The 439,487-nt window shown below is 42.6% G+C and carries 394 protein-coding genes, 19 tRNA genes, 5 rRNA genes, 2 other RNA genes, 4 pseudogenes and 7 riboswitches (2 of these 431 cut by a window edge); of the genes and pseudogenes, 332 read left to right on the top strand and 92 right to left on the bottom strand.

The features are described from left to right. The 10 genes from ACZ449_RS13335 to ACZ449_RS13290 form a co-directional block, all read left to right on the top strand. A 23S ribosomal RNA gene (locus ACZ449_RS13335) occupies positions 1-155 on the top strand; it begins 2,760 nt to the left of the window's first position. Positions 156-348: 193 nt separating this feature from the next. Continuing rightward, positions 349-424, top strand: a tRNA-Met gene (locus tag ACZ449_RS13330). Positions 425-435: 11 nt separating this feature from the next. Next, positions 436-511 (top strand) — tRNA-His (locus ACZ449_RS13325). Positions 512-749: 238 nt separating this feature from the next. Further along, positions 750-953 carry a hypothetical protein gene (locus tag ACZ449_RS13320; RefSeq protein ID WP_464261476.1) on the top strand — a complete coding sequence of 68 codons (204 nt, stop codon included), beginning with the start codon at positions 750-752 and terminating at the stop codon, positions 951-953. Positions 954-1,120: 167 nt separating this feature from the next. Continuing rightward, a riboswitch (Lysine riboswitch) is annotated at positions 1,121-1,294 on the top strand. Between the two features lie 98 nt (positions 1,295-1,392). Continuing rightward, positions 1,393-2,652 (top strand): diaminopimelate decarboxylase family protein, encoded by a 1,260-nt coding sequence (locus tag ACZ449_RS13315; RefSeq protein WP_464261475.1) that lies wholly within the window; start codon positions 1,393-1,395, stop codon positions 2,650-2,652. A gap of 104 nt (positions 2,653-2,756) precedes the next feature. Continuing rightward, complete coding sequence (gene ercA, locus ACZ449_RS13310; RefSeq protein WP_464261474.1) at positions 2,757-3,920, top strand: alcohol dehydrogenase-like regulatory protein ErcA; 1,164 nt, start codon at positions 2,757-2,759, stop codon at positions 3,918-3,920. Continuing rightward, a complete protein-coding gene (locus ACZ449_RS13305; RefSeq protein ID WP_464261473.1) occupies positions 3,910-4,764 on the top strand; it encodes a sensor histidine kinase in 855 nt (284 codons plus the stop codon). Before ercA ends, ACZ449_RS13305 begins: the two co-directional genes overlap by 11 nt. A gap of 109 nt (positions 4,765-4,873) precedes the next feature. Beyond that, complete coding sequence (locus ACZ449_RS13300) at positions 4,874-5,050, top strand: Spo0E family sporulation regulatory protein-aspartic acid phosphatase (RefSeq protein WP_464261472.1); 177 nt, start codon at positions 4,874-4,876, stop codon at positions 5,048-5,050. A gap of 31 nt (positions 5,051-5,081) precedes the next feature. Further along, positions 5,082-6,404, top strand: a complete 1,323-nt coding sequence (locus tag ACZ449_RS13295) for a hexokinase family protein (RefSeq protein WP_464261471.1) — start codon at positions 5,082-5,084, stop codon at positions 6,402-6,404. A 74-nt stretch (positions 6,405-6,478) separates the two neighbouring features. Beyond that, positions 6,479-6,555 (top strand) — tRNA-Arg (locus ACZ449_RS13290). A 721-nt stretch (positions 6,556-7,276) separates the two neighbouring features. Here the strand turns inward: ACZ449_RS13290 and ACZ449_RS13285 are convergent. After that, a complete protein-coding gene (locus tag ACZ449_RS13285; RefSeq protein WP_464261470.1) occupies positions 7,277-8,740 on the bottom strand; it encodes an IS1182 family transposase in 1,464 nt (487 codons plus the stop codon). Between the two features lie 213 nt (positions 8,741-8,953). Here ACZ449_RS13285 and ACZ449_RS13280 point away from each other — a divergent pair, with 213 nt between their 5' ends. After that, positions 8,954-9,289, top strand: a complete 336-nt coding sequence (locus ACZ449_RS13280) for a hypothetical protein (RefSeq protein ID WP_464261469.1) — start codon at positions 8,954-8,956, stop codon at positions 9,287-9,289. A 161-nt stretch (positions 9,290-9,450) separates the two neighbouring features. Here the strand turns inward: ACZ449_RS13280 and ACZ449_RS13275 are convergent, their stop codons facing one another. The 10 genes from ACZ449_RS13275 to ACZ449_RS13230 form a co-directional block, all read right to left on the bottom strand. Beyond that, positions 9,451-14,088 carry a beta strand repeat-containing protein gene (locus ACZ449_RS13275; RefSeq protein ID WP_464261468.1) on the bottom strand — a complete coding sequence of 1,546 codons (4,638 nt, stop codon included), beginning with the start codon at positions 14,086-14,088 and terminating at the stop codon, positions 9,451-9,453. A gap of 68 nt (positions 14,089-14,156) precedes the next feature. Beyond that, entirely contained in the window at positions 14,157-14,423 is a 267-nt protein-coding gene (locus tag ACZ449_RS13270) for a hypothetical protein (RefSeq protein WP_464261467.1), read from the bottom strand. Continuing rightward, positions 14,420-18,583, bottom strand: a complete 4,164-nt coding sequence (locus ACZ449_RS13265) for a beta strand repeat-containing protein (RefSeq protein ID WP_464261466.1) — start codon at positions 18,581-18,583, stop codon at positions 14,420-14,422. Before ACZ449_RS13265 ends, ACZ449_RS13270 begins: the two co-directional genes overlap by 4 nt. Positions 18,584-18,596: 13 nt before the next feature. Continuing rightward, the gene (locus tag ACZ449_RS13260) at positions 18,597-20,294 is read right to left on the bottom strand and encodes a ShlB/FhaC/HecB family hemolysin secretion/activation protein (protein WP_464261465.1); all 1,698 of its coding nucleotides are present in this window, start codon (positions 20,292-20,294) and stop codon (positions 18,597-18,599) included. Between the two features lie 307 nt (positions 20,295-20,601). Beyond that, positions 20,602-21,210, bottom strand: coding sequence for a GNAT family N-acetyltransferase (locus tag ACZ449_RS13255; RefSeq protein WP_464261464.1), 609 nt, complete (start codon positions 21,208-21,210; stop codon positions 20,602-20,604). Between the two features lie 90 nt (positions 21,211-21,300). Further along, on the bottom strand, positions 21,301-25,434 hold the full coding sequence (locus ACZ449_RS13250; protein WP_464261463.1) for a beta strand repeat-containing protein: 4,134 nt from the start codon (positions 25,432-25,434) through the stop codon (positions 21,301-21,303). A gap of 284 nt (positions 25,435-25,718) precedes the next feature. Further along, complete coding sequence (locus ACZ449_RS13245; protein ID WP_464261462.1) at positions 25,719-26,918, bottom strand: helix-turn-helix domain-containing protein; 1,200 nt, start codon at positions 26,916-26,918, stop codon at positions 25,719-25,721. Between the two features lie 100 nt (positions 26,919-27,018). After that, positions 27,019-27,327 carry a hypothetical protein gene (locus ACZ449_RS13240; protein WP_464261461.1) on the bottom strand — a complete coding sequence of 103 codons (309 nt, stop codon included), beginning with the start codon at positions 27,325-27,327 and terminating at the stop codon, positions 27,019-27,021. A gap of 561 nt (positions 27,328-27,888) precedes the next feature. Next, on the bottom strand, positions 27,889-28,206 hold the full coding sequence (locus ACZ449_RS13235; protein WP_464261460.1) for a type II toxin-antitoxin system RelE/ParE family toxin: 318 nt from the start codon (positions 28,204-28,206) through the stop codon (positions 27,889-27,891). Continuing rightward, on the bottom strand, positions 28,190-28,474 hold the full coding sequence (locus ACZ449_RS13230; protein WP_464261459.1) for a prevent-host-death protein: 285 nt from the start codon (positions 28,472-28,474) through the stop codon (positions 28,190-28,192). The genes ACZ449_RS13235 and ACZ449_RS13230 overlap by 17 nt, the downstream gene beginning before the upstream one ends. Before the next feature lie 233 nt (positions 28,475-28,707). On the opposite strand from ACZ449_RS13230, the gene ACZ449_RS13225 reads away from it, so the two are divergent. The 10 genes from ACZ449_RS13225 to ACZ449_RS13180 all read left to right on the top strand — a co-directional run bounded on the left by ACZ449_RS13225 (position 28,708) and on the right by ACZ449_RS13180 (position 39,920). Continuing rightward, positions 28,708-28,833 (top strand): hypothetical protein, encoded by a 126-nt coding sequence (locus ACZ449_RS13225; protein ID WP_464261458.1) that lies wholly within the window; start codon positions 28,708-28,710, stop codon positions 28,831-28,833. Positions 28,834-28,988: 155 nt separating this feature from the next. Further along, positions 28,989-30,956, top strand: a complete 1,968-nt coding sequence (locus ACZ449_RS13220) for a methyl-accepting chemotaxis protein (protein WP_464261457.1) — start codon at positions 28,989-28,991, stop codon at positions 30,954-30,956. A gap of 399 nt (positions 30,957-31,355) precedes the next feature. Beyond that, complete coding sequence (locus ACZ449_RS13215) at positions 31,356-31,502, top strand: hypothetical protein (RefSeq protein WP_464261456.1); 147 nt, start codon at positions 31,356-31,358, stop codon at positions 31,500-31,502. 324 nt (positions 31,503-31,826) lie between these two features. Then, positions 31,827-31,931, top strand: a complete 105-nt coding sequence (locus tag ACZ449_RS13210) for a bacteriocin (RefSeq protein WP_464261455.1) — start codon at positions 31,827-31,829, stop codon at positions 31,929-31,931. Between the two features lie 107 nt (positions 31,932-32,038). Next, positions 32,039-34,762, top strand: a complete 2,724-nt coding sequence (locus ACZ449_RS13205; protein WP_464261454.1) for an ATP-binding protein — start codon at positions 32,039-32,041, stop codon at positions 34,760-34,762. A gap of 152 nt (positions 34,763-34,914) precedes the next feature. Next, on the top strand, positions 34,915-36,639 hold the full coding sequence (locus tag ACZ449_RS13200) for a glutamine--tRNA ligase/YqeY domain fusion protein (RefSeq protein ID WP_464261453.1): 1,725 nt from the start codon (positions 34,915-34,917) through the stop codon (positions 36,637-36,639). Between the two features lie 75 nt (positions 36,640-36,714). Then, positions 36,715-37,467, top strand: a complete 753-nt coding sequence (locus ACZ449_RS13195) for a YdcF family protein (RefSeq protein WP_464261452.1) — start codon at positions 36,715-36,717, stop codon at positions 37,465-37,467. Positions 37,468-37,496: 29 nt separating this feature from the next. Continuing rightward, a complete protein-coding gene (gene purD, locus ACZ449_RS13190) occupies positions 37,497-38,774 on the top strand; it encodes a phosphoribosylamine--glycine ligase (protein ID WP_464261451.1) in 1,278 nt (425 codons plus the stop codon). 22 nt (positions 38,775-38,796) lie between these two features. After that, positions 38,797-39,315 carry a DUF456 domain-containing protein gene (locus ACZ449_RS13185; RefSeq protein ID WP_464261450.1) on the top strand — a complete coding sequence of 173 codons (519 nt, stop codon included), beginning with the start codon at positions 38,797-38,799 and terminating at the stop codon, positions 39,313-39,315. 14 nt (positions 39,316-39,329) lie between these two features. Continuing rightward, the gene (locus tag ACZ449_RS13180; protein WP_464261449.1) at positions 39,330-39,920 is read left to right on the top strand and encodes a TetR/AcrR family transcriptional regulator; all 591 of its coding nucleotides are present in this window, start codon (positions 39,330-39,332) and stop codon (positions 39,918-39,920) included. 79 nt (positions 39,921-39,999) lie between these two features. On the opposite strand, the gene ACZ449_RS13175 is transcribed toward ACZ449_RS13180, so the two are convergent. After that, positions 40,000-40,821 (bottom strand): MetQ/NlpA family ABC transporter substrate-binding protein, encoded by an 822-nt coding sequence (locus ACZ449_RS13175; protein ID WP_464261448.1) that lies wholly within the window; start codon positions 40,819-40,821, stop codon positions 40,000-40,002. 114 nt (positions 40,822-40,935) lie between these two features. Further along, positions 40,936-41,039: riboswitch (SAM riboswitch) on the bottom strand. A 191-nt stretch (positions 41,040-41,230) separates the two neighbouring features. Here ACZ449_RS13175 and ACZ449_RS13170 point away from each other — a divergent pair. From ACZ449_RS13170 to ACZ449_RS13160, 3 genes are read left to right on the top strand one after another with little or no spacing between them, the layout of a single operon-like run. Next, on the top strand, positions 41,231-41,527 hold the full coding sequence (locus ACZ449_RS13170) for a YerC/YecD family TrpR-related protein (protein ID WP_464261447.1): 297 nt from the start codon (positions 41,231-41,233) through the stop codon (positions 41,525-41,527). A 19-nt stretch (positions 41,528-41,546) separates the two neighbouring features. Next, a complete protein-coding gene (gene hisZ, locus ACZ449_RS13165) occupies positions 41,547-42,731 on the top strand; it encodes an ATP phosphoribosyltransferase regulatory subunit (RefSeq protein ID WP_464261446.1) in 1,185 nt (394 codons plus the stop codon). Further along, entirely contained in the window at positions 42,724-43,251 is a 528-nt protein-coding gene (locus ACZ449_RS13160; protein WP_464261445.1) for an HDIG domain-containing metalloprotein, read from the top strand. The genes hisZ and ACZ449_RS13160 overlap by 8 nt, the downstream gene beginning before the upstream one ends. Here ACZ449_RS13160 and ACZ449_RS13155 read toward each other — a convergent pair. Continuing rightward, positions 43,248-44,204, bottom strand: coding sequence for a D-2-hydroxyacid dehydrogenase (locus tag ACZ449_RS13155; RefSeq protein ID WP_464261444.1), 957 nt, complete (start codon positions 44,202-44,204; stop codon positions 43,248-43,250). The genes ACZ449_RS13160 and ACZ449_RS13155 overlap by 4 nt on opposite strands. 212 nt (positions 44,205-44,416) lie before the next feature. On the opposite strand from ACZ449_RS13155, the gene hisG reads away from it, so the two are divergent. From hisG to ACZ449_RS13100, 11 genes are all read left to right on the top strand, one after another. Beyond that, the gene (gene hisG / locus ACZ449_RS13150) at positions 44,417-45,082 is read left to right on the top strand and encodes an ATP phosphoribosyltransferase (protein ID WP_464261443.1); all 666 of its coding nucleotides are present in this window, start codon (positions 44,417-44,419) and stop codon (positions 45,080-45,082) included. Next, positions 45,079-46,419, top strand: coding sequence for a histidinol dehydrogenase (gene hisD, locus ACZ449_RS13145; protein ID WP_464261442.1), 1,341 nt, complete (start codon positions 45,079-45,081; stop codon positions 46,417-46,419). Before hisG ends, hisD begins: the two co-directional genes overlap by 4 nt. A 1-nt stretch (position 46,420) precedes the next feature. Continuing rightward, a complete protein-coding gene (gene hisC, locus ACZ449_RS13140) occupies positions 46,421-47,464 on the top strand; it encodes a histidinol-phosphate transaminase (RefSeq protein WP_464261441.1) in 1,044 nt (347 codons plus the stop codon). After that, positions 47,461-48,048 (top strand): imidazoleglycerol-phosphate dehydratase HisB, encoded by a 588-nt coding sequence (gene hisB, locus ACZ449_RS13135; protein WP_464261440.1) that lies wholly within the window; start codon positions 47,461-47,463, stop codon positions 48,046-48,048. The genes hisC and hisB overlap by 4 nt, the downstream gene beginning before the upstream one ends. Before the next feature lie 24 nt (positions 48,049-48,072). After that, positions 48,073-48,708 (top strand): imidazole glycerol phosphate synthase subunit HisH, encoded by a 636-nt coding sequence (hisH, locus tag ACZ449_RS13130; protein ID WP_464261439.1) that lies wholly within the window; start codon positions 48,073-48,075, stop codon positions 48,706-48,708. 59 nt (positions 48,709-48,767) lie between these two features. Beyond that, complete coding sequence (gene hisA / locus ACZ449_RS13125) at positions 48,768-49,505, top strand: 1-(5-phosphoribosyl)-5-[(5-phosphoribosylamino)methylideneamino]imidazole-4-carboxamide isomerase (protein WP_464261438.1); 738 nt, start codon at positions 48,768-48,770, stop codon at positions 49,503-49,505. Then, positions 49,505-50,263, top strand: a complete 759-nt coding sequence (gene hisF / locus ACZ449_RS13120; protein WP_464261437.1) for an imidazole glycerol phosphate synthase subunit HisF — start codon at positions 49,505-49,507, stop codon at positions 50,261-50,263. Before hisA ends, hisF begins: the two co-directional genes overlap by 1 nt. Continuing rightward, complete coding sequence (hisIE, locus tag ACZ449_RS13115; protein ID WP_464261436.1) at positions 50,260-50,913, top strand: bifunctional phosphoribosyl-AMP cyclohydrolase/phosphoribosyl-ATP diphosphatase HisIE; 654 nt, start codon at positions 50,260-50,262, stop codon at positions 50,911-50,913. The genes hisF and hisIE overlap by 4 nt, the downstream gene beginning before the upstream one ends. 369 nt (positions 50,914-51,282) lie before the next feature. Further along, positions 51,283-52,608, top strand: a complete 1,326-nt coding sequence (gene accC / locus ACZ449_RS13110; RefSeq protein ID WP_464261435.1) for an acetyl-CoA carboxylase biotin carboxylase subunit — start codon at positions 51,283-51,285, stop codon at positions 52,606-52,608. Positions 52,609-52,798: 190 nt separating this feature from the next. After that, positions 52,799-53,527 carry a GntR family transcriptional regulator gene (locus tag ACZ449_RS13105; RefSeq protein WP_464261434.1) on the top strand — a complete coding sequence of 243 codons (729 nt, stop codon included), beginning with the start codon at positions 52,799-52,801 and terminating at the stop codon, positions 53,525-53,527. A gap of 4 nt (positions 53,528-53,531) precedes the next feature. Continuing rightward, entirely contained in the window at positions 53,532-54,179 is a 648-nt protein-coding gene (locus tag ACZ449_RS13100; RefSeq protein WP_464261433.1) for a cobalamin B12-binding domain-containing protein, read from the top strand. Between the two features lie 152 nt (positions 54,180-54,331). Here ACZ449_RS13100 and ACZ449_RS13095 read toward each other — a convergent pair whose 3' ends face one another. Then, entirely contained in the window at positions 54,332-55,231 is a 900-nt protein-coding gene (locus ACZ449_RS13095; RefSeq protein ID WP_464261432.1) for a LysR family transcriptional regulator, read from the bottom strand. A gap of 179 nt (positions 55,232-55,410) precedes the next feature. Between ACZ449_RS13095 and ACZ449_RS13090 the strand changes: the two genes are divergently transcribed. The 18 genes from ACZ449_RS13090 to ACZ449_RS13005 all read left to right on the top strand — a co-directional run bounded on the left by ACZ449_RS13090 (position 55,411) and on the right by ACZ449_RS13005 (position 77,996). Further along, positions 55,411-56,520, top strand: a complete 1,110-nt coding sequence (locus ACZ449_RS13090) for a uroporphyrinogen decarboxylase family protein (protein ID WP_464261431.1) — start codon at positions 55,411-55,413, stop codon at positions 56,518-56,520. Between the two features lie 335 nt (positions 56,521-56,855). Beyond that, entirely contained in the window at positions 56,856-57,584 is a 729-nt protein-coding gene (locus tag ACZ449_RS13085; RefSeq protein ID WP_464261430.1) for a GntR family transcriptional regulator, read from the top strand. 4 nt (positions 57,585-57,588) lie between these two features. Next, on the top strand, positions 57,589-58,245 hold the full coding sequence (locus ACZ449_RS13080) for a cobalamin B12-binding domain-containing protein (RefSeq protein WP_464261429.1): 657 nt from the start codon (positions 57,589-57,591) through the stop codon (positions 58,243-58,245). 13 nt (positions 58,246-58,258) lie between these two features. Then, complete coding sequence (locus tag ACZ449_RS13075) at positions 58,259-58,975, top strand: DUF1638 domain-containing protein (protein ID WP_464261428.1); 717 nt, start codon at positions 58,259-58,261, stop codon at positions 58,973-58,975. Positions 58,976-59,436: 461 nt separating this feature from the next. After that, positions 59,437-61,416: a methyl-accepting chemotaxis protein gene (locus ACZ449_RS13070; RefSeq protein ID WP_464261427.1), complete on the top strand. Its 1,980-nt coding sequence runs from the start codon at positions 59,437-59,439 to the stop codon at positions 61,414-61,416. A gap of 99 nt (positions 61,417-61,515) precedes the next feature. Beyond that, complete coding sequence (locus ACZ449_RS13065; protein ID WP_464261426.1) at positions 61,516-62,940, top strand: sigma-54 interaction domain-containing protein; 1,425 nt, start codon at positions 61,516-61,518, stop codon at positions 62,938-62,940. 276 nt (positions 62,941-63,216) lie between these two features. Further along, the gene (locus ACZ449_RS13060; RefSeq protein WP_464261425.1) at positions 63,217-64,791 is read left to right on the top strand and encodes an acyl CoA:acetate/3-ketoacid CoA transferase; all 1,575 of its coding nucleotides are present in this window, start codon (positions 63,217-63,219) and stop codon (positions 64,789-64,791) included. Between the two features lie 6 nt (positions 64,792-64,797). After that, a complete protein-coding gene (locus ACZ449_RS13055; RefSeq protein ID WP_464261424.1) occupies positions 64,798-65,940 on the top strand; it encodes an acyl-CoA dehydrogenase family protein in 1,143 nt (380 codons plus the stop codon). 31 nt (positions 65,941-65,971) lie between these two features. Then, positions 65,972-67,111 (top strand): acyl-CoA dehydrogenase family protein, encoded by a 1,140-nt coding sequence (locus ACZ449_RS13050; RefSeq protein WP_464261423.1) that lies wholly within the window; start codon positions 65,972-65,974, stop codon positions 67,109-67,111. A 72-nt stretch (positions 67,112-67,183) separates the two neighbouring features. After that, entirely contained in the window at positions 67,184-67,960 is a 777-nt protein-coding gene (locus ACZ449_RS13045) for an electron transfer flavoprotein subunit beta/FixA family protein (RefSeq protein ID WP_464261422.1), read from the top strand. 21 nt (positions 67,961-67,981) lie between these two features. Then, on the top strand, positions 67,982-68,914 hold the full coding sequence (locus tag ACZ449_RS13040; protein ID WP_464261421.1) for an electron transfer flavoprotein subunit alpha/FixB family protein: 933 nt from the start codon (positions 67,982-67,984) through the stop codon (positions 68,912-68,914). Between the two features lie 34 nt (positions 68,915-68,948). Further along, entirely contained in the window at positions 68,949-70,232 is a 1,284-nt protein-coding gene (locus ACZ449_RS13035) for an FAD-dependent oxidoreductase (RefSeq protein ID WP_464261420.1), read from the top strand. Continuing rightward, positions 70,229-70,519 carry a ferredoxin family protein gene (locus ACZ449_RS13030; RefSeq protein WP_464261419.1) on the top strand — a complete coding sequence of 97 codons (291 nt, stop codon included), beginning with the start codon at positions 70,229-70,231 and terminating at the stop codon, positions 70,517-70,519. Before ACZ449_RS13035 ends, ACZ449_RS13030 begins: the two co-directional genes overlap by 4 nt. Positions 70,520-70,603: 84 nt before the next feature. Next, complete coding sequence (locus tag ACZ449_RS13025) at positions 70,604-71,422, top strand: methyl-accepting chemotaxis protein (RefSeq protein WP_464261418.1); 819 nt, start codon at positions 70,604-70,606, stop codon at positions 71,420-71,422. 82 nt (positions 71,423-71,504) lie between these two features. Then, a complete protein-coding gene (locus tag ACZ449_RS13020; RefSeq protein ID WP_464261417.1) occupies positions 71,505-73,001 on the top strand; it encodes an acyl-CoA synthetase in 1,497 nt (498 codons plus the stop codon). 280 nt (positions 73,002-73,281) lie between these two features. Further along, positions 73,282-74,571 carry an MFS transporter gene (locus tag ACZ449_RS13015; protein WP_464261416.1) on the top strand — a complete coding sequence of 430 codons (1,290 nt, stop codon included), beginning with the start codon at positions 73,282-73,284 and terminating at the stop codon, positions 74,569-74,571. 103 nt (positions 74,572-74,674) lie between these two features. Further along, positions 74,675-76,141: an S-layer homology domain-containing protein gene (locus ACZ449_RS13010; protein ID WP_464261415.1), complete on the top strand. Its 1,467-nt coding sequence runs from the start codon at positions 74,675-74,677 to the stop codon at positions 76,139-76,141. A 583-nt stretch (positions 76,142-76,724) separates the two neighbouring features. Further along, positions 76,725-77,996 (top strand): S-layer homology domain-containing protein, encoded by a 1,272-nt coding sequence (locus tag ACZ449_RS13005; RefSeq protein ID WP_464261414.1) that lies wholly within the window; start codon positions 76,725-76,727, stop codon positions 77,994-77,996. Between the two features lie 254 nt (positions 77,997-78,250). Here the strand turns inward: ACZ449_RS13005 and ACZ449_RS13000 are convergent, their stop codons facing one another. Further along, positions 78,251-79,177 (bottom strand): LysR family transcriptional regulator, encoded by a 927-nt coding sequence (locus tag ACZ449_RS13000; RefSeq protein WP_464261413.1) that lies wholly within the window; start codon positions 79,175-79,177, stop codon positions 78,251-78,253. A gap of 242 nt (positions 79,178-79,419) precedes the next feature. Between ACZ449_RS13000 and ACZ449_RS12995 the strand changes: the two genes are divergently transcribed. The 12 genes from ACZ449_RS12995 to ACZ449_RS12940 all read left to right on the top strand — a co-directional run bounded on the left by ACZ449_RS12995 (position 79,420) and on the right by ACZ449_RS12940 (position 91,473). Then, a complete protein-coding gene (locus tag ACZ449_RS12995; protein ID WP_464261412.1) occupies positions 79,420-80,526 on the top strand; it encodes a uroporphyrinogen decarboxylase family protein in 1,107 nt (368 codons plus the stop codon). A gap of 367 nt (positions 80,527-80,893) precedes the next feature. Continuing rightward, positions 80,894-81,451 (top strand): DUF2284 domain-containing protein, encoded by a 558-nt coding sequence (locus ACZ449_RS12990; RefSeq protein ID WP_464261411.1) that lies wholly within the window; start codon positions 80,894-80,896, stop codon positions 81,449-81,451. A gap of 75 nt (positions 81,452-81,526) precedes the next feature. Beyond that, on the top strand, positions 81,527-83,407 hold the full coding sequence (locus ACZ449_RS12985; protein WP_464261410.1) for a sensor histidine kinase: 1,881 nt from the start codon (positions 81,527-81,529) through the stop codon (positions 83,405-83,407). Further along, positions 83,394-84,110 (top strand): response regulator transcription factor, encoded by a 717-nt coding sequence (locus ACZ449_RS12980; RefSeq protein ID WP_464261409.1) that lies wholly within the window; start codon positions 83,394-83,396, stop codon positions 84,108-84,110. The genes ACZ449_RS12985 and ACZ449_RS12980 overlap by 14 nt, the downstream gene beginning before the upstream one ends. Positions 84,111-84,264: 154 nt before the next feature. After that, positions 84,265-84,432 carry a hypothetical protein gene (locus tag ACZ449_RS12975; protein WP_464261408.1) on the top strand — a complete coding sequence of 56 codons (168 nt, stop codon included), beginning with the start codon at positions 84,265-84,267 and terminating at the stop codon, positions 84,430-84,432. Between the two features lie 42 nt (positions 84,433-84,474). Then, the gene (locus ACZ449_RS12970) at positions 84,475-86,142 is read left to right on the top strand and encodes a formate--tetrahydrofolate ligase (protein WP_464261407.1); all 1,668 of its coding nucleotides are present in this window, start codon (positions 84,475-84,477) and stop codon (positions 86,140-86,142) included. Between the two features lie 326 nt (positions 86,143-86,468). Next, the gene (locus tag ACZ449_RS12965; protein WP_464261406.1) at positions 86,469-87,272 is read left to right on the top strand and encodes a methyltetrahydrofolate cobalamin methyltransferase; all 804 of its coding nucleotides are present in this window, start codon (positions 86,469-86,471) and stop codon (positions 87,270-87,272) included. Between the two features lie 72 nt (positions 87,273-87,344). Beyond that, complete coding sequence (locus tag ACZ449_RS12960; protein ID WP_464261405.1) at positions 87,345-87,974, top strand: cobalamin B12-binding domain-containing protein; 630 nt, start codon at positions 87,345-87,347, stop codon at positions 87,972-87,974. A gap of 79 nt (positions 87,975-88,053) precedes the next feature. Then, complete coding sequence (locus ACZ449_RS12955; protein WP_464261404.1) at positions 88,054-88,314, top strand: hypothetical protein; 261 nt, start codon at positions 88,054-88,056, stop codon at positions 88,312-88,314. A gap of 176 nt (positions 88,315-88,490) precedes the next feature. Then, positions 88,491-89,084, top strand: coding sequence for a GTP-binding protein (locus ACZ449_RS12950; protein ID WP_464261403.1), 594 nt, complete (start codon positions 88,491-88,493; stop codon positions 89,082-89,084). Then, positions 89,077-89,505 (top strand): hypothetical protein, encoded by a 429-nt coding sequence (locus ACZ449_RS12945; RefSeq protein WP_464261402.1) that lies wholly within the window; start codon positions 89,077-89,079, stop codon positions 89,503-89,505. Before ACZ449_RS12950 ends, ACZ449_RS12945 begins: the two co-directional genes overlap by 8 nt. Before the next feature lie 114 nt (positions 89,506-89,619). Continuing rightward, positions 89,620-91,473 carry an ASKHA domain-containing protein gene (locus ACZ449_RS12940; RefSeq protein ID WP_464261401.1) on the top strand — a complete coding sequence of 618 codons (1,854 nt, stop codon included), beginning with the start codon at positions 89,620-89,622 and terminating at the stop codon, positions 91,471-91,473. Between the two features lie 85 nt (positions 91,474-91,558). Here the strand turns inward: ACZ449_RS12940 and ACZ449_RS12935 are convergent, their stop codons facing one another. After that, on the bottom strand, positions 91,559-92,260 hold the full coding sequence (locus tag ACZ449_RS12935; RefSeq protein ID WP_464261400.1) for a YjbE family putative metal transport protein: 702 nt from the start codon (positions 92,258-92,260) through the stop codon (positions 91,559-91,561). 149 nt (positions 92,261-92,409) lie between these two features. Here ACZ449_RS12935 and ACZ449_RS12930 point away from each other — a divergent pair, with 149 nt between their 5' ends. Continuing rightward, positions 92,410-92,904: a YajQ family cyclic di-GMP-binding protein gene (locus tag ACZ449_RS12930; RefSeq protein ID WP_464261399.1), complete on the top strand. Its 495-nt coding sequence runs from the start codon at positions 92,410-92,412 to the stop codon at positions 92,902-92,904. 74 nt (positions 92,905-92,978) lie between these two features. Here the strand turns inward: ACZ449_RS12930 and ACZ449_RS12925 are convergent, their stop codons facing one another. The 4 genes from ACZ449_RS12925 to ACZ449_RS12910 form a co-directional block, all read right to left on the bottom strand. After that, the gene (locus ACZ449_RS12925) at positions 92,979-93,851 is read right to left on the bottom strand and encodes a hypothetical protein (RefSeq protein WP_464261398.1); all 873 of its coding nucleotides are present in this window, start codon (positions 93,849-93,851) and stop codon (positions 92,979-92,981) included. Positions 93,852-93,866: 15 nt separating this feature from the next. Continuing rightward, the gene (locus ACZ449_RS12920) at positions 93,867-94,232 is read right to left on the bottom strand and encodes a response regulator (RefSeq protein ID WP_464261397.1); all 366 of its coding nucleotides are present in this window, start codon (positions 94,230-94,232) and stop codon (positions 93,867-93,869) included. Positions 94,233-94,370: 138 nt separating this feature from the next. Beyond that, entirely contained in the window at positions 94,371-94,697 is a 327-nt protein-coding gene (locus ACZ449_RS12915; RefSeq protein ID WP_464261396.1) for an STAS domain-containing protein, read from the bottom strand. A gap of 5 nt (positions 94,698-94,702) precedes the next feature. Continuing rightward, positions 94,703-96,505 (bottom strand): methyl-accepting chemotaxis protein, encoded by a 1,803-nt coding sequence (locus ACZ449_RS12910; RefSeq protein ID WP_464261395.1) that lies wholly within the window; start codon positions 96,503-96,505, stop codon positions 94,703-94,705. A gap of 220 nt (positions 96,506-96,725) precedes the next feature. Here ACZ449_RS12910 and ACZ449_RS12905 point away from each other — a divergent pair, with 220 nt between their 5' ends. From ACZ449_RS12905 to ACZ449_RS12875, 7 genes are all read left to right on the top strand, one after another. After that, positions 96,726-97,946, top strand: coding sequence for a divergent polysaccharide deacetylase family protein (locus ACZ449_RS12905; protein WP_464261394.1), 1,221 nt, complete (start codon positions 96,726-96,728; stop codon positions 97,944-97,946). A 163-nt stretch (positions 97,947-98,109) separates the two neighbouring features. After that, positions 98,110-98,817, top strand: coding sequence for a GntR family transcriptional regulator (locus tag ACZ449_RS12900; RefSeq protein WP_464261393.1), 708 nt, complete (start codon positions 98,110-98,112; stop codon positions 98,815-98,817). 70 nt (positions 98,818-98,887) lie between these two features. Beyond that, a complete protein-coding gene (locus tag ACZ449_RS12895; RefSeq protein ID WP_464261392.1) occupies positions 98,888-99,907 on the top strand; it encodes a zinc-binding alcohol dehydrogenase family protein in 1,020 nt (339 codons plus the stop codon). 145 nt (positions 99,908-100,052) lie between these two features. After that, a complete protein-coding gene (locus tag ACZ449_RS12890) occupies positions 100,053-101,087 on the top strand; it encodes a TRAP transporter substrate-binding protein (RefSeq protein ID WP_464261391.1) in 1,035 nt (344 codons plus the stop codon). A gap of 190 nt (positions 101,088-101,277) precedes the next feature. Beyond that, complete coding sequence (locus ACZ449_RS12885) at positions 101,278-101,823, top strand: TRAP transporter small permease (protein ID WP_464261390.1); 546 nt, start codon at positions 101,278-101,280, stop codon at positions 101,821-101,823. Further along, positions 101,823-103,100, top strand: a complete 1,278-nt coding sequence (locus ACZ449_RS12880; protein ID WP_464261389.1) for a TRAP transporter large permease — start codon at positions 101,823-101,825, stop codon at positions 103,098-103,100. The genes ACZ449_RS12885 and ACZ449_RS12880 overlap by 1 nt, the downstream gene beginning before the upstream one ends. A gap of 25 nt (positions 103,101-103,125) precedes the next feature. Beyond that, positions 103,126-104,145 (top strand): zinc-binding alcohol dehydrogenase family protein, encoded by a 1,020-nt coding sequence (locus tag ACZ449_RS12875; RefSeq protein ID WP_464261388.1) that lies wholly within the window; start codon positions 103,126-103,128, stop codon positions 104,143-104,145. Here ACZ449_RS12875 and ACZ449_RS12870 read toward each other — a convergent pair. Further along, positions 104,132-104,974, bottom strand: a complete 843-nt coding sequence (locus ACZ449_RS12870) for a TIGR03915 family putative DNA repair protein (protein ID WP_464261387.1) — start codon at positions 104,972-104,974, stop codon at positions 104,132-104,134. The genes ACZ449_RS12875 and ACZ449_RS12870 overlap by 14 nt on opposite strands. Next, positions 104,953-106,278, bottom strand: coding sequence for a putative DNA modification/repair radical SAM protein (locus ACZ449_RS12865; RefSeq protein ID WP_464261386.1), 1,326 nt, complete (start codon positions 106,276-106,278; stop codon positions 104,953-104,955). The genes ACZ449_RS12870 and ACZ449_RS12865 overlap by 22 nt, the downstream gene beginning before the upstream one ends. A gap of 316 nt (positions 106,279-106,594) precedes the next feature. Between ACZ449_RS12865 and ACZ449_RS12860 the strand changes: the two genes are divergently transcribed. Beyond that, positions 106,595-106,891 (top strand): Hpt domain-containing protein, encoded by a 297-nt coding sequence (locus tag ACZ449_RS12860; RefSeq protein ID WP_464261385.1) that lies wholly within the window; start codon positions 106,595-106,597, stop codon positions 106,889-106,891. Between the two features lie 20 nt (positions 106,892-106,911). Further along, entirely contained in the window at positions 106,912-107,901 is a 990-nt protein-coding gene (locus ACZ449_RS12855; RefSeq protein WP_464261384.1) for a GGDEF domain-containing response regulator, read from the top strand. Here the strand turns inward: ACZ449_RS12855 and ACZ449_RS12850 are convergent. Continuing rightward, positions 107,871-108,776 carry a LysR substrate-binding domain-containing protein gene (locus ACZ449_RS12850; RefSeq protein WP_464261383.1) on the bottom strand — a complete coding sequence of 302 codons (906 nt, stop codon included), beginning with the start codon at positions 108,774-108,776 and terminating at the stop codon, positions 107,871-107,873. The two genes, ACZ449_RS12855 and ACZ449_RS12850, sit on opposite strands and share 31 nt — an antisense overlap. A 149-nt stretch (positions 108,777-108,925) precedes the next feature. Between ACZ449_RS12850 and yedE the strand changes: the two genes are divergently transcribed. The 13 genes from yedE (at position 108,926) to ACZ449_RS12785 (ending at position 125,980) form a co-directional block, all read left to right on the top strand. After that, on the top strand, positions 108,926-109,996 hold the full coding sequence (gene yedE / locus ACZ449_RS12845) for a YedE family putative selenium transporter (RefSeq protein WP_464261382.1): 1,071 nt from the start codon (positions 108,926-108,928) through the stop codon (positions 109,994-109,996). Positions 109,997-110,002: 6 nt separating this feature from the next. Then, complete coding sequence (locus ACZ449_RS12840; RefSeq protein WP_464261381.1) at positions 110,003-110,209, top strand: sulfurtransferase TusA family protein; 207 nt, start codon at positions 110,003-110,005, stop codon at positions 110,207-110,209. 43 nt (positions 110,210-110,252) lie between these two features. Next, the gene (locus ACZ449_RS12835; protein WP_464261380.1) at positions 110,253-110,486 is read left to right on the top strand and encodes a putative Se/S carrier protein; all 234 of its coding nucleotides are present in this window, start codon (positions 110,253-110,255) and stop codon (positions 110,484-110,486) included. A 124-nt stretch (positions 110,487-110,610) separates the two neighbouring features. Continuing rightward, complete coding sequence (pcrA, locus tag ACZ449_RS12830) at positions 110,611-112,836, top strand: DNA helicase PcrA (protein ID WP_464261379.1); 2,226 nt, start codon at positions 110,611-110,613, stop codon at positions 112,834-112,836. A 21-nt stretch (positions 112,837-112,857) separates the two neighbouring features. Then, entirely contained in the window at positions 112,858-115,089 is a 2,232-nt protein-coding gene (gene ligA / locus ACZ449_RS12825; RefSeq protein WP_464261378.1) for an NAD-dependent DNA ligase LigA, read from the top strand. A gap of 98 nt (positions 115,090-115,187) precedes the next feature. Further along, positions 115,188-115,478 carry an Asp-tRNA(Asn)/Glu-tRNA(Gln) amidotransferase subunit GatC gene (gene gatC, locus ACZ449_RS12820; RefSeq protein WP_464261377.1) on the top strand — a complete coding sequence of 97 codons (291 nt, stop codon included), beginning with the start codon at positions 115,188-115,190 and terminating at the stop codon, positions 115,476-115,478. Positions 115,479-115,497: 19 nt separating this feature from the next. Further along, on the top strand, positions 115,498-116,958 hold the full coding sequence (gatA, locus tag ACZ449_RS12815) for an Asp-tRNA(Asn)/Glu-tRNA(Gln) amidotransferase subunit GatA (RefSeq protein WP_464261376.1): 1,461 nt from the start codon (positions 115,498-115,500) through the stop codon (positions 116,956-116,958). A gap of 4 nt (positions 116,959-116,962) precedes the next feature. Then, the gene (gene gatB, locus ACZ449_RS12810) at positions 116,963-118,405 is read left to right on the top strand and encodes an Asp-tRNA(Asn)/Glu-tRNA(Gln) amidotransferase subunit GatB (protein ID WP_464261375.1); all 1,443 of its coding nucleotides are present in this window, start codon (positions 116,963-116,965) and stop codon (positions 118,403-118,405) included. Positions 118,406-118,482: 77 nt separating this feature from the next. Further along, complete coding sequence (locus tag ACZ449_RS12805; protein ID WP_464261374.1) at positions 118,483-119,193, top strand: lysostaphin resistance A-like protein; 711 nt, start codon at positions 118,483-118,485, stop codon at positions 119,191-119,193. Positions 119,194-119,282: 89 nt separating this feature from the next. After that, positions 119,283-121,703: a Lon protease family protein gene (locus ACZ449_RS12800; RefSeq protein ID WP_464261373.1), complete on the top strand. Its 2,421-nt coding sequence runs from the start codon at positions 119,283-119,285 to the stop codon at positions 121,701-121,703. A 164-nt stretch (positions 121,704-121,867) separates the two neighbouring features. Further along, positions 121,868-123,247, top strand: coding sequence for a 23S rRNA (uracil(1939)-C(5))-methyltransferase RlmD (rlmD, locus tag ACZ449_RS12795; RefSeq protein WP_464261372.1), 1,380 nt, complete (start codon positions 121,868-121,870; stop codon positions 123,245-123,247). Between the two features lie 423 nt (positions 123,248-123,670). Continuing rightward, on the top strand, positions 123,671-124,558 hold the full coding sequence (locus tag ACZ449_RS12790; protein WP_464261371.1) for a hypothetical protein: 888 nt from the start codon (positions 123,671-123,673) through the stop codon (positions 124,556-124,558). A 1,194-nt stretch (positions 124,559-125,752) separates the two neighbouring features. Then, positions 125,753-125,980, top strand: a complete 228-nt coding sequence (locus ACZ449_RS12785; protein ID WP_464261370.1) for a hypothetical protein — start codon at positions 125,753-125,755, stop codon at positions 125,978-125,980. Between the two features lie 987 nt (positions 125,981-126,967). On the opposite strand, the gene ACZ449_RS12780 is transcribed toward ACZ449_RS12785, so the two are convergent. Then, positions 126,968-127,870, bottom strand: coding sequence for a LysR family transcriptional regulator (locus ACZ449_RS12780; RefSeq protein WP_464261369.1), 903 nt, complete (start codon positions 127,868-127,870; stop codon positions 126,968-126,970). Between the two features lie 170 nt (positions 127,871-128,040). On the opposite strand from ACZ449_RS12780, the gene ACZ449_RS12775 reads away from it, so the two are divergent. The 7 genes from ACZ449_RS12775 (at position 128,041) to ACZ449_RS12745 (ending at position 133,009) form a co-directional block, all read left to right on the top strand. Further along, positions 128,041-129,144, top strand: coding sequence for a uroporphyrinogen decarboxylase family protein (locus ACZ449_RS12775; RefSeq protein ID WP_464261368.1), 1,104 nt, complete (start codon positions 128,041-128,043; stop codon positions 129,142-129,144). Between the two features lie 257 nt (positions 129,145-129,401). Further along, on the top strand, positions 129,402-130,205 hold the full coding sequence (locus ACZ449_RS12770; protein ID WP_464261367.1) for a methyltetrahydrofolate cobalamin methyltransferase: 804 nt from the start codon (positions 129,402-129,404) through the stop codon (positions 130,203-130,205). 66 nt (positions 130,206-130,271) lie between these two features. After that, the gene (locus ACZ449_RS12765; protein ID WP_464261366.1) at positions 130,272-130,901 is read left to right on the top strand and encodes a cobalamin B12-binding domain-containing protein; all 630 of its coding nucleotides are present in this window, start codon (positions 130,272-130,274) and stop codon (positions 130,899-130,901) included. Between the two features lie 80 nt (positions 130,902-130,981). Continuing rightward, positions 130,982-131,245, top strand: coding sequence for a hypothetical protein (locus ACZ449_RS12760; protein WP_464261365.1), 264 nt, complete (start codon positions 130,982-130,984; stop codon positions 131,243-131,245). Positions 131,246-131,423: 178 nt separating this feature from the next. After that, entirely contained in the window at positions 131,424-132,014 is a 591-nt protein-coding gene (locus tag ACZ449_RS12755) for a GTP-binding protein (RefSeq protein ID WP_464261364.1), read from the top strand. After that, positions 132,011-132,439: a hypothetical protein gene (locus ACZ449_RS12750; protein WP_464261363.1), complete on the top strand. Its 429-nt coding sequence runs from the start codon at positions 132,011-132,013 to the stop codon at positions 132,437-132,439. Before ACZ449_RS12755 ends, ACZ449_RS12750 begins: the two co-directional genes overlap by 4 nt. Positions 132,440-132,553: 114 nt before the next feature. Then, positions 132,554-133,009, top strand: a complete 456-nt coding sequence (locus ACZ449_RS12745) for a DUF262 domain-containing protein (protein ID WP_464261362.1) — start codon at positions 132,554-132,556, stop codon at positions 133,007-133,009. An 838-nt stretch (positions 133,010-133,847) separates the two neighbouring features. On the opposite strand, the gene ACZ449_RS12740 is transcribed toward ACZ449_RS12745, so the two are convergent. Beyond that, the gene (locus ACZ449_RS12740) at positions 133,848-134,171 is read right to left on the bottom strand and encodes a hypothetical protein (protein WP_464261361.1); all 324 of its coding nucleotides are present in this window, start codon (positions 134,169-134,171) and stop codon (positions 133,848-133,850) included. A gap of 617 nt (positions 134,172-134,788) precedes the next feature. On the opposite strand from ACZ449_RS12740, the pseudogene ACZ449_RS12735 reads away from it, so the two are divergent. The 4 genes and pseudogenes from ACZ449_RS12735 to ACZ449_RS12720 form a co-directional block, all read left to right on the top strand. Further along, positions 134,789-135,211 (top strand): annotated as a pseudogene (locus ACZ449_RS12735) (terminase TerL endonuclease subunit); the annotation flags it as partial. 96 nt (positions 135,212-135,307) lie between these two features. Then, entirely contained in the window at positions 135,308-135,574 is a 267-nt protein-coding gene (locus ACZ449_RS12730; protein ID WP_464261360.1) for a type II toxin-antitoxin system Phd/YefM family antitoxin, read from the top strand. After that, positions 135,561-135,881, top strand: a complete 321-nt coding sequence (locus tag ACZ449_RS12725) for a type II toxin-antitoxin system RelE/ParE family toxin (protein ID WP_464261359.1) — start codon at positions 135,561-135,563, stop codon at positions 135,879-135,881. The genes ACZ449_RS12730 and ACZ449_RS12725 overlap by 14 nt, the downstream gene beginning before the upstream one ends. 92 nt (positions 135,882-135,973) lie before the next feature. Continuing rightward, positions 135,974-136,462 (top strand): phage portal protein, encoded by a 489-nt coding sequence (locus ACZ449_RS12720; RefSeq protein ID WP_464261868.1) that lies wholly within the window; start codon positions 135,974-135,976, stop codon positions 136,460-136,462. A 149-nt stretch (positions 136,463-136,611) separates the two neighbouring features. Here ACZ449_RS12720 and ACZ449_RS12715 read toward each other — a convergent pair whose 3' ends face one another. Then, positions 136,612-138,354, bottom strand: coding sequence for a TIGR03768 family metallophosphoesterase (locus ACZ449_RS12715; protein WP_464261358.1), 1,743 nt, complete (start codon positions 138,352-138,354; stop codon positions 136,612-136,614). 185 nt (positions 138,355-138,539) lie between these two features. Next, complete coding sequence (locus ACZ449_RS12710; protein WP_464261357.1) at positions 138,540-139,262, bottom strand: LytR/AlgR family response regulator transcription factor; 723 nt, start codon at positions 139,260-139,262, stop codon at positions 138,540-138,542. A 178-nt stretch (positions 139,263-139,440) separates the two neighbouring features. On the opposite strand from ACZ449_RS12710, the gene ACZ449_RS12705 reads away from it, so the two are divergent. Both ACZ449_RS12705 and ACZ449_RS12700 read left to right on the top strand, forming a co-directional pair. After that, the gene (locus ACZ449_RS12705) at positions 139,441-140,667 is read left to right on the top strand and encodes a GHKL domain-containing protein (protein WP_464261356.1); all 1,227 of its coding nucleotides are present in this window, start codon (positions 139,441-139,443) and stop codon (positions 140,665-140,667) included. A 28-nt stretch (positions 140,668-140,695) separates the two neighbouring features. Next, positions 140,696-141,031: a hypothetical protein gene (locus ACZ449_RS12700; protein WP_464261355.1), complete on the top strand. Its 336-nt coding sequence runs from the start codon at positions 140,696-140,698 to the stop codon at positions 141,029-141,031. On the opposite strand, the gene ACZ449_RS12695 is transcribed toward ACZ449_RS12700, so the two are convergent. Further along, positions 141,015-141,269: a hypothetical protein gene (locus tag ACZ449_RS12695; RefSeq protein ID WP_464261354.1), complete on the bottom strand. Its 255-nt coding sequence runs from the start codon at positions 141,267-141,269 to the stop codon at positions 141,015-141,017. The two genes, ACZ449_RS12700 and ACZ449_RS12695, sit on opposite strands and share 17 nt — an antisense overlap. Before the next feature lie 59 nt (positions 141,270-141,328). On the opposite strand from ACZ449_RS12695, the gene ACZ449_RS12690 reads away from it, so the two are divergent. Then, positions 141,329-142,333 carry a DUF3089 domain-containing protein gene (locus ACZ449_RS12690; protein ID WP_464261353.1) on the top strand — a complete coding sequence of 335 codons (1,005 nt, stop codon included), beginning with the start codon at positions 141,329-141,331 and terminating at the stop codon, positions 142,331-142,333. On the opposite strand, the gene ACZ449_RS12685 is transcribed toward ACZ449_RS12690, so the two are convergent. The 3 genes from ACZ449_RS12685 to ACZ449_RS12675 form a co-directional block, all read right to left on the bottom strand. After that, on the bottom strand, positions 142,323-142,493 hold the full coding sequence (locus ACZ449_RS12685; protein WP_464261352.1) for a hypothetical protein: 171 nt from the start codon (positions 142,491-142,493) through the stop codon (positions 142,323-142,325). The genes ACZ449_RS12690 and ACZ449_RS12685 overlap by 11 nt on opposite strands. 45 nt (positions 142,494-142,538) lie before the next feature. Beyond that, a complete protein-coding gene (locus ACZ449_RS12680) occupies positions 142,539-143,048 on the bottom strand; it encodes a recombinase zinc beta ribbon domain-containing protein (RefSeq protein ID WP_464261351.1) in 510 nt (169 codons plus the stop codon). A 439-nt stretch (positions 143,049-143,487) separates the two neighbouring features. Continuing rightward, positions 143,488-143,811, bottom strand: a complete 324-nt coding sequence (locus ACZ449_RS12675) for a hypothetical protein (RefSeq protein WP_464261350.1) — start codon at positions 143,809-143,811, stop codon at positions 143,488-143,490. Between the two features lie 444 nt (positions 143,812-144,255). Here ACZ449_RS12675 and ACZ449_RS12670 point away from each other — a divergent pair, with 444 nt between their 5' ends. From ACZ449_RS12670 to ACZ449_RS12605, 14 genes and pseudogenes are all read left to right on the top strand, one after another. Next, complete coding sequence (locus ACZ449_RS12670; protein WP_464261867.1) at positions 144,256-144,540, top strand: DUF1016 N-terminal domain-containing protein; 285 nt, start codon at positions 144,256-144,258, stop codon at positions 144,538-144,540. A 31-nt stretch (positions 144,541-144,571) separates the two neighbouring features. Then, positions 144,572-144,628: pseudogene (locus ACZ449_RS12665) on the top strand (hypothetical protein); the annotation flags it as partial. A 174-nt stretch (positions 144,629-144,802) separates the two neighbouring features. After that, positions 144,803-145,261, top strand: a complete 459-nt coding sequence (locus ACZ449_RS12660) for a PDDEXK nuclease domain-containing protein (protein ID WP_464261349.1) — start codon at positions 144,803-144,805, stop codon at positions 145,259-145,261. Between the two features lie 69 nt (positions 145,262-145,330). Continuing rightward, on the top strand, positions 145,331-145,543 hold the full coding sequence (locus tag ACZ449_RS12655) for a hypothetical protein (protein ID WP_464261348.1): 213 nt from the start codon (positions 145,331-145,333) through the stop codon (positions 145,541-145,543). A 56-nt stretch (positions 145,544-145,599) separates the two neighbouring features. Next, a complete protein-coding gene (locus ACZ449_RS12650) occupies positions 145,600-145,746 on the top strand; it encodes a hypothetical protein (RefSeq protein ID WP_464261347.1) in 147 nt (48 codons plus the stop codon). Next, the gene (locus ACZ449_RS12645) at positions 145,743-146,150 is read left to right on the top strand and encodes a type II toxin-antitoxin system death-on-curing family toxin (RefSeq protein ID WP_464261346.1); all 408 of its coding nucleotides are present in this window, start codon (positions 145,743-145,745) and stop codon (positions 146,148-146,150) included. Before ACZ449_RS12650 ends, ACZ449_RS12645 begins: the two co-directional genes overlap by 4 nt. A 127-nt stretch (positions 146,151-146,277) precedes the next feature. After that, positions 146,278-147,534, top strand: a complete 1,257-nt coding sequence (locus ACZ449_RS12640) for a hypothetical protein (RefSeq protein WP_464261345.1) — start codon at positions 146,278-146,280, stop codon at positions 147,532-147,534. Between the two features lie 101 nt (positions 147,535-147,635). After that, positions 147,636-148,649 carry an O-acetyl-ADP-ribose deacetylase gene (locus ACZ449_RS12635; RefSeq protein ID WP_464261344.1) on the top strand — a complete coding sequence of 338 codons (1,014 nt, stop codon included), beginning with the start codon at positions 147,636-147,638 and terminating at the stop codon, positions 148,647-148,649. Between the two features lie 97 nt (positions 148,650-148,746). Beyond that, complete coding sequence (locus ACZ449_RS12630; protein WP_464261343.1) at positions 148,747-149,400, top strand: vWA domain-containing protein; 654 nt, start codon at positions 148,747-148,749, stop codon at positions 149,398-149,400. A 468-nt stretch (positions 149,401-149,868) separates the two neighbouring features. After that, entirely contained in the window at positions 149,869-151,551 is a 1,683-nt protein-coding gene (gene ettA, locus ACZ449_RS12625; RefSeq protein WP_464261342.1) for an energy-dependent translational throttle protein EttA, read from the top strand. Positions 151,552-151,618: 67 nt separating this feature from the next. Next, the gene (locus ACZ449_RS12620; protein ID WP_464261341.1) at positions 151,619-151,852 is read left to right on the top strand and encodes a hypothetical protein; all 234 of its coding nucleotides are present in this window, start codon (positions 151,619-151,621) and stop codon (positions 151,850-151,852) included. 465 nt (positions 151,853-152,317) lie between these two features. Then, positions 152,318-153,406 (top strand): haloacid dehalogenase-like hydrolase, encoded by a 1,089-nt coding sequence (locus ACZ449_RS12615; protein ID WP_464261340.1) that lies wholly within the window; start codon positions 152,318-152,320, stop codon positions 153,404-153,406. A gap of 262 nt (positions 153,407-153,668) precedes the next feature. Then, entirely contained in the window at positions 153,669-153,950 is a 282-nt protein-coding gene (locus ACZ449_RS12610; protein ID WP_464261339.1) for a DUF1294 domain-containing protein, read from the top strand. 158 nt (positions 153,951-154,108) lie between these two features. Then, complete coding sequence (locus ACZ449_RS12605; protein WP_464261338.1) at positions 154,109-154,282, top strand: hypothetical protein; 174 nt, start codon at positions 154,109-154,111, stop codon at positions 154,280-154,282. 17 nt (positions 154,283-154,299) lie between these two features. On the opposite strand, the gene ACZ449_RS12600 is transcribed toward ACZ449_RS12605, so the two are convergent. Both ACZ449_RS12600 and ACZ449_RS12595 read right to left on the bottom strand, forming a co-directional pair. Beyond that, positions 154,300-155,775 (bottom strand): RNB domain-containing ribonuclease, encoded by a 1,476-nt coding sequence (locus ACZ449_RS12600; RefSeq protein ID WP_464261337.1) that lies wholly within the window; start codon positions 155,773-155,775, stop codon positions 154,300-154,302. A 302-nt stretch (positions 155,776-156,077) separates the two neighbouring features. Further along, complete coding sequence (locus ACZ449_RS12595) at positions 156,078-156,524, bottom strand: DoxX family protein (RefSeq protein ID WP_464261336.1); 447 nt, start codon at positions 156,522-156,524, stop codon at positions 156,078-156,080. A 617-nt stretch (positions 156,525-157,141) separates the two neighbouring features. On the opposite strand from ACZ449_RS12595, the gene ACZ449_RS12590 reads away from it, so the two are divergent. The 10 genes from ACZ449_RS12590 to ACZ449_RS12545 all read left to right on the top strand — a co-directional run bounded on the left by ACZ449_RS12590 (position 157,142) and on the right by ACZ449_RS12545 (position 165,849). Next, complete coding sequence (locus tag ACZ449_RS12590) at positions 157,142-158,719, top strand: diguanylate cyclase domain-containing protein (RefSeq protein WP_464261335.1); 1,578 nt, start codon at positions 157,142-157,144, stop codon at positions 158,717-158,719. Between the two features lie 280 nt (positions 158,720-158,999). Beyond that, positions 159,000-159,227, top strand: coding sequence for a hypothetical protein (locus ACZ449_RS12585; protein ID WP_464261334.1), 228 nt, complete (start codon positions 159,000-159,002; stop codon positions 159,225-159,227). Between the two features lie 749 nt (positions 159,228-159,976). Beyond that, complete coding sequence (locus ACZ449_RS12580; RefSeq protein WP_464261333.1) at positions 159,977-160,474, top strand: hypothetical protein; 498 nt, start codon at positions 159,977-159,979, stop codon at positions 160,472-160,474. Between the two features lie 303 nt (positions 160,475-160,777). Beyond that, positions 160,778-160,960, top strand: coding sequence for a LexA family protein (locus ACZ449_RS12575; RefSeq protein WP_464261332.1), 183 nt, complete (start codon positions 160,778-160,780; stop codon positions 160,958-160,960). 1 nt (position 160,961) lies between these two features. After that, positions 160,962-162,194 (top strand): DNA polymerase Y family protein, encoded by a 1,233-nt coding sequence (locus ACZ449_RS12570; protein ID WP_464261331.1) that lies wholly within the window; start codon positions 160,962-160,964, stop codon positions 162,192-162,194. A gap of 15 nt (positions 162,195-162,209) precedes the next feature. Then, a complete protein-coding gene (locus ACZ449_RS12565) occupies positions 162,210-162,443 on the top strand; it encodes a hypothetical protein (RefSeq protein WP_464261330.1) in 234 nt (77 codons plus the stop codon). A gap of 791 nt (positions 162,444-163,234) precedes the next feature. Then, entirely contained in the window at positions 163,235-163,405 is a 171-nt protein-coding gene (locus ACZ449_RS12560) for a hypothetical protein (protein ID WP_464261329.1), read from the top strand. A 43-nt stretch (positions 163,406-163,448) separates the two neighbouring features. Further along, positions 163,449-163,694: a hypothetical protein gene (locus ACZ449_RS12555; protein WP_464261328.1), complete on the top strand. Its 246-nt coding sequence runs from the start codon at positions 163,449-163,451 to the stop codon at positions 163,692-163,694. 1,528 nt (positions 163,695-165,222) lie between these two features. Further along, entirely contained in the window at positions 165,223-165,393 is a 171-nt protein-coding gene (locus tag ACZ449_RS12550; protein ID WP_464261327.1) for a hypothetical protein, read from the top strand. Between the two features lie 93 nt (positions 165,394-165,486). Then, positions 165,487-165,849: a diacylglycerol kinase gene (locus ACZ449_RS12545; RefSeq protein WP_464261326.1), complete on the top strand. Its 363-nt coding sequence runs from the start codon at positions 165,487-165,489 to the stop codon at positions 165,847-165,849. Positions 165,850-166,712: 863 nt separating this feature from the next. On the opposite strand, the gene ACZ449_RS12540 is transcribed toward ACZ449_RS12545, so the two are convergent. The 3 genes from ACZ449_RS12540 to ACZ449_RS12530 all read right to left on the bottom strand — a co-directional run bounded on the left by ACZ449_RS12540 (position 166,713) and on the right by ACZ449_RS12530 (position 169,586). Then, the gene (locus ACZ449_RS12540; protein WP_464261325.1) at positions 166,713-167,360 is read right to left on the bottom strand and encodes a sugar O-acetyltransferase; all 648 of its coding nucleotides are present in this window, start codon (positions 167,358-167,360) and stop codon (positions 166,713-166,715) included. Beyond that, positions 167,357-168,070: an aspartate/glutamate racemase family protein gene (locus tag ACZ449_RS12535; RefSeq protein ID WP_464261324.1), complete on the bottom strand. Its 714-nt coding sequence runs from the start codon at positions 168,068-168,070 to the stop codon at positions 167,357-167,359. The genes ACZ449_RS12540 and ACZ449_RS12535 overlap by 4 nt, the downstream gene beginning before the upstream one ends. Before the next feature lie 109 nt (positions 168,071-168,179). Further along, positions 168,180-169,586 (bottom strand): aminotransferase-like domain-containing protein, encoded by a 1,407-nt coding sequence (locus tag ACZ449_RS12530; protein WP_464261323.1) that lies wholly within the window; start codon positions 169,584-169,586, stop codon positions 168,180-168,182. A 243-nt stretch (positions 169,587-169,829) separates the two neighbouring features. Between ACZ449_RS12530 and ACZ449_RS12525 the strand changes: the two are divergent. Further along, positions 169,830-171,176 (top strand): annotated as a pseudogene (locus tag ACZ449_RS12525) (IS1182 family transposase); the annotation flags it as partial. A gap of 371 nt (positions 171,177-171,547) precedes the next feature. On the opposite strand, the gene ACZ449_RS12520 reads toward ACZ449_RS12525, so the two are convergent. Next, positions 171,548-171,874 carry a DnaJ family domain-containing protein gene (locus ACZ449_RS12520; protein ID WP_464261322.1) on the bottom strand — a complete coding sequence of 109 codons (327 nt, stop codon included), beginning with the start codon at positions 171,872-171,874 and terminating at the stop codon, positions 171,548-171,550. 364 nt (positions 171,875-172,238) lie between these two features. Here ACZ449_RS12520 and ACZ449_RS12515 point away from each other — a divergent pair, with 364 nt between their 5' ends. The 14 genes from ACZ449_RS12515 (at position 172,239) to ACZ449_RS12450 (ending at position 180,637) form a co-directional block, all read left to right on the top strand. Continuing rightward, complete coding sequence (locus ACZ449_RS12515; RefSeq protein WP_464261321.1) at positions 172,239-172,976, top strand: 3D domain-containing protein; 738 nt, start codon at positions 172,239-172,241, stop codon at positions 172,974-172,976. A 393-nt stretch (positions 172,977-173,369) separates the two neighbouring features. Then, positions 173,370-173,600, top strand: coding sequence for a hypothetical protein (locus tag ACZ449_RS12510; protein WP_464261320.1), 231 nt, complete (start codon positions 173,370-173,372; stop codon positions 173,598-173,600). A 53-nt stretch (positions 173,601-173,653) separates the two neighbouring features. Further along, positions 173,654-173,738: transfer RNA gene (locus ACZ449_RS12505), tRNA-Leu, on the top strand. A 92-nt stretch (positions 173,739-173,830) separates the two neighbouring features. Further along, positions 173,831-173,917: transfer RNA gene (locus ACZ449_RS12500), tRNA-Leu, on the top strand. Between the two features lie 5 nt (positions 173,918-173,922). Further along, a tRNA-Arg gene (locus tag ACZ449_RS12495) sits at positions 173,923-173,999 on the top strand. A 9-nt stretch (positions 174,000-174,008) separates the two neighbouring features. Next, a tRNA-Pro gene (locus tag ACZ449_RS12490) sits at positions 174,009-174,085 on the top strand. 51 nt (positions 174,086-174,136) lie between these two features. Beyond that, a tRNA-Val gene (locus ACZ449_RS12485) sits at positions 174,137-174,213 on the top strand. 81 nt (positions 174,214-174,294) lie between these two features. Further along, positions 174,295-174,370 (top strand) — tRNA-Trp (locus tag ACZ449_RS12480). 72 nt (positions 174,371-174,442) lie between these two features. Continuing rightward, positions 174,443-174,517, top strand: a tRNA-Cys gene (locus ACZ449_RS12475). 3 nt (positions 174,518-174,520) lie between these two features. Then, a non-coding RNA gene (gene ssrS / locus ACZ449_RS12470) (6S RNA) lies at positions 174,521-174,694 on the top strand. Positions 174,695-175,097: 403 nt separating this feature from the next. Then, a 16S ribosomal RNA gene (locus ACZ449_RS12465) occupies positions 175,098-176,750 on the top strand. Between the two features lie 241 nt (positions 176,751-176,991). Next, positions 176,992-177,108: ribosomal RNA gene (rrf, locus tag ACZ449_RS12460) — 5S ribosomal RNA — on the top strand. Between the two features lie 333 nt (positions 177,109-177,441). Further along, positions 177,442-180,356, top strand: a 23S ribosomal RNA gene (locus tag ACZ449_RS12455). The 16S, 23S and 5S rRNA genes sit together here with 1 tRNA gene alongside, the layout of an rRNA operon. A 205-nt stretch (positions 180,357-180,561) precedes the next feature. Beyond that, a tRNA-Met gene (locus ACZ449_RS12450) sits at positions 180,562-180,637 on the top strand. Between the two features lie 507 nt (positions 180,638-181,144). Here the strand turns inward: ACZ449_RS12450 and ACZ449_RS12445 are convergent. After that, positions 181,145-181,624 carry a hypothetical protein gene (locus ACZ449_RS12445; RefSeq protein ID WP_464261319.1) on the bottom strand — a complete coding sequence of 160 codons (480 nt, stop codon included), beginning with the start codon at positions 181,622-181,624 and terminating at the stop codon, positions 181,145-181,147. A gap of 426 nt (positions 181,625-182,050) precedes the next feature. Between ACZ449_RS12445 and ACZ449_RS12440 the strand changes: the two genes are divergently transcribed. The 6 genes and pseudogenes from ACZ449_RS12440 to ACZ449_RS12415 all read left to right on the top strand — a co-directional run bounded on the left by ACZ449_RS12440 (position 182,051) and on the right by ACZ449_RS12415 (position 188,750). Continuing rightward, positions 182,051-182,290: a hypothetical protein gene (locus ACZ449_RS12440; protein ID WP_464261318.1), complete on the top strand. Its 240-nt coding sequence runs from the start codon at positions 182,051-182,053 to the stop codon at positions 182,288-182,290. A gap of 1,027 nt (positions 182,291-183,317) precedes the next feature. Beyond that, complete coding sequence (locus ACZ449_RS12435; protein WP_464261317.1) at positions 183,318-184,868, top strand: ASKHA domain-containing protein; 1,551 nt, start codon at positions 183,318-183,320, stop codon at positions 184,866-184,868. A gap of 556 nt (positions 184,869-185,424) precedes the next feature. Next, positions 185,425-186,756 (top strand): hypothetical protein, encoded by a 1,332-nt coding sequence (locus ACZ449_RS12430; protein ID WP_464261316.1) that lies wholly within the window; start codon positions 185,425-185,427, stop codon positions 186,754-186,756. A 66-nt stretch (positions 186,757-186,822) separates the two neighbouring features. After that, positions 186,823-186,990 (top strand): annotated as a pseudogene (locus tag ACZ449_RS12425) (LexA family protein); the annotation flags it as partial. Positions 186,991-187,272: 282 nt separating this feature from the next. Next, positions 187,273-188,511 carry a DNA polymerase Y family protein gene (locus ACZ449_RS12420; RefSeq protein ID WP_464261315.1) on the top strand — a complete coding sequence of 413 codons (1,239 nt, stop codon included), beginning with the start codon at positions 187,273-187,275 and terminating at the stop codon, positions 188,509-188,511. An 8-nt stretch (positions 188,512-188,519) separates the two neighbouring features. Beyond that, positions 188,520-188,750 (top strand): hypothetical protein, encoded by a 231-nt coding sequence (locus ACZ449_RS12415; protein WP_464261314.1) that lies wholly within the window; start codon positions 188,520-188,522, stop codon positions 188,748-188,750. Between the two features lie 80 nt (positions 188,751-188,830). Here the strand turns inward: ACZ449_RS12415 and ACZ449_RS12410 are convergent, their stop codons facing one another. Next, a complete protein-coding gene (locus ACZ449_RS12410) occupies positions 188,831-189,064 on the bottom strand; it encodes a hypothetical protein (RefSeq protein WP_464261313.1) in 234 nt (77 codons plus the stop codon). Positions 189,065-189,127: 63 nt separating this feature from the next. Next, positions 189,128-189,601 (bottom strand): 2-thiouracil desulfurase family protein, encoded by a 474-nt coding sequence (locus ACZ449_RS12405; protein ID WP_464261312.1) that lies wholly within the window; start codon positions 189,599-189,601, stop codon positions 189,128-189,130. Positions 189,602-189,647: 46 nt separating this feature from the next. Between ACZ449_RS12405 and ACZ449_RS12400 the strand changes: the two genes are divergently transcribed. The 3 genes from ACZ449_RS12400 (at position 189,648) to ACZ449_RS12390 (ending at position 191,019) form a co-directional block, all read left to right on the top strand. Then, complete coding sequence (locus tag ACZ449_RS12400) at positions 189,648-190,037, top strand: secondary thiamine-phosphate synthase enzyme YjbQ (RefSeq protein WP_464261311.1); 390 nt, start codon at positions 189,648-189,650, stop codon at positions 190,035-190,037. A 184-nt stretch (positions 190,038-190,221) separates the two neighbouring features. Continuing rightward, the gene (locus tag ACZ449_RS12395; protein WP_464261310.1) at positions 190,222-190,446 is read left to right on the top strand and encodes a hypothetical protein; all 225 of its coding nucleotides are present in this window, start codon (positions 190,222-190,224) and stop codon (positions 190,444-190,446) included. 24 nt (positions 190,447-190,470) lie between these two features. Continuing rightward, positions 190,471-191,019: a CBO0543 family protein gene (locus ACZ449_RS12390; RefSeq protein ID WP_464261309.1), complete on the top strand. Its 549-nt coding sequence runs from the start codon at positions 190,471-190,473 to the stop codon at positions 191,017-191,019. 135 nt (positions 191,020-191,154) lie between these two features. On the opposite strand, the gene ACZ449_RS12385 is transcribed toward ACZ449_RS12390, so the two are convergent. Further along, positions 191,155-192,165 carry a DUF3231 family protein gene (locus ACZ449_RS12385; protein ID WP_464261308.1) on the bottom strand — a complete coding sequence of 337 codons (1,011 nt, stop codon included), beginning with the start codon at positions 192,163-192,165 and terminating at the stop codon, positions 191,155-191,157. A 624-nt stretch (positions 192,166-192,789) separates the two neighbouring features. On the opposite strand from ACZ449_RS12385, the gene ACZ449_RS12380 reads away from it, so the two are divergent. From ACZ449_RS12380 to ACZ449_RS12325, 12 genes are all read left to right on the top strand, one after another. Then, complete coding sequence (locus tag ACZ449_RS12380; protein WP_464261307.1) at positions 192,790-193,632, top strand: site-2 protease family protein; 843 nt, start codon at positions 192,790-192,792, stop codon at positions 193,630-193,632. A 278-nt stretch (positions 193,633-193,910) separates the two neighbouring features. Beyond that, positions 193,911-196,562, top strand: coding sequence for a DEAD/DEAH box helicase (locus tag ACZ449_RS12375; protein WP_464261306.1), 2,652 nt, complete (start codon positions 193,911-193,913; stop codon positions 196,560-196,562). After that, on the top strand, positions 196,562-197,278 hold the full coding sequence (locus ACZ449_RS12370) for an SWIM zinc finger family protein (protein ID WP_464261305.1): 717 nt from the start codon (positions 196,562-196,564) through the stop codon (positions 197,276-197,278). Before ACZ449_RS12375 ends, ACZ449_RS12370 begins: the two co-directional genes overlap by 1 nt. 127 nt (positions 197,279-197,405) lie before the next feature. After that, on the top strand, positions 197,406-198,074 hold the full coding sequence (locus tag ACZ449_RS12365; protein ID WP_464261304.1) for a nucleotidyltransferase domain-containing protein: 669 nt from the start codon (positions 197,406-197,408) through the stop codon (positions 198,072-198,074). A gap of 13 nt (positions 198,075-198,087) precedes the next feature. Further along, positions 198,088-198,672 carry a GrpB family protein gene (locus tag ACZ449_RS12360; RefSeq protein WP_464261303.1) on the top strand — a complete coding sequence of 195 codons (585 nt, stop codon included), beginning with the start codon at positions 198,088-198,090 and terminating at the stop codon, positions 198,670-198,672. Positions 198,673-199,466: 794 nt separating this feature from the next. Then, the gene (gene gcvT, locus ACZ449_RS12355) at positions 199,467-202,109 is read left to right on the top strand and encodes a glycine cleavage system aminomethyltransferase GcvT (RefSeq protein ID WP_464261302.1); all 2,643 of its coding nucleotides are present in this window, start codon (positions 199,467-199,469) and stop codon (positions 202,107-202,109) included. A 24-nt stretch (positions 202,110-202,133) separates the two neighbouring features. Continuing rightward, positions 202,134-202,388, top strand: a complete 255-nt coding sequence (locus ACZ449_RS12350) for a TfoX/Sxy family protein (protein ID WP_464261301.1) — start codon at positions 202,134-202,136, stop codon at positions 202,386-202,388. Beyond that, complete coding sequence (locus tag ACZ449_RS12345; protein WP_464261866.1) at positions 202,378-202,545, top strand: DUF6144 family protein; 168 nt, start codon at positions 202,378-202,380, stop codon at positions 202,543-202,545. The genes ACZ449_RS12350 and ACZ449_RS12345 overlap by 11 nt, the downstream gene beginning before the upstream one ends. 123 nt (positions 202,546-202,668) lie before the next feature. Further along, positions 202,669-203,172 carry an AAA family ATPase gene (locus ACZ449_RS12340; protein ID WP_464261300.1) on the top strand — a complete coding sequence of 168 codons (504 nt, stop codon included), beginning with the start codon at positions 202,669-202,671 and terminating at the stop codon, positions 203,170-203,172. 127 nt (positions 203,173-203,299) lie between these two features. Further along, on the top strand, positions 203,300-203,737 hold the full coding sequence (locus ACZ449_RS12335) for a GNAT family N-acetyltransferase (protein ID WP_464261299.1): 438 nt from the start codon (positions 203,300-203,302) through the stop codon (positions 203,735-203,737). A 31-nt stretch (positions 203,738-203,768) separates the two neighbouring features. Then, the gene (locus ACZ449_RS12330; RefSeq protein ID WP_464261298.1) at positions 203,769-204,236 is read left to right on the top strand and encodes a GNAT family N-acetyltransferase; all 468 of its coding nucleotides are present in this window, start codon (positions 203,769-203,771) and stop codon (positions 204,234-204,236) included. 185 nt (positions 204,237-204,421) lie between these two features. Then, positions 204,422-204,973, top strand: coding sequence for a flavodoxin family protein (locus ACZ449_RS12325; RefSeq protein WP_464261297.1), 552 nt, complete (start codon positions 204,422-204,424; stop codon positions 204,971-204,973). 317 nt (positions 204,974-205,290) lie between these two features. Here the strand turns inward: ACZ449_RS12325 and ACZ449_RS12320 are convergent, their stop codons facing one another. The 5 genes from ACZ449_RS12320 to ACZ449_RS12300 all read right to left on the bottom strand — a co-directional run bounded on the left by ACZ449_RS12320 (position 205,291) and on the right by ACZ449_RS12300 (position 210,022). Then, a complete protein-coding gene (locus ACZ449_RS12320) occupies positions 205,291-206,334 on the bottom strand; it encodes a sulfate/molybdate ABC transporter ATP-binding protein (RefSeq protein ID WP_464261296.1) in 1,044 nt (347 codons plus the stop codon). A gap of 4 nt (positions 206,335-206,338) precedes the next feature. Further along, positions 206,339-207,016, bottom strand: a complete 678-nt coding sequence (gene modB, locus ACZ449_RS12315) for a molybdate ABC transporter permease subunit (protein ID WP_464261295.1) — start codon at positions 207,014-207,016, stop codon at positions 206,339-206,341. A gap of 11 nt (positions 207,017-207,027) precedes the next feature. After that, a complete protein-coding gene (gene modA / locus ACZ449_RS12310; protein ID WP_464261294.1) occupies positions 207,028-207,831 on the bottom strand; it encodes a molybdate ABC transporter substrate-binding protein in 804 nt (267 codons plus the stop codon). A 67-nt stretch (positions 207,832-207,898) separates the two neighbouring features. Continuing rightward, positions 207,899-208,912 carry a type I glyceraldehyde-3-phosphate dehydrogenase gene (locus ACZ449_RS12305; protein WP_464261293.1) on the bottom strand — a complete coding sequence of 338 codons (1,014 nt, stop codon included), beginning with the start codon at positions 208,910-208,912 and terminating at the stop codon, positions 207,899-207,901. A gap of 63 nt (positions 208,913-208,975) precedes the next feature. Beyond that, the gene (locus ACZ449_RS12300; RefSeq protein ID WP_464261292.1) at positions 208,976-210,022 is read right to left on the bottom strand and encodes an AbrB family transcriptional regulator; all 1,047 of its coding nucleotides are present in this window, start codon (positions 210,020-210,022) and stop codon (positions 208,976-208,978) included. A 197-nt stretch (positions 210,023-210,219) separates the two neighbouring features. Here ACZ449_RS12300 and ACZ449_RS12295 point away from each other — a divergent pair, with 197 nt between their 5' ends. After that, complete coding sequence (locus tag ACZ449_RS12295) at positions 210,220-211,158, top strand: substrate-binding domain-containing protein (RefSeq protein ID WP_464261291.1); 939 nt, start codon at positions 210,220-210,222, stop codon at positions 211,156-211,158. A gap of 65 nt (positions 211,159-211,223) precedes the next feature. Beyond that, positions 211,224-212,357 carry a cysteine desulfurase family protein gene (locus ACZ449_RS12290; protein ID WP_464261290.1) on the top strand — a complete coding sequence of 378 codons (1,134 nt, stop codon included), beginning with the start codon at positions 211,224-211,226 and terminating at the stop codon, positions 212,355-212,357. Between the two features lie 294 nt (positions 212,358-212,651). Here ACZ449_RS12290 and ACZ449_RS12285 read toward each other — a convergent pair whose 3' ends face one another. The 3 genes from ACZ449_RS12285 to ACZ449_RS12275 form a co-directional block, all read right to left on the bottom strand. After that, a complete protein-coding gene (locus ACZ449_RS12285) occupies positions 212,652-212,906 on the bottom strand; it encodes a hypothetical protein (RefSeq protein ID WP_464261289.1) in 255 nt (84 codons plus the stop codon). A gap of 411 nt (positions 212,907-213,317) precedes the next feature. Then, positions 213,318-213,785 carry a hypothetical protein gene (locus tag ACZ449_RS12280; protein ID WP_464261288.1) on the bottom strand — a complete coding sequence of 156 codons (468 nt, stop codon included), beginning with the start codon at positions 213,783-213,785 and terminating at the stop codon, positions 213,318-213,320. Then, on the bottom strand, positions 213,773-214,111 hold the full coding sequence (locus ACZ449_RS12275) for a YtrH family sporulation protein (protein WP_464261287.1): 339 nt from the start codon (positions 214,109-214,111) through the stop codon (positions 213,773-213,775). The genes ACZ449_RS12280 and ACZ449_RS12275 overlap by 13 nt, the downstream gene beginning before the upstream one ends. A 459-nt stretch (positions 214,112-214,570) precedes the next feature. Continuing rightward, positions 214,571-214,702, top strand: a riboswitch (cyclic di-AMP (ydaO/yuaA leader). A 139-nt stretch (positions 214,703-214,841) separates the two neighbouring features. On the opposite strand from ACZ449_RS12275, the gene ACZ449_RS12270 reads away from it, so the two are divergent. From ACZ449_RS12270 to ACZ449_RS12210, 13 genes are all read left to right on the top strand, one after another. Continuing rightward, positions 214,842-215,609: a 4-hydroxy-tetrahydrodipicolinate reductase gene (locus ACZ449_RS12270; RefSeq protein WP_464261286.1), complete on the top strand. Its 768-nt coding sequence runs from the start codon at positions 214,842-214,844 to the stop codon at positions 215,607-215,609. A 476-nt stretch (positions 215,610-216,085) separates the two neighbouring features. Next, positions 216,086-216,679, top strand: a complete 594-nt coding sequence (locus tag ACZ449_RS12265) for a DUF1694 domain-containing protein (RefSeq protein WP_464261285.1) — start codon at positions 216,086-216,088, stop codon at positions 216,677-216,679. A gap of 227 nt (positions 216,680-216,906) precedes the next feature. Beyond that, complete coding sequence (locus ACZ449_RS12260; protein WP_464261284.1) at positions 216,907-218,478, top strand: ClC family H(+)/Cl(-) exchange transporter; 1,572 nt, start codon at positions 216,907-216,909, stop codon at positions 218,476-218,478. A 322-nt stretch (positions 218,479-218,800) separates the two neighbouring features. After that, the gene (locus ACZ449_RS12255) at positions 218,801-219,148 is read left to right on the top strand and encodes a hypothetical protein (protein ID WP_464261283.1); all 348 of its coding nucleotides are present in this window, start codon (positions 218,801-218,803) and stop codon (positions 219,146-219,148) included. Positions 219,149-219,280: 132 nt separating this feature from the next. Beyond that, a complete protein-coding gene (locus ACZ449_RS12250; protein ID WP_464261282.1) occupies positions 219,281-219,562 on the top strand; it encodes a hypothetical protein in 282 nt (93 codons plus the stop codon). 348 nt (positions 219,563-219,910) lie between these two features. Further along, positions 219,911-220,261 carry an ArsR/SmtB family transcription factor gene (locus ACZ449_RS12245; RefSeq protein WP_464261281.1) on the top strand — a complete coding sequence of 117 codons (351 nt, stop codon included), beginning with the start codon at positions 219,911-219,913 and terminating at the stop codon, positions 220,259-220,261. A gap of 211 nt (positions 220,262-220,472) precedes the next feature. Beyond that, entirely contained in the window at positions 220,473-221,435 is a 963-nt protein-coding gene (locus tag ACZ449_RS12240; protein ID WP_464261280.1) for an MBL fold metallo-hydrolase, read from the top strand. Then, a complete protein-coding gene (locus ACZ449_RS12235; RefSeq protein WP_464261279.1) occupies positions 221,432-222,469 on the top strand; it encodes an epoxyqueuosine reductase in 1,038 nt (345 codons plus the stop codon). Before ACZ449_RS12240 ends, ACZ449_RS12235 begins: the two co-directional genes overlap by 4 nt. 253 nt (positions 222,470-222,722) lie before the next feature. Next, positions 222,723-223,175 carry a peptide-methionine (R)-S-oxide reductase MsrB gene (gene msrB, locus ACZ449_RS12230; protein ID WP_464261278.1) on the top strand — a complete coding sequence of 151 codons (453 nt, stop codon included), beginning with the start codon at positions 222,723-222,725 and terminating at the stop codon, positions 223,173-223,175. 159 nt (positions 223,176-223,334) lie between these two features. Further along, the gene (locus ACZ449_RS12225; protein WP_464261277.1) at positions 223,335-224,858 is read left to right on the top strand and encodes an AlkA N-terminal domain-containing protein; all 1,524 of its coding nucleotides are present in this window, start codon (positions 223,335-223,337) and stop codon (positions 224,856-224,858) included. Beyond that, positions 224,855-225,358 carry a methylated-DNA--[protein]-cysteine S-methyltransferase gene (locus ACZ449_RS12220; protein ID WP_464261276.1) on the top strand — a complete coding sequence of 168 codons (504 nt, stop codon included), beginning with the start codon at positions 224,855-224,857 and terminating at the stop codon, positions 225,356-225,358. The genes ACZ449_RS12225 and ACZ449_RS12220 overlap by 4 nt, the downstream gene beginning before the upstream one ends. Before the next feature lie 387 nt (positions 225,359-225,745). Next, complete coding sequence (locus ACZ449_RS12215) at positions 225,746-226,315, top strand: TetR/AcrR family transcriptional regulator (RefSeq protein ID WP_464261275.1); 570 nt, start codon at positions 225,746-225,748, stop codon at positions 226,313-226,315. A gap of 177 nt (positions 226,316-226,492) precedes the next feature. Continuing rightward, positions 226,493-226,735 carry a hypothetical protein gene (locus tag ACZ449_RS12210; RefSeq protein ID WP_464261274.1) on the top strand — a complete coding sequence of 81 codons (243 nt, stop codon included), beginning with the start codon at positions 226,493-226,495 and terminating at the stop codon, positions 226,733-226,735. 257 nt (positions 226,736-226,992) lie between these two features. Here ACZ449_RS12210 and ACZ449_RS12205 read toward each other — a convergent pair whose 3' ends face one another. Next, on the bottom strand, positions 226,993-228,159 hold the full coding sequence (locus ACZ449_RS12205) for a twin-arginine translocation signal domain-containing protein (protein WP_464261273.1): 1,167 nt from the start codon (positions 228,157-228,159) through the stop codon (positions 226,993-226,995). A 167-nt stretch (positions 228,160-228,326) separates the two neighbouring features. Between ACZ449_RS12205 and ACZ449_RS12200 the strand changes: the two genes are divergently transcribed. Together ACZ449_RS12200 and ACZ449_RS12195 are read left to right on the top strand one after the other, a co-directional pair. Then, complete coding sequence (locus ACZ449_RS12200) at positions 228,327-229,478, top strand: glycerophosphodiester phosphodiesterase (protein ID WP_464261272.1); 1,152 nt, start codon at positions 228,327-228,329, stop codon at positions 229,476-229,478. Between the two features lie 297 nt (positions 229,479-229,775). Next, the gene (locus ACZ449_RS12195) at positions 229,776-230,165 is read left to right on the top strand and encodes a hypothetical protein (protein WP_464261271.1); all 390 of its coding nucleotides are present in this window, start codon (positions 229,776-229,778) and stop codon (positions 230,163-230,165) included. A 29-nt stretch (positions 230,166-230,194) separates the two neighbouring features. On the opposite strand, the gene ACZ449_RS12190 is transcribed toward ACZ449_RS12195, so the two are convergent. After that, the gene (locus tag ACZ449_RS12190) at positions 230,195-230,929 is read right to left on the bottom strand and encodes a zinc dependent phospholipase C family protein (RefSeq protein WP_464261270.1); all 735 of its coding nucleotides are present in this window, start codon (positions 230,927-230,929) and stop codon (positions 230,195-230,197) included. A gap of 311 nt (positions 230,930-231,240) precedes the next feature. On the opposite strand from ACZ449_RS12190, the gene ACZ449_RS12185 reads away from it, so the two are divergent. After that, positions 231,241-231,600: an MmcQ/YjbR family DNA-binding protein gene (locus ACZ449_RS12185; protein ID WP_464261269.1), complete on the top strand. Its 360-nt coding sequence runs from the start codon at positions 231,241-231,243 to the stop codon at positions 231,598-231,600. A 33-nt stretch (positions 231,601-231,633) separates the two neighbouring features. On the opposite strand, the gene ACZ449_RS12180 is transcribed toward ACZ449_RS12185, so the two are convergent. Further along, positions 231,634-232,521, bottom strand: coding sequence for a LysR family transcriptional regulator (locus ACZ449_RS12180; RefSeq protein ID WP_464261268.1), 888 nt, complete (start codon positions 232,519-232,521; stop codon positions 231,634-231,636). Positions 232,522-232,644: 123 nt separating this feature from the next. Here ACZ449_RS12180 and ACZ449_RS12175 point away from each other — a divergent pair, with 123 nt between their 5' ends. Both ACZ449_RS12175 and ACZ449_RS12170 read left to right on the top strand, forming a co-directional pair. Next, complete coding sequence (locus ACZ449_RS12175; protein ID WP_464261267.1) at positions 232,645-234,042, top strand: sodium:solute symporter family protein; 1,398 nt, start codon at positions 232,645-232,647, stop codon at positions 234,040-234,042. Between the two features lie 284 nt (positions 234,043-234,326). Beyond that, positions 234,327-235,799, top strand: coding sequence for a PocR ligand-binding domain-containing protein (locus ACZ449_RS12170; RefSeq protein ID WP_464261266.1), 1,473 nt, complete (start codon positions 234,327-234,329; stop codon positions 235,797-235,799). An 88-nt stretch (positions 235,800-235,887) separates the two neighbouring features. Here ACZ449_RS12170 and ACZ449_RS12165 read toward each other — a convergent pair whose 3' ends face one another. Next, positions 235,888-238,122, bottom strand: a complete 2,235-nt coding sequence (locus tag ACZ449_RS12165; protein ID WP_464261265.1) for a HelD family protein — start codon at positions 238,120-238,122, stop codon at positions 235,888-235,890. Positions 238,123-238,578: 456 nt separating this feature from the next. After that, the gene (locus tag ACZ449_RS12160; protein WP_464261264.1) at positions 238,579-239,409 is read right to left on the bottom strand and encodes a serine hydrolase; all 831 of its coding nucleotides are present in this window, start codon (positions 239,407-239,409) and stop codon (positions 238,579-238,581) included. 294 nt (positions 239,410-239,703) lie between these two features. On the opposite strand from ACZ449_RS12160, the gene ACZ449_RS12155 reads away from it, so the two are divergent. From ACZ449_RS12155 to ACZ449_RS12100, 12 genes are all read left to right on the top strand, one after another. Continuing rightward, positions 239,704-240,318, top strand: a complete 615-nt coding sequence (locus tag ACZ449_RS12155; protein ID WP_464261263.1) for a TetR/AcrR family transcriptional regulator — start codon at positions 239,704-239,706, stop codon at positions 240,316-240,318. A 25-nt stretch (positions 240,319-240,343) separates the two neighbouring features. Continuing rightward, positions 240,344-243,016: a PEP/pyruvate-binding domain-containing protein gene (locus ACZ449_RS12150; RefSeq protein WP_464261262.1), complete on the top strand. Its 2,673-nt coding sequence runs from the start codon at positions 240,344-240,346 to the stop codon at positions 243,014-243,016. 53 nt (positions 243,017-243,069) lie between these two features. Then, positions 243,070-243,384: a DnaJ family domain-containing protein gene (locus ACZ449_RS12145; protein ID WP_464261261.1), complete on the top strand. Its 315-nt coding sequence runs from the start codon at positions 243,070-243,072 to the stop codon at positions 243,382-243,384. Between the two features lie 451 nt (positions 243,385-243,835). Next, positions 243,836-245,032, top strand: a complete 1,197-nt coding sequence (locus ACZ449_RS12140; protein WP_464261260.1) for a glycosyltransferase family 4 protein — start codon at positions 243,836-243,838, stop codon at positions 245,030-245,032. Between the two features lie 226 nt (positions 245,033-245,258). Continuing rightward, the gene (lexA, locus tag ACZ449_RS12135; RefSeq protein WP_464261865.1) at positions 245,259-245,882 is read left to right on the top strand and encodes a transcriptional repressor LexA; all 624 of its coding nucleotides are present in this window, start codon (positions 245,259-245,261) and stop codon (positions 245,880-245,882) included. A 114-nt stretch (positions 245,883-245,996) separates the two neighbouring features. Beyond that, entirely contained in the window at positions 245,997-246,395 is a 399-nt protein-coding gene (locus tag ACZ449_RS12130; RefSeq protein WP_464261259.1) for a (deoxy)nucleoside triphosphate pyrophosphohydrolase, read from the top strand. A gap of 119 nt (positions 246,396-246,514) precedes the next feature. After that, positions 246,515-246,599: riboswitch (cyclic di-GMP riboswitch) on the top strand. A gap of 118 nt (positions 246,600-246,717) precedes the next feature. Continuing rightward, positions 246,718-248,460: a methyl-accepting chemotaxis protein gene (locus ACZ449_RS12125; RefSeq protein ID WP_464261258.1), complete on the top strand. Its 1,743-nt coding sequence runs from the start codon at positions 246,718-246,720 to the stop codon at positions 248,458-248,460. A gap of 202 nt (positions 248,461-248,662) precedes the next feature. After that, on the top strand, positions 248,663-249,136 hold the full coding sequence (locus ACZ449_RS12120) for a cytochrome c3 family protein (protein ID WP_464261257.1): 474 nt from the start codon (positions 248,663-248,665) through the stop codon (positions 249,134-249,136). Next, the gene (locus tag ACZ449_RS12115; RefSeq protein WP_464261256.1) at positions 249,129-250,418 is read left to right on the top strand and encodes an ammonia-forming cytochrome c nitrite reductase subunit c552; all 1,290 of its coding nucleotides are present in this window, start codon (positions 249,129-249,131) and stop codon (positions 250,416-250,418) included. The genes ACZ449_RS12120 and ACZ449_RS12115 overlap by 8 nt, the downstream gene beginning before the upstream one ends. 197 nt (positions 250,419-250,615) lie before the next feature. Then, positions 250,616-251,743, top strand: a complete 1,128-nt coding sequence (locus ACZ449_RS12110) for a metallophosphoesterase (RefSeq protein WP_464261255.1) — start codon at positions 250,616-250,618, stop codon at positions 251,741-251,743. A 419-nt stretch (positions 251,744-252,162) separates the two neighbouring features. After that, complete coding sequence (locus ACZ449_RS12105; protein WP_464261254.1) at positions 252,163-253,377, top strand: FprA family A-type flavoprotein; 1,215 nt, start codon at positions 252,163-252,165, stop codon at positions 253,375-253,377. A 188-nt stretch (positions 253,378-253,565) separates the two neighbouring features. Then, positions 253,566-254,498: an arginine deiminase family protein gene (locus ACZ449_RS12100; RefSeq protein ID WP_464261253.1), complete on the top strand. Its 933-nt coding sequence runs from the start codon at positions 253,566-253,568 to the stop codon at positions 254,496-254,498. 74 nt (positions 254,499-254,572) lie between these two features. Here ACZ449_RS12100 and ACZ449_RS12095 read toward each other — a convergent pair whose 3' ends face one another. From ACZ449_RS12095 to ACZ449_RS12085, 3 genes are all read right to left on the bottom strand, one after another. Beyond that, positions 254,573-255,040: a CBO0543 family protein gene (locus tag ACZ449_RS12095; RefSeq protein WP_464261252.1), complete on the bottom strand. Its 468-nt coding sequence runs from the start codon at positions 255,038-255,040 to the stop codon at positions 254,573-254,575. A gap of 77 nt (positions 255,041-255,117) precedes the next feature. After that, complete coding sequence (locus ACZ449_RS12090) at positions 255,118-255,492, bottom strand: VOC family protein (protein WP_464261251.1); 375 nt, start codon at positions 255,490-255,492, stop codon at positions 255,118-255,120. Positions 255,493-255,875: 383 nt separating this feature from the next. Continuing rightward, entirely contained in the window at positions 255,876-256,493 is a 618-nt protein-coding gene (locus ACZ449_RS12085) for a hypothetical protein (protein WP_464261250.1), read from the bottom strand. Positions 256,494-256,822: 329 nt separating this feature from the next. Here ACZ449_RS12085 and ACZ449_RS12080 point away from each other — a divergent pair, with 329 nt between their 5' ends. From ACZ449_RS12080 to ACZ449_RS12040, 9 genes are all read left to right on the top strand, one after another. Next, the gene (locus tag ACZ449_RS12080) at positions 256,823-257,146 is read left to right on the top strand and encodes an ArsR/SmtB family transcription factor (protein ID WP_464261249.1); all 324 of its coding nucleotides are present in this window, start codon (positions 256,823-256,825) and stop codon (positions 257,144-257,146) included. Between the two features lie 452 nt (positions 257,147-257,598). Then, positions 257,599-258,036, top strand: coding sequence for an arsenate reductase ArsC (locus ACZ449_RS12075; protein WP_464261248.1), 438 nt, complete (start codon positions 257,599-257,601; stop codon positions 258,034-258,036). Positions 258,037-258,119: 83 nt separating this feature from the next. Then, positions 258,120-258,251, top strand: coding sequence for an arsenate reductase/protein-tyrosine-phosphatase family protein (locus ACZ449_RS12070; protein WP_464261247.1), 132 nt, complete (start codon positions 258,120-258,122; stop codon positions 258,249-258,251). Positions 258,252-258,271: 20 nt separating this feature from the next. Further along, entirely contained in the window at positions 258,272-258,538 is a 267-nt protein-coding gene (locus ACZ449_RS12065; RefSeq protein WP_464261246.1) for an arsenate reductase ArsC, read from the top strand. 1,437 nt (positions 258,539-259,975) lie between these two features. Then, positions 259,976-260,179: a hypothetical protein gene (locus tag ACZ449_RS12060; RefSeq protein WP_464261245.1), complete on the top strand. Its 204-nt coding sequence runs from the start codon at positions 259,976-259,978 to the stop codon at positions 260,177-260,179. Positions 260,180-260,446: 267 nt separating this feature from the next. After that, positions 260,447-261,757 carry an L-cysteine desulfidase family protein gene (locus ACZ449_RS12055; RefSeq protein ID WP_464261244.1) on the top strand — a complete coding sequence of 437 codons (1,311 nt, stop codon included), beginning with the start codon at positions 260,447-260,449 and terminating at the stop codon, positions 261,755-261,757. Between the two features lie 546 nt (positions 261,758-262,303). Further along, positions 262,304-263,308: a permease gene (locus tag ACZ449_RS12050; protein WP_464261243.1), complete on the top strand. Its 1,005-nt coding sequence runs from the start codon at positions 262,304-262,306 to the stop codon at positions 263,306-263,308. Between the two features lie 106 nt (positions 263,309-263,414). Beyond that, on the top strand, positions 263,415-263,804 hold the full coding sequence (locus tag ACZ449_RS12045; protein ID WP_464261242.1) for a putative zinc-binding protein: 390 nt from the start codon (positions 263,415-263,417) through the stop codon (positions 263,802-263,804). A gap of 63 nt (positions 263,805-263,867) precedes the next feature. Next, the gene (locus ACZ449_RS12040) at positions 263,868-264,101 is read left to right on the top strand and encodes a thioredoxin family protein (protein WP_464261241.1); all 234 of its coding nucleotides are present in this window, start codon (positions 263,868-263,870) and stop codon (positions 264,099-264,101) included. Between the two features lie 253 nt (positions 264,102-264,354). Here ACZ449_RS12040 and ACZ449_RS12035 read toward each other — a convergent pair whose 3' ends face one another. Further along, positions 264,355-264,813 carry a MarR family winged helix-turn-helix transcriptional regulator gene (locus tag ACZ449_RS12035; RefSeq protein ID WP_464261240.1) on the bottom strand — a complete coding sequence of 153 codons (459 nt, stop codon included), beginning with the start codon at positions 264,811-264,813 and terminating at the stop codon, positions 264,355-264,357. 210 nt (positions 264,814-265,023) lie between these two features. Between ACZ449_RS12035 and ACZ449_RS12030 the strand changes: the two genes are divergently transcribed. The 7 genes from ACZ449_RS12030 (at position 265,024) to arsB (ending at position 272,671) form a co-directional block, all read left to right on the top strand. Next, positions 265,024-265,251, top strand: a complete 228-nt coding sequence (locus tag ACZ449_RS12030; RefSeq protein ID WP_464261239.1) for a hypothetical protein — start codon at positions 265,024-265,026, stop codon at positions 265,249-265,251. Between the two features lie 77 nt (positions 265,252-265,328). Beyond that, positions 265,329-265,739 (top strand): putative zinc-binding protein, encoded by a 411-nt coding sequence (locus ACZ449_RS12025; RefSeq protein WP_464261238.1) that lies wholly within the window; start codon positions 265,329-265,331, stop codon positions 265,737-265,739. After that, positions 265,733-266,497: a glutaredoxin domain-containing protein gene (locus ACZ449_RS12020; RefSeq protein WP_464261237.1), complete on the top strand. Its 765-nt coding sequence runs from the start codon at positions 265,733-265,735 to the stop codon at positions 266,495-266,497. The genes ACZ449_RS12025 and ACZ449_RS12020 overlap by 7 nt, the downstream gene beginning before the upstream one ends. 100 nt (positions 266,498-266,597) lie before the next feature. Further along, entirely contained in the window at positions 266,598-267,749 is a 1,152-nt protein-coding gene (locus tag ACZ449_RS12015) for an efflux RND transporter periplasmic adaptor subunit (protein WP_464261236.1), read from the top strand. After that, positions 267,746-270,898: an efflux RND transporter permease subunit gene (locus tag ACZ449_RS12010; RefSeq protein WP_464261235.1), complete on the top strand. Its 3,153-nt coding sequence runs from the start codon at positions 267,746-267,748 to the stop codon at positions 270,896-270,898. Before ACZ449_RS12015 ends, ACZ449_RS12010 begins: the two co-directional genes overlap by 4 nt. Positions 270,899-271,101: 203 nt before the next feature. Beyond that, entirely contained in the window at positions 271,102-271,464 is a 363-nt protein-coding gene (locus ACZ449_RS12005; protein ID WP_464261234.1) for an ArsR/SmtB family transcription factor, read from the top strand. A gap of 142 nt (positions 271,465-271,606) precedes the next feature. After that, positions 271,607-272,671, top strand: coding sequence for an ACR3 family arsenite efflux transporter (arsB, locus tag ACZ449_RS12000; RefSeq protein WP_464261233.1), 1,065 nt, complete (start codon positions 271,607-271,609; stop codon positions 272,669-272,671). A 1,360-nt stretch (positions 272,672-274,031) separates the two neighbouring features. Here arsB and ACZ449_RS11995 read toward each other — a convergent pair. The 3 genes from ACZ449_RS11995 to ACZ449_RS11985 all read right to left on the bottom strand — a co-directional run bounded on the left by ACZ449_RS11995 (position 274,032) and on the right by ACZ449_RS11985 (position 278,913). Next, a complete protein-coding gene (locus ACZ449_RS11995) occupies positions 274,032-275,219 on the bottom strand; it encodes an ornithine--oxo-acid transaminase (protein WP_464261232.1) in 1,188 nt (395 codons plus the stop codon). A 321-nt stretch (positions 275,220-275,540) separates the two neighbouring features. Continuing rightward, the gene (locus ACZ449_RS11990; RefSeq protein ID WP_464261231.1) at positions 275,541-277,016 is read right to left on the bottom strand and encodes a sigma-54 interaction domain-containing protein; all 1,476 of its coding nucleotides are present in this window, start codon (positions 277,014-277,016) and stop codon (positions 275,541-275,543) included. A gap of 826 nt (positions 277,017-277,842) precedes the next feature. Then, positions 277,843-278,913: an alpha/beta hydrolase gene (locus ACZ449_RS11985; RefSeq protein ID WP_464261230.1), complete on the bottom strand. Its 1,071-nt coding sequence runs from the start codon at positions 278,911-278,913 to the stop codon at positions 277,843-277,845. 421 nt (positions 278,914-279,334) lie between these two features. Here ACZ449_RS11985 and ACZ449_RS11980 point away from each other — a divergent pair, with 421 nt between their 5' ends. From ACZ449_RS11980 to ACZ449_RS11955, 6 genes are all read left to right on the top strand, one after another. Next, on the top strand, positions 279,335-279,691 hold the full coding sequence (locus tag ACZ449_RS11980; protein ID WP_464261229.1) for a MerR family transcriptional regulator: 357 nt from the start codon (positions 279,335-279,337) through the stop codon (positions 279,689-279,691). Positions 279,692-279,749: 58 nt separating this feature from the next. After that, positions 279,750-280,289 (top strand): flavodoxin family protein, encoded by a 540-nt coding sequence (locus ACZ449_RS11975; RefSeq protein WP_464261228.1) that lies wholly within the window; start codon positions 279,750-279,752, stop codon positions 280,287-280,289. Positions 280,290-280,414: 125 nt separating this feature from the next. Next, positions 280,415-281,599: an MFS transporter gene (locus ACZ449_RS11970; protein WP_464261227.1), complete on the top strand. Its 1,185-nt coding sequence runs from the start codon at positions 280,415-280,417 to the stop codon at positions 281,597-281,599. A gap of 374 nt (positions 281,600-281,973) precedes the next feature. Continuing rightward, the gene (locus ACZ449_RS11965; RefSeq protein WP_464261226.1) at positions 281,974-283,071 is read left to right on the top strand and encodes a DUF362 domain-containing protein; all 1,098 of its coding nucleotides are present in this window, start codon (positions 281,974-281,976) and stop codon (positions 283,069-283,071) included. 240 nt (positions 283,072-283,311) lie between these two features. Next, positions 283,312-284,268, top strand: coding sequence for a DUF362 domain-containing protein (locus tag ACZ449_RS11960; protein ID WP_464261225.1), 957 nt, complete (start codon positions 283,312-283,314; stop codon positions 284,266-284,268). Positions 284,269-284,272: 4 nt separating this feature from the next. Continuing rightward, entirely contained in the window at positions 284,273-285,631 is a 1,359-nt protein-coding gene (locus tag ACZ449_RS11955; RefSeq protein WP_464261224.1) for a 4Fe-4S binding protein, read from the top strand. Positions 285,632-285,718: 87 nt separating this feature from the next. Here the strand turns inward: ACZ449_RS11955 and ACZ449_RS11950 are convergent, their stop codons facing one another. Beyond that, positions 285,719-286,957 (bottom strand): aldo/keto reductase, encoded by a 1,239-nt coding sequence (locus ACZ449_RS11950; protein ID WP_464261223.1) that lies wholly within the window; start codon positions 286,955-286,957, stop codon positions 285,719-285,721. A 285-nt stretch (positions 286,958-287,242) separates the two neighbouring features. Here ACZ449_RS11950 and ACZ449_RS11945 point away from each other — a divergent pair, with 285 nt between their 5' ends. From ACZ449_RS11945 to ACZ449_RS11925, 5 genes are all read left to right on the top strand, one after another. After that, entirely contained in the window at positions 287,243-287,779 is a 537-nt protein-coding gene (locus ACZ449_RS11945) for a cyclophilin-like fold protein (protein ID WP_464261222.1), read from the top strand. Between the two features lie 267 nt (positions 287,780-288,046). Beyond that, on the top strand, positions 288,047-288,265 hold the full coding sequence (locus ACZ449_RS11940; RefSeq protein WP_464261864.1) for a flavodoxin: 219 nt from the start codon (positions 288,047-288,049) through the stop codon (positions 288,263-288,265). A gap of 92 nt (positions 288,266-288,357) precedes the next feature. Further along, positions 288,358-288,540, top strand: coding sequence for a hypothetical protein (locus ACZ449_RS11935; protein WP_464261221.1), 183 nt, complete (start codon positions 288,358-288,360; stop codon positions 288,538-288,540). Between the two features lie 20 nt (positions 288,541-288,560). Then, positions 288,561-289,205 (top strand): flavodoxin, encoded by a 645-nt coding sequence (locus tag ACZ449_RS11930; protein ID WP_464261220.1) that lies wholly within the window; start codon positions 288,561-288,563, stop codon positions 289,203-289,205. A 54-nt stretch (positions 289,206-289,259) separates the two neighbouring features. Further along, the gene (locus tag ACZ449_RS11925; RefSeq protein ID WP_464261863.1) at positions 289,260-289,967 is read left to right on the top strand and encodes a DUF4405 domain-containing protein; all 708 of its coding nucleotides are present in this window, start codon (positions 289,260-289,262) and stop codon (positions 289,965-289,967) included. Positions 289,968-290,095: 128 nt separating this feature from the next. Here ACZ449_RS11925 and ACZ449_RS11920 read toward each other — a convergent pair whose 3' ends face one another. Together ACZ449_RS11920 and ACZ449_RS11915 are read right to left on the bottom strand one after the other, a co-directional pair. Then, a complete protein-coding gene (locus ACZ449_RS11920; RefSeq protein WP_464261219.1) occupies positions 290,096-291,202 on the bottom strand; it encodes a DUF362 domain-containing protein in 1,107 nt (368 codons plus the stop codon). Positions 291,203-291,300: 98 nt separating this feature from the next. Next, the gene (locus ACZ449_RS11915; protein ID WP_464261218.1) at positions 291,301-291,537 is read right to left on the bottom strand and encodes a hypothetical protein; all 237 of its coding nucleotides are present in this window, start codon (positions 291,535-291,537) and stop codon (positions 291,301-291,303) included. Positions 291,538-291,726: 189 nt separating this feature from the next. On the opposite strand from ACZ449_RS11915, the gene ACZ449_RS11910 reads away from it, so the two are divergent. The 10 genes from ACZ449_RS11910 to ACZ449_RS11865 all read left to right on the top strand — a co-directional run bounded on the left by ACZ449_RS11910 (position 291,727) and on the right by ACZ449_RS11865 (position 303,112). After that, positions 291,727-292,236: a cyclophilin-like fold protein gene (locus ACZ449_RS11910; protein ID WP_464261217.1), complete on the top strand. Its 510-nt coding sequence runs from the start codon at positions 291,727-291,729 to the stop codon at positions 292,234-292,236. 18 nt (positions 292,237-292,254) lie between these two features. After that, positions 292,255-292,728 carry a flavodoxin gene (locus ACZ449_RS11905; protein ID WP_464261216.1) on the top strand — a complete coding sequence of 158 codons (474 nt, stop codon included), beginning with the start codon at positions 292,255-292,257 and terminating at the stop codon, positions 292,726-292,728. 50 nt (positions 292,729-292,778) lie between these two features. After that, entirely contained in the window at positions 292,779-293,195 is a 417-nt protein-coding gene (locus ACZ449_RS11900) for a cupin domain-containing protein (RefSeq protein WP_464261215.1), read from the top strand. A 117-nt stretch (positions 293,196-293,312) separates the two neighbouring features. Next, the gene (locus ACZ449_RS11895) at positions 293,313-293,567 is read left to right on the top strand and encodes a hypothetical protein (RefSeq protein WP_464261214.1); all 255 of its coding nucleotides are present in this window, start codon (positions 293,313-293,315) and stop codon (positions 293,565-293,567) included. 63 nt (positions 293,568-293,630) lie between these two features. Continuing rightward, positions 293,631-294,584, top strand: a complete 954-nt coding sequence (locus ACZ449_RS11890) for a DMT family transporter (RefSeq protein ID WP_464261213.1) — start codon at positions 293,631-293,633, stop codon at positions 294,582-294,584. 184 nt (positions 294,585-294,768) lie between these two features. Beyond that, positions 294,769-295,674, top strand: coding sequence for a DMT family transporter (locus ACZ449_RS11885; protein WP_464261212.1), 906 nt, complete (start codon positions 294,769-294,771; stop codon positions 295,672-295,674). Positions 295,675-295,768: 94 nt separating this feature from the next. After that, the gene (locus ACZ449_RS11880; RefSeq protein WP_464261211.1) at positions 295,769-297,148 is read left to right on the top strand and encodes an aminopeptidase; all 1,380 of its coding nucleotides are present in this window, start codon (positions 295,769-295,771) and stop codon (positions 297,146-297,148) included. Positions 297,149-297,274: 126 nt separating this feature from the next. Continuing rightward, entirely contained in the window at positions 297,275-298,435 is a 1,161-nt protein-coding gene (locus tag ACZ449_RS11875) for an efflux RND transporter periplasmic adaptor subunit (RefSeq protein WP_464261210.1), read from the top strand. Between the two features lie 12 nt (positions 298,436-298,447). Then, complete coding sequence (locus tag ACZ449_RS11870; protein ID WP_464261209.1) at positions 298,448-301,573, top strand: efflux RND transporter permease subunit; 3,126 nt, start codon at positions 298,448-298,450, stop codon at positions 301,571-301,573. Positions 301,574-301,918: 345 nt separating this feature from the next. Further along, positions 301,919-303,112 (top strand): pyridoxal phosphate-dependent aminotransferase, encoded by a 1,194-nt coding sequence (locus ACZ449_RS11865; protein ID WP_464261208.1) that lies wholly within the window; start codon positions 301,919-301,921, stop codon positions 303,110-303,112. A 324-nt stretch (positions 303,113-303,436) separates the two neighbouring features. Here ACZ449_RS11865 and ACZ449_RS11860 read toward each other — a convergent pair whose 3' ends face one another. Continuing rightward, positions 303,437-304,216, bottom strand: a complete 780-nt coding sequence (locus ACZ449_RS11860; RefSeq protein ID WP_464261207.1) for an alpha/beta fold hydrolase — start codon at positions 304,214-304,216, stop codon at positions 303,437-303,439. Positions 304,217-304,375: 159 nt separating this feature from the next. Then, positions 304,376-304,846, bottom strand: a complete 471-nt coding sequence (locus ACZ449_RS11855; RefSeq protein ID WP_464261206.1) for a MarR family winged helix-turn-helix transcriptional regulator — start codon at positions 304,844-304,846, stop codon at positions 304,376-304,378. A gap of 1,489 nt (positions 304,847-306,335) precedes the next feature. On the opposite strand from ACZ449_RS11855, the gene ACZ449_RS11850 reads away from it, so the two are divergent. The 6 genes from ACZ449_RS11850 to ACZ449_RS11825 all read left to right on the top strand — a co-directional run bounded on the left by ACZ449_RS11850 (position 306,336) and on the right by ACZ449_RS11825 (position 309,630). Continuing rightward, entirely contained in the window at positions 306,336-307,316 is a 981-nt protein-coding gene (locus ACZ449_RS11850; protein WP_464261205.1) for a biotin synthase BioB, read from the top strand. Further along, on the top strand, positions 307,313-307,435 hold the full coding sequence (locus ACZ449_RS11845) for a hypothetical protein (protein WP_464261204.1): 123 nt from the start codon (positions 307,313-307,315) through the stop codon (positions 307,433-307,435). Before ACZ449_RS11850 ends, ACZ449_RS11845 begins: the two co-directional genes overlap by 4 nt. 54 nt (positions 307,436-307,489) lie before the next feature. Then, positions 307,490-307,873: a helix-turn-helix transcriptional regulator gene (locus ACZ449_RS11840; protein ID WP_464261203.1), complete on the top strand. Its 384-nt coding sequence runs from the start codon at positions 307,490-307,492 to the stop codon at positions 307,871-307,873. Positions 307,874-307,924: 51 nt separating this feature from the next. Then, the gene (locus ACZ449_RS11835) at positions 307,925-308,074 is read left to right on the top strand and encodes a hypothetical protein (RefSeq protein ID WP_464261202.1); all 150 of its coding nucleotides are present in this window, start codon (positions 307,925-307,927) and stop codon (positions 308,072-308,074) included. Between the two features lie 114 nt (positions 308,075-308,188). Further along, a complete protein-coding gene (locus tag ACZ449_RS11830; RefSeq protein WP_464261201.1) occupies positions 308,189-309,271 on the top strand; it encodes an HD-GYP domain-containing protein in 1,083 nt (360 codons plus the stop codon). A 29-nt stretch (positions 309,272-309,300) separates the two neighbouring features. Continuing rightward, positions 309,301-309,630, top strand: a complete 330-nt coding sequence (locus tag ACZ449_RS11825) for a hypothetical protein (protein WP_464261200.1) — start codon at positions 309,301-309,303, stop codon at positions 309,628-309,630. A gap of 216 nt (positions 309,631-309,846) precedes the next feature. On the opposite strand, the gene ACZ449_RS11820 is transcribed toward ACZ449_RS11825, so the two are convergent. Beyond that, positions 309,847-310,179 carry a DUF3231 family protein gene (locus ACZ449_RS11820; RefSeq protein WP_464261862.1) on the bottom strand — a complete coding sequence of 111 codons (333 nt, stop codon included), beginning with the start codon at positions 310,177-310,179 and terminating at the stop codon, positions 309,847-309,849. A 101-nt stretch (positions 310,180-310,280) separates the two neighbouring features. Between ACZ449_RS11820 and ACZ449_RS11815 the strand changes: the two genes are divergently transcribed. The 8 genes from ACZ449_RS11815 to ACZ449_RS11780 all read left to right on the top strand — a co-directional run bounded on the left by ACZ449_RS11815 (position 310,281) and on the right by ACZ449_RS11780 (position 322,441). After that, positions 310,281-311,522 carry a hypothetical protein gene (locus ACZ449_RS11815; protein WP_464261199.1) on the top strand — a complete coding sequence of 414 codons (1,242 nt, stop codon included), beginning with the start codon at positions 310,281-310,283 and terminating at the stop codon, positions 311,520-311,522. Between the two features lie 615 nt (positions 311,523-312,137). Further along, the gene (locus ACZ449_RS11810) at positions 312,138-313,499 is read left to right on the top strand and encodes an ethanolamine ammonia-lyase subunit EutB (RefSeq protein WP_464261198.1); all 1,362 of its coding nucleotides are present in this window, start codon (positions 312,138-312,140) and stop codon (positions 313,497-313,499) included. A 29-nt stretch (positions 313,500-313,528) separates the two neighbouring features. After that, positions 313,529-314,350 carry an ethanolamine ammonia-lyase subunit EutC gene (gene eutC / locus ACZ449_RS11805; protein ID WP_464261197.1) on the top strand — a complete coding sequence of 274 codons (822 nt, stop codon included), beginning with the start codon at positions 313,529-313,531 and terminating at the stop codon, positions 314,348-314,350. Positions 314,351-314,431: 81 nt separating this feature from the next. Continuing rightward, positions 314,432-315,892, top strand: a complete 1,461-nt coding sequence (locus tag ACZ449_RS11800) for an ethanolamine ammonia-lyase reactivating factor EutA (protein WP_464261196.1) — start codon at positions 314,432-314,434, stop codon at positions 315,890-315,892. A 54-nt stretch (positions 315,893-315,946) separates the two neighbouring features. Continuing rightward, positions 315,947-317,179 (top strand): ethanolamine utilization protein EutH, encoded by a 1,233-nt coding sequence (gene eutH, locus ACZ449_RS11795; RefSeq protein ID WP_464261861.1) that lies wholly within the window; start codon positions 315,947-315,949, stop codon positions 317,177-317,179. Positions 317,180-317,420: 241 nt separating this feature from the next. Beyond that, positions 317,421-319,169 (top strand): methyl-accepting chemotaxis protein, encoded by a 1,749-nt coding sequence (locus tag ACZ449_RS11790; protein WP_464261195.1) that lies wholly within the window; start codon positions 317,421-317,423, stop codon positions 319,167-319,169. Positions 319,170-319,705: 536 nt separating this feature from the next. Continuing rightward, positions 319,706-321,949, top strand: a complete 2,244-nt coding sequence (locus ACZ449_RS11785; protein ID WP_464261194.1) for a molybdopterin-containing oxidoreductase family protein — start codon at positions 319,706-319,708, stop codon at positions 321,947-321,949. A gap of 39 nt (positions 321,950-321,988) precedes the next feature. Then, complete coding sequence (locus ACZ449_RS11780; protein WP_464261193.1) at positions 321,989-322,441, top strand: 4Fe-4S dicluster domain-containing protein; 453 nt, start codon at positions 321,989-321,991, stop codon at positions 322,439-322,441. Positions 322,442-322,931: 490 nt separating this feature from the next. Here the strand turns inward: ACZ449_RS11780 and ACZ449_RS11775 are convergent, their stop codons facing one another. Continuing rightward, positions 322,932-324,122 carry a CdaR family transcriptional regulator gene (locus ACZ449_RS11775; protein WP_464261192.1) on the bottom strand — a complete coding sequence of 397 codons (1,191 nt, stop codon included), beginning with the start codon at positions 324,120-324,122 and terminating at the stop codon, positions 322,932-322,934. A 217-nt stretch (positions 324,123-324,339) separates the two neighbouring features. On the opposite strand from ACZ449_RS11775, the gene ACZ449_RS11770 reads away from it, so the two are divergent. The 4 genes from ACZ449_RS11770 to ACZ449_RS11755 all read left to right on the top strand — a co-directional run bounded on the left by ACZ449_RS11770 (position 324,340) and on the right by ACZ449_RS11755 (position 328,116). After that, positions 324,340-325,680 carry a GntT/GntP/DsdX family permease gene (locus tag ACZ449_RS11770; protein ID WP_464261191.1) on the top strand — a complete coding sequence of 447 codons (1,341 nt, stop codon included), beginning with the start codon at positions 324,340-324,342 and terminating at the stop codon, positions 325,678-325,680. Positions 325,681-325,707: 27 nt separating this feature from the next. Continuing rightward, positions 325,708-326,544, top strand: a complete 837-nt coding sequence (locus tag ACZ449_RS11765; RefSeq protein ID WP_464261190.1) for an MBL fold metallo-hydrolase — start codon at positions 325,708-325,710, stop codon at positions 326,542-326,544. A 116-nt stretch (positions 326,545-326,660) separates the two neighbouring features. Then, positions 326,661-327,515 carry a sugar diacid recognition domain-containing protein gene (locus ACZ449_RS11760; RefSeq protein WP_464261189.1) on the top strand — a complete coding sequence of 285 codons (855 nt, stop codon included), beginning with the start codon at positions 326,661-326,663 and terminating at the stop codon, positions 327,513-327,515. Between the two features lie 190 nt (positions 327,516-327,705). Then, positions 327,706-328,116 carry a molybdenum cofactor biosynthesis protein MoaE gene (locus ACZ449_RS11755; protein ID WP_464261188.1) on the top strand — a complete coding sequence of 137 codons (411 nt, stop codon included), beginning with the start codon at positions 327,706-327,708 and terminating at the stop codon, positions 328,114-328,116. A 44-nt stretch (positions 328,117-328,160) separates the two neighbouring features. Here ACZ449_RS11755 and ACZ449_RS11750 read toward each other — a convergent pair whose 3' ends face one another. The 4 genes from ACZ449_RS11750 to ACZ449_RS11735 all read right to left on the bottom strand — a co-directional run bounded on the left by ACZ449_RS11750 (position 328,161) and on the right by ACZ449_RS11735 (position 331,078). After that, positions 328,161-328,766 (bottom strand): LysE/ArgO family amino acid transporter, encoded by a 606-nt coding sequence (locus tag ACZ449_RS11750; RefSeq protein ID WP_464261187.1) that lies wholly within the window; start codon positions 328,764-328,766, stop codon positions 328,161-328,163. Between the two features lie 6 nt (positions 328,767-328,772). Further along, the gene (locus ACZ449_RS11745) at positions 328,773-329,231 is read right to left on the bottom strand and encodes an Lrp/AsnC family transcriptional regulator (RefSeq protein ID WP_464261186.1); all 459 of its coding nucleotides are present in this window, start codon (positions 329,229-329,231) and stop codon (positions 328,773-328,775) included. 211 nt (positions 329,232-329,442) lie between these two features. Next, complete coding sequence (locus ACZ449_RS11740) at positions 329,443-329,985, bottom strand: phosphoribosyltransferase family protein (RefSeq protein WP_464261185.1); 543 nt, start codon at positions 329,983-329,985, stop codon at positions 329,443-329,445. Between the two features lie 13 nt (positions 329,986-329,998). Further along, positions 329,999-331,078 (bottom strand): hypothetical protein, encoded by a 1,080-nt coding sequence (locus tag ACZ449_RS11735; RefSeq protein WP_464261184.1) that lies wholly within the window; start codon positions 331,076-331,078, stop codon positions 329,999-330,001. A gap of 158 nt (positions 331,079-331,236) precedes the next feature. Next, positions 331,237-331,338: riboswitch (purine riboswitch) on the bottom strand. A 130-nt stretch (positions 331,339-331,468) separates the two neighbouring features. Here ACZ449_RS11735 and ggt point away from each other — a divergent pair. The 6 genes from ggt (at position 331,469) to ACZ449_RS11705 (ending at position 340,178) form a co-directional block, all read left to right on the top strand. Then, a complete protein-coding gene (ggt, locus tag ACZ449_RS11730) occupies positions 331,469-333,175 on the top strand; it encodes a gamma-glutamyltransferase (RefSeq protein ID WP_464261183.1) in 1,707 nt (568 codons plus the stop codon). 69 nt (positions 333,176-333,244) lie between these two features. After that, positions 333,245-333,907, top strand: a complete 663-nt coding sequence (locus ACZ449_RS11725; protein WP_464261182.1) for a flagellar brake protein — start codon at positions 333,245-333,247, stop codon at positions 333,905-333,907. 308 nt (positions 333,908-334,215) lie between these two features. Next, positions 334,216-335,454 carry a hypothetical protein gene (locus tag ACZ449_RS11720; RefSeq protein WP_464261181.1) on the top strand — a complete coding sequence of 413 codons (1,239 nt, stop codon included), beginning with the start codon at positions 334,216-334,218 and terminating at the stop codon, positions 335,452-335,454. Between the two features lie 74 nt (positions 335,455-335,528). Next, positions 335,529-336,458, top strand: coding sequence for a DMT family transporter (locus tag ACZ449_RS11715; RefSeq protein ID WP_464261180.1), 930 nt, complete (start codon positions 335,529-335,531; stop codon positions 336,456-336,458). A gap of 532 nt (positions 336,459-336,990) precedes the next feature. Then, a complete protein-coding gene (locus ACZ449_RS11710) occupies positions 336,991-339,459 on the top strand; it encodes a CoA-disulfide reductase (RefSeq protein ID WP_464261179.1) in 2,469 nt (822 codons plus the stop codon). 167 nt (positions 339,460-339,626) lie between these two features. Then, on the top strand, positions 339,627-340,178 hold the full coding sequence (locus ACZ449_RS11705) for an HD-GYP domain-containing protein (protein ID WP_464261178.1): 552 nt from the start codon (positions 339,627-339,629) through the stop codon (positions 340,176-340,178). Positions 340,179-340,337: 159 nt separating this feature from the next. Here the strand turns inward: ACZ449_RS11705 and ACZ449_RS11700 are convergent, their stop codons facing one another. Further along, a complete protein-coding gene (locus tag ACZ449_RS11700) occupies positions 340,338-340,484 on the bottom strand; it encodes a hypothetical protein (RefSeq protein ID WP_464261177.1) in 147 nt (48 codons plus the stop codon). Between the two features lie 182 nt (positions 340,485-340,666). Here ACZ449_RS11700 and ACZ449_RS11695 point away from each other — a divergent pair, with 182 nt between their 5' ends. Beyond that, positions 340,667-340,834 carry a hypothetical protein gene (locus ACZ449_RS11695; protein ID WP_464261176.1) on the top strand — a complete coding sequence of 56 codons (168 nt, stop codon included), beginning with the start codon at positions 340,667-340,669 and terminating at the stop codon, positions 340,832-340,834. Between the two features lie 66 nt (positions 340,835-340,900). On the opposite strand, the gene ACZ449_RS11690 is transcribed toward ACZ449_RS11695, so the two are convergent. Next, positions 340,901-341,371, bottom strand: coding sequence for a redoxin domain-containing protein (locus ACZ449_RS11690; RefSeq protein ID WP_464261175.1), 471 nt, complete (start codon positions 341,369-341,371; stop codon positions 340,901-340,903). 241 nt (positions 341,372-341,612) lie between these two features. On the opposite strand from ACZ449_RS11690, the gene ACZ449_RS11685 reads away from it, so the two are divergent. From ACZ449_RS11685 to ACZ449_RS11660, 6 genes are all read left to right on the top strand, one after another. Beyond that, positions 341,613-341,697 (top strand) — tRNA-Leu (locus ACZ449_RS11685). 96 nt (positions 341,698-341,793) lie between these two features. Then, positions 341,794-341,870, top strand: a tRNA-Pro gene (locus ACZ449_RS11680). A gap of 52 nt (positions 341,871-341,922) precedes the next feature. Continuing rightward, a tRNA-Val gene (locus ACZ449_RS11675) sits at positions 341,923-341,999 on the top strand. Positions 342,000-342,157: 158 nt separating this feature from the next. Further along, on the top strand, positions 342,158-342,433 hold the full coding sequence (locus ACZ449_RS11670) for a hypothetical protein (RefSeq protein WP_464261174.1): 276 nt from the start codon (positions 342,158-342,160) through the stop codon (positions 342,431-342,433). 258 nt (positions 342,434-342,691) lie between these two features. Next, positions 342,692-342,776: riboswitch (cyclic di-GMP riboswitch) on the top strand. Positions 342,777-342,872: 96 nt separating this feature from the next. Next, positions 342,873-343,181: an STAS domain-containing protein gene (locus tag ACZ449_RS11665; protein ID WP_464261173.1), complete on the top strand. Its 309-nt coding sequence runs from the start codon at positions 342,873-342,875 to the stop codon at positions 343,179-343,181. Next, the gene (locus ACZ449_RS11660; protein WP_464261172.1) at positions 343,171-344,079 is read left to right on the top strand and encodes a diguanylate cyclase; all 909 of its coding nucleotides are present in this window, start codon (positions 343,171-343,173) and stop codon (positions 344,077-344,079) included. Before ACZ449_RS11665 ends, ACZ449_RS11660 begins: the two co-directional genes overlap by 11 nt. Positions 344,080-344,248: 169 nt before the next feature. On the opposite strand, the gene ACZ449_RS11655 is transcribed toward ACZ449_RS11660, so the two are convergent. Next, a complete protein-coding gene (locus ACZ449_RS11655; protein WP_464261171.1) occupies positions 344,249-345,778 on the bottom strand; it encodes an ATP-binding protein in 1,530 nt (509 codons plus the stop codon). Between the two features lie 152 nt (positions 345,779-345,930). Between ACZ449_RS11655 and ACZ449_RS11650 the strand changes: the two genes are divergently transcribed. The 10 genes from ACZ449_RS11650 to ACZ449_RS11605 all read left to right on the top strand — a co-directional run bounded on the left by ACZ449_RS11650 (position 345,931) and on the right by ACZ449_RS11605 (position 352,667). Further along, positions 345,931-346,015, top strand: a tRNA-Leu gene (locus ACZ449_RS11650). Between the two features lie 117 nt (positions 346,016-346,132). After that, positions 346,133-346,209, top strand: a tRNA-Pro gene (locus ACZ449_RS11645). A 96-nt stretch (positions 346,210-346,305) separates the two neighbouring features. Further along, a tRNA-Cys gene (locus ACZ449_RS11640) sits at positions 346,306-346,380 on the top strand. Positions 346,381-346,382: 2 nt separating this feature from the next. Further along, positions 346,383-346,556, top strand: a non-coding RNA gene (gene ssrS / locus ACZ449_RS11635) — 6S RNA. A gap of 282 nt (positions 346,557-346,838) precedes the next feature. Next, a tRNA-Gly gene (locus tag ACZ449_RS11630) sits at positions 346,839-346,913 on the top strand. Between the two features lie 239 nt (positions 346,914-347,152). Further along, a 16S ribosomal RNA gene (locus ACZ449_RS11625) occupies positions 347,153-348,708 on the top strand. Between the two features lie 147 nt (positions 348,709-348,855). Then, positions 348,856-348,931, top strand: a tRNA-Ala gene (locus ACZ449_RS11620). A gap of 288 nt (positions 348,932-349,219) precedes the next feature. Beyond that, a complete protein-coding gene (locus ACZ449_RS11615) occupies positions 349,220-349,573 on the top strand; it encodes a DUF3870 domain-containing protein (RefSeq protein WP_464261170.1) in 354 nt (117 codons plus the stop codon). Between the two features lie 159 nt (positions 349,574-349,732). Continuing rightward, positions 349,733-351,328, top strand: coding sequence for an N-acyl-D-amino-acid deacylase family protein (locus ACZ449_RS11610; protein ID WP_464261169.1), 1,596 nt, complete (start codon positions 349,733-349,735; stop codon positions 351,326-351,328). A gap of 28 nt (positions 351,329-351,356) precedes the next feature. Further along, entirely contained in the window at positions 351,357-352,667 is a 1,311-nt protein-coding gene (locus tag ACZ449_RS11605; protein WP_464261168.1) for a permease, read from the top strand. 178 nt (positions 352,668-352,845) lie between these two features. On the opposite strand, the gene ACZ449_RS11600 is transcribed toward ACZ449_RS11605, so the two are convergent. After that, a complete protein-coding gene (locus ACZ449_RS11600; protein ID WP_464261167.1) occupies positions 352,846-353,808 on the bottom strand; it encodes an alpha/beta hydrolase in 963 nt (320 codons plus the stop codon). A 270-nt stretch (positions 353,809-354,078) separates the two neighbouring features. Here ACZ449_RS11600 and msrA point away from each other — a divergent pair, with 270 nt between their 5' ends. Next, the gene (gene msrA / locus ACZ449_RS11595) at positions 354,079-354,576 is read left to right on the top strand and encodes a peptide-methionine (S)-S-oxide reductase MsrA (protein WP_464261166.1); all 498 of its coding nucleotides are present in this window, start codon (positions 354,079-354,081) and stop codon (positions 354,574-354,576) included. 174 nt (positions 354,577-354,750) lie between these two features. On the opposite strand, the gene cooS is transcribed toward msrA, so the two are convergent. Beyond that, positions 354,751-356,877, bottom strand: coding sequence for an anaerobic carbon-monoxide dehydrogenase catalytic subunit (gene cooS / locus ACZ449_RS11590; RefSeq protein WP_464261165.1), 2,127 nt, complete (start codon positions 356,875-356,877; stop codon positions 354,751-354,753). Positions 356,878-357,092: 215 nt separating this feature from the next. On the opposite strand from cooS, the gene ACZ449_RS11585 reads away from it, so the two are divergent. Further along, complete coding sequence (locus tag ACZ449_RS11585; RefSeq protein ID WP_464261164.1) at positions 357,093-357,929, top strand: DUF2935 domain-containing protein; 837 nt, start codon at positions 357,093-357,095, stop codon at positions 357,927-357,929. A 40-nt stretch (positions 357,930-357,969) separates the two neighbouring features. Here ACZ449_RS11585 and ACZ449_RS11580 read toward each other — a convergent pair whose 3' ends face one another. After that, positions 357,970-358,287 (bottom strand): hypothetical protein, encoded by a 318-nt coding sequence (locus ACZ449_RS11580; protein WP_464261163.1) that lies wholly within the window; start codon positions 358,285-358,287, stop codon positions 357,970-357,972. A gap of 575 nt (positions 358,288-358,862) precedes the next feature. Between ACZ449_RS11580 and ACZ449_RS11575 the strand changes: the two genes are divergently transcribed. The 24 genes from ACZ449_RS11575 (at position 358,863) to ACZ449_RS11460 (ending at position 385,873) form a co-directional block, all read left to right on the top strand. Beyond that, on the top strand, positions 358,863-359,591 hold the full coding sequence (locus ACZ449_RS11575; RefSeq protein WP_464261162.1) for an MIP/aquaporin family protein: 729 nt from the start codon (positions 358,863-358,865) through the stop codon (positions 359,589-359,591). A gap of 394 nt (positions 359,592-359,985) precedes the next feature. Next, positions 359,986-361,350, top strand: coding sequence for a uroporphyrinogen decarboxylase family protein (locus tag ACZ449_RS11570; RefSeq protein WP_464261161.1), 1,365 nt, complete (start codon positions 359,986-359,988; stop codon positions 361,348-361,350). 66 nt (positions 361,351-361,416) lie between these two features. Continuing rightward, a complete protein-coding gene (locus ACZ449_RS11565) occupies positions 361,417-362,556 on the top strand; it encodes an MFS transporter (RefSeq protein ID WP_464261160.1) in 1,140 nt (379 codons plus the stop codon). A gap of 41 nt (positions 362,557-362,597) precedes the next feature. Then, complete coding sequence (locus tag ACZ449_RS11560; RefSeq protein WP_464261159.1) at positions 362,598-363,788, top strand: MFS transporter; 1,191 nt, start codon at positions 362,598-362,600, stop codon at positions 363,786-363,788. Positions 363,789-363,925: 137 nt separating this feature from the next. Continuing rightward, positions 363,926-364,672: a GntR family transcriptional regulator gene (locus tag ACZ449_RS11555; protein WP_464261158.1), complete on the top strand. Its 747-nt coding sequence runs from the start codon at positions 363,926-363,928 to the stop codon at positions 364,670-364,672. Positions 364,673-364,674: 2 nt separating this feature from the next. Next, complete coding sequence (locus ACZ449_RS11550) at positions 364,675-365,313, top strand: cobalamin B12-binding domain-containing protein (protein ID WP_464261157.1); 639 nt, start codon at positions 364,675-364,677, stop codon at positions 365,311-365,313. 524 nt (positions 365,314-365,837) lie between these two features. After that, positions 365,838-366,167, top strand: coding sequence for a 4Fe-4S dicluster domain-containing protein (locus ACZ449_RS11545; RefSeq protein WP_464261156.1), 330 nt, complete (start codon positions 365,838-365,840; stop codon positions 366,165-366,167). Beyond that, positions 366,164-366,280, top strand: a complete 117-nt coding sequence (locus tag ACZ449_RS11540) for a 4Fe-4S binding protein (RefSeq protein WP_464261860.1) — start codon at positions 366,164-366,166, stop codon at positions 366,278-366,280. The genes ACZ449_RS11545 and ACZ449_RS11540 overlap by 4 nt, the downstream gene beginning before the upstream one ends. A 35-nt stretch (positions 366,281-366,315) precedes the next feature. After that, positions 366,316-367,182, top strand: a complete 867-nt coding sequence (gene larC / locus ACZ449_RS11535) for a nickel pincer cofactor biosynthesis protein LarC (RefSeq protein WP_464261155.1) — start codon at positions 366,316-366,318, stop codon at positions 367,180-367,182. Continuing rightward, positions 367,172-367,975 carry an ATP-dependent sacrificial sulfur transferase LarE gene (gene larE / locus ACZ449_RS11530; protein WP_464261154.1) on the top strand — a complete coding sequence of 268 codons (804 nt, stop codon included), beginning with the start codon at positions 367,172-367,174 and terminating at the stop codon, positions 367,973-367,975. Before larC ends, larE begins: the two co-directional genes overlap by 11 nt. Positions 367,976-368,166: 191 nt before the next feature. Beyond that, the gene (locus ACZ449_RS11525; protein WP_464261153.1) at positions 368,167-368,388 is read left to right on the top strand and encodes a hypothetical protein; all 222 of its coding nucleotides are present in this window, start codon (positions 368,167-368,169) and stop codon (positions 368,386-368,388) included. Positions 368,389-368,490: 102 nt separating this feature from the next. Next, entirely contained in the window at positions 368,491-369,813 is a 1,323-nt protein-coding gene (locus ACZ449_RS11520; RefSeq protein ID WP_464261152.1) for a purple acid phosphatase family protein, read from the top strand. Positions 369,814-369,960: 147 nt separating this feature from the next. Beyond that, complete coding sequence (locus ACZ449_RS11515; RefSeq protein WP_464261151.1) at positions 369,961-370,239, top strand: hypothetical protein; 279 nt, start codon at positions 369,961-369,963, stop codon at positions 370,237-370,239. Between the two features lie 188 nt (positions 370,240-370,427). Further along, positions 370,428-371,549 carry an aldo/keto reductase gene (locus ACZ449_RS11510; protein ID WP_464261150.1) on the top strand — a complete coding sequence of 374 codons (1,122 nt, stop codon included), beginning with the start codon at positions 370,428-370,430 and terminating at the stop codon, positions 371,547-371,549. Positions 371,550-371,586: 37 nt separating this feature from the next. Further along, the gene (locus ACZ449_RS11505; protein ID WP_464261149.1) at positions 371,587-371,973 is read left to right on the top strand and encodes a MerR family transcriptional regulator; all 387 of its coding nucleotides are present in this window, start codon (positions 371,587-371,589) and stop codon (positions 371,971-371,973) included. Between the two features lie 151 nt (positions 371,974-372,124). Next, a complete protein-coding gene (locus ACZ449_RS11500; RefSeq protein ID WP_464261148.1) occupies positions 372,125-372,316 on the top strand; it encodes a hypothetical protein in 192 nt (63 codons plus the stop codon). 20 nt (positions 372,317-372,336) lie between these two features. Then, the gene (locus ACZ449_RS11495; protein ID WP_464261147.1) at positions 372,337-373,314 is read left to right on the top strand and encodes an alpha/beta hydrolase; all 978 of its coding nucleotides are present in this window, start codon (positions 372,337-372,339) and stop codon (positions 373,312-373,314) included. A 58-nt stretch (positions 373,315-373,372) separates the two neighbouring features. Then, positions 373,373-374,755 (top strand): SGNH/GDSL hydrolase family protein, encoded by a 1,383-nt coding sequence (locus ACZ449_RS11490; protein ID WP_464261146.1) that lies wholly within the window; start codon positions 373,373-373,375, stop codon positions 374,753-374,755. A 236-nt stretch (positions 374,756-374,991) separates the two neighbouring features. After that, positions 374,992-375,828: a GNAT family N-acetyltransferase gene (locus ACZ449_RS11485; RefSeq protein ID WP_464261145.1), complete on the top strand. Its 837-nt coding sequence runs from the start codon at positions 374,992-374,994 to the stop codon at positions 375,826-375,828. A gap of 25 nt (positions 375,829-375,853) precedes the next feature. Continuing rightward, a complete protein-coding gene (locus tag ACZ449_RS11480; RefSeq protein ID WP_464261144.1) occupies positions 375,854-376,975 on the top strand; it encodes an MBL fold metallo-hydrolase in 1,122 nt (373 codons plus the stop codon). A 591-nt stretch (positions 376,976-377,566) separates the two neighbouring features. Beyond that, positions 377,567-378,868 carry an ABC transporter substrate-binding protein gene (locus ACZ449_RS11475; RefSeq protein WP_464261143.1) on the top strand — a complete coding sequence of 434 codons (1,302 nt, stop codon included), beginning with the start codon at positions 377,567-377,569 and terminating at the stop codon, positions 378,866-378,868. 25 nt (positions 378,869-378,893) lie between these two features. Then, positions 378,894-379,967 (top strand): HD-GYP domain-containing protein, encoded by a 1,074-nt coding sequence (locus ACZ449_RS11470; protein WP_464261142.1) that lies wholly within the window; start codon positions 378,894-378,896, stop codon positions 379,965-379,967. A gap of 20 nt (positions 379,968-379,987) precedes the next feature. Further along, positions 379,988-382,939 carry a response regulator gene (locus tag ACZ449_RS11465; protein ID WP_464261141.1) on the top strand — a complete coding sequence of 984 codons (2,952 nt, stop codon included), beginning with the start codon at positions 379,988-379,990 and terminating at the stop codon, positions 382,937-382,939. Between the two features lie 210 nt (positions 382,940-383,149). Then, complete coding sequence (locus tag ACZ449_RS11460; protein ID WP_464261140.1) at positions 383,150-385,873, top strand: M16 family metallopeptidase; 2,724 nt, start codon at positions 383,150-383,152, stop codon at positions 385,871-385,873. Positions 385,874-385,889: 16 nt separating this feature from the next. Here the strand turns inward: ACZ449_RS11460 and ACZ449_RS11455 are convergent, their stop codons facing one another. Both ACZ449_RS11455 and ACZ449_RS11450 read right to left on the bottom strand, forming a co-directional pair. Continuing rightward, positions 385,890-386,324: an ATP-binding protein gene (locus ACZ449_RS11455; protein WP_464261139.1), complete on the bottom strand. Its 435-nt coding sequence runs from the start codon at positions 386,322-386,324 to the stop codon at positions 385,890-385,892. A gap of 389 nt (positions 386,325-386,713) precedes the next feature. Beyond that, positions 386,714-387,472, bottom strand: a complete 759-nt coding sequence (locus ACZ449_RS11450; RefSeq protein WP_464261138.1) for an IclR family transcriptional regulator — start codon at positions 387,470-387,472, stop codon at positions 386,714-386,716. Between the two features lie 348 nt (positions 387,473-387,820). Between ACZ449_RS11450 and ACZ449_RS11445 the strand changes: the two genes are divergently transcribed. Beyond that, positions 387,821-388,147, top strand: coding sequence for a hypothetical protein (locus ACZ449_RS11445; protein WP_464261137.1), 327 nt, complete (start codon positions 387,821-387,823; stop codon positions 388,145-388,147). A gap of 31 nt (positions 388,148-388,178) precedes the next feature. Here ACZ449_RS11445 and ACZ449_RS11440 read toward each other — a convergent pair whose 3' ends face one another. Then, positions 388,179-389,543, bottom strand: coding sequence for an N-acyl-D-amino-acid deacylase family protein (locus tag ACZ449_RS11440; RefSeq protein WP_464261136.1), 1,365 nt, complete (start codon positions 389,541-389,543; stop codon positions 388,179-388,181). A 277-nt stretch (positions 389,544-389,820) separates the two neighbouring features. Next, a riboswitch (M-box (ykoK) riboswitch) is annotated at positions 389,821-389,991 on the top strand. Positions 389,992-390,190: 199 nt separating this feature from the next. Between ACZ449_RS11440 and ACZ449_RS11435 the strand changes: the two genes are divergently transcribed. Beyond that, positions 390,191-391,477, top strand: coding sequence for a magnesium transporter (locus ACZ449_RS11435; protein ID WP_464261135.1), 1,287 nt, complete (start codon positions 390,191-390,193; stop codon positions 391,475-391,477). Positions 391,478-391,479: 2 nt separating this feature from the next. Further along, positions 391,480-392,754, top strand: coding sequence for an Nramp family divalent metal transporter (locus ACZ449_RS11430; RefSeq protein WP_464261134.1), 1,275 nt, complete (start codon positions 391,480-391,482; stop codon positions 392,752-392,754). A 215-nt stretch (positions 392,755-392,969) separates the two neighbouring features. Here the strand turns inward: ACZ449_RS11430 and ACZ449_RS11425 are convergent, their stop codons facing one another. The 3 genes from ACZ449_RS11425 to ACZ449_RS11415 form a co-directional block, all read right to left on the bottom strand. Further along, complete coding sequence (locus tag ACZ449_RS11425; protein WP_464261133.1) at positions 392,970-394,535, bottom strand: DHA2 family efflux MFS transporter permease subunit; 1,566 nt, start codon at positions 394,533-394,535, stop codon at positions 392,970-392,972. Next, entirely contained in the window at positions 394,532-395,587 is a 1,056-nt protein-coding gene (locus ACZ449_RS11420) for an HlyD family secretion protein (RefSeq protein WP_464261132.1), read from the bottom strand. The genes ACZ449_RS11425 and ACZ449_RS11420 overlap by 4 nt, the downstream gene beginning before the upstream one ends. Positions 395,588-395,668: 81 nt before the next feature. Beyond that, the gene (locus tag ACZ449_RS11415; protein WP_464261131.1) at positions 395,669-396,280 is read right to left on the bottom strand and encodes a TetR family transcriptional regulator; all 612 of its coding nucleotides are present in this window, start codon (positions 396,278-396,280) and stop codon (positions 395,669-395,671) included. A 443-nt stretch (positions 396,281-396,723) separates the two neighbouring features. Here ACZ449_RS11415 and ACZ449_RS11410 point away from each other — a divergent pair, with 443 nt between their 5' ends. Continuing rightward, complete coding sequence (locus tag ACZ449_RS11410; protein ID WP_464261130.1) at positions 396,724-398,694, top strand: methyl-accepting chemotaxis protein; 1,971 nt, start codon at positions 396,724-396,726, stop codon at positions 398,692-398,694. Between the two features lie 136 nt (positions 398,695-398,830). Here ACZ449_RS11410 and ACZ449_RS11405 read toward each other — a convergent pair whose 3' ends face one another. Then, positions 398,831-399,730, bottom strand: a complete 900-nt coding sequence (locus ACZ449_RS11405) for a LysR family transcriptional regulator (protein ID WP_464261129.1) — start codon at positions 399,728-399,730, stop codon at positions 398,831-398,833. A gap of 494 nt (positions 399,731-400,224) precedes the next feature. Here ACZ449_RS11405 and ACZ449_RS11400 point away from each other — a divergent pair, with 494 nt between their 5' ends. The 15 genes from ACZ449_RS11400 to ACZ449_RS11330 all read left to right on the top strand — a co-directional run bounded on the left by ACZ449_RS11400 (position 400,225) and on the right by ACZ449_RS11330 (position 416,917). Then, positions 400,225-402,174, top strand: a complete 1,950-nt coding sequence (locus ACZ449_RS11400; RefSeq protein WP_464261128.1) for an oxidoreductase — start codon at positions 400,225-400,227, stop codon at positions 402,172-402,174. Between the two features lie 518 nt (positions 402,175-402,692). Next, positions 402,693-403,247 carry a SiaB family protein kinase gene (locus ACZ449_RS11395; RefSeq protein WP_464261127.1) on the top strand — a complete coding sequence of 185 codons (555 nt, stop codon included), beginning with the start codon at positions 402,693-402,695 and terminating at the stop codon, positions 403,245-403,247. Positions 403,248-403,256: 9 nt separating this feature from the next. Then, on the top strand, positions 403,257-403,664 hold the full coding sequence (locus ACZ449_RS11390; protein ID WP_464261126.1) for a DUF1987 domain-containing protein: 408 nt from the start codon (positions 403,257-403,259) through the stop codon (positions 403,662-403,664). Beyond that, positions 403,654-405,498, top strand: a complete 1,845-nt coding sequence (locus tag ACZ449_RS11385; RefSeq protein ID WP_464261125.1) for a SpoIIE family protein phosphatase — start codon at positions 403,654-403,656, stop codon at positions 405,496-405,498. The genes ACZ449_RS11390 and ACZ449_RS11385 overlap by 11 nt, the downstream gene beginning before the upstream one ends. Before the next feature lie 36 nt (positions 405,499-405,534). Continuing rightward, entirely contained in the window at positions 405,535-407,145 is a 1,611-nt protein-coding gene (locus ACZ449_RS11380; protein WP_464261124.1) for a bifunctional diguanylate cyclase/phosphohydrolase, read from the top strand. Between the two features lie 29 nt (positions 407,146-407,174). Next, positions 407,175-408,092 carry a DMT family transporter gene (locus tag ACZ449_RS11375; protein WP_464261123.1) on the top strand — a complete coding sequence of 306 codons (918 nt, stop codon included), beginning with the start codon at positions 407,175-407,177 and terminating at the stop codon, positions 408,090-408,092. A 259-nt stretch (positions 408,093-408,351) separates the two neighbouring features. Beyond that, on the top strand, positions 408,352-409,242 hold the full coding sequence (locus tag ACZ449_RS11370) for a sensor domain-containing diguanylate cyclase (protein WP_464261122.1): 891 nt from the start codon (positions 408,352-408,354) through the stop codon (positions 409,240-409,242). Between the two features lie 215 nt (positions 409,243-409,457). Further along, positions 409,458-410,147, top strand: coding sequence for an AzlC family ABC transporter permease (locus tag ACZ449_RS11365; RefSeq protein WP_464261121.1), 690 nt, complete (start codon positions 409,458-409,460; stop codon positions 410,145-410,147). Next, positions 410,134-410,469 (top strand): AzlD domain-containing protein, encoded by a 336-nt coding sequence (locus tag ACZ449_RS11360; protein ID WP_464261120.1) that lies wholly within the window; start codon positions 410,134-410,136, stop codon positions 410,467-410,469. The genes ACZ449_RS11365 and ACZ449_RS11360 overlap by 14 nt, the downstream gene beginning before the upstream one ends. 370 nt (positions 410,470-410,839) lie before the next feature. Beyond that, positions 410,840-411,880: an ABC transporter substrate-binding protein gene (locus tag ACZ449_RS11355; RefSeq protein ID WP_464261119.1), complete on the top strand. Its 1,041-nt coding sequence runs from the start codon at positions 410,840-410,842 to the stop codon at positions 411,878-411,880. An 11-nt stretch (positions 411,881-411,891) separates the two neighbouring features. Next, complete coding sequence (locus ACZ449_RS11350; protein ID WP_464261118.1) at positions 411,892-412,668, top strand: ABC transporter permease subunit; 777 nt, start codon at positions 411,892-411,894, stop codon at positions 412,666-412,668. 18 nt (positions 412,669-412,686) lie between these two features. Then, positions 412,687-413,454, top strand: a complete 768-nt coding sequence (locus tag ACZ449_RS11345; protein WP_464261117.1) for an ABC transporter ATP-binding protein — start codon at positions 412,687-412,689, stop codon at positions 413,452-413,454. A 23-nt stretch (positions 413,455-413,477) separates the two neighbouring features. Then, positions 413,478-414,653, top strand: coding sequence for a mandelate racemase/muconate lactonizing enzyme family protein (locus ACZ449_RS11340; protein ID WP_464261116.1), 1,176 nt, complete (start codon positions 413,478-413,480; stop codon positions 414,651-414,653). 24 nt (positions 414,654-414,677) lie between these two features. After that, positions 414,678-415,895 carry a mandelate racemase/muconate lactonizing enzyme family protein gene (locus ACZ449_RS11335; protein WP_464261115.1) on the top strand — a complete coding sequence of 406 codons (1,218 nt, stop codon included), beginning with the start codon at positions 414,678-414,680 and terminating at the stop codon, positions 415,893-415,895. 314 nt (positions 415,896-416,209) lie between these two features. Next, a complete protein-coding gene (locus ACZ449_RS11330) occupies positions 416,210-416,917 on the top strand; it encodes a Bax inhibitor-1/YccA family protein (RefSeq protein WP_464261114.1) in 708 nt (235 codons plus the stop codon). A gap of 79 nt (positions 416,918-416,996) precedes the next feature. On the opposite strand, the gene ACZ449_RS11325 is transcribed toward ACZ449_RS11330, so the two are convergent. From ACZ449_RS11325 to ACZ449_RS11310, 4 genes are all read right to left on the bottom strand, one after another. Continuing rightward, entirely contained in the window at positions 416,997-417,164 is a 168-nt protein-coding gene (locus tag ACZ449_RS11325; protein WP_464261113.1) for a hypothetical protein, read from the bottom strand. A gap of 674 nt (positions 417,165-417,838) precedes the next feature. Beyond that, positions 417,839-418,717, bottom strand: a complete 879-nt coding sequence (locus tag ACZ449_RS11320; protein WP_464261112.1) for an SDR family oxidoreductase — start codon at positions 418,715-418,717, stop codon at positions 417,839-417,841. 70 nt (positions 418,718-418,787) lie between these two features. Further along, positions 418,788-419,435 carry a dienelactone hydrolase family protein gene (locus ACZ449_RS11315; protein ID WP_464261111.1) on the bottom strand — a complete coding sequence of 216 codons (648 nt, stop codon included), beginning with the start codon at positions 419,433-419,435 and terminating at the stop codon, positions 418,788-418,790. Positions 419,436-419,545: 110 nt separating this feature from the next. Beyond that, positions 419,546-420,661 carry a type I phosphomannose isomerase catalytic subunit gene (locus ACZ449_RS11310; protein WP_464261110.1) on the bottom strand — a complete coding sequence of 372 codons (1,116 nt, stop codon included), beginning with the start codon at positions 420,659-420,661 and terminating at the stop codon, positions 419,546-419,548. A gap of 356 nt (positions 420,662-421,017) precedes the next feature. Here ACZ449_RS11310 and ACZ449_RS11305 point away from each other — a divergent pair, with 356 nt between their 5' ends. From ACZ449_RS11305 to ACZ449_RS11270, 8 genes are all read left to right on the top strand, one after another. Beyond that, entirely contained in the window at positions 421,018-422,319 is a 1,302-nt protein-coding gene (locus ACZ449_RS11305) for a hypothetical protein (protein ID WP_464261109.1), read from the top strand. Between the two features lie 178 nt (positions 422,320-422,497). Beyond that, entirely contained in the window at positions 422,498-424,627 is a 2,130-nt protein-coding gene (locus ACZ449_RS11300) for a hydantoinase/oxoprolinase family protein (RefSeq protein WP_464261108.1), read from the top strand. After that, positions 424,624-425,289: a hypothetical protein gene (locus tag ACZ449_RS11295; RefSeq protein ID WP_464261107.1), complete on the top strand. Its 666-nt coding sequence runs from the start codon at positions 424,624-424,626 to the stop codon at positions 425,287-425,289. Before ACZ449_RS11300 ends, ACZ449_RS11295 begins: the two co-directional genes overlap by 4 nt. Positions 425,290-425,330: 41 nt before the next feature. Beyond that, on the top strand, positions 425,331-426,401 hold the full coding sequence (gene uxuA / locus ACZ449_RS11290; RefSeq protein ID WP_464261106.1) for a mannonate dehydratase: 1,071 nt from the start codon (positions 425,331-425,333) through the stop codon (positions 426,399-426,401). Between the two features lie 51 nt (positions 426,402-426,452). Beyond that, a complete protein-coding gene (locus ACZ449_RS11285; RefSeq protein WP_464261105.1) occupies positions 426,453-427,217 on the top strand; it encodes a GntR family transcriptional regulator in 765 nt (254 codons plus the stop codon). A 187-nt stretch (positions 427,218-427,404) separates the two neighbouring features. Next, positions 427,405-428,022 carry a transcriptional repressor LexA gene (gene lexA, locus ACZ449_RS11280; RefSeq protein WP_464261104.1) on the top strand — a complete coding sequence of 206 codons (618 nt, stop codon included), beginning with the start codon at positions 427,405-427,407 and terminating at the stop codon, positions 428,020-428,022. Positions 428,023-428,075: 53 nt separating this feature from the next. Beyond that, positions 428,076-428,627 carry a flavoprotein gene (locus ACZ449_RS11275; protein WP_464261103.1) on the top strand — a complete coding sequence of 184 codons (552 nt, stop codon included), beginning with the start codon at positions 428,076-428,078 and terminating at the stop codon, positions 428,625-428,627. 97 nt (positions 428,628-428,724) lie between these two features. Further along, positions 428,725-428,934: a hypothetical protein gene (locus ACZ449_RS11270; protein ID WP_464261102.1), complete on the top strand. Its 210-nt coding sequence runs from the start codon at positions 428,725-428,727 to the stop codon at positions 428,932-428,934. Positions 428,935-429,320: 386 nt separating this feature from the next. On the opposite strand, the gene ACZ449_RS11265 is transcribed toward ACZ449_RS11270, so the two are convergent. Beyond that, complete coding sequence (locus ACZ449_RS11265) at positions 429,321-430,682, bottom strand: nickel-dependent hydrogenase large subunit (RefSeq protein WP_464261101.1); 1,362 nt, start codon at positions 430,680-430,682, stop codon at positions 429,321-429,323. Further along, on the bottom strand, positions 430,657-431,649 hold the full coding sequence (locus tag ACZ449_RS11260) for a hydrogenase small subunit (protein WP_464261100.1): 993 nt from the start codon (positions 431,647-431,649) through the stop codon (positions 430,657-430,659). The genes ACZ449_RS11265 and ACZ449_RS11260 overlap by 26 nt, the downstream gene beginning before the upstream one ends. 665 nt (positions 431,650-432,314) lie before the next feature. Here ACZ449_RS11260 and ACZ449_RS11255 point away from each other — a divergent pair. The 7 genes from ACZ449_RS11255 to ACZ449_RS11225 all read left to right on the top strand — a co-directional run bounded on the left by ACZ449_RS11255 (position 432,315) and on the right by ACZ449_RS11225 (position 438,937). After that, complete coding sequence (locus tag ACZ449_RS11255; RefSeq protein WP_464261099.1) at positions 432,315-432,590, top strand: metal-sensitive transcriptional regulator; 276 nt, start codon at positions 432,315-432,317, stop codon at positions 432,588-432,590. Between the two features lie 47 nt (positions 432,591-432,637). Then, the gene (locus tag ACZ449_RS11250; protein WP_464261098.1) at positions 432,638-433,270 is read left to right on the top strand and encodes a 4Fe-4S binding protein; all 633 of its coding nucleotides are present in this window, start codon (positions 432,638-432,640) and stop codon (positions 433,268-433,270) included. An 85-nt stretch (positions 433,271-433,355) separates the two neighbouring features. Continuing rightward, a complete protein-coding gene (locus tag ACZ449_RS11245) occupies positions 433,356-434,480 on the top strand; it encodes a 4Fe-4S binding protein (RefSeq protein WP_464261097.1) in 1,125 nt (374 codons plus the stop codon). 309 nt (positions 434,481-434,789) lie between these two features. Next, the gene (gene mobA, locus ACZ449_RS11240) at positions 434,790-435,383 is read left to right on the top strand and encodes a molybdenum cofactor guanylyltransferase (protein ID WP_464261096.1); all 594 of its coding nucleotides are present in this window, start codon (positions 434,790-434,792) and stop codon (positions 435,381-435,383) included. A 69-nt stretch (positions 435,384-435,452) separates the two neighbouring features. Beyond that, on the top strand, positions 435,453-435,962 hold the full coding sequence (locus ACZ449_RS11235; protein WP_464261095.1) for a nucleoside-triphosphatase: 510 nt from the start codon (positions 435,453-435,455) through the stop codon (positions 435,960-435,962). 11 nt (positions 435,963-435,973) lie between these two features. Beyond that, on the top strand, positions 435,974-436,924 hold the full coding sequence (locus ACZ449_RS11230; RefSeq protein WP_464261094.1) for an MDR/zinc-dependent alcohol dehydrogenase-like family protein: 951 nt from the start codon (positions 435,974-435,976) through the stop codon (positions 436,922-436,924). A gap of 366 nt (positions 436,925-437,290) precedes the next feature. Then, positions 437,291-438,937 carry an ArnT family glycosyltransferase gene (locus ACZ449_RS11225; RefSeq protein WP_464261093.1) on the top strand — a complete coding sequence of 549 codons (1,647 nt, stop codon included), beginning with the start codon at positions 437,291-437,293 and terminating at the stop codon, positions 438,935-438,937. Positions 438,938-438,982: 45 nt separating this feature from the next. On the opposite strand, the gene ACZ449_RS11220 is transcribed toward ACZ449_RS11225, so the two are convergent. Further along, positions 438,983-439,487: the 3' portion of a hypothetical protein gene (locus ACZ449_RS11220; protein ID WP_464261092.1), read on the bottom strand. Its footprint extends 134 nt past the window's final position; only the last 505 of its 639 coding nucleotides appear in the window; its start codon lies off the right edge, out of view; its stop codon occupies positions 438,983-438,985.

Raw genomic sequence — 439,487 nt, 5'->3', positions numbered from 1 at the left:
CGCTGAAAGCATCTAAGCGTGAAACCAGCCTTAAGATGAGGTCTGTCATTCGAAAGAAGTAAGGCCCCTTGGAGATTACAAGGTAGATAGGCCAGATGTGGAAGTGGAGTAATCCATGCAGCTGACTGGTACTAATAGGCCGAGGACTTGACTTAACAACCTCGTTTGCATGAAGTGCAAACATCGATAAGACTAATGCGCAGTCTTTCTTCTGTGAAGTTTTCAGGGAATATATCTCTAATGAGAAGTAACGTTATTATGAGGTTCTTCGCTATCGCTCAGAACTAAGCGATTCACGCAAGTTCTAGCGTCGCGATGCTCCTAATAAGTTGGTTCTCTGCTTAACATCGCGGGATGGAGCAGTTGGTAGCTCGTCGGGCTCATAACCCGAAGGTCACAGGTTCAAGTCCTGTTCCCGCAACCAATTATTATATGGTGGCTGTGGTGAAGTGGTTAACACGCCGGATTGTGGCTCCGGTACTCGAGGGTTCGAGACCCTCCAGTCACCCCAATTTTATAGCTATTTAAAACATGTAGGGCAGAAATCTATCTAACTTGATAGGATTCTGCCCTTGTTTTTCAAAAAAAGCATTATTATTAAAGAAGTTTACAGGTGCAGGCAGGCCATGTATTGACAACGCTCGCTATCTGCGTAGCTTTACGCGTTGATAGGTGTGATGTTGGTCACTGCAGATTAATGGCGCATTCTCTATACTTAAAGCTAACAAAGAGACAAAGGAGTTGGCGCTATGCAACTTTGGCAATGGTTTTGCAATCTGGGGAGAAAAAAGGCCAAGCAAGAGGTTGTTTTTTGGCGTAAACGGCAAAGGGGTAAAATCGAACCAGTGTCAGGTGTTGAGGTTTGTACTCGTTTATGTGGTCAAGCTGGTTGCCAGTGCGGTGGAACTATGCGCGGGTTATACTGTGTGTGGTCATATTATCGTGATAAATAAATTATAACAGTGGAAGGAAATTAATGATATATGCAGAAATAATTCGTATGAGTTGTTAATAGACAACTCCGCTATTTGGTGGAAAAGGCCGAAGTGGTAAGATTTCACCCTCGATATATTGACACTGCCTAGGGTAGACTGATATTATAGACATAATCGAAATATATTTTTCCGATAGAGGCGCGGCAGAGCAAGAGTAAGTATGAAGAGTTGGCAGCGATGACCATACTGAAAGGGGCTGACCGCCGAAGTGAAGGTTTTTGCCAAAAACTTTTTGCTGGTCTTGCATTTAATAAATGCAAGACTGTCACCTGTGGTTATGGTGGAGAGCTATCTTGCAGCTGATGAGAGTATTCTCTTGTCTTTAAGCAGTTTGCGGGAGTTAGCGCAAACTGCTTTTTACATTAAAAATAGTTAATAATAAAGGTAGGCGAAACAATTGGCTGAAAAAAAATTACCATTTACAAAAGAGCAAGTAGCAGAAGTGATTACGCAGTATCCAACACCGTTTCATATTTATGATGAGGCAGCCATTAGGCAGAATGTCCGTAAACTAACAAAAGCTTTTTCTTGGGCACCGGAGTTTAAAGAATATTTTGCTGTAAAGGCTGCTCCGAATCCGTATATTTTGAAAATATTGCGGGAAGAAGGTCTCGGAGCTGACTGCAGCTCACTGCCAGAACTTATTTTAGCAGAAAAAACAGGTATGTTCGGTGAAGAGATCATCTTGACATCGAATGATACTCCGGCTGTCGAATTCAAAAAGGCGCGTGAATTAGGGGCGATCATTAATCTGGATGACATTAGTCATATTGACTATTTAGATAAGCATGCTGGAATTCCAGAGATGATTTGCTTCCGCTATAATCCAGGTCCGCTCAGGGAAGGCGGCAACTCCATTATCGGTAATCCGGAAGATTCTAAATATGGTTTAACGCGTAAACAGCTTTTGGATGGCTACCGGACTATGCAGGCAAGAGGCGTAAAGCGGTTTGGTATTCATACTATGGTCATTTCTAATGAACTTGATCCTAATTATTTCATTGAAACTGCCAATATGATGTTTGACCTCATTATCGAGATTTACCAGACACTGGATATTAAAATTGAGTTTGTTAATTTTGGCGGCGGCATTGGCATTCCCTACCGTCCTGAACAGGAGCCGGTTGATCTCAATGTGATCAGTCAAGGTATTAAGAAGGCATATGAGGCTAAAATTGCGGCCAATGGTCTGGCGCCGCTAAAGATTGCTATGGAGTGCGGTCGGATGATTACCGGGCCTTATGGGTATCTGGTATCGACAGTGTTGCATAAAAAAGAGATCTACAAAAACTATGTAGGCCTAGACTCTTGTATGGCTAACTTAATGCGTCCAGCTTTATATGGTGCTTATCATCATATTACAGTTCTGGGTAAAGAAGAATGGCCATTAGGCTATATCTATGATGTTGCTGGTTCCTTGTGTGAGAATAATGATAAATTTGCTATCAACCGTAAATTGCCGATGATTGATATTGGCGATGTAGTGGTTATTCATGATGCGGGAGCTCATGGTCATGCAATGGGATTTAACTACAATGGTAAGTTGCGGTCAGCGGAATTAATGCTGAAGCCGGATGGAAGTGTCGAACTTATCCGTCGGGCGGAAACAATGGAAGATTACTTTGCTACATTGGATTTTTTGGGTTTGGAGAAATAAGATAGAAATTCACCTGATATTTGTCAGGTGAATTTTTTCTCGTATATATTATAAAATTTCAATTTTTGCCATAACGGAATATCAAGTATATGGGAGGGATGGATATGGCCTTATCGGTATTTGAACTACGCAAGTTTGTTGTACCCGAGTTCATATTTGGGGTAGGAGCAATTGATCTTGCTGGTCAATATGCGGAAAACTTTGGTGCGAAAAAAGTACTAATTGTTACCGACTCTGGTATTATTGAATCCGGGTGGCTGGAGCCTGTGGTGAAAAGTCTCGAAAATCATTCCCTACCTTATGTGGTTTTCCAAGATGTACATAGTAATCCCCGTGACTATGAGGTAATGGCCGGAGCTAGTGTCTACCTTGACAATGGTTGTAACGTGTTAGTGGCAGTTGGTGGTGGCAGTCCGATTGACTGTGCTAAAGGGATTGGGATAGTAGCTACAAATAATTGTCAGATTACCGACGTTGAGGGCGTAGATCGAGTGGTCAGATCTATACCACCACTTATTTGTATCCCGACTACGGCTGGTAGCTCTGCCGATGTTTCGCAATTTACCATTATTGCCGATAGTATGCGAAAAACTAAAATGGCTATTGTTAGTAAGACGTTAGTACCTGATGTTGCACTGATTGATCCTGCCACACTTACCACTATGTCTTCCTATCTGACAGCCTGTACTGGAATGGATGCTCTGTGTCATGCTATTGAGGCTTTTGTTTCTAAAGCCAGTTCTCCTTTAACCGACCTTCATGCCCTAAAAGCAGTGGAGTTGCTTAGCCAATATCTGGCATTAGCAGTCCGTGATCCAGAAAATCTTGAATATCGCAGCTATACTATGTTAGGAAGTTTATCAGCAGGTATGGCTTTTTCCAATGCCATACTAGGTGCCGTTCATGCTATGGCACATAGTCTTGGCGGCATGTTTGATTTACCTCATGGTGAGTGTAACGCCATTTTGTTAAAGCATGTTATGGCCTATAACTTCCCAGCGTGTCGGGAGTCCTATGAAAAAATCGGGGAAGCTATGGGGCTGTCGTTGAGAGATTTGTCTGCACCCCAGCGGGAAAAGCTCATCTTATCAACAATTGATTCTTTACGGGAACAGTTAGGGATTACCAAGACATTAAGCGATGTTGGGGTTACAGAGGCCGATATCCCAGTTTTGGCGAAAAATACTCTTGGTGATCCTTGTTTATCGACAAATCCATGTGTGCCGACACTCAAGGAAATAGAGGAGATCTTTCGTCATGCCTTATGATGCTCATGTTGATAAATTGCGGGATAAGCTGATTGGTCTTGGGGACAAGTCGATTCGTAAGAATTATTATCCAGAGTTACAACGCCGCATGGATGAATTGGAGCAATTAAATTCCGAACTGGAACAACGAGTGGCCGAACGGACGGCCGAACTGGCTGCTGCCAATAAAGAGTTAGAGGCATTTTGTTATTCTGTATCCCATGATTTGCGGGCACCTCTGCGTAGTATTGATGGCTTTAGTTTAGCTGTGCTGGAGGATTATGGGCATCTTTTAGATGAAGATGGGCAGGGGTATTTGCAACGAGTTCGACTGGCAAGTCAGCGTATGGCAGAATTGATTGACGGGTTGCTCAATTTGTCTCGGCTCACCCGTAGTGAGATTGTCAGACAAGAAGTAGATTTGAGCACTATCGCCCAGGAGGTAGCAGAGGTACTTAAGCAAGCACACACTGACCGGGAGGTATGTGTTAGTATCGAGCCTGATTTAAAGGCTCATGGTGACAGTGGGATGTTACGCATACTATTTGAAAATCTGCTGGGGAATGCATTTAAATTTACTGCCAATCGTACAGATGCAAGAGTGGAGATTGGCAAAATGGTGGATAAAGAATCTGATCGAACGATTTTTTATGTACGTGACAATGGTGCAGGTTTTGATATGGTGTATGCAGATAAATTATTTGGGGCTTTCCAACGCCTGCACACAATACATGAATTTCCCGGAAATGGAATAGGCTTAGCTACAGTACAACGCATAATTAACCGTCATGGCGGAGAAATCTGGGCTCATGGAGAAATCGGACAAGGGGCGACATTTTTCTTTAACCTATTAAGAAAAATGTAAAAAAATTCATGATAAAGATCAAAAATTTCCTCTTCCAAAATTAGTAAATATGTTTTATAATGTTAATTGTTGTTAATATAAGGAAATTATTTAGTGGAGGGCGCGTTTGTTGTTAGATAATATCGAGAGAATTACCATTAATGATATCATAGAGACTTTACGCGAAAAAATGCATTCCCTTGCTGCGGCCTATGGCTTGTCACATCCTCAAGTATTAGAAATCAGCCGATTATTGGATTGCGAGATAGGGAAATTTTACCGTCAGCAACACAATCTTAATAGTTAAGTAGGAAGTACTTACTTGGGAGTTGGATGAGTTGACTGATTTAAGCAGAGTTTTAGCAGGAATAGAAGAACAACTGTCTGTACCTGCCAGTTTGTTGAAAGAGATTGCTGAACGGTTTCAAGCGGCAATGACTGCTGGTTTGGCTGGTAAGCCAAGTTCTCTAAAAATGCTGCCTTCCTATATTGGTGTTCCCACAGGTCGGGAGCAAGGCACAGTAGTTGCTGTTGACTTTGGCGGTACAAATGTACGGGTGTTGCTGATTACACTTACAGGAGATGGGCAGGTTCATATTAGTAACAGGCGGTCCTTTCTTCTGAAAGATAAACGGAAAAATTATGACTTTACAACTGCGTCTGCGTCAGGGATGCAGTTATTTGACTTTATAGCCGAAAAAATTGCTGAAATCGTGCCAACTACGGATAAAACGTATCCATTGGGTCATACTTTTTCATTTCCTTGTCACCAGTATGATATTAACGAAGCAGAATTAATTAGTTGGACAAAGGAGATCAAGACAGCGGGAGTTGAAGGACAGAATGTCGGGCAGTTATTGCAAGCTGCATTAGAGCGCAAAAAAATCTCCTATGTTTATCCACAGGCGATAATCAATGATACTACCGGTACCTTGTTAACCGCTGCCTACAGGGATAATGCTACTGATATCGGTGCTATTTGCGGTACCGGACATAACAGTTGTTATCTTGAACCAGGTCATCCTCTAACTAACAAGCCGATGATCGTTAATATGGAATCAGGTAATTTTAGCCAAATAATGCAAACTAAATACGATTTATGTTTGGATCAGGATAGTGAAAAACCGGGGGCGCAACGTCTGGAGAAGCAGACTTCAGGACAATATTTAGGTGAAATTGTTCGAATCATTGTCAGCAGCTTGGTGGCTGATGGTCACATGGCCGGAGAGCCTGCCAATACATTGCATCTTCCATATTCCGTGCGGACAGAAGATCTTTCAACAATACTTGCTGATCATACAGCAGGATTAGAGGCTGTAGCTGAAGTTGTTGCTGCTTGTTGGAACTTAGGTAATCTAACACTAGGCGAGCTTGCAGCTCTGCAAACCATTGCCAGACTTGTTGCTATTCGGTCTGCCAGGCTAGTGGCTGCTACTTGGGCTGGCGTATTGTATAGGATTGATCTGGAGCTTAGCCGGTCACATACTATTGCGGTTGACGGGTCATTATACGAAAAAATGCCTGGATATGCCGAGTATTTGGCGCAGGCGATGAATGATATATGGGGCATAGGGGCCAAAAAGGTTACTATTCGCCTCAGTAAAGATGGTTCCGGTATTGGTGCAGCCATTGCGGCTGCCACAGTCTATAATTCGCAGTAAATATAAAAAATATCGCTGCGCTGTTGACATTTTTTAATTTGCATAATATAATAGTCAAGTAGCAAGCAGTACATGACTCCGTAGCTCAGCTGGATAGAGCGTTTGACTACGAATCAAAAGGTCGCAGGTTCGAATCCTGCCGGGGTCGCCATTTAAGCAGAAAGCCCAAGAAGTAGAGCCGATAGGCGAGAACTGATTGGTGTGAGTCGCTTAGTTCCAAGCGATAGCGTGGAACAACATCTAGTATTTTAAGGGTTTTACGAGGTTTTCGTAAAGCTCTTTTTTGCATTTTTATAGCAGTTTTACAACAACCTACAACGCTGCGGCGAAAAATCTCCTATGCAATACAATGGGGCTGTCGCGCTAAGTAATTAGTGCGAGGGCTTTTTTCATAAATTTATCAGTTTTGGGAATCCAAGAGGCCTTATAAAACAGGGGGTGTCAAATACAAAACCCAGCACAGACGACCGTCATACAACGCTTCGCCGTTGGCGCTTAACCTCCGCTTATGCATAACGATCGCCTGTGCCTCAGTATGTTTAGCCCGTCACTCCGCATAACTCTCGTAACCCCTTGGCCGTTGCCGGAAAGAGCGTTCCGCAGGAGAAAAGCCGGGTGGTATTCCGTTAAAAAATCCGTACTGTTTGAGTAGCGAGTTTACGAATTTTAGGAATAGCGCCCGGCTTTTCAGCTTTTGGAGGCTTTTGGCCTAGACCTTTTGCTTACTTTTGCGTCAATGACAAAAGTAAGACCCGTCAGACCGTGTGAAAACGCCCTTAATATTTCACTGTAAAAATGATTTTTTACTAGACAAAAATTCTGCACCGTCACTAATTGATACTGGAATATAAAAAAATGAGAATCAGCCTTGTTTATCCCAGGGCTAGTTCTCGTTTTTCCCGCAGTCTTTTTAAAATTTCTTTCGGTCCTAATAGATTTATGGCTCGCCTAAAGTTATAGGCCAAAAAGGACAAAGCAATCTCCCCGCTGACCGACAGCTTTCGCTTGGTCAGAAAGTAGTACGCTCCCCATCCTCGTTTTATTGTGCCAAAGACGTGCTCTATAATCATTTGCCTAAGCTGATATTTTTCCTTGTTAATTTCAGTCTGCAGATCGATAGTATCTAAAAAATCCTGATCGACATGACGGCAGATACTACGTCCTTTTTGGCTCTTAGTGCAGCGCTCTTTATATTGGCAGGAACTACAGGCATCATAATTTCTATACTCGTATCCAAAAATCCCTCTAGCTTTGCTACTTCGGTTCTTAGCGAAATATAGCTCTTTGCTTGCTGGGCATATGTATACTTTCTTTTCGGCATCATAGCGAAATCTATCAGTATAAAAGTCTCTATCTCCAGTTCCATTTGAATAGACTTGCTTGGTTACATAGGGCGTGATATGTTTTGCTACACATTTTTTCAGATCTTCTGCTTTATAATAGCCCTTATCGGCTAGAACTTCTAGGGTCTTAGCTCCAAATACGGTTTTGGCGCGAAGCGCCATGTTGTCCAATTCACCAAGATCGTTTGGATTAGTAGTTACTTTAAAATCAGCAATCAACTTATTTTTAGCATCTACCGTTGTTTGTATATTATAGCTTACATCCACGTTGTTATTGTTATTGCACATCAATCTGGCATCAGGATCGTTAGTGGAGATTTCGTTGTCCCCTGTTTTATGTAGTTGTTCTTGGTAGTGCTCATATTTTTGCTTACGATTACGGAGTTCTTGTATTCGCTTTTGGACTTCCTCGGCGCTTAGTTTTCTATCAGTGGCCTCGGCTTGATCGCCAGCTTCTAAATCCTTAAGATATGTATCGATTTTTTCGTCGATATATTGGATATGTCGCTCTAGTTTTTTTGCGCTATAATTATTTCGCTTGCTATTGCAGGCACGAATCTTTGTACCGTCTATGGCTACCATTTCCTTGCCGAACAAATCCCATTCATCGCACAGACGGACAAATTGCCTAAATACAGCCTTTAGTGCTTTTTTATTATCTCTACGGAAATCAGCAATTGTTTTAAAATCAGGTTTAACTTTCTTTAAAAGCCAAATTACTTCTATATTGCGGCGCGCCTCGTGTTCAAGTCTACGGGACGAGCGGATTCGATTAAGATATCCATACAGATAAAGTTTAAGCAGATCTTTGGGGTTATAGGGTGGACGTCCATTGTTCGAGCAGACTGCTTTCTGAAATTTTAGCTCCTTCATATCTAACTGTTCAACATATTCATCGATGATACGAACAGGATTCTCTTCATGAATGTACTCGTCGAAGCTTTCAGGAAACAGATAGGTTTGATTCCGTTCTTCACCCTTTATATAGCCCATACATCCACCTTCTTGCACTTTATTATATATCTATATTTTATCATATTTGGTCATTTATGTAATCAATAATATCTACTTTTCACACAGTCTGCCGTATCCCTTGTATTCCTTTGATTTTATTAATAGCGCAGATTGGATTTTCCATAAAAAAGGGGCTGCTGCTAGCGATAATTTTATATCGCTATTGCAACAGCCACATTGTAGTCTCCATTTATGCACCGGTTGTTTTTTTCACACTTCGGTTGTGATGTCCACGCCGCCGCAGACGACTTCGTTTTTGCCGATGACAATGGACAGACCTTTTTCGCCAGCGACTTCATTGGCGGCCGCCACGACCTTGACGGAGATCGGCCGCAGGAGCTCCTGGCGTTTTTGCTCTACGTGCTGGTCAAGCTGCCGGACAATATCCTGCTGGATAGCCAAGGACTGACGAAGCCGTCGAGCGGCAGTATCAGCCGCTGGTTGACTTCGACCACCGACTGGCCGTTGTCCGATGAGCAAACCGCTCTAATCTCCCGTCTATTGACAGCGGGAGCTAAGAGCGGCTAACTCCCTGGATAATTCCGACTAAACTGCAGGGGTACAACCATCCCCTGCAGTAAGTCTTCATTTATCGCTTGCAAGGTGGGGCTGCACGGTCATTAGGTCGAGGCGGACGAGCTTGCCGGTGACGTGGACGGCGTTGACGCCGTCGGCGAAGATTTTGCGGTTCATTCGGCTGCGCCTGCTGTTGCCGGTTCCGCAGTGCCGGGGCCATCAGGAACCAGAACGGTCAGCACTGGATAGCCGCTGGTATTGAGGCCGGTGCCGAGGATGGTTAGTGGCGCTTCACCGGCGGATTGCCCGAAAAAACTGGAATGGCCGGTGGTTTGTGCCTGGCGCTGGGCGTAGGCAATCGCCGCACCGTAGGCGGGACTGGTTAGTGAGCCGAGGGGGGGAGGAGTGGAAGGAGTGTCAGGTGTGGTAGGAGTAGGAGTAGGTGTAGGAGTAGGAGTAGGAGTAGGAGTAGGTGTAGGTGGTATAGTGGGTGACGTGACGGTCAGAGTGCCGTTTATGAAGGTGATGGTATAGTTGTCGGCGGACAAACCTGCGGGGGTAATGGTGTAGCTGCCGGCGGTTACCGCTCCCTGGCTGGTGCCGCCATAGGTGAGGGTGCCGGTCAGCACAGCGCTGTCTTCGCCGTTGACGAAGCCTGTGTAGGAGACGCTGTTGCCGCCGGAGTAGGTCTGACCGTTATAGACCTTACTGGCGTTGTTGGCGGTAATGTTCAGAGCGGCCTGGGTGATATTGGCCGAAGTGGTGGCGGCGGTATTATAGGTATAGTTGGCAGCGGCGTCGCCGGAAAGTAAGATAGAGGAGATGTTCACCGCTTTGCCGTTGCCGGCGTTTTTGTCGTTGAAGGCCGCCGTGCCGCTGACGTTCAGGATATCGCCAGCTATCCGGTTGTCGCTGAAGGTGACGCTGGTAGCTGTGGTGCCGTCGTAGGTTTTATTGACGCCAGTGGCGGTGATGGTGAGAGCGGCTTGGGTGATATCAGCCGAAGTGGCGGCGGACTGCAGGGTGTAGTTGCCTGCATCGCTGCCGGTCAGGTTAGCGGTGACGGTCTTGCCGTTTCCGGCGTTTTTGTCATTGAAGGAGCCGTCGCCCAGTGTGACGGCATCGGAACCGATAACTCCGGTCAAGGTGCCGGTTACAGTAGCGGTGGTGGTGCCGTCATAGACTTTGCTGACTGCCGTGAGATTGCTGATGGTGAGGGGGGCTTGGGTAACGGTCAGTGTAGCGGGTGTGTAGCCGATGTCATAGCCTTGCTGGCCAGAGTAGAGGCCACTGAAGGTCAGGCTGCCATCGCTGGTGTGGTAGGTGCCGACGTCTTTGCTGCTGGTAGTGTAGGCCAGGGTGCCAGACGTGGTGGCGGCGGAGTCGGACAGGGTATAGCCGGAATCCGTGCCGCTGGTCAGGCGGTTATAGGTTTTGGTTGCAATAGAAACTGTCACAGTAACCGGCTTCAGGAAGCTTCTGAGCAGCGGGGTGGTATAGCCGTCGTAGATGCGCCAGACGGCGCTGCTGTCGCCGGTGGCAGAGATGTCGTTGCCCCAGGCACTGAAGGTAGAGGCTTTATTAAGATCGGTCAGCGTCTTTCCTGTGCCGTAGGTAGTGTAACTGCTGCCGGAGTTGATGGTATTTCCGTACAGATCAGTGGTGGCATAAAAGGAATTGATGATGGTGGCGGATCCGAAGTTATACCCCACCAGGCCGCCGATATCGGGGGAGAAAGTGAGGTCGGAAGAGTTGGCGGAAACGGCACCTATGTTATAGCTGTTTTGGATGATAGCCATATATCCGTTATCCCCCGCAAGGCCGCCAATGGCGGCGCTCATGGTGTTGGTGGGGGAGACGGAAACGGTTCCCGTGTTATAGCTGTTGGTGATGGAGCCATAGTTACCCCCCACCAGGCCGCCAGTGGAGAGGGAGGTAGTGTAGGTGGAGACGGAGAAAACGGTATTCATGTTATAGCTGTCTTTGATCGAACCGCCGGTATAGTTATATCCCGCAAGTCCGCCAGCATAAGAGAAGGTGAAGGAGCCGGGGTAGTTTAGGTAGACGGATATGTCGGACACGGTGCCCATGTTATAGCTGCTGCTAATAGAGTCGTAGTTATACCCCGTCAGACCGCCGGTGTAGGAGTTGGAGGGGGCGGCGTATAGATTGTGGTGGGTGGAGGTTGAGGCGGTGGAGGAAACGTCGCCCGTGTTATAGCTGTTAGTGATGGAGCTGTGGTTATCTCCCGCCAGGCCGCCGGTGGAGGAGTAGCATTCGATGGGGGTGGCGGAAGTGGCGGAGGAGTTGGAGGAAACGTCGCCCATGTTGTAGCTGTTGGTGATGGCGCCGGAGTTATTCCCCACCAAGCCGCCGGCGTAGGAGTGGTAGTGTGTGCCACCGGTTGTGAAGGCGGAGACGGTTCCCGTGTTATAGCTGTTAGTGATGGGGGCGGAATTTTCTCCCGCCAGTCCACCGACGTAGATGTAAGAGGAAAGAGACTTGGAGGTGGAGTAGGAAGCGAAAACGTTGGCCGCGTTATAGCTGTTGGTGATGGCGCCGGAGTTATTCCCCGCCAGGCCGCCGAGGTAGGAGGTAATGCCGTAGGCGCTGGTGGTGGAGGAGTCGTCGTAGGAGTAGGAAACGGTACCCATGTTATAGCAGTTGGTGACGGTGCCGTAGTTCTCCGCCACCAGGCCACCGATCGTACAACCGGTGAGAGTGTGGGAGGCTGTGAGATCGGTGGGGCCGGAGTAGGATACGGTGCCTGTGTTATAGCTATTGGTGATGGTGCCTGAATTAATCCCCACCAGGCCGCCGGCCCAGGTGGAGAAAACGTTTCCCGTGTTGTAGCAGTTGGTGATGGAGCCGTAGTTCTCCCCCACTAGGCCGCCGACGAAGCGTGCGCCGGTGATGCTGCCGCCGTTAAGACCTACGTTGCGAATGATCGCCTTGGGATCAGCATAGGCGAACAGGCCTACTGAGGAGGTCAAAGGCCGGTAAATAGTCAATTGGCTGATGGTGTGGCCTAGGCCGTCGAGGGTGCCGGTGAATGGTATGACGGGACTAACGTATGCTATAAAGCCCTGGCCGATGGGGTCGAATCCGACGTCGTAGCCGGAGCCCCAACTGCTGGTGCTGCTGGCGTCGATGTTAATGCCGAGTACATAGTTGCCGGCAAGGTTATTGTTTATAGCTTGTAGGGCTGTCAGCGCTCCGGTACTGCTATAGGTTCCGCCGCTGTAATTATTGATAACAGTATAGGGCGTGCCGTTCAGGCTGAAGGTCGCGCCGTTACCTGACAAGGTGATCGAGGCGTTGTTGCCCAGGGTGTAGTTGGAGGCAGTCAGAGTCAGGCCGGACCCGCTGCCACTGGCAGTAATGTTGGCATTGATCGCGAGGTTGCCGGTTGCGTTAAGTGCCAGCGTGCTATTGGCAGTCGACCAGTTGATTGGACTGCTGACGGTAATGTTGGCAGCGGTATTGGTGACCGTCATGCCGGCAGTCAGGGCGGTTACCAGACTTTGGGCCGCTGCCGCATCAATGACTGAATACGCTGGGTCTAAAAGCCAAGAACCACCGTTGCCGTGAGCCGCCCCGGCCAAAACGGTGCCACTGACGTTCAGCACGTTCTTGCCGGAAGTCTCGATGTTGCCGCCGTTGCCGGAGACAGAGCCACCTTTGGCGGTGATTGTGCCGGCGAAATTTGTCGTGTCATTGGCCCAGACCACAACATTGCCGCCGTTGCCGCTCGTTATGGCATCGGCGTTGATGGCGCCGCCGTTCTCTACCGTAGTATTGGTGGCGGCGTATTCGTTTGCGCCGCCCTGGTATGACCCGCCGATGAGCACGGTGCCGCCGCCGGCGTCGCCGACGACATCAATGGTGGAGCCGGTTTTCACTGTGACGGTATCGCCCAGCAGCTTGACGGTGCCGCCGGTCTCTCCGCTGGCTTTGCCGGAAGCGTCGAGGGTGCCGGAGTTTAGTACTGTGCTGCCTTCGAGTCGGATAACGCCGTTTTCGTTATGGACGTTCTGGGCCCGGATGACGCCGCTGTTGTTAACGACAGTATGTAAGAGGGCGTTCTTGGTGCCGGCGGTCATGACGACCAGGCCGCCGTCCGATAGGATTTGCCCTGTGTTGGCGGCGCTGCCACCGGCGGCGCCGGTGTCGACGGTGAGGTTTAATAACTGGTCGCCGCTAAAATCGAGCGAAACCTGCCTGCCAGCCGCCAGGCCGGTGACCTTGGCGGCGATGACGCCTTCATTGGCGACCTTGGGGCCGAGGAGTACGGCTTCGCTGTTGGCGGTGATGGTTCCCTGGTTTACCACACTGCCGGAACTGGTGCCATTAAAGGTATATTTGCCGTTTAAAAAGTCGCTATCGGCGATATTGAGAGTCGAGGCCACCAGGCCGCCGGCGCTGACCTGGGAGCCGGGAGCGAACAGGATTCCGTTCGGGTTAATGAGAAAGACTTTGCCGCTCGCGGTCAGGGTGCCGTAGATGGTCGAGGCGTTGGAACCGACTACCCGGTTTAAGGCGACGGACGAGGCCGACGGCTGGAGGAAGTTTACCGTTTCGCCTTTGGCGATGGAAAAGCTCTTCCAGTTGATAATGGCTTTTTGGCTCGTTTGGTTGATGGTGGTGGTAGCGCCGTTCGCCGTGATGGCGGCGCTGCCGCTCGCGACGGTGCCGCCGGCCGGGTTGGCACAGGCAGGGTGGTAGCTTGTAAGGAGCAGCATACCGGCCGCCAGAGGCGGCATTATGATTTTTGTTAGGCGCTGCCAGTGCCGTTTCCATTTTCTTTGCATTGAGTTCCCTCCTTTAGAAATATTTCACAGCCTGCGGCCAGCAGCGGACCAGGGCTTATGCCTGTCGGTCAGTCGCCTTGTCCGGTTGTTTCTGCAGCGGAGACGTTATTTTGTTTCAGTACGCCGGCAGCCGTGAGTTGCCGGAGGATATCCTGCTGGATAGCCAGCGCCTGGACGAAGCCGTCGAGTGGCAGTATCAGACGTTGGTTGACTTCGACCACCGGCTGGTCGTTGTCGCTCTTGAGGTGGGGCTGCACGGTTATTAGGTCGAGGCGGACGAGATTGCCGGTGACATGGACGGCGCTGACGCCGTCGGCAAAGATTTCACGGTTCATTCGGCTACGCCTGGTTTTGCCGGTTCCGCAGTGCCGGGGCCATCAGGAACCAGAACGGTCAGCGCTGGATAGCCGCTGGTATTGAGGCCGGTGCCGAGGATGGTTAGTGGCGCTTCACCGGCGGATTGCCCGAAAAAACTGGAATGGCCGGTGGTTTGTGCCTGGCGCTGGGCGTAGGCAATCGCCGCACCGTAGGCGGGACTGGTTAGTGAGCCGAGGGGAGTGGAAGGAGTGGTAGGAGTAGGAGTAGGAGTAGGAGTAGGAGTAGGAGTAGGTGTAGGTGTAGGTGTAGGAGTAGGAGTAGGAGTAGGAGTAGGAGTAGGAGTAGGAGTAGGAGTAGGAGTAGGAGTAGGAGTAGGAGTAGGAGTAGGAGTAGGAGTAGGAGTAGGAGTAGGAGTAGGAGTAGGAGTAGGAGTAGGAGTAGGAGTAGGAGTAGGAGTAGGTGTAGGTGTAGGTGTAGGAGTAGGTGGTATAGTGGGTGACGTGACGGTCAGAGTGCCGTTTATGAAGGTGATGGTATAGTTATCGGCGGACAAGCCTGCGGGGGTAATGGTGTAGTTGCCGGCGGTTACCGCTCCCTGGCTGGTGCCGCCATAGGTGAGGGTGCCGGTCAGCACAGCGCTGTCTTCGCCGTTGACGAAGCCTGTGTAGGAGACGCCGTTGCCGCCGGAGTAGGTCTGACCGTTATAGGCCTTACTGGCGTTGTTGGCGGTAATGTTCAGAGTGGCCTGGGTAATATTGGCCAAAGTGGTGGCGGCGGTATTATAGGTATAGTTGGCAGCGGCGTCGCCGGAAAGTAAGATAGAGGAGATGTTCACCGCTTTGCCGTTTCCGGCGTTGTTGTCGTTGAAGGCCGCCGTGCCGCTGACGGTCAGGATATCGCCGGCTATCCGATTGTCGCTGAAGGTGACGCTGGTAGCTGTGGTGCCGTCGTAGGTTTTATTGACGCCAGTGGCGGTGATGGTGAGAGCGGCTTGGGTGATATCGGCCGAAGTGGCGGCGGACTGCAGGGTGTAGTTGCCTGCATCGCTGCCGGTCAGGTTAGCGGTGACGGTCTTGCCGTTTCCGGCGTTTTTGTCATTGAAGGAGCCGTCGCCCAGTGTGACGGCATCGGAACCGATAACTCCGGTCAAGGTGCCGGTTACAGTAGCAGTGGTGGTGCCATCATAGACCTTGCTGGCTGCCGTGAGATTGCTGACGGTGAGGGGGGCTTGGGTGACGGTCAGTGTGGCGGGTGCGTAGCTGATATCATAGCCCTGTTGGCTGGAATAGAGGCCATTTAGGGTGAGGGTGTTGCCGGTGCTATTGGCAGTGCTGTAGGTGCCGGCATTTTTGCTGCCGGCGGTATAGGTCAGGCTGCCGGATACGCCGCTGGAGGCGGCAAGGTCGTTCAGGGTATAGCTGGAAGCCGTGCCGACGGTCTGGCCGTTATAGGTTTTTGTTGCACCAGAAAGTGTTACGGTAACCGGCGTCAGGAAGCTTCTGAGGAGCGGGGTGGTATAGCCGCCGTAGATGCGCCAGACGGCGCTACTGCTGCCGGTGGCGGAAATACTAGTGCCCCAGGTGCTGAAGGTGTTGGGGTTTTTTAGCTCAGCCAGTGTTTTGGCGGTGCCATAGGCAGAGCCGTTGTTGATGGTATTTTCGGCTGCATCGGTGGTGGCATAATAGGAAGCGTTTATGGTGCCGGTGTTACTCGCCGTCACACCGCCGGTGAGGGCCCAGGTGGGATGGGCGGCATTGGAGGGAGAAGTAGTGCTGCCTATATTGTAGCTGTTGGTGATGACGCCGCTGTTAAACCCCGTCAGGCCGCCAGCACGGGCCATATATTGGTTAGTGAAGGAGTAAACGCTGCCTGTGTTGTAGCTGTCTTCGATTTTGCCACTGGAGTCGTTAAACCCTGTCAGGCCGCCGGTGTTGGTGTAACCACCAGAAGAGGTGGAAGAAACGGCGCCTGTGTTGTAGCTGTTGCTGATAGTGCCGTAGTTTTTCCCTGCCAGGCCGCCGGCGTCGGAATGAGCAACAACATTCCCTGTGTTGTAGCAGTTGGTGATTGTGCCGTAGTTTGCCCCCACTAGGCTGCCAGTGGTGCCTCCATTGCCAGCGGTGTAGCCACCGAGCAGACCTACATTGCCAATGACTGCACTACTCGTGGTACTGCTGAATAGCCCGACCGTGACGGCATTAACCCATTTATTGATATATAGGCCTGTGATGGTGTGGCTCTGGCCGTCGAAGTTGCCAGTGAAGGGGGCGTTGTACGCACCGATGGGCTCGAAGCCGTAGTTGGCGTTCCAGTAATTCGTGCCGCTGGCGTCGATGTTATTGGCTAGCATATAGTATTTTCCCAGCATACCGTTGGAGCCGATGCCCTGCAGGCCGTAGACGTCGGCGATTTGATAGGGATTGCCAATGGTGCCGCTGCCGTCTAAAGCGCGGATAAAGGTGCCGCCGCTGATGCGAAAGTCTTTAGCATAGAAACTGGACAGGCTGGGGGAGATTTCCCGCCAGGTGCCGCCCTGCAGAGTGAAGGTGCCGACGTCAATGCTGCTGCCGCTGGCCGGCGTGATAATTCCGCTGATTGTGCCATTTCCGGTGCCGCTTGTGTTGGCAGCTAGCGTCAAGCCGCCGCTCGTGGCGGTAATTGCGGCATTGAGGTTGAGGTTGTTATAGGCCGACAGGGTCAGGGTCTTGCCACTGCCCCAGGTAAGATCACTGTTGACGTTAATGTCGCCGCTGCCAGTGACGGTGCTGGTATCGGTGGGAGTCGTAGTAGTTCCCACGATAACAGTATTAGCTGAACTGCCAGTGGAAATGGTTATATTATTGCTTGCCAGTGCTGTTCCTAAATCACTGTTATTCCAATAGTTGGTTCCAGTCATGCCGGAGCCGATGGTAAAATCCGCCGGGTCCAAGAGCCAATTGCCGGTTTGACCATTAGTCGCTGTTGTATTCACACGGCCGCCGGTTATGCTCAGTGTCTGTTTGCCCGACGTCTCAACACGGCCGCCGTCACCGGATGCGCTGCCGCCCTTAGCGGAGATAGTGCCGGCAAACTTGGTCGTGTCGTTGGCCCAGATGACCACCTGGCCGCCGTTGCCCTTGTTGATCGCGTCGGCATTGACTGTTGCACCCTGTTCTACCGTGGTATTCGTGGCGGCGTGTTCGCTTGGGCTACCCTGATATGCTCCGCCGATGAGGGCGGTGCCGCCGCCTCTATCACCGGAGACGTCAATCGTCGAGCCGGTTTTCACCGTGACGGTGTCGCCCAGCAGTTTGATGGTGCCCCCGGTCTGGCCGGATGCCTTGCCCGAAGCGTCGAGGATACCGGAATTGGTGACGGCAGTGCCTTCCAGGCGAATGACGCCGTTCGCGTTATGGACGCTTTGCGCCCGGATGATGCCGCTGTTGTTGACGACGGTGTTAAGGAGGGCATCCTTGGTGCCGGCGGTCATGATGACCAGGCCGCCGCTCGCGGTAATCGTGCCGCTATTGGCAGTGCTGCCGCCGGCTGCGCCGGTGTCGACGGTGAGGTTTAATAACTGGTCGCCGCTAAAATCGAGCGAAACCTGCCTGCCGGCCGTCAGGCCGGTGACCTTGGCGGCAATGACGCCTTCATTGGCGACCTTGGGGCCGAGGAGTACGGCTTCATTGACGGCGTTGATGGTTCCCTGATTGGTGACGCCGTTACCTGTTGTACTACTAAAGGTATATTTGCCATTTAGGAAGTCGCTGTCGGCGATATTCAGCGTCGAGGCCACCAGACCGCCGGCGCTGACCTGGGAGCCGGGAGCGAACAGGATGCCGTTGGGGTTAATGAGAAAGACTTTGCCGTTGGCGGTCAGGGTGCCGTAGATGGCCGAGGCGTCGGAGCCGACTACCCGGTTTAAGGCGACGGACGAGGCCGACGGCTGGAGGAAGTTTACTGTTTCGCCTTTGGCGATGGAAAAGCTTTGCCAGTTGAGGATGGCTTTTTGGCTCGTTTGGTTGATGGTGGTCGTCGCGCCGTTCGCCGTGATGGCGGCGCTGCCACTCACGATGGTGCCGCCGGACGGATTGGCCCAGGCCGGGTGGTAGCTGCTCAGGAGCAGCATACCGACTACCAGGGGCGGCATTATGCTTTTTGTCAGGCGCTGCCAGCGCCGTTTCCATTTTCTTTGCATTGAGTTCCCTCCCTTAGAAATATTTTACGGCCTGCAGCCAGCAGCGGCCGTTTTTGTCGGTGTCGGCTGTGGCCGCTTCGTGGCCGACCTTCCAGGCGTAGTCGAGGCGGACGGCGAAGTCGCTGCCTTGCACCCATAGTAGCCCTAAGCCGGCTGCGGCCAGACTGCGGCGGTTGTCATCGGTGGTGTAGGTTTTTTTGTTGACCATCACCTGGCCGTAGTCGTAGAAGGTGTTCAGGTAGAGAGTATTGGCTCCGGTGGATGCGCCCGGCAGCCGCCAGCGCAGTTCGCCGGTTAGCTTATAGCCCTGGTCGCCGCCGCCTTCGCCCTGCGGGTAGGCCCGTACGCCGTCGGCGCCGCCGAGGTAGAGCTTTTCGGAGGAATCAAGGTTTTTACCGGCGAGCTGGCCAGTGAAGCTCAGGTTCAAATTCAGGTTTTGGGCTACTGCCTGCTGGCGCTGCCAAGTGAGCACCGTTTTGGTAAAGTGGCCGTCCGTCTGAGCGGTGGCAGCGTCGGTTGCCAGGGAGGCCGCATCGGTGAGGTCGAGATGGCCCCGGTAGTGGGTAAGACTGAAGGCACTGGTGCCGCCGCCCAGCCAGGTGTCGGCAAAATTGCCGGACAGGCCAATATGCCAGAGACCGCTCGAACGGGGGTTATAGCTGCCGTAGCCAACCATATCGTCGCGAAGCTGCTTATGGTCGTAGCCGAAGCTGCCGTATAGGCTGGCGGCGCGGCTCCTGAGGAACGGATAGGAGAGCTGGTAGCCGGTGACCGCCGCACGGCCGGTGGCATTAAGAGTGGCAAAGCTGTCGCCGAGGGTATAGCCCACATGGGAGTAGCTCACGTCGAAGCGGGCGCCGTCAGCGCCGACAGGGACGCTGTAGCCGAAACTGTAGTTGTCGATGCCATCGCGGGTGGTTAGGCCGCCTACGCTGAGGGTGTCACCGGCACCACTCAGGTTGCCCACGCTGATCTGAGTGCCGTAGCGGGTGCGGCCAGTATAGCGGCTGCCCCAGTTGTCGCTGTAGAGGGCGCCGCTGATGTTGGCGGTGTCGGACACTTCCAGGGTGAGGTCGGCAGTGCCGGCTGCTTCGCCCGGCGACAGGGTGGCTTTGGCGCGGACGCCGGCGAGGTCGCTTATGAGAAGCAGCGAACGTTCCAGCGGCTCTCTGGTGATAACCGTGCCAGGCTTGGCGCAAGACAGCATGGCGCTGACGAGCGCGGAATCGACGCGGCTGTGGCCGGTGATTTTTAGCTGGCCGTATTGTCCGGGTATGACGGCGATACTAACCACACCGTCCTCAATGGTTTGCGACGGCAGGTAGGCAAAGGCGACGAGGTAGCCTTTGTCGCGCAGGTAGTGTGTGAGTTTGTCGGCCAGGCTGCCCAGTTGACCGAGAGTCAGGTCTTTGCCGGTTTCGCTTTTGATGAGTGCCAGCAGTTCGGTGGCAGGCACCGGCGGCTGCCCGTCGATGCGGAAGGCTTTGACCGGAATGGGTTCACCACCGCCAACGGGGGCGGGTGGTTGCTCTTTTACGGTAATTTCGGGAGCCGGCGCGGCGGGCTGATGGATAGCCGGCGGTTTGACGCTGTCGAGAACGCTGCCGCTGCCGGGCTGCGCTGCAGCGGCGTAAGCCGGCGAAACGGCCAGGGTGAGCAGCGTGAGGTGGGTGAGCGCGCGTTTGGCGCGACGGGAAAGTAAAAAATGCATAGTATTTTGCTCCTTTAAGTAAAATGATGTAAGTTTAAATATAAATGATGTTATGGTGAATGTCACATGACAATCCTGCTGAAATATCATGACAATCCTGCTGTCTTGCTGTTGCGGATCGGTTTTTTGGCGGAGAGGGCTTGTTCCGGCAGACCAAAAAGAGCAGCATCACTCCGCTGACGCTGCTCTTTTTGGATGTATCAGAATTGGATTTTAGGAATACCGCCCGGTTTTTCAGCTGTACCTACTCAATTTGGATAACTGTCCCAGGAGCTTTGCAAAGTAAGCGGGTATTGAGCGGTGACAATTACGTATTCGTGGATACTGTCAGCTCCTTAAACCAAAAAGCCAGCAGATGTGAGGTTTCAGACTCAGCCCCGACTTCCTTCCAGGATAAGTAGCAGGCCAGACTAAGCGGCACATACCCGCGATGCTGCCAAAAGCTAGTTAACGCTACATAATTAGGCGGTTTTTGGGAATGATCATGCGGTCTTACTACGGCACAGAAAGCGGCGAATTTGCAATTAAGCGCACGGGCAAAATGTTCACGTTCTTCGAAAAAGCGTACGCCCAGGCCATGTCCGCGATAGGCCGGGAGCAGGACTGATTCGCCATAATAAAACCAATCCTTCACAGTATAGCTGCCGGCCAGAAACTCTTTTTGGACGGCTTCTTCGGCATCCGGCATCGGTATCCCTGTAGAAGCGCCGATTACCCTATTATTATCGAGCGCCAATACGATGAGACTGTTAGCCGAGTCCGCATAGGTCTGTAAATAGTCTTGTTCATAAGTTAGATCGCCGTCATAAAGGTAGGGGTACTCACGGAAAACCGTCATACGGAGTTTGGCGACTTCTGGCAGGAATGGCAGGATGTCGCGTCCGTGCAGCGTTATAACTTTGATAGTAGTAGTCACGGCAGCCTCCTTATCCTCGTTGGATTCCTAGTTTTAGTTTGCGGTTTGCGTCCAAACTCCCGCCGCTATAGGCGGCGAAGATTTCGCGGTTCATTCGGTTTCGCCTCCCGTTGTGGCGCCGGCAGCGCCAGGACTGACGGGAGCCGGGCCGATAAGCGGCGGATAGCCGCTGAGGTTGAGGCCGGTGCCGACGATGGTCAGTGGCGATTCGCCGGCATTAGGCAATACTATGAAGACAGCAGGGTGGCGGGCTCCGCCCGTCTGCTGCCGGGCGGAGACAATCGCCGCGTCATAGGCGGGACTGACTGCCGGGCCGGTTATGGTCAGAGTGCCGGGAAGAAAGGTGAGGAGGTAGTTGGTATTCGCGGTCAGGCTGCCCCGGGTGATGGCGTACGAGCCAAGGCCAGACCCGGCGGCGAGAGAGCCGCTCAGTACGCCGGCGGCCGTGTCGCTGCCAATGAGACCGCTGACGGTGTAGGTCAGCGCCGGCAGAGTTTGTCCGGCCCGGAGGGTCAGGCTGTTGGCGGTGACGGTAAGGGTGGCCGGAGTAACCGTGAGGACGCCGGGAACGTAGGTCAGGCTGTAGCCGCTGCCGGCGGTCAGGCTGCCCTGGATAATAGCATAGCTGCCGACAGAGGAGCCGGCGTTAGCAGCGGTGGTTAAGCCGCCGGTAAGGGCGGCGTTGCCGTCACTGGTCTGATAGGTCAGGGCCGGATTGTTCTGGCCGTAGACCTTGGTCTGGTTGTCGGCGGTGACGGTCAGTTGGCCCGGCGTGGTTGGAGTGGTTGGAGTAGTTGGTGTGGAGGCAGGATTAATGGTGAGGGTGCCGTTGACAAAGTGGATGTCATAGTTCGCGGAGGTCAGGCCGTCGGGGGTAATGGTGTAGGAGTTGGTACTGATCGCTCCCTGACTGGAGCCGCCGTAGGTGAGGGTGCCGGTCAGATCGCTGGTGGCTTTGGTTTCGCTATTGACAAAACCGCTGTAGGTGACGCCGCTGCCACCGGAATAGGCGGTGCCGTCGTAGGTCTTGCTGGCATTGTTGGCGGTGACGGTGAGAGAGGCCGGGGTAATGGTGCCGGCAGCGGTGTTGGTGGTCACGGTATAGTTGTTGCCGTTATTGCCGTTATTGCCGTTATTGCCGTCGTTAATGGTATAGCCGGTGACCTGGAGGGTGCTGGCGTTGGCGCCCAGGACATTTTTGCTGTCAAAGCTCTGGGTGAGACCGCTAAGGTTGTCGCCGGTCTGCAGGCCGGTGTAGGTGACGGTGCCGTTGGAAGCGGTGGTGCCGTCATAGACTTTGCTGTTGGCTGCGGCCGTCAGGGTGAGAGCGGCTTTGTTAATGGTCAGCGTGGCATCGTAGCTGATATCATAGCCCTGCTGGCTGGAATAAAGGCCGCTGAGGGTGAGGGTATTGCCGGTAGTATTGGCGGTGCTGTAGGTGCCAGCGTTTTTGCTGTTGGTGGTATAGCTCAGGCTGCCAGACAGAGAGACAGACGAGGCATAGTTGAGATTGCTGCCGGAAGCAGTAGTGCCGTCATAGGTCTTACCGGTAGGCGTGGCGCTAACGGTAACCGGCTTCAGGAAAGAACGCAGCAGCGGGGTGGTGTAGCCGTCGTAGATGCGCCAGACGGCGCTGCTGCCGCCGCTGGCGGAGATGTCGCCGCCCCAGGCGCTGAAGGTGGCGGCTTGCTTCAGCTCGGCCAGCGTCTTTCCTCCGCCGTAGGTATTGTAGCCGCTGCCGGAGTTGATGGCATTTCCGTTTTCATCGGTGGTGGCAAAATAGGAAGCGGTGATGGTGCCAGTGCTATCACCCACCAGGCCGCCGGCGAAGGTGCGGACGGAGGAGGAGGAAACTTTGCCAGTGTTGTAGCTGTTGGTGATGGAGCCGGTGCCGTTATACCCCGCCAGGCCGCCGGCGAAGGCGTCGGCGAAGGAGGAGGAGGAGGGGGAGGAAACTTTGCCGATGTTGTAGCTATTGGTGATGGTGCCGTAGTTAGACCCCGTCAGGCCGCCGGCAAAGGCCCCGAAGGAGGAGGAGGAGGAGGAAACTTCGCCGGTGTTGTAGCTGTTGGTGATGGTGCCGTAGTTATACCCCGCCAGGCCGCCGGCGAAGGCGTCGGCGAAGGAGGAGGAGGAGGAAACTTCGCCGGTGTTGTAGCTATTGGTGATGGTGCCGTAGTTAACCCCCGTCAGGCCGCCGGCAGCGGCGTAGCCGGTGATGCTGCCACCTATCAGACCTATGTTGCGCAGAATCGCATTGCTGCTGGTATAGCCGAACAGGCCGACGTAATTGGTGGAAGGGCGGTTGATGGTCAGGCCGTTGATGGTGTGGCCCAGGCCGTCGAAGATGCCTGTGAAGGGGTTGTTGCCATTACCGATGGGGGTAAAGCCGTAGTATTTGGTCGTGCTGCCGTCCAGATAAGAGTTCCAATGCTGGGTGTCGCTGGCGTCAATGTTGCTTCCGAGTACGTAGTGGCCCGTAAGATTGCCCCGAATGCCCTGTAAAGTTCCATCATTGCTGCTGACTGCCGTGCCTAACGCAGTGATGACGGTGTGGGCGATTGGCGTGCCGCCGGAGCCCAGTCGGGTGTTAAAGTGATTGCCGGCAGACAGATTCACCTGGGCGCCATTGTTCAGGTAATAGCCGGCGGCAGTGCCGCTGAGGATGCCATTGGCTGCGCCCTGGCCGTAATCGAGGTTCAGCGTGCCATTGGTTGCGGTAATGCTGGCGTTGATGTTGATATTATTGTAGGCCGAGAGCGTCAGGGTTTTGTCGCTGGTCCAGGTGACAGGCGCTGCCACGGTGATGTTGCCGGACTGGCTGCCGCCGCTGCCGGTGGAGACTGTGATGTTGTTCGCGGCCAGCGCGTTGGTCAGTGTGGCGGCATTGATCACGCTATCATTGGCGGACGCGGAGAAGCCGGACGAGGTGCTGTCCGCTGCAGAGGAAATGGTCAAATTATAAGGGTCTAACAGCCAACTGCCGGTCTTGCCGCTTTGGGCCAGGGTAGTGACACTGGCGGTGTCGGGCACCTTGAGCGTCTGTTTGCCGCTGGTCTCGACGGTACCGCCGTCGCCGCTTTGGCTGCCGCCCTTAGCGGAAATGGCGCCGGCAAACTGCGTGGTATCTTTGGCCCAGACCACGAGGGTGCCGCCCTTGCCGGTGGTAATCGCGTCGGCAGTAATGGCCGCGCCTTGTTCCACGGTCGTATTCGTGGCCTGGTATTCGCTGCCACTGCCCTGGTAATTGCCGCCGACAAGGGCGGTGCCGCCGCCGGCGTCGCCGGAGACATCAATCGTCGAGCCGGTTTTCAGTGTGACAGTGTCGCCTAAGAGCTTGACGGTGCCGCCGGTCTGGCCAGTCGTCTTGCCGGCGGCGTCGAGGGTGCCGCTATTAGTCACAGTAGTGCCTTCCAGCCGGATGACGCCGTTGTCGTTATGGACACTCTGGGCCCGGATGACGCCGCTGTTGTTGACGACGGTCTGTAAGAGGGCGTTTTTGGTGCCGGCGGTCATGACCACCAGGCCGCCACTCGCAGTGATGGTGCCGCTGTTGGTCGCGCTGCCGCCGGCTGCGCTGGTATCAACGGTGAGGTTTAACAGTTGGTCACCGCTAAAGTCGAGGGTAACCTGCTGGCCTGCCACCAGGCCTGTCACTTTCGCGGCGACAATGCCTTGGTTGGCGGCCTTGGGGCCGAGGAGTACGGCTTCGTTTTGGGCGGTAATCGTCCCCTGGTTGGTGACGCCGTTCGTGGTGGCGCCGCTAAAGGTGTACCTGCCGTTTAGAAAGTCGCGGTCGGCGATATTGAGAGTCGAGGCTACCAAGCCGCCGGCGCTGACCTGGGAGCCGGGAGCGAACAGGATGCCGTTCGGGTTAATGAGAAAGACCTTGCCATTGGCGTTTATGGTGCCGTAGATGGCCGAAGGATCGGAGCCGACGACCCGGTTTAAGGCTATGGCTGAGGCCGACGGTTGGAGAAAGTTGACGGTTTCGCCGCTGCCAATGGAGAAACTCTGCCAGTTCAAAATGGCTTTGTTAGTAGTTTGGTTGACGGTGGTGGTCGCGCCGCTTGCGGCTATGGCGGCACTGCCGCTGACGACGGTGCCGCCGGCCGGATTGGCCCAGGCCGAGTGCCAGCTCGTGAGCACGAGCAGTGCGGCCGCCAGCGGCGGGAAGATAGTTTTTGTCAGGCGCTGCCAGCGCCGTTTCCATCTGCGTTGCATCGGTAAGACCTCCTTAGGAATACTAACCATGAAAAATAGCTCTGTGGTGTAACATGCTGTAAGTTTAAATATAAAGGATAGGAGGGTTAAGGTTACAGGACAATCCTGCTGTAATACCAGGACAATCCTGCTGTCTTGCTGGTGCGGGGGAGGGGTTTTGGGCAAAATACCCTGCTCGCTGTTGCCGGCGGTACGTCGGGGTATAGCGGGAGGGGTGTTGCCGACAGACAAAAAAGAGCAGCTTCACTGCCAACGTGATGCTGCTCTTTTGGGAAGGGATATTTTTATTTGATAAACCAATATTCAAGTTCGCTGGCTGTCTGGCGCTGCAAGTCGCGAAGGAAATTTTCCAGCAGCGTCTTGGTATGCGCAGGGTTGCCGTTCTCACCGATTCTGATAATCGCATAGGTACTGCCGGCTCCTTCCTGGTCGCTTTCGCCGCCAGGCGCAGCCACAACGTTGTCCTGACTCAGAAAATTTAGCAGATCGGTTTTGGAGCCGAGGTTTTTCAGTGTAATCGGTGTGAGACTGATCTTGTATTCGGTAGCGTCGTCGCCCAGGTTTTCCAAATGACGGATTTTGTCTGTCACGCTGCCGTCAGCCGCTGTGACTGCCCGGATACCTCTGCCGATCTCCGGCTGATAAATTTTGCGGTACTCGGCAGGCTTTAGCTGAAACCATTTTTGGAAAGTACGGTTGAAATACTTAATATCGGAGAACCCGCACCGTTCGGAGATGGCGGTGAGGCTGCAGCCGGTCTCTAAGAGCAGGCGTTCCGCATGAAACACCCGGATATAGCCCAGGATATCCTGGAAGCTGGCGGCACCGACATCCTTGAAGAGGTGCGAGATGTAGGACGCGGAGTAGAACTGGCGGCGGGAGATGTCCTGGAGGAGGTTTTTGTTATGGTAGTTTTCATAGATATGCTGGACGATGGTGTAATAGGTCGCCAGCTTGTCGGCGCTGATGTCCCGACTGCGATTGTAATAGCGTTCCAGGGAATATTCTCCGACTAGGGCCTGCATGAGGCTGGCGGTAATGTCTGTCGCCGTTTCGCCTGCCTTGTCCCCGCCTCGCTGCAGGCTGTCCAGCAGATTGAGCAGCAGCCGGCGGAGCTTGGCGGTCTGGCCTTTATATTTGGCGAGATCAAAGGATTCGCAGGCGAAGATGACGTAGTCAATGTGGGGAAAGGCGGCGCGGTAGGGTTTGAGGCTGATATGAAAGATGGCGACCATATTGTCAGCTGCATCCTGTCGCCAGATTTTGTGCGAGTCTTCCCGGTTGACGATCACGTAATCGCCTTCGCCCAGGGTAAAGTGTTCAAAGCTGATTTTCACCTGTGCCGTACCCTGGAGGACAAAAATGATTTCAATGGTGTCCTCGTGACAGTGCAGGGGATATTCGTCGATGTGGCAGACAGTCAGGACCACCGGTAATGTATCGTCAAAAGAAATGCTTTCCGTATATATTTTTACACACCTCACAATCTGCGCGGCTGTCTGTCGGTGTTGTCCGGGGCAGCCAGCAGGTACAATGTTGCAATATAAGCTGTAACAGGTACAACGTTTTTGCCGTTCCGATTCGTTACTTTTCTTCTTGGTCGCCTGTTAGGCTCCGGTTTATTCCAGCTTCAGGCCGGGCGGCGGCCTGCGGAAGCCACGGGTGATGACCGCCAGGTAGAGCGCGCCCAGTCCGAGCCACAAAAAGCCCAGCAGTTTCGCCCGCGGCGACAGGTGGGAACAGAAAGTACAGGTACAGGATGGTGCCAAGGAGGGGGAGCACCAGATACTCTATGGTAGCCTCGGGGGAGCGTCGCTGTTCCCGCAGGTAAAAGTGACAGACGACGGCGATATTGACCATGGCAAAGCCGGCCAGGGCGCCGAAGCTAATCATCTTCATTCACCTGCCAAACATAAGTTACGATTGTCCTATCTATTTCATTAATTCTCCGCAATACTTGATTTTTCTTTCCTTTTTCCATAGTCGTATGAAATTTTTTCTAATAAATAGGGGATCTGTGTTAAAACTATCCCCCAAAAACCGCTAAACCGATGAGATTTAGCGGTTTTTTCATGTTTCGAAGAAAGAGAAATGCTTTATTATATCATTACAAACAGAGGCAAAAAGAACGTACCGTGCGCCAAGAAGCGCACGGTATATAGCGGGTGTGAATCCCGCCTGGGAAGGCCTAAACAGCCCTCTCCAGTTTATAGTATTCTTTTATGGTAATACTCTGAATATGGCTCATGATCTTTCCCTCCATAAGATAAGACTTGGCTTGTGCCAAGTCCTTTAGGACGCCAGCAGAAGCCTTAGTCGTTCAATCCAGGGAAAGTTATACTTTCCATCTGGAAAATAAAAAATTCTCTATACAAATTGTACAGAGAATTTTTGGGGATTTATATTACCCACCGGGTATCTTTTAGATGGTTTTTTAGTCTTACGCTGGCGCATTTATATCAGCCACGCATACTCCTGCCGGCAACCCACCATGTAGTCGATATATACTTTGTCATCCTTGATCTTATAAATAAGCAAATATCGTTTGTCAACAATCAGCTTTCTGTAGGCGTTTGCGGGCAATGCAGGATTAACAAGCCAGGCACCGCGTTCTGGAAAATCTTGCAGGGATTTTGCAGCTTCGATTATATCCATCCTAAGTTTATCCGCCGCCTGAGGGGTGACCTGGGCTAAAAAGCGGGTGTGCTGCACAAGCATTTCTCCCGCTCTTTCCGCGATAATGACTTGATACCGTTTACCCACGCAGCTCATTGGCGGAATCCTTTATGGCTTTTTTCATCATCTCGTCCATTTCATCTATTGAAAACCCCTTTTTACCCATCAATCTGTCTTCCTCAGTCGCAACAAGTTGTTCCCGCAGTTTCAACATGCTTTCACGCCGGGAAAACGAGGCGATATCCATGACGACTAAATCGCCTTCACCATTTTTCGTGAGAAAAACAGGTTCTTTAGTAGCTTTGCAGAGTGCGGATATTTCGTTGTAGTTTTTGCGTATTGCAGCAGACGGCTTTATATTCACTTAAAACGCCCCCTATAATAGTAAAATAGTATGTTTATTATATGCTTATTTTACTACTACAATTCCTCCAACGTCAACAAAAAAACGAAGCACTAAGCTACACAGCTTGACTTCCTTGATTATTTTATTCCGTTTGATTCATTGCCCCCTCGGCGGAAAGTCTGCGCCGCCTAGTGAAACGTGCCTGCCGTCTATTCGAGCAAAAAAGGCGATCTTACTCGCCTTTAGAGGACGTGACGCGCGTCAGCTATATTCGGGGTGGATTAACAGGCTTAGTTTCAGTGGCCGGCGGCATTCGCAAGGTTTGGGTGTATGTGCTGAAAAACATTGAATACGCCAAAGAACAAGCCGTTTGCTGACCGGCCTGTCTTTGGCATATTGATTATATTATACAAAACCCATTAAAAACCTACAGAAAATTGCAAGTAATTAAGCGGAAATGTAGATTGCTGAAACCAATATGAAGAGTTATACTTAAAATAAGAAAATTATAACAAATCAAGGAGGAATATATTTGTTTAACACAAATAGTTTAAAAATTAGACTAATTATTTTACTGGTGGTATTTGCTTTTCTTCCGGCTTGTATCAGTGGTATTATCAGTGGATATATGAATTCACAGTCAATTATTGAATCGAAAATAGTGGCAAATCAAAGTATGGCTAATTTAGTTGGTGATGAAATTGATTTACTGCTGGAAGAATCACGCAAGGAAACAGAGATACTAGCTGCGACGCCAACAGCCAAGTCAATGGATGCGACTGCTGTTAAAGAATTAATTTTAGGAGCGCAAAAGAATAATCCAAGTTTTGAACTTATTGTTGTTATGGATACAAAGGGGAATCAAATTGCCAGAACTTCAGGCACACTGACTAATCGTGCTGATAGAAATTATTTTCAAGAAGCTATGAAAGAGCATACCTTTTTCACCGATGTGTATATTTCAGCTTTTACGAAGGCACCCTGTGTGACAGTTGCTGTTCCTGTTAAAAATACTATGGGACAAGTTGTTGGTGTTGTAGCTACTGATGTTAGCCTGAAGGTAGTATGGGATATCATTGATGCTGTGCAGGTTGGAGAAAAAGGCTATATTGATGTTGTTGATAATAAAGGAACAATTGTTGCCCATCCTGATAAAGAACGGGTACTACAAAAGGAGTCTTTTACTACTTATGATTATGTAGCTAAGGTCATTGAGGGCCAGCGTGACTGGATGCAAGGCGTATCGACACGTGGTGAGCAGTCACTTATTGTATACTCGTCAATAGTTAGAAATAAATGGGGCATTATTGTTCAAGAACCTATGAGCGAGGTTATGGCTTCTGTTATCCATTCGGCTGTGGTGACAGGCGTAATAACCCTGGTAGCTGTACTGATTGCACTTATTAGTGCTTACTATGTAGCACGTAGCATTGTTCGTCCTTTGGAAAAGCTAGTGAATGCTGCAGATAGAGTAGCAAATGGTGATTTGGGACATAGTATTGAAATACAAGGCGTAGCAGAGATCACTAAACTCAGTGAAGCCTTTGATGCCATGATAAAAGCCTTGCGGCGGCTTGTAGCTACAACCTCGGCTACGGCTGAAACCGTATCCGCTTCTTCCGAAGAGCTGGCGGCTTCTTCAGGTGAGGTCGGCAAGGCAGCTGAAGAGGTGGCTATTACTATTCAAAGTGTGGCTGAAGGAGCTAACAGTCAAGTGAACTTAGCCGATCAGTCTGCACAGGTTATCCGCGATATGGTTGAAGCCATCTCCAATACCAGCAAAGCTGCCGATTCAGTAGCGGCAGCTTCTGAGCAGAGTGAACGGGCAGCCGAAACTGGTTCCAAGCAGATTGACATGGCTGTTACCAAGATGAACGAAATTCAGCAAGATTCCAATCAGGCTGCGCAAAAGGTTCATGCACTTGGGGAGAAGTCACGGCAAATTGGACAAATTGTGGACGTTATTACCGGTATTGCCGGACAAACCAATCTGTTAGCCCTCAATGCGGCCATTGAAGCAGCAAGAGCAGGCGAACAGGGACGCGGTTTTGCTGTAGTGGCAGACGAGGTGCGTAAGCTGGCAGAGCAATCGGAGACCGCGGCACGGGAGATTGCAGGGATTATTCAGGCCATTCAGGCCGAAACAATAGAAACTGTTGAGGCGATTGACAAAAGTGGTCGGGAAATATCTTCTGGGGTAACAGTAGTAGCAACATCGGGTACGGCTTTTAAAGAAATTCATGATGCTATTAAAAACGTACGTGAGGAAGTTGTCCGTATCGTAGCCTTGACAGGGGAACAGCAGCAGCGCAGCGGCCAAGTAGAATCTGCTGTTAACAGCATTGCTGCTTCGGCCCGGCTTAACGCCGTCAGCTCTGAACAGGTAGCAGCTGCCAGTCAGGAGCAAAATGCCAGTGTTCAGGAAATTACCGCAGCATCGTCGGCCTTAGCCCAAATGGCGGCTAAATTACAACAAGCAGTTATGAAATTTAAGCTTTAGTTACAAATAGGCAGCCTATAATCCTGCAAGGTATTGATTTTGCTAGGGTTATAGGCTTTTTGTTTTTGAGATGGGCGAGGTAGTATTACAATAGGGCGGCACTCTACTCTGAAAGATGTAATCTTACCTTTTCAACCAGGCCAAGTATCGCGGAATCAGCTTCTTTAAGGTTTTTAAATTCTGATCTCATTTCTTTTCTTAGGCTTTTAACTTCTGACGTTAATTCCTTTTGGCCTTCTTCCATACGGTCAAGGCGAGAGCCCAATCTCAGCTTTGGTTTGGGGTGGGCTTTTTATTTTAACGAAATATTAATAAACCTCTAACCAATCACCAATATTTATGTTGTATTATAAAGTTAAATACTTAGTGCTTTCCATATTTTATAAGGCGGTGTTGGCTATGGAGAATGTATCAGATGATTTAAACATAAATTTGACCGAGGAAGAATTGCGGGAATTGTTAGATGGCTTACCCGATATTCTTAGAGAATTAGAAGCATGGGCAGCAGCCGAAGAAAAGTTAACCCAAATCAATTGCTATAGCTAGGAAGAGATACCTTCGTGCAGGTTGGGTGCTTTGGAATTTGAGGTAAATATATCAATCATTACCTGCGCAATACTCACAGTAGTAGTCGAGTGAGCCGTATCCTCCGGGGTGCGGCTTTTCCCAATATATCCCCTCTTTACGCCTACATAGCAGTGCTAGGTATAATGATAATATCTTACCTAATAGTGGTGGTAGCAATGATGTTAAAGATATTTCTATTAATATAAGACAAAGCCGTCCTACATGGGCAGCTATATTTTTAATCAATCTTTAAGTTACCTCCTGCAATATTATGGTATAATTTACTTAAAAAATAGGAGGCAGTTGAAATCATCCAGTATTCAAACTGATACAAAAGAACTTACCAACAAAGAACTGGATAAAGTATCGGGTGGGGCTGTTATGCGTTTTTACAGCAATTGGCGATAAAATATAGATGCACCTTATTTTTTGTTTGCAGCAAATGTTGGTACTACAAGCGGGGATGCGTGTGTGGTGCCGTTTTTTTATTTCTTTGTAGGGAGTTGTATACATAAATGGTTAAAGAGGTAGACAGGCGACCAAATCCAGAAGAGTTGTTGCAAAAAATCCATAAAGAAAATAGAGGAAAGTTAACCGTTTTTCTGGGAGCGGCCGCTGGGGTCGGTAAAACATATACCATGTTGGAAACGGCTCATGACCGGTTGACCGAAGGGGTCAGAGTTGTGATTGGCTGGGTGGAGACACATGGTAGGGCGGAAACTGAGAAAATGGTGGACGGGTTGCCAAAAATTGCCCCGAAAGTTCTGGAATATCGGGGTAAGAATTTACTGGAAATGGATATTGATGCAATCCTGGTGCAGAAACCAGAATTGGTTTTGGTGGATGAACTGGCACATACCAATGTTGGCGGCTCTCGCCATATTAGGCGGTTTCAGGATGTGGAGGAATTATTAAATGGCGGGATTGATGTATATACTACCCTGAATATTCAGCATATTGAAAGCCTGAATGATGTGGTTGCACAAATTACAGGTGTTGTTGTCCGGGAAACGGTGCCTGATTCGTTTATCGAGCAGGCGGACAACATTCAATTGATCGATATACCGCCGGAAGATTTGATTAAACGCCTGAAAGATGGCAAAGTATATGTTTCCGGTCAGGCCGAACAGGCACTGAAAAAATTCTTTCGTCCAGGCAATATCAATGCTTTGCGGGAATTGGCCCTGCGGTTTACGGCCGGCAGGGTTGACCAAGATATGGCAGAATATATGCGGTTACATCAGATTGACGGCCCCTGGCCGGCTGCCGGGCGGGTGATGGTATGTGTCAGTGCCAGTCCGTTTTCGGCCCACCTCATCCGGGCGGCTCACCAGTTGGCGAAAGGGTTGCGGGCTGATCTTCTGGCAGTCTATGTGGAAACTCAGGTGCGTCGTTTTCCCATGGGAGAAAAGGAACGGGATCGAGTTTGGCGCAATTTGCAACTGGCGGAAGAACTGGGTGGTAAAATCGTAACTGTGACCGGAACTGATATTGTTCAGGAAATGTTGGTGGTTGCACGAAACGAAAATGTAACTGCCATGGTCATCGGCAAACCGCGCCATAGTCGTTGGCGGGAATTTTGGCAAGGTTCACTGGTGGATAAGTTGATTCGGCGCAGTGACGGCATCAATGTATATGTTATTCAAGGAACTGCCGAAAAGGAAGAACGTTCCAGCATCAGTACGGCTCTGCCAGATGCACCGACGGTGCCTTGGCTGTTTATTGCCGGGGGGTTATTAATGACGGCAGCGGTAACGGTAGTGAGCTGGCTGGGGCAGGAACAATTAGAACAGGTTAATATTGCTTTGCTGTATTTGCTGCCGGTATTGTTTAGTGCCGTATGGTGGGGGCGGTGGCCATCCTATGTAACCGCTGTGGTTGGTGTTTTGACTTTTGATTTTTTATTTACGCCGCCAGTTATGACATTTGCAGTGAGTGATATCCGTTATCTATGGAGTTTTATAATTTTCCTTGTTGTTTCTTTTTCGATTGGTAGGCGGACAGAATTGCTGCGGAAAGAGGTTCAGCTGGCGCGGCAAAGGGAAACCAGTGTTCGTACGTTATATGATTTTAGCCGTCAAATTGCTGCTGTTATTGATTTAAATCAGATTGCTTGGAATTTTGTTAAGCATACCGGAGTGGCGATTGGCCGTAATACGGTTATGTTGCTGCCAGACAATAATAGGAAACTTGTGCTGGCTGGCAAGTATGATGTCGGTGTACCAGAATCTCATGGCGATCAGGTTGTTTTGCCAGCGGCGGAATATGCGGTGGCCAGCTGGGTGTTTGTCAATGGCCAGGTTGCAGGACGATCAACGGAGACATTGCCTGGTGCGGATTTTTTATTCATACCGTTGATTGCTGATAGTCGGACGGTTGGCGTATTTGGTATTTGCCTTGGTCAGCAAAAAATTACGCAGGAAGAACGGCAGCTCATTTTTGCCTGGGTAGGTTTGGCTGCTATTGCCGTGGAACGGGTGAAACTAACCGAAACTGCCCGCCAGGCAGCATTGTTAAAAGAGTCCGATCAATTGCGAACAGCTCTGCTTAATTCTGTTTCCCATGAACTTAGGACGCCATTGGCGGCGATTATTGCAGCTGTTTCTACATTGCTGGACGCCAGCGTTCAATATAGCGCCGATATTCAGCGGGATCTATTAGAGACTGTACAGGATGGGGCCAACCGCATGGAACGGGTAGTGGCCAATCTGTTGGATACTGCCCGTCTCGAAAGCGGGATGCTCCGATTGAAAACAGATTGGTGTGATGTCGAAGATATTGTTGGCACTGCTATCCGCCGCATGGGCGACACAACGCGAAAGTATATATTGCAAACAAGGTTATCATCCGGACTGCCGCTACTGCGAGCAGATTGCGTGTTATTAGAACATGTCTTGGCTAACTTGCTGGATAACGCATTTAAATATGCACCTCCTGGCAGTGAGATCATCATTGCCGCCGAGCAATGTGGATCGGAAATTGTCGTATCGGTGCAAGATACAGGTTCTGGTATACCGACGGAAGATGTTTCGAAAATCTTTGAAAAATTTTACCGGGCTCGTCACCAGACGATAAAGGTTGCCGGTACAGGGTTGGGATTGTCCATTTGCAAGAGCATCGTGGAAGCCCATGGCGGGCGAATTTGGGCGAAGAATTGTCCGGGCGGGGGAGCAATTGTTTATTTTACTATTCCTGCTCCGGATGATAGTACAAGGATTTCTGTAAAGGTAGTTGAGTGAAATGACAGAAAAAGCTACAAAAACCACCTGCTGATTTTCAGTTAGGTGGTTTTTTAAAAAAAATTGTCTGAAATACGCTTACTTGCTTTTGGAAAAGACAGGAATGTTGTATAATATAACGATATAAAGTGGACACCTTAAGGAGGATTTGCATGAATACTGAAATTGAAGCAAAGGATAAAGAGCCAGGAGCTAATCCTGCTATGCCTGCTAATTTCATTGAGGTTATCATCAATGAAGATATAAAGACAGGGAAATATGGCAATCGGGTACATACTCGTTTTCCTCCAGAGCCCAACGGTTATTTGCATATCGGTCATGCCAAGGCAATTTGTTTAAATTTTGGTTTGGCGCATAAATATGGCGGCCAATGTAACCTGCGGTTTGATGACACCAATCCAACTAAAGAGGATGTTGAGTATGTGGACTCCATTCAGGAAGATGTAAAATGGCTGGGGTTTGATTGGGATGACCGCAAATATTATGCCTCAGATTATTTCGAAAAAATATATGAGTTGACTGTCGAGCTTATCAAAAAAGGTAAAGCCTATGTTTGTGATTTGACTGCAGAAGAAACTCGTCAATACCGGGGTACGCTGACAGAACCAGGAAAAGAGAGTCCCTATAGGAACCGTACAGTTGAAGAAAACCTTACGCTCTTTGAAAAAATGCGTGCAGGCGAATTTCCCGAAGGTAGTCGGGTATTGCGTGCAAAAATCGACATGGCTTCTCCGAACCTGAATATGCGTGATCCTGTTTTATACCGTATTGTACGCACAAAGCACCATCGTACAGGCGATACTTGGTGTATCTATCCCATGTATGATTATGCTCACCCGATTTCTGATTCCATTGAAAATATAACGCACTCCATTTGTACACTTGAATTCGAAGACCACCGGCCCCTGTATGACTGGACACTGGCATCGTTAGGTATTTACCAAAGCCAGCAGATCGAGTTTGCTCGTTTGAATCTAACGAACACCATCATGAGTAAACGTTATCTGCGCCGATTGGTAGAAGAAGGTTATGTTAGTGGCTGGGATGATCCCCGGATGCCGACAATCTCAGGTCTAAGAAGGCGAGGCTTTACCCCTGAATCTATCCGCGATTTTTGTGATCGCATTGGTGTGGCCAAAAGTAACAGTCTTGTGGATGTTGCTATGCTGGAACACTGTATTAGAGAAGACCTGAATATGAAAGCACCACGGGTGATGGGGGTGCTTAAGCCCCTAAAAGTGATTATTGACAACTACCCGGCAGACCAGGTAGAAGAATTAGTGTCAGAAAATAATCCGGAAAATCCTGAGATGGGATCACGGACAATGCCATTTTCCCGAGAAATATATATTGAGCAAGATGATTTCATGGAAGATCCACCCAAAAAATTCTTCCGTTTGGCTCCAGGCAAGGAAGTTCGCTTGAAACAGGCCTACATAATCAAGTGTGAGCAGGTAGTCAAAGATGAACAAACTGGCGAGATCGTAGAACTACACTGTTCTTATGATCCCGATACTAAGAGTGGCAGCGGGATTGACGCCGGTCGTAAGGTTAAGGGTGTGCTGCACTGGGTATCAGCTGCTCAGGCAGTAAAAGCCGAGGTGCGTATCTATGATTATTTGTTACTTGACAGTCAAGACAATGAAGAAGCAGAAGGGGTTACTAAGGATTTTGTGGATACCCTCAACCCGAACTCATTAGAAGTCTTGTCGAACTGTTTACTTGAGCCCAGCATCAAAACGGCTGAAGTGGGTAATAAATTTCAGTTTATGCGGAATGGCTATTTTTCCCTTGACCGCGAATCTACACCGCAAACGCTGGTATTTAACCGTATCGTGTCCCTGAAGGATTCTTGGGCTAAACAAGGAAACAAATAGCAGTGGAAAGACTTTTGTCTGCAGTAATGTTGGCAAAAGTCTTTCTGCAACATTTGAGAGACGGGGTAGTAGTACGTGTTGGTTTTGATAAAGTTTTTGTACATAACTTTTTTGTTGCCGCCAGGCTTGTTTATTGTTGCGTTAGCTGGTTGTTGTGTATGGCTGGTTAAGCACAAACAACGGGGTGTAGGGGTGCTGGCAATGATAACGGCGCTATTGTATCTCATATCCACTCCTTTGGTGGGAGACTGCTTGATGCGCTCTCTAGAGAGCCGTTACCAGCCGCCAGCAACGGTCAGTGGTGATGTTATTATTATGCTGGGAGGCGGAGCAACAGCAGACACACCCAATGTCCATGGCAAAGGTCATCTGATGGGTTCTGCTGCCAACCGTTTGCTGACAGCAGCTCAGCTATACCATATTACTGGCGCGCCAATCATCATTTCCGGTGGGCAGGTATTTGCCAATACTGGCAAAGAGGCGGAGATTGCACGCCATATCCTGCTGGGGCTAGGTATTCCGGATGAGAAGATTATTGTGGAAGGGCAGAGCCTTAATACTACCGACAATGCTAAATTCAGCAAGCAGATTGTAGCGGAACGGGATTTTACACGTCCTATTTTAGTGACTTCGGCTTTTCACATGGTACGGTCGGTGGGGCAGTTTTCCAAATATAATATGACGGTATTGCCCTATCCTACCGACTACCAAACCAATACTCATTTTATTTTTGAGTGGCACCAGTTGTGGCCTCGGGCTGACGCTTTCTATAATAGTCAGTTAGCCATTAAAGAATATCTTGGTTTGCTGGCAATACGCTGGTTTTAATGGGATTGTATACACGAAGGAGTGGTAATTTGAAAATTTTATTGATCGGTGGCGGTGGGCGTGAGCATGCTCTGGCTTGGAAATTGGCGCAAAGCCCCCGGGTAGAAAAAATATACTGTGTTCCGGGAAACCCCGGAATTGCGACTGTGGCTGAGTGCGTGGCTATTGATATAACAGATAATGAGGCTTTGGGTAAGTTTGCTCTCGAACATAGTATTGGGTTGACTGTTGTTGGACCTGAGCTGCCGTTGACCAATGGTCTTGCCGATCATTTTGCGGCGCTTAATCTAAAAGTTTTCGGTCCTTCCCAAAAGGCCGCGCAGCTAGAGGGTTCTAAGGCTTTTGCCAAAGAGATTATGCATAAGTATCATATTCCGACAGCGGCATCGGCTGCCTTTACGGAACTTGACAGTGCACTGGCCTACATAAAAGAACAAGGCGCACCGATTGTGGTAAAAGCTGATGGACTGGCCGCCGGTAAAGGTGTCGTTGTGGCTATGACGGTAGCTGAGGCTGTTGATGCCGTTACGATGATGATGCGGGATAAGGCTTTTGGTAGTGCTGGCAATCTGGTGGTTATTGAGGAATATCTGGAGGGGGAAGAAGCTTCCTTGCTGGCCTTTACTGATGGCATTACTGTGGTACCCATGGTTGCGGCCCAGGATCATAAACGGATATTTGACAATGACCAGGGACCCAACACTGGTGGGATGGGGACATATGCCCCGGCTCCGGTTGTTACTCCGGCTGTGTGGGAACAAGTACGGCGTGAAGTCTTGCAGCCGGTTGTTGATGCTATGCGGCAAGAAGGCATCATTTATAAAGGATGTTTATATGCCGGGTTGATGATTACGGCTCAGGGGCCAAAGGTTATTGAATTTAATGCCCGCTTTGGTGATCCCGAAACCCAGGTCGTATTACCACTTTTAGTCAGCGATTTGGTGGATATTATGGAAGCCTGTGCTGACGGACGACTGGCTGATATAACCATCGAATGGGATGATAAGGCTGCTGTTTGTGTTGTGCTGGCCGCTGGCGGTTATCCCGGGAGTTACAACAAAGGGGATACTATTACCGGCCTTGATCAAGCTGAGTCGCAAGGGGCTATGGTATTTCATGCCGGTACAGGATCGAAGAACGGCCAGGTTGTCACCCAGGGTGGTCGGGTGCTAGGTGTCACGGCAGTAGCCAATAATCTTCGGGAAGCCGTAGATAAGGTTTATCAAGCTGTGCCAGCGATACACTTCGATGGTATGCAGTACCGTAAAGATATTGCTCATCGGGCGTTTAATCGCAGCGACAGGTGAGCACGTTGAAGAGGTGTGCACTTTGGATGCAGGTTTAACAGCCAGTAATCTACTAGTCATTGTGGTTACCATTGTTGGTATTGGTCTGACAGCTATTGGTTTACCTGGCAATTGGTTGATATTTTTTACTGCTTTGGGCTATGGCTATTTGGAAAACTTCTCTCATATAAGCAGTACGGTGCTGCTTATGCTTTTTGGCGCTTTGTTAAGCGGGGAACTGGCCGAATTTGTGGCTGGGTCATTGGGAGCTACAAAGGAAAACGCCTCACGCACGGCCATTCTAGCAGCTTTTATTGGCGGTATCGCTGGCGGAATAATCGGTACAGGGTTCATGCCTGGACTGGGTTCCATTGCTGGGGCGCTCGGCGGATCTTTTGCCGCCGGCTATGTAGCAGAGTATGTGGCTACCGGAAACAGAGAAAAAGCAGCCAGAGTAGCCAAAAGTATTGTTATTGGCCAGGCATTAGGGCTAATCTTTAAACTAGCTATAGCCATAGGGATGGTAGCGTTTATTATCTCTCAGTTAACGTGGTCCGGGTGATTGGAGGAAGTACGATGAAACGTCAGAAAATATTGGATGCTGCCTATACTGTTTTCTCCCGCAAAGGGTATCACCGTGCCACAGTTGATGAAATTATTGCTCTGGCTGACACCGGTAAGGGCACAGTATATAAGTATTTTGTCAATAAAGAACAACTCTTTTATACCCTTATAAAGGAACGCAGTGCTAATTTTGAAATCGAACTTGGACAAATAGCAGCGCTTACTGAGACTCCGTTAAACAAAGTAACAAAGGCTATTAAGGTATTTTTAGAATTTTATATTGCTAATGGTGACTTGTGGCGAGTGCTTATGCACGAGATGCGAGGCTTAGGCCATGAAGAACCGTCAAGTTTTACTGCTGCCCAGCGTGAAAAGTATCGCGAAATATTTATTCATACCATCGGGATATTACAAACTATCTTACAAGAAGGTATTGAGCAGGGAAGTATCCGTAATTGTGATATACATAAAGCTGCTCATGGTTTATTCAGCGTCATTGTTATGACAGTATTCCAGGGTTTTGTTGAGGATAACAGTGACTCCCTTGATAAGGCAGCTAACGGTATTGCTGATGTCTTCCTTTATGGCGTTGTTGCGCGCTAAAAAAGGGCTGTGGAAAAACTTATAATAAGTTATCCACAGCCCTGCTTGCTTAGATCGTACATAGCCTCTTTTGAAAGAATTAAAATGCTGGTACAATGGCACCTTGATATTTTTCATTAATAAACTTCTTAACTTCTTCAGATGTTAAGGCTTTAGTTAATTTTTGGATTTCAGGACGGTTTTCATCGCCTTTGCGGACAGTAAGGATATTAACATAGGGAGAGTCCTTTTGTTCAATAAACAGAGCATCTTTACTGGGGACAAGCTTAGCTTCTAGTGCATAGTTAGTATTAATGACGGCTAAAGTAAGATCATCAAGTGAACGAGGTAGTTGCGCAGCTTCAAGCTCGCGGATTTTTACATTTTTGGGATTATCGGTGATATCGCTAATAGTAGCAGTAACACCTGCACCATCTTTGAGTTTAATAATGCCGGCTTTGGCTAGCAGGGCTAGTGCACGGCCGCCGTTGGTGGGATCATTGGGGATGCCGATTGCTGCACCGGTTTGCAGGTCATTCAGGTTCTTGACTTTCTTGGAGTAGATACCCATCGGTTCAATATGTACGGCAGCGGTGTAGGTCAGATCAAGCTTGCGTTCAGCGCTGAATTTGGTCAGATAGGGGATGTGCTGGAAGAAGTTAGCGTCTAGTTCTTTTTCAGCCACAGCCATGTTGGGACGGACATAGTCGCTCATCTCGACAATAACCAGGTTGATGCCTTCTTTTTCAAGCAGTGGTTTGACAACATTGAGAATTTCAGCATGCGGTACGGCAGTTGCGCCAACTTTAATGGTTTTCTTATCTGCGGCTGACGGAGCAGGGGTGCTCTTGCTGCCACAACCAGCGATAAAGGTAGAAAAGGCTAATAATGCAATCATTACTAACAGGGTAAACTTTTTCATAGAATAATTCCTCCTAATACTTATCTCTAATCTCTAATAATAATGACTAGATGATCCTCCTTTCGTGAAAAGTAGTAAGCCTCTTCGGCAGTCCGAAGAGGCTTGTTGTCCAGTTCTTCATCTGCCAGGAGGTAATCCTGTGGAATTGGCACCGTTCGCAAATACGATGGTTGCCGCGGCGTCATTGGGCCATTCCCTCAGCCAGCTCTTGATGAACAATATTTAATTTTATGAATTTTATATTAACATGACTACGAAAGACTGTCAACAGAAAAAGTGGTGTAAAAAAACGGGAATTTTACAAAAGACGTTTTAATTAAATAAAGATGGAAAGTATTAAAGAAGGAAAATCCGGGAAAATAGCGAATAAATATAAAAATAGCAAGTACTTATAGGGAGGCTAGTAGTTATGCCTGCAAATCCTAAATTAAAAGATAGGCTTACCGATCAGTTGTTTAGAGGGATTTTATCGCTAAACAGTGAGGAGGAATGTTATCAATTTTTTGAAGACGTATGCACAATTGGGGAACTTAAAGCTATGGCTCAGCGGCTGGAAGTGGCGCGACTGTTAAAAGCAGGCGTTATTTATGATGATATTGTTGCTGCAACCGGTGCGAGTACAGCAACAATCAGCAGAGTTAAGCGTTGTCTGTATTATGGTGCCGATGGCTATAAAATGGTGTTGGATAAAGTAGATAACAGCTGATTAGAATGGAGTGTACACAATGAACAGGAATAATTTTGTGCCGCAAATTCCTTATGGAACACGTGATCTGCTGCCGCGAGAAGCAAAACAAAAACGCATTGTGGAAGGAGCTCTTGCTGAGCTGTTTTCCTGTTGGGGTTATGATGAAGTGGTGACGCCAACTTTTGAATATATGGAAACTATAACACTAGGTACAGGCAACGCTATCCAGGAGCATGTGTTTAAATTTTTTGATAAGAATAATCGTACGTTAGCGCTGCGTCCTGATATGACAACACCCATTGCGCGGGTAGCTGCGACAAGATTTAAAGAAAGGCCGCTGCCGCTCAGATTATTTTATCTTACTAATGTATTTCGGCATGAGCAAGCGCAAGCTGGACGACAGTGTGAATTTTACCAGGCAGGGATTGAACTTTTAGGAGCCCCGGGGCCAGCAGCTGATGCGGAGATTATCGCATTGGCGGTTGAAGCCATGCTGGAGGCCGGTTTAACCAATTTTCAGATTGGTTTAGGCCAAGTTGCTTTCATTAACGGCCTTATGGACGAGAGTGGCTTAAGTCCGCAGGAGCAGCAAAAAGTAAAATATGCTATGGTTACCCGTGATTTGGTGGGATTGGGTGAGGTTTTGGCCCAAAGCGGTATTAGTCAGGCAGCCAGGGAACTATTGCAACAAATTCCCCTCTTACATGGGCGAGAGGATATGCTTAATACTGCTTACCGACTTGTTGCTAACGAACGAAGCCGCTCTGCACTTGATAATCTGGCTGACATTCATAAGCTTTTAGCAGGCTATGGCGTTGACCGGTATGTCAACTTTGACTTGGGCATCATTCGCGATTTTGATTATTATACTGGTATGGTCTTTGAGGGCTATACACCAGGTTTGGGCTTTCCCCTATGCGGCGGTGGTCGTTATGATACCATGTTGGCTTCTTTCGGTGTTGCCAATCCAGCCACAGGTTTTGCCCTGGGAATCGAACGAATGCTGCTGGCACTAGAGCGTCAAGGCATTGACGTTAGTGTTCGCGGTAAAGATATATACATTGCTTGGGCCGAGGGGAAACTGTCTGAGGCTATTGAAGCGGCCAAGCAGTATCGCAAAGCAGGCCGTCGAACAGAACTGGCGCTTTCTGGGTGTTCAAAAACGGCAGCACAAACGGCGGCTACTGAACAAGGCTATGAAGAACTGATCTATATTGAATAAACGCGTTAAACAGGTTGTTGCTGCGCTTACTGCCCGGATTGACGAAAGTGATAAAGAATTTGTCGATAAATACCTAAATAAAGCGCAGGCTGCCTTGTTTTGGCAGATGGATCTGCCTGACCAGCGACATGCTTTGAATGTAGCATATACAGCATGTAAGCTTGCGGCTGATCAAGCAGCTGTTGATCAACAACTACTTATAAAGTGTGCGCTCTTGCACGATGTCGGCAAGGTTAAAGGTGACGTTAGTACTGCTGATAAGATTATTACTGTGATTTTAGATACGTTTGCGGCACAGTGGGCGAAATCCTGGGGAAAAATGGGGCGGGGCGGCAAAATAGACAATCTTCGTCATGCTGTCTATATTTACTATAATCATGCTGCTCGCGGGGCGACTATGCTGCGTGCAGCTGGCCTGCCCCAAGAGCTGACCGAAATTGTCGCAAGACATCATGAGGCTCCGGTAGTAGGTGAACCACCGGAGCTTACGCTGCTTAAAATGGCTGATAGCCTAAACTAATAGCCTTTGACTTTATCAACAAGATTTATCATATCCCGACCCTGGATAAAACGGGTGAGATTATCAGCGAGCAGCTTGACAGCACGGTCAAGATAGGCCGGTGATAAAGCGGCAACATGGGGTGTGATAATAACATTAGGCATAGTCCACAGCGGACTGGATTCTGGCAGCGGTTCGTGAGTAAACACGTCCAGGCCGGCACCACGAATTAGTTTTTGTTCTAAGGCAGTGATTAAATCGGCCTCATTTACAATAGCACCCCTTGAAATATTGAAAAAATAGGCCGAAGGCTTCATCACGGTAAAATGCTTTAGGCCAATCAGATTTTCGGTGTTCTCAGTCAGCGGCAGGGCAATAACAACATAGTCCGCCTGAGATAGCATTTCCTGCAAACTATCATTATCTGGCGGATATAGCTTATCTACAAACAATTCAGTAGTCATTTCCTGTTTGCTGGCAAGGACCGTCATACCTAGCGCCTTGGCCTTTTTGGCAATCTCGCGTCCAATAGCACCCAGGCCAATGATGGCAAGGGTATGCTCGTGTAATTCATCTGTCGGCACTCTCTTCCAGGTTTTCGCATCTTGCTGACGAATACTCAGGATAAGTCCCCGGCTAAAAGCCAGCATCATGGCTAGTACATGTTCGGAGACAGGAATACCATGGATGCCCTTGGAATTCGTGAGGATGGTGTCAGCAGCCTGAATTTCAGGAAAGAGCAGTTTCTCCACTCCGGCGCTTAGTGCATGAATCCATTCTAAGTGAGGGGCAGCTTGATACAGATGGCGGGTTTCAGCCCAGCCCCAGGTTGCTAGAATATGGCACTCAGGCATATGTTCGAGGGCGTTCTTTGCATCGCTTATGATTATATTTACATTTGGCTCAGCGGCTTTAATGATTTCTTTATGCCTGTTGGCCAATGGGTTGAGCACAACAATATTAAGAACAGCCATGATGAACCTCCTTATTTAATGATAGTATCTTGTCAAATACTTCTACATATGCAGCCTGTTTTCCTACCTAAGACGAAAAAGCAGATACTATCAAGGGAGCGGGTTCTGTTACAAAAAGAAAAATTCATAGTAGTATATTGACGCTGGCAATGTATAATGTTAATATATTATCATATTAACTCTTTAATTAATTAAAGGAACAGGAGGCTGACATGACCTCAAATGATATGGATTATTTAACAATAGCCTTGCCTAAAGGCAAGCTCTTTGATCTTTCGGTGAATATGCTGGCCAAAATCGGTTATACGGCTGAAGGACTCAGCGAGAATTCGCGTAAATTGGTTATTGCCAATGAGAAGGAAAAGATCCGGTTTATTATTACCAAGACTGCTGATTTGCCTACTTATGTAGAATATGGTGCGGCTGATATTGGGATAATTGGTAAGGATGTACTTTTAGAAGAGAACAAAGATATCTATGAGCTACTTGATTTAAAATTCGGTTTATGCCGGTTGATGGTTGCTGTTCCCCAGGCATTGAAACAGGAGAAGATGAGTGACTATGCTCATATGCGGGTGGCTACAAAGTATCCCCGGGTTGCGGAAAGTTTTTTTCATAGTGTCGGTATTCAGATGGAGATCATTAAGCTCAATGGTTCTATTGAGCTTGCGCCCATGGTAGGTTTGGCTGAGATCATTGTTGACATTGTGGAAACCGGCCGCACTCTTAAGGAAAATAACCTTGTTGAAATCGCGCAAATTCATCCGGCAACAGCTCGATTTATTGCTAACCGGGTAAGCTTTAAGATGAAGTTTGACAGGATAAATAAAATGGTAGAAGGGTTAAAAGCACTGGTGGAAAGTGAGGGCAAAGTATGAAAAGGATTCACAGCAGTTTTTTAAGCAAAGAAGAAATGATCGAATTAATGGAAAAACCCGCTTTTGATAAAGTGATATTAGGCGCGGGCGGACGTGCTAAAGTAAAAGAAACGTTTGGCGAAGACCTGTCAGCCCAGCAGGTAGTGGAACGTATTGTTGAAGATGTACGGCGTCAGGGGAATGAAGCCGTACTAAAATATACGAAGTCAATTGATGGTGCTGAATTTACCGCCGATACGCTGGAAGTGACACCAGACGAGATCGAAAGCGCGATTGCTGGGGCTGACAAGGAAGTACTTGAGGCACTCGAAGCTGCTGTGGCTAATGTTCGACGGTTTCATAGTGAACAATTGCCTAAATCCTGGTTTACTGAGCGGGAACAGGGTGCGATTTTGGGGCAGAAATGTACGCCGCTTGATCGGGTAGGTATTTATGTTCCAGGCGGTACAGCTGCCTATCCGTCATCGGTGATTATGAATGCTGTTCCGGCGGCAGTGGCCGGAGTAAAAGAGATTATTATGGTTGTACCGCCTAGCCGGGAGGGAAAGGTAAACCCCTATGTATTGGCTGCAGCAAAACTAGCCGGCGTCACAAGAATCTTCAAGGTAGGCGGCGCTCAGGCAGTGGCGGCATTGGCGTTTGGAACAGAAACCATTCCTAGGGTAGATAAGATTACCGGCCCTGGTAATATTTTTGTTACATTGGCCAAAAAGGCCGTTTATGGGCATGTTGATATTGATATGCTGGCAGGACCCAGCGAAATTCTTATAGTGGCAGATAGTACGGCTGATCCCCAATATGTGGCTGCCGACATGCTGAGTCAGGCTGAACATGATGTGTTGGCCTCAAGTATTTTGATTACTGACAGTACCGAGTTGTCGATAAAAGTAGAAAAAGAAGTGGCAAAACAACTGGCAGTGCTATCGCGTAAGGACATTGCTGCCCAATCGATTGAGGATAATGGCTTGATTATTATTACCAAAGATATTTTAGAGGCGGTTGAGCTGGCTAATCTTTCGGCTCCGGAGCATTTGGAACTATTAACTGCCGAACCGTTCAAGCTGCTTCCGTATGTACGACATGCAGGTGCTATATTTATGGGACAATATTCACCAGAGCCACTTGGCGATTATTTTGCCGGTCCCAACCATGTATTGCCGACTGGTGGTACAGCCCGTTTTTACTCGGTGCTCAATGTGGAAACTTTTATGAAAAAAACCAGCATTATTGCCTATACCCAGGAAGCCTTGGCAGCTGTCAGCGGCCAGATTATCAAGCTGGCCGAAGCCGAAGGGCTGACGGCACACGCTAATGCTGTAAGATTGAGGGGGAATTAGGATGTTTGCACCTCGCAGCGGGTTAGAAGCCTTAAAACCATATTCTGTGGAAGAAATTCAGTGGCCGATTAGGCTTGATGCCAATGAGAATCCGAACGATATGCCGCAAGCTATTAAAACCAAGGTCATTGAAAAACTAACAACATTACCATTTAATAGATATCCTGAGATGAGTGCCCAGTCTTTAAAAACAACTATCGCCGCCGGTTTTGGCGTAACAATGGCTAATGTGCTTATCGGCAATGGTTCCAGTGAAATTTTGGAGGCATTATGTTATGCCTTTGGTGGTGCTGGTCGCAGTATTGTGTATCCCAGTCCCTCGTTTTCGATGTATGGCATTTATGCTAAGCTAGCAGACAGCCAACCTGTGCCTGTGGCGCTCAATGTGGATTACACACTAGATGCAGATAAATTGCTGGCAACGGCAAAGGAAGTAGCGGCCAGTGTGATTTTATTGTGTAATCCCAACAACCCGACCGGGATAGTGCTGCCACCTGAACAGATTGAATATATTGTCGCTAATACCAAGAGTCTGGTAGTTGTTGATGAAGCATATCATGAGTTTTACGGAAAATCGTCGGTGAATTTGTTGGGCAAATATCCGAATCTGGCCATTGCCCGTACCTTTTCTAAAGCCTATGGTTTGGCAGCTGCCCGGGTAGGTTATCTCTTAGCCAGTGAAGATACTGCCCAAACCATTGGCAAAGTATTGTTACCTTACGATGTAAATGCCTTAACGCTGGCAACAGCTGAGATCGTATATAATATGCGTCAGGAATTTGCTGCCAGTTTGGCTGAAAATAGCCGTGAGCGAGAGCGCATGACAGCCGCGTTTAGTGCGATCGCCGGCGTGACTGTATACCCGTCTCAAACCAATTTTCTGCTAGTTAAGAGCGATAACGTGGCAGGCATGGTGGCCTGCCTGAGCGCCCGCGGTATTGGCATTCGTGATTTTAGTACCGTTCCAGGACTTACTAACTGTATCCGGATTGGTGTGGGAACACCTGATGAAAATACGGCTGTATTGGAGGCTGTTACAGCATGAGCCGTACTGCCAGCTTGGAACGGATTACTGGAGAAACAGCCATAAAAGTATCCTTACATCTTGACGGCAGCGGCCAGTCGCAGATTGCCACAGGCATAGGTTTTTTTGACCATATGCTGATTTTACTCAGCAAACACGGATTGTTTGATTTGACGGTAACAGCCAATGGCGATATCTATGTAGACGGACACCACACGGTGGAAGATACCGGCATTGTCCTGGGACAGGCCTTGGCCCAAGCCCTGGGCGACAAATCTGGAATCAAGCGTTATGGTACAGCCTTTGTACCTATGGACGAAGCGCTGGCCATGGTGTCACTCGATATCAGCGGACGTCCTTTTCTAGTTTTTGATGCGGCCTTGCCAAGTGAGCAAGTCGGCCAGTTTGACAGTGAGCTAACTGAAGAATTTTTGCGGGCGCTTAGTGTTCACGCTGGACTTACGCTACATGTGCGGCTGCTGTCAGGCAAGAATACCCATCATATTATTGAAGCCATCTTTAAGGCGTTGGGTCGAGCACTAGATGAAGCTACACGGCAAGACGATAGGATTAAGGGTGTAATGTCAACTAAAGGAATGTTGTAAGCTTAGAATAAAGGAGGCGCAACGATGGCGCTTGAAACTTTAGCAATTATTGATTATGGTATGGGCAATCTGCACAGTGTGTCTAAGGCCCTAGCTAAGTTAAATGCCGAAAACGGCGGTCAATATGATATTGTTGTTACCAGCGACCCGGCAGTCATCGGCAGTGCCGCTAAGGTAGTACTGCCCGGGGTAGGGGCCTTTGGCGATTGCATGACTAATCTGAGCAGCTATGGACTTGTTGATATTATTAAAGAAGTGGCCAAACGGGGCACACCCTTTTTTGGTATTTGCCTTGGACTACAACTGCTATTTGATGGTAGCGAAGAAGACCCTGGTGTACCTGGACTGGGAATTTTGCCGGGTATGGTACGGAGAATTATTGCTCCAGAGCTTAAAATTCCTCATATGGGCTGGAACAGTCTGGAGTTTAGGACGCCAAGTCTGTTATTTACTGAACTACCAGCAACTCCTTATGTTTATTTTGTTCATAGCTATCATGCTGTGCCGGAGAAGCAAGAAATCATTACCGCTGTGACCGAGTATGGCAGTGCTGTTACGGCTGCTGTAGGCTGTGATAATGTGCAGGCCGTACAGTTTCACCCCGAAAAATCAAGCGCAACAGGGTTAGCTATCTTAGCTAATTTTTTAAAGTGTGTTTAGAAACACACTACCTTAATATGTGAGACTGGTCCCAAATGTTACTCTGAGGAGTTGAGATTATGATTATCTATCCGGCAATCGACATACGTGGCGGACGTTGTGTTCGTCTTACTGAAGGACGTTTTGATAAGGAAACCGTGTTTGCGGATAATCCGGCTGACATGGCCCGCAAGTGGGCAGCTGCTGGGGCGGAATACCTGCATGTCGTTGATTTAGATGGAGCATTGGCCGGCAAGTCGGTCAATCTTGCAGTAGTAAGCAACATCGTGAAGGCAGCTAATATTCCAGTACAGCTGGGTGGTGGTATTCGTACGCTGGCAAATATTGAACAAGTACTTCAAGCCGGTGTTAGCCGGGTGATATTGGGTTCTGTTGCTGTCCGTAGCCCCGAACTGGTGCGAGAGGCCTGCCGCCAGTTCGGTAGCCAAATTGTTGTGGGTATCGATGCTCGCGATGGTCAGGCGGCTGTAGACGGCTGGGAGGTATCAGGCGGAGTAGGAGCAGAGGAATTAGCCAAGAAGATGGCTGAGGCTGGCGTGGCTCGCATTATTTATACTGATATATCGCGGGATGGCACGCTTCAGGGCGTCAACGTGGCGGCCACTGCCTCGTTGGCTAAGGCAGCAGGTATTCCGGTTATCGCGTCCGGCGGTGTGAAAAGTCTTGAAGATATTACGGCCCTCAAAGCAGCCAACGCTGAGGGCGGTATTGAAGGTGTTATTGTTGGCAAAGCCATCTACACCGGTGCCGTCGATGTGGCGGCAGCCATTCGGCTGGCTAAGGAGGGCGTAGCTTAATGTATACCAAACGAATTATTCCCTGCCTGGATGTCAAAGAGGGGCGGGTGGTAAAAGGCACAAATTTCGTTGGTTTACGCGATGCTGGCGATCCGGTGGAGCTAGCCAAGGTGTATGATGGTAAACTAGCCGACGAACTGGTTTTCCTAGATATCACAGCTTCGTCTGATGAGCGAAAGACAATGGTAGATGTTGTGCAGCAGGTAGCCGCCGAGGTGTTTATTCCGTTTACTGTGGGCGGTGGTATCCGCACGGTAGCGGATATTAGAACAATGCTTAAAGCTGGGGCTGATAAGGTTTCCCTTAATACGGCAGCCGTAAAAAATCCTGAACTTTTGGTTGAAGGCGCTAAACGCTTTGGCCGCCAGTGTATTGTGCTGGCCGTCGATGCGCGCAATTCCGGACAGGATACCTGGGAAGTATATATTAATGGCGGACGGACACCGACAGGCATTGATGTGTTAGAATGGGTCAAGCGTGCAACCGCAATGGGTGCTGGAGAAATTCTCCTAACAAGTATGGATAAAGATGGTACCAAAGATGGCTACGATATTCCCCTTACCAGGGCCGTATCGGAAGCTGTCAATGTACCAGTTATTGCGTCAGGTGGTGCGGGCGAGATGGAACACTTCTATGACGTATTAACGGCAGGTAAGGCTGATGCAGTACTAGCAGCGTCAGTGTTTCATTATGGTCAGTTCACCGTAGGTCAGGTTAAAGAATATCTTAAATCCCGAGGGGTAGAGGTGAGAGTATGAATATAGATACCATAAAATATGATGCTAACGGCTTAGTGCCAGCCATCATTCAAGACGAAGCTTCCGGAACTGTGCTTATGTTAGCCTATATGAATGCTGAATCGTTGAGTAAAACACTGGAAACAGGGGTAACTTGGTTTTACAGCCGCAGCCGTCAGGCGCTCTGGCAGAAAGGCGAAACCTCTGGTCATGTGCAGGCTGTTAAGGAAATGTACTATGACTGTGATGCGGACACCATTTTAGTTAAAGTAAGCCAAACTGGTGCAGCTTGCCATGAAGGAACTTTTACTTGTTTTAGTCGCAGGTTGGATACTGATAACGAGCAGACTGAAAAACTATTTGATCCTGATAAGGTATATAAAGAGCCGTTGGCTGGCGTATTATATGAGCTTTACAATGTCATCAATGATCGTAAGCATAATCCTAAAGAGGGTTCGTATACCAATTACCTGTTTGAAAAGGGTCAGGATAAGATTTTGAAAAAGGTTGGTGAAGAAGCCGCCGAAACCATTATTGCGTCTAAGAATAACAACAAAGACGAGATCCTGTATGAGATGGCTGATCTTTGGTATCACTGCTTAGTACTGTTGGCCAATCATACTATTACGCCAAGTGAGTTGTTTGAGGAACTGAAAAAACGCAGGAAGTGAACTCGTTTCAGCAGAGCTAAAACATCGGGGGTTCAGGTGGAGAGTCTACTCCACCTGAACTGACGCCGCCTGTAGAGGCGGGAGTTTTGACACAGCGATTAAGATAAAATAGCTTTCCTGAATTTAATAGTGAAAGAGGCATTGAAACCTGTGTAAGTGCAGGTTTCAATGCCTCTTTTTATACCAACTACTAGAAGCTATTTCCATTAACTCGTGTTTGACAGTTAAACTATAATGTATACATTTTTTTACCCATTGTGTAAAGAAACACATTGCTTTATAATGTACGTTAGTGGATATCAAGTCCAGGACCACAAGGTTTTTAAGTAAGAGCTTGATCAACTACTATATGCAAATGGAGGTCTTCCAATGTTTAAACGTTTACTCATTGCCAACCGCGGGGAAATAGCGGTACGTATCATGCGGGCCTGCCATGAGCTGGGAATTGAAACAGTTGCTGTGTATTCTGAAGTAGATGCGGACGCGCTGCATGTTCAATTGGCAGATTATGCCTATTTGATCGGCCCGGCTGACGCCACCGAAAGTTATCTAAACATAGATGCTATTATTACTGCAGCAAAAGCATCGCAATCCGATGCTATCCATCCTGGCTATGGCTTTTTATCAGAGAACGCCGATTTTGCCGAAAAAGTAACGAGTGCTGGTTTTGTTTTCGTTGGTCCCCGCGCCGAAACTATCTCTAAAGTAGGCAATAAAGATGCGGCTCGCGAAGCCATGAAACAAGCGGGCTTACCTATGGCGATTGGCAGTGAACCTGTACGCGATGTAACCGAAGCTTGTCATATTGCCGAAGAAATTGGCTATCCGGTAATCCTGAAACCGGTATCCGGCGGCGGTGGTAAAAGCATGTTTGTTGCCAATAATCCATCTGAACTATTAAGTGCCGTAAATAAAGTGGATCTTACGACTACCGTTTTTTATTTAGAAAAATATATTGCCGATGCCCGGCATATTGAAGTGCAAATTGTCGCTGATAATTATGGGCATGTCATCCATTTAGGGGAACGTGAATGTTCTTTGCAGCGGCGTAATCAAAAAATTTTGGAAGAAGCACCGTCAAGTGCTCTTTCATCGGAAATGCGTCAAAAAGTTGGCGCCTTAGCTATTCGTGCTGCTAAAAGTGTCCACTATACCAATGTAGGAACAGTAGAATTTCTTATGGACAAAAATACCGGCGAATTTTATTTTATGGAAATCAATCCGCGTATTCAGGTAGAACATGCCATCACCGAAATGATTACAGGTATTGATTTAGTGAGAAAGCAGCTGCGTATTGCCTCAGGCGAACCACTCAATGTCAAGCAAGATGACGTAACCTTTAGTGGGCACGCAATCGAATGCCGCATTAATGCCGAAGATCCGGCACAAAACTTTTTGCCTTCGCCAGGGCAAATTACTTTCTATTATCAGCCAGGCGGTCCCAAAGTGCGCGTGGATAGCGGCGTTTGTGCTGGTTCTATGGTGGAGCCTTACTATGATTCTTTGATTGCTAAAGTAATTGTACGAGGGCGCACCCGTGGTGAAGCCATCAAGATCATGCAATGTGCTCTGAGTGAATTCCGGATCAGTGGTATTAAAACCACCATTGATTTTCATCTAAAAGTACTCAAAGATCCGTATTTCTGTAGCGGGGATATTGATACCCAATTCATTTATAAACGTATGATTTCATAAATACTCTTCGATAATGCAAAGCCTTCCAAGCAAGTGCCTGGAAGGCTTTATTGTTCTGAAGCAAGCAATGGGGAAAAGTAAGGGTTAAGTAAAAAAATTGACACAATTATTGACTTTCGTGTAAACTGTATATAGATATATAGATTTAATAAGTAGATAGGCTTAACTGCTTCCGAAGGAAGGTTATTATATGAGAAGTCGTGAGAATCTAATACCAGTTTATTATCGTTTAGCTGACGACATAAAACAGCAAATCGAATCAGGTGCGTTAAAAGACGGGGAATTGATTCCGACAGAAGCACAGCTCTGCGAGCAGTACGCCATAAGCCGTATGACTGTACGGCAAGGTATTGCTCTGTTGGCAGAAGCTGGTCTAATTGATACAGTCAAAGGAAAAGGTAGTTTTGTTACCCGTCCCCGCCTAAATCAGTTAGTTATTGATCTAAAGAATAGTGGTGTTAACAAAGACCAGCTACGGTATAAGCTCATAAGCGTCAACTTAATTCGTAACAACCTGGAATTAACCCAGGAATTGGGTTTCACTGGGGAGTCTAACGTTATTACTGTAAAGCGCGTATTGTTCAAAAAGGATTTACCTGTGGCTATTGAAGAAAAATTTCTGCGATACCAAAAAGGAAAACCGCTATTGGAAACACAGCTGGAATATGCGGATTTCCCTGAATTGGTTGCTAAACATCAGGATAGTGTTCCTGTACGCAATGATATGGTAATATCGGTGGCGGCTTTGTCTTCTGAGCAGGCTAAATTGTTAGAAGCGGACGAGGTACTTCCGGCACTGGTAGTAAAACAAGTTATTTATTCTAAGGAGAACAAACCACTGGGAGTATCCATTATGGTTTGTCACAAAGACCGATTTGAATTAAAGGCTACCTCATACCCACTTTCAGGAAGGTTGTGAGATTATGCTAAAAATCCAAAAAATGTTAGTTGGTGCTATGGCCAGACTAGATGAAACCATGGTGATGAATCTAGTTAAACAAGGTCTCCAGATGGGGATTAATCCTTATGTTCTGCTAGAAGAAATTAGACTAGGAACTGACCGGGTAGGCGAGCTTTACAGTAAAGGTGAGTATTTTTTATCAGATCTAATTATGGCTTCTGAAATTTTTAAAGATGTGTTAACCTTGGTAAATCAAGATAGAGTGTTTACAGCCATAGCTTCCTATCCTACTGTTGTTTTTGGCACGGTGGAAAATGATATTCACGACATTGGCAAAAATATCACAACAGGTATTATGAGTTATAATGGTTTTGACATTTGTGATTTAGGGGTTGATGTACCTGGAGAAAAATTTGTTGAAGCTGTCGAATTGCATAATAGCCGGGTTGTTTGTTTAACCGGACTAATTACCGAAGCATTTGATTCTATGAAAAATACAATTGCGTTATTGGAAAAAACTGGGCATCGAGCACAGACTACTGTAATCATTGGCGGCTTGGTCAATGAAAGTGTAAGAATTTATACAGGGGCCGATTACTGGACAACCGACTGTAATAAAGTTAATGAATTATGCCGAAATATCCTAATGACTAATAGGAAAATTGTTTAATCTAGATGAGCAAGTGGTCAAGGGAGGCCAGCGATACTAATGTGTCGAACGCCTACGTGTGAGATAACTATGGCACACTTTGCTTGTCGCAATTTTGAAGGAGGCCTAATAAGCTTATTGCTAGCTTATTAGACCTCCTTTTTATAATTAGCTTATTTGCAGATGCTTACATTTTCAAGTACCTTCAAAAAAAGTGCGACGGCTGGGTTGTGATGACTTTTTTTCCAGGCAGCGATAATATTGCTATAAGCATCTTCACCTTGCATGTCAACAATTGAAACGCTAGGAGGAATAGCGCGGAGTAAAGCCGGATCTTTTGACATAAATGAAACACCTAGACCTGCTTCGACCATCCAATGCACGCTTTCCATGCGGGTTGTTTTATTGGGTATATCTGGAGTAAAACCTCTTTTTTTACAAAAATCTATAAACCATTCGAAGGCCTGCTTGCATTCTGTTTCATAAAGTAAAATAAAAGGGTCTTGGGCTAACAGCGAAATATCAATTGCAGTTTCACCAGCGTAAGGGTGATCACTTGGCAAGAGAAAGCATAAGGGGCTGCGGTGAATCAATCGCTGCATAAATTGACTATCCGGCAAGTCATTTCCCAACATGATAATAAAGCCAAGATCTACTTCTTCCCGGTCTAACTCATCTTTTATCATTTTAAGAGTAAGTACTCGAATATCGATACTGATTTGTGGGTATAGAGCCCTGAATCTTTTTAGAGCATGCGGCAGAAAGGCACTTTCAATTCCAAAACAGCCAATTCTTAGGCTGCCGCGGATACCACGCTGTGCTTGCTGAGTTTTTTCAATGACTTCGCCTACCTTCTCCATAAGACTATTGCCTTCGCGTAATAGTGTCTTTCCTGCTGGTGTTAATTCCAAAGAGCGGTGATTGCGAATAAACAATTCGACGCCCAATTCTTCTTCAAGCTCGGCAATTTGTTTACTTAATGCTGACTGTCCTATATATATTCGTTTAGCTGCTTCAGTAAAACTTAGATATTGTGCAACCATTAAAAAAGAACGTAGATTGCGTATGTCCATGTTAAATCCCCCTGCTTTCAACAAGCTGTCTATAATAATAATAATATAGCTGCCACTAAAATGGTAGTGTTCGACAAATTTTCTATGATTGTTAGGAATAGCTCGCGTAATTATAGGAATTTGACGAAATTATCAATCAGGGATACTATAGACACTATAGATAATGCAGAGGAGTGGGTATGATGAAAACAGCACAACAATTGCTTCAGGAACGTACTGAAAGAATAAGAAAAACGATTGCCTTTGAGGAAACGGATCGTACGCCGGTTATAGTCGCAGGAGATGCTGTTTTTGCAAGGCATGTAGGCATGAAGTTGTCAGAATTTGTATCAAATATGAAAGCTTCCCATCAAGCAATTTTATCATCATTTAAAGATTTAGGCGATGTTGATGGAACAGGCAGTACCTATGCGACCGCCACAATTTTTCCGTTAATTTTTTATTCGAAAGTCAAATTACCTGGACGTGATCTTCCTGATGATACTCCGTGGCAGCTTGACGAACAAGAATTGATGACAGTGGAAGACTATGATACCATTTTGAATAAAGGCTGGAAAGCTTTTAGCGATGATTATTTGAAAAATCGAGTGGGCTTTGATCTTGATGCGATCCGTGAACAATTGAAGGATGTCCCGCAATTTATTAAAGATTTTGAAGATGCCGGCATTATGGTATATTCCCCCAAAGCATCCTCTACAGTTAATGAATTTTTGGGCGGTGGGCGATCATTCCCCAAATTCATGAGAGATATGTTTAAAATGCCGGACAAGGTTGAGGCTGTTTTAGACGTTATTCTTGAAGAAAATCTAGCAGAATTACGTCAGCAAATACGAGCCATTAAACCTATGGTTGTCTTTATGTCACCAGCAAGGGGAGCTAGTGAATTCTATTCTCCGAAGATCTGGCAGCGCTTTGTTTGGAAGTATCTAAAGGCAGCTGCTGAGGCAATTATTGAAGAAGGTGCAATAGCAGACCTTCACATTGACGGTAACTGGGAGCGCGATTTGGAATTTTTCAAAAGCTTACCTAGACAGAAATGCATCTTTGAGTGCGATGGCGCTACCAATATCTATAAGATAAGAGAGGTTCTTGGCGACCACATGTGTATTAAAGGGGATGTTCCTGCTGCTATGTTAGCGCTTGGTACTCCTGACGATGTGTATAACTATTCCACAAAATTAATTAAGGACATGGGAAAAGGATTTATTCTTGCTTCTGGTTGTACTATACCGCCAAATGCTAAATTTGAAAATGTTAAGGCTATGGTTGCCGCCGCTTCCGGTAAGTAGTATCATTGTTAAACCCAATCGTATTCTTATATCAAGTGTATTGTTCATAGGTAATAATGGTATCCCAAAAAAACACCTCAATGTCTGGTAAAGATATTACTGAAGCGTAGACAGAAAGACCAAAAGAACCAGGAACCGAGTTATATCGTAATCCTGGTTCTTTATATTTGTAATAATGACATTGTTTCAGTTAATGAACGCTCGATTTATAGAAAACTGGACAAGTGCTATAAAAAAGCAGCACGTTTCAATTGACAAAATTAGTAATTTGCATGTAAGATATAGATGTATAGATAAAGAAGGCTGCACTTAAGCACTTCCAAGGGAAGGATGTTATGAGAAATCGCGAAAACCTTATACCTGTTTACTATCGCTTAGCTGAGGATATAAAGCACCAGATTGAGTCTGGTGTCCTAAAAGACGGAAATATTCTTCCAACTGAAGCCCAGTTAGGTGAGCAATATGCTATAAGCCGCATGACTGTTCGGCAAGGTATTGCCCTGCTGGCAGAGGCCGGATTAATTGAAACAGTTAAAGGCAAGGGTAGTTTTGTTACCCGTCTCCGCCTAAATCAGTTGGTTATTGATTTAAAAAATAATGGTACTGGGAAAGAGAAGTTACATTATAAGCTTATAGGTGTCAACTTAATTCGTAACAACCTGGAATTAGCCAGGGAATTGGGTTTTAGCGGGGAAACAAACGTGATTATGGTAAAACGCCTATTGGTTAAAGAAAATTTACCTGTAGCTATTGAGGAAAAATTCCTGCGGTACCAAAAAGGTAAGCCCTTACTGGAAACACAGCTGGAATATGCGGATTTCCCGGAATTGGTTGCTAAACATCAGGACAGTGTACCTGTACGCAATAATATGGCAATATCGGTTTCGGTTTTGTCTGCAGAACAAGCTAAATTGTTAGAAGCGGACGAAATGCTTCCGGCATTGGTAGTAAAACAAGTTATTTACGCTAAAGAAGACATATCTTTAGGAGTTTCCATCATGGTTTGTCATAAAGACAGATTTGAATTGACGGCTACCTCATATCCACTTTCAGGAAGGTTGTGAGATTATGCTAAAAATCCAGAAAATGCTGGTCTGTGCCATGGCCAGACTGGACGAAGTCACGGTGATGAATCTTGTTAAACAAGGTCTTCAGATGGGGATTAATCCGTATGTTCTACTGGAGGAAATTCGGTTAGGGACTGACCGGGTAGGTGAGCTTTACAGTAAAGGGGAATACTTTTTATCAGACCTAATTATGGCGTCTGAAATTTTTAAAGATGTACTTACCCTAGTAAATCAAGATAGAGTAGTTAACGCTATAGCTTCATATCCTACTGTCGTATTTGGTACAGTGGCAGAGGATATTCACGATATTGGCAAAAATATCACAACAGGTATTATGCGCTACAATGGCTTCGATATTTGTGATTTGGGGGTTAACGTTCAAGGAGAAAAATTTATCGAAGCCGTCAAACTACACAATAGTCGGGTTGTGTGTTTAACCGGACTGATTACTGAAGCTTTTGATTCCATGAAAAACACGATTACACATCTGGAAGAAACCGGGCTTCGTTCCCAGACTACGGTAATTATCGGCGGTTTAGTCAATGAAAGTGTAAGAAAATATACAGGAGCTGATTATTGGGCTACTGATTGTACCAAGGTAATCGAATTGTGCCGGAATATCTTTGCACCCAATAAGCGAAGAGTTCAATCGTCGTAAAGGAAGTGGTCAGATGGGGACTGCAATATTAGCATGCCAGACACTCCAAGCAGAACTTACATTAGCAATACAGGAAACCAGGGTAGACTTCCCTATTATATATGTTGAATCCGGTCTGCATAACACACCTGAATTATTGCATAAAAGAATTCAAGAGGAGATCAATCGGATAGACAATGTTGACACAATATTGCTGCTATTTGGGTATTGTGGGAATAGTTTGCTTGGTATTAAGTCAGATAGGTCGAAATTGGTACTTCCAAAGGTCGATGATTGTATTCCGTTACTCTTAGGTTCTTGTGAAGCCAGAAAAAGCATATCCAAAGAGATGGGGACATATTTTTTGACCAAAGGATGGTTGGATTACGAGAAAAACCTGCTTAAAGAATATGAGCGTTGTATTGAACGCTATGGCCAGGCTAGAACCTCAAAGATAATGAAAATTATGTTGGGACATTATAAACGCTTTATGTTGATAGATACAGGCGCTTATCCGGTGGAAAGCGTGCTGGCACAAACGAAGGATATTGCGGAAAGACTCAATCTCTGTCATGACATTACGCCAGGATCGCTGCGCTTATTTCATAAGTTGTTGCAAGGGGAATGGGATGAGGAATTTCTGGTGCTCGAACCAGGCGAGGCCGTTACAATAAGTGATATTTGCGGCAGCAGTGATGCTGCTCAGACCCAGATTGGTCAGGGCGCATCCTTAAAGTTATATGGATGTTAAGTGGCAAGTAAAAGCAAACAACGTCCTGAATCCTTACTAATGGGTTCAGGACGTTGTTTTTCTTAGTAAGGCAAGACTAATTATAAGAAAAATAAAAAAATATTGACAAATAATTTAATTTTAGCTACCATCTATATATAGATGTATATATATAATTTTTAAAAATTACAACCTTCCGCAATGGTGAAGGGCTAATATACTCATCGGGTTGTAACCTGCCGATGAATGATAAACGCGAAAATGTTAATGCGTTTTTTGGAGCGGTAGAGAAATACGATCGATATAATTAATTGCTGATACAGCCAAAGCAGTCCCACATAAATGTGTGACTATTTGCTATGTGTTTACAAAAAACAAGATAAGCCATGATATGGGGCAGGACAAATAGGACTCCCATAATGATGCAAATGTTTTCTGGTTTGTTTGAGAGCGTACAAAAATACAAAATGGTGGGATGCTTGGTGAAAAGTATAAGAGCAAAACTTGCGGTAACAGTAATCACTTTATTTGTGGTTGCGCTTGGTGTGCTGGCTGGACTTAATTATTGGCAATCACAGAAAATGCTAACACAGGATGTTGAAAATGAAATTGCCCTTGTGGCGCAAACCAACGGCGAGGCAGTCGGCATGTGGCTTGCGGAACATAAGACAGAATTGGAGGCAATTTCACGATCGCCGATTATGGCAAGTGGCAACCGTGAGGCCATGGTGTCTTATATTATCTCAGAACTAAACAATAACAAGCTTTACGAAAACATTTTTTGGACTGATGCTCAAGGAAACTATCTTGATACTCACGGTGTAGCCGGAAACTCAACGAACCGACCTTATTTTGCAAGTGCAATTGCGGGGAACACGTTCATCACAGATCCGATACTATCCCCGGTTAGTGGTAAGCTTGTCGTGGTTATTGCTACCCCAATCAAGGCTGAGGGGCGCATTGTTGGGATATTAGCAGGATCGATCAGTATTGATGAAGTAGAAAAACGCATTCTTGGTATAAAAGTGGCCCAAACCGGGTATGCGTATGTTTTGCAGAAAGATGGCACAGTAATCATTCATCCTAATAAAGAACTAGTGGTAAACAAAAGCAATGTTCTTACCAACGATCCGAATGCACCTCTCGCACTAAAAGCAGCTGTTGAGAAGATGATAAATGGTGAAAAGGGGCTTTCCAGTTACAACTATCTGGGTGAAGAAAAGTACTTGGCGTACGCGCCGATTATTGGAACTTCCTGGGCTATTGGAACAAGTGTTCCTGTTGCTGAAGCCAGGGTACAGCTGAGAGCCTTTGCGTGGATTTCAATAATTACCATTGTTACGGTACTTATTGTAGCGAGTTTCGTTATCTTGTTGACAGCAGCTCGTATCGCGAAACCACTGCAAATACTAGAAGAAGTGGCTAGTCGCGTTGCCAGAGGCGATCTAAGCATAACGCACATTGATGTAACTTCACAGGATGAACTGGGCCGTTTGGCACGCGGCTTTGAAACAATGGTCGGTAATTTGCGCAATCTTGTGAGTAAGATCAGCACATCGTCAGAGCAGGTAGCGGCATCCGCCGAGGAAATGACGGCCAGTGCTGACCAGTCAGCTCAAGCCGCGAATCAGGTGGCAAATTCTATTTCCGATGTATCTAAAGGTATGGATGAGCAGTGGACTGTAGCCAATGCTACTTCGGTCGTGGTACGACAAATGTCGGCCAGTATCCAGCAGATTGCCGCGAATGTTAGTGAAGTAGCGGCGCAATCGGCGCAGGCTGCGACTAAGGCCAACGCAGGCAACAACTCTGTCGACAAAGCGGTAAGTCAAATGGCCAGTATTGAACAGACTGTTCTTAGTTCTGCTGGTGTTGTAGCTAATTTGGGCGAACGCTCTAAGGAAATTGGCCAGATTGTAGATACTATCTCTGGTATTGCCGGACAGACCAATCTGCTGGCACTTAATGCTGCCATTGAAGCAGCGCGGGCGGGTGAACAGGGACGAGGTTTTGCCGTCGTGGCCGAGGAAGTCCGGAAATTGGCGGAGCAGTCTCAGGAAGCGGCCAAAAAAATTGCCATATTGATTAGTGAAATTCAAGGTGATACCAACAAAGCTGTAATCGCTATGGACTCCGGAACGCGAGAAGTGAAGCTGGGAGCCGAAGTAGTCAACGCTTCTGGACAGGCTTTTCAGGAAATTACTACGCTGGTAACCCAAGTATCAGGTCAGGTGAGTGAAATATCCTCCGCCATTGAGCAGATGGCTAGTGACAGTGAGCAAATTGTCGGGTCGGTAAAACGGATTGATGATTTGAGTAAAAAGGCATCAGGAGAAGCTCAAACAGTGTCGGCTGCAACCGAAGAACAATCAGCGTCTATGGAAGAAATCGCATCTTCAAGTCAAGTATTGGCAAAACTGGCAATGGAACTCAGGGAAGCGGTTAGTAAGTTCGAGGTTTAAAGGAAAGAAGCCCATTACGATAATAGGCTAAAAGTGCCTTGAATGTGTGAGTGGGGGGGCAGTATTCGGGAGTATACTGGAATTTGAGGTGGCGGTCTAATGCAATGTAAGTCAAAAGCGGTGGAACGAAACTATGAACTTGCTCAGAAGAATTTGCGTCAAATATTTGACAAACTGCCGCATGCAATTTTTGTGACTGACAAAGATGGTAATGTATTGCTTTCTAACTCTACAACGGCGCTGACTTTGGACATGTCTTTGGATCGCTTGCTAAAATCGAATATAAATGACTTGGTGAAAAAAGGTTTTTACAGTAAATCTTTTGCTGCGGAAGCAGCGGAAAAAAAGTGTGTTAGGAGCGGAGTGTTAACAACCAAGCTTGATTTTACACAGTATTCGAGCAGTACACCAATATTAGATGATAATGGAGAAGTAATCTTAGTTGTAACGTATGGTAGACCTCACAATAAGTATGAAACCTGCATTAGTCATGAAGAGAAGGAACAAGTTAGCCGACGCAAACGCGAAATGGAGTATTTAAGAAGTTATGTTCTGGATACTGAAACCATTGTGGCCGAAAATAAGAAAATGAAGCAAGTATTGTTGAAGGCTCATAATGTTGCGCAGGTAGACAGTACGGTGTTATTAACTGGCGAATCCGGAACAGGAAAAGAAATATTAGCTAAATATATACATCGTCACAGCAAAAGATCCGAGGAGGCATTTATTGCAATAAATTGCGCTAATTTACCAGAGCATCTTGTCGAATCAGAATTGTTTGGTTATGAAAGAGGCGCTTTTACTGGAGCAAATACCGATGGAAAAGTAGGATTATTTGAAGCCGCACACCATGGCACATTATTCTTAGATGAAATTGCGGAACTTCCATTTACACTTCAGGCAAAATTGCTAAGAGTACTTGAAACTTGTGAAGTTCGGCGTCTAGGAAGCAATGTCGACCGGAAAATGGATTTTAGACTTATCGCAGCAACGAATAAAAACTTAAAAAAAATGGTCGAGGAAGGCTTATTCCGGAGCGATTTGTATTATCGGCTCAACGTAATACCTATTATGATACCTCCATTGCGAGAAAGGCCGGAAGATATTGTGGTACTAGCTTTGCGGTTTTTAGAAAGCTTTAATAAGAAATACGGTCTGGATGTTGAGTTTGACTCTGAGACATTTGAAGAATTACAAAGTTATAAATGGCCGGGAAATGTACGGGAATTAAAAAGTGTTGTAGAACGGAACGTAATTAGTAGTCTGCAGGATAGCCAAGCAGACAGTTTAGCCTTTGATACACTTGCCCAGGGGAATGAGTATCAGTACAATATTTTCAACCTTTTGGGGTTGAACGGAACCTTACGGGAAGTTTTAAAAACGGTCGAAATTAAATATATCAATCATATACTTAAGGAAAATAGTGGTAAAATCGGAGAAACCGCCCAAAGGTTAGGCATTTACCGGACAGTTCTTTATCGAAAATTAAAAGAATTTCAAAAGCAGAATGATGTGGACAATTGATAATATATAGTAACTGGATGCTCATAAAGAGACATCCAGTTTTTATTATTGATATAGGTAAATTCAAAACCGTCAATGTACCTTTTTAGGTACATTGACGGTTTTGAATTTACTGAAGATTGAATGAAATGGTACATGCAGCAAGTGCAGAATGAAGGAAAAAATGGCTATAGAGCCTGCTATTGCTGATTTTTATGAATTAATAAATTATTGGCACAAAACTTGCTATATATTGGGATGTAGTAACATTTCACATGAAAAAGGAGTGCAACAATTATGTCAAAACTGATAACCGCTGACCAAGCAGCAGCATTGCTAAAAGACAACATGACAGTAGCAACTACCGGCTTTGGTCTTGCTGGCTGGGCGGAAGAAATCGCGGAGTCACTTGAGAAAAGATTTACTGAATCTGGACAACCGAGAAATCTAACTCTTGTACATGCATCTGCCACAGGTGATTGGCATGATCGCGGGACAGTCCGAATCGGCTATGAAGGTTTAATAAAAAGGTGGATTGGTGCTCATATCGGCTCATCGGCGACAATGTCAAAGCTGGTATCGGAAAGCAAAATTGAAGGTTATTGCTTGCCACAAGGAGTTATTGTTCAACTTTATCGCGAAATGGCGGCAAAAAGACCGGGCGTTCTGACAAAGGTAGGTATGGGAACTTTTGTTGATCCGCGTTTGGATGGCGGCAAGATGAACGCTAAGACGAAAGAAGATATTGTTAAATTAGTAGAATTCGATGGTGATCAGTGGCTATACTATAAAACCTTTCCTATTAATGTCGCAATTATTCGGGCAACTACTGCTGATGAAAACGGTAATCTTACTACAGAGAAAGAGTCTGTTATGCTCGAAATGCTGGAGCTGGCACAAGCGGTTAAAAATAACGGCGGCATGGTGATCGCACAGGTTGAATATCTCGCTAAAGCCGGTTCGCTGCATCCACGGAACGTCAAGGTCCCCGGCATTTTAGTGGATCACATTGTTGTGGCAACAGACCAAAAATGTTGCTGGCAGACCGAAGGACTTTATTTCAATCCGGTCTTTTGCGGTGACATTAAGGTACCTTTGGACAGTATCCCGGAACTTCCATTGACTGAACGCAAGATTATTGCCCGGCGTGCTGCCATGGAACTCGTACCTGATGCTGTTGTAAATTTGGGCGTGGGAATTCCCAGTGACATTGCTGCTGTCGGGGCTGAAGAAAAGGTTTCAGAGATGATGACTTTCACAACAGAGGTAGGAGGTATCGGTGGAGTACCGGCTAGTTTGCCACATTTTGGTCAGTCCTACAATGGTGAAGCCGTAATTGGACACGCCAATCAGTTTGACTTCTATGATGGTGGTGGCCTTGATGTAGCATTTTTGGGGCTGGCTCAAGTGGATAAAGTAGGAAATGTAAATGTTAGCAAGTTTAAGGGCCGGGCTATGGGCCCAGGCGGTTTCATTAATGTCAGCCAAGGTTCGAAAAAAGTAGTCTATTGCGGAACTTTTACTGCCGGTGGTCTTAAAATTGTGATCGAAGACGGCAAGGTTGTAATTGCCCAGGAGGGTAAAGGCAAGAAATTCATTAACCAAGTTGAGCAAGTCACATTTAGTGGAGAATACGCCGCCAAGACTAATCAGGCAGTAATATACGTCACCGAACGCGCTGTATTTGTTCTTGAAAACGGACAAGTAACATTAACGGAAATTGCTCCTGGCATTGATTTAGAAAAAGATGTTTTGAATCTGATGGACTTCAAACCAGTAATTTCACCAAATTTAAAGACAATGCCTGAAGAAATTTTTCAGACAAAATGGGGACAACTTCTACAGATTATTGAAGCCAAAACGAAAGGTTGATGAATAATGGTTGATATGTCGCTTACTCCTGAACAGCAAAAAGTGCAACAGTTAGCCCGGGATTTTACGACGAAATATATCATTCCTGTTGATCGCGAATGGGACGAGAAAGGCGAATTCCACGAGTTTATTCTGGAAGAAGTAAAAAAAGCCGGTCTTAACTGCATGGCAGTACCCGAAGAATACGGTGGCCCTGGTTACTCTTCTGTTATTCAGTCGTTAGTTGCGGAAGAATGGGGCTATGGCTGTGCTGCTTTTTCCACAACGCTTGGTGGTAATGGGCTGAGCTCTTATCCAATAGCAATTGCCGGTACAGAGGAACAAAAAAAGTTATATTATGGACGCTTAGTAAACGGAGGTATGGGAGGTTTTGCCCTTACTGAGCCAGGTGCCGGCTCTGATGCCGGTGCTTGCGCTACGACGGCTAAACCCGATGGCGAAGAATGGGTGCTTAATGGTACAAAGTGTTTTGCCACCACCTGCGGCTATGCCAACATAATGGTCATATTTGCTTCGACCGATCCCAGCAAAGGCGTTAAAGGCTTGAGCGCATTCATTGTCGAGTCGGAACGGGAAGGGGTTATTGTGGGTGCCGTTGAGCACAAAATGGGCATCCGCAGCTCTAATACCGTAGAACTGATTTTGAAAAATGTGAGGATTCCGAAGACCCACCTTCTGGGCAAAGAAGGCGAAGGCATGAAAATTGCCATGAAAACGCTGGATATGGCACGGCCAATTGTTGCCTCAGCTGCAGTGGGGATTGCCCGGAGGGCACTTGAGGAAGCAGTCAAATTTGCTAAAGAATATCTTGATGTTAATGGCAAACCCATTGGCAGCCATCAGGCAATTGGTTTTAAATTAGCGGATATGGCTACCCAGGTCGAAGCTGCAAGGCAACTGGTACGAAATGCTCTTCGCCTCAAGGATGCCGGGGTTCCTTATACTAAGGAAGCAGCCATGGCTAAAACGTTTGCTACTGATACTGCTATGCGTGTGACAGCAGATGCTGTTGAAATCATGGGACACTATGGCTATTCCCAGGATGCTATTGTGGAAAAGCTTATGCGTGATGCCAAAGTCACCCAGATATATGAAGGCACCAATCAGGTTCAACGAATTGTTATATCCGGGATTCTGCTTAACTCATAGTTGAGCAGCACAAAGAAGAGGAGGGTAACGCATGAGTTATGCATTAACAGAGGAACAACAACTAATTAAGCAAAATGCCAGGGAATTTGCCATCGAATATGTTGAACCAGTTGCTGCTGAAATCGACCATACCGGAGCACATCCGGCAGATATTGTTAAGAAGATGATTGAGCAAGACTTTTTAGGGATTTTTATGCCCGGCGAGTATGGCGGGGCTGAAGCCGGTTATTTGAGTTATACCTTAATTATTGAGGAATTAGCCCGGGTCAGTGGCGCGGTGGCAGCAGTTCTGATGAACCATGCTTCACTGGCAGCCTATAGCATTAACCGTTGGGGAACATCTGAGCAAAAGACGGCCTATTTATCGGCCTTATGCCAAGGCGAAAAGCTAGGAGCATTTGCTCTCAATGAGCCAGGTGCGGCAATAGGTGCGGGGGAGCACAAAGTAACCGCAGTCAAAGACGGCGACAATTATGTGCTGAGTGGCCGTAAATGCTATGTGGCCAATGGCGGAGCAGCCGGCGTATATATTGTATTTGCCCAGACAAATCCGGAAGAGGGCATAAAAGGCATCAGCGCCTTTATCGTTGATGCCAAGTCAGAAGGCTTATCGGTAGCCAGAACCATTAAGAATATGGGACTTAGGGGCTGCCAGTCTGCCGAACTGATTTTTGATCAGGTAAAAGTGCCGGCAGGTAATTTATTAGGTGCGGAAGGCGCGGGTATGACGATTTCCGCAGAAGCAATGGCTGCTGCCAGTATTGCCGAAGGCGCTATGGTTGTAGGCATTGCCCAGGCAGCTATGGAAGATGCCGTGAAGTATGGCAAGCAGAGAATCCAGTTCCGTCGGCCGATTGCCACTTTTCCTGCCATTCAGACCATGCTGGCCGAAATGGCAGCTAACATCCACATGCTGCGCCTCGCGGTATATGATGCTGCCGCCCTTTTAGAAAATGGTGAGCCGTTTGCTGCTGAGGCAGCCATGATCAAGCTGTTTGCCGGGCGCATTGGGCAAAGTGCGTTGATTGACGTTATCCAGATTGAAGGCGGTTATGGTTACAGCCAGGAAATGGTGGCTTCTCGTCTCTATCGCGATGTCAAAGGCGTTGTAATTAAAAACAGTTCAATTGATTTTCCTGAGAAAATCATTGCCGGGAATCTGTTGGCCTAACAAAATAAAATTACTATGAAGTGAACGGGGAGAGGATGACATTCCTCTCCCAAAGGAAGAAAGGGGTAAACCATGCAAAAGCTTCTTGTCTGTTACAAGTGGGTATTGGACGAACAAGACATTAAAATAGCGGGAGACCTATCTCTCGACACCGGCAGGGCTAAATACAAAATCAGCGATTATGACAAAAATGCGATAGAAGAAGGAACTCTTCTAGCAGAAAAGCATGGTGTCGGCGTTGAAGCCCTCACATTTGGAACTATAGCAGCGAAACAGTCGCTTAAGGATGCTTTATCCAGAGGCCTTGATAAAGTATATTGGATTGGCGACGCGGCAGGCGAACAGGCAGATGCTTTTGTGATTGCCAACGTATTAGCTGCCGCTATAAAAAAAATCGGACAGTATGACTTGATTTTGTGCGGTGAAGGCAGCTCGGATTCTTATAGCCAGCAAACTGCTCCCCGTCTGGCAGCTCTGCTAGGCATCCCGGCCATTACTTTTGTACAAAAACTTGACGTCGCTGACGGCAAAGTAGTTGCAACCCGCAAATTAGGGGATTGCATCGAAGAGATAACTGTGACAGGACCGGCGGTTATCAGTGTTTTACCGGAAATCAACAAACCGCGCATACCTGGATTAAAACAGGTTATGGCTGCCTCAAAAAAGCCATCTGAAGAAGTAAAAATAAGCGACCTTGATTTGGAAGCCGGGGAATTATCCCCGAAGGTACGTGCTCTTACAGTTAAAGGTTATGTCATGGACCGGAAAAAAGTTATCTTCAAAGAGGCTAATCAGGCCGATAATGTTGCTAAGCTAGTTGCCAGCCTTGCCCAAGAGGGCATGTGCTAGAGGAAAGGGGTATTTTTAAACATGCCAGGAATTTGGATTTACTCAGAAGATAGCGCTGTTGCCAAACAACTGTTGACGGCAGGTCAGGAACTTAAGAAAACCATGCAGCAGCCGGTTAATGTAATTACACTTAATGCCGAAGATGTGCAAAGCTTAACCACGGTCGGAGCAGATAAAGTTTTCCTGTTGAAAGGAAATAGTCCTTGGCCTGAAAGCTATGCTGGAGCTATTGCTGAGCTTTTAGGTAAAGAGCAAGCAAGTGTTATGCTGGTAGGCGCTACTATGCGCGGCAAAGATATTGCGGCCAAAGTAGCGGCAATCCTAAAAACCGGTCTTGTTACCGATGCATTAGCTGTTCAATATGCTAATGATGCTATTGAGACTACTCGCTTGATGTATGGCGGTTTGGCTGTGCGTACAGAGGCTTCCGCTCTCCCGGCTCTGGTAACTATCCCGCCCCGGACTTTTGCCGAAACCTCTGCTGCGGCAGTACAGTGTGAGATTATTGCTGTTGAAACAGCAAATGATGATTCAAGGGTTACTATCAGCAATGTGTGCCCGATTGTGCGTGAAGGTGCGGACATCGCGACTGCCAATAAGATCGTTTGTGTTGGCCGTGGACTGGCTAAACAGGAAGATATGAAGATTGTTGAAGAGCTGGCAACCGCCGTGGGCGGGGAAATTGGCTGTACACGCGGTATATCTGAGGATTATCATTGGTTGCCCAATAACCATTATATCGGCATTTCGGGTCAGAAAGTGAAACCTGAACTTTATATTGGTATGGGAATTTCCGGTCAGGTACAACATGTTGTTGGTATTAGGGATTCCAAAATCATTGTTGCTATTGATACCAATGAAAAGGCCCCAATTTTTGAAGCTGCCGATTATGGAATCGTAGGGGATTTGTATGAAGTGGTACCTTTATTGACGGCTGCACTACAGAAAAAATAAGCCGGTAAGAGTTGTTGAAAATGGGGGAGTTATTATGTCAGATGATGAAAAATTTGATGCCATAATTATCGGTGCCGGTCCGGCCGGCACCGCCTGCGCCTATGTACTGGCTAAAAATGGTAAAAGTGTTTTGCTGGTAGAGCGGGGTACAAGTGCAGGCAGTAAAAATGTTACCGGTGGCCGTCTTTATACGTATGCGCTGGAATTGGTGGAACCTGGTCTGTATCAAGAAGCACCGCTTGAGAGAAAAGTGATTAAAGAGCAGATTATGATGCTCGGAGCCAATGGTGCAATGACAATAGACTATGTCGACTACGATTTTGGGGAAGATGTTCCCCAGTCGTACTCAGTGCTGCGTGCTCCATTTGATGAGTGGTTTGCCAGCCAGGCAGAAGCTCAGGGCGCTATGTTGGCTCCTGGTATACTGGTCGATGAACTGATTGAAGCTGATGGAAAGATCGTCGGCATCAAGGCAGGCGACGACGAAATCTATGCAACAGTTGTTATAGCTGCTGACGGGGTAAACTCCTTTATTGCTCAGAAGGCCGGTTTGCGGAAAGATATTGATGTTCATAGCGTCGGGGTAGGGACAAAAGAAGTTATTGAACTGCCTGAGCAAGTCATTGAAGACCGTTTCAACCTAAACGGCAACGAAGGGGCAGCTCGAGTACTGGTTGGCTGTGGCGGTGGTGTGCTCGGCGGCGGCTTTCTGTACACCAACAAGAGCAGTATCTCACTGGGCGTAGTATTAAATCCCGATGACCTTGCTTGCCATGGTAAATCCATTCATGAAATTATGCAGGATCTGAAAATGCATCCGGCAATTTGTCCACTGGTCAAGGATGGTACAACGGTTGAATATGGTGCTCATCTTGTACCTGAAGTCGGTTATCACGCTGTACCTAAGACTTTGTACAGAGACGGGCTGATCATCGTGGGTGATGCGGCTGGTATGGTGGTTAATACAGGAATGATTATTCGCGGAATTGATCTTGCCATTGTAAGTGGTGTTGCTGCCGCGCAGGCTATATTGAAGAATGAAAATATCAGTAATGTAGGCCCGGCGTATGTAAAAGAGTTAGAGGATCTTGACTTAACGCCAACCATGAAACTGTACGCCAATTTCCATGAACTCATGAGTAACAGGCGGATGGTATCCGTGTATCCTGCTATGGCAAATGAAATGATGAAGGTGCTGTTTGCTGTCAATGGCAAACTGCCTGAACGTATGGATAAGGCTATGCTAAAGGTGTTAAAAAAGCATGTCACCTTCGGGCAAATGCTTACCGACGGTTGGAGGGGGTTTAAAGCCATATGATAGTAAAAAAACTTTCACCGGAGGAGCTTCTAGGCATTAATAAGTTCGTCGTTGATGAAGAAGAACCTCATATTGTTCTTGATAAGGCGATTTGTGCTAATTGTAAAGAAAAACCATGTCTGTATGTTTGCCCGGCGGTGTTATATACCCTAAAAGACGGTGAAGTTAACTTTGATTATGCTGGCTGCCTTGAATGCGGTACATGCCGGGTTGTCTGTAAAAATAAAGGTATAATCAAGTGGAATTATCCGCGGGGTACGATGGGAGTCTCTTTTCGCTATGGTTAAAGATGTAAAAGGTTAAGGTAGAGGGGGCTTATCACACATCACTAAGGCCCTCAATTATAGTGCGATTTCCTGGAGGTGATGTTAATGAGAATTTTGGAGGCGGTTATCGCTGCCGCGGAAACTTACAGAAATGCAAGTGCACTTGATTGCGATATCGTTGTCTGTGATGCAGAGGCAAGATTTCTTCATCACGTACAACCACAAACGTTTACTACTGCGAACATTAAAATTGGAGATATTGCTACAGGCGGACCAATCAAGCAATGTATTGCGACAAAGAAAATAGTCAAAGGCACGATTCCTGAGCATGTTTATGGGATAAAGCTATGCTCGACTATTTATCCGATTTTCGAAGAAGACGGCCAATTTGTGGGAATCGTCGGTACGGCTAGCAGTTATAAAACGCAAGCTGCACTGCAAGAAGCTACTCAGGCCATAGCGGCGACATCGCAGGAAGTGACCGCGACTTTGGAAGAATTGGTAAATTCAGCGAACCAATTGGCAGAATATCTGATTAAAGTAAGAACCGGCGGGAAGAACGTTCTTGCCTGGATTAGTAAAACCAATGATATTCTTAGGTTTATTAGTAATGTGGCGGACAACTCCAACTTGCTAGGACTCAATGCTGCAATCGAAGCTGCACGGGCAGGAGAACAGGGACGTGGTTTCTCTGTTGTTGCTGAAGAAATTCGTAAAATGGCTGTAAACAGTGCTCAATCAGTGAATGAAATAAAAGTTATCTTGCAAAATGTTCAAAATGAAACAAAGTTTGTAGTTGATACAATAGCGAATACAGCAGATTTAGGCGAAAAGCAGGTAGCATCTACAGAAGAAATATCGGCATCCATGCAACAATTAACATCATCGGCAACAGATATCGAAAGAATTTCAAAAACACTTTAACTATTTTGAATGATAGAATAGCACTTCGATATAGCACAAGAATTCAAGTTATCTTTATGCGACGAAAGAAGAGAGGATACGCGTGAGGGGAATCGGACAGTGGGTGGCAAAGAGAGCGCAATTAAGTAACGACAAAGTAGCTTTAGCTTGTAAAGAACGTAAAGTTACGTATAGTCAATTAAATAGTCGCATTAATCGGTTGGCGAATGGGCTAATGCAGGCCGGAGTTCAAAAAGGAGCCAGAGTAGCAGTATTCCTAATGAATGGAACTGAGATTATAGAAGTCATGTTTGCGTGTGCTAAGATCGGAGCCATATTTGTTCCAATTAATTTTCGTTTGAGTATAGAGGAAGTAGAGTATATCTTGAAGGATTCCGGAGCTGCCGTATTCATTTATCAAAATGAGTATGCACAGTTAGCGGCTGAGGTTTGTAAAAAAGCTGCTATATTACAGAGGATTAGTGTCGGGGAAGAACGAGGGGAAGATACTTCCTATGAGTTTTTTTTGACGAAGTATACCGACGTAGAGCCTGTGGTTGATGTAGACAGTGACGAAGTACATATGATCATGTACACTTCGGGGACTACCGGGCGCCCGAAAGGGGCAATGCTTACTCATGCGAATACATTTTGGAATATTGTTCAGATTTTAATAGCTCAACCCATTTTAGAGACAGATACTACTTTGACTGTAGCTCCTATGTTTCATAGTGGAGCAATGACCATTTTAACGTTAACGTTATTATATAAAGGCGGCACAGTGATTATTAATAATAGGTTTGACCCAGTACAAGTGCTGAAAACTATCGATCAAGAAAAAATAACGTGTATGTTTATGGTGCCGGCAATGTGGCTTGCCGTTACTCAAGTATCTGGTTTTGATAAATATAGTTTAAGGTCATTGCGCTTCAGTATTTCTGCGGGAGCTCCTTGTCCCACAACAGTTATAAAGTTACTTCAAAGAAAAGGGGTGCCAATAATCCAGGCATTTGGATTGTCTGAGGTGGCACCGGTAGCTATTTTAAGTATTCAAGACGCTGGCCGCAAAATTGGTTCTGTGGGCAAACCGGCTTTCTATGTTGATGTGCGGATAGTAAATGAAAGCGGTCATGAAGCTTGTGTTGGCGAAGTTGGCGAGCTAATGGTTAAAGCACCAAATGTAATGATAGGATATTGGAAAAAAACGCAGGAAACGCAGGAGACCTTCCAAGAAGGTTGGTTTTTGACCGGAGATTGTGCTCGGAGAGATAAGGAAGGGTATATCTATATTGTCGGCAGAAAAAAAGATGTGATTATTACCGGCGGAGAAAACGTTTATCCTGTTGAAGTTGAGCAAGTTTTATACCGGCATCCCAATATAAAGGAAGTCACTGTAGTCGGAGTACCTAATAAGAAATGGGGAGAAGCCATAAAAGCAGTTATTGTTTTGAAAGAGTCAAGCCAGTGTATCAGCATAGATGGAATTAAAGCGTTTTGTGAGGGAAAACTGGCACGTTACAAGATGCCTAAAATACTTGAAGTTGTTTCGGTGCTGCCACGTAATGCAGCAGGTAAAGTATTGAAAAGTAGTCTGAGGTAGGAGAACACAATAAAGTCTCCTAAAATCAGCAAGGAGAAAATATTTTGTATGGTTTTTGAAAATCACAGTAGTGTTTGTAGATAGTTGTATAAAAATATATAAATTTCTGAAATATCAGTGAAAATGCTTGACAAGGAAAATGGTATCAGTTATCATAAATATAGATCTAGATGTATATACACGATGCTAATTTTGCCGGATTAAAATTAGCTATCTATGCCTTTTGTTAGCTGATAGGCATTTGTGCGCACACTGAAAACTTTATTAGGAGGTTGGCTGAGTGGAGAAAAAACAAAAGTTTTATGGTTGGTACATGGTATTGGTATTATGGATTGTCTATTTGATTAACCTTGGTTTCCCTCTCTACGGTGGTGCTGTTATTAATTCGTTCATGATGAAGGATATTCCCATGGACCGGATGACGTACGGCGCAGGTTTTTCCCTTTGTAACTTATTTGTTGGTTTGGGAGCAATACCAGCCGGCATGGCAGTAATGAAGTATGGCATTAGAAAAACCTTTGCTATGGGCGGCGCTATTCTGGTCATCGCTACGTTATGGATGTCTCAGGTTGCTACTCAGCCTTGGCATTATCTCGTTGGATTCGGCGTTTTAAATGGTTTTGGTATGGCAATGGGTACAATGCTGCCGCTGGCGACCACTGTTACCCGCTGGTTCGTGAGATATCGCGGCAGAGCTATGGCAATTGCCATGACAGCATCTGGTTTTGCAGGGTTTATTGCATCTCCGGCCATTAATAAGCTGATACAAGCTTCCGGTGGCAACTGGCGGCTTGCCTGGATTGCAGTTACCGTTACTTGTGTGGCTTCTTCTTTGATTGCACTCAAGTTCATTAAAGAGAGTCCTCAGGAGTATGGACAGATTCCTGATGGCCGGGAGGCCAACGAAGAGGAAAAGAAGGCTATTGCGATAAATCCTCTAGTTACTAAATATGCCTGGAAACCGGCAGAAGTATATAAAAATTATGTTTACTGGCTGACTATTTTAGCTGCGGCAGCCAGCCAATGGCCATTTTTCTTTTTCACTGCGCACTGGATCATGCATCTTCGCGGCAAAGGCATTGATCCCGCTATTGCAGCATTTTGTATGGGTCTGTTTACTATGGGAGGGATTGTTGGTCGACTCATTAGTGGCTGGCTTATGGACAGAATTGCGGCCCGTTATGTTTTTATGCTTGGCTTTCTATGTTATTTTGCTGGTTCGTTCCTGGCACTACAGGCCAGTCCGACGACACTTATGGCGGCATATATGGCAGCAATTCTTTACGGCGCTGGATTCGGCTGGTGTTTCGTGGCACAGCAGACAATGCTTGGTCATTTCTTCGGCCCTGCAGCATTTCCTAAAATCAATGGTACCTTGTTAGCAATTACTGCGATATTAGTATCGGCTTCCGGCATGGTTGGTGGCAAGCTTTTTGATATATTTAAAGGATATAACGAAGCTTTTTATTTGAATGTAGCTATGGGTATATTGGGGATTATCTTGCTGGTTTTCGCAAAAATGCCGCAGGCGCCTAAAGACACGTCTGTAACATCCCAGCACACAGCATAATGTGATTGGCAGACATTATTTTTTAATCATCTCACGATCGCGAAAATGTTAATAATTGGAAACTTTAAATTATAGCAAAAAAATACATAAGGGGCGATTTTGTATGAAAAATACGAAGAAAATTAAAAAATGGATGACTATTGTACCGTTGGCGCTTATGTCCATTACTATGGCGGGACTCCCGGTGTTCGATAATCCTGTTTATGCTGCGGTGACGCCGTCTTTCAGCGATGTTCCGGCTGGCCACTGGGCTTATGATGCGGTAGGCAAATTAGCTAAGGCTGGTCTTGTTGATGGTTATAGCGACAAAACCTTTAACGGTGACAAATCAATAAGTCGTTACGAAATGGCCTTTATTGTTGCTAAAGCAATGGATAAGTTTGAGACTGCAGATGAGAGCAATAAGCGGCTAATTGACCAATTATCCGCAGAGTTTGCTGCTGAACTTAACCGTCTTGGCGCCAGGGTGACCAAATTGGAGGAGAAAACCAAAATTACCGTCAGCGGAGATACTCGCTTTCGGTTTGTCGCGGATGATCCGGGAAATGGAGGCAAGAAATTAACGGGCTCAGATAATTTCGATTTCCGGCAACGGGTCAAGTTTACTGGCAAAATAAACGATAATTTAGACTGGGCTAGCCGCTTTGCGACCAATTACGGTAATAAATTCGGTAATTCTGACTCCTCTTACGGTTCTACCGTGTATGTGGATATGGCGACTGTTACCGCCAAAAACTTTCTAGGCATGGATAGCATTCGCGTTGGCCGGAACCCGCTTGACGTTATTGGCACTGGCCTGATAGGAAAATCTGTGGGAGTAGATGGTGTCCTGATAAAGAAACAATTTGGTGATGTCAAATTGCGGGCATGGACGGGTAATGTTAAATCAGATTCCAATCAAGGGAACGGACTTGGTGATAGCGGTAACTCTAATCAGTTAACCACTGGAGAACTGGGATTCAAACTGGCGGACAATTTAAATTTCAGAGCCGGCTATTATTGGGGTGATATTGAAGGTACTAGTACTACGGCCGGGAAGGGTACACTGAATACCAATCGAGGCTCCTTTGACAGTTCTAAAGGCTGGGTTGCATCCGTAGATTATAATTTGGGTGATTACACAATGATCGCCGACTATGTTAGCACTACTCTCGATGGTGTTACTGGCGGTTTACCTGACGATCCTAAAGGTTGGGCAGTACAACTTACCAACGGCAAGGGGCCTGGCCGCATGGCATTTTATTCTGCAGCTCCATTTGTTAGGGCGGGAATAGTAGGAGATAACGCATGGCTAGTGTCGTACCGTAGTGTTGATGCAGGTGCTATCCCAAGCGGTGCCGGTGGATTGGATACTACTTGTGTAGGGTATGCTACCAATTCGTATAGCGCCTTTACCCATTCAACCGATAATGTTAAAGGCTTATTCTTAGCTTACGAGAACGTTATCGCAAAAAATACTGTCTTATCACTAGAATATCAGGACATTAAGATTAAAGATAGGGGTTTAACAGGGCTTTCTTCCGACAATCTTGATAAGACCTATATGATGAAATTTGAATTCTTTTATTAATCAGCAACAAAATGAATGGTAATGCAGGGACCCCGACTTGTTCGGGGTCGTCTTCTGCCTATTGGCGTCGTGTATTTTGACTAATTTTGGTTAAGGAAGTAATAGAAAACGTGAAGAACTTTACCATTTCTGAGGTAATTGCTTCTTTTGGTGTCAACAAGGTTGCTAAATATTAGTCTAACTGTAGCCTTACAAGTGTGTGCCAATAAGTAAAAGTACAAAGGAAAAAGTTCTGAATCCGCTATTTAATGGGTTCAGAACTTTTTTATATTGAGACAGACTGTCTCTTAGACGAAAAATGGCAATTTAAGTAAAAGATAGTATGATTGTTGGGCATAGTTTTCGGAATTATAGGAATTTGACGACGATTGGTATATGAGGATAACATATTGATATGAAATGCATGCAAGATTGCACTATGTTATGTGAATGCAAAAGTGTTGTCTCATTGCTAGGCTTACCTAGTATCAAGTTAATGCCAAGGGGGAATATGGTAATTGGATTCGTGCTAACAAACATTTTCTACAGTAGAAAACAATCTAAAAAAACTAAAAGAACAGGTGAAAAATGGGGAGGAAAACACATGAAACGTAATCGCATAGCTGCACTAGCACTGGTATTCGGACTTGGTATCGCGGGAACTGCTTTTGCAGCAACAAGTCCTTTCGCGGATGTTCCCGCTAAGCACTGGTCTTATGATGCAGTTAATAAACTGGCTCAAGCAGGTATCGTTGATGGTTATGGCAACGGAACTTTTCGGGGTGACAGTACGCTAACCCGCTATGAAATGGCAACACTCATTGCCAATGCCATGACAAAGTCAGATAAGGCTAATGCCGAACAAAAAGCAATTATTGATAAACTGGCTAGTGAGTATGCTTCTGAACTCGAAGGTCTAAATGTTCGCGTAACTAAATTAGAAAACAAAGTGGGTAATGTTAAGGTAGGCGGCGAAGTCCGTTATCGTTATGAATGGACAGACAATAATGACGGATCGCCTGATACTTTTACCCGTGTCCGGATTAACATGTTTGCTCCGTTGACAGATAAATTAATATTTAGTGGTCGTGTCGAAGGTGAAAACAGAATAGGTACCAAATCGGATATCAATATTACCCAGGCATTTATTGCGGGTAAAGCTCTTGGTTTTGACACCTTTGTCGTAGGCCGCATTCCGCTGGCTCTCGGACAGGGAATGCTAAGTGGCATTGGAGCCGCTGGTAACTGCACCACAGGTGCTGACGGCATTGTTCTCGGCGTGGGTAATCAATTAAAAGCTACCGTTGCCGCTGGTAAAGCTGGTACTGATGATGCCACCAGTCTTAATTTGAAAGCTGCCAATCTTTCCTATGATCTCAATAAAAATGCTAATTTGAGTGCATCCTATCTAGCAGATAAAGATAGTAGCATGTATAAAGCCTATGCCGCAGGTTTCAATTATAAAGGTATCAAGAATATTAATGTAACCAGTGAATATGGCAAAAATGAATCTGATTGGGCTAAAAGTCTTAATGACGGTGACAGTGCAAAGGCTTGGTATGTCACAACAAAATATCGTGGTGCTAATCCTGCTAAAGACAATAGTGACGGTTTTTGGGTTGGGTACAGAAATGCCGATGCAGGCTTTGACCCTCTGACGCTTGGTAGTATGGAAGGTTCCGGACTTCAGAAAACCTTTGATCCAACAAACCCAACTGCCGCATTAGCCATGTCTAATGTAAAAGGTTTTGAATTTGGCTATGAACGGACGGTATTTAAAAACGCCATCTTTAGCCTGCAATACAACGACCTTGAGAAAAAAGACGATAAGACAAGTGCGGATAGTTTACTGGCCGGATTAACTTACTCATTTTAAGAAGATAGACTGACAAAGGAAAACAAAAGCGAGATGGGTGTGATAATGTCCCGGCTAGACATTCCTTTTGCATATATCGTGATGATTTAATTTTCTAAAACTTCTGACTTTGCCTACCGTTACTCTACCACTTGAGGGAAAAATATGTCGTTTCGGTCTCGCGGAACCCCTCAGTTCAGTCTCAACAAGCTCGGTTTGTATGGCCTTTTTTCCTTAGCCGTTTTGGTTGTTTTCCACTATTATTTCCGGACAAATCATGTTTTTGGTAGCTGGTTTTTTAGATCCTCTATTTGTAATCCAACATCGATATTATCAAGTACCTTCAAAAATAGTGAGATAGCAGGGTTGTGGTGCTCCTTTTTCCAAATAGCTATAATGTTACTATAAGCATCCTCTCCTTGCATGCCGACGACCGAAAGGTTAGGGGGAACAGCTAGGTTTAACTTCGGCATAAAGGAAACCCCCATACCTGCTTCCACTAACCAATAGATACTTTCCATACGAGTCGATTTAATAGGTATATTTGGTGTAAATCCCCATTTGCCACAAAAATCGATGAACCAGTCATAACCCTGCCTGCATTCTGTTTCATAAAGCAGGATAAAGGGTTCTTGAGCTAAAACCGAGATATCAATAGAGGTTTCATCAGCATAAGGGTGATTATTAGGTAAAAGAAAACATAAGGGACAACGGTGAATTAGGCGCTGCATAAACCGGGAATATTTTAAATTATTCCCGAGCATGACAATAAAACCAAGATCTAATTCTTCCTGCTCTAATTCATCCTCAATCATTTTGAGAGTGAGAATACGAACATCTATACTTATTTGAGGATAAAGTGCTTTGAAGCGTTTCAGGGCATGAGGAAGAAAAACACCTTCGATTCCAAAACAGCCAATTTTTAGGCTGCCGCGTATGCCGCGTTGGGCTTGCCGGGTCTTTTCAATAACTTCGCCCACCTTCACGATAAGACTATTGCCTTCACGTAATAAAGTTTTCCCGGCTGGTGTTAGTTCAAGAGTACGGTGGTGACGGATAAACAATTCGACCCCTAATTCTTCTTCGAGCTCGGCAATCTGTTTACTTAGTGCCGATTGTCCGATATAGATTCGTTTAGCTGCTTCGGTGAAGCTGAGGCACTGTGCAACAGTTATAAAAGAACGTAGACTGCGTATATCCATGCTTATATCCTCCTCAGGTTTGGACAACCTATCCATTACAATAATAATATAACAGACGTTAAAAGGGTAGTGTCTGTTAAAATTTCTATGATTATTAGGAATAGTTTGTGTAATTACAGGAATTTGACCAAATAATCTGGCAGGTGTACCATGAATATGAAGTGTAAGACCCCCGTAGCTACAGTGGGAAATGCTGTGTAGGCAGCAAGTGAATAATAAAATTTTATGGAGAGTGAAAATTAATGAAAACAGCACAAGAACTACTTTTAGAGCGTAAAACCAGAGTTCATAAAGCTATTGCTTTGGAAAAACCTGATAGAACACCGGTAATAATAATGGCAGATGCTTTTTGCGCTACTCATATGGGTGTAAAGATGGCTGATTTCTGTTCAAGCCTTGCCATGCAGAATCAAACCATGTTAAATTCTGCAAAAGCACTAGGTGATATTGATGGCATGAATTCGGTTTTTGCCGCAGGTCCGGTGTTTCCGTTAATATTTATGACTCATGTTAAACTTCCTGGTAAAGAATTGCCAGAAAATGCCTTATGGCAGCTTGATGAAAAGGAAGTAATGAAAGTCGAAGATTATGATACGATTCTTGCTAAGGGTTGGGCGCCTTTTATGCAGGATTATTTAGTGAACAGACTGCATTACCCACTTGGTCAGACGATGGAGGAATTAGCACAAACTCCTCAGTTTGTTAAAAATTTCGAAGATGCCGGTTATATGGTCTATTCGCCGATAATTGCCACAGCTGTTCCGGAACTGCTGGGCGGCGGTCGGTCTATGCCCAAATTCATGCATGATCTCTTCAAAATTCCTGATAAAGTAGAGGCCGTTTTGGATGTGATTCAAAAAGAAAGTCTGGAAACATTACGTCAGCAAATCAGGGCTACCAATTCCTCTATTGTCTTTATGTCTCCAGCTCGTGGCGCCAGTGAGTTTTTCTCGCCGAAATTGTGGCAGCGTTTTGTCTGGAAATACCTCAAAGAGACAATTGATGTAATTATCGAAGAAGGGGCGGCAGCCGATATCCATATTGATTCTAACTGGGGACGGGATCTTGAGTTCTTCCGCACTCTGCCGAAAGGAAAATGCATATTTGAAACAGATAGTGCCACTGATATTTACAAAGTAAAAGAAGTTATTGGCGACATGATGTGCATTAAGGGCGATGTTCCGGCTGCTAAACTGGCATTGGGTACACCTGATGAGGTATATAAATATTCTGAGCAATTAGTTAGAGACATGGGCCCCGGATTCATCCTCTCTTCCGGTTGTTCCATACCACCAAATGCCAAAATAGAGAATGTTAAAGCGATGATTTCAGCTGCTACCGGTAAATAAAAGTATCCATTATTTAATCTGTCAGGGGCTGTGAGAAACTTTAGTGATAAGTTTTCCACAGCCCTTTTTGTATATATTCGCATTAACGAAGAGGATAAACGACCGACTGATACTTAGGAGTATAGGACTCAGTGTCGATGATGTAGTGAAAGTAACACAGCCTGACCATCCGTCGGCTATCAGGCTGTATTACTTTCTAAATATTCTTGACAATGTATGTGTTATCAAATACTATATAGATGTATATACAAAAAGTTATATACTAGCTGATAGCTGTAGTATGTGATTAAATACATAAAAATATTTGCTAACGTAGAAGCAACCTGAAAATGATGGTATTAGTTTTGCGTGCAGGGAGGTAATTTATATGGTTGATAGTAATAAATTAGTGCAGGCTGCCTTAGCAGCTAAAGCCGATCATGCGGCTATTGCCGAGGTTGCGAAAATCAAATTTGTCGAGGACTTTAGAAAAGCCTGCGAGCAAAATGTATGTCGAAAATATAATACCAATTGGGTATGTCCGCCTGCTGTCGGACCGTTTGAAGAATTGAAAGCGCGGGCCTGTCAGTATACACACGGACTCCTGTTCCAGACCGTCCATCAGATGAAAAGTTCATTTGACTGGAAAGGCATGATGGCTGCCAAGAAGGTTCATGATGGTGTGTTTCGAGATATTTTGGATAGTGTGAAAAATAAACATAAAATGCAGAAAGTTCTTCCCTTAAATGCAGGTTCCTGCGAATTCTGTGCTAAATGTGCCTATTTGGATAATGAGCCCTGCCGATTTCCGGAAGAAGCCTTTGCTTCAGTGGAGGCCTATGGAATTGATGTTATTAATTTGGAAAAAACTTGTGGAATTCCGTACTATAATGGGAAGAATACAGTGTCCTATGTAGGACTTATACTGTTTAATAGCGAAGAGTAGTAATAGAAACGTAAACAGAACCAGGAACCGTGTTGCGGGAGACCTGGTTCTTTTATATATGACAGGGAGGAAAACATGAACAGTTTATCAATCAAAGCCCACCTTTGGATTGCTTTTGCCGTGATCCCTATAATTCCAGTAATTTTTCTCAGCACTCTTCAACTCGTGCAGACAAAGGAACCTTCGTTGGAGTCGGTAGTTTTGAACATTGGTATTACGTTGATGTTCACCCTCTTGGTAGGCTATTTCCATGCAAAACGGATAAATAATACGCTCAAAATTCTTGTAGAATATATTCAGGAAGTAATGAGTGAAGGCTATGAGATTAAGCCAGTTAGTTTTCCGCGTTTTGCCCCCTGTGAGTTTCCTATGATGGCCGAACATTTTTTTATAATGGCACAGAAAACCAAAGAAGGTCAGCACGCGCTACTTGAGCTAAATGCTGAACTGGAGCAGCGGGTAGAAGAACGAACCGAAAGCATACAGAGAACCAACCATGAGCTTGCCATACTAAATCAGTTAATTACTCCTATCACACCATACCCGGGAGGACCAAAGATAGTCGAGGGGTGCCTCAGACAGTTTTTGGAGCTGTCAGGGGTTAAGGTAAATTTGTACCTTACCAAACCAGTAGTTTCTTTAATGGAGCCTTACGCTGAGGATATGAGCGGCATTAATGACAAAGAAGCGGTAGCTAGACCCAGGCATAAAAACGCACACAGGTATTATATTCAACCCATTCACTCAGGCAATACTACTTTTGGACATTTGGTAGTGTCCAATTCTCCGCTAAGTCAAGCAGATAAGAACTTCCTGGAAACATTGTCCTGTTCTGCCGGGATTATTATTCAAAAGGAAATGCTGTCACAAACACTGCAACAAAATCATGCTGTTTTAAAGGCCGTTCTGGAGAGTATGAATGATGCCATCACGTTAGTTGACAACCGGTATGAAGTAGCGTACGCTAATGGACATATGGCCAAGCTGCTTGGTATTCCTTACGACAGGCTGCGTGGTTTACCGGAAGAATATATATTTGATGCTATAGCCGGACGATTATCTGAGGCTGACAGGCAAATTATTCAACAGGCCAGGCAGAGATATGGTATTTACAAGTTCAAATTATTAGGTGGAGATGGGCAGCAATATATGATGTTGTCAGCTTTTCCTGTTATTAGTGACGAAAATTACACCATTGGTAAAGGCTTTGTTTGGTGGGATGTTACTAAAGAGCAAGAAGTCGATAAGCTTAAGAGTGATTTGATTTCGATGGTATCTCATGAATTCAAAACACCCATTACCAGCATTAAAGGCAGCGTTGAAACTTTGTTGCGTGTAGACGCTGAATGGGAGGAAGGCTTCAAACGAGAAATGTTAACAGGAATTCATGAAGATATTGACCGTATTCAGGAATTGGTTAACGATTGGCTGGATATTTCTCGAATTGATGCCAAAGCCATAGGATTAGACCGGGAACCTGTACGGCCAAGTGTTGTTGTGGATAATGCCATTAAAAAACTGCCCAAACATTTTGCCAGCGGGGTAACGATCGAATCAACGGTAGAGAAATCGTTGCCTTTTATCTATGGTGACAGAATTCGTTTGGCCCAAGTGATGTTAAATCTGTTTACAAATGCCATCCGTTATAATGAACGTAGTCCGCAAATCAAAATTTTAGCCAGCTGTGATGAAAAATATGTGCATATCAGCGTAGCCGATAATGGTATTGGGATAAATAAAGAGCACCTGGATAAAGTATTTGACCGATTTTACTGTGTGGAAAATGGGAAAACACGTCCAAGTGGCAGTACAGGGTTAGGATTGGCAATTTGTAAAGGGATTGTCGAAGCCCATGGTGGCAGCATTAGAACAGAAAGCCGCCAAGGGATAGGGAGCGTATTTACTATTTCAATACCTCAATACAATTGTGATGGTGATAAGTATGAAGAAACGTAAAATTATTATTATTGATGATGAGCCGAAAATACTGCGGTTCATTGCTGCCAATCTCAAGTCGTTGGGCTATGAACCTCATAGTTTTCTAAATGGTTCGGAGGCGCTGGAAAACATTGATTTACTAGATCCGGAACTCATCCTGCTGGATCTCATGATGCCAGGGATGGATGGTTTTACAGTATTAAAAAGACTGCGAACGTTTTCTGACGTGCCGGTTATTATTTTAACGGCGCGGGGCAATTCAACTGACAAAGTGCAGGGACTCAACATGGGCGCCGATGATTACCTTACAAAACCTTTCTCCCTTGACGAGCTTTTTGCCAGAGTTCAGGCTGTTTTACGCCGTTCTGCCAAGCGGATAGCTAATAACTATTCAGCAAGCGAAATAAAAAATGGCGAGGTTACGCTAAACCTGGCTCAGCGACGAGTATGGCTAGGCAATACAGAATTAAAACTTACCGAAACAGAATATGGTTTATTTTCGTTATTAATGGCTAATGTGGGCAAAGTATTGACACATGAACAACTTCTAAGTGATGTATGGGGCAGTGAGTACCGGGATGATGTTGAGTATCTACGGGTAGCCATAGCTCGTATCCGTCAAAAAATTAAACATGCGGACTACGAGGGAGGCTTGATAGTAACCTACCCTGGGGTAGGTTATATGATTTCTGATAAGGACGCCGAAAAACACCAACTGTAATGAGTTGGTGTTTTTTTAATGTTTTTGTAATATGTAAAGTTATGAATTTTATGCGAATTTAATGAGTAATACGATACAATACAAACAGTAGCAATGCTCAAATATAATAATTGGAATTAAAAAATTGCTTAAAAAATGGTAAGGAGGCCCTATTATGAATCAGTCTTTGTGGTGTGAACATGAGGAAAAAACCTCCAAAATTAGTACAGTTAAATACAATTTTGACGACAAAGAAGTACAATTAATAGTACAGACCTGGATGTGTCCGATATGCGGAATTCATGGATCAACCACAGCAGTGGCTGAAAGGGCAGAGGGCTAAAATTAACTAAATAAGTATTATAGCATACAAGGGGGATTATTTATGAAAAGTGATGTTGAAATTGCACAAGAAGCCAAGATGAATCCAATCGCTGAGGTGGCCAAGGAATTAATGATTCCTGCTGAGGAATTGGAACTCTACGGCAATTACAAAACAAAAATATCCCTTGCAACGTGGGAACGGATTAAAGATAAGCCTAACGGCAAACTCATTTTGGTTACCGCCATTAATCCTACTCCAGCCGGTGAAGGGAAAACAACGACAACGGTAGGTCTAGGCGATTCTTTGAGGCGAAAAGGCAAAAAAGTCGTCATTGCTCTCAGAGAACCATCGTTGGGCCCTTGTTTTGGCGTTAAAGGCGGTGCTGCTGGCGGAGGTTATGCTCAGGTTGTGCCAATGGAAGATATCAATCTTCACTTTACCGGTGATTTTCATGCCATTACTACGGCGCATAACCTATTAGCTGCTATTATTGACAATCATCTTCATCATGGCAATGCCCTCGGCATTGATTCTCGACGCATTACCTGGAGACGGGTGGTTGATCTTAATGATCGTGCTTTGCGGAATATTGTTTGCGGACTCGGCGGCAAGGCCAATGGTGTACCCCGGGAAACCGGTTTTGATATTACAGTAGCCTCTGAAATGATGGCCATTCTCTGTTTGGCAAAAGACCTAGATGATATGAAGGAAAGAATTGGCCGGATTATTGTTGCCTACACCTATGAAGGAAAACCGGTAACTCCGAAGGAGCTTAAAGTGACCGGGGCTTTGACATTGCTGTTTAAAGATGCTATTAAACCAAACCTTGTGCAGACGCTGGAAAACACCCCTGCTTTTGTTCACGGCGGCCCATTTGCCAATATTGCTCATGGCTGTAATAGTGTGTCTGCTACGAAATATGCACTCAAGCTTGCTGACTACTGTGTTACTGAGGCCGGTTTCGGCGCTGACTTAGGTGCGGAAAAATTCCTTGATATTAAGTGTCGGTTTGCTGGTTTCAAGCCCAGTGCGGTCGTAATTGTGGCTACTGTTCGTGCCCTCAAGATGCATGGTGGTGTTCCGAAAAGTGAGCTGACTGGCGAGAACATGGCGGCGCTGGAAAAAGGGCTTACCAACCTCACCAAGCATATTGAAAATATTCAGCAATTCGGTCTGCCGGCGGTAGTAGCTATCAATGCTTTCCCAACAGACACTGCCGCTGAGTTAAACTTTGTTGAAGAAAAATGTAATGCAATGGGCGCTGAGGTGGCACTATCTGAAGTATGGGCCAAAGGCAGCGTAGGTGGGCAGGTGCTGGCAGAAAAAGTGCTGGCGGCCTGTGAGAAGCCTAGTAATTTTAGTTTTATGTATGATGAACAAGCTCCGATCAAAGATAAAATTGCGGCTATTGCCACTAAAATTTACGGTGCTGACGGCGTTAGCTATACCACGGCAGCAGAAAAAACTATAAAGGAACTGACTGCCCTGGGATTTGATAAGACCCCGATTTGCATGGCAAAGACTCAGTACTCCTTAAGCGATGATATGACTAAAATGGGGCGTCCAACCGGCTTTACCATTACCGTTCGTGAAGTAAGAGTTGCCGCTGGGGCAGGCTTCTTAGTGGCCATTACTGGCGATATTATGACCATGCCCGGATTGCCTAAAGAACCGTCTGCTATTAGGATGGATATTGATAATAGCGGTAAGATTGTTGGTTTGTTTTAGTACTCTAATAAAGTGAGACTATGCTGTCGGTGAGGCTTTAAGAGTCTTAGCGCAGATTGTCATCAGATCAATAGAAAACCAGGAAGCCGAGTATATGGCGTTCCTGGTTTCTTTGTATATAATTATGACATAGTGATTGTTAACGTATAGAGATTTCCAGTCTAGAATCAATCGACATTAATATATATCCCTAGTTGTAAGCACTGATTGCAACTGAAGTATGATTTTTTCGAAATATAAGAAAATAGTATTGACAAGGATAAAATACAGAGTTATCATACATATAGATGTATATACAACAGACTCGATTGGAGGAAGAATTTTAAATGCTAATAATTGGAGAACTCATTAACACTAGCCGTAAAGCTATTCGTGAAGCTGTTGAAACAAGAAATGCAGCCTATATTCAAGAAGTGGCTAAACAACAAGAGGCTGCTGGTGCAAATTATCTGGATGTAAACTGTGGAACAATGGTTGGTCAGGAAATTGAATGCATGGAGTGGCTGGTAAACACCATTCAAGAGGTAACCGATATACCGCTTTGCATTGATAGTCCTGACGAAAATGCTTTGAGAGCGGGTTTGCTTCTGGCAAAAACTACTAATGGAAAAAGAATGATTAATTCCACAACTGCCGAAGAAAAGCGCTACCAAGCAGTTATCCCGCTGGTAAAAGAGTTCAACGCTAAAATTGTTGCTCTTTGTATTGAAGATGCCGGTATGCCGGAAACTGCCGAAGACCGTTTGCGGATTGCCAGCAAGTTGGTTGACGACATGGAAAAAGAGGGAATTCAGCAAGATGATATCTACCTTGATCCGCTGATCAAGCCGTTAAGCACTAATGATAAATATGGAAAATCGGTATTGGATGCTATTTATGCTATCAAGCAAAAATATCCGGCAGTACACCTTACTTGTGGTTTGAGCAATATCTCCTACGGTTTTCCTAATCGGGCTGTGCTCAATCGCTTATTCGTAGTTCAAACCATGACTGTAGGAATGGATGGCTATATACTTAACCCAACAGATAAAGCTATGATGGGCGTGGTATATGCAGGACAAGCTTTGTTAGGCAATGATAGATTTTGTAAAAACTATCTTAAGGCTCATAGAAAAGGAATTTATGAATAATAGCCTGTAATGCAGGTGACGTAACGAGTCTAGTATCTAATTTTTAAAAATAACAATATGGGGGAATTTGAAATGGCAAAAACTGATCTGGTAAAAGCGGTAACTGAGTTAGAGGAAGATTTAGTAATTTCGGCAGTAAATGAACAACTTGCAGCTGGTGTGCCAGCAGTTGAGATTCTTGGACAACTGCAAGAAGGTATGGAAGGCGTAGGTAAACTGTATGAAGCTGGTGACTACTACCTGTCCGAATTAATTATGTCAGCAGAAGTATTCTCTAATGCAGCTGCACTACTTGGTTCAGCCCTCGCAGACAGTGGCGATAAAAAAGCTATTGGCACAGTTATCCTGGGAACTGTAAAAGATGATATTCATGATATCGGTAAAAATATTGTTTCTACAATTCTAAATTGTAATGGTTTCAAAGTAGTAGATATTGGTGTAGATGCCCCAATCGAAACCTTTATCGAAGCAGTAAAAACTCATAAACCGGACGTAGTTGGCATGTTCTGTCTGTTAACCACTGCTTTTGATGTAATGAAAGAAACGGTAGCAGCACTAAAGGCTACTGGTACGAAAGCAACTATTCTGGTCGGTGGCGGTCCAGTTGACGAAAATGTTGCTAAGTGGTGTGCTGCAGATGGCTATTGTAAGAATGCTTATGACGCAGTGGAAATGTCCAAGAAAGCTTCCGGCGTCAACTAATCATAACTCTTCTTCGTTTATCTGCTGGTGTGTAGCTAGTTAGTTGAAAAATCTGGTTTGAAGGAGGGGACTCTCTGCCATGGGACAGGGCGATATAAGAAGTAAAAGTAATTTTAATACTGGTAAAGTTAATAATAAAATTTCTAAGATTGAGGATATTGCGATGCGGCAGGATACCCTGCCTGACAGTCAGAATGAATCCCAGAATGTTCAGGATGATATACGCCCAATTATTAATAGAATATTAAGCATTGCAAAAGAAATTGGTTGGCTTTCTGAGCACAAAGCCCCGGTGGAAAATGATAACATTAAGCCGATCTCGCGAGTATTTTCTCAATAGTAAAATAGAGAAGCTACACTATCTATTCTAGAAATAATCCGGGTTGCAGGGCAATCCGGATTATCTAGATAGAGAAAAAAGCATCCAAGAAAACCTGTCTAACTTGGTAGGTAGATGGTATACTGGTTTTGACATGAATAGATAGCTTGTGTGAGTAAGTAAAAGGTGGAGAAAACATGCGTATTTTACTATTTGGCGGGTTCTTAGGTTCAGGTAAAACCACCACAATATTGCAAATTGCCAAATATATCACCGAAAACAAGTTCGAGACAGTAGCGCTTATTGAAAACGAAATTGGCGAAGCAGGTATTGATGATAAGCTGTTAGCTGATAGCGGCTTACAAGTAAGGCCACTCTTTGGTGGCTGTGTATGCTGCCAGATTACAAGTGATCTAATAACTGCGGTAAGAGAAATAAATGAAACCATTAAGCCAGATTGGCTGATCATTGAAATGACTGGGTTAGCCATTCCAGGGAATATTGCCAAATTGATTAATGAATATTGTAACTTTTATACTGGCTTTAAGACCATAACGATTGTTGATATGGGACGTTGGCCTGAGTTAAAGGAAATTCTAGGTCCCCTTGTTACCGGGCAGGTTGAGAAAACAGATTTTGTTATCATTAATAAAGCAGACATTGAAGGTAATGATAAGGCAGAAATTATCGAAGACATTAAGCAAATTGTCAGTGGCGTACCCATTAAAGTTGCCAGTGCAGCCAATAAACTGCCTCCAGATGTAATTGAGGAGGTAATTCATTTTGAATAAACTCACACACAAACTTAAGCATGGTCATACTAACCCAATAACTGATGCCACAGTGTTTAGTAAATCGTATCACATTAGCTTTGAAAAGCCTGTTATCAAGTCAAATATTGAGAAACTTATAATCCAGCTAATCCAAGATATTGGTAGACCCTTAGCTCATAATGGTATTATCGTCGGTCATATTAAGGTGCTTGCTAAAGTATCAGATGAGGATTTTCAGTTTTTATCACTTACAAGGCTAGACCGGGTGGATGTGAAGTCGTCGTCCCAATGGCAGACTGAATTATCTGGTGAATTTAATAGTATTAATTTGGATATCAACGTATTAGTCTTTGGGTATAAGCGAGAGGTCATAGAAGAAATAGTGAATGGTTCGCTTGTCATTTTACGCTGTTTCGACGCCTCTACTCCCGTTAGCTAGGCGTGTTACATACATTCTGCCAAAAGAAGAACTACCAGCTAATAGAATAGTAGTGGTTCTTCTTTTTGGTGTATATCTGTAGTTTTCTTATTAAGTAGGAAAGAGGGCGTGCATATGATTGAGGTGGCTTCAACATATACATTACGCATTGAAGGTGAAGAACAATATTTTCCATGCGAGCGGGGCAAAACCATTTTGCTTGCTCTTATTGATGGCGGCGTGTTTTTGGAAGCTAATTGTGGTGGTAGAGGCACATGCGGTAAGTGCAAAATACAGGTTATTCAAGGCCAGGTTGGTGGAAAAGACGGAGCTGAAATTCAACCAGATAAGGATAATAATTATCAGGCATGCCAGGTTTACCCTAAGAGCGATCTTACAATTCGGTTGAAAAGTTCTCAGGTAAGTCAAAAGGGGCAAGCTTTTGAAATAGTTATTGAAGATACGATACCTTTACTTGAAAAGGTTGTTTTGGCACCGGCCTATCCTACGGTAGATAACCATTATTCTTTGCAGGAGATGATTTGTCAGGCATTGGATAAACATGCACCTGAGGATAGTACCTTTGACAATAGGAGTAGCATTACTGATACAGCAATACTGCGAAAGCTAAGTGAAGTGGTCGAAACAAAACCTGAGCTCATAACTATTACTATACTTGATAATAAGGCTATAACCGTTGAAGCCGGGGATACGTCAAGTAAACTATACGGTGTGGCATTTGATATAGGTACAACTACTGTTGTTGGCATGTTGATAGATAGTAACGCCAAAAAGATAGTTGCAGTATGCTCTAAAAATAATCCACAAGCCTCCATGGGGGCTGATGTTATTTCCCGGATTCAAGCTACGCACGAGCTGGAGGGCGGATTGGAAAGGTTATCTCAACTTATCCGGCATTGCTTAAATCAAATTATTGTTGAGTTATGTAGCTCAGGCGGGGTAACACAAAATTGTATTTATGCCGTAACTATTGCCGGTAATGCCACGATGGCGCATTTGGTATTAGAAATTTCGCCGTCAACGCTGGTACGCAAGCCATATGCCGCGTTGTTTAATTATATATCACCGCTTAGTCCTAAGGAACTGGAACTGAACATAAACCCTCAAGGGAAAATTATGATACTACCTGCTATTGCAAGCTTCGTTGGCTCAGATACGACGGCTGCGATTCTGGCAGTAGACCAGGATATTGCGGCAGAGCCAATATTAATGGTGGATTTAGGCACCAATGGTGAGATGGTTATCGGAGATGGTAAAAAGCTGTATGCCTGTTCAACAGCAGCCGGGCCGGCATTTGAAGGTGCTCATATCCGGGATGGTATGAGAGCAGCAGCTGGTGCTATCAGTGATGTCACAATAACCGAGCAGGCTGTGTCTGTACAAGTAATTGGCGATGTCATGCCTACTGGCATTTGTGGATCAGGTATTGTAAAGGCTGTTGCCGAACTAGTAAAAATCGGTATATTACACACAAGCGGACGGTTTAATAAACCCGAATTGCTAGACTTACCAGATCATCTACGGCAACGTTTGAAAAAACGAGATGGTCAATGGGAATTTGTTCTTATCAAAGAAGAGAGTAGCCCAAATGGAGCTGATATTTCGATCACTCAAGCTGATGTGCGGCAGATTCAACTAGTAAAATCATCAATATGTACAGGTATTCAATTCTTAATGGAGAAGATGCCTGGTGATACTCAATACAAAGAAGTCTGCCTAGCGGGTGCCTTTGGTAATTATATTGATATTGATAGCGCCTTAACCATTGGAATGTTACCTGGATTTAAGCGAGAGGCGATTCGTTCTGTTGGAAATGCGGCCGGGACAGGTGCAGTTCAGGCACTGTTATCTGCAAAAAAAATGCAAAGATGTGTTAGTATCGCCAACAAAGTCAGCTATGTAGAACTGGCTGCGCAGCCGGGGTTTCAAAATAAATTTTTGGAAAATCTAAATTTTACCAAAGGCTAATTATCAAGCTATTTTCTAACCCAAGGAGAAGGGCAATTACAGCTTTGGCGCAGACCTTGATGTCTGCGCCTTGTTATTGCTACTATTAATTTTTAGCATTACGTTCGGTCTCAACTGTTTCATTACCTAGGGAAGCTGATGTTCTATTTTTGCTTACTACTAAGCCAACCGCAATTACAACTACGGAAAACAGTGCTGCCATATCGGCCTGACTAATTTCATACAAGCCTAGATAATGTGCTATGAAGGAATCAGAGGCAATAATGCTGCCAGAGGTCCAGCCTAAGAATAATGCTCCCAGCCACATGATGAAGGGAAAACGGTCTAAAATACCGGCAATGATTGAAGTGCCACCAATGATGACTGGAAAACTTATGAGCAAGCCTAGCGCTACTAATAACGGATTACCTTCCGTAATTACCGCCACAGCTAACACATTATCCAGACTCATAATCGTATTAGCAATCATGATCTTAAGAATTGTTGGCAGTAAAGCAAGGCTTTCCATTGGTTGACTAAAAGCGGCTTCATTGGAAATGAGTAATTTTACGGCGATCCAAGTAAGAACAATCCCTCCCACTATCTTAAGATAGGGAATATCTAATAAGATTGAGGCGGTATATGTCAGAAGAATCTGCATTACAACGGCTCCAAGACTGCCTAATAACAACACGGTTTTTTGGCGCTGGGGTGCAAGTCCCCGGGTTGCCATAGCAATGGCTATGGCATTATCGCCTGAAAGCAGTAAGTTAACGGCAATGACACTCAAAACAATTGACCAATCCACATAAGTCCCCCCTTATTTTTCTTAATTAGCCTATGCTAATGCGGACTAAAGGGTGAATTGTTCAATAATAGCAGGTTTTTTTGGAGAAACTAGAGAAATATGGTATTATATTTTTAAACGATAGTTTCGTGTGAAAGGGGTTACAAGTTATGGCAAAAGATTGTTCCTTCGATATTGTCTCTGAAGTAGACTTGCAGGAGATGGATAATGCTGTCAATCAAGCAACAAAGGAAATTGGTCAGCGCTACGATTTTAAAGGCAGCAAAGCTGAAATGGTTTTGGATAAAGAATCCTTAAAATTGTCGGCTGAAGATGATTATAAGCTGGGAGCTATGATTGACATTCTTAGAGGCAAGATGGTAAAACGCAATGTTCCCTTAAAGTGTTTGGATATTGGTAAAATTGAGTCTGCTTTCAGTGGTACAGTGAAGCAAACCGTAACTATCCAAAAGGGTATTAGCAAGGAAAAGGCTAAAGAAGTTGTCGGTTATATTAAAGAGCAGAAACTGAAAGTTCAAGCGCAGATTATGGATGACCAGCTACGGGTAACAGGCGCGAAAAAGGATGATTTGCAGGCTGTTATTCAAAAGCTCAAAGAAAAGGATTTCGGCATAGAGTTGCAATGCATTAATTTCCGCTCGTAAAATAGATAAAGGCCCCTATTGTAAAAAAAATTACAATAGGGGCCTTTATCTATTTTCATAATCAATTTAGTTGATTAGTCAATAGCTAGCACAAGTTCAATGCGCCCGCTGGAAATATCTATCGGAATCCGGTATCCGATACACTGTTCAGCATGAGGTATTATAGTTGGTGGCTGTAAATCAAGCTCGAAGCCTTTGTCTGATACATTAATGAGAAAGATACCATTGTGCAAATTCAAAAATTCACTCACACTATCTTTAGCCAGTTCATCAACATGAGTTAAAGGCTCTTGGCTAAAACGGCTGGCAAGATCAACAAGCACAGTATCGCTGAGAATTATTCCAGTAGAAACTGTGTGATTACCAATCGCTTGCTGGGAGACAAACCAGCCATCAGTCGTTTTGCTTAATGATTGCGGCCAGGCTAATATCGGGCGTTCACCGAGAAAACGAATTATATTTTTCAGAAAAAGTGCGACATAATCATAGTAAAATTGGGGAACGTCATTCTCAGGAAAATCAAGGAATAAATAAACGATTTCGTCCAGGTTGCCGGACTGAATAGCTTGGAGTTGTTCGGTAGTTACCTGGGTATCTTGTTTAAATTGATTAAGCGCTGTTTCTAATTGAGTTAACGTGAGGTAGCCTTTATCAACAATTGCCTGACTTAGGCTCAAATGGCGGCTGTCCTGTTGGGAAAGCAGGCTATCAACCTGCGGCTGGGTAAGATAACCTTTAGTGATGGCAATTTCGCCAAACCGTTGATCCATCGTTCGTTGTAGTTCATGTACTTCGTCAACTTGACTGGCTGTCATAAAATTATTATTAATTGCCAAAACACCAAGCTTTACACGAGTTGATTCTGCCAATGACAGTAACTCGCAAAGCTGGCTGGCAGAAATGAGATTTGTATTAAAAAGGTATTGGCCCAAATATTGTGTATACATTAGTAGCTGCTCCTTTTAGTCAATATGACCAATCGCTTTGGCAATTTGTTCGTTGGTGTAGGGTTTTTGGATAAAATCAGCAGCGCCATGTTTTAGGGCTTCTAGAAGTCTGGGTGAAGTGCCGGCTGATGACAGCATAATAACACGTGCGTTTTTGTCGTATTGTTTGATTTGTTTGAGGGTTTCCAGGCCATTAAGCTCAGGCATTACAATATCTAAAAATATTGTGTTAGGTGTATGCAGTTTGAACAATTCAACACACTCAAGGCCATTTTTAGCCTCATAAACTTGGCAATGCATTTCCTCAAGTGTTGCGCGGAGTTTTTTTCGAATAAGCATTGAGTCATCACAGATTAATACTTTGCAGGTGAGAGATTCCATAGTAAACTCCTTCCATTACTTAACTAATGATTTAAAAGATATATTCTAGTTTAAGTAGCAAATTCCCTTGTGATTTTTATAAATACAATACAAGATTTACAAAAATCACTAAATTTATGAGTTAGTAATGGAGTTTTTCTACGCTACTGCATGATCAGTATCGGCAATAGTAAAGGCTTTACTCAGCCGGGTGCGGTCAAAGGCAGTTTTGACTGTGCCGTGCAAGCCTCGAATAGCGAGGTTGCCGCCACTTTGCAGGGCTCGTTTTTGAATGGTAACAAGGATACCCAGTCCGGTTGAATCAATATTGGTTACATGAGAAAAATCCATTGTAAAGCTGTTGTAACCATTTGCAATATACGTTAGCAGTGTCTCACGAAGCTGGGCGGCTACTGCTCCTCGCAAGCTTCCTGTCAAATTTGCGATAACCTGGCTGTTTTCAATAAGAAACTCATGGTGTTCCATTCTCTTTATACCTCCACATGATTCAAATTTTTATTGTCTATTTTGAAAAATTCTATGGCAACCTGTAAGCTGCTCGCCATTTGGTTGGTCTGAGTAGAGTTGATTGCCAGCGCATTCATGACGTTAGCGGTCTGTTTGGTGGTTGTTAAGACTGTTTCGGCCTGTTCTGCCGTGTTTTCAATCACAGTTGCTAAAGAGTCAATTAAATCAATAATTTTATCTGAATGAGTGACTTCTTCATCAGTGATGGATAACACGGCTTCAATGTCAGTTACAGTGCTGGTTACTGCTGAAAAAATATCATTTAATGCCTGCTGAGCTTGAACGGCACTGATTACGCCAGTTTCTACTTCGGCTCGGCTGCCCTGCATAGCCTCAACCGCGGCTGCAGTGCTTTCATTTACTCTTTGAATAAGTGCCACAACTTCTGAGGCTCCCTTCGTGGATTGCTCGGCCAGCTTTTTGACTTCTTGCGCTACTACCGCGAAACCACGGCCAGCTTCACCTGCCCGGGCAGCTTCGATAGCAGCGTTTAGGGAAAGCAAGCTGGTCTGTGAGGCAATCCCTGTTATGGTGTCAGTGATAGCACCAATTTTGGCGATATATTGTTTAAGGGTCCCCATTAACTCCTCGGTTTCCAGCGTTTTGCAGCAGATGTTATTCATGCGGGTAACTGTACTGGTCATAGTCTCGCGACCCTCCAAGGCTGTATTCAGTGTCAATTTTGAGTTAGCAACCGCTGATGTGGCTTCACGCTTGGCAATGTCGGTGAGTGAGGAAAGCTCTAAAAGTGATTTAGATACTTCGATAACCGAAACTGTGCCGACAGCAGCGTCAGTGGCTAAGAGAGTACTATAACCTGCTAACTCAGCAGCGGTAGCCGAGACTTGCTCAACAGATGCTGCCGTTTCCTCTGAAGCGACGACTACCTGTTCAGCCGATGAAGATACTGTTCCCACCAAAGAATGTAGGTTAGCGACCATGGAATTGATGGCAGTACCCAAGCGACCTAGTTCATCGTTAGTAGTGACCGAAATTTCAGGCATTGCCAGATTGCCGGCGGCAACTTGTTCGACGCAAGTAACCATGTTGCGGATTTCGCGGAGGGTTCGTTGTAGGATGAAGAGTACCAGGGCAATGGTTGTGATTAACCCGGCAATAATCATGGTTGAAAACAGCACAATCAGCCAATGATATCTGTCAGTAGCGGCCTGATATTCTTTTTGGGCTAATTCCAGTTGCAGATCCATGAGTTCAGACAGTTTGCCTGACACCGGCTCAATACTTGAGTACAATTCTTCAATCATAAAAGCATGTAAGGCTTTTTTGTCTTCTTTGATCATGATGGCAGTGGCATTGGCAAGTGCACCTTCAGCAATTCCCAAGAAACCGTCAATTTGAGCAACCATCCGTTCTTCTTCGTTTGTTGCTGCATGGCTTTTGTAAGTAGCCCATTGCTGTTTAATGATTGTAGTGCCTTCAGTAAGTTTGTTCCGCCCTAAGGCCCAGGCCATGTGGTTGTCACTAACCTTGTGACAGGTGTCGATAACATTTACAGTAAGAGCATCAGACATAAGCTTAAGTTCTTGCAGCGTTATAATGCGACTGGTATACATGTTTTTCAAACTATCATTAGACGCTTTTATGCCCTGCAGCCCAACTATGCCAATAATAATCGATAACAGGGAAAGGATAGCTACAACGATGAGCAGCTTAGTACGTAAACTTAGCTGGTAATGTAATGGTAGTTTTGTAGGCAGAGAAAGCCAGTTAGGTAGGTGAATAACAAATTTTTTTAGAAAATTCACGTTATAACTCCTTTATAGCCAGATATATTGGTAAGAAAATCAGGCATATAATAAATGTTACTCTTTACCAGGCCATTATCCTCCAGTGGTAATTTAAGCTCTTGTTAACTTTATGTTAAGATTAGGTAAAGTGGCTAAATAATAGAATCAAGTAGACATAGTAGATGGCGAAATATATAATTATTTAGGAAAGTATATGGATGGGCGAGGAGAATTCCCTATGGCGAGAAAAAAGAGTAATTTTAAATGGATTGCAGTAATTATAGTTATTTTAGCCGCTGTTATTTATTACCAGTCAATGCAGACACCGGAAAAATCACCGTCGCCTAGTCCGGGCTATGAACTGGAAAAGACGGGGGCGGGTGTGGTGCTTGACTTCACAGCAAGGGCATCAAAGATTCATACCGCAGTGGATAGTGGTTTGAGCAATGCGGCGCTAATCCCGAGAGAGATTAAAGAGGAAAAACGCGAGGTCTCACGCAAAGGGGTGGAAGGGATTATCCGTTGGCATACTCGAAGCATGCTGGTGGTGATTCAGGAATCCATGTCACTGGAAGGCTTAGAACAGGCGCTAACTCCGTTAGCTAACAAAGCCGGCGGTAAGATCATTGGGAATGAGCCGGATAACTATAATGGCGTGCCGGCTGTGCGGCTGGATATGGGCATAAAGGATGTTCTTAACAGTGAGCCACTTACATTAGTGACGGATCGTTTATATATCATTAAAGCCAATGGTACATTGCCGTCTACTACACCACCTAAGCCCAAGGTCGAGGCTGGTGCAGGCGATATGGCGATAGTGGTTGATGATTGTGGGTATACCATGGAACCTGTTGCTGGGTTTGCCGATATGGGCCGCCCTATTACGTTTGCCGTTTTGCCCTATCGTTCCTACAGTAATGAGGCTGCCGCCAGGGCGCTCAGTGCAGGCCACTTGGTTATGCTGCATTTACCGTTAGAACCGATAGACGCTAGCGCAGCGACAGAGCCGACAGTGATTACTGTTACTATGAGTGATGAGGAAATCAAGCAAACGGTAATCAAAGCCCTTGCTTCTATACCTGGAGTTAAAGGGGTCAATAACCATCAAGGCTCAAGAGCAACAGCTGACCGTCGAGTTATGCAGGCTGTACTTGGTGTTCTTAAATCACAAAATTTGTTTTTCATTGACAGCCGAACTATCGGCAAAACGGTGGGTGCTGAGGTTGCGAGGCAGCTGGGGGTAAGAACTGGGGAAAATGAGTTGTTTTTGGATAACAGTTCAGATATAGGATTAATCAAAAAACAACTACGAAAAGCAGTTGATATGGCACACAAGAATGGTAGTGTGACTGTTATTGGTCATGCCCGTCCCAATACAGTCATTGCAGTACGAGAGATGATTCCCGAAATGGAAGCTGCCGGTATTCGAATGGTCTATGCCAATCAGTTGTTGAATTAAAGATAGTTTCAAAACATAGCATCTGAATTGTTGTATAGTTTCCTATACTTTGAAAAATTAAAAAAGTTATATTGACTTTATAATCTGAAAATGGTAGCATACTTGTATACAAGTATGCTACCAACAAAAAACTAGTCTTAACAAGGAAAAAAGGATAATTGACGTGTTGAATTTAGAATTGGAAAAAAGAGAAGTCGCAGAATCTGTTAAAGATTATGCTTATAGGATTTTAAGAAAGAATATAATTTATCTTAATATTAAACCAGGTGAAGCCATTAGTGAGAACACAGTAGCTTTAGCTCTTAACATTAGCAGAACTCCTGTGCGAGAGACTTTTGCAAAGCTTGTAAACGATAATCTTCTGGAGGTATATCCCCAGAAGGGTACGTATGTACCGCTTATCGATATGAAAAGAGTACGAGAGTCTGTGTTTATGCGTGTTACAATGGAAGACGCTATTATTAAAGAAGCATGTACTAATTTTCCTGTGGAATATTTGTTTTTACTTGAATCAAATTTAAATCAGCAATTGTTTTGTTATAGTAAAAATAAAATCGATAAAGTACTTGAGCTGGATAATGAAATGCATGAACTCATTTATCAGGGCTGTGGTATGGAAAATATATGGTCTGCTATAAAAAGTATTGGTTCAGATCAATATAGGGTTCGTTTTTTAAAGTTAGCCACAAAAATAAGATGGGATGAAACTATTGAAGAGCATAGACAAATTATTCAAGCGATTAAAAATAAGGATAGTGAAGCTGGATATAAAGTTATGCATGAACATGTAATGAAAATTGACAATGACATAGAAGTGCTTATAAAAAAATATCCTGATTATTTTAAGAAGGATTCATTAATTGCAAAATAATTTTTTTGAATCATCTTGTATACAAGTATTACAAGCATACAGATCAATATAAAGGTGACGAGGTGTAGGTATGAAGGCTATTAAAGTAATTAAACCCGGAAATATACAAATCACGGAGGAGGAAATTCCAAAGATTCTAGATCCCCATGTTGTAGTAGTCAAAATAAAAGCTGCTGGCATTTGCGGTTCGGATATTAGCATTTTTAAAGGAACTTCTCCAGTGGCAACGTATCCAAGAGTTATCGGTCATGAATTTGCCGGTGAAGTTGTAGAGATTGGTTCAGCTGTGACACGGGTGCAAGTAGGCGATCATGTGTCGATAAATCCTGTAATAGGATGTGGCGAATGCCGTGTTTGTAAAAAAGGAAGAAGTAATGTATGCGCTGCTATGACTGTTGTAGGTGTACACATGGATGGCGGATTTAGAGAATATGCGGCAATGCCTGAAAATAATGTGTTTAAGGTCTCTAACGATATTTCATGGGAACAAGCAGCTATTATTGAACCATATACGGTTGCGGCGCAAGCTGTTTCTAGAGGTAATGTACAGGCCGATGATACGATATTAATTCTTGGCTGTGGGCCTAATGCACTTACAATTCTTCAAGTGGCTAAGATGATAGGTGCAAAATGTATTATGAGTGATATCGTTGACGGCAGACTTAAAAGAGCCAAAGAATTTGGTGCTGATATAGTAATTAACTCGCTAGAAGATGATGTTGAGCAGAAGATAATGGAACTTACAAGCGGCGCCGGGGTTGATGTTGCCATTGATGCTGCTTGTGCAGGCACTACCTTAGAGCAGGCAATAGCGTGTACAAGACCTGCAGGGACTGTTGTTACGATGGGATTTTCGGATAAGCCATCTAACATCCGGGAACTTGATATTACTAAGAAAGAGCTAGATGTTAAAGGCACAAGATTGAATAATGGAAAGTTTCCCAAGGTTATTGAGTGGATTGAGTCAGGCTGTATTGATTCTAGCAAAATTATAACAGACACTTTTTGCTTTACTGATATAGACAAAGCCTTTGATAAGATTAAAAATGATCCTGAACATGTTTTAAAAGTTATTTTGAAATTTGATTAGCTTGCTTTAAAAATATCTTTTACGGTGGCCAAATCGTTTGCCTTTCATGACGGACATCCCCAGGCTTCAGAGTGTCAGCTATTCTTTGTGTCCGAAAAAAGGCAATACGGTTCAAAAAAATATATTAATCAAGGGGGAAGAATGTGTGAGATTAAATGTAAGTAAGATGACTAAGGGAACTTTAGTAGCTTTATTATGTGCTGCCATGCTCACCGGATGCGGTACAAACAGTAAAAACGCCGATAATGCCGCTGCCGGAAAAACAACAACAATTAAGGTAGCTACCGTAGTATCAGCCAATCATCCGATGAATGAAGCACTTAAATCAACTTTTAAGCCTTTAGTAGAACAAGGGTCAAACGGTGCATTAAAAGTTGAAATTTATGATTCTGGTGTTCTTGGCGGCGAAAAAGAACTGTGGGACAGTGTAAGAAATGGCAACATACAAGTAGTTTCTATCGGAACAGTTATGTGGAATGAAGTTGATAAAATGGCCGTTCCTGATTTTCCGTTTCTCTTTAGAGATCTGGCTCATGCCAAAAAAGTATACACAGGTGAAATTGGCAAAGAACTGGCCGGCGATTTAGAGAAAAAGACAGGTGTACACTTCCTATCATGGCATCCAAACGGCGTTAGAAACTTTAGCAGTAATAAACCTATAAATACTATTGAAGATTTTAAGGGTATGAGATTAAGAATGCCCAATAATCCGATTCATCTGCAAGTCGGGAAGCTTCTAGGCGCGAACGTAACTCCTTTGCCGATGGGGGAAGTTTTCACAGCCTTAGAGCAAAAAGTTGTTGACGGACAAGATAATCCTATTGCGGCCTTAAGAACGGAAGGCTGGTATGAAGTACAATCTAATGTTTTTGAGTCAAATCATATGATTACATCGTTGGAACTTCTAGCTAGCGATAAAATGATGAAAGGTTTATCAGAAGAACAGCGTAAGCTCGTAACAGAGGCGGCTCTGAAAACATCGGAAGAGTCATGGAAACTATATGAAAAAGGTCTGGCAGAGGATAAAAAATTCCTGCAGGATAATAAGATTAAATTTACAACTCCGGACGATGCTACTAGACAGAAATTAGTTGAACTAATGCAGCCTGTATACGATGATTTGTACAAAAAATACTCATGGGCTAAGGAATTGGTTGAGAGAATTAGAAACGTAAAATAATATAAAACAAATCTTAAATAGTCTCATGCCAAATAATGTTATTTTACAGTATTTGGCATGAGATATTAATGACTGGGATAAAGTAGTGGGAGTTATCTTTTCCCTTCAGGTGGAATGTACAGTTGACAAGATTTGATATGAATTTCCACTAATCTTATGGGCTTACTACTATTGCATGAGGAGGGAAACCATGATGAATAATGCTTTGAATAAGCTATTTAAATCGTTCGAAGTACTAATGTTTCTTATGTTACTAGGGATGGTTGCACTTGTATTTATGAATGTAATTTTACGGTATTTCTTCAATTCAGGTATCACTTGGTCTGAAGAATTAGCTCGCTATCTGTTTATATGGTTGATTTTTATCGGTGCTATTGGAGCTATGCGTGATAATGTCCATTTAGGTGTTGATACAGGAATCAAAAGACTAAAGCCAAAAGCGCAGAAGGTTGTTTATCTATTAGGACAAGTTCTTATACTTGTTATCATGATAATGCTGGCACAGGGCAGCTTTGACTTAACAATGATCAATTTAAATGCGAAAGCCTCAGCGACTAATCTTCCGCTGTGGTGTGTTTATGGCATTGGTGTTGTTACAAGTATATGTATAAGTATCAATGTTGTTGTTAACATGTATAAAGCATTATTTGTAGAGGGATCGTTGGAATCGCTTATACAATTGGAAGAATCGGAAGAAGATTTGCCGGCAAATCATGAAAGAGACGGTGAAAAGTAATGGCATTAGTAATTTTCGTTGTAGCTTTATGTGTGGTTATGGCTATGGGTGTGCCAATTGCTTTTGCGCTTTTATTCACCGGCTTAGCATTGATGATTCACTTAGACACGTTTAGTACCCAAATTCTTGCGCAAAATTTAATTAGCGGTGCTGATAACTATGCTATGATGGCAGTCCCCTTTTTCATCCTGGCAGGGGACCTCATGAATGCCGGAGGCTTGACAAAGCGCATAGTAAATTTCTCATCAGCCCTTGTGGGACATATCCGTGGTGGATTAGGCTATGTTGCTATCCTGGCAATCGTTTTATTTGCGAGTCTAGTTGGTTCTGCGGTTGCTAGTACGGCGGCACTAGGTGCCATTTTGATTCCAATGATGGTAAAGTCAGGCTATAACAGAGATCGATCAACAGGCTTGATTGCAGCAGGAAATTTATTAGCCCCGATTATTCCACCAAGTGTTCCAATGATATTCTTTGGTGTAACTGCAGGAGTATCGATAAGTAAGCTCTTTATAGCTGGAATTGTGCCAGGATTGATAATTGCTATAGCGTTAGCTATTACCTGGGGAATAATTTCTCGTAAGGATAAAACTGATATATTACCAAGAAAAAGCTTCAAGGAAATTTTTAAGGTTTTTATAGATTCAATATGGGCACTATTGTTACCATTTATAATCGTCGTAGGTATGAGAGGCGGCGTTTTTACTCCAACAGAAGCCGGAGTTGTTGCTGTGGCTTACGCCTTATTCGTAGGATTTGTTGTTTATCGTGAGTTGACCTTAAAGAAATTTTATGACGCGTTTGTTTCTTCTGCAAAATCTACCAGTGTAATCATGTTTTTAGCAGCGGCTGCGATGGTATCGGCTTGGCTCATGGCTATTGGCAATATACCAGGGATTGTAACAGAAATGCTTCGCCCTTTTATGGGAGACAAGATTATTCTTATGCTTGTGATTAACTTTATAGTTATACTGGTAGGTACAGCAATGGATGTAAATCCTACTATCTTAATACTAACTCCAGTATTAATGCCTATAGTTAAACAAGCGGGAATTGATCCAGTATACTTTGGCGTTGTATTTGTTATTAACAACGTAATTGGACTTTTGACGCCGCCAGTTGGAACCGTGCTTAACGTTGCCTGCGGAGCAGGAAAAATCAGCATGGAAAGACTAGTAAAAGCAATTATGCCTTTCTTTATTGTGGAATGCGCCATATTATTATTGTTAATATTGTTCCCACAAATTATCATGGTTCCTTTGAAAATGTTTATGTAATTCATATGATGTCGGGGGAGATTTAATGAAAGCGATAAAGGTTTCAGAGCCTTTCAAATTAGAAATCACTGAAGTTGAAAAGCCGAAAATTGAAAATCCTGGTGAAGTATTAGTTAAAATAAAAGCAGGCGGAATTTGTGGTTCTGATTTGGGAATTTACAAAGGGACAAATTCTCTTGCAACATATCCGCGGGTTATTGGTCATGAATTTGCAGGTGTTGTTCAAGAAATTGGCGAGTGTGTAGAAGGGATAGCTGTTGGGGATAAGGTAGCAGTAGATCCTGTTGTTAGCTGTGGTGAATGTTACGCCTGCACCCATGGTAGACATAATGTGTGTGAAAGTCTGGAAGTAATGGGCGTGCATCGAGATGGCGGATTTTGTGAATATATTGTAGTAAACTATAAAAATTTATATAAGACTACAAAGGATACTGCATTTGAAACACTTTGTCTTGTGGAGCCTTTTACGATTGGGGCTCAAATCAACTTCAGAGGGCAAATCGGCGGGGATGATACCGTTTTGATTATGGGGTGCGGTCCAATTGGTTTAACCGCTCTTCAAATAGCAAAAAAGAATGGCGCTCGAGTTATAATGACAGATCTGATTGAAAAGCGTCTGAATATGGCCAAGGAAATGGGCGCAGATAGAGTTGTAAATGTAAAAGAAGAAGAGCTGCAAACAGCTATCCATGAATTTACAAACAATGTTGGTATCAATGTTGTGGTAGACGCAGTCTGTAGTACTAAATCATTTGAACAGGCAGTTGAGGTAACTTCACCGGCAGGGCGTATTGTTGTAATTGGATTAATATCACAGCCCTCTGAAATTGTACAGGCAGCTATTACCAAAAAGGAACTTACCATTACAGGATCAAGACTAAGTAATTATAAGTTTAGTGATGTTATTCAGTGGATGGATGCCGGTGAAATAAAACCTGAACTGATTAGATCACATATGTATAATTACACTGAGATAAAAACAGCAATTGATGTTGCTGTTAATAATCCGCAAGATGTTTGTAAAATAGTTATTAAGTTTGATTAGGACTTCTTAATTTTTCAGGCACAGGAGTGCTCAATAAGTTCACGCTAGAGCTAGACAGCTTTCGCGTGATATTTTTTTGTGTACGCGCAAACTCTGTCATGTATGCCCAGTAACGCTTTGGCATATGGCTCATGCGGCACTCAGGGTTATACCGTCCTTGTATTGCAATGGTATCGTAAAACAGCTGCCATAGTTCGCGAAAATGTTGCTCCTCCTCATCTACTTCAGGCAATTCAAGGGCGCCAATCGGAATGACCGCAGATTGGTATGGCTGATATACCAGTCCCATACCATGGGTTTTATCATGGATTAAAAAGCGCTCTTCGGGATAACGTTCACAAAAATGCTGTACGAGCAGTGGCAATACATAATTTTTGGGCTCTATTTCGCCCACAAGAACCTTGTTGATGATAGAAAATCGCAGAAAGCCTTTTAACAAATGGCTTTCCCCCTCTAAATGCTTAACTGCTTTAAGAAGGGTATTTACTATGTCGTCTGTCAGCATATTCATTACAGACTGGCCATGGCGGAACCCTAGACGCAGAAATAACAAGATATATAACTCTTTTTGTAAAAGGCAAGTTAAAAAAGCGTGTTGGACAAAATTAAGTGCCGATGCTCCCATTTTTTTTGGAATAGAATCCAGCACCCGTTTGGCTTTTTGTGCGTCAGTCGGGATGCTCTTTGTGGCAAAGAGCATGGCGTGTGAGGCCTCGGGCAGAAGAATATCTATTGGAATTTCTTTATTTTCGTAGCTTTCAAATACGCAGCATAATAATCCATCAAAACTTCCGTCATAGCAATAAATTAGCTCAGATTGGGTAGGCATTTTCGTAGATCCTCCTGTGGTGATGATAGCAGTGACGGCTGCTCAAAAAGAGAAAGTTGTTCTGTAGGTGATGAAAAACCAAAATGATATAGTTCTCGCGTTTTATCAGATAGTAAGGAGCGGACCATCGTGTTCGGAGTAAGCTTTATATCAGGTGCTGTGTTGCCGCTGCAAGTAACAAAATACTGGGCTCGCTTGAGGACAACTCCTAATGATTTGAGTCCGTTAAAATAAAGAGTTGTTGTACGCCGGGCAGTAAGAATCCGTTTGGCACTTGTTACGCCAATCCCTGGTACTCGAAGTAAGTCACGGTAGGGAGCACGGTTCACATCCACAGGAAAAAAATCCAGATGATTGAGTGCCCAGTTACATTTAGGATCTAAATAGGGATTAAAATTTTGATGCTGTTGATCAAGAAGCTCGTTAGCGGCAAAACCGTAAAACCTGAGCAGCCAGTCGGCCTGATAAAGGCGGTGTTCGCGCCATAATGGTGGTTTTGAATCTATTGTTGGTAGAAGACTATTTTCTGCTACTGGCATATAGGCAGAGAAAAAGACGCGCTTAAGTTTATATTTCTGGTAAAGTCCTTCCGTTAAATTTAATATTTGATAATCCGATTCTGGGGTAGCTCCTATTATCATTTGCGTGCTTTGCCCTGCCGGAACAAACTTGGGAGTGTGCCGGTATTTTACTAAATCCCGTGAGTTTTCCTGTATTCGATTTTGAATATAGCCCATAGGTGTAAGGATGGAGTGCTTGGATTTGTCTGGTGCCAGTAGCTGCAAACTGTTCTGGGAAGGTAGTTCAATATTCACACTCATTCGGTCAGCAAGCATACCCAGGCGGGCCAGCAGCAGGCTGTCAGCACCAGGGATAGCTTTGGCATGGATATACCCGGAAAATCGATATTCTTCGCGAAGGATGCGCAGCGCTTCAATCATTTGTTCGCAGGTATAGTCTGGATTTTTTAGTACGCCGGAACTTAAAAAAAGTCCTTCAATGTAATTGCGGCGATAAAAATTCATCGTTAGTTCAGCGAGTTCCCGTGGTGTAAAAAAGGCCCGCGGCGTGTCATTGGATAAGCGATTGACGCAGTATTGGCAATCGTAAGCGCAAACATTGGTCATCAGTACTTTTAACAGGGAAATGCACCGTCCGTCTGCTGAAAAACTGTGACAAATTCCACAAGCAGCGGCATTGCCAATTCCACCAGCCGATGCTTTTTTATTCACTCCACTTGATGTGCAGGCTACATCATATTTTGCAGCATCGGTTAGAATTTTTAACTTATCGAAAACATCCATATACTTCAGCCCCTTACTTGCCGTTAGTATTATGTCAAAACGTATAGTTTATAAATAGAATACCACAAGAACAAGTGTTTTACAAACATTTGTTCTTGTGGTATTCTGGCAGATAAAATAGTCTGTACAGCAGGAAAAGAGAGACATTGTGTCGAAAAACGTAGCAGGACTGTGGAGATTTATATGAGAAAGATGCCCAGCTTATTTAAGTATATAAAATAGAAGGTTTAAAATTCAAAAATGAAGGAGTTGAAAAACCGAAACAAGAGTGCAAACTTACTTAGGTTTTTGTAAGTTTCTTGTAACGGAAGCTAGTGTGAACAACCGTGTTGTGATTGATAGTGACCTGGAGGATTTAATTCCGGGCTTTATAGAGAAACGTCAAGAAGATATTCAGGCAATTAACGCTGCCGCAGCTACCGGGGATTATGAAACAATAATAAATATTGGCCATAATCTCAAGGGTATTGGGGGCGGTTATGGTTTTGCTAGGATAACAAAACTGGGGGCGGCCATTGAACAGGCTGGCAAGCAACAGGAAGGCGATAAGGCCTGCGAATTAGTGCAAGTAATGAAAACGTATCTTGAACATGTCGAAATTCACTACGAATAGCGGCTTGGAGGTTATAGTGCATGGCTATTTTAATTGTTGATGACTCGGCTGACAGCCGGGCACTGATTAAACGATTGTTGGAAAAGCATGGTTTGGGGGATATTCTTATTGCCGAATCAGCAACCGATGCCTTTGCGCTGTTAGGGATGGATCAGCCGGTCTGCTTAGCTGAGAATATTGAGCTTATTCTTATGGATGGTGTTATGCCAGGTATCGATGGAATTGAGGCCTGCAGGCTGATTAAATCGCATGCATGTTTTAAAGACGTACCTGTTATTGTAATCACCGCGAGTGACGATGCCGAAACGCTGGAGAAAGCCTTTGCCGCCGGTGCTATGGATTTTATTACGAAACCAGTTAAGCAACTGGAACTGAAGGCACGGGTTAATTCGGCACTTAATATGAAGCATGCGATTGATCAACGCAAAGCCCGCGAAGCGGAATTGGTCAAAGTATTGGAAGAGCTGGAAGGCCTCAACAGAGAACTAAGCCGCCTGTCTTCGCTGGACGGTTTAACCGGTATTGCGAACAGGCGGCATTTTGACCAAATATTTGAGATGGAGTGGCGACGGGCCATTCGCGCAGGGCATGACTTGTCAATTGTCTTCCTCGATATTGACTTTTTTAAATATTATAATGATACGTATGGACACCAGGAAGGTGACGATTGTCTTAAAAAGATAGCAGTGGCAGCTGGTAGTGTATTAAAACGTCCCGCTGATTTGCTGGCCCGTTATGGTGGCGAAGAATTTGTTATTATCCTTCCAGAAACCGGAGTGGATGGCGCCTATGAAGTGGCACAGCAAATTCGCAGCGCCATTGAAACGTGTAATATCCCGCATAGTGCTTCTCAGATTGCTGATCATGTAACAGTAAGTATCGGCGTTGCTGGTGGGAAAATATCTTTGGCAGACAAGTCCCAGGAATTGATTGCTTTGGCCGATAAAGCTTTGTATGAAGCTAAAAATGGTGGACGTAATCAGGTTAGAGTAGCAGGAGCGGTATCCTGAGTAATGAGATATTGCCAGAATAACTCAAGGCAGGCGGGAAACAACGGTTGTCTGCTGACAGCGTAGAACTGGCGCTTAATGGCCGGACCTGGTAATGGCAGAGAAATGAGTTGACCGGATTTTAACTCGTTTGTAACCGCCCAGGCCGAGATAAAGCCAACACCGATTTTAGTAAGAATAGCCGCTTTTACTGCCTGATTACTGCCTACTTCCATAATTACATTAAGCTGTTCTGCGGCAATATTCAAGTGGGCCAATGCGTCTAAAGCTGTTCTAGCTGTGCCTGAGGATTTTTTTCGTAAAACAAATGGCAGGGTAAGCAGCCAGTCTTGGGCAGGGCCTTGGGTATAAGCTGCAAAATCGGGATGGGCGGCAAGTACCAGTGTGTCGTGCCAAAGCGGGTGACTGCTGAGATGATCTGCTGGTTTTGCACCAACTACTGCGATCGGGATTTCACCCTGGGTAAACTTTTCAAAGACAGTCTGGCTGTCACCTGTTACCAAAGATAGCGTTAGGCCGGGATGGTCCTTGAGAAAGTTCGCAACAAGTGGCGGCAAAATGTAATCGGCCGGAATGGTGCTGGCGCCAAGCAGGATTCGTCCGGCGGAGCCCTGCGCCATGGCTCGAATTTCCTGGTGAGTGCCGGCAATCAAGCCATTGATTGTCCGGGTAGTATCATAGAGTTTTTCACCATAAATTGTTAAAGAAACACCTTTGGATGTCCGAATAAACAGCGGGCATCCAAAATTTTTTTCCAGATTGTCAATATGAAAAGACACAGTCGGTTGTGTAAGTTCTAACTTTTTGGCGGCCGCGGAAAAGCTGCCTTCTTCAGCAACGTTTAAAAATACGGTTAAGGATTGAATATAGGACATGTGCTCACCTCGCTTGTTAATAAAACATAACTATAGTAATTCGTAAGCAAAGATAAATTTTCCTGTTAACGCCCTAAACAAGCAGGAATATTATTGTAGATATATAATATTTATTGATGTAATAAAAATATTATATATGAGGTGATAGGGTGAATTGGTTAATTATTGCCACAGGTGTGGTATTTGGCCTAGGAGCAGTTCTGCTGGTCAAGTTTGGTAACCCAGGCAACTATGGCTTTTGTGCTGCCTGTCAACTGCGGGATATTGCTGGAGCGCTAGGTATTCACAGTGCAGCTACTTTGCAGTATGCCCGCCCGGAAATTATTGGTTTTATACTGGGAGCTTTCGGCTTGTCCCGCCTTGGCGGTGAATTTAGGCCGCGTGGCGGCTCTAACCCGGCATTACGGTTTGTGCTGGGGATGGCCATGATGATCGGGGCTTTGGTCTTCTTGGGTTGCCCGTTGCGGGCCATCCTGCGGGTAGCAGGTGGTGACCTCAATGGTCTTACAGCCTTGGCAGGCTTTATTGCTGGCATTGGTGTGGGTGTAGTATTTTTGAAACGTGGTTTCAACCTGGGACGGGCGCATGTTTATACAGGTGGTGTGCAGCTTACTGGTTATCTGGCAGCAGCTGCTGCGCTGGTACTGCTTATTGCCGTAAGTATGGGGGCCGGCTTTTTAAATTTTAGTGCGAAAGGACCAGGCTCCATGCATGCCCCGATTATCATTAGCCTACTTGCCGGTCTAGCAGCAGGCGCATTGGCTGGGCGCACTCGTATGTGTCTGAGTGGCGGTTTTCGTGATTTTATACTTGTGGGCGAAACCTCATTGCTTAAAATCTACGGAGTCATGTTTGTAGCTGCTTTGGCAGGTAATCTTTATTTTGGCTTTTTCAAATTGGGTTTTGAAAATCAACCGTTGGCGCATACCATGCATATTTGGAATTTCCTCGGACTATTTCTTACAGGTTTGGCAGCTACATTGGCAGGCGGGTGTCCGCTAAGGCAAATGATTATGGCAGGTGAAGGCAATACAGACGCCATGTTTTGCGTATTGGGCATGCTGGCTGGTGCTGGTGTAGCCCACAATCTTAATGCCGCTGGTTCAGCCGCTGGTGTTGGCATCAATGGGCAAATTGCCGTAGTAGTGGGAATTGTTATAATTGCCGCTTTAGGTTATGTATATAGAGAAAAACTTGTGCCGGTAAGCAAAGGAGTCTGATAAGTTATGGCGAATATTCTTGATTTGAGAGGGTTAAGCTGCCCAATACCGCTCATTCGGACCAAAGACGCATTAGCTGGGGCAGAAACAGTCAGTGTTGTGGTTGACGAGCCGCCGGCTAAAGAAAATATTATTAAATTTGCCAAGTCACAGAACTTCCGGGTGGAATGTTCAGAAGCAGGCGGTGAGTATACTATTAACATATCCAAATAGCGCAGATAATGTACTATGCTGCATACGGTGAAAGGGTCAGTCTATGAATTGTGTTATTACATTTCCATCTGTCTATCATGCCTTTAGGGCCAAAAAAATATTAAAGGAACAGGGTATCATTGCTGAACTCGTACCTGTACCGCGCGAATTAAGTGCTTCCTGTGAAGGTTTGGCGGCCCAAGTCAGCGAAGAGGATGTAGACAGAGCTGTCGAAATACTGGGAGCTAAAGGCATAGTGATGCTGCAAAAGGGTGTAAAGCTTATGCAAGCATATTAATGAAAAGTAAGAATTTCGAGAGTCTGTAAGTGCAGGCTCTTATTTTTTTCTGCCATTCGACAGGAAAAGGCAAACATATGGAGAAAATAATCATGTTAACCCTACTTAACATACGGAGGAAGCTATGCAAAACATTTTTGACCGTCTGAACCCAGCCCAGCAGGAAGCTGTCGCCCATGTGAACGGGCCGCTGTTAATTATGGCCGGGGCGGGGTCAGGCAAAACCAAGGTACTAACCAGTCGGATTGCCAATCTGTTGGCCCAGGGAGTGGCGCCGTATAATATTCTGGCCATTACATTTACCAACAAAGCGGCTGCTGAAATGAAAGAACGGGTAGCCGGGATAGTTGGTCATGTTGCTAAAGACATTTGGTTGAGTACGTTTCATGCCTTTTGTGCCAAGTTTTTGCGGATGGAAATTGAAAACCTCGGCGGCTATACCCGGAATTTTGTTATCTATGATGCCAGCGATTCCCAGTCAGTTATTAAAGGCTGTTTAAAAGAACTTAACCTGGACGATAAACAGTTTACGCCAAATGGTGTGCAATCCACCATCTCCAATGCCAAAAACGCGCTACAGGATGTGCGGGAATTTACCGCCCAAGCTGATAATTTTTATAATCTCAGGGTAGCTGAAGTATATAAGCAGTACCAGAAGAAGTTACAAGCCAATAATGCGCTTGATTTTGATGATCTTCTGATGTTGGCGGTGGAATTGCTGGAATATAATGCCACAGTCCGGGAAAAATATCAGGATAAGTTTCAGTATATCTTGATTGATGAATACCAGGATACCAATAGGGCTCAGTATCTGCTTGCACGGACACTGGCGGCCAAGTACCGCAATATCTGTGTGGTAGGCGATGTTGACCAGAGCATCTATGCTTGGCGCGGGGCTGATATTAAGAATATCATGGATTTTGAAAGCGATTATCCTGAAGCCAAGGTCATTAAACTTGAACAAAATTACCGTTCTACGCAAATCATTCTTGATGCTGCCAATGCGGTTATTGAAAATAACTCCAACCGCAAACCTAAGTCTCTATGGACAGATAATCAAGCAGGAGAGACAATCACCCACTATTTGGCGGTTGACGAACGGGACGAAGCTCGCTATATTGCCGATAATATTATTAAACTCAATACGGTTTATCGTACACCCTACAAAGATATGGCTATTTTGTATCGTACGAATGCCCAGTCACGGGTACTGGAAGAAGCCTTGCGCAATGCTGCTATTTCCTACACCATGGTGGGTGGTCTTAGGTTCTATGATCGGAAAGAAATCAAAGACATCATGGCCTATATTAAGGTTCTTTTTAACCCGGCAGATGCTATCGGCCTACTGCGTATTATTAATGTTCCTCGCCGGGGAATTGGCGATACTACCATTAGACATCTATCCGAATATGCTGCTAAAAATAATGTACCGTTGTTTGACGCTGTATCCAATCCTGATTTAGTGCCAGGCTTAACCGCCCGTGCCAAGAACCAGTTAGAAAAGCTGGCTGAACTTATCTTTAATCTGATGGCTTGCCAGAATACATTACCAGTTGCTGAACTGGTAGATAAAGTGATGCGTGATTCTGGATATTTAGCTGAACTGGAAAGCGATGATGATCCTTTGGCTCCCAACCGCATTGAAAACCTGAAAGAACTTGTCAGTGATGCTAAGAAGTTTGCGGAAAACGAAGAGGATAGCACTCTGGAAAACTTCTTGAGCCATGTATCATTGCTAACAGATAGTGATAAGTCAGAAGACGGGGATGATGATCAGGTTACCGTCATGACCTTACACTCGGCCAAAGGACTGGAGTTTCCCATGGTATTTCTGGCTGGCTTGGAAGAAGGAATATTCCCCCATGTTCGGACACTGATGGATGAGCGGGAGATTGAGGAAGAGCGCCGTCTATGCTATGTTGGTATTACCAGGGCAAAGCGTAAGCTATATATATCCAATGCCCGCCAGCGTATGATTTACGGCAATATCGTATGCTATTCTCCCTCAAGGTTCCTTGACGAAATTCCGCCTGAGCTTATTGAAAAGTATGCGCCTAAGCGGCCCAGTCACGTAACGCCGATGCAAACCAGCCGTCCTGTAGGGTTCACTATGCCTCCCAAAGTTGTGGAAAAGCCAGAGCTGACACTGCTTAAAAGTATGGTGCAGAACCCGGCCAAACCCCAGAATGTGGATTGGAAAGCAGGCGAAAAGGTGTATCATGCTAAATGGGGCACAGGTACCATTGTCGCTGTTACCGGCAGCGGCAGTAATATGCAGTTGAACATTGCTTTCCCCAATGAGGGTATCAAAAAATTGGTGGCCCAACTGGCGCCTATCAGCAGAGTCTAAATTTCTTTCGGGGGTTATGACATGAATACCGCACTACCGGCTAGCTTGACAGAGGCTGCCCAGGAAATGGAACAGCTTAGAGCACAGATAAAGTATCATAATCAGAAGTACTATGAGGAAGACGCGCCGGAAATCACCGATTATGAATATGATAGTATGCTGCGAGAACTGAAGAAGCTTGAACTTCAATACCCTGAACTAGTGACCCTGGAATCTCCTACAAAGCGCGTTGGCGGTAAAGCTAAGAGAGAACTAAAACAAGTTGTTCATAACGTTCCGATGCTTTCACTTGATGACAGATTTTCGCGAGATGAAGTTGCAGATTTTATTACGAAGATCCAGAAGGATGTTGAGCAGCCGGTATTTATTGTAGAACACAAAATTGATGGTCTTTCTGTTGCACTACGATATCGAGACGGAAAGTTTATCCAAGGTATGACCCGTGGCGATGGTATAAGCTATGGCGAAGACATAACAGATAATCTAATGATGATCGAGACTGTGCCGCAAAGAATCCTAGAAAAACTTCCGTATCTTGAAGTACGTGGTGAAGTTTATATGGACAATGCAGCATTTGAGGTAGTCAATGAACGGCAAGAAGAGATAGAAGGTAAAATCTTTGCTAACCCTAGGAACTGTGCTGCAGGCACGCTGCGCCAATTAGATCCTAGTGTAGTTGCGGAAAGAAATTTATCTATTTTCGTTTTTAATCTTCAGGCAATTCAAGGAAAGGAATTCACATCTCATGCTAAGACGCTTGAATGGCTATCGACTCAAGGATTTTCAGTACCAAAATTCGTTACATGTACCACGGAAGAAGAAGTTTGGAATGCAATAACCATAATCGGAGAAACACGCGGTGAGTTGCCATTCGGCATAGATGGTGCCGTTGTAAAGTTAGATAACCTGGCTGATCGCGAAAAACTGGGTGCCAGTTCAAAAGTACCGAGATGGGCTGTTGCTTATAAATACCCTCCAGAAGAAAAGCTTACTAACGTGTTAGATATCGAAGTAAACGTTGGCCGAACCGGCAGACTAACTCCCTTAGCTATTTTGGAACCAGTTAGGTTAGCAGGTACGACAGTTTCTCGGGCATCATTGCATAACCAGGATCAGATTGATCGCTTGGATATACGTATCGGTGATACTATAATCGTACGTAAAGCTGCGGAAATCATTCCCGAGATCGTAAGTGTCATCAAAGAACAACGTCCGGAAGGAACTGTCCCTTTTAAAATTCCTGACAGATGCCCGGTCTGCGGCGCACCTGCACTCCGGGGTGAAGATGTAGCTGATATCCGCTGCAGCGGGATTAATTGCCCCGCGCAACTGGCACGACTGATTATTCATTTTGCTTCAAGAGGTGCAATGGATATAGAGGGGTTAGGTCCGGCTGCAGTACATTCGCTTATGGACAAGGGCTATATAAAGGATATTGCCGATATATATTATCTAAAAAATCATCGGGATGAATTTATTGCTAATGGGATTACTCCTCGACCTCGTAAAAAATTAGCTCCACGTAAGGATGGGCGACCACGTAAAATGAAGGAGCCAGATTACACAGCTAGCACCGATAATTTACTTATGGCTATAGAACGCTCCAAAGATCAAAGTCTTGAGCGTCTCGTAAATGGCTTTGGTATACCCAACATAGGAAAGCAAACTGGAAGTATTTTGGAGGGGAATTTTCCTGACATATATGCTATTGCCAAGATTAGTTATAATAAATATAAGCAACTAAAAGATAGCGAAAAACAACTAAAAAAAGAACGCAGTAAAATGGAAAAGATACTGAAAACTTCTACGCAGCCAGAAGATGTAACAATGCTCGGGGAAGTAAAGAAACAGCTAAGTGATGTCGAGAAAGAACTAAAGGCAAACGGAGATATCAAAGGTATTGGCGAAGTAAGTATTAAAGCGATTTCTGAATTTTTTGCTGAACCCCAAACCCGAGCTATACTTGAACGGCTTGAAAGAGCTGGCGTTAATATGAAATCAAGAGCTGCAAACAAAGCAATTGATAAACGGTTTGAGGGTACAACATTTGTTCTTACTGGGACATTGCCAACAATGAGCAGAGATGAAGCAACTACGTTAATTGAAGAGCATGGCGGGCGCGTTGTTGGGAGCGTATCGAAGAAAACATCGTATCTTCTCGCGGGTGAAAATTCTGGTAGTAAACTGGCAACTGCGCAAAGTTTAGGCGTTACGGTTATCACAGAGGATGATCTAATGGAAATGATTAGGTAAGGAAGAAGAGTTTCTGGCGCTGGTGCAAAAGCCTGAGGCATGATATAATATTTCTTATTGAAAATATTGGCACATTTTGTTTTTAGGAAGGTGAGACTATGAAAATAACCCGCCAAGATGTTGAAAACGTGGCTCTATTGTCACGTCTGGAAATGACAGCAGAGGAACTGGAGGCTTATTCTGGCCAACTAAATGCCATCTTAGAATACGTGGATGTCCTCAATAAACTGGATACAACAGGCATTGAGCCTACGGCTCACGTTTTACAGTTGAAAAACGTTATGAGGCCAGATGAAGTTAAACCCTCTCTACCGCAAGAACTTGCGCTGTCCAATGCACCTGAAGCAGAAGACGGCTATTTTAAGGTACCTAAGGTAATGGAAGGCTAAGCGATTGGAGGCTACGTACGTGGAATTATTCAAACACACGATTCATGCACTGCATGAACGGTTGACAAAAAAAGAAATATCAGCCGTCGAACTGGCAAAGTCAGTAATTGCCCGAACAGACGCTGTTGAACCCCAGATACGGTCGTACATAACGGAGACCAGGGAGCAAGCCTTGGCGCAGGCCGCTGCTGTTGATGCCAAAATCACGCGTGGCGAAGTGATTGCACCGCTGGCTGGTATCCCTGGCGCACTGAAAGATAATATTTGCACCAAAGGAATTAAGACTACCTGCGCGTCCAAAATCCTGGCTAACTTTGTTCCGCCTTATGATGCTACTGTGGTAGACAGGCTAGCAGCCCAGAATGCCGTCCTGACAGGTAAAGCCAATTGCGATGAATTTGCCATGGGCGGTTCTACTGAGAATTCAGGTTTTTTCGTTACCCATAATCCGTGGGATACTGATAGGGTTCCTGGCGGCTCAAGCGGCGGTTCGGCTTCGTCAGTGGCTGCCGGACAAGCTATTTGGGCGCTGGGCTCAGATACTGGTGGCTCCATCCGTCAGCCAGCCGCCTACTGCGGTAATGTCGGTCTCAAGCCAACATATGGTCGTGTTTCCCGCTATGGTTTGGTAGCTTATGCTTCCTCACTGGATCAAATTGGTCCTATTACCCGGGATGTTACCGACAGTGCACTTGTGCTTAATGCCATTGCCGGGTATGATGCCAAAGATTCTACATCCATTAATGAAGAAGCTCCTGACTATACCAAAGCATTGGTACAAGATGTTAAGGGACTCAAAATTGGCTTACCCAAAGAATATTTCGGTGCTGGCATTCAACCAGAAGTTGCGGCAGCCATCAAAAGGGCTGTTGATCAGCTAACCGCTATGGGTGCAGAAGTCAAGGAGGTTTCCCTGCCACACACCGAGTATGCCCTCCCAGCCTATTATCTCATTGCTCCGGCAGAAGCCAGCTCGAACCTTGCCCGGTTTGATGGGGTTGGTTTTGGCCATCGTGCACTTGGCAGTGACATCATTGATATGTATAAAAAGACTCGCAGCGAAGGGTTTGGCCCTGAAGTTAAGCGCCGCATCATGCTTGGCACCTATGCGCTAAGCTCAGGCTATTATGATGCCTACTATCTCAAAGCACTGCAAGTGCGTACGTTAGTCAAACAGGATTTTGATAAAGCCTTTGACGAAGTTGATATACTGATTACGCCAACAGCGCCGACAACGGCTTTCAAAATTGGCGAACTTAGCGATCCGCTGGCCATGTACCTGCAGGATGTTTGCACCATTCCTATTAACCTGGCTGGTCTGCCTGGTATATCCATTCCCTGCGGTTTTGTAGCTGGCCTGCCTGTCGGCATGCAGATTATTGGCAAACCGCTGGCTGAAGCCACTATTATCCAGGCGGCTTACGCCTTCGAACAGGCCAACGATTATCATACGCGTTTTGCGCCGTTGGGGGAGGTTTAATGCCATGAAATATGAAACAGTCATTGGACTTGAGGTCCATTCAGAGCTTAAAACTAAATCTAAAATATTTTGCGGTTGCAGCACCAAATTTGGTTCAGACCAAAACACCAATGTGTGTCCGGTCTGTCTGGGACTTCCTGGGGTGCTGCCTGTCATTAACGAAAAAGTAGTCGAGTTTGCCATACGCGCAGGCGTGGCTCTCAACTGCAAAATCTTGCCGTTCAGCAAATTTGACCGTAAAAATTACTATTATCCTGATTTGCCGAAGAACTATCAGACCTCGCAATATGACTTGCCAATTGCTGTTGACGGCTATCTGGATATTGAAGTCAATGGTGAGACTAAACGCATCGGTATTACCCGGGTTCATATGGAAGAAGATGCCGGTAAATTAGTACATTCAGGCACTATCAGCAATAGTGAATACGCCTTGGTAGACTACAACCGTACCGGTGTACCGCTTATCGAGATCGTGTCTGAGCCTGATCTTCGGTCACCGGAAGAGGCCAAAGCTTATCTGGAAAAAATGAAGAGCATTCTGCAATATATTGATGTGTCTGACTGTAAGATGGAGGAAGGCAGTTTGCGCTGTGATGCCAATATTTCACTCCGCCCGGCTGGTACAGAGCCTTTGGGTACCAAAGCCGAGTTGAAAAACCTTAATTCCTTCCGTTCTGTGCAGCGTGGTCTTGAGTATGAAGTAGAGCGTCAGACAGAAGTACTGGGAGAAGGCGGCCACATTATTCAGGAAACCCGCTCCTGGGATGAAGGCAAGGGAGTAACGTTGTCCATGCGCAACAAAGAACAAGCTCATGACTACCGGTATTTCCCCGAGCCTGAGCTTGTTCCGATTGTGGTTGATCCCGCTAAGGTCGAAAGCATCCGGGCCAACTTGCCCGAAATGCCTGATGCCCGTAAAACAAGGCTTATGGCCGATTATGGTTTGTCAGCATATGATGCCGAAGCCATTACAGCCAGCCGTGCGATGGCTGACTACTATGATGCCACCGTTAAGGCTGGAGCTGACGCCAAAACGGCAGCCAACTGGCTGATGGGCGAGGTTTCCAAGCATTTGAATGCAGCCAATAAACCGGTCGAGGAATGCCCGGTTACGCCGGTGCAGCTATCCAGCTTGGTTGGGCTTATTGCCAAAGGAACTATCTCTGGCAAGATTGCCAAAACAGTATTTGAAGGCATGTGGGACAGCGGCAAAGATGCCGAGAGTATTGTCAAAGAACAGGGCCTTGTCCAAATTAGTGACGAAGGTGCGATTGTCGCTATCGTAGACGGCGCCATTGCCGCTAATCCGCAATCGGTAGCCGACTTTAAAGCAGGCAAGGAAAAAGCTATCGGATTTTTGGTTGGCCAGGTTATGAAGCAAAGCAAAGGCCGCGCTAATCCAGAGCTTGTAAACAAACTTTTAAAAGAGCGGTTAGCCTTACTATAATAGTTGCATAAATTGCCAAACAGGGTGTGGATTTCCACACCCTGTTTTTTGTATGAAAGCAGGTAGGAGCGCATATAATGGTATTGATGTACCTAAAAAAAGAGGGTGACAATATGCTAAAAGCCACCTGGAATTTACGCGCCGTACTTTCTGTTCATATTTTACGCTTAGCTGTTGGCATCCTGATCGTGCGGCTAATCTATCCGTTATTTTTTGCTGCCAGCCCGGTTGTTATTGAGCTGACTGATCGCTTACTAGTAATAGCGCTGGTATTGTGGACAGTACGTCATACTAAAGGTGATCTGACAAAGTTAGGATTTTCCCTAAATAATTGGGGGCGAAATGTACTGAAGGGCTTGGCTGGCGGGGTAGCACTATTATTTATCAGCCTGTATAGCGAACGGCTATATACGACTACGCTGTTAGTATCACCAACCCAACATCCGATTGTAGCGCAGGTACAGGCTGCTGTGTCCTGGCAGCAGCTGCTCATCCCATTATTTTTGGCTGGTGTTGCCGCGCCGGTGACAGAAGAAATACTGTATCGCATGTTTACCTTTTTGCCGCTCAAAGACAAGTGGGGACTGTGGGGTGGAGCAGTAGTCAGCGCCGCTATTTTTGCTCTTTTTCATTTCAATGCCTACTGGCTGGTGGAAATGATTATTGTCGGCATTGGCTTTGCCTTACTTTATGTTTGGACAGGGTCACTAATAACCTCAATTACAGCCCACTCGTTTATCAATACCAGTAAAATAGTAATGATGGTTCTGGGAGTGCCCTTAGTGTAGCAGGATTTTTTCATTAGCAAGTAGAAAACATTTATGTGGAAAAATCTACATAAATAGGTAGATGAAAAACAAAGGGAGGACTTCTTTTCATGACAATAAGTCAGGAATTGCCGGTCGAAAAACTCCGCTTTAACTGTGATGAAACTGCGTTTACCTTTACAACAACCGCAACTGTGCCGCCGCTGGAAGTCATGATTGGTCAGGAGCGGGCCGTAAAGGCGGTTGAATTTGGTCTTTTTACCAAAAATCCAGGCTATAATATTTTCATGTCCGGTCTGGTCGGTACTGGTAAAATTACTTATGCGGAAGCAGCGGTAAAGAAAGTAGCCAGTAAGCAAGAGCTTCCCTATGATTGGTGTTATGTAAATAATTTGGAAACTCCTGGGCAGCCCATTGCCCTAGCATTGCCTGTTGGTATGGGATACACTTTCAAGCAAGATATGCAAGAACTAATCGAGGACTTAAAAACTGATATTCCTAAAGTATTTAGCAGTGAAGACTATGAACAGGCCAAAGCCGGACTGGTGAAACAGTACCAAGAACAACGGTCAGTTATGGTGGAAGAATTTACCGAATATGCCGAATCCCAGGGAATATCGCCACAATGGAGTTCTACTGGCTTTGTCGGCTTGCCGATGCTGGAAGGCAAGACATTAGCGCCTGAGGATTTTCAGCAGCTTGCCAAAGAACAGCGTGACGCCATTGAGAAAAATTTATTTGCTGTCCATGAAAAAGGGATGGAGGTTGTTCGGCGTATTCAGCTATTAGAACGGGCGACGCGCGAAGAGTTAAAACATCTTGATATCAAAATTGGGTTGTTTGCTGCCGGACACTTAATTGATGAACTTAAAGAGAAATATGATGGACATAAAACTGTTGTCGATTATTTGGAGGCCATCAAGCAGGATGTATCCAAAAATATTAATGAGTTTAAACCCCAGCAGGAAGAGGATAATAACCCACTGGCTTTGCTCAAGCGTCCTGCCCCGGATGCCAAAGACAAATACAGCGTTAATCTGCTGGTAGACCATCGCGAGACCCAGGGGGCACCTGTTATTGTAGAAATTAATCCCACCTACTATAATTTAGTGGGCCGGGCTGAGTATGAAACCCGTATGGGTGTGGTTAGCACTGATTATACCATGATTAAGCCAGGCGCATTGCACAAGGCTAATGGCGGCTATTTGATTTTAAATGCCCGTGATGTACTGACAAATGTCGGTGCCTGGGAAGCCCTGAAACGGGTACTTAAGACGAAAAAACTGCAGATTGAGAATCTAGGCGAACAATATGGTGTATTGGCTATGGCCTCACTGAAACCAGAGCCTATTCCTATTCATATTAAAGTAGTGCTTATTGGCAATCCCCAAATCTACCAGCTGTTATACAACTATGATGAAGATTTCCGGAAACTATTCAAAGCTCATGCCGATTTTGACGTAGTTATGGAGAACAACGCCGGCAACATTCAAAAATTGGCGGGATTTATCAGTTCCACCGTCAAACGGGAAGAACTCAAGCATTTTGACAAAGCAGCAGTTGCCCGGGTTGTTGAATACAGTTCACGCTTGACGGGGACGCAAACCAAACTTACCACCCGTTTTAATGATGTTGTTGAGATACTGTGCGAAGCCGATGTGTGGGCCACCATGGACAATAGTGAGATTGTTACAGCCGCACATATCAAAAAAGCCATCGAAGAAAAACGCTATCGTGCGAATAAATATGAAGACCGTCTGCAGGAAATGTTTGCCGAAGGACATCTCTTGATTGACACCGAGGGTGAAAAGGTCGGGCAAGTCAATGGTCTGGCAGTATTGTCTGTAGGCGAGTACATGTTTGGCAAACCTTCCCGCATAACCGCGAATACGTATCTGGGTAAAAGCGGTGTTGTCAATATCGAACGTGAGACTAAGATCAGCGGTACCAGCCATACCAAAGGCGTACTCATCCTGAGTGGTTACCTGGGACAGAAATACGCTCAGAAATATCCCCTGACCCTGACGGCCAGCCTGACCTTTGAACAGTTATATGACGGGGTTGATGGTGATAGTGCATCAAGTACGGAACTATATTCTATATTATCCAGTTTAGCTGGATTGCCGATCAAACAATATATAGCCATTACAGGCTCAGTTAACCAGAAAGGCGAGATTCAGCCTATTGGTGGTGCAACCGAAAAAATAGAAGGCTTTTACTCAGTGTGCAAGCTAAAAGGACTGACAGGCACGCAAGGGGTAATGATTCCGCATCAAAACGTCAGTAATTTGGCGTTAAATGACGAGGTCATCGAGGCTGTGCGCCAAGGTCAATTTCATATCTATCCGGTAGCAACCATCGACCAGGGGATTGAAGTCCTGACAGGCACACCTGCTGGTGAACCAAGTTCTGATGGAACTTATCCACCAGGTACAGTCAACGCCTTAGTTAGCGAAAAGCTCAAAGAATATACTGATACACTGATTAAGCTAGGCAAAGCTTCAGAGGACAAATTAGATAAGAAAGCGTAGGCAAAGAGGGCGGACATCTCCGCCCTCTGTTATTGCCCCCATGGTCATTGCGAGCGCCAGCATGGCAATCACACAATTTTCCTCTTCCTACGGTCATTGCGAGCGCTAGCGTGGCAATCTCTCCCCGTACCCCTCATGATTTTAAAAAAGAAAAGGTGACATTTGTGGCAAACAAAGCTTCATCAGTTCCCGTAGAAAAGGGACATACTTATACAATTGACATAACTGGTCTTGGACATAGTGGTGAAGGCGTAGGGCGTTATCAAGACTTCACCGTATTTATCCCTGGCGCTCTGCCGGGAGAAAAAGTGGCGGCAGTCATTACTACCGTCAAAAAGACCTATGCTCTTGGCCGTCTTGCAACAGTTGAAACCCCGTCGCCTCACCGCATTGCCCCTGAATGTGGGATATACAACCTCTGTGGTGGCTGTCAGCTACAGCATGTAAACTATGAAGAACAGCTGAAAACCAAGCGGCAACAGGTGGTCGACGCCATTACCCGTATTGGTAAGCTGTCAGAGGTTCTTGTTCATCCCACTTTGGGAGCGGCCAACCCCTGGTATTACCGCAACAAAATGCAGTTCCCGGTCGGGAAAAAAAATGGCAAAATAGTAGTTGGCTGCTTTTCTCAGGGAAGTCACATTATTATCGATACGGGTAACTGCCTTATACAGCATCAAATCAATAATGACATTGTCAGGGAAGTCAGGAATGTAATCGAAGAATTTGGTATTGAACCCTATGATGAGCATACCGGCCAGGGAATTATTCGTCATGTCCTAGGGCGGGTCGGCACAGCAACCGGCCAAGTCATGATTGTATTGGTAACAGCCACTGAGCGACTGCCTCAGCAGGAAGCCCTTATTGAACGACTAACAGCCAAGCTGCCAGGGCTTGTCAGTATTATTCAAAACATTAATGACAAGCGTACCAATATAATAATGGGTCATAAAACCCGTACCCTCTGGGGCCAAGGTACCATAACTGATAAACTGGGCGAATTCACCTTTGCCATATCGGCTCGCTCATTTTTCCAGGTCAATACAGTCCAGGCCGAAGTACTCTATAATCAAGCCGTCAAGTACGCCGGTTTAACTGGCAACGAGACCGTTATTGACGCTTACTGTGGTACCGGTACTATCACCCTCTTCCTGGCTCGACAGGCAGCTAAAGTATATGGCATCGAAATAGTAGAACCGGCTATCCACGATGCCCGCCAAAATGCCATCAATAACAATATCACCAACGTTGAATTCATCGTCGGTGATGCAATAGCCGTTATGCCGCGCATGTTCAAACAAGGCATCAAACCAGATGTTATTGTCGTCGATCCACCCCGTGCGGGCTGTGAGCAGAAGGTGCTAGAGACCTTTGTAAGTATGGAGCCTAAACGGATTGTTTATGTATCTTGCAATCCGGCGTCGCTGGCGCGGGATTTGGCCATTTTGAATGACTTGGGTTATAAGACAAGGGAGATTCAGCCTGTTGATATGTTTGCGCAGACGTTTCATGTTGAGTGCGTTGCGGTGATAGAGCCGAAATAGCCTTATTCCGTAAGGCTTCGCGGGTTTTGATAAATTTAAAATGTGTGTTTTTATGTTCGCGTAGACGTATTAAACGGGGCGAACATACGTTGGGGGTCGACACCCCCCTATACTTTTACACGAAATTTTTGCCGAAATAAGGTTGTTTACGTGAAAATGTATGAGTGCTTGATGTTATAAGCATACATTAAGATTTATCGAGGAGAACCGTATCATTGGTGATGGTGAAGGGTTGGAAGGGATTCTAAGAATAAAATATGAAATGATGCTATTTATCCTGCAAATTTATATTAGTTTGCAGGAACTTGTATTTTTATGGTAAATAAGTATGATATGTGGAAGTTGGTTAAGGATACACAAGAACCGAACTTTGTATTCTTCATAAAGTATTGAGTAATGAGAGATGTATTGGGGGATGAAAGTATGAACGAAAACAAGGTGGAAGAGGCATTGCAAAGTGTTAGGAAATTATTTTCACCGAATGACAAGAAGATCGGAATTCTCTATTCCGGCGGGAAGGACAGTACCGCGGTGTTGTTGACGATAGCTAAGGAATTTCCGGATGCAGAGCTGTTCCTCTATGCATTGAATAACGGTTGTATGTACCCGGAAGAAGTAAAAAGTAAAATCAAAGAGAAACTTGAATTGTTCACAGCTAATGGACTTGTAAAGAATAAAATGACAGCTATGTATTTTGATGTTCGGGAAATTATGGCTTATTTGGGATTTAGGTCATTTCATGATGATATGCATGCCTATCCGACTGGATTATTGTGTTGTTCCTGCAAATTAATCATGCATTTTACTACTGCCAAATATAGCGCGAGTATTGGAGTCTCCAAGATTGCCGACGGCTATAGTTTTTTTGAACGGTTTCTGCCTGAACAACTGCCTGAGTTCAAAAAGGTTATCGCCGGCCCTATTGCCGACAAGTATGGGGTAGAGATCTTATCCCCGCTTTATTATGTATTTGATGCGGCCGATGCCCCGATGAATATCATCAAAGCGTTCGGATTGGAGCCGGAAGTATTTCTGGGCGAAAAAATGGGACAAGGTGTTTGCATGCTCGGCATGCTTTATAAGATTCCTTATGAAGTAAACGACTCCGATGAGTCTAAGAATGCTTTTTTCACGGAATTGAAAAAGGCAGTCACTGACTATACAACAAATAAAATGCGGTACATAAGCGGCAATGAAGCGCATAAGCTTACACGTACTGATTCCTATGGCAATCAATCGGTCGCAGAAATCAACTATGATCAGTTGATGGAAAAGATAATTGCCAATAAAGAAATATTTTTTAAAAGTTAAGGAGCAATGGAGCGTTTCTGAAGAAGCGCAGCGGACGGTTATTTCGCTTCTTTTGAAAAAAGGTAAATTTCGCTGTTAGAGGTGATACGGGGAACCGTATCATTTATAACGGCGAAAAAGGGGTTCTAGCTCTTTTGGAATAAGGGTTAAGACCACTTTTTTGAATATTATTGTATTCTGGCGACTATTACTCTGAGAGCCCACATTTCGGAGTTGTCTCAGAAAACAAGCGCTTTTTTCGGTAGAACCAAGCTTCACTCATGAGTAATTTGCAAAATGCTGGTAAAGAAGCACTTTATAAATTACTCATCAGACGGGTTATCAAAAAAAGACAATAGAATGCCCGAAGCAAAATAAGTAGAAAACGCCCGTGCGTATGTTCGTATAATCTACAGAAGCAAGAAGAACGTCAGACTGCTCCCGTCTGATTGATTGTTTGACCATTGGCTCTATAATTACTAATGGTGGAAAGAATAATTTTTTATTGTCAAACATACCAATAAAGTTTAGACTTTGTTTAAACTTTATTGGTATTATTTATGTTACAATGGAAGCATGCAACAAGAATGAACGACTTAAATAATGTGGAAATTTAAAAAAGAAAGTGGGAAAAAGAATGAGAATTGTAAACAAAATATTTTTTGCAATCGTGTCACTCACGGTATGTGCTCAAGTCGGTCTCTTTAGCGTGGCGCAGCCGTAGCTAAGCGACACAACCATCGCGAAAACAGTCCAGAACGTATTGGTGGCACCGCCAACCGTCGCGGAGGCAAATGTGATGAAATGCGCCTTCAGAAATAATAGCAATTATACAGCAATAATTTACTATTATACTCACGATAGATATGTTCAAAGTACCTTTGAGTCAAACCACAATAACTCTATATGGGCGGACGAAGGCACGGGAATAGAGCCCAAGGTATATAGGGCCTCTCATTCATATTATGATATAAGTCCCGGTCAATATAATTTTTCATGTGCGGACGACCTTTCTTTAGAGTGAGCGTATTAGTAATATTGTATGAAGAGTGATGAAAACGACAATATTATCTACACGTTTGAATAGTTCCAGTCATTTATTGACGGTCTATTTCAGGGTGAGTTCGGTGTCGAGCAAGCTTGGCTGAAATATTTGGATCAAATGATGATGCAACGAAATAATTACGTTGACAATCAAAAAAATGGAGGTAAAACATGAAACAACATAAAAAACTAATCATTGCAGTCTTGTTATTGGCTATGAGTATCATTGGTATTTCGGTTGTATACGCCGACGTCCCTCAACCACATGGATGTCCAAAATGTTACGAGCAAACGTATTACGAAAATGGGAGGATATATACCCAAAGCAGAGATGCTCAATTTGAATGTAGCAATTGTGGATTTAAAGGACATGCTTATGATGCAGTTGAAGTAGACTAATCTGGACTAAGACAGATACATGGTGAAGGTTCTACTGTTTCCTATGATTTGGCAGTAGATACAATGGGGATGCTTTGTTTCCTGACTATTGATGATAAATGTTAGAAGACGGGGTTACTGCAATTTTAGGTAATAGCATATACTCGAAGCGGTTAATGATCCGTTAAATAACCGTCAGGGTACAAATGTTTCTCCGCAATAATACGGCAAAAATAAAAACACCGCAAAGTAATAGCCAATTAATATGGTTACTATTTTGCGGTGATCACATTTTAAAGGTAGATATCAAGATAACCGGCAAAGCCTGCCACGGATAAACACTCACGTTATTGGATACCAGCGAAGCTGAGACCATTCGCAAAGTATGGTAATGTATCAGCGGCTGATCGAGACTGGAGGCACAGATGATACTGTAGATTTAACAACAATAAACTTGGCGGCCAAGGTGCGCAGTCGATGGGTTGCCGTGCCGGGAAAACTTTCAAAGGTTTGAATAGATCAAAGGTAGAATTAATATAAAAAATGATTAACGCAACAAAAAAGCTACAGCATTATTAGGCTCCTTTTATTATTTTGTGTATACTATGTATAATCTATATAAACTATCCCATTCGAAACTTCTCAATAGCATGTCAATTTAGACATAATAAGATACCTAGTAGCTATAAGCAACTAAGTCATCTATCCAGTGCGTAACTTAAAAAATGTTCAAACCATAATGACTCTACTATGGAAAGTCACCTTCTTATTGATTCCTCTGTTCCATTCAACATTCATAGTCATAATATTAGGGGATCCAGTACTATAACTGGGTCCCCTGACCATGTATCACCATGCTTATTTCCACTTACCAGTTACTACTAACACTATCGCTTAGCATTATGACCTTTGGCGCAGAAGTCGCTTCAACCCTATTTTGATAGTCACATTTTATCCTTTGACAGCCCCTACTTTTAGATAAAATCAGACCGACATTGACAGATTGGCCTAGTCATGATTTACCACACCGATTTTGCGTAAAAACAGTGGTACGGCCGGATTTGTTACATGACGTTTCCATACTGCAAAGATATCAACAACCATATCATTCCCTTCAAGTTCAACGCAACATATTTTTGAACTTCTATAGAGTGTTGCGATTTGGCGGGATACAACCGTAACCCCAAGTCCTGCTTCAATCAACAGCATCAGGTTTTCCAGACAATTTGGCGCTTGGTTAGCGAATTTAGGATTAAACCCCCGACCAAGACAAATATTTTTTAGAAGAAGATGCTCTCTGGGAAAAGTTCCCGGATCCATGCTAATAAATACTTCATTGGAGAAGCTAGACAAGTCTAACGGTTTTGCTTTTGCTAACGGGTGAGTATGCGCAGTAATTAGACAAAGTTTATCTCGAAATAATTTTTTTTGAAGTAATTCCGGATTATCCGGCAGATTAATATTAAAACAAAAAATTATATCAACATCATCAAATTCCAAAAACTTAATCAGATCAAAAGGCAAATGATAAGCAATTTGCAAATCTATTTCCGGGTAAGAAAGTCTAAAACTTTTGATAAGTGTGGACAGAAGATCTTGTCCAATGGCAGTACCGCCGATAGTTAAATGACCGCTTGTTCCTGCGGCGACTTTCTGGGCTTTTCGGATAGCGGCTTGAAAGTTGGCGATTAGAGTTTTAGCGTCCTCATGCAGCACAACTCCGGCGGGAGTCAATTGTATAGAACGCTTGGAACGGTCAAACAACAGCAAGTTCAGCTCATCTTCAAGTTCCGCAATTCGGTGGCTTAACGCCGATTGAGTAACAAACAGTTCTTTTGCTGCTACGGTAAAGCTCAAATGCTTAGCAACTGCGGAAAAATACATTAACTGTCGGATATCTATGTTCCTCACCTCTATTTTATCATTATAATCTCATTATATAACGCGTGCAACTGTTGAAGTGTTATGATATATAAATTATATTCATAATATTATAAAATATCGTCATTTTTTAAAATTTCAGTAACATGCTATTATAAAAAAACAGTTAGTCCAGATTTATTTAATATGGAGGGAAAATAATGAAATCAACTCAAGAATTATTCAATGAGCGTGTAAATCGGATAAAGACAGCGGTGGCTTTGGGAACGCCTGACCGAATACCAGTCGTAATTTCTAACGATATGTTCGCACCTGCCCATATGGGGATTAAACTAAGTGATTATGTAAAAGATTTTGCGTTATGTAACAAAACTATTATTGATTCCGCGGTAGAGCTTCAAGCGGATGGACTCCAGATAATCTGCCTTGACCCCAACATTCTTAGTACGCTCTGGTTTACCAAAATAAAAATGCCTGGTGTTGAATTACCAGAGAATTCTTTGTGGCAAGCGCATGAGTCCGAACTTATGACAGTCGATGATTATGACGTAATTATTAATAAAGGCTGGAATTATTTTGCCCAAGATTTCTTCATGAATAAACTTGATAATTTAATGGGGAAATTAGAACCGTTTTTTCAATATATGCCTACCGCTGTTCAAAATACTATCGCTGCAGGTATCGTGCCCTACAGCGGAGCTACGCTCGTACCGCCGTTCGAAATGATATGCGGCGCTCGATCAATGGCAAAATTTACGGTCGATTTATTCAAGATTCCAGACAAGGTACAAGCCGCATTTGACGTAGCAATGGTGGATATTGTTGCAAATTCAAAGCTGATGTTAGCCAATAAGCCTCTTTCTGCTTGGGTAGGTGGCTGGCGTGGCAATGGCGGTGCATTAAACAAGAAGCTTTGGAACCGCTTTGTTTGGCCCTATATGAAAAAACTGGCCGAAGTTACTATTGAGGCAGGTGTCATACCAACATTCCATGTTGATTCCGACTGGAGCCGCGATCTTGAACATTTTAAAGAATTACCGAAGGGAAAGTGCGTTTTCTACCCAGATGGTCTAACCAACATTTTTAAAGTTAAAGAAGTATTAGGTGATCATATGTGTATCAACGGTGATGTTCCCCCTGCGCTATTGTCAATTGGCACACCGGAAGAGGTATATAATTATTCACGTAAGCTAATTAATGAGATTGGACCAAGTGGTTTTATTTTAGGCCAGGGCTGCGATATTCCTTATAACGCCAAAATAGAAAATGTTAAAGCCATGATTTCCGCAGCTCTTGATAGTTAGGGATATTTTATTATTTACTACTGCAGCATATCTACTATCTTCAATTATTTGCTTCCAAAATCATCTCAAATAAACAACAACCATCTGAAACGCAGCTTCAACAGATGGTTGTTGTTAACAAGTACATCATGCTATAAACTAGCAGATATATTATGAAATGACTGAAAAAATTTGCTGAAATGCTGCTGCCAGCAGGGTAATAAGTACGGCTAGTAAATCTCTAAGTGTATTATATAGCAAGAAGAGGAGGATTTTACATGCTAATTATTGGAGAACTCATAAATACAAGCCGAAAGGCAATTCGTGAAGCGGTTGAAACAAGAAATGCAGCTTATATTCAAGAGGTTGCAAAACAACAGGAAGCCGCTGGTGCAAACTATCTGGATGTAAACTGTGGCACTATGGTTGGTCAGGAAATTGAGTGCATGGAATGGTTGGTAAACACCATCCAAGAAGTAACAGACATGCCGCTATGTATTGACAGCCCGGACGAGAATGCCTTAAAAGCAGGTCTGATTTTAGCCAAAACCGGAAATGGCAAGCGAATGATTAATTCCACAACTGCTGAAGAGAAACGCTACAACGCGGTTATTCCGCTTGTAAAAGAGTTTAACGCTAAAATTGTGGCTCTTTGTATTGAAGATGCAGGCATGCCGGAAACAGCCGAAGACCGCCTGCGGATTGCCAGCAAACTGGTTGATGATATGGCAAAAGAAGGCATTGAGCAAGATGATATCTACCTTGATCCGCTGATCAAGCCGTTAAGCACTAATGATAAATATGGCAAATCGGTATTGGATGCCATTTATGCTATCAAGCAAAAATATCCGGCAGTACACTTTACTTGTGGTTTGAGCAACATCTCCTACGGTTTTCCTAATCGGGCTGTTCTCAATCGCTTATTCGTAGTTCAAACCATGACTGTAGGAATGGATGGCTATATTCTTAACCCAACAGATAAAGCTATGATGGGCGTGGTATATGCCGGTCGGGCGCTATTAGGTAATGATAAATACTGTAAGAATTATCTAAAAGCTCACAGAAAAGGGATTTATGAATAATAACCTGTAATACAAGTGATGGAAGATGTTTGATTTGAAATAATAAATGATATGGGGGATTTTACGATGGCAAAAATTGATTTGGTAAAAGCGGTAACTGAATTAGAGGAAGATTTAGTAATTTCAGCAGTAAATGAACAACTGGCATCTGGTGTAGCAGCAGTTGAGATTCTTGGACAATTGCAGGAAGGTATGGAAGGCGTAGGCAAACTCTATGAAGCTGGTGAGTACTATCTGTCCGAACTCATTATGTCTGCAGAAGTATTCTCTAATTCAGCAGCTCTTCTGGGGTCAGCCCTTGCTGACGGCGGAGATAAAAAAGCCATTGGCACAGTTATTCTGGGAACAGTAAAAGATGATATTCATGATATTGGTAAAAATATCGTTTCTACCATTTTAAACTGCAACGGTTTCAAAGTAGTCGATATCGGTGTTGATGCCCCGATCGAAAGTTTCATTGATGCGGTCAAAACCCACAATCCAGATGTAGTAGGCATGTTCTGTTTGTTGACCACTGCATTTGATGTTATGAAAGAAACTGTAGCAGCTGTAAAAGCTACCGGAACTAAGGCAACTGTTTTGGTAGGCGGCGGCCCGGTAGATCCTAAAGTTGCTGAATGGTGCAGTGCTGATGGTTATTGCAGAAATGCCTATGATGCCGTAGAAATGTCGAAGAAGGCTTCAGGTGTAAACTAATCGTAAGTTTTCTTCGCGCTTATAGCGGGAATGTAGCTAGTTAGTTGCAAAATCTGGTTTGAAGGAGGGGACTCTCTGCCATGGGACAGGGCGATATAAGAAGTAAAAGTAATTTTAATACTGGTAAAGTTAATAATAAAATTTCTAAGATTGAGGATATTGCGATGCGGCAGGATACCCTGCCTGACAGTCAGAATGAATCTAACAAAAATGTTCAGGATGATATACGCCCAATTATTAATAGAATATTAAGCATTGCAAAAGAAATTGGTTGGCTTTCTGAGCACAAAGCCCCGGTGGAAAATGATAACGTTAAGCCTATCTCGCGAGTGGCCTCCCAATAGTAAAATAGAAAAGATATATACTATCTATTCTAAAAATAATCCGGGTTGCAGGGCAATCCGGATTATCTAGATAGAGAAAAAATCATCCAAGAATAACTGTCTAACTTGGTAGGTAGATGGTATACTGGTTTTGACATTAATAGATAACTTGCGTGAGTAAGTAAAAGGTGGAGAAAACATGCGTATTTTACTATTTGGCGGGTTCTTAGGTTCAGGTAAAACCACCACAATCTTGCAAATTGCTAAATATATTACCGAAAACAAGTTCGAGACAGTAGCGCTTATTGAAAACGAAATTGGCGAAGCAGGTATTGATGATAAGCTGTTAGCTGATAGCGGCTTACAAGTAAGGCCACTTTTTGGTGGCTGCGTATGCTGCCAGATTACAAGTGATCTAATAACTGCGATAAGAGAAATAAATGAAACCATTAAGCCAGATTGGTTGATTATTGAAATGACCGGGTTGGCTATTCCTGGGAATATTGCCAAATTGATTAATGAATATTGCAACTTTTATACTGGCTTTAAGACCATTACGATTGTTGATATGGGACGTTGGCCTGAGTTAAAAGAAATTCTAGGTCCCCTTGTTACCGGGCAGGTTGAGAAAACAGATTTTGTTATCATTAATAAAGCAGACATTGAAGGTAATGATAAGACAGAAATTATCGAAGACATTAGGCAAATAGTCAGTGGCGTACCCATTAAAGTTGCCAGTGCAGCCAATAAACTGCCTCCGGATGTAATTGAGGAGGTAATTTATTTTTGAAGAAATTTACACACAAACTCAAACAGGGTCATAATAACCCAATAACTGATGCCACAGTGTTTAGTAAAACGTATCATATTAGCTTTGAAAAGCCTGTTGTTAAGTCAAATATTGAGAAACTTGTAATCCAGCTAATCCAAGATGTTGGTAGACCCTTAGCTCATAATGGTATTATCGTCGGTCATATTAAGGTGCTTGCTAAAGTATCAGATGAGGATTTTCAGTTTTTATCACTTACAAGGCTAGATCGGGTGGATGTGAAGTCGTCGTCTCAATGGCAGACTGAATTATCTGGTGAATTTAATAGTATTAATTTGGATATCAACGTATTAGTCTTTGGGTATAAGCGAGAGGTCATAGAAGAAATAGTGAATGGTTCGCTTGTCGTTTTACGCTGTTTCGACGCCTCTACTCCCGTTAGCTAGGCGTGTTACATACATTCTGCCAAAAGAAGAACTACCAGCTAATAGAATAGTAGTGGTTCTTCTTTTTGGTGTATATCTGTAGTTTTCTTATTAAGTAGGAAAGAGGGCGTGCATATGATTGGGGCGGTTTCAACATATACATTACGCATTGAAGGTGAAGAACAATATTTTCCATGCGAGCAGGGGAAAACCATATCAGATGTTCTGCAGAATGGAAGCCTTAAAATCCCAGAGTATCAGCGCCCATATAAATGGGAACGTAGGCATATTTGCAATCTTTTTTATGATATACGAGAAGCCATTAAAGATAGAAAGCGCGAGTATAGAATCGGCTCTATTATTTTGCATAACAAAGATGATGAAAACATAGACATCGTAGATGGCCAGCAACGTTTGATTTCGATTGCATTATTCATGTATTGTGTTGCTAAAGACAATTTGCCTGATGGTGCTAATAACTTATTAAATGGCAGTTATGTAGGCATTTCACAGCTTCACGCTAAAGAGAACTATGATGAATGGCGTTTTCTATGTGGTTTAATTTCAAAGGAAGATGTCGATAACATTTGATATTATATGCTGAACCATTGCAAAGTTTCTGTTATAGAGATGCCGTCAGAATGCTTGTCAGAGGCTTTTCAACTTTTTGATTCGCAAAACAACCGTGGCAAGGCTTTAGAACCTCACGATTTATAGTGCCAATCGGGACGGTTCCGCCTGACAACGAAATTTCACTAATTTGTATTGCCAATTATCGAGATTGTGACTCACGGGGACAAAGGAAGACAAGTATAATCCAGGTGATGGTTCCTGACTGGAGAAGCAAAAAGGATACATGGTGACGGTTCTGCTGTTTCCTTATTTAAAAGAAGTATTAAAGAAAAAACACGGCATTTTTCAATGGCTGTGTTTTTTACTTAGTTGCCAATAGGTTTTTATCTGCTTAAAGGCCTAACCGGCACATTAAAAGCTTGCCCCGGATAAACGTTCGCATTATTATCTAATTTATTTATCTGCCGAATTTCAAAAACGACTTCAATACAAATAATAGTTCTTTGTATATAAGCAGATTAGGAAGGTCGCGGATCGCCTCCACCAATTAAATCCGGAATTTTGTACAAAAATTTCTAGGTGAAAAAGCCGATAATTATCTGCCTTTATGGAGATAATTATCGGCTTTTTGTTGCTTAAAAGGATCGAAATGTTGGTGATTCCCTCCACTTTTCCAGTGTTGCATATAAATATGGACTTTCGCACAGCCTGACGTTTCTGATTGTTCGCCATAATGCTTTTACGATGAGAGAACCCGGAGGTATACGATTTTGCGGTATGGTTCGGAACCGTGCCTATGATACAAAAGGAAGCATTCATTCAGCTAGATGGACGGAGTTCACATTTTGGCAGTCTGTCATTGACAGGGAGACTCTTGAAGAAATGACATAAACTCTTGACGGATATAGGAGATATCCCGCAGCCCTTCCTTGTAGGCAATTTCTGCTGCAAACCCGGATTCAAGGGCAGTGGCGGCCTCAAAATCCATGACCATACGAAGCAGCTCCGGGTGTTGTGCTTCCAGTCCTTTCGCCATTTTCAGCAGCTGTTCCAGGACAGTGTGAGCTTCTTTTACGGTTTTGCCGTATTTTCCGTCAGTGATTCCGGCTATACTGAGGATCGTATCCACTCGGTTAATAACGTACTGATCAAATGCCTGGTTTAAACTCCTTTTTAACATATCTATCCCCCCTCAGGCTGCGGCATAGACGCTACCCGTGCTGCCGTCAGCTTTTTAGGGGGAAATTAAAAAGCGCATGCGAGGTTTTTATCCTACACATGCGCTTTGCTTCATCGTTTGCTAAATTCCCCAATGCCAATAATAAGCCGGGATGTATCCGGCATGCAACAGAAAGGCGATCAACTATGTAATCAAATACTTGCCCTTCCGCTGACAATTTGTATTGAGGATAGATAAATCAGTTGCTGCGTTAAGTCGCACACACAGTCCGCATCCAGCCGACAACATCCATTACACCGGCTCCGCTGCTTGTTTTCAGAGGAACCCCATTGTATAATAGACATGTCGTCGTGGACAGCCTGGCTGTTACGTGTAGGTGCTTATTCACCTTTGCGCGTGCCTGAAAGTGTTAGCGCACTTTCAGGTCACGGCGACTTTTTAATTTCCACCTAATTCAGATTATAGCCTTTTTCAAGAAATTAGGCAATAGCAGAAGTGTAAACGAACGGACAGTTCTGCGAACTATTAACGATGCAAGCTTGCAGTCGGATTAAACCCATTATGTCGGTAAAGCGATTAGTTTACCACCCGACTAATAGTTACTATATCAAAACGACGAGGGTAATGTTGTTCATTATGGCTTTATTGAAGCATTTATTGAAGGACTTAATACCCTGTATAACATCAAAGAAAGCGCCTTTGATCGTTGGGGTGCGGTGCAGATGGTGCAGAACCTGGAAGGGATGGGTTTTACCGTCGTGCCTTTTGGACAAGGCTATAAGGATATGTCACCCGCTTCTAAGGAACTCATGAAGATAACCTTAGAAAAAAACATAGCTCGTGGTGGTAACCCAGTTCTCAGGTGGATGATGGATAACACATACGTAAAAACCGACCCTGCGTGAAACATAATAACGGACAAAGAAAAAAGCACCGAGTGTATTGACGGTGCTGCGGCTCTCATTATGGCATTGGATCGGGCGATACGCAATGTGAACAAGGCCAGTGTATATGATGAACGGGGAATACTGGTACTATAACAATTCAAAATTTTTCGAGCGTTACAGTATCAATGATTTTATTTTGTACATAATTATGCTATAATAATGCCAAAGTAATTTACGGGAGTGATATAGATGCCGGAAATTAGACCGATTACCGATTTGAGAAATACCAATGAAATATCTGAACTATGCCATAAAAGTCAAGAGCCAATTTTTATTACCAAGAATGGGTATGGAGATATGGTCGTTATGAGTATGAAAACCTATGAGCGACAAATGGCTCTAGTGGAAGTTTATAAAAAACTAGCAGAAGCCGAAAAGCAAATTGCCGATGGAGTGCCTTTGTTAGATGGCGAAGAAGTATTTAAGAAGCTGAGAAAAAAGTATGTCAGAGCATAATTATTGCTTGAGATTTACCCCAAAGGCGGAAGAAGATTTAGATGAAATCTACGCTTATATCTTCGGTACCTTGTCAGCTACTATTGCAGCAGACAACTTAGTAGATCACATGGAAAAGGCGATCATGCGTTTGAAAGAATATCCGTATTCTTGTCAAAAAGTGCTGGATGAGCCTCTCAAGGCGAGAGGGTATCGAAAACTAATCGTAGAGAATTATCTAGTATTTTATCAGGTAAATGAAGATCACGAGGAAGTAGTGATAATGCGTATCCTTTACGGCGCGAGCAAGTATCAAGACATCTTGTAAACAATTTTAATCAAATAATGAATAAGTATGTTGAGCATCTGTATATTGCAGGTGCTTTTTTTGCGCCCATTTTCAGGAGGTGATCCATGAAAATCCCAGTCCTATCACGGTTTTTTCAAACAAGAGCCAGCCCCAAAAACAGTACATGGGGAAGCACATATAGCTTTTTCTTCGGCACAAGCACTAGCGGCAAAACAGTAAACGAGCGAACAGCTATGCAAACAACCGCCGTATATGCCTGTGTTAGAATCCTTGCTGAAACCATAGCCTCGCTGCCCTTACACACTTACCGCTACACAAGCAGTGGCAAGGAAAAAGCAACTGACCACCTCCTATACTATCTCCTTCATAGTGAACCAAACCCTGAGATGACTTCATTTGTGTTTCGAGAACATCTTTTGTTATGGGGCAACGCCTATGCCCAAATCATCCGCGACGGTCGTGGCAGAGTGGTAGCTCTTTATCCGCTGCTACCAAATAAAATGACCGTCAATCGAAACGACCAAGGTCAACTCTACTACCAATACGGAAGCAAAGGGACGGTTCTGCTGCTTCCTAATCTGCTTATATACAAAGAATAGTTCTTTGTATATAAGCAGATTTGCAAGGTCGCGGATCGCCTCCACCATGCAAATCCGGAATGACTGAAAGCCCGCGAATCTCGCGGGCTCTTGTTGTTTGTGTGGACGGCTGGTGGAGGTAGCTTCCACCAGCTGTGATGCTTATACAATTATCCGTGAATCGGTGTTCCGTGATTCTTTATTTTGGCCTGCATTTCGGCGCTCAATTTGATAACAAGTTCGGCGTTGTATGCGCAGCTGGGAGTATAAGGCGGCATGCCATTGAATATTTCAGCAGTCGCGACAGCGTATGAGCGCGATATTGCGGCAGGCGAGCCGGGCGCCACAGCTGGATCAACATTAGCGGCCAAAATCGAAAGCGTGTCATCACTGTTGCGGACAATATCAAAAATACGAAACTGCTGGGGGAAATCTCTCAGCGAGGCTGTTTCCACTTCCCAGAAACCGAGTTCGGGGCGGCCGGCATCCGGCGAAGGCAGGGCTGTCACCGTATTGTAGTGGCGATGGCCCGCCACCCACAGGATGAGATTCGGATAGGTGTGCAGCTTGGCAATCAAGTCAGCTTCGGAGGGGGATGAGGCAGTGTCCCACATCGGCCCTATCCCGATGGGAACATGGGCGGCAACGATCATTAGCTTGCCATCGGCCTGGCCTTTGTCGAGTTCTTTTACCAGCCAGGCGTAACGCTCCTCATCAAGGGCGCCGCTGGCGCCGTTGGCGCGAGTCCCGAAGGCGGTATCGTCGTTTTCGGTGTCGTCAAGGACGATTACCCTGATGGGAAGGTCTGCTTTCGGCTCGAAAGTATAGTTGGCCAAGCCTGTTAGGGCGTTGTCCCGCGAAAATCCATGGCCTACAGGATTTGAGGCAGTATTGAAAAATTCAGCTATCCAGTCATTCTTGTCAATATGGCGGCGGTCAGGGTTGGCGTTTACTTTGGGGGGAGTGGCGAAATCAGCCTGCGACCCTGCCTTGATGACCTCTCCATAGGGGGTCGAACCGTCAATAACGCCCATATAGTACCCGCGGGTATCGAGGATTTTATCCGAAGTTATCTGTTCATCGATATTTAGGAGGGTTTCGCCGATCAGGGTCTGTTTCAGATAATCATTAGGGGCGAAAACCCCCGACCAGAAATGATCGTGATTGCCGCGCACCTGGTACCAGGGAATCGACTTATCAAGCCCGGCTGCCTTGTACTGGCGCAGATAATCGGTAGTAGCGACAGATTCAGGGTCGGAATTGGGGTTGATGGTTTGGCCGTCCAAAATATCGATATACCAACGCAGCTCATTGAACTGAGAGTTATTAATGGCATCACCCAAGAAGAGACCGAAATCGATGGCCGCTTTCTTATGCAGCGCGTTGACTGTCTGAACGGCGGCATCCAGAACATGCGTTGTATAAAGAATGACCGGCGAATACGCCGATGACATGCCAGGCTGGCCTTTAAGGCCAAAATAAATGGTCTGAGCCGGCGACTGCATATCGGTAATGTGAATATCGGTCATGGTAAAAAACCGCAGAAGGGTGGCTGCGGTTTTGGCAGATGCGCCGTTATAGCCTGGCGGCATGAGATCAAGTCTTTTTTGGAAAGAAAGGCCGCTGCCTGTCTGCCAAGCGCCGTAGCCATACTGCGAATATTGGGAAACCGCGTTGGGAAGAAGTTTGGGCGAGGTCGCCGGCACCGAAACCGGAATAACGGTATGCTCCAGGGTGGTGAGAACCTTGGAAGCTATTGGGTAGTTTGCTCTGGCTGATTGATTGTCTAACAAAGACTTATTCGCAAGCAACTGTTCAGCCCAGGCCGGACGGACGGGAAGGGCGCTGAGCGCCGCCAGCGCAAGTCCGGTATTCTGTAAAAATTTACGCCGTGAGAACTTAGAGCTGTTCATTAAATGTCCTCCTCAAAAATGTAATGTTGCAAGCTTCTGGCCCTATTCTAATTAATAGACAGTAAACTTTCTTCATGATACTAAATCGACAGTTTTTTATCAACGGAGCAAGGACTAATTGCAGGTTTTTGAGGAGATTTGACGAAAATGAAAACCATGCGTCTATTGACACATGGTAAGCAGGGCTACTTATTATGCAAAAGATTGTAAAAAGACGCCCGGGTCGCATTTTTATAGGTCCGGCTGATGGGGATGACCGTGCCATCCCGAAGAACGAAACTATCGCTGGCGTATTCCTCGACATACAGGAAATTCACGACAAAACTTTTGTGTGGCCGGAGCCACATTTTTGACGGATGACGCTGCGTGAATTCATCCAGTCTGGTATAAACAACCAATCTTTCATTTGGTGCTGCTAAAACAACCTCCACCTGGTTTCTGCGGCTCTCCAGATAAAGGATGTCATCAATCGGGATTCTCCGCTTTACGCCGCCGCTGGTGACAGCGATGGTTTCTTTGGCCAGGCCCTGCACTTCATCAATCGTTTTTTGCAAACAGGCGGTCACTTTCGCTGCGCCCAGCGGTTTTACCAGATATCCGGAGGCATTTACCTCGTACCCTTCGTAGACATACTCCGTGGAACTGGTCAAAAACACGATTTTGACCAACTTGTCCCACTGGCGGATTAGGCGCGCGCACGTCATGCCGTCCATATCGCCCATGATGATGTCCATAAATACGATGTCAAACCGCAGTTTTTTGCTCTCGATGGCCGAGATAAATTTTTCCGCGCTATCGTAGGCGAAAACTGTCCCGTCGATTCTCTGACTTCGCAAAAAAGTTTCTATTATAGTACATATTGCCTTTCTGTCGGTATTGCTGTCTTCACAAACCGCGATTATTAGCATAGTCCTCACCGTACCCTTAATAATAATTCAAACTAGCCGCGACAAGCGGCAGAGCAAAAACAGCGAACGATATTAAGCGAATAACAACTGATACTTCTTAGTTTGGAGAATTTTTATGCAAGAATTTACGACAATTTTACCGCCTGTATTCACCTTTATCTTCCTGGTAACGAATATTTTGCTTACTTATATTTTCTTAACACCAAGGGGCCATTGGGGGGGCCACATTCTGGCCTTTGCTGTTGCCTGGGTCGCCGAACACTTGCTGCGCAGTTTGCTGCAAACGGTAATTCTCGATCATTTTTTACTCAGCTATATAGTGGGCTTATTGTATATCATCCCGATTGCGCTGATTTTTAAAGAAACACTCCAGGCTAAGCTTTTTGTTTTCTTTTTGATTTTTTCCATGTCGCAGTTTTTTATCCTTATCTTCTTGTTCTTAGAACAATTGGTGTTTAACCAAATAGTATTCATTTTCATGTTGACGGGCGCGTTGCTTGAAATGGCATCGTTACCGTTAATAAGAAGATATGTCAAGCCGCTTGTCAGAGATATTATCGATATCATAAGCCAGCAAAATACCAGTTTCACTTTTTTTCCCGTTTTGGCGTTCATACTAATGTCGTTTTATGGTGTGCGCGCAAACTCATTGGTAGCTAATTTTATACCCTTGATATTAAGCACCCTATTGCTTGTCTATGCCTATTACCTGATAGCCAGATCCATCGACCAGACCAAGCGGCACCAAGCGCTGGAAAAACATTTGGCGCTGCAGCGCGATCACTATCAAAATCTATACAAAAGTATTGCCGATACCAAGGCAATTCGCCATGATTTGCGCCATCATCTGGCGACGCTCACAGAGTTCCTGGGGAAAAACAATGCTTCGGCTGCCTTGGAATATATAAACCAATTAAGCCGCATCTACGACGACAGTTTCCTTCCCAGCGTGTGCAGCAACAAATCCGCCGATGCGCTCATTGCTCATTATCTAAAAATGGCTAAGCGGCTGAATATTGCCACCGCCACAGAGCTGAACCTGCCTGACGGCCTGGGTATCGATGAACTGGATCTATGCGTTATTCTTGGCAACTGTCTGGAAAACGCCATCGAAGCCTGCAGTAAAATAGGCGGCGAGGAGTCGGGCTGTATCGACATAAAGAGCGAAATAACCAAAGGGCATTTATTGATTACAATAACCAATTCTTTCAATGGCCTTGTTTTGCCCCGGGATGGGGATAGGTTGCTCTCTACAAAAAAAGGCGCGGACCATGGAATGGGCCTTTCCAGTGTGAAAGCATTAGCGGCTAAGTATGCCGGCCACTTTGACAGTTCTTTCGACCAACGGGTTTTTAAAGTGTCGGTGTCCCTGAAGTTGCCGAAAAATCTTGCGGCTTCCGGGTAACGCAGCTCATGAAAAAGAAGAACCATGCATGATGATGCATAGTTCTTCTTTTTCGTCAATTCTCCTCAAAAACCTGCGAGTTCTACGAGGGTTATTGATAAAAATATGTCATAATAAGTATGCTGATGTAAAGATGGGCATCAGCCAAAACATCCCGATGGAGGCGGATGAAGACGACGATTTCGATTCTGGGATCATCGGTTTCAATATGACGCCATGGGAATTTTATATCGGCAATCCCGCCGCATCGAACAACACGGATATTCTCAAAGATTTTTCCGGGGCGATGATAGGGCAGGAGACGACGGCAACGCCGATGCCGGTCAATTCCTTCTGGATCAAAGGCATTACCGGGGTACGATAAATGTGTCGCAGTTTCTGACCATTTGGCCGCTGATGCCATGAGCGGCTGGGCTCCGTTGACGGTCGCGACCGGAACCATTGTGCAGCCGACTTATATTAATAACGGTGCGCTGATTTATCCCAACTTTTCCAGCGTCTCCGGGGTAACCGCGGTTGATGGGGTAGTCTACGACTCGGTGGTCATGCTGCAGGCCGGCGATTACGCCGACTACTCGCTGGTATTCCTGGCTACGCCGCACGGAACCGCTCCCGGCGGCAGGTAAAAGCAGGATTTAATAAATAGTAGAGGAGAATGTACATGCGTATTAAGAAAATTATCCTGGTAGTTATTGCTCTCGTTTTTAGTTTCACCCTTGCGGCACAGGCAAATGAAAAAGGGGCTACCGATTACTCAAAGCCTGAACGTTGGCTGGCTTTACCTGCTGCTGTTGAAAAAGAAGTGGATGTATTTTTTCTCTACCCGACCGCCTGGCAAAAGGTCGATAAAAATGAGCCGAACATCTGTGAGATTGACAACAAGTCAATGGTGCAAGGTGCAAAGGCAGCACTCGGCAGACAAGCCACCGTGTTTGAAACTGTCGGTAATATTTACGCACCTTATTACCGGCAGGCAGATGGCGCATATACCTTAGCTTTGACCGTCAAAGAGCAAGCTGCCCTCCTTGGCAGCCTGCCGAAATCAGATGTGTTTGCCGCGTTTGACTATTATATCGAACACTATAATCAGGGTCGTCCGTTTATCTTAGCTTCGCATTCCCAAGGCTCGGACCTGATGCTGATTATTTTGGCGGAATATATGAAAGAACATCCCGCTGTGTATCAAAGAATGATCGCGGCCTATGTGATCGGTTATTCGGTCACCGAGGACTACCTGGCAAACAATCCGCACCTGAAATTTGCGCAAGGCCCTGACGACACCGGAGTCATCATCTCCTATAACACTGAAGCGCCTGTGATTAAGGGGAAAAATCCGGTCACGTCGCCTGGAGGCATTGCGATAAACCCTATAACCTGGACCACAGAAGAGACCTTGGCAACAGCAGAGCAAAGTCTCGGTTCTAGGCTGTTAGATAAGGCCGGAAACTGGGTGCTGGTAAAAAATTATGCCGATGCCCATGTCGACAAAGCCAGAGGGGTTATCATATGCAGCACCGCTGATGTCAAAACATTTTCGCCGGGAAATGCTGTATTCCCCCAAGGGGTTTACCATAGCCTGGATTATCCGTTTTATTACTATAATCTCAGGGAAAATGCCGCGAAACGGACGGCAAAATACCTGGCCCTGCAGGCGGCTATCCAATAGCTGCGAGGGTTGATACATCGATTGATAGTACGGTTGTTAAAGTGGGATTAAACACTGCCCGGAGTTCCTCCGGGCTATTGTCATTCTCAAGGAGTGTATCTATATAATAATTGATATCATCGTCGGTCATGTCACTTTGCTCTTTGCTTGATATAGACAATGCTGAGTCAATCTCTCCTTTGCGCTGTTTTAAAAGACGCATTTTTTACTCTTTTTCAACATTACCCAGTATTTTTTTTAACATCTTTACTTCAGAGGCAAAAGTATTAAACTTTTCGTTCAATACTTTTCGAATTTTTGCAATTAACTCGGATCTGTCCTCAGCTAAAATTAAACGTAATTGATGCAAAACTAAAGATTCCAAGTGCTCTTTTTTAATTCTACCTTGCTCACAGCTCCTTTTGTTGTGCTTAGTATAGCATCTGTAGTAAAAATAGTCTTTATCACGTGATTTTCCAGATCCCCCTGACATAGCCGAACCACAGCCACCGCAACGTACAAGCCCAGATAGTAGGTAAAGCTGTTTTGCTTTGTTTTTTGCTCTTGCTTTTTTGTTACGCTCCATGCGTGCCTGTACTTTATCCCATAATTCTTGAGAAATGATTGAAGGGATGCCTCCGGGAACTTTAATTACCGATTCACTTTCTTTATGGTTATTACGACTTTCATTTTTCCTCCCTTTACTCGCCCCCAGGTGTAGATACCTACATTCCATCTTTCACTTCATAAATATATTCGCGCACAGGAATACGTAAGAGTTGTTGAGAGGTTATTTCGCTAATCGCATATCTATACTTTTTTTCGCCGTTGTACTCGTACGGCGATACGCAATAATCTTTAACAGCAGCCATGTGGGTGGATCAGCAAGGTCTCGGATCGCCTCCACCAATTAAATCCGGAATTTTGTACAAAAATTTCTAGGTGAAAAAGGATCGAAATGTTGGTGATTCCCTCCACTTTTCCAGTGTTGCATCTAAATATGGACTTTTCGCACAGCCTGACGTTTCTGATTGTTCGCCATAATGCTTTTACGATGAGAGAAGTTGGAGGTATACGATCTTGCGGTATGGTTCGGAACCGTGCCTATGATACAAAAGGAAGCATTCATTCAGCTAGATGGACGGAGTTCACATTTTGGCAGTCTGTCACGTTTGTCATTGACAGGGAGATTTTTGAAAAAATGACATAAACTCTTGACGGATATAGGAGATATCCCGCAGCCCTTCCTTGTAGGCAATTTCTGCTGCAAACCCGGATTCAAGGGCAGTGGCTGCCTCAAAATCCATGACCATACGAAGCAGCTCCGGGTGTTGTGCTTCCAGTCCTTTCGCCATTTTCAGCAGCTGTTCCAGGACAGTGTGAGCTTCTTTTACGGTTTTGCCGTATTTTCCGTCAGTGATTCCGGCTATACTGAGGATCGTATCCACTCGGTTAATAACGTACTGATCAAATGCCTGGTTTAAACTCCTTTTTAACATATCTATCCCCCCTCAGGCTGCGGCATAGACGCTACCCGTGCTGCCGCCAGCTTTTTACAGGGGGAAATTAAAAAGCGCATGCGAGGTTTTTATCCTACACATGCGCTTTGCTTCATCGTTTGTTAAATTCCCCAATGCCAATAATAAGCCGGGACATATCCGGCATGCAACAGAAAGGCGATCAACTATGTAATCAAATACTTGCCCTTCCGCTGACAATTTTGTATTGAGGATAGATAAATCAGTTGCTGCGTTAAGTCGCACACACAGTCCGCATCCAGTCGGCAACATCCATTACACTGGCTCCGCTGCTAGTATGTATGATGAGCGGGGGATACTGGTACTGTAATATTAGAAAAATTATGCTATAATTGTGGCGAAATCAGTAAAGGGTGATTTGAAATACCATCGATACTACCGAAGAGGTGAGCCAGCTTGAAGTTAATGGATATAAGTTTATATCAAGATATTAAACGAATTTTAGAAAATGCACGGGCAAAAGTCTACACCGCTGTTAATTTTGTTGCTATGGTTGAAGCGTATTGGAATATTGGCAAGAGTATTGTAGAGAAACAAGGCGGTGCCGAAAGAGTAGAGTACGGAACGGGTCTATTAAAGGACTTATCCAGGCAGCTGACAGTAGATTTTGGCAAGGGGTTTACAATTACAAATTTAAGTTATATGCGTCAATTTTTATTTAGCCTTTCCAAATTATCACTCACTGCGTGATGAATTGAGTTGGACACATTATCGATAGCTACTGAAAGTAGAAAATGAAAAAGCAAGACAGTTTTACCTTGAAGAGTGTGCAAAAGCTAACTGGAGCACAAGACAACTAGAACGGCAAATCAATTCATACTTCTACGGGCGGCTTTTATCCAGTAAAGAGAAAGAGCCTGTTAGAAATGAGATATTTTCTCTTGAGAAAAGCATTCAGGCGGAAGATGTTATTCGAGACCCATATGTTCTAGAATTTTTAGGGCTTGAACAAGTGCCAAGCTTGTTTGAAAAGGACCTTGAACAGGCACTCATCGATCATCTGCAAAAGTTTTTGCTCGAATTGGGTCGCGGGTTTTCATTTATAGCCAGACAGAAACGGATTACTTTTGATGGAAGGCATTTTTTCATTGACCTGTTGTTCTATAACTACATTTTAAAATGCTTTGTGATAATTGATTTAAAAATTGGAGATTTAACTCACCAGGATTTAGGACAAATGCAAATGTATGTGAACTACTATACTCGCGAGATGAAAAATGAAGGTGATAATCCACCGATTGGTATAGTGCTTTGTGCAGACAAAGGCGATTCGGTGGTACGCTATACTTTGTCGGAAGAAAATACGCAGATATTTGCTTCTAAGTATAAGCTGTACCTCCCTTCGGAAGAGGAATTAAAGCGAGAGCTCGAAATCGAATGTGAGATTTTAGAGCGCGAAAACAAGTTATAGAAAAAAATAAATATTTAGCATCTGTTATTGCAGGTGCTATTTTTTATGCCCATTTTTAGGAGGTAATCAGTGAAAATACCACTCATATCACGATTTTTCCAAACAAGAGCCAGCCCGCAAAATAGCATATGGGGCGGCAGCGCATATAGCCCAATAGGTGTGCAGCGGAACTATGCGGCGCACAAGGCGGTTGCTGTTGAGGTGCATTTGATTCCGGAAGAATTGGCTAAGGAAAAAATAAAGACCTCCGGCTGGGAGGTTAAACATGTTTGGCGGTGTTGAATGTAGGAAGCTGTTTTTGTTATAATATAAATACGGAATGAAAGGGGCTGAGCCAAATGCTAATTAAAAAGAAATCTACCGATGGCACTGTTAATAATACTACTGCAGATACTAGAATAAAGGCTGAAAAACAAGAGGTTATATCGGCTGTTGCAAAAGCCGGAAAAAGATATAATAGAATGCTTAGCCGACTAAGTAAGTGAAGCTATTAGAGGTTGAACACATACTTGAAATACATGAGTATGGTATATGTAATTTTTCCGGGTTAGGTGGTTTGCGGGAAGACTCAGTAGCTAAAATTGAGTCTATATTGTCTCAGCAATATCCGTTTTTTGGCGTGGAGCAGTATCAAAGTTTGTTTGAAAAAGCTGCCATGTTGCTCTACCTTTTAGCAAAAGGACATTGCTTTCCAGATGGAAATAAGCGAGTTGCAATATTAGCAGCAATTGTATTATTGGACATTAATGGTTATGAAACAACCTTTACAGATGATGAAGGTTATGAAATGACCATGGAGGTATCCAATTCAAGTATTCCTGAAGAAAATCGTGTTCAGTATGTTAAGTGGTTAGCCAATTGGTTGGAACAACATAGCCAGCAAATTTAAAATATAAATTAGTGAAACTGTTGCTCTTTATTTGGCAACAGTTTTTTATTTTGCATGACTATCAACTTGACTTTATGGGGCTTCAGAGTGATGAATAGTACAGGAACTTAATAGAAAGGAGAGCTTTATGCGAGTAAAAATTTTAGAGCCGGTTAAACCAGTTGAGTTAAAACGTAAGCGGGTTTGTGCTTATGCCAGAGTATCTACGGCCAGTGAAGCCCAAGGTGAATCACTGGAAAACCAAACCACCCATTACCAATCTTTAATTGAGTTCAAAGCTTTGAATGTACCCACTCCTCCGCTGGGCTATTGGGCGAAAGTCCGAGCCGGCGCAAAAGTTAAGAAGACGCCCCTTCCTAAAATACAAGGGGTTACTGAGATTATTGGTGCAAAAACTTTTGAGGGAGTTAAGGAGAAGATTACTGATCCAGCCAAGCAACAATTTGAATTTCTATCGGACACCGAGAGTGAAAAAGTTCTTCGTGCTGTCCAGGAAATCAAGATGCCTGCTGAAAATGATCAATTACATAAAAAAATAGCTGCGTACAGAGCTACTGTCAAAGAGTGGAATCAAAAAGACAGAAAAGAAGAAGGAGCACAAAGGAAAAAAGACTATTATTATGATCCACCTTTTTTTGCTGGATTGATTTCGAAAGAGTCACTTCCCCGCGTGTACCGAATACTTGACGCAGTATTTCGCCAGGTTGAAAGTCTAGGCGGTTCTGTTAATGATGACCTTTCACTTCAGGTAAGAAACGAACAGGTACGTATCGAAATTGTAGAGAACCAAGATAAGGTTGAGCATGTGATTACAAAGCAGGAAGCACAAGCCCTTATTAAGTATAGAGATGAGAAACGTCACAGTTCATGGGCATCAGAACCTCAGATTCGTAAGTATGACTATGTATTTAATGGAAGGCTTAGGATAAGCATTCGTCAGGGCAGATATTTTAGAGACACGGATAAAATTAATGTTGAATCTCGGCTTGATGAAATGTTGATAGAACTCTATGAAGAATCTGAAGTGGTTCGACTTGACCGAGAAGCTAGAGAGGAAACGGCTCGGAAACAGGCAGAAGCAGAACGCCGGAAGGAAGAACGGCGAATAAGATATAATGAAGAAGTAGAACGGACAATAGCATTGGAAAACGAAGCAATAGACTACGAGACTGCGCGTAGAATCCGTGCTTATGTCAAAGCGGTTGCGGCTCCAGGTGGCCAAGATGGATTGGATGAAGAAACTGCCGCTTGGGTTGATTGGGCGACGAAGAAAGCTGACTGGTTTGATCCAACAGTGGACAGAAAAGATGAACTGTTTGGAGAACGGGAACACGAAAAAAGTCTGAGCGAGAAAGTTCTTAAGAAGTATGGACAGTATTGGTGAGTGAGTCGGCGTTTAATAACCCAACAATGAGTTGCTGGACATAGAGTGATTAAACCATTAACTGCAAGGTACTGTTTTGTAGTAAGAAAGGGGATGGAGCAATGCCGCTTGAAATAATACGTAATGATATAACAAAAGCTCATGTTGACGCTATTGTCAATGCCGCAAATTCATCCTTGCTTGGGGGCGGAGGCGTTGACGGAGCAATACATCGAGCCGCAGGACCGGAACTCATTGCAGAGTGCCGTACCCTTGGTGGATGCAAGGTTGGACAAGCTAAGATAACAAAAGGATATAAGCTGCCTGCAAAGTATGTCATACATACTGTTGGTCCGGTTTGGCACGGTGGAAAAAATAACGAAGAAGAAATGCTGGCTGATTGTTATAAAAACTCGCTTGCATTGGCTAAAGAACATAGTTTTGAGAGTATTGCCTTCCCTTTGATATCCTCAGGTGCTTTTGGGTATCCCAAGGACAAAGCGTTTAAAGTGGCGATTTCTGTAATTGGTGACTTTCTTTTTGATAATGAAATGACGGTTTATCTGGTAGTGTTTGACAAGGCATTCTTTACGCTGTCCGAAAAACTGTTTTCATCAATTGCGCAATATATCGATGATAATTATATTGAAGATCATCTGACCGAGCGCTACAACCGGTTTGAAGAAAGGCGTTTGCTGAAAGATTATTGTTTAAAAGAGCCTATGTTTTCATCTATGGAAGCACCTGCTCCAGTGGGAAAGCGTAAACGTAGTCTTGATGATGTAGTAAAGCAGATGGACGAAACTTTTTCCCAGATGCTCTTGCGTTTGATTGATGAAAAGGACATGACAGATGCTGAAGCCTATAAAAAGGCGAATGTTGACCGGAAACTATTTTCAAAGATTCGAAATGACTTATATTACAAACCAAGCAAACCTACCGTTATTGCCTTTGCGATAGCACTCAGTCTGAATCTTGATGAAACCAGGGATTTCCTGTTTAAGGCTGGCTTTGCCCTTTCTAACAGCAGCAAATTCGATATTATCATTCAGTACTTTATCGAAGAGGGAAATCACAATATTTTTGAAATAAACGAGGCTTTGTTTGCCTTTGAACAAAACATGCTGGGAAATTAGCACGGTTGTCCAGGCAATTTGTCGCTTGCCATGCGACCAATCTGCAGATCCAAAATGTTATCCTTAAACCACGATAAATGGTTGGGAGGATAACAACATGAAAAAAGGTTTGACTGAACTGGTTTTTATTCTTGACAGAAGCGGATCAATGAGCGGACTTGAAAGTGATACTATTGGTGGCTATAATGCCATGCTGGAAAAACAGAAGAAAGAACATGGAGAGGCTGTCATAACCACAGTTTTGTTTGATGACCAGTATGAATTGTTGCATGACCGCATTAACCTACGGGGTATTGCGCCCATAACGGACAAGGAGTATTATGTGCGCGGTAATACGGCATTGCTGGACGCAGTTGGTAAAACCATCAATAAGATAGGAAATGCCCAGAAACATACTGACGAAGATGAACGCGCTGAGCATGTGATGTTTGTGATAACTACAGATGGTATGGAAAACGCGAGCCGTGAATTCAGCTATGAAAAAGTGCGCAAAATGATTGAACATCAAAAAAACAATTATGGGTGGGAGTTCATTTTTCTTGGTGCAAACATTGATGCTATTGCCACGGCAGAGCGATTTGGCATCAGCGAAGACAGAGCGGCAAATTATAATGCAGATAGTGAGGGGACATTACTCAACTATGCAGTAGTAAGTGAAACAGTAAGTTGCCTGCGAGCCAGCCGCCCCATATCAGAGAATTGGAAAGAGCGCATCGAAGATGACTTCAAAAAGCGCGGAAGTGGAAGATAAATATGAATGTTGTGTTTTATATTGCAGGATAAAGTCAAATAGATAAAGAAAATAACCATAATTTACACGAAGAGTAAATTATGGTTATTTTTACATGAACGATGTTATAGGACGTTATCCACCCATCCGTTTCATACATCAGAATATGGGTTATGGGACTTATCTTGTGATTCGTTACCAAAGGGTACAAAGCACAGTGTGACGTTAGAATTTGGTGCGATAGCAGACATTACAAATAATTTTGCTGATCAAAGCTCTTGATGGAAGGCGTGCGTGCGGATTCGTATTGACTGCCTATGAGATGACATGTTGAGTGTGTTGCGATGACGGGATGTGCTATAATTATATGTAGATAATTGCACTTGTTTTTTATTTGCTATGAAGAATTAGTTTATTTGCCCGCAAATTTGATAGTGTTATCAAGAAATTATTATTACTTTTAACTGAAAATTTTTAAGAGGTGAGTAAATGAGTCAGGAAATAGACAAAATTATTTATTCCATGATCCGTGTATCTAAAAAACACGGGCAGAAAGAAGTCCTCAAGGACATTTCGCTCTCTTACTTTTACGGAGCAAAAATCGGTGTCCTGGGTCTGAACGGATCCGGCAAAAGTTCGCTCCTCAAAATACTGGCCGGAGAAGATCAGAGTTTTGACGGTAAGACCGTTATCGCCCCCGGCTACACCATCGGTTACCTCCCTCAAGAGCCGTTGGTGGATGAAACCCGCACCGTGCGCGAGGTGGTGGAAGAAGGCGTAAAAGAACTGGTTCAGATTCGTGATGAGTACGAAGCCATCAACGCCAAATTTTCCGAGCCCATGGAACCGGACGAAATGGACGCGCTTATCACCCGCCAGGGTGAAGTGCAGGAACTTATGGACAGCAAGGGCGTCTGGGATCTGGACTCCAAGCTTGAAATGGCCATGGACGCTTTGCGCTGCCCTCCGCCCGACTCATCGGTTTCGGTGATTTCGGGCGGTGAACGCCGCCGTGTGGCCTTGTGCCGCCTGCTGCTGAAAAACCCGGACATCCTGCTTCTGGACGAACCAACCAACCACCTGGACGCTGAATCGGTATCCTGGTTGGAACATTTTTTAAATACTTTCCCCGGTACTGTAATTGCCGTAACCCACGACCGTTACTTCCTTGACAACGTGGCTGGATGGATTCTTGAACTTGATCGCGGTCGCGGCATTCCCTGGAAGGGCAATTACTCTTCCTGGCTGGAACAAAAGCAACAACGTCTGGCCAACGAAGAAAAAAGCGAATCTGAACGTCAGAAGACCCTGTCCCGCGAACTTGAGTGGATCCGCATGGCTCCCAAAGGACGCCACGCCAAGAGCAAAGCCAGGATCAACGCTTATGAAGCCATGCTTTCACATGAGTCTGAGCGCTTGGGTAAGGATTTGGAAATATACATTCCACCGGGACCGCGCTTGGGTAAGATCGTCATTGAAGCCGACAATGTCAGCAAAGCCATGGGCGACAAGGTGCTCGTGGAAAACATGAGCTTCATGATTCCGGCTGGAGCCATCGTCGGTATCATCGGCCCAAACGGAGCCGGTAAAACCACTCTCTTCAAGATGATCACCGGACAGGAAAAGCCCGACAGTGGTACCCTGAAAGTTGGCGAAACCGTTAGTTTGGCTTACGTGGACCAGAACCGCGACTCCCTTGAGCCCGAAAAAACCGTCTACGAAGTTATCAGCGACGGCTACGACACTATCAAGCTAGGCAACCGCGAGATTAACTCTCGGGCTTACTGCGCGCGCTTCAACATCATGGGACAGGACCAGCAAAAGAAAGTGGACGTGCTATCCGGCGGTGAACGCAACCGCGTTCATCTGGCCAAGATGCTGAAAACCGGGGCCAACGTAATCCTCCTTGACGAACCCACCAACGACCTGGACGTGAACACCATGCGCGCCCTGGAAGACGCACTGGAGAACTTTGCCGGTTGCGTGTTGGTCATCAGCCACGACCGCTGGTTCCTTGATCGCATCGCGAGTCACATCATGGCTTTTGAGGGTGACTCCGTCGTGACCTTCTTTGAGGGTAACTATTCGGACTACGAAGCCGAACGCAAAAAACGCCTTGGCAAAGAAGCCGAGCAGCCGCATCGACTGAAGTTCAGAAAACTCACCCGCTAGGAAGCTACTGAAACCCCCGGATTTTTGCAGTCAAAAAATCGGGGTTTGGCGCACAGCGAAGCAGTTTATGCACATTTTGTCAGTGGCTGAAGCGATAGAAGAGTTTGATGTTGATATGTATTTTGTATTGATTGAGATTATTGTTGTGAATGATAGTAGAAAGCTGACAATGAGCCTAGGGGCATCTAAGGAACGGTTCTGTCGATGTAAAAGAAATTTATCGGTGCCCGACGGTTATCGTGATGTAAATTATGAAGCAGACATCTGCTTTGACGCCTGCAGTGGTTTTTTGCATGAATAGCTGTCTTTTAACGATTTGCCGAGCGGGGTTTCAATTTTAACGATTTCAGGTGATGTAATGCGCCGAACGGTGTAAGACGGTGCAGTTTAGCAATAGATAGTTACTTTGCCAACTTAAGCCCCCATCATTTATTGATATAGTAAAAGATGGGGGCTTTTTTGCGTAAAAGACAGAATGATACATGGTGACGGTTCTACTGTTTCCTTACTTAAAAGAAGTATTAAAGAAAAAACACGGCATTTTTCAATGGCCGTGTTTTTTACTTAGTTGCCATCTCCCGTAACACTTCGAAATTTTAATGGTATTATATGTAAATTATGACAAAATTTTTAAATTGAAAAGAGTATATTAAAGTTGTACAAAATATTTTTTAGGGAGGCGGAAAGTCGAATAATTCTCCAGCAAAGCAGGCTCTTGTGAATTATGGTACAAAAGAAAGAGAATGATAGGGAGGAATTTTTAATAATGAATTTGAAAAAGTTATGTTCTGTCGTAGCACTCAGTGTAGTGCTTGGGTTTCCAATAGGAAATACTGCCATTGAAGCGGCTCCCATTTCAGAAATCGCAGCCATTTCTATAAACCGTGATGGCGGCAACTTCCAGTATTGGAACGATGGAGGCGCGTCGAAAGCAGCATTGATGAATTATGTTAAGGCTGTCGCAGACCCGATTAGTAATGATTTTATCCCAGTCAGTGACCGCATTGCCGTCTTTGATATGGATGGAACATTCTACTGCGAGACTGCTCCGACTTATTCGGAATGGGCACTTTATCTCCATAGGGTGCTAGACGATTCCAGCTATACCCCAACGGAGTCCGAGAAAGCTTATGCGAAGCAGTGTCTGGAAGCCGCGCGGAATCATTCCATCTCCACGGACATGGATAAAGGCGAAGATATGGCTCAGGCCTATGCCTTTGAGGGAATGACTTTACCGGAGTTCAATGCATATGTGAATGATTTCATGGAAACACCGCTGAATGGACTTTCCAATATCACGTTTAGGGAAGCCTATTATTTGCCGATGGTTGAGGTCATCTCCTATCTCAATACAAATGATTTCACGGTCTACGTCGTTACTGGTACAGATCGTCAGCTGGTTCGTGAGTGTCTTAAGGGAGTAATCCCTATCGAAGCCAATCACGTCATTGGTACGGACAGCATTAGTCTGGCAGAAAATCAGGGCTTCGCTGATGGCATGTACTATGTATTCAATCAGAAAGATAAGCTGGTTCGTGGGCCTTATCAGATGACTAATAATAAGATGAATAAGGTTTCCAATATTGCTCGTGAAATCGGCAAGCAGCCGGTTCTGGGGTTTGGCAACAGTAGCAGTGATGAGTCCATGCTTCAATATGTATTGGCGAATAATAAATACAAGAGTATGTCCTTTGGTGTGGTCTGCGATGACGATGTCCGTGACTTTGGCGGCGAAAACAATTGCCATAAGTTCCGTAGCCTGTGTGAGAAAAATGGCTGGATTCCAATTTCTATGAAGAATGATTGGAAAACGATATACGGGAATAATGTAAGCAAGATGATGCAAAAGTTTTGAGTGTATCCAAGATTTTTTCATAATCGATAAAAGTCGATGCCACTATGCTTGGAGGATACAAGGGGACGGTTCTTGAAGGGTTTAATCGGAAGTTTTGCGCGCAAAAAGGCTCAACTAACAGTTCCCGACTGTCAGTTGAGCCACAAAACTATCTACGCGCAAAATTTTTGATTGCCTCAGAAGAATGGACCCTCTGAAATATTAACTGTTCTACGATTTTTATTTAACGGCAGCAAGATAAGTGATAAGGGGGATCGGCGATATGATTAGCAGCTTTCCACCGTTGTTTGCGCTATTCATTCTATGGAATTTAGCTGCATTTCTGATGGTTATGCTGGACAAGCGCCGGGCTCGCAGGAATGAGTGGCGCATCCGTGAGCGAACTTTTTTCGTTTGTGCTGCAGCCTTTGGAGCGTCAGGGATTTTGCTTGGCATGCACGTTTTCCGCCATAAGATACGCCATAGATTATTTACTATAGGCATACCAGTGTTATGTTTGCTTAATCTTATTGTTGGATATTTTCTCGTGAAGTTAATAGCCTAAGTAAAAACACACGGACACAAACCGTGTTATCGTTATAAAAATTATAAAAATAGATTTGACCCAAAATGGAGAACTACCATTTAACTCCTCTTTACACGAAGAACATTTGTTCTATAATGAAACCAAACGAGCGTTCTGAAAGTAAGGGGGCTTTTTTATTGTCTCGAACCATTTTGCATGTAGACCTAAATTCGTTTTACTTTTGGGGTGGTATTCTCTTAGGTAACATGGGGCTAGTTTTCACATGGCCTTCCAGCCTGTTGCTGCGCCAGAAAAACAACAAAGTGACCAGCATGGCTGAACAACTGCATGTAATGGCTAATGAAAAGTAGGGGGGACTAGGTTTTAGTTAATCTATTTTCTTAAAGTCGATATATCCTTCCTCCACGTTGGTATGAATTAATTTTACCCGAACTCTATGCCCCACGGCCTGGCCGGAAAAGTGTTCCACCAGCCTTCCTTCAACAGGTAGATTCAGCAGACGAACCCATACTCCTTTTTGTGAAGCGCCAGTAATAATCGCATCGAACTTTTCGCCTATTCTAGACTCCAGCAAGATTGCCGCAGCCGATTTTGCAACCTGGCGTTCGACTTTCTGCGCAATATTCTCAGTTTCGGTACAGTGTTTAGCAATCTCTTCTAATTCAGAGATATCATAGGGAATTGGGCTTCCTGAAATTGCAGCCTTTAATAAACGCTGCGTGATTAAATCTGGATACCTGCGATTAGGCGCGGTGGAATGTTCGTAATCCTTGACCGCAAGACCAAAATGCCCGAGGGGGGATTCTCCAGGACGTTCGACGACATATTCTCCTGCGCCTAGCAATTTGATAATACTGAGAGAAAGGTCGGGAAAGCGAAGCGGGTCGGTGTTTTTGGCAACTGCCAAAAACTGAGCCAATGCCCGTGCATCGGCATCCTTGGGCAACACAAAATCGTGCTTGGCGGAAATCTCAACGATTCGATTCCAGTTTCGAGGTGAGCGAACAACACGCCGCAGCGACGGAAATTTCTTAGCTTCAAGGAAACGAGCAGTAACGCCATTGGCTGCAATCATAAAATCTTCGATGAGTTCCCTGGCGCTATTCTTGCTTTGAACTTCTAAATCTTTAATTTCTTGTTCGTCAAACACAGGGTGTGCTTCAATTGTTTCAAAGTCAAGCGCGCCGTGAATGTGACGAAGGTTTTTAAGTTTTTGTGCCACCCGGTGTTGTAGCCGGAGATTATCGGCCAGACCAACTACCTTGCTGATTTCGGGCGGCATTGAGCCGTTGTCGTCAAGCCATGCGGCGACGCTGTTGTACGCAAGTTTGGCCCGATTGCAGACTACCGCTCTATATATATTCGAACTTTTTATAGCTCCGTCATCGGAGAGGTCGATTTCAACGACAAGGGCCAGGCGGTCTTCATCATAATTTAAGGATGTGAGATCGTAAGAAAGCTTTTCGGGCAGCATGGTAAATATCTGTGCGGCTGTATAAATAGAAGTTGTATTATGTCTTGCATGCTCATCAATGGCCGATGATTTTTTCACAAGGGCATCTACATCGGCGATGGCAACAAGGATTTTTACGGCTCCTTCAGGCAACTCAACAGCAACCGTAAGCTGATCCAGGTCCTGCGAATCATCATTGTCAATTGAACACCATAACAAATTTCTTAGGTCACGGATAGATTTATCATCGCTAGGGATTGTTTTGGGAAGTTCGTTCATCTCTGCGATAGCTTGCGATGAAAAATCTGGAAGAAGACTCCTTTCAAGCATAACCCTGCGTGCGATACGTTGCAATCTGGAGCGGTGATGTCCGCTATTTGTTTTACTCATAATGCACCTTCCTGTGTAGAAATTTTCGCCACAATCTTAAAAAAACGGTTCATTTTTGGTATTCATTTGTATAGACGTTCGCCCTTCCTTACACGAAGTTATACGATTACATGAAATATGGAGGTAATTCATGTAGTTGTGAGGAGACTTGTAGAAATTCATAAAGACTAAGATAAAGCCGTGTTATGCTGAAACTATGAACCGGGCGGTAAACTTTCTGCAGCTAATCCTCTACTCAGCAAGCGCAATCACAAAGTTTTCAGAGTTTTTCTTATATAAACATTAGCCTTTACCGGTTATTTTTACTTGGCGTTTTCATTCCTTTGCAGATATTCATCCAGGCTGTATTTGCCCGGCCCGACAAAAAGTGCTGCCAAGAAGCTAAAGCCGTCTTCCAAGGATTGGGATGCCTTCAGTAACCCTTTGTTGTCAATCATCTGGCTGAGAAAGGCAACACCTAAATTGAAGGCAAGTAACAAACTGGCAAGGCGGTAAAATAAGCCTATTGCGATGAGTAAGCCGCCAAAGAACTCGGCAAAACCGCTCATAAACCCCCAAAAAGCAGGTGCGAAAGTTATCCCAAATGTTGCCATGGTTTTTCCTAGTGCAGTCCATTTTTCTATTCCACCAAAAATTTTGGGAAATCCGTGCCACATAAACATGCTGCCAATTCCCAGCCGGAAGAGTAGTAAGCCAATATCCTGATAAGATTTCAGCAGTTGGTTAAAGGCAATATATAAGCTTTTCATGTAATTTCAACCCCTTTGTTAGATATGGTAAGATTATCTTTTGAGATAACTATATATCCAACAATAACCAATGTCAATAAAAAACAATAATCTAATAGCAATTCGGCGCTGGCGATAAATTTATATCGCCAGCGCCGAATTGCTAAATTTTACTTTCAATGGCTTTGGTTACTGTCTGCAGCACCTTTTTCCTGGCATATTCTTTTTGAATTATCCGCTACTAAAAAGAAGGACAGGTACTTTGTCCGCCATCACATGGGTTCTTACGACCTAACAGGTATCTTCAAAGCTTGTCCAGGATAAACATGTGCATTGTTATCTAATTTATTTATCCGTCGAATCTCATACATGACTTCACGGACATCATCCTTGGGAGTTGTGTATTTAGAGGCAATTTGCCAAAAAGAATTTCTGGTTTACATAGACGGTATCATAGTTTATATGTGTTTGTTTTATGGTCACTGTGCGCAATTTGATCCTTATAGCTTGCCTATGGTAATGTAAACGGGCTATCATGTAAAAAGTAGCACTATTTCAGAATTTATCTGCAGGAAATTAATTGAATGTGTCGAAAAAACATGTAAGATTATGTCTACTTTTAGAAAATGGTGAAGCAAATGAAAAACAGCATAAGTATTCCCAAAAGGGTGACAATCAGGTATTTGCAAGTGATTTTACCGGTTATATTTGTTTTGTTTGTATTATTAGCAGGTACTATTTACCATTTAGACAGTAGTAACCAAATGAGAATGAATGAAGATTTTAGTCGAAAAATGCTTGATCAGGCTAATAAAACCCTTAAAACTTGGATTGACGATCAAATTGTTGTTTTATCAACGATTGTCAATGACTCGCGGGTTATTGAGGCTTGTGCAAATCCAACTGATTTAGATGCGGTTGTGAGAGCCAATGATTTCTTACGCTCTTTTCATGATAGAAATAGTTTTTACGAAAATATAGCTTTATCAGCTAACTTGAGTTCGGATTTTAGTTTTGAGTTGACGGCTGTTGACGGCAAGCGCCATATAATTAATCGAGGAGTATTTTTTGCGGATTCATCAAATGGGGATTCCATAGGAAAGTCTAACGGGGAACATCCCATGGCTAAGTCAATCTACGACGAGGGTAAGCCGAATATCATTACCCATGTATATCGCAGCTTGATTTATGGTAATCCAGCGTTTATTATATCTTTGCCGGTTTATAAGAACGGAAAGTTTGTTGGAGCTGCGCATATGGCAATGCCAATGAAATATTTCACCGATAAGTTTGTTAATGACGTCAAGATGGGACAAACAGGTTATATGTTTATGGTGGATGATAAAGGACTTTTAATTTCTCATGTCAATAAAGATTTTATTCTTAGCGAAGAGGCGTCAAATCAATATAATTTCGTGATATCCCGCATTTTGAACGGAGAAATGCATTTCGAGCAGTATATCGATAATATGGACAAGACATATAATGTTATGAAATTTGACTTTCATGGACTAAACCACATCAGCGATTGGTATTTAGTGTTTGTGCAGACTAACAAGGAAATATTGTCTTCTTCTATGCGTTTCATTTGGTTAATCAGTGCATTTTTAATTATAGGATTTTTATTTGTAATCGGCGTTGTCTACTTATCAACAAGGAAACTATTGCACATGGGTTTCCATGATTCGTTGACTGGTTTGTATAACCGAAATTATTTTGAGCAAGAAATCATTCGGATTTCAACAGGCCGCTATAATCCGATTGGATTTATCTCAATTGATGTTGATGGGCTTAAAATGGTTAACGATAATATGGGGCATGGCGCAGGCGATACATTACTAACTACTGTTGGGCAAATTATAAAAAAAAGCTTTCATCATAGTGATATTGTTGTACGCCTTGGTGGTGATGAATTTGCAGTATTAATCCCGGTTACTGATGTAATTTCTGTTCAAAAAGCCTGTCAGAGGCTATATGAACAGATAGTTGAGTACAATATGAAACATTCAACTATTCCAGTTAGTATTTCGATTGGCTGGTCAGTTGGAAATCTGGGCTGTGACAATAGTATACATGAAATTATAGAAAAAGCAGATAATTTGATGTATGCTGAAAAGGAAGGTAACCGCTTGAAATATGCTGCACTTTTTAAAGAATGGTTAGAACAATACGGTCAGAACTATAAAAGAACAAATTTTGGACCCGCGAAATACTAACCGTTTTCCAAATGCAATTTAAACGGATTCAAAGATGGCGGAGACCGCACCCATCAATACAGTGAAGTGGAGAATTGTCAAGTAAATAGATTTAGCTGTTATAAAGCGATACGGAGAACCTCGTTTGTTTAATAGAACTCCTGCAAAATTCATTTGCAGGAGTCAGGAGTTCTGAGGTTTTGTCATTATATATTTGTCAATTCAATGTAAGCGTCAACTCATCGCCACATAGTATATATGCTTCAACCCTGGGGTAATGATCTCAGGGGGGATAAGCTTTATGGAAATTAGAAAAACAAGCAAACGAAAAACCTATTCATCTACTGAAAAAACAGTGTTGCTGGAAGCATATAAAACCAGTGGCATAGTAAAAAAACAATGGTGCAAAGTAAATGCCATTGGATTGAGCATACTTGATCGCTGGCTGAAGCAAGAAAAAAAGCAAACTCAGTTACAGCTTAAACAAAACTGGATTCCCCTTGGGGCAACACATCAGAAGGATACATAGTGACGGTTCTACTGTTTCCTTACTCAAAAGAAGTTTTAAAGAAAAAACACGGCATTTTTCAATGGCCGTGTTTTTTACTTAGTTGCCAATAAGTTTTTATCTGCTTAAAGGCCTAACCGGCACATTTAAAGCTTGCCCAGGATAAACGTTCGCATTTTCATTTTATTTTCATAATCAGTTGATATAATTTTATTACAAAGGAAACATGGTGACGGTTCTGCTGTTTCCTTGCTTAAAAGAAGTATTAAAGAAAAAACACGGCATTTTTCAATGGCCGTGTTTTTTACTTAGTTGCCAATAAGTTTTTATCTGCGTTAAGACCTAACCGGCACATTCAAGGCTTGCCCAGGATAAACGTTCGCATTATTATCTAATTTATTTATCCGCCGAATTTCAAAAACGACTTCACGGACATCAGTTGAGTATAATTTAACACTGGGGAAAATATGAAAAGTGCTCCGGCCCTTGTATCAGGGGCCAAGTACTTTTTTGAGGTTGGAGAGCCACTGCGTAGCAGTTTAGTGACAAATAAACGGCGGGAGTTAAAGTACTAGTTCTGTTTTTATTCGAACAGCAATCCCTCGATATTGTTATGGCAAACACAATCGTATCTTAACTCTGCTAGATTCCCTCCTTTCGTACGAATATTCTGTACTTTACCGCTTAATACTAGGATTAAAGTTTTATGTTATTTTGTCATTGTTGTTAAATTACAATAAACTGTAGCAAATCTAAGGAGGCTTGTAGGCATGCAAAGAAATCCATCGTTCCCATGTAAATTGCTGTATTTCTTTTTGATAGTCCTGATTATGGCGACAGCCGGTTGTGCTGATAGACCCCAAAATCAGCTGCCACCGCCGCCACCACAATCGCAATCTTACACTATGCCAAACACGAACTTAACTATGAATCAGATGAAAAAAGCGCTCGATGATATTGAGACCAAATCAAAAGATAACCAATGGGAGCAGGCTAAGGGATCAGCCAACGATTTATTTAATCTCAACGACCAACTCTCTACTCATATTACTGATGCGAATCTTCGCAATAACCTTCGTCAAAATATTACTGTTTTGAAAGAAGAACTGGAAAAATCTTCTCCTGATCAAAAGATTGTCAGTAATCAAACCAATTTAATTCGAAATATGTTAAAAGACGCTCCCGACAAGATTATGCTATATCAGGGAAAACTCGATTTATGTATGCTGATCACCTTTCCACCGAACATGCTGCTGGTTCTGATTTAATTTTATGATGTCGCATAACCTACAAGTTATTACCGTGGATGATGGCGCCGGTAAGAAGAGCGTCATTAAACGGACAAGTATAGGTGACTTTTCAGTACAGATTACTTCAAACGAAATATTATAAAAAAGTTAAACCCCGTAGGGTGCCGCAGCGGCTTACCCTATGGGGTTAACTTTTTTAATGAATGATACTGTGTTAATTTGGTCGCTCATCTGAGGGGTTTTTCCTTTTATAGCCTCTTTACACCTGCAAACGTTTGTTCTAAAACAATGCCAAACAAATGTTTGCAAGGGGCAATTGTAATGCGTTCAGACAAACCAACAGCAATATTAAAATTTCTACGCGAATACTCGCATTCTTACCCGCCAACTGTCAGGGAAATCGGTGCGGCTGTCGGACTAAAAAGCAGCTCAACCGTACATACTCATTTAAGTGTACTGGAATCTAAAGGCCTGATCGAGCGTAAGCCTGGCTGCCCGCGATAGTATGCGCACCATCCTGCACGTCGACCTAAATAACTTTTATGCTTCTGTCGAGTGCCTTTATAGGCCGGAAATCCGTGATAAGCCAGTAATTGTTTGCGGTGATGCCGAATCACGTCACGGAATAGTTTTGGCTAAAATTCAAATAGCAAAACAAGCCGCTATTAAAACCGGCGAGGTGATTTGGGAAGCTAAGCTAAAATGTCCAGGATTAGTTCAAGTGTCAGCTGATTTTAAAAAGTATCTTCGATTTTCACAAATGGCCAGAGCGATATATGCTGACTACACGGACCAAATAGAGAGCTTCGGTATTGATGAGGCGTGGATCGACGTAACCGGCTCTCTTAAACTGTTCGGATCAGGGCCTAATATTGCTAATATAATCCGGCAGCGGTTTAAAACAGAGATAGGCCTTATTGCATCTGCTGGTGTTTCCTTCAATAAAATATTCGCCAAACTCGGTTCCAACATGAAAAAGCCTGATGCTACAACCGTCATTACGGAGGAGAATTTTCGGGATAAGGTTTGGCCACTGCCAGTGGGCGAACTTTTATATGTCGGTCGATCAACAGGCCAGAAACTTAATAACAGGGGAATCTATACTATCGGTGATCTGGCCAACAGGGATGTACGTAATCTCCGACTTCTCTTGGGAGTATGGGGCGAGACCTTATGGTCGTTTGCTAATGGCTTGGATGATGCACCAGTCAGGAAAAACGGAGAAGAAAGCATCGTTAAATCAGTTGGTAACAGTACCACGACAGTGCGGGATTTGGTGAATAATACGGACGTAAAGCTGATTATTTATGTGCTTGCCGAAAGCGTGGCAGCCAGGCTAAGAAAACACGGTCTGAAATGCAAAACGGTTGCAATCCATGTGAGAGATAAAGAATTATGTTCGTTTGAACGACAGGGGAAATTACCAGTACCAACGTTTATTTCCAGCGATATCGCGGAGAAAGCCATGGTACTATTCACGGCAAACTATAACTGGAGTAAACCCATCCGTAGCCTCGGTGTTTGTGGTGCTGACTTGGTAATTGCTGATGGCCATGTTCAGATTGACTTGTTTGATGGTGATAATTTGGGAGCGGAAAATCTTGAGCAGGCTATTGATAACATTCGACGAAGGTTTGGGCATTATAGTGTCCAGCGCTGCGCGATGCTTTTAGATCGGCAGCTCACTGGATTCAATCCTAAGGATGACCATGTAATTCATCCAGTCTCATATTTTTAATAAAAGGTGTGTTGAATGTGGAAAGTATTTGTGCAGATCACTGCCGTACATGACACGAACGGCATTATAAAACCAACAATACTCCACTGGGCTGATGGCCGGAAATGGGATATTGACAAAGTTTATGATGTTCGTCAGGCGTCGTCGCTAAAAGCTGGTGGCCAAGGATGGCGGTACACATGCCGGATTGCTGGCAAACAGGTATTTTTGTTTTGTGATGAGGGTAAATGGTTTCTTGAAGGGAAATAATAATTAATATAGACAAGTTTATTCCTAATAGGCTGGTAATTCCAATAAGTAAAATCCGTTTTGAATTCATTATCCTAATTCTATCTCCTCTCATAATGGCATCATGGAATGATGCTTTTTCTTTGAGATTCACGCAGTTGGCATCACCTTTTACAAATTGTTCATTTCTTGTAAAATTATGTAATGTTATGTTTAAACAGTTTTTCCTTATTTATCCTCACTTTACACCAGTTAGCCAATCTTGACCGTATCCTTTGGGGTACGGCTTTTTATTTCGCATAAAAAAAGAGCCCGAAGGCTCTAGCTATTATAACGTTTTCTGGGAAAACGAGGGCGGTGATTGAAATGTAAATCCGAGTAAATCTCGATTATAATTTTATTATTCCTAAAGGGTTGCAATTGTCGTTAGGATGTCATAGTAAATTCGCCTGCAATACGATACTAATCCGAACCTACCATATTATTACAATTATGCAATATATTTATATGTGTGTGCCGTCTACCTTCGTGTGGGCGACTTCTTAGCTTTATCCAATAAATTCTAAATAAATTCTAAATAATGGAGTTTATTATTAACTTATGAATTCGTAATCAAACAAAAGGATTGTGGGGTACCTATTCTGTAGCGTGCTTTGATGATATTTAGCCCATGAATCAGCCGTAATGGTTAGGTACTTACTTATAACTTTGTGATTTTATGCCTAGGTAAAAAAAGATTAATAGGTATTGTATAAATTGGTATATTTGCCTTGTAATATTTTACCGAATGAGGTGGATAAAGGAGAGCAAAAATGAAAGCTACTGGAATTGTTAGAAGAGTTGATACCGATAATGATCAAATCATTTTGCGGAAACATAAGCTTGCTTGTGTGTTCTGCAAAAGTAGAGATGAGGTAACTAAGATCAAGGGAAAAAATGTTTGTAAAGATTGTTTTTCAGCCATAAGTCAAAAAGCAGTCTGATAATTCATCAATATTTTCGAGGGTAACTTAGTGGAGGTATCTAATGTATCCGGAGTTAATTAAATCTACGCAAGCATGTATCATGTACATAAAAGAAAAAGGATACTGGCCTAGCTATGAGGAATGGAATGCATATGCTTATAAATATGGTTATTATGATGCAGAAAAATTATCCCGTCTGGGCGTATGGGGCGATTTACGGGAACTGTCTGCCTTGGAGGCTATTAATTCAACCAAAAGATTTAGAAAGACTAAGCTTTTAGGATACAGATATAGCATTAGGGATTAAAATTTAACACGATAAATTCGGCAACATTCACCCGCTAATAATGGACTGGCCGGACGGCCGGAAATTCAAAATCGATAAAATACTGGACGTTCGCATGGCACCGTCACTGATCGGTGGCGGGCATGTATGCAGTATGTTTGTAGGATGCGGAATAAGCAGGTTAACCCTGTTTCATGATGATTTGGATGGGAAATGGTTTATTGAGAAATAGTTTTAGTCCCTGGACATCGACATCACACAGGAGTGCCGTCTACCTTCGGGTGGGCGGCTTTTTATTATAAGGTTCCAGGAGCAAAACCATCCTGTATAGCATAGTATGTAATGTCCCTAATACATAATGAAGGAGGTATGCTTTATGGGATTTGGTAATTTCGGAGGAGGTCGTGATAGTAGCTGTATTATAATCATCATTATAATACTTTTACTATTTTTCTGCTTCAATGATGAATGTAGTCCAACCTGCTAACATAGTTTAATCGTAGCCAAATCCACAACTAAATCTAAAGTACGGCCGCTTAGATTATCGGTTGTGCCATAAGTCGCCTGTCCTTAGGGATGGGTGACTTTTTTATTTTACGGCATAAATTAGCCCCTGGTGTGTGCCAGAGTTGCACTCCAACTTCTTCAACCAATCTTGAAGGGGACAAGGGAAGCTCGAAGAAAGATCTCCACTTGCCAGTCCAAAGATTTATGTGAATATCTATGGCTAAGGACACGTGAATACTGTTTTGAAGAGCCGTGTGCGTTAATAGCGCCCGCACGGTTCCGTGAGGGGGGCGTGTCGCGAGGCAGGCCTCTACTCGACATTGATTCCTCATCTGCTTATATACAAAGAATAGTTCTTTGTATCCGAAAGGCGGATTTGCAAGGTCGCGGATCGCCTCCAGCAATTAAATCCGGAATTTTGCACAAAAATTTCTAGGTGAAAAAGCCGATAATTATCTGCCTTTATGGAGATAGCGAAGGTTTACTAAGTTCCGCATGATGTATAATTGTGAAAGCTTTAGGAGCCACCTTTAAACCGGGAGTTCTTCATCCATTCGCATTGGTTTGCCAATTCGCCTTTGCTCGACTCCTTACCATTTTGGTCGAAGCGTTTCAGCCTATTTCGCTTCTTCCAGCGTAACGATTTCTACAGTGATTCACTTTACGTTCTCCATAGCTTTCTTACCCTAGCAGTTATTCCAGTTTTAGGCTACTCGGATTCCCACATTGTCTTGTGAGCTTTCTAACCCAAACGTTACCGTTCACGCTAGTCATAATAGGGTTACCCCGAATGGATAGGGTAGCCTTTCGGCAATATATCATGCGACTTCTTGTCGCACTTGACTACCCTCGATCAGAATGAAGTATGCATCTTGGGCTAGTGCCACACCGATTACAAGCGTTGCTTAAACCATCTAGAATAAGTCCTTTAGTCATCGGCTATTGACGGAACCCAAGCATTTTTCATTTTATTTTCATAATCAGTTGATATAATTTTATTACATATGCAATCTTTGTGAAGATTTACGCGAGGGGGATTTCGATGAGGCTAGTTGACAACATGAATTATTTTTTCAAATCGAACGGGTTTTCCATCAGTGACCGCAGTGAAATCGCCCAGCCAAAATTCGCTAATATCTGGGTCGTTTCTGATGAAGACTACTGCTGTTTGGCTTTAGCGCAGGCTGGGTCACGGGCTTCTACCAGATGGTAAAAGGAGCTCACTTTCTCAGTCATACTGTTGTTACCATGCTGGGGGTATGGCTGATAATCCTCATGATTTATCGACTGACGGGAGGTGAGGCTGATGAAACCGCAGTACACTTTGTATAGAAATACTCGCTATGCTCTGGCTGGTCTGCTTGACATGCTACAGCATGAAAGCTCTTTTCGCGGGGAAGTGCTGGTCACCGGCCTTTTGGAACTGGCCATATCTTTTGTTGATATGCCTTTTGGCTACATGGGGATACTAAGATTATCCTTGCTTCTCCCGCTGTTTGCTGAAGCCATCAATAGCTCCATTGAACGGACTGTTGATCTTGTGACAACAGAAATCCATCCACTGGCCAAACAGGCTAAGGATTTGGGCAGTGCCGTTGTCTTTATATCTATACTGTTGACTACTCTTATATGGGGCTTTATTTTCTATGATCTGTTCTGCTTAAGATAGAGACTTCGCAAAAAAAAGAGGGGGTTTCCATGAGGGTATTACTTGCCGAAGACGACTTTCATTGATGTTGCTCCAACGCTGTTAGGTTTACTTAATTGTTCCTACACCTCGCGGTTTATGGGTTATGATATCAATATATAAAGAGGGTAAGTACGGTGCGGTTCATTGATAAAGATTAAGCGGAAATCGGGAATAGGATAAGTTGGTATCCAAGGTGTGACGTTATTTTGCATTTTTTCAACAATACCGCACTATTTTGCGATGTTCATGTCCACACATTATTATAATCCATCCAAAACCGTATTATTATTTTTGTATTGTGATTAGGGGAGCTGGTTTATTGAAAAGCAACAGTAATCTGTAGGTATTTATCAAATTATATCGATGAAGAGACTGCATCAAGAATTTTATTCGGGACTTGGCTCACAGACGGATGGGTCAGGCGTGATTACGGTTAGGCCGTGATCGTTTATAAGGTTATAGGGGGAAATAATGCTAGAAGCACTAGAGCCGATAAGGATCTTTATTATGTGGGCTGCGATTATCTCTGTTGCTACAATTATTGCCCATTACGATAACTGACACAAATAGGACGCGGGGACGGAAGAACTGTCTGAAACTGCCCAGGATAAACGTTTGCGTTATTATCTAATTTATTCATCTTTCTAATCTCATAAATAACTTCACGAACATCATTTTTACCTGTAGTATATTTAGCGGCAATTTGCCAAACCGGAGTAAAACGCGGGGACAGGGACATTGCTTCAAGAAACATATTCCCTGTCCATGTGTTTTTACTGCTGCGAAATTATAACTCCTTGCTTCGTGAGGACTATCCTGGTATTTGCCCAGGAACCGCATAGTCAAAACATGAGGTTATATTTGAAATGTTCGTCATCTTCTGGCAGAAATAGACTGCGGCAGCTGTCTGCGGCTGTGATTTCCCGCAGTGGGCGGCAAGGAATTCCAACGGCCAGTGTGTTGGGCGGGATATCGTGGGTGACGACACTGCCAGCGCCGATGACGGAATTTGCACCTATATGGACGCCGCCCAGAATGGTTACATTCGCAGCCAGCCAAACATTATCGTCAATATGGATTTCCTGGGCATATTCCGCAAAAGCTATGGACTGTCCTTCGGGGTTGAGCCCAAGACGCTCGCTAGCAAGCAGGGGATGGCTAGTTGCCAACAGAGAGACATTCGGGCCGCAGGCTACATTGGTGCCGATATAGATGCGGGCATCGTCCATGACCAGAAGGTTGAAGTTGGCAACAAAACCGTTGCCGATGAAGGTGTGTGTTCCATAGTTGAACTGCACGGGACCTTGGAAGCGAAAGGGGGTGCCGATACTGCCAAGAATATTTTTGAGCAGTGCCGGACGTGATGGATCGTTTTCGTCTAAAGTATTGTATTTTTGGCAGGCAGTATGTGCAGCATGCTTAATCTTGCGCAGCTCGGGTGTGCTGGCATTGAATATTTTACCGTTGAAAATCTTTTCTTCTTCAGTCATATCAGTTGTGCCTCCTTTTCGTCAGAAAGAGCAGCTTCAACCGCAGCCTTGGCGTGGATGATTGTCGTGTCGAATACAGGCAGTGGCGTGTCCTTTTGCTTAATAAGCAGACCAATCTCTGTGCAGCCAAGAATGACGCCTTGGGCACCAAGGGCAGACAGCCCGTCAATGATGCGAAGGTATTCTTTTTGGGAGGTGGGGAGTATATTTCCCTGACAAAGCTCATCGTATATGATATGGTTTATGATTTCCCGGTCTTCTTCATCCGGAATTAGTACTTCAATGCCGCCTGCCAGCAGTTTGTCTTTGTAGAAGTCCTGCTCCATCGTGTATTTTGTGGCGAGCAGAGCCGATTTATATATCTTTTTCTTTTTGAGGGCTACAGCTGTTGTTTCGGCGATATGCAGGATAGGAAGTTGCGTTTTTTGCTGAAGCATGGGGACGACTTTGTGCATGGTATTGGTGCAAATGACAATGAAGTCTGCACCACCTTTTTCCAGAGCCTGTATGCCTGTGCTCAGAAACTGTGCGCTGCGTTTCCAGTCACCACTGGCCTGACAGGTCTCGATTTCGTGAAAATCTACGCTGTAAAGTAAAATCTTTGCTGAGTGCAGCCCACCTAACTGTTGCTTGATAGTTTCATTGATGATTTGATAATAAGTGACAGTGCTTTCCCAGCTCATGCCGCCAAGTAATCCGATAGTTTTCATAAAAGATTGCTCCTCTGTAAATTAATATCATTATCAATTCAGTATAGAATATAAAAAATAGCCATACAATAAAAACATTGTATGGCGGATAATGTTTTGAAGTGCAAAATCATGGGTTATTTTGTAGCTCGTGAAGCATATTTTGCAATATCTTTAGGCCCTTTTCCAGCTCGGAGCGGTTGGCTGGAGCGGTGATGGCTAGGCGGACGGCATTTTCAGGGGAGCTGTCTCCGAGGGCGAAGCGCTCGGCTGCGTAAACCTGCACACCGTTCTGGAGGGCCAACTGTTCAAAGGCAGAGCCACTATAGGCGCAGTTGTCAGGCAGGTGTAGCCATCGGAAGATGCAGGCATCATCTGCATCGGTGAGAAAGGGACCGAGATATTTCTTTGTGAGTTGGCTTCGGGCGATAGTTTCTTTCTGATGCATAGCCAGAGTCTTCCAGGCAGCACCGGATACGAGAAGCCGGGCGGCAAGTTCGCTCATGAGGGGTGATACCGTGATGGACATGGTATAGAGCGCAGTGGTGATGGCTTCATGATAACGGGGAGGAATGGCCATATAGGCCAGACGCAACCCTGGGGCGATGCCTTTGGAAAGTCCGGAAATAAAAAAGGTCTGAGATGGTAGCAGGCTTGCAATCGGCGAGGCTGGTCGGGTAGTAAGAAGGTTGTAGGAGGCATCTTCAATGATGGATAACTGATGTGCGTCAGCAAATTTTGCTAAGGCCTGTTTGGTGGCAGAACTCATGGTGCGGGTGGTCGGGTTCTGATTTTGCGGCATGAGATACAAGGCCTTAAGAAGCATTTTCTGACAGGTGGCAGCAAGTGCGGTGAAATTGATGTCTTCCCCATTGTAGGGAAGTGGAATCAGACGTATACCCAGAGCAGATGCGGCACCTTTAAGCCCCGGATAGGTCAGTGGATCAGCGCCGACGGCATCTCCGTGTGTGCAGACTGCAAGTAGAGCGGCCATCAGTGCATTTTGTGCACCGCTGGTGAGAAAGACATTTTCTGGATCGGCAGCAAAGCCCTCGCGCTCCATAAGCAGAGCGCCTGCCCGGCGATGCCAGAGCATATCCTGTTCAGTACCGTAGTCAAACCATTTGGTACAGTCAGACTCAGATAAAAGGTCCATGAGCTGGTTGCGTACGTCTTTATAGGAATTCTCGTCTGGCCGCGTAGCACCCATGGGGATGACTTGCGGATTTTTCCAGTTGTCCGGCCATAGATAGCGACTGTTCATTACATCATAGGCAATATAGGTGCCACGTCCGATAGTAGTCTGTAGGAGTCCTTTTAGGCTGCAAAGCTTGTAGGCTTTGGTGATGGTGCTGAGGTTGACATCCAGATAGTCAGCCAGCTCGCGCTGGGGCGGCAGTTTGGTCCCAGGTTTTAATTGGCCGCATTGAATAGCCTTTTCCAGTTGTTCAGACAGTTCTTTATATAGAGTACCAGTGCGCTTTTCCAGCCGGGGCCGCCAGTTCATGGGGTAGTTTTCAAAAGAGTTTACAGACACAGGACAACCTCCCTTGGAATAAAATGAAAAATAATTCTCATTTTATTCATTTTAGCATCTTCCAAAGAAAAAGCCTAAAGGCGGTTGAAGAATCTCTTTTGCTTTTTTGCATGAAACTAAATTCCAATATTTTTATAAAATAGACAAGATTAGCCGTCAGTATTAATACTGACGGCTCAGACTGTAGACAAAAGGACAATCACTTCCAGTTTTATGATAAAATAGAACTGGGAGTGATTTCTTATGTATGTGAAGAAAAATAGAATAAATCAAAGACAAATAAAGTTTTTATGTTTAGAAGATTTGGTTCCAGAGAATCATCTTTTACGAGATATAGATAGAGCCATTGATTTTAGTTTCATCTACGATGAGGTAAAAGGATTATACAGCGAAATCGAGTGGGGTAAACCAGGAATTGACCCGGTATCCCTATTTAAAATTGTTTTTATTCAATATCTTTTTGGCATTCGCAGTATGCGTCAAACTATCAAAGAACTTGAAGTCAATATGGCCTATCGGTGGTTTATTGGCTATGATATTGGAGAGCCGATCCCCCACTTTTCAACCTTCGGGAAGAATTACGCCAGACGTTTTAAAGGAACAAATGTGTTTGAACGAATTTTTACTCGGGTTTTGGATGAGATAATCCGTTGCGGCTTTGTTGATGCTAATGCAGCATTCCTTGATGGAACCCATATCAAAGCAAGTGCTAATAAGAAAAAAGCCACTAATAAAATTGTAGAAAAACAGGCAAAACAGTATCAGCAGCAATTAGATGAGGAAATAGCAAAAGATCGAGAGACTCATGGGAAGAAACCACTAAAAAATGATGATGATGATACACCAAAATCTCCGGAAACGAAAAACATTAAGGAAAGTACAACTGATCCAGAAAGCGGCTTGTTTCATAAAGGTGAGCATGAAAAGTGCTTTGCCTATGTGGCAAATACAGTCTGTGACCGACATAACTTCATACTCGATTTTGAAGTAGGCGCAGGCAATATACATGACAGTAGAATGTTTGATGGAGTGTACGAGAAACTGATCCGTAAATTTCCTGAAATTCAAGTGATTGCCATAGATGCTGGATATAAAACTCCGTGGATTATGAAGCAAATCATAGATAGTAATAGAATACCAGCCGTTCCATATAAGCGTCCTATGACGAAATCTGGTTTTTTTAAGAAGTATGAATATGTCTATGATGAATATAACGACTGCATCCTTTGTCCTGCCAATCAGGTGTTACCTTACAGTACAACCAATCGCGAAGGATATCGAGAATATAAAAGTGATCCGAATTACTGTAAAGACTGTAAGTTTCTAAATCAGTGTACGCAAAGTAAAGCGCAGCAAAAAATAGTTACGCGCCATGTATGGGAACCGTATATGGAATTAGCGGAAGACTATCGGCATACCCCCATGTATCGAGAGATTTATCAAAAGAGAAGTCAAACGATAGAACGCGTGTTTGCCGATGCTAAAGAAAAACATGCCATGAGATACACCCAATTGCGTGGTCTGCAAAAAGTTAAGATGCAGGTGACGCTCACTTTTGCGTGCATGAATTTAAAAAAGTTAGCAACCTGGAAACGAAGAAAGGGGCTCTTAGCTCCTGTTTCCCAAGTTTATTCGCAATTTAAACCATCACTGATTAATTTTTTGTTTATTTCTTTCAAAAAGGCACCTTACGCAAAGCGTAAGGTGCCTTTTTGTCGACGATCTGAGCCGTCAGTATTAATACTGACGGCTTGTTATATTTATGCCGGGATCGGCTCCCGGCTGGCCTACTCACTGCTGACGTCCAGTATCCAAGATAACTCTGCTATCTATAATTTTACCATTGCAAAATCAATTGCTCTATGCAATGATTTTGTAATTTAACATACTAACAGGAAGTACGCCTAGTAAACAAACGGATCTTTGCTTCAATCACATGTTTTTATATGATTGAAAACCTTTTATTTGCGACGTTTGCGTTTATCCATAAGGATACCTAGCTGCACCTGTTTATTACTAAGTTGTTTGCGTAGATTCTCCTTATTATCCTCACACAAACAGACCTGTAGAAGACTCTCTAATGATACAATCTCCCGTTTTAGCGCCATCTCAGTCGGAAGAACACCGTTATTTTTTAGTATTTTATACGAAGAGCGGAGTTCTTGTGGTATCTGAGCATCATCAAAGACTAGCGGTTTTCCTTTGCCGGGCAAATTATCAAGTTCACCTTGTTCAATTGCCTCTTGTATTTTCTGTTCCGCAATCCTAAAAAAGAAGAAATCACTCATACTTCATCGTTCCTCCTGCATAGTGGTAGCGGTAAAATTATTAAAAGTATTCTATGCTACCATATTACCACGGTTTTTTTGACATGTCACTGCCATCTTGCCCGTCACACCGAAGGATACAGGAGACGATTTCCAAGCTATTAGAAAGTCTAATTGAGTATCCGAGCCTTCAAAATAGTGGTATATGCTTTTTGTATTATTCCATAAAATACCTAGATGAAAAAGTCGTCTTTGGACCTTTTTTTCCTTAATACTTTTGGTAATTTGTGCGATAACATAGGCAAAACGATCCTTCTAAACCTTTGAATCCATTATTTATAGCTTCAACTTTGCAGCAATTTTAATAGAAAGGAATTAGACCGAAATGTTTAAAAAATCAGCTACTGTACTGCTACTTGCCTTCTGTGTTTCAGCTTCCCAGCCAGCTCCCGCTTATGCGGGGTTCTTTTTATTCAACATCATTAATGATGTTTTTGGTGGAGGGCACAAAAACATCGGTTCCTCTACCCAATCCCAATCGTCAAATACCAGTATTACTGCACTGAAATTAGGCATGCGTAATAGTCAAGTTGTCGATATGCAAAAATACCTGATTAAAGCCAAATATCTTGGCGGTAAAGCTGATGGGGTATTTGGGTATCAAACACAACAAGCTGTTAAGATGTTTCAAAGAGATTGCGGATTAGTGGAAGATGGTATTGTTGGAAAAAAAACAATGAATGCCCTTAAAAATTTTAAAGGTACTCGTCCGAAAACCTCTCCTTTACCCCGTAAGCCAACATATAATCCGCCGAAAAAAGATAGCGACGTACCAGAATACCTATATGCTTTGCCAATGCTTGTTACTGCATATACCCGCTATGACCAGGATTGCACCGACTATACATATATGGGTACCTATCTGCGCAGAGGGCTATGCGCGGTTGACCCAGATGTAATTCCACTTGGAACAAAACTTTACGTTCCAGGATATGGCAAAGCCATTGCAGATGACATAGGGGGAGCGATAAATGGCAATCACATTGATTTAGCAATGGATACTCAAGATGAAGCGTTCGAATGGGGAAAGCGTAATGTGACCGTATATGTTTTAAAAACTTGATAAACGGACAAGTAAAGGTGACTTTTCAGTACAGATTACTTTTAACGAAATATTATAGAAAAGCGACAATACCCCCATAAGGAGCCGTGATTGGCTTACCCTATGGGGATTTATTTTTTTAACGAATTGATATTATCTTCTAAGCGTATATTCCCGTAACATCCTCTTTACACATTAGAACATTTGTTCTATAACAAATGTTCTAATGCAAGGAGGCACTTTTTTGTCTCGGAAACCGAGACGCTAGAGAAGACCATTGATACTACCCGTAAACGGTTTGGACATTACAGTGTCCAACGCTGCGCCATGCTGCTTGATCGTCAGTTAACTGGCTTCAATCCGAAGGATGACCATACGATTCATCCGGTATCTTATTTTAAGTAGGTGAGTTATGTGGGGAAAGTACACATAGAAGTAGTAGCCAAACACGATAAAGAAGGCAGAATCAGACCACTTTCCCTGATATGGGAAGATGGCCGGAAATTCCCGATTGACCGTGTAGTAGATATTCGCCAAGCGGCATCATTAAAGGCAGGTCTGCAAGGTATGCGCTACACCTGCCGGATTGCCGATAAGGAAGTATATCTATTTTGTGATGAGGGTAAGTGGTTAGCATGTCCATAATCTACTATGTTGACATTAATGAGGCCATCTGATATAGTAATAAATCCAAGGACGCGGGAGTGGCGGAACTGGCAGACGCACTAGACTTAGGATCTAGCGCCGTGAGGCGTGCAGGTTCAATTCCTGTCTCCCGCACCATAAGCAGAGAGCCCAAGAAGACGAGTCGTGAGGCGAAGTCTGATTGGTGCGAATCGCTTAGTTCTGACGAACATCCTTTTTAAATTTCCATTGCCGGAGTGACGTAATTGGCAGACGTAGCAGACTCAAAATCTGCCGGGGGCAACCCCGTGTCGGTTCGAGTCCGACCTCCGGCACCATATAAGTCCGCGTAGCTCAGCCGGATAGAGCACCGGCCTTCTAAGCCGTGGGTCTGGTGTTCGAATCCCTTCGCGGACGCCATAAAAAGATCGGGGCGTGGCTCAGTTTGGTAGAGTACCTGGCTTGGGACCAGGGGGCCGCAGGTTCGAATCCTGCCGCTCCGACCAAAGTATTATTGACAAGCTAATCTAAGGCTGATAGAATATAAAATCCATATTGGGGTTATAGCTCAGTTGGTTAGAGTGCTTCGTTGACATCGAAGAGGCCGGCGGTTCGAGTCCGTTTAACCCCACCAAAAAGGAATCTATAGGTCAGTTTGGTAGATCATCCGGATCATAACCGGCGGGTTCTAGGCTAAAAACCTAGTAATACACACAGGGGTATAGCTCAATTGGTAGAGTAGCGGTCTCCAAAACCGTTGGTTGAGGGTTCAAGTCCTTCTGCCCCTGCCAACGAATTAAAGATCAGCTAACTGGTCTTTTTTACTGACATAAAATTTGTTGACATAATTAATCCGAAAAGATGGCGATATGGCCAAGTGGTAAGGCTAAGGTCCGCAAGACCTTGATCCCCTAGTTCAAATCTGGGTGTCGCCTCCAATAAAATGCCTGGAATGCATGTTATCTTAGATATGTCCAACCTACTTTACTATATAGGGAATTTAATGGTATGTAGCTGTCGAGCCACCTTTGAGTGGAGGACAAAAACAAACTTAAGGATACCCACCTGCTAGGTGCAGGTTTGGACATACAAAGAGACGACATTTTGGGCAACTAATAATTAATTACCAATAAGTAACATTTGACGTAATAACAGTAACGTGATAATCTATAAAAGTCGCTATGAGCGGCGGAAGTAATTGGAAAAATAAATAGTGTTGACATAAACAAATAAAAATGCTATTATAATATTCCGCCGTTGAGTAAACGACAACGTTCCCTGAAAACTGAACAATGTAAGTAATGCATCATAAATGCCAGATGTGCGGTTGTATGTCGCTTGCGACATACAACACAAAAACAATTTTTAAATTGATTTATAGAGCCAACAAATGGCTTCATATAATGTAGTCACTCTGTGACTTTGAACTTGTGCCTGGTGCGTCTATTAATGTAGTTTGTCTACTTTAATTAAGATAGCAATGGTATTTAAGTTTATAAGCTCATAGACGGCATACCTTTATTGGAGAGTTTGATCCTGGCTCAGGACGAACGCTGGCGGCGTGCCTAACACATGCAAGTCGAACGGAGTATCCAGCAATGGATGCTTAGTGGCGAACGGGTGAGTAACGCGTAGACAACCTGCCTCTAAATTGGGGACAACACCGCGAAAGTGGTGCTAATACCGAATGTGGTATCTTAGTCGCATGACTAAGATAAGAAAGGTGGCCTCTATTTATAAGCTACCGATTAGAGATGGGTCTGCGTCTGATTAGCTAGTTGGTGAGGTAATGGCTCACCAAGGCAACGATCAGTAGCCGGTCTGAGAGGATGAACGGCCACACTGGGACTGAGACACGGCCCAGACTCCTACGGGAGGCAGCAGTGGGGAATCTTCCGCAATGGACGAAAGTCTGACGGAGCAACGCCGCGTGAGTGAAGAAGGTCTTCGGATTGTAAAGCTCTGTCGTTTGGGACGAACGTGGGATGTGTGAATAATGCATTCTAATGACGGTACCAAAGGAGGAAGCCACGGCTAACTACGTGCCAGCAGCCGCGGTAATACGTAGGTGGCAAGCGTTGTCCGGAATTATTGGGCGTAAAGGGCGTGTAGGTGGATTCTTAAGTCGTGTGTCTAAGTGCGGGGCTCAACCCCGTATAGGCGCAGGAAACTGGGAATCTTGAGTGCAGGAGAGGAAAGTGGAATTCCCAGTGTAGCGGTGAAATGCGTAGATATTGGGAGGAACACCAGTGGCGAAGGCGACTTTCTGGACTGTGTCTGACACTGAGGCGCGAAAGCTAGGGGAGCGAACGGGATTAGATACCCCGGTAGTCCTAGCCGTAAACGATGGGTACTAGGTGTAGAGGGTATCGACCCCCTCTGTGCCGCAAGCTAACGCAATAAGTACCCCGCCTGGGGAGTACGGCCGCAAGGTTGAAACTCAAAGGAATTGACGGGGGCCCGCACAAGCGGTGGAGTATGTGGTTTAATTCGACGCAACGCGAAGAACCTTACCAGGGCTTGACATTGAGTGAAAGACTAAGAGATTAGTTCCTATCTTCGGATACACGAAAACAGGTGGTGCATGGCTGTCGTCAGCTCGTGTCGTGAGATGTTGGGTTAAGTCCCGCAACGAGCGCAACCCTTATCCTTTGTTGCCAGCGAGTAATGTCGGGAACTCAAGGGAGACTGCCGTCGACAAGACGGAGGAAGGCGGGGATGACGTCAAGTCATCATGCCCCTTATGTCCTGGGCTACACACGTACTACAATGGGCTTAAACAAAGCGAAGCAAGACCGCGAGGTCAAGCAAAACGCATAAACAAGCTCTCAGTTCGGATCGGAGGCTGCAACTCGCCTCCGTGAAGTCGGAATCGCTAGTAATCGCAGGTCAGCATACTGCGGTGAATACGTTCCCGGGCCTTGTACACACCGCCCGTCACACCACGAAAGTTGACAACACCCGAAGCCGGTGGGGTAACCGATTCGACATTGGATTTTCGACATACGACAATCGAAAGGAAAGACGAAAGTCTTGCAAGAACCCAATCGAAAGTCAAAGGTCGAAGGTCGAATGTCGAACCGGGGCTAGCCGTCTAAGGTGGGGCCGATGATTGGGGTGAAGTCGTAACAAGGTAGCCGTATCGGAAGGTGCGGCTGGATCACCTCCTTTCTAGGGATAAGCAGAGAGCCAGGTTTTTAGGAGCGAAAGCGACGCGGAAACCTGTGCGAATCGCTTAGTTCTGAGCGAAAGCGAAGAACATCATATAAGCGAGCTCAATTCCAGGTCGAACACATCTTGGCAGATGAATACTCTTACATTGTTTAGTTTTGAGGGAATGCAAGTTACCAAAACTTACTTGTTGAAAAACACAAGTGACTATGATAACATAAGTATTCCTGAAAACAAAATATCCAGTGACGATAGCTGTAGGGCTCCACCTGTTCCCATACCGAACACAGTAGTTAAGCCTACAAACGCCGAAGGTACTTGGTTGGAAACGGCCTGGGAGATTAGGAAGTTGCTGGTTTTGGAACGAAAGTTGCCAAAACTTACTTGTTGAAAAATACAAGTGGTTCTGATACTATAGATGTTCCACTGTTCCTTGAAAACTGCACAGAAGAAAGCAAAGTAAAATTACCTCTCATATGCAAATATGTGAAGTAACTTAACGAAGCGCAATTAGGATTCTAAAAAAAGTCCTTGCATTAGCGAAAGCAAAGTGTAAGGCAGGCGAAACTGGCTAGAAGGTGTCAGCTGCGAGGCGGACCGGAAGACGTTGCCGCGCCGCGTACTAGCGTACGCAAGCAAAACGTCTGAGGACCAACGAAGCAGATGGCGGCTTATAGACAGTTGCAGCATAAGTCAAGTTAGTAAGGGCATACGGCGGATGCCTAGGCGCCAAGAGCCGACGAAGGACGGGGTAAGCTCCGATATGCCAGGAAGAGCTGCAAGCAAGCTTTGACTCCTGGATTTCCGAATGGGGGAACCCGGCGGTGGTAATGCACCGTCACCTAACGTAAGTTAGGAGGGCACCCGGGGAACTGAAACATCTAAGTACCCGGAGGAAAAGTAATCAATTGAGATTCCCTAAGTAGCGGCGAGCGAACGGGGAAGAGCCCAAACCAGAGAGCTTTGCTCTTTGGGGTTGCGGACTGATATAAATCAAGCTAGATCTAGTCGAACTACCTGGAAAGGTAGGCCACAGAAGGTAACAGCCCTGTAAGCGAAAGATCGAGCTTGAGGATCAGAATCCAGAGTACCACGGGACACGAGGAACCCTGTGGGAAGCAGGGGGGACCACCCTCCAAGGCAAAATACTCCTTGGCGACCGATAGCGCATAGTACCGTGAGGGAAAGGTGAAAAGCACCCCGGGAGGGGAGTGAAAGAGAACCTGAAACCGTATGTCTACAAGCAGTCGAAGACCCTTATGTGGTCAACGGCGTGCCTATTGAAGAATGAACCGGCGAGTTACAGTAACTAGCGAGGTTAAGTGGAAAACATGGAGCCGAAGCGAAAGCGAGTCTAAATAGGGCGATAGTTAGTTATTGTAGACCCGAAACCGCAGTGATCTATCCATGGCCAGGTTGAAGCGCAGGTAAAAATGCGTGGAGGACCGAACCCGTGAGCGTTGAAAAGCTTTGGGATGAGTTGTGGATAGGGGTGAAATGCCAATCGAACGCGGAGATAGCTGGTTCTCCCCGAAATAGCTTTAGGGCTAGCCTCAGGTAATGAGTATAGACGGTAGAGCACTGATAGGGCTAGGGGTCTTATAGATTACTGAACCTTGTCAAACTACGAATGGATATACTTTAACCTGGGAGTCAGACTGCGAGTGATAAGATCCGTAGTCAAAAGGGAAACAGCCCAGACCATCAGCTAAGGTCCCCAATGCCGTGCTAAGTGGCAAAGGATGTGGAATTTCCGAAACAACCAGGATGTTGGCTTAGAAGCAGCCACCATTTAAAGAGTGCGTAATAGCTCACTGGTCGAGAGATTGTGCGCCGAAGATGTCCGGGGCTAAAGCACGGAACCGAAGCTATGGCATGTCTAACGACATGGGTAGGGGAGCGTTCTTATCGGAGCGAAGCATGACCGTAAGGACATGTGGACTGATAAGAAGTGAGAATGCCGGTATGAGTAGCGAAAAGACAAGTGAGAATCTTGTCCACCGAAAGCCTAAGGTTTTCTGAGGAAGGATCGTCCGCTCAGAGTAAGTCGGGACCTAAGCCGAGGCGTAGATGCGTAGGCGATGGACAACTGGTTAAAAATCCAGTACCACCTAAAGTCGTTTGAGCGATGGAGTGACACAGCAGGGTAAATGAGCGCGAGGATGGAAATTCGCGTCTAAGCTTGTAGGGTGTTGTGTAGGCAAATCCGCACAACTTGAACCTGAGAAGTAATGGGTAGCTGTTAGCGATAACGGTGAATTGATTGATCCCACACTGTCAAGAAAAGCTTCTAGTGAGATAATAGGTGCCCGTACCGTAAACCGACACAGGTAGGCGGGGAGAGAATCCTAAGGTGCGCGGGAGAACCCTCGTTAAGGAACTCGGCAAAATGTCCCCGTAACTTCGGGAAAAGGGGAGCTTATATATCGTGTAAACTTGAAACGGTTGAAGCGAAAATGAGTTGCAAAAAAGAGGCCCAAGCGACTGTTTACCACAAACACAGGTGCCTGCTAAAGCGAAAGCTGACGTATAGGTGCTGACACCTGCCCGGTGCCGGAAGGTTAAGAGGAGCGGTTAGAGCAATCGAAGCTGTGAATTGAAGCCCCGGTAAACGGCGGCCGTAACTATAACGGTCCTAAGGTAGCGAAATTCCTTGTCGGGTAAGTTCCGACCCGCACGAAAGGTGTAACGACTTGGGCACTGTCTCAACGAGGGACCCGGTGAAATTGAAATACCTGTGAAGATGCAGGTTACCCGCGACTGGACAGAAAGACCCCATGGAGCTTTACTGCAACCTGACATTGAGTTTTGGTAAATGATGTACAGGATAGGTGGGAGACTGAGAGAATAGGACGCAAGTCTTGTTGGAGTCAATGTTGGGATACCACCCTTTATTTACTGGAATTCTAACTCAAGAAGTAACGAAACTGAGGACAGTGTCAGGCGGGCAGTTTGACTGGGGCGGTCGCCTCCGAAAGAGTAACGGAGGCGCCCAAAGGTTCCCTCAGCGCGGATGGAAATCGCGCGAAGAGTGTAAAGGCAGAAGGGAGCTTGACTGCAAGACCTACAAGTCGAGCAGGGACGAAAGTCGGGCTTAGTGATCCGGTGGTACCGAGTGGAAGGGCCATCGCTCAACGGATAAAAGCTACCCTGGGGATAACAGGCTAATCTCTCCCAAGAGTCCATATCGACGGGGAGGTTTGGCACCTCGATGTCGGCTCATCACATCCTGGGGCTGAAGTAGGTCCCAAGGGTTGGGCTGTTCGCCCATTAAAGTGGTACGTGAGCTGGGTTCAGAACGTCGTGAGACAGTTCGGTCCCTATCCATCGCGGGCGTAAGAGACTTGAAGGGAACTGCTCCTAGTACGAGAGGACCGGAGTGGACGAACCAATGGTGTACCAGTTATTCCGCCAGGAGTAGAGCTGGGTAGCTACGTTCGGAAAGGATAAACGCTGAAAGCATCTAAGCGTGAAACCAGCCTTAAGATGAGGTCTGTCATTCGAAAGAAGTAAGGCCCCTTGCAGATTACAAGGTAGATAGGCCAGATGTGGAAGTGGAGTAATCCATGCAGCTGACTGGTACTAATAGGCCGAGGACTTGACTTAAACAAGCGAGCCAAAAATTTGTGAGCGATAGCGAGCAGAAACTTTTGTGCGAGACGTTTATACAGCGTGAAAACCTTGTTTGCATGAAGTGCAAACAGCAGTAAATCCTAATGCGCAGTCTTTCTTCTGTGAAGTTTTGAAGGAACAAACCTTCATAAATAGACATATCGAAAGTCGTAAATCGACAGTCGAATGTCGAACACATCGCGGGATGGAGCAGTTGGTAGCTCGTCGGGCTCATAACCCGAAGGTCACAGGTTCAAGTCCTGTTCCCGCAACCATGAAGAAAATGCCAAACGAGACAACTCGCTTGGCATTTATAATCTAATCCGTTAAGTGAATTGATAGGAAGTTACTTGCTATCGCTCGTAACTAAGCGACTCACGCAGGTTCTTGCGTTGCTATGCTCCTAATAACCTGGTTCCCTGCTTAAAGCGGTTAACACGCCGGATTGTGGCTCCGGTATTCGAGGGTTCGAGACCCTCCAGTCACCCCAACTTAATGATATAGGGAGGGGCGCAGCCAAGTCGGTAAGGCAACGGACTTAGCTTCCCAAGCTAGCTACGAGGGTTCGATTCCCTTCACCCGCTCCAGAAAAACACCCATCGTTTACTAAAGAAGTGAGGGTGTTTTTTATATAAACGATGTTGCCGGACAAATATTATTATAGTTTGCTAGCAAAAAAATATGCCCCCGTTACTTAAGCAGGATGCTTAGGCGACAGGGGCATATTGTCGTGATAAAGTTAATCGCACTACCTGATTCGTCTTTTATTAATAGCTCATTAATTATTGTTTGATTGTCTCTCTAGCAATTGGAGCAAGTCGAGGGTCTTTGATCATCGACTTAAATGTGTCTTTCATAGAAGGATCGGCCATGATGTCAATCATGGGTTGGCGCATAGCGGGGTCAGACATCATTTTTACCATTGAAGCGCGTAGCTCCGGGTTGCTCATATTTTGTACCATGCTTTGTTGCATGGCCGGATCTTTCATCATTTCAGTCATTGTCGCTTGCATTTGAGGGGAACTCATCATCGAAATCATTGCTTGGCGGTTTTGGGGGGAGGACATAGCAGTTCGCATGGCATCGGGGTTATTCTGCATCATAGTGGATGGATCCATTTGTCCCATTATGCTTGCTTGCGGTGTTGGAGTTGTGGGTGCTTGGTCGGGTTTTTTCTGTGGCTGGGAGCAACCAGCGATTACAAATGCCATGATCAAAATAGTGATGACAAAAAGTCTTGAATGTAAATTTCTGGATTTCATAGCGACCTCCTACGTGTTTATATGCTTCAAATATAGAGTGTTCACATCTAAGTTTAGTTATACTTTTAGGATTTTAGGTAGCGAAAATCACACAAGATCTTCAAGAAGCATTCATAAGTTCTCCACAATGAATGGTTGAGATGAAGTTAATCGTCTTGACCGTCTCTTTGTTTTCGTGATGTAGGAAGTATAGTAAAATAGTAGTATTATGTTCGATAATAAGGGATTCTGTAAATAGATAAATCCAGGATTTTCGCGGTGTCTTGAGGTTTGTAATACTTTTCTTAACAATCGTATAGTTTATGTTAATTTAGGAATTGTGCGAAGGGTATATTTTATTTTATTATGCAGGATAAAGCCGAATCGGTAAAGAACTATAACTATAGTAATGTAAGTACATATTCGCATAACTGGAGGCTGATACAAATGACTAAAATTAATCGTAAGGCCATTTCTAACATCAGTTATCTTAGTTTACTAAATTTAGTCGCAGAAACTCCTGCAAAGCTTTCTAAAAGCGATATCCGGCGTATTGTCGATGAGGCTAATAAGGCTGGTGTACTAAAAGGATTTGCAGACTGGCTGGTTACACAAGAAGAAATACGGTTAGATGTTCTTAGGGCATTTCGTAATTACCTTTCAGGCGAATTTCGGTTAGTTTGCTAGAGAGCAGCGTCAGCTAAACATTGTTTAGTTGACGCTGCTTTTACATATACGTCATTATCGACTATTGCAAATAGATTACCTGTGGCTCTTGCGACCAGGTTTTTGGCCGCAAGGTATGGTGTCGCGAAAAAGTATAAGCAAAGACAGGGGATGGAGGTTGTGTCTTGAAACAAAATAGGCAAAGTACTATGATTTTGCTGGGGAAAACAGAGTAAGCAAAAGCGTTGCTGCGAGTGAACGTAAAAACTTCTTTTGCTAGAGCAATATAAGGATATAGCGGATAAATTGGCGTTCAACATTCATGTTTGGCAGACTTTTTATATACTAAGTAGCAGGAAACCAAGGGAGTTGTCGGTTACTAGGCGTATTTGGGATTATACATATTGGAGAAAATATATGCAAAAAACAAAGAAACGAGGGTAGCGGCTTCAGTCTGCCAACTATGGATGCTAAAATATGAAGGGAAGAACATTGTTAAAGGTTGTTCTTCTGCTGTTTCCTATGATTTGGCAATAGATACAATGGTGACGTTTTGTTTCCTTACTATTGAGAATTGACCGTATTGATGATAAGTGTCAGAAGGAGATAGATTTACTGCAATTTTAGGTAATAGCATATACTCGAAGCGGTTAATGAACCATTAGATAACTACCAATTGTACAAATTGCTCTGCTATAATACGGCAAAAATAAAAAACCGCAAAGGAATAGCCAGTTAATACGGCTACTATTTGCGGTAGTTTATTTGATGATTAGGAAATATCATTAGTAGCATTCAGAATTTAGTTTCACGGAAATATATGTTTTTATGGGATTGGAAGGTATTTTATATAGAAGTATTGAAGATTATCAGAAAAATGGATATCGCATTGTCTACCCTTTAAAATTATGGGATGTGATAGGCTCTACCGGTATATCCACAGCTTATGTTGTAGTTGGGTAGTTGTTGAAGTAAGATATTCTCGTGATTTATTTTCATTAGTAAAAAGATGGTAATCTTTAAATAATACGCATAAAGAGGAAGACTTATGAAGAATGTAATTTGTAAAAAAATATACCTTGAATTGAGAGCGCCGGGTAACGGAGATTCTGTGGCCGACATTGACAGAATCCTTCAAGCTTTAAAACCGGAGTATGGAGAGGTTCAGATTTCTATTGAAACCATCAAATTGTCCTATAAGTTGCTGCGGGCTTTTGACTGGAAGCTCACAGTTACCTTGGTACAAAAAGGTTTTGCCTGGGAAATTGTAAACATTGAGAGGGGAAATACTTCAGATAAGAATTTTGCTTATGCAGCTGATCTTGGGAGCACAACGGTTACCATGCAGCTGATCGATCTGAATACTGGAAATATTTTGTGTGAGGAAAGCGTGATCAATCATCAAGTCCGTTTTGGTGAGGACATCCTTAGTCGAATCGTTTATGTTAAGGATAATGATGCTCATTTAAGGGAAATCCAGCAATGTACGCTGCTGAATTTTATTGAACTCATGGATAAAATTCAAACTGCAACAGGCATTTATCCGGACAAATGCGGTATATTCATTATTGGCGGCAATACTACCATGATTCATTTTCTGTTGGGGATTGATCCTTGGTTTATTTTCTATACTCCCTATACGCCCGCTTTTAACCGGAGTGGTTTCTTTGTTGGCCGTGAAATAGGCTTACCCTTTAATGGATTAGTATACTGTTTTCCTTCTATAGCTAATTATATAGGTGGCGATATTATCAGCGGGCTGTTGGCGTCCAAGATGTATGAACAAAGTGAACTGGCTCTCTTTATGGATATTGGAACAAACGGCGAAATGCTTTTGGGCAACAATGAATTTTTGATTTCAGTTGCGGGTGCGGCAGGACCTGCCTTGGAAGGCGGTATCAGCAAGCAGGGAATGCGGGCGAAAGCGGGGGCGGTAGATTCGGTCCAGATTGTTCAAAATCAGTTGAAGATTACTACAATAGAGAATGCAAAACCAGTGGGTATATGCGGTTCAGGGATTGTTGACCTTCTTGCTGAAATGTTGCTGGAAGGCTGGATTGATTACTCGGGTCGGTTTATTCCCAGCAGCTCAGAGAGAATTGTTATGCGGGACGGAGAATATGTCATTGTTTACGCATGGGAGTACGAATCAGCCTTAAATGAAGACTTAATATTCAGCCAGACTGATATTTTAAGATTTATGGATACAAAAGCGGCAGCGAGCACCATGGTAGCGTTTTTAGTGGATGCATTGGGTATTACACCGGATAAGATTCAACGGGTATATATGGCTGGAGCCTTTGGAACCTACATCAATATTGAGTCAGGGATTACCATTGGGTTATATCCTGACCTTCCCAGAGATAGGTTTGTTCAGCTGGGAAACGGCTCTATAAAAGGAGCCTGCAAGTTGTTAAAAGATGCAGATCAATTATTGGTTGTAGAAGAGCTAATTAATAGTATAGTCTATCTTTCCTTAGCTGAGGCACCGGATTTTCTGAATAAAATGTCAGCGGCCAAATTTTTGCCCCACACGGATTTTTCATTATATCCCACGGTTATTGAAAAGATCAAGAGCCGTAAAACACTTGGAAAGTAGTTCCCGTTAATCGTCTTTCCATCGATTGCGACAATCCCTAACTGGCAACCTATCTTGGAGGTCAGTATGTTGCATTAAAAATCCACCCCTTTCTGGATACCAATGGGGACGTGCCAATCGGGAAGGAACGAAATTTTACTCAGCAATAATACTGCAAATAAAAACACCGCAAGGTAATAGCCAGTTAATATGGCTACTATTTTGCGGCGTTACATTTTAAACTATATATCTCTCAAGATCTAACCGGCACCTTCAAAGCCTGCTCAGGACATACACTTGCATGATTATCTAATTTATTTATCTTCCTAATCTCATAAACAACTTCCCGGACATCATCTTTATCTGTAGTATATTTAGCAGCAATTTGCCAACCGTATCTCCGGGTTTAACGTAGAAAGGATGGAATTGACAAGAAGTATAATTTTGGATATTGTAAGTCTGGAGGAAGTATATCTCAATTTATATCAAATATGGATATATAGAAACAAACTTGGAAGAGAAGTGAAGGTTTTTGTTTAGTATAATTTGCAAAATTTCTATTCTTGGAGCTTCGGGATTGATATTATTATCACCGCTTTCGCCGACGCTGTTTACCAAGTTAACATTTGTTGCGGGGCTGGTTGCACTTGTCAGCGTTTTACCTAACTTAGGCGGTTACTATAAAAAACCGGTGTACATATTTTTGGTTTTGGCGGTAGTTATTGCTTATCTGTATAAATTGCCGTTCGATGCCTTGGTTGTCGGCGTAAACTCGATGCTACCGATTGTAGCCATCATGACTGTTCTGCAAATATTCACTATTCCGGTTAAAATCGGCCAGTACGACCAAGCGCTGAAATACTACCTGCAAGCAAAATTCAAACAACAAAGTTCGCTGCATTTATTTTTGCTATTAGCAACTTATCTTTTTAGCATAATATTGGGGTTTGGCTCTGTTCCGACGATTTATGCTATTTTTCACGAAAGTTTGATAAGTATAGTCTCTGATTATAAACGGTTTATTTTTACGGCGGTTTCGCGAGGATTTGCTCTTTCAACCTTCTGGGCACCGGCGGCGATGAGCGCCATGCTGGCGTTACAAGTGACGGGAGCTCCCTGGTTTTACGTCTTTTTGCCTGCAATGGGTTTGACAGTGTTAGGGGTGCTGACTACGATTGCGTTGGAACGTAAAGAGAGTTTAGCTGGTAACCTGCAGAAAATTGATACGCCTTCGGATGCCAGCGGCAATTTTGCTGCATCCCGCAAGAAAGTTATCACATTGGTGGTTGTTGCCGTTGCATTGGTTGTTATCATCGCTGCAATGGAACAATGCCATATACTGACAAATACAACGCGGATACTCGTGGCTGGACTGATCGTAGCCTGTATATGGGGAGTCTGCTTTATCAATCAGACGGGAATTTCCGACGCTTGGTGGGAGTATTGGCGCAAAAACCTTACATCGATATCGGACATGTCCGCACTATTCATGGCTATGGGGATATTTTCTCAAATGGTAGACCAAGCAGGAGTGTTGAATTTTTTACAAGCCGAACTGGCAAGCAATGCCGGATTGGTAGGACAGTATAGTTTGCTGCTGGTGCCTCCACTCCTGATTATACTGTCTTATACCGGAATTCATCCGTTTATTTCCTTGCTACTTATTGGCAAGCTGCTCTGTGTCACAGTATTTATTCCTCACAGAGAAGTGTTAATAGCTCTCTCTATGCTGTTGGGAGGGGTAATTTCCTATTCGATTTCTCCTTTTGCCGGCACGGTGCTGTTTTTGTCACGGCTTTTGGATTGCCAACCAGGAGAAGTAGCGCTGAAATGGAATGGCTCGTTTGCAGCTGTTTTTCTGCTGGAAGGATTGATTGTTATTTTCCTAATGCAAATGTTTTGGCGGTAAAAGTGAAAGAAGAACATGTGCGTTGTTATCTAATTTATTTATCTTCCCAATCTCATAAATTACTTCACGGATAGCAATGGAGATATTGTGGTAGCTTTGATTGACGATGAAGAAGCTACTGTAAAGCGTTTTTTCAAGGAATCTGGCCGTGTTCGACTTCAACCGGAAAACGATTCAATGGAACCCATCTACGTCAAGAACGTATCGATTGCTGGTAAAGTAATTGGTTTATTTAGCCTCCAAGCCATTACCGTGGATGATGGTGCCGGTAAGAAAGCCGTCATTAAACGGACAAGTAAAGGTGACTTTTCAGTACAGATTACTTCCAACGAAATATTGTAGAAAAGCGACAATAACCCCATAGGGAGCCGTAGAAGGCTTACCCTATGGGGTTTAGTTTTTTAATGAATTGATGTTATCTTCCAAGCGTATATTCCAGTAACATCCTCTTTACACATTAGAACATTTGTTCTATAATAAAACCAAACAAATGTTCTGATGTAAGGAGGCACTTTTTTGTCTCGAACAATTTTGCATGTAGACCTAAATTCGTTTTATGCCTCCGTTGAATTGATTCATAGGCCGGAGCTTCGAGACAAGCCAGTTGCTGTGTGCGGTGATGCCGAAGCCCGTCACGGTATAGTGCTAGCAAAGAGCGAAATGGCGAAGAAAGCTGGTGTAAAAACAGGTGACGTAATCTGGGAAGCTAGGCTAAAATGTCCGGGATTAGTGACTCTGTCGGCTGACTTTCACAAATACCTTCGTTTCTCCAGAAAGGCTCGGGCGATATACGCGGACTATTCGGATCAGATCGAAAGCTTCGGTATCGATGAATGTTTCGTTGACGTAACTGGTTCTCTTAAATTATTCGGTTCAGGTCCGGCTATTGCCGACACGATTCGTAAGCGATTTCGGGAAGAGTTAGGTCTCACCGCATCTGCCGGAGTTTCATGGAATAAGATATTTGCCAAACTCGGCAGCGACATGAAAAAGCCAGATGCTACAACCGTCATTACGGAAGAGAATTTTCGGGATAAGGTTTGGCCGCTACCTGTAGGTGAACTGTTATACGTTGGCCGATCCACGCGTCAAAAGCTTCAAAACCGGGGAATTTACACAATCGGCGATTTGGCGAACCGGGATGTCCATAGGTTGCGGCTTCTTCTGGGGGTATGGGGAGAAACCCTATGGTCTTTCGCCAACGGCTTGGACTCTGCACCGGTCAGGTTGAATGGGGAAGAAAGCATTGTTAAATCTGTCGGCAACAGTACCACAACAGTGCGTGATTTGGTAAATGATACGGATGTTAAGCTGATCATTTATGTTTTGGCCGAAAGCGTAGCAGCCCGGCTTAGAAAACACGGTTTGAAATGCCGGACACTTGCTATTAGTGTGAGAAGCAATGATTTATATTCTTTCGATAGGCAAGGTAAACTCCTGATACCGTCATTCCTATCTAACGATATTGCCGGAAAGGCTATGGAATTGTTTAAGGCAAACTATACTTGGGATAAACCAATCCGCAGCATAGGTGTGCGTGGGGCTGACTTGGTAACAGCCAACGGGCATGTTCAAATTGATTTATTTGATGGTGATAACCTAGAGGCGGAGACACTTGAGCAGACTATTGATACTATACGTAAACGGTTTGGACATTACAGTGTCCAACGCTGCGCCATGCTGCTTGATCGGCAGCTAACTGGCTTCAATCCGAAGGATGATCATACTATCCATCCAGTATCATATTTTAAGTAGGTGATTACGTGGGGAAAGTACATATACAAGTAGTAGCTCAACATGACTTCGAAGGTAGAATCAGACCACTTTCCCTGATATGGGAAGATGGTAGAAAATTCCCGATAGATCGTGTATTAGATATTCGCCAAGCGGCATCATTAAAAGCTGGCATACAAGGTATGCGGTACACCTGCCGGATTGCTGGCAAAGAAGTGCATCTGTTTTGTGATGAGGGAAAATGGTTTCTTGAGAAATAGAGGGTTTATGGCCAATTGAGCAGTCAATCTATTACAATCAAATTGTGGAGCAATTGATGTTGTGGGAAAATTACTTTCGTTTAATGAATTGAATCCAGCGAATGGAAAAACAAAAAAATCCGCCCTATTCCATATTCATCGGAATAACGGCGGATTTTTTGTTTTTCCTTATGACGCAAGTAGTCATTTTTTTGGTCAATCCAGATAGAAGCTGATTTGACTTCCGGGGTCATAGCACGATTCGGTTTACCGGCAATTTTTAGTGTATTCGGATTGATAGTTCCACATTTTATTGTTTTTTTACTCTTGGACATGGCGACACCTCCTATGATAATATCAGTATAGTGCACTTAGTCTAATTTGGCAAATCCCTGGGGTTACTTGAGAAGTTCTTGCAGTAGCTCTGGTGTAATATCTTCTTCGGAATATAAAGGAATACCTAATTTATGCAGCATAGCCGCCGTTATCCCCATACCTGGTTTAGTTTGATGGCTAAAAGTACCATCGTAAATTTTGAGGCTCCCACATGATGGACTGCGTTGCTTTAGTATAGCCGCCGTAATGTTATATTTGTCTGCAAGCTGGGCACTTTTTTTGGCACCGCAAATAAAGAAGGCGGTAACATCCCTGCCATTTATGTCTAGAACCGCACTATGGCCATTAAGTACATCATCGCCAGAACCTGAAGTAATTTCTGCAGCGGGTCGAGGGGTAGGTAATCCACCCATTATCTCTGGGCAAAAAGCGATAAATTGAGTATGTTTAGCTTGCTCCATAAGCAACGTTATGTTGTTGGAGCCGCCGTCGTATCTTGTGCGATGGCCGAGAAGGCAAGCACTTACAAGTATCATATAGTCACATTCTTTCTTGAATTTTTAATAGTAAGAGGTGTACACAATGGAACAAATTTATTTGGATACTCCGAAGGAAGGTTTTATCGATATAACTGCTAAGGTCAAGGAAATGGTTAAGCGTAGTCAGATTCAGCAAGGAATTTGCCAAGTATTTGTTTCTCACACCACAGCGGGCGTAACGATCAATGAAAATGCCGACCCGGATGTGGTTACTGATATGTTGGCCGCGCTTAACGATATGATTCCCAAACTTCCATTTCGCCACATGGAGGGGAACTCTCCTGCTCATGTAAAAAGTACGTTGGTAGGTTGCTCCATTAGCGTTCCGGTTGCGGATAATAATTTGATATTGGGTACTTGGCAAGGAATCTATTTCTGTGAGTTTGATGGACCGCGCCGCCGCAATGTTGTGGTGCAGATTATAGGTGCATAATAAGACAGACGGAACTAATAATATAACGGAAGCGAGGTTAGTATATGATTGAAATACCCCAGGATTCTTTTCGTTTATATTTCCGTGTTTTGAAGGTCTCGTAAAACAAAGGCTATAGGTATATGTAATATGATTATTTTGCTTAAGCATAGGCATCAAACTGTTACAGGAGGATTCAACGTATATGCTGGAGTATCAGTATTATCCGAAGTGGCGGGATTTTATCTTTGTGTCGATTGTAACAGCGCTGGTGTTTTCTTTCGTTTTTGAGCCTATCCTTGAAGCGATTGGACTATATGTACTTATTTCCTGGAAGTTCTATTACGGCCTGCCAGTTTATATTGTATTGCCGATACTAATGAGATTGGCTGTGGAGAAAGTATTTTCCACAGCCAAGGAACCTGTATAATAAGACCAACACAAGGGGGACCACATGAACCGAGTTCCATCTTACGAAGAAGTACAGCAAATACAATCGGCAGCGGACGTCGCGGGGCGTCAGAACTGGTTCGGAGCAATCGTATTCACCTATCAGTGGTGGATACTGGTCGGGCTAACGATTATCCCTTATATCATTTGGTGGAAGTTTGTTGACAGGAAGAGGTTCTTTGAAATATTGACGTATGGCTTATTGGTATGCTTAGTAGCTGGATTACTTGATGCAATCGGTGTTGAAACTGACGCATGGGACTATAAATATGACCTTGTTCCTTTACTGGATGTATTTATCGTCTATGACGTGTCAGTGTTACCGGTCACCTATATGGCAGTATATCAGTACTGCCAGACATGGCGATCTTTTGCTATTGCAAGTATGATTGTAGCGTTCGTGTTTTCGTTCATTTCCGAGCCGCTGCTTATTTGGCTGGATATTTACCACCCTGCCTCATGGAAGCACATTTATTCGTTTCCCGGATATTTTATGCTGACTGTATTGCTACGCTGGGTGATGGATTTGCTGAAACGAAAGAGCTTAGCGTAAGCCGTTACATATGTTCATCTGTATATCTGAAATAACAAAGGGACAGAGTGCTATTTTTGAAACAACATTCTGTCCCTTTGTTATTTCAGGTGGATGAATTGGTAAATGCAAATCTAATAATATGGAAGTCCTTTTTTAGTGCAGAGATTGTAATTCCCGGTGACCAATTACCTTGGGCGCTTCCTCCATCCATTTGTTATCGATCAAAAGCTTCGCCCCGTCTGCCGCATACTGCCCAATTTCTGCAGCAAGCCGTAAATAAGTTGCCTGGAGGTCTTTCCGGCTTGCTGCAGCCGTGTTTATCCCACAAGCCGCAATTCCTCCTTGGTTCAAGAAGGCTACATGACTCAGCATAAGTTTGTCGGAATACGGGGCAGTAGTTGAGCTTGTTACACCCGAATCCCAAGGTGTCGGAACGGGAATATCTTCCTTGTGCAAAATAGCACTTAATATGTCGATATGCTTGTTGGCAATCTCTACACCCTGCCACATGTATTGCCGGACCACAGCTGACTCTGCCGTTTGGGCAAAACCTGTTAACAGAGATTTACCGATAATATTGTTCTGTATGTTCGTATTTAGCACACCGATTTCAAGTGCCAACAGGTTGCGCTCTCCAGCACTGAAAAATGACCCCATAAAGTCTTGCCCCTGAACAAACTCACTCCTCTTGTCCACAGCAATATATGGCGCGCGGATGTAAAGCCCCCTTTCTAATAAAAGTTTAGTCACCTTGTTATCCAAATCCAAAACGGCAATGGAAACATCTTGGTAAAAGTTGCGGACATCAGCGCGGATCACGCCTGCTAGCGCAAGGCCGTTAGCCACCATTCTGATATTGACTTTGGATTTAACATATTGTAAACGGAATATACTTGAGTATAAGGCTGGAGCAGCGAAATTGACATCAGAATCGGTGAAGCCAACCGGTATAGGCAACTCTTCCTTCTCAAATATTCGGCGCATTTCGGCAATGTTTTTTTCTAGAAAAGCTATGGTTTCTACTATTAATGCATGTACTTGTGCATCTTGCTCATGCGCGGCGTGCACATTCTCCACGCAGAGCGACATGGAGTCCACCTGATAATTATTCCATAGTATACCAATTTCCCCGGAAGTTAACGGGGTATTATGTTCCATCGCCATCTGTAACACTCCTTAAGCTTGAGTTAGAAACGGTCAGTTTTCTTTATTTGTAGGATAGCCTTTAACTGGCAATCATATTCTGTGCTGCATGCAACAGAAAGGCGATCAACTATGTAATCAAATACTTGCCCTTCCGCTGACAATTTTGTATTGAGGATAGATAAATCATTTGCTGCGTTAAGTCGCACACACAGTCCGCATCCAGCCGGCAACATCCATTACACCGGCTCCGCTGCTTGTTTTCAGAGGAACCCCATTGTATAATAGACATGTCGTCGTGGACAGCCTGGCTGTTACGTGTAGGTGCTGTTCACCTTTGCGCGTGCCTGGAAGTGCTCGAACACTTTCAGGTCACGGCGACTTTTTAATTTCCACCTAATTCAAATTAGAGCCTTTTTCAAGAAATTAGGCAATAGCAGAAGTGTAAACGAACGGACAGTTCTGCGAACTATTAACGATGCAAGCTATAAAACTGTGATGGCTGTTCCTTCAGATCGTTATTTAAAGTTCGTCGTTTCTAGTGACATGGAGCGAGTTATCACCCGTAACACTCGTAACAGCGAAAATTTTTGTTAAAATATGCACGAATTAGCAAGAGTATTGATAAAGAATTGAGGTAATGCTTTGAATAGAGAAGACGAAATGAAAGAGTTGCTGGATAATACTCCCCCGCCACCTTCGCGTAAGCCATGGTACAAGAGATTCGGGTTAGGCGGGGCGGTTACTGTTCTGCTGGCTATATTAAAATGGAAGACTATTCTGAGTTTTCTTCAGGGAATCTTTTTCTTGTTTAAGTTTAGTAAGTTTGGGCTTACAACAGTATCTATGTTTGCGATGATTGGTGTGTATGCTTGGTTTTACGGTATTTGGTGGGCGGTCGGTTTTGTCTCGCTTATTGCAGTCCACGAATATGGGCATATGTATGCTGCAAAACGGCAAAACATCCCTGTAACGGCTCCAGTCTTTATCCCTTTTTTAGGAGCGTTAATTGGTATTAAGGAACCCCCTAAGGATGCAGCAACTGAAAGTATTATTGCCTATGGTGGGCCGCTGTTTGGTTTTTTAGCAGCAGGTGTTGTTCATACAGCTGCTTATGTATTTCAGTCAACGCTGCTTTTCTCGCTGGCTTTTACTGGGTATCTCCTGACGTTATTTAACCTCATACCGGCTTCGCCGCTTGATGGCGGGCGGATTGCTAGTGCGGTATCTCCATATATTTGGTTTTTGGGAATTCCCTTGATTGGGCTTCTTATTTGGTTTAGCTTTAGCCCGATCTTAGTATTAGTTTTGTTGGCAGCTATTCATCGTGCATGGGAGTTCTGGAAGCATCGCAATGACTCCTATTATGACACTGATCCAGGGTTTCGACTAAAGATCGGGATTGCCTATCTAGCCTTGTTGTTGGCGAGTGGGGTGTTAACTTACGAAACGCATCTTATTGCAGAGGCGCTACAACCAAGGTTATAAGGAGTGATTAGCTTAATTTAACTAGCATGTATTCTTATACTGGTAGTCGGATTGGTTAAGGTTAAAGATATTTGTTTATAATTGCAGGATAAAGTCGAATAGGTAAAGAAAAATAACCATACTTACTTTTACAGTAAGTTATGGTTATTTTTACATGAAGTGCTATTATCGGACGGAATGAGTGGGTATATTATCTTGTTTTCACTGAGATTAAATGCAGTTTGATATAATAATAACAGGTTTATCTCCAAAATTTTTGAAAGAGGGGAACATTGCTGATGGCACGACCCAAAACACAAGAAACACAAGTATTGAACGCCTGTTTTTTGCCGAAGGACTTTGTTGTTGATGATCTGCCTATTCAACCGGCGGATGGGCTAAAAAAGTGGATAACGGCGTTTGAAGACGATAAATATAGCGCCCTGTTTCAGCTTGGCTTTAATAAAAAGGAGCCATGGTTTTCGCCTTCCCTCGAATATCTTCATCATCTTGCGGAATTGCTGCTGAAAAAGCTGAGCCAACAGCCCGAAATAGAGTTTAACCGGGATGCCGTTCAAGTGGATTTGACGGACGACGAGCTGTATAAACTCAAGGAAGAACTGCCCTTTGTCATTGGGATGGAATATGTAGACGACGACTGGATTCAAGCGGTGTGGAAATCACTCTTGGCTGTATTCAAACGGGAAATAAAAACATATGACGGGACCGTCGCACGATATTTTACCGATCATAATGCCAACATCAATGTGGCGGGCAGGGTGTTTTTTCATTTGGTCGAGAATCAAGCGGAGCAGCACCCATTTGCCTTTATGGCGACTTATTCGACAAAACCGGTCAAAAGCAAGCGGGCAATTCATACCCCACTGAAAAATGCGTTAAAAGAATTCGACGGGGATGCAAGGAAATTGTTGTCGCTTATTTCGACGGTCATCAAGGCAGCCGAAAAGAGTGCTTTCATTTCAGAACTGCTAGAAAGCGGGGAACTGTTCTCGCCGCTTAAGCTTACAACCGAAGAGGCATATACTGTCTTAAAGGAGACGACATTATATGAAGAAGCCGGGATTCTGTGCAGAGTGCCTGATTGGTGGCGTAAAAGCAGCAACTCGATTCGAATGTCGATCACAGTGGGCGAAAAAGAACCGTCCAAAGTAGGGCTGAAGGCCATTATGGACTTTTTGCCAACGCTCACCGTAGGCGATGAAGTGCTCACCGAGCAGGAATTGAGGGCTTTTTTGACCATGGCGGAGGGAATGGTTCAATATAAAGGCAAATGGGTTGAAATAGACAAAAGAAAATTGGCAGCGGTTCTGCAAGCTTTTGAAAAGGCTAAAGAGCTGTCAAGCAACCAATCCTTGTCGCTTGGAGAGACCATGCGGCTGGAACTTAACCTAGGCAGGCTGCTGGATATTTCAGGTGATGAGCTTACTGTTTCGGTTACGAACGGACAATGGTTCAGAACCATGAAGGAAACCTTGACTCACCCCGCTGCCATGCAAAAAGTCGGCGTAGAGCCTTCGTTTCACGCGAACTTGCGCGCCTATCAGGAAACTGGGTATCACTGGCTAACCCAGATGTCGAAATTTGGTTTTGGCGCCTGTTTGGCGGATGACATGGGACTTGGTAAAACAGTGCAGATGATTGCCTTTTTGGAATACCAACGGATTCACAGCGGAGGGCAGGCACTGCTGATCCTGCCAGCGTCGCTCATCGGCAACTGGCAAAAGGAAATCGAAAAATTTGCGCCAAAGATGCCATATCAGATACTCCACAAAAGCGATTTAAAAAGTTCGGAAACCATTCAGCTCAGGGACGGAGCGTTTTTATACATTACCACCTATGGGATGGCAGTCCGCCTGGAAGCATTAAAAGACCGGCAATGGGATTGCCTTATTATCGATGAGGCGCAAGCCATAAAGAATCCTGGCAGCAAGCAGACCAAGGCAGTGAAGGCCATTCCCGCTAAAATGAGGATAGCCATGACGGGGACGCCGATTGAAAATAGATTGGGTGACCTGTGGTCGTTGTTTGATTTTTTGAATCAGGGATTGCTGGGAACAAGCAAAGAATTTACTGACTTTACAAAAAGGCTGGCAAAGCACGCGATCGGCTATACCAAGCTGCGCAAGATGATTCAGCCCTTCATGCTGCGCAGACTGAAAACCGATAAAAGCATTATTGCGGATTTGCCGGACAAACTGGAAATGAACGCCTACACCACCTTGTCCCAGAAGCAGATTGTCCTCTACAGGCAACTGCTCGGACAGATTGCGGAAAAACTGGAAGCAGCGGAAGGGATGGAGCGCAAGGGGCTGGTGCTGGCAAGCATCATGAAATTCAAGCAAATCTGCAATCATCCGGATCATTATTTGGGCCGGGAAGAATTTAAACCGGAGCATAGCGGAAAGTTTGAACAATTGCGTGAAATCTGTGAAACCATCCGTGAAAAAAGAGAACGGGTTCTCATTTTCACCCAGTTCCGGGAGATGACGGAGCCGATTTCAGAGTTTCTCCGGAGTATATTTGGCAAAGAGGGGTTCGTGCTTCATGGCGGTACCTCGGTGAAAAGAAGGAACGAGATGGTAGAACAGTTTAACGGCGAGCGTTATGTGCCGTATATGGTTCTGTCTCTCAAGGCCGGCGGTGTGGGCCTTAATCTCACGGCAGCCAACCATGTGATTCATTTTGACAGGTGGTGGAATCCGGCTGTTGAAAATCAGGCAACAGACCGAGCGTTTCGTATCGGCCAGACCAGGAATGTCATGGTACACAAATTTGTTACAACAGGCACGATCGAAGAAAAGATTGACGCCATTATCCAGGAAAAACAGAAATTATCGGGAGAACTCCTGGTCGCTGGTGGTGAGCAGTGGATTACAGAGTACAACAACGCAGAGTTGCTGAAGATATTTGCTTTGGGCGGTGATGCATAATGGGGTATTATGGATTTCCAGAGTATATATCCGTGGCGGAGAAAAGGGAAAAGGCGACCAAGGCTCTGGCGAAACTGAAGAAGAAAGATCCTGCTATCGAACCTGTAATCATTGAAGGCAGAACACTGGCTAAAAACTGGTGGGGAAAGGCATGGAACAAGAATCTTGAGAGTTATGCGGACTATGACAATCGAATCGGTCGGGGCAAAAGCTATGTGAGGAATCATGCCGTCCTGAATTTGAAGATATCCAAGGGCAAGGTAGAGGCCCTTGTGCAGGGCAGCGGTTCTAGGCCCTATGAGGTTGCGATTCGGATCGATGCTTTAAGTGGTGAGAAATGGGAACAGGTCACGGCCTTGTGCAATCATCGGATCGATTCGCTGGAACAATTGATTGAAGGAAAATTTCCCCAAGACCTGGAGGTTTTGTTCACCGAGAAGAAGTATGGATTGTTTCCGGCTCCGAAAGAAATCCATTTTGGCTGCAGTTGCCCTGACTCGGCCAGCATGTGCAAGCATGTCGCCGCGGTGCTGTACGGGATTGGGGCTAGATTGGATGTAAATCCCATGCTGTTTTTTGAGCTCAGGGCATTGGATGGGCAGGAACTGGTCAGAAAATCCATGGAACAGAAACTGGCCAGTATGATGAAAAACGTCGGCAAAAAAAGCAGGCGGGAAATTTCGGAGAAGGATATTGCCAATATATTTGGGCTGTAGAAAAAAATGAACCGCTGCAAAATGGGGGATGTGTAAATATGATTCAAATGCCAAACAAAGCGAGAACGTCGAAACAGAATTTGAGCCACTTTAGCACAAGGTTCCTTAATATCATATGAGGTGAGAAATGTCCTTCTTTATAGATGATTGGATAGATGAACTTGTAATAAAAATAAAAAATGAATATGGGGATAGGGTTACTTTTATCGGCTTGCAAGGAAGCTACAAACGAAAAGAAGCGAGTGATAGTAGTGATATAGATATTGTAGTTATCTTGAATGAACTAACTATGAAAGATTTGAAAAAATATCGAACTATAATTTCCCAAATGCCTTATAAGGAAAAAGCTTGCGGATTTATTTCCGGACAAAGTGAAATTTCAAGTTGGGAAAAATCTGATTTATTTCAATTCTATTATGATACGCAACCAATCTATGGCAGCATAGATTATTTGCTGCCGCTCATTAACAAAGAGGATGTTAAACGTGCTATAAAAATAGGTGCGTGCAATTTGTATCATGAGTGCTGCCATAATTTTATCTATGAAGAGAGTACCGAAATGTTATCGGCACTTTACAAATCGGCATTTTTTATTTTGCAAGCCAAATATTTTGATGAAACAAATCAATATATAAGCAGCAAGACAGATCTGGAAAAACATTTAAATGGGATAGATAAAGAGATACTGAATATTTGTATGGATAGAAAAAAGCTAACTGCAATGGATGGGACGGATTTAGTCTTATATTACGATAAAATCATCTCTTGGAGCAGTAACCTTTTACAAACCTACTGATAAGGTGGTAAACATGAAAAAAGACTTATCAGAGATGTCATTGAAAGAATTGTGGGAGTTGTTTCCCATTATCCTAAAAGAGCACAATCCCCAATATAAAGAATGGTATAAAATCGAAGAAAGACAACTTTTTAATTGGATAAACAATGAGTATATAAAACGTATCAACCATATCGGAAGCAGTGCGGTAGAAGGACTGCTTTCAAAGCCAACTGTGGATATTTTATTGGAAATAGGGAATAACTGCCAAAGTGCAACTCTAATTGAAATCCTGAAAACTAATGGCTGGATACTTATGTCAAGTAAGTGCGAGCCGGATTTGAGACTTGTCTTTAATAAAGGATATACACCAGATGGATTTGCTGAAAAAGTATATCATCTTCATATTAGGTATCTAGGCGATTGGGATGAATTATATTTTAGAGATTATCTAACAGATTATCCTGATGTCGCCGTCCAGTATGGAAACCTCAAACTGAAATTATGGAAAGAATACGAGCACAACAGAGATGGATACACAGAAGCAAAAACAGAGTTTATTAAGAGATATACGGAAAAAGCAAAATTTGAATATGTAGGTAGATACATACCTAAGTAATATCTTGATAAATGATTAGCATATAGGATAAAATAAAACCAAGTAGCCGAAAGGGAGTTTTTGGATGTTTGTTCGTTTCCTTGGATAACCAATTTGATATGGTTTAGTGTCCTTTTGCTAAAGTCCCGGCTTGTCGAGGACTGTTTGGGTTACCATAAACCAAAGGATACTCCAAGGATGAATATTTTATCGGCTACTTTGTGTAACATTATTAGCTATTCCGTAGGCGGATCGTCATCCGTTTACGGCTTTTTTATTGAAAATTAAAATGATAGGGTGGTAAAGACAATGTTTATGTTTGAAGACAAAGGGATGAGTTGGAGAAACGTTATAAGAATATGCAGCGGGAAGATGAGGATTACTGTGACCTGATCTATGAATGCCTTTATGAAGAGGATGTTGCAAGGTATAACGAACTATCAGAGATAGCATTAATCTCTCGCCTAATATTCTGAGGAAGGATTAAACTAGTTTTGACTTAGTGAAGAATTTTACACAGCACCACAAAATTTAGTTTATCTGGATAAAGGATTTTATTTATTAAAGGAGAATATTTTCACCATAATACACTCCAATATTTACCAGGTTTATCCGAGACTAACCCGCTCTATAGCTCTTACGAGCTATACCCAAAGGGCACAGGCGAGCGGCTAAGTCCCTGGATAAGAGCGACTAACCTTCAGGTGGAGTTAAAACCCCATCTGAAGCTAAGTCTACTTTATCGTGTTTGGGTATCGAAAAAACGCGGAGTTCATTGCCAGTTTTCTTCAGGAAAATTATGGGGGTTTGATAATATGACAGCGTTAAAAAAGACAGTACTTTATGACAATCACGTAAAATCAGGCGCAAAGATGGTGGATTTTGGCGGATGGGAAATGCCGATCAATTATAAATCGGGAATCATCGAGGAACATATTTATACTAGGAAAAAGGCCGGCATATTTGATGTTTCCCACATGGGACGATTCGTTATATCCGGTAGAGAAGCTGCAAAATTTCTACAATATGTTTTAACGAATAATGTTTTTGCCCTTGACCTTAAACAGGCGCAATATACCATGATTCCGAACGAGAATGGCGGAGCGGTGGATGATGCCTATCTTTACCGCTTTTATGAAGATGAGTATTTGCTTGTTGTAAATGCTGCCAACGCTGAGACGGATTGGGAACATTTACAACAAGAAATAGCGAAATTTGATGCAGGGATTACCAATAAGTCTAAAGAGATTGCAATGATTTCCGTACAGGGGCCAGACTCGAAGAACATCCTCAGTAAACTTACCGGCAGCGTTTATCTTACGGAACCGGTAAAGAACGCACTGGATATTCTAAAGTTTGACGATAGAGAAGTGCTTGTTGCCAGGACGGGTTATACCGGAGAGCCGTTAGGATTTGAATTGTTTATTAAAGCTTCTGAGGCAGCCGTAATTTGGGAAAGGTTGCTTGAGTATGGGGCTATGGCTATTGGCCTTGGCGCCAGAGATACACTGAGGCTTGAAGCCGGACTACCTCTGTATGGACATGAATTGGGCTTAGGTTTTGACGGCAGGGAAATCCCGATTTTCTCATGCCCTTTGGCTAAATTTGCCGTAAGCTTTGCTGCAGCCAAAGGCGATTATATCGGCAGAGAATCTTTGGCAAAACAATATGAAGGTTATAAAAAGATAATGGAAAGAGATTTTGCCAACATGGCGGATTTGGCCAGAATAGTAAAACCGATCGCATTGATTGATAAAGGTGTTGCCAGGGCAGGCTGCAAGGTTTTCAAAGGTGATAAGGAAATAGGTTGCATAACAAGTGCAACAATGGTGCCTTATTTAAAGACCGAAGGATATGGGCTTGAAAGCAAAATTACCGATGATAGAGCAACGAGAGCAATCGGTCTGGCCCTTCTTAATGGCGATGTAGAACTGAACGACAATGTGGAGGTAGAAATCAGAGGAAACAAGGTAAAGGCTGTTATCACTCCGTATCATCTGAAAAGCGATGCTCCTCCGTTTGCCAGACCGATTATTTATGGATTCGAAGTAGACTGTAACTTCGACAGTTCGGCAGATTACAAGACCAAAGCTTTGAATCTTATCGCAAGAAGTTGTCAGAACACCTTATGGAGACAGAAAGAAACCATTAACCTTATCCCCTCTGAGCAGACCCCTTCTTCCGCTGTCAGACTGTTGTCGGTGATGGATCCTTCTTTCCGGTATGCGGAGCACAAGAAAATGAAATCGTTCTATGACTACGATGTTTTTTACTATCAAGGTACCGGATTCATTGATGAGATCGAACATTTATTAATAGAAGAACTGAAAAAATACCTCAATTGTACTGAGGTAGAAACAAGAGTTGTCAGCGGTCAGATGGCAAACTCTGCAGTTTTTAGTGCGATTATGGATTTCAAAAACAGGGTAAATAGAAAAAAGGATGCTTCGCGTTTGGGCTATGTATTAAACAATCACATCATCAGGGGGGGACACTTGAGTGCTCAGCCTATGGGCGCTTTGCATGACTACATAGCCATTGATCCTGTCACCGAAAAAAACGCAGTTGTCAATTTTCCGGTACAAAAAGATAACAGTTTCAAAATCGATGTTGAGGAAACGAAAAAAGTCCTAGAGAAATATAAACCGGAGCTTATCATTTTCGGTAAGAGCATGGTATTGCATAAAGAACCGGTGAGGGAAATCCGGCAGTTTATCGATGAACAGAAAATCAATGCGGTTATCATGTATGACATGGCCCACGTACTTGGCCTGGTAGGAGATTACTTCCAGAATCCATTTGCTGAAGGTGCTGAAATTGTCACAGGTTCAACTCATAAGACCTTCTTCGGCACCCAAAGAGGAATCATTGCAGGCAATTACGACAAGGATGATTATAAATTCGGATTATGGGAAACTATCGAAACAAGGGCTTTTCCAGGAAGCGTAAGCAATCACCACCTGGGTACTATGCTTGGGCTGTTGATGGCAGCATATGAAATGAATAGTTTCAAAGATGAGTACCAGAAGAATATAATCCAAAATGCCAAGTATTTTGCAAAATGTCTTAAGAATGCCGGGCTGGATGTTGCCGGCGATCCTTTCATATCTTACACGGAAACTCATCAGGTAATTGTGAGGGTGGGATATGGCACAGGGCCGGAAATAGCAAACAGGCTCGAAAACAACAATATCATCGTCAACTATCAGGCTACGCCCGAAGAAGAAGGCTTCTCGGCTTCCGGTGCAATCAGGCTTGGTGTTTCTGAAATGACGAGATTCGGCTTCGGACACAAAGAGTTTGAACAGACGGCAGAATATATAGCGGACATCGTTCTAAAGAATAAAAACATCAAGGAAGAAGTTGCAAAACTTAGGGGTAATTTCACCGACATGAAATACTGTTTTACCGATGAGGATATTACGAAAAGCCTTGAAAATTTAATGTCCACTTTCTGAGGGAGAAAATTAGAGGGATAAGGTATGAGCGAATTATTAAAACTGCCCAATGTAGGCAAGGTGTTAGAAGAAAATCTGCGGGCTGTTGGCATTGAAACGACGGAGCAGCTATTGGAAATTGGCGCGAAGGAAGCGTTTCGCCGCGTCCGTCTCCAACGCGACCCCGGTGCCTGCCTGCATATGCTGTACGGAATACAGGGCGCTATCCTTGGTATTCCGGATAAACTTTTGCCTGCCGATATCAAACAGGAATTAAAAGCATTTTTCCATAGTCTATAAAAGAATATCATGGTGTCAATGTACTACCGGGTATAGTAAATTTCTTTTCGAAAAAGCCTTTGGCTGTGAAGTCATTGTAGAATTGTTAAAAAGTTTAAAAATGGGTGACGATATATGTCTTCAGGAGATCATTCCTCTTGATTCTATTTGGAAATAGGCGAATCAGCTTCTCTATTTCACAAACAAAGGGGGGGGCAAGCCTTTTCGCAAAACTCCGATTTTCGTGTATTAGTATCGTCTTTCTATCAAAACGCATGTTGAGTCAGTTGTGGTGATAAAAATGAAAAAGCTAATCGTTATCAATGGTACAATGGGGGTTGGTAAGAGCGCGGTATGTAGACAGCTACTTAAAATTTTGACGCCGGGTGTTTGGTTGGACGGCGACTGGTGTTGGAACATGAACCCGTTTGTCGTTACAGAAGAAAACAAAGAGATGGTGATGGATAACATCTGCTATTTGCTCAAATCATTTTTGAATAATACCGGGTACGAGTATGTAATTTTCTGCTGGGTGATCCATCAGGAGGACATTTTCGATCAATTATTGATGCGGCTGCAAGGTTTAGAATTTGAACTTCATAAGATATCACTGATATGCTCCGAGCAGGCGCTGACTGCTCGGTTGCAAAACGATGTGGAAGCAGATATCCGTAAACAGGATGTTATTGAAAGAAGCATACCTCGACTTGCTTTATACCGCGATATGGATACGCAAAAAATTGATGTGAGTAATATTACAGCGGAACAGGCGGCGAAAGAAATTAAACATCTTGTGCGTAACTGATTATGTACGTTTGGATGGAATAGCTTAGCTAAATATTATTTTGAATTTTACAGACGATTGATATTAGAAACTAAAATATGCACGGGTTTGTAGATAATGATTTATCAAACAAATTGGCGGTGTTACTATGAACATAGGATTTGCCCAAAGCCATGATATTGACAGTTGGCTAAAATTATTGAAACTCGTAAAGGACAATTTTCCGGGGCTGGATCTGGATGAATATAAAAAAGGGTTGTCAAAAAGGATACTCGAACAAGGCGCTTTAGTTGCAAAAGAAAGCGATACGGTGATTGGAGCCCTGCTGTTTTCCAGAGAATCAAAAGAACTTGAATTTCTTGCGGTTCACCGGCAGTACCGTAAGTTGGGCATAGCGACAGCTTTAATTGAGCATATGTTTACGCTTTTTCCCAAAGGCAGTCATTTTACTGTTGTAACTTACCGGGAAAATGATGAAAAGGGCAAAGCGGCACGGGAATTGTACGAAAAAATCGGTTTTGTGCCCCGCCGGCTTGTCACGGTTTTTGATTATCCATGTCAGGAATTTACCTATATCACAAAATAAGCAAATTGAGCTGAAGAAGGTTGAATATATTATGATTATGCCTATGACAATTGATCATGCCGCTCAAATATCTAATTGGACATATGAAAATGAATACTTGATATATAGCTTTCAACAGAATAACGATACTATTAATGAGCTAATGAACGGTGATTATTATATATGCCTTGACTTAAATGATAACCTATTAGGTTATTTTTGCGTTGGGAAATCAGCGCAAATTCCCACTGATGAAAAAGATACTTATATTCTTGAAATGCTTGATATTGGACTTGGTATGATACCAGCTCTATGTGGAAAAGGTGAAGGATACTCGTTTATGAAATCGGGTCTGGATTTTGCAAAAAATAAATTTAATACCAAACAATTCAGGTTAACAGTAGCAACATTTAATATACGGGCGATTCGTGTATATGAGAAAATTGGTTTCCGGTCTTCATCAATAGTTACTCACCGCAAAACCCAGAAAGTATTTCAGGTTATGACATGCGCAGTTTGAGCACGATGGGAAGCAAAGCGACGGTATCGGCCATTCAAAGCCCTTATTTATCTTAGTACGCAAGTCAAGACTCCCGCCTCTACAGGCGGCGTTAATTCAGGTGGAGTAGACTCTCCACCTGAATCCCCAATGTTTCAGCTATGCTGAAACGAGTTCACTAATTATTATATGATTCGAGGTGCGGCATGAATATTGTTGTGATTTTTGGTTCACAGCGTATGGGCGGTACGAACGGTGAAATTAAAAAAGTGCTGAAAGAGCTTAATACGGTTCATAAATTTGATTTTATCCATCTCGCAGAGAAAAAGGTCGAGGGCTGTACTTCCTGCCATAAATGTAGAGAGACCGGGCATTGCGTATTGCCTCCGTCACAAAACGACCATTTTCAGAAAGTATTCGATAAAATGGTCTCGGCGGACGCGGTTCTTATCATCGCGCCGGTATACGCCGGCATTCCATCCAGACTTACCGCCCTTTTTGAGCGTATGACAAGCGTTCTGTACGATACCGGCGTTATGAATACAGATAAAAATCCGTTGCTGAATAAAAAGGTTGGTATTTTCAGCTATTGTTCAAGTCAAATCTGTGACGACAGCGTGATGAAGCTGATTTTCGATAAGTTTGTAATGAAAAACTACCGTTTTGACGTCAGTACATACCGGTATCTCAATGACCATGACTTTCAAAAATACAGCGGCATAATTGACTACGTAAAAGATATTGCCGTCCGTTTGTAACTGTAGAGCAGATAAAGTTAGTGACGTGAGTCCAGTTGTCATAGGCTACTATAAACGAAATAAATCAGGGGTACTTATTAAGAGAACAATTATTTAGAAGATGAGATTAAAAAGGGACATGGGGACAGGCACCGTGCCCCGGTGTATTAGGCCTGCTGGTGGCGATAGTTAAGGCAATAACAGGGAGTGGGACAGTAAACCTGTCCCCTGTCCCACTTCAAATTCAATCAAGAAGCAAACAGAACAAATCTTGAGTATTTCTAGTATACATCAGGTTTTGTTCTTTTTTTACCCACTTTCTTATTTGACGCTTACGCTTAACCAATGAAAAATATTTTCTCAGGTGGAATATGTAAATATACTTTGTCTCTTATATTTTTTGCCAGGCAGTTCCACTTCATTTTATCCATATCTATGTAAATAAAGTGGTTATCACAGTTAACTGTGATTGAAATATAGAACGTTCCATCCATCACATCGACAAGCTGACAGTAAAATGTATTCAATTTTTGGGGGTCGTTATCGTAAAGGTGTAAATGATAACTATGAAAACCTACCGTTGTTTTTGAGTTAATTTGGACTTTAGTTTTAGAGTTTGACAATAGCGTTTTAATAGTATTATCCTGGAAGTTAGAACTTACATTAATCAAGTTTCGACAACCAACAACTTGTGCTACCTCCAACGTAGCGGGGCGTTCCGTTACTTCATGCTTATCACCCATCTGAACACTCTTACCATGAGCATAAACCAGAATGCGATTGCAGAGGCGATGGGCTTCTTCAATATTGTGAGTTACGAGTAAAACTGTTCCTGTAAAATTATTTCGAATGATTTCAAGTAGTTCATTTTCCAGGTGGCGTTTAATATGGTTATCCAGAGCAGAAAATGGTTCATCGAGTAACAAAAGGTCGGGGCGCGTAATAAGTGTACGCGCCAGCGACACTCGCTGCTGCTGGCCGCCGGACAACTGTGCTGGATAATGATTTTCGCGGTCTTTGAGACGAAAAATATGAAGTGTTTCTTGGACACGATCTGTTTTATCCCGCTTATTCAAACCTTGTAAACCGAAAGCGATGTTCTCCTTGACTGTAAGATGGGGGAAAAGGGCATAGTTCTGAAAAACGTAGCCGATGTTTCGTTGGCGTGGGAGTATATTAACCTTTTCCCTGGAATCAAAAAGCACACGATCATTAACCACAATTCTTCCTTCGTTTGGGGTTTCAATTCCAGCGATTGAACGCAATGTAATACTTTTGCCGCTACCGGAGGGACCAAGAACGCCAAGTATCTCATTATCCGCATGGAAATTAGCGTGCAATTTAAAATCACCTAAACTTTTTCGAATAGTTACGTCAAGCATACTATTATCTCCTAAGAACATTTTTGTCAAATTGATTGAGCAGGAACAGGATGGACAAAGCGACAATTGTCATGATCGCGACTAGCATATCAGTAAGCTCGGTGTTGCCTGCTAGAAGGGCATCATAAATGGCAATCGGCATCGTTGTTGTTTTGTTCGGGATATTACCAGCAACCATAAGCGTTGTGCCGAAATCTCCTAAAGCGCGGGCAAATGAGAGAATAATGCCTGACAATATACCACGCCACGCCAGCGGGAACAGAACTGTACGAAAAATATTAAAATCAGTTCGTCCTAAAAGGCGCGCTGCGTGAATTAAATCCTTGTCGATAGAGGTAAATGCCGTTCGGGCAGTCTTAATCATGAAGGGAATTGATACAATCATCGCTGCAATCGTAGCACCGATCGGAGTAAACACAATCATGACATTGAAGTTTTCTTCAAGAAAGCTGCCGATAAAACTTTGACGCCCCAACAATATCAAGAGATAATAACCAAGAACCGTTGGCGGTAGTACAATTGGCAATGTCAGAAGTGAGTCAGCTAGATCAGCTATTTTACTATTAGATTTACAAAGAAAATAGGCCATCGGAATACCGATGGCAATGCTTAGCAAGGTAGCGCTGAGCGCTACCTTTAGCGACAAGATAAGTGGAAATAGGTTCAGAGCAGATATATTCATGATGATTACACCTACATTTCACTTGGTAGAACAAACCCGTATTTCTTCATAATAACTCGGCCCTCAGGACCGTTCACGTATTGAATAAACTGGCGAGCCAATGCTTCGTTGGAAGTGCCTTTCACGACAGCCAAGGCCTGATCAAGAGGTTCGTGAAGGTTGTCGTCAATCAGAGAAAAATCAATGTCATCTCTTTTTGACAAGGAGAGAGCAATAATGCCGACCTCGGCATTGCCTGTCTGGACATGTTTTAATGTATCTTGAATATTATTGCCGTATACTAACTTAGCTTTAATTTTGTCCCACAGACCTGCTTTTTCTAAAGCTTGCTTTGCGGCAAGTCCATATGGTGCATGTTCGGGGTTGGCGATGGCAATTTTTTTGATATCAGGAGAAGTTAAATCAGTCAAATCTTTTACATTATAAGGCTTTCCTTTTAAAGTCGCAAAACCGATACGACCTCTAGCGTATAGTTGCTTGGTGTCGGAAACAATCTTACCCTTGGCATCTAAATCGTCCACATACTTGACATTGGCAGCGGCCAATAAATCAAAGGGAGCGCCATTTTCTATTTGGTGGACTGCCGTACCAGTAGAGCCGAAACTGAATTCAACCTTATTACCATTTTCTTTTTCAAAGTTTTGACCGATTTCTTTAAAGGCTACAGCAAGGTCAGCTGCTGCGGCTACTGTTAGCTTTTTCAGCGGTTGTGTTTCTGGCGGTTTTGAGATGGGTTGCTGAGAAGCACACCCCCAAAGCGTTAATGACACGGCAAAAAGCATTATGATTGTAAGTAAACGAGTTTTTTTCTGCATATTGATCTGATCAACTCCTGTATAAATTTTCGCTCCTCTGATAAAACGGATTGGATGGTATTAGTTATTAAAGTTTTGCAAAATACTTGGCCGTTTTAACCATTTGGCTTACATATGAGTTCTCATTGTCAAACCACGATGTTATTTGAACTTGATATGTATTCTCATTAATCTGACTAATCATCGTTTGCGTAGCGTCAAACAATGAGCCATAGGTAATTCCAACTATATCAGACGAGACGAGTTCTTCTTCCGTATAGCCGAATGAATCTGATGAGCATGCCTTCATGGCCGCATTGATACTTTCAACCGTTAGATCCTTTCCATTGACAACTGCGATAAGAATAATTAAACATCCTGCGGCCACAGGAACTCGTTGAGCTGAACCGCTGAGCTTTCCATCTAACTCCGGAATGACAAGTCCAATGGCTTTGGCAGCTTCTGCAGTGGTCGGGACTATGTTAACCGGTGCTGAACGCGATCTTCGCAAATTACCTTTTCTTTGTGGTCCATCAAGTATCATTTGGGTAGCTGTAAAAGCGTGAATTGTGGTTGAAATACCGCTTTGAATTGGCACATAGTCATTCAATGCCTTAGCTACTAATGCTAAGCAGTTTGTCGAGCACGAGGCAGCTGAAATGATCTTATCATCTGGGGTCAATAACTTCTCATTTATGCCGAATACAATGGTCGGCATGTCCTTTCCGGCCGGAGCGGAAATAACAACCTTACTTGCACCTGCATCAAGATGAGCCTGTGATTTAGCTTTAGACAAATAAGCGCCTGAACACTCCAGTACAACGTCCACGCGAAGCTGTCTCCAGGGAAGTTTTGAAGCATCTGCTTCTTTATAAACGTTTATCTTTCTTTTGCTAACATTGATATAGTCTTCGCCAGTTGCTACCTCGTCGGCAAGCCGATACTTTCCTTGCATTGAATCATGTTTTAGCAGATAGGCTAACAGGGTAGCATCGGCCAAATCGTTTATTGCTACTACTTCGTATTCATCTGAATTGAAAAATTGTCTAAATGCAAGACGCCCTACACGGCCAAACCCATTGATTGCAACTCTTATACTCATATCAAAAATCCTCCTTCAATTTTGTTTATATGTTAAGTAAACGAATTGCCAAAATGTATGCTTTTAAAAGAAGGTGCAAATCAAACTAATTATTTGCGGAAAAAATGTCATTACTACAACTGCGCGTATAATCTGCATAACAATGATATCTGTGTTTTGTACTCCTATATCTGAAGAAATTAGCGCCATATCAGAGGCACCTGCGGGAGTTGTAATCAACATCGCTTCTTTTCCGGTAAATCCATACAGTTTGCTTATAATTTTACCTGTAATAAAACAGTTCGCAATATAACCGATAACAATTATCAAAATGGGTAATAAAAGATGTCGCATATCCGAGATATTTACCATCGTAATGCTACTTCCGATATATGCGCCACTTAAAATCTGTGCCCCTTGTTTTGCCCAACGCGGCAGATAAGCGAAATCAAATATAAGTTTTAAAATTAAAACAGATATAATGGGAAAAACAAATGCGCCTGCAGGTATACCTGAGTATTTTCCGATAACCCCCATAATTACGGCGACAACCATTGTTACCGAAAAGGCTAGCCAAGATTTTGTGCTTGATTTTCCTCGTTTTGCGGTAAAAGTTTCCTTATCTACGTTTGCGATAAATTTCTTTCTGTTATGATAAGCTAAAATCATCGCTGGGAATATGCCAATCCCCAGCACTTGACGTACCATTTGCATGACCGCAACTTTCGGTGCATCGGCTCCCATGTCTGCTGCTATAATCGGTGTATCGCTGATTCCCCCAGGTACCGCTGACATTAACGATGTTACTAAATCTAAAGGGCTGATTAAATAAATAATTGTGCCTACAAATAAATTAAGTATTAAAAACGCAAATAACATAAGCGCAGTCGGTTTCGCAATGTAAGGAAGACGCTTTAAATCACTTTTCTCTACAGTACAACCAATGAACGCTCCTGCTATAATCAGGGCTAATGTTTTTGCTTCATTTGGCATATGAGCAACCCCAAACAATACATTTATCACCGCTACGCCAAGAACGGCACCAATCATAAGTCCTCCAGGGACTTTTATTTTATAAAATGCCAAACCTAAACTTCCCCCGGCCAAGAGAGTAAGTAATAAATTAACCATAACTCGTTCCTTTCTTGCTTGAAAATGTGCGAATCAATACGTAACTGCATATAAACGCGAAAAAGTAGTAATTTGTACGTGATTTCAAATAAATTATATCACTAAAAGGCACTTAGTCTAGTGATTAGTGGCAAAAACATACGAAATGATATATAATTACATTAAATCACACATAAATATAGAATGGACGGATATGAATGGATAATAATAAAGCACTGTCTACACAGCAAGTGGCAGATATTTTACATGTTAGTAAAAGTACAATCTATGATTTGATTAAAAGAGGTGAAATCACATCCTATAAAGTCGGACGTAAAGTTCGGTTCACACAAGAAGATGTAGATAACTATATTGCAAAATCAAGAAGTATGCAGGTATCATCAAGTAACAAGGAGCTTCTCCAAAGTGATTTATTGTTTGATTCGAATCAAAGCAGCAAAAACTTCATTATTTGTGGGCAAGATGTTATTTTAGATGTTTTGTCAAACTATTTGAGATTAAATGGAGTATCAGCACTGCGTGCGTATATTGGTAGCTATGACAGCCTAATCTCCTTGTATCAAGGGAAGGTTCAGGTTACTGCAGCGCATTTGTGGGATGGCGATACAGACCAGTACAATATTCCATATGTAAGGAGACTACTCCCTGGGATTCCGGCTGTCATTATCCATCTGACATGTAGAATGCAAGGATTCTATGTTGCAAAAGGAAATCCGAAAAACATTAACACGTGGAGTGATTTTGCGCGTGAGGACGTTACGATGATCAACCGAGAAAAAGGCGCAGGTTCCAGGGTGCTACTTGATGAGAATCTTAGACTTCTTGGAATTAGCGGCATGAAGATTAATGGCTATATCAACGAGACATCATCTCACTTGACAGTAGCCAGTGCAGTTAGTAGTGGTGAGGTGGATGTTGCTATCGGAAATGAAAAAATCGCAAAACAAGTGGATAATATTGAATTTATCCCTATAAAAAAAGAACGCTATCAGCTTATTATAAAAAAAGATGACCTCAATACACATGAGGTCATGACCATGCTAAGGATTATCCGTTCCGCCACATTCAAAAAAGAATTTGGCAACATTGGCGGATATGATATAACTGACATCGGGAAAATTGTAGCTGAAACATAATCGAATAATACACAATAGCAACAGTAGGTTGGCCGGAAAGTAACGAAATGAACGGAGGTAGGAAAGTGTCAGAGATATATTTGGACAATAGCGCAACCACTAGGCCATATCCGGAGGTAACGGAAAAGGTTGTGAACATGCTTACGGAAGTATACGGAAATCCATCGTCGCTACATCGTCTAGGGGCGAAAAGCAAGTTCGAAATGGAGAAAGCCCGCCGAAATATTGCTGATGCTCTTGAGGTAGCACCTGAAGAAATTTATTTTACTTCTGGCGGCACCGAGTCTGACAATCTAGCCATAATGGGTGCTTGTTTAGCTAATTCCAATCGTGGTAAACGAATAGTAACCACGGTAGCTGAGCATGCTGCCGTAACTAAAACGATACGAGATCTGAAAAAACAAGGCTGGGAGGTGGAGTATGTTTCAGCGCCAGGGGGCCAACTGGATATGGAAGCTATGGAAAGGGCCATTGATGAGCAAACCGTACTGGTAAGTGCGATGATGGTTAACAATGAGATAGGTTGCATTTTCCCCATAAATGAAATTAAAACAATAATTAAACGAAAACGCTCTCCGGCGTTGCTGCACTGTGATGCTGTGCAGGGGTTTGGGAAATTACCATTCACCGCTTCTAGCATTGGAGCCGATCTTATCAGTATCAGTGCGCATAAGATACATGGTGTCAAGGGTGCCGGCGCGCTTTATGTGAAAAAGGGCGTAAATATGTATACTATCATGTTCGGCGGCGGGCAGGAACGGGGTCTGCGTTCAGGGACGGAGAGTTCTCCGCTTATTGCTGCTTTCGGTGAAGCAGTACGGTTAACTTTTTCTAATCTGCGCAAAGATATACCGCATATGATCGGACTTCGAGATTATTGCATCCGGGCCATAACTGATAAACTACCTAGGGCGGTTATAAATTCAAATAAACAGGGTGCTCCCCATATCGTAAATTTTTCCTTGCCGGGAATAAAAAATGAAACGGTCCTGCATTATCTTGATGGTAAGGATATTTACATTTCCAGCGGAGCAGCATGTAAGTCCAATCATACCAGAGGCCCTTCCGTGCTGGAATCGCTCGGATTAAGTCGCGCTTTGGCCGACAGTGCACTACGGATCAGCTTTTCGCCCATGAATAGTAAAAGCGATATTGATGCACTCATTGAAGCCCTTGTCGAATACTGCCACAATAAATAGTAAAACCTTCGTGTAGTTGGTTATTCAACCCGACAAATTCCTGTACTTGACTTGATAATTCGTCTTGATTTAATTGATTTGAAACAATAATGAAGAGGTGCTAAAAAATATTCCATTTTAGTACCTCTTCATTTGTGCATTGGTTGACACGATAATTACTCATCACATCCACGTTTACTATCTCCTGTTTAGGATGATAATAAATCGGAAGCAAATATTAGATTTTTTGTCTCTATCCTACACACATGCTAAACAAAAAGATTCGTAAGTCTATCAATGGGTATGTCGGCTACTTTATACAATAGCAACGTCTTCTATGCCTTCTCTAGAAGCTGCAACTTTCTGCCTATCTTTTTCATCAATATGAGGATATATTTGCTCAAAATCATTTATGATGTTATTCCATAGGCGTTCATTTGCCTGGCTATTATTTTCTTTCAAAGGTTGATTATGAATGGCGCGACTTATATTGTCCAAACCAGTTGTATAGGATGCTTCTTGCGTTATAGCAATATTATCCTGATTATTACTCGTATTAATATTTCCCATAATGTGCCTCCCATCTTAGATTATTTGCTATATATATACTGGCCATAATTCGTTGCTATATACATTCAGTTTCACCCCAAATTTTAGCATGTATATTTGGGGGATATATGTATAAAAGGATACAAGGGGACGGTTTGTTTTGTTTCCTTACTATTGAGGATTGACCGTATTGATGATAAATGTTAGAAGGAGACAGGTTTACTGGAATTTTAGATAATAGCATATACTCGAAGCGGTTAATAATCCATTAATTAACCTTCAGGGTCACAAATTGCTCAGCAATAATACGGCAAGATAAAACACCGCAAAATAGTAACTGTGATCTTTATGGATATTGCTTGATGGGGAATCATGTTGATTTGCTATTGCATGAAGAAGCGGAAGGACTATCAAACTTTTCACTGTTCAGTATCATATTTGTTTTACTAAAATCCAAAGTTGAACTACTTCGGCAATGACAAGTCTATTCACATGTGCCTGGTATTCAATGTTTTGTAAGCGCAATATTCTATTATCGATCATTGCAATGACTAAGTCCCAATCAATTGTTTTTACTTCTTTCCCTAATAAAATATTACATCTATCTTTAAGAGCTTTTTCAAGACTAAGTCGTTCTAGGTAATCACCATCGAATTCTAGGCGAATGTTTATATCTTTTACGAGGTATCTTCTATGATTAATCACTTCTTCTAATTTTTGTAATCGGACTTCCCTGTCAGCAATGGCACTTTGTAAATGGTGAACTTGTTCATGAAATTCATCGATCTTATAGCTGACAATTAAGGTTATAAAAATAATACCTATCAGTATACCTAAAATAAATCCAGTTCCTAAAAATATTCCATAAATTCGCTGCCGTGATTTTTTTATTGGGTCCATAGTTGCCCACATCTTTTTATTAGAATCACCAAGCTTTGCCCAATGTTGGCACCGCATAGTGCTGCTATAATGTAAGTTAATTGTCTAATTATTGCTTTTAACTCACCTTTAAAAATCCCTTGTTCTAGTGCTTCGAAGGATGAAAATGTGCCTCCAAGACTTACGGCTACAGCCCAGATTTTAAGGGATATAGCTACATCAATCATTGTTTTTAGTGGTGGCTTATTGCACACTAACGCAGCAAGACTAGCGCAGCTGCTCGCTCCTGCTACTATACCAAAAGAGACCAGAAAATGATGAATTATATTGTGAATAAATTGTTCCAATTTCTCAACCCCTTTTTTAGTTCTCAATAATCATAGTAAAATATAGTTCAAGATATATATGCAGCAAACTTGATGTCCTAACACCAAAAAAGCCTTGTTTCTATTGAAATCGGCGACAAATTTACACTCCTATAGAGATCTCACAACTGCATTTACAGGTCCTGATGGTTGATTACCTGTTCAGGACGGACTACATTTGTAGCTAGTTCTGACTAGGCTTATACGATATTTGCATGAATCGTCCATTTGGGAGAAAATATATTTTTTGCAATTAAATGGAATTAAATAAATTGACGATACTATAATAAATAATGTACAATATAGAAAAGTATAATTATGTTTATGGAGGAGCCTGTCACCAGAGGCTTCTCTTTGCCTTTTTAGAGATGACTTATGCGAGGAGGTTGGTTTCAAATGTGAAGGCGACATGTGATACGGCTATGGAGTTTTACTTAATCCATAAGGCAATCGCCGAGTTCCTTTTAGTGGAAGCGGGGGACCCGTTTTTGGGGTGAATCCTGTGAAACAGGTAGGGCAATTTCTTTCTGCCCGAATCCGTCAGCTAACCTCGTAGGCGTTGAAAGAGAAGGATATATTAGTCCTGCCAGTACTAAAAAAACAGTTTTTTTAGTGTCCTTCTCAAAGACTGATTTTATCAGTTAGGCTACCATCTTGCAGGAAGAAGGTAGCAAAAAACTAATGAATTGCAGTTTTTAAGGAGGAGTTAGTATTGAAAAAAATTAGAATTGGTATTTTCGGTTTTGGGAAAACGGGAAAAGTTATTGTTAATGAATTCTTGAATGACAGTCAATTTGCATTGACATGGGTGATTCGTAAAGGTTATGAGGACCGTCACAAATATGCAAGCCGATTGTTGGGATATGAGTTTGATGCAGGTAAGATTTTTTCTGTTGAGGATGTCGATAATGATTTTTTTCATGAAAGGCCAGTTGATGCCCTTGTTGATTTTTCGAATTCTTCAGGGGTTTATTTATACAGAAAGGTAGCGGAAGCAAGAATTCCAATTGTATCTGCTATTTCAAAATATGAACAGGAGGAAATCAATCTAATAAAATCCTTTGCAAAGTTTAATTCGATATTATATTCTCCAAACATTACACTAGGGATTAACGTTTTGATGGTAGCAGCTCAAATTTTGCAAAAAATAGCGCCTCATGCAGATATTGAAATTGTAGAGGAGCATTTTAAGGGAAAACGTGAAGTATCTGGAACGGCAAAGAAAATTGCGAAATTACTTGGTCTCAATGAGGAAGAACACCTAAATTCTATTCGTGTTGGTGGAATCGTTGGGCGTCATGAAATTATCTTTGGGATGCCCAATCAAACTATACGGTTGCAGCATGAAAGCATAAGTAGGGGAGCATTTGGTCAGGGGGCTATTTTTGCAGTAAAATGTCTTATTGGCCAACCCCCAGGATTGTATACTATGGAAACAATAATTGCTGAGATGTTTAGACAAAATATTCCGGTGTATTGATTTTACTTTAACGACGCTTTTGGCCTTTGGTAGCTAGATAATGCAGCAACCGAAGTTGCAATTTACGAATTGATTTATGATGGGAGCATATCAGTAAAAACAACGCTGAGGAAAGTAAAGTATTTGAACAACATCATAGAGCAAGACCATCAATTTATCTTAATCGCTGAGTCAAGACTCCCGCCTCTACAGGCGGCGTCAGTTCAGGTGGAGTAGACTCTCCACCTGAACCCCCAATGTTTCAGCTTTGCTGAAATGAGTTCACAACGAAAGGTTAAGCCAGTGCTGGAATTTAATAGTCTTGGGACTGTGGAGAAAACAATTTGCGGAATTGAGACTATGCATATGATTAGAAAAGGGCAGGTGGTGGGTCAAGTGTTTTTTTTGAAGGAATTGGTTTTTTATAAATAATTATTTATTGTAAAAACTATGAAGTGTAATACTGATAAACAGATTATAAAATGTGGGGGATTCCTATGGATGAAGGCATTCGATCGGAAGCTATAAGTGCGTGGGGACAAAAGGATAGGCTTGAAAAGGCTTTAATGGTTGGAATGCATGGAATAACAGAATTTAAGCATGATGAGAAAGTGTATTATTTAGGTGAGTTTAAGGAAAATGTGATTAGACTGCTCTCCAAAAAGCAAGTGTCTGAGGCAGTTATTTATCCGGAAATAATTCAAGCTTTAAAAGATAAAAGAGCTACCACGATGATGATGGATGGAAGCATTAGACTCTGCTTTATTGAGAAATATAAAAAACTAGCTAGAAAAATGAATAAACTTTGTATAGTACGTAGTGATCCAGAGTTTAAGGGGTCAACAGGATTAATGGTGATCAGTGACGACGTAGTAGACATGCCTGTTATAACTGTTGAAGAGCGGAGCGTTCGGTTAAAACGACTCGGGATGTCTTCTGCCTTAATTAATTCAGTTGGTAAAAAAGTGTGTAAAAAATGCTTGAAACAAATTTTGAAGTTCGCTCCTCAGGAGGCTTCAAATTATAATGAACTTACTTTTTTAGATCGTATTAGTGGAGACCGTTGCCCAGTTCATCAAGTAACGAAATAAAGCAATGCATTCGTCTAGGCTGGATGCATTGCTGTGTTGACAGTCAGATTGTGTATTGGTCTAAATTAACGGAGTTAATGACAAGTCCTCCAAAAAGAGAATTTTTAGTTGACAATATTCAAACCCAATGACAAAATAAAGTGTATTGCATGTGGCATGGATTTCATATTGATATATAATGTTATTATCAAGGCCATACTGCAAAGTTTATCCAGAGGAAGTTTTTTATGCATACACGTAACACAAGTAAATTTTATTACGCTTTAACTCATTGGCATGATTTTCGTCTCAAACTATTTGGTGAAGGCATTTTAATTGGTGCTATTACCGGAGTGATTATTGTATTATTTCGCTATTTACTTGAGCAAGCGGAACTATTGCGCAGTATTATCTATGACCATCTGAATGCTGGTTCTTGGCTGCTTACAGTATTGTGGTTTGTTGGTTTACTAGGTATTGCTTATATACTAAACTGGATTGTTAAGACAGAACCTATGTCTGCAGGTAGTGGTATTCCACAGATAAAAGGCATTATATTGGGTTTGATGAAGATGAACTGGCTACGAGTAGTAATCAGTAAATTTACTGGCGGTATTCTGGCGATAGGCGCTGGATTGTCTTTAGGTCGCGAAGGTCCGTCAATTCAGCTTGGTGCAGCTTTAGGACAAGGTATGAGTCGACTGTTCGGCAGGACAAGGATGGAAGAACGTTATCTGCTGACAAGCGGAGCCAGCGCCGGATTGGCAGCAGCTTTTAATGCTCCTTTGGCAGGCGTAATATTTTCTTTGGAAGAACTGCATAAAAATTTCTCTCCAACGGTGTTAATGTCTACGGTAGCTGCATCCTTGACTGCAACTGTAGTATCGCAGAGTTTTTTTGGAGATAACCCTGTATTTGACTTTTCGGGACTACCTATTTTTCCTGTTCGTTATTACGGTTTGTTAATTATGCTTGGCATTATAACAGGGCTATTGGGGATTGTATTCAACCGAGTATTAGTAAAGAGCCTAGACTTTTATGGAAAACAAAAGTTATTATCCGGCATGAACAAAGCGGCATTTCCATTGGTTATTGCTGGAATATTCGGATTCGTCTTGCCGGATATTCTTGGCGGCGGTAATAATTTAGTCGCTGACATAGCCTCCGGCAAATTTAACCTGACAGTATTGAGTGTACTCCTAGTAGCCAAATTTCTATTTACAATGATTAGTTATGGTTCAGGTGTCCCAGGCGGTATTTTTTTGCCGATGTTAGTTATTGGTGCATTAACAGGAGGCGTATTTAGCGAGGCTATTATTCAGCTTGGGGTAATGGATTCCTATTATGGCACAAATATTATCGTGTTAGCTATGGCTGCATATTTTGCGGCTATTGTGAAAGCACCAATTACAGGCAGCATTTTAATAATGGAAATGACTGGTTCTTTTGATCATATGCTTTCATTAATTGTCATATCCATGACTGCCTATCTTGTTGTCGATATTGCCAAATCCAAACCCATTTACGAAGAGCTTCTGGAACGTTCTCTTACTTACTGTGGCAAATCGCCAGCACATATTGTTTCCCAGAAACGTATGCTTATAGAAGTCGTTGTTTGTATCGGGTCGAAACTTGATGGTAAACAAGTAAAAAATATTAACTGGCCGTTGCATTGCCTGGTGGTAAGTATAAAACGCGGCGAGATAGAACTGGTACCTAAGGGAGATACCAGGATAATCACCGGTGATTATCTGTATGTAATGGTAAACGCGGATCAAATACCGAAAATTCACGAACTTACGGGCGAATGCATACCATAAGGGACATGTTTGTATCGGTCCTGATGATGTGAAAATAGGTCTTGAATTTATTTGTGAAATAATGTAATATATTATTATATTACATTATTTCACAAATAAGAACTACCAACTTGTTTCTATTGGTAAGTTGTTAAGCGAAAATATATGTTAAATATGCATGAATTATGTAAATGAAAGCTAGACTGATTAATAGCTTAATGTATAGAAATAAATATTGTAAGTAAGTTACAGGTGGAGTCTGCACAAAGGGCTTCATCTTTTCTTTTTTTAGAATAATAATGTGATTCCAAAGAAATATATGTCAAATATAGAAGGGATTACTATGAAATTTATCGGGGCTGTTTTATTTTTCTTAATGCTGAATGGCACGGCTTATGCAATTTCTCCGGTTACGATTGATGTGATCAAAGAGGCGCAACATTATGGACAGAGTCATGTGCATAGCCAACAAAATGATTTTTTGCGACCATGGGTATCTTATGAGGAAAAAGCTGAGAGACTTAATGAGACTGTTGAACATTCATGGTTATATACACCTTTTCTATTAATAGCTACAGATGCCCGAGAAAAAAGCTTGAGGGGACAAAACGCTGAATTGGCGGACAGTGAAAAAATATTGAACGACTATGCTGGGACGTCAGGTTGTGCGAAAACCATGCATTCCTTTTAATATTCACCTAAAAGTGGGGAATGAATGGCGTTTTCAATCTAATTTTATCTTCTCGAAGCCTCGACCTAGACAGTTTTTGATGCTAAAGTGGAGAATGAAAATTAGTGATTTCTGTTTTCGCACAGTCTGACGTTGAGTTTTAGTGTTGTTTTATTTGGAACCGAACCGCATTTTGGACAAAAAGCTAAGGTAATGCTCGAACAGGATAAGAAAATTATTAAAGCTTATGAAGTTGTAATTCCACTGGAAGCGGAAAAGATTTCCTGGAATTCTAATAAGTCAGCTTATAGGCTACAGTGCTATTTTTATTTTTGGGATAAGAAAGTTGCTCGCGATAAACCAATGATATTATCGATTGTTACTGGTGACAAAAAGGAACATCATTTTTATTTTGCTGCTGCAAATATTAAATAAGGCAAAAGGGTTGAGGGTGAATCTTGTGCAAGAAGCTAATAGTTATCAATGGTACAATGGGTGTTGGCAAGAGCGCGGTATGCAGACAGCTGCTTAAGAAGCTATATCGCACATTCATCTTCCTTGCCATATGTTACAAACTAGTATATTATACAATCTCAGCTTTCGCAAATCCAAACTGAACTTAATCCAGCAGCCTTCTGAAGTTGAATTTATAAATGAAATTATGGGTATAGCATTTCTAGTGTTCGCTGAACAGAAAAAGAAGAAAAAATTATTGGTGGAACTTGACAAATAGATTATATTTATAAGATAATAGTTATAGACTTATAGTTAAGAGGTATATTAGTGAAAGACCATTTAAAAAACATGGCTGAAGTCCTTAAATCCCTTGGTGATGAGAAAAGATTAAAAATAATAAAAATGCTTGTTTCGAATGTTAATGAAGTTTATTGCGTTTCTGATGTGGCTCAACAACTTGGCATCTCTCAACCTGCCGCCTCTCAACACATAAAGATTTTAAAGAATGTTGGGATTCTTGAGGAGAATCGAAGGGGTTTTAGAGTCTTCTATACAATTAATTTGGATGTATTGACTGAATACAAAAAGGATATAGATGAACTGTTTAAGAAAGCCTTTGAGAAATGTCAATATGATTTCTCTTGTGATAAATGTCCTTATAATAACAAGTGTCAATAATCAGAATATATTGTCTTGACTATAAGTGTATACTTATAGTCTTATGGATAGAGGAGGGTACTGCATGAGCTAATACATAATTTCTACAATCTATATAAATCTCTGATGAATCGTTGCCTTACTTATGCATAGCTTACAAAAAATGTTTTTAATTTGCACGGCTCTTTGAGTCTAAAGTATTTATAAAAATCAGGTAGAGGTGAAGATACTTATGAAAAAAGAAAATCCATTATTAGAGGTTGATGAAGTAAAAATAACGATAATCATGGATAATACAATCGACGCATTTATGACAGGTAATGAAATTGTACATAGATTTAATATGTCTAAATCCCCACTTATTGCAGATGATGGTTTTTCAACACTTATAGCAGAGCATGGTTTTTCAGCGATGATCCAGGTTAAACGTGGAAATAAACAAGCAACTGTATTATTGGATGCAGGTATGAGTCCCAATGGTATCTTACATAACATGGGTGCCTTGGGAATTAACGTAAACGATATGCAAGCGATTATACTCAGTCATGGTCATGCTGATCATACTATGGGGTTACCTGGTCTAATTGAGAAATTAGGATCACAACAAATACCTCTAATTTCTCATCCTGATGCATTTTTAGAAAGAAAGATTATAATGCCAGGTGGGTATGAAGTGAATGTTTCGGCCCCCCAATTAACCGCTTCGCAACAGGAGAAAATTGCTTTTGTTAAAAAGACCGACCCAACCCTTCTAGTTGATAACATGATTCTCGTTTCCGGTGAAATTGCTCGAACTACAGATTTTGAAACAGGGTTTCCTGTCCACTATACAAAACGTAAAGACCAATGGGAAAATGATCCGTTGATAATGGATGATCAGAGCATTATTGTGAATGTTCGAGGACAAGGATTGGTTGTAATTACAGGTTGTTGTCACTCTGGAGTTATCAATACCATCCGCTATGCTCAAACTCTGACTAATTGCCAACAAGTTTATGCCGTATTAGGTGGTTTTCACTTAACGGGTGGGATATTTGAAAAAATTATTCCTGCAACAATTACTGAATTGCAAAAAATTAATCCAACTTATTTGATGCCTGGTCACTGCACTGGTTGGTCTGCTATCCACCAAATTGCTCAAGCAATGCCTAAAGCATTTATACCAAACAATGTTGGTACTACATTAGTATTATGATAAATGTTAATAATATCGAAGAATTAATTAAAAAGAAGGCTTTGGAATTAGGTTATGAAGCCTGTGGCATAATAAAAGTAGAAGAAATGAAAAGTTATGCCGAAAAGCTTAATGAAAATGTCGAACGTTTTCCGGAATTGAAATCTATCTATAAAAAACTACTCTACCCATATGCCGTACCCCAGGAATCCCATGAATGGGCCAAATCAATCATTATTTGCGTTAGCCGGTATGGACAATACAAACTTGATAATATTAGCAGCCAGATTGGTAAACATTATTGGTTTGATACCAGGAAGGATAAGAATACTGAAGAGTATAATAATAGGATTTTGTTTGATAATTATTTAAATAGTTTAGGGCTAAAGGCTTTTAGAGATTCAGTAGGCTTTGGAACAACTGCCTACAAGTGGGCGGCACAGAAAGCCGGACTTGGAGTCATTAGGAAAAATAGCCTGTTCTATACCAAAAAAAGTGGTTCTTGGGTGATTATGGACAGCTGGTTGGTTGATAAAGAAATGGAATTAATAGATACTCCTTCTCTAAAACCCTGCCCTGACGCTTGCACTAAATGCCAAGATGCCTGTAAAACCAAAGCTTTAAAGCCTTATGCTGTGAATGCCCATAAGTGTATAAGTTTCTTAACCGGTATTGCCGATGATTTGCCGCCGGAGGAGTTAAGAGAAAAAATAGGCGGCTGCATTTATGGTTGCGATGCCTGCCAAGATGCTTGCCCCATGAATAAAAATTGTTTAAGCGAGGAAGAGGAGTTTCCGGATGTAAACAAAATAGCTGAGTACATGTCTTTAGAAAATGTATTTAATCTAGACGATAAAATTTTTAGAGAAATTATCCAGCCAAAATTTTGGTATATCAGAGAAAAAAATCGTTGGAAATGGAAAGCTAATTCTATTATTGCAATGGCGAATAATTTCGAGGCTAAATACGAGAAATATCTGAAAAACGCTTGTGATGATGAACACGAAAAAGTAAGAGAGATCGCTAAGTGGGCTTGCACGAAGTTGGGCATTTAATTAGCGCCCCCTTACGTTTAGGGGGCGAATCTTAACGTAAAACAACTAATTCTGCGTATCGGTATCGAATAAATGGAGACTTAATTCAGACGGCGTTTTGACGCCGCCTGAATTCTAGTCGAAATTATCCAGGGACTTAGCCGCTCTTACTCCCGCTTATAGAAGCGGGAGTTTTAGAGCGGTTTAGTCATCGGATAAATGAATCGGAGCTGTTGTCCAATTGGGACGGGATAGCATAAGGAGGAGGTAGTGTATGGACAGGAATCAGGGTGCTATAAATAATAGTGAGCTGTTAAAAAAACGTTTGAATTCGCTTCAATTTGCCGTAACTCAAGAAAATGCTACTGAACCGCCTTTTCGTAACGAATATTGGGATAATACACGCGAAGGCATTTATGTTGATATTGTGTCAGGAGAACCGCTATTTTCTTCATTAGACAAATTTGATTCTGGCTGTGGTTGGCCAAGTTTTACAAAACCAGCAGATGAAAAGAAAATACGGCAAGCAGTAGATTCAAGTCATGGTATGGTTCGTACAGAAGTGCGCAGCAAAAAAGCAGATTCACATTTAGGACATGTATTTACTGATGGGCCACAACCTGGCGGCTTACGTTATTGCATCAATTCCGCCGCATTACGGTTTATTCCTAGAGAAGATCTAGAGAAGGAAGGCTATGGAGATTTGCTGATATTATTCGAAAAGTAATTTGCTTATTACCGACAATTTGCTTCCACAGAATAGAATTGACTCAAAGAGAAACACGATTTTCTTCGAAGCAAATCAAGAAGAATTTTATCCATGTCCGAATACAGCCAGTATTTTTTGTCGTTCACTGTTATAATGAGTCTTGGGTGATGGGAAAGCATGATGCAAACAGAAATACCAAATTTGCTTTTGGATAGTAAAGCTTGTTATGCCGCCATGCAGGCTCGTGATGTCCGATTTGATGGACGTTTTTTTTGCGGAGTTTCTTCTACTGGAGTATATTGCCGACCAATTTGCCGGGTAAAACTTCCTAAGGAAGGAAACTGTACTTTTTTTATTAGTGCCGCTGCGGCAGAAGCAGCTGGTTACAGGCCTTGCCTTAGATGCCGCCCGGAGCTAGCTCCAGGTTCGGCACCAGTCGATTCGACAACTCGATTGGCGCGAAGCGCCGCCTTGATTATGGCGGAAGACTATTTGACCACTCGCAAGATTTCGGAATTGGCAGCTAAGCTCAAAATAACTGATCGGCACCTCAGACGAGTCTTCTTTGCTGAATATGGCGTATCGCCAAGTCAATATTTTAAGACGCAAAAATTGCTTTTAGCTAAAAGCTTGCTAACAGATACTCGGCTTACAGTGACCGATGTGGCGTTAGCTGCAGGTTTCGGTAGCATTCGCAGATTTAACGATTTGTTCAAAAAATATTACCACCTTGCACCAAACAAACTTCGAAATAAAGGTCGAAGTATAGAAAAAAACAATGACGGAATTACATTGTTTTTGGGCTATCGACCACCGTATGCTTGGGATAGTCTGCTTTCTTTTTTTGCAATTCGGGCACTTCCGGGGGTCGAGAGTGTGACCGAAAACGCTTACCGCCGTACGGTAGCCATCAAAAAGGGTGGAACGTTCTATTTCGGGTGGATTGAGGTAGAAAATATACCGAAAAAAAACGCCCTTTCTGTGACCATTTCGGCAAGGTTATTGCCGGTTTTTTCTCAAGTATTGGCTAGAATTAGGTTGCAATTTGACCTGAATTGCAGCCCTGAAATAGTATACGAAAAGCTTGTGGCGATGAACGAGGTTGTGCCAAATATCTGTGTGCCAGGAATCCGGGTGCCAGGATGTTTTGATCCGTTTGAAATGTCGGTACGAGCTATTTTGGGGCAACAGATAACTGTTAAGGCAGCTGGTACATTGGCTGCACGATTAGTTGCTGCCGTTGGTCAAAAAGTGGATACTCCATTTTCAGAACTCCAGTATACATTTCCTCAACCGGATAGATTTTGCGCCATGGAAGGCCCGATAGAGAATCATCTGGGACCACTTGGTATAACGAAGACCAGGGCTCGTTCAATTTTGGCCGTGGCCACGGCGGTGACGAATAATTCTATCACACTTTCTTATAGTGCTAATCCGGGAGCTGTGATGGAAAAACTCTTGAAGCTCCCGGGAATTGGCCCATGGACAGCCCAATATCTTGCACTTAGAGCTCTCGGTTGGCCGGATGCTTTCCCACATACTGACTATGGAGTAAAAAAAGCGCTTTCAGATCGTTCGCCACAAGAAATATTGCAATTGTCGCAGAAATGGAGTCCCTGGCGTTCATACGCGACTATTTTGCTGTGGGACTTTCTTACCCAAAACCTTGAAATTGAGAAAGGGAGTTGTTGTAGACATTGATTTACACGTGTTCGATAGATACCCCTTTAGGGGCGATGACTGCCGCCTTAAAAGATGAGGCTCTCGTTGGTTTGTGGTTTATTGGGCAAAAATATTATCCTCGCCAATTGAACGAGTGGATTTACGCACCCGATCACCAGATTTTTAAGGCTCTACGAAACTATCTTGCCGATTATTTTGCAGGTAATTCCAGAACGTTTGATGGTCGGCTTAATCCTCAAGGATCTCCGTTCCAAAAAATGGTCTGGAATATTCTGTTGACAATACCGCTGGGACAAGTTACTACTTATGGACAAATTGCCAAGTGCGTGGCTTTGAAACGGGGCTTAACTTCAATGTCCGCCCAGGCTGTGGGTGGGGCTGTCGGGCATAATCCTATTGGAATTTTGATTCCCTGTCATCGAGTTGTCGGATTTGATGGAAACCTGACTGGTTATGCTGGTGGATTGGATAAGAAAAAGGCCCTGCTGCAAATTGAAAAGGTAAAGCTTCTTGTGTAACCAGTGTGGCACCACCACCTAAGTTAGGACCAACCATGGTCCCCTCCATAAATTGAAGTTCCTCCATCCTCACATAATTTGCATCTTTAGAATATTATAGTGTAGATGCACTAGGTACATACCAAATACGAAGGAGGAATTTGAATGTTTTTTGATGGCAACCGAGAAATTTGGTTTATCGTATTGATTATTAGCCTATGGGTACTCTTATTCCCAGATCTTGATACCACTTGCAGTTAAGTTTTCTGACAACGTTTGTTAATTGAGTCAAGAGTCCAGCTAACTAAAGTCAATTTTCCAATTACTCCAGTTGATAGATTATTATATATATGCTATGATTAACTCGCCTGACCTTGGTCAGGCGAGTTAATCTTTTTGGAGGATTTTATGTCCGAACATAACTTAATTAAAATAGCTATTAAGCAATTTTTACAATTCGGCTATGAAGGAACAAAACTAGCGCATATTGCTGAAGAGGCTGGAATGAAAAAACAGTCGCTATATTTCCACTTCAAAAATAAAGATGATTTATTATTACAAGTTAACAAAAAGGTAATTGAAGAGGAAATTAGTTTTTTACAATTATTTTTCTCTAAAAACATAGATTTGTCATTAAAAGATACACTATACTTTTTACTGCTTGACTATAAAAGGCGCTATCTTACTAATGACAACAATGGCTTCATGTTCTTATTAACTTTCATTCCTCCGGATTCACTACAGAACTACTTTTTGCAAAATTACCATTTGTTCTTAAATCATTTAAAAAATTTATTACAACCGAAATTTTTGGAAGAGGCAAATTTACGCATTAACCCGGATGACGGACCAACTTCATTTATTACATTATTGGATGGTTTATTCACACAACTGATTTTTGAAACACCAAAGGACTTTGATAATTCATTACGCATATTCTGGGACATTTACTGGAATGGTCTTATCAAAAAAAAATAACAGAAAAAGCTGGATGAATAATATGAACCAGAGTTATGTAGCCATCTTTCAAACGGAGGGGGTTTATGGTTTGGAAATCTTTTATGTAAGGTTAATGAAAATTTTACATAGAGTTAACTTGTATCCATAGTAAATGGTTTACACTTTTCTTAAGGTGAAGAAAGGATGATACAGGCTATGGCTATTTGGCAGATTGAGTTAGATAACCGAGATGTTGTTCAATATCGTCGAAAGTTGAAGAGCCGGGGCTTTATTTCTGCAAATTATTTTTCTTCTAATGGTTTTGATTTAACAAAAATGAGAAAGCTGGCTGGTGAGGGTAAACTGGATGCTGTGCGATGTATTATAGGACAATCCGTCAGGTGGTATTATGCCGAAGAACAAGCGGAATTTGCCCGACTTAAAGGGCAGATACGCTGACCTCATATCAAAGTATTGTTAACACATCCGGGTGGGCCATATTATTGCGATAAAGATGATAGATACTAGGGATAATTGATATGCGCCAACAATGGATGTTACTGATATGCTGTAACGTCAAAAATGCCGTCACCTTGACACATGTCAATTGGTGACGGCATTTTTGGCGCTTACGAAATAAATAAGTTCCCAGTTAGGTCATTTGAGGTAAAGTAAACTGTATTAGTGGTAACTACAAACGGCTTCATCAAGTCTCCTTACGGTGTTACAATGGACTTAACGGTATTAACTAAAGCTGTTTCGCCTTCATTTGTCCAAATTAAGTATAATTGCTCAAGTGTAGCTTGGGAAAAAACGTAGTTGCGTAGGGTATAGAATTTTTTAGTCTCCAGGTCTGCGGGTGTCAGACGGTACTCTTTTTGGGCAATTTCGCCTAGTTTAGCAATCATCCATTTGGCCGCAGGTACGGTAAATACCCAATCATGGTCGCCTAAATGCGTGATAAAACCCTCAACGTGCCGCGGTTGAGGGAGCGTCTGACCATCATCGGCAAGCAGCCCCAGAGAAACAGCATTTTGATTGGCGAGAATAGCTGCGGCAGTAAGCCAATTCACTACGTCCTGTTCGTCGTTATTGGTTCCGGGATGGTTGTGCGCGCATGCTTGTGCGATAATCACTTCTGTCGGGAATTGGCGGTGGATAAGTTCAGCCAGACTGAGTATATGGTGTGAACCAGTTCCCGCAATAGAGTATTCGGTTCTGGAGGCACCATTTTTCTGCCATTGAAAAACCCATGGTTTGTGCAGATCATGAAGTGTCTGGGCTGCAATGACAACATCACGGTTCATTGATGTTCCATAAACATCCTTATAGGCTTGAAAAAAGCCAAGCGCCGCCTTAACATTAATCGCCACATGAGTAGCTAGCCCGCCGGGATAGGAATGATGACTGGTGTAACCGCTGCCAGGTGCCGCATAAAACGGGATTACTGTATGGCTAGTGTCTTTGCATGGTGGTAAGAATTCGTCATAAGAGGCCGCCTTTTTGAGGTAATTTGCGGCAACTAATCGCTGTTTGACTTGCTCTTTTTCGATATCTGTCGGATAAAGTTCCATGAGACGCGGGGCCGGGTTTTGCAAAATCTCGACAGTTGTGCGACGCAGACTTGCATTGTCAATGGTTTTAGCAGTTTTTACTAGGAATTCAAAAGCTGCCTTAACTTGAACTGACTTTTCTGCCATGCTTACGGGGTCCATGGCAAGGCAATCCTGAAACGAAATGGTAGTAACATTCATAGGCATAGTTTTGGCTGTCGCCGGAAAAGGAATGGATGTTGCGGCCAACGTAGCAAAAGCTCCTGCTGACATTTTAAGAAAATCACGCCGGTTACAATTGTGGGTTAAGCTATCATTCTGGGTTGTCATGTAGATCCCTCCAATAGTATAAGCTGATTCTAGTGTAGTCGATTATTTTTCCTTAATTGTTAAATCCAGTTTAAATTAACATTAAAATAATACAACCTTAATATATTACTTTATTTACCAGGATAAAATATAAAGGTAATCAATTATAAAATTTTAGGAGGTTCAATATGAATAATTACAAATGTTTCTGGAAGCGTTCTCTTATGGTCGGTCTAGCTGCAACCTTATTGGCGTCGGGAAGTTGCATTATTAGCAACGGCAATGCTCAAGCAAAAGCGATACCTCAAATCTTTGATTTTGAAGCTCATCGCGGTGGGCGGGACGCTCGACCGGAAAATACCCTGTTCTCCTTTGCATATGCGATGGAGTTAGGTGTGACTACGTTAGAAATGGATATGCAAATGACTAAGGATGGCCGCATTGTAATTAGTCATAATCCGTATATGAGCCATAACTTGGCACAAGACACTAGTGGAAAGTACGTTGAAAACGGCAAGTATGACATTCGAACAATGGCTCTGGATCAAATAACGCAATTTGATGTTGGAACCATGAATCCCGCAGCCGGTGATTATTACGAAGGACATGGAAAAACGCAATTATCAGTGCCGGGGGCTAAAATACCTACGTTAGAAGAAGTGTTTGATTTGGCTAACGCCTATGGAAACGACAAAGTACTGTTCAATATTGAGACTAAATCGTATCCGGACCAATCATTTCCAGAAGCAAAAAACAGCCCTGATCCGGCAGTGTTTGTGACTAAAGTATATGAAATTATAAAAAAATATCATATGGAAGAACGGGTCATGTTACAATCCTTCGACTGGCGAACTTTAAAAGAGATGAGAAAACTAGATCCTAAGATTACCCTAGTAGTCTTAACCTGCGAACAGCCATCATGGGGACCTGACAGCGTATGCCGGCAAGTAGGAAAACCGGGAGCCTCTCCCTGGATGGCCGGTCTTGATATTGATACATTCAATGGTAATTACATAAAAGCTGCGAAAACTATTGGTGCTGATGTGGTATCCCCATACTGGGAAGAACTATCAAATGAAATGGTGAATGAAGCTCATGCTTTGGGAATGAAAGTAGTACCTTGGACTGTAAATAACCCGGGTAAAATGAATATGTTAATCGATATGGGAGTAGATGGTATAATTACCGACAAGCCCTGGGTGCTGCGTGAACTACTTATCAAGAGAGGGATACCTGTAGCTGAGCCAACAGTAAATAATAACAGTCCATATCATACTGGTATCGAGATAGTTGTGGGAGAGGCAAAAAAATTGAGTAAGGGCGGAGATTCAGCCGAGTAAAATACTTATAAAAGCTATTAGAAAAAGATTGGGATAAAAAACAAGAAACGCACTCGCTGTGCGTTTCTTGTTTTTGTGGCAATACAGATATTCTTCTCAAGTCAGAAGCTACGTTAATGGTTGTCTTCAATTGTTAAGTTTTGGTTAAATTATTCAGTTGGGTGTATGGGAGACAGGATTATAATAGCTTTTGTTGAATCGTGACAAAAAGGAACAGATTGGTCTATATCCCAAAAGTTGTGTTTTATCAAATTTTGTAAGAATTTGATGTTCTCCAAAACGTTATAAGGAGGGTAAATGATGGTTTCCGAAACAGTGATCAACAAATCAGATGATCCGACAAAAGATATGAAGCAATCAACAAAAATTGTTTTTACTTTTCTTCAAGACATGAGAGTATACGGCAAAAAAATAAAGAAAGTAGCCGATGCGGCTGAGAACGAGATAGAAAAGCTTGATAGACAAATAAAAAAAGCACAGAAGGAACTGAAGAAGGCAACTGCTTCACAAAGTGATAATCCGAATAGTAAAAAAGTAACCAAAATCAAAGAATATGAGTTGCAGCTAAGAAAACGCCGTAGAGAAGAAATGGTAAAAGTCCTGTCACAACTGCAGGAAGAATTTCAAAGAAGTCAGGAAATATTAATAAAATTAAAATCGAATATATTTCAAAAAGATGTAGTGTGAATATACTTAGCATAATAACCCCCACTCGGCTAGGAGTGGGGGTTATTATTTGTAAAATTATAAAGGGAAAAACTATGTATATTGCTTGCGAAAGCTCGAAATAAGCCTGCAGTCGTTCTTTGAGCTAGGGGAAGTAAAACGTCTGCGGCCTTGTAATAAAGGGTATCATCACCCGCATATCGAACCCAGTCAAAAAAATCAGCGGCGACATGAGCATTGTTAATGATAAGAGAGTGGGGCGGTAGTCCCTCCTGGTATATACCCTTTGTTGTTACGGCAAATTTACAGCAACGCTCTTGAACCCATACTTCAAACTGCTTATGTCCATTGAACAGTTTAGCTCGTGCATGATGAGGAACGCATAGGTCTTGGAGTAGGTGTGCTGCTGCTCCTAAGGAAAATACGGCTTTTTTCAAGTTGTTTTGTGTGGCGTATTGTAAGGCTAACCGATAGTACATGTCAAAGTTCTCGATAGCATTGGTGAAGTGCCACATTCCTTTATTTGTACAAGGTTCAAAGTAGTGATGTATGTTCTTCCAATCCTTATCAGCCCAGTACACCCCAGCGTTGAGTTCTGATAAATAATGTGCAATAAAATCTGAGAATTGTGAGAAACCATCATTTTTCATAATGGAAAGAGCTTGACGATTACAAAATTCATGGGTTAATCCTGGTTTATCAAATATGTTTTGAAAGGGAGATATAGCTGCCAGTACGAGGTGCAGGCAAGTTTCCACTGGTGGCTGTTTTGTAGTATTAATCATATTTCTCTCCTCAGAAAACTATTTTGTCCACATTTCATGAGAGGAAAAGTCTGTCATAACTGCGAACAAGGGACCTCTTAGATTAAAGTAAGGATCTAGGATCATTGTAGCAAAGCGGGTGGTAAGTGCTGTTAAGGCTGTGTTATCTTAAAGTTAAATTTTATATTCCTAAACTGGTTTGGTAATTTCCTGGTTCAGATATACTGAATATTGGGAGTACATAATAAAGGATTACTATCAACTTCAAACGAACTATTTATTGAAATCAACCGAGAGAAAGAACTTAGCATAATGATGAAAGGAGAACTGATTTGGATTCCAAAGATCTTTTTTCGTATTGCCTAACTAAACCGGGCGCCATCGAAGATTATCCTTTCGGGCCCGATGTCATTGTTATCAAGATTGCATCAAAAATGTTTGCCCTACTATCACGTAGGAACGGCCAAGATAATCTCTCATTGAAATGTAATCCTGACTATTCAGAGATACTAAGACAACAATATCCAAGCATAACACCCGGGTACCATTTGAATAAGCGTCACTGGAATACGTTAATTCTCGATGGTAGTATCCCAGAAAGAGAAATAAGAGATTTAATCGATCATTCTTATGATCTGGTTTATAAATCACTTCCCCGGAGGGTGAGGACGGGATGCCAGGGAGACTGGTGATAGCACTTACCGGGAAAAAATTCCTAAAGCTACTTATATATCAAAGGTATATTTGTTACGAGATAAACCCAAGAAATGCTGAGCAACAGCAGACATATGCCGCTTCTTTTCCCATATCATAGCTGTCCTGCTCATTATGGTTGGGTCGGTAATTACTTTATATACTAAACTGCAGTCAACCAATATGTTGGCCGCAGACTGCGGCATGGGAGCAACACCCATGCCACTTTTTACCCACATTAAATCCTGTATTAATTCGTTGCTTGTGCAAATTACCTGTGGGGTAAAACCTGCTTGCCCACAGTGTTCTTGAAATAGTTTTATATATCGACGCTGCAAAATTAATGGAATGTCAACAAGTTCATCCCATCGTACATGAGTGGGACTATCGCCGCAAATGTAACCGTTTTGGTTCATAGCAATAACTAATGGTTCACTAGGTAAACTAATAAAGTTATAGGTTTCTTGGTCAAAGTCCCCACGGATGAAGCCAATCTCAATAACGCCCACATCAAGCAGTTCTAAGATTTGATAGCTATCGCCTTCAAATAGTTGATAAGTGATACCTGGATAATCAGCATGGAATTTTTTTATCCATTTTGGCAGTAAAATAACTCCTGATGTAGTAACTGTACCAATCGCCAATGTACCAGTTAGACACGACGTCAAGTCGGTTATTTCTTGAACCGTGTTATTAACAATCTGCAATATATGCGTTGCTCTTTCGTACAGTAAGCGGCCAGCTTCGGTTAATTGAATTCGTCTGCTTCCGCGCGAAAATAGCTGAGTGCCAAGCTCATCTTCCAGTTGCTTTACTTGTCGACTGAGCGGTGGTTGAGCTATGTGCAATTTTCGTGCAGCATTTGTTATGTTACCTTCCTCGGCAACAGCACAAAAATATTTGATATCCCGGATATCCATGTCTTATCCTCCTGGATTCATACCTTTTTGATATAGCATCCTAACCATATATGTATTTTTAATCTAATTGTATCATTAGTATAATCACATATAAAAGGTATCAATTTAGGAGGGGCAAGTTACGTGGTATTTTCTCATATGCATATATTCAGTTTAATTTTAACATTGCTTGCAGTAGCGGCAATCGGACTATATTCTGCGCGCAAGGTTAAATCTGCGGCCGATTTTGCGGTCAGCGGCCGCTCGTCAGGAGTTGTACTTATATCAGGTACCATTACAGGCACTATTATCGGAGGTACAGCCACTATCGGCACTGCTCAGCTTGCCTATTCAATTGGCCTATCGGCCTGGTGGTATACCCTCGGTTCTGGTATCGGATTTATTATTATGGGTTTATTTTATGCTCGACCGCTTCGACAGTCAGCTTTAGAAACAATTCCGCAATTTCTTGTACATCATTACGGGGAAACGGCTGGTCCAATCGCCAGCCTTATTTCCTCTATCGGAATATTTTTTGGTATAATGGCCAGCCTTCTGCCAGCGGTAACGCTAATTACCGCTATTTTTAACGTTTCAACCTTTACTGCAGTTTGCATCTGTATAGTTTTGGTTGTTGCCTATGTATTCTTCGGTGGTGTATGGGGAGCAGGCCTTGCAGGCATTCTTAAGCTCATAATCATTTATCTAACGTTAGCGATATCAGGTGTAATAACTTGGTCAGCTATGGGCGGATTAACTGGCATTGTTTCTACCTTTCCTGTTTTTCCGTGGTTTAGCCTTATTGGGCGCGGCGGATGGTTGGACGTAGCTAGTTTGCTATCTCTAGTTGTGGGAATTCTGTCAACGCAGACCTATATTCAGGCTATTTATGCCGCACGTGATACGCAGACCGCGCGGACAGGTTCACTTGTTGCCGCGGCTATGACGATACCGGTAGGCTTGCCTTCTGTCCTGGTTGGCATGTATATGAGTCTACACTACCCCAGCATTGCTCCAATCGACGCTCTCCCGCTGTTTATCATTAACAATTTACCGGACTGGCTAGGTGGACTTGCAATTGGTGGTCTTATTTTATCCACGGTGGGATCTGCTGCTGGTCTTGCGCTAGGTATAGGGACGATGATTTCACGCGACATAGTGTCCGGTATTTTTCACTACACAAACGATTGCGGCCTATTATGGATTAATCGTGGTTTTGTGCTGCTTATTGCTTTTAGTGCCGCCTTTTGTGCCTTCGGCAACATGAATTCGCTAGTTTTAGAGTGGGGTATTTTATCGATGAGTCTGCGTGGGTCAAGTATTATTTTACCACTGTCATTTGCCATATTCCTCCCTGGTAAACTATCATCTCGCTGGGCTATCTATTCAATGCTGCTGGGTGCGGTCATCGCATTACTGACAAAAATACTCTACTCAGGCGGCCTCGACCCGTTATTCTCCAGTTTGTTAGCCAGTATGGCAGTTATATTAGTTGGAGTAATAAAAGATGCAAAAAAACATACCGACATACTGGATCAATAATATGTAGTCTAATTTTTCCTGGGGGGGACTATAATGAGACCCTGCGGCTTATGCACTGTATTTTTCGGAGTTTCGATGGTCTTGCTTTTTTTTACGAACTTAAGTGTATGGTGTCAGTATTATAGGCGGTGCACATAATTAGGAAGATTTTCAATTGGTTTTGTTAAATATATAGGTTTTTCTTTGATTTTGTAGAATTTATAAACAATACTATGCTAATAACGATTCTGGGGAATTACGTTGCCAAGAGAGGTGGTGTAGAGCACTTGAGGACAAAGAAAGATATGGAGAAACAAACAATTCCTATAAAGCAAAGACGTTCTTTATTGGAAGTTATCAATATCGACGAACTGCGTGATGTATGTGAAAAATTCACACGGTTCACAAATGCCGTGACAGCAATTCTTGATTTGGAAGGAAACATTATTCTTGAAACAGGCTGGCAGGAAATCTGCACTTGTTTCCATCGCATTCATGCAACAACACTGTCCCGGTGCCGAGAAAGCGACACCATTCTTGCGAGACAGTTGCGTTTAGGCGAGTCTTTCACGGTTTATAAGTGTAGAAACGGCTTGGTTGATGTTGCCATGCCCATTCTGATTCGCGATGAACATGTAGCTAATTTTTTTATAGGACAGTTTTTATTTGAGGTGCCTGATAAAGAGTTTTTTATCCGACAAGCCAACGAGTATGGCTTTGACCAAAGTCATTATCTTGCAACGCTAAGCAAGGTGCCCATTTTTTCAGAGGACTATATAAAACAAATCATGGAGTTTATCTCTTCTTTGGTGCGCACAATCGGCGAAACAGGCCTTATACGGCGGATGCTTGAGGAAACCAACCAACGGCTTGAACAGGATATTATCGAGCGTAAGCGAGAAAAAATAGCCCTGCAAGAAAGTGAAGAGCGTTTGCGTTTCGTCTTAGAGGGTAGCCGCCTAGGATTTTGGGATTGGAATCTTGTAACTGGCGAAGTGAACCGAAATCGTCAATGGGCGGAAATGCTGGGTTATTCATTTGAAGAAATACAATCTACTACGAAACAGTGGGAGGATTTCGTACATCCGGATGACCGTCTCATGGCTTGGCAGTCTATCAACAATCACCTCAAAGGAAAGACTCCTCTTCATGAACTAGAATATAGAATGTTCGCCAAGGATGGAACTTATAAGTGGATTAATGATCGGGCGATGGTTATGGTGAGAGACAAGGAGGGCAATCCCCTCCGAATGAGCGGCACGCATACCGATGTCACTGATCGAAAAAATGCAGAAGAGAGACTCTTGTACTATAGCAATCATGACCTTTTGACAGGGCTTTATAACCGTGCGTATATTGATGTTGAACTTAGCCACGCTGCCTGTGGAAGGCGCTTTCCTATTGGCATTATTGTCGGAGATCTGGATAATTTGAAGTCAGTGAATGATACTCTGGGACATGCTGCAGGAGATTGGCTTATAAAAAGTGCAGGCGAAATTATTGAAAAAGCTTGTCGTGCTGAAGATGTGGTTGCTCGTACTGGCGGCGACGAATATGTCGTGATCCTTTATGAGATCGAGGCGGCAGCGTTTTCTACGGTGGTAGCAAGAATCCGCGCGAAAGCGGAGTGGTTTAACCAGAAGCAAACGGGTCCCAATGTGGAAATTTCCCTTGGCGCAGCCCTTGCTATGACCGAGGAGGAATTGAAAGAGGCTCTGAAAAGAGCCGATGATGCGATGTACAGCGATAAACGTTTGCGGAAACTGTTTCCACGTTAGGCCCCGAATAAAAAAATAATCAAGTTTATGGAATCACATTCAAATGGAACCCCCTATAACATTTTGACGTTACAGGGGGTTCCATCGTTCAATCAGTAATGGTAGTATATAATTTCCTGTTAACCTGCCGCAAATAAGGAGACTGATTTCCCGTATAAAACAGATACAAACGATGCAAAGCCCGAGTACAGATTGTATATAGAATATTACCATCCTGCTCTTGGCTATAATTAGTAGCATCTGTGTTAACTACAAGTACAGCATCAAACTCTAAGCCTTTAGCCAGATAGGAGGGGATGACAACAATTCCGGTAGGAAATTTGTCGTCCTCTTTAATTATTAGGGTAGCTGTGGTAGATTTTTTTAACTTAGGATAAATCACGAGAGCTTGAGTTGCATTTTTAGTAATAATTCCAATAGACTTCAAACCCTCACTCTGAACTGTTTGGATAATGCTAAGAAGGGTAGCAGCTACATCTTCATAATTACTTATTTGAACAACTGTAGGTTTCGGGCCAGGACGATTGATAGAAAGACTCTCGCCGGCACTTGGTAATAGTGCCTGGCAAAAAGCCTGAATGGCTTGGGTTGAACGGTAGCTTTTGGTTAAACGAAAATGCAAGATTTGCTCTTGGCCCAGGATGTTACTGGCTTCAGTAAAACTTGCTGTGTTAACAAAAGGCTGGATTGACTGTGCGGGATCCCCGACAATTGTCCAGGAACTGTTGGGGAATAACTGTGCTAGAATTTTGTATTGAAAGGCCGAATAATCTTGTGCCTCGTCAATTACAACATGCTTAATATCTTGTTTGACAGGAAAACCCTGTACAACACCCTGGAAGTACAAAAAAGGTGAAATGTCTTCATAGGGAAGGATACCCCTGTTAAGAAGCTTACGTGTCTGTGATTTTATCGCGCCCCAATTGCCGGGAATAGGCGTGTCGGTAACTGTGAATAATCTATCATCAGAAAACAGGGCTGCATATTCTGCTAAGGCATCCAGTGTTGTCAGTTTTTCGACACAATCGGTAATGGGTTTTAGCTCGCTTCTTGCCTGGATTCTGGCCAGTGCCCTGATCACCTTTTCATTGACTTCTTCACCGGCTTCAGTGATTTGTGCGATCTTTTCACGCCGAACCTCGTGGATGAGATCATGCATTCGTTTTTGGATAATTGTTCTGATTTTTTCGAGACGGATTGCCGGCGGCATCCTGCTAAAGCTATTTTGATAGTAGTGCTGCCATTCGTTTTGGCCAAACAGTATTTCGCCCCGCGCTGTGATAGACGGGTGTTTATTGATCCAATCTGTTGCCAGCCAATTAAGATAGTTGGTTAAAACCTCATTAAAGAGTTGTGATGATTTAAAGGTGATAGTAGCTGCCCGTTGTTTGTTGGCATTAGAAACCAGCATGTGCTCAAAGTAATCTGTACGGGTTTCAAGGCGCAAGGGGATATGGGCGGCAGACCTGGTGGTGTAGTCCTGAAAAGTCATTTGTACAACGTTTGCTTCGCCTATTTCCGGCAAGACGTTAGAAATATAATCACTAAAAATATAGTTAGGGGATAGGATTAGTACATTCTGGGAGGTTAGTTTTTCCCGGTTCTGATAAAGCAAAAAAGCTATGCGGTGCAAGGCTACCGATGTCTTGCCACTGCCGGCCGGCCCCTCCAAAAACAATACCTTATGCTGCTCATCGCGGATAATCTGATTTTGATCCCGCTGGATGCTATTAACAATAGTATGCATCTTTTCATCGACACTTTTAGCTAGTAGTTCTTTGAGGATATCGTCATCAATTGTCAGGTCAGAATCAAACATATACTGGATGTGCCCATCGGCAATCTTGTATTGGCGCTTGAGGTTGATAGTCCCCTCGATTACGCCTACAGGGCAGGTGTAAGCTGCATCACCAAGGCCGTAATCATAGAACATGCTTGATACCGGGGCGCGCCAATCGTAGACGAGAAAATCACCGTCTTCAGTAGCCAAGCTGCCAATTCCAATATAGATTTTCTCCGTATCATTATAATGAGCTTCAGAAAAGTCAATCCGACCAAAGTAGGGGGACTTCAGCATTTTGATTAGATGACGGGTAGTTCCCTGCGAATGTTTGGAAAGCGCGCGCTGGCGATTCATGGTCTCGATATGTTGCGCTTCATCTATAGAACTACCGCCGCCACCATTCCAGTAATCCTGGAGAGAATTATTGAGGTCATGCTGATGGCATCTGGAAACTTCCTTGTTTTTCCGTATTTGTTCTTGTACGTGCCGGAGCGTTTCGGCGAGTCGTGCCATTTCAAATTGCTGTTCCTGTTGGTTCATGGTTCCTCCTCAATGAATTAACATTAAACCTTATTTTCGTTTCGTACTTTGGACTTGGTTGTAAGTCAAAAGCTATATTTGCGGTAGAGATATAGTTATAGTTACTTGCTCTTACAATATTATTTGAATTTATCTTTAGTCACTATGAGCTAAGACAGTCTGGGAAAAAGTGTTATATGATCATCTCTGTGTATTTGTCAGAGGTGCTTAGGAAAAACAAAAAGCTCTTTGCCTCATAACCGAGGCGAAGAGCTTTTCTTCGCTATACCACCCGATACGACATACCAATCTCGCTATCATTATCCTTAAATATAGTATAGTACTACTTATTATTATATGTATTTATGAAAAATTTGTAAAGTGCAGGACTTAAATGTGAATGTTAGACGAAATTTGACATAGATCTGCATTCGTGCTCGTAGAGAGAATAACTATTATGTGATTGTCTAGAGAAAATTATTTAGTGCGAAGCAAGTTATAAGCTTTTGCCGAGATATTGGCAATAAAGTTACTGGCATACGGCGTAGGGCGTCGAGTGGATGTGTAGGAACTAATTAGTATCTGATCACGCCCGTCATCGATAATACCAACATCACATAGTACCTCAGGTAATTCGCCTACTTTATGAAGTACTTTGATATTTTGCATAAAACGAGGGATTTCTTCCTTGAAAATTGTTTTAGATAATTCTTCTTTTAGAATTGACGAAAATTCTTTGCCGAGATAGGCTTCGTTATAAATTGTTTCAAAGACAACTGCCATTTCAGCGGGTGTTGTGACGCTATGGTAACCATATTTAGTAAATGCTTCGCGACTATGTATTCGCGTATGGACAAGCTTAAGATCTGCTAATACGCGAGTAAGGGCATCAGGCCTTTTTTGTGCAATATCGTCTAATAGTTCATAAAAGGCAGGATTGTCACTGATTACCAGCATTTTTTTTATGTTGTTATCATAACGCTTTTTATCAGTGATCGAAGCTTCAGAATACAAGTATTTGTAAACAGCAAGTGAAACCAACAGCTTATGAGTTGATGCAGTAGGGAAAATGGAATCTTGGTTGAAACTGAAGGTTTGCCCAGTCTTTAAATTCTTAGCATATAAGCCGGTTTTACCATCAAACTGATTTAGTCTATCATGAAGCTGTCTATTCCAATCTGGTTGAGATGGTGACTGGTTAGGCGGTGTAGTTGGTTCCGGTTTTGACTGTGGAGCATTGATCGTTCCGCAAGCGCTTGCAGTAAGTAAAAATAGCAACACAAATATTGTTGTTACTGTTTTTAGCACTTATATCACCCTGTTTTAGTATGATGCAAATAGATGCAATGTATCCGCGAAACGGTGCTAATTTTAGTGGCGAGATGCGTTAAATTTGTTTGAAATTGCAAAAAGACTGATGACTTTCCTGAAAAATTTCAGCTTTTAGTTAAAAGAGTTCATTATCCGTCTGTTCAGAATACGAACCAGTAGTAGTAACAGTTGTTGACAATTAAAGCAAGAGGATGGATAATAAATATACACTCAGTGTAAATATGCACTAAGTGTATATCCTGCAAATTAATCGTTTTGGGGGAGTGACCAATGGACGGTCTGGTTGAAAGAAAGAAAAAGGAGATTCGCGACAGGATCATTGCCGTGGCAGGTGAGTTGTTTAAACAGCAGGGCTTTGAAAACACGACTATGGATCAAATTGCAGCCAAAGCTGTTGTAGCTAGGAAAACTTTATATAATTATTTTCCATTCAAAGAAGCCATTGCAGATGAATATGTTCGGAGCATATCCAAAGATACTGCCCAGGAGACGCTGGAAACACTTTCTTGCCTACCTGACACAAGATCCCGATTGATAGCAGCCATTAATAATCGCTATGAGTTTCTGGAGTTGAACCCGGAGATTTGCGGTATTGCTTTAATGTACCGTATGAAGATTATGTTGCAGGAACCTAATCACAAGTTTGAGCCGAGTGGCACCCAGAATCTTATTATGGATATTTTATATACAAGTCAAGAAATGGGAGAAATCAACTCTGACATCTCTATAGAAAGAATATTTGGCTTTATTGATTACATGCGTACTGTAATGGTACTAGATTGGCTAAAAGATAATACCCGAGTAAATCTTCGTGAGGAAACCGTTCGACTGGTGGATCTGGTACTATACGGGGCTTTCAGTCATCAACCCCCGAAAACGGAATAATCATTCACTAAGGAGAAGAGATCATATGCAAAAGAGTGCGAATACTTATGTAGTCTCCTGGAGAGAAGCTTTTCCACTCGGCGTCAATGTAGTTGGGGGAAAGGCTTGGAATCTGTCCAGATTGAACCGGTATGGCTTTAAAATTCCGTGTGGCTCTGTGCTTACAACTGTAGCTTTTCAAGAATTTATTGACTATAACGAACTTAGCGATTTTTTAAAATTAACCTCCCTCCAAATAAATAGTGAGAACCTTGGCGAGGCCGATCATCTCCTCTACCGCTTACGAGAACAAATAATAAATGCAACAATACCGCCTATAGTTGTTGAAGCCATACAGGAAAGGTTAGTTGCCGAGGGATTAGACAATAAAGCAGTAGCAGTTAGATCTTCGGCTTCAGCGGAGGATTCGCGACAGGCATCTTTCGCCGGCATTCATGATAGCTTCCTAAATGTTAGAGGTTTGGAAAACATCATGGAAGCGATCAAGGGCTGCTATGCATCACAGTGGACGCCCCGGGCCGTAGCCTATCGTCGCAAACAGAACATAGATGACCTCAAATTATTGCCTGCTGTTGTCATTATGGAGATGGTTGAGGCCCGGTCGGCCGGAGTGGCTTTTAGCTGTGACCCTCAGAGTGGCCGTCGAGATATCTATGTAATCAATGCTAACTTCGGTCTGGGAGAATCCGTGGTAAGTGGAGCCATAGAGCCTGATACCTACTTTCTCGCTCCCCCTGTCTATACCTTTCTGCCAGAAATTAAAGCAAAAAAAATAGGTTCCAAGCTAGGCGTGACCAGAACCAAAGAAAACGGCGGGATATATCTAGCTCCTTACGACGATCTAAGGTCAGAACCGGCTTTAAATGACGAAGAAATTAAAAGATTAGGCTTATTGATAACCCGTGTTTTCGACTCTTTGGGAAATGGCGAAGAACCGCAAGACATAGAATGGGCTTTTGACGGCAATGACTTTGTCCTGCTTCAGGCCCGACCGGTTACCACTTTGCCAGATTGTACTTTCGAGGCTATTAAAAATCAGCTTACGGTGTGGTCTAATGCCAATTACCGGGATGCGGTTCCCATCGTCTTATCCCCTCTGCATAGACAAATACTGAAAGATATCATTGATACTATTTGGACTACCGCCTTTTCCAATCCCGGCTACCCGGTACCAGATGGAATTGAATTTTCCCGGTTCTTTAATGGCCGCTTATACTGCAATATGTCGGCAGTATATTGGGCTCACTACGATTGTAATGGAACATTACCCCGAGATCTAACTTTTATCTGGGGAGGGCACCAGCCGGAAATTGAAATCGACGATCAGAGCCCTTTCGAAGGGGAAGCAGGCGTGCGGAGGCAAAAAACAGCTATGCAGAGTATGGCCCTAATTGCTGAGACCGCTGCCAATGCAAATGACATCCTTTCTGGAGTGGCTGTCGCTGCTAACAACCTGGCTGGAGAAGGATTTGAATCTTTACCGGACCACACATTGATAGATAATTTTGAGGCATTGGGCAAAATCGTTAAATCCTATAGTGGAAAATACACCTGGTTAAGTGGAGCCGGGGGGCTACCGCTAGGAATTCTAATGCAAAACCTGTTTGGGGTGTTAGGCCCCAAGACCCCCATGGTTATAAACGGCTTGATGGCGGGAGGAGATGCATCAATAACCAGCGCCGATCATGGGTATCGTCTGGTTGAATTGGCCGAACAGGCCCGCCAGGACGATTATGCAGTCCGATACTTTAACAATCGTCCTTTTACCCCGCTTTTCTGGGAACAACAGCTTCCAGAAAATTCGTCGTTCAAACAAGCTTTCCATAAATTCATAAAAGAATATGGTCATAGAGCTATCTATGAATTGGACATCATCAATCCTCGTTGGCAGGAAGATCCTTCCTATCTTTTGGATATTATAAGGACAACGATGGCCACTGCCAATCTGGACGACTTGCGATCTCGTCAAAAGGAAAAGTTTAACCAGGCCTGGGCGGAAATCACCGCTTTACTTTCTGCTGACAAACTGGAGGGAATTCGCAAAATGATAATAGATGCCCAGCAGGGAGCCGGATTACGGGAAATGGCCAAATCGGTTTTGGTCATGGCTTTGCAGCCCTACCGTTCTATGGCGCTAGAGTTGGGCGACCGTTTTGCCAGACGGGAGCTTATAGACGAGCCATCCGATATTTTCTTCTGTACCTGGCCCGAGATATTCTCTATATTACGCGGGGAATGGAATGGGATGGGACTTAAAAGCTTGGTGCAAGATCGCATGGTAACTCATAAAGCCAATGAGTTGCTCATTCCTCCGGACATTATCCAGGGTGATAATATAACGTACTCGCAGCCTGCTATCATCATTTCCTCAGGCAATTACTTGCAGGGCGTAGGAGCGGCAGTCGGTAAAGCCACTGGTACAGCCCGATTGATCAATCATCCTGGCGAGGGAAATAAACTGCAGCCGGGCGAGGTCCTGGTGGCCCCTTCTACCGATCCGGGGTGGACTCCTCTGTTTTTGAAAGCTTGTGCTGTGATAATGGAAACCGGAGGCTATATTTCGCATGGAGCAATTATTGCTAGAGAATATGGGATCCCAACAGTAATTAACGTACCAGGTGTTATGAAGGCTATTCAAGATGGCCAAATCGTTACCGTTGATGGCGATGAAGGCCGAATAATTCTTCAAGAGCGCTAAGAATGCTATGTGGCGTGGTGGCTTTGGGATTAAACTCAAGGAGGCAATGAACGATGGACGGGATAAGCCGGATAATAGAGCGAAACATTAAAAAGGCAATTGACCAGGGGGCTTTTGATGACTTACCCGGTAAGGGAAAAGCTCAAAAACTTGTCGATCTACGATTTATTCCCCCGGAGGAACGGGCGGCATTTTTGACATTAAGAAACTCGGGATCGCTTCCTCCAGAAATCGAATTACGTAAAGAAATCGCTAGGTTAGAAGAACAATTGCAAATAGCCCTGGAAGAAGATAAGCCTGGTATAATGAAAGCAATTACTGAAAAAAAGATGTTTTTTGATATTCTAATGGAACGCCGGAAACGGTAAGGCAGGGATAAGGGTTCTGAAACTGAAAGTACTATTCATAAAAATGATATATAGTGGAACTTTTTCAGACGAAGCAACCTTCTATTATTGCTGGAAAATTAGACTCTGCGCGACGTTTATTTACGTAGCGCAGGGTCTTTATAATTATATCGGAGTAAATAGTTTGACATAGCATTATTCTTAGTATTCAAATGCAAAAAAAGCGTGATTAACAGTATAAATATTAACACGAAGTTAATAAAACGATAATCTGTATAAGAAATAATTATGTCATAATATAACAAAAATATAATCGTACCATACGTCAATACTAATCTCAATTTTTCATTCTAATTTCATAATGCCAATATATACTTTAAATATATACTCTATCGAAAAAGATCGAAAAGAAAGAAAAAATGATCTCTTATAGCAACTAATGGAAGTTAATGGAATATTTCTGGAGGTTAAAATGCATATATATATGTTGGTTTCAGCGTATCAGGAGAAAGGCTATGCCAACACTGGGGCTGAACTCCAAGCTGAAACGCAATTAAGGCAGCTAAAAGAAAAAGGTCATAAAATTACAATTATCTCGAAGAAGCGTACCTTTAAAAGTGAATTTTATGAAGTAATTGACGGAGTTGAAGTGTTCAGGGTGTGGCCTCCCAGTCTAAGAACTTTAGAAACTTTATCATTACTTTTTCTAGCTAGAAATAAATGCGACATTGTACATATTCATGGTCAGCACTTGTTCAGTGTGGTTGCCATTGGGCTATGCAGATTACTCGGAATTCCATCAGTGCTGAAGATTACCATAGCCGGGCGGTTCTTTGTCCGGCTTTCAGCCGACCGAATATTCCCGCGCAAATGGCGACCGCTTAGGCGGCTGCTCAATTATGTTTCCCAAAAAGCATCCGCTTATTTGGCTATCAGCAAAGAAATCAGCGAGCAAATGCCTAAAATAGGCTTCTTACCAGAACGCATCCACTTGATACCCAATGGTGTAAATATGGGGCAATTTCACCCTGTGTCTTCTTGTGAACAAAGACTACTGCGGGAGCAACTCGGCTTACCTACTGATAAACAAATACTACTCTACGCCAGCCGCCTGATGTATCGAAAAGGGGTTGATTTGCTAATAGCGGCATGGCCGCTTATCCATGCCAACTGTCCGGAAGCTTGCTTGGTAGTCGTAGGCGGCGGTTCACTGACTGAGGTGGAAAAATTGAAAAAGTTGAAAAAAACAGGAGAAGATAGCATAATATATGCTGGCGAAGTACAAGATACTGCTCCTTATTTACAATGTTCAGACGTATTTATTTTTCCTTCGCGTAAAGAAGGCTTACCTAATGCCCTGCTTGAAGCCATGGCCTGCGGTGTTGCTTGTATTGCCTCCGACATAGGAGGCTGTAATGAACTGATCCAACCGGATAAAACTGGCATTCTTTTTGCCAGCGGAGATAGCACTGCGTTGAGCAAAGCGGCGGTGTCGCTATTATGCAATCAACAAAAAATTCAGGAGATTGGTATTCAAGCCTATCACCATATTCAAGCAAAGTACAATATCCTCATGGTTACAGACCAAATCAACGGTCTATATACTACACTTCACAAAAAGGTTTCTGTCCAAGGAGTAAAATCGGATTCTGGCTTATGCTCCCGATAGGAAGGTTTCAAACAAATTATCCTGATTTGATTACCTCTCGCTAAGGGTCTATATAAATATATACTGCGGTCGAAATAAATTAAACCACGGCCATTATCGCAAAATGCCGTGTTTTTCTTGTATTTATCATATTATAGTACATATGTTCCCCGTAAGTATGTTCGACAAAATTGTCGAACCAGTGTTCTTTTTTCTGCTGATTTATGGTATGATTAGCATCGGGGTGATGAAAATGACCGATAGTTCTCTAAACAAAAGGCAAAAACAAATATTGGATTATATAAGAGAAAACCTTCGGGCTAAGGGGTATCCTCCGTCTGTTCGGGAAATAGGAGAAGCAGTCGGACTTAGCAGCAGTTCTACAGTACATTCATATCTGACTAAACTGGAATCTTTGGGTTATATAAAACGTGATCCAACCAAACCTCGCGCAATTGACGTACTCGACGAAGCGTCGTGGCGACAAAAGACGGTTATTCCAGTTCCTCTCGTTGGCCTAGTTACTGCCGGTCAGCCGATTCTTGCTATTGAAAATGTAGAAGAAACCTATCCGCTGCCTGCTGAGTTGATAGGTAGCGAAGATAACGTGTTTATGCTATCTGTTAAGGGCGAAAGTATGATTAATGCAGGTATCTTGGATGGAGACTACTTGCTTGTCCGGCAGCAAAATAATGCTAGCAATGGAGATATTGTGGTAGCTTTAATTGATAACGAAGAAGCTACTGTAAAACGGTTCTTCAAGGAAAGCGGACGAATTCGGCTTCAGCCGGAAAACAATTCAATGGAACCTATCTATGCCGAAAACGTTTCTATTGCTGGTAAAGTAATTGGTTTATTTAGAAGTATGTAGTTCATAGGAAATGGATGATAACATGGATTATGCTTACTGGGCGGTATTCTTTGTTGCTGCGATCGCTCTAAACCTATCACCTGGTCCGGATTTGATTTTTAGGAGATTACATCCATGAAAGAAGTAGTTGCAGGTTTAATAAAAAGAAATAACAAACTTTTAATTGCAAGACGAACGTTTCCACCAGAGTTAAATGGTAAATGGGAGTTTCCAGGCGGTAAAATCGAAAAAAATGAAACTCCTCAACAAGGCCTTGAACGGGAGATATTTGAGGAATTAAATATGCAAGTATGCACGAGAGACCACTTTATGTCTGTTTGTCATCAACACTCACGGGGTCCGATACACTTGCTATTTTATTGGGCGGAGTGGGTCGAAGGAGAACCAGTATTGACTGATCACGACATGTTTGCTTGGGTAGATATTCATGAATTGAACCAGTACGATTTTGCTCCCGCGGATGTTGCAGTCGCCGAAAAAATACAGTTAGTAATGGGAAGTGGTACAGCTTGATAATGACAAAGTACCCCCATTCGTAGGAAACTTAAACTACGGATGGGGGATCGTTATAAAAAACGAATTTTTTAGCTAGACTTGTAATTTAAATGGTGGTAAAATTTACATAAAATTAATTAAGCTTTGGGCAAACTCATTGAAAAGTGGGGACGCAAAACCGTGGGTCTAAGACAAAAATGTTATGGCTGCCAGGTTGCAAATTGAGTTTATATAACAACTCTATGCAATCTGGTGGCCTATTATTTTTAAGGAATGAGTCAAATGTAGTAGTGTGCTATCTTTTGCATCTTGATAAAGCTTTAACCTAAAAGACAAAATAATGATAATAAAAATGAGAGAAGGCGCATTAATGTTCAAAAACTTAAACACAGCAACAAAAATTATCAGCCTTATTGTTTTGATGGCAATTGGAATGGGATTAATCGGCTTTACAGGTTTTTACTTTAATCAAAAAGCAAATATGGACATGTCTAAAATGTATAAAGAGAAGTTATTACCGATCAAATGGATAAATTCATTTAGGGTCAATATTAGAGCAGGTGAAGCTATTTCGATACAATTGATAGTATTAAATAATGATAACGCTAAAGCACAAGAATTTACTCAACAATTTGCTAAATTGAAAGATGAAAATGATAAAATAATGGCTGATTACGAAAAAACAAATCTTGACCTATTTCAAACAGAGAAAATTTCGCAAATAAAAGAAGTACTGAAATCATATAGAGTCGAACGACAAAAATCGTTAGATTTAGCATCTAATGGACAAAAGCTAGATGCTTACGAGTACTATAGAATTCATGCCTTGCCTCACCTTACTACTATGAATAAACTTGGTGACGAACTTGCAGAATACAATTCTAAAACAGCCGACGAGATTAACACGCAAAATGATCTAGACTTTGACTTTGCAAATAGAATGCTCAGCTATATTCCGTTAATATCCATTATGCTTGCATTAGGATTAGGGTGGTGGGTAGCAAGAATTATATCTAAACCATTGATTGCTGTAGTTGCTAACGTGCAAGAAATTTCAAATGGAAACCTAGCAATACAGGGCGTTAACTTTAATTCTAAAGACGAGGTTGGGCAGCTAATTAAGGCTGTCAATAATATGGCTGAACATCTCCGAACTCTTATAAAAAATGTTGCTCAGTCGGCAGAGCAACTAGCGGCCTCATCCGAGCAATTAACCGCAAGTTCAGAACAATCTGCACAAGCCGCCACTCAGGTAGCCTTAACGATTATGGAAGTGGCGAGCGGAGCAGAAAAACAATCAAAGGCTATTGATGATACTTCTATTACAATCGAGCATATGTCAGTAAATGTCCAACAAGCTGCAGCGAATAGTAATGTTGTTGCAAGCTCTACAAACAAAACTGCTCAAACGGCGTCAGAAGGCCTAGAGGCTATTGCTAACGCTAATGAACAAATGGCAAATATCGAAAAAACAGTAAATAATTCTGCACTAGTTGTCTCGAAGCTTGGGGAACGCTCTAAAGAAATTGGACAAATTGTTGATACTATATCGGGTATTGCCGGACAAACGAATCTGCTTGCTTTAAATGCAGCAATAGAGGCCGCTAGGGCAGGAGAGCAGGGAAGAGGGTTTGCAGTTGTTGCCGAAGAAGTTAGGAAATTAGCTGAGCAATCCCAAGAAGCCGCAAAACAAATAGCTGGTTTGATTAGTGAAATACAGAAAGATACGGATAGTGCTGTTGTGGCAATGAATGATGGTACTAAGGAAGTAAAAAGAGGAACGGAAGTAGTAACCTTAGCGGGTCACTATTTTGATAATATTGCTACTCTTGTGACGGAAGTTTCTGAACAAATCGAAGATATTTCAACTAATATGCAACAAATGGCAACCGATAGTCAACATATTGTTTCAGCAGTAAGGGGAATTGATACTATAAGCAAAAATGCTCTAGGACATACACAAACAGTTTCAGCAGCAACTGAGGAGCAATCCGCGTCTATGGAGCAAATTGCAGCTAGTAGTCAAAGCCTAGCGAAATTGGCAGAAGAATTGCAAATTGAAATCCAGACGTTTAAAATTTAAAGAGTAGTAGAAGTGTCTATCTGAGGCTGAATTTTTTTAAAAGACTACCTGTCGGTAGCCTTTTTTTATTTCCAGTAGTGGGGGCAAGTTCAAGTTTTTTGTTGATTGGTTTATCCAGTCCAGTGCATAAACAATTCCAAGATTGGAAATCTAATAGAGCAAATAGTAGTGCGGGCATGAAGCTAATCAGGGAGGTGGCATTTTGGACTGGAAGAAGTATTTGGAAAGGAACAGCATTAAGCTGATACTCATGGGGGCTCTAGCCGCTGTTGTTGGTTTGGCTATTGCTGGCGGTGGCATAGCGTATGCGGATAAGGCCTCCTTTTGCAGCAGTTGTCACTCTATGAAATATGTTGCAGCCACGTGGCAAGTTTCAAACCATCGTCAGTTTACTTGTGGCGACTGCCACTTACCCCAAGAAAATATTGTTGAAAAGTTGATTGTAAAAAATCAAACTGGTATGAACGACACTTACCACGAATTCTTGCGGGACTATCCTGACACGATTAGGGTGAGCACTAAAGGAAGAGCAATTATCGAACGCAACTGCCTACGTTGCCATGCTCACACGGTTGCCAATACCTTTATGTCCACAGGTGGACAATCGTGTACGAAGTGTCACCGGGGTATGATTCATAACCCGATTGTTGTTAAGGAGGGAGTTTCTGTTGAATAGAACTCAAAAATTGCTGATTGCATTTTTAACGCTTGTTGTTCTGTTTACCGGTGTAGTTATCAGTCGAGTTTGGATTTTCAAACCACAGTCAACAGTTAAACTTGTTAAGCTTTCTGCTGGCGAATATGATGCTGAGATATGGGGTAAAAATTATCCGTTAGAGTATGCCGGCTATAAGAAGAATTTAGAAACGGCACCGTCGCCGACCGGTTACGGCGGCAGCGTCAAAGTGCAAAAAGCCGAGATGCAGCCAGAGTTATACACTAATTTTAAAGGCAATCCGTTTAGCAAAGATTATACTGAAGATAGAGGACACCCCTATGCATTGGAAGATCTGCGTGAATCCAAACGGATTGGCCCAACAGCTAAAGGCGGCTGTATTACCTGTAAAACTCCTTACATAGAGCAAGCTTACAAAGAGATGGGTTGGAGCTATGCCAGTAAGCCGCTTACTGAATTGATGGATAACGCTAACGCTAAGCATCCTGTCAACTGTGCTAATTGCCATGATCCAGAAACAATGGGTCTTCGAGTCATTAACCCCGCCTTTATTGAGGCCATGCAGAAACGGGGCATTGATGTGAGCAAAGCTAGCAGAGAGGAAATGCGTAGCTATGTTTGTGCTCAATGCCATTCTGAATACTATTTTGAACCAGCAACTTCCAAGGTTATCTTTCCATGGGATAAAGGGTTGACGCCACAGCAAATGTATGAATACTATTCAACCAAACCGAACGGTTTTACCCAGGATTTTATCCATACAGACTCTCAGGTACCTGTCTTAAAAGCGCAACATCCAGACTATGAAGAATGGCAGAATGGTGTTCATGGCCAATTTGGTGTTTCCTGTGCTGACTGTCATATGCCATATATGCGTAAAAGTGGGCAAAAATACACTTCTCATTGGATAACAAGTCCACTTAAAACACTGGATGAATCTTGTTCGCCATGTCATACGCAAGGAAAAGAACTGTTATTCAGCCAGGTAAAAGCCTTCCAGGATAATGTTTGGCAGCTTCAGCATACGGCAGGACAAAATATTGCTAGAGCGCATGATGCTATTCAAAAGGCTGGTGCAAATAGCGCCGCCAATCAGACTGAGTTGGCCAATGCCCGCGAACTTTTGCGTCAGGCCCAGTGGTACTGGGACTATGTTGCCGCAGCCAATAGTATGGGTTTTCACAACCCTGTGCAGGAGCTTAACACACTAGGCCAGGCGATTGATTTAGCCCATCAGGCAATTGATGCCGCAAATAAAGCCGCCGGCACCAATGACTTATAAAATAGGTGACATTGAATGTGTAATTGAATAGCGATAAAAACAATAAGCCTGTTAAGGGAACAAGACCTTAACAGGCTATTATTTCGCTGTTCTTTAGAAAGCATGATGTTAAAATGAAAAGTTATCTGTCCTTCTATTTGCGTTTTTAATTTTTACGTTGTAGTATGAAAAAGTGATTATTTTTTCAGGAGGCTAATATGGGATTTCTTCTAACCTTCTCAATCGTCTATGGACTGGCTAACGTATATATTGGGAATCGTTTTTTTTACTGGTTAAAAACAGTTGTAACCGTTCCGTCAATATTTTATTGGGTTGTATTTATATTAATAGCAGCTGCCCCTATCCTCTCACGTATCTTGGCATGGGCGGGAATAGCAAAGACCGAAAGCTTATTTATCATCGGTGATTGGTGGCTAGCTGTAACATATTGGTCTGTGCTGCTGTGGCTTATAGTAGATATAGTAAAAATCGTCGATAAAAGATTAAACTTTTTACCGGCTATAGCTAAAGACATGACTAACCAGGGCTATATAGTTTTATTTATCCTCCTGGGAATGTTAGCTTACGGTGCTTGGAATGCGTTAAACCCAGTAGTAACCCGCTATGATATCTCGATCAATAAAAAGGCCGAAGGTATTGATAATTTAAAGATTGCTTTGGTGTCAGACATTCATATGGGCCGAGTCATTGGAATTGATCGCGTGGAACGATTAGTAAAATCCTTAAATGAACTGAACCCGGATATAGTCTTATATGCTGGCGATCAAATTGATGATGATGCTACCTATGTGACAAACAACAAGATTGCAGAACCACTTCGAAATGTAAAAGCTCGGTTTGGATCATATGCAGTTCTTGGCAACCATGAATATATTAGCGGACAACCAGCCTTAGCGGTTTCACTATTAAAAAATAGCGGTATTACTGTTCTTCAAGATCAATGGACCACGATTGGTGATGCAATTTATATTGTAGGTCGTGATGATCTTTCTGCTATCCGATATGCCTCCAGAGGAACAGGGACACTTGCAGATATAATGAAAGATATTGATAAAAAGAAAACAATAATAGTAATGGATCACCAACCATCACGCATTAATGAAGCAGCTCAACAAGGTGTGGATCTTCAAGTATCCGGCCATACACACAATGGTCAGTTCTTCCCCAATAATCTGATCACTAAACGAATATATGAACAAGACTGGGGCTATCTAAAAAAAGATGAGTATCAACTTATTGTGTCTTGCGGCTATGGTACGTGGGGCCCTCCAATAAGACTTGGCAATCAACCAGAGATTGTCGAAATTAATATCAAATTTGAATAACATTTATTGTATAATTAATTTAAACGCTGGAAATAAGGATGAACAGTCACAGCGTAGGCGTGAAGTTAACGAAACGATGAGTTATTGACACTATCAAAATTTTTAACTTTTTAAACAGAAATTTTCTTGAAATCAGTAATAAAAAAGAAGGAAAATATTTTTTTGCGTAGAATTACTACTAAAAGATAATAATTCTACGCAAAAAAAGGATGGTATGGAGAGTTTATTGAGTAATCTTGAAGCTTAAGAATTGACACTAGGAAATAGTATTAAATTTGCTATAGGTGCAGAAATTTATGCTTATTGCAACCTCCACGGTCTTTGGAAAACTGCTATCAGCTAGAACGAAATAGTAAGTTTATGAATTTAAAGGGAATAAAAATAGAAGCGAATTTTTTTGCTGCGGAAGGATGAATGTTATGCAATGTATACAGGAGATTAAGAAAGACATATACTGGATCGGGGGCAATGATTTTTCTACCGAACGGTTTGAAAATATGTTACCACTGCCCAATGGGGTGAGCTATAATTCCTACCTTATTTTAGATGAAAAGACAGCAGTAATTGACTCGGTCGATGCATCAATCCGGGTGCAATTTCTGACCAATGTAAAATACTTACTGCAGAACCGGAAATTAGACTACCTTGTTATCAACCATATGGAGCCTGACCACTGCGCAGTCTTAGTGGATTTGGTGGAAATGTACCCGGACGTCAAAATTGTCGGCAACGCCAAAATCTTTACCTTCTTCGAGCAATTTTATGGAAAGCCTTGTCCGGATAACTATGTTACGGTCGGCGAAGGGGATGTTATCGACCTCGGCCGGCACAAACTACAATCATTCAAAGCGCCAATGGTGCATTGGCCGGAAGTTACGGTTACCTTTGAACAAACAGAAAAGCTGCTTTTTTCCGCCGATGCGTTCGGTACTTTTGGTACGCTGAACGGCAACATTTTCGCAGACGAAGTAGATTATGAAGCCGTGTATCTTGCCGATGCTCGCCGGTATTACAGCAACATCGTCGGCAAATTCGGGCCACAAGTCCAATTGGCGTTGAAAAAACTGTTGCCGCTTGGCATTGAAATGATTGCACCGCTACATGGCCCAATCTATCGTACCCCGGAAACGATTCAATACATAGTGGGCAAATATAACGCCTGGAGCAGTTACGAGCCAGAAAAGAAAGGCGTTCTTATTGCCTTTGCATCCATGTATGGCAACACCGCAGCTGTTGCCAATGCTTTGGCCAATAAATTGGCATTACGCGGCATCACTGATATGCGGATGTTTGACGTATCCAAAACCCATCCCTCCTTCATTGTTGCCGAAGCTTGGAAATATAGCCACTTGGTATTGGCTGCACCGACGTATAATCTAAACCTGTACCTTACCATGGAAAATTTCCTTCATGATCTCAAATGCTTGCATTTCCAAAACCGTAAATTTGCTGTAATTGGCAACCATAGCTGGGCATCAGCGGCGAAAAACCGCATGGTGGAATATGTAACAGAATACTTCAAAAAATCCGAGCTCATCGGCGATGCACTGGATTTCAAGTCATCACTTAAAGCGGAACAAGAGGAAGAACTAGATGCGTTGGCTGATGCGATTGCAAAAAGTGTAAAGGCATAAATAACCCCCATTCAGTGCCTTCCTGCCATGTTCCACTTAAAACATTCATAATTTTAAGAACGGGGCCATCTCAAAATAGGTTTTTGAACCTACGAGAGATAGCCCCGTTAACTATTCTGTTGATTATTTGGGGTTAACCAGAGATGAATCAGACAAACTAAAATAACTAAACATGAGGAGGAGCCTGTATGGCAATCAAATCGCCTTTAACCACCTTTGGCACGGAAAGTTTTGGTCGACTTAGAGCAGTCATGCTACATAAACCTGTGGTATCAATAACTAACATGAATGCTATTACTGCCGGGTATTATATGTTTGATCAAGTGCCTGATGCCGAGCAGTTCCTAGCTGAGCATGAGCGCTATAAAGCTTTACTGCTGCACCATCAAATTGAGGTGTATGAATTGGCGGATTTTGTTCAGAAGAACAAGGATGAAATGAATGTATTAGCGAGTCTGGCTTATCTACACGACAGCTCAGTTATTACTCGGGATGGTGCCGTGTTATCTAAGATGGGATTCGGGCGAGTTGGCGAAGACATTGTTATTAAAGAAGCACTAACAAACCTGGGTGTGCCTATATTCTATGAATTTGCGGAAGCCGATCACTTTGAGGGATTTTTAATATTGTCGCCCAGGACAGCATTTGTTGCCTGTACTGAGCGACACCGTCCGGTATCAGTGGAAAAGTTTATTTCCTATGCGCTGACACTATTTCCAGAAATCATTTATGTCGATGTTGTGAAAGCCAGACGCTATATGCATGCCGACATGCTGTTCGGAAAGGTCAACGATAACCTGGCGCTTGTATATCTGCCCGCCTTATTAAAAGGTTGGCTTATTACTCAAAACGGCAGGCAGGAGATTGCGGATTTCAGGCAGTTTATGTTTGAACGTCAAATGGAACTTATTTCGGTATCAGATGAGGAACAGCAGCAATGGGCGTGTTCGTTTATACCGCTTGACGCTAAAACTATGTTTCATTATGACATTGCTCTTAATGCGCAGACAAAAAAACGCCTAAATAGCAATGGTATCGAAATCATAGAATTTCATCCTCATGCACTTCTGGCAGGTGGCGGGAGTCTGCGCTGTCTGACGCTCATGTTGCTTAGAGAATAATACTCGTGCTTGTTATGTTTATACTAATAAGATGAATCAACAATATAACAGAAGCGAGGTAAGTATAGTACTAGTTATGTGGGTTTGAAAAACCATAGGCAGAGCTTGCGAGTGACGTAAAAAATGACAAAGAGTGATATCCATGTCCAGTATGCATACCAATGAATATATCTGATTAATTCGGTAGTGTGTAACAAGAATAATTCCGTTGCAGTTAAAAGTGAGCAAAAAATAATGTAGTACATCGCACGTATTGCTAGGTTCTTTGTATTAGGAAAATAAACAATAAAGTATGCGCACACTATCGGATAGAAGAAATACTCAAAAGTGAAACTTGTTTTGTTGGCGTTTTCAAAAAATAGTATAGGATATTGAATCAATCCCCTATCTACAACGAGTAACCCCAAAGGCCATGTTAGAGCCTGATTAAAAAGAAACGCCTGCAAAGCTAAACGGATCTTGCTTTTAGGTATGAAAAAACATAGGCTTAATGTTGTGCTGAACCATACAAAATAGAGTATATTCTTACCATCTATTGTCATGTAATCAAATCCTTTTCGGGATACAATAGATTTTACCCCAAAGGTGTAGGCACACCGCCTTTAAGCGGTAGGAATTGTTACATTGTGTGTAGCCCAATTCGGTTGCCCTCACTGTCCTCAAAATAAGCGCAAAACCCGTATTCTCCGATGCTGGTTTTTGGGATCAGCTCTTTGCCTTTGTTAGCAACTATCCTGTTCAGCGCACCGGTGATGTCGGACACAGAAAAGTATACTATCGTGCCCGCATAAGATGGCACAAAGTGTTCCTCCTTCACCAATGCCCCGCCAACTCCGGGAACGCCCATTTCCATCGGAAACATAGCCATCTGTCTCGGGCCCATGCTGACAATAGTTAGTTTTCTATCAAACACTGTTTCATAGAAAGCTTTGCTTCTTTCCATATCCACCACAGGAATCTCGAACCAAACTACCGGGTTTAGTTTCTCATTCATTTTTACACGCTCCCAATACTTTTGCTTTACTATGTCACCTGACTTTAAAACCTATTCTACAATTTGTCGGCGCATTTAGTATAACCGAATTTTCGCGTGGAAAACATTTGTCACTGGATTATTGGGTGAAGATACACAGACATTTCATAACCCAATTTTATGGTAGTAACAGGAACCTAAAGCAAATGAAGAAACGCAGACCCACATCAATCAGAAATTAGTGCTTTATAACTTCGTTTGGAACCGCTGACATAAAAATCTTCCTTTCTAGCTTGAATAGATTTATTCCTATTCAAGTTAGAAAGGAAGACTCTTCATACTATTACGCAAAATTTTCCGCAGCCTCAAAAATTATCGTCGGACCCTTAATCAACAGAATTAAATCATATAGTTATATTCACGGTTTTTCTCTTTGCTTTTTTAACATTTTTACAGGCAGATTCTTCGATGTCAGCTTTTAACTGGTTACTTTTCCGACGGCGGGCGACTTCAGCTGCCGCTATACCATATTCAGTAGATTCTTTAAGGTCTCGTTCTACTTCTTCGACTTTTCCTTCCAGGCTATATTGTGGATGGGCAGTGTTGTTTGATTCCGAAGATGGCTGACAAAAGGAAAAAGACATTCCTAACCCGGCCATAGTCTGGACCTGCGAGTTGTTAGAAATAGCAGAATATAGTTTTTTCATGCTGGCGTTATCAAGAGCACGTTCATGCTTAGCCAGCGCTTTTTCTCGTTCGCGTGCGTTTTTTGCCGTGGCCGCTTCTCTTTTCAATCTCTCTAGCTCAAGTTTCTGACTTTCTTCTTCATATATGGTTTGTTGTATCTGGTTATCGACTGCTTGCAATTCTACGATAGCCTGCTTGTTGCCAGTATTCGTGTTACGTACTTCTTGCTCAAATTTTTTTTGTAACCCCTCGCGATATTCTTTTAACGCAGTTAAATTACTTTTAGGATTGACAATAGCTAGTAAGTTATTCAAGCCCATTTGATCTATAGGCATACCATTCACTCTCCTGTAATCGTATTCAACATAATATTTCGTATATCTATATAGAGTATCGAACAGATTATAGGAAAAGTTAACAATTGATGCTGAGTTTGTTGATGACGAAGAGAAAGGGTTCCTTGAATTGACACAGTCTCCTATGGTGGTTGAAATAGCTGCTGTAGTACGATGTTTAATTTTGAAAAGGTTGTATGTTGAAGAAAAATGATTTATTATATGATAAAAGGCTAATATATTATTTGATTATATAGTAGCCTCTACTTTGGGAACCTTTGCGGAAGTTCTGATATATAAGATTGGATATATGTTAGGAGGGAATACGTATGGCAGAAGATATAGTAGTAAAGTTGACGGCTGATTTTTTTAAGACATTGGCCCATCCTGTACGACTTAGAATTCTCCGGACACTGGAACAGGGCGAACGCTGTGTGTGCGAGATTATTGAAGAACTGGACATTGAACAGTCAAATTTGTCACAGCATTTGAGCAACTTAAAGAAACAAGGGATAATCGACTCTCGCAAAGATGGTCAAAAGGTAATTTATCGAATCGTTTATCACTCTGTGCTTGAAATAGTTAGTGCAGCGGAAAAAACACTAAGTGAACAGATTGGTGACAGTCAGAGTATATTGAAATTTTTAAAATAATCTCGCTGGTGTAGAGAATGATTGCCGTGCCATGGGTACGGCAGGAGCAGACGGTATTGTTGCTTAGCTAATAAAACAAACAGCACACGTTCACGTGCTGTTTGTTTTATTATTTTATGAAGCTGTAAATAAATAGTTGATTAAGTTAACTAATAACGTTATTATTATATTACATAGTCATAATATAATAATAACTACAAATAGTGGTTTTATTTAGAAGAGGGGGAGACACAGTGCCCAAAAATACTAAGCGAACCGTTTGGCTCAGCCATATACCGCAGTTTGTTCAGCAGCCCAGCGTCGTAAAACCGATGGTATTGCGGGAGTTAGTCACCCATGTGCACATAATTGTAATATTAACATAAGCTTAACATACTACGTATTGATGATTTAGGCAAAATGTCGTTTAATTATATTTACAAATGTAAATATAATAATGAGGTGAGAGACAGATGGATCGCACTCGATTGGTAATTATCTGTACGCAAAATAGTGCCCGGAGCCAGATGGCGGAAGCATTTTTCAAGAAATATGGTGATGATGTTTTGGAAGTGCACAGCGCCGGTTTCGAGCCGCAGGAAGTCAACCCATTGGCGAAGCAGGTAATGGCTGAAGTAGGTATTGACATAAGTTCTCAGCGTTCAAAAAGTGTGAAAGAGTTCTTGGGACGCATGCAGTTCGGTTATGTGGTTTCCGTCTGCAAAAAGGCTGAAGGTCGTTGTCCAACAATCTTCCCTGGAGTGCGTAAGCTTCTTTCATGGCCGTTCGATGATCCCGCTGCATTTGAAGGCACAGATGAGAAAAAACTCGACAAATTCCGTGAAGTGCGCGATGAAATTGAAATAAAGGTCCGAGAATTTGTGAATGACTATCAGAAAGGGTTATGCTAGGAATAATATTGAGGTTGCTGTGCATTTTATTTTGTGCAATTTCTACGAGTATTTTATAATATATAGATGAATATGGAGGACTTATGCAAAAAAACATTCTGTTTCTTTGCACCCACAACTCAGCTCGTTCACAGATGGCCGAAGGACTACTCCGTGGATTGATGGGCGATGAATACGAAGCGTTCAGCGCAGGGACACAAAGCCGGGCCAGGTAAACTCCTTCGAAGTACGAGCAATGGCCGAAATTGGCATCGATCTATCTTCTCATCGATCTAAGCATCTTAACGAATTTATCAGTCAAGATTTTGACTATATTGTTACCGTTTGCGATAACGCAAAGGAGGAGTGTCCCTACTTTGCGGGCGGAAAAAAAGTAATTCACCATAGTTTCCCCGATCCTTCTGCTTTCCAAGGAACAGATGACGAAATAATGAGTGGCGTCAGAAGCGTTCGCGATGAAATTAAAAGATGGATATTTGATGAGTTTGGTGGGAAACGGTGAGTGTCAAGGAAAATGAAGACCCCTTTAAGGGGTAGCAGGTAATACAAATACCCGCAACGAGTCAAAGGCGTCTTTAGGCGCTGGCCAGTAACTGCCCCTTATGGGGGCGAGCAAGCCATCCGTTTTACGAGTGGTCTTGACTTTGAATTACGATATATGGTGAATAAGGAGGAAAACCTCCTATGGGGAAGCTGAAATAGCTACCCGTAGGAGGTTTTCAAGTTTAAATATTTTTCAGTCTACCAGAATTTATAACAAAATTCTGTTGACATAAGAACGACTAAGGCTTCTGCCGGCGTCCTGAGGGACTTGGCACAAGCCAAGTCTTTTCTTATAAGATAAGAAAGTATAAGTTTTTTTAAGAGTCATGGAGGTCTTATAAAACAAGGGGTGTCAAATACGAAACCCGGAACAGGTGGCTGTACTGTTTGCGTCCAGTAACCCTCGTAACTCCCGTAACTCCGTAACCCCTCGGCCTTTGCCGGAAAAAGCGTTCCGCAGGAGAAAAGCCGGGCGGTATTCCGTAAAAAAATCCGTACTGTCTGAGCGTAGCGAGTTTACGGATTTTAGGAATACCGCCTGGCTTTTCAGCTTTTGGAGGCTTGGGGCCTAGACCTTTTGTTACTTTTGGGGCAATGCCAAAAGTAAAACCTCTCTCCTTGTATTCGATTGACTGGATATCTGATGTGCTCAAATCCAAAGGACTGCGTTAGCGGTTTTTCTTATCTTTTTGTCGCAATATGCGTATATTTTTAGGGGAAAAGACCGGGTACGGTGGTAGCATCTCGTAGTGGTTTCCGAAATCTTATAACTCAAGATACAACCACCGTCCCGTCTCTTCTTGGAAGCAGCCGGTTATGGGAATTAATTCCGCCTAACCGGCTGCTTTTTAACTTACAAGGGACGGTGTAAGTTTCTTGCTAGGAAACCAATCTTTTTACCTTCATACACTTGCAATTTATGTAAAAGAGTACTAATATTAGTAATAGGTGGAAATTAAAAAGTAAAGTCGCCGTGTCCTATAGGTGTTGACGCACCTATAGGCACGAGCAGGTGCACAGACACCTACACGTAACAGCGAACTGTCCACGACGACAATCTTATTATACCCGGTTGTTAGCTGAATTACAAGTTTTGACAATTGGAGTGTAATGATTGGCGCGAAAGGCAGATGGCTGTGCGACTGCATGCAATATTCGATGGTATCATATCTTGATACAGGTTTGGCAGGACACGCTGACGGGTTCTGTTATTTGGGTTTCTTTCTGTATCTTGATACTGTTGCAAAAATCGATTTGGATCGCATGTGTAGGGTAGAAATAATCCTGCATATGTGATCCTTTTTAATTTCCTCCTGTAAAATTCCCATTCATGGGTGATTACAGGAGGGCATAGAAGCCTCCAGATAAAATAAGGAGGGGTGAGTTTAACTGACTTATGAATATTAGATACCTGGATTTTAAGAAACAAGAGTCTGATCTATATAATGAAATTTGGGAACTATCTGCAGAACTTGATCGGCTGTATAAAGAAGGAAAAGATACAACGGACACTATCCAGAGATTTGGGGAGGTATTGGAAGAATTTTTGTTATTCAGGCAGCAGGGAGGCAAATACTCGCTAGTTAAAGTCAAACCCTAAATCAAATAAAGACGCGGGGCGATGGTGTCGTCTTAAGGGAGACAGCACCACCGTCCGTGCGCCTTTATGTCACTGCCCTGATAGAGCTTCGGGGAGGAAGTTGCTTTTCTAGTAATTTTTGAGTTATCATTGTCATTAGGAAGAACACACATCTTTTGAATCAATTTTCCTAGTGCGAAAGTTGAGTGAAAAAGAGTGACGCAATGCTCAGGGATTGGTTTACACTGGTTCGCTGGTTTAATTTCTATGAAAAGGAAGATTTCGAACATGAATGAAGTATCGTCTACAATAGCCAATCCCATGTGGTTGGAATTTATTAAAGCGGTTAAAAAAGAAGTAGTGCCTGCTTTGGGATGTACCGAACCAATTTCATTGGCGTTAGCCGCTGCTATTGCAGCGCAGCATTTGGGGAAGCCGGTTGAGCATATAGAGGTCAAAGTCTCGGCAAATTTGATGAAAAACGGCATGGGGGTTACTGTGCCAGGGACTGGTACCACGGGACTTTTAATTGCTGCTGCTGTAGGAGCGCTTGGTGGCGACCCGGAAGGCAAGCTCGAGGTGTTGAAAAACTTAGCAACTGAACAAGTTGCAGAAGGTAAACGAATGATTGCGGAGAAGCGTGTTCAGATTTCAATTGCGGACGTACCCAATATTCTCTATTCGGAAGCGCGTGTTATGCATGGAGAAGAATGGGTGCGGGTTTGCATTGCTGATACCCATACTCAGGTAGTACGAATTGAGAAAAATGGCAAAGTGGTACATCAAGCTGAATCACAGAAACATGAAGCCGATGCCGGGGTGGACTATTCCATGGCCGGTGTTCGAGCGCGGGATATATACGATTTTGCGGTAAAAGCGCCATTAGAGATGATTGATTTTATCCGTGAAGCTGCTATATTGAATGAGTTACTGGCAAAAGAAGGAATGAGTGGAAGCTACGGGCTGCATATTGGCGCGACAATGAATCGTCAGATGAATCATGGATTACTATCGGATAGTCTTTTGACTCAGGTTTTGATGCGTACTGCTGCCGCTTCAGATGCGCGAATGGGCGGCGCAACGCTGCCGGCAATGACCAATTCAGGCTCCGGCAATCAGGGTATAGCAGCTACCATACCTGTAATAGTGGTTGCTGAACACGTTGGAGCAAATGAAGAAACCCTTACGCGGGCTTTGATGCTATCTCATTTGATGGCTATCTATATCCATGATAAGCTTCCCAAACTGTCGGCGTTGTGTGCCGTAACGACTGCTTCCATGGGATCGGCAGCAGGAATGGCATGGCTACTAAAAGGAGATTTTGCAACAGTCAGCATGGCTATTTCCAATATGATCGGAGATGTAGCGGGGATGATCTGCGATGGCGCATCCAATAGCTGTGCGATGAAGGTTTCTACTTCGGCCACGGCTGCGTACAAAGCTGTACTGATGGCACTTGAGGGAATTCGGGTCATGGAAAATGAAGGAATCGTAGCTGGCGATGTTGATCAATCCATTGCAAACTTGGGCGAATTAGCCTGCCGGGGAATGGTTCAGACCGATGAACAGATTTTGCAAATCATGATGAATAAGAAATAGCGGACAGGTTGAAAACTGTTATGCAAGGTTTTAAGATTATAGAGACTGGTATAGGAAAGAAGTGTGTTAAACGTAAGCGTCAAAAAGCCAACGACTTTATATCTTGATTAAGAGCCATTATCTCACACGGCAAGCCGCGATTCCATCCACCTTCTAAAGAAAGATTATTTTTGAATCTCTTTTTCGGTAAGGGAATAGGTTGCTCTTTTTTAGGTAGCGAATTTAAAAAAGCGGCTGTGTAATTGTCGTGCCCAAGGTATAGAGTCTTGTAACCGCTCACGCGAACTATCCCATCCTGACTGCAACTCAGGATGGGATAGTTCGCGTGAGCGGTATTTTAATGGCTATCATCTCTATATGCTTACCGCTGCTGACAGTCCGCATGATTTGCCTTTGTTCCCCAGACTGCAATCTGCTTCACGCCATGATTCTCTCAGCTTGGTTGTCACCCCAGCACCCAAAAGTAGTTAATTTAAAAAACATCTTGCACTTATGAAATCAATATATTATAATATGATAAAAATCTAATATACGGAGATGATTTTCTTGTTTATATTTGAATGGTTAAATGACCAATTACTTAAAATGGAATGGCTTCATAATCTAGTTACTTTACTTGTACAAAATGTATTTGGATTAGATATAAATAGTCAAGTGGGTGGAAGTATTCACTTCTTTATCTATGATGTTATAAAAATATTCATCTTACTTACTGTTTTAATATTTACGATTTCCTATATCCAAAGCTTCTTCCCGCCTGAGAGAACAAAAAAGATATTAGGGCGATTTAAAGGAATTTCAGCAAATATATTGGCTGCGTTACTGGGTACGGTTACACCATTTTGTTCTTGCTCATCAATTCCGCTGTTTATAGGTTTTACAAATGCAGGACTACCAATTGGTGTTTCATTTTCGTTTTTAATATCCTCACCGCTTGTAGATTTAGCATCTATAATTTTGCTTGCAAGTATATTTAACTGGAAGATTGCAATAGCCTATGTGATTGTAGGCCTTGTACTTGCGGTTATTGGTGGTACTATCATTAGCAAATTAAAACTGGAAGAGTATGTCGAGCCCTTCGTCCACAGCAATAAGATGATTGAAACAGAAGAAGAAGAATTAACTACAAGTGAGAGAATAGAATATGCAAAATATCAGGTACTAGAAATAATAAAGAAAGTTTGGATATATATTCTGATAGGCGTTGGAATAGGTGCTGGTATCCATAATTATATTCCAGAGTCAGTAATAAATGCAGTACTTGGTCAAGACAAATGGTATTCTGTTATAGTGGCCACTCTTGTAGGAGTACCAATGTATGCTGATATTTTTGGAACATTACCAATTGCGGAGGCGCTAGTTTTGAAGGGAGCAGGACTTGGTACTGTTTTATCCTTTATGATGGGTGTAACGGCACTTTCGCTCCCCTCTATAATTCTTTTAAAGAAAGTTGTTAAGACAAAACTGTTAACTATATTTGTGGGTATTGTTGCCCTTGGCATTATTATATGTGGTTACGCATTTAATGCTTTTAGTTATCTGTTGATGTAGGATACAAATTCCAAAATGGTATTGACCTACCTGGAATAAAATGCTAATATAAAATTATTATATTATAAAATAATAATATCACAATATAATTATAAGGAGGCTAATTATGAGTAATTGCAATTGTGGTGGAGTGCCAGAGGTATCTAGAATAATCTATCCTTGTGGTGGTTGTGCCGACGTTGGTGAGATTTCGGATCAGGTGTGCCGTCAATTGAGACGGGAAGGATTTGCCCAAGCTAGCATGAGCTGTATTACCGGCGTTGCAGCACACATGCAGCCGTTTATTGATGGAGCAAAAAAAGCCAATCAAGTAGTTGTAATTGACGGTTGCCCAGTGGAGTGTGCCAAAAAAGTGCTCGAACATGTTGAAATATCTCCAATTTCCTATGTTCTCACCCAAATGGGGCTTGAAAAAGGTAAGACAGAAGTTACACCAAAAGTAATTAATGAGATTTGTGATAAAATCAAAGCTGATTTTATAAATTCATCCAAATAACCCTGATACCATTAGGTGAATGCAGTTGTGCAAGAGAGTAAGTTATTACAAGGGGGTATTACAATGAAGATTGAAGTATTAGGAATGGGATGTACAAAGTGCCATACTCTTACCGAACGGGTAATGGAAGCAGTTGCCGAGCTAGGAATTACCGCCGAGATTGTAAAAGTTGAAAATATGCAAGACATCATGGCCTATGGAGTTATGACGACACCGGCACTTGTTATTGATGGCGTTGTTAAGGTAAAGGGGAAAGTTCCCAGTAAAGACGAAATTAAATCACTAATTAAAGGCTAGACTACTACGTTATTATAGAATTTTAAAGAAGAGTCTGTCATCTGGAGAAAAAGGGGTACACAAAAATAGAGGAGCATCTTCCTCAAAATTTTGGTGTGCCCTTGTATTGTTTCTATGCTGTTTTCAGCGGATTTGACAGTTAGGGCATTTGGTTCTTTTACCTGACAATGGCCTGCTACTACCACAACACATTAAGAGTCACCTCTTTTCATTTAAATAGATAAGGGAGTGAGCAAAATAAATTGGTCACATCTTATTCTACAACATCTTTTTTTAGAATCTGATACAGGGCGGAACTGAAAATTTGGATTCCTTCCAATGTTGTCTCACGCTTATTTTCAGGGATAATTTCCAAAACGGCTTCAAAGTAACGACGTGAGTTAAGTTCTATTTCTCGAAAAGCTTTTTGTCCTTTTTCTGTGAGTTCAATGTCCACATATCGACGGTCATTTAGATTTGGGTTACGCACTAGGTAGCCTTTGTTTACTAAGTCATCTACAGTTCTGCTTACTGCACTTTTAGTTATATTTAGCCGAGTCGCAAGTTCATTCACAGAAATTTTGTTTTCTTGTGCAGTTTCCCATATTACATGACACTGAGCATATGTGCAATCGTAGCAAAAAGCCTTTTTGCCTTCCAATACTCCTAAGCTTCTAATAAAGATTTTTATAGCATTTCTCATGGTGGAAATGGTTTTAGGTTCCTTTGTCATTCTATCAACCATCTTTCTTAGTAATTATAAAATGTTAGCGTAGTATACTGTTGACGATGTAAACAGTTAATGATACAATCTGATTATACATATAATTGGTAATCGTGTAAATATACAATAGCAAAATATAAAGGTTAAGAAGGAACTTTCCTGTTTATCTGGCGCGTTGTCAGGACAGAAGGGCTAGAGATGAGAAAGGAGGTTTTAACTATGACAGCAAAATGTTTTTCTTGCGGAATTGCTGATCGAGTTACAGATGGAAGGTTATTATGTTTTAAATATAAGTTCGAAATATCGGATGTAACTGCTAAAGAAAAGTCTGATTGCTATTATTTTATTGAACCCCAGAATGAAGAGGGAGAGCCTTTGACAGCGGCTCAAACGTTGATGATTAAAGAGTGCGAGGTTGCTTCGCGACGGATGCGTGGTCCGGTATAACATCATATAAAAGCTACTCATCTTACCCGGTTAAGCCGGGTTTTCTTCTAGTTAAATAAGTTAGGAGAGGATGTATTTTGGATAAAAAATCGCCAGTTATCATTCCATGCTGTGGCATTGATTCTGTTTATGGTCTAATGACTCAGGAAGTAGCATTAAAGCTAAAAGTAGAGGTGGAAAAACAGGCAAAACTACTTGGATTAGCTTATCTGGTAAATGGGGAAATAGATGCTGTACAAACAATAACAAATACACCATGCATTGTCATCAATGGTTGCAGCAATGAGTGTGCCTCTAACATTGTCGAGCTAATCGGTGGCGATATTGATATTGAGTATGATATAGATAACCTAATGGCCGGAGTTGACATGGTAAGTTTAGGAGATGCTGTTAAATTAAGCGAAAGTGGAGAAAGGCAAGTCTCTGAAATAGCTGGTAAACTTATAGCCGATTTAAATAATGCGGAAAAGGGGGCAGCAAAATGCTAGTCCACCCAAAAACAACCGGCATTATTGCTTGCTGCGGCAGCGAATGTAGAGGTGGTTATATCTCACGGGCCGTAGCCGCAAGAATCGTGAACCAATTAAGAACCACACAGGTAGTTACGATCAGTCTTCCACGTCTGCTTGTCGGGACTGTTGATGAAAAGAACTTTTCTTTAAATCATCCAACGATTACGCTTGATGGCTGTGCCAAAGCTTGTGCGAGGAAGGCTGTTGAAAAATATTGCTTTAAGCCGGTAATTGGGATAAATATAGGCGATCTTATTGGTGAGCAAGAGGCTCTTGCCAGTGTTAATGTACAAGATGATCCTACTAATAGATACCTGTCCGAGATTGAAAAAATATCAGGCATTGTTACGCATGTGCTCGACTCATTGTCTACCATGTACGAGAAAGCTAAGGCAGCCCAGAGAAATAGCTGTGATCAGGGAACCTGCGATTGCGGCGGCAGTAGTTGTGGCTGCGGTTGTGAGAGTGGCAGCGAGGGTGTAAGTGCGAGTGACCAACAGAGTAGTGAACCAAATACAGATGAAATTGTAATATATACGAAAACAGGGTGTCCGTTCTGCGCTAAGGTAGTGCAAGAGTATCAGGAAAAGGGAATTAGTTTTCAAGAAGTCAATACAAGTGTACATGCATGGGCTAAGAAGTTGTGCAATGACAAATATGGTGCCGATAAGGTGCCTATCATTGTTAAAGACGGAGTTGCCATACAAATTGGTGATATCGATGGTAAGGGCTGACAAATGTGAGTAGGTTGACCGTGAGTCAACAATAAAGTGATAGGTTTAGTAGCAACTGTTTTTTGCCATTTCGTCACGGTTCATATTGAGGAGGGTCTGCATGTTCAACCGAAAAAAAACTTTGGTATTGGTGCTTATATTAATTATCATTGGGGCCGGAAGTGTAGTATGGAAACGGAGTCATGATCTTTCTACTATATCTAAGCCAATGAGCAGAGCTATTCCAGTACAGGTAACTATTGCTAAGCTAGGCTCTGTTGACATGACAGCTCATTACCTAGGTAAGGTTGAATCTGCTATAGCTGTAGCGCTATCATCACGCATAACCGCAAATGTCGTAGGAGTGACCAAACGTGAGGGTGATAAGGTAACAAAAGGAGAGGAACTAATCTATCTGGATGATTTGACTTTGGCGAATAAAACCCGGGCATCTGAGGCTAATCTACGGGCAGCCCAAAGTGCTCTAGTAGCTGCTGAAAGTTACTACAAAACAAAAAAGGCTAGTTTCGAGCGGAACCAGCGGCTATATTCTCAATCTGCGATAGCCCAGGAAACCTATGAATATTCGCAGACTGAGACTGATAATGCCTATAGCCAACTAGTTGTTGCCAGAGAAAACATCCAGGTATATCAGGCAAACGTAGAGGAAAATCTAGCCGAGCAAGGCTATTCTAGAATAACATCATCAATTGACGGTGTTGTTACTAAACGTATGATAGAACCTGGCGATATGGCTGTTCCCGGTAAAGCCTTGATGTCTTTACAAGCACTCAATCAAGGCTATAAAATAACCGCCCAAGTTCCCCAAGAAGTCGTGCGTTCCTTAACATCTGGATCAAAGTCGTTGCTATCGCATGGTGATCAGCAAATTGGTGCCACTGTGCAGAAGGTATACCCAGCTTTAGACCAAGCGAGTTTAGCCACAATTGAAATAAAGCAAGACGAATTACCGTTTGGGCTGCCTATGGGTTCGGTGATTGGTGTAGATATTATATTAAATCAAATAAACGGAATTGTCGTTCCGGTTGACGCTTTAATTACTAATAGTAAAGGAAATTTTGTAGTGGTTGTTGACGAAGATGATTTGGTTCGGCTGATACCAGTCCAGGTTGTAGGGCGTAATGCAGAGATGGCGGCAATAAGCGGTATAGAACCTGATAGTCGGGTGGTTGTTGGCCAGGAGAATCAGCTTATGCAACTGACAACAGGCAAAAAAGTACTCATTTCTCAGAATAGGAGTGAAGGCATTTGAGCGCTTTGACTCTGAAATATTTAGAGAAACCGTACTTGGTGTTGTCGTTTGTTTTACTCATGGCCATTGTTGGGATTATTGGGTATAGTAAGATGCCGCTCAATATGTATCCGGACAGCGACCATCCGCAAATCACGGTCATTACGGTTGAGTCTGGTGCATCAGCATCCGATATTGAGACCAAAATCAGTCGGACGATCGAAAAAGAAATGGCTACCCTGGGTGAAGTACTAAAAGTGACCTCAGTGAGCAAGGATGAAGTATCTGTTGTTACCGTCGAATTTGACTATACCAGAACACTTGATTCGACCGCTACTGATGTATCTAATGCGCTTAGCAAAATTATCGGTAAACTGCCGGCAGACATTCGCCAGCCGCAAATCTTTAAAATCAGTCAGGCAACACAGCCGACACTTATTTTGGCACTTTCTCCTAACGAAAACTCTATCTTGGACATGAGCCAAATCCGGCAACTTGCTGACAACGAAATAAAAGAAGAATTGTTACGCGTTCCGGGGATTGCTCAAGTAGAAGTATTTGGTGGACATCAGCCAGAATATAAAATTATCGTCAAACCCGATTTGCTCGCGTTTCATTCTCTGACAATAGGTGATGTGGCAGCGGCGCTTAGTGCCAACAATGTCAACGTACCCAATGGTCTTATTATAAAATCTTCTGGACAATATTTGCTGAAAACGCAAGGGGAATTTACGACGCCAGAGGATGCTAACAACATCGTGGTTACTCGCCGCCAAACCGGCGATATTTATTTGAGAGATGTGGCTGAAGTAACGCGCGGCATTGTCGAGCCACAGTCAGCTTATCATGGTAATGGACATCAGGCTATTGGTCTGAGTATTTTGCGTGCTCCTACCGGAGTAGCTATGGATAGTATTAGTGCAGTGGAAAAGTATTTGCCTGTAATGGTGGAACGATACCACGGGATTAAATTCGAGATCAGTGATACTCAGGGAACCCTTATTCGCACCAGTGTTAGCAACATGGAAGAGTCCTTGCTAGAGGCAGTTTTGCTCACTGTCGCTGTTGTTTTCCTGTTTCTTGGCAATATGCGCATTACGCTGCTTGCCGCCGTTTCTATTCCTTTTACCTATCTCATTACCTTTGGTATCATGTGGCTAATCGGCTATGAATTAAATACTGTAACCTTTACCGGGATTATCTTAGCTGTGGGAATGTTGCTTGATGACGCCATTGTAGTGCTTGAAAACATTGCCCGCCACTATGAGCGAATGCCGAACAATTTAAAGGAAGCTACATTTGGGGGAACCGAAGAAGTTTTATTAGCCATTTTTTCGGGAACCTATGCTACTGTCATGGTGTTAGTGCCTATTATTTTTATCGGCGGGTATGTTCAGGCTGTTATGCGCCCGTTCATCATGTCAATGTGCATTGCCCTGGTAGTGTCCTATGTAGTATCTGTGACCATCATTCCGATATTAGCTCCAAAGCTGTTACGTCAGTCTTTCCGGCCTAACTTTTTGGAACGAATTGCGCTGCGGTTTGATGAAAAAATTGTGACAGTTATCCAGAATATATATGTCCTGCTTGTCGATTTGGCATTACGTCGCAGGTTGGCCTTTGTGGCAGGCGGCATGGTGCTATTTCTCATGAGTGCCAGTTTGATGCCTATCTTGGGGCGAGACTTAATGTCTTCTATGGATGCCGGTATTATTAAAATCAACTTTGAAACAGACACCGATATGTCACTTGCCGCAACAGAAACGGTGGCATCAGCCATGGAACAAGCTATTCTAGAGGTGCCAGGGATCGAGTCTGTTTCCACAATCATGGGCTCAGAAGCCGGAATTGTCAGCTTTGGCAGCGGGAAAATACCGCAGCAAGGCTATATAACAATTAACCTTGTTGACCGGTTTCAAAGAAGTCAAAGCATCTGGGAGACTGAGAACCTACTGCGCAAACAATTTGCGCAGATACCAGGGCTTAAATATTATGACGTATATGATTTTGGGGCTACTGCGATGGCAAGTATAAAAGCGCCGATATCGCTGCTTGTGACCGGACCAGACCGCAGGGTGCTTGATGCTCTAGGCGAGAAAATATATGATAGAATGCTCAGTGTCGCTGGCCTTACTAGTGTATCGCGTAGCTGGACCCATGATAAAAATGAAATTAACTTTATTTTGGATAAGGAAAAATGTTCACTGTATGAGATATCTCCTGCCAATGTATCTAGTCAGATTGCCAATGTAGTCGGCGGTATGCCTGCTTCCACCTTCCGGATCGACCAGGAGGATGGAATTGCCTTGCGAGTAGCTTATCCTGCAGAACGCCGGGATCATGTGAGTAAACTGAAGGATGTCATGATCATAACCCCCAAGGGGTTAACTCCCTTAGAAGCGTTAGGAACACTCAAAGACAAAAAAATTCCTACTCTTTATACTCGTCAGGATATGCAAAATACGCTCGAGATATATGGTTACCGAGAAAAAACAGCGATCACCCATCTTGACAAGGGTATACAGCAGGCATTAGCTGACATAGAGTTGCCTGAAGGCTATGCCATTACCCAAGAAGGTGACTTGCAGCAGATGCAAGCCTCTTTTGGCGCGATGAGTGGCGCGATGGGAATTGGGATGCTGCTTTTATATTTCAGCTTGGTTCCAGCCTTTGGGTCGTTTATTCATCCAATGACAATTATGTCAGCTATTCCGCTCGGGATGATTGGCTCCATTTGGGCGCTCATGATTAGCGGCAAACATTCTTCCATGCCAGCATTCATGGGCATGATTTTGCTGGCAGGAATTGTTGTGAAAAACTCTATTCTCCTGATTGACTTCATTATCATAGCCCGCAGTCAAGGCAGTGATATAAAACAGGCTGTCATGGACAGCGTACGAGTCAGAACTAGGCCTATTTTGATGACTGCTTTTGGAACTGCGATCGGCATGGCTCCAATCGCGCTAGAGTGGGCAGTAGGGCTGGAGAGGTTGTCACCACTAGCAATTGTGTCTATTGGGGGACTACTTGTATCTACTTTTCTTACTCTAGTGTTTGTGCCTATACTCTATACGTTTTTTGAGGAAATGAAAGAAAAGTTTTTTGGGTATTTTCAGAGTGAATCAAGGGTAATAGCGAAATCAGAGTCTAGTTCAACTAAGGGGGAATAGTTGTGTTGATTGCAATTAAGGATTCGGCTAAGGAATACCCTATTTGGTAAATTAAAAAAAATATGGTAAATGAAGGTTGATAATCCGAAAACTTGTTGACGTCCATGAGTAAAATCGAATATAATCATAAATAAAGGAGCGTTTTTATCTAAATATATTAAAACGATAAATGACTAAACCTATATGATGGAGAGGTAGAAGTAGTGGATATTGTAGATATACTCAAAGCTTTAGCTGATGAAACAAGAATTAGGATTTTGAACTTACTATATAAGCAAACCTTATGTGTCTGTGATTTAGAAGAAATACTAAAACTTAACCAGTCTAATGCCTCGCGCCATATCACCAAACTAAAAAATGCCAAACTCATTACCGGTCAAAAGCAGGCCCAATGGATATACTATCAAGTTAATAAAAGAATACTTGAGGAGTACGCTTTTGTGCAGGAACTGTTGACAACGGAAATGGAGAAAGATCCGCAGTGCCAAAAAGATGTGGTGAGGCTGAAAAAATACAAGGAATTAGGCGGCAGTTGCGAGTTGCCTGTTAAAATTGTGGATGATTAAATTTTTTTAATAAGTATATGAGTGAAATCAATTATAATCATAAATCTTTCGATGGCGTCTATACATATATCGGGAGGTGATGATGGGATTTTTGAATTTTTAGGGGATAATAGAAACGGCGAGATTAAGGAGGAGTAGTAAAATGGCACATGCTCAAAAACGATTATCTTTTCTAGACCAGTATTTGACATTGTGGATTTTCCTGGCAATGGCTATCGGTGTTGGCGGCGGTTATTTATTTCCTGGATTGGCGGCATGGCTTGATAAGTTTTCGATAGGTACTACGTCTATCCCGATTGCAGTTGGTCTAATTGTAATGATGTATCCGCCTTTAGCGAAGGTGAAATATGAGGAAATCGGCAAGGTATTTAGTAATGGAAAGGTTGTACTGCTGTCACTAGTACAAAACTGGATAATCGGCCCAGTGCTGATGTTTGCACTAGCTATAATCTTTTTACCGGATAAACCAGACTACATGGTTGGCTTAATACTTATTGGGTTGGCTCGTTGTATCGCCATGGTAATTATTTGGAATTCACTGGCAGAAGGCGACAACGAATATGCAGCTGCATTGGTGGCACTTAATTCAATTTTCCAACTGGTATTATATTCAGTATTTGCTTATTTTTTCATTACTGTTCTTCCAGGATGGATTGGTTTTACGGGTATGCAAATCCAAGTATCCATGAAAGATGTTGCTATGAGCGTAGCAATATATTTGGGTATTCCCTTTGTGGCCGGATATTTGACAAGACGCATTTTATTGCCAGCTAAGGGTCGCGAATGGTATGAAAAGACTTTTATACCTAAGATTAGTCCGCTGGCATTAATTGCGTTACTATTTACCATTGTAATTATGTTTTCACTAAAAGGTAGCTATATTATTAAACTGCCGATGGATGTGGTTCGTATTGCCATTCCACTCTTCATCTATTTTGCCATTATGTTCCTAGTATCTTTTTTCGTAAGCCATCGTGCTGGAGTCAACTACGAGCAAACAACAACACTGTCGTTTACGGCAGCAAGCAATAATTTTGAATTAGCTATTGCGGTGGCGGTGGCAATTTTCGGTATAAACTCCGGCCAGGCATTTGCCGCTGTTATTGGACCGCTTATCGAAGTACCAGTGATGATTGGTCTGGTTAATGTTGCCTTGCGTTTTCGAAAATATTTTGTAGTTCGCGATAATTTAAAAGAAAATGGATGAGAAAATCGTTAGCGCGGCCGTTTAATCTTCAGCCAAAAAATAGTAATGCTCTAGTCCACGATACCGTTATTTCTTTGCGCACTTTGAATACTTTGCGGTAACAATCCTTAAAATGGGATGGGGTTGGCTTTTGGCTAGTTCTTGGGATTTGCACACATCAGATATTTGGTCGATCGAATACAAGGTGAATGCCTTTTACTTTTGGCATTGCCCCAAAAGTAACAAAAGGTCTAGGCCCCAAGCCTCCAAAAGCTGAAAAGCCAGGCGGTATTCCTAAAATCCGTAAACTCGCTACGCTCAGACAGTACGGATTTCTTAACGGAATACCGCCCGGCTTTTCTCCTGCGGAACGCTTTTTCCGGCAAAGGCCAAGGGGTTACGGAGTTACGATCATTGCCAGACGTAAACAGTATGGCAACCTGACAACCCTTGTTTTATAAGGCATCCACGACTCCCCAAACTTATACTTTCTTATTCAATAAGAAAACCGCTAGCGCGCCGTTTAATCTTCAGCCAAAAAATAGTAATGCTCTAGTCCACGATACCGTTATTTCTTTGCGCACTTTGAATACTTTGCGGTAACAATCCTTAAAATGGGATGGGGTTGGCTTTTGGCTAGTTCTTGGGATTTGCACACATCAGATATTTGGTCAATCGAATACAAGGTGAGGGCCTGTTACTTTTGGCATTGCCCCAAAAGTAACAAAAGGTCTAGGCCCCAAGCCTCCAAAAGCTGAAAAGTCGGACGATATTCCTGAAATCCGTAAACTCGCTACGCTCAGACAGTACGGATTTCTTAACGGAATACCGCCCGGCTTTTCTCCTGCGGAACGCTTTTTCCGGCAAAGGCCGAGGGGTTACGGAGTTACGAGGGGTGCCAGACGTATACAATACGGCCACCTGTGCCGGGTTTTGTACTTGACAACCCTTGTTTTATAAGGCATCCACGACTCCCCAAGCTTATACTTTCTTATTCAATAAGAAAAGACTTGGCTTGTGCCAAGTCCTTCAGGACGGCCGAATTGCTATGCCATCCATGGCGCAATCGGCACTAGCACCATCCGGGTGCGTCGCCGGCAGAAGCCTTAGTCGTTCTTATGTCAACAGAATTGCATTATAAATTCTGGTAGACTAAAAGTTGTTAGCGAGGTAATATAATGGGTTTTGGTGCAAAAGTCTTGAAATTGCAGAGAAAACAATTTGCGGTATTGAGACTATGCATATGATTAAGAAAGAGCAGGTTGAAAAGTCAATCTGCTCTTTCTGAGTTTGAATTTTTAAATAAATAGATGATTAAATCTGGTGAAGCAATGGAAATGGCTTTATAGATTTTTTTAAAGCCTTTACAAGAGTTTGTGTTTTAGAAACATTGTATGATCCGCTCGTAGGCCCAATCCAGTTCTTCTTGGGTAATCGTCAGCGGAGGGGCAAAACGGATGATGTTCTTATGGGTTTCCTTACATAAAAGCCCGCTTTCTTTTAATTTTTCACAATATTGTCGTGCCTCAACATTTAATTCGAGACCAATAAACAAGCCTTTACCGCGCACCTCCCGGATGACAGGGCTTTGCAGTTGCTTTAGCTTGTTGAGAAAATACTGACCCATAGTTAAGGATTTTTCCACCAGCTTCTCCTCTTCAAGCACATCCAATCCGGCTACCGCTACTGCGCAAGCCAGTGGATTGCCGCCAAAAGTGGAGCCGTGAGAACCTGGATTGAATACACCTAAAATGTCACGATTCGCTGCAACAATGGAAATCGGGAAAACTCCGCCGCCTAGTGCTTTTCCCAAAAGATATACATCTGGAACCACATTTTCCCATGCGCAAGCGAATAATTTTCCAGTTCGACCAAAGCCGGTTTGAATTTCATCCGCAACAAACAATACATTGTTCTCTTTACAAATTTTATAAGCCTTTCGGAGAAAGCCATCAGGCGGTATGATAATACCAGCCTCACCTTGAATCGGTTCTAGCAAAAAGGCAGCAGTATTGGGTGTAATCGAATGTTTCAGCGCTTCGATATCTCCGTAGGGAATTTGTGTAAAACCAGGTGTGAACGGTCCAAAGCCAGATTTGTACTCTTCATCAGAGGAAAAGGAGGTAATGGTTACCGTTCTACCATGAAAATTACCCTTACAAACAATAATTTCTGCCTGATTTGCGGGTACTTTTTTACATTGATATGCCCAACGTCGCACTGCTTTTATTGCTGTTTCGACAGCTTCTGCCCCGGTATTCATTGGCAGAAACATATTTTTTCCAGTCAATTTCTCTAATTTTTCATAAAGATGGCATAACTGATCATTATGAAAGGCTCGCGATGTTAAAGTAACTTTATCGGCTTGATCTTTTAGTGCCTGAATTATTTTGGGGTGTCTGTGGCCATGGTTCAAAGCGGAATAAGAGCTTAACATATCCATATAACGATTGCCTTCCGGGTCTTCTACCCAAACACCCTCGGCTTTGGAAATGACGATTGGCAGCGGTTGGTAATTATGTGCCCCCATTAACTCAGTTTGTTTAATAATTTGATCTGATAATACCATAGTAGCTCTCCTTATCTTCTGCAATATCTACTATCTTTTATAGCAAGATTTATGCCAACTTATTAGGAGCAAGTAAATTATTTAATTGATCAAAACTAAGCATTTTACCGTTAGTTTTACAACCCTATGATACTTTTTTATTGCATAAAGGTTCGTTTTCATGCAATAGAGCACAGACATAGCAAATTTATTTGCACTGCAAATAATCTAGCCACTAAACGGCATATATCTTACTATAAGGCAAATCTAATGGATAAATAAAATACTCCGGCAAACACCTGCAAATATTTTTGCGGTGTTTGCCGGAGTTTACGTATGATATTATTTCAGGTTATACTTTTTGATTTTGTGTTGCAACGCTTGACGGGTAAGTTTTAAGAGCCTAGCTGACTCGCTAATATTTCCCTTGGTCTGTTGTAATATGGCGATAATCATATTTTGTTCTAACGTATTGAGATGTTTATTCAGATCCCAGTTCTTCGCATCTAAATTCATATTTTCAACAGGCAATGTAGCTGCGACTCGTGGCAATTTGTCACGGAATAACATGGGTAATTGTTTAAAACCAATCACAGTACGATCAGCCATTAGATTCATAGCCCCTTCAATGACATGCTGCAATTCCCGGACATTTCCTGGCCATTTATATGCATAAAATGCTCTTCGCAGCTCGGCGTCGACACCACACACGTTGAGTCTCATCTGAGCATTATATTTTTCAATAAATGCTGCTATGTATAAGTCAATGTCCTCCTTATGTTCGCACAGTGGTGGAATTTGAATCGTAACAACGCTCAAGCGGTAGTACAAGTCTTCTCGAAGTTTTTGCTGGGCAATGGCTGTGGCGGGAGTAGTATTCATGGTGGCAATGATTCGTACGTCAATATTAATTTCATTGCTCGCTCCCAAACGCCTTACTGAACTTTCTTGGATAACTCGCAATAGTTTTGCCTGTAAATCAAGTTCCAAAGAGTTTATTTCATCCAATAAAACCGTTCCGCCATTTGCTTGTTCAAATAAACCAGGGCGGTCAATAGCCCCGGTAAAACCACCCTTCGCCGTGCCAAAAAGTAATCCTTCCAGCAATTGTCCAGGTAGTGCCGCACAGTTAATGGCAACAAAAGGCTTGTCTTTGCGGGGACTTAAATTATGAATGCTTTGGGCAAACAATTCTTTGCCAGTACCTGTTTCCCCAGAAACTAGCACATTCGATGCCGTATGCGCCGCCTGTCTGGCATAACACACTGCGATTTGCAGTGCTTCACCTTGTCCTAAAATATCCTCAAGCGTGTAACGAGTATTAGGATGTTTCGGAATATCGGCTTTTTTTTTCCTGGTATGTAGACTTCCTTGCAAATCAACAACTTTTTCTGCTAAGGATTTTATAAAGGTGATGTCTTTGGCAATCTCTAATGCACCAAACACCTTTCCCTCAATCAGCAATGGGATTGTGCTATTTACTGTAATGATTTGCTTTCCGTTGGCGTTAGTGTAAGTTTGCTGTCTGTCGTGTAGTGGTTGACCGGTATGCAATACTGTTAACAGCGTACTGCTTTCTGTTTTAAGATACGGCATGGTTTGCAGCAGTTTTTTTCCTACCATATCGCTTTTTTCCATGCTTTCCAAAGCCGCCATTTTATCATTATAGAGAATCGTGGTGCCGTTCTGATCAATGACGTGAATGCCAACATCTAGTTGATTTACAACATTCTGATATAATACTATCTGCCGCTCGGAATCTGTCAGATTGGCGATTTTTTTTGAGTTGTCCGTTTTATGCTTATTGGCAGTTGCCATTGCTTGCACGTCCTCTGTATTTTGGTACTATTAACGGAAATAGTATTATCATTATCTGCGATCAAAACGTATATAATGTTTTGTCGAAGAGGCTGATTATCTTTCCTTAAGGGACAGCATATCAAAAACAAAACGCATTTGCAACGTAGTTCTTAGTACTTTCGTAATGATTCTTTGTGAAGAACATGTGAAAAAATTGCATACAATCTTATTTCGTCTGATTATTTATTTCTTGACAATTAAATAAGAGTAGTATAAGTTATATAATATAGACGTGAGGTTGTGCTTTTTAAATTTTATATTATTGGCAATGAAGCCATTTAGTTATCTAATGTGTTTAGATTAACTAAATGGCTTATTATTTTGATGGCGAAATGTCTTCAACTACTGTTAGCCTAGCGTGGATTTTTCTGAAGAAGACGATGTGGTTCTTTTGAGGCCTCAGGCGTGATGAATTGCTTAAGGTAAAAATAATAAACAACTGGGTGACCAAGTGAACCAGTAAACCAGTAAATTTAGAGTCGTTTTGGAAAAATACACGTTGGAGATAGGGTTTGAATGCCTTGTGTAACGGTTTGAACAAACGCGCATTAGGTTGTTATAAGCCTGGGTGCATCCTTAGGATGAAATATTTGAGAAAAAGCCGGTTGGGGTGAGATTAAATCACCTTGCCGGCTTTTTTGTATAAATAAAAATATCTTGATTTTGAGTTCAGACCAGGGTGTACGATAGGATGGAACATAGTGGTAATATATTGAGTTAAATTAGGTGGTTTTACTCAAAGTAACATCGGACACAAAGCTTTCTATGATCTTTAACACGATCTCTATTTCAGATACTTGGAAAAGAAGGATGTGAGCTTGTCAAAGGGGATAAGATTCACCCGGTCGTACAGATCCACATGACCTGCGCCCGGAACAAGGTAGAGTTCCTTCGGTTCGGCCGCCAGCATGTAGGCGTCTTCGCTGAACTCTCTGGAATGAGCGTTCTCACCCGCGATGAAAAGCATGGGACGAGGAGAAATCGTCTCTATGTCTGCGAACGGGTAGAAATTCATGAACTTGACGTTGCTGGTCAGCGTCGAATGCGTCGTGCGTTCGGGTGACGACCCCTTGGGAGTGAATTCACCCCTTGGAGTGCGGTAGAAGTCGAAAAACTCACGCTGGATGGGGTGAGTGTCTTCCTGCAGCTCATGCACTGTCCCGCTGGTGTATTTGGTTTCACCACCCGTGAACTCCACATAGCGTTGCTCGGCTGCCTCTGCGATGATTTGTTTCCGTTGCTCAAGTGTCAGGGAATGTTTGAGCGCATTACGGTTGGCAGCGCCCATGTCGTACATGCTGACTGTCGCAATGGCTTTCATGCGCGGGTCGATCTTGGCGGCGTTGATGACAAAGCTTCCGCTGCCGCAAATTCCGATTGCACCAATCCGCTCCCTGTCAACAAACGGCCGGGTGCCCAGAAAATCCACCGCAGCACTGAAATCCTCGGCATAGATATCCGGCGAAACAGCGTTGCGAGGCTGCCCCGCACTCTCTCCCCAGAAAGACAAATCCAAGGACAAAGTAACGAATCCCTGTTCAGCCATTTTCGCGGCATACAGATTCGCACTTTGTTCTTTTACTGCGCCCATAGGATGACCGACAATGATCGCGGGATTTTTGGTGTTTTGATTCAAACCTTTGGGAATAAAAAGGTTCCCTACAACATTCATGTTGTATTGATTTTTAAACGCAACCTTCTGCATGGTTACCTTGTCGCTCTTGTAAAAGTTGTCTGCTCCATTGGACATGTCTGCCGCGGATGCAACGCCAACACCGGTTGTGGATACAAGCACGCCCAGTGCCATCGCTGTGAGCATTTGGAAGCCACGAGTAATAATAGATTTTTTTTTCATTGTAAACCCCTTCCAATGTTTTTTGTAATGTTATTTCGCTGTTCGCAGTTACAAATTTTACTGCATTCTTTATTCCTCCTCTCTAGACAAGTTAAGTCGATAACATGTCTAAGATCTTATTTTTGTTAACAGTATTTTTATCAACAATTAAAATGTATCATCTGGTGTTAACACCAAGTCAATAGGCTTTGTAAAATTTTTTTTTGATGCCCCCAATTTTAAAGGGGAGTATCAATTGCTGTCACTCAAAAAACTTGACTTTGTGTTAACACCAGGTGTTAGACTAAAAGTCAAGAAGACAATCGGAGGAGATAAGATGCATTTTAAAAGGATATATTAAGGTAAATAAAAAACACTTGACTTGGAGTTAAGGCAAGGTGATAGCCTTACAGTATAAAAGGGAAAAGAAGGAGTAAATCAAATGGTAATTTCAGAGGTCAGTGAAAAATACGGTATGACACAGGACACATTGCGCTATTACGAACGAGTTGGTTTACTCCCGCCGGTTCCGCGTAAACCAAATGGGATTCGCGACTATGACGATTACAGCTGTGGATGGATTGAATTCATTCACTGTATGCGAAATGCGGGTGTTCCGGTAGAAGTCCTTGTTGAGTATGTCCAGCTTTATCAGCAGGGAAGTAAAACAAAAGAGGCAAGGAAGGAGCTTTTGCGGGAAGAATTAAAACGTTTAGATGATCGTATTGCAAATTTGCAAGCAACAAGAGAACGATTGGCTTGCAAAATTGAAAACTACGATGATCTTGTGAAGTCCTGATGAAAATAAAAGGAAAAGCATTTGTTTAAAAAACATGGTAAGGAGACGAAATGATAAAATGAAAAATGTAGTAATTATTTCTACCAGCCCACGCAAGGGCGGAAATTCTGAAATATTGGCCGATGAGTTCAAAAAAGGTGCCATCGAAACTGGAAATAGCGTAGAAAAAGTCTGCTTGTTTGACAAAAAGATTGATTTTTGTAAAGGCTGTCTTACTTGTCAGACGACGAAGAGCTGCATAATAAAAGATGATGCAAACGCGATTGTGGGAAAAATGCTTCATGCCGATGTGCTGGTATTCGCTACGCCTATATATTTTTACGAAATGTGCGGCCAGATGAAAACCCTGTTGGACCGTTCTAATCCGCTTTTTCCTGCGAAATATTCCTTTCGTGACATCTATTTGCTAGCGACGTCAGCTGATGGAGATCCAGTTTCTATGGATGGTGCCGAGAAGGGATTACAGGGATGGATCGATTGCTTTGGAAAAGCTAAACTGTCCGGGGTAGTACGTGGCGTTGGTGCAGTTCAAGTGGGAGATATCCGTAACCTGCCATCTGTTCTGCAAGAAGCTTATGAAATGGGAAAATCAGTTTAATCAGTTAGGTATTTTGGTAAAAAACAAACCGGTTAAAGTGATCAACTATCACCTTAACCGGCTTTGTTTTTTTTAAGCATTGGTTAATCGATTTGGACAATTAATGAAAGTTTGAGGTATATTTTATGGTTAAAGGAAATAATCTGCTCATATTTATCTTGAGTTTGGGAGTTTTTGGCATTATAAATACGGAAATGGGAGTTATTGGAATATTGCCCTTGGTTGCTGACCAATTTCATGTCAGCATATCCCAAGCCGGCTTGCTGGTGAGCGTTTTTGCACTTGTTGTAGCCGTAGCTGGTCCAACTATGCCATTATTGTTTTCAGGTATAAATCGTAAGAAGGTAATGCTGCTTGTCCTTGGTGTTTTCATTTTGAGTAACATTGTCTCAATATTTGCATCAAACTTTACCATTGCATTAATTGCGCGTGTGGTTCCGGCCATTTTTCATCCAATTTATTGTTCATTGGCTTTTACAGTAGCTGCTGCGTCAGTTAGCAAGGAAGAAGCTCCAAAGGCCGTTTCTAAGGTAATTGTTGGAGTATCGGCAGGTATGGTACTTGGTGTACCAGTCAGCAGTTTTATTGCTAGCGCAACTTCGTTAGGAATGGCGATGTTATTTTTTGCTGTCGTGAATGCTATAGCATTCGTTGCTACATTCCTATTTGTACCATCTATGCCTGTTCAAGAAAGACTATCTTACGGAGCACAAGTAAGCGTTCTGAAAAAATCAATTACCTGGCTTTCCATTGCCGCTGTCATTTTAATGAATGGCGCTATATTTGGGGTTTTTAGTTACCTTGCGGAATATCTTCAAACCATTACGAAAACTTCTTGGAATACAACTAGTTTAATGTTACTAATATATGGTGCTGCAAATATTCTTGGAAGTGTCATCGCAGGGAAGTTACTTACTAAGAATGCCATCAAAGCCGTAGTGGCTTTTCCTTTCGCATTAGGAGCAGTATACGTCATATTATTCTCAATGGGACAGTTCACTGTGCCTATGGCTTTAATTACTTTGGTTTGGGGAATTTTAGGCGGTATCGGGGCTAATATTAATCAATATTGGATTACGTCTGCTGCTCCAGAGGCTCCTGATTTTGCTAATGGATTATTTTTAACAGCCGCTAACTTAGGTACAACAATTGGGGCAGCCGTATGTGGATTATTTATATCTGAATTAGGAACACAGTATGTCGTATTAGGGGGATTGTTATTTTCGATTTTAAGTGTATTAGCTATCTTGCCAAGAGTTTACATGTATAGTTCCCCAAGCAACTTTCTAGATGAGGAATTAGTAAAATAGAGTATTGTAGCTTGTTTTAACCGAAGAATTCATTGGCTTCGCGCATGCGTTATAGTATATCCACGTGAAACGGACAGCGAGGTTGGCATTGATTGCATACGGGCAGTCAATGGCGGTGCGCCTTTCATCGACATAGTGGATAAGCCCGATATCACTGTAACTGGGCTTCCCCCCAAAAAATGCTTGACTTGGTGTTAACTCCAAGTGCTAGACTGATGCTAACGATATCTGTGTAGCAGTATCTCGACTTGAGGGCGTGTCTAACCATCATTCAGGTGCTGAGTATAGCGCAGAAAATTTTGTAATATACTTGGAACTTTAACTGTCTCTAAGTTCTGGTTATGGAATATAACAAAAAGGAGTAGTGAGAAAAAATGGAAAAAGCTGATGATCAAAAAGAGGAAAAAACAAAAGAAATTTCGAGGCGAAATTTTCTGAAGTTTGCCGGCGGTACGGTGGCAGCGATGGCGGCAATTCCGACATTAAGCCAGCTGGTTGCGCATGCGGAAGGCGACTCCAACCGGGCGACTTGGGATGGATTACACGCAACTTCGCAGTATGACCCGAGCAAGCCGATTGTATACTTTACAAGGGACTTAAGCCCGGAAGGCGTACAAAAGATTTATGAAAAGATTAACCAGGGGATTGACGGCAGAGCCGGGATTAAACTGCATACCGGTGAGCCGCACGGGCCGAATCTACTACCTATTGAATACATCAAAAATTTGCAGAGGAAGATTCCGCGTAGCTCGATCGTCGAATGTAATGTGATGTATAAAAGTCCGCGCCGGGAAACGAAGACGCATCGCGAAACGATTAAGACCAATGGTTTTGACTTTTGCCCCGTCGATATCCTGGATGAGGACGGAGATGTTATGCTGCCGACTGGCGCACAAGAATTTCTTGATAAACAAATCGATAATTTCGGAGGAACATTTCCTTTTGAACCAGGAATCCATCTGCAGGAAATTGCGATAGGGAAAAATGTGCTCAAATATGATTCTATTTTGGTCTATACGCATTTTAAGGGTCATGCAATGGGCGGTTTTGGTGGTTCTTTAAAGAACATCGGTATCGGTTTTGCTTCAGGTAAGGTAGGCAAGAGAATGATTCACGGGGAAGGCTGGCCGCTAGGTAAAGGCTTCCTAGAGAGAATGGTGGAATCTGGTAAGGCCACTACAGAACATTTCAAAGGCCACATTGCGTATATCAACGTCTTGAAAAATATTTCTGTTGATTGTGACTGTGCTGGGGCTAGTGCCGCAAAACCGACTTGTGATGACATCGGTATTCTAGGTTCGACAGATATTCTGGCAGCCGACCAGGCTGGTATAGATCTGATTTACCAGATGCCGGCTGATCAGCGTCGTGATATTGCCGAACGTATTGAATCCCGTGGCGGCCTGCATCAGCTCGAATATATGAACACCCTGGGAATGGGTAGTCGGGAATATAATTTGGTAGAAATTTGATGTGTTTGGTATAGCATGTTTGTTAACTAATTTGTACAGGCATTAAAGCGGTTAATTTATTGAATTACAGTAGAATTTAATCCTATGTATGGAATTACTTGCGAAGGCAGCTGGGTTCTGGCTCGGCTGCCTATTTGTTATAATTTGCTTAATCAGGGTACTGAATATGAACTGTATGTAAAAAAGGATAAATAGGAAATAACAAGTATGCAGAGTACTGATAGAGAGGAATGATGAATTATGGACAGACGTCAATTTATCAGTGGGCTGGGTTATGGTTTGGTATCGTTAGGATTAACAGGATGTGGATTGAAACTTTCTGGGAAAAGCGATAATCCGCAAAACACTAATACCCAGAATACACCGAACAATCAAGCAATACCTGCTGCAGCAAGTGTATATGATCGTGGCAAGTTGATCATATCGGAAGGAACTGACCCGAATGCATTAATCGAGAAAGGTTTCGCTGCTCTTGGGGGAATAGGCGCCTTGGTCCGTAGCGGGGCGACTGTGGTAGTAAAGCCGAATTTCAGCGTCCCCAGAAAACCGGAAGAAGCTGCAACGACCAATCCTCAGCTAGTAGCCGCTGTCGTAAAACAGTGTTTGGCAGCGGGGGCCAAGGAAGTTAAAGTTATTGATTATCCTTTTCAGAGTCCGCCTGTATGTTTAACGAACAGCGGCATTAAGGAAGCAGTGGAATCTGTAGGTGGAAAAGCTTATGCCATCAATGCACAGAGTTTCTATACACAGGTTGATACGGGCGGTAAAATCCTGAAAACAATCTTATTTTCAAAAGATGTGTTAAATGCTGACGTATTTATTAACTTTCCCATTCTCAAGCATCACAATATGACAAAGGTGACTCTAGGTCTGAAAAATATGATGGGACTTGTATGGGATCGTGGCTACTTCCATAGGACAGACCTCATGCAATGTATTGCTGAACTTGCTGCATTCCGTAAACCCCATCTTACCATTGTCGACGCTACAAGAGGGATTACTGATAATGGACCTACGGGACCGGGGACCATTCGCGAATGGAATCAGGTAATCTTTGGTGCCGATCCTGTCGCCGTTGATGCTTACGCTGCGACATTGTTTGGGCTTAAACCGGCAGAAATCGAATATGTAACGGCAGCTGCGGAGTTGGGCGTGGGTGAGATGGACTTGCAAAAGCTTACAGTAGTGAAGGTATAATGCAATGAAATCTAAGAAAACACTATGGCTGCGATATGTGTTGCAATTTGTTTCGTTAGTATCGTTTGTATTGCTCATAGCCAACTTATCATACCCGCTGGGACAGGAAAATCTATTATTACAGTGGTTCTCGCGACTTGACCCCTGGCTTTTGTTGAGTCAACTTCGCTGGCAGCAGGAGGTTCCTTCCTGGATATGGTTGCCGCTATTGACGTTGGCATCAACCTTGCTTTGGGGGAGGATATTTTGCGGCTGGTTGTGTCCGTTTGGAGCTTTGTTGGCGCTGACAGATAAAATTGGCCGGACAGTTTTTAAAAAGCTGTCGCTGCCCAGAAGTAAAGTGCTGCATGCCGTACAGCCTGTGCGAGGATATTGGCTGCTTTTCTTGGTGATTGTTTTTGTCCTGGGCTCAAACTGGGTCTTCTTTTTAACTCCTTTTGTGTTGTTAAGCCATGAAACTGTGAGGAGTTTGCAGGGACAGTTTCCTTGGATGCTTATGGGAATAATGGCCGGTACCTTGTTTTTTTCCCGCTTCTGGTGCAGCGTGCTATGTCCTACCGGTGTTCTCTTGTCACTAGTAGCAAGGCCGAGGCTTTTTCGTTACCGGATTACGGGAAACTGTGTGCATTGTGAGAAATGTGCAGGAATCTGTTCAGTCGGTGCTGCACCATTGAATACCGGTGTTGCGAAGGAAGGGTGTTTAGCCTGCAGGGACTGTCAAAGGGCCTGCCCCACAAAGGCAATCGAATGGCGGCAGAGTTCTTGGCGCGGTAAGAATGGTCAATCTGTTTCTGCCAATGATGTTGCAGCAACAAAGCATCAAGAATCGCGGAGACAGTTCTTCAAAGCCGCTTTTGCCGTGGGGCTGGCTATTGCTTTTTTGAAAAAAAATGTTTGGGCGGCGGAAAAAGCTTTACGTCCTCCAGGAGCTCTGCCGGAACCCGAATTCACTGCCGTTTGCAACCGCTGCGGAAGGTGTGTTCAGGTATGTCCCAGCAAAGCGCTCTCGCCTATGCCTATTACTGATGGACTAGCAAATTTTGAAACACCTTATCTTATCCCGCGACGAAATCGCTGTGATTTATGCCTGGCCTGCCAGGAAGTATGCCCGACCGGAGCCATTAGAGAGGTGCCTCTAGAGAAAATCCGGATGGGTAAGGCGGTTATCGATAAGCCGCGTTGTATTGCCTGGAATGAGGGAAAAATGTGTTTTATTTGCGGCGAACAATGTCCTGTTTTGGCAATCAATGGGGATGGGCATCATCGACCTACTGTTTTAACCGACAAGTGTGTGGGATGCGGCTCATGCGAAAATGCGTGCCCGGTTGATGGCGAGGCCGCTATCCGCATTTTTCCTGATTAATCATCTTGTTCTTAAGCAAAAAGGCCTATACGGCAGGAATAACCTGCTGTATAGACCTTTGCACTTTAAACTAAAAAGTTGGTTTGTTCAGCGACCAAAGAAGGCATTGGCCTTGCGCATACGGTCGAGTATATCCACGTGGAACGGACAACGTGGTACACATGCGCCACAGTATGTGCAATCCCTGGCTGTTCGCCTCAACTTGAAATAGTGGTCTTTAGCAAGTCCATCGCCTGATTGAGCAAGATCAAGATATTTATTGACGGCAGCGATGTCGATTCCGTAAGGACATGGCTGACAGTGGTTGCAGTAAATGCAGACGCCGTTCATATCCTGATGCTGTGAACCAGCGATAAAGGAATAGTCGCGCTCCGCTGGCGAGGTTTTATAATAGGCGAGCACACTGTTGAGATCCTCCATATTGCGCACGCCGGGCAGACAGGAGACAACGGCTGGACGGTCCAGTGCGTACTGGATGCACTGCGGTACTGACATAGCACGTCCGAATGGCGAGGAACTGTCACTTAACAGGCGACCGCCGCCATAAGCCTTCATGACGGTGATGCCTGCGCCGCGTTTTTCTGCCTCCTGATAGAGCAGCCGCCGTTCTTCGGACAGCTTCAGCTTGCCATCAACCGGAACAAAGTCATAGGCCGGGTTGAGGCTGAACATAAAGATATCCATGAGGCCGGTTTCGAGAAAACGGCGGGAGATATCTACAGAATGCGAAGAAAAGCCAAGGTAACGAATGATTCCGTCCTGCTTAAGCTTCTGGGCGTAATCCAGGATGCCGCCCGACATCACCCTTTCAAAATCATCAGACTGGTCGACATAATGGATGAGCCCAATATCGCTATAATCTGTGCCAAAGACTTTCAACTGTTGCTCGAAGCCTTGCTGTACTTCTTTTAAATTGCGAGTCCTCGTGTAGGTTTGGCGAGGATAAGTGACACCGATATGCATCTGCGTCATTACCTTGTCGCGCCGGCCCTTTAGTGCTCGCCCAATAGCTTCCGCCGGCCCAAAGTTCGACATCACAGTGTCGAGCAGATTGATGCCTTGCTCGGAAGCATAAGCGATCATTTTTTCAATTTGAGCCGCAGACGACTCATGCAGAGCACTGGCACCAATACCGATGGTACTGATTTTTGCTCCGGCACGCAGAGTGCGATATTCAACCGTACTGGAGAACTCCGGCATATTTTTGTCGGCGGAGGATGTATTGTCTGGGGTAGCAGTCGATAAAGACGATTTAAAATTGCAGCCGCCAAGCATGAGACCTACAGCTCCGACTCCTATAGCTTTGATAAAATCACGACGTTCCATGATGATGCCTCCATTTCTTTCCTAAATAAATTTAGCATATCACTTGAAGTTAACTCGAGGTCAAGCATTTTTGGAAAAGAATTTAAAATGCCGCAACCATATATAATGGCTCCGGCGTTTTACTGGACAATCTAAAACATTTTTGTCATTAAAACAAAAAATGACTTGACTTTTAGTTAACTCAAAGTAGTAACCTGTGAATGTAAAAACAAATTCCAAGCTTGTGTGTATTTAAACGATCCCTGCAAGATTCTACTATTTGTTTTAGAAAGAGGTGTTATGTTAATGAAAAAATTTTTAAATGTATTCGTTGCCGTAATGGTAGGATTTGCTATCTCACTGGTAGGCTGTGGCCCAGAGACGGCAAAAGGCGGCTCCGGTACCGCACAACCCGATTTGGCCCAAGGCGGAACAGCATCATCGGGGCAGGAGGCAACTACTGAAACTGCTAAAGCGTCTCAAGTTACTAAGGTCAAGCTGACCTTTGATGACGGCGAAGCCGTTGCAGAACTGTACGACAATCCAACGAGCCGCGACCTTGTGTCCATGTTGCCGCTGACGTTGAGTTTCAAGGACTTCAACAGCACGGAAAAGATCGCTTATCCGCCGCGCAAGCTTTCTACGGAAAATGCACCGTTTGGGTTAGTTCCGGCAGAGGGTGATTTTGCTCTATTTGCTCCATGGGGAAATTTGGTGATTTACTATCATGACTTTCGTTATTCCAAGGAGTTGGTTCCGCTGGGACATTTTACGTCAGGAGTTGAGCAACTGGCAAAAATGAACCACGATGTTACTGTCAGGATCGAAGTTGTAAATCAATAAAGGGATTTTTTGATATGAGTAAAAAATTTTTGATTGTGTATTATTCCCATTCTTCAAACACATGCAAGTTGGCAAAGTTGCTGAGGAGACTGGCGGGACGATCTGTGAGCTAGTGCCGGAAAAGGCATATCCTGATGACTACAACACAATCGTGGAACAGGCGAAACAAGAAATCCAGGCGGGTTTCCGCCCCGAGCTTAAAACTAAGGTTAATGATCTTGCTTCTTATGCTACGGCTTCGTTGGCACACCGAACTGGTGTAGTACGATTGCTCCGCCGGTTGCCACTTTTCTGGAAAGCTACAATTTGTCCGGAAAGAAGGTTGCTCCGTTTTGCACCCACGGCGGAGGCGGCTCCGGTTATATCGAAGTTACAATCAAAAAACTCTGCCCTAATGCGGCGGTGCGGCCAATTCTTTCGGTATATGGCGGCACGGCAAAGGATTCACAAGTAGAGTCCGGGCTGAAAAAGATTGGCGTAAAATGAATTAATTATATTTGAGAAAGCCTCGAGTTGACTCAAGTTAATAAGTTTTATACATAGAAAACAAAATGGAATTTTGTATAGGTGAGGAAAAGATGATCGCTTTAGAAAAACTGTTCGGTGCTGTTATGATGGTGTTTGGCGTATTCAGCTTGTGTTTATGCTTGATCTATATCGCTGAGAGTAATTATGCGTCAGAGGCGGAATATGCCCAAATGGCTCAGGAAATTGTAGACCAGAGTGTTGATTCGACCATAGCAGGTAATTGCTTGAAATAGGTTTTGGAGGGAATGTAGAGATGAAAATAAAATATATTGTACTGGTCTTTGCAGTGCTTGCAGCAATTGTGTTTGCAACTGTGGGTATCCTGCAGAAACCGGATGCAGGGCCGGAGACTTCGAAGGCGACACTGCAGTCGGTAGCCGTGCCCTCACAAGAAGGTGAAAAAACGCCAAGTATTCCGAAGAAAAAGGCTTTGGTAGTTTATTTTTCTTATACAGGTAACACGCGTATTCTTGCTGAACAGATCCGCAAGAACGTCAGTGGTGATATCTTTGAGCTTCAGCCTGTGACGCCGTATTCTACAGACTATGCTACGGTGGAAAAGCAGGGAAAACAGGAAGTAGAATCAGGCTATAGACCGCCGCTTAAAGCAAAAGTAGAAAATATCGCATCTTATGATGTTATCTTTGTTGGTACGCCGATTTGGTGGTATACGATCGCTCCACCGGTAGCTACCTTTTTAGCTGAAGCTGATCTCGCCGGTAAGACAATTATTCCGTTTTGCACGCACGGCGGCTATGGGGCAGGCCACAGCCTGGAGGACGTCAAAAAGCTTGCGCCTAAAGCCCAGGTATTGGATGAACTCGTACTCAGAGGAAATAGCAAATATGAGCAACAAGAAATTTATGCATGGCTTAGTAAGGTGGGTTTTGGCGAATAACACAAAAAATTAATGGTGGCAGATTTTTATGACGATCATGGGGGATAAGCTTTGATGAGAAATATATTGAATATAGTAATGACGGTGCTGTTACTGTTGATCATGGATTACCGTTTTATAGGAAATTCCCTCCATGAAATTGGCGGGGTAGTCTTCGCTTTGCTGTTTATTTTCCATAATGTGTTGAATCGACGCTGGTATGATGTCTTTTTCAAGGGCAGGCAGAGTCTTAGACGTGTAGTCATGACGATTGTTAATCTAATTTTAGTGATTACGATGATCACGGTATTCGTTACCGGTGCGCTGATTTCGGCGACGGTATTTGCTCCGCTAGACATACGGAGCAGAAGTCTCTTTGTGCATGATCTGCACCAGGGGGCAGCCTTCGTGAGCTTTATCCTCATCGCAATCCACCTGGGGATGCATTGGGAAATACTGATGGCCAAACTAAAGAATTGGTTGCATATTGATACTTCCCGCCTAAGTTGGGTCATTACGAGCCGCATTGTATCCATTGTCGTCATTATTTATGGTATCTATGCATCCTTTGCGAATGATATTGGAGAGAAGCTTCTCATGCAGCGTGTTTTCATGGGTTGGGGCGAAGAGCCTTCCCTTTGGAGGTTCTTGCTGGACCATTTCGCCATTGTGGGCAGTTATGTCGGCATAACGCATTTTTTGTTCAGTTTGCTGCGAAGAGTAAAAAATGAAAATTTTACTACACAGAGAATGCTTCATAAAAAAGATACCAATCCTAATTGACTTTATGCGAATATTTACAGTCAGGTACTATGATAATTGAAAAATATGAATGTGGAATCGTAAAGGCAGATAAACATAAAAAAACCACGTCTTACATGTGTATGAATTGTAAGACATGGTTTTTTAGTTTATAGGGTAATCAATTCATAATTGCGGCTGCCCATGCCGATTTCTTCTCCATGGCGCATTTGAATAGTACCGTCTATGTAAGGACGCAAACCCTGAAACTTATCTGCGCCAGCTTCAAGATTGGAGGAAAGGAAAGAATGAGAGAAGCCAAGCTGTTTATTGACTAGATCATAGCTTGCCTGATCAATAGCTACTGGGTCAGTGGAGGCCAAAAAGCCGATATCTGGAACAATCGGTGCATCGCTCCACGATGCACAGTCACAGTCAGGTGTGATATTGAGTAAAAAGTTTATATAACCAATACGTGTCTCGTGGGCCTTATGTACCCCATAGCCATACTCTGTCATGCGTTCAAGGAAAGCAGCCAGATCTGTTGCCCAGTCCATTCCATTGGCCTTTACCGGACAAACAGTTAAACACTCGCCGCAGCCAATACAGGCATCTGGGGAAATATTTGCCTTCTTTTCACGGATGCTAATGGCCGTTTCCGGACAAACAGCACTGCATTTTGAACAGCCAACACATTTCTCTTGATCGACTACAATCTTAAGAGCATGCTGTTCTTTTTTTCCAAGTGCCGTTGCTCCGCCCATAGCCAGATTTTTAATAGCGCCACCAAAACCAGCCATCTCATGACCCTTAAAGTGCGATAATACAATCATGCTGTTGGCACTGACAATGTCTGTAGCCAGTTTCACCTTACTAAAGTGTTTTTTATCAATCTGTACTTCAGTCATGCTTTCGCTGCGCAGTCCATCGGCTATGATGATGGGAGCTCCTGTAACCGTATAGTCAAAACCATGTTCCAATGCGGTCAGTAAATGATCAACCGAGTTATGTCGGCTTCCCGAATACAGCGTGTTTGTATCGGTTAAAAAAGGTTTAGCACCATTTTCTTTTATCTTATCTACCACTTGTCGCACAAAAACCGGGTTAATAAAGCCGTCACTTCCACGCTCACCGAAGGTTAGTTTTATTGCTGTAAGGGCATCTTTTTGGAGGAATTCATTAAAGCCGGCTTGATCAAATAAGCTTCGTATTTTACTGATCTTATTACTTTTGTCTGTTCTTGCTCTAAGGTTTACAAAATATACTTTGCTGGACATGTATCTTTCCCCTTTCTAATAAAAGCCGCTTAAGTATCCATTTCATCTTACAGCCTTGAGTTAACTCGAAGTCAATAGATTTATAAAATATTTTTCCCTTATGGAATTGATATAATCCAAGAGAGCACTTGTCCCCAAGCCGATGGTGCTAATTTTTTCTTTGATTCGCGGCATGGTACGATATTCGATCTTACCGGAGAAGTCCGGGGCATTTTTATCGACGGCTGATGTGTTGTATAAGGTAACAGCCGATAAGGGCAATTTGAAATCGCAACCGCCGAGCAGGAGTTTGCAGCTCCGGCTCCCATAGTTTTGATAAAAACACGACGATTCATGATGGTTCCTCCCATTTTTCCTAGTGAATTTAGCATAGCACTTGGACTTAACTTGAGGTCAAGCACTTTTCGAAAAAAGTTTAAAAGATAATTTTTTTATAAAAAGTAAAAAAACTATTGACTTTGAGTTAACTCAAAGTGATAACCTTTGATGTAGAGATCAAATCTAAAACTTGTGAGGTCATATCAATGAAGAAAATATCAGTTGTTGCCTTGATGATAGGATTCTCTATTATGCTGGTAGGCTGTGGCACAGAAGCAGCGAAAAGTAGTTCCGGGATGGGCGGTGTTCAATCGGCTTATAGCAAAGACCATATCTATAATGTGTCGAAACCATCTGGAACTACCAAGATTAAGTTGAATTTTGGTAGTGTCGAAGCGGTTGCAGAACTGTATGACAATCCGACGAGTCGCGACCTCGTGTTCATGCTGCCGCTCACACTGAGTCTTAAAGACTTCAACAATACCGAGAAGATCGGTTATCCACCGCGTAGCCTATCTACGGAAAAGGCACCAGAAGGATATGCGCCATCAGTAGGTGATTTGACCTTATTCGTTCCATGGGGCAATCTGGCGATTTTTTACCATGACTTTGGCTATTCCCAAGGGCTGGTTCCGATAGGGCATTTCACGTCCGGACTTGAGACACTGGCAAAAGATGAACGGCGATTTTACAGTCAGGATCGAAGCTTTAAATGAATGAAAGGGGTTTTTTAGATGAAAAATATTTTGATTGTGTATTATTCACATTCTGGGAACACGGGTAAGTTGGCAAAGCTGATCGAAGAGGCGACCGATGGGACACTTTGCGAGATCTTACCGGAGAAAGCCTATCCTAGCGACTACAACACAGTTGTGGAGCAGGCGAAGAAAGAAATCCAGGCAGGCTTCCGCCCAGTACTCAAGACCAAAGTCATGGATCTCGCATCTTATGATATAGTCTTTGTCGGCACGCCGAATTGGTGGAGTACTATCGCACCGCCGATTGCCACTTTCTTGGAAAATTATAATCTGACAGGCAAGACTGTTGTTCCGTTCTGTACCCATGGCGGAGGCGGTTCCGGCAACATTGAAGGCACGGTTAAGACGCTTTGCCCTGATTCAAGAGTGCTATCACTTCTTTCAGTATATGGCAATGCAGTGAAGGCTTCAGAAGTAGAAACTTGGCTGAAAAAGCTTGGTGTAAACTAAACGAAACGAGTAAAGATGAGAGCTTATAAATACAAAAGGAGCGATTCAAAATGAGTGATTTAAGTAATAGCGTAATTTTTCCAAAAGGTAACAAGATGCCGGAGCCGTATAATAAATACTTTATCGGTCAGGCATATCTTGAGATGCTAGTGCCTGGCGACAAAGAGTTCAACTGTCCAATCGGAAACGTAACGTTCGAGCCCGGCTGCCGCAATAATTGGCATAAGCATCCAGGCGGACAAATCCTTTTGGTAACAGGCGGCAGAGGCTGGTATCAGGAAGACGGAAAAGAGGCGCGTGAACTCAAGGCTGGCGATGTTGTAAAGATTCCGGCAAAAGGGAAGCACTGGCACGGCGCTGCTAAAGACAGTTGGTTCGTACATCTTTCTGTTGAAACCAATAGTCAGGCAGGGCCTGCAGAATGGTTGGAACCTGTTACCGATGATGAGTATAGTAAGTTAAAATAGTCCTTTATTTATGCTGATGGCAATATAAGGGGATGCTGTGCTGACGAATTTTGTAAGCACAGCATCCCCTTTGCAAATAAAGTAGTAATTAATAAAGCGAGTTTGGAGGATGCACTAATGAGAATAAAGTATATTGTACTGGCCTGTATTGTGCTTGCAATAATTGCATTTGCAACTATGGGGACTTGGCATAAACAGGCTTCAGTGCCGGAGACTTCGAAGGCGTCGCAGCAGGCGGTATCCTCAAAGGAAGATGAAAAGACGCTGATTAATAACCAGAACAAAAAAGCTTTGGTAGTTTATACGATGGGAGGAATGACAGCGAAGGGAAAATGGAAAAAGACGCTAAGACCGCTCTTTTTTGCTGTATAGAGTTTGCTTAGTCTAAGATTGTTGTGATATGCTAAAAAAAATATATAGTTTAAGGAGTTATTCATGCAAAATCCAAGTCTTATGAAAACCTATCTCATTTTGTTGCTAGTCCCTTTGTTTTGGGGTGGTGCATTTGGTACGACGAAGCATGTGCTTACAGAATTGACGCCATTAACAGCATCGGCAATCAGGTTCAGTATAGCAGGACTGATTATGCTACTATGGAGTGGTTGGCGTAAAGAATTAGAATGGTCGTCAATTAGACGGAACTTTTTTAGTTTGTTTGCCTTAGGGGCCACAGGAGTTTTTTTCTACAACTATTTTTTTGCTACCGGAATGCAGTATACTTCTGCTATTACAGGATCATTGATAATCGTAGTAAATCCGGTTTTCACGGCGTGCATCGCCAGTCTTTTTATGGGGGAAGCGGGTAATATACGCACTCTCCTGGGGGTAATCTTATCTCTTATAGGCGTATCCTTTGTTGTTAGCAAAGGTGATTTTAGTATTCTCACTCATATGTCGATTGGGGTGGGGGAGCAATATCTGTTCGGGGCAGTAGCCAGCTGGGTTGCATATACGCTGTTAATAAAGAAAACGACGCGTACAATGGGCGCGGGTATGGTAACATCGGTCTCTACAATAATTGGCGCAGGGATGCTGCTGGCAGTTTCGATTTTCAGCGAGGGGCCATGGTATAGAGCTATAAGCATATCCACCCAAACGAAGCTGGAACTAGTCTATCTAGCCGTTTTTGCAACCGTTGTGGCCTTTTTATTATTTAATTGGGGGATTCAACGCGTAGGTGCGACAAAAGCTTCGGCTTATATAAACCTAATGCCTATAAATGCGTTATGGATTGCGGTGCTATTGTATGGTGAAAAAATATCTGCTTATCATGTAATAGGAATGTCTTTAACCATAGCAGGTGTATTTATTACCACACAAAGCAAAACGAAGATAACAGTAGATAACATCGCATCCCCCAATAGATACGCTCAGGAACAAAAGAAATAGCACCGCTTTTCTACGGAGCGGATACAATTACTTCATGGTTATAGGATGAAAGTCCACTACCTGTTACTTTGGAAAATAATTACTGTTATTAAGGCGATTGTGCTATAATGATATGTATATTGTGTGATGTTAACCAATAAACTCGTTCACAGGCGACATCTATTCGCCGGGAAGAGGGAATTTTGTGAGAATAGCTTACTTTCAGTTAGCATTATCAATGTCGATTGTAGGGGCTAATGTAGCAGTAGGGAAAATTATTGTTAATGAATTGCCTGTTTTTTTATTTTCGGAGCTCCGTTTTTTTATTGCGTTGTTATTTTTGATTCCAATAGTACTGGGTGATAGTAAAAAAATAACTCCTTTGAGCAAAAATAGCTTATTTTTTTTATTTTTACAAGCTTTTTTTGGCGTTTTTTTATTTAGTATATTCATACTGTATGGAGTTAGATTTACTACGGCCACTTCAGCAGGAATTATAACGAGTACTGTTCCAGCAGCTATTGCTTTGTTGTCCTTTTTTATATTAGGAGAGAAGCCTTCTGTAAGGCAAGTTTTTTCTGTCGGACTCGCGGTATTGGGAATTTCAGTCATTAGTTTTCAAGGCGTTTCCACCGAAAAGGAAGGTGCCTTATTAGGGAACCTGTTAATAATAGGAGCAGTGGTCTCAGAGGCTCTTTTCACGATCTATGCTAAGAAACTTTCTGGTGTTCTAAGCCCCCTCCAAATGGCGGTGGGCGTAAATATAATGGGATTGTTTCTATTTCTTCCATTTGCGATTAACGAGGCGTTAGATTATAGTTTTAACTCAATTAGTATATCTATGTGGTTTTTAATCGTGTATTATTCCGTAACAGCCAGTGTACTTTCGTTTATTTTGTGGTATCGTGGTGTTAAAAAGGTAGCAGCTAGTATAGCAGGTCTTTATACTGGGTTTATGCCGATTGCGGCAACACTTGTTAGTTTGATTTTTTTAAAAGAGAATTTTGGGCTTAGCCAATTGAGTGGGATGGTATGTGTACTTTGCGCTATTTATTTAGGGACTAAAAAGTTTAACAGAGCAGAAAAAACAATAAGCCAAACTATCAAATAGAAAACACGGCCATCACAGCCGTGTTTTCTATTTGATATATGTATATATTTTAACACTTGTTAGTGCAAATAATATAGAAAGAAGGTATTTGTTCATGGAAAGAAAAAACGTTTGGACAAAATATGATAATGAAGAATTGAAGGAATTAGAATCGGTCAATAATGAATATTTAAAATTCTTAGATGGCGGAAAAACAGAGAGAGAATGCGTGAAAATCTCTGTGGGAATGGTAGAAAAATCCGGTTATCAAAATCTTGCAGATATAATAAAAAATAAAACAAAATTAAAGGCCGGAGACAAAGTGTACGCTACAAACATGAAGAAGGCCATTGCTTTATTTTTGATTGGTGAAAATCCAATTGAAGCAGGAATTAACATTTTAGGGGCACACATAGATTCTCCAAGACTAGACATTAAGCAGAATCCATTATATGAGGATACAGAGTTAGCTTATCTTGATACCCATTATTATGGCGGAATTAAAAAATACCAGTGGGTTACTTTACCACTTGCAATTCACGGCGTTGTAGTAAAAAAGGATGGAACGGTTGTTGAAATAGTAATTGGCGAAAATGAGAAAGATCCTGTTGTGTTCATTTCCGATTTGCTCATTCATTTATCACATGAACAACTTGAAAAAAAGGCAGATAAAGTAATTGAAGGCGAAGAACTTAATGTAATTATTGGAAATAAGCCATTACAAGGTGAAGAAAAAGATGCCGTAAAAAAACAGATTTTACAACTTATCAAGGATACATATGACATTGAAGAAGAAGATTTTATTTCAGCAGAATTAGAAGTGGTTCCAGCAGGAAAAGCAAGGGAAGCGGGAATTGATAAGAGCATGATTATGGCTTATGGTCATGATGATAGGGTATGCGCGTATACGTCCTTAGCAGCAATGCTTACGTTTGACAACATAAAGAGAACAGCCTGTACAATTCTTGTGGACAAGGAAGAGATCGGTAGTGTTGGTGCAACTGGCATGCAATCAAAATTTTTTGAAAATACGGTAGCAGAAGTATTACATGCAATGGGCGGATATTCAGAACTTATACTTAGAAGAACACTTGCGAATTCAAGGATGTTATCATCAGATGTTAGCCCAGCATTTGATCCAACATTTGCTTCAGCATTTGAAAAGAAAAATTCAGCTTATTTTGCAAAAGGAATGGTATTCAACAAGTTTACAGGCGCAAGGGGAAAATCCGGTTCCAATGATGCAAATGCAGAATATATTGGAAAATTAAGACACATTTTAGATGAACATAAAGTTGCATATCAGACAGCAGAACTTGGGAAGGTTGATTTTGGCGGTGGCGGTACCATAGCTTATATTTTATCACTTTACGGTATGGAAGTAATAGACTGCGGTGTGGCAGTGCTCAATATGCATGCTCCTTGGGAAGTCGTAAGCAAGGCTGATGTGTACGAAACTAAAAAGGGTTATATGGCATTTTTATCGTCACTTTAAGAACTGTGAAATATTAAAGAAAATTTTATATTAAAAGATATTTTGCAAAATTACAAGGAATTTTTAACTTTAAAGGGAATACTTGAAAATACTAACATTTTTGATAAAAAGTGAGGTTATTTTCGCATGTTTATTATTAAAAGTAGGCATAGAGAGTTTTTGTTTTTTTGTGTAATTTTAGCATTCATGTTATTCGCAACTGGTTGTGCTAAAGAGCAAAGCGCCACAAAGCCGCTGCCAGTTGTTAAGGCTATTGAGATCAAGTCGCAAAGTGTTCCGATAGTATTAGAATTTGTCGGCCAAATTGAGTCACAACAGGAAGTTCAAATCAAGGCGAAAGTTTCCGGGCAAATCATCGAACGCCTTGCACCTGGCGGACAAATGGTAGTTCTGGGACAGCCTTTATTTAAAATAGATCCGCAGCCGTATGAAATAGCTTCGATTGATGCCCAAGGACAACTTGCCGAAAGCCAGGCAGCATTAAGCAAACAAAAACAAAATCTTGCCAGGATGGAGCGTCTTATTGCCGTTGATGCTATTTCACAGCGAGAATATGATGATGCTGTCGAACAGGAAAAACAGCTTGGTGCAAGAGTAGATTCGGCTAATGCCAAGTTAGATAAGACAAACCTGGATGTTGACAATACCTTGGTTGTAGCGCCTATTAGCGGACGAATGGATACCAGTAATTTGGCTGTCGGCACTTATATTCAGCAGGGGACAACAACGATGGCTACAATTTCCTCTATCGATCCGGTACTGGTAAAATTTAGCTTGAGTGAGAATGAATATTTACGCTTTTCGAAAGTATATGCATCTCGTGGGCAAGTTTCAGAAAATGGCAACAATCTAGAGATTGTTTTAGAAGATGGAACTGTATATCCGGAAAAAGGCAACGTTACGCAAATCGAACGAGGTTTAAGTTCAGGGACCGGTACACTTACTATCAAAGCGCAGTTTGCCAATCCACGGGGAAGATTGCTTTCCGGCATGTTTGCCACAGTAAGGGCAACTTCTGAAATTCGTACAGACGCTATATTGGTACCACAGCGTGCGGTACAAGACTTAATGGGCAAAAGTATGATAACCGTAGTTGGCGAAGATGGCAAGGTTGAAGTCCGGGCTGTTACTACAGGACAGCGGATGGGTTCATTTTGGCTTATTGAAAATGGTTTACATCCTGGTGAAAAAGTGGTGGTGGAAGGTATCCAGAACGCGAAGCAAGGCCAACAAGTTAATGTAGAACTAGTCGAAATTGAACAATATGGGCAGAAAAAAAGCCAGTAAGGGGGTAGTACAATGGCGAAGTTCTTTATTCAGCGTCCGGTTTTTGCCATCGTTCTATCGCTTATCATCACTATTGCGGGAACGTTGGCTGCCTTTTCTTTACCAATATCCCAGTATCCCCAGATATCTCCGCCTAGGGTGACCGTATCCGGTTATTATCAAGGGGCCAGCGCTGAGGTGGTAGAGCAGTCTTTGGCTCAGGTAATAGAGCAACAGGTAAACGGTGTTGAGGGCATGTCCTACATGAGTTCAGTAAGTGGCAGTGATGGCAGTTATAAGCTGGATGTTGTATTCGGACTTGACCGAAATGGCGATATTGCGTCAGTACAAACGCAAAACCGGGTTTCACAAGCTACTGCCAGTCTGCCGGAAGAAGTTACACAGGCTGGACTGACAACACAAAAGCAATCGCCTGATGTCATTATGTATTTTGTGCTTTATTCACCGAAAGGAACCTTTGATGCCGTATTTCTTAAAAATTATGCCAGTGTTCAGATTGTTGACACGATTAAACGGATTCCAGGTGTCGGGGCTGTAGATGAATATGGTTCTGACTTTGCTATGCGTGTTTGGCTGCAAGCAAATAAAATGGCGGTTTTGGGAATTACTGCAACCGATGTACAGCAAGCTTTGCGGCAGCAGAATATTCAGGCGCCGGCAGGCAGAATTGGCGAATATCCCAATTTGCCTGATCAGGAATTCCAGTACAATGCACAGGCAAAAGGCCGGTTGCAAACACCGACTGAATTTGAAAATATTATTGTGCGCTCTAATCCGGATGGCTCGCTAATCCGTATTCGTGATATTGCTAAGGTTGAGCTTTCCGGAAAAAACTATACATACTTTAGCGAGTATAACGGTCAAGAAGCCGTTGCGTTTGACATTAAATTAACGCCAGATGCCAATGCTTTGGATACCGTAAACAAAATCCGTGCTGTAATTGAAGCGGCGTCAGAAAAATTTCCTAGTGATATTAAACAAGATATCGTCATTGACAATACTTTATTTGTTAAAGAATCCTTGAAAGAAGTCGTAAAAACCTTTCTAGAAGCCTTGTTATTGGTGCTGATCATCGTATTTATTTTTTTGCAGAGCTTCCGGGCAACACTAATCCCTATGCTGGCCGTTCCGGTTTCACTTATCGGCACCTTCACCGCCTTTTATATCTTTGGGTTTTCCATTAATTCCTTAACACTATTTGCAATGGTACTGGCCATAGGTCTGGTAGTTGATGATGCCATTGTAGTAGTGGAAGCGGTTGAACACCATATGCGGCATAATCATTTATCACCGAAAGAAGCCACTATCAAAGCAATGGAAGACGTGTCAGGTCCGGTTGTTGCCATTGCGTTTGTGTTAGCTTCTGTGTTTATTCCAATAACCTTTTTTGGCGGAACCGTCGGCGTTTTATACCGTCAGTTTGCCATTACCATAGCTTCTTCCATGGCACTTTCCGCAGTAGTTGCGTTATCCTTGACACCTGCACTTTGCACACTGCTGTTAAAACCGCATACAGAAAAAAACAATACTAACGGTCTGGATCGATTTTTTAATGCATTTAATGAAGTATTTGACAACCTTGTAGAACGTTATGGAAGAGGAGTTATTCATTCTACAAGAAAACTTAAACTGTCGATGATGATGTTTTTAGTCTTGCTTGTTTCTGCCGGTTTTATTATAAAAACACTGCCATCAGGCTTTGTACCGGATGAAGATCAAGGGTATTTTATTACATCTATTTCGTTACCGGAAGCGGCTTCTATAAATAGAACTCGCGAAGTCGGTAATAAGGTGGCGGCAATGATTCGTGAGTTGCCAGGCATTAAAGATACGATATTAATTTCCGGTGTAGATATTCTTTCAGGTGCGGCTAAACCAAATACAGCCATTGTTGCTGTTGCCCTAAAACCTTGGGAAGAAAGAACTGAGCCTGCATTGGCTGTCCAAAACCGCATTCGCGAAGTTATCATGCGTTCACTGAAAACAGCCGAGGGCAAGGTGGTGGCTTTTAATGCGCCGGCATTGCCAGGTTTAGGCGGTCAGGGAAAAATATCTCTGATGCTGCAAAATCGCGGTGGAGGTTCTCTTGAGGAAATGCAGGATGTCGCCAACCGCTTTATTGCCGCCGCCAATCAGCTGCCGGAAATTGGCGTGTTTTACACTACCTTCCGGACCGATACACCTGCGTATAATTATGAGTTAAACCGGGAAAGAGCCGAAACATTGGGAGTATCCGTGAATGATGTGTTTCAGACTCTGCAGTATTTTATGGGAGGAACCCAGGTAAATGATTTTAATGCCTATGGACGCGCATTCAAAGTTGTCCTGCAGGCAGATCCTAAATTCAGAGCCGAACCTGATTCAATCCGCTATTTGTTCGTGCGCAATTCACAGGGGACGATGGTGCCACTTAATGCACTGGTAAGTCCTGCTTCAATAAATAGTCCGCCCATTATAAAAAGGTTTAATGGTTATCCAACCATTCAAATTGGCGGCGATCCAGCTGCCGGTTATAGCACCGGACAGGCACTTGCAGCGTTAGAAAGAGTGGCGAAGGAAACCCTGCCTGAAACCTATTCGTATGAATGGGCTGATTTAAGCCGGGAAGAAAAGGAGTCAGGCAGCCAGACTTTACTGATATTCGGCTTGGCGATCGTATTCGTATTTCTGTGTTTAGCCGCTTTGTATGAAAGCTGGAGTGTTCCCCTTTCAGTAATCCTGGCGGTGCCGACAGCTGCACTGGGAGCAGGTATTTTCCAGTCGCTTCGCGGTTTTCAAAATGATGTTTACATGCAAATCGGCTTGGTGATGCTCATCGGATTAGCCGCTAAAAATGCCATCTTGATTGTGGAGTTTGCCAAAGAACGAAGTGATCAGGGAATTCCTGCCGAACAGGCCGTTCTGGAAGCAGCTAAACTGAGACTCAGACCTATATTAATGACTTCGTTAGCCTTTATCATTGGCTGTATCCCGTTGATGTTAGCGACTGGTCCGGGTGGCGGAGCACGGTCAGCAATGGGGACTGCGGTGGTTGGCGGAACCTTGGCTGCCACTACCTTAGGTATTTTCGTTGTGCCCGTATTGTATGTGGTGGTAAACAAAGTTTGTGCACAGTTTACCAAAAAACTTCATATGTGATTTTTTAGCTTTTAGTAGCTCTCCGTTTTATCATTGTAAAGCTGGCTTAAAAGACCTCAAGCAGAAAATACTCCTGCCACAAATGACAGGAGTATTTTCTGATCTCTTGTCGTATCCTTATTCTCAGTTTGACATCAAGATTGCCGTGCGGTTCGTCCCAGAACAATATATTAGCATAATTTTATGTAAACAAAATTATACGAAATAAAGGAAGGATTTCGCGGAAGAGTATGGAAAAGTATAAAAGGCTCTTTCATATTTTGTTTACAAGAAACTTATCTGCGTAATAAGAGCTGTAGGTTTGCCCTGCATCGATTTAAAGTGATTTTCAGGAGGTATACTTTTATGTTAAACCAAAATATTTTGGCACTCGGAAAGAAGCGTTCGACAATTCGTGAAATCTTTGAATTTGGTAACCAGCGTGCAAAGCTTGTTGGAAGGGAAAACATCTTTGATTTTTCACTAGGCAATCCCAATGTGCCTGCACCAGATTCAGTACAACACGCAATTCGTGATATAATTAATACTAAGCATCCATCAGCTATTCACGGCTATACTTCAGCCCAGGGTAATGAAGATAGTCGTACTGCAATCGCGAAGTCTTTAAACACCCGTTTTGGGACCGAGTATTCGGCAAAAAATCTTTATCTTACTCTTGGTGCAGCTGCATCTATTTTGCTCTGCTTTAAGGCACTCACAGCTTCGCCAGAGGATGAGTTCATTGTTTTTGCGCCTTTTTTCCCAGAGTATCAGGTATTTATTGAGCATGGAGCTGGTGCTAAGTGCGTAGTGATCTCCGCTCAGGTACAAGACTTTCAGATTAACTTCGAAGAATTCGAGAAAAATTTAAATTCTCATACGAAGGGGGTTGTGATTAATTCTCCTAACAATCCTTCAGGTGTAGTTTATTCGGATGAAACTATTAGCCGTCTGTCTGCACTTCTTAATGCAAAGTCAGAGGAATATGGTCATCCTATTTTTCTAATTTCTGATGAACCTTATCGTGAAATAATTTTTGATGGAATAGAGGTTCCATTTATTGCACCGAAATACAAGAATACGTTGGTTTGTTATTCTTATTCTAAGTCGTTATCGCTTCCCGGGGAACGTATTGGCTATGTATTGGTGCCTAACACAGTAGATAAATTTGAAGACCTATATGCTGCTATCTGCGGTGCTGGACGTGTACTAGGTTATGTCTGCGCACCAGCGTTGTTTCAACAAGTTATTACTCGTTGTGCAGCAGATATAGCCGATATTTCTATTTACGAAAAAAATAGAAATATTTTACTTGAAGCGTTAACTTCTATGGGTTACAACTGTGTGAAACCGGAAGGCGCATTCTATCTGTTTCCCCAAACGCTAGAAGAGAATGATCTTGCATTCTGTGAACGCGCCAAAAAATATGATCTATTGCTCGTGCCTGGCACAGATTTCGGTGCTCCGGGCCATATGCGCATTGCATACTGTGTACAAACAGAAACTGTTCAGCGTGCTTTGCCTTTGTTTGAAAAGTTAGCAAAAGAGTATGGACTTTAAACCAATGTTTCATGAAAGTCCTTACAGTGTTATAGGCATTGGCAAGTCTAGAAATCTAGAGAAACTACTTAACGATATATGTATAGATGATAGATGTTAGAACGTGGTAAGTGTTGAACATGGAGGCTTATATCTGGCCTTACCTATTTGAATAGGTAGGAAAAAAGTCGTTCGAGGTGTTGAAAAATCATCTTGAACGGCTTTTTGTATTGTTTGACGGTTAGAGATCCCCATATATTCAATGATGAACTGTAGTTGCTGTCATTTCAGACCGTCTTATGCATTTGTGTATACATTTATTATGTTTTTTATAAATCCAATTCCCTACACGACCGTAGTAGCGATATTTCCTAAAATATTGGAAAGATCTAGCGGAACAGATAAAAATGGAAAATGATCCGAATCAAGGGTATATACTTTCTCGACAACCCTTTGAATCATCTTGTCTTGTAGTTCTAGGGAAAGCATATTATCCCGGAGCGTTTTAATATAAATTTTAGGGACACAGGCAAAATTTTTGCCTAGATTAGCTGTTTGATATTGTGCTGCGATAGCTTCTCCGCCCAAATGTTGGATCACTTTTTTCGCAGCTTCCTTATTCATATTGCCGCAAAGAGTCTTAGGTACTATTTGCGGATTCCAATAGGAAATTTTATTATCCGGTGAAAGCGTGACAAGTCCTGATTCGGCCATTTTTAGCCAATTCCTAGGATTGATACCGTCTCGCAATCCGTTTACACTTTCGCCGTCATTAAGCAAAAATCCGCATAGAACTACTAATTTCTTTATTTTTGTCGGATTATACTCCGCTGCTTGACAGGATATCGCTCCACCTAAACTGTGACCAACTAGAATCACTTGGTTAGATTCCTGATCAAGGATAGTAGCAACATAACGTGCGTAGCTCTCCAGATTCTGATTATTCAATGGAGTATTGTTGTTTCCGTGTCCCGGTAAATCGACAGCAAATACTCGGTGTCCTTCTGCTTCAAGCCGCTCTTTTACTGGTTTCCAGAACCAACCACTAAGCCAAGCACCCGCAATAAGAATAAAAGTTTGCGGGCTATTTTGTTTTTTTTGCAATGTACTAACGTGATTTTTCATAATTTTTTCCTCCCTTACTTCGCTAATCCATTGGCCAGTGATGCTATCACGTTAATTATATCGTATAACGATATAATCGTGCAACGATATAATTATATTTCTATATAAAAAATAACCACTCCAATCTGGGAGTGGTTAAATGCTTTCTTAAAATTAATTTCAATTACTATCCTTGCTTTCAATAGATAATAATTCTGTAAACTGTCGCAAAGAATCAGATAAACTATCTAATGATTGATTGCTCATTTTTGCCAGTGTATTAAAAATGAAAGTATTACCTGCTTCATTTTTTATATGCTTAACTAAATTACGGCCACTTTCAGTAAGAACAACCCTAGTAATTCTAAGGTCAGAGCTGTCTCTAATTTTTCCAACTAGCTTCTTTTTTTCTAACCTTTTAATTTTTTCGGATAAAGTATGGGGCGCATTGCCGATATTGGCCGCAATCTGTCCTACTGTTGGAGGCAAAGTATCATCAGCAATATCAAGTTCCAATTCATCAATTTCAATTAAAAGATGAAATTGTTCTAATGACAAATTGTATTTTTGTGCTGTTTCATGGTGTTTTGCAACTACCATTTTGGTGATAAGTTGCCCATAATTCATAATTTCTAATATTTTTGTATTCATATCATCACCCTCATTAAAGCAGTTAATCATAATTAACCTATTTTTTAGTCTAACAGAATTTATAACTAAATTCTGTTGACATAAGAACGACTAAGGCTTCTGCCGGCGACGCACCCGGATGGTGCTAGTGCCGATTGCGCCATGGATGGCATAGCAATTCGGTCGTCCTGAGGGACTTGGCACAAGCCAAGTCTTTTCTTATTGAATAAGAAAGTATAAGTTTGGGGAGTCGCGGATGCCTCATAAAACAAGGGTTGTCAGGTGGCCGTACTGTTTACGTCTGGCAACCATCGTAACTCCGTAACCCCTTGACCTTTGCCGGAAAAAGCGTTCCGTAGGAGAAAAGCCGGGTGGTATTCCGTAAAAAAATCCGTACTGTTTGAGCGTAGCGAGTTTACGGATTTTAGGAATATCGCCCGGCTTTTCAGCTTTTGGAGGCTTAGGGCCTAGACCTTTTGTTACTTTTGGGGCAATGCCAAAAGTAAAACCCCTCTCCTTGTATTACATTGACTCAACGTAAGCCAAAAGACCGTGTTAGCGGTTTTTCTTATGATTGCAAACAATATTACAGATTTGAATTTAAATAAACGCCGTCGAGATCATCCTGCGTAATACCTATATATACGTTTGGTCCCTTTGAAGCGGTGCTTTGTCGGCGTTCTTCTTTTTAGATAAGCACAAGGGAATAGTGCCAGGGATCTACAACCAATATAATGGATCATGTTTCTTTATTATTATAGTTCTTTTTTTATTAAGATGTAATATGAAATTGTGTAAAAAAGCGTGTTGGGAGTGAATATCATTTCTGTGTCTACAAGTTAACCTGAAACAAGGATATCCAATTAGGGGTATTTTTTGGATTTAATTTCGCTTTTCGCCTAGAAGACTTAAGCATTACCGACCTTATTAATTATAAGATGATTTTTCTGAGTATAATTATCGAAGCCATGCCACAAAAAAAAAGCCCCCTTTCTCGTGAGGGGGGGCGTTGCACGAAAAATGATGAAAAACTATCCCCTCCACGGTGATGTTAATGGTAAGGATTAAAGAAGTAGTAATTTATTTGACAAGTAATTTTAGGTATTGCTTTATATAGGAAATAATGCTATAATTCTTCACAAGTTAACAAGTAAATATGTACCGTTATTTTAAATAAAATACTCAGACTAGTATCTTTATGATACGGAGTATTTTAGTGATTGTTTAATTTTAAACCTAAGCAAAGGCGCTTAGTTATATCCTTTTTTGGAGAAGGAATAGCTAAACGCCTTTATTATTTCTACTTATATTAACATAGCGCTAAGATTGTAGTAAGAGATATGTTATTAGTAGAGTCATTATTTATATAAAAGGACTTAGTCTAGTAACTGTAGTTATCTACTACTTTGACTATCATTATAAGGATATGAATTTACGCTTAAAAGAAAAAGTACAAAGTGTACAGCCACTGAACTATTTTCGAAATAATATAAGGGAGGTAGGATTTTAGATGACAACACCAATTGAAGTAATTAGCTATGCACGAGAAAATGCTTTACAGGGGAGATTGTTAGATCGGGATAAGATCATTGCCTTATTAGAAATTGATCCTGATTCATCATTGGCTGACACACTTGGGAAAGCAGCTAGAGAAGTTGCTGCCGAGATTACAGGGAATTTTGGTCGAGTATGGGCGTCGATAGGAGTCGACTATGCGCCTTGCCCGGTTAATTGTCATTTTTGTTCTTTTGGCGAACAATGGGGAGTGATTCAAGAAGAATACAGATGGAGCGCCACAGAAATTGTTGATTTAGCTAAGAAGTTTTTATATGGCGGTGCTAAATGGATTACGCTCCGCACTACGGAATATTATAGTCTTTCCGAGTTGACTGCTCTTGCGAAACAGATAAGGAAAACAATTCCGGGTGATTATGGTATTGTAGCCAATACTGGAGAGCTAACTGATCAAACGGCCACATTACTAAGGAATAGTGGTATCTCCATTATTTATCATAGTCTTCGACTTAGAGAAGGGATTGATACTGGATTGGCAGTTAAAAGCCGCTTAGAGACACTTGCAGCCGTTCAGACATCGCCGTTAGATTTAGCCTTCTTGGTAGAGCCTGTAGGAAGTGAGCATACTGCAGCAGAGCTTGCTGATGTTTTTCTAACGGCAATGGAATATGGCGCAAGCCTTACTGGAGCAATGGCTCGGGTTCCTGTTCCAGGTACACCACTTGGCCATATCCCCGCTGTTTCGGAGCGCAGGTTAGCCCAAGTTGCTGCCGTGACAAGGTTGGCTGCTGGCAGGAATGCACCCGATATCTGCATTCATCCAGCTTCCCAGCTAGCCTTGGAATGGGGTGCCAATGTAGTAGTGGTAGAGGCTGGAGCAATACCGAGAGACACAGGTAACAGTAAGAAGGAATGGAATAGTTTTGACTTGGAAACGGCAGCAGACTGGTTTAGACAAGCTGGGTACAAAGAATGAAAGGTATCGGCTATAGGTTGACAGATGCCCAGGCGCTAGCCCAAACTGACAGAGTTTTGGTAGGGATGCTGGCCATCGGTGTAGTTCTCTGGCCTAGGCGTGTTACTGACAAACAGTAGCAAGCGACTTGAAGGAAGGTATAATAACTGGTAGGCGAAGGGGTGTGAATTGAGGTGAAGATAGTGGAAGAATTTGAAAAATGCCCATGTATGGGAGTAAATCTGGATAAACTGATTCAACCAGCAACCCTCACGTTGCTAGCTAGTTCATCATTGCATGGATATATTATTGTGCAAAAGCTGCAAGAAACGAGTATATTGCAAGGGAAAAAGCCTGACCCGTCTGGAGTTTATCGCTGCTTAAGGCTAATGGAACAACGTGGCTTAGTGACTGCTGAGTGGAATGTGGAAGAAACCGGTCCAGCAAAAAGGTTATATACTGTCACTGATAAGGGGTTAGAGTGTTTGATGCGTTGGATGAGCACGCTTGAAACGTACCATCAATCATTGGGATTTTTTTTAAAGATGATGAAAGATAGTATTCAAGAAAAAAGCTGATTCAAAAGGATAAGCTGGGCAGCCTTTTTGAATCAGGGGGTGCTTAACTTTGTGATGACTCACAACTTGCAAGCCATCACAGTTGATGATGGTGTCATAAGAAGGGCGGTACTAATAGTTCTATTCAATATTTTGGAAAAAATAAAGGAAACAAAGGCAGTAGACTTGGTAATGAAGTCTACTGCCTTTGTTTTGTTTTAAAATGCTGTCTCTAATATAAGTTAGAGATATACAAAATACAGGAATTTCGCCTTTGTTGTCGAATTTAAAATTATTCATTAAATACCAATAATTGGGCGAGGTGTGTTAAGCTATATGACTAAACCTAATCACCAAACTGCTCGTAGGATAATTGAGCAGCAAATTGAATTTTTAGTGCCTGGTATAGAACTGGCCAACGATATTTGCTCAGATGATGGTAAAATACTATTTAGCCAAGGTACTATTCTTAACCAACAGGCTATCAAGAAATTATCTACATGGGGAATCAACAAAGTAAAAATTATAGCTGAAGTAACTACTAATCCTATTACCAATCCTAAGGTTCGGCAATTTATTAACAGCTATAATCAATCTGTTACTGTTGTACAAAAAGCGTTTGATGAAATACGCCAAACACAACAAATCCCAGGTGAAACTTTTCAAAATTTCCAGACGACAGCGAATACTATTACAGAACGTGTAATGGCTGCTGGCAATATTATTGATCAACTATATAATCTGCCACAATGTGATGATTATACTTTTCGCCATAGTGTCAATGTTAGTGCCATTGCCGCTCTTATTGCTACATGGCTGAAATTCCCACCAGAAAGCGTTAGCGCTATTTCCCTATCTGGTTTATTACATGATGTTGGTAAATCCCAGCTAGCACCAAGACTATTAAATAAGTCAAGCCTTCTTTCTCCTGCAGACTATGAGTGTTATAAACAACACACTACCTTAGGCTATGACCTTGCGAATAAAATACCGAATATGGCCCAAAGTATACTTTCAGGATTAGTTGAGCATCATGAACGGGAAGATGGCAGCGGCTATCCTTTCAGCTTACTAGGCGAAAACATTCATCCTTATGCCAAAATTGTTGCTGTAGCCGATCTCTATGATGAAGCACTGACTATTAATTGTGATCAGCCTGGAGCGCTTAGCCCTTATGAAAGCCTAGAGAATTTGCGTACACAGATCCATTGCCTTGACGCCAAAGTATGTATCACTTTTGTCGACAATATGACCAACTTTCTATCTGGTAATCCCATTGCTCTCACAGATGGGCGATGTGGACGAGTGGTATGTATCAATAAGAACACACCCTCGCGTTCCATGGTACAATTAGATAATGGCGAAGTTCTAGACTTAGACGATGAAACTGATTTACGTATCCATTACATCATCCGGTAAAGAATATAAGACATAAGGGAGGGACAAACGTGCAACACCAATTTAGACAAGAAAAGCAAATACAAATGAACGGCAAGCCATTAATTAAAGATGACAATAGAATATACCGTGTCCAAAATCCTATCCGTAATGAACAATCATTAGCTATCTTTTTTCTATTTAAAGCCCATATTTCTAAAAGCGTGAAAAAGACAGCAGAAGCGCATCCCAAGACCAACATTATTTTTGGTAAGGTCGGCGGGTCCTGGTGGAAACCTAAATACCATATTATAGTTGGCGGAAAGACGAAGAAGGCTGTTCAGGCTGCTTCCGAAATGCTACAAAATACTTTAAGCGGCGGAAAAGCAAAAAACGCATAAATGGAGACTTAATTCAGACGGCGTTTTGACGCCGCATGAATTCTAGTCGAAATTATCCAGGGACTTAGCCGCTCTTACTCCGCTTATAGAAGCGGAAGTCTTAGAGCGGGTTAGTCATCGGATAAAAAATAAGAAGACGAATTTTCAACCTAAAAACTGATAACAAATAAAAACTGCAGCTAACCTTTAGAGGGTGGTTGCAGTTTTTTGTTTATGCTATCTGTTCAATGCCAATTCTTTGCGATCAGCCGCTTGGGGCGGTTGCTCCAGCCATCCATGTTTTATCATAATTTGTGCTCCGTCTTCTCCAAACGCGGCTATCTCAGCCATCAGGCGAGCGTAATCGTTAGCCACATCCACCCTGGTACTTGAGCCTAAAGCTGCTCCGTAATTTGCCATGCTTAACGCAATCAAGGCCGTTACTTGTTGCATCATTAGCTTATCAGAGAAAGGGGCGATAGTTGAATCTGTAACTTCCGAATCCCATGTTGCAGGAGCAGAGAGGTCGTCCTGGCAACCAGCTTGGTTATTTCCCCCATATGAGGGTATTATAATTAGTAATTGCGCTACGGTGGGTTGTTCACATTATACAACCAAAGAAAGCTAGCCGATTAAATAAAGCCAATTTGACTTCTCAGCAAGGAGCTACAATGAGCGATAGCTATACCCCACGCCGCAAAAGAGTTGATCTCTCAAGATTCGATACCATGCAGATGCATGTTAGACATCCGTTGATAGCCGTATGGTGGGCAGCATCGTTTGCGGGCTTTGGACAGATGATGGTCGGCAGTTATGTGAAAGGCTACCTGCTGGTACTCCTGGAAATTATCATCAATATGCAAACAGAGTTGAACTTGGCGATAATTTATTCGTTCACCGGACGTTTTGAGCTGGCTAAAGATGTTGTGGATACCAGGTGGCTTGTGGGCTATGTTCTCGTTTATGTGTACGGGTTGTGGGATTCCTACAACCTGACCGTGAATACCAACAAGCTGGCCGTACTTGCCACCCGGGAAAAGGCTCCGATCGATGTATTCAAAATGATACCGTTCAGTATCAACTACTTGGACAAAAGAGTTCCGTGGGTCAGCATTTTCTGGAGCTTTGTGTTGCCGGGATTAGGACATATGTACGTGCTTAGAATGGCTACCGGCTATTTCTTAATCTTCTTCTGGTTGCTCTGTGTCTACTATTCACGGTTTTTTCAAGTAGTGCAGTTTACTTTCATGGGGGACTTCAGTCAAGCTATTGCAGTGGCTGATCCGCAGTGGTTGTTGTTCTTGCCTTCTATTTACGGTTATGCGGCTTATGAAGCATATTCTTCAACAGTAGAACTTAATAAAATATTCGATATAGAATTACGTGAATTCATGGAGAAAAGATACCAGGCGTTGGTGGTGAAACTTCCCATCTTGAAAGCAGAGGGGGCGGCCGAGATGCTAATTACGGCAACTTTTGATCATTCGCAATTCGTTGAACTGGCAGTAACTGAGTTAGAAGAGAAGGGCATTCCCAGAGAAAAGATATTAGCAATTCCGCTTGTACAGGAAAATAAGGACTTTGCAATTTTAGATACCATCCATCGGGCTGATGGGATAAGTATATTTGATACAGCCTCGGTATTTGCCACCGCAGGCATGACCCTGGGGGTAATCTACGGTTTTATCTGGCACTGGGGGCCGATAATCTGGGGATTGATTGGGCTACTTGCAGGATCAACAGCAGGGTTTGTTTTGGATTATCTGTTGACCAAGCGCAAGATTTCCGCGAGAAGAAATGTCAAAGGCTCGGAATTGGTGCTCATCGTTAGTTGCGAAAAAATGCAAAGTGATTTGGTGGAAAAAGTGCTGCGCAACAATACTGCCTTTGGTGTCGGAAAAGTAACGGCGTAATGAGTAGCCGATTACAAAACAGCGCACATTATTAGTCGTCTACTTCGAGCAAGTACATGCATCAATAATATATCAAAAATAATAGTACTTATTTATTTGAATTTATATTTTTTTTTAACCTCTAGTTCTTCCGAAATGTTCACGACAGCAAGTGAAAAGATTACAATTCTTACATATAGTATTAATTTTAGATACATTATTAGTATTTTTGGTTTGTATACAATAATACAAATGGTTATGATGAAAAACATCTGGGAAATACTGTATTGGACATAGCGGCATAACGTGATATAATCAAAATAAATCAAGTAAGTAAGTTCTTTTATGAAATAGATACACTATTATATAAAAGAACTAGTAAATGAGTTAAAAGTTGTCGGCGCACTAGTATTGGCATTATTAGTTTCCAGATCCCAAAATTTAGAGATAATAATTACATATTTTAAAGCAATGGTGCTTATTTGAAAGGTGATTTCAAGTAAGCACTTTTATTTTTTTAGGATGATTGAAAGAGGGAAGGTGATGCGATGGCAATTAGAAATTGATTCTGTTAGAAAAAGATTCATGAGGTAGGTTTTATTTTTGGTATTAAGGTTGTAGTAGGAGGGCTGTTATTTGAAACTAAAATATACTGTAAATAATAAGACGTTTCTTTTCAAATCTGTACGAGATGTACTAGCCAAGGCTAATGAAGAAAAATCAGGTGATTTTCTTGGTGGAATTGCCGCAGAAACGGCTACCGAACGAGTGGCTGCAAAACTTTGTCTTGCAAATCTAACATTACAAGACATTTACGAGAATCCTGTAATTCCATATGAAAAGGATGAAGTTACGCGGGCAATTTATGATGGTCTTGACATCAACGTGTATAAAAGTGTCAACTCCTTGACTGTCGGTGAACTACGTGAATACATCTTGCAAAAGGGAACGACTCAGAGCGAATTGCTTAAATTAAGTAGAGGACTCACTAGTGAGATGATAGCCGGGGTAGGAAAGCTCATGTCTAACATGGATCTTGTGTATGCTGCTAAAAAAGTAAGAATTGAAGCACGTTGTAATACTACTATCGGACGCCCAGGTACGCTTGCCTTCCGAAATCAACCAAATCACCCGACTGATAGCATTGAAGGCATCCTCTCATCAGCGAAAGAAGGTTTGTCCTTTGGCTCCGGTGACGCGGTAATTGGTGTTAATCCTGTTGAGGATAACATCGAGAATTTTACAAAAATCACACACGCGCTTCATGAACTAGTGCATAAATACACCATTCCTACTCAAACTTGTGTATTAGCCCACGTTACAACGCAGATGCAGGCGCTGGAAAAAGGTGTACCGATAGACATGGTATTTCAAAGTCTGGCCGGAACAGAGTCAGCTAATAGTACATTTGGTATTACTGTTGCTATGCTTGACGAAGCCTATGAAATGGCGCAACGGTTGTGTGTTTCCCAAGGTCCAAATTTTCTATATTTTGAAACTGGGCAGGGTTCAGAAATTTCATTAGATGAGCATCATGATATTGATGAAATGACACTTGAAGCAAGGTGCTATGGTCTTGCAAGGCGATATAATCCATTTATGCTTAATAATGTGTCTGGTTTTATTGGTCCCGAAACAATTTATAGTGGACGTGAGGTTATTAGAGCAGACCTTGAAGATTTGTTTATGGGAAAAATGCATGGTCTCCCTATGGGAATAGCTCCCTGCTACACTAATCACATGAAGGCAGATCAAAATGATCAAGAAATTGGAACAATGCTTTGCGCCATGGCGGGATCCAATTATTTTATGGGTGTACCTGGCGGCGATGATTGTATGTTAAGCTACCAAGATACCAGTTTTCATGATGATGCAACAATTCGCGAGATTCTTGGTCTGCGGCCGGTATCAGAGTTTGAACAATGGTTGGAAAATTATGGTATTATTCAAAATGGCTTCCTCACTAATATCGCGGGTGACGCGTCCATCTTTACTTGACCATAATACTAAGGAAGAGGGAATTAAAATTGATCGATTTAGAATGCCTTCAAAGCAAGAGTGCTACAACTGGTCGTGTCATTGAATTAAAAAACGAAAATAAGGTATTTGTTGAAAATCCTCGAAATATGGAAGCGCTTGCAGTAATGAAAAAAACTACACCGGCTCGTATTGCTATTGGAAGGTGTGGAACACGTTATAAAACGGCTACGCTTCTTGATTTTTTAGCTAGCCATGCTGCAGCTCAAGATGCAGTGGAGCTAGAGGTTTCTGATAAGTTTATTAACCACTGTGGATTAATGAAAACAAAGACTAAGGTATTTGATAAAGACGAGTATTTAAAAAAACCAGCTCTAGGCAGAAAACTTGATGACGAATCAAGGAAAATGGTTCTTGAAAACTGCGAAAAAGGTAAGCAGGTTCAAATTATTGTTGTAGACGGTCTAAGTGCTCCCGCTATAGAAGCAAATGCAGAAGATACAATGGCGGCGTTAATTCAAGGACTAGAAGTTGAGGGTTTAAGTGTAGGAAAACCGTTTTTCGTAAAATATGGTAGAGTTGCCGTACAGGATGATATTGCCATGCTGCTCGGATGTGATGTTATTGTCGAATTTGTTGGTGAACGGCCGGGACTTGTAACAGCAGAAAGCATGAGTGCCTATCTTATCTATCGGCCAAGTGAGAATACCGTTGAAGCAGACAGATCTATCATATCTAATATTCACCGAGGCGGCACACCTCCGGCGGAAGCAGGTGCACACCTTGCGACGTTGGTTAAAACAATCTTTGATAATAAAGCGAGTGGTACAAAACTTTCGGAAATATTGAAGAATAAGGTGACGTCTGAATGAAAGATCAGTTATTGTTGCTAACTCCATATCAGAAACGCAATTTCCTAAAAGACGCTGTTTCTAATGCATTGGAGTATTGCAATGAATGACGGCAACAGCTATATGATCAAGAGTGTTGGCATAGATATTGGAACAACAACAACTCAAATGATTATTAGTGATCTGACGGTATGCAATATTTCACCAGGTTCACTTGTTCCAAGACTAAAAATCACAGAAAAAACAGTGGTGTACAAAAGCAATATTCATTTTACTCCCCTAAATGGCGATTATTTGGTCGATGAAGATATAATATCAAAGATTATATCTTCAGAATATCAAAACGCAGGCATTACCCCTTCCGACGTAGATACTGGTGCCGTTATTATTACTGGCGAAACAGCAAAAAAAGAAAACGCGAGACGCATATCGCAGAAAATAGCCAATCTTGTAGGGGATTTTGTAGTAGCCACTGCTGGGGGAAATCTAGAATCGGTGATAGCGGGTAAAGGTTCAGGTGCGGCAGAATATTCACGGCTTAATTGTTGTGTTGTTGCAAATATTGATATTGGCGGCGGTACAGCCAACATTGGAGTATTTAGCAATGGCCAAGTTATTGACAGTTGCTGTATTAACATTGGCGGTAGACTCCTTGAAATAGACAAAACGACACAAACTATCGTGTATGTTTCAAAGCCAATGGAGAAAATCTGTGAGAGCTTACATATATCTTTGTGTCCTGGCACCAAGATCAAACTACCTACATTACACACGATTGCGGAGAGAATGGCGGAGGTAATTCGGGATCATCTTGTTGGTAAGAGAACACCACTTTCGCAAGAATTAGTAATGACAAAATCGTTACGGCTTGATTATCCCCTTGATTTCATCATGGCGTCCGGTGGAGTTGCAAATTATATTTATCAAGATACGAAAGCCGATACGTTAGAGGACGTAGCTGAATTTGGAGATATAGGCCCATTATTAGGGGAAAAGCTCCGGCGGATTTTTCATAGCAGTAGTTTTACACTGATTAAACCTAAGGAAACTATTCGGGCGACAGTTATAGGGGCGGGTGCGCAAACTGTTGATGTGAGTGGAAGCACTATCTATGTCAATAATGATATACTTCCGCTAAAGAATATTCCTGTAATTATCCCTTTTATTGATACGATTCCAGATACTGCTGATTTGATAGAAATGGATATCAGACAAGCATTAGGCAATTATCTAGAGCAAGGAATGACTGAGTGCTTTGCAATTGGGATATCAGGTCAGCAGTATCTCTCATTCAAAAAAATTAGAGAAATTGCTAAGGGCATTATTAAGGTATGGAATGACTTGACAGAGTATCGGCATCCAATCATTGTAGCCATTGAACAAGATTACGGAAAAGTATTGGGGCAAACATTACACTTACTCTGTCCAGAGGCTGAAATTATTTGTGTTGATCAGTTGTGTGTTAGTGATGGGGATTATATTGATATTGGAAGGTTGATTGCAGGAGGAAAAGTGGTGCCTGTAGTGATAAAAACACTTGTTTTTGAAACCGATCAGCTATAAGTTCTCATCTAATATATTTGAACAGATAACGGTAAGGAGTGATTAATTGTGGAAATGATAGGAAAGATAGTACTCTATATTATTATGGCATGTGCTGTTATTGGGGCATTTACTTCAATTTTTAAAGAGGATTCAGACTTAGGCAAGGAGTTTTTGGAAGGGTTATATTCTATTGGACCAATCTTTGTGCCCGTAGCAGGCATTATGGCAGCAACACCTTATTTGGCTGCTCTTGTAAAGACAGTTTTTGGTCCGGTTTTCGGTGCTATCGGTGCTGATCCGGCGATTGCAGCAACAACATTTATCGCTGTTGATATGGGAGGCTACCAGTTAGCAGATATCCTGGCGCAGACAAGAGAAAGCTGGATTATGGCGATGGTTACCGGGTATATGGCCGGTGCAACAATTGTTTTCAGTATACCTGTAGGATTAGCGATGCTTGAAAAGAAAGATCACAAATATATGTCGCTTGGTGTGATGTCAGGTATCTTGACTGTTCCTATAGGTGTTTTTATTACCAGCGTTCTCCTTTTACTTAGTAATACTAAAGTCAGAGAGGCTGTTTCAACAGATGCCGAGGCTGGCTACCAACTTGCATTAAGCTTTGGAGGAATAATGACAAATTTGATTCCCTTAATTATTATTTGTGTCGCGATTGCAATTGGTCTACGCTTTATTCCCGATACAATGATAAAAGGCTTCATGTTATTTGGGAAGATTATGGATTCAGGCATTAAAATAGTACTTGTGTTCAGTATTGTTGAGTACTTTACTCATATTTTTAGCGATGTGTTCGGTGCATGGGGCTTTAACCCTATTATTGCCGATACTGAGGATCAATTTCGGGCATTGGAGATATCAGGGTATATCGGGATAATGTTGGCTGGTGCCTTCCCGATGGTTTACATGATAAAAAAATACCTGGCGAAGCCACTAGAGACAATTGGAGAAAAATTTGGTTTTAGTTCAACTGGTAGTGCAGGAATCCTTGCTGCAGCAGCTAACATTCTTGCTTTGTTTCGGATTATTAAAGACATGCAGGCTGCCGATAAAGTTAAATGTATTGCGTTTGCAGTGTGCTCGGCGTTCCTATTTGGAGATCATCTTGCGTTTACCGCAAATTTTCAACCGACTATGATTGTGCCGGTTATGGTTGGAAAATTATCTGCGGGGCTTAGTGCGGTTGCTTTAGCAATATGGCTATCAGTTCCGACCGCAATAAAACTTGAAAAGCAAGAGTTAGCTGAAGGAACACCTGAAAAAGGGGTCCTTGTTACGGAGGCCTAATAGATCCTACGATGTATGATTGCTTTGGATTTGTTAAAGATGCAAGCATTGCCATTTAATACTAAGGTGTTTTGTCTTGATCGATGAAACACCTTTCTTTTTAGTAATTTAGTAAGGAACATTTCTCGCTTGCTGCATTGCCGTACAGGAAATTATTTGTTGTAATTTATAAACACACGGTTGTACAAAAATTACAACAATGATGGAAAAGACGCATTGGATAAAAGGGGGAGGAAAGAAAATGCCTTCATTCATTAGACAAAATTCTCAAGTAATAATGTGTTGGCTTGCGCTGCTTGCCATAATAGCATTTTGCATGAGTACTTTTACAGATAGTATTATTGCCGGAGCTGTAGCAACCATTTTACTCTGTTTATCACTTTATGAGTCAGCTAGATTTCGCCGCACAACAGAAATGACGCTAGAATACTTAAAACGAGGTGCCCTTGGTGATTATGTTGTGATGGAAAAGGCCCTTACAGTCGGTCGAGTTTTTGCATATACAATAGAAAATGCGATAAAGGCAGGGCAGGTTGATCGTAAGGAAATCATGTCGAAACACAAACAGTTAGTGAGCGACAATCCGGAGTTTATTGGAATATCTGTTTTATTTGAGCCAAATGCAATTGACGGAAGAGACGCAAGCTATAAAAATTCGGAAGGGCACGACGCCAGCGGACGTTTTATTCCATACTATTATCGCAACGATGATGGAACAATTAGTATTGATCATCTTAGCGATCTCGAAACCGAAGAGTACTATACTATACCACGTCAGCAAAAAAAAGATTCGATTCTTAAACCATACAACTTTGCACTAAACGGTGTTGACGTTTTAATGACGACAATTGCCGTGCCAATACTTTCCGGCAACCGCTTTCTTGGTATGGTGGGGATAGATATTGAATTAAAAGATGTTAAAGAAATTTACGGTGATGTTATTTTCTATAAAAATCGGTATGATTATCTTTCTGCTGAAAAAATGGAACAAAGTATTTTTTCCCGAAATGATGTATTTAGTATTCTGGGTCAAGTGATAAAAGCAACTATCAATAATCAGAAAGAAATACTAAATCGCTTACTACAAACTTCGGAACAGGTTGCACATACTTCGGATGGACTTAAGGATACGGCACTAAAGTCCTATACCGCAGCCGACTCAGTAGCAAGAACCATGGAGGAATTTGCCCAAAGTACAAGTGAACAGGCCGCAAGCACTGAACAGGGCGCGGACATGATCCATCAACTGGGTGAAATAATTGAGCAGGATCAGAACATGTTACAGCAATTGAATGATGCAACCCATGTCGTGGAACAAATGCGAGATCAAGGTAGTACTACTATTAAGGAATTGATCAATCGCACCTGTGAAAGAGAAAGCTTTGACAATAAAATTAGAGATAGTATTGAAAGAACTAATGACAGTGCAGGAAAAATTAATTCGGCCAGTCAGGTTATTCAGGCTATTGCTTCGCAAACCAATTTATTAGCCTTAAATGCTGCGATCGAAGCAGCGCGGGCCGGTGAAGCAGGGCGCGGATTTGCAGTTGTTGCAGATGAAATTAGGAAACTTGCCGAACAATCAAGTTCTTCCACTCAGGAAATTAATGGGGTGGTGCAGGAACTGCAATTGAATTCGAGAAATGCTGTCGAAATCATGAACGTAAGTGCGCGAATTGCTCATGAGCAAAAGGAAAGTGTTAATCTTACAGGGGGAAAATTCGACGAAATTGCTAAAGCTATTGTAAGAACAGAAGAGATTATCGTTATTCTGAATAATTCAAGCAAAAAATTGAGCGAGGGTAAAAAGGGAATTTTAGACGTTTTCTCCAATCTATCAGCAATAGCACAACAAAACGCCGCAGCTGGCGAGGAGATTGCCGCCACCGCGGGGGAAGTAACAGAATCAATGGAACAAATTTCTTCAGAAAGCAACCATCTCGCGGCGATATCAAAAGAACTGCAGGCTGCTATTGATATATTTCATTAAGAAGGAAAGGAACATTTAGAGAGACAATAACCCCATAGAGAGCCATAAGCGGCTACACTATGGGGTGTATTATTTTGTAATGTCTTATATAGGACTTCTTTCATCTAATGCGACTAAAGTCTTGTGTTAGGGGGAGTGTGTCAGGGGGACGGTGTTATTGACAATATCTTTGTAGATAGAAAACTATCGACTATTGGTCGTAAGATATTTTTATTCTGTCAGTTCCCTGGGATCTTAGGTTGTAGAAAATAATACCACGATAAGGTGGCCGTTCATGTGGTCATTTTGTCGCGGTATTTTTCTATGATGATAGCTATTATGAAGCAAATATAAGTGTATGTATATGGAAATATGGAAGGAGCATGGAAAATATTGCCGAAAAGGATAATATTAATTTAATTTCAGAATATCAACAACAAATATACGTCCTAAGTGTTTCTATACTTCGGTAATCACGGGAAAATTTTTGAGTTAAAGTATAGTCAAAGTAAATTGTAATTAGGGTTGCACGCATTTTGGGAAGATGGGAAGAAAAAATGAATTTTAATAACAGAGATACTCATTCAAGAGTAAGTGGCCTCACTTTAGATGAGGCATTAAACCTGGCAAAAACAAATGGTGAACAGGTAGTGCCGACGTTTTGTGCTATGTGTGGTCCTACATCATTAAGTTGCGGTGTGTACGCTTTTGTCAAAAATGATCGGTTTACTAAAGTGGCCGGGATGCAGGAATCGCCGAACAATAAAGGGGCTGTTTGTCCGAAAGGAAATGCAGCCCCGCAGTGGGTTTATTCGCCAGATAGACTGAAATATCCAATGAAAAGAGTGGGGAAAAAAGGCGAGGGTAAATTTAAAAGGATAAGCTGGGACGAAGCGGTTGGAATTATAGCTGATACCCTAAAACGCCAAAAGGAAAAATACGGACCCGAGTCGCTGGCGATATTGGCACCAGCCATGAGGAGCTATAACGTCTACTTAAAAAGGTTTCTTACTGTCCATGAGAGCCCTAATTATGGACATAGCGGTATTTGCGCATTGCAACGGGCTTTCTCGTTTATGTACACCCTCGCAGATTGGCCGATCGCGGAGATTGATAAGAGCGATCTTGTTATTTATTGGGGGCGGCAACCAGTATTTTCAGGTCCGGCGTTGGACGGACCTAAGGCATTGTTGCGATTGAAGGAAAGAGGAGGGAAGATCATAGCGATCAAACCTTCTGTTGAGCCCGATGTATGTAAGGCCGATATATGGGTTCCTATTAGGCCTGGAACTGATGCGGCGCTTGCTCTTGCCATGCTTTATGTAGTTATTAACGAAGAACTTATTGATAAAGAATTTGTAGAAAATTGGTGTTTTGGGTATGAACAACTTAAAAAACATATTCAGAAATATCCGCCCCAATGGGCCGAGAAAATTACGGGGGTTTCAGCTAATCAAATTTGTGAAGTTGCCCGACTTTATTCTTCAACCCAGCGAGCCTCAATTGATCTAGGTAATGGAGTTGAACATGCTCCTTCGGCAAATGACGCTATAAGAGCGGTGGCAATTCTTATTGCGATAACCGGACATCTCGATAGGCCGGGGGGGAATGTATTCCGCAGTACTGATTCCATTATGCCGATGCCGCGGGATATCACGCTACGCGAACGGTATACACCAGAAATGCGGGATAAATTGGTAGGCCCCGAATTTCCTAAAGAGTTTCAGCCGTTTATAGAAGGCTTTTCTTCGGCCTATTACCGGATTTTTGACAGTATTCTTACGGAAGACCCTTATCCGGTGCGAACGGTAATTGCTCCAGGCACGCAGCCGGTGGTGAGCACTCGCGGATCGAGAAGGATTATTGAGGCGCTTCAAAAACTGGATTTTTATGTTGTTATTGACGTAACTAGAACGGCAGACATGGATTACGCCGATATTGTTATTCCTACTACTACGCCGTATGAGTCGGATCACCCCTTTGAAGCCACGGGGGGACGGGTTATGGCACGGAACAAAGTCATTGAGCCGTTGGGTGATTATAAATCAATTTATCAATTTTTTCTAGATCTAGGGGTGAAAATGGGTTATGGGAAGGATTTCTGGAATGGAAGTATAGAGAAGGCTATGGACGATCAATTACAGCCATTTGGAATTAATTTCGCTGATCTCAAAAACAATCCTACCGGGATTGTCTATGATTCTTTGACCAGAGCTTATGAAAATTATGAAAAGATGTTTCAGAGGAAAAGCCCAAGGCTTTCCGGAGCACCATTCCTTCCACACGGAAAAATAGAGATATATAATACATCCTTTGAAGAAGCCGGTTTTAATCCATTGCCGGAATGGCGAGAGCCACCGGAGAGCTTAACAGGCACACCGGACTTAAGTGAAAAGTATCCGCTTATTCTTTCAGACTATCATACTTCAAAGAATTACACGGCCTCATGGGAACGCAATGTGCCCTATCTCAGAGAAATCGAACCTTATCCAGTTATACATATTCATCCTGATACAGCAGCGGAGCGGGAAATTAAAGAAAATGATTGGGTAATTGTGGAGTCGCTACATGGCTGGATGAAAGTAAAGACTAAGTTATATCCGGGAATTCGGCCTGATACGGTGATGATCCTTCACGGTTGGTGGCAGGGTTGTAAAGAAATGGGTTTGGAAGACTTTCCGCTACTTGATGGCGGGGCTAATGTGAATATGATGTACAGCGTTGATCCTAAAAAGGCTTTTGATCCCATCATTACTGCTATGACCAGTCAAACACTAGTAGAGGTAAGAAAGTTTAGTTAGGAAAGAATGAACTTATTGGCGTTTATACAGGAGGAAAGAATGTCTGAAAAATGTAGTATTTTATTCATTCAAAAAAAATGCATTCAATGTCACGGATGCGAAGTAGCTTGTAAAAGTTGGCGCAATGTTGAAATTGGTGTGAACTGGAGAAGGGTTAATATTAGCTGGCACGGAGGTTACCCGGACATTAAAATGGTTCCGGTTATGGTGGCTTGCCTTCACTGTACTAAGCCGGCATGTGTAGCAGCCTGTCCTACAGGAGCTATTGAAAAAAGAGCTGCCGATGGGGTTGTTCTAGTTAATCAAGAAAAATGTATTGGCTGCAAAGTTTGTTTGGAAGCCTGTCCGTATAGTGTGCCGCAATTCGGTGCGGATGGAAAAATGCAGAAATGTGACCGATGTTTCCAGGAAACAGATGGTAGATGCAGTGTGCCTCCTTGTGTTGCTACCTGTCCTACCAAAGCGTTGCAGTTGGTTTCTCAAATTAATTGAAGCGAATGTGTAAAGGGGCTGTCGCATTAGTGTTAAAGTTGTAGCATGCGCTATGTCTATGGAGTTAATGGGAATAAAAACGTCTACTTATCTTTCACCTACTGCGACTAAAGTCTTGAAAAATAGTATTTTTTCAACCTTTACTGTCACTCTTTTGAAGATCGACTCAGCCGCGGCCTGGTAAAAGACCTTAACTCCGTCGACCTCTGTTTGCTCATAATTCCTTGTTTTTTCATTAACTCCCAGTCGCACGGACGGGATAAGGGGTATTGCCCCACAATTACCACCACTTCAAACGCCCCGAGGGCGTTCCTCCAAGCTAATACTTATGGCTGGCTGGTCTAGCTTATGTGCAATATATGATCGGGCCTGTTCTTCAATTACAATGATCATACCGCTCTACTCCCTTGCTCATATGTAACATTTTGCTTCATCCGATATTCTGATTATATCCTATTATTGCTTCGATAATCGTTTAATACCTTGTTACTTATGATAATACACTATTTTGATCTACAAGTTGCAATAAAAGTCGACATATTATCGTATCATCCACCGAACGGCATGGAGCAAGTCCGGTTTCAGACTCTAGTCGGCTTAGTCGATACAGCAAGGTATTGCGATGGATGTGAAGAAGGTTGGCGGTAGCATTTATATTTAGGTTGCATTTTAGAAGCGCTGCGAGTGTATTACAAATCTCCCTGTTGTTGGCGACCATGTGATTAAATGTTTCTTTCAGTTCGTCGATTGCTAGCAACGTTGATCCGCTGAGTGACTCACAAAGAGCGTGGTGTACTAGTATAGCTTTTTCATATATTTGCACCATTGCTTGATCTGTGCTGCAGTGTCGCAGGCAAAACTGAGCTTGTTTATAAGATATGTGGTATTGTAAGACGGAGTTGGCTATAGCACCTACTCCGCAAGTCATCGGCCCCCCAATTGCATCTGCCAAAGAGCGTACCAGTTGTTCCGCTGAAGGATCGTGTTGGCATAACCAGTCTGTATTTTTAGATGTCTTAAGGATAATGATTTGATCTCCTATTAAACAAGCTATATCCTGTTCAGTTAATAAATCACCAGCTTCAATACAAGAAAATAGAATATCTTCAACACGCTCTACCACCAATTCAGATGAACCATATTCTAACCTTAGTTTCTGTATTACAATGGAAGCGTCAATTAGCATGACTGTTCGGGGTTGTAAAAGGTCGATTTCCAGTGTTTTGGCAATTCTCATTAGCTTGGGCGATAATTCAGTACCAGGATTTAGAACCGAGGATTCAATAAATTGCTCTCGTAAGCGGGTTTTGGTACGCATTTCTCTTTGAACGAAGTCCCTTTCTAAAATCAACTCTGTAATCATTTTAACAAGAAGACCTATGTTCCGAACCTCATCGGGATGCCCGAATACACCAACGACGCCCACTATTTGATCATCAAATACAATGGGCAGATTAACCCCTTGTAAGGCACCGGGATAAAGAAATAATTCATTTGGATATATTTCGATAATAGAACCGGTTTCTATAACATCTTTTGCTCCTTTGTGTAGTGTCTTATAACGGTGGGGATGACCGGTAGCAATGATAGTTCCGTCTCTATCCATAATATTAATGTTCCGGTGAACCAAACGCATGGTTGTATCGACAATCCTTTGTCCTAACTTTTCTGGTATGATCATATAATCCCTCCCGGCGATTTGTATAGTTTGCACAAAAAAGCCGTATTTTTTATATGGAATTTCTCTTTTTCAGATAATTGTAATAAATACGATAAAGCCCTATCATTATTATAAAGGATACGGTGTGATTGGAAAAGAAATTCATGGCTAACAAAAAACATCTTTGTGTTTTTTTACAGTCAAGACCGTAAAATTATAATAATTAAGGGAGGTAACTATGGGCACAACGGGTTTAATGATGGTTGTTCTTTTTATGGCTATTGCATTAATTATTTTTCTTACCATTCGACTCAAGGTTCATGCTTTTGTTGCACTGCTAACCGCTTGTCTGTTTATTGGATTTGCAACAGGAATGCCGCTTGATAAGATGCTAAAATCTATTGAACTGGGCATGGGCGGGTTCTTGGGGATGCTTGCCCCTATCCTGGCTCTCGGAGCCATTGTCGGTAAAATGATGGAAATATCAGGTGGTGCCGAAAGATTGGCGCGCACCATGATAAATGTCCTGGGTAAAAGAAATTCTCACTGGGCAATGATGATTGTCGGATATATATGTGGGATTCCAGTTTTCTTTCAGGTTGGAATTGTGTTATTGATGCCATTATTGTTTTGTGTTGCCATTGAAGCAGGAATGTCACTAGTAATGGTTGGAATTCCCATGATAATCGGCCTACTTACTGTCCACTGCATCGTGCCGCCCCATCCGGCTGCTATGGCAGTAGCTGTAGGTCTGAAGGCAGATGTTGGTAAGGTCATTCTCTACGGCTTAATTGTCGGATTACCGGCAGCGGCTCTGGCAGGTCCCGTTTTTGGGAAATTGGTGGGCAACAAATTTAAGTTAAATCCACCAGAACATCTCTGCAAGGCTGAACCTACTCCTGACGAAAAACTACCACCATTTGGTATTACGTTATTTACCATCTTATTTCCGTTATTATTAATGATTTCTAAAACCGTTTTGGAGTTTGCTCTCGGAAAAACACATCCTAGTATGGTGTATGTGAATTTTATTGGAGATCCTGTTACCGCACTATTCCTGGCTGTGATCTTGTCATACTGGACCTTAGGCCTAAATCGGGGCATGAACATGGAAAAAATCCAGAAATTAAGTGAAGTAGCTATTGGTCCAATGGCGGCCATCTTACTGATCATCGGAGCCAGCGGAGCATTTAATAAAATTCTTATGGATAGTGGTATCGGGGATGCTATAAAATCGCTTCTCATGGCATGGCAAATTAACCCGCTTATACTCGCTTGGAGTGTAGCGGCGATAATGCGTTTTGCTGTAGGTGGCGCAACCATTGCCATGATTACAGCGGTTGGGCTTGTTGTTCCATTATTGCCGCTATACCCCGGGCTTGATACAGCCCTTGTTGCTGTAGCCATTGGCACAGGAGCTATTGGCTTTTCCCATGTAAATGATCCCGGATTTTGGTTTGTAAAAGAATACTTCGGCATGCCGATGAGTGACTTATTTAAAACTTACACTCTATCAACAACAATAGCGTCTGTTATCGGACTAATTACGCTACTAATCTTTAGTCAGTTTGTTAGTTAAAATCAATTTGTGCAGGAGGTGTCCTTTATGAAAGTAACGGTTGTTGTCGATAATTCAGTCCCCATTAGTGCAAAAAAGCCCTTTCTTGCTGAACATGGTCTGTCGCTTTTATTAGAAACTGACTCATTCAAACTTCTACTAGACGCGGGACAATCCTCTGCCGTCATCCATAACTTGAGCCTACTCGGTATACACCCGCTCCAGCTAGATGCTCTTGCGATTAGTCATGGGCACTACGACCATACTGGAGGTATACCCCATATTCTCAGGCATCGGCGTAAACCCATACCCATTTATGCTCATAGCCAAATATTTGGTATGCGATATTCGGTCTCAGGTGGGGGACGCGAACATATTGGTATTCCTTTTGAGAAAGAAGAAAGTATTTGTTTGGGCGCCAATTGGAAATTAACGAATGATCCTCTTGAAATAGCACCGAATTTATGGTTTAGTGGCAGCATGCCACGAAAAACTACCTTTGAGAAAGGCGACACCAAGCTAGTCGTTTGTGCAGAAAATGGTTGTGACTGCCAGGATGATATTCCTGACGATACATCGCTGTACTATGCTAGCGACAAAGGATTAGTGGTTATCGGCGGGTGCAGCCATTCTGGATTAGTCAATACACTGCAGCGAGGTTTTGAAATAACCGGGCAAACTCGGCTGGCCGGTTGGATAGGGGGAACTCATTTAGGTCCGGTTTCTAACACCCAACAGGAACGCAGCCTAACAACCTTAGAACAATACTCGCCTGATTTTATTGCAGCAAACCACTGTACCGGCTTTGATATGATGGCTGAGTTACGAGGCCGTTTCGGCAAGAAATTCACACCTGCCTTTGTTGGTACTGTGATTGAGTTTTAAGGGGATTCTAAACGAATTCCATCAAAAAGACAATGCTCAATTGACCGAGCATTGTCTTTTCTTTACATGTAGAAAGTACTTGTTATATTGTTTTAAGTTAATTTAGGAGGTGCAGTATGAGTTTGAATTGGCCACATCAGGTACCGAAAGAATTAGCGGATCATGTTGTCCAGCTAATCTATGAGGTAACCGGCAATAATGTGAATTTTATGGGCGAAGGTGGAGAAATAATCGCTACAAAACAATTGGAAAGATTAGGAACTATCCATGCCGGAGCCCATAAGATAATGGCTGGTGAAGTTGATGAAATTGCGATCACTGTTGAGGAAGCAGACAACATGCGGGGTGTAAAACCAGGCTATAATGGTGTAATCCAATATCATGAGAAACGTATCGGCTGTATAGGGATATCTGGAGATCCGGAGCAGGTTCGCCCGCTGCAAAAAATGGCTGCTATCATCGTAACGGAAGAGATAAGCAAAATGCAGGCCGGACAGGAAAGGGAAGCTCTTATAAGAAGTGTAGCCTCGGAATTGGACGGTATCTTTGGTGCTATTCAGAGTATGACTGCCGCGTCGGAAGGGATTGCTGTCAGATATCAGCAGATGGAAGAACATTTGAGTAAAACTGAGGTACAACTAAGTGAACTGAATACTATTCTTGAGTTCATCCAGAATATATCGGGCCAGACTAATTTACTTGGACTAAACGCAGCGATTGAAGCAGCAAGAGTTGGTGATAATGGTCGAGGGTTCGCGGTCGTTGCTAATGAAATCCGTAAACTAGCTACTTACTCTGCGGATTCGGTAAATAAAATTAGTAGAACACTACAGCTAGCGCAAACCTCCATGAGTGATATTGGGCGGACGGTTAGAGAAAATATTTCGATATCGCAGCAAGAATCTTCTTCGTTACAACACATGTCAAACAATACTTATGCAATTCAAGAAAAAATGCGTGAAATCATATAAGCGTTTTCGCAGGAGTAGGCAATTACCAAGGTGATACGTATGTTGCGGCTGAGGTGCATTTGGTTCCGGAAGAATTAACTAAGGGAAATATAAAGAGCTCGGGGTGGGAGGTTAAAAATGTGTGGCGGTATTGAATGTAGGAAGCTATTTTTGTTATAATAAAAACACGAAAAGAGGAGCGTGTTATCTTATGACAAATGAAAAAATAAAAAAAGTACCACCATCTATTGATGCTTGGCTCAAAGAAGCAAAAGCTCATCCATCTGCTTTACAAGAAGGCATGTTTTTGGTCCATAATGGCGTTGTTCGCCAGACACCTAAAGCCCAGGTTCGCCAGGGGCTTGATGACGGTTCGCTGGTAAAGGGAATGGAATTCGCGTATGATGCTGCAAAAGTTGATGCAGCAATTGATGAAACCCATAAAATGGAAGGCATCTTCTATATTAAGGTTTGGCTGAATGAGGGCCAGCTTACCCTAGGCGATGATATAATGTATGTACTGATTGGCGGCGATATTAGGCCGCATGTTATCGACGCCTTACAATTCCTGGTTGGCAAGATCAAAAATGAATGTGTTACGGAAATCGAACAAAAGCAGTAAACTGAACGGTAGCTTGTCAAGTAGACAGAATATAATGACCTGTTTTAAATGGAAATTAGGCTAAATATACCAAAGCCAGTAATTATAAGTCCTGAAAGTTGATTGACCAATTGTAAGCGTTTTCCGTCTAAATTATGGCGCAGCACAGTAACCATTCCGCTTAAGATTAACCACCAAAGCATAGAGCCAATAAAAACACCAATAATTAAAAAAAACGATGATATATAATTCTCACCTGTAGCACCTATCCCTAATCCTGCAAAAACAGCGGCAAAAGACATTATAGTCATCGGATTAGCAATGGTCAAAAATAAGGTAGATGCATAAGCACCTATAAGTCCTTCACCGCTTGCATTTGCAGCAACTTCAGCAGGCATAGATTTAAATGTTGTATAACCTAAATAAAGTAGAAACACCCCTCCGATAAGGCGCAGGTAGGATTGATGATCTACTAAAAAAATCGATACAGTTGAAATACCAAGTGCAGCTATAAAGCCATATAGTGCATCAGCGGTAGCAGCGCCTAAGCCCGATATAAAGCCATTTCCCATACCATTAGCTAGTGTGCGCCGGATACAAAGTAATCCTATAGGTCCTACCGGAGCGGCAATAGAGAAGCCTAAAATGATACCTTTAATCAAAAATAACATTTTTTTCTACTCCTTTCCTATGTTTAATGGTAGTATTGCAGTTTCTTTTACCGTCGAAAGAATTACCATAGTTCTTGTTTTTATACCAGGAAAAGACTTTATCTCTGTACTGATCAGTCTCTCTAAATCTCGTGTACTAGTACAACGGGCCTTAAGAATGTAATCAACATCTCCTGCTACATGGTGGCACTCTAGAATTTCAGGTAGCTCATTAACTTTCCTTAATAGAGGTGTCCGCTGTTCTGGGTGCTCTACTATTACAGATATTAGTGCCGCTAGTCCACAACCAATAGCATCTGGATCAATTAATGCCGAGTAACCCTTTATCACCCCCGCCTCTTCTAATTTATGTACTCTGTCTGCCGTAGCAGGTGCAGATAAACCTAATAGTGAACCTAATTCCGCCCAAGTTGAACGGCCTTTCTCCATAAGTTGCTTTATTACCTTCAAATCATTGCTATCCATTGAAGTGCACCTTCTATTCGTAATATTTATATATATTATACACAGCATTACAATGCATGTGAAGTAATTATTGCTAATGCCAATACCATCAGTAGCGACGAATTATTAGGCCGGATACCAAAAATTCCAGCTGCAGAAGACTGGTTGATCAGGGAATTGGAAAAAGAGTTGCCCAATCGTTTATTTGGGCAACTCTTTTTCTAAGTTTGTTTTAATTTTTGATAAACAATGGCAGTTTTTCAAGATAGATAATATCACTACGGTCAGCCGCATCTCCCTCAGCTAATATGGCAGCTCGTGCGGTCACGGTGCCGCCGGCTTGGTGTATGAGTTGTTCAACGGCGTTAATCGATTGGCCTGTGCTGATAACATCATCAATAATAGCAACTCGTTTTCCTTTGATGGTAAGAACATCTTTATTGTCTAGACAAAGGATTTGCTCTTTTTGGGTTGTAATGGAATTTACCGAAACAACCAGGGGTTGTTGCATATATGGCTTTACGCTTTTTCTGGCAATTATGTAGTTCATTGACATGAGCCGAGAAATTTCGAAGGCCAACGGGATTCCTTTAGCTTCGGCCGTGACAATAACGTCAATTTCCGGCAACCGCGCAACTAGTTCGGGTGCAACCCGGCAAATCAATTCCGTATCGCCTAATATGACAAAACTGGCAATACTTAATGTCGGCGATACCTGAATAATGGGCAATTTTCGTTCTAAGCCGCAAAGTCTCAGGGTGTATGTTTCAGGCATTGTATGTTACCTCCTATGCGAACAACGTAAGCATTAATTTAACGATTAACCCAGATACCATCCCTACAAACGGGTCGGTTATTGCCGTTACAGCCATTGTCACACCGCCAACAATTGTATCAGGTGTACCGACGCCGCTTTGCAGGGCCAGACTGGCATTTACCGGTACGGTAACAATTGCGCCCAAAACAAGTAAGAAACCGGCAATTGATTCATTGGGAACAAATTTGCCAATTTTCGGCAGAAGTTTGGATAACAGGATAACAGCCATGAGTCCCATCATTAATACGCCAGCCAGCATAGGATGCGGTGCTGCACCTGTGGCCGATATGATGGCCTGGACAGGACCACCGCCAAATAGTGAAGAGGCCATATCGGCGATGCTGCTGACAATAGTCAAATGATCCAAATTGACATCTGTTTTGGCAATTGTCTGAGCTGTAATATTACCAAAGGCAATGTTTGCTCCGATGTTAAGAGTGACAATACCCAATGTGCCACGAACGACATTGGTATTTAAGATTGGTTTTTGAAAAATGAATTTTTCCCGAGATTCGTCATAAGATAATTCGTTTTGGCGCTTTAACAGAATACAGGCAACTGTTGCCACAAGTACCGATACTACGATTGTAAATACAAGTTTGTTGGCTGGGTTGGGCGTGATGTAGTATGTTAGCAAGGCGCTAACAATAGAGATTCCGCCAATGACCGGATTGCGGCGCGTCATATCAATCGCAACTTTTGTCAGGATAATGCCAACTCCGGCCATCATGGCATTGGTAATTACCGGGCCGATAAAGTTTACAATTTTAGTAAAAATACCCAATAAACCAATAACCAGTAGAATACTGCCTTCCCAGAAGACCATTGATAGGCGCTCCTGAATATTGCGCCCCATGGTTCCTACCAATGTTATAGTTTCCGCCTGAAAGGAAATAGGGGCGACAATTCCCAGCACACCGCAGCCAATCGCTCCCGCAATAAAGCCGGCTGCTGTGGGAACCGATGCAAAGCCGAAAGTAAGTGCAAGTAGCCCCTGAGGCAATCCGTTAATAATAACTCCTAATGCTGCTAAAAGATCTTCAAATGTCATATGTTCTCCTCTCCTTAAAAAAAAATAAACCCTGACAGAAGTAACACTCTAGCCATGAGTGAAATTACTGCCGGGGTTTTTCTGCAGAATAATGCCTGGGTCATATAGGCATTATTAATCATTGATGCAAGTTCAGATTTTATTATCTGAACTTGCATCAATGATTTTAGTTCACCCATAGTCCAGTAATTTACGGTTACCAGATAGAGACTCTCAGGCCATATTCCCGAGATTATATGAGGTACTTATGTCATAATACTAATTAAAACTATCAGCAATGCAGCTATTTGTCAAGAAAAAATGAATGTTCTTGTTCTATATTGGGAGGAATTGGCATTTGTGCAGCGAAATTATTAACTAGTAGCTGATAAAGGGGGGGGGAGTGCGTTTATGAGATTTGTTTCTAAATCGGTGTCAATTATCTGCGTGTTATCCTTATTGATTACCTTAGTGACCCCATTCAACAGCATAGTTCAGGCGGCTTCGGCTCGACCAGATAAGAGTAGTGCTGGCATGGTCATGACAACCCAAAAAATTGCCAATGATATCGGCCTGCAGGTGTTGAATGACGGTGGCAACGCTATTGATGCCGCTGTGGCGGTAGGCTATGCTTTGGCCGTTGTCCATCCGGTAGCCGGTAATATCGGCGGCGGTGGTTTTGCTGTCATTCATACGGCGGCAGGAGACGATGTTACTTTAGATTTCCGGGAGTTTGCGCCCGGTAAAGCAACTCGGGATATGTATCTTGATAAGGATGGCAATGTCATTCCTAATGCCAGCGTAGAAGGGTATCTGGCAGCAGGGGTTCCTGGAACGGTTGCTGGTATGAGTGCTATGTTGAATCGTTATGGTAGCAAAAGTTTAGCTACGTTGATTCAGCCAGCTATTCGTTATGCAGAAACTGGATTTACCGTCACAGCCCGGCAAGCGGAAACTTTTAAAGAGTATGCCAAACGGTTGAATAAATTCGCATCTTCCAGGCAGTACTTTTTGAAATCCGACGGATCTACCTATAACGAAGGAGAAGTATTAGTACAAAAGGATTTGGCAAAAACGTTGCGATTGATTGCGCAACAAGGTCCAGATGCTTTCTATAAAGGTGAGATCGCTGAACTTATTGCAAAGGATATGGCAGCAAATGACGGCATTATTACGAAAGAGGATTTAGCTAAATATAAGCCAATATGGAGGGAACCGGTAAAAGGAACTTACCGCGGTTATGACGTCATCTCTATGTGTCCGCCCAGTTCTGGCGGTACTCATATCATACAAATGTTAAATATCTTGGAAGGCTATGATTTAAAATCCATGGGATATGGATCTTCCCAAGCTGTTCATAGTTTGGCGGAGGCAATGCGGTATGCGTATGCTGATCGTTCCGAATTCATGGGCGACCAGGATTTCATTAAGGTTCCGGTGAAAGGTTTGATATCTAAAGACTATGCGGCAGAAATCCGCGGTAAAATTGACCTGAACAAGGCAACCCCTAGCAGCGAGGTACGGTCTGGACAACCTGCAATGCATGAAGGAACAAACACCACCCATTATTCTATCGTGGATAAATGGGGTAATGCAGTGGCCATTACTTATACGATTAATGATTACTATGGTTGTGGAGCAGCAGTGAGTGGTGCCGGATTTCTGTTGAATAATGAAATGGATGATTTTTCGATTAAACCAGGTGTACCCAATATTTACGGATTGGTAGGCGGCGACGCCAACGCGATTGAGCCCTATAAGAGGCCGTTGAGCTCAATGTCACCAACCATTATTCTGAAAGATGATAAGTTGTTTATGGTAGTAGGTAGTCCGGGTGGTTCACGGATCATCACTACGGTACTGCAGGTTATTTCCGATGTCATTGATTATGATATGAATATTCGGGAAGCAGTAGACGCTCCAAGGATACACATGCAGTGGCAGCCCGATGAACTCCGAATTGAAAAGAACGGCTTGGTAAGAGATGTTATTGATAATTTGACTATCAGGGGTTACCAGGTAGTCGTCAAAGGTAATATGGGAGATGTCAATGCGATCCTGGTTGATCCAGCTAGTGGTATTATGTATGGCTCCGGTGATCCGCGTAACGAATTCTAAGTGTAAACCGTTTTTACCGAATTACCAGGATAACACATCTTTTGTGTTGAGTAGATTTATGGGGGATCTATGGACATCAGCATTTTGGGCACACTAGAAAAAATAGATATTACACACAATGATTTGAAAACACAAGAAGAATTTATTTATTCGAGCTTCATTGAATCAATTGGCGAAAAGTCTATGTTTATCTTGTCTCCATTTCGCGAAGACAAGATAATGCAATCTAGCATTGGTGATATAGTCGAAGCGAGGATTACCGCTGAGGAATGTGCCTATTATTTTAAAGCTATCTTGCAGGGGTATCGGTGGGATGTTGTTGCTTTGTGGGAGCTCTCTCTGCCAATTCATATTCAACGGACTCAATTGCGTGAATATGTAAGACTTAAGATTTGCTTGGAGGTAGTACTGGAATTTCTAGATGAACATTGTCAAAGCAAAGCAATAAAAACACTCACAAAAGATTTTAGTGCTGGTGGATTGCAGGTTGCTATGCCAGTAGCACCACCTGCAGATTCAAAGGTTATGGTTACACTATCCTTGTGGGATCAAACGACATTGAAAGTGAAGGGGGAATTTGTTCGTATTAAATACCCCAAAACAGCATCCCAGAAACATTTTGCATCGATCAAGTTTTGCGAACTAAATGATAAGATGACCAATAAAATTGCAAAGTATATTTTTGATAAAGAAATTGAACGACGGCAAAGAAGGCGAAGTCTGTTTGCATAAATTTCACTAGTGATGGTAGGAGGCCATGTGAAAACTAGCCGAAAAAACCGCTAAAATGATGAGCTTTAGCGGTTTTTTCATACTGCCAAGGAAGAAAAGTGGTAAAATAGAGATAAGAAATCCCCCTTCCTCCCCTCGGTCTCCAACCAATTCGCCGCCATCGTCGAAAAAACCGAACAGCAAAAAGCCCTTATGCAGCAAAGCCTTACGAAAATGTAAAACAACTTCAATAGCATTATGCAGCGGGCGTTTAAGGGTGAGTTATTATAAGAGTTAAAAGAACTTCTATCTCTACGGAGGAGCATACTATGCCAATCAACCAACAACTAACCGATCTAAAAAACCAAATCAAAGCAACCATCCGCCGTTCTTCTGACCATGGCTTTGTGTCCTACAGCGGCTGCAATCGGGTATGTGGTGAAATGATGTCCGTTATGCAAATTGCCGAAGATCATGCCCAAGCCGCTGACTATCAGCAGGCCTTTGACATCTACATTATGGTACTTGTCGAGGCGGTTAAACTGATTTCCCATGCCGACACATCATCAGGAGCGGCAGGGGATGTCATTTATGGCTGTATTACCGAGATAGACAAGATTTGTAATGCTGTTCATGAAGAAAAACAGCAACATTTTTTTGACACCATTATCAAGAATGTCAAAAATAAAGCCTTTCAAGAGTGGTCTGAGCAAGGCTATCAACTGCTAAAATCGGCTGTCTACTTTGTCCAAAACCAAAAGCAGGCACAGAAGATATATGCTGTATTCCCAGTCCTTGGCGCCATGTATGATGGGGACGATTATCCTGACAAACTGCTTATTACCCATGGATTGATCGAACGGCTGGAAGGCAGGGACGCAGCAGAGTATTACCTGATGAATAATATTCATGTACCGGAAATCCGGATTCTTGTTATTGAGAATGCGATAACTGCCAAGAATTACTTGTTAGCAGAGAATTTATGTACGGAAGCATTACAGCAAGATACGCGAGGTTGTTTCAACAAGCCTGCGCCCTGGGCCTATTACCTGGAACGACTTTATACCGAAATGGCCAATGAAGAGAAACGTGAGGAACTGATTCGGTTTATACTTTTTCATGGCGATACTTCCTATTTCAAGAAACTAAAAGAACTATACCTGCAGCAGGGTATTTGGAGCCAAAAAAGGGAAGTGCTTTGGCAAGAGTTATCAAAGGGTGTGATGCCTCATGCCTATGCTTCGCTGCTGGCCCAGGAAGGTGAAACTTCCTTACTGCTGGATGTGGTGAAACAGCATATAGCTTTCATCATGCACTACGGGAAACAGCTTGCAGAGGACTATCCGCAAGCAACGTATGAAATTTACGAAAAATATATATTGGTAGAAGCCCAACAGGCTACTGACCGGGGCAAATATAAGAATGTTTGTCGAATCATCAAAAACCTATCAGACGCGGGCGGGAAAGTGAATGCAATGAATATGATAGAACACTTGACTGAAATGTATCAGCGCCGGCCCGCTATGATTGATGAACTTGCCGGGGTGAAAAAGAAAATATGTCAATAAAGTAAGCGTCAACCAAAGTGTAAATAGTGTCCTTAGCCATCGACACAACGCATACAGAAACGAGGTAGAAATAATTGGATACTAGTCGCGGCAACAGAGATAGGCATGCTAAAATACTTTTGCTTATCATTACAGTAATATGGGGACTTAATGTTCCGGTAATGAAAATTGGCCTAATGTCTTTGTCTCCGATGGTTTACAATGCGTGCAGGCTTATAATCGCAGCAATTTTATCTGTAGCAGTTCTGCTTATTACAAAAGCATACAAGCCCATGCCGATAGACGATCTCAAAAAAATAGCAATAATTGGTGGGTTTGCTCTTTTCGTTAACCAGGTGCTTATTACATTTGGAATGTCCCAGACTACCGCGGGGAATTCGTCATTAGTACTTGCTACTCTTCCGGTTGAAGTCGCGGTGATAAACAGAATATGTAAGATAGAAGCCATCTCACGGCGTATGACGGCAGGCATTGTAACAGGGCTGCTAGGGGTACTCCTTGTTGTAGTGGGCTCGAATAAGGAGTTGAGTCTGCTTGGTCCTCATTTAATAGGAGCCTTACTGCTTTTAGTCGGTCAGTTTTGCTACGGTTACTATACAGTGTTTATTAAAGAGTTAAATGATAGATACTCTACGTATCAAATTTTTGCTTATATAATGATTTTTAATGCAGTACTATTTCTTATTATTGCACTGCCAGAGCTAAGAGGTATTGACTGGAGTATCATACCAGAGGCGGCTCTGTACAGCATCTTCTTTTCCTCTATGTTTGCTTTAGTCATGGCGAACACGGTGTGGATTTGGGTAGTGGGTAGGTTAGGAAGTACGCAAGCATCACTGTCTCAGTATTTGTGCCCAGTTGTATCGATTGCTTTTGCATGGGTTTATTTGGACGAAACTCTTGGAGTTCTCCAATTGGCTGGGGCTGCGGTGATTTTATTGGGCTTGTACCTAACTTTACATCACTCGCGCCTGCAGACTGCAAAAGAAGCAGTGGCAAAATAGTAAAGGATTCTTGGGACGGTTATTGACCTGAATAAGACTATGATAATCTAGCATCGAGAAAAATCTGGGAAATACATGGGGCCCAAATTGAGTTTAAAGAGATAAGTATTTTTATACAATTGAAAATTAATAAAATAGTATAGAATCGATAAAATAACCCCGTAGGCGAGCCGTAATAGGCTTACCCTATGGGGTTTAGCTTTATGAGTTCAAGGTTAAGTGGACAATATTTGTTGAGAATTTCTTTTTTAGGGTTGATTTTAAGGGAAAACTAGTATATATTAGTATCAAGACCCCCCCGTAGGGGGTGGGTTGTTATCCGCGATATGTCTAACAGGCCATATCGACCATATATTAGATGCAGATAATAGTAAACTTGATGGCTATTCATGTGCGCCCTGTCTGAATAGTTATCCGGCTAAGGCATTACAATATGATTGGCAACCTACAAAGGAAGCAGCTCAAAGAGTTAGTACGGTGAATGCAACATTCATGTATGTAGGAAATATATATTTTGAAGGAGGAACTTTTAATGGCTAAAAAGATATTACTAGTTGGCGGAGTTGCTGGAGGTGCATCGGCTGCCGCAAGACTCAGAAGATTAGATGAAACGGCCGAAATCATTATGTTTGAGAGAGATCAACATATTTCCTTTGCAAATTGCGGTTTACCATATTATATAGGACAAAGCATCAAAGAACGAAGTAAGCTTCTGGTGCAGACGCCGCAAAGTATGCAAGAACGATTTAATATTGATGTGCGAATTCATAGTGAAGTAACTAAACTTAATCCTGACCGAAAAACGGTAACAGTGAACAGTAAAGAACGAGGCATCTATGAAGAATCCTATGACTATCTAGTATTATCACCGGGAGCTAAAGCGATTAGACCACCCATTCCAGGAATTGATAGCGATAAAATTTTTACTTTAAGAAATATTCCGGATACCGACATTATTAAAAGTTTTGTTGATCAACAGGGAGTCAAGCAGGCTGTCGTTATTGGCGGCGGCTTTATCGGTGTGGAGATGGCGGAAAACCTAAAAGACCGGGGGCTAGAAGTAACCATCGTAGAAGCGGCGCCTCATATCTTGCCACCCTTTGATACTGATATGGCAGTTGTTGTTGAAAAGGAATTAGCGGATAATGGCGTAAGGCTATTACTAAATGACGGTGTAAAGTCCTTTGAAGAGAAAGTCAGTAATATCGAAATAGTATTAAACAGTGGTAAATCACTTACTGCTGATGTGGTTATTCTAGCTATCGGAGTAACACCAGACACTGGGTTTCTCAAGGACAGTGGTATTAAATTAGGTGATAGAGGACACATCATTGTTAACGATAAATTGGAAACTTCTTGCCCAGGTGTTTATGCCGTAGGCGATGCAATTGAAGTTGTCGACTTTGTAACGAAACAAAAGGTGGCAATTCCTTTGGCCGGTCCAGCTAACAAGCAAGGAAGAATTGCTGCCGATAATATTGCAGGACTAACTTCCACTTATAAAGGTACGCAGGGAACCTCTATACTCAAGGTTTTCAGTCTAACAGCCGCAAGTACAGGTAGTAACGAAAGAACACTTAAACGACTAAATATTCCCTACAAGGTAATCTTCGTGCATCCTGTATCCCATGCCTCCTACTATCCGGGCGCATTGCCTTTGTCGCTAAAGCTTATTTTTAATGAGACAGGTATCATTTTGGGTGCGCAGGCAGTTGGCTCTGACGGCGTAGATAAACGTATTGACGTAATTGCTACTGTAATTCGACTTAACGGAAAAGTATCGGATTTGACAGAACTTGAACTTTGTTATGCACCGCCGTTTTCTTCGGCCAAAGACCCTGTGAATATGGCCGGATATGTAGCAGAAAATGTTTTGGCAGGCCGTGTAGAAACATTTACCTACGAAGAACTGGACAATTACGATAAAGAGAGTACACAATTACTGGATGTAAGAAGTGAACTTGAATTCCAAAATGGCCACCTGGAAGGAGCCGTTAACATCTCTGTAGATAATCTAAGAAAAGAATTAGACAAACTAGATAAAAATAAACCGATCTTAGCTTACTGCCAGGTAGGTTTGCGGGGATATATCGCTTCTAGAATTTTAACCCAACATGGATTTAACGTTAAAAATATGACCGGCGGCTATAAATCGGTTTCTGCATTGCGCTTCAAACCAGGTACTACCACTGGTGACTTTGAAAATAAATTAGTTGTAGATCCAGATACACAGCGTATCAAAGAAGAGAACTTACAAACAAAAGAGTATGATAAATTCTTGGATGCGTGCGGTCTAAGCTGCCCAGGCCCTTTAATGCAGGTTAAAGCATCTCTTGACGAAATGAGCAACAATCAAATCCTTAAAGTAGTTGCTTCCGATCCTGGGTTCTATGAAGATATTAAAGCTTGGTGTCAGCGAACTAATAATGAGTTATTAGATGTGAAGAAAGAGGGGAATACCATTGTAGCATTTGTAAAAAAAAATAGTGATGCCAGGCATATAAATAAGCCAGTTGACAACTTGCCAGTCAAAGACAACAAAACCATAGTTGTATTCAGTGGAGAACTTGACAAAGCTATGGCTGCCTTTATCATAGCCAACGGCGCCGCTTCGATGGGGAAAAAGGTAACTATGTTTTTCACCTTCTGGGGTTTAAATATTTTAAGAAAAACCGAACATGTTCCTGTAAAGAAAGGGTTTATCGATAAAATGTTTGGTCTAATGATGCCCAAGGGCAGTAAAGAGCTAAAACTCTCCAATATGCATATGATGGGGATGGGGAGTAAAATGATGCGAATGGTGATGAAAAACAAGAACGTGAGTTCACTTGAAGACCTTATTAAAGCGGCGCAAGACTCAGGGATAGAGATAGTTGCTTGCCAAATGTCCATGGATGTTATGGGGTTACATCCAGAAGAACTACTTGACGGTGTTAAGTTTGGTGGTGTTGGTTATTATCTTAATGAAGCAGAAGATTCCAATGTAAATTTATTTTTATAAGCGTCAGTTTCTTAGAAAAATAGTGCAATATGCATTGTACCAAATAAAGGGAACACAACTGAAAATTGTGTTCCCTTTATTTTTTGGCGCGAATATTATATGGTACCAACTTTTCTGAAATCCCTTTTAATACCCGGTTCACCCGGTTCCATAAGGTGGTTGCATATATGATGATTGGTAATGCCACGATATCGTTTGAAACACAAGGACCTTCTAATCAATCATCCATTAATACTCATGCAGTTCATGTTGAAAAAATTGCGTTATTGTTTGGTAAAGCTATAGGATTAAGGGCTCAAGCTCTATCAATTTTGAGTTGGGGCTGTTTTTTGCATGATGCTGGAAAAATTTATCTTCCCCAGTCATATTTTGAACAGGCTATCCTGTCGCCTGATGATTATGAAGAGATAAAAAGACACCCTGGGCTTGGATATATTGCCCTGAGGAATATCGATTTTAATAAAGATGCATTGGAAATTGTGCTTTATCATCATGAAAGATATGACGGAACAGGCTATCCATTTGGTCTTAAAGGGGAAGAAATTCCGTTAGCCGCCAGGATATGTGCTCTTGCAGATTCCTTTGAGGTGATGTTTTGGGGACGTAATTATCAAAGGTATAAGACTTATCCGGAGATAATTGCTGATATCTCTGCAAATTGTGGTACACAATTTGATCCGGAACTAGCCGATAGATTTATAAAATTTTTAGACCGGTAGTAGTAATTCAAACTTACCTTGGTAAAAGGGATATGAAACTAATTTTATGGAGAAGAGTAAATAAAAACATTTGAAATGCATAAACGGCGACTATTAGTCGCCGCTATGCATTAAAGAAGGATACAAATAGGGAGAAGGCGATTGATCTATTTAAGAACGTTACCGTTTGCCGCCGCAGCCACCACCGCAATCTTTTTCATTACGGCGTTCTTCTACGTTAGCTAACTCCCGGGCGAATTCGAGGTTCTTGTGGTTCCTCTCATTACGGCGCTGTTCGTTATTTTCATTCCGGTTTTCGTTTTTCATAGAATCACCTCCAATAATATTTTACCCTTATGAAGGACAATAATAACTGGTAAATTCAGAAAATTATCATGAATTTAATCTTATTATTGGGGCAATTGTTATCATTCCTTATCAACAAAGACTAAAGTTACCAGGGCCGAAAAGCTCGATATTGGAAATACTATCGTAGGAGGTGTTTTAATATGGGTAATATTTACGACGACAACTCGAAGTCAGCTCACGGTCCAAATGGTCTAGAGCAACGGCAGCAGGGACCCTACGGAGGTAAGGAAGCCGATCATCTTAGCAATAAAGACGCTGGACAAGTTTATCCGCAAAAGAAAGATATAAAAGCACGGCCAAAACAGTAGGCAAAAGGCAAGAGATCGTCCAGAATCAAGGAATGGTCTCTTGCTTTTTGCCTGTCTTTAAGAAATCTATTTACTGGTAGTACTTGACAATACGTCTAAAACCTCATTAATGTCAGGCAACTGTGAGGAAGGGTAAACTTTTATCCAGCTTACTTTGCCGTTTTCATCGATAACGATGTTAGCCCGTTCGGAATAGCCATCTTGCTCACGAAATATTCCATAATCCATGGCGACCTTGCCATGTGGCCAAAAGTCGGCTAGAATGCGTACCATCTTTAACTGTATAGCCTCAGCCCACAGTTTTTTGCAGGGTGTGGGGTCAACACTAAAGCCCATGGGTACAGTGTTGAGGTTTTGGAAGGCCTGATAGTTAGTTTCAAGAGCGCGCATTTGATCGGTACAGACAGGTGTCCAAGCCAAAGGATGCCAAGAAAGAAGTACTTTTTTGCCGCGATAGTTTGTTAGAGTAACGTATTGTTCGTTGTTATCAGTCAAAGTAAAGTTTGGCGCCTCATCGCCAACGGTAATAAGTTTCATAACGCAACCCCTTTTTTGATTTAGTTACTTGTAGCATACCCTAAAATGCAGGATTGCTATGTGTAAGTTCTAAACGGCATGGCTCTGCTCAGGACGGCCGACGTTCAGTTTGAGGTAGGGCTGCCGGTCACAAGGAGTCAACTACTTTTCGATTCAGGCCCTACTAAGAAAAATGATTGAAATTATCGTAATACCAGTTGACAATAATGAAAACAACTGGTATAGTAATAATTCCGAGGACGCGGGAGTGGCGGAACTGGCAGACGCACTAGACTTAGGATCTAGCGCCGTGAGGCGTGCAGGTTCAATTCCTGTCTCCCGCACCATAAGCAGCGAACCAAGTTTTTAGAAGCGATAGCGACGCGAAACCTTGAGTGAATCGCTTAGTTCTGAGCGGTAGCGAAGAACATCCTATAACACGTCGGGGCGTGGCTCAGTTTGGTAGAGTACCTGGCTTGGGACCAGGGGGTCGCAGGTTCGAATCCTGCCGCTCCGACCAATACAACTATTGATAAGATACTATTATACTGATCTGAATAATAAATTCATATGGGGTTATAGCTCAGTTGGTTAGAGCGCTTCGTTGACATCGAAGAGGTCGGCGGTTCGAGTCCGTTTAACCCCACCAGTGCAAACCAGAATACCATACCAAATAAAGCCATCACATCGTGACAGCTTTATTCCCCGGCCCCGGCTGGGGATTTTTTAGTTTATGGCGGAGGGGGGGGGCAAGCTCTCGTAACTAAGCGCTATACCTGGTCATAAACTAAACTGAGGTGAAATGAAATGTCCGAATTTGAAAATATCGGAGCAAGTGAGCTTGGATTAATTTCTGCAGTTTTGGGTATAGCGTTAGCTTATGATAAAACACCCGGAGAACAAAACGTCCTGGGTAATTTTATTATTGGAATAGGTTGCATTATTTTAGTGATAGCTTCTCAGACTGAATATTTAAATAGTTTAAAAGAAAAACAAAATGTAAATGAGGATAGTTCAGAAATTAAAAAACAAATTGAGGATATGCAAAAGCAAATCAAAAATATTATGAGCAAGACGCAATAATATTAGGATTAGTTATTGATAAGAGCTATTTATTTCCGCTTTTTATAAGCTTGTCAACAACGGCAGAAGCTCAGACCACAGCAAATATGATTTGGGTGCAGGTGAAGAGTGGTGATGTGCAATGGCGTAGGGTGCAACAGGCAAAAATGATTTCGTGTATAAGCACTGTTAGTGATTATATATATAGTTTTAAAAAAATTACGCATAATTTTTTGTTCTAAGCAGGATTCTGAAGAGTTATGTAGAATAATGCAAAAAAAATAATATTGGCAAACCTCCTGAAAAGGCGGGACGCAAAGCCATGGGTCTAAAGATTTTAATCTAAGATTGCCAGGTTGCAGCATGAAGTTAGCTGAAACTGGCAATCTTTTATTATTTCTATGGGATATTCTTGTAAGTATAAACAGGTATTTTGTACTTATTCTTTGGGGGTGGATTGGTGAAAGAAAATTCTAACTATGTTGTGGTTACTATTGGTCCCGAATGTCTTGCCGTCAATGCTGATTGCGTTCGCGACAAAATCTACAGCTTTTTTACAGGTGAAGCTACAGCTATCTGTCTTGATTTTAATGATACTCTTTATATGGATGCTGCTGGTGTTGGAATTATTGCCGCAGTAGTCTTTGAAGGACGACGTAAAGGTGTCAACATATCAATGAGAGGAGCCACGGGTTCGGTACTGGATATGCTTACGTCAACGGGATTATATCGATTATCTTCGTGGAGTGAAAATAACTTTGGAGTGTGAAACGCAACGTATTTTAATTGTTGACGACACAAAATTAAGTAACCAAATCATGAAGGATATATTAGGTAATGATTACGATATTCTTGTTTCGACATCGGGTGAAGAAGCCTTAGTTTTAGCTGCTTCAGAGAGTATAGATCTTATATTGCTAGATGTTGAAATGCCAGGAATGGATGGTTATGAGGTATGCAGAAGATTAAAGAAAAATCCTTATACCAAAAACATCCCAGTTATTTTCGTTTCGGCTGCTAATGATGTTCAGCATGAAACAAAGGGACTCGAAATAGGGGCCATTGATTATATTATAAAACCTTCTAATCCCGCTATTATAAAGGCACGAGTAAAAAACCATTTGGAGCTTAAGAAATATAGGGATATACTAGAGCGAATATCTCTAATAGATGGATTAACCGGTATAGCTAACCGTCGCCATTTTGATCAGACACTAGAAAAAGAGTGGAGACGTGCATTACGTCATAGAGATATTTTATCACTAGCTTTAATTGACATAGATTTTTTTAAAAAATATAACGATTATTACGGACATCTCGCGGGAGATGAGTGTTTACAGAAAGTGGGCAGCATTCTAACCGAATCGTTAAAAAGAGCCAGCGATCTGGGAGCACGTTATGGCGGAGAAGAGTTTGTTATTCTTCTCCCTTCAACGGCCAAAGCTGGGGCGCTAACAGTTACGGAAAGAATACGCAGTAATGTAGAGGAGTTAAGAATTTCACATGAGATGTCAAAAGTGGCCAAACATGTTACTGTGAGCATTGGGGTGGCCGCCATAAGACCAGAATTAGATAAGGTTCCTTCGGAGTTGATCCGGCAAGCTGATTCTGCTTTATATCAGGCGAAAAATGCTGGGCGGAATAGAGTTTGCACCGGATCAGATTGAATATTTTGTGGGTGCTTGAGTCGGCTTTAATGTTCGCCTAGATTTTGGTTTAGGCGATTTTTCGTTACGAGATGGGGTTAAAATAAAGAGATCATTACACTATGAAGCATACACCATAGAGACCACAACAAGGTTAAATATATAAATTCCATTTCAAATTTGCTCCTTACTATTCCTTGTTGCTGGGTTTATTAAACTTCACAAAAAAGGTTGTTCCATTTATATCAGTTTTTACTTTTATTTTTGCATTATGCCGTTCTGCAATTCTGTAACAAACTGGTAATCCGAGACCAGTCCCATTATCTTTAGTAGTTAAAAAAGGAGTTCCTAACTTATCTAAAATATCTTTGGGAATTCCTTGCCCCGAATCTTTTACAGACAAAAATACTTGTTCCTCATCAAGGCCTGTTTTGATAACTATTGTGCCTTTAGATGACATTGCTTCTTCTGCATTTCGCACTAGATTCATCAGAAGCTGTCGTATTTCCTTCTTGTCCAAATCCAACTCAGGAATATTACCTAGTTCGATTTTAATCTCGTTTCCTCGGTGAAGTGCGTCAGCTTGTAAGAGGGGAAATAGCATTTGAATGATTTCGTTCAAATTAGCATGCTGAAAATTAACAGCTTTGTTTTTTGCAAGCGATAAAAATTCGGTGATAATTAAATTGGCTCTGTCAAGTTCCTCAATCATCGTACTAAACTGTTCCTTGTGTTCGGCGTATTTGTCCTTCATTCCGAACATTTGCAGATAACCGCGTACTGTTGTAAGGGGATTGCGAATTTCATGTCCAATGCTGGCGGCCATTTCGCCAACAATGTTGAGTCTGTCAAGACGTTCTATTTCATTTTCTAGCTTCTTTTTTTCTGTAATGTTACGCCAAGAAACGGTGACTCTTTCATTATCCAGCTTGAGTACCTTAATGTCGTATACTTCGATAGTATTTGGCGTTTTCACATTGGATAAATAAAACGAGTCTATTTCTAAAGGTTCTCCAGTCTCGACTACACGACAATACATCTTAAATAAGCCTAATTCTACACAATTCGGAAATAGCTCATGCATTCCCCTTCCAACATTTTCTTCCTTAGTAATTTTATGATCTTGGCAGCCTGATTCATTGATATATTCGGATCGGAATTCAATAATTTGCCCGTTATCATCACGCTCAGCACGAAGAACTGCAAAACACTCTAGCATACTTTCAAGGTATTTTAGGAAACGATTTTCGGTCTCTTTTAGTTTTTCTTCTTCCAGTAGTCTACGCTCGGTAATATCTTCGCATACAGCTAAAGCACCAACAATAACTCCATTGTCGTCACGTACGGGACGGGCACTCCACAAGCCAAACTTGCGAACGCCATCATTCCACACAAATTCTAGTTCTTCACTCTCAATCTCTTCACCAAGCCATGTTGCGCGTTGAATCGGCATTTTTTCTGGCAATAGTTCCTGTCCATCACGCAATATCTTCAAATATGTTATATTTGATGCAGAATGAGAAAGAATACTCCAATCATCAATTCGCAGAAAACTAGCTGCCTTGGGATTATGCCTAATCTCTTTGCAGGAAATATCTGTAGTAATTGAAAGCCCGATAGGCATCATATCAAAGAAACAGAAGCTAGATTCATCTCCCGAGAAAGTCTTATTGACGAATGTTTTAAACTCTGGAGAATTGAGCATTTCAAGGTTTGACATTATTTACCTCGCTGATGAAAAGTTATTAATTTCTTCGATCTTTCTCGTGGAAATTCCTTCAAATAATTCCATTTATTAATATAAATACATTGAATTGTTGTGTACCAGTTGACAATAATCGAATCAGCTGGTATAGTATTAATTCCGAGGACGCGGGAGTGGCGGAACTGGCAGACGCACTAGACTTAGGATCTAGCGCCGTGAGGCGTGCAGGTTCAATTCCTGTCTCCCGCACCATAAAGCTTAAGCATAAGCAGAGAACCATATTGTCGCGAGCTGTAAGCGAAGAGAGAATATGAGTGAATCGCTTAGTTCTGAGCGGTAGCGGAGAACATCCTATTATAGTATAATATTCGGGGCGTGGCTCAGTTTGGTAGAGTACCTGGCTTGGGACCAGGGGGTCGCAGGTTCGAATCCTGCCGCTCCGACCAGATACCATTATAGATCAGAAAACTGATCTTTTTTATTGCAAAATAATTAATTGACATAACTAAAACGATCTGATACAATAATAAATCCGAAATGATGGCGATATGGCCAAGTGGTAAGGCTAAGGTTAGCAAGACCTTGATCCCCTAGTTCAAATCTGGGTGTCGCCTCCAAAAAATGCCTAGAATGCATGTTATCTTAGCTATGTCCAACCTACTTTACTATATAGGGAATCTAATGGTATGTAGCTGTCGAGCCACCTTGTAGTGGAGGGCAAAAGCATATCTCAAGATGCCCACCTGCTAGATGCAGGTTTGGACATACAAAGAGACGACATTTTGGGCAACTAATAATTAATAACCAATAAATTGCATTTGACGTAATAACAGTAACGTGGTAATCTATAAAAGTCGCTGTGAGCGGCGGAAATTATTGGCACAAATAATCGTGTTGACATAACTTAAATTAAATGTTATGATATGCATCCGTCACAAACACTGACGAGGTGGTCTCGGACAAATCGTGTCATCCGTGCACGTCGCTCCTTGAAAACTAAACAATGTAAGTAATGCATCATAAAATGCCAGATGTGCGAGTGGCTTTAGAACCACTCAATCAATTAGTAACGGATGCGGAAGTAGCTCAGCGGTAGAGCATCGCCTTGCCAAGGCGAGGGTCGCGAGTTCGAATCTCGTTTTCCGCTCCAACAAATACAGAGCCAACAAATGGCTTCATATAATGTAGTCACTCTGTGACTTTGAACTTGTCCAGATGGAAAGTATAACTTTCCCTGGATTGAACGACTAAGGCTTCTGCCGGCGTCCTGACGGACTTGGCACAAGCCAAGTCTTATCTTATGCCTGGTGCGTCGGTTAATGTAGTTTGTCTACTTTAATTAAGATAGCTAATGGTATTTAAGTTTGTAAGCTCATAGACGGCATACCTTTATTGGAGAGTTTGATCCTGGCTCAGGACGAACGCTGGCGGCGTGCCTAACACATGCAAGTCGAACGGGGAGTTAGTAATAACTCCTAGTGGCGAACGGGTGAGTAACGCGTAGACAACCTGCCTCTAAATTGGGGACAACACCGCGAAAGTGGTGCTAATACCGAATGTGGTATCTTAGTCGCATGACTAGGATAAGAAAGGTGGCCTCTATTTATAAGCTACCGATTAGAGATGGGTCTGCGTCTGATTAGCTAGTTGGTGAGGTAATGGCTCACCAAGGCAACGATCAGTAGCCGGTCTGAGAGGATGAACGGCCACACTGGGACTGAGACACGGCCCAGACTCCTACGGGAGGCAGCAGTGGGGAATCTTCCGCAATGGACGAAAGTCTGACGGAGCAACGCCGCGTGAGTGAAGAAGGTCTTCGGATTGTAAAGCTCTGTCGTTTGGGACGAACGTATCTTGTGTGAATAATGCAGGGTAATGACGGTACCAAAGGAGGAAGCCACGGCTAACTACGTGCCAGCAGCCGCGGTAATACGTAGGTGGCAAGCGTTGTCCGGAATTATTGGGCGTAAAGGGCGTGTAGGTGGATTTTTAAGTCGTGTGTCTAAGTGCGGGGCTCAACCCCGTATAGGCGCAGGAAACTGGGAATCTTGAGTGCAGGAGAGGAAAGTGGAATTCCCAGTGTAGCGGTGAAATGCGTAGATATTGGGAGGAACACCAGTGGCGAAGGCGACTTTCTGGACTGTGTCTGACACTGAGGCGCGAAAGCTAGGGGAGCGAACGGGATTAGATACCCCGGTAGTCCTAGCCGTAAACGATGGGTACTAGGTGTAGAGGGTATCGACCCCCTCTGTGCCGCAAGCTAACGCAATAAGTACCCCGCCTGGGGAGTACGGCCGCAAGGTTGAAACTCAAAGGAATTGACGGGGGCCCGCACAAGCGGTGGAGTATGTGGTTTAATTCGACGCAACGCGAAGAACCTTACCAGGGCTTGACATTGAGTGAAAGACTAAGAGATTAGTTCCTATCTTCGGATACACGAAAACAGGTGGTGCATGGCTGTCGTCAGCTCGTGTCGTGAGATGTTGGGTTAAGTCCCGCAACGAGCGCAACCCTTATCCTTTGTTGCCAGCGAGTAATGTCGGGAACTCAAGGGAGACTGCCGTCGACAAGACGGAGGAAGGCGGGGATGACGTCAAGTCATCATGCCCCTTATGTCCTGGGCTACACACGTACTACAATGGGCTTAAACAAAGCGAAGCAAGACCGCGAGGTCAAGCAAAACGCATAAACAAGCTCTCAGTTCGGATCGGAGGCTGCAACTCGCCTCCGTGAAGTCGGAATCGCTAGTAATCGCAGGTCAGCATACTGCGGTGAATACGTTCCCGGGCCTTGTACACACCGCCCGTCACACCACGAAAGTTGACAACACCCGAAGCCGGTGGGGTAACCAGCAATGGAACTAGCCGTCTAAGGTGGGGCCGATGATTGGGGTGAAGTCGTAACAAGGTAGCCGTATCGGAAGGTGCGGCTGGATCACCTCCTTTCTAGGGAGAACCGTTCGGCGTAACAACTGAACTAACTTCTAGGTCGGTACATCTTGGCAGATGAACACTCTTACATTGTTTAGTTTTGAGGGAGCTACCATCTTCCATAAGTTACTTGTTGAAGATCGTAAGTCTAATATCAATTCTGGGGGCGTAGCTCAGCTGGGAGAGCACCTGCCTTGCAAGCAGGGGGTCAGCGGTTCGATCCCGCTCGTCTCCACCATATAATCTAGTGACGATAGCTGTGGGAAGGAAGGTACTCATGTACCTTTGAATGTTACCAAATTAACACCTGTCATTTACTGAAAAGGTAAGTGATGGGTGTTTTTTATACAGGAGTATGTCCAAGAAGATCACATTGATTTTGTAAAAATTCTTGTATTGTGTATACATCGCGGAGTATTGCCCTTTTGGAGAAAAATAACATTGACATACAATGGGGAAATTTGTTATTATTTAAAAAAGATGATAACCTATTAGAAAATTCACTCATAAGCGGGTTGATGATGACATGTTTCCTAGCAATACAGTTTATTTAATTGGTCTTTCAAAATCTCAGCTCAATAATCCGATAACTTATCAATATAGTAGATTTGTAATGTGCTTTATTGTAGATAGAGATTCCGGCATCATCCTGACTTGTTCCAGTACCACCGTGATGCAAGCTACTGATCAGTTTTTGCAGAGTATCTTCGTCGGGAAAAACATGTTGACAGATATAGAAATAATAAAAAACGAAGTAGAAAATCGATATTTTGGTGCTTCCCAGAAAGCTATTATCGTAGCCTGGCGTGATGCACAACGGCGTTTCCAGAATATCCAAAAGGGTATTACTGCCGGGATGACAGATTTTAATTGGGATTGAAAATCTTATATAAGCTGCTTCATTTATTGTACGTAATTGAAACCCAGCATGATAGAGCCTTCTAGCAAGGCTGTATCTTGTTGGGTCTTTTTATTTTGGAAAGGGGGGGTAATAACTGATAGGCAGGTAAGCTAATTTCATTACAGAGAGGTGTTATTCATGTATTCTGTTATTATTCGCGGTGGCCAAATTGCCGATGGATCTGGTACTCCGTTGTATCAGGCGGATATCGCCATTGAAGAGGGCCGCATTGTTGCCATTGCCAAGAACATTTGTGAATCTGCCGAGACAGTGATTGACGCAGCGGAGCTGGTTGTGGCACCAGGTTTTATCGACATACATACTCATACGGATTGTACCATTTCCCATAACCCATTATCTGATAGTAAAGTCTTACAGGGAGTTACTACAGAAGTAGTGGGTAACTGTGGTATCGGTTCTTTCCCTGTAGCGCCGGAACGGGCTAACCAGCTGGCCCAGTACTTGGCGATGCATGAACAGGAGTTAACGGGTGATGATCTGACATGGTCAGACTTCACACAATATGCGCAGCATTTGGCCTCACAGGGCATTGGCGTCAATCTTGCCCCGTTAGTAGCGCATGGAACATTGCGCATAGCAGTAGTAGGCTTTGAGGATCGTCAACCCACGGTACAAGAGAATAAAAAAATGTGTCAGTTACTACAAATAGCCTTGGATCAGGGGGCTTGGGGACTATCAACTGGGTTGATCTATCCGCCGGGAAGCTTTGCGCATACTCCAGAGTTGATTTCTCTAGCCAAGGTCGTGGCAGCAAAAAGTGCATTGTTTACCAGTCATATTCGCGGTGAGAGTACAACCTTGATGGAAGCTATCGATGAAATGATTGCAATTGGCGAGCAAAGTGGCGCCCGTATCCAAGTATCTCATCTAAAAGCCATTGGTCAAACCAATTGGGGTAAGGGTAAGGAAGCACTGGATAAAATTATAGCTGCCCGTGCCAAAGGGATCGATATTGCGGCTGACCAATATCCATATGTTGCATCTAGTACTTCACTTACAGCGCTAGTGCCGCAGTGGGCGCATTCAGGCGGGGTGGAAGCTCTGATGGAGCGCCTGGCCGCGTCCCAGTTACATGATTGTTTAGTTAGTGAAATTGGGCTGGAAATGAAGATTCGCGGTGGCCCGGAGCGGGTAATGGTAGCCAGTGTAGTATCGACAGATAATGCCCGATTTGTCGGCAATACCGTCAAAGATATCGCCCAAGCGTGGGGCTGCGACGCCGAAGATGCAGTTATGCGTCTATTATTGCAAGAGCGCGGTGGAGTAGGTGCTGTATACTTCTCGTTGTCTGATGATGATGTCGACGCCATAATGGCGAGTGATATAGTGGCGGTAGGTTCTGACGGCAGAGGCTTAAATAGTAACCGCGATGCCAAGAATGCCACGCACCCACGGTCGTACGGTACCTTTGCCCGGGTATTAGGACACTATGTCCGCGAGCGACAACTGCTGCCACTGGAAACTGCAATTTACAAGATGACCGCGCTGCCCGCGAGCCGTTTGCAACTGAGGGATCGCGGACGCATTCAGGTTGGCTTGGCGGCCGATATTACGCTCTTTAATCCTAATACAGTTACGGATGTGGCAGATTTCAAACAGGCGCATCGTTACGCTCAGGGTATTGAAAATGTGCTAGTGAGCGGGCAATTTGTCGTGAGAGAAGGGCGGCTTACAGGTAATACTCCGGGTAAAGTTTTATACAAAGATAGGTAAATAACAGATAATGAGAGGGGATATTGTGATGACAGTAGCTAGCGATTTTAATATCTGGTGGGGATTGTTTGGGCTATTACCGCTGGTCATTTATGTAGTACTAGTGTTCCGTGATGTTGATCCTTTGCCAGCAACGGTGATTTGCGTAGTTATCGGGGCTATAATATCTGGACAGACGTTTGTATCTTTTGGGAATGTCATGGCGAAGTCGATGGGGTCTTTCTTAGCGTTAGTCGGATTGATTATTATGCTAGGACGAGGTCTAGGTGAAGTGTTAACAGCTACTAAGGTTAGTCACACTATTGTGCACAAGATTATTTATGGCATTGGTGTAGATACCGAAAAGAAAGCTATGTTAGGGATCATGCTATCATGCATGGTAGTTATTGGTCTATTAGGGACCATGGCCGGGGGTAATGCTATTTTGGCCCCTATCGTCTTACCAATTGCGGCAGCAGTGGGGCTATCCCGTAGTACTGTGGGTGTCATATTTCAAGCGGTAGGCGAAGAAGCGCTCATCTTGGGGCCATTCACGCCACCGGTAGTAACTTTGCTAGGTCTTACCAAGATTAATTATGGTGATATGCTCTTGTTTGTTTCTGGGCCTATTGTGCTGATTTCCATGACTGCGACATGGTTCATGTTACAGCGAATTCAGAAGCAAACCAAGGACTCTGATGCATACGTACGTCAGGAAGGCTTAGAGAGATTTGTACCGACTGCCGAAAACAAAAGGGCTACATTCGCATTCATATCGTTATTTCTCGTTGCCGTTATCTATGGTATTGTAATTAAAGCAGCAACCTCGTTCATAATCATCGTTATGTTGGTACTAGCAATTATGACTGGGTTAGTCGGGGGCTTGAAATTCAATCATATTTTAAACTTGATTGTTAAAGGAATGGCTGGTAATGTCGGCTTATTTTTACTGTTTTTGATCTTAGAGCCCTTTATCTTATTTATTGAACAATCTGGGGGATTTCAAGCACTGGCAGTTATACTTGGGCCGCTGGTCGAAGTCGGCGGCAAGTCCGCAGTGGTTTTGGCAGGCGGTCTGATTGGTGCCTTTGGCATTTCCGGTGCGACGGTAGCTGAACTCAAGATGCTCCACGAAATGTTTTTACCGATGCTCAACCAATATGGGGTTTCCATGTTGGCATGGTCAGTTGCTTTGGTTATAGCGACCCGGGTTACTAACTTTATTTACCCAGGTGCAAATATGTTTAGTTCCATGGGATTTGCAGAGTCAAAAAATGTTAAGTACATGATTAAAAATGGTGTAGTTATCGCTTTGTGTCAAACCATCTTCTTGTTCATCTATGCAATGCTAATGGCATAGAATATGTTAAGTAGGGGACGGAGCACGGATACACCTATTTGGACTAAGTAGCGACACAGGTCGCTTTTCTAATTAACTCCTCGTTACACTGCGGAACGTTTGTTCTATAATAACGACAAACACACGTTCCGTGGTAAGGAGGAGCTTTTTTGAAGGGGAAGAAAGCATTGTCAATCTGTTACTCTACCAAGTAGAGAAATTTTGCCACGGTGTCATAATAATCCTCCTTTCTATCGATAACTGCTTTACCATGCACTACGTTTGGGAAGGTAAGTATATCCCGATAACCATTCACTGCCTGGTACAAGTTGTGGCTCATAGTAGGAGGGACTAGCGTATCTGCTTCTCCATGAAGAAATAGAATAGGAGTAGTGACATTCGTTATAGTTTTAATAGGTGAAACTTCCTCATAAGAAAAACCCGATTGGAAATAGGCTACTACACTGGCGTAGGTAACAAGAATTTCTATCCAGTACGGATTTTTAGAATGCGTAAGGTTAACCATCTTCTCAGTTATTAATGTTTTCAAATCATCATAGGCGCTATCGGCAATGTAGAATTTCACCCGCTTGGTAGATTCGTTTAGTGGTGCATGCATCAGTGCTGTCGCGGCACCCATTGAGACACCATGTACACCTATCGTGCTTTGCGGATTTTTTTCCAAAGCCCAATCTATCCATTGATCAAGATCATATTTTTCATAGTAGCCCCAGGATACACAAGAGCCGCCACTTATGCCGTGTGCACGTGAATCATAAAGTAAAAGGTTATAGCCATTACTTAAATACATATCTTTGTAATGAAGTCCCATATTTTGTGTGGCTGATATGCCGTGAAGAATGATGATTGTTTTATTTGAAGGTATTGGATTTGGGATGAATGTCCCCTCAAGAGCATAGCCATACCGGGAGTATATCCTAATCGGCTGCCAGCCTAGAAATTGCACGCCGTATTTAAGTCGGGATTGCAAGTTCTTATAACGTAGAAAATCTAACCTAGTATTTAATACACAAAACTCATTATGAAAGGTTATTCCGCCTAAGAGAAAAATCATATTAAAGATAATGAGTAGCCATAGCACGAGACATATAGCCGTTGAGATATAAACTTTGCGATTTAGTGTTTGTAATGGAATATCCATATATAGTGCCTCTAATTTAGAAGGATTGTTATGAATAATAAGTGGTGGAAGGACTCGCATCGATACTACAAATAGGGTTCCAATTTTAAATGTAAAATATTACAGCTTGCTTCTAAAAAAGCGTTAGATTGTCTTGAGGTTCCACAATGGACGGGGGCTTACAGGTATAAAGGAAGCTGAAGTTACCATCGATGAGAATAGGATATAAAAGGCTTGTATAACCTAAAATGAACTGATTGAATTTCACTCAAACTAGGAGGAGCGATCATTATGAAGAAAATATGGCTTGCAGGGGGTTGCTTTTGGGGTGTTGAAGCCTACTTTATGCAACTTAAAGGCGTTTTAAGTACAAGCGTTGGATTTGGACAAGGAAGTACAGAACAGCCCACATATCGACAGGTTTGCACAGGAACTACAGGGCATACTGAGATCTGTGAAGTTACTTATGATGACAAGATATTGTCTTTGCAGAAAATATTAGAATATTACTTTCGCATTATTGACCCAACAACACTTAACCGTCAAGGTCCTGATCAAGGCACACAGTATCGAACGGGTGTGTATTACGCAGCGGAGAATGATAAGGAAGTTATCATTAATTTTATTGAAAAAATGCAACAACACTATACTGATCCAATTGTGGTTGAAGTCGAGCCAGTGGGATGCTTTTTCCCTGCGGAGGACTATCATCAAAGATATCTCGAAAAGACACCGGGAGGATACTGCCATATTAATTTAGGCTTGGTAAAACCTGACGAACGTAAATAGTCTGTGGATATAAATCAATCATGCGCAGCTACAAAAATGTGACAGGTGCTAGTTATCTCCTGTCACATTTATATATTTTTTACTGTATGGCAATCCGCACAGTCCAATATGGTTCAGTAACCAAAAAAAGGACAGCGACCATAACCGCTGCCCTGTGGGGAAGAGTAATATTTTTTAATGCAATCCTAATTCTTTACGCTTTTTCTCAATGTGATCAACGTAGATTTGTACCGTCTTGTCAGCACTCGTTTCTACTGTAAGTTTGCCAAGTCCTAAGGTCTCGGTTGTTTCGGTCAGTGTTTTGATAACAAGATCACTGCCAGTCACCGAAGGCACTGGTGCCACATGCACCAGCCATCCTAGAGCAATTGCAGTGCAAGCGTCGGCCACTGCCTTTTGCTCAAGGTACTCAGGAGCGCCAATCACGATCGGAAGTTTATTCGTATCGACGTCTAATGCATCGGCAATTTCTTTAGCTGTTTGAGTCATTTTTCCGATGTCCACACAAGCGCCATATGAGAGGACAGGCGGGATACCAAGTGCTTTGCATACTTCTTTCAGTCCTGGGCCGCATTCTTCTGCCGCTTGTGGATTGGTTAGGCCTGTGTATTCCATTACCGAAGAAGTACAGCCGCCTGACAATACCAGGATATCCTTTTCAATTAACCCTTTTGTAATACGAAAAATATTGCTGCCACCTTGACCGTAGCGGGCCGTTGTGCAGCCTACTATAGTAGCTATACCGCGGATTTTTCCACCAGCAATGGCATCAATCAACGGTTTCCATGTACCGCCTAACGCTTCTTTAACGGATTCCGTACTAAAACCAATCATGCAATTTTCCGATACATGGGGCGGAATGTAGACTTCACGGTTTTCCGCTTTGCGTTTAGCAAAAGATTCAATAGCCATATCGAGAATTCTTTCGGCCTGTTTTTTCATTTCTTCAGGCTTAAACTCAACGATCTCGGTGCCGGGCATGCGAATAACCTCATGGGTGCTGACCATTCTGGTACCAAAACGTTCAGCATAGAGCGGCAAGGTCGGAATGGTACAGTTGTAATCGAACATGAAGAGGTCAACTGCTCCTGTGGCAAACAGGTATTCTTCTGATAGCCATTCGCCTTCCTGACCACCATAGGCACTCATTTCACCAGTATCCTTGTAATTTAAGAGCTGCTGGCCTTCGCAGACATGTCCAAGGATCTGCATTCCACTGGCACCGGCTTTTTTTGCTTTCTCCTGCCATTCCGGAGTAGACGCCAGTTCAATAACAATATGAGCAGTCAGCGGCATGTGGCCGTTGGTAATAATATTGACCATATCCTTTTGGAGAAGGCCCATATTTTGTTTTGACGTACGGATTTTGGGGGTGCCCATAAGAATTTCCTGAAGAATATCCAGTGCAAAAAGGCCTTGATATTCGTTTATTACACCTAACCGGACAGAGGTTAGTAAAAAATCTACGGGGTCTGCGTTAAGATTGGTCATACACTTAGTTTGGGCAAATCCGATCTCGCTAAAACCCCCGCCGGGGTAGATACCGAGTTTTCGCCATAATTCCTGGCGTTTGGGTGGAGCAAAAGCCTGCACCATAGCAGATTCTTCCCAGTAAGGTTTACCCATATCTTCAAGGACCCAGTTAGCGAAACTAATTGCTACTTTATTTACATCTTCATGACTGTTTAATCCGGCCATCTCAGCATATTTCAAAAGCTTTTCTTTGTCCCGGATTTTTAGACCGCTCTCAGGTTTCGTTGCAGCTGCTTTTAGTGTGCGGGCAGCTTGTTGTGCATGGAAGATATTGGCGGAAGTCCCGATAGTGACATGTCGATAAACAAAGTTTCTTGACACCATAACATCAGCATCTACGCCGCAATTTCCGCGGGGAGCCTTGGGGCTGATACGGCAGGGGCCGTTTGCGCAAAGCTGGCAGGATAGACCAGAAGAGCAGAATCCGCAACGGATTTTTTCCTGCTGTTCAAAACGATCAAACACGTTAGTCAGCCCTTGGGCATGTACATGCTGATACATTTCCCGCATGGCCGGGTCGATTATAACGTTGAGCGGATAACCTTCTTTACTCTGGTCATGAACCTTAATATGTTCCCGCTGCCACTTGTGGACCTCAGTCATGGAACTAGGAATTTTTTCAATATCATAGTATTTTTTAGCGTTTTTGTGGACATCAAAGTGGTCATCTGGATTATTAGTACCGCTGGCATCACCTTTATTGAGCACCGATTCAACGTCTCCGCGACTTGTGGAGTCATCACTTTTAATTAGGGTAGCTTTAGACATGAAGTAGTGTAACCTCCTTTAAGTTTCTGGGATTAGTTTGGTGCTTTAGTTTAGAATTTATGTCCATAAATCACTTTTTTTCAATTATGACTTCTATACAACACGAGAGGTGTTTTATTGGTTTTGATTATTTATAATTATTTATAGTAGTCCTAGGCACTAAGAGCAGAGCAGATACATAATATGTATTACCAATATTTATGGAGGGATAGAGTTTGGATATTTTTTGTAAAGAAGTAAAGCCTTTTGTTTCAATAAATATGCATCAAATCCGTTTTTGGCTCCGCATTATGAAGGAGCACTCTCTGTTCATAAAGTTAGGGTTACCTTGCGATCAAACGGAATTAATACGCGAAGCAGATCAATTCTATGCGGTATTTGCCGATCTTGAAAAGAAGGCTTGCCATGTCGAAAGTGATAATGATTTTCAATGCTTTGTAGATTTAGTAATGACCGCGGTAAAGAATATATTCTGTTTTAAAAGGCATCTGCTACACTTGTTAATTGAGTGCAAAATTCGTGGTGGCGGCAACTACCCATTATTAATCGACCATATATCACGCGAAGCAATGTATTTTCACAAGATTCTGCAAAAGGCCAAAAATGGTGAAATGCAATATCCTGTTGATTCTATTGTAAGTGAAAACGTATTTTGGCTAAGAATTATGGGCGATCATTTAAAATTTATTCGCGGTTTACTTGATCCTTCAGAACGTGATCTTGTTGATACAGCACATACTTTAAGTGATAAGTTTGATCAACTGCAATTACATGCCCGAGACTTTGATAGTATGCTTTGGCATTTTAGAATCAATAACGACTTTTGGCGTTTCGAAAAAGATGTGACTACTTCCATGATGGAACTTCGTGATTTTAAGACCACGGCTGAAGAATTAATTAAGCAATGTGCAGCAGTATCTCTAATTCCACCACTACTTGCTGATCATGTACGGAGAGAAGCGGAACACTTCCTTGAAATACTTGATGCAATTCAGAGCGAGGGTATGGAATGTAACCAGCACCCAATATGCCACTGCGACCATGAATTTTAATAGCGAAGAAATAGATCTCTATTAGTAAACAGTCCGTGCCTCAATGTGGCACGGACTGCGTATTTACGAATAAGTATTCTAAATACCGAATGTACGCATGTATCAGTGCATTGATTGCACTGATAGCGTGGTTAGCGATGAGGGGAGCAGCCAAGGAAAGGAAAACACTCACGCCGGGGGAAACAGCCAAAAGGAAAGCACTGCTGGCGTGGGAAACAATTACGAGGGAAACATTGGTGCCGAGGAAAGCAACTACGGGGGAAACAGCCAAAAGGAAAACAATGGTGTCGAGGAAAGCAATTACGCGGAAAACAGCCAAAGGGAAAGCACTGGCGACTATTTTCACGTACTTCTTCAAAATCGTTTTCTTCTTCTACTATTTCCGGAGGCTCCCATCGAGGCATAAACATCTTCTCCTTTCTATAGGATTATAAAAGGATTGTATATTGCATAGTATGCTATCCGGTAATACTATGTTCATATATTGGCAGTAGCTTTATAGGGTATAGCTCCAAGTAATTTTTAATTTTATGGATAAGGTATCTTGAAATTAGAAATAAATAATATGGTGAATCTAAAATCTAAGTGCAACACTTTGTAAAACAATGAGAAAAACTCAATGTTTAATCATTCGTTATAATGGAAGTATATTCTAAATAACTTTGTACCGAAAATTAAGTAAAAACGCAAAATAATCACATTTTTTTGATAAGATTAACCTGACACTTCTTAGTAAAAAGTAATAATGTATGAAAAAGGTAATTTTAGTATATTTATTATTACTAAAATATACATAAATATGACAACTATTCACTATATAGTTAGACTTATAATCAGAAGTATAGGTTGAGCATGCTTTTGTAGGAAGGAGGTTTATTTTTAGAGGATTTATTGGAAAAACAATTCCTTATAAAGAAAAAAGGAGGTTATTTTATGACAACTCCATATTTAGGTGAATTTCTTGGTACGGCTGTTCTAATTTTCTTTGGTAATGGTGTCGTTGCAAACTCTTTACTCAAGTACTCTAAGGCAGAAGGTTCCGGTTGGTTTAACATAATTACTGGCTGGATGGTGGGTGTTGCCATGGGCGTATATGTTGCAATTGCCTGTGGTGCACCCCAAGGTGATATTAACCCGGCTGTAACATTTGCCAAATTACTTAACGGTGTATATACGACTCCGGAAGCTATTATTATTATGATTGCGCAAACTGCTGGTGGTTTTGTTGGCGGTTGTCTTACCTATCTGTTTTTCCGGGGGCACTGGGAGGCAACTGAAGATCAGGGTATAAAATTAGGTGTTTTCTGTACAGGTCCGGCCATTCGCAATTATAGTCAAAATCTGCTATGCGAAATTTTGTCAACCACTATGTTTATTTTTGTAATCTTTGCTATGTTCTCCAAACCAGTTGGCGGTATGGCTCCCGGATTTGGACCGTTCATGGTGGCAGTGTTAGTTTGGGGTATGGGTGCCAGCTTAGGTGGTACTACTGGATACGCTTTGAATCCTGCCCGTGATTTGGGACCAAGACTTGCGCATGCTGTTTGCCCGATTCCAGGCAAAGGCTCTTCCGACTGGGCTTATTCCTGGGTTCCTGTAGTTGGACCACTTATTGGCGGTGGTCTCGCGTTTGCCCTCGCTAAAGGAGTAGGTATCCTATAGTCAATCAAGTTTATTAAGGGAGGGAGATTACCTCAAGAAAGGGGTAGTCTTCTTTTTTTGTTGTCTATTGACAGTAAGGGGATAAGGGTTATTCATAATGCTATAGTGAGAGCGTTACGACCGCAGCGATTGTCTAATATTATTTAAATATTAGAAATTTTTTAAAAAAACAGCTAATGGATAGCAGGATTTTTCCAGTGAACCTAGAAGTGTACTTGTGTAGACATGTAGGCGACTATTCAAAAATTAATGTAACATGATTAAATTCACAGAGAGGGGGACGTTTAGTAACGATGATGATTGGTAAACCTTAAGTATAATGACGATAATTCGTTATAAATGCCGCAGGTGCTTAAACAATATATAAATATATAGAGGAAGAGAGTGATGTCAAATGTCCACAGACATGAAAGAAATTTATGAACAACGGTTAGGTAGATATCAGAACACCATTGCATTGGAGCCGGTGGATCGAATTCCAATTGCCATTGGAAGTAATAACTTTGCTGAGTCTTACACAGCCAGTGGCCAAGAAGTTATTTATGATCCACAAAAGTGGCTTCAGAGTGAGATGGATTTCATTCGCGATTATCCCGAGTTTGATGTCTTGCGAAATAACCGTTTCTGGGCTCCGATTTATGATGTTCTTGGTGTTAAAACTTATAAATTTCCCGGACGAGATCTAGCTCCTCATGTGGCTATTCAATTTTCCGAAGCCGAGTATATGCTAGCTGATGAATATGACGCATTAATTGCTAATTCGGGGCAATTTATGATGGAAAAATTTTTGCCAAGAGTATTCAGTGAAATGGACAAAGGTTCAACGCGTTCCCATTTTGCCTTCCTCAAAGCCGGTATGGCACAGGGCATGTACGCTGAAATTATGCGCAATAGATCGATACAATTACAAAATCAGTGCGGTATGCCTCAACCAATGACCGGAGCCTTTCTCGCCCCCTTTGATCTGCTTGGTGACGTTTTGCGCGGTCTAACCGGAATTCTTCGCGATATCCGCCGCCAGCCGGACAAAGTTCTGGAAGCATGCGATATATTGGCACCTATTATGGCCCGACATGCGTTGGCGACTGCCGATCCGCTGCGCCGGTATCCAATATTTGTACCTACGCATAAGCCGACGTTTATGTCACCAAAACAATTTGACACCTTCTATTGGCCTTCTTTTAAGAAAACAATGGAAATGATTATTGCCGCTGGGCATAAAATTAGGCTGTATATGGAAGGGGATTGGGGTAAGCACTGGCATCATATGTTAGAACTGCCAAAAGGCTCGGTAATCTGCGATATTGATGATCAGGGTGATATTTTTAAGGCCAAAGAAGAAATTGGTCATCACATGTGTATCGCTGGCGGCATTCCCAGCCAGATGTTTATTCTTGGTACGCCGGAGGAGATTGATGCCAGGGTTAAACTATTATGTGAAAAGCTTGGTGTAGGTGGCGGCTATATGATGGGTGGAGGATGCTATCTCCCGGTAAATTCCAAACCTGAAAATGTACGGGCCATGGTTGATGCTGTCATGAAATATGGCTGGTATGACAAGGATATCAAGCCCAGACCACTGCCACCATTACCAATCAGCAGCGAAATACCCGGATTAGGTCAGCAGCAGGTTCTTACCCCTTGGGAGGTTAAGAAAACCGATTTGGGTGGCGTAACTGGTGACGAAGCACTTATTCGCAAACCATGGGAAACTATCGAGGGCATGGCCTTCAATTGGTTATGGAGTTGGGCATTTTAATGTAAAAGTTTGGTGAAGCGAGTGGAAAATAATGAGGCCCCTTTAAGATACCGGTGGGTTATTTTGATGCTCTGTGCTTTATGTTTTCTGTTTACTTTTATTACCCGTTTCACGTGGCCGCCATTAATATCGGTGGTCGTACCAGCACTAGGTATGACGATGGGGCAAGCTGGAGCTTTCATGAGCGCTTTTTATATCGGTTATCTTATTACACAGATTCCAGCAGGAGTTTTGGCTGATCGCTATGGTGCACGAGTCATACTATCGCTAAGCTTGCTTATTGAGGGAACTGCTACGATGACGCTGTCGCTGATTGATAGTTACGAACTAGGTTTTAATCTGCGCATATTAGCCGGGTTCGGCGCCGGAGCGGTTTTTGCATCCTGTTCACGAGCCTTAGTAGAGTGGTTTCCTCCTAAAGAACAGGGCTTGGCTTTTGGGTTGCTCATGGCGGCTCCATCTGGTGGAATTTTAATTACAAATGTTTTAGTTCCGCATCTAAATCAATCGTTGGGGTGGCACGGGGCCTTTCTTGCCGTTGGTTCGTTGACATTTACAGCAGGCGTGTTGATACTACTGCTCATGAAATCTAATTGTACTTATAATGAGAAAATCGGTGATGTAAGCGAAGGACTAAGGTTAATTTTCGGAAACCGTGACCTGATGCTAACTGCTGCAACCGGATTTTTTCTAATGTGGCTGCAATTAGGAACAGCTACGTGGGCGAATGCCTATATCAAAAGTTTGGGTTTTTCAATTAGTCAGGCTGGTCAAGTAATGGCTTGGTACGGTCTCGGTGGGGTAGTCGCCCCGCTTGTTTCAGGAATAATGTCTGATCGGTTTGACTGTCGAAAATCACTGGTGCTTGCAGCTCTAGTTGGTGTTATACCAACCACAATACTATTTGGGCAGCAGACTTCATTTAGCATGTTATGTATTGTCGGCTTGGCAGCTGGCTTTATGTCATACATTGTTAACCCTCAACTGACAATAATGATATCCCAGTTTGCCGGAATGAAATGGGCCGCGACCGCAAATGGAGTATCGAATTTCTTATTTCAATTGGCATCCTTACTAAGTCCTTGGTTTATAGGGTTAGTTATTGACTCAACAGGTATATTTGATTATGTATGGTGGATTCTAGCAATGGGCCCGGTACTGTCTATATTTTTTGTTTTAGGCGTACGTGAAAAATCATTGATTTAGTTGGGTATGGGATGCAAATCAAATTAAAGGGAGGAATTTGTATGGTTAACCAAGTCCAGAAAGAAGAATATAGCCAGTATCGTTGGGTAATAATGGCTCTAATGTTTGCCAGCTTTGTGCTGACATTTCTGGCGCGTTTTGCCTGGCCGCCGTTAATCCCAGTAGTTGTACCGGTGCTGAAAATGAACATGTCGCAAGCAGGCGCTTATATGACGGCATTTTATATAGGCTATGTTATCACTCAAGTACCAGCAGGCATGTTAGCGGACCGTTTTGGTGTCCGTACTATTTTAGGGGTAAGCTTAGTGATTGAGGGAATATCTACGTGGGCAATGGGGTCAATAACGTCGTTTGATATTGGCTTCACCTTGCGGGTTGTGACAGGTTTAGGAGCAGGGGCCATCATGTCCTGTTGTGCCAGGGCGTTGATGGAATGGTTTCCAGCCAAGGAACGAGGAACGGCCTTTGGCTTGCTGTTGGCAGCGCCATCTGGTGGATTGTTGCTGGCAAATTATGTTGTGCCTGCACTTAATAATGCCTTCAACTGGCAGGGTGCGTTTCAGGGAATAGGCATTGCTACGGCAATACTTGGGGTATTGATTTACTTTTTGGTTAAGACTTCAGATGAGCCTAAAGGAGAAAAATCATTTTTTGGTGGATTCAAGGTATTTTTTAATAACCGCAATATCGTGCTGATCGCCATTGCCGGATTCTGTCTGATGTGGATGGAGCTTGGGTTAGCTACCTGGGCTAATGCCTATGTCAAAAAATTAGGGTTTTCGGTAAAAGAGGCCGGAATTGTACTGATTTGGTACAGCTTGGGCGGCTTAATAGCGCCGATCGTATCAGGCTGGATATCTGATAGAATAGGTAATCGTAAGAATATTATAATTGCTGCTTATGCCATAAGCGTGCCATTGACCGTATATTTTGGCTCGCAAACAACTTTGCAGATGTTAAACATCATTGGTTTTGTATATGGTTTTTGTTCTTATCTCGCCAATCCGCATTTAAGCCTGATGGTTTCGGAGTATGCAGGCAAGGAATGGGCAGCTACGGCTAACGGCATTGCTAACTTTATCTTCCAGCTTGCTCCTATGATTGGGCCGTTGATTTTGGGTGGTGTTATTGATATGAGCGGCAGCTTCAACACTGTTTGGTATATGATGGCTGCTGGGCCGATTGTGGGTATATTAGTGCTCTTGCCTCTGCGCCCGCCGGCTGCCGAATAATGGGACATAGTTAGAAATGTTTTGTGGCCCCGGGGCAGCTCGGGGCTATCTCCTATTTTTGAGGAAGGAAAGGGTATTGCTCATGTAGAAGTAAATGGCGATAACAAACAGCTATGATAAGGTGGATTTTAATATACATGGAAAGAATTAACAAGAATTCATTTACCCCTCCCTTTTATCAATTGGCAACTATACTGGAAAAGAAAATACTGTCAGGGCAGTTAAAAGTCGGTGAGTCGCTGCCATCAGAAAATGAACTTAGCCGGGAATATGAGCTTAGCCGTACCACTGTCCGTAAATGTCTGAGCCTGCTTGCCGAACGAGGACTTATTAGTACCCAACAAGGAAAAGGGACATTCGTATCAAGACCGTTATTGGATCGAGCTGAATTTTTAATGGAAGATTTCCATGCTCATATGACGAATATGGGCAAAGAGCCCGGGTGCCGACTGTTTCATGTTCAGTTTCTCAAAGAACTCCCTGAATTTGCTGTGAAGTTAGGTATGAAGGCTAATCAGGGTATATTATATTACTGCCGACTGCTTTTGGCAGATAATGAACCTATCGCTGTTGAACATAAATATATGCTGTATATCAAGGGACGCCCCATTCTAGAGAATGAGTTACAATATAAGGCTTTTTCAGAGGTTGTTATGATTCATACCGATATTTTACCGGTACGAAGTCAAGCTATTCTTACTGCGGAAAGTGCCGGGAAATTTGATGCTAAATTACTCAATGTAGCGCAAGGTGAGCCTGTACTAAAACTGCAGCAGGCTTTGTACGATGACGATAATCGGCCTATCGGGGTGGGGGTTTTCTATTATCGCGGTGATCGATATTCTTTAGTTTCGGACAAACATCCTTTGAAGGGGGAACGTTGACAGTGTTAGAACTTCTGGCGAATGCTATCAGTGAACTTGATGAACCATTGGCGCTCGAACTGGTTAAAAAAAGTCTGAATCTTGGCATATCACCACTGGACATTGTTGATAAATGCCGAGCCGGGCTGGTGGCTGTTGGGAACAGGTATTCGCGGGGTGAATACTTTTTAGGCGATTTAATTCTTTCCTCAGAAATATTTTCGGAAGTTATGGACATTCTGGGGCCAGTTGTTGAAACTACTGAGAAAAGGCCGATTGTTGGTAAAATTGTTTTTGGCACGATTGAGGGCGATATTCATGATATCGGTAAAAACTTGGTAGGATCTTTGCTACGCTGTCACGGCTTTGAAGTGTATGACCTCGGGGTTGATGTACCGCCAGATAAGTTTATTCTGGCTTTAACCGAAACAGGTGCGCGGGTACTTTGCCTATGTAGTTTGCTTACTCCTGGCATTGAGCCCATGAAACGAACAATTCAATTGGTTCGACTAATTGAACGTGATAAAAAAATTAAAATTCTTATTGGCGGGATAGTTAATGAAAAGGTGAGAGAATATACTGATGCCGATGCCTGGGTCGATGATGCTAGGCGAGGAGTAGAAATATGTCTAGAATGGAATCGGGAATTACAACAAAAGTAAATTTGCTTTAGTTCGCTGCAAACCATGAAGGAACGAATCGTTTGAAGCTGCTCGGGCAGGCGAACAGGGCCGGGGGATGTTAGTCGAAGTTGTCTGATCAATTTAAAAATTACCAGCACTTGAAAGTGGGTAAAAGATAGGGTTGTCAAGAATTAAAGACTTTTATGCATAAAAATAAGGGGCTGTTGCCAGCGATAACTAAAATGTACCCTATAGAGTAGATACTAAAAAAGTCTACCCTATAGGGTATTTCTATGTATAATAGGGAAAACAAGACACTTTGAGGAAAAATATGAGCAGCTTAAAGTGCAAAACAAATATCTGAAAGCAGAGAATGAATTGTACTGATCATCGAGGCCGTATTATAAAATGAAAAATGGCATTTTACCATGTTTTTTTTGTCTACTTAGAATGTTTTCCAAAAAAAACTTGACTAGGAGTTAACTCCAGGTGCTAGACTGGTTAAGAAAAAGTCTATGAAAAAACAAGCATGCGTGAGTAATAATGAAGAGGGATGATGAATCATGGACAATTTCAAACGAGATAACGCTAATTTTCTGGCAACCTGCAATCGTTGCCGTAGATGTGTAAAGGTGTGTCCTACCAGCGGACTTGTGCCAATGCCTTTTTCCAGCGGGCTTATGGCGTATGAGACACCGGAGTTGATTCCCCGTAAAGGTGCCTGTGAATTATGTATGCTGTGTTCCAAGGTTTGCCCAACCAGCGCAATCCGACAAATCAAAACAGAAAAAGTAAAAATTGGAGTTGCCAGATTGGACAAGCTAACTTGTTTGGCTTGGGCCCAGGGGAAAGCATGCCTGATCTGTAAGGAGCGAGTCCGGCAGATGCTATAATCATCGACGATAGCAAGCGCCCGTATATAGATTCGCAAAAGTGTATCGGGTGTGGTGCCTGTGAGAATGCTTGCCCGGTGGAGGAATCGGCAGTGAAGGTTATTCCGCTATAAAGATGAATAAAAATTATGTAATGGAGAGCTCAACAATGAAAGTATTATATTATGATTGTTTTTGCGGCATCAGCGGCGATATGAATTTAGGTGGATTGCTGGATTTGGGAGTGGATGAGGATTATGTAAGGCGGGAGTTGTCTAAGCTTAATCTGGATGCTGAATATGAGCTGCAGGTAAAAAAAGATAATAAAAAAGGAATAAGTGGAACCAGGGTAGACGTAGTCTTAAAAAATGTACCCCATGATCATGACCACCACCATCATCATGAAGCGCATAACGGTATGGAAGAGGAATCTGACAAGGGCCATACTCATCATGCTCATAGAAATTTAAAGGATATTGAAAATATAATAATAAACAGTAACTTAAGTGATAGGGTAAAAACAGTAAGCTTGGCGATTTTTATGAAGGTGGCAGAGGCTGAGGGAAAGGTTCACGGAAAGCCACTATATGAAGTGCATTTCCATGAAGTCGGGGCTGTTGACTCTATTGTTGATATTGTGGGAGCTGCGGTGTGTTTAGATTATTTAAAAGTGGATAAGGTTATGGCTTCGTCGGTTCAGCTCGGAGGAGGGTTTGTGAAATGCGCCCATGGTATCATTCCTATTCCTGCTCCGGCAACTGTTGAAATTTTAAAGAATATTCCTGTGAAATCAGGTATAGTGTCTTTTGAAACGACTACGCCTACCGGGGCTGCAATATTGGCGGCAAATGTGGGCACATTTACAGATCATATGGACTTTTCAGTAGAAAAGATTGGTTATGGGATAGGTCATAGAGATTTAGAAATTCCCAACGTTTTAAGGATATATATTGGCTACGAAGAAAGAGAAGATAAGAGAGAAGAGCATATAATAGAAGTTTACAAAATGATAGAGGCTAACGATTATGATAAATAATGAAAAATATATAAATTTGGTTAATTGTTTAAAAAATATGAAAAAAGTTATCTTGGCTTTCTCGGGCGGAGTAGACAGTACTTTTTTACTTAAAGTAGCTAAGCAAGCTTTAGGCGATAATATTAAAGCAGTGACCATACAATCTCCCTATATTCCTAAATGGGAAATAGAGGAGGCAAAACAATTAGTAAAAGAACTTGGTGTAGTCTTTGAAATACTAGAGGCGCCTATTATTGATGAAATTAGAAACAACCCTGAAAATAGATGTTATCTTTGTAAAAAGGCGGTATTTAGTCAGATCCAAGCCATTGCGCAGAGAGACGGCTATCCTTATGTTATTGATGGCACCAATTTTGATGATATCGGCGACTATCGACCGGGGTTAAAGGCGCTGAGGGAACTGAATATAAAAAGTCCTTTATTAGAGTGCCAATTGAGTAAACCGGAAATAAGAAGTTTATCTAAAGAGCTAGGACTTAATACTTGGGATAAACCACCGTATGCATGTTTGTTGACAAGAATACCCTATGGCAATGAACTGAAAGAAGAAGATTTTGTTAAGATAGAAAAAGCAGAAAAGTATATGATGGACAGAGGATTCCGGGCGATTCGAGTGCGATGCCACGACAATCTCGCAAGAATTGAAGTGGATAAAAAGGATATGGATAAACTATGTAATGATAAACTTCTTGAGGAGATATCTAGTAAACTCAAAGAGTTTGGCTTTACGTATGTAACTTTAGATTTAGAAGGTTACAAGGTAGGCAGTTTTAATGCGACAATCAGGAATTAAGAGCGTGGTATATATAGTAAGAAATTCCGGGAGAAAATGATGAATAAAGCGGAAATAAGTAAACTGCTGCAAAGAGTAAAAGACAATGAAATAAACAATATAACCCTCTGGGAAGGACAATCACTGTTCGCAAGCAGGAAGAAAATCTTACAGACAGTTATATTGCCATTATTTCGGCAGGAACTTCTGATATGCCGGTAGTCGAGGAAGTTGCAGAAACAGCAATCATTCTGGGGAATCGTGTGGAGAAAATTATAGATGTGGGAGTTGCTGGCATTCATAGATTTTTCGCGAAAATAGATATCATTCGGAGTGCCAAGGTAGTTATTGTAGTTGCAGGCCTGGAAGGAGCACTTGCCTGCGTTATAGGAGGATTTGTGGAACATCCTCTTATTAATTTTATAAGGTGCTGAACACACTTTGAAGCCAGGGACAGATTATATTTATTGAAAAGAACTTTTTGGGGTTATGTCATATTATGATAGAAATAAAGATAGAAATGGAGTCTGTGGAAAATGGACACAGAAAATAAAAGGTTTTCTCGACGAAAGTTTATAAAGATTGCTGGCGGAATCATTGCAGGTGCCGCTGGACTCTATACTTTCCTGCCGGGTATGCGAGCATGGCCACATAAAGCCGCTGACTTGGCAAAAGTGGTTGCGGGGCACTATCTGCCGATGGGGAATATAGGTGCATTATTTGTTCGTCAGATTATCACGAAGGATAGTTCTAGTTCGCGGACAATCATGTGGCAGTCGGAGCTTAGCGAAAAAGACGCTGTCATAGAATATCGGGAAAAAGGCAAAGAGAATATAAAATCCAGAATAGCGACTGAGGCGGAATTTGCCGATGATAAAACGATGACCTATATACACACGACAGTATTGGATGATTTAACCACAGGTGCGCAATATCAATACCGTGTCGGCTATAGCGATGAACGCAGTATTTGGCACGATTTGAATACCGATGATGGGGGAGCCTTTAAGGCGCTGATTTTTCCAGATTCCCAGTCCAATGATTATAGTGACTGGAAAAATCTTGCGCAGTTTGCCAGAAAAGAAAATCCGGATGCGACCTTCTTTGTCAATATGGGCGATTTGGTCGATAACGGCGAGGATCACACCCAGTGGCGGGCATGGTTCGATGCCCTGAATGGTATCATCGATACCATTCCTGCAGTGCCGATCTTGGGAAATCATGAAACCTACACTTTGGACTGGAAAGTGCGGATGCCGGAGGCTTATCTGCATCTCTTTTCTCTGCCGGAAAATGGTGATGCTAAGCGCCAAAATCAGTTTTATTCCTTTGATTATGGATCGGCTCATTTCATTGTTTTAAACACGCAGTTCGACGAAATGGAAGAGTTCCAGCCAGGCCTCTTGGAAGCGGAAAAGGAATGGTTCGTAAATGACATTATGCAAACTCGGAAAAAATGGAAAATAGTTTTGATGCATAAGGATGTTTTGACCTATGAAATTCGGAATAGGAGCGACCGTCAGGCGGGAATTTCTGATATTGGCAAAGAATGGATGCCGTTATTTGACAAGTATGGCATCGATGTCGTACTTACAGCGCATCTCCACACCTACCGTCGCCGTGATCGTGTATATAATTTCCAGCCCGATACACGTGGCCCGCTCTATATCGTTACCGGTGTTGCTGGAAATGTTCGTTATCCGAATCTTTGGGTAAATCATCCATTTGATAAGGCAGTAGCCCCGCAGCCGGAAACCAATAATTACATGACACTGGAAGTATCAGCAAAAATCCTCAAATTAGCGTCATTTCTGTCATCCGGGGAGCAGATCGATCAAGTGGAGATAGCGAAAAACTAAATATAGAAAATTGATTACAGAGGCAGTTTCCCAAAGAAGTAGAAGTAGAAGAGTTATTAAGTCTTTGGGAATATCAACGCATAATACAGATATTGCTTTTAGAGCAGTGGAAACAGGAATCAAAATGCGGGTGTTGCCTTAACTGTTATGAAAGGATATGCTGCTGGAGTGTTACTAAGTGACAAAGAATCGCCCTTTGAAAAAGCACTGACCCCAGTACAATGTTTACATTACTGTTTAACTAGACCGGCAGTTGCTTCCGTAATGGTGGGAGTATCTAATACAAATCAAATACTTGCAGCAACAGCCTATGTCACTGCAAGTAATAAAGAAAAGGATTATAGTGAAGTTCTTGCAAATGTACCAAGAACTTCATTTAGCGGACATTGTATGTTGAAACAGGCTGTTATGCTTTTTGGCAATTAATAATTATGCAGGAAAATCCGGAGCATCAAGGGCGCATTGTAAAATGAGAAGTGACATTATACAATGCTTTTCTTTGTCTATTTAGGGTATACTCAAAAAAAACTTGACTCGGAGTTAACTCCAGGTGCTAGAATGGATTTCAAGGAAATAAACATGACAATTGCAGAAGTAAAGGAGAAAATAGAGATATGGAAAAGAAAAAATTGGGATTTGGATGCATGCGTTTACCGGTAAAGAGCCAGAATGATCCATCCAATATTGATATGGACACATTAAATCAAATGGTGGATACTTTTTTGGAAAGAGGCTTTACCTATTTTGATACAGCATATATGTATCATGCGTATAAGAGTGAGATAGCTATGCGAGAGTCGTTAGTAAAACGTCATAAAAGAGACAGTTTCACGTTAGCAACAAAATTGCCAACGATGTTTTTGAAAACACGGGAAGATCAGGAAAGAATATTTAACGAGCAGTTAGAAAAGTGTGGTGTAGATTACTTCGATTACTATCTTCTTCATAACCTGGGTGTAACTCATTATGAGATAGTCCAAAAATTTGATAGTTTTGCGTTCATTCTGGAAAAGAAAAAAGAAGGGAAAATCAGACAGATAGGATTTTCTTATCATGATAATGCAGATTTATTGGATGAAATTCTGACAACACATCCGGAAGTGGATTTTGTCCAGTTACAGATTAATTATCTGGATTGGGACAATGAAAGCATTCAGTCAAGGAAATGTTACGAAGTAGCAAGAAAACATAATAAACCGGTTATTGTTATGGAACCTGTCAAAGGTGGTACGCTTGCGAAAGTGCCTGAAAAAGCGGAGCAATTATTTAAAGACTATCATCCTGACATGTCCATTCCATCATGGGCTATCCGTTTCGTAGCAAGCCATGAGGGAATTATGATGGTATTAAGTGGAATGTCTGATACGGAGCAGTTACTGGATAATACAGGCTATATGCAGGATTTTAAGCCATTTGTAAAGGAAGAATATGATGTTGTTAAAAAAGCAGTTGGGATTATAAACGAAGCAACTGCGATTGGGTGTACAGCCTGTCAGTATTGTGTAGAAGGCTGCCCGAAAAACATAGCCATTCCGAAGTATTTTGCATTGTACAATAACGAAAAACAATCCGTATTTACCGGATTTTCGACACAAAAGGTATATTATGGAAACTATATAAAAACGTATGGTAAGGCATCAGACTGTATAGGATGTAAACAATGTGAAAAAATTTGTCCACAGCATATTGAGATTACAAAATGGTTAAAGGATGTAGCTAATACTTTTGAAGCATAACTTTCTTTCGACAGAGGATAATAGGAGATGAAACCACATGATGATTTCAGAAGTAAGTGAAAAATTTGATATTCCACAGGATACACTCCGCTATTATGAACGCATCGGGCTGATTCCCCATGTGAACCGCAATAAAAGCAAAATCAGGGATTATACGGAAGAAGACTGTAGGTGGGTCGAATTTGTCAAATGTATGCGAAGTGCAGGTCTACCGATTGAAGTATTGATTGAGTATGTTGGGTTGTTTCAACAGGGGGATGAAACTGTTGAGGCAAGAAAAGAACTCTTAATCGAGCAGCGTACGCAGCTCAAAGCAAGAATGGAAGATATGAAGAAAACGCTGGAACGCCTGGATTATAAAATTGTACGCTATGAAACTGGGATAGCTCAAACAGAAAAAACACTAAGAAGACCGGAGAATTAGTTCTTGAAAAACGAATAAGAAGTTCTGAATCAGCCGCTTGGGTGGTTAGAAATCGCCTTAATCGGCTTTTTCCTTTTAGAAAGTGTAGATACATTCGAAAAAAACATACTGAATTTTGATGAATATTGTCAAAGAGATTGGAGCGGTATAGATGAAAAGAAAAACTGCACAAAGTGTCATAGTAGTAGTCATAATGGGAGTAATGTTTTCTTTTTATAGTATGTGCCCTAACTGGCTTGCCGATATCTATACAATGACAGATAAACAATATGCCTGCAAAGCACAAGAAATTGTGAATTACAGTCTTCTGCCGTGTCAACCTCCGACAAACACGGCAAAGTAAATATCAAAACGAGGTATGCTATGCAATCTAATACAGAATTCCAAGTATCGAAAAAAGGTGCCTGGAGACGATGGCTTCTGGTTGTTATATTAGTCATTATTCTCTGTATAAACGGAGCTGGTTTATTTGTGGGAAACATTCTTTACAAAGAAGCGAGCATTCTACATTCGCATTTGAATGAACAAAAGATGAATAAGGCCAAGCAAGTTTTAGAAGATGGTAAAAAAGATAAGCAATGGGAAGATATTACCCTTAAATCCCGGTTTGGTTATTCATTGCGGGGAACGTATATTCCAAATCCCAAGGCCACAGATAAAACGCTAATCTTTTTACATGGGTTTACCGAAAATCGCGCAGTTGGTCTAAACTATTTAGATATGTATCTGAATGCCGGCTTTAATCTCTTGCTTGTCGACTCGCGAGCTCATGGAGAAAGCGGCGGCAATTCGGTCACTTGGGGCACTTATGAAAAATATGATCTAGACCAGTGGGTGGATTGGGTTTGTCAGCGTTTTCCCGGGGGGATGATTGGTGTTCATGGAGTTTCCATGGGTGCAGCGACTGCTCTCATGCACGCCGAACTCAATGAAGCCGATAAGCGCGTAGCTTTTTATATTGCCGATAGTTCCTATTCAGATTTAGAAACGTTGTTGGCGCTGCAAATGGAGCAGTGGCTGAATATTTCGGGGATGGGGCTTCCTGAAGTTTTACTGCAATACGCTAATGTTGTTGCCTATTTGAATTCCCGTTTTACTTTTCATCAGGCATCACCGATTCGGTCAGTGCGCAATGTAACAACACCTGTTCTTTACATTCACGGTGAAGCCGACAAGCTTATTCCTGCTCAAATGTCACTGGACCTCTATCACGCCACCAAGGGTCCCCGGCAAATATATGTGTTTCCCCATGCGCAGCACGTAAATGCCATTTTTGAGGATCGTTATCGGTATAGCGGAGTAGTTCAGAATTTTGTCCATTCAATTGAACAGCATAGTTAATACTATATATGAGCCAGATGTCTTAATTCAAAGTTTCATAATGATAAGGGGGTAACCTGTGAAAAGGATATTCTATAGAAGTGCTTTTATAATCAGTTTCTCATTAAGTTTTGCAATGCTCGTTTGGGCGGGATGCTTTATTTCCGAGACTACCGAGGTTGTGACTGCGTGGGCTGCATGCAGGACAAATACGCAGAAAAATAAACCGATTTCTACCATTCATTTTTCCCGGCAAAAACCGGCTTCGACAAAGCCTGTGTTGACCTGGACAAAGGTCGAAGGAGCAGTGGCATATGAACTCGAGCTATTAACCAAACCACCGGAGAACGCTGATCAATCGGTGTCATATCCAACCTGTTTCTTTTCAACAAACAAAATCTACGTTAACGGATTTAACGCTGACCTATCTATGTATTGCACAGGTGAATTCTTCTATTGGCGCGTTCGCGGACTGGATATTGATGGCAACCCTATAGGTTTTTTCTCTGATGCTGAAAAGGTATATATTGATCGGCAACAAGACGGTATTCAAAAACCTGTTCCTACTTCCATTTTCAATCAGAGTACCGGTGCTACGTTACTGTATCCGGTTTATGCCTGGATTCCTATTAACGGAGCGGAAAAGTATGAAGTTGAGATACTTGACGATCTTCCAGAGAACCCTAATGGGACTGCTCCGTCCAGCCATAGGATTGATTCAGCTGTTGCTATAGGGTTTGACTACTATGATGAAATGCCTAGAATTTCTGAGAAACCGTTTTATTGGCGAGTCAGGGGTCTAGATCAGGATGAAAACCCTGTCGGGGTGTATTCAGACGCCGGGACATTCAGTGTAAGTCCCAATCGACATGTTGCAGTGGCGACATATGGAGACAGCATCACTCATGGCGGTGGTAGTAGTTCCTATTCACCGGCAGATTGGGAGTACAGCTATCAGTATTATCTTGATTTTCCAACTATAAACCTTGGAAAAAGCGGCGATACCAGTCAAACAATGGTTGAGAGATTTGAACAGGATGTTTTGCCTTTCCAGCCTAAGTACCTGCTAATCATGGCTGGTACAAACAGTCTGAGGGGAGGAGTAACTGCGGAAAGTGTTATAGCGGATTTGGAGGTGTTGAAAGAAAAATGCCTCGTTAACAATATCCGACCTGTATTTTTGACGTTGCCGCCGATTAATCCGGACAATATCAAAAAAGTTTTTGATGAATCTACGGCACCGGATTGGCAGGAGCAAATGCGCATGGTTAACGATTTTATCCGGATGCAGATACATATTGATGTGGAGCGTGAAATGCAATATACTAATGGAATTCTTCCTTCGAAATTGGCTGTTGACGGACTGCATTTGGACATTACAGGCAAAAAGAAAATTGCAGCTGCTGTGAATACGAACTGGGTTCGTATAAAAGGATTACCTTGGCAGAGCTGGAATGAATAAGTAATAGTGTAAATGACAAGGCTCTTGTGGATAAACCTATTATTGCCGTTCCTACAAGTGTTGGTTATGGGGCATAATTAATAAACTATGAGATACTAGAAAAGTAGAAACTGTATTGCCAAGAAAAACACGATTAAGAATATGGAGAATCATACAAATGAGCAAAATAGTATTTATTTTGTCCGCCAGCTTGGATATAAATCGAAAAATTCTTGAACGAGTAGTGTGAGTTTCAGATGGAGAAACAAGCGCACAAACTTAGCATCACTCCAGCCGTCCGCCAAGATTGGCCGGTTATTGAAAAAATGTTCTCAGCCACCTTTCAGACTGATATTTTTTTTCCCCTGATGAAACGCAGATTGTACCTAGCAAAAAAATCTTCCCGTTTTTCTAAATCAATTGCCACCCTGTTTGCCGGGAATGTGTATTTATTACGGTCAGACAACCGACCGACCGGTTTCATTATGCTAAAAAAAACCGGTGACAAGCAAATGCACCTGCACTATTTGGCGGTCGCGTCGGAATTTCGCCGGCAAGGGCTGGGCAGGGAACTGACCGGTTTCGCCATCAAAGTTGCCAATGAATATGGCGCCGATATCTCTTTGGAAACCGAAGCAGATAGCCCTGCTATGAAGCTCTACAGCAGCTTAGGGTTTAGCGTTGATAATCAATTTCACATCTATAGTCTGGTGTCACCGTCGGCTCTACCCGGTGGACAAGAAACAGCCGTTGAACTGATACCTGTAGAAGATGCCAAGGGTATGTTCATGCTGGCTAAAGAATGGCTGTTAGGATATAAGTCTTCGGTCCTGGTGTGCAGCCCGTACGAGGAAATATCACTCAGTTTCCGCGTTTGCACACCGACTTTGGGTGGTTCCGAAATCATACACTGCAGCCTCAGCGGCGGCAGTAACGAGTTACTGTATCAAACCCTGCCACACTTGGCATTCCGCATGAACAACCCTGGTGGTGCTTACTTGGTATTGAGCGTTACAGACCAGGCTAATTTAGATTCACCCTGGCTGCGCGATCGCACAGACTATGTTACCATGATCAAAAAGCATCGGTCTTGAAGACAATAAAGATGGAGAAAATTGTATGAAAAGAAGGTTAAGAAGAATGATAGTAGCTTTGATAATGTGCCTTGCCATAGTATCTCTTGGTATAGGTCTTTATCTACAGCAGCCTAAGTTTGGAGCATTGCCTGAAGGTGCCCGCCTTGAAAAAATCAATAGTTCACCTAATTACGTTGACGGGCAATTTCAGAATTTAGTTTATACTCCTAAATTTGCCGAAGAGACCAGTTCTACTTCGGCGCTGTGGAATTATCTTTTTACCAAAAAAGAACGGTTAGTACCGACAGATTCTATTCCTGCAATAAAAACAGATTTGATGAGTTTGGACAAAGATAAGGATGTAGTTATTTGGCTTGGTCACTCTTCGTACTTTATGCAGTTTGGGGGCAAAAGGATTCTGATTGATCCTGTATTTAGTTCTTACGCATCACCTGTTTCGTTCATAAACAAGGCCTTTGAAGGAACAAATCAATACAAAGCAGAAGATATGCCGGAAATCGATTATTTGCTTATTTCTCACGACCATTGGGATCACCTAGATTATCCCACTATTACTGCTCTGAAACCAAAAATCAAAAATGTAATCTGCGGTTTAGGAGTAGGATCGTATTTTGAACAGTGGGGATTTGAAAAAAAACTCATACATGAGGCTGACTGGTTTACCGCATTAGAATTGGAAAATGACTTTATCATCCATGTATTGCCAGCACGGCATTTTTCTGGCCGCCTACTAAGCCCCAACAAGACCTTGTGGGCTGGATTTGCGTTGGTAACCCCTGAGCGACGTATATTCTACAGTGGTGACGGTGGATATGGGCCGCATTTTAAGAAAATAGGTGAAACGTTACATGGTTTTGACCTTGTAATTATGGAGAACGGTCAGTATGACAAAAGGTGGCCCTATATACATATGATGCCGGAAGAAGTGGCACAGGCTGCTGAAGAACTAAGAGCCAAAGCATTATTGCCAGGGCATGCAGGCAAGTTCGTACTTGCCAACCACCCTTGGGATGAACCGTTCAAACGTATAACTCATGCTAGTGAGAATAAGAACTACAAACTTTTAACTCCAATGATTGGGGAGATAGTAGAACTTGAAAATCAGCAGCAAGTCTTTTCTCGCTGGTGGGAAAAGGTTAAATAAGTAACTGGAACAGCAATACATACCTACATTGTCGGTTTTTCCGGCGGGGTTCTGGGTGATCCGGCCCAAGAGGTTTGTTCGGACGGAGGCTGCAGTGAACCCATAAACAATGGATGGACTTTGCTGACCTTTGCTGACCTTTCCTGGCGTTGCTACAGTTCGAGCCCAATATTTTTAAAGGCTCTCGCATAGTGCGTATCCTTTCCAATATCAATGCCCAATGCCCAGAGTTTCAGTTTTGATTTGAAAAAAATCATTTTGTGAATTCTTCATAGTAGAGACGCCTTCTCAATCTTTGGTTTTGTGTCTTTCTTGTCCGGATAAGCACATCTCCATTGTATTGATGGGTTCTCTTTTTTTTAAGCACATTTTTCCCCGGTACATAGGAATGGTCCTGGATGCTTATCATGATCGTAAGCATCGTTTTTTATTTAAAATTGTTATACTTGTCTGTAATGTTTCCGAAATGATTATGATGCCTGTTGTAGTTTCCAACACGGAATACCACTATTATTTAAGAATTTGGTGTGATAAGATATAATTACAAGAAAATTCAAAATTACCATACATGCAGAAAAGGCGGATCAAAAGATGAAGAGTAGGACATTGTTATTGCTAAGTATGGTCTCGCTGGTCGCTGTATTTCTAATTTCATGTAGTGGAAAAAAGCAAAGTATATCAGAAGAACCAACCTACAAAAAGCAACAATTGTCCTTCAGAATTACTTGGACAGCCTATTCTGGTCGTGGAGAAGCAATACAAAAGATCGTAGATTTATATAATAAAAAGAATAATGATGAATTCGAAATAGTAGTACATGGTGGAGACGAAGATGGTAAGGCGATAGAAGGACTTTTAGCAGAGAAATCTTCAGAGACGATCTATGTTTTGCCTTATAGATACGTGAAGTACTTTGGTGATAAAGGTAAATTGGAAGATCTTTCAGTTTCTTTTCAAACAGAGAAGGAATTGGTTTATCCAGAATTATGGCAGTTAGGCGAAATTAATGGCGGTATATATGGTATTCCGTGGGTAGGACATTCCATATGCTTAATTTATAATAATGATCTTTTAAGGAAAGCTGGTGTGGATGCTGCCGCTATTAAGGACTTAGGTTCCTTACTTAAAGCGTTCGAAGCAGTAGAAGAGAAAACCAATGTTAAAGGGATAGGTCTTGTTGGTGCAAATCACAATGATATTTCCTGGATGGTAAATCAGTTTGTTTATGGATATGGTTCTAATTTGGTAGATACAAGCGGTACAAAGGTTGCCATAAATAACGAAAAGGCGAAAGCAGCTATTGAGTTTTACAAGGATGTTTTTGGGAAACATGCTCAGCCTTCATGGATTACCGATACAGGAGTAGAAGTCTTGGAGCATTTTAGGAAGCAGAAAATTGCCTTTGAATTTCAAGGGGTGTGGGGGGTTGCAGATAATGAAAAACATGGGAATCCCTTTCCTGTTGGCATTATTAATTTAGAAAGTATCGGACTTTGCCCTGAAGTAGGTTCAATGATGCTATCGATACCAAGTGGCATGAGCAATGAAAAAAAAGAAGCAGCGACAAAGTTTATAAAATTTATGATTTCTATGGAAGCTCAGGAAAAAATTATGGACGGGGAATACAGCCCCGAGCACGATACATATTATCCATTTAGAGTGCCTGTACGTAAGGATCTATCAGATAGTTTCGTATTTGAGAAGTACCCCCAATATCTTCCGTTTTTAAAGGGGTTTAAGAGACCAAGCATTGATGTTCCTGTTCCTAAATGGCAAATCATAAAGGAAGGGTACTATGCACCTGGACTGCACCAAGTGATGAATGAAGAACTGTCTGTTGATGAGTTTTTGAAAAGGATTGAGGTTGAAGGCAATAAAATACTGATCAAATAATAAGCTGAGTGAAAGGGTGGTTAGAGTGGACATTAAAATATTGGTAGTAGATGATTCCAAAACAGATAGGATTTTGATTAAAAACATATTAGATGACTATCCTGTATTGTTTGCAAATGATGGTATTGAGGCTATGGAGATTCTTGAAAAGGAACCAAGCATCGATTTAATAATTTTGGACTTAAATATGCCCCGAATGAATGGTTTTGAGGTTTTAGAAGCCATCAAACAGAATGAAAACTACAAAAAAATTATAACTCTTATTCTTACTAACTATGATGAAGCGGAAAACGAAATACGAGGATTGGAGCTTGGGGCGGTAGATTATATTCGCAAGCCGTTAAACCTTGAATCCCTAAGAAAGAGAATCGAAATCCATGGTATGCTGAAAAACAACAGTAAATTATTGGAACAAAATAATGCTATTCTAGAGGAAACGGTACAGAAAAGAACGAAGGAATTGGTTTTAACTAGAGATATTACGATTCATGCTCTTATTGGCCTATTAGAAGTAAGAGATATTGAGTCTTGCAATCATACCAAAAGAACACAGTGGATGATAAAAGCCCTATGTGAACAGCTAAGCAATAAGGAACCATATTGTAATATATTGTCAGATTCTTATATTAAAGAACTTTTTGAAACGGCACCTTTACATGATATTGGAAAAGTAGGAATACCTGATAGCATTCTTTTAAAGCCTGGAAAACTAACTTTTGAGGAATTTGAAATAATGAAGCAACATACTACCTATGGAATAAATGCACTAAAATATGAAGTGGCAGAGGATAGTATTCCTTCTTTTGTAGAAACAGCGATAGAATGTATAGGCGGACATCATGAAAAATATGATGGCTCTGGATACCCAAAAGGGCTTAAGGGTGAAGAAATTCCACTTCCTGGGCGTTTAATGGCTATTGTTGATGTATATGATGCTTTAATAAGTAAAAGAGTGTATAAACCAGCATTCAATCATGAAGAGGCTTTGTTATTAATAAAATCGGAGAAGGGAAAACATTTTGATCCCAATCTCGTCGATGCTTTTTTAGCTATTGAAGAGCAGATAAAGGAGATAGCTATTAAATATACTCAGGAATAAGCTGAAATAGGGTGGAATATATGAATTTACGTAGGACTATTTTTCTCAGTATAGTAGTACTGCCATTTTTTATTACTATTTGCTTTGCTGCGCAAAAAGATATTCAGTTTACGCAAATAGAGAAGGACTTTATTAAAGAGCATCCGGTTATTCATCTTGGTGTTGACCCCAAATTCATTCCCTATGAGTTTATTGATACAGATGGCGTATATAAAGGGATTGCAGCGGATTATATTAAACTGATCAGTGAAAGGACCGGTCTAGCGTTTGTAGTTGAAAAGAATCTGAGTTGGCCGGAAGCCTATGAAAAGGGTGTATTAAAGCTATTGGATGCCTTCCCTTGCGTTTCCAAAACGAAAGAGAGGGAACAGTACTTTTTGTATTCTGAGCCCTATTATTCATTTCAAAGAGTTATCTATGTAAATCAAAATAATAATACGATAAAGAACTTTGCTGATGTAATGAATCGTAAAGTAGCAGTCCAGACAAACAGCTCTCATCATAGCTATTTAAAGGCTTTTGAATCTATAAAGCCCAGCCCTTATTTTAATGTTGACGAAGCCCTTAGAGCTGTTTCAGATGGAAGAGAAGAAGCATTTATAGGCAATTTGGCGACTTCAAATTATTTAATAAAAGTAAATGGTATTACAAATTTAAAGTATGTAAAAGTAGAATCGGAAGAGAAGCAATCGCTTTATTTTGCTGTAAGAAAGGACTGGCCAATATTAGTCGGCATACTAAATAAGGCGTTAGCAGATATAACACAAGAAGAAAAAATCAATATCGATAATCGTTGGCTTGGTGTCGAAAATAGGATTGATTACACGCAAATAATCAGAATAATTGGAATTATTGGTGTCGTAATTGCTATTATTTTTCTTGTCTCCCTATACTGGATTGTTAAATTAAGAAGAGAGGTTGAAACACGCAAAAGGATTGAGGAAGCTTTGAAGGTCGCCAAGGAGGAGGCGGAGTACGCGAATCACGTCAAATCAACCTTTTTGGCTAGGATGTCTCACGAGATCAGAACACCATTAAACGCAATTACAGGGATGGCTTATGTAATTAAAAAGACAGATGTCACAACGATTCAAAAAATATATTTAGAGAAAATAACCAGGGCAGCGAGGGATATGTTAGGTATTATCAATGACATATTGGATTTTTCAAAGATAGAAGCTGGCAAAATAGATATCGAAAGAATTTCCTTTAATTTAGATGATATTTTAGAACAGTTAATCAGCATTGTATCCTTTAAAATCGATGAGCAAAATATTGACTTTTCTATGAATAGAGATCCTGAGATACCAACATTCTTTTGGGGGGATCAGAAGCGAATTCAACAAGTCTTGTTGAATATAGTAAATAATGCTGTGAAGTTCACCAAGGATGGTGCTGTTTCTCTTACTATTCGATTGGTAGCAAAGGTAAAAGATTCTTATATAATTGAGTTCAGTGTTAAGGACACGGGAATTGGTATGTCCAACGAGCAACTTGAGCAGCTTTTTGCACCTTTCAGCCAAGGAGATTCTAGTATTAGCAGGAGATTTGGCGGTACTGGACTTGGTTTATCCATAGTTAAGAGTTTAGTTGAGCAGATGGGGGGCAGCATAGAGGTATATAGTGCAGTAGGTGAAGGCTCAACATTTAATATACAGCTGACTTTGGAAGCTGATCGAAACAAAGATTACGAGGAGAAGAAAAAAGCTGCATCTGTTTATTTTCAGAATATTCGAGTACTTGTTGTAGAAAAGAATGCTTTTTATAGAAATTTGTTAAGCGGTTATTTAAATTCTTTTAATATGGTTGCCGAATTTGCAACTTCAGAAGCCAGAGCAATAGAGCTTATGGAGAAAGTATCAAAGGAGGATGGGACATCCTATAATTTATTGATCGTGGATTATGAGACTCCGCAAGATGGGGGGATTGCATTTTGTACCAAAGTAAAAAGGATGCCTTGGTTTAAAGAAGTACCCAAATTTATAGTAATGATTCCATTATCGAAAGAAGAACTTTTTAAAAATTTGGAAGATGCAGGACTGGATTTTGGTATAACAAAACCGATAATACCTTCCATTTTATATAATGGTATTGTTGAAATTTTCAAGATCAATGTGATCGAGATGCATGAGAGTTCTGCACTTATAACTACACAGAAGCCCTTTAAGGTTGAGTATCCTTATCATGTTTTAATTGTTGAAGATAATAAAACAAACCAATTTATTGCTCAATCTATTTTGGAACAGTCTGGATTTAGAGTCACACTTGCAGATGATGGCGTGGAAGGTTATGAAGTTTTTTTAAAGATGCAAAAGGATTTGGATTTAGTATTAATGGATATTCATATGCCTGTAATGAATGGCTTTGAAGCGACAAGCCTAATTAGAAATGTGGATAGTAGCATTCCGATTATTGCTATGACTGCAGATGCCATAGCAGGGGTTGAGGAAAAGTGCAAAAGCATTGGAATTGATCACTATATCAGCAAACCATTTGATCCAGAACAATTTGTCGAAACGATATGGCAGGTGGTTAAACCATATAAAGAAGGTTTACTCATAAAATCGGAAGATGAAGCAAAGCAAGAAGACTCGGTTAAGGTGAATGGAGGTGTGTTAGATGAAAAAGATGGACTTAGACATATGGGTGGGAATGCCGATCTCTATGCGCTGGTTTTAAAGGAATATTATAATGAAAATTTGGAGATCTCTTTAATCTTAAGCAAGGCAATTGAAAAAGAAAATTATGAAGAAGCGGCACAAATAGTACATAAGATAAAAAGCAGCTCTGGCAGTATTGGGGCAAAAGGATTGTATGAAGTTGCGTCAAATCTTCAAAGGTCACTCAGTAATGGAGAAGTAGAGATAATCCCAAAACTTCATAAAGAATTTGACGAAATGTTGAAGCAATTATTTTCGGCGATTACTAAAAGGACAAGTCTCAATATTCGAGATATAAACGAAGAAATTTAATTACCACGCAAAAGGGAACGGAATCCTTGGCTGTTTTTAATGCAAAAAAACAACTGGTGAATAGCTAGAGAACTCCTGCCAAATTTGGCAGGAGTTTTACATTTATGAGTGAATACAGGTAATATTATCCTTTGTTGAAAGTTAACTGGACAAATTTGTATATTTTTGGGTGCGGACTATTAGTCGAAGAAGTCAAAAAGGAGTGAGATAATGAAGCAGATTATCTCGTATATTGTAGTATGTATTGTAGCTATTTTTGGCTATTGGGTTCTTAGCTATGGAACAGTCGGTTTGGCAGCTGAGAAAGTTATATCATTCGAAGGAATTACGGAATACAAGCTGGATAATGGTTTAAAAGTAGTGCTATTCATTGATTCTTCTAAGCCAATAGTAACCGTAAATACTACCTATTTAGTCGGTTCTCGTTATGAAGGCTATGGAGAAACAGGAATGGCTCATTTATTAGAACATCTCATGTTTAAAGGTTCAAAAAATCATAAAGACCTTGATCGAGAAATAGCAATGCGAGGTGGTATTGTAAATGCGACCACTTCTTATGATCGGACCAATTATTTTGAAGTATTGCCGGCTAGCGAGGCGAATTTGTCTTGGGCATTAGAGATGGAAGCCGATCGGATGCTGAATGCGTTTATTGCGAAGAAAGATTTGGATACAGAGATGACAGTTGTACGAAATGAATTTGAAATGGGAGAAAATGATTCTGTTGGAATTTTACGTGAAAGAATGTTGTCTGCCGCTTATCTGTGGCATAATTATGGTCACTCTGTTATTGGAGCACGCTCAGATATCGAAAATGTACCTATTGAGCGCTTGAAAAGTTTTTATCAGAAATACTATCAGCCAAACAATGCGGTATTGGTGATTGCAGGTAATTTTGTTGAGCAACAGGCCCTAGACCTGGGCGAAAAATATTTTGGGAAAATGAAAAAACCACAAAGAATCCTAATTCCTACCTATACGGCAGAACCTGCCCAGGATGGTGAACGCTCTGTAACCTTGCAGCGCGCCGGTAATAGTAAGGCGGTTGGTGTTAGCTACCATGTACCGGCTGCAGCTCATCCTGATTATGCAGCTGTGGAGATCTTAACGGAAATTTTAGGTGGTTCTTCAGGCAGATTATATAGAGCTTTGGTGGAACCCGGCAAGGCAGTTGGGGTTATGGCAGATGCTGACTGCTTAAAAGAGTCGGGAATGGTTAGTTTTTTAGCTGCCATGCGTACAGAACAAGATGTGGCAGAGGTGCGGGAAAATCTATTAGCCGTATTGGCGGATGCTGGAAATATACCACCTTCGCCAGAAGAGTTGGATCGAGCACGTAAACAGATCTTATATGGTATGGAAGAAGCTTTGAATTCTCCTGAAAATATGGGGATTCAGCTTTCGGACTGGATTGCTTGCGGCGATTGGCGTTTGTTTTTCTTGCAGCGTCAAAGGCTGCAAAGTGTTACCGCAGAGGATGTTATGCGAGTTGCTAAATGCTATCTTGTGAAAGAAAATCGTACTATTGGTGAATTTGTTCCTACCACAAAGATAAGCCGGGTAGAAATACCACAAGTGATAAATCTGGCACAAGAGCTAAAAAAATTACAGCCTGCCCCAAGCGTTGTTCTTGGAGAAATCTTTGATACGTCTCCGAAAAATATTGATGAACGTATGGTGATACCAGAGGTGACTAGTGGTTTGCAGTTAGCTTTTTTGCCGAAAGTAACGAGGGGGCAAATGGTTGAAGTTAGTATGGCATTACATTTTGGTACGGCAGAACTGCTTAATAATAAAGCCTTGGCAGGTGAGTTGGCTAGTGCCATGCTGCTGCGTGGTACAACGAAACATAGTCGAGAAGAACTACAAGATCTTTTAGTACAAAACAAAGCTACTGTGTCAGTAAATGGTGATGCTGCTGGTGTCGATGTTGATGTGCATGTACCTAAGGAAAATTTGCGTGAAATTCTAAATCTAATTGCTGAAATAGTGAGGCAACCTGCATTTTCCGAAACTGAATTTTCTCAATGCAAACAGGAATACCTTGCTTACATTGAAGAAAGCAAAGTAGACCCTCTGAGTATCGGAATGATTTATGCAAATCGTCACTTTGCACCATATGAAATAAGTGATATTCGTAATGTGATGGATTTTGATGAAAAAATTTCAGCGTTACAGATGTTGACTAATGCGGAGGTAAAACGTTTTTACCAGGAATTTTATGGTGCATCCACAATGGAAATAAGTATGGTAGGGGATGTAGATCCTCAAGAAATGACGAAAGAAGTACAAAGTTTGTTTGGAAATTGGCAGAGTAAAAATATTTATCAAAGAATTGATGTACCTTTTGTGAAAATTGAACCAACTAACATCAGTATTACTACACCAGATAAAGAAAATGCTGTATTTGTAGCAATGGCACCGATAAAAATAACGAAAAATGATTCAGACTATCCAGCTCTAATTGTCGCCAATTATTTAGTGGGTGAGGGAGGTTTCAATTCACGGTTAGGAAATCGGATTCGTAATCAAGAGGGATTAAGTTATAGTGTAAGTTCCCAACTAGCAGTTGATGAAAAAAGTGACTTTGGTAGAATAATTGTCAGTGCTTTTTGTGCTCCACAAAACGTTGAAAAAGTAGAAAAAGCTTTTAAACAAGAAATGACCCGTGCATTGCAAGATGGATTTAGTCAAGAGGAACTGAAAAATGCCAAGCAAGGAATTATTGAAGTTTTAAAAATGGATCGTGCCGTAGATACTAATATTGCCCAAATAATACGGAGCAATCTGTATTATCATCGCAACGTTAAGGAACTGGCGAAGTTAGAAGAAAAAATTACGGTACTAACCACACAGCAAGTAGTGGAAGCTATGAGGCGGTATATTGCAGTCGAAGATTTTACTATAGTTGAGGTTGGAGACTTTAAAAAATAATGAAAGGTCATACAATTCAATACGAATGATTGACTACAATGTAAACTTTTGTGCCATGCCCGACCACCGAATGAACTGAGAACTTATTAGCATATTTATCAATGGTAGATAACCCCATTCCTGATCTAGAACCAAGTGTACGGATATAGTCAGGCGCGGTTGAGGAATCTGACTGCAGTACTAAGTCCATATCCGCAATGCCTGGTCCTACATCAGATACGATAAGCTCTGTCCGATCAGCATAAATCGAAGCCTTTATATGACCATGATACGCGTGCATAACAACATTCATTTCTGCTTCGTAAGAGCATATTGCAATTCGTTTAATAACATGCGGTTGGAGATTTAGTTGTTGTAATATAATTTTAATCTTACTCGAAGCTTGCCCACCAATAAAGAAATCGTTGCTAATTATAGGGTAAAGCAAGTCTATACTATGCTCACTTTTCACATAATGTCCCCCAATCGCGGATACCGTGCTTGACGCGTTTGCAATAAATCCAAATTTCTGCATTTTTGGATGATATTAACAAACATAATGATTGTTAATATTTCTTCTATTTCCATTTGACCTACTTGTTTGTATCATAATGTAGAACAATGTATTATATAATGATACAAATATTTTAACATTAACGCTTTTCAATTTCAATAAAATTAAAATAGTTTTCAACAAATACTTTACATATTTTGCACAAAAATAAGAAGACAGCAATTCGACATGAAAGTCGATATTGCTGTCTATATTTTTGTTATTATAGGTTTCCAGTGACGATTGGGTGCAACGAACATGTTAGCGGTTTTTCTTATTAGGTTTGGTGCAAAATAATAAAAACGGTGTTATTTTACTTCATAACCAAATTTATTTGAAAGCTCTCTAGTGACCTCAATTAATTCTCTGGCAATTTGTTCACGAAATGGTTGCACCATCCTTGTTGTCGGTCCTGAAACGCTGATAGCCGCTATAGCCTTTCCAGTATGGTCAAATATCGGCGCAGCAACACAAGTTAAGCCTATTTCCACTTCTTCGACGTCCTCGGCATATCTAACGAGACGAACCTTCGATAAATAGTTCATAAGGTCGTTTTTGTCACAGATGGTACTCTCGGTAAATCTAACGAAAGATAGTTCATCGAGAGATTTAGCAAGCTCATCATCAGTTAATCCTGAAAGAATAGCCTTGCCAACAGCTGTGGCATTAATAGGAAGACGCCCACCTACCATTGTGCTTATACGCATAGAGTGTGGGCTTTCGATCTTTTCAATATAAATTACATAATTGCCATCTCTTATTACTAAGTTTACTGTTTCTTTAAATTCTGAAGCCAGCCTTTCCAAATAAGGTTGGGCAATCTTACGCATACTTGAATTAACTTTGGTTCCAAGCCTAAATAATTCAGTGCCAAGGCGATACTTACCAGAATTCAAGCTTTTTTCGAGAAAGTGACATTTCTCAAGAGTGGTAATGATATTAAAAACAGTACTTTTATGAAGTCCAACCTTGTGACTGATCTCGGTTACACCTAATTCTTCCGAGTCTTCAAAGCAATTTAAAATATCAATGGATCTAACTATAGACTGAATTATCGTGCTATTCATTAGTTGCTCCTTGTGTTGCACAAATATGTTTCTTTTTTCACTTATATACTATCAAGTAAAATGCAAATTTGCAACTTATTACATTAATATAAGTAAAATAGAGTTTTTTAGAATTAGTTGTTGCAATGGTTAAGTAGGAATGCTACAATATTTTCTGTACCATATTAAGGTACGACGTATCAAATTATGATACAAAACAAGAGAGTGAGCATACTCCTTTTTTATCAACAGGGGTTCTTTTAGCAATAGTGTCATTTAATATTGATACGCTATAGAAGTATTTTGCCCAGGGGTCTGTGGGGTATCATCTCACACTGTTGGGAAAAACTTTGGAAAGCAGGTGCATTAATGAACAAGCGGTTTGAAGGTGTGTACTCTGGCCTCCAGAAAATATTAAATAATACACTTGGTCGCCAGGTAAAAGTTTTCAGTACTAATCGTGAAAATGAGGATACAAGAATTCTAGAGCAGTTTGAACTTAATAAGAATGATAATGAATGTTCACTACAGGTAGAACTCAATTTCAGTGATGCTTCTAGCCTTACTCTTAGTAGAGTAGTTGTAGCTACTATAGACTGGGGCTATTTGCAAAAGCGCACTAAACCGTTGGTTTGGTTATATGAAGATAAACAAGACTCTATTTATAAAATTCTCTTTGATGTGAAGAATGCATAGATAAGTTCTGTTGGCAATAATTCGATAAAAATTATATTTGATAATCATACATTGATTCTGTACACCTAACCGTTTTTCCGGCCCGAGAGTCTTTTAAGTTACTTTTAGCCAATGCTAATTGGCCGTTTAAAATAACATAGTCAATACCTTCAGGTGTTGCATTCGGTAGTTCGAAATCTGACTTATCAGTAATAGAATTTATGTCAAATACCACAATGTCAGCATCAGCCCCGGTAGTGAGTCTACCTTTAGAGAGTAGCCCAAGGGTTTCTGCCGGAAGTAATGTCGCTTTTCGTACTGCTTCCATAAGGTTTAATTCATGGCGTTCTACAACCATCTTTTTAAAATAGCGCGGGAAGCTTCCCGAAATTTGTGGATGTCCTTCTCCAGGGGGATAAATCCCTGTATCGGTAGATGGCATGGCATACGGATGAGTGAGTGCCAAATATATTTCTTCTTCGTTTCCAGTAAACACTACAACTGCCGTATGTGGTTCATCGGCGCGCAGCTTACGATAGATATCTATGTTTAACCGTTTACCTTTGTATTTACCGGTTATGACTAAAATTTTACTAAGATTCCATCCATTTACACTCATTGCTTCTTCGTCAAATAACGCAGCTCCTATATGTGTTGCCCAAGTAGTATACATACCGCTATCAAAGCGTATGTCCATGCCGTCAGCTCTTGCTTTTGTAATTACTGCAAGTGCTTCATCCATTACTCCGGTACCATACTGATATACAAGATGCGATACCTGGATGCGAGCTCCAGTTTGACGCGCAATTGAGATAGCTTCAACAATCGAATACATATCAATAGAGGTAAGCATACGAGTATCAATTGCAACAATTCTTCCGTAGCGTGCGGCTATCTTGCTTAGACTAATGATCTCATCATGAGAACTTCCTGGTGAATAAGCCAGGCCTAACGATAAGCCACATGCTCCTGCCTCGAAAGCCTTTTCGGCATAATATTCCATGTGGACTAATTGTTCATTTGTCGCTGGTTGGTGGGGATTAATAGCACCAACAGTTTCCCTTAAACTAGAGTGGCCAATAAATTCTGCCTGATTAATGATAAATCCTCGCTTTTCCTGTACAGAAAAGAATGAATCTATGTCGATCGGGCTAAAGCCACAATTTCCCCCCACAGTAGTAGTAATTCCTTGGCGTAAAGATAGTTCTGCACAATAATCATCTAATTCAATGTGTCCGTGTATATCAATGAAACCGGGGCAAACTACGCGGTTAGATGCGTCAATTTCCTGATGACCTTCTATTGTGTTCTTAGTTACAATCGCAATTTTCCCATCTAAGATACCCACATTGCCATTACACCGAGTGAGTTTTTCAGGGTCAACTAAGATGCCATTTACAATGACGATATCAAACATGTCTTATCACTCCTATAAATGGATAAATTTTATTCTCTATTAGGAATGTAGCTTATAGTTTTAGTTAGAAAGTTAACCATTTGACCTAATCTTAATATTAGGTCAAATGGTCATTTTTGTAAAGAATCATTAGCTATGTTGGTGATAGGGGAGGAGCTTTACTACTAAATCTGACCATGGTATTTTTAGTATCACGAGAACCGTTTTAACAATAAGTTAAATTTCACTGATGGCGTTGACATTTATCCCTGACAAATCATACACTAAAATAAACTAAACAATTCTCTGTTAGGTGAGGCTCCTGCATAAAAAAATGCCACTACCCGGAAACGTCGAGAGACGCCAATGGGTTAACAGGTACTACCGAATTAAGGTTTTACTTAATGTGGCTGAGTAAGGATTCAGCTCTACGTTATGCAGTGCTAAAACTAAACGAGTAGAGGAGGGTGTAAACATTGGCTCTTATTGACTGTTATAGACCTTCTTCATAAACGGAAGAAGGTCTATTTTTTGTATACTCAGATATCCAAGGAGGTGGTGTTGTGGATTCCGGCCCTGAGAATAATACAAAACGTAATGAGCAAAAGTTCTGCCTATCGTTCAAAATAAAATTGATAGGCCGGACCTATGTATATAGGAGGTAAGTTATGAATATGGTAGCGAGTATCGGTGAATTATATTTCAGTCAACTCATGGGGAAACCAATTCTTGACGCGGATGGACAGCGCATTGGTAAAGTTAAAGATATGGTAGTAAAATGGGACGGCGCAGCGCCACGAGTAACCGGAATCAAATATGGACGAAATACCCAGGGTTTGGTTCCTATAAAGTTTGTATCAGAAGTGAACGGTAAGCATGTACAGCTTACCGGGGAATTTGCACCAGATGTAATGATTCCGCTGCAAGAGGATGAAATATATGTTCGCAAATGGTTGCTTGATAAGCAGATAATTGATTTTAAAGGCTCGAAACTGGTTCGGGTCAACGACATAACCTTAACCTGGATAGAGAATAAGCAGCAACGAGGCTTAGTGTTTGTGGCTGTAGATATTGGTATACGGGGATTATTTAGACGCCTTGGTTTAGAGTTTTTGGTTAAAAGCAGGGAGAACAATTTTATTGGCTGGCAGTTTATTAAACCATTGGAAAACCGGACATCCAGCCTGCAACTTAGTCGGGATAAAGAACAGTTGAGTCAGTTACATCCTGCCGATATTGCGGATATTGTCGAGCAGTTAGACTATAACAGCAGGGCTAGTTTCATTAAAAATTTAGACTCTCGACAGGCCATTGAAGCGCTGGCGGAAATGGACCTGGATACGCAGATCGAAATTATCACCCAGATGGACCAGGAACAAGCCTCAGACCTTTTGGAGGATATGCCGCCGGATGAAGCTGCTGATATACTAGGTGAGCTTCCGGACGAAAAATCACAGGAATTGCTCAGCTTAATGGAATCTGATGATGCCGAGGAAGTGCAGGAGTTAATGAATTATCCTGATGACACGGCAGGAGCTTTAATGACTACCGAGTATATCGGATTGTCCGCCAATATTACAGCCGAAGAAGCAATTAAGAAAATACGCGAACTGGCACCCACGGCAGAGACGATTTATTATATTTATGTTCTTGATGATAAAGACACGTTATTGGGAGCGCTTTCTTTACGTGAACTTATCCTTGCATCGCCACAGGTTAGTTTAGATCAGATCATGCATGAAAAAGTGATTTATATACTGCATGGTGATAGTCACCGAAAAGTCGCAGACATTATCCATAAGTACGGGTTACTGGCTGTTCCTGTGGTTGACGAACAAAGTACAATGTTAGGAATTATAACAGTTGACGATGTCTTAGAAACATTGATTCCCGAGCGTGGCAGAGGGGATGTAAGCTCTGGGTACATGGTTAACAGACGGCTCTGGAGGTGGTGATAGTGAGAAGGGTTAAAAGTATTCGCGGACGTATTGGCATTTTTTTAGCCGTTATGGGCCCAGGTATTGTAACTGCTTTTGCCGATAATGATGCAGGTGGAGTTGCTACCTACGCTGCCGCAGGCGCAAAATACGGCTATACACTTTTGTTTACTATGTTTGTTGCAACAATTTGTTTAGCTATTGCGCAGGAGATTTCTGCTCGAACCGGAGCGGTAACAGGTAAAGGTCTCGCAGATTTAATCCGCGAACAGTTTGGTGTAAAATGGACATTTTTTGCCATGGTTATACTTCTCATTGCTAATATCGGCACAACCGCCTCAGAGTTTTCGGGTATTGCTACAAGCTTTGAAATATTTGGTGTGAGCAAGTATCTATCGGTACCCTTAACCGCCGGAGTAGTCTGGTGGCTGGTAGTTAAGGGCAGTTATGACCGGATTGAGAAAATATTTCTTGGTTTATGCGTAACTTTTCTTAGCTATGTATTGTCAGGTATTATTGTTAACCCGCCTTGGCAGGAAGTAATGGTCGCCTCAATTACCCCTTCTTTCTCCAGTAACGCTGATTTCCTTTTCATGGCAATTGGCGTAATTGGAACAACAATTACGCCATGGGGGCAGTTTTATGTTCAGGCTTCGATTGTAGATAAAGGGATCATGGCAAAAGATTACGCCTATACCCGCTGGGATGTATTCATCGGCTCGTTCTTTACTGGATTTGTTGCATTCTTTATCATCGTAGCTACCGCAGCAACCTTGTATGTTAACAATATATCAATCGAAACAGCAAAAGATGCAGCGCTTGCGTTGGAACCACTAGCCGGAAAATACGCTAGCATGCTTTTTGCTTTCGGATTATTTGGTGCTTCCATGCTAGCAGCATTTATTCTGCCCCTTAGTACCGCCTACGCTATCTGCGAAGCGTTTGGTTTTGAACATAGTATCAGTAAGTCGTATGAAGAAGCTCCAGTATTTTTTGGATTATACACGGCACTAATCGCTATCGGTGCTGCCTTAGTATTATTGCCTGGATTGTCACTTTATCATGTCATGCTTAGCTCACAGGTCGTAAACGGTATATTATTGCCGCCAATCTTAATCTTTATGGTTTTAATCGCTAGCGATAAGAATATAATGGGGGATTATTCAAATTCGCGCTTGTACAATATGGTTTCATGGGTTTTTACAGTTGTCTTGATCGCACTAACCGTACTTTTGTTAATTGCTACGGCTGTACCAGACTTGTTGGATTCGGTAATGAATTGCTTAGGAATGTAATCTAATTTACCAGACCCCATAAAAAATAGGCAACAACAAAATGTTGCCTATTTTTTGCGGCTGGAATGAAGGTAAGTGAATACACCAATGCCGACTAGACCAATGAGGGAGATTGCTGCTAATAACTCAGGCATATAGATACCCTCCCTATCTAAGGCATTACTGGTTTATATATTATATTGCGGTTATCAAAGTAATGTTACATAAAGACATTATTAATGTGACTCAACAGGAGATCCCTTTTTTTGCGGTTGATTGGTTGGCATGAACAAAGCCGCAACCCCTAAAACGATTAATAGGACAGCAACGAAGTTGTAAGCGTCCCGATAGGCAAGTATACTAGCTTGATGAAGAAGATCTTGATATATTTTCCCCATAACCTGTGTTGAGACCAGCGTGGAGGGCACCCCCAAATTCGTTATTGTTTGCGTGTAGGTTTCAAGTGCGTAGCGGTAACCGGCATCAGCCATTGTCAAATGCTGCACTAAATAGGATTGCTGAATTTGTTGGCTATGTATAAGCTTATTTGTTACCAGCGCGATGCCAATACTTCCCCCCAGATTACGCGCAAGAGAAATAATCGCTGAAGCATTGCTGCTATTTTCTGGAGAAATTTTCGAGAATGCGAGCGTACTGGCTGGCACAAACAAAAAGGGTAAGCCGAGAGTTTGCAGGATGCGTACAAAAACGAAAGTACTATAATCCGTCTGCGGAGTTATAAGGCCGGTAGCCCACATGCCAAAAGCGTTAATCAGCATACCTACTGAGATTAAATACTTTGCTGGAACTACGTTAACCAGTTTGCCGACGACCGGCATCATAAAGAGGACCACGATCCCCGCCGGCGAAAGGAGGAGGCCAGACAACGTAGCGTCATATCCAAAGTTGGCTTGTACCATCATCGGTAACAGTGTAGTGCTGCCATATAAAGCAAAACCGACAAAGAACATCATAACACAGGGCATACCAAAACTGGGTATCTTAAAGAGCTTCAGTTCGACTACAGGATGTTTTTGCTGCAATAGCCAATAGATTGCCAACACGAGACTGATGGCAGATACAACGGCAAAAAGTACAATAAAAGAGCTGTCAAACCAATCTTCCTGCTGCCCCTTATCGAGAACAATCTGCAGCGCTCCGAGGCCGAGCGCGATTAGGCCAAGACCAATATAATCAATAGAGCCGACAGCTTGTTTTTGCGCACTGGGGGGATCTTGTACAAGAACTTTGACCAAAAAGGCAGCTAACAGGCCGATAGGTACATTCATGAAAAAAATCCAGCGCCAGTTATAATTATCAGTGATATAGCCGCCCAGAGTCGGCCCCAGTATCGGTGCCAATACTGTTGTTATACCTGTGATAGCAAATGCCATACCCAATTTTTCCGGAGGAAAACTATCTTTAATAATGGCCTGCTGGGCGGGCTGCAAACCTCCGCCTGCCAGCCCTTGCAACAATCGAAACACAATCAACATGGGGAGTGATGTCGAAATACCGCACATAAATGAAGTAAATGTAAAGCCTATGATGCAAAGAATGAAGAAATTTTTACGTCCCATAAGACCGGATAACCAGCCAGACAGTGGCAAAACAATACCGTTGGACACAAGATAAGAGGTTAGAACCCAGGTGCTTTCCTCTGAACTTGCTCCAAGTGAACCCGCAATATGTGATAGTGCAACATTGGCAATGGTCGTGTCCAGCACTTCCATAAAAGCGGCAAGACTGACAACGATTGATACCAGAATAGGGTTTATTGGCTTTGAAGCCGATTCGCTCATATTTTTGCTCCCGAGCTTTCCGTATATACAGTTGGTATAACTGACATCCCCGGCCCTAGAGGAAGAGTAGCATCAGGTGGATTATCAAACACAATTTTTACGGGAACACGTTGTACGGTTTTAACGAAATTGCCAGTAGCATTTTCCGCGGGAAAGAGTGAAAAATGAGAACCAGTTCCTGCTTGAAAGCTATCTATTTTGCCGTACAATTTCACGCTGGGAAAGGCGTCTATACGGATATCGACAGGTTGACCGGGACGCATATGATCCAGTTGTGTTTCTTTGAAATTAGCAACAATCCATAATTCTGTCCCAACTAGCGAGGCCAGTTGCTGCCCTGTCTGGACATAGTTGCCTGTTTCCACGCTGCGTTTGGTAATTCGACCATCCATAGGGGCAATGATTTTGGTATTGGACAGATCAGTTTCAGCTTGCACTAAATCCGTTTGGGCTTGCTGTACCTGAGCCAAAAGTTGCTCACCAGTATCTTTAGCGGCTGCAATTACACTGGGTGCTGTTTTGGCTGTACGAAGATCGGCATGTAATTTATCCAAAGCGGAACGATCTGCTTTTTCTGTTGCAATTGCTTGATCAAACTGCTGATGGGAACAGGCGCCCGCGCTGAATAGACTTTCCATGCGCTGCTTATCGGCTAGTGATTTTTCCCAGGTTGCCTGAGCCGATGCCACCTGAGCAGCAGATGCATCAATATTGGATGATGCGGAAACAGTAGTTGTATCCAGATTATTGTGAGAAGCGTTGGCAGCCGCTTTAGCAGCCGCTAGTGCAGCTTTGGCCCGATCGCGACGGATAATGTAGTCTGTCGGATCAATCTCTAGAAGGACATCACCAGCTTTAACCATTTGATTGTCTTGGATATTCAAAGCTTTTACATACCCTTGTACCTTTGGACTCAAAACGACTGTACGCCCTTCAATGGCAGCATTATCTGTTGATACCTCGCCACGGTGAAAATAATAATAGCCCCCGGAAGTGGCAATAACTACTAAAAGAACAGTAATAAGTTTCATAAATTTCGATGGTATGTTCATACAATCTTCCTTTCTCTAAAAATTTCTATTGAACCTACGCAGACTATTGTAAGAACAGCAGTATTCATACGTCATAGTTTCCTAGGTCGCCGATGGTTTCATAACGCCGTGCAAATAAACATGAAAGGCATGAGCTACGTATTCGGATTCACTATCGGCATGTTCTGTCAAAGAAAAAAGTTTTGAAACAAAAGGTTTGGCAATGAAATAAAAGTTTAAAATACCAACTAGCGATACCGCTGCATATGTAACATTTAAGTCTTCCCTAAGGTAACCGCTCGCGATACCTTCCCGTAAGGTAACATCTATAAACTGATACACCTGTGATAGATGTTTTTCGATAATAGGTGCGCCATATTCTGTGGGATTCGTCACTTCGCTGTATATAAAGCGGGATATAAAAGGGCGCTGGGCATGTATATGCGCAATCTGGTCGGCATAAAGGGTGAGCCGTGCCACGGGCGAGGAAGAATCATTTTTTTGTACTCGCTCTAGTGCCTGCAGAATGGGAGAAAGCTGTGCTGTCAATACAGCCTCGTAAAGTCCTTCCTTGCCATTAAAATAATAAGAAATAGCAGATACGTTAACTTGGGCGGCCACAGACAGTTCACGAACTGATACAGCGGCAAATCCTTTGATAGCAAATAGTTCTGTTGCAACTTCGATCAATTTCACTCGTGTTTTATTTTCCATGATAATAACCTCCTTTTGAGAATGTAATATGCCTTACCCTAATTAAAACAATCGTTTGTTTTATAAATTATAGCACGGTTGCTATAATTTATCAATTGTTGGGGTTCTGTAGCAGAAATAGAAATTGTGATAAAATAATCGCAGAATGTGGAGAAGCTGCTACTTACTACTACAATAGCCGTAAGAGTCAATTCAGGTTAGCGATAGGCGGTACGTGTATAGAGGGATAAGTGCATAAAAATAAAGGAATTTGTGTAAGAGTCATGGAAGAATATAAAGTGATTTTTGATTTTTCGATCATTGAAAAATAATTAACATACTTCGGAGGACTGATAAAAGCTAGGGGTGATACGTAAAGGTGTGATTTTGCTATGACTTTATATCAAAATACATGTATATATATATATACGTATAAAAAATTTGAAATTTTGGAGGAATATTGAATGAAAAGTATCAAGATCAGACTTACAGTTATGGTTACTGCCTTATTTGTCGTTGCGCTCGGGATATTAGCTGGGCTGAATTACTGGCAGGCGGAAAAAATGCTGGTGCAGGATGTAGAAAATGAAATTACATCATTGGCACATGGTACAGGTGATGAAGTCAGTCTGTGGCTTGATGGACGTAAAATGGAAATAGCTGCGTTTGCCCGGTCGCCGATTATGGCTAGTGGCAATCGTGAAGCTATGCTTTCGTATGTTAATGCCGAATTGAATAATAATAAAATATATGAAAATATTTTTTGGGCGGATGCTCAGGGAAATTATGATAGTCGCGGTGTAGTGGGAAATGTAAAGAGCCGCCTGTATTTCCAGCGGGCAATGAACGGAGAAGTTTCTCTTTCAGATCCGATGGTATCTGCATCAACGGGAAAACCTGCGGTAATTGTTGCCGCTCCAATTCGCAATAATAACAGGATTGTCGGCGTTTTAATCGGATCGATTAATATTGAAGAAGTTGAAAATCGCATTCTTAGTGTAAAGGTCGGTCAAACCGGATATGCATATGTTTTAAACCAAGAAGGAACCGTTATTATTCATCCTAATAAAGAATTGGTGAATAAAGCGAATGTCGCTAATGATCCTAATGCTACACCGGCTCTAAAAGCAGCTTCAGAAAAAATGGTGAGGGGCGAACAGGGAATTGCTCGTCATACCTATACCGGGGTTGAGAAATACTTAGCGTATGCACCAATTCCAGACACTTCATGGTATATTGGCGTAAATGTGTCTGCTAGTGAAGCGACAGCAAAACTGAGCTCTTTCACGTGGATTTCATTAGTTACAATCATTGTCGTTCTTATTTTAGCTATTCCTTTAATTATGGTTCTGGCAACCAAGATTGCCAAGCCGTTGCAGAAGCTAGAAGCTGTTGCCAACCGCATTGCTGACGGCGATCTTAGTGTGGCAAAGATTGAAGTAGATTCACAGGATGAAATTGGGCGACTTGCGAGGGCGTTTGAAACAATGGTGGGCAATCTGCGAGATCTGGTGCGTAAGATTAGCGCTTCTTCCGAGCAGGTGGCAGCATCTTCGGAAGAACTTACCGCTACTGCGGAGCAATCGGCGCAAGCGGCGAACCAGGTAGCCAGTTCAATTACCAATGTGGCCGACGGTGCGGAAAAGCAAGTACATGCGATTGATAATACAACAGGAATTGTGGAGAGGATGTCGGTCGATATTCAACAGGTAGCCGCAAATGCTGATGTTGTGACTGATATGGCTGAAAAGACCGCCGGTGCTGCCGCGCAGGGTAACAAGGCGGTAGATGCAGCCATAAGTCAGATGAGAAGTATTGAAACATCGGTTTCCAATTCGGCGCAGGTAGTGGCGGATCTTGGCGAGCGTTCAAAAGAAATCGGCCAAATTGTGGATACGATTTCCGGTATTGCCGGACAGACGAATCTACTGGCTTTGAATGCGGCAATCGAGGCGGCACGTGCGGGTGAGCAGGGCCGAGGATTTGCCGTGGTTGCTGAGGAAGTACGCAAATTAGCCGAACAGTCAGAGGGGTCAGCCAGGCAGATTGCTGCTCTGATTTCAGAAATCCAGGCGGAGACAGGTAAAGCCGTTGCAGTAATGAACGAGGGTACCCGTGAGGTGAAAGTTGGTGCTGAGGTTGTGACTTCTGCCGGTCAGGCATTTAAGGAAATCGGATTGCTTGTTAATGAAGAAACTGATCAGATTAAGAGAATTTCGACGGCCATTCGGCAAATGGCGTCGAATAGTCAACAGATTGTGACAGCAGTATGCGATATCGACAACATTAGCAAGGAGGCCGCCGGCCATACACAGACTGTATCGGCAGCGACTGAAGAACAATCGGCCTCAATGGAAGAAATTGCGGCATCCAGTCAGTCATTGGCTAAAATGGCGGAAGACTTGCAGGTGGCTATCCGAAAGTTTACAGTTTAAATAACAAAGGTTTTGCGCATTACGGGTTGCGGAGCGCATCCAACATGCAAATTTGATTTTTTTCGCCTGTTAGATTTAAGTTAAAGAATCTATGCAAAGTTTTTATAAAGACGATTAAATTCATAGTGCTCTTAATCTAGTTGCTTTTATCAATAGTCTCAAGCATGCTAAGAAAAAGTGGAATTGCAGGATTGTGCCGGTTCTTTTTCCATTGAGCGACGATATTACTATAAGCATCTTCGCCTTGCATATCAACTAATGAGATGCCCGGATGGATATAACGCGTTAACGTGGGATTTTTGGACCAGAAGGAAATACCAAAGCCTGCTTCCACTAACCAAAATATACCCTCCATCCGCGTCGTTGTCATTGATATAGACGGTGAAAAGCCACGGCTCCCGCAAAAGGTATTGAACCACTCAATGGCTTGACCGGATTCAACCTCAGACAATAAAATAAATGATTCATTAGATAAAGCAGCAATATCGATAGAAGGTTCGCTGGCGTAAGGATGATGACTGGGCATCAGAAAGCATAAGGGAACTCTGTAAATCAAGCGCTGCATGAATGTATTAGATTTTAATTCATTTCCGAGCATTACCACAAAACCAAGATCTAATTCTTCTGACTCTAAAGCGGTTTCTATCATTTTAAGAGTAAGTATTTGCAGGTCTATACTTATTTGAGGATAAAGAGAATGGAATCTTTTTAACGCGTAAGGAAAAAAGGCACTTTCTCCCCCAAAACAACCGATTTTCAAACTTCCACGTATTCCGCGGTCAGCTTGACGGGTTTTTTCAATAATGTCAGAGACTCTGTCGAGAAGGCTAACGCTTTCTCTTAATAAAGTTTTACCTGCAGCCGTTAATTCAAGAGAACGATGATGACGAATCAACAATGCGACGCCCATCTCTTCTTCAAGCTCCGCAATGTGTTTGCTTAGTGCTGATTGACCTATGAATATACGTTTGGCAGCCTCAGTAAAACTCAAACATTGTGCCACCATTATAAAGGACCGTAAATGCCGGATATCCATGCTTACCTCCTAAGGGATTTCTATGAACAATGTAAGCATCCACAATAAAATGATAGATATAAATAATAATTGGTATCATTCGCTTGAGGAAATTATTGAAATTATTAGAAATCGATGAATAGTATTGGTGAAATATTATTCGATTACAGTTTGCTGGGCTTGCCAAGCAAGCGTTACTTTTTTGTCAAAATAGTTTACCTAAGAATGGGATAAAAAAATCACGAATTATAAATATATTCAACAAAAACATGCGTAAACCTTTGTATTGTCAAGATTTATAGAAAAAAACTGAAAAATGTCATGTTGCAACATGTTGTGTGGTATCATTGTTTGGAATGGTCATTGGAATTATTAGAATTTGACGAAAAGTATCTGGCAGGACTATCATTGATTCATAAAAAAATTTCGACAAATTAGTCGATAGATGTCAGTTTTTGAGATTAAGATAAAGACTTATGCCTTAAAAAATCAGAGTTTGAATAGGAGAGAAAAATATGCAAAGAAAATATCCAAACCTATGTAAACCTATCAAAATCGGAAATGTGAATTTCCGAAATAGAATGTTTTCTGCTCCTATGGGAGGAACAGACATTACTGCTGATTGCACTATTGGACGTGCATCCACAGCTTTTTATGAATTAAGAGCTAAAGGTGGTGCCGCCTCAGTTACCGTTAGTGAATGTGTAGTTCATCCGGAAACAGAAGGCTCTCATATGTACCATCTGGATCTGCAAACAGTAGGTTCACTTTCGAGCTTTACCTATACAGCAGATGCTATCCGTCGTCACGGTGCAATTGCCAGTGTAGAACTGTCTCATTCCGGACAGTTTGCCGGAACTTATCTGACCGACAAGGATAAGAAACGCGGGCTTGCCCAGTGGGGACCAAGTGCTGGGGTCCGTCCTGATGGTCTGGAAGTAAAGGAACTTACTGAAGAAATGATCGCTGAAATTGTAGCGGCTTACGGGAACTGTGCCGGACTGGCTAAAAGAGCCGGTTTTGAGATGGTTATGGTTCATGGTGGCCATGGTTGGCTAATTAATCAGTTTCTGTCTTCTTATTTTAACCACAGAACAGATAAGTACGGCGGCTGCTTGGAAAACAGAGTACGTTTTGCCCAGGAGGTTCTTGATAGTATTCGCAAGGCAGTTGGCGTTGGTTTTCCAATTGAGTTTAGAATGAGCGGTTCCGAGTTGTTTGAAGAGGGCTATAATCTAGAAGAAGGCGTTGAAATCGCTAAATTACTGGAGTCTAGGGTTGATTTACTCCATATATCTGCAGGAACTTATCAGAGAGGTTTTGGTATAACTCATCCATCTATGTTTATACCCCATGGCTGCAATGTTTATCTTGCGGCAGAGATTAAGAAGCATGTAAGTGTTCCTGTAGCAACAATTGGCGGCTTAAATGACCCGGCTCAGATGGAAGAAATCATTGCTACCGGTAAGGCTGATATTGTAGAGATGGCCCGTGCACTGCTGGCTGATCATGAACTACCACGAAAAGTTATGATGAACCGCAATGAAGATATTGTAAAATGTTTGCGCTGCTTTACCTGTATGGCAGAACGTGCTGTTACATCCACAAGACGCTGTACGGTTAATCCATTAATCGGGCGTGAACTGGATGGGACAGTGGTTACTCTTGCTTCCCATCCGTGCAAGGTTTTGGTAGCAGGTGGTGGACCAGGTGGATTGGAAGCTGCTATTACCGCGGCAAAACGTGGGCATAAGGTAATCCTTTGTGAAAAGTCTGACCAGCTAGGCGGCATACTGAAGGGTGAACAGGCAATTCCATTTAAGTATGAGATGTATGAGTTGGGCGTTACCCTTGGAAATTTGGCAGAGGCTGCTGGTGTTGAAATTCGTTTAAATACACCTGTTACAAAGGAGTATGTAGAAAAAGAAAATGTGGATGCATTAATTATTGCTGTCGGTTCCGAACCGCTTGTTCCAAACATTCCTGGATTGAATGGTGATAACGTAATCGTTGTTAATAACTATTATCTGGAGAAGGATAAGGTTAGCGATCAACTAGTTGTCTTGGGAGGCGGTTTGGCAGGTTGTGAAGCAGCAATCCATCTTGCCCAGGAAGGCAAGGACGTACATTTGGTAGAGATGAAGACAGAACTGGCTTCAGATGCAAATATCAGACATCGCCCCATTCTGTTGAATGAAATCGAAAAGAATAAGATTCATGTTTATACAGGATATAAGGGATTACGTGTAACGGAAAAAGGAGTTGTCTGTGTTGATACTGCGGGTGAGGAACATCTTGTTCCAGGTACTACAGTAATTTGTGCGCTTGGACAGCGAGCAAGAAGAGACATGGTAGAAAATTTAATTGACTGTGCACTTTATGTTGCGCAGATTGGAGATTGTGTATCTCCGTCTACCATAACAACTGCAATATATCAGGGATATCATGCTGCGCTTGATATCTGATCGGGGTCACGGTTCTGTGCCTCAATATGATGAATGGATTTGCAAGGTCACGGATTGTTTCCGCCATGCAAATCCTGAATGCCCTGGAACCCGCGAAATTTCGCGGGTTTTTTGTTGCCCAGATAGAAAGCATAACTTTCCCTGGATAGAACGACTATACCCCTAAAGGACTTGGCATAAGCCAAGCCCTTTCTTCATCTATTTATAGTGTTAGTGGAGGCGGCTTCCACCATGTAGATAATTAAATGTAAGCAGGTGGAAAAGGGTACAGTTCAGGGTCAGGTGCATTTTTCTTTCTGGTAGGTGGTGCACGTTTACACGGAATTATATAACCACTAAACTTGAAGGAGTTTTTTGTATTTGCATGGAAGTTTATAGGGGAATGAATGTATCCGTCATTCACAAGTACAGATCTGAATAGAAATATTATTTTTATGGCAATGAGAATTTAAAGTGAACTACATGCAAAGAAAACGTAGAGTAGATGATAGAGTGTATTTTTTGGAGGAGTGCAAACAATGGGGGATAATTTCGATAATTTGATTGGATTGCAGAAAGTTCTGCAGAACTATGGAGTGCTAATTACATTTTCCGGAAGATTTACCCAGGAGGTTATTGAGGAGTTGGGAGATGCCGTAAAGAAGTATTTAGAGACAGATGCTACTTCCCTCACTGATACTTATAATGTTTTTTCGGTATTTATTGAGCAGACACAAAATATTAAAAATTACAGTGTAAAAAAAGACAGTTCGTCCTTAGGCGAACAGATTGCCAATTCCGGAGTTGTGGTCATTGGTAAATCGAATATGGGATATTTTGTATCTTCAGGTAATCTGGTTGCAACCCAGGATGTCAAGCCTCTTATCGATCAATTGGAAGAGATTAAGCAGCAGGATAAAGCTGGACTCAAAAAAATGTATAAGGAGCAGCTGAAAAAAGCACTGCCAGAAGGAAGTACCACTGCTGGGTTAGGACTAATTGACATGGCGCGAAAAGCTTGTCAGCCCTTAACCTATTCCATTGTTCAAGTGGATGAAAAAGTCCACTTTTTTTCATTACAGGTTAGGGTCTAGGAGGAAAGTATGGACGGTTTAATTATTGAACAAACAAAATCTACACCTAAAGTAGTGTTTGATCCCCAAAATGCAAAATTATCCATTGAAGGACAGTCTTATCCGGAAAATGCCTTTAAATTTTACGAACCAATTTTTTCCTGGCTGGATGAATACTTGGACCAGTTGCAGCAAGATGTCGTGTTAGAGATATATTTTCATATGCCGTATATTAATACCAGCAGTTCAAAATGCATGATGATGCTCTTTGAAAAATTGGAGGAAGCCCATGAGGCAGGAAAAAAGGTAACCATCCGTTGGTACTATGATCAGGAAAATGAAATTGCTTTGGAATGTGCTGAAGAGTTTAAAGAGGATTTAGGTCTACCTTTTGAAATTATACCTCTTAATGACGAGGGGATAAGTAATGGAAAATGATAGGGACAATCCTTCAAAGGACAAGAACTTCGATCTGATGTACGACCGTGGGACCATAAAGGTTATAATTTGTGCTTGTTGCATCATAATATTGGCGGTAGTATTTACTGGCGGCATCAGTTATGTTATAACCCGTAATGCCATGGTAGATAAGCTGAAAAATAGGGATATGCTTTATATTGTGCAGTCTATGTCGGAAAAAATCGATGGGAGAATAGAACGGGCCCAAGAGACCTCCTTACTTTTGGCTGATGACCCAACGGTGCTTGCGTGGGTTGTGAGCGGGGGCAAGGATGAAGCAGCGGGCGAGATAGTTAAAACAAAAATTACCGATATTGGGAAGAACTACGATTATGTCAAGGCATTTGTGGCTAGCACCGTCACCAATCAATATTGGGAAGATAATAAGGTGGTTAAGCTTTTATCTGAAACAAGCTATACTGATAAATGGTTTTATAAGGCACTGAAATCTGGCAAGAAAATAGAACTAAATATTGATTATGACAGTATCCATAATGAAACATTTATATTTCTTAACACCCTAGTAGGAGATGTACGACAGCCGGTGGCTGTAGCAGGTGTAGCTTTAAGCCTTGGGGATATTGCCAAGGAATTTGGCAGTTACAAATTTGGCGAACACAGTAATTTATGGCTTGTTGACAAGCAGGGAAAAATTCATCTGGCGGATGACTTGGAGTATAATGGACGCTTGGCAAGTGATTTTTTGCCAACGGAAGTGATGCAGCAAATTTTGGGGGACATGGATAATGCTACTGCAAGACCCAAGGTGCTGGAGTACCAAGATAGTCAGGGGAGGATCATGGATCTGGCCTACCAATCAACAGCAACTACTGACTGGAAGCTGGTTTTTCAAATTCCCCGTAGCGAAAGCATTTCTATTCTCGGTAGCGTTAAAATAAATGCCATTATTGCCAGTGTTATTACGTTGTTGCTGATGGTAGTTATTTTTTATTTTATTTCCTACAAAATTGCCAATCCTTTTAAACGTGCCCTCAGGCTGGCTGAGCAAATGGAAAAGCAGGTAAAGCTGCGCACCCATGAACTGGCCGAAAAAAATCAAAGCATTATGGACAGCATTGATTATGCCAAACGGTTACAGGAGGCTATCTTACCTACGGAAACCGAATGGGCTGCTCTTTGCCGGGAGTATTTTGTTCTATGGCGTCCACGGGATGTAGTGGGCGGTGATTTCTACTGGATTCGCAAGTTGGATGCCGGCGGTTGCCTGATTGTTGTCGGAGATTGTACCGGGCATGGGGTCCCCGGGGCCTTAATGACTATGACGGTGAATTCTATTTTGAATCATATTGTCGACAACTGCTTTGAAAGCGCCGGGCAGGTGATGGCAGAATTAAACTGTCGTGTAAAAAAAACGCTGCATCGTGAGGACGAAAATCAAGTCAGTGATGATGGCCTGGATATTGCTATTTGTTATATCGAAGGCGCCCGACTGGAATTTGCCGGAGCTAAAATTCCGCTCTATATAAAAAGAGACGGGCAGGTTCATGTCCTTAAAGGAGATAATCGCAGCATCGGCTATCGCCGTTCCAAGATCGACCGGGAAGTTTGTCGCCATTTTTGGGATTTGGAGACTGGCGATTGTCTTTACTTGACAACAGATGGCTATATTGAGCAAAATGGTGGAACTAAGGATTTTCCCATGGGTAGAAAGGCCTTTATGGAGTGTATTGCCGGGCAAGTCCAAGGTGCACCTTTCATAAAGCAGCGGGAAAGCCTTGAAATTATGTTTGAGGATTATAAAGGAAGCCAACTGCAGCGAGATGATATAACCGTGATTGGAGTAACCTTTTAACAATTTGACATTGAACAGGAATGAGGTGTTGCCGCAATGAAGAAGGATAACAGTAATTTGTTTAGTGCGGAAGAAGCGGTACTGCAGAATGCTTTAGTAGATATTGCTGATGAGTCGTATACAAATAATGACTTATTACCTCGCTATAAAGCACTAACCAGTCAATACAAAAAGTTACTGCGGCTATGCCGGAAGATATTTTATATTAGCGACAGTCAGGGGTTGGCGTTGCAACAGCAGCAAAATGAGATGCAAATGCTATTGGATAATGCAGAGCAAGGGTTCCTTACCTTTGGGTCGGACTTAAAGGTGAACCGGCAATGTAGTCAGGAATGTGTACGGATTTTTGGGAGGAAAATTGCTGGAAAGCCGATTGTGGAATTGTTGAGTCAAGTGGAGAATGTATGTGTGGAACAAGTGGTAGACAACTTGCGCAAGGTATTTACTTTACCGGAGGATGAGGGCAAGCAGCTGCTGCAGCAATTATCCCGCGTTGTGACCATAGGCGATAAAAATGTACGGGTAGAATATAAAATAATTACCCAACCGAACAGTGATCAGGACCATGTTCTAATTATGATGATTATGACCGATATTACGGAAAAATTACGGGCGGATGCCCAGATTCACTACCTTAGCTTTCATGATAAAATGACAGAGCTCTATAATAGAGCGTATGCAGAACGTATGATGGTTACTTTGGAACAGGCGGACAAACTGCCGTTAAGCATTGTCATGATTGATATGAATGGGCTTAAAGTGGTTAATGATGTGTTTGGTCATGCTCAGGGTGATCAACAACTGGTTTCTTTGGCTAGGGTTCTTCATCAAGCTTGTCGTGAGTCAGATGTCATCTGTCGCTGGGGTGGGGATGAATTCGTAATTTTTTTGCCAAATACCAAACAAATGGAATGTAAAGCCATTTGTGAGCTCATTGGCCATTTGTGTCGGGATGTTAAACATACCTCTATTCCATTAAGTGCCGCCATGGGTATGGCTACAAAAGAGAAAATGGGAATACAACTCTTGGAAGTGTTTAGTGCAGCAGAAAATCATATGTATAGCAATAAATTGAAAGAAGGCCAGGCCATACGGCAAGAGATCATTGATAGTTTGTTGGTAAGGCTTCAGCAACAGTGTTTTGAAAAGGCTGGTCATAACGAAAGGATAGCAGCGTTAGGGGTTGAGTTTATTCATTATTTAGGGTTGTCGACTGATTCTCTTGAGCTGCACACCTTGCATCCATTGGCGATGTTGCATGATATTGGTAAGGTGGCAATTCCTAAAAATGTATTAGGTAAGAAGGGCTTATTGACAGCCAAGGAATGGGAACTTATTCAACTCCACAGTGACATAGGCTACCGGATGGCGCAATCCATTGGCGATTCATCCTTGGCCGATATGATCCTTACTCTTCATGAACGGTGGGATGGGCAAGGTTATCCTTGTGGCTTACGAGGGCAGGCTATTCCTTGGTTGGCTAGGGTATTTGCAATCGTAGAGGCCTATGATGTTATTACCCATGAGCGTCCTTACGGCGAAGTGATGAGGAAAACAGAAGCTCTGACGGAAATTCTGTGTGGCAGTGGCAAAACGTTTGACCCGGAGCTATCGGAAAAATTTATTCAGTTTATGCAGGGGAGATAGAATAATGACAATATGATTGGAGTGACTTTTTGAAAAAAACATCAAATGATCAGAGTGCTTTCTTACTATTAATTCTTGTAGTATTTCTGTGGGGGGTTAACTCTGTCTCTATTAAATATCTTACCTATTTTTTCCCGCCGCTAGCACTTGCGCCTATCCGCTTAACCTTGGCAAGTGCTTTATTGTTACCGTTTGTGCTTTATCAATATGGCTATCAAAAAATACCAACGCAGGCTTTGTTACCTATTGCTGGTATTGCAGTATTTTGCATCTTCCTTCATCAGATTGCATTGACTATAGGAATCGGTGCTACTAGTGGTATTCATGCAGTTCTTATACTTGGATTAAGTCCTTTGTTTACAACAATTTTCTCAGTTGTTCTTTTAAATGAATCGTTTACCCTTGCCAAAGGAATCGGTATTGTCCTTGGTTTTAGTGGATTACTTCTCGTGGTAGCAGGTCAAGCCCAAGCTGGCGCAAGCCTTTTAGGCGATGGAATCACGTGCATTGCTACACTTACCTTCGTAATTGGTTCTCTTTTTGTAAAAAAGGCTACATATTATGTTTCTCCATTGATGGTTACTGCCTACAGCCATGTGATGGCTGCAATCGGCCTTGATGTTCTCGGATTGGTCACCAATTCAGTTTGGGTTTATCCAGATCATCTTGGATTTTGGCCCATTGCCGTATTGCTATTTTCAAGCTTCGTGAGTACTGCTATTGGTGCACTCTTATGGAATATGAGCATTCAAAAAGTAGGTGCCTCTACGGCATCCCTCTTTCAAAACGCTTCCCCAATTATTGGTATTTTTGCTTCTGCCTTATTTCTTGGTGAAGAATTGCACTGGCGGCATTTTTATTCGCTTATCCTTGTAATGATTGGTGTTAGCTTAGGGACTGGTATCCTCAAAATGTCAGTACCATCTTGGTTGAAAAGTAGATCATAGTACTGAAATCGCAAGAAGTACATAGTGCTTAAATCAGTTGTAGCGTTATGAATTTCAGCAGTCAGCCTCGCTTTTGAAAGGGATAATCTCCATACCTTTACTGGATGGGAGATTATCCCTTTTTCAATAAAAATATGCACTTGATGAACAAGAATGAAATCCTAAATGGCTTATGATATAAATTCCTAGAGGAATATGTCAGTTAATGTAGAAGTTTAGACTAGCTCACTATTAAAGTAAATCAGAGAGAGGTGAGAAAATGGAATTGGATTTCAAGCAGTATAAATTAATTGTTGAATCAACCCCCAATATGATTTGGCGGGCGGGGCTTGATGCAAAATGTGATTATTTTAATCGGACTTGGCTAAAATTCACAGGACGTACAATAGAACAAGAAACCGGCGATGGTTGGACCGAAGGAGTGCATCCGGACGACTATAGCAAATGTCTCCAGGTCTATATTGAGTCTTTTGCAAAAAGGGAGCCCTTTGAAATGGAATACCGCTTAAGGCGATTTGACGGGAATTATCGCTGGATTAATGATAGAGGTGTTCCCGTATATGACGACGAGGGAGTATTTGCCGGTTATGTTGGCAGTTGCATGGATGTAACAGAGAAAGTCGAGGGACAATTATTAAAGGAACAAGCCCAAATAGACGGACTTTGTCATATTTACAATCGCTATTATTTAGATAAGATGCTGGAACACCATATTGAAACAGCTCGCCAACAACGAAGTTGTTTGGCTGTAATAATGCTGGATATTGACAATTTCAAACTGGTTAATGATCGGTATGGTCACACGGTTGGCGATATAGTCTTGCAACAAGTAGCCGCAACAATCTCGGAAAGTATTAGGGAAAATGACACATGTGGAAGGTATGGAGGGGAAGAATTTCTTGTAGTTTTGAATAATACAAGTCGAAGCCATGCGTTTGAGGCAGCTAATCGAATTCGAACTAAAATTGCTGAGAAGATAATCAATATTAAGCTAGCTGATAGTTTTTCAGTCTCTGTAACTGTAAGTGGCGGTGTAAGTTACTTTCAAGAGACAGATTCAATACAAGACCTTATCCAGCGCGCCGACCAAGGGCTTTACTTAGCCAAACGCTCGGGAAAGAACTGTATCAAGATTGTGGATAATGTGTAGAGGTAACAATAAATACATGAGTGTTGATACATTTGGTTAATCTGAATACTATCCAGCGTTTTGGTAGTATCTATTTATCTTGTTTTCCTTAAAAGAGAACAATTGGTATTTTTTTATCAATATATTGGATATTTACAATTCTATTTCTGCCGACTATGATGATTTAAACGCTATAAATTATCAATATCTTAGAGATGCTGGTCGGAGGGATATAAATGAAAGCAAAAGAATTCTTCGAAGGAATTAAAGGTACTCTTCCCATCATGGTGGGGGTATTCCCATTTGGGCTTGCTTATGGCATCGTAGCTCAATCCATAGGACTTACCCCAGGAGAGACGTTATTAATGTCGCTGTTGGTCTTTGCTGGGGCAGCCCAGTTTATCAGTCTCCCTATGTTTTCAGAAGGGGCTGGGATGGCAATGATTGCTATAACCGCTTTGCTGATAAATCTTCGTCATCTGTTAATGGGGATATCTCTTGCTCCGTATATGAAGGGATTATCATGGCCTCATAAAGCTCTGCTCTCATTTGGTATGGCTGACGAAACCTATGCGGTAACGATTAGCCGTGCCCAAGCAATTGGCTATAGTGCTGCCTTCCAACTAGGAAGTAATGTGGCTGGCTATGTCACCTGGGCTGTGTCAACCACGGGAGGAATACTTCTCGGCAGCCGAATCAGTGATCCGCTTTCTTGGGGACTGGATTTTGCCATGCCGGCAACCTTTCTGGCCTTATTAATTCCGCGACTTACTGACAAATGTAGCTTACTGGTATGTCTAGTTGCAGCTGGGGTTAGCGTACTGGCTGCGGTTACTATTCCGGGAAAGTGGTATATCATTATTGCCTGTTTGACCGCGGCTGTGGCTGGTGGGATTTTGGAGGGGGCTGAAAATGATGAGAACTGAAATTGTTATCACGATTATTGCTATGGCTGTTGCTACTTTCTTTACGCGTTTTACTAGCTTTGCGCTTTTAGGAAGTGCAGGTATTTCCCCGCGTTTTAAACGATTTTTGAAACATGTACCAACGGCGATACTGACTGCTTTAATCGCTCCGACACTCTTCGCGCCACACGGTTACATAGAAATTTCAACAGGCAATAGCTATCTTATTGCTGGCACAGTGGCAACGCTGTTGGCCTATTTTCGTCAACCTCCCCTTGTGACCATGGGAGGCGGTATGGCCGCCATGCTGGCAATGCGCGGCTTTGGAATTAATCTATTCTAAAAAGCACGAGATAGTCAGGTGGCAAAATAAGAAAAGACTTGGCTTGTGCCAAGTCCCTCAGGACGTCGGCAGAAGCCTTAGTCGTTCTTATGTCAACAGAATTTTGTTATAAATTCTGGTAGATTAAAAAAGTGGGAAAGCAGCTTGACAATGCAAATAATTTAGTTTACTATATAAAAAACGGTTTAACTTGGTTGACTAGATAACTAGAGACCAATTCCCTAGAGGAATTGGTCTCTTTTTTTTATTCTAAATAGGTACCAGCTATGCTGGAGAGAGAGGGGATGCGATTTATAAAGTATTTTAAATATATCAATATAGAAAATAGGTCAACCAATTACTATTACATATAAAAAGAGAGGTAGATAAAATGAAAAAATATAAAGTGTTTTTATTATCCCTATTATTATTGGTGCCATTAATTCTAGTAGGCTGCGGAAATTCTAAGCCTGATAATGAAAGTGTTAAAAAGGTGACTTCCAATACAAATACTGACATAGACTTTTCCGGCGTGGTTATTAGAATAGGAGCAGCTGAAGGAAAAAATGGTCAGGCAATTATAGAAGCTGCCGGATTAGATAAAACCCCATATAAGGTTGAATTTCATGTAATGCAAGGTGGAAACCTTGTGCTAGAGGCGATGGCGGCTAATCAAATTGATTTGGGAACTGGTAGTCAGATTCCGCCAATTTTTGCTTCACAGTCAAGAAATGAAGGTAATTTAAAGATAATTGCAACCAAAAAATCGTCAACTCTAGATCAGGAATTAATTGTTTCAGCAAATTCACCAATTAAAGCAGTTAAAGATCTAAAAGGGAAAAAGATTGCCTATGTGAAAAGTACAACATCACAATATTTTCTTGCAAAGATGTTAGAAAATGCCGGTCTTTCCTGGGGTGATGCAGAAACAATAGCAATGTCAACATCAGACGGACTGTCGGCTCTACTTACAGGCGAAGTTGATGCACTTGCAAGCTATGGAAATGCAATACGATCAGCTCACGCCAAGGGTGCAGTAACATTACAACCAGCAACCGGTATTCTCTCAGGTGACTTTTACTGGTATGCAACTCCTGATGCCATTCAAGATCCAAAAAAACATGCAGCTATTTTGGATTACTTGTCACGGTTTCATGAAGCCAATGAGTGGGCAAGGCAACATCCTGATAAATGGGCAGCACAGTATGCACCACAAATTAATCAAAAAACTCAGGACTATTTGAATCAATTTAACGAAGAAACCCAGCAGACGAAAACAATAATTGTTCCAATTGACAGTGCAACAATTGCTTCTGAACAAGATATTGTGAATACCTTTGCCAAGCTGGGGCTATTAAATAGCGGAATTGATAGTAGTAAAATTTTTGATCATTCATTTGATACTGAAATTAGCAAATTCAAAAAGTATTAGTAAGAGACGGGGTGGGCAACTTGAATAATAAATTTGAAGCTACCGATCTGCTGCTTTCTTGGAGTATTCCATTCGTTGTACTTATATTCTGGTATATCATAACGCTGGGACAAAGTAGTGCCAGTTTATTTCCACCCCCTGGTGATGTTGGAAATGCTGTAATCCGGCTGATACAAGATGGTACATTGGCAAAAAATGTTGAAATTAGTACTTTGAGAGCGGCGGCAGGATTTGTTATCGGCGGATTAATTGGTTTTCTTCTAGGAGTGGTAAATGGACAGATTCGGCTTGCAGAAAAAATATTAAATACACCGATTCAAATGATTCGTAATGTTCCACATCTTGCTATGATTCCCTTGATTCTTATTTGGTTTGGTATTGGGGAAACAGCTAAAATTGTTTTGATTTCTCTGGGGACATTCTTTCCAATATATCTTAACACTTTTCATGGAATTCGGTATGTTGATAATAGCTTAATTGAAATGGGAAAGACGTATGGTTTGACAAGATTTGAATTGTTCAAAGATATTATTTTTCCAGGTTCAATAGCCTCCATTATGATCGGGATACGCCAATCGCTTGGCCGTATGTGGCTAACCTTGATTGTAGCGGAAACGGTCGCGGCAAAATCCGGGATAGGTTTTATGGCTACCAATGCCAGAGAGTTTATGCTGATGGATGTAATAGTGCTTAGCCTGATTATTTACGCACTATTAGGCAGTATCTCTGATTTTATGGCTGGCTTAATTGAAAAAAGAGTATTAAGATGGCATTCAAATTATAGATAAGTGTGGCAGGAGAACAAAATGAGTGAAATAAAAGGATTTGAAATTAAAATACAAAATTTAAGTAAATTCTTTGGCGAGTTCCAAGTATTAAAAAATATCAACCTAACAATCGAGCCAGGAGAATTTGTTGCCTTAGTGGGACAGAGTGGCTGCGGAAAAAGTACGCTGTTACGACTTATTTCTAATCTTGAAGTCCCAAGTGACGGGCAAATTACATTAGATAATGTGCCAGTGAAAAAAATTAATCCGGCTGTTCGTTACTTATTTCAGGAAGCAAGATTATTACCATGGAAATCAGTATGGGAAAATGTTGCGATAGGTTCAAAAGATAGAAGTAAAGAAAAAGCCTTGAATGCTTTAAAAGAGGTTGATTTAGAAAGTAAAGCAGAAGAATGGCCAGCTGTTCTATCAGGAGGGCAAAAACAAAGGGTTTCCTTAGCCCGAGCCTTGGCTGGAGAACCTAAATTGCTGTTATTGGATGAACCGTTAGGTGCACTGGATGCCTTGACCCGCATTAATATGCAGATATTAATCGAAAAATTATGGCGGGAACAAGGATTTTCAGTCGTCTTAGTAACTCATGACGTGAGTGAAGCTATTTTTCTGGCAGATCGAGTAGTGCTAATTGAGGACGGAAAAATAGCCATGGATAAAAGAATAACACTTGCCCGGCCGAGGGAAAAAGATAATAATTTTGCTTATTTCGAAAGATTAATTTTGGATAAAGTAATGAAAAATGATAAAACTTCTTTAAATGAAGCTGCAGATCAAATTTACGCTATTTAGAAGAATAAAGGTGGGTTTTATAAATGAAAATTACGCAGGTAGAAGTATTTCATGTGCATTTACGTAAAAATTCCGGGCAACGTCCTATTTTAGTAAGAATTGATACAGATGAGGGAATCTTTGGGGTTGGGGAAGCGGGTATGGCTTATGGTGTAGGCGGAAGTGCCGCAGCTGGTATGATTAAGGATCTTTCCCGGCTGATCTTGGGATTGGACCCATTTAATACGGAATTTATATGGGAAAAATTCTTCAAAAAAACTTTCTGGGGACAAGGCGGGGGAACTGTCGTTTTTTCTGGAATGAGTGCACTTGATATGGCACTTTGGGATATTAAAGGAAAAGCATTGGGATTGCCATTATATAAACTTTTAGGCGGAAAGTGCAGAAATGATCTTAGGGTATATGCTTCACAAATTCAGTTTGGCTGGGGTCTGGAGAGGAAGCCGAAGGGACTAAAAGAAGAGTATGCAGAAGAAGCTCTGAAGGCCGTTGCGCAAGGGTATGACGCCATAAAAGTTGACGTGTTGGCACTTAATCGTAAGGGAACTAATGAAAATGTACATTTGGAAGGCCCATTACCTAATTCGATAATTCAGATAGGCGTGGAACGAGTGAAAGCAATTCGCGAGGCAGTTGGCCCGGATGTTGATATCATTATTGAAAATCATGCTAATACGGATATGGTGAGTGCGATTCAGTTTGCGAAAGCGATTGAAGAATATAATATTTTCTTTTATGAAGAAATTAACACACCTTTGAATCCTAAGTTATTGCAAAAAGCCAAAGAAAAGATCAATATTCCTATAGCTTCAGGTGAAAGAATATATACTCGCTGGGGGTATTTACCTTTCTTTGCTGATCGTTCTATTGATATAATTCAACCTGACATCGGTTCATGCGGCGGCTTTTCCGAATTCAAAAAAATTGCAGACATTGCGCATGCCTATGAGGTTACAGTACAAGCGCATGTGGCCGGAACAGGTGTAGCAGAGGCGGCAGCTTTACATGCCGAAACGGCAATTCCTAATTTCTGCATTCATGAACATCACCAAAAAACTTTATTACCCGAGTATGTTGAACTGTGTGTTCATAATTATCAACCAGTAAACGGACGCTATACCGTTCCGGAACTTCCAGGCATAGGACAGGATTTCACGGAAAAAGTATTTAAGGATTCAGATAGAATATTGATTAAGTAAGGCTTGTTATGATGGGGGTTAATTATGAAAATTGTCAGCGTCGATGTTATGCAGGTTCCAAGTGGAAATGCCGGTTCTTCAAGAGGTGACTGGAGTCCTGTAATTGTTCGGATTAATACAGATGAAGGAATAAGTGGATTCGGTGAGGTTGGTCTTGCTTATGGCAAAGGATGGCGCGCTGGATTTGGAATGGTTCAGGACTTTGCCGAAGTAATTATTGGGGAAGATCCCATGAATATTGAAAAGATATGGGATACAATTTTCAGAAAAACCTTCTGGGGCTTAGGGGGCGGAACTATTGTTAATGCGGGTATTAGTGGTATTGATATCGCCCTTTGGGATCTTAAGGGTAAGGCACTGGGTTTACCAGTCTGGCAGCTCTTAGGAGGAAAAACAAATGATAATCTTCGTACATATGCCAGTCAGCTGCAGTTTAACTGGGGTTCCAAAGTTGACAAACAGGTTCTCATTACTCCGGAAGAATATGCTGAAGTTACGAGGGTAGCGATGGCTGATGGTTATAATAGCATAAAGGTCGACCCCATAATCTTTAGTGATCAGCCAAATGGAAAAGGACCTTGGAAAATCACCGGACCTTTAGAGCACAGAGTACTAAAAACGGTTTATGACCGTGTTGCTGCTATGCGTAAAGCTGGTGGAGATGCTTTAGATATTATTATCGAAAATCATTCTAATACTGACACAATCGCAGCTATTCAGATTGGTCAGGCTCTTGAAGATCTGCGGATATTTTATTATGAAGAGCCATGTCATCCATTAAATGCAAAGTCTATGTTAGAGGTTCGTAATAATGTTAAGATTCCGATCGCTTCAGGCGAACGAATTTATACAAGATTTGGTTACAGAGAGTTCTTAGAGAATCGATCTCTTCATGTTATTCAGCCGGATATTTGTCTTTGTGGCGGTATTACTGAGGCAAAGAAAATTTGTGATATGGCGTATACATATGATTGCTCTGTTCAGATTCATGTTTGTGGAAGTCCTATTTCCAAGGCTGCTGCTCTTCAAATTGAAGCAGTCATTCCCAACTTCATTATTCATGAGCATCATCAAAGAGCTCTTAATCCCGAAAGCCGTGCAACGTGCCTTTATGATTATCAGCCGGTTAATGGTGAATATAAGGTGCCTGACAAGCCTGGAATCGGTCAAGAATTAACACCTGAAACCATTGATAAATGTAATATCGTTACAGTTACTAGATCGAAAAAATATATGAGTTAACCAATATTAATCGGTTGCTCTTGTAATCTATCCATAGCTCATTACGCAATGTCCTAATAGTATCATGATAACAGTTTTTTAACAGATATGGGAACAAAAAGGCGTGCTTATGACAGCATTTTTGTTCCTATATCTGTTTTGTGAGAGCGTAAGTGGTTTATTGAAAATAAGAAAAGACTTGGCTTGCGCCAAGTCCTTCAGGACGGCCGAATTGCTATGCCAATAGGAAGGATTATGTATAAAAGTGCTATCTGTTTGAACAATATGGTATAATATAGTATAGTCTAAGTTAACTTCAAAGGAGATGATTTGCAATGGCAAATCCTGTGATTTCAAAAGTAAAAGCTATTCATACCTATAGTAGTGAAACTGCCACTTATTCGGGGATAGCAACAAAAAGCCTTGCGTTAGTAGGCATTGTTACTATCTCGGCACTTATAACTTGGGTAATGGGGTATGCCACTCCAATTACTGCAATGGTTACCTCAATTATGGGATTCATTGCGGCTCTTGCAATAAGCTTTCGTCCACCATTGGCTGGAGTTTTATCGCCGCTTTATGCCATATTGGAAGGTATGTTTTTAGCCGCTGTATCAGCAATGTTTGCTAAAACGTATCATGGTATTGTTATTAACGCGGTAATGATAACATTTGGGATTGCAATTAGTTCAGCGCTTATTTATGCAAGAGGTTATGTAAAAGTTAATGAAGGCTTTATGAGAGCCGTCTTTATGGCTACGATGGGGATTGCTATAACTTATTTAATCGAATTTATTTTAAGTTTCTTTGGAATTCGTATCCCCCAGATACACCAAGGTGGAGCTATTGGGATTATATTTAGTTTAGTCGTAATTGGGATAGCTACCTTAAATTTGTTTATTGATTACGAAAATATCAATCAAAGTGTACGCCAAGGCTTACCGAAAGAATATGAATGGTTTTGCGCCTTTGGTCTTCTTGTTACACTCATTTGGTTATATATTGAAGTCTTAAATCTTCTCCGCAAATTGAAAGAAGAGTAATTCAATTTTACTTAAATGAGTTAAGCCCCTGGCGTTTTGCTGGGGGCTTAACTTCCGTTCATCAGATGCTGTATTTTTGTTACGTGACAGGCTTAAAAAATTTTTGTTTTTGCTTCATCTGCACGGATAAGCGACATAGTTCCTCAAGTTCTTTTAAAAGTAACTCCGCGTTATTTGTTATAGTTTCAGATTCATCAAGTACTTTACATATTTCAAGAATTCTCTCTGTAATAGCGTCTCTTGTCATGGTAAAAATCCTTCCTTCTTGATAATTATTAGTTGATTTTAATATAATATACAATACTATCTATCCAAAATTTGTAAATCATTGTCGTTAAATCTATTTAAAATAAATATTTTGATCATTTCCTAAAACCGCATTAGCGGTTTTTCTTTTTAAAAGAGCGTTTAAATATAAAATCAAAGATACGGAGATTGGTATCTTTGGTAAAGGCGACACAAGTGTTCTGATACAAGAAGAATGGGTGTTCCAAGGGAATATTATTTGCGACAATTTTACCGCAATTGAATTATTAAACAGCGGAATTAACTTTTCATATATAGTTGTTACTATTTTAGCGGTTATTGGTTTGGCTTTGTCCTTGTTTTTTCGTAGGAAAAGCATATAAATATAGCCAAGCATATAGGAAACTGGTTGTGTTCTCCAAAATCAAACTTAGGCGAAACGTTTGAACAGCCATAAGCGTAGAATAAACACCGTTGTCAAGACAGTGTTATTCTACGCTTATTTTACGTGCTCTACCCTTATATGGAGGCAATAGAAGAAATATCGGCTAAATACAGAGATTTACAATAATCAGGAATTAATAAAAGCAAAACATGGGAATACGCCAATACAAGACTGGATCTTGGCACATTGTAGAAAGTCCAATCTTGCACAGAACCCTAGCCAGACAAATGCTAACTGTTTACGATGGTCCCGCCATTGACGTGCAGTATCTGTCCTGTCATATAGGAGGAATCTTGTGAGGCTAAAAAGAGATAGGACGGCGCAACCTCGGCTGGCTGTCCAGCGCGTTTCATAGGTGTATCTTGCCCAAATTGGGCTACATGTTGTTCGTTGAACGAGGCGGGTATAAGGGGTGTCCATATTGGTCCGGGCGCAACGCCATTTACACGGATACCTTTTCCGACAAGTGACTGCGAGAGTGAGCGAGTAAAAGTGACGATTGCTCCCTTGCTAGCAGCATAGTCTATCAGCAACTCATGACCTTCATAGGCAGTAATTGAGGTTGTGTTTATAATAGAGCTTCCATTGGTTAAGTGAGGTAAGGCGGCCTTGCTGAGGTAGAAGTACGAGAAAATATTCGTGCGGAAGGTTCGTTCCAACTGCTCAGCTGTAATATTCTCCAGGGTTGTTTGAACATGCTGTTCCGCGGCGTTGTTGACTAGAATGTCAAGATGACCTAATTCGGTAATTAATTGAGTGACTGCGTGTTTACAAAACTCTTCATTTCCAACATCACCGGCGATAAGAAGACAACGCCGTCCGAGTTTTTCAATATCGGCTTTGGTCATATTGGCATCATCATGTTCATTGAGATAAATAATTCCGATGTCAGCGCCTTCCAGCGCGAACAACAGGGAAACAGCTCGTCCAATTCCACTATCACCGCCGCTGATTAACGCCACTTTTTTATCCAGTTTGCCGCTAGCTTTATAGTCTTGCTTAATTGAAACAGGGCGAGGGGTCATAGCGATTTCACTACCTGGTTGTTGATTTTGATGCTGTGGTGGGAAAGATGAGGGGTTATTTGCCTGCTGGCTATTATTTTTCATTTACTGACTCCTTACATTAAAAAAATTGCATTAAAAAAAACTGCTCGCAGCGTTGTTGGACCAAAGTTGTCTAAAACTTTGCTGAATCCAGATATATTCTAAACCAGTCAGCGGCGTGATTAGCCACTTGCTCAAGGGTCCCAGCTTCTTCAAATAAATGAGTAGCGCCTGGTACGAGAATGAGCTTCTTTGTATAGTGTAATTGTTTAAAGGCATCTTGATTCAGTTCTATCACGCCAAAATCATTGCCACCAACAAGAAGTAAAACAGGAGCGATTACTCGGCCTAAGTCGTTGCCTGCTAAGTCAGGCCGACCGCCACGGGATACCACTGCCTGGACTGAAGTTTGCATAGCTGCTGCTTTCAAGGCAGCAGCAGCACCTGTACTTGCCCCAAAATAACCTATAGGCAGATGCGGAGTTTGTATTTGATTTCGTATCCACTCGGTAGCTATAACAAGCCGCTGCGTAAGTAGCTCAATATCAAACCTTGTGTTATAATTTCTATCTTCTTCAGTTGTTAATAGGTCCATGAGCAAAGTGGCTAATCCATTATTATTTAATACACGTGCAACAAAATTGTTACGAGGACTATGTCGGCTGCTGCCGCTACCGTGGGCGAAAAGTATAATTCCATGAGAGTTGGTTGGTACTCTAAGTTCTCCTTCAATCAAAGCCTTATCTGCCGGAATATGCACCAATTCTTCTGTCGTGCTCAAAATTTATACCCCCAAACGATCAGGTAGTATCTTGCTATAAGGTTGGGATTGATTAAGGTGGGCCGCTTCTTTATATAGATTCCCCAAGACTGTAACAAAGTATTTGGATATTACGTATTTTTCTGTTTCACTGTCGGCTTTGGACCAAAGTAACGCAGAATGCGGCATGGTTCCTCGCTGGTATTTCGGATGGAAAGTTCTTTAATTTGCGCAGGCAAAAAGAACTGGTCGCATTTTTGGAAACTTTGTGTCGTGCCGTTTGTGCAAAGAGTTCCCTGGCCAGACAATATGTAAATTCCTGAAAAACTTAAACTTGTATCCAGATGCAGTGACTCATTAATTATCAATTCGGTCATGCGGAAATAGTCGGTAGTTCGATAGCCAATCAATTCAGTTTCACGGCCGCTTTGTTCTTCACGCAACACGGCAGGTACGATTTTCCAGCTTTTTTTGGTTTCTTCCCGTGTTAAGCCGTCATAGATAAAACAGTCAAACATGCGTTCAAATCCTAGACCTTGATGACACATAAAATCTGCAACCTGAAAGCCGGAAGGGGTTGTTTGCTCCACACGAATCGTATAATCGGTCGGTTCCTGGATTTCTACCAGGAAACAACCTGCGCCGATCGCATGGGGGATGCCTCCTTCAATGAGGAAAGTATCTCCTTTTTGCACGTCAAAGCGATGCAGACAATGAAGCATTTCCGGAAAATCTTGACGCTCGAATAAATCCTGCCATTGTTTACGCGTTACACCTGGTTTAAAGCCAAGGTAGATAGACGGCGGCTGACCGTTAATTACCCTGCCACCCAAAATGTGCCAGCACTCGGTTTTGCCGAAGTCTGACTGAAAAAGTTTTTTAGCTGTAGGACGGTCAGGGTGTACCTGCACAGTCAGCCGTTCTGCCGAATCAATGAGTTTAACCAATACACCGGTGTTGTTCCCGAAACAGGCAGCGTGTTTTTCACCTAAATAAGCAGCGGGATTAGATTCAATCAAGGATTTGAGTGATACAGGTGGTGTCACTCCTGCAAGCATACTTAGTCCTTCGTCTTTAATATCCTCACGTCCGGCATTGCGTGCAGATACCACCGACATCATCCAATCTTCAGGAAAATGGTCGTCTTTGGTTCCCGTTAAGCCGTATAATTCATCAAGCAGCTTGCCGCCGAGATAGGTGCGCCACGCTCGTGCTGAAGATAGTTTAATTGCTGTTGCTCTGTTCATAGCAAAAGTTCTCCTTTATTATCGTGTTTAAAATAATACAATATCGCCATTATAGACAGAAGAAAACTTACGCGTCAAGGTTGATCACGGGCGCTGCAACCCCCATATGTTATGCAGAACTGGATAGGTTTACCTATTACTGCGATAAATGAAATATTTCGAAATATTTGATATTGCATTAACTAATATATTAGTATAATATATTAATGTAATCATCTAGGTAGTAAGAAATAAATACGGGTAAGGGGGCGCTCGTTGGAAACAGCAGGTCAAACTTTTGTTACGAGGAAGTTTTAATCTTGCTGCAGGGGTGGTAGGTAACAGGGATATTTCGAATTAAAGGGAGGAATAAAGTTATGTTTGACATGATTGCTGGTAGTTTATTGCTCATCACATTTTTGATGCTGATCTACTATTGTATGAAGGGCGGAAATTTACTTGTCGGTTTTATCGTAACTGCGATACTTTGGTGTTTTATTGGTCAGGTGCCGATGTATAACGTTGTAACAGATGTTTTTCAGAAATCTGTAGAAAGTTATGGTGCCACAATTGCTATTATCGTATTTGGTGCATGGTTTGGGCGCATCCTTGTTGATACAGGGATTGCGGGCTATATCATCAAGAAAACCGTTGAATTGGCCGGTGACAAACCCCTCATTACCGCCTTACTCTTATGCCTTGTTTGTGCCTTGATTTTTACTAGCGCGTTCGGTGTTGGTTCTGTTATGGCAATCGGTATGATTGTTCTGCCGATCCTGTTCTCCTTAGGTGTAGATAAAAAAACTGCGTTAGGCTCTTACTTACTTGCCGTTTCGGCCGGTATGTATCTCAACATCGCGTATGTAAGTCAATTCTTTGCTGTGTTTAAAACCATAAAATATGATGATACTTACATCCATTTTGCAGTGATCGCAACCATCATTCATGTTGTCGTGATGTTAGCATTTATTACCTTCAATTATCTGCGCGCCCAAAAAGGTGGCAGAGCCCGTGCCTGGGCGGCAAGCACCACTCCGCAGATGCAGGAGGGTAAATCTGGCAGCCTTAGCTTTTACTGCATGATCGTGCCCTTTATACCCATTATTATGGTGGCAATTTTCAAATGGCAGCCGGTGCCTTCCTTCCTGATGGGTATCTTCTTAGGGTTGCTATTGACCCACAATATGGGCTCTTACAATTTGGCAGTGGAAAAAATCCAAAAAACCCTGTATGATGGCATCGCTGACAGCGGACTTTTGATTGGTATGTTATATGGTGTGAATATTTTCCAAGCTGCTGCAAAGCAGGTTGCGCCTATCTTACAACATATGCTCGGCGGATTTATTCCTACTACGCCTGTTCTTATTGTAGCCGGCTTCTGCATCCTAGCGCCGCTGGCACTCTTCCGTGGGCCCTTGATGATTTGGGGCTCAGGCATTGCCTTGGTTTCCATCTTTCAAGCGATGGGCCTTTTCAGTGAACATTTCTTATTTGCTTTATTCCTTATTCCACCTGTTGCCATTGTGGCCAGTGCCTGTCCGACCCAGTCGTGGAGCATGTGGGGTCTGAGTTATGCAAAGGTAGAACCACAGCAATATATTAAAACAAACCTGCCTTGGGCATGGGTGATTTTGATCATTGTTGAGATTCTGGCTTATGTTATGGTTGGAAATAGTTAATCAGCAATATAAGGAACCGGCTCAGACCACGTAGATAGGCTGGCCGGCTTTTTCAAAAACGAAGCAAAAAATAATGACATTTGGGCTTGTCCCGGACATACCAGCAGGATTGTCAGAGTCAACATTTTTCATTAGCTGGAAAGTCCGGGACACCTAAGCATTTCGGAGGATTATATTTATGAGTAACAGAGCAATTCGCATAGGGATTGATGTTGGCGGCACTCACACCAAAGCTGTCGCTATTGATAACAGTACAAACGAAATTGTGGGCAAAGGCTCGGTTATGACTACCCATCACCACGAACGCGGCGTGGCTGCAGGTGTTGTGGAGGCATTTCAGAAATGTCTTGCTGAGAATGACATTAAGCCCGAAGAGGTTATCTTTATCGCACATAGCACCACGCAAGCCACCAATGCCCTTTTGGAGGGAGATGTGGCCCGTGTAGGTGTGATTGGTATGGGCGGCGGTTGGATTGAAGGCTACCTTGCCAAAAGGCAGACTAAGATCAAAGATATCGATCTTGGTACTGGCAAGTTTATCGAAATTGACCATGCCTATTTAAAAGTGAAGGAAATGTCACGGGAAAAGGTTACAGATACCATAAAAGAACTGGTTAGTCAGGGTGATCGCGTAATTGTTGCCAGTAAAGCATTTGGTGTGGATAACATGCAAGAAGAACGCCTTGTGGCTGAGGAAGCAGAAAAACAAGGTATTCCTTGCAGTATGGCGTCAGATATTACCAAATTGTACGGTTTGACGACGCGTACCCGCACTGCCGCTTTGAACGCTTCTATTCTGCCAAAAATGCTGGAAACCGCCAATTCTACAGAAGAGAGCGTACGTGCTACTAACATCAATGTTCCGCTGATGATTATGCGTGGCGACGGCGGTGTTATGGAAATTGGTGAGATGAAAAAGCGTCCGATTCTGACGATGTTATCTGGCCCTGCGGCTAGCGTCATTGGTGCTTTGATGTACCTGCGCGCTTCAAACGGTATTTATTTTGAGGTAGGCGGTACGTCTACCAATATCGGCGTCATCAAGAATGGACGCCCGACTGTCGATTATTCCATCATCGGTGGACACCGCACCTATGTAAATAGCCTTGATGTACGCGTGTTAGGTGTTGCTGGGGGGAGCATGGTACGTGCCAAAAAGGGCGCAGTCGTTGATGTAGGACCACGTTCTGCACATATTGCCGGTGTGGGTTATTCCTGCTTTACGGCTTCTGAGCTGTTTGACGGGGCGACACTGTATCATATAAAACCTCGTGAAAACGATCCGGCCGACTATGTGGTCATCAAGCTGAATAACGGTGAGAGCGTAGCAATCACCAACACCTGTGCGGCAAATGTACTGGGTATTCTGGAAGAAACCGATTACGCACGTGGCAACTACGAATCAAGCTGCAAAGCCATGCAGCTTTTAGCCGACGAAGTGGGCATGTCCATTGAAGAAACCGCCAAAGCCATCCTGACAAAGTCCTGTGAAAAGATTATACCTGTCATCGAAGATTTGATTACTAAATATAAAATTGAACGTGAGCAGATCGTACTTGTTGGTGCCGGAGGCGGCGCAGGTACCCTCTTAACCTTTACGGCCAACATGCTGGATTTCAAATATCAAATTCCTGAAAATGCTGAGGTAATATCTTCGATTGGTGTGGCGCTGGCTATGGTGCGTGAGATGGTGGAAAGAACCATTTCCAGTCCGACAGCAGCCGACATTGCCCAACTGAAAAAAGAGGCTAAGGAACTTGCCATGAATAGCGGTGCGGTGGAAGACAGTATTGAAGTATATGTCGAGATTGATGAACAAGCCCAGAAGGTGACTGCGATTGCCATGGGCTCGACCGAAGTAAAAACCACTGACCTAATGAAAAATTGCAGTGAGGAAGAAGCCATTGATATTGCTGCAGAATCGCTTGGTATTGCTAAGAGTGAAGTGAAACTGGCTGCATCTAACGGCTTTATCTTTGTTACAACAGCCCAAAAGAATGACAAATCACCAGTGCAGGTTATCGATAAAAAAGGCTTTATTAAGATTCAACGTGCTAATGGTTTTGTAGAATGTACCACAATGAAGGATGCAGCCGATATCCTTAAAAGGCTGTGGGACACTACCAGCAATTTCTCCAGGGAAGTGCGCATCAATCCAGATGTGTACGTCATAGCCGGTTCAAGGGTAATGGATTATTCCGGCATTCCCGAGTTTACGCAGGTTTCCGGTCTAATTGAAGCTGAGCTATGCGACCAGGAACCGGAGGATAAACTGATTTTGGTGCTGGCCCGCAATGAGTTGGCATGATACCGGCAAAGTATGACCCGGTGGCACTGCACCGGGGTGTGCAGATGGCGCTGGAGTGCTCTGACGCCGTATGGTACCACAGTACACTCAAAAGTGATCTTTGCGGCTGTAGACTCAGCAGTGAGGAAGAGTCTACAGCCATAGACGGTGCAATGCAAACCGCTGCCAATATGGCGCAGCGTGTTGCGGCACAGTATGGTCAGCTTTCGACGCAGGAGCTTTTAGAGGTAATGAAGATAAAATTTGTGTATACTACCGAAGAATTGCGGGACCCATATCTGTATATGGGGCTTTACGGGCCGGCTATTCGGACAATTACTTTAAATAACAGTACACTTTTGCTTATAAGGCAATTCATTCGGGAAAATGGATTAGAAGTCTTTACTCCCGAAGATGATATTATCAGTATTGCTCTGCTTCATGAAATATTTCACGCTCTGGAGGAGGAGACTCCTGACATTTATACGCGCAGCGACATGCTGGAGCGCAAGTTGCTGGGGATCTTTCCCTATAAGCGCGGGCTGAGCAGTGTATCAGAGGTGGGAGCGGTGCATTTTTCTAAATGCATGGCTGGTGTTTCTTATTCTCCCTGTATATATGAACGTTATTTATTAATGGCATTAAACTTGTTATCAATTGATTTTTTGCCGCCGAGCGTGTAAAATAAAGGTAAATTTCGGCGGCATTGGAAGGAGCAGTATTTATGCAAATGACAATGCGCTGGTTTGGCACCGGTTACGATTCAGTTAGTTTGGCACAAATTCGTCAGGTAGCAGGTGTAACAGGCGTTATTACCACTTTATATGGAACTAAACCCGGAGAACTCTGGAGGACAGAGGCCATTCGCGGCATGAAGGAAGAAGTGGAAAAGGCCGGGCTGACAGTAGCTGGCATTGAGAGCGTTAACATACATGATTCCATAAAGGTTGGTTCGCCTGACCGGGAAGAGTATATCAGCAATTATATTAAAACGCTTGAACGTTTGGGTAAGGCAGATATCCATCTGGTTTGCTACAATTTTATGCCTGTGTTTGACTGGACCAGAACAGATCTTGCTAAGATGCGTTCAGATGGCGCTACCGTATTAGCCTATGATCAGAAAATCATTGATCAAATTAACCCAGATGACATGCTGTCTTCCATGGAGGCAATGTCAAACGGCTTTGTATTGCCGGGCTGGGAGCCAGAACGCATGGCTCGTATCAAAGAGTTATTTGCCATGTATAAGGAAGTAAATGAGGAACAGCTGTTTAAAAACCTCAAGTATTTTCTTGCATGCATCATGCCGACCTGTGACAAATATGGTATTAAAATGGCAATTCATCCGGATGATCCTGCTTGGCCCGTATTTGGGCTGCCTAGAATAATAAGAAATAAAGAAAATATTTTGCGTCTTGTCAGCCTTGTGGATAGTCCTTATAATGGCGTAACACTTTGCACTGGTAGTCTGGGATCTAATCCAGAAAATGATATTCCGGACATTATTCACGCCTTAAAAGGACGTATTCACTTTGCCCATGTACGCAATCTGCGCTACAACGCACCCGGCAATTTTGAAGAGGCGGCACATATTTCTAGCGATGGCTCCTTGGATATGTTTACCATTATGAAGGCGCTTTATGATAGCGGCTTTGACGGACCTATTCGTCCCGACCACGGCCGCGCCATCTGGGGTGAGGTAGCCATGCCCGGCTATGGTCTTTATGACAGAGCACTTGGTGCAAGCTATCTGAATGGTTTGTGGGAGAGTATCCATAAAATGTCCCGCCTATAGTGCCGTATCGCTTTGCGAAAATGCTGTCTCAACCAAAAAGGAGAACTATCATTGCAATACGACGAACAATTGTTGTCCCTTAAAAAACCGATTGTGACTGATGGTGAGGTGTACTCTGTACTGCGCCGCGCTATTGTGGAACTATACTTGCAGCCTGGTGCCATTATGAGCATCAAAGATATTTGCGAGCATTTTCAAATTGGACGTTCACCTGTGAGGGATGCTCTTATGCGGCTGGATCAGGAGGGGCTTGTGACCTTATTGCCACAGCGTGGCACAATGATTTCTCAAATTGATATTTCGCGTGTGGAACAAGAGTGCTTTTTGCGCCTTTCTGTAGAGGAAGAGGTAATGAAACTATTCATGGCTTGCCATACGCCGTCTGATATTACGCTGCTGCACGAGGTTCTGCGTCAGCAGCAGGAGCTTTGCTCCCAAAAGGATGTGGACATCCGTCGTTTTCTCTGGCTGGATGAAGAATTTCATCAAGTATTTTATACTGTGACAGGCAAACTGTTTTGCCTGCAAGCCATTCAAAATGTGGGTGGCCATTACCGGCGAATGAGGCTATTGACCTGCGGTAGTAGTCTGGAGGAAACATTACGCCAGCATAGCGCATTGATTACGGCCTTGCAGGCTAGAGACACTGAATTGATGTGTAACATTTTCCATTTCCATCTAAGAAGATTAGAGCGTGAAGAAATAATTGTGCTTAAAAAATACCCTTATTTGTTTAAGAGTGACGGTAATCACGGATATTCAAGTCCACTATGGGAAGCCGATTATCTGCAGACCTTAAAAACAAACAGGGAGTAAATTTGAGACTGTTGAAAAACTCTAAAGAATAGTATTTGAGGCGGGTTTGAATACTACGTTAATGTTTGTTTGCTTGAACATATTGCAATATGGAACATATATTCTTCGCAAGTATGTTCGATAAAGTTTACAAACTAACGTTCTTTTTTTTGCCCTTTTATGGTACAATATCATTGAGGTGATATGATTGACCGTTAGTTCACTAAGCACAAAGCAAAAACAAATATTAGATTATATAAAAGAAAACCTTCGGGCTAAAGGTTATCCTCCGTCTGTTCGGGAAATAGGTGAAGCCGTTGGATTGAGCAGTAGCTCCACAGTGCATTCACATTTGACTAAATTGGAATCGTTAGGTTATATAAAACGTGATCCTACTAAACCTCGCGCGATTGACGTACTCGATGAAGCACCATGGAGACATAAGACGGTTATCCCGGTTCCGCTCGTTGGCATAGTTACTGCTGGTCAGCCGATACTTGCCATTGAAAACATTGAAGAAACCTATCCGCTGCCTGCTGAATTGATAGGTAGTGAAGATAATGTATTTATGTTAACAGTGAAGGGCGATAGTATGATCAACGCGGGTATCTTAGACGGAGATTACTTGCTTGTTCGGCAGCAGAATAATGCCAGCAATGGAGATATTGTGGTAGCTTTAATCGATAACGAAGAAGCAACTGTAAAACGTTTCTTTAAAGAAGCAAGACGCATTCGGCTACAGCCAGAAAATGATTCAATGGAACCCATATACGCGGAGAATGTGTCGATTGCAGGGAAAGTAATTGGTTTGTTCAGAAGTATGTAGATACCTATAGTTGGTATGATGATAGAATATAAACATCGAAAAGAGTAGATAAAATGCTTAAAGGAAAAAATATCATAGTTGGTGTGACGGGATGCAGTCCGGCCTATAAGGCGGCAGATATTGTAAACAAATTGGTAGCGTTGCACGCCAATGTTGACGTAATTATGACGAATAGTGCCACCAAATTTATTGCACCGTTGACCTTCCGCAACGCATCCGGCAATCCGGTTTCTTTGGATCAATTTGCAGATCCGGTTTCATGGAATACGGGGCACAAAAAGCTTGCGGATAAGGCAGATTTATTGTTAATTGCTCCCGCAACTGCAAATAGTATTGGAAAAGCAGCCAACGGCATAGCGGACGATATGTTGTCTACGACGATCCTGTCAACAGAGGCAGTCACCGTTTTTGCTCCTCACATGAATCCCAAAATGTACAAAAAACCGGTAGTACAAAGAAACATTCAAGCTTTGAGGGAGGATGGGTGTCGGTTTATTCAGCAGGAAAAAACCATGCCCAGTGGTAGAACCTTGTATTGTATGCTTGCGGATATCGATTTTATTATTCAGGAAGTAACTGGGATATTGCTCGCAAAAGTTCAATAATGGTAAGTATCTTAATTTTATGATGAGTGTACTAAAAGTACGGTTTATTAGTAAAATCAAATATAATATCTAACGAAGAAAAGGGAGAAGATTACTTATGACAGAAGACGTAGTAGAAAAATCAGAACAAGCTAATTCAAAGAAGATGGGCTGGGAAGCTTTCATAAAACAGGATGTGCTTAACTTTATGATGACTCACAATCTGCAAGCCATTACAGTTGATGATGGTGCCGGTAAGAAGGGCGTCATTAAACGGACAAGTAAAGGTGACTTTTCAGTACAGATTACTTCCAACGAAATATTGTAGAACAGTGACAATAACCCCATTGGGTGCCGTAACAGGCTGACCCTTTGGGGTGAAATTTATTTGTCGCCAAACCGATCAAAACTCCATATATTATAGTATATTCCATTAAACTACTAATGAGGAGGTATACTTATGGGAGGGAGATTCGGCTGCGGTGGAGGATCTGGTAATTTTAGTTGGATTATAATAATCATTATTATTATTTTGCTGTTCTGCTGCTTTGAAGATGATTGTAGTCCGACCTGTTAAGTAATTTGATTTAAACAAACCACAATGAGACATAAGAACAAACCTTCTGAGGCATCGCTATTAAGTGATGTCTCAGAAAGCTATTGGTTAGGAATGAAAATAAATTTCCCTAAAATTGTATTTAAGGAGCCTATAATTTAATGCGTCGCACATGAAATACAGGGGTCAAATGAACGAATGATGCGTCCAGGTATAATGTATTTCAGTTCAGGTGATGAAATGCTTGTGCCTACCAGAGCTGATTCGACAGGACCCCGGCGGTTATTTGCATCTTTTGGAGAGAAGTTCCAAACAGTTGGTGTAATGATATCATAATACTCGACTTTTTCATCTCTAACTTGAGCGCTATGGAGCAATGGTCCCCGCATGGCGTCTGTTACTGCAATAGCCTGATTCATAACCAGTTCCTTTTTTTGATCGAGTGGTGGTTTACCGGGTTCAATTTCGGTGAGCCACTTTTCTATTAATTTTGCAATTAGTTCTGTTTCTAGTGACCGAGCCACAATGCGATCCATAGTAGATGTACCACCTGAGTAGAAACCATTAAATGTCATACGAGCCAGAGGGCCACCTTCATAATGCCTGCCATTATAAAGCACCGCTTTTGTCCAGGAATAAGCCTCAGGTTTATAGGGGGCAGGATGAACTTCGGAGTTGGTCATGGATTGGGAACGTTCATACCACGCATAAGTGATGTCCTCTTGCAGGAGGTCTAATCTTGGTTTGGAGTAATGATCACTAAGAACGCCGTCTTTCCATAGAAGCTGTTCATTTTTACTCCCAAACCGGAAAAGGCCAAAGGATAGAAAACGTCTTGGCGTTTCTCCGATTGCAAAATAGTCTTCGTAGCAGTGGGCAATCAGTTCAGTATCAGGCATCAGGCAACGGCCAATAAACTTGCGAATGTCCCGAATTAGCGTAAGTGCTTGATTTATTTTATCAACAGTAGGGGCTACTGCTACGCCCCCGTGGACAAAACTGTGTTGATGAGGTACTTTTCCACCGAACAGAGTCAATAACTGGTGGCACTTTTCGGATATTTGCACAGCTTCCATATAATGAGAGGCTATACGGTGGTTATCTTCAGTGTTTAACCGGCAATCGTTACAGTTTTGCTCAAGAAATGGGGGATAATTCGGCATAACAACATAGTCTGGTAGTCCAAAGAAGTAAAAATGTCTGATATGATTTTGGAGGAAATCGGCGGCTAGCATGATATTCCTTAAATACTGGGCCTTCTCTTGAATTTCATTATCATATAGAGCATCTAATAAATAACTTGCAACTGCACCGTGGGCAGTCGAGCATATGCCACAAATGCGTTGCGTTAGATAGACAGCATCGGTAACATGATGTTCACGCATGATATACTCATAACCACGGAACATGGTACAGCTAACATCAGCTTCGTGAATGACATTATCTTCCATAGATAATTCCACAGATAGTAATCCACTCAGACGGGTAACTGGGCTAAATAGGATTTTTTTTGGACTCATTGGAATCTCCTTTCGCTGCCGAACCCGATTTTTCCGCACCCGTCTGGGTGCTTTTATCTTTTTGTGGTAGAGGAACAAAGAAGGGAGTTGAGCCGTCGGGAAAATCCTGATTAGTACAGCCGATACAGGGCGTATTTACTTTAACAGGCCAACTGACATGGTTGGTCCATTGGCGATATGGGCAATCTGCACTAGTTTTCGGTCCGATACAACCTAAAGAAAACATACACTCGATATCGCCTAACTTTTCAGCAAAGTCCTTTTTGTCAAAATAAGAACGTCGTTGGCAATGGCGGTGAATGGTATTGCCGTAAAATAAAGTGGGTCGTCCCAATGCGTCAAGTTCCGGCTTGCCGTACATGAGTAAATGAGCCAGCGTACCCACAAACCAATCGGGGTTCACAGGGCAGCCGCTCACATTTATGATTTCTCTGGTTAATACTTTGTTGACTCCAACCGAGCCGGTCAGGTTAGGTGCGGCAGAGGAGGCACCGCCAAAGCTTGCACAGGTTCCGAGGGCTATAACGTACCCAGCCATCTCCCCGAGAGTGGTAACTGCTTCTAAGGCCGTAATCGCTCTTTTTTTTGTCTGGGCCACTACGTTATAGATGCCATTATCCTTCGTGGGAATGGCACCTTCCACTACAAGGATGAAGTTTCCCTTGTATTTCTTAGCCGAGCTAAACAACAGGTCAAGAGCGTCTTTACCCTGGGCGGCCATGAAAGTATTACTGTATAAGAGGTTAATCATATCGGCAAATACTTGTTGCAAGTAAGGATAGGTCGTATTCATGAAGGCAATATTGTTATCGCCGCTATCATTAGTTTCAAGCCATATTACAGGCAGTTTACCTTTATTTTGATGTAGCATATATTTGCGAGCGGCAGGCAGGATTTTCGCTGACAACTCATGGTTTGCAGTTGTCACATTGTCTCGGCATATTTGGATAAATTCGGCTTTTTCCATATAAACCTCACTTCAAGTTTTTATCAGAATATGCAAAGATAATTTTAGTGATTACTAAAACACCTAGTATTATATAAGAAAATCGATTTCTTAAGATAAAAACACAAATAATAATTGCAATAATCAGAATAATATTATATAATAAAGACAAGAAAAGAAGTAGAGAGTGAAAAAAGGAAGCGCAGAAAAGAGACGCGCAGGGATGGGGGGCGATTTCTACTGAAATGGAACCTTAATGAATCCCACAATTTAATAGAATGTCGCTTAGTGGCTACTTAAGCCGCTGAATAGTACAATGTGCATTTGTACTAAAAAAGGGGAACACAACTTGAAAATGTGTTCCCTTTAAATTTAGAAATAATGGGGTGGATAAAACAATGACTGGTCGGGTGATTTTGTGGTCACCTTGCCAGCCTTTTTTTTGTAGAGGAGGCTTTTGGTGAGCAAGCCCACCAATTAAGAGTCTTATTTAGGGATTGAGAAAACCCATCTTAGGTAAACTATCAGTGAAGTTTATATTTGGGGTATTGTTTTTAAGGAGATAATAGTATATATTAAAAACATATCCCCCTCCATAGGGGGCGGGACAAACAAACGTATTTAAGCATTATGGGGGAAAATAAGCAAAATATATGATGAATTTAATACCAAAAGGAGTATGAGTTATGGCTAATGAGCAGATGAGAAAGAGTGTGCTTCAGCGATTAGGTACAATCAAAGGTCATATTGCCGGTATTGAAAGAATGGTGGAAGAAGACAAGAAATGTGAGGATGTTCTATTCCAGTTGAGTGCTGTAATGGGTGCAATGAATAAACTTAGTGCGCATATCCTTGAAGGCTATACAGAGGCATGTTTGAGTGGAATCAATGTCGATGATGTTGTAGCACGCCGGCGAATTGAAGACTTAACCAAAACAATGATTACCATGTTAAAGAAATGAGATAGTTTAAGTAACACGATACTAAGGGATTTAGAAAGGGTAATAGCATGAAAAGTAATATTCAACAATATTTGTTCTGGATCTTATTGGTTTTCCTAGCTGTAGGCCTTATTTATCCGGTAATTGGTTTACTAGCAATAATATGTATGCTTGCACCAGTTATAATGGCTCCCTATAAAGGACGATATTGGTGTGGAAATTATTGTCCGCGTGGTAGTTTTTACGATAACGTAATTGCAAAAATGTCACCCAAGAAACCTATACCGGCTATTTTTCGTAGTACTGGTTTTCGAGTATGTATGGTTATGTTCATTATGGGTGTTTTTGGTGTACAGATGTATTACGCATGGGGTAATTTACCTGCTATGGGAGCGGTGTTTGTCCGGATTATCCTGATTACAACAATCGTTGGAATTGGGCTAGGGGTAATTTATCATCAACGTACCTGGTGCTCTTTCTGCCCAATGGGTACTATGGCAAGTTGGTTTAGTGCGAAACCCAAGCCTATGCCGTTAAATGTTGCAAGTTCCTGTGTGAATTGTAAACTTTGTACAGCAGCATGCCCGTTGCAATTGTCCCCCTACACTGAAAAAGGAAACACAGCGGGCTTTACTCATAACGATTGTTTGAAATGCAATCGGTGCGTAGAAAAGTGCCCCAAAAAGGCGTTGACTTTTTGAATAACTGAGATGTTCGAGTGACAGTAATAATTAAGGCGTTTTATAATCGTATTATTTAGTGGCTAATGAAAGGAGTGCAGATGGTATGAAACAGTTATTTATCCTAGTGTTGACAGGAATGCTGCTGTTATCGAGCAGTCTGACAGCGCTTGCTGCCAAAGAAGCACCCCAACCTGTTTTGCAGCCGGAATGGACAATGGAGCGGCTGGCACAGGAAAATAATTTGGAGGCAGCGGTTTTACTCAAACAGCTTACCATAGCAGACACGCCTGCAGCCCGTGTGGCCACGCTGCAAGCATTGAATATTTCCAACGAGCAGGCGCACGAGTCTATCCGTAAACTTCTCGTGTTGTCAACAGAGGAAAAGAGTAAGAATTGGAAGCTAATTCTGCTAAAATTTACCCTGTGGTGGATAATTGCCATTGGGGCGATCTTGCTTTTGATGAGGAACTGGGTGACACATAGACGGCGGACATGGCTGATGGCAGGAGCTTTTACCATATTTGGTATCTTATTGGGCAGTGATCCTTCACCCATGGGGACAGTGAAAGATGCTATTGCGCTTTATGGGGCGGAACGAACCATTTTTCCACCCCGGCTAGTCGCCTTTGTGATTTTCACCTTGCTAGTTGTTATTGGAAATAAGCTGATTTGCGGCTGGGGCTGTCAGCTTGGTACGTTGCAGGATTGGTTGTATCAAGTGTCTCCTGTGAAGAAAAAAATCCGGATGCCTTTTGCTGTCACCAATGGCATCCGGATCACAGTATTTGTTGCTTTCATTATGGTTGCCCTTGCGATGCCGTTTGATTTCATCGGGCCGATTGATCCCTTTAAGGTGTTTGATCCATCGCATCTGACAATGGTGAGCGCGGCTTTTATCGCTGTGTTGCTGTTTATATCGCTATTTTTTTACCGCCCCTGGTGTACGTTGGCCTGCCCGTTCGGACTGACAGGCTGGCTGGTGGAACGTGTTTCATGGTTTCACGTTCGCTGGAACCAAGCCAAGTGCATTGATTGTGGTGCTTGCCGCCGCGTTTGCCCTACCGGCCATACCAATCATTTGCTGGACGGTGATAAAACCAAAGCCGACTGCTATTCTTGTGCCGCGTGCCTGAACGCCTGCCCGACCAAGGCATTGCAATATGCTCGGAGGCCGGATGGTGAACCGGTTGTGCCTGGAGCTTCAATTGAGGTGAATAAAGGGGTGTAGGTATTTGAGTGCTTCAAATGACCCTTTAGAAACAGCATCCCTTACTTTAGGGTGCCGGTTCGTGTGGTGTGGAAACTACACAAACCGGCTCTTTTTGCGTAAGCGAATACCACATGCTGGTGGTCCTGACTTGACAGTTATGCTAGAAATATTAGTAGGCGAGCAGGTGAGAACGATATGTATGTCTAAGTCTTATTAATCAACGCTATCTGGTAGGCATTGTTGGGTAAATCTTAAGGACATTTACAGTAGGTGATCTATCTGACGTCTATTCGCATAAGTTCAAAAATGTAAGACAGGGGGAGTATCATGGCAGTGAGCGGTATAATTTTAGCAGGGGGACGCAGTTCACGAATGGGGCGTGATAAAACTTTATTACTTTATGATAATGAAACCCTCATAGAGCGTACTGTGAGAAAACTGCGGAACTTTGTGGATGAAATAATTGTTGCCAGCAACAATACAGCAAAGTATAACTTGCCGGGGATTGTGGAGGTGCCAGACAGTTATCCAGGCATGGGTCCTCTCGGGGGTATGCATGCAGGTCTTATGGCTGCTCAACATCGACATTCCTTTCTAGTATCATGCGACATGCCGTTTTTTACAGAGGAGTTAGCAAGGTATTTGCTTGAACGTAGAGTGGGGTATGACGTAGTAGTTCCAGAAATACGAAATCAGTTGGAACCACTTTGCGCAGTCTATTCCCGTAATTGCATTAACCCTATAGAGCGGTGTTTGCAGGCCAATGTTAGTCAGGTATACAGATTTTACCCTGTTGTAAGAGTACGTAAAATAGTTGAAAGTGATTTATGTTTGGTTGGAGACCTTGAAAAAATGTTTTGCAACCTTAATACACCAGAAGACGTATACTCTCTCAGCGAGAACCACAAACCAGTTAGATAGCATACATAGTATGAGTTAGGGGTATGGTTCGTTGACTCGTTCTTTTTGAAATCAAAAGGGGTCTAATACATGCATATATTTCTTACAGGTGAAATACAAGTCGGGAAAAGCACGGTTATTGCCAAAACTCTTTCCCTATTGAAAATACCCCCCGGGGGGTTTAAAACCTACTACGGTCCGGATAGGGAATTGGCAAACAAACTGCTGTATATGAATTCTGCCCATGAACCAAAGAGTTTCAGGGAAAAAAACGCAGTTGTTCGTTTTTTCGAAGGCATCCCACCTCAGACTTTAATTAAAAAATTTGACACATACGGCGTTGAATTGATCAGGGCTGCCCGAACCAGTTCAAGCCTGATCTTAATGGATGAATGTGGCAGCCTAGAACGTGACGCTCTTACTTTCCAAAAGGAAGTTATTGATACTCTGGATGGCAATATACCAGTTTTAGGCGTTATAAAACTGGCGAGTAAAGGTTGGACTGATCGAATCAGAAATCATCCAAAAGTGAAGGTCATTACCGTTACCAAAGAAAATCGGGATGTTCTGCCCCAAATAGTAGCCCATCAACTTGTGTAGGAGATGCGAAAATGAAGTGTTTATATTTCGATGAGGTAATAACCATTATTGAGAATTATCCCCAGCCTAGAAGAGAAAAAGGTGAGGCTTTAATTAAAGTCCATTATGGAGCTATCTGTAATACAGATAAAGAAATCATTAAAGGTTATAAAGGTTTTCAGGGAATTTTAGGACACGAGTTTGTTGGAGTAGTGGAAGAGGCAGAGGATTCAACTTATCTTGGTAAACGCGTAGTTGGCGAAATTAACCTGGGTTGCGGAGAATGCGAGTGTTGTCATCAAGGCCACAGTAACCACTGTAAAAACCGTAGAGTACTGGGCATTACCAATAAAGATGGAGCCTTTGCCCAGTATATTACTTTGCCGTTAGCAAATCTGCATTTGGTTCCTGATGCTATCTCTGATTTAGAAGCAGTGTTTGCCGAACCGCTGGCTGCTGCGCTGGAAATTACCAACCAATGTCATATCAAGCCAACTAATAAGGTAGCCATTGTGGGAAATGGCAAGCTTGGACAGCTGATAGGACAGGTGCTCAGCCTTACTGGCTGTGATTTAACTATATTAGGAAGAAATGAAAAATCCTTGCTTTTGCTAAAAAACAAGGCGAGGGCCCAGTTGATTTCTGAGGTTGACTATGAGAGTTATTTTGATGTAGTAGTAGATGCTACAGGAAATCAGGCTGGTTTAAGCTATGCGCAAAGAATAGTAAAACCGATGGGAAAAGTGGTGTTAAAAAGTACTTATCACGACCAGGCGTTGTTAAATCCAACCTTATGGGTAGTAAATGAAATCACTTTAGTAGGATCCCGTTGCGGTCCCTTGGATGCTGCTCTCAGATTATTGGAGAAAAAACTGGTTTCTATGGAAGGTTTGATTGGCGGTGTGTATCCATTGGAAGAGTACCAAGCAGCCTTTGCTGAACAAAACTCATTAAAAAGTGTATTTAAAATAATTGACGATTAAGCCTAATTATTATGATTAAGAATTTATATCATTTGCCTAGTGGTAGTCATCCAATAGTGTCGTCTGTTAGAGATATTGATAAACGAAGCCCCTACAATTTACTGAAAAAGTAAATTGTAGGGGCTTTCTTCTAGATGTTGGGACGGGATAGATACTTAGTAAGAGTTGTATGCGAGATAAGCAGGGGATACATAACAATTGAGGTGATTACTTAGCTTTTTCATTTTGTTTTCAGAATCAATTGCTATAATGACTACGAAATGAAGCAATAGTTATATTTATATATGAGATTGTGAGGGGAAATACTATGAAGTATATTTCGACTGTTGTGCCTGTATATAACTAATTAGTTAAGGGGTGATTTTGGTGGCCGTGTCAATATCGATTGCAGGCGTTCGCTCTAGACAGCTTTGCTTAGGATTGTTTTTAGTCTCTTTTGTTTCCTATCTGTTATTTAGCCACCTTGTGCCGATTACAGATCCTGTAGAATCTAATTATGCGCTTACTGCAAAAGAAATGGTGAAAAGTGGAGATTGGCTTTCGCCCCAGATCTATGGTCACGCATGGTTTGACAAACCAGTATTTTTCTATTGGCTTACCGCTCTTGCTTTCAAATTTTTTGGATTTTCCGACTTGGCGGCACGTTTAACGCCAGCTTTGTTTGCCGGATTGGGTGTGGTGTTGATATATTGGTTTCTGAACAAAACATTGAATCAATCAGTAGCATTATTATCGGCTCTTGTTATGGGAACGTCGCTAGAGTATGTGCTTCTTGCAAAATTCGTCATTACTGATATGGTATTGTTTGTATTTAACAGTGCGGCGCTTGTATTTTTTTACCTTGGATATACCAAGGCGGATGGGACAAAACGGTGGTATTATGTTATGTATGCAAGCATGGCTTTGGCCGTTTTAACTAAGGGTCCGGTTGGCCTGCTGTTGCCTGGTCTCGTGATGGTGATATTTATTGCAGTGCAGCGTAAGTGGGCAGAACTTAGAAAAATGTCAATACCGGCAGGTTTGTTCCTGTTTTCGGCGATTGCATTGCCTTGGTATGTTGCCATGTATTATGCTCATGGGGCCGAGTTTATTGATACCTTTTTGGGGGTGCACAATTATCTGCGTGCGACAGTTTCAGAGCATCCAAAAGATAATGTAATTTATTACTATGTTGTAGTATTTTTGCTTAGTATGCTGCCTTGGGCACCTCTAGCACTAAAGGCAATGGTTGCTACTTGTAAAAACCGATCATTGCGAAAATCACCACTATGGTTATTTAGTTTCATCTGGATGGGAGTTTTTTTCTTATTTTACTCGTTTATGGCTACTAAATATCTTACCTATACGTTTCCTATGCTTTTTCCTGTTGCGATGTTAACCGGGAATTATCTAGAGCAACTGCTAATTCAGAATAAAACGAACACAATTATCTATTGGGTAGGTATTCCCATGTTTTTTTCGACACTCGGCTATATTATTGCAGCTCAACGTTATCTTGAAAACCTGTGGCTTGCTGCCATAGGGGGTAGTCTGATGCTGATAGTAGCATTTGTCTGGCCGAAAATAAAACAGCAACGCCCAAAATATGTTTTGGGGTTACTTTGTTTGTGCCAAGTTGCAGTATATGTGATAGTGTCATTTGTTATCTTTCCTGCTATTGCTGATACTAGATCTGAAAAAGATTTTGCGCAAAACCTGCTAAATTATAGTAATCACCGACTAGGATTTTACGAGTTCTATAGTACATCGGCAGTTTATTACAGTGGCAAAACGGCAGTGAAACTTACCTCATCAGAAACAGTGGCATCACCTCAGACTGAGTTAAGTTGGTCAAGCAAATACACGATGCCGACAGAATCGCTAGTAAGTTTCATGACGAATTCTAAAGCAGGTAGCGCAGTGATTGTAGTACCTGAAGAGAAAAGAGAACAGTTTTTGGATGAGATAAAAAACTGTTCTCTTCAACTTTGGAAGACTACTGACAGATTTAGCTATTATCATTTTGGCAATTGACGGATTGATTGTTCTAGGCTTGGGGAGGAGGGATAGAAATGGGCATTAATTTTGCTGTTTTGCAAAACCAACTGTTGCGACGATACTGACCATGCACCAATAGGCGATCAACTCAGCTAGTTCTTCCAGCATCTCGGCGTAAGGTTTTAATGCGATAATCACTTGTTTTTCGAAAATAAAATGTGACGCTATCACTGCGAGGGTGAGCAGGATCAGATCAAGCGCCGGAAGATTCAATTTTGATCCCAGAAGAAACTGATTGAAATTGTGCCAAAGCCCCAATAAGCTGATTAGAGTGACAACGACAATAATCGGATAAACAAATTGCCCATACCAGAGCTGATGTATGGATAGAAAACTGGGACCGTTTGCTCTGATCGCAATTGGATAGAAAACTCTGCCCCAACTCAGCTCACGCCCTATGAGAAGCAACCAAACTGGAATCTGCCATAACCAAAAAGAGCGGATTTGACGATTTTCCTGATTTTTTTTGGCTGCAAAGAAAGATACGAAAGCCCCGATAGCAAGAATTACAACTTGTGTGTTTTCT

Source organism: Desulfosporomusa polytropa, assembly GCF_055380075.1.
Note: the sequence above shows the minus strand (reverse complement) of the source record. Positions and strands in the feature narration are given on the sequence as shown.

Coding starts and splice junctions, on each gene's coding strand:
- ACZ449_RS13320 (WP_464261476.1), top strand. CDS start 750: ATGCAACTTTGGCAATGGTTTTGCAATCTGGGGAGAAAAAAGGCCAAG.
- ercA (WP_464261474.1), top strand. CDS start 2,757: ATGGCCTTATCGGTATTTGAACTACGCAAGTTTGTTGTACCCGAGTTC.
- ACZ449_RS13305 (WP_464261473.1), top strand. CDS start 3,910: ATGCCTTATGATGCTCATGTTGATAAATTGCGGGATAAGCTGATTGGT.
- ACZ449_RS13285 (WP_464261470.1), bottom strand. CDS start 8,740: ATGGGCTATATAAAGGGTGAAGAACGGAATCAAACCTATCTGTTTCCT.
- ACZ449_RS13280 (WP_464261469.1), top strand. CDS start 8,954: ATGCACCGGTTGTTTTTTTCACACTTCGGTTGTGATGTCCACGCCGCC.
- ACZ449_RS13275 (WP_464261468.1), bottom strand. CDS start 14,088: ATGCAAAGAAAATGGAAACGGCACTGGCAGCGCCTAACAAAAATCATA.
- ACZ449_RS13270 (WP_464261467.1), bottom strand. CDS start 14,423: ATGAACCGTGAAATCTTTGCCGACGGCGTCAGCGCCGTCCATGTCACC.
- ACZ449_RS13265 (WP_464261466.1), bottom strand. CDS start 18,583: ATGCAAAGAAAATGGAAACGGCGCTGGCAGCGCCTGACAAAAAGCATA.
- ACZ449_RS13260 (WP_464261465.1), bottom strand. CDS start 20,294: ATGCATTTTTTACTTTCCCGTCGCGCCAAACGCGCGCTCACCCACCTC.
- ACZ449_RS13250 (WP_464261463.1), bottom strand. CDS start 25,434: ATGCAACGCAGATGGAAACGGCGCTGGCAGCGCCTGACAAAAACTATC.
- ACZ449_RS13240 (WP_464261461.1), bottom strand. CDS start 27,327: ATGATTAGCTTCGGCGCCCTGGCCGGCTTTGCCATGGTCAATATCGCC.
- ACZ449_RS13235 (WP_464261460.1), bottom strand. CDS start 28,206: ATGAGCTGCGTGGGTAAACGGTATCAAGTCATTATCGCGGAAAGAGCG.
- ACZ449_RS13215 (WP_464261456.1), top strand. CDS start 31,356: ATGGAGAATGTATCAGATGATTTAAACATAAATTTGACCGAGGAAGAA.
- ACZ449_RS13205 (WP_464261454.1), top strand. CDS start 32,039: ATGGTTAAAGAGGTAGACAGGCGACCAAATCCAGAAGAGTTGTTGCAA.
- ACZ449_RS13200 (WP_464261453.1), top strand. CDS start 34,915: ATGAATACTGAAATTGAAGCAAAGGATAAAGAGCCAGGAGCTAATCCT.
- ACZ449_RS13180 (WP_464261449.1), top strand. CDS start 39,330: ATGAAACGTCAGAAAATATTGGATGCTGCCTATACTGTTTTCTCCCGC.
- ACZ449_RS13175 (WP_464261448.1), bottom strand. CDS start 40,821: ATGAAAAAGTTTACCCTGTTAGTAATGATTGCATTATTAGCCTTTTCT.
- ACZ449_RS13170 (WP_464261447.1), top strand. CDS start 41,231: ATGCCTGCAAATCCTAAATTAAAAGATAGGCTTACCGATCAGTTGTTT.
- hisZ (WP_464261446.1), top strand. CDS start 41,547: ATGAACAGGAATAATTTTGTGCCGCAAATTCCTTATGGAACACGTGAT.
- ACZ449_RS13155 (WP_464261444.1), bottom strand. CDS start 44,204: ATGGCTGTTCTTAATATTGTTGTGCTCAACCCATTGGCCAACAGGCAT.
- hisG (WP_464261443.1), top strand. CDS start 44,417: ATGACCTCAAATGATATGGATTATTTAACAATAGCCTTGCCTAAAGGC.
- hisD (WP_464261442.1), top strand. CDS start 45,079: ATGAAAAGGATTCACAGCAGTTTTTTAAGCAAAGAAGAAATGATCGAA.
- hisC (WP_464261441.1), top strand. CDS start 46,421: ATGTTTGCACCTCGCAGCGGGTTAGAAGCCTTAAAACCATATTCTGTG.
- hisB (WP_464261440.1), top strand. CDS start 47,461: ATGAGCCGTACTGCCAGCTTGGAACGGATTACTGGAGAAACAGCCATA.
- hisH (WP_464261439.1), top strand. CDS start 48,073: ATGGCGCTTGAAACTTTAGCAATTATTGATTATGGTATGGGCAATCTG.
- hisA (WP_464261438.1), top strand. CDS start 48,768: ATGATTATCTATCCGGCAATCGACATACGTGGCGGACGTTGTGTTCGT.
- hisF (WP_464261437.1), top strand. CDS start 49,505: ATGTATACCAAACGAATTATTCCCTGCCTGGATGTCAAAGAGGGGCGG.
- hisIE (WP_464261436.1), top strand. CDS start 50,260: ATGAATATAGATACCATAAAATATGATGCTAACGGCTTAGTGCCAGCC.
- accC (WP_464261435.1), top strand. CDS start 51,283: ATGTTTAAACGTTTACTCATTGCCAACCGCGGGGAAATAGCGGTACGT.
- ACZ449_RS13105 (WP_464261434.1), top strand. CDS start 52,799: ATGAGAAGTCGTGAGAATCTAATACCAGTTTATTATCGTTTAGCTGAC.
- ACZ449_RS13100 (WP_464261433.1), top strand. CDS start 53,532: ATGCTAAAAATCCAAAAAATGTTAGTTGGTGCTATGGCCAGACTAGAT.
- ACZ449_RS13095 (WP_464261432.1), bottom strand. CDS start 55,231: ATGGACATACGCAATCTACGTTCTTTTTTAATGGTTGCACAATATCTA.
- ACZ449_RS13090 (WP_464261431.1), top strand. CDS start 55,411: ATGATGAAAACAGCACAACAATTGCTTCAGGAACGTACTGAAAGAATA.
- ACZ449_RS13085 (WP_464261430.1), top strand. CDS start 56,856: ATGAGAAATCGCGAAAACCTTATACCTGTTTACTATCGCTTAGCTGAG.
- ACZ449_RS13080 (WP_464261429.1), top strand. CDS start 57,589: ATGCTAAAAATCCAGAAAATGCTGGTCTGTGCCATGGCCAGACTGGAC.
- ACZ449_RS13075 (WP_464261428.1), top strand. CDS start 58,259: ATGGGGACTGCAATATTAGCATGCCAGACACTCCAAGCAGAACTTACA.
- ACZ449_RS13065 (WP_464261426.1), top strand. CDS start 61,516: ATGCAATGTAAGTCAAAAGCGGTGGAACGAAACTATGAACTTGCTCAG.
- ACZ449_RS13060 (WP_464261425.1), top strand. CDS start 63,217: ATGTCAAAACTGATAACCGCTGACCAAGCAGCAGCATTGCTAAAAGAC.
- ACZ449_RS13055 (WP_464261424.1), top strand. CDS start 64,798: ATGGTTGATATGTCGCTTACTCCTGAACAGCAAAAAGTGCAACAGTTA.
- ACZ449_RS13050 (WP_464261423.1), top strand. CDS start 65,972: ATGAGTTATGCATTAACAGAGGAACAACAACTAATTAAGCAAAATGCC.
- ACZ449_RS13045 (WP_464261422.1), top strand. CDS start 67,184: ATGCAAAAGCTTCTTGTCTGTTACAAGTGGGTATTGGACGAACAAGAC.
- ACZ449_RS13040 (WP_464261421.1), top strand. CDS start 67,982: ATGCCAGGAATTTGGATTTACTCAGAAGATAGCGCTGTTGCCAAACAA.
- ACZ449_RS13035 (WP_464261420.1), top strand. CDS start 68,949: ATGTCAGATGATGAAAAATTTGATGCCATAATTATCGGTGCCGGTCCG.
- ACZ449_RS13030 (WP_464261419.1), top strand. CDS start 70,229: ATGATAGTAAAAAAACTTTCACCGGAGGAGCTTCTAGGCATTAATAAG.
- ACZ449_RS13025 (WP_464261418.1), top strand. CDS start 70,604: ATGAGAATTTTGGAGGCGGTTATCGCTGCCGCGGAAACTTACAGAAAT.
- ACZ449_RS13010 (WP_464261415.1), top strand. CDS start 74,675: ATGAAAAATACGAAGAAAATTAAAAAATGGATGACTATTGTACCGTTG.
- ACZ449_RS13005 (WP_464261414.1), top strand. CDS start 76,725: ATGAAACGTAATCGCATAGCTGCACTAGCACTGGTATTCGGACTTGGT.
- ACZ449_RS13000 (WP_464261413.1), bottom strand. CDS start 79,177: ATGGATATACGCAGTCTACGTTCTTTTATAACTGTTGCACAGTGCCTC.
- ACZ449_RS12995 (WP_464261412.1), top strand. CDS start 79,420: ATGAAAACAGCACAAGAACTACTTTTAGAGCGTAAAACCAGAGTTCAT.
- ACZ449_RS12990 (WP_464261411.1), top strand. CDS start 80,894: ATGGTTGATAGTAATAAATTAGTGCAGGCTGCCTTAGCAGCTAAAGCC.
- ACZ449_RS12985 (WP_464261410.1), top strand. CDS start 81,527: ATGAACAGTTTATCAATCAAAGCCCACCTTTGGATTGCTTTTGCCGTG.
- ACZ449_RS12980 (WP_464261409.1), top strand. CDS start 83,394: ATGAAGAAACGTAAAATTATTATTATTGATGATGAGCCGAAAATACTG.
- ACZ449_RS12975 (WP_464261408.1), top strand. CDS start 84,265: ATGAATCAGTCTTTGTGGTGTGAACATGAGGAAAAAACCTCCAAAATT.
- ACZ449_RS12970 (WP_464261407.1), top strand. CDS start 84,475: ATGAAAAGTGATGTTGAAATTGCACAAGAAGCCAAGATGAATCCAATC.
- ACZ449_RS12965 (WP_464261406.1), top strand. CDS start 86,469: ATGCTAATAATTGGAGAACTCATTAACACTAGCCGTAAAGCTATTCGT.
- ACZ449_RS12960 (WP_464261405.1), top strand. CDS start 87,345: ATGGCAAAAACTGATCTGGTAAAAGCGGTAACTGAGTTAGAGGAAGAT.
- ACZ449_RS12955 (WP_464261404.1), top strand. CDS start 88,054: ATGGGACAGGGCGATATAAGAAGTAAAAGTAATTTTAATACTGGTAAA.
- ACZ449_RS12950 (WP_464261403.1), top strand. CDS start 88,491: ATGCGTATTTTACTATTTGGCGGGTTCTTAGGTTCAGGTAAAACCACC.
- ACZ449_RS12940 (WP_464261401.1), top strand. CDS start 89,620: ATGATTGAGGTGGCTTCAACATATACATTACGCATTGAAGGTGAAGAA.
- ACZ449_RS12930 (WP_464261399.1), top strand. CDS start 92,410: ATGGCAAAAGATTGTTCCTTCGATATTGTCTCTGAAGTAGACTTGCAG.
- ACZ449_RS12925 (WP_464261398.1), bottom strand. CDS start 93,851: ATGTATACACAATATTTGGGCCAATACCTTTTTAATACAAATCTCATT.
- ACZ449_RS12920 (WP_464261397.1), bottom strand. CDS start 94,232: ATGGAATCTCTCACCTGCAAAGTATTAATCTGTGATGACTCAATGCTT.
- ACZ449_RS12915 (WP_464261396.1), bottom strand. CDS start 94,697: ATGGAACACCATGAGTTTCTTATTGAAAACAGCCAGGTTATCGCAAAT.
- ACZ449_RS12905 (WP_464261394.1), top strand. CDS start 96,726: ATGGCGAGAAAAAAGAGTAATTTTAAATGGATTGCAGTAATTATAGTT.
- ACZ449_RS12895 (WP_464261392.1), top strand. CDS start 98,888: ATGAAGGCTATTAAAGTAATTAAACCCGGAAATATACAAATCACGGAG.
- ACZ449_RS12885 (WP_464261390.1), top strand. CDS start 101,278: ATGATGAATAATGCTTTGAATAAGCTATTTAAATCGTTCGAAGTACTA.
- ACZ449_RS12880 (WP_464261389.1), top strand. CDS start 101,823: ATGGCATTAGTAATTTTCGTTGTAGCTTTATGTGTGGTTATGGCTATG.
- ACZ449_RS12875 (WP_464261388.1), top strand. CDS start 103,126: ATGAAAGCGATAAAGGTTTCAGAGCCTTTCAAATTAGAAATCACTGAA.
- ACZ449_RS12870 (WP_464261387.1), bottom strand. CDS start 104,974: ATGCCTACCCAATCTGAGCTAATTTATTGCTATGACGGAAGTTTTGAT.
- ACZ449_RS12865 (WP_464261386.1), bottom strand. CDS start 106,278: ATGGATGTTTTCGATAAGTTAAAAATTCTAACCGATGCTGCAAAATAT.
- ACZ449_RS12855 (WP_464261384.1), top strand. CDS start 106,912: ATGGCTATTTTAATTGTTGATGACTCGGCTGACAGCCGGGCACTGATT.
- ACZ449_RS12850 (WP_464261383.1), bottom strand. CDS start 108,776: ATGTCCTATATTCAATCCTTAACCGTATTTTTAAACGTTGCTGAAGAA.
- ACZ449_RS12840 (WP_464261381.1), top strand. CDS start 110,003: ATGGCGAATATTCTTGATTTGAGAGGGTTAAGCTGCCCAATACCGCTC.
- ACZ449_RS12835 (WP_464261380.1), top strand. CDS start 110,253: ATGAATTGTGTTATTACATTTCCATCTGTCTATCATGCCTTTAGGGCC.
- pcrA (WP_464261379.1), top strand. CDS start 110,611: ATGCAAAACATTTTTGACCGTCTGAACCCAGCCCAGCAGGAAGCTGTC.
- ligA (WP_464261378.1), top strand. CDS start 112,858: ATGAATACCGCACTACCGGCTAGCTTGACAGAGGCTGCCCAGGAAATG.
- gatC (WP_464261377.1), top strand. CDS start 115,188: ATGAAAATAACCCGCCAAGATGTTGAAAACGTGGCTCTATTGTCACGT.
- gatB (WP_464261375.1), top strand. CDS start 116,963: ATGAAATATGAAACAGTCATTGGACTTGAGGTCCATTCAGAGCTTAAA.
- ACZ449_RS12805 (WP_464261374.1), top strand. CDS start 118,483: ATGGTATTGATGTACCTAAAAAAAGAGGGTGACAATATGCTAAAAGCC.
- ACZ449_RS12800 (WP_464261373.1), top strand. CDS start 119,283: ATGACAATAAGTCAGGAATTGCCGGTCGAAAAACTCCGCTTTAACTGT.
- ACZ449_RS12790 (WP_464261371.1), top strand. CDS start 123,671: ATGAACGAAAACAAGGTGGAAGAGGCATTGCAAAGTGTTAGGAAATTA.
- ACZ449_RS12785 (WP_464261370.1), top strand. CDS start 125,753: ATGAAACAACATAAAAAACTAATCATTGCAGTCTTGTTATTGGCTATG.
- ACZ449_RS12775 (WP_464261368.1), top strand. CDS start 128,041: ATGAAATCAACTCAAGAATTATTCAATGAGCGTGTAAATCGGATAAAG.
- ACZ449_RS12770 (WP_464261367.1), top strand. CDS start 129,402: ATGCTAATTATTGGAGAACTCATAAATACAAGCCGAAAGGCAATTCGT.
- ACZ449_RS12765 (WP_464261366.1), top strand. CDS start 130,272: ATGGCAAAAATTGATTTGGTAAAAGCGGTAACTGAATTAGAGGAAGAT.
- ACZ449_RS12760 (WP_464261365.1), top strand. CDS start 130,982: ATGGGACAGGGCGATATAAGAAGTAAAAGTAATTTTAATACTGGTAAA.
- ACZ449_RS12755 (WP_464261364.1), top strand. CDS start 131,424: ATGCGTATTTTACTATTTGGCGGGTTCTTAGGTTCAGGTAAAACCACC.
- ACZ449_RS12745 (WP_464261362.1), top strand. CDS start 132,554: ATGATTGGGGCGGTTTCAACATATACATTACGCATTGAAGGTGAAGAA.
- ACZ449_RS12740 (WP_464261361.1), bottom strand. CDS start 134,171: ATGTTAAAAAGGAGTTTAAACCAGGCATTTGATCAGTACGTTATTAAC.
- ACZ449_RS12730 (WP_464261360.1), top strand. CDS start 135,308: ATGCCGGAAATTAGACCGATTACCGATTTGAGAAATACCAATGAAATA.
- ACZ449_RS12725 (WP_464261359.1), top strand. CDS start 135,561: ATGTCAGAGCATAATTATTGCTTGAGATTTACCCCAAAGGCGGAAGAA.
- ACZ449_RS12715 (WP_464261358.1), bottom strand. CDS start 138,354: ATGAACAGCTCTAAGTTCTCACGGCGTAAATTTTTACAGAATACCGGA.
- ACZ449_RS12710 (WP_464261357.1), bottom strand. CDS start 139,262: ATGCTAATAATCGCGGTTTGTGAAGACAGCAATACCGACAGAAAGGCA.
- ACZ449_RS12700 (WP_464261355.1), top strand. CDS start 140,696: ATGATGATGCATAGTTCTTCTTTTTCGTCAATTCTCCTCAAAAACCTG.
- ACZ449_RS12690 (WP_464261353.1), top strand. CDS start 141,329: ATGCGTATTAAGAAAATTATCCTGGTAGTTATTGCTCTCGTTTTTAGT.
- ACZ449_RS12680 (WP_464261351.1), bottom strand. CDS start 143,048: ATGGAATGTAGGTATCTACACCTGGGGGCGAGTAAAGGGAGGAAAAAT.
- ACZ449_RS12675 (WP_464261350.1), bottom strand. CDS start 143,811: ATGTTAAAAAGGAGTTTAAACCAGGCATTTGATCAGTACGTTATTAAC.
- ACZ449_RS12670 (WP_464261867.1), top strand. CDS start 144,256: ATGGATATAAGTTTATATCAAGATATTAAACGAATTTTAGAAAATGCA.
- ACZ449_RS12650 (WP_464261347.1), top strand. CDS start 145,600: ATGCTAATTAAAAAGAAATCTACCGATGGCACTGTTAATAATACTACT.
- ACZ449_RS12640 (WP_464261345.1), top strand. CDS start 146,278: ATGCGAGTAAAAATTTTAGAGCCGGTTAAACCAGTTGAGTTAAAACGT.
- ACZ449_RS12635 (WP_464261344.1), top strand. CDS start 147,636: ATGCCGCTTGAAATAATACGTAATGATATAACAAAAGCTCATGTTGAC.
- ACZ449_RS12630 (WP_464261343.1), top strand. CDS start 148,747: ATGAAAAAAGGTTTGACTGAACTGGTTTTTATTCTTGACAGAAGCGGA.
- ettA (WP_464261342.1), top strand. CDS start 149,869: ATGAGTCAGGAAATAGACAAAATTATTTATTCCATGATCCGTGTATCT.
- ACZ449_RS12620 (WP_464261341.1), top strand. CDS start 151,619: ATGCACATTTTGTCAGTGGCTGAAGCGATAGAAGAGTTTGATGTTGAT.
- ACZ449_RS12615 (WP_464261340.1), top strand. CDS start 152,318: ATGAATTTGAAAAAGTTATGTTCTGTCGTAGCACTCAGTGTAGTGCTT.
- ACZ449_RS12610 (WP_464261339.1), top strand. CDS start 153,669: ATGATTAGCAGCTTTCCACCGTTGTTTGCGCTATTCATTCTATGGAAT.
- ACZ449_RS12600 (WP_464261337.1), bottom strand. CDS start 155,775: ATGAGTAAAACAAATAGCGGACATCACCGCTCCAGATTGCAACGTATC.
- ACZ449_RS12595 (WP_464261336.1), bottom strand. CDS start 156,524: ATGAAAAGCTTATATATTGCCTTTAACCAACTGCTGAAATCTTATCAG.
- ACZ449_RS12590 (WP_464261335.1), top strand. CDS start 157,142: ATGAAAAACAGCATAAGTATTCCCAAAAGGGTGACAATCAGGTATTTG.
- ACZ449_RS12585 (WP_464261334.1), top strand. CDS start 159,000: ATGGAAATTAGAAAAACAAGCAAACGAAAAACCTATTCATCTACTGAA.
- ACZ449_RS12580 (WP_464261333.1), top strand. CDS start 159,977: ATGCAAAGAAATCCATCGTTCCCATGTAAATTGCTGTATTTCTTTTTG.
- ACZ449_RS12575 (WP_464261332.1), top strand. CDS start 160,778: ATGCGTTCAGACAAACCAACAGCAATATTAAAATTTCTACGCGAATAC.
- ACZ449_RS12570 (WP_464261331.1), top strand. CDS start 160,962: ATGCGCACCATCCTGCACGTCGACCTAAATAACTTTTATGCTTCTGTC.
- ACZ449_RS12565 (WP_464261330.1), top strand. CDS start 162,210: ATGTGGAAAGTATTTGTGCAGATCACTGCCGTACATGACACGAACGGC.
- ACZ449_RS12560 (WP_464261329.1), top strand. CDS start 163,235: ATGAAAGCTACTGGAATTGTTAGAAGAGTTGATACCGATAATGATCAA.
- ACZ449_RS12555 (WP_464261328.1), top strand. CDS start 163,449: ATGTATCCGGAGTTAATTAAATCTACGCAAGCATGTATCATGTACATA.
- ACZ449_RS12550 (WP_464261327.1), top strand. CDS start 165,223: ATGAGGCTAGTTGACAACATGAATTATTTTTTCAAATCGAACGGGTTT.
- ACZ449_RS12545 (WP_464261326.1), top strand. CDS start 165,487: ATGAAACCGCAGTACACTTTGTATAGAAATACTCGCTATGCTCTGGCT.
- ACZ449_RS12540 (WP_464261325.1), bottom strand. CDS start 167,360: ATGACTGAAGAAGAAAAGATTTTCAACGGTAAAATATTCAATGCCAGC.
- ACZ449_RS12535 (WP_464261324.1), bottom strand. CDS start 168,070: ATGAAAACTATCGGATTACTTGGCGGCATGAGCTGGGAAAGCACTGTC.
- ACZ449_RS12520 (WP_464261322.1), bottom strand. CDS start 171,874: ATGAGTGATTTCTTCTTTTTTAGGATTGCGGAACAGAAAATACAAGAG.
- ACZ449_RS12515 (WP_464261321.1), top strand. CDS start 172,239: ATGTTTAAAAAATCAGCTACTGTACTGCTACTTGCCTTCTGTGTTTCA.
- ACZ449_RS12445 (WP_464261319.1), bottom strand. CDS start 181,624: ATGAAATCCAGAAATTTACATTCAAGACTTTTTGTCATCACTATTTTG.
- ACZ449_RS12440 (WP_464261318.1), top strand. CDS start 182,051: ATGACTAAAATTAATCGTAAGGCCATTTCTAACATCAGTTATCTTAGT.
- ACZ449_RS12435 (WP_464261317.1), top strand. CDS start 183,318: ATGAAGAATGTAATTTGTAAAAAAATATACCTTGAATTGAGAGCGCCG.
- ACZ449_RS12410 (WP_464261313.1), bottom strand. CDS start 189,064: ATGTCCAAGAGTAAAAAAACAATAAAATGTGGAACTATCAATCCGAAT.
- ACZ449_RS12405 (WP_464261312.1), bottom strand. CDS start 189,601: ATGATACTTGTAAGTGCTTGCCTTCTCGGCCATCGCACAAGATACGAC.
- ACZ449_RS12400 (WP_464261311.1), top strand. CDS start 189,648: ATGGAACAAATTTATTTGGATACTCCGAAGGAAGGTTTTATCGATATA.
- ACZ449_RS12395 (WP_464261310.1), top strand. CDS start 190,222: ATGCTGGAGTATCAGTATTATCCGAAGTGGCGGGATTTTATCTTTGTG.
- ACZ449_RS12390 (WP_464261309.1), top strand. CDS start 190,471: ATGAACCGAGTTCCATCTTACGAAGAAGTACAGCAAATACAATCGGCA.
- ACZ449_RS12385 (WP_464261308.1), bottom strand. CDS start 192,165: ATGGCGATGGAACATAATACCCCGTTAACTTCCGGGGAAATTGGTATA.
- ACZ449_RS12375 (WP_464261306.1), top strand. CDS start 193,911: ATGGCACGACCCAAAACACAAGAAACACAAGTATTGAACGCCTGTTTT.
- ACZ449_RS12370 (WP_464261305.1), top strand. CDS start 196,562: ATGGGGTATTATGGATTTCCAGAGTATATATCCGTGGCGGAGAAAAGG.
- ACZ449_RS12365 (WP_464261304.1), top strand. CDS start 197,406: ATGTCCTTCTTTATAGATGATTGGATAGATGAACTTGTAATAAAAATA.
- ACZ449_RS12360 (WP_464261303.1), top strand. CDS start 198,088: ATGAAAAAAGACTTATCAGAGATGTCATTGAAAGAATTGTGGGAGTTG.
- gcvT (WP_464261302.1), top strand. CDS start 199,467: ATGACAGCGTTAAAAAAGACAGTACTTTATGACAATCACGTAAAATCA.
- ACZ449_RS12350 (WP_464261301.1), top strand. CDS start 202,134: ATGAGCGAATTATTAAAACTGCCCAATGTAGGCAAGGTGTTAGAAGAA.
- ACZ449_RS12340 (WP_464261300.1), top strand. CDS start 202,669: ATGAAAAAGCTAATCGTTATCAATGGTACAATGGGGGTTGGTAAGAGC.
- ACZ449_RS12335 (WP_464261299.1), top strand. CDS start 203,300: ATGAACATAGGATTTGCCCAAAGCCATGATATTGACAGTTGGCTAAAA.
- ACZ449_RS12330 (WP_464261298.1), top strand. CDS start 203,769: ATGATTATGCCTATGACAATTGATCATGCCGCTCAAATATCTAATTGG.
- ACZ449_RS12325 (WP_464261297.1), top strand. CDS start 204,422: ATGAATATTGTTGTGATTTTTGGTTCACAGCGTATGGGCGGTACGAAC.
- ACZ449_RS12320 (WP_464261296.1), bottom strand. CDS start 206,334: ATGCTTGACGTAACTATTCGAAAAAGTTTAGGTGATTTTAAATTGCAC.
- modB (WP_464261295.1), bottom strand. CDS start 207,016: ATGAATATATCTGCTCTGAACCTATTTCCACTTATCTTGTCGCTAAAG.
- modA (WP_464261294.1), bottom strand. CDS start 207,831: ATGCAGAAAAAAACTCGTTTACTTACAATCATAATGCTTTTTGCCGTG.
- ACZ449_RS12305 (WP_464261293.1), bottom strand. CDS start 208,912: ATGAGTATAAGAGTTGCAATCAATGGGTTTGGCCGTGTAGGGCGTCTT.
- ACZ449_RS12300 (WP_464261292.1), bottom strand. CDS start 210,022: ATGGTTAATTTATTACTTACTCTCTTGGCCGGGGGAAGTTTAGGTTTG.
- ACZ449_RS12295 (WP_464261291.1), top strand. CDS start 210,220: ATGGATAATAATAAAGCACTGTCTACACAGCAAGTGGCAGATATTTTA.
- ACZ449_RS12285 (WP_464261289.1), bottom strand. CDS start 212,906: ATGGGAAATATTAATACGAGTAATAATCAGGATAATATTGCTATAACG.
- ACZ449_RS12280 (WP_464261288.1), bottom strand. CDS start 213,785: ATGGACCCAATAAAAAAATCACGGCAGCGAATTTATGGAATATTTTTA.
- ACZ449_RS12265 (WP_464261285.1), top strand. CDS start 216,086: ATGGATGAAGGCATTCGATCGGAAGCTATAAGTGCGTGGGGACAAAAG.
- ACZ449_RS12260 (WP_464261284.1), top strand. CDS start 216,907: ATGCATACACGTAACACAAGTAAATTTTATTACGCTTTAACTCATTGG.
- ACZ449_RS12255 (WP_464261283.1), top strand. CDS start 218,801: ATGAAATTTATCGGGGCTGTTTTATTTTTCTTAATGCTGAATGGCACG.
- ACZ449_RS12240 (WP_464261280.1), top strand. CDS start 220,473: ATGAAAAAAGAAAATCCATTATTAGAGGTTGATGAAGTAAAAATAACG.
- ACZ449_RS12235 (WP_464261279.1), top strand. CDS start 221,432: ATGATAAATGTTAATAATATCGAAGAATTAATTAAAAAGAAGGCTTTG.
- msrB (WP_464261278.1), top strand. CDS start 222,723: ATGGACAGGAATCAGGGTGCTATAAATAATAGTGAGCTGTTAAAAAAA.
- ACZ449_RS12225 (WP_464261277.1), top strand. CDS start 223,335: ATGATGCAAACAGAAATACCAAATTTGCTTTTGGATAGTAAAGCTTGT.
- ACZ449_RS12215 (WP_464261275.1), top strand. CDS start 225,746: ATGTCCGAACATAACTTAATTAAAATAGCTATTAAGCAATTTTTACAA.
- ACZ449_RS12210 (WP_464261274.1), top strand. CDS start 226,493: ATGGCTATTTGGCAGATTGAGTTAGATAACCGAGATGTTGTTCAATAT.
- ACZ449_RS12205 (WP_464261273.1), bottom strand. CDS start 228,159: ATGACAACCCAGAATGATAGCTTAACCCACAATTGTAACCGGCGTGAT.
- ACZ449_RS12200 (WP_464261272.1), top strand. CDS start 228,327: ATGAATAATTACAAATGTTTCTGGAAGCGTTCTCTTATGGTCGGTCTA.
- ACZ449_RS12195 (WP_464261271.1), top strand. CDS start 229,776: ATGATGGTTTCCGAAACAGTGATCAACAAATCAGATGATCCGACAAAA.
- ACZ449_RS12190 (WP_464261270.1), bottom strand. CDS start 230,929: ATGATTAATACTACAAAACAGCCACCAGTGGAAACTTGCCTGCACCTC.
- ACZ449_RS12180 (WP_464261268.1), bottom strand. CDS start 232,521: ATGGATATCCGGGATATCAAATATTTTTGTGCTGTTGCCGAGGAAGGT.
- ACZ449_RS12170 (WP_464261266.1), top strand. CDS start 234,327: ATGGAGAAACAAACAATTCCTATAAAGCAAAGACGTTCTTTATTGGAA.
- ACZ449_RS12165 (WP_464261265.1), bottom strand. CDS start 238,122: ATGAACCAACAGGAACAGCAATTTGAAATGGCACGACTCGCCGAAACG.
- ACZ449_RS12155 (WP_464261263.1), top strand. CDS start 239,704: ATGGACGGTCTGGTTGAAAGAAAGAAAAAGGAGATTCGCGACAGGATC.
- ACZ449_RS12150 (WP_464261262.1), top strand. CDS start 240,344: ATGCAAAAGAGTGCGAATACTTATGTAGTCTCCTGGAGAGAAGCTTTT.
- ACZ449_RS12145 (WP_464261261.1), top strand. CDS start 243,070: ATGGACGGGATAAGCCGGATAATAGAGCGAAACATTAAAAAGGCAATT.
- ACZ449_RS12140 (WP_464261260.1), top strand. CDS start 243,836: ATGCATATATATATGTTGGTTTCAGCGTATCAGGAGAAAGGCTATGCC.
- lexA (WP_464261865.1), top strand. CDS start 245,259: ATGAAAATGACCGATAGTTCTCTAAACAAAAGGCAAAAACAAATATTG.
- ACZ449_RS12130 (WP_464261259.1), top strand. CDS start 245,997: ATGAAAGAAGTAGTTGCAGGTTTAATAAAAAGAAATAACAAACTTTTA.
- ACZ449_RS12125 (WP_464261258.1), top strand. CDS start 246,718: ATGATAATAAAAATGAGAGAAGGCGCATTAATGTTCAAAAACTTAAAC.
- ACZ449_RS12110 (WP_464261255.1), top strand. CDS start 250,616: ATGGGATTTCTTCTAACCTTCTCAATCGTCTATGGACTGGCTAACGTA.
- ACZ449_RS12105 (WP_464261254.1), top strand. CDS start 252,163: ATGCAATGTATACAGGAGATTAAGAAAGACATATACTGGATCGGGGGC.
- ACZ449_RS12100 (WP_464261253.1), top strand. CDS start 253,566: ATGGCAATCAAATCGCCTTTAACCACCTTTGGCACGGAAAGTTTTGGT.
- ACZ449_RS12095 (WP_464261252.1), bottom strand. CDS start 255,040: ATGACAATAGATGGTAAGAATATACTCTATTTTGTATGGTTCAGCACA.
- ACZ449_RS12090 (WP_464261251.1), bottom strand. CDS start 255,492: ATGAATGAGAAACTAAACCCGGTAGTTTGGTTCGAGATTCCTGTGGTG.
- ACZ449_RS12085 (WP_464261250.1), bottom strand. CDS start 256,493: ATGCCTATAGATCAAATGGGCTTGAATAACTTACTAGCTATTGTCAAT.
- ACZ449_RS12080 (WP_464261249.1), top strand. CDS start 256,823: ATGGCAGAAGATATAGTAGTAAAGTTGACGGCTGATTTTTTTAAGACA.
- ACZ449_RS12075 (WP_464261248.1), top strand. CDS start 257,599: ATGGATCGCACTCGATTGGTAATTATCTGTACGCAAAATAGTGCCCGG.
- ACZ449_RS12070 (WP_464261247.1), top strand. CDS start 258,120: ATGCAAAAAAACATTCTGTTTCTTTGCACCCACAACTCAGCTCGTTCA.
- ACZ449_RS12065 (WP_464261246.1), top strand. CDS start 258,272: ATGGCCGAAATTGGCATCGATCTATCTTCTCATCGATCTAAGCATCTT.
- ACZ449_RS12060 (WP_464261245.1), top strand. CDS start 259,976: ATGAATATTAGATACCTGGATTTTAAGAAACAAGAGTCTGATCTATAT.
- ACZ449_RS12055 (WP_464261244.1), top strand. CDS start 260,447: ATGAATGAAGTATCGTCTACAATAGCCAATCCCATGTGGTTGGAATTT.
- ACZ449_RS12045 (WP_464261242.1), top strand. CDS start 263,415: ATGAGTAATTGCAATTGTGGTGGAGTGCCAGAGGTATCTAGAATAATC.
- ACZ449_RS12040 (WP_464261241.1), top strand. CDS start 263,868: ATGAAGATTGAAGTATTAGGAATGGGATGTACAAAGTGCCATACTCTT.
- ACZ449_RS12035 (WP_464261240.1), bottom strand. CDS start 264,813: ATGACAAAGGAACCTAAAACCATTTCCACCATGAGAAATGCTATAAAA.
- ACZ449_RS12030 (WP_464261239.1), top strand. CDS start 265,024: ATGACAGCAAAATGTTTTTCTTGCGGAATTGCTGATCGAGTTACAGAT.
- ACZ449_RS12020 (WP_464261237.1), top strand. CDS start 265,733: ATGCTAGTCCACCCAAAAACAACCGGCATTATTGCTTGCTGCGGCAGC.
- ACZ449_RS12015 (WP_464261236.1), top strand. CDS start 266,598: ATGTTCAACCGAAAAAAAACTTTGGTATTGGTGCTTATATTAATTATC.
- arsB (WP_464261233.1), top strand. CDS start 271,607: ATGGCACATGCTCAAAAACGATTATCTTTTCTAGACCAGTATTTGACA.
- ACZ449_RS11995 (WP_464261232.1), bottom strand. CDS start 275,219: ATGGTATTATCAGATCAAATTATTAAACAAACTGAGTTAATGGGGGCA.
- ACZ449_RS11990 (WP_464261231.1), bottom strand. CDS start 277,016: ATGGCAACTGCCAATAAGCATAAAACGGACAACTCAAAAAAAATCGCC.
- ACZ449_RS11985 (WP_464261230.1), bottom strand. CDS start 278,913: ATGAAAAAAAAATCTATTATTACTCGTGGCTTCCAAATGCTCACAGCG.
- ACZ449_RS11980 (WP_464261229.1), top strand. CDS start 279,335: ATGGTAATTTCAGAGGTCAGTGAAAAATACGGTATGACACAGGACACA.
- ACZ449_RS11975 (WP_464261228.1), top strand. CDS start 279,750: ATGAAAAATGTAGTAATTATTTCTACCAGCCCACGCAAGGGCGGAAAT.
- ACZ449_RS11970 (WP_464261227.1), top strand. CDS start 280,415: ATGGTTAAAGGAAATAATCTGCTCATATTTATCTTGAGTTTGGGAGTT.
- ACZ449_RS11965 (WP_464261226.1), top strand. CDS start 281,974: ATGGAAAAAGCTGATGATCAAAAAGAGGAAAAAACAAAAGAAATTTCG.
- ACZ449_RS11960 (WP_464261225.1), top strand. CDS start 283,312: ATGGACAGACGTCAATTTATCAGTGGGCTGGGTTATGGTTTGGTATCG.
- ACZ449_RS11955 (WP_464261224.1), top strand. CDS start 284,273: ATGAAATCTAAGAAAACACTATGGCTGCGATATGTGTTGCAATTTGTT.
- ACZ449_RS11950 (WP_464261223.1), bottom strand. CDS start 286,957: ATGGAACGTCGTGATTTTATCAAAGCTATAGGAGTCGGAGCTGTAGGT.
- ACZ449_RS11945 (WP_464261222.1), top strand. CDS start 287,243: ATGAAAAAATTTTTAAATGTATTCGTTGCCGTAATGGTAGGATTTGCT.
- ACZ449_RS11935 (WP_464261221.1), top strand. CDS start 288,358: ATGATCGCTTTAGAAAAACTGTTCGGTGCTGTTATGATGGTGTTTGGC.
- ACZ449_RS11930 (WP_464261220.1), top strand. CDS start 288,561: ATGAAAATAAAATATATTGTACTGGTCTTTGCAGTGCTTGCAGCAATT.
- ACZ449_RS11925 (WP_464261863.1), top strand. CDS start 289,260: ATGAGAAATATATTGAATATAGTAATGACGGTGCTGTTACTGTTGATC.
- ACZ449_RS11920 (WP_464261219.1), bottom strand. CDS start 291,202: ATGTCCAGCAAAGTATATTTTGTAAACCTTAGAGCAAGAACAGACAAA.
- ACZ449_RS11915 (WP_464261218.1), bottom strand. CDS start 291,537: ATGAATCGTCGTGTTTTTATCAAAACTATGGGAGCCGGAGCTGCAAAC.
- ACZ449_RS11910 (WP_464261217.1), top strand. CDS start 291,727: ATGAAGAAAATATCAGTTGTTGCCTTGATGATAGGATTCTCTATTATG.
- ACZ449_RS11905 (WP_464261216.1), top strand. CDS start 292,255: ATGAAAAATATTTTGATTGTGTATTATTCACATTCTGGGAACACGGGT.
- ACZ449_RS11900 (WP_464261215.1), top strand. CDS start 292,779: ATGAGTGATTTAAGTAATAGCGTAATTTTTCCAAAAGGTAACAAGATG.
- ACZ449_RS11895 (WP_464261214.1), top strand. CDS start 293,313: ATGAGAATAAAGTATATTGTACTGGCCTGTATTGTGCTTGCAATAATT.
- ACZ449_RS11890 (WP_464261213.1), top strand. CDS start 293,631: ATGCAAAATCCAAGTCTTATGAAAACCTATCTCATTTTGTTGCTAGTC.
- ACZ449_RS11880 (WP_464261211.1), top strand. CDS start 295,769: ATGGAAAGAAAAAACGTTTGGACAAAATATGATAATGAAGAATTGAAG.
- ACZ449_RS11875 (WP_464261210.1), top strand. CDS start 297,275: ATGTTTATTATTAAAAGTAGGCATAGAGAGTTTTTGTTTTTTTGTGTA.
- ACZ449_RS11870 (WP_464261209.1), top strand. CDS start 298,448: ATGGCGAAGTTCTTTATTCAGCGTCCGGTTTTTGCCATCGTTCTATCG.
- ACZ449_RS11865 (WP_464261208.1), top strand. CDS start 301,919: ATGTTAAACCAAAATATTTTGGCACTCGGAAAGAAGCGTTCGACAATT.
- ACZ449_RS11860 (WP_464261207.1), bottom strand. CDS start 304,216: ATGAAAAATCACGTTAGTACATTGCAAAAAAAACAAAATAGCCCGCAA.
- ACZ449_RS11855 (WP_464261206.1), bottom strand. CDS start 304,846: ATGAATACAAAAATATTAGAAATTATGAATTATGGGCAACTTATCACC.
- ACZ449_RS11850 (WP_464261205.1), top strand. CDS start 306,336: ATGACAACACCAATTGAAGTAATTAGCTATGCACGAGAAAATGCTTTA.
- ACZ449_RS11845 (WP_464261204.1), top strand. CDS start 307,313: ATGAAAGGTATCGGCTATAGGTTGACAGATGCCCAGGCGCTAGCCCAA.
- ACZ449_RS11830 (WP_464261201.1), top strand. CDS start 308,189: ATGACTAAACCTAATCACCAAACTGCTCGTAGGATAATTGAGCAGCAA.
- ACZ449_RS11815 (WP_464261199.1), top strand. CDS start 310,281: ATGAGCGATAGCTATACCCCACGCCGCAAAAGAGTTGATCTCTCAAGA.
- ACZ449_RS11800 (WP_464261196.1), top strand. CDS start 314,432: ATGAATGACGGCAACAGCTATATGATCAAGAGTGTTGGCATAGATATT.
- eutH (WP_464261861.1), top strand. CDS start 315,947: ATGATAGGAAAGATAGTACTCTATATTATTATGGCATGTGCTGTTATT.
- ACZ449_RS11790 (WP_464261195.1), top strand. CDS start 317,421: ATGCCTTCATTCATTAGACAAAATTCTCAAGTAATAATGTGTTGGCTT.
- ACZ449_RS11785 (WP_464261194.1), top strand. CDS start 319,706: ATGAATTTTAATAACAGAGATACTCATTCAAGAGTAAGTGGCCTCACT.
- ACZ449_RS11780 (WP_464261193.1), top strand. CDS start 321,989: ATGTCTGAAAAATGTAGTATTTTATTCATTCAAAAAAAATGCATTCAA.
- ACZ449_RS11775 (WP_464261192.1), bottom strand. CDS start 324,122: ATGATCATACCAGAAAAGTTAGGACAAAGGATTGTCGATACAACCATG.
- ACZ449_RS11770 (WP_464261191.1), top strand. CDS start 324,340: ATGGGCACAACGGGTTTAATGATGGTTGTTCTTTTTATGGCTATTGCA.
- ACZ449_RS11765 (WP_464261190.1), top strand. CDS start 325,708: ATGAAAGTAACGGTTGTTGTCGATAATTCAGTCCCCATTAGTGCAAAA.
- ACZ449_RS11760 (WP_464261189.1), top strand. CDS start 326,661: ATGAGTTTGAATTGGCCACATCAGGTACCGAAAGAATTAGCGGATCAT.
- ACZ449_RS11755 (WP_464261188.1), top strand. CDS start 327,706: ATGACAAATGAAAAAATAAAAAAAGTACCACCATCTATTGATGCTTGG.
- ACZ449_RS11750 (WP_464261187.1), bottom strand. CDS start 328,766: ATGTTATTTTTGATTAAAGGTATCATTTTAGGCTTCTCTATTGCCGCT.
- ACZ449_RS11745 (WP_464261186.1), bottom strand. CDS start 329,231: ATGGATAGCAATGATTTGAAGGTAATAAAGCAACTTATGGAGAAAGGC.
- ACZ449_RS11740 (WP_464261185.1), bottom strand. CDS start 329,985: ATGCCTGAAACATACACCCTGAGACTTTGCGGCTTAGAACGAAAATTG.
- ACZ449_RS11735 (WP_464261184.1), bottom strand. CDS start 331,078: ATGACATTTGAAGATCTTTTAGCAGCATTAGGAGTTATTATTAACGGA.
- ggt (WP_464261183.1), top strand. CDS start 331,469: ATGAGATTTGTTTCTAAATCGGTGTCAATTATCTGCGTGTTATCCTTA.
- ACZ449_RS11725 (WP_464261182.1), top strand. CDS start 333,245: ATGGACATCAGCATTTTGGGCACACTAGAAAAAATAGATATTACACAC.
- ACZ449_RS11720 (WP_464261181.1), top strand. CDS start 334,216: ATGCCAATCAACCAACAACTAACCGATCTAAAAAACCAAATCAAAGCA.
- ACZ449_RS11710 (WP_464261179.1), top strand. CDS start 336,991: ATGGCTAAAAAGATATTACTAGTTGGCGGAGTTGCTGGAGGTGCATCG.
- ACZ449_RS11705 (WP_464261178.1), top strand. CDS start 339,627: ATGATGATTGGTAATGCCACGATATCGTTTGAAACACAAGGACCTTCT.
- ACZ449_RS11700 (WP_464261177.1), bottom strand. CDS start 340,484: ATGAAAAACGAAAACCGGAATGAAAATAACGAACAGCGCCGTAATGAG.
- ACZ449_RS11695 (WP_464261176.1), top strand. CDS start 340,667: ATGGGTAATATTTACGACGACAACTCGAAGTCAGCTCACGGTCCAAAT.
- ACZ449_RS11690 (WP_464261175.1), bottom strand. CDS start 341,371: ATGAAACTTATTACCGTTGGCGATGAGGCGCCAAACTTTACTTTGACT.
- ACZ449_RS11670 (WP_464261174.1), top strand. CDS start 342,158: ATGTCCGAATTTGAAAATATCGGAGCAAGTGAGCTTGGATTAATTTCT.
- ACZ449_RS11655 (WP_464261171.1), bottom strand. CDS start 345,778: ATGTCAAACCTTGAAATGCTCAATTCTCCAGAGTTTAAAACATTCGTC.
- ACZ449_RS11615 (WP_464261170.1), top strand. CDS start 349,220: ATGTTTCCTAGCAATACAGTTTATTTAATTGGTCTTTCAAAATCTCAG.
- ACZ449_RS11610 (WP_464261169.1), top strand. CDS start 349,733: ATGTATTCTGTTATTATTCGCGGTGGCCAAATTGCCGATGGATCTGGT.
- ACZ449_RS11605 (WP_464261168.1), top strand. CDS start 351,357: ATGACAGTAGCTAGCGATTTTAATATCTGGTGGGGATTGTTTGGGCTA.
- ACZ449_RS11600 (WP_464261167.1), bottom strand. CDS start 353,808: ATGGATATTCCATTACAAACACTAAATCGCAAAGTTTATATCTCAACG.
- msrA (WP_464261166.1), top strand. CDS start 354,079: ATGAAGAAAATATGGCTTGCAGGGGGTTGCTTTTGGGGTGTTGAAGCC.
- cooS (WP_464261165.1), bottom strand. CDS start 356,877: ATGTCTAAAGCTACCCTAATTAAAAGTGATGACTCCACAAGTCGCGGA.
- ACZ449_RS11575 (WP_464261162.1), top strand. CDS start 358,863: ATGACAACTCCATATTTAGGTGAATTTCTTGGTACGGCTGTTCTAATT.
- ACZ449_RS11570 (WP_464261161.1), top strand. CDS start 359,986: ATGTCCACAGACATGAAAGAAATTTATGAACAACGGTTAGGTAGATAT.
- ACZ449_RS11565 (WP_464261160.1), top strand. CDS start 361,417: ATGCTCTGTGCTTTATGTTTTCTGTTTACTTTTATTACCCGTTTCACG.
- ACZ449_RS11560 (WP_464261159.1), top strand. CDS start 362,598: ATGGTTAACCAAGTCCAGAAAGAAGAATATAGCCAGTATCGTTGGGTA.
- ACZ449_RS11555 (WP_464261158.1), top strand. CDS start 363,926: ATGGAAAGAATTAACAAGAATTCATTTACCCCTCCCTTTTATCAATTG.
- ACZ449_RS11545 (WP_464261156.1), top strand. CDS start 365,838: ATGGACAATTTCAAACGAGATAACGCTAATTTTCTGGCAACCTGCAAT.
- larC (WP_464261155.1), top strand. CDS start 366,316: ATGAAAGTATTATATTATGATTGTTTTTGCGGCATCAGCGGCGATATG.
- larE (WP_464261154.1), top strand. CDS start 367,172: ATGATAAATAATGAAAAATATATAAATTTGGTTAATTGTTTAAAAAAT.
- ACZ449_RS11525 (WP_464261153.1), top strand. CDS start 368,167: ATGCCGGTAGTCGAGGAAGTTGCAGAAACAGCAATCATTCTGGGGAAT.
- ACZ449_RS11520 (WP_464261152.1), top strand. CDS start 368,491: ATGGACACAGAAAATAAAAGGTTTTCTCGACGAAAGTTTATAAAGATT.
- ACZ449_RS11515 (WP_464261151.1), top strand. CDS start 369,961: ATGAAAGGATATGCTGCTGGAGTGTTACTAAGTGACAAAGAATCGCCC.
- ACZ449_RS11510 (WP_464261150.1), top strand. CDS start 370,428: ATGGAAAAGAAAAAATTGGGATTTGGATGCATGCGTTTACCGGTAAAG.
- ACZ449_RS11505 (WP_464261149.1), top strand. CDS start 371,587: ATGATGATTTCAGAAGTAAGTGAAAAATTTGATATTCCACAGGATACA.
- ACZ449_RS11500 (WP_464261148.1), top strand. CDS start 372,125: ATGAAAAGAAAAACTGCACAAAGTGTCATAGTAGTAGTCATAATGGGA.
- ACZ449_RS11495 (WP_464261147.1), top strand. CDS start 372,337: ATGCAATCTAATACAGAATTCCAAGTATCGAAAAAAGGTGCCTGGAGA.
- ACZ449_RS11485 (WP_464261145.1), top strand. CDS start 374,992: ATGGAGAAACAAGCGCACAAACTTAGCATCACTCCAGCCGTCCGCCAA.
- ACZ449_RS11480 (WP_464261144.1), top strand. CDS start 375,854: ATGAAAAGAAGGTTAAGAAGAATGATAGTAGCTTTGATAATGTGCCTT.
- ACZ449_RS11475 (WP_464261143.1), top strand. CDS start 377,567: ATGAAGAGTAGGACATTGTTATTGCTAAGTATGGTCTCGCTGGTCGCT.
- ACZ449_RS11465 (WP_464261141.1), top strand. CDS start 379,988: ATGAATTTACGTAGGACTATTTTTCTCAGTATAGTAGTACTGCCATTT.
- ACZ449_RS11460 (WP_464261140.1), top strand. CDS start 383,150: ATGAAGCAGATTATCTCGTATATTGTAGTATGTATTGTAGCTATTTTT.
- ACZ449_RS11450 (WP_464261138.1), bottom strand. CDS start 387,472: ATGAATAGCACGATAATTCAGTCTATAGTTAGATCCATTGATATTTTA.
- ACZ449_RS11445 (WP_464261137.1), top strand. CDS start 387,821: ATGAACAAGCGGTTTGAAGGTGTGTACTCTGGCCTCCAGAAAATATTA.
- ACZ449_RS11440 (WP_464261136.1), bottom strand. CDS start 389,543: ATGTTTGATATCGTCATTGTAAATGGCATCTTAGTTGACCCTGAAAAA.
- ACZ449_RS11435 (WP_464261135.1), top strand. CDS start 390,191: ATGAATATGGTAGCGAGTATCGGTGAATTATATTTCAGTCAACTCATG.
- ACZ449_RS11425 (WP_464261133.1), bottom strand. CDS start 394,535: ATGAGCGAATCGGCTTCAAAGCCAATAAACCCTATTCTGGTATCAATC.
- ACZ449_RS11420 (WP_464261132.1), bottom strand. CDS start 395,587: ATGAACATACCATCGAAATTTATGAAACTTATTACTGTTCTTTTAGTA.
- ACZ449_RS11415 (WP_464261131.1), bottom strand. CDS start 396,280: ATGGAAAATAAAACACGAGTGAAATTGATCGAAGTTGCAACAGAACTA.
- ACZ449_RS11410 (WP_464261130.1), top strand. CDS start 396,724: ATGAAAAGTATCAAGATCAGACTTACAGTTATGGTTACTGCCTTATTT.
- ACZ449_RS11405 (WP_464261129.1), bottom strand. CDS start 399,730: ATGGATATCCGGCATTTACGGTCCTTTATAATGGTGGCACAATGTTTG.
- ACZ449_RS11400 (WP_464261128.1), top strand. CDS start 400,225: ATGCAAAGAAAATATCCAAACCTATGTAAACCTATCAAAATCGGAAAT.
- ACZ449_RS11395 (WP_464261127.1), top strand. CDS start 402,693: ATGGGGGATAATTTCGATAATTTGATTGGATTGCAGAAAGTTCTGCAG.
- ACZ449_RS11390 (WP_464261126.1), top strand. CDS start 403,257: ATGGACGGTTTAATTATTGAACAAACAAAATCTACACCTAAAGTAGTG.
- ACZ449_RS11385 (WP_464261125.1), top strand. CDS start 403,654: ATGGAAAATGATAGGGACAATCCTTCAAAGGACAAGAACTTCGATCTG.
- ACZ449_RS11380 (WP_464261124.1), top strand. CDS start 405,535: ATGAAGAAGGATAACAGTAATTTGTTTAGTGCGGAAGAAGCGGTACTG.
- ACZ449_RS11370 (WP_464261122.1), top strand. CDS start 408,352: ATGGAATTGGATTTCAAGCAGTATAAATTAATTGTTGAATCAACCCCC.
- ACZ449_RS11365 (WP_464261121.1), top strand. CDS start 409,458: ATGAAAGCAAAAGAATTCTTCGAAGGAATTAAAGGTACTCTTCCCATC.
- ACZ449_RS11360 (WP_464261120.1), top strand. CDS start 410,134: ATGATGAGAACTGAAATTGTTATCACGATTATTGCTATGGCTGTTGCT.
- ACZ449_RS11355 (WP_464261119.1), top strand. CDS start 410,840: ATGAAAAAATATAAAGTGTTTTTATTATCCCTATTATTATTGGTGCCA.
- ACZ449_RS11345 (WP_464261117.1), top strand. CDS start 412,687: ATGAGTGAAATAAAAGGATTTGAAATTAAAATACAAAATTTAAGTAAA.
- ACZ449_RS11340 (WP_464261116.1), top strand. CDS start 413,478: ATGAAAATTACGCAGGTAGAAGTATTTCATGTGCATTTACGTAAAAAT.
- ACZ449_RS11335 (WP_464261115.1), top strand. CDS start 414,678: ATGAAAATTGTCAGCGTCGATGTTATGCAGGTTCCAAGTGGAAATGCC.
- ACZ449_RS11330 (WP_464261114.1), top strand. CDS start 416,210: ATGGCAAATCCTGTGATTTCAAAAGTAAAAGCTATTCATACCTATAGT.
- ACZ449_RS11325 (WP_464261113.1), bottom strand. CDS start 417,164: ATGACAAGAGACGCTATTACAGAGAGAATTCTTGAAATATGTAAAGTA.
- ACZ449_RS11320 (WP_464261112.1), bottom strand. CDS start 418,717: ATGAAAAATAATAGCCAGCAGGCAAATAACCCCTCATCTTTCCCACCA.
- ACZ449_RS11310 (WP_464261110.1), bottom strand. CDS start 420,661: ATGAACAGAGCAACAGCAATTAAACTATCTTCAGCACGAGCGTGGCGC.
- ACZ449_RS11305 (WP_464261109.1), top strand. CDS start 421,018: ATGTTTGACATGATTGCTGGTAGTTTATTGCTCATCACATTTTTGATG.
- ACZ449_RS11300 (WP_464261108.1), top strand. CDS start 422,498: ATGAGTAACAGAGCAATTCGCATAGGGATTGATGTTGGCGGCACTCAC.
- ACZ449_RS11295 (WP_464261107.1), top strand. CDS start 424,624: ATGATACCGGCAAAGTATGACCCGGTGGCACTGCACCGGGGTGTGCAG.
- uxuA (WP_464261106.1), top strand. CDS start 425,331: ATGCAAATGACAATGCGCTGGTTTGGCACCGGTTACGATTCAGTTAGT.
- ACZ449_RS11275 (WP_464261103.1), top strand. CDS start 428,076: ATGCTTAAAGGAAAAAATATCATAGTTGGTGTGACGGGATGCAGTCCG.
- ACZ449_RS11270 (WP_464261102.1), top strand. CDS start 428,725: ATGACAGAAGACGTAGTAGAAAAATCAGAACAAGCTAATTCAAAGAAG.
- ACZ449_RS11265 (WP_464261101.1), bottom strand. CDS start 430,682: ATGAGTCCAAAAAAAATCCTATTTAGCCCAGTTACCCGTCTGAGTGGA.
- ACZ449_RS11260 (WP_464261100.1), bottom strand. CDS start 431,649: ATGGAAAAAGCCGAATTTATCCAAATATGCCGAGACAATGTGACAACT.
- ACZ449_RS11255 (WP_464261099.1), top strand. CDS start 432,315: ATGGCTAATGAGCAGATGAGAAAGAGTGTGCTTCAGCGATTAGGTACA.
- ACZ449_RS11250 (WP_464261098.1), top strand. CDS start 432,638: ATGAAAAGTAATATTCAACAATATTTGTTCTGGATCTTATTGGTTTTC.
- ACZ449_RS11245 (WP_464261097.1), top strand. CDS start 433,356: ATGAAACAGTTATTTATCCTAGTGTTGACAGGAATGCTGCTGTTATCG.
- mobA (WP_464261096.1), top strand. CDS start 434,790: ATGGCAGTGAGCGGTATAATTTTAGCAGGGGGACGCAGTTCACGAATG.
- ACZ449_RS11235 (WP_464261095.1), top strand. CDS start 435,453: ATGCATATATTTCTTACAGGTGAAATACAAGTCGGGAAAAGCACGGTT.
- ACZ449_RS11230 (WP_464261094.1), top strand. CDS start 435,974: ATGAAGTGTTTATATTTCGATGAGGTAATAACCATTATTGAGAATTAT.